This is a genomic window from Amycolatopsis sp. NPDC052450, from assembly GCF_044547565.1.
GTDB lineage: Bacteria > Actinomycetota > Actinomycetes > Mycobacteriales > Pseudonocardiaceae > Amycolatopsis.
In genome coordinates this window covers 343,234-798,084 of sequence record NZ_JBIUAQ010000001.1, presented here as the reverse complement: position 1 = coordinate 798,084, position 454,851 = coordinate 343,234, and the positions used below count along the sequence as shown (strand labels likewise).

At 68.5% G+C, this 454,851-nt stretch carries 423 protein-coding genes, 5 tRNA genes and 1 pseudogene (1 of these 429 only partly in view); 176 read left to right on the top strand and 253 right to left on the bottom strand.

The window, feature by feature from the left end; genetic code table 11:
* Positions 1-497, bottom strand: the 5' portion of a protein-coding gene (locus ACIHAO_RS03905; RefSeq protein ID WP_396554612.1) for a hypothetical protein. It extends 220 nt beyond the left edge of the window; only the first 497 of its 717 coding nucleotides appear in the window; it begins with the start codon at positions 495-497; the stop codon falls past the left edge of the window.
* Positions 498-574: 77 nt separating this feature from the next.
* On the opposite strand from ACIHAO_RS03905, the gene ACIHAO_RS03900 reads away from it, so the two are divergent.
* A complete protein-coding gene (locus tag ACIHAO_RS03900) occupies positions 575-1,423 on the top strand; it encodes a LysR family transcriptional regulator (RefSeq protein ID WP_396554611.1) in 849 nt (282 codons plus the stop codon).
* Here ACIHAO_RS03900 and ACIHAO_RS03895 read toward each other — a convergent pair.
* Both ACIHAO_RS03895 and ACIHAO_RS03890 read right to left on the bottom strand, forming a co-directional pair.
* Positions 1,411-2,043 carry a hypothetical protein gene (locus ACIHAO_RS03895; RefSeq protein ID WP_396554610.1) on the bottom strand — a complete coding sequence of 211 codons (633 nt, stop codon included), beginning with the start codon at positions 2,041-2,043 and terminating at the stop codon, positions 1,411-1,413. The two genes, ACIHAO_RS03900 and ACIHAO_RS03895, sit on opposite strands and share 13 nt — an antisense overlap.
* Before the next feature lie 138 nt (positions 2,044-2,181).
* A complete protein-coding gene (locus tag ACIHAO_RS03890; protein ID WP_125780637.1) occupies positions 2,182-3,006 on the bottom strand; it encodes an SDR family oxidoreductase in 825 nt (274 codons plus the stop codon).
* 146 nt (positions 3,007-3,152) lie between these two features.
* On the opposite strand from ACIHAO_RS03890, the gene ACIHAO_RS03885 reads away from it, so the two are divergent.
* Positions 3,153-3,911, top strand: a complete 759-nt coding sequence (locus ACIHAO_RS03885; RefSeq protein WP_396554796.1) for a trypsin-like serine peptidase — start codon at positions 3,153-3,155, stop codon at positions 3,909-3,911.
* A 7-nt stretch (positions 3,912-3,918) separates the two neighbouring features.
* Positions 3,919-4,137 carry an RNA-binding S4 domain-containing protein gene (locus ACIHAO_RS03880; protein ID WP_005149665.1) on the top strand — a complete coding sequence of 73 codons (219 nt, stop codon included), beginning with the start codon at positions 3,919-3,921 and terminating at the stop codon, positions 4,135-4,137.
* On the opposite strand, the gene ACIHAO_RS03875 is transcribed toward ACIHAO_RS03880, so the two are convergent.
* From ACIHAO_RS03875 to ACIHAO_RS03825, 11 genes are all read right to left on the bottom strand, one after another.
* Positions 4,134-4,571, bottom strand: a complete 438-nt coding sequence (locus ACIHAO_RS03875; RefSeq protein ID WP_396554609.1) for a hypothetical protein — start codon at positions 4,569-4,571, stop codon at positions 4,134-4,136. The two genes, ACIHAO_RS03880 and ACIHAO_RS03875, sit on opposite strands and share 4 nt — an antisense overlap.
* 323 nt (positions 4,572-4,894) lie before the next feature.
* A complete protein-coding gene (locus tag ACIHAO_RS03870) occupies positions 4,895-5,443 on the bottom strand; it encodes a hypothetical protein (protein WP_396554608.1) in 549 nt (182 codons plus the stop codon).
* Positions 5,444-5,460: 17 nt separating this feature from the next.
* The gene (locus ACIHAO_RS03865; protein ID WP_396554607.1) at positions 5,461-6,159 is read right to left on the bottom strand and encodes a vWA domain-containing protein; all 699 of its coding nucleotides are present in this window, start codon (positions 6,157-6,159) and stop codon (positions 5,461-5,463) included.
* Between the two features lie 16 nt (positions 6,160-6,175).
* Positions 6,176-7,108, bottom strand: coding sequence for a protein kinase (locus ACIHAO_RS03860; RefSeq protein ID WP_396554606.1), 933 nt, complete (start codon positions 7,106-7,108; stop codon positions 6,176-6,178).
* The gene (locus ACIHAO_RS03855) at positions 7,105-8,133 is read right to left on the bottom strand and encodes a serine/threonine protein phosphatase (protein WP_396554605.1); all 1,029 of its coding nucleotides are present in this window, start codon (positions 8,131-8,133) and stop codon (positions 7,105-7,107) included. The genes ACIHAO_RS03860 and ACIHAO_RS03855 overlap by 4 nt, the downstream gene beginning before the upstream one ends.
* A gap of 9 nt (positions 8,134-8,142) precedes the next feature.
* Entirely contained in the window at positions 8,143-9,132 is a 990-nt protein-coding gene (locus ACIHAO_RS03850; RefSeq protein WP_396554604.1) for a hypothetical protein, read from the bottom strand.
* A gap of 11 nt (positions 9,133-9,143) precedes the next feature.
* Positions 9,144-11,297, bottom strand: a complete 2,154-nt coding sequence (locus ACIHAO_RS03845; RefSeq protein ID WP_396554603.1) for a hypothetical protein — start codon at positions 11,295-11,297, stop codon at positions 9,144-9,146.
* 12 nt (positions 11,298-11,309) lie between these two features.
* A complete protein-coding gene (locus ACIHAO_RS03840) occupies positions 11,310-12,026 on the bottom strand; it encodes a hypothetical protein (RefSeq protein WP_396554602.1) in 717 nt (238 codons plus the stop codon).
* A 515-nt stretch (positions 12,027-12,541) separates the two neighbouring features.
* Positions 12,542-13,243, bottom strand: coding sequence for a Crp/Fnr family transcriptional regulator (locus ACIHAO_RS03835; protein WP_396554601.1), 702 nt, complete (start codon positions 13,241-13,243; stop codon positions 12,542-12,544).
* Complete coding sequence (locus ACIHAO_RS03830; protein WP_396554600.1) at positions 13,240-14,205, bottom strand: hypothetical protein; 966 nt, start codon at positions 14,203-14,205, stop codon at positions 13,240-13,242. The genes ACIHAO_RS03835 and ACIHAO_RS03830 overlap by 4 nt, the downstream gene beginning before the upstream one ends.
* 205 nt (positions 14,206-14,410) lie before the next feature.
* The gene (locus ACIHAO_RS03825; protein WP_396554599.1) at positions 14,411-15,355 is read right to left on the bottom strand and encodes an Ldh family oxidoreductase; all 945 of its coding nucleotides are present in this window, start codon (positions 15,353-15,355) and stop codon (positions 14,411-14,413) included.
* Between the two features lie 113 nt (positions 15,356-15,468).
* On the opposite strand from ACIHAO_RS03825, the gene ACIHAO_RS03820 reads away from it, so the two are divergent.
* The 3 genes from ACIHAO_RS03820 (at position 15,469) to ACIHAO_RS03810 (ending at position 16,280) form a co-directional block, all read left to right on the top strand.
* The gene (locus tag ACIHAO_RS03820; RefSeq protein ID WP_125780632.1) at positions 15,469-15,756 is read left to right on the top strand and encodes a DUF2277 domain-containing protein; all 288 of its coding nucleotides are present in this window, start codon (positions 15,469-15,471) and stop codon (positions 15,754-15,756) included.
* A gap of 28 nt (positions 15,757-15,784) precedes the next feature.
* Positions 15,785-16,147, top strand: a complete 363-nt coding sequence (locus ACIHAO_RS03815; protein ID WP_125790461.1) for a DUF4190 domain-containing protein — start codon at positions 15,785-15,787, stop codon at positions 16,145-16,147.
* Between the two features lie 44 nt (positions 16,148-16,191).
* A tRNA-Ser gene (locus tag ACIHAO_RS03810) sits at positions 16,192-16,280 on the top strand.
* A 50-nt stretch (positions 16,281-16,330) separates the two neighbouring features.
* Here the strand turns inward: ACIHAO_RS03810 and ACIHAO_RS03805 are convergent.
* Entirely contained in the window at positions 16,331-18,118 is a 1,788-nt protein-coding gene (locus tag ACIHAO_RS03805; RefSeq protein WP_396554598.1) for an RICIN domain-containing protein, read from the bottom strand.
* A 264-nt stretch (positions 18,119-18,382) separates the two neighbouring features.
* Here ACIHAO_RS03805 and ACIHAO_RS03800 point away from each other — a divergent pair, with 264 nt between their 5' ends.
* Together ACIHAO_RS03800 and ACIHAO_RS03795 are read left to right on the top strand one after the other, a co-directional pair.
* The gene (locus ACIHAO_RS03800) at positions 18,383-18,790 is read left to right on the top strand and encodes a YciI family protein (RefSeq protein WP_396554597.1); all 408 of its coding nucleotides are present in this window, start codon (positions 18,383-18,385) and stop codon (positions 18,788-18,790) included.
* An 8-nt stretch (positions 18,791-18,798) separates the two neighbouring features.
* Positions 18,799-19,941: an RNA polymerase sigma factor gene (locus ACIHAO_RS03795; protein WP_396554596.1), complete on the top strand. Its 1,143-nt coding sequence runs from the start codon at positions 18,799-18,801 to the stop codon at positions 19,939-19,941.
* Here ACIHAO_RS03795 and ACIHAO_RS03790 read toward each other — a convergent pair.
* Complete coding sequence (locus ACIHAO_RS03790) at positions 19,931-20,434, bottom strand: MarR family winged helix-turn-helix transcriptional regulator (protein ID WP_396554595.1); 504 nt, start codon at positions 20,432-20,434, stop codon at positions 19,931-19,933. The two genes, ACIHAO_RS03795 and ACIHAO_RS03790, sit on opposite strands and share 11 nt — an antisense overlap.
* A gap of 536 nt (positions 20,435-20,970) precedes the next feature.
* Between ACIHAO_RS03790 and ACIHAO_RS03785 the strand changes: the two genes are divergently transcribed.
* Positions 20,971-21,888 carry a neutral zinc metallopeptidase gene (locus ACIHAO_RS03785; RefSeq protein WP_396554594.1) on the top strand — a complete coding sequence of 306 codons (918 nt, stop codon included), beginning with the start codon at positions 20,971-20,973 and terminating at the stop codon, positions 21,886-21,888.
* Positions 21,889-22,092: 204 nt separating this feature from the next.
* Here the strand turns inward: ACIHAO_RS03785 and ACIHAO_RS03780 are convergent, their stop codons facing one another.
* Positions 22,093-23,634, bottom strand: a complete 1,542-nt coding sequence (locus ACIHAO_RS03780) for a M28 family metallopeptidase (RefSeq protein WP_396554593.1) — start codon at positions 23,632-23,634, stop codon at positions 22,093-22,095.
* A gap of 80 nt (positions 23,635-23,714) precedes the next feature.
* Here ACIHAO_RS03780 and ACIHAO_RS03775 point away from each other — a divergent pair, with 80 nt between their 5' ends.
* Positions 23,715-24,692 (top strand): NAD(P)H-quinone oxidoreductase, encoded by a 978-nt coding sequence (locus ACIHAO_RS03775; RefSeq protein WP_396554592.1) that lies wholly within the window; start codon positions 23,715-23,717, stop codon positions 24,690-24,692.
* Here ACIHAO_RS03775 and ACIHAO_RS03770 read toward each other — a convergent pair.
* On the bottom strand, positions 24,689-25,888 hold the full coding sequence (locus tag ACIHAO_RS03770; RefSeq protein WP_396554591.1) for a cysteine desulfurase-like protein: 1,200 nt from the start codon (positions 25,886-25,888) through the stop codon (positions 24,689-24,691). The genes ACIHAO_RS03775 and ACIHAO_RS03770 overlap by 4 nt on opposite strands.
* A gap of 134 nt (positions 25,889-26,022) precedes the next feature.
* On the opposite strand from ACIHAO_RS03770, the gene ACIHAO_RS03765 reads away from it, so the two are divergent.
* Entirely contained in the window at positions 26,023-26,631 is a 609-nt protein-coding gene (locus ACIHAO_RS03765; RefSeq protein WP_396554590.1) for a bacterial proteasome activator family protein, read from the top strand.
* Between the two features lie 72 nt (positions 26,632-26,703).
* Here ACIHAO_RS03765 and ACIHAO_RS03760 read toward each other — a convergent pair whose 3' ends face one another.
* From ACIHAO_RS03760 to ACIHAO_RS03745, 4 genes are read right to left on the bottom strand one after another with little or no spacing between them, the layout of a single operon-like run.
* Positions 26,704-27,858, bottom strand: coding sequence for an epoxide hydrolase family protein (locus ACIHAO_RS03760; protein WP_396554589.1), 1,155 nt, complete (start codon positions 27,856-27,858; stop codon positions 26,704-26,706).
* 39 nt (positions 27,859-27,897) lie between these two features.
* Positions 27,898-29,475 carry a hypothetical protein gene (locus ACIHAO_RS03755; protein ID WP_396554588.1) on the bottom strand — a complete coding sequence of 526 codons (1,578 nt, stop codon included), beginning with the start codon at positions 29,473-29,475 and terminating at the stop codon, positions 27,898-27,900.
* Positions 29,472-30,443 carry a spore coat protein gene (locus tag ACIHAO_RS03750; RefSeq protein ID WP_396554587.1) on the bottom strand — a complete coding sequence of 324 codons (972 nt, stop codon included), beginning with the start codon at positions 30,441-30,443 and terminating at the stop codon, positions 29,472-29,474. Before ACIHAO_RS03750 ends, ACIHAO_RS03755 begins: the two co-directional genes overlap by 4 nt.
* Complete coding sequence (locus tag ACIHAO_RS03745) at positions 30,440-31,186, bottom strand: cytidylyltransferase domain-containing protein (protein WP_396554586.1); 747 nt, start codon at positions 31,184-31,186, stop codon at positions 30,440-30,442. The genes ACIHAO_RS03750 and ACIHAO_RS03745 overlap by 4 nt, the downstream gene beginning before the upstream one ends.
* 49 nt (positions 31,187-31,235) lie before the next feature.
* Here ACIHAO_RS03745 and pseB point away from each other — a divergent pair, with 49 nt between their 5' ends.
* Both pseB and ACIHAO_RS03735 read left to right on the top strand, forming a co-directional pair.
* The gene (gene pseB / locus ACIHAO_RS03740) at positions 31,236-32,219 is read left to right on the top strand and encodes a UDP-N-acetylglucosamine 4,6-dehydratase (inverting) (RefSeq protein WP_038507572.1); all 984 of its coding nucleotides are present in this window, start codon (positions 31,236-31,238) and stop codon (positions 32,217-32,219) included.
* Positions 32,212-33,351: a DegT/DnrJ/EryC1/StrS family aminotransferase gene (locus ACIHAO_RS03735; RefSeq protein WP_396554585.1), complete on the top strand. Its 1,140-nt coding sequence runs from the start codon at positions 32,212-32,214 to the stop codon at positions 33,349-33,351. Before pseB ends, ACIHAO_RS03735 begins: the two co-directional genes overlap by 8 nt.
* A gap of 313 nt (positions 33,352-33,664) precedes the next feature.
* Here the strand turns inward: ACIHAO_RS03735 and pseI are convergent, their stop codons facing one another.
* From pseI to ACIHAO_RS03715, 4 genes are read right to left on the bottom strand one after another with little or no spacing between them, the layout of a single operon-like run.
* Positions 33,665-34,720 carry a pseudaminic acid synthase gene (gene pseI / locus ACIHAO_RS03730; protein ID WP_396554584.1) on the bottom strand — a complete coding sequence of 352 codons (1,056 nt, stop codon included), beginning with the start codon at positions 34,718-34,720 and terminating at the stop codon, positions 33,665-33,667.
* Positions 34,721-34,750: 30 nt separating this feature from the next.
* The gene (locus ACIHAO_RS03725) at positions 34,751-35,203 is read right to left on the bottom strand and encodes a GNAT family N-acetyltransferase (protein WP_396554583.1); all 453 of its coding nucleotides are present in this window, start codon (positions 35,201-35,203) and stop codon (positions 34,751-34,753) included.
* 3 nt (positions 35,204-35,206) lie between these two features.
* Positions 35,207-35,647: a hypothetical protein gene (locus tag ACIHAO_RS03720; protein ID WP_396554582.1), complete on the bottom strand. Its 441-nt coding sequence runs from the start codon at positions 35,645-35,647 to the stop codon at positions 35,207-35,209.
* A 36-nt stretch (positions 35,648-35,683) separates the two neighbouring features.
* Positions 35,684-36,313, bottom strand: a complete 630-nt coding sequence (locus ACIHAO_RS03715) for a hypothetical protein (protein ID WP_396554795.1) — start codon at positions 36,311-36,313, stop codon at positions 35,684-35,686.
* A gap of 144 nt (positions 36,314-36,457) precedes the next feature.
* Between ACIHAO_RS03715 and ACIHAO_RS03710 the strand changes: the two genes are divergently transcribed.
* Genes ACIHAO_RS03710 through ACIHAO_RS03700 form a run of 3 tightly spaced genes read left to right on the top strand, consistent with a single transcriptional unit; the run spans position 36,458 to position 39,141 of the window.
* Positions 36,458-37,402: an ABC transporter permease gene (locus tag ACIHAO_RS03710; RefSeq protein WP_396554581.1), complete on the top strand. Its 945-nt coding sequence runs from the start codon at positions 36,458-36,460 to the stop codon at positions 37,400-37,402.
* Positions 37,403-37,405: 3 nt separating this feature from the next.
* A complete protein-coding gene (locus ACIHAO_RS03705) occupies positions 37,406-38,236 on the top strand; it encodes an ABC transporter ATP-binding protein (RefSeq protein ID WP_396554580.1) in 831 nt (276 codons plus the stop codon).
* Positions 38,233-39,141 (top strand): glycosyltransferase, encoded by a 909-nt coding sequence (locus tag ACIHAO_RS03700; RefSeq protein ID WP_396554579.1) that lies wholly within the window; start codon positions 38,233-38,235, stop codon positions 39,139-39,141. Before ACIHAO_RS03705 ends, ACIHAO_RS03700 begins: the two co-directional genes overlap by 4 nt.
* An 87-nt stretch (positions 39,142-39,228) precedes the next feature.
* Here the strand turns inward: ACIHAO_RS03700 and ACIHAO_RS03695 are convergent, their stop codons facing one another.
* The 4 genes from ACIHAO_RS03695 to ACIHAO_RS03680 form a co-directional block, all read right to left on the bottom strand.
* On the bottom strand, positions 39,229-40,695 hold the full coding sequence (locus tag ACIHAO_RS03695) for a hypothetical protein (RefSeq protein WP_396554578.1): 1,467 nt from the start codon (positions 40,693-40,695) through the stop codon (positions 39,229-39,231).
* Positions 40,696-40,704: 9 nt separating this feature from the next.
* Positions 40,705-41,256 (bottom strand): DUF3558 family protein, encoded by a 552-nt coding sequence (locus ACIHAO_RS03690; protein ID WP_396554577.1) that lies wholly within the window; start codon positions 41,254-41,256, stop codon positions 40,705-40,707.
* 6 nt (positions 41,257-41,262) lie between these two features.
* Positions 41,263-41,739, bottom strand: a complete 477-nt coding sequence (locus ACIHAO_RS03685; protein WP_396554576.1) for a hypothetical protein — start codon at positions 41,737-41,739, stop codon at positions 41,263-41,265.
* 139 nt (positions 41,740-41,878) lie between these two features.
* Complete coding sequence (locus ACIHAO_RS03680) at positions 41,879-42,643, bottom strand: ESX secretion-associated protein EspG (protein WP_396554575.1); 765 nt, start codon at positions 42,641-42,643, stop codon at positions 41,879-41,881.
* Between the two features lie 115 nt (positions 42,644-42,758).
* On the opposite strand from ACIHAO_RS03680, the gene ACIHAO_RS03675 reads away from it, so the two are divergent.
* Positions 42,759-43,001, top strand: coding sequence for a hypothetical protein (locus ACIHAO_RS03675; RefSeq protein ID WP_016330689.1), 243 nt, complete (start codon positions 42,759-42,761; stop codon positions 42,999-43,001).
* Here ACIHAO_RS03675 and ACIHAO_RS03670 read toward each other — a convergent pair.
* The 3 genes from ACIHAO_RS03670 to ACIHAO_RS03660 form a co-directional block, all read right to left on the bottom strand.
* A complete protein-coding gene (locus ACIHAO_RS03670) occupies positions 42,998-44,020 on the bottom strand; it encodes an acyl-CoA dehydrogenase family protein (protein WP_396554574.1) in 1,023 nt (340 codons plus the stop codon). The two genes, ACIHAO_RS03675 and ACIHAO_RS03670, sit on opposite strands and share 4 nt — an antisense overlap.
* A 248-nt stretch (positions 44,021-44,268) precedes the next feature.
* Positions 44,269-46,194 carry a glycosyltransferase gene (locus tag ACIHAO_RS03665; RefSeq protein WP_396554573.1) on the bottom strand — a complete coding sequence of 642 codons (1,926 nt, stop codon included), beginning with the start codon at positions 46,192-46,194 and terminating at the stop codon, positions 44,269-44,271.
* Positions 46,195-46,200: 6 nt separating this feature from the next.
* The gene (locus ACIHAO_RS03660) at positions 46,201-46,683 is read right to left on the bottom strand and encodes a GtrA family protein (protein WP_396554572.1); all 483 of its coding nucleotides are present in this window, start codon (positions 46,681-46,683) and stop codon (positions 46,201-46,203) included.
* 101 nt (positions 46,684-46,784) lie between these two features.
* On the opposite strand from ACIHAO_RS03660, the gene ACIHAO_RS03655 reads away from it, so the two are divergent.
* From ACIHAO_RS03655 to ACIHAO_RS03630, 6 genes are all read left to right on the top strand, one after another.
* Complete coding sequence (locus tag ACIHAO_RS03655) at positions 46,785-48,155, top strand: FAD-binding protein (RefSeq protein WP_396554571.1); 1,371 nt, start codon at positions 46,785-46,787, stop codon at positions 48,153-48,155.
* Entirely contained in the window at positions 48,152-48,907 is a 756-nt protein-coding gene (locus ACIHAO_RS03650; protein WP_396554570.1) for a decaprenylphospho-beta-D-erythro-pentofuranosid-2-ulose 2-reductase, read from the top strand. The genes ACIHAO_RS03655 and ACIHAO_RS03650 overlap by 4 nt, the downstream gene beginning before the upstream one ends.
* A gap of 72 nt (positions 48,908-48,979) precedes the next feature.
* A complete protein-coding gene (locus ACIHAO_RS03645; RefSeq protein WP_396554569.1) occupies positions 48,980-49,462 on the top strand; it encodes a YbaB/EbfC family nucleoid-associated protein in 483 nt (160 codons plus the stop codon).
* The gene (locus ACIHAO_RS03640) at positions 49,459-50,949 is read left to right on the top strand and encodes a WXG100 family type VII secretion target (protein WP_396554568.1); all 1,491 of its coding nucleotides are present in this window, start codon (positions 49,459-49,461) and stop codon (positions 50,947-50,949) included. The genes ACIHAO_RS03645 and ACIHAO_RS03640 overlap by 4 nt, the downstream gene beginning before the upstream one ends.
* Positions 50,946-51,656 carry a hypothetical protein gene (locus ACIHAO_RS03635; protein ID WP_396554567.1) on the top strand — a complete coding sequence of 237 codons (711 nt, stop codon included), beginning with the start codon at positions 50,946-50,948 and terminating at the stop codon, positions 51,654-51,656. Before ACIHAO_RS03640 ends, ACIHAO_RS03635 begins: the two co-directional genes overlap by 4 nt.
* Positions 51,656-52,243 carry a hypothetical protein gene (locus tag ACIHAO_RS03630; RefSeq protein WP_396554566.1) on the top strand — a complete coding sequence of 196 codons (588 nt, stop codon included), beginning with the start codon at positions 51,656-51,658 and terminating at the stop codon, positions 52,241-52,243. Before ACIHAO_RS03635 ends, ACIHAO_RS03630 begins: the two co-directional genes overlap by 1 nt.
* Positions 52,244-52,319: 76 nt before the next feature.
* Here ACIHAO_RS03630 and ACIHAO_RS03625 read toward each other — a convergent pair whose 3' ends face one another.
* The 5 genes from ACIHAO_RS03625 to glf all read right to left on the bottom strand — a co-directional run bounded on the left by ACIHAO_RS03625 (position 52,320) and on the right by glf (position 57,043).
* Positions 52,320-53,825, bottom strand: a complete 1,506-nt coding sequence (locus ACIHAO_RS03625) for a hypothetical protein (protein WP_396554565.1) — start codon at positions 53,823-53,825, stop codon at positions 52,320-52,322.
* A 38-nt stretch (positions 53,826-53,863) separates the two neighbouring features.
* Positions 53,864-54,256, bottom strand: a complete 393-nt coding sequence (locus ACIHAO_RS03620; protein ID WP_396554564.1) for a hypothetical protein — start codon at positions 54,254-54,256, stop codon at positions 53,864-53,866.
* Positions 54,257-54,352: 96 nt separating this feature from the next.
* Entirely contained in the window at positions 54,353-55,312 is a 960-nt protein-coding gene (locus tag ACIHAO_RS03615) for a decaprenyl-phosphate phosphoribosyltransferase (RefSeq protein WP_396554563.1), read from the bottom strand.
* A complete protein-coding gene (locus ACIHAO_RS03610; protein WP_005149609.1) occupies positions 55,309-55,824 on the bottom strand; it encodes a phosphatase PAP2 family protein in 516 nt (171 codons plus the stop codon). The genes ACIHAO_RS03615 and ACIHAO_RS03610 overlap by 4 nt, the downstream gene beginning before the upstream one ends.
* Positions 55,817-57,043, bottom strand: a complete 1,227-nt coding sequence (gene glf, locus ACIHAO_RS03605) for a UDP-galactopyranose mutase (protein WP_396554562.1) — start codon at positions 57,041-57,043, stop codon at positions 55,817-55,819. The genes ACIHAO_RS03610 and glf overlap by 8 nt, the downstream gene beginning before the upstream one ends.
* An 82-nt stretch (positions 57,044-57,125) precedes the next feature.
* Here glf and ACIHAO_RS03600 point away from each other — a divergent pair, with 82 nt between their 5' ends.
* Entirely contained in the window at positions 57,126-59,135 is a 2,010-nt protein-coding gene (locus tag ACIHAO_RS03600) for a DUF6541 family protein (RefSeq protein ID WP_396554561.1), read from the top strand.
* A gap of 294 nt (positions 59,136-59,429) precedes the next feature.
* Here the strand turns inward: ACIHAO_RS03600 and ACIHAO_RS03595 are convergent, their stop codons facing one another.
* Positions 59,430-60,323, bottom strand: a complete 894-nt coding sequence (locus ACIHAO_RS03595) for an LLM class flavin-dependent oxidoreductase (protein WP_396554560.1) — start codon at positions 60,321-60,323, stop codon at positions 59,430-59,432.
* A gap of 81 nt (positions 60,324-60,404) precedes the next feature.
* Between ACIHAO_RS03595 and ACIHAO_RS03590 the strand changes: the two genes are divergently transcribed.
* On the top strand, positions 60,405-61,205 hold the full coding sequence (locus ACIHAO_RS03590; protein WP_396554794.1) for an HAD family hydrolase: 801 nt from the start codon (positions 60,405-60,407) through the stop codon (positions 61,203-61,205).
* A 193-nt stretch (positions 61,206-61,398) separates the two neighbouring features.
* Here the strand turns inward: ACIHAO_RS03590 and ACIHAO_RS03585 are convergent, their stop codons facing one another.
* Genes ACIHAO_RS03585 through ACIHAO_RS03575 form a run of 3 tightly spaced genes read right to left on the bottom strand, consistent with a single transcriptional unit; the run spans position 61,399 to position 65,239 of the window.
* Positions 61,399-62,133 carry a 1-acyl-sn-glycerol-3-phosphate acyltransferase gene (locus tag ACIHAO_RS03585; protein ID WP_125780570.1) on the bottom strand — a complete coding sequence of 245 codons (735 nt, stop codon included), beginning with the start codon at positions 62,131-62,133 and terminating at the stop codon, positions 61,399-61,401.
* 53 nt (positions 62,134-62,186) lie between these two features.
* On the bottom strand, positions 62,187-63,632 hold the full coding sequence (locus ACIHAO_RS03580) for a hypothetical protein (protein WP_396554559.1): 1,446 nt from the start codon (positions 63,630-63,632) through the stop codon (positions 62,187-62,189).
* Complete coding sequence (locus ACIHAO_RS03575; protein ID WP_396554558.1) at positions 63,629-65,239, bottom strand: hypothetical protein; 1,611 nt, start codon at positions 65,237-65,239, stop codon at positions 63,629-63,631. The genes ACIHAO_RS03580 and ACIHAO_RS03575 overlap by 4 nt, the downstream gene beginning before the upstream one ends.
* A gap of 262 nt (positions 65,240-65,501) precedes the next feature.
* Here ACIHAO_RS03575 and ACIHAO_RS03570 point away from each other — a divergent pair, with 262 nt between their 5' ends.
* Positions 65,502-67,439 (top strand): DUF6541 family protein, encoded by a 1,938-nt coding sequence (locus ACIHAO_RS03570; protein WP_396554557.1) that lies wholly within the window; start codon positions 65,502-65,504, stop codon positions 67,437-67,439.
* A 75-nt stretch (positions 67,440-67,514) separates the two neighbouring features.
* Here the strand turns inward: ACIHAO_RS03570 and ACIHAO_RS03565 are convergent, their stop codons facing one another.
* The 7 genes from ACIHAO_RS03565 to ACIHAO_RS03535 are packed head-to-tail and all read right to left on the bottom strand — an operon-like array spanning position 67,515 to position 73,911.
* On the bottom strand, positions 67,515-68,486 hold the full coding sequence (locus tag ACIHAO_RS03565) for a lysylphosphatidylglycerol synthase transmembrane domain-containing protein (protein WP_125790502.1): 972 nt from the start codon (positions 68,484-68,486) through the stop codon (positions 67,515-67,517).
* A gap of 34 nt (positions 68,487-68,520) precedes the next feature.
* A complete protein-coding gene (locus ACIHAO_RS03560; protein ID WP_396554556.1) occupies positions 68,521-69,762 on the bottom strand; it encodes an acyl-CoA reductase in 1,242 nt (413 codons plus the stop codon).
* Complete coding sequence (locus tag ACIHAO_RS03555) at positions 69,759-70,811, bottom strand: acyl-protein synthetase (protein WP_396554555.1); 1,053 nt, start codon at positions 70,809-70,811, stop codon at positions 69,759-69,761. Before ACIHAO_RS03555 ends, ACIHAO_RS03560 begins: the two co-directional genes overlap by 4 nt.
* Positions 70,808-72,205 carry an AMP-binding protein gene (locus ACIHAO_RS03550; RefSeq protein ID WP_396554554.1) on the bottom strand — a complete coding sequence of 466 codons (1,398 nt, stop codon included), beginning with the start codon at positions 72,203-72,205 and terminating at the stop codon, positions 70,808-70,810. Before ACIHAO_RS03550 ends, ACIHAO_RS03555 begins: the two co-directional genes overlap by 4 nt.
* Entirely contained in the window at positions 72,205-72,930 is a 726-nt protein-coding gene (locus ACIHAO_RS03545) for an SDR family NAD(P)-dependent oxidoreductase (protein WP_396554553.1), read from the bottom strand. The genes ACIHAO_RS03550 and ACIHAO_RS03545 overlap by 1 nt, the downstream gene beginning before the upstream one ends.
* On the bottom strand, positions 72,930-73,169 hold the full coding sequence (locus ACIHAO_RS03540; protein WP_034309750.1) for an acyl carrier protein: 240 nt from the start codon (positions 73,167-73,169) through the stop codon (positions 72,930-72,932). Before ACIHAO_RS03540 ends, ACIHAO_RS03545 begins: the two co-directional genes overlap by 1 nt.
* A gap of 16 nt (positions 73,170-73,185) precedes the next feature.
* Positions 73,186-73,911 carry a UDP-N-acetylglucosamine acyltransferase gene (locus ACIHAO_RS03535; RefSeq protein ID WP_396554552.1) on the bottom strand — a complete coding sequence of 242 codons (726 nt, stop codon included), beginning with the start codon at positions 73,909-73,911 and terminating at the stop codon, positions 73,186-73,188.
* A 157-nt stretch (positions 73,912-74,068) separates the two neighbouring features.
* Here ACIHAO_RS03535 and ACIHAO_RS03530 point away from each other — a divergent pair, with 157 nt between their 5' ends.
* Positions 74,069-75,175: a DegT/DnrJ/EryC1/StrS family aminotransferase gene (locus tag ACIHAO_RS03530; protein WP_396554551.1), complete on the top strand. Its 1,107-nt coding sequence runs from the start codon at positions 74,069-74,071 to the stop codon at positions 75,173-75,175.
* The gene (locus ACIHAO_RS03525; protein ID WP_125780548.1) at positions 75,172-76,131 is read left to right on the top strand and encodes a Gfo/Idh/MocA family protein; all 960 of its coding nucleotides are present in this window, start codon (positions 75,172-75,174) and stop codon (positions 76,129-76,131) included. Before ACIHAO_RS03530 ends, ACIHAO_RS03525 begins: the two co-directional genes overlap by 4 nt.
* A gap of 72 nt (positions 76,132-76,203) precedes the next feature.
* On the opposite strand, the gene ACIHAO_RS03520 is transcribed toward ACIHAO_RS03525, so the two are convergent.
* Together ACIHAO_RS03520 and ACIHAO_RS03515 are read right to left on the bottom strand one after the other, a co-directional pair.
* Positions 76,204-76,950 (bottom strand): hypothetical protein, encoded by a 747-nt coding sequence (locus tag ACIHAO_RS03520; RefSeq protein WP_396554550.1) that lies wholly within the window; start codon positions 76,948-76,950, stop codon positions 76,204-76,206.
* Positions 76,947-77,456 carry a SigE family RNA polymerase sigma factor gene (locus ACIHAO_RS03515; protein WP_125780546.1) on the bottom strand — a complete coding sequence of 170 codons (510 nt, stop codon included), beginning with the start codon at positions 77,454-77,456 and terminating at the stop codon, positions 76,947-76,949. Before ACIHAO_RS03515 ends, ACIHAO_RS03520 begins: the two co-directional genes overlap by 4 nt.
* A gap of 113 nt (positions 77,457-77,569) precedes the next feature.
* Here ACIHAO_RS03515 and ACIHAO_RS03510 point away from each other — a divergent pair, with 113 nt between their 5' ends.
* Positions 77,570-78,181, top strand: coding sequence for a hypothetical protein (locus tag ACIHAO_RS03510; RefSeq protein WP_396554549.1), 612 nt, complete (start codon positions 77,570-77,572; stop codon positions 78,179-78,181).
* A gap of 2 nt (positions 78,182-78,183) precedes the next feature.
* Here the strand turns inward: ACIHAO_RS03510 and ACIHAO_RS03505 are convergent, their stop codons facing one another.
* From ACIHAO_RS03505 to ACIHAO_RS03480, 6 genes are all read right to left on the bottom strand, one after another.
* Entirely contained in the window at positions 78,184-78,774 is a 591-nt protein-coding gene (locus ACIHAO_RS03505; RefSeq protein WP_396554548.1) for a copper resistance protein CopC, read from the bottom strand.
* A 131-nt stretch (positions 78,775-78,905) separates the two neighbouring features.
* A complete protein-coding gene (locus ACIHAO_RS03500) occupies positions 78,906-79,478 on the bottom strand; it encodes a Uma2 family endonuclease (protein WP_396554547.1) in 573 nt (190 codons plus the stop codon).
* Positions 79,479-79,570: 92 nt separating this feature from the next.
* Positions 79,571-80,197, bottom strand: a complete 627-nt coding sequence (locus ACIHAO_RS03495; RefSeq protein ID WP_396554546.1) for an acyltransferase — start codon at positions 80,195-80,197, stop codon at positions 79,571-79,573.
* Complete coding sequence (locus tag ACIHAO_RS03490) at positions 80,184-81,380, bottom strand: glycosyltransferase family 4 protein (protein WP_396554545.1); 1,197 nt, start codon at positions 81,378-81,380, stop codon at positions 80,184-80,186. Before ACIHAO_RS03490 ends, ACIHAO_RS03495 begins: the two co-directional genes overlap by 14 nt.
* Positions 81,381-81,406: 26 nt before the next feature.
* Positions 81,407-82,336, bottom strand: a complete 930-nt coding sequence (locus ACIHAO_RS03485) for an NAD-dependent epimerase/dehydratase family protein (protein ID WP_125790515.1) — start codon at positions 82,334-82,336, stop codon at positions 81,407-81,409.
* 7 nt (positions 82,337-82,343) lie between these two features.
* The gene (locus tag ACIHAO_RS03480) at positions 82,344-83,474 is read right to left on the bottom strand and encodes a DegT/DnrJ/EryC1/StrS family aminotransferase (protein ID WP_396554544.1); all 1,131 of its coding nucleotides are present in this window, start codon (positions 83,472-83,474) and stop codon (positions 82,344-82,346) included.
* Positions 83,475-83,578: 104 nt separating this feature from the next.
* Here ACIHAO_RS03480 and ACIHAO_RS03475 point away from each other — a divergent pair, with 104 nt between their 5' ends.
* Positions 83,579-86,692 (top strand): BTAD domain-containing putative transcriptional regulator, encoded by a 3,114-nt coding sequence (locus tag ACIHAO_RS03475; RefSeq protein ID WP_396554543.1) that lies wholly within the window; start codon positions 83,579-83,581, stop codon positions 86,690-86,692.
* Here the strand turns inward: ACIHAO_RS03475 and ACIHAO_RS03470 are convergent.
* Positions 86,689-87,357 (bottom strand): hypothetical protein, encoded by a 669-nt coding sequence (locus ACIHAO_RS03470; RefSeq protein ID WP_396554542.1) that lies wholly within the window; start codon positions 87,355-87,357, stop codon positions 86,689-86,691. The two genes, ACIHAO_RS03475 and ACIHAO_RS03470, sit on opposite strands and share 4 nt — an antisense overlap.
* A complete protein-coding gene (locus tag ACIHAO_RS03465; RefSeq protein ID WP_396554541.1) occupies positions 87,354-87,572 on the bottom strand; it encodes a hypothetical protein in 219 nt (72 codons plus the stop codon). Before ACIHAO_RS03465 ends, ACIHAO_RS03470 begins: the two co-directional genes overlap by 4 nt.
* 122 nt (positions 87,573-87,694) lie before the next feature.
* Here ACIHAO_RS03465 and ACIHAO_RS03460 point away from each other — a divergent pair, with 122 nt between their 5' ends.
* The 3 genes from ACIHAO_RS03460 to ACIHAO_RS03450 all read left to right on the top strand — a co-directional run bounded on the left by ACIHAO_RS03460 (position 87,695) and on the right by ACIHAO_RS03450 (position 90,669).
* Positions 87,695-88,792 (top strand): C45 family autoproteolytic acyltransferase/hydolase, encoded by a 1,098-nt coding sequence (locus ACIHAO_RS03460; RefSeq protein ID WP_396554540.1) that lies wholly within the window; start codon positions 87,695-87,697, stop codon positions 88,790-88,792.
* On the top strand, positions 88,789-90,348 hold the full coding sequence (locus tag ACIHAO_RS03455; RefSeq protein WP_396554539.1) for an MFS transporter: 1,560 nt from the start codon (positions 88,789-88,791) through the stop codon (positions 90,346-90,348). Before ACIHAO_RS03460 ends, ACIHAO_RS03455 begins: the two co-directional genes overlap by 4 nt.
* A 177-nt stretch (positions 90,349-90,525) precedes the next feature.
* Positions 90,526-90,669 (top strand): hypothetical protein, encoded by a 144-nt coding sequence (locus ACIHAO_RS03450; protein WP_396554809.1) that lies wholly within the window; start codon positions 90,526-90,528, stop codon positions 90,667-90,669.
* Here the strand turns inward: ACIHAO_RS03450 and ACIHAO_RS03445 are convergent.
* Both ACIHAO_RS03445 and ACIHAO_RS03440 read right to left on the bottom strand, forming a co-directional pair.
* Positions 90,651-90,896 (bottom strand): annotated as a pseudogene (locus ACIHAO_RS03445) (nuclear transport factor 2 family protein); the annotation flags it as partial. The gene ACIHAO_RS03450 and the pseudogene ACIHAO_RS03445 sit on opposite strands and share 19 nt — an antisense overlap.
* A complete protein-coding gene (locus ACIHAO_RS03440; RefSeq protein WP_396554538.1) occupies positions 90,893-91,489 on the bottom strand; it encodes a TetR/AcrR family transcriptional regulator in 597 nt (198 codons plus the stop codon). The gene ACIHAO_RS03440 and the pseudogene ACIHAO_RS03445, both read right to left, overlap by 4 nt.
* A gap of 80 nt (positions 91,490-91,569) precedes the next feature.
* Between ACIHAO_RS03440 and lhgO the strand changes: the two genes are divergently transcribed.
* Complete coding sequence (gene lhgO / locus ACIHAO_RS03435; RefSeq protein WP_396554537.1) at positions 91,570-92,754, top strand: L-2-hydroxyglutarate oxidase; 1,185 nt, start codon at positions 91,570-91,572, stop codon at positions 92,752-92,754.
* A gap of 376 nt (positions 92,755-93,130) precedes the next feature.
* Here the strand turns inward: lhgO and ACIHAO_RS03430 are convergent, their stop codons facing one another.
* Genes ACIHAO_RS03430 through serS form a run of 3 tightly spaced genes read right to left on the bottom strand, consistent with a single transcriptional unit; the run spans position 93,131 to position 96,464 of the window.
* On the bottom strand, positions 93,131-94,135 hold the full coding sequence (locus ACIHAO_RS03430) for a DUF3558 family protein (RefSeq protein ID WP_396554536.1): 1,005 nt from the start codon (positions 94,133-94,135) through the stop codon (positions 93,131-93,133).
* Positions 94,136-94,182: 47 nt separating this feature from the next.
* Positions 94,183-95,193, bottom strand: coding sequence for a DUF3558 family protein (locus ACIHAO_RS03425; RefSeq protein ID WP_396554535.1), 1,011 nt, complete (start codon positions 95,191-95,193; stop codon positions 94,183-94,185).
* Positions 95,194-95,195: 2 nt separating this feature from the next.
* Positions 95,196-96,464, bottom strand: a complete 1,269-nt coding sequence (serS, locus tag ACIHAO_RS03420) for a serine--tRNA ligase (RefSeq protein ID WP_396554534.1) — start codon at positions 96,462-96,464, stop codon at positions 95,196-95,198.
* Between the two features lie 133 nt (positions 96,465-96,597).
* Here serS and ACIHAO_RS03415 point away from each other — a divergent pair, with 133 nt between their 5' ends.
* Positions 96,598-97,881 carry an aspartate aminotransferase family protein gene (locus ACIHAO_RS03415; protein ID WP_125790528.1) on the top strand — a complete coding sequence of 428 codons (1,284 nt, stop codon included), beginning with the start codon at positions 96,598-96,600 and terminating at the stop codon, positions 97,879-97,881.
* A gap of 126 nt (positions 97,882-98,007) precedes the next feature.
* Here the strand turns inward: ACIHAO_RS03415 and ACIHAO_RS03410 are convergent, their stop codons facing one another.
* Genes ACIHAO_RS03410 through ACIHAO_RS03395 form a run of 4 tightly spaced genes read right to left on the bottom strand, consistent with a single transcriptional unit; the run spans position 98,008 to position 101,245 of the window.
* Positions 98,008-98,913 carry a haloalkane dehalogenase gene (locus ACIHAO_RS03410; RefSeq protein WP_396554533.1) on the bottom strand — a complete coding sequence of 302 codons (906 nt, stop codon included), beginning with the start codon at positions 98,911-98,913 and terminating at the stop codon, positions 98,008-98,010.
* 55 nt (positions 98,914-98,968) lie between these two features.
* On the bottom strand, positions 98,969-99,421 hold the full coding sequence (locus tag ACIHAO_RS03405) for a DUF350 domain-containing protein (protein WP_101611747.1): 453 nt from the start codon (positions 99,419-99,421) through the stop codon (positions 98,969-98,971).
* 48 nt (positions 99,422-99,469) lie between these two features.
* A complete protein-coding gene (locus ACIHAO_RS03400) occupies positions 99,470-100,636 on the bottom strand; it encodes a glutathionylspermidine synthase family protein (RefSeq protein ID WP_125790531.1) in 1,167 nt (388 codons plus the stop codon).
* Positions 100,637-101,245, bottom strand: a complete 609-nt coding sequence (locus ACIHAO_RS03395) for a hypothetical protein (protein ID WP_396554532.1) — start codon at positions 101,243-101,245, stop codon at positions 100,637-100,639.
* A 94-nt stretch (positions 101,246-101,339) separates the two neighbouring features.
* Here ACIHAO_RS03395 and ACIHAO_RS03390 point away from each other — a divergent pair, with 94 nt between their 5' ends.
* From ACIHAO_RS03390 to ACIHAO_RS03375, 4 genes are all read left to right on the top strand, one after another.
* Complete coding sequence (locus ACIHAO_RS03390) at positions 101,340-102,344, top strand: septum formation family protein (protein ID WP_396554531.1); 1,005 nt, start codon at positions 101,340-101,342, stop codon at positions 102,342-102,344.
* 4 nt (positions 102,345-102,348) lie between these two features.
* On the top strand, positions 102,349-102,699 hold the full coding sequence (locus ACIHAO_RS03385; RefSeq protein WP_007030570.1) for a metallopeptidase family protein: 351 nt from the start codon (positions 102,349-102,351) through the stop codon (positions 102,697-102,699).
* 214 nt (positions 102,700-102,913) lie between these two features.
* The gene (locus ACIHAO_RS03380) at positions 102,914-104,173 is read left to right on the top strand and encodes an MFS transporter (protein WP_396554530.1); all 1,260 of its coding nucleotides are present in this window, start codon (positions 102,914-102,916) and stop codon (positions 104,171-104,173) included.
* A gap of 61 nt (positions 104,174-104,234) precedes the next feature.
* A complete protein-coding gene (locus tag ACIHAO_RS03375; protein ID WP_396554529.1) occupies positions 104,235-104,672 on the top strand; it encodes a hypothetical protein in 438 nt (145 codons plus the stop codon).
* Here ACIHAO_RS03375 and ACIHAO_RS03370 read toward each other — a convergent pair.
* The 3 genes from ACIHAO_RS03370 to pheA form a co-directional block, all read right to left on the bottom strand.
* On the bottom strand, positions 104,669-105,319 hold the full coding sequence (locus ACIHAO_RS03370) for a DUF4232 domain-containing protein (protein WP_396554528.1): 651 nt from the start codon (positions 105,317-105,319) through the stop codon (positions 104,669-104,671). The two genes, ACIHAO_RS03375 and ACIHAO_RS03370, sit on opposite strands and share 4 nt — an antisense overlap.
* A gap of 152 nt (positions 105,320-105,471) precedes the next feature.
* Positions 105,472-106,092 carry a histidine phosphatase family protein gene (locus ACIHAO_RS03365; RefSeq protein WP_396554527.1) on the bottom strand — a complete coding sequence of 207 codons (621 nt, stop codon included), beginning with the start codon at positions 106,090-106,092 and terminating at the stop codon, positions 105,472-105,474.
* A complete protein-coding gene (pheA, locus tag ACIHAO_RS03360; protein ID WP_396554526.1) occupies positions 106,089-106,997 on the bottom strand; it encodes a prephenate dehydratase in 909 nt (302 codons plus the stop codon). The genes ACIHAO_RS03365 and pheA overlap by 4 nt, the downstream gene beginning before the upstream one ends.
* 97 nt (positions 106,998-107,094) lie before the next feature.
* Between pheA and ACIHAO_RS03355 the strand changes: the two genes are divergently transcribed.
* From ACIHAO_RS03355 to ACIHAO_RS03345, 3 genes are all read left to right on the top strand, one after another.
* Complete coding sequence (locus ACIHAO_RS03355) at positions 107,095-107,736, top strand: macro domain-containing protein (RefSeq protein WP_396554525.1); 642 nt, start codon at positions 107,095-107,097, stop codon at positions 107,734-107,736.
* Between the two features lie 157 nt (positions 107,737-107,893).
* Positions 107,894-108,826 (top strand): type I pantothenate kinase, encoded by a 933-nt coding sequence (gene coaA / locus ACIHAO_RS03350; RefSeq protein WP_396554524.1) that lies wholly within the window; start codon positions 107,894-107,896, stop codon positions 108,824-108,826.
* A gap of 511 nt (positions 108,827-109,337) precedes the next feature.
* Positions 109,338-109,508 carry a hypothetical protein gene (locus tag ACIHAO_RS03345; RefSeq protein ID WP_396554523.1) on the top strand — a complete coding sequence of 57 codons (171 nt, stop codon included), beginning with the start codon at positions 109,338-109,340 and terminating at the stop codon, positions 109,506-109,508.
* Positions 109,509-109,526: 18 nt separating this feature from the next.
* On the opposite strand, the gene ACIHAO_RS03340 is transcribed toward ACIHAO_RS03345, so the two are convergent.
* From ACIHAO_RS03340 to ACIHAO_RS03320, 5 genes are all read right to left on the bottom strand, one after another.
* Complete coding sequence (locus ACIHAO_RS03340; RefSeq protein ID WP_396554522.1) at positions 109,527-109,943, bottom strand: type II toxin-antitoxin system VapC family toxin; 417 nt, start codon at positions 109,941-109,943, stop codon at positions 109,527-109,529.
* On the bottom strand, positions 109,940-110,239 hold the full coding sequence (locus ACIHAO_RS03335; RefSeq protein ID WP_396554521.1) for a type II toxin-antitoxin system Phd/YefM family antitoxin: 300 nt from the start codon (positions 110,237-110,239) through the stop codon (positions 109,940-109,942). Before ACIHAO_RS03335 ends, ACIHAO_RS03340 begins: the two co-directional genes overlap by 4 nt.
* A 59-nt stretch (positions 110,240-110,298) precedes the next feature.
* On the bottom strand, positions 110,299-111,855 hold the full coding sequence (locus tag ACIHAO_RS03330) for a DUF1841 family protein (RefSeq protein ID WP_396554520.1): 1,557 nt from the start codon (positions 111,853-111,855) through the stop codon (positions 110,299-110,301).
* 187 nt (positions 111,856-112,042) lie between these two features.
* Entirely contained in the window at positions 112,043-113,356 is a 1,314-nt protein-coding gene (locus ACIHAO_RS03325) for a hypothetical protein (protein WP_396554519.1), read from the bottom strand.
* Positions 113,353-114,246: a nitrate- and nitrite sensing domain-containing protein gene (locus ACIHAO_RS03320; protein ID WP_396554518.1), complete on the bottom strand. Its 894-nt coding sequence runs from the start codon at positions 114,244-114,246 to the stop codon at positions 113,353-113,355. Before ACIHAO_RS03320 ends, ACIHAO_RS03325 begins: the two co-directional genes overlap by 4 nt.
* 151 nt (positions 114,247-114,397) lie before the next feature.
* On the opposite strand from ACIHAO_RS03320, the gene ACIHAO_RS03315 reads away from it, so the two are divergent.
* The 5 genes from ACIHAO_RS03315 to ACIHAO_RS03295 all read left to right on the top strand — a co-directional run bounded on the left by ACIHAO_RS03315 (position 114,398) and on the right by ACIHAO_RS03295 (position 120,698).
* Complete coding sequence (locus ACIHAO_RS03315; protein ID WP_125790544.1) at positions 114,398-114,715, top strand: nucleotide pyrophosphohydrolase; 318 nt, start codon at positions 114,398-114,400, stop codon at positions 114,713-114,715.
* A 68-nt stretch (positions 114,716-114,783) separates the two neighbouring features.
* Positions 114,784-117,306 (top strand): M14 family zinc carboxypeptidase, encoded by a 2,523-nt coding sequence (locus ACIHAO_RS03310; protein ID WP_396554517.1) that lies wholly within the window; start codon positions 114,784-114,786, stop codon positions 117,304-117,306.
* 9 nt (positions 117,307-117,315) lie between these two features.
* The gene (locus tag ACIHAO_RS03305) at positions 117,316-118,458 is read left to right on the top strand and encodes a hypothetical protein (protein ID WP_396554516.1); all 1,143 of its coding nucleotides are present in this window, start codon (positions 117,316-117,318) and stop codon (positions 118,456-118,458) included.
* 9 nt (positions 118,459-118,467) lie between these two features.
* Positions 118,468-119,094, top strand: coding sequence for a response regulator transcription factor (locus ACIHAO_RS03300; protein ID WP_016330621.1), 627 nt, complete (start codon positions 118,468-118,470; stop codon positions 119,092-119,094).
* Positions 119,095-119,165: 71 nt separating this feature from the next.
* Complete coding sequence (locus tag ACIHAO_RS03295; RefSeq protein WP_396554515.1) at positions 119,166-120,698, top strand: hypothetical protein; 1,533 nt, start codon at positions 119,166-119,168, stop codon at positions 120,696-120,698.
* Here ACIHAO_RS03295 and ACIHAO_RS03290 read toward each other — a convergent pair.
* The 9 genes from ACIHAO_RS03290 to ACIHAO_RS03250 form a co-directional block, all read right to left on the bottom strand.
* On the bottom strand, positions 120,685-122,826 hold the full coding sequence (locus tag ACIHAO_RS03290) for a hypothetical protein (protein WP_396554514.1): 2,142 nt from the start codon (positions 122,824-122,826) through the stop codon (positions 120,685-120,687). The genes ACIHAO_RS03295 and ACIHAO_RS03290 overlap by 14 nt on opposite strands.
* Positions 122,827-122,859: 33 nt before the next feature.
* Positions 122,860-123,486, bottom strand: coding sequence for a histidine phosphatase family protein (locus tag ACIHAO_RS03285; protein ID WP_396554513.1), 627 nt, complete (start codon positions 123,484-123,486; stop codon positions 122,860-122,862).
* Positions 123,487-123,495: 9 nt separating this feature from the next.
* Positions 123,496-124,113 (bottom strand): class F sortase, encoded by a 618-nt coding sequence (locus tag ACIHAO_RS03280; protein WP_396554512.1) that lies wholly within the window; start codon positions 124,111-124,113, stop codon positions 123,496-123,498.
* Positions 124,110-124,718, bottom strand: a complete 609-nt coding sequence (locus ACIHAO_RS03275) for an excalibur calcium-binding domain-containing protein (RefSeq protein ID WP_396554511.1) — start codon at positions 124,716-124,718, stop codon at positions 124,110-124,112. The genes ACIHAO_RS03280 and ACIHAO_RS03275 overlap by 4 nt, the downstream gene beginning before the upstream one ends.
* Positions 124,719-124,851: 133 nt before the next feature.
* Positions 124,852-125,997: a GAF domain-containing sensor histidine kinase gene (locus ACIHAO_RS03270; protein WP_396554510.1), complete on the bottom strand. Its 1,146-nt coding sequence runs from the start codon at positions 125,995-125,997 to the stop codon at positions 124,852-124,854.
* Between the two features lie 177 nt (positions 125,998-126,174).
* A complete protein-coding gene (gene cydD, locus ACIHAO_RS03265; RefSeq protein ID WP_396554509.1) occupies positions 126,175-129,426 on the bottom strand; it encodes a thiol reductant ABC exporter subunit CydD in 3,252 nt (1,083 codons plus the stop codon).
* Positions 129,423-130,430, bottom strand: coding sequence for a cytochrome d ubiquinol oxidase subunit II (gene cydB / locus ACIHAO_RS03260; RefSeq protein ID WP_396554508.1), 1,008 nt, complete (start codon positions 130,428-130,430; stop codon positions 129,423-129,425). The genes cydD and cydB overlap by 4 nt, the downstream gene beginning before the upstream one ends.
* Before the next feature lie 408 nt (positions 130,431-130,838).
* Positions 130,839-132,350, bottom strand: a complete 1,512-nt coding sequence (locus tag ACIHAO_RS03255) for a cytochrome ubiquinol oxidase subunit I (RefSeq protein WP_396554507.1) — start codon at positions 132,348-132,350, stop codon at positions 130,839-130,841.
* Positions 132,351-132,431: 81 nt separating this feature from the next.
* Complete coding sequence (locus tag ACIHAO_RS03250) at positions 132,432-133,385, bottom strand: S41 family peptidase (protein WP_396554506.1); 954 nt, start codon at positions 133,383-133,385, stop codon at positions 132,432-132,434.
* A gap of 187 nt (positions 133,386-133,572) precedes the next feature.
* Between ACIHAO_RS03250 and ACIHAO_RS03245 the strand changes: the two genes are divergently transcribed.
* Both ACIHAO_RS03245 and ACIHAO_RS03240 read left to right on the top strand, forming a co-directional pair.
* Positions 133,573-134,160: a TMEM165/GDT1 family protein gene (locus ACIHAO_RS03245; protein ID WP_396554793.1), complete on the top strand. Its 588-nt coding sequence runs from the start codon at positions 133,573-133,575 to the stop codon at positions 134,158-134,160.
* 88 nt (positions 134,161-134,248) lie between these two features.
* On the top strand, positions 134,249-134,920 hold the full coding sequence (locus tag ACIHAO_RS03240; protein ID WP_396554505.1) for a DUF998 domain-containing protein: 672 nt from the start codon (positions 134,249-134,251) through the stop codon (positions 134,918-134,920).
* Positions 134,921-134,924: 4 nt separating this feature from the next.
* Here the strand turns inward: ACIHAO_RS03240 and ACIHAO_RS03235 are convergent, their stop codons facing one another.
* Positions 134,925-135,563, bottom strand: a complete 639-nt coding sequence (locus ACIHAO_RS03235) for an IclR family transcriptional regulator (RefSeq protein ID WP_125780461.1) — start codon at positions 135,561-135,563, stop codon at positions 134,925-134,927.
* Positions 135,560-136,414: a hypothetical protein gene (locus ACIHAO_RS03230; protein WP_396554792.1), complete on the bottom strand. Its 855-nt coding sequence runs from the start codon at positions 136,412-136,414 to the stop codon at positions 135,560-135,562. Before ACIHAO_RS03230 ends, ACIHAO_RS03235 begins: the two co-directional genes overlap by 4 nt.
* Positions 136,415-136,499: 85 nt before the next feature.
* On the opposite strand from ACIHAO_RS03230, the gene ACIHAO_RS03225 reads away from it, so the two are divergent.
* The 3 genes from ACIHAO_RS03225 (at position 136,500) to ACIHAO_RS03215 (ending at position 140,434) form a co-directional block, all read left to right on the top strand.
* Positions 136,500-137,675 carry a homogentisate 1,2-dioxygenase gene (locus ACIHAO_RS03225; RefSeq protein WP_396554504.1) on the top strand — a complete coding sequence of 392 codons (1,176 nt, stop codon included), beginning with the start codon at positions 136,500-136,502 and terminating at the stop codon, positions 137,673-137,675.
* Between the two features lie 189 nt (positions 137,676-137,864).
* Entirely contained in the window at positions 137,865-139,682 is a 1,818-nt protein-coding gene (locus tag ACIHAO_RS03220) for a substrate-binding domain-containing protein (RefSeq protein ID WP_396554503.1), read from the top strand.
* Between the two features lie 11 nt (positions 139,683-139,693).
* The gene (locus ACIHAO_RS03215) at positions 139,694-140,434 is read left to right on the top strand and encodes a hypothetical protein (protein ID WP_125780455.1); all 741 of its coding nucleotides are present in this window, start codon (positions 139,694-139,696) and stop codon (positions 140,432-140,434) included.
* 340 nt (positions 140,435-140,774) lie between these two features.
* On the opposite strand, the gene ACIHAO_RS03210 is transcribed toward ACIHAO_RS03215, so the two are convergent.
* Positions 140,775-141,782, bottom strand: coding sequence for a hypothetical protein (locus tag ACIHAO_RS03210; protein ID WP_396554502.1), 1,008 nt, complete (start codon positions 141,780-141,782; stop codon positions 140,775-140,777).
* 94 nt (positions 141,783-141,876) lie between these two features.
* On the opposite strand from ACIHAO_RS03210, the gene ACIHAO_RS03205 reads away from it, so the two are divergent.
* Positions 141,877-142,668: a DUF2470 domain-containing protein gene (locus ACIHAO_RS03205; protein ID WP_396554501.1), complete on the top strand. Its 792-nt coding sequence runs from the start codon at positions 141,877-141,879 to the stop codon at positions 142,666-142,668.
* Here the strand turns inward: ACIHAO_RS03205 and ACIHAO_RS03200 are convergent.
* Positions 142,665-143,126 (bottom strand): PPOX class F420-dependent oxidoreductase, encoded by a 462-nt coding sequence (locus ACIHAO_RS03200; protein WP_396554500.1) that lies wholly within the window; start codon positions 143,124-143,126, stop codon positions 142,665-142,667. The two genes, ACIHAO_RS03205 and ACIHAO_RS03200, sit on opposite strands and share 4 nt — an antisense overlap.
* Before the next feature lie 23 nt (positions 143,127-143,149).
* Between ACIHAO_RS03200 and ACIHAO_RS03195 the strand changes: the two genes are divergently transcribed.
* The 3 genes from ACIHAO_RS03195 (at position 143,150) to ACIHAO_RS03185 (ending at position 145,880) form a co-directional block, all read left to right on the top strand.
* Positions 143,150-143,947 carry a CPBP family intramembrane glutamic endopeptidase gene (locus tag ACIHAO_RS03195; protein WP_396554499.1) on the top strand — a complete coding sequence of 266 codons (798 nt, stop codon included), beginning with the start codon at positions 143,150-143,152 and terminating at the stop codon, positions 143,945-143,947.
* Between the two features lie 13 nt (positions 143,948-143,960).
* A complete protein-coding gene (locus tag ACIHAO_RS03190; protein ID WP_396554498.1) occupies positions 143,961-145,172 on the top strand; it encodes an arginine deiminase in 1,212 nt (403 codons plus the stop codon).
* A 156-nt stretch (positions 145,173-145,328) separates the two neighbouring features.
* The gene (locus tag ACIHAO_RS03185) at positions 145,329-145,880 is read left to right on the top strand and encodes a ferritin (protein WP_125780443.1); all 552 of its coding nucleotides are present in this window, start codon (positions 145,329-145,331) and stop codon (positions 145,878-145,880) included.
* An 81-nt stretch (positions 145,881-145,961) separates the two neighbouring features.
* Here ACIHAO_RS03185 and ACIHAO_RS03180 read toward each other — a convergent pair whose 3' ends face one another.
* From ACIHAO_RS03180 to ACIHAO_RS03165, 4 genes are all read right to left on the bottom strand, one after another.
* Positions 145,962-146,807, bottom strand: coding sequence for a hypothetical protein (locus tag ACIHAO_RS03180; RefSeq protein ID WP_396554497.1), 846 nt, complete (start codon positions 146,805-146,807; stop codon positions 145,962-145,964).
* The gene (locus tag ACIHAO_RS03175; protein ID WP_396554791.1) at positions 146,804-147,316 is read right to left on the bottom strand and encodes a SigE family RNA polymerase sigma factor; all 513 of its coding nucleotides are present in this window, start codon (positions 147,314-147,316) and stop codon (positions 146,804-146,806) included. The genes ACIHAO_RS03180 and ACIHAO_RS03175 overlap by 4 nt, the downstream gene beginning before the upstream one ends.
* Positions 147,317-147,521: 205 nt before the next feature.
* Positions 147,522-147,875, bottom strand: coding sequence for a DUF952 domain-containing protein (locus tag ACIHAO_RS03170; protein ID WP_396554496.1), 354 nt, complete (start codon positions 147,873-147,875; stop codon positions 147,522-147,524).
* Positions 147,876-147,963: 88 nt separating this feature from the next.
* Positions 147,964-148,848, bottom strand: a complete 885-nt coding sequence (locus ACIHAO_RS03165) for a DUF5926 family protein (RefSeq protein WP_125780438.1) — start codon at positions 148,846-148,848, stop codon at positions 147,964-147,966.
* 287 nt (positions 148,849-149,135) lie between these two features.
* Here ACIHAO_RS03165 and ACIHAO_RS03160 point away from each other — a divergent pair, with 287 nt between their 5' ends.
* Positions 149,136-149,348 (top strand): hypothetical protein, encoded by a 213-nt coding sequence (locus ACIHAO_RS03160; protein WP_396554495.1) that lies wholly within the window; start codon positions 149,136-149,138, stop codon positions 149,346-149,348.
* 61 nt (positions 149,349-149,409) lie between these two features.
* Positions 149,410-150,579, top strand: a complete 1,170-nt coding sequence (locus ACIHAO_RS03155) for a cytochrome P450 (RefSeq protein ID WP_396554494.1) — start codon at positions 149,410-149,412, stop codon at positions 150,577-150,579.
* Here the strand turns inward: ACIHAO_RS03155 and ACIHAO_RS03150 are convergent.
* From ACIHAO_RS03150 to ACIHAO_RS03090, 13 genes are all read right to left on the bottom strand, one after another.
* Positions 150,576-150,884: an antibiotic biosynthesis monooxygenase family protein gene (locus ACIHAO_RS03150; protein WP_396554493.1), complete on the bottom strand. Its 309-nt coding sequence runs from the start codon at positions 150,882-150,884 to the stop codon at positions 150,576-150,578. The genes ACIHAO_RS03155 and ACIHAO_RS03150 overlap by 4 nt on opposite strands.
* Positions 150,885-150,986: 102 nt before the next feature.
* Positions 150,987-151,424, bottom strand: coding sequence for a type II toxin-antitoxin system VapC family toxin (locus tag ACIHAO_RS03145; RefSeq protein ID WP_396554492.1), 438 nt, complete (start codon positions 151,422-151,424; stop codon positions 150,987-150,989).
* A 27-nt stretch (positions 151,425-151,451) separates the two neighbouring features.
* The gene (locus ACIHAO_RS03140; RefSeq protein ID WP_396554491.1) at positions 151,452-151,742 is read right to left on the bottom strand and encodes a hypothetical protein; all 291 of its coding nucleotides are present in this window, start codon (positions 151,740-151,742) and stop codon (positions 151,452-151,454) included.
* A 76-nt stretch (positions 151,743-151,818) separates the two neighbouring features.
* Positions 151,819-152,745 (bottom strand): DUF4328 domain-containing protein, encoded by a 927-nt coding sequence (locus ACIHAO_RS03135; RefSeq protein WP_396554790.1) that lies wholly within the window; start codon positions 152,743-152,745, stop codon positions 151,819-151,821.
* Positions 152,746-152,780: 35 nt separating this feature from the next.
* Positions 152,781-153,131: a rhodanese-like domain-containing protein gene (locus tag ACIHAO_RS03130; RefSeq protein WP_396554490.1), complete on the bottom strand. Its 351-nt coding sequence runs from the start codon at positions 153,129-153,131 to the stop codon at positions 152,781-152,783.
* Positions 153,132-153,178: 47 nt separating this feature from the next.
* The gene (locus ACIHAO_RS03125) at positions 153,179-154,810 is read right to left on the bottom strand and encodes a cation acetate symporter (RefSeq protein WP_396554489.1); all 1,632 of its coding nucleotides are present in this window, start codon (positions 154,808-154,810) and stop codon (positions 153,179-153,181) included.
* Positions 154,807-155,151 (bottom strand): DUF485 domain-containing protein, encoded by a 345-nt coding sequence (locus tag ACIHAO_RS03120; protein ID WP_396554488.1) that lies wholly within the window; start codon positions 155,149-155,151, stop codon positions 154,807-154,809. Before ACIHAO_RS03120 ends, ACIHAO_RS03125 begins: the two co-directional genes overlap by 4 nt.
* A gap of 140 nt (positions 155,152-155,291) precedes the next feature.
* Positions 155,292-157,091, bottom strand: coding sequence for a cation acetate symporter (locus ACIHAO_RS03115; RefSeq protein ID WP_396554487.1), 1,800 nt, complete (start codon positions 157,089-157,091; stop codon positions 155,292-155,294).
* Between the two features lie 240 nt (positions 157,092-157,331).
* Positions 157,332-157,850 (bottom strand): hypothetical protein, encoded by a 519-nt coding sequence (locus tag ACIHAO_RS03110; protein WP_396554486.1) that lies wholly within the window; start codon positions 157,848-157,850, stop codon positions 157,332-157,334.
* Positions 157,847-158,683 carry a LytTR family DNA-binding domain-containing protein gene (locus ACIHAO_RS03105; RefSeq protein ID WP_199748753.1) on the bottom strand — a complete coding sequence of 279 codons (837 nt, stop codon included), beginning with the start codon at positions 158,681-158,683 and terminating at the stop codon, positions 157,847-157,849. The genes ACIHAO_RS03110 and ACIHAO_RS03105 overlap by 4 nt, the downstream gene beginning before the upstream one ends.
* 144 nt (positions 158,684-158,827) lie before the next feature.
* Positions 158,828-160,237: a carbohydrate-binding protein gene (locus tag ACIHAO_RS03100; RefSeq protein ID WP_396554485.1), complete on the bottom strand. Its 1,410-nt coding sequence runs from the start codon at positions 160,235-160,237 to the stop codon at positions 158,828-158,830.
* Between the two features lie 186 nt (positions 160,238-160,423).
* A complete protein-coding gene (locus tag ACIHAO_RS03095; RefSeq protein ID WP_396554484.1) occupies positions 160,424-161,269 on the bottom strand; it encodes a S49 family peptidase in 846 nt (281 codons plus the stop codon).
* 19 nt (positions 161,270-161,288) lie between these two features.
* The gene (locus ACIHAO_RS03090) at positions 161,289-162,584 is read right to left on the bottom strand and encodes a histidine kinase (protein ID WP_125781783.1); all 1,296 of its coding nucleotides are present in this window, start codon (positions 162,582-162,584) and stop codon (positions 161,289-161,291) included.
* Positions 162,585-162,753: 169 nt separating this feature from the next.
* On the opposite strand from ACIHAO_RS03090, the gene ACIHAO_RS03085 reads away from it, so the two are divergent.
* Positions 162,754-163,869: a serine hydrolase domain-containing protein gene (locus ACIHAO_RS03085; RefSeq protein WP_396554483.1), complete on the top strand. Its 1,116-nt coding sequence runs from the start codon at positions 162,754-162,756 to the stop codon at positions 163,867-163,869.
* 97 nt (positions 163,870-163,966) lie between these two features.
* Here the strand turns inward: ACIHAO_RS03085 and ACIHAO_RS03080 are convergent, their stop codons facing one another.
* From ACIHAO_RS03080 to ACIHAO_RS03070, 3 genes are all read right to left on the bottom strand, one after another.
* Positions 163,967-164,830: an Fpg/Nei family DNA glycosylase gene (locus tag ACIHAO_RS03080; protein WP_396554482.1), complete on the bottom strand. Its 864-nt coding sequence runs from the start codon at positions 164,828-164,830 to the stop codon at positions 163,967-163,969.
* Between the two features lie 32 nt (positions 164,831-164,862).
* Positions 164,863-165,303: a hypothetical protein gene (locus tag ACIHAO_RS03075; RefSeq protein ID WP_034309559.1), complete on the bottom strand. Its 441-nt coding sequence runs from the start codon at positions 165,301-165,303 to the stop codon at positions 164,863-164,865.
* 105 nt (positions 165,304-165,408) lie between these two features.
* Complete coding sequence (locus ACIHAO_RS03070; protein ID WP_396554481.1) at positions 165,409-166,971, bottom strand: sigma-70 family RNA polymerase sigma factor; 1,563 nt, start codon at positions 166,969-166,971, stop codon at positions 165,409-165,411.
* A gap of 197 nt (positions 166,972-167,168) precedes the next feature.
* On the opposite strand from ACIHAO_RS03070, the gene ACIHAO_RS03065 reads away from it, so the two are divergent.
* Positions 167,169-167,241: transfer RNA gene (locus ACIHAO_RS03065), tRNA-Gly, on the top strand.
* Between the two features lie 282 nt (positions 167,242-167,523).
* Here ACIHAO_RS03065 and ACIHAO_RS03060 read toward each other — a convergent pair.
* The 10 genes from ACIHAO_RS03060 to ACIHAO_RS03015 form a co-directional block, all read right to left on the bottom strand.
* Positions 167,524-169,272, bottom strand: coding sequence for an ArnT family glycosyltransferase (locus ACIHAO_RS03060; protein WP_396554480.1), 1,749 nt, complete (start codon positions 169,270-169,272; stop codon positions 167,524-167,526).
* 31 nt (positions 169,273-169,303) lie between these two features.
* On the bottom strand, positions 169,304-169,597 hold the full coding sequence (locus ACIHAO_RS03055) for a YiaA/YiaB family inner membrane protein (protein ID WP_125781774.1): 294 nt from the start codon (positions 169,595-169,597) through the stop codon (positions 169,304-169,306).
* 126 nt (positions 169,598-169,723) lie between these two features.
* Complete coding sequence (locus tag ACIHAO_RS03050; protein WP_396554789.1) at positions 169,724-170,242, bottom strand: DUF4262 domain-containing protein; 519 nt, start codon at positions 170,240-170,242, stop codon at positions 169,724-169,726.
* A 5-nt stretch (positions 170,243-170,247) separates the two neighbouring features.
* Positions 170,248-177,093, bottom strand: a complete 6,846-nt coding sequence (locus ACIHAO_RS03045) for an RHS repeat-associated core domain-containing protein (protein WP_396554479.1) — start codon at positions 177,091-177,093, stop codon at positions 170,248-170,250.
* A gap of 47 nt (positions 177,094-177,140) precedes the next feature.
* A complete protein-coding gene (locus ACIHAO_RS03040) occupies positions 177,141-181,274 on the bottom strand; it encodes a LamG-like jellyroll fold domain-containing protein (RefSeq protein ID WP_396554478.1) in 4,134 nt (1,377 codons plus the stop codon).
* A gap of 181 nt (positions 181,275-181,455) precedes the next feature.
* Entirely contained in the window at positions 181,456-181,857 is a 402-nt protein-coding gene (locus ACIHAO_RS03035; protein WP_396554477.1) for an immunity 7 family protein, read from the bottom strand.
* A 38-nt stretch (positions 181,858-181,895) separates the two neighbouring features.
* Positions 181,896-182,435, bottom strand: coding sequence for a DUF2716 domain-containing protein (locus ACIHAO_RS03030; RefSeq protein WP_396554476.1), 540 nt, complete (start codon positions 182,433-182,435; stop codon positions 181,896-181,898).
* A 187-nt stretch (positions 182,436-182,622) separates the two neighbouring features.
* Positions 182,623-183,231 (bottom strand): hypothetical protein, encoded by a 609-nt coding sequence (locus ACIHAO_RS03025; RefSeq protein WP_396554475.1) that lies wholly within the window; start codon positions 183,229-183,231, stop codon positions 182,623-182,625.
* Between the two features lie 75 nt (positions 183,232-183,306).
* Positions 183,307-183,813: a hypothetical protein gene (locus tag ACIHAO_RS03020; protein WP_396554474.1), complete on the bottom strand. Its 507-nt coding sequence runs from the start codon at positions 183,811-183,813 to the stop codon at positions 183,307-183,309.
* 69 nt (positions 183,814-183,882) lie between these two features.
* Positions 183,883-184,182 (bottom strand): multiprotein-bridging factor 1 family protein, encoded by a 300-nt coding sequence (locus ACIHAO_RS03015; protein WP_396554473.1) that lies wholly within the window; start codon positions 184,180-184,182, stop codon positions 183,883-183,885.
* Positions 184,183-184,504: 322 nt separating this feature from the next.
* On the opposite strand from ACIHAO_RS03015, the gene ACIHAO_RS03010 reads away from it, so the two are divergent.
* The 7 genes from ACIHAO_RS03010 (at position 184,505) to ACIHAO_RS02980 (ending at position 192,946) form a co-directional block, all read left to right on the top strand.
* Positions 184,505-185,650 carry a hypothetical protein gene (locus ACIHAO_RS03010; protein WP_396554472.1) on the top strand — a complete coding sequence of 382 codons (1,146 nt, stop codon included), beginning with the start codon at positions 184,505-184,507 and terminating at the stop codon, positions 185,648-185,650.
* Positions 185,651-185,793: 143 nt separating this feature from the next.
* On the top strand, positions 185,794-187,131 hold the full coding sequence (gene fliL / locus ACIHAO_RS03005) for a flagellar basal body-associated protein FliL (RefSeq protein WP_396554471.1): 1,338 nt from the start codon (positions 185,794-185,796) through the stop codon (positions 187,129-187,131).
* Positions 187,132-187,134: 3 nt separating this feature from the next.
* Positions 187,135-188,478: a methyltransferase gene (locus ACIHAO_RS03000; RefSeq protein ID WP_396554470.1), complete on the top strand. Its 1,344-nt coding sequence runs from the start codon at positions 187,135-187,137 to the stop codon at positions 188,476-188,478.
* The gene (locus tag ACIHAO_RS02995) at positions 188,475-190,376 is read left to right on the top strand and encodes a glycosyltransferase family 4 protein (protein WP_396554469.1); all 1,902 of its coding nucleotides are present in this window, start codon (positions 188,475-188,477) and stop codon (positions 190,374-190,376) included. Before ACIHAO_RS03000 ends, ACIHAO_RS02995 begins: the two co-directional genes overlap by 4 nt.
* Positions 190,369-190,908 carry a hypothetical protein gene (locus tag ACIHAO_RS02990; protein WP_396554468.1) on the top strand — a complete coding sequence of 180 codons (540 nt, stop codon included), beginning with the start codon at positions 190,369-190,371 and terminating at the stop codon, positions 190,906-190,908. The genes ACIHAO_RS02995 and ACIHAO_RS02990 overlap by 8 nt, the downstream gene beginning before the upstream one ends.
* On the top strand, positions 190,905-192,674 hold the full coding sequence (locus ACIHAO_RS02985) for a glycosyltransferase (protein ID WP_396554467.1): 1,770 nt from the start codon (positions 190,905-190,907) through the stop codon (positions 192,672-192,674). Before ACIHAO_RS02990 ends, ACIHAO_RS02985 begins: the two co-directional genes overlap by 4 nt.
* 143 nt (positions 192,675-192,817) lie before the next feature.
* Complete coding sequence (locus tag ACIHAO_RS02980; RefSeq protein WP_255431227.1) at positions 192,818-192,946, top strand: hypothetical protein; 129 nt, start codon at positions 192,818-192,820, stop codon at positions 192,944-192,946.
* 10 nt (positions 192,947-192,956) lie between these two features.
* On the opposite strand, the gene ACIHAO_RS02975 is transcribed toward ACIHAO_RS02980, so the two are convergent.
* The 6 genes from ACIHAO_RS02975 to ACIHAO_RS02950 form a co-directional block, all read right to left on the bottom strand.
* Positions 192,957-193,682: a Crp/Fnr family transcriptional regulator gene (locus tag ACIHAO_RS02975; protein ID WP_396554466.1), complete on the bottom strand. Its 726-nt coding sequence runs from the start codon at positions 193,680-193,682 to the stop codon at positions 192,957-192,959.
* The gene (locus ACIHAO_RS02970; protein WP_396554465.1) at positions 193,682-193,852 is read right to left on the bottom strand and encodes a hypothetical protein; all 171 of its coding nucleotides are present in this window, start codon (positions 193,850-193,852) and stop codon (positions 193,682-193,684) included. The genes ACIHAO_RS02975 and ACIHAO_RS02970 overlap by 1 nt, the downstream gene beginning before the upstream one ends.
* Positions 193,853-194,430: 578 nt before the next feature.
* Positions 194,431-195,099 carry a response regulator transcription factor gene (locus ACIHAO_RS02965; protein WP_125781743.1) on the bottom strand — a complete coding sequence of 223 codons (669 nt, stop codon included), beginning with the start codon at positions 195,097-195,099 and terminating at the stop codon, positions 194,431-194,433.
* Positions 195,096-196,220: a sensor histidine kinase gene (locus ACIHAO_RS02960; RefSeq protein WP_396554464.1), complete on the bottom strand. Its 1,125-nt coding sequence runs from the start codon at positions 196,218-196,220 to the stop codon at positions 195,096-195,098. The genes ACIHAO_RS02965 and ACIHAO_RS02960 overlap by 4 nt, the downstream gene beginning before the upstream one ends.
* Positions 196,221-196,279: 59 nt before the next feature.
* Complete coding sequence (locus ACIHAO_RS02955; RefSeq protein WP_396554463.1) at positions 196,280-197,128, bottom strand: hypothetical protein; 849 nt, start codon at positions 197,126-197,128, stop codon at positions 196,280-196,282.
* A gap of 63 nt (positions 197,129-197,191) precedes the next feature.
* Entirely contained in the window at positions 197,192-198,025 is an 834-nt protein-coding gene (locus ACIHAO_RS02950) for a helix-turn-helix transcriptional regulator (RefSeq protein WP_396554462.1), read from the bottom strand.
* Positions 198,026-198,133: 108 nt separating this feature from the next.
* Between ACIHAO_RS02950 and ACIHAO_RS02945 the strand changes: the two genes are divergently transcribed.
* From ACIHAO_RS02945 to ACIHAO_RS02935, 3 genes are read left to right on the top strand one after another with little or no spacing between them, the layout of a single operon-like run.
* Complete coding sequence (locus ACIHAO_RS02945; protein ID WP_396554461.1) at positions 198,134-199,564, top strand: MFS transporter; 1,431 nt, start codon at positions 198,134-198,136, stop codon at positions 199,562-199,564.
* 53 nt (positions 199,565-199,617) lie between these two features.
* The gene (locus ACIHAO_RS02940; protein ID WP_396554460.1) at positions 199,618-200,136 is read left to right on the top strand and encodes an RNA polymerase sigma factor; all 519 of its coding nucleotides are present in this window, start codon (positions 199,618-199,620) and stop codon (positions 200,134-200,136) included.
* Positions 200,129-201,007 carry a VOC family protein gene (locus tag ACIHAO_RS02935; protein ID WP_396554459.1) on the top strand — a complete coding sequence of 293 codons (879 nt, stop codon included), beginning with the start codon at positions 200,129-200,131 and terminating at the stop codon, positions 201,005-201,007. Before ACIHAO_RS02940 ends, ACIHAO_RS02935 begins: the two co-directional genes overlap by 8 nt.
* 201 nt (positions 201,008-201,208) lie before the next feature.
* On the opposite strand, the gene ACIHAO_RS02930 is transcribed toward ACIHAO_RS02935, so the two are convergent.
* From ACIHAO_RS02930 to ACIHAO_RS02920, 3 genes are read right to left on the bottom strand one after another with little or no spacing between them, the layout of a single operon-like run.
* Positions 201,209-202,972 carry a gamma-glutamyltransferase family protein gene (locus tag ACIHAO_RS02930; protein WP_396554458.1) on the bottom strand — a complete coding sequence of 588 codons (1,764 nt, stop codon included), beginning with the start codon at positions 202,970-202,972 and terminating at the stop codon, positions 201,209-201,211.
* Between the two features lie 32 nt (positions 202,973-203,004).
* Complete coding sequence (locus ACIHAO_RS02925) at positions 203,005-203,415, bottom strand: hypothetical protein (RefSeq protein WP_396554457.1); 411 nt, start codon at positions 203,413-203,415, stop codon at positions 203,005-203,007.
* Positions 203,416-203,424: 9 nt separating this feature from the next.
* Positions 203,425-204,618, bottom strand: coding sequence for an FAD-dependent monooxygenase (locus ACIHAO_RS02920; protein WP_396554456.1), 1,194 nt, complete (start codon positions 204,616-204,618; stop codon positions 203,425-203,427).
* Positions 204,619-204,732: 114 nt separating this feature from the next.
* Between ACIHAO_RS02920 and ACIHAO_RS02915 the strand changes: the two genes are divergently transcribed.
* Positions 204,733-205,311 carry a TetR/AcrR family transcriptional regulator gene (locus tag ACIHAO_RS02915; RefSeq protein WP_395876852.1) on the top strand — a complete coding sequence of 193 codons (579 nt, stop codon included), beginning with the start codon at positions 204,733-204,735 and terminating at the stop codon, positions 205,309-205,311.
* Positions 205,312-205,371: 60 nt separating this feature from the next.
* On the opposite strand, the gene ACIHAO_RS02910 is transcribed toward ACIHAO_RS02915, so the two are convergent.
* A complete protein-coding gene (locus ACIHAO_RS02910) occupies positions 205,372-206,682 on the bottom strand; it encodes a UDP-glucose dehydrogenase family protein (protein WP_396554455.1) in 1,311 nt (436 codons plus the stop codon).
* A 160-nt stretch (positions 206,683-206,842) separates the two neighbouring features.
* Between ACIHAO_RS02910 and ACIHAO_RS02905 the strand changes: the two genes are divergently transcribed.
* A complete protein-coding gene (locus ACIHAO_RS02905) occupies positions 206,843-207,601 on the top strand; it encodes an SDR family NAD(P)-dependent oxidoreductase (RefSeq protein WP_125790611.1) in 759 nt (252 codons plus the stop codon).
* A gap of 69 nt (positions 207,602-207,670) precedes the next feature.
* Here ACIHAO_RS02905 and ACIHAO_RS02900 read toward each other — a convergent pair whose 3' ends face one another.
* From ACIHAO_RS02900 to ACIHAO_RS02890, 3 genes are all read right to left on the bottom strand, one after another.
* Entirely contained in the window at positions 207,671-208,345 is a 675-nt protein-coding gene (locus ACIHAO_RS02900) for a class I SAM-dependent methyltransferase (protein ID WP_396554454.1), read from the bottom strand.
* Positions 208,346-208,463: 118 nt separating this feature from the next.
* Positions 208,464-209,072, bottom strand: a complete 609-nt coding sequence (locus tag ACIHAO_RS02895; protein WP_396554453.1) for a PadR family transcriptional regulator — start codon at positions 209,070-209,072, stop codon at positions 208,464-208,466.
* 81 nt (positions 209,073-209,153) lie between these two features.
* Entirely contained in the window at positions 209,154-210,800 is a 1,647-nt protein-coding gene (locus ACIHAO_RS02890) for a TM0106 family RecB-like putative nuclease (protein ID WP_396554452.1), read from the bottom strand.
* A gap of 90 nt (positions 210,801-210,890) precedes the next feature.
* Here ACIHAO_RS02890 and ACIHAO_RS02885 point away from each other — a divergent pair, with 90 nt between their 5' ends.
* Positions 210,891-211,355 (top strand): DUF6474 family protein, encoded by a 465-nt coding sequence (locus ACIHAO_RS02885; protein ID WP_125781711.1) that lies wholly within the window; start codon positions 210,891-210,893, stop codon positions 211,353-211,355.
* 314 nt (positions 211,356-211,669) lie between these two features.
* Here ACIHAO_RS02885 and ACIHAO_RS02880 read toward each other — a convergent pair whose 3' ends face one another.
* From ACIHAO_RS02880 to ACIHAO_RS02865, 4 genes are read right to left on the bottom strand one after another with little or no spacing between them, the layout of a single operon-like run.
* Positions 211,670-212,629, bottom strand: coding sequence for a glycine betaine ABC transporter substrate-binding protein (locus ACIHAO_RS02880; protein ID WP_396554451.1), 960 nt, complete (start codon positions 212,627-212,629; stop codon positions 211,670-211,672).
* Position 212,630: 1 nt separating this feature from the next.
* A complete protein-coding gene (locus ACIHAO_RS02875) occupies positions 212,631-213,407 on the bottom strand; it encodes an ABC transporter permease (RefSeq protein ID WP_396554450.1) in 777 nt (258 codons plus the stop codon).
* Positions 213,404-214,588 (bottom strand): ABC transporter ATP-binding protein, encoded by a 1,185-nt coding sequence (locus ACIHAO_RS02870; protein ID WP_396554449.1) that lies wholly within the window; start codon positions 214,586-214,588, stop codon positions 213,404-213,406. Before ACIHAO_RS02870 ends, ACIHAO_RS02875 begins: the two co-directional genes overlap by 4 nt.
* Entirely contained in the window at positions 214,575-215,222 is a 648-nt protein-coding gene (locus ACIHAO_RS02865) for an ABC transporter permease (protein ID WP_037308875.1), read from the bottom strand. Before ACIHAO_RS02865 ends, ACIHAO_RS02870 begins: the two co-directional genes overlap by 14 nt.
* A gap of 302 nt (positions 215,223-215,524) precedes the next feature.
* On the opposite strand from ACIHAO_RS02865, the gene ACIHAO_RS02860 reads away from it, so the two are divergent.
* The 4 genes from ACIHAO_RS02860 (at position 215,525) to ACIHAO_RS02845 (ending at position 218,450) form a co-directional block, all read left to right on the top strand.
* Positions 215,525-216,013 carry a hypothetical protein gene (locus ACIHAO_RS02860; protein ID WP_396554788.1) on the top strand — a complete coding sequence of 163 codons (489 nt, stop codon included), beginning with the start codon at positions 215,525-215,527 and terminating at the stop codon, positions 216,011-216,013.
* Between the two features lie 71 nt (positions 216,014-216,084).
* Entirely contained in the window at positions 216,085-216,858 is a 774-nt protein-coding gene (locus ACIHAO_RS02855) for a YcnI family protein (protein WP_396554448.1), read from the top strand.
* Complete coding sequence (locus tag ACIHAO_RS02850; RefSeq protein ID WP_396554447.1) at positions 216,859-217,422, top strand: copper resistance protein CopC; 564 nt, start codon at positions 216,859-216,861, stop codon at positions 217,420-217,422.
* Positions 217,419-218,450 (top strand): copper resistance D family protein, encoded by a 1,032-nt coding sequence (locus ACIHAO_RS02845; protein ID WP_396554446.1) that lies wholly within the window; start codon positions 217,419-217,421, stop codon positions 218,448-218,450. The genes ACIHAO_RS02850 and ACIHAO_RS02845 overlap by 4 nt, the downstream gene beginning before the upstream one ends.
* A 6-nt stretch (positions 218,451-218,456) precedes the next feature.
* Here ACIHAO_RS02845 and ACIHAO_RS02840 read toward each other — a convergent pair whose 3' ends face one another.
* Positions 218,457-219,167: a class I SAM-dependent methyltransferase gene (locus ACIHAO_RS02840; protein WP_396554445.1), complete on the bottom strand. Its 711-nt coding sequence runs from the start codon at positions 219,165-219,167 to the stop codon at positions 218,457-218,459.
* Positions 219,168-219,433: 266 nt separating this feature from the next.
* Between ACIHAO_RS02840 and ACIHAO_RS02835 the strand changes: the two genes are divergently transcribed.
* Positions 219,434-221,425: a tetratricopeptide repeat protein gene (locus tag ACIHAO_RS02835; RefSeq protein WP_396554444.1), complete on the top strand. Its 1,992-nt coding sequence runs from the start codon at positions 219,434-219,436 to the stop codon at positions 221,423-221,425.
* Positions 221,426-221,638: 213 nt separating this feature from the next.
* Here ACIHAO_RS02835 and ACIHAO_RS02830 read toward each other — a convergent pair whose 3' ends face one another.
* Positions 221,639-222,577 carry a phosphotransferase gene (locus ACIHAO_RS02830; protein WP_396554443.1) on the bottom strand — a complete coding sequence of 313 codons (939 nt, stop codon included), beginning with the start codon at positions 222,575-222,577 and terminating at the stop codon, positions 221,639-221,641.
* Positions 222,537-223,949, bottom strand: coding sequence for a helix-turn-helix domain-containing protein (locus ACIHAO_RS02825; RefSeq protein ID WP_396554442.1), 1,413 nt, complete (start codon positions 223,947-223,949; stop codon positions 222,537-222,539). The genes ACIHAO_RS02830 and ACIHAO_RS02825 overlap by 41 nt, the downstream gene beginning before the upstream one ends.
* Positions 223,950-224,266: 317 nt before the next feature.
* On the opposite strand from ACIHAO_RS02825, the gene ACIHAO_RS02820 reads away from it, so the two are divergent.
* On the top strand, positions 224,267-224,641 hold the full coding sequence (locus ACIHAO_RS02820) for a hypothetical protein (protein ID WP_125781694.1): 375 nt from the start codon (positions 224,267-224,269) through the stop codon (positions 224,639-224,641).
* Positions 224,642-224,654: 13 nt separating this feature from the next.
* The gene (locus ACIHAO_RS02815; RefSeq protein ID WP_396554441.1) at positions 224,655-225,065 is read left to right on the top strand and encodes a hypothetical protein; all 411 of its coding nucleotides are present in this window, start codon (positions 224,655-224,657) and stop codon (positions 225,063-225,065) included.
* Positions 225,066-225,376: 311 nt separating this feature from the next.
* Here the strand turns inward: ACIHAO_RS02815 and ACIHAO_RS02810 are convergent, their stop codons facing one another.
* Together ACIHAO_RS02810 and ACIHAO_RS02805 are read right to left on the bottom strand one after the other, a co-directional pair.
* Entirely contained in the window at positions 225,377-226,633 is a 1,257-nt protein-coding gene (locus ACIHAO_RS02810) for an MFS transporter (RefSeq protein ID WP_396554440.1), read from the bottom strand.
* Positions 226,626-227,948, bottom strand: a complete 1,323-nt coding sequence (locus ACIHAO_RS02805) for a GH1 family beta-glucosidase (protein ID WP_396554439.1) — start codon at positions 227,946-227,948, stop codon at positions 226,626-226,628. The genes ACIHAO_RS02810 and ACIHAO_RS02805 overlap by 8 nt, the downstream gene beginning before the upstream one ends.
* A gap of 126 nt (positions 227,949-228,074) precedes the next feature.
* Here ACIHAO_RS02805 and ACIHAO_RS02800 point away from each other — a divergent pair, with 126 nt between their 5' ends.
* Positions 228,075-228,719 (top strand): TetR/AcrR family transcriptional regulator, encoded by a 645-nt coding sequence (locus ACIHAO_RS02800; protein ID WP_396554438.1) that lies wholly within the window; start codon positions 228,075-228,077, stop codon positions 228,717-228,719.
* Between the two features lie 565 nt (positions 228,720-229,284).
* On the opposite strand, the gene ACIHAO_RS02795 is transcribed toward ACIHAO_RS02800, so the two are convergent.
* Positions 229,285-230,469: an amino acid deaminase/aldolase gene (locus ACIHAO_RS02795; protein ID WP_396554437.1), complete on the bottom strand. Its 1,185-nt coding sequence runs from the start codon at positions 230,467-230,469 to the stop codon at positions 229,285-229,287.
* Between the two features lie 81 nt (positions 230,470-230,550).
* On the opposite strand from ACIHAO_RS02795, the gene ACIHAO_RS02790 reads away from it, so the two are divergent.
* Positions 230,551-231,855, top strand: a complete 1,305-nt coding sequence (locus ACIHAO_RS02790) for a D-arabinono-1,4-lactone oxidase (RefSeq protein ID WP_396554436.1) — start codon at positions 230,551-230,553, stop codon at positions 231,853-231,855.
* On the opposite strand, the gene ACIHAO_RS02785 is transcribed toward ACIHAO_RS02790, so the two are convergent.
* The 5 genes from ACIHAO_RS02785 to ACIHAO_RS02765 form a co-directional block, all read right to left on the bottom strand.
* A complete protein-coding gene (locus tag ACIHAO_RS02785; protein WP_396554435.1) occupies positions 231,852-232,799 on the bottom strand; it encodes a ribose-phosphate diphosphokinase in 948 nt (315 codons plus the stop codon). The two genes, ACIHAO_RS02790 and ACIHAO_RS02785, sit on opposite strands and share 4 nt — an antisense overlap.
* Positions 232,800-232,849: 50 nt before the next feature.
* The gene (locus ACIHAO_RS02780) at positions 232,850-233,500 is read right to left on the bottom strand and encodes an SDR family oxidoreductase (protein WP_396554434.1); all 651 of its coding nucleotides are present in this window, start codon (positions 233,498-233,500) and stop codon (positions 232,850-232,852) included.
* Between the two features lie 19 nt (positions 233,501-233,519).
* On the bottom strand, positions 233,520-234,170 hold the full coding sequence (locus ACIHAO_RS02775; protein WP_125781667.1) for a hypothetical protein: 651 nt from the start codon (positions 234,168-234,170) through the stop codon (positions 233,520-233,522).
* Positions 234,171-234,519: 349 nt separating this feature from the next.
* The gene (locus ACIHAO_RS02770) at positions 234,520-236,784 is read right to left on the bottom strand and encodes a serine/threonine-protein kinase (RefSeq protein WP_396554433.1); all 2,265 of its coding nucleotides are present in this window, start codon (positions 236,782-236,784) and stop codon (positions 234,520-234,522) included.
* Positions 236,775-239,018, bottom strand: a complete 2,244-nt coding sequence (locus ACIHAO_RS02765; protein WP_396554432.1) for a protein kinase — start codon at positions 239,016-239,018, stop codon at positions 236,775-236,777. The genes ACIHAO_RS02770 and ACIHAO_RS02765 overlap by 10 nt, the downstream gene beginning before the upstream one ends.
* Positions 239,019-239,136: 118 nt before the next feature.
* On the opposite strand from ACIHAO_RS02765, the gene ACIHAO_RS02760 reads away from it, so the two are divergent.
* Entirely contained in the window at positions 239,137-240,207 is a 1,071-nt protein-coding gene (locus tag ACIHAO_RS02760) for an HpcH/HpaI aldolase/citrate lyase family protein (protein ID WP_396554431.1), read from the top strand.
* Positions 240,204-241,058 (top strand): HpcH/HpaI aldolase/citrate lyase family protein, encoded by an 855-nt coding sequence (locus ACIHAO_RS02755; protein WP_396554430.1) that lies wholly within the window; start codon positions 240,204-240,206, stop codon positions 241,056-241,058. The genes ACIHAO_RS02760 and ACIHAO_RS02755 overlap by 4 nt, the downstream gene beginning before the upstream one ends.
* Here the strand turns inward: ACIHAO_RS02755 and ACIHAO_RS02750 are convergent.
* From ACIHAO_RS02750 to ACIHAO_RS02710, 9 genes are all read right to left on the bottom strand, one after another.
* Positions 241,055-241,762, bottom strand: a complete 708-nt coding sequence (locus tag ACIHAO_RS02750; protein WP_396554429.1) for a hypothetical protein — start codon at positions 241,760-241,762, stop codon at positions 241,055-241,057. The genes ACIHAO_RS02755 and ACIHAO_RS02750 overlap by 4 nt on opposite strands.
* Before the next feature lie 324 nt (positions 241,763-242,086).
* A complete protein-coding gene (locus ACIHAO_RS02745) occupies positions 242,087-243,466 on the bottom strand; it encodes an amidase (RefSeq protein WP_396554428.1) in 1,380 nt (459 codons plus the stop codon).
* 11 nt (positions 243,467-243,477) lie between these two features.
* Positions 243,478-244,236, bottom strand: a complete 759-nt coding sequence (locus ACIHAO_RS02740; RefSeq protein WP_396554427.1) for an SDR family NAD(P)-dependent oxidoreductase — start codon at positions 244,234-244,236, stop codon at positions 243,478-243,480.
* The gene (locus ACIHAO_RS02735) at positions 244,233-245,654 is read right to left on the bottom strand and encodes an aldehyde dehydrogenase family protein (protein WP_396554426.1); all 1,422 of its coding nucleotides are present in this window, start codon (positions 245,652-245,654) and stop codon (positions 244,233-244,235) included. Before ACIHAO_RS02735 ends, ACIHAO_RS02740 begins: the two co-directional genes overlap by 4 nt.
* Positions 245,647-246,417 (bottom strand): ABC transporter ATP-binding protein, encoded by a 771-nt coding sequence (locus tag ACIHAO_RS02730; RefSeq protein ID WP_396554425.1) that lies wholly within the window; start codon positions 246,415-246,417, stop codon positions 245,647-245,649. Before ACIHAO_RS02730 ends, ACIHAO_RS02735 begins: the two co-directional genes overlap by 8 nt.
* Positions 246,414-247,151 carry an ATP-binding cassette domain-containing protein gene (locus ACIHAO_RS02725; protein ID WP_396554424.1) on the bottom strand — a complete coding sequence of 246 codons (738 nt, stop codon included), beginning with the start codon at positions 247,149-247,151 and terminating at the stop codon, positions 246,414-246,416. Before ACIHAO_RS02725 ends, ACIHAO_RS02730 begins: the two co-directional genes overlap by 4 nt.
* A complete protein-coding gene (locus tag ACIHAO_RS02720; protein WP_396554423.1) occupies positions 247,148-247,960 on the bottom strand; it encodes an ABC transporter permease in 813 nt (270 codons plus the stop codon). Before ACIHAO_RS02720 ends, ACIHAO_RS02725 begins: the two co-directional genes overlap by 4 nt.
* Positions 247,960-248,904 carry an ABC transporter permease gene (locus ACIHAO_RS02715; RefSeq protein WP_396554422.1) on the bottom strand — a complete coding sequence of 315 codons (945 nt, stop codon included), beginning with the start codon at positions 248,902-248,904 and terminating at the stop codon, positions 247,960-247,962. The genes ACIHAO_RS02720 and ACIHAO_RS02715 overlap by 1 nt, the downstream gene beginning before the upstream one ends.
* Positions 248,901-250,391: an ABC transporter substrate-binding protein gene (locus ACIHAO_RS02710; RefSeq protein WP_396554421.1), complete on the bottom strand. Its 1,491-nt coding sequence runs from the start codon at positions 250,389-250,391 to the stop codon at positions 248,901-248,903. Before ACIHAO_RS02710 ends, ACIHAO_RS02715 begins: the two co-directional genes overlap by 4 nt.
* A 60-nt stretch (positions 250,392-250,451) precedes the next feature.
* Here ACIHAO_RS02710 and ACIHAO_RS02705 point away from each other — a divergent pair, with 60 nt between their 5' ends.
* A complete protein-coding gene (locus tag ACIHAO_RS02705; RefSeq protein WP_396554420.1) occupies positions 250,452-251,195 on the top strand; it encodes a FadR/GntR family transcriptional regulator in 744 nt (247 codons plus the stop codon).
* A 20-nt stretch (positions 251,196-251,215) separates the two neighbouring features.
* Entirely contained in the window at positions 251,216-252,271 is a 1,056-nt protein-coding gene (locus tag ACIHAO_RS02700; protein WP_396554419.1) for a patatin-like phospholipase family protein, read from the top strand.
* A 260-nt stretch (positions 252,272-252,531) separates the two neighbouring features.
* Here ACIHAO_RS02700 and ACIHAO_RS02695 read toward each other — a convergent pair whose 3' ends face one another.
* From ACIHAO_RS02695 to ACIHAO_RS02685, 3 genes are read right to left on the bottom strand one after another with little or no spacing between them, the layout of a single operon-like run.
* Positions 252,532-252,864, bottom strand: a complete 333-nt coding sequence (locus tag ACIHAO_RS02695; RefSeq protein WP_125790642.1) for a hypothetical protein — start codon at positions 252,862-252,864, stop codon at positions 252,532-252,534.
* A 17-nt stretch (positions 252,865-252,881) separates the two neighbouring features.
* Positions 252,882-253,922, bottom strand: a complete 1,041-nt coding sequence (locus ACIHAO_RS02690; RefSeq protein ID WP_396554418.1) for a trans-sulfuration enzyme family protein — start codon at positions 253,920-253,922, stop codon at positions 252,882-252,884.
* A 25-nt stretch (positions 253,923-253,947) separates the two neighbouring features.
* Positions 253,948-257,184, bottom strand: coding sequence for a penicillin acylase family protein (locus ACIHAO_RS02685; RefSeq protein WP_396554417.1), 3,237 nt, complete (start codon positions 257,182-257,184; stop codon positions 253,948-253,950).
* Positions 257,185-257,379: 195 nt separating this feature from the next.
* Between ACIHAO_RS02685 and ACIHAO_RS02680 the strand changes: the two genes are divergently transcribed.
* The gene (locus tag ACIHAO_RS02680; protein WP_396554416.1) at positions 257,380-257,754 is read left to right on the top strand and encodes an FKBP-type peptidyl-prolyl cis-trans isomerase; all 375 of its coding nucleotides are present in this window, start codon (positions 257,380-257,382) and stop codon (positions 257,752-257,754) included.
* Positions 257,755-257,820: 66 nt separating this feature from the next.
* On the opposite strand, the gene ACIHAO_RS02675 is transcribed toward ACIHAO_RS02680, so the two are convergent.
* The 3 genes from ACIHAO_RS02675 to ACIHAO_RS02665 form a co-directional block, all read right to left on the bottom strand.
* Positions 257,821-258,864 carry a helix-turn-helix domain-containing protein gene (locus tag ACIHAO_RS02675; RefSeq protein WP_396554415.1) on the bottom strand — a complete coding sequence of 348 codons (1,044 nt, stop codon included), beginning with the start codon at positions 258,862-258,864 and terminating at the stop codon, positions 257,821-257,823.
* Positions 258,861-259,457 carry a hypothetical protein gene (locus tag ACIHAO_RS02670; protein ID WP_396554414.1) on the bottom strand — a complete coding sequence of 199 codons (597 nt, stop codon included), beginning with the start codon at positions 259,455-259,457 and terminating at the stop codon, positions 258,861-258,863. Before ACIHAO_RS02670 ends, ACIHAO_RS02675 begins: the two co-directional genes overlap by 4 nt.
* Positions 259,458-259,697: 240 nt before the next feature.
* A tRNA-Leu gene (locus ACIHAO_RS02665) sits at positions 259,698-259,780 on the bottom strand.
* A gap of 129 nt (positions 259,781-259,909) precedes the next feature.
* On the opposite strand from ACIHAO_RS02665, the gene ACIHAO_RS02660 reads away from it, so the two are divergent.
* The 7 genes from ACIHAO_RS02660 (at position 259,910) to pknB (ending at position 269,407) form a co-directional block, all read left to right on the top strand.
* Entirely contained in the window at positions 259,910-261,172 is a 1,263-nt protein-coding gene (locus ACIHAO_RS02660) for a DUF3662 and FHA domain-containing protein (protein WP_396554413.1), read from the top strand.
* Positions 261,173-261,332: 160 nt separating this feature from the next.
* Positions 261,333-261,800 (top strand): FHA domain-containing protein, encoded by a 468-nt coding sequence (locus ACIHAO_RS02655; RefSeq protein WP_007030429.1) that lies wholly within the window; start codon positions 261,333-261,335, stop codon positions 261,798-261,800.
* Positions 261,797-263,191 carry a PP2C family serine/threonine-protein phosphatase gene (locus ACIHAO_RS02650; protein ID WP_125790646.1) on the top strand — a complete coding sequence of 465 codons (1,395 nt, stop codon included), beginning with the start codon at positions 261,797-261,799 and terminating at the stop codon, positions 263,189-263,191. Before ACIHAO_RS02655 ends, ACIHAO_RS02650 begins: the two co-directional genes overlap by 4 nt.
* On the top strand, positions 263,191-264,669 hold the full coding sequence (locus ACIHAO_RS02645) for an FtsW/RodA/SpoVE family cell cycle protein (RefSeq protein WP_396554412.1): 1,479 nt from the start codon (positions 263,191-263,193) through the stop codon (positions 264,667-264,669). Before ACIHAO_RS02650 ends, ACIHAO_RS02645 begins: the two co-directional genes overlap by 1 nt.
* Positions 264,666-266,129, top strand: a complete 1,464-nt coding sequence (locus ACIHAO_RS02640; protein WP_396554411.1) for a peptidoglycan D,D-transpeptidase FtsI family protein — start codon at positions 264,666-264,668, stop codon at positions 266,127-266,129. The genes ACIHAO_RS02645 and ACIHAO_RS02640 overlap by 4 nt, the downstream gene beginning before the upstream one ends.
* Positions 266,130-266,132: 3 nt before the next feature.
* Entirely contained in the window at positions 266,133-267,440 is a 1,308-nt protein-coding gene (locus tag ACIHAO_RS02635) for a protein kinase (protein WP_396554410.1), read from the top strand.
* Positions 267,437-269,407, top strand: a complete 1,971-nt coding sequence (pknB, locus tag ACIHAO_RS02630) for a Stk1 family PASTA domain-containing Ser/Thr kinase (protein WP_396554409.1) — start codon at positions 267,437-267,439, stop codon at positions 269,405-269,407. The genes ACIHAO_RS02635 and pknB overlap by 4 nt, the downstream gene beginning before the upstream one ends.
* 174 nt (positions 269,408-269,581) lie before the next feature.
* On the opposite strand, the gene ACIHAO_RS02625 is transcribed toward pknB, so the two are convergent.
* The 3 genes from ACIHAO_RS02625 to ACIHAO_RS02615 are packed head-to-tail and all read right to left on the bottom strand — an operon-like array spanning position 269,582 to position 271,661.
* Positions 269,582-270,226 carry a hypothetical protein gene (locus ACIHAO_RS02625; RefSeq protein ID WP_396554408.1) on the bottom strand — a complete coding sequence of 215 codons (645 nt, stop codon included), beginning with the start codon at positions 270,224-270,226 and terminating at the stop codon, positions 269,582-269,584.
* Positions 270,214-271,020, bottom strand: a complete 807-nt coding sequence (locus ACIHAO_RS02620) for an ATP-binding cassette domain-containing protein (RefSeq protein ID WP_396554407.1) — start codon at positions 271,018-271,020, stop codon at positions 270,214-270,216. Before ACIHAO_RS02620 ends, ACIHAO_RS02625 begins: the two co-directional genes overlap by 13 nt.
* Complete coding sequence (locus ACIHAO_RS02615; RefSeq protein ID WP_396554406.1) at positions 271,017-271,661, bottom strand: aminodeoxychorismate/anthranilate synthase component II; 645 nt, start codon at positions 271,659-271,661, stop codon at positions 271,017-271,019. The genes ACIHAO_RS02620 and ACIHAO_RS02615 overlap by 4 nt, the downstream gene beginning before the upstream one ends.
* Before the next feature lie 111 nt (positions 271,662-271,772).
* On the opposite strand from ACIHAO_RS02615, the gene ACIHAO_RS02610 reads away from it, so the two are divergent.
* Positions 271,773-273,092: an FAD-dependent oxidoreductase gene (locus ACIHAO_RS02610; RefSeq protein ID WP_396554787.1), complete on the top strand. Its 1,320-nt coding sequence runs from the start codon at positions 271,773-271,775 to the stop codon at positions 273,090-273,092.
* Positions 273,093-273,144: 52 nt separating this feature from the next.
* Here ACIHAO_RS02610 and ACIHAO_RS02605 read toward each other — a convergent pair whose 3' ends face one another.
* Positions 273,145-273,801 carry a response regulator gene (locus ACIHAO_RS02605; RefSeq protein ID WP_396554405.1) on the bottom strand — a complete coding sequence of 219 codons (657 nt, stop codon included), beginning with the start codon at positions 273,799-273,801 and terminating at the stop codon, positions 273,145-273,147.
* On the bottom strand, positions 273,741-275,591 hold the full coding sequence (locus tag ACIHAO_RS02600) for a sensor histidine kinase (RefSeq protein WP_396554404.1): 1,851 nt from the start codon (positions 275,589-275,591) through the stop codon (positions 273,741-273,743). The genes ACIHAO_RS02605 and ACIHAO_RS02600 overlap by 61 nt, the downstream gene beginning before the upstream one ends.
* Before the next feature lie 132 nt (positions 275,592-275,723).
* Here ACIHAO_RS02600 and ACIHAO_RS02595 point away from each other — a divergent pair, with 132 nt between their 5' ends.
* The 3 genes from ACIHAO_RS02595 to ACIHAO_RS02585 all read left to right on the top strand — a co-directional run bounded on the left by ACIHAO_RS02595 (position 275,724) and on the right by ACIHAO_RS02585 (position 277,687).
* A complete protein-coding gene (locus ACIHAO_RS02595; RefSeq protein ID WP_396554403.1) occupies positions 275,724-276,434 on the top strand; it encodes an ABC transporter ATP-binding protein in 711 nt (236 codons plus the stop codon).
* A gap of 15 nt (positions 276,435-276,449) precedes the next feature.
* Positions 276,450-277,184: an ABC transporter permease gene (locus tag ACIHAO_RS02590; RefSeq protein WP_396554402.1), complete on the top strand. Its 735-nt coding sequence runs from the start codon at positions 276,450-276,452 to the stop codon at positions 277,182-277,184.
* 110 nt (positions 277,185-277,294) lie between these two features.
* A complete protein-coding gene (locus ACIHAO_RS02585) occupies positions 277,295-277,687 on the top strand; it encodes an SCO5389 family protein (protein WP_396554401.1) in 393 nt (130 codons plus the stop codon).
* A gap of 3 nt (positions 277,688-277,690) precedes the next feature.
* Here the strand turns inward: ACIHAO_RS02585 and ACIHAO_RS02580 are convergent, their stop codons facing one another.
* From ACIHAO_RS02580 to ACIHAO_RS02570, 3 genes are read right to left on the bottom strand one after another with little or no spacing between them, the layout of a single operon-like run.
* Positions 277,691-278,662 carry an LLM class flavin-dependent oxidoreductase gene (locus ACIHAO_RS02580; RefSeq protein WP_396554400.1) on the bottom strand — a complete coding sequence of 324 codons (972 nt, stop codon included), beginning with the start codon at positions 278,660-278,662 and terminating at the stop codon, positions 277,691-277,693.
* Positions 278,663-278,664: 2 nt separating this feature from the next.
* Complete coding sequence (locus tag ACIHAO_RS02575) at positions 278,665-278,820, bottom strand: hypothetical protein (RefSeq protein ID WP_125781595.1); 156 nt, start codon at positions 278,818-278,820, stop codon at positions 278,665-278,667.
* Complete coding sequence (locus tag ACIHAO_RS02570) at positions 278,820-279,746, bottom strand: class E sortase (RefSeq protein ID WP_396554399.1); 927 nt, start codon at positions 279,744-279,746, stop codon at positions 278,820-278,822. The genes ACIHAO_RS02575 and ACIHAO_RS02570 overlap by 1 nt, the downstream gene beginning before the upstream one ends.
* Positions 279,747-280,136: 390 nt before the next feature.
* Between ACIHAO_RS02570 and crgA the strand changes: the two genes are divergently transcribed.
* Positions 280,137-280,403, top strand: a complete 267-nt coding sequence (crgA, locus tag ACIHAO_RS02565; RefSeq protein ID WP_101613637.1) for a cell division protein CrgA — start codon at positions 280,137-280,139, stop codon at positions 280,401-280,403.
* Positions 280,404-280,521: 118 nt separating this feature from the next.
* Complete coding sequence (locus ACIHAO_RS02560; RefSeq protein ID WP_396554398.1) at positions 280,522-280,899, top strand: PH domain-containing protein; 378 nt, start codon at positions 280,522-280,524, stop codon at positions 280,897-280,899.
* Here the strand turns inward: ACIHAO_RS02560 and ACIHAO_RS02555 are convergent.
* The 3 genes from ACIHAO_RS02555 to ACIHAO_RS02545 all read right to left on the bottom strand — a co-directional run bounded on the left by ACIHAO_RS02555 (position 280,884) and on the right by ACIHAO_RS02545 (position 283,050).
* Positions 280,884-281,372 (bottom strand): hypothetical protein, encoded by a 489-nt coding sequence (locus ACIHAO_RS02555; RefSeq protein ID WP_396554397.1) that lies wholly within the window; start codon positions 281,370-281,372, stop codon positions 280,884-280,886. The genes ACIHAO_RS02560 and ACIHAO_RS02555 overlap by 16 nt on opposite strands.
* A 100-nt stretch (positions 281,373-281,472) precedes the next feature.
* Entirely contained in the window at positions 281,473-282,435 is a 963-nt protein-coding gene (locus tag ACIHAO_RS02550; protein ID WP_396554396.1) for a rhomboid family intramembrane serine protease, read from the bottom strand.
* Between the two features lie 54 nt (positions 282,436-282,489).
* A complete protein-coding gene (locus ACIHAO_RS02545; protein WP_396554395.1) occupies positions 282,490-283,050 on the bottom strand; it encodes a peptidylprolyl isomerase in 561 nt (186 codons plus the stop codon).
* An 89-nt stretch (positions 283,051-283,139) separates the two neighbouring features.
* On the opposite strand from ACIHAO_RS02545, the gene ACIHAO_RS02540 reads away from it, so the two are divergent.
* Positions 283,140-283,850 carry a hypothetical protein gene (locus ACIHAO_RS02540; protein WP_396554394.1) on the top strand — a complete coding sequence of 237 codons (711 nt, stop codon included), beginning with the start codon at positions 283,140-283,142 and terminating at the stop codon, positions 283,848-283,850.
* A 302-nt stretch (positions 283,851-284,152) separates the two neighbouring features.
* Here ACIHAO_RS02540 and ACIHAO_RS02535 read toward each other — a convergent pair whose 3' ends face one another.
* Complete coding sequence (locus tag ACIHAO_RS02535; RefSeq protein ID WP_396554393.1) at positions 284,153-284,605, bottom strand: DUF6918 family protein; 453 nt, start codon at positions 284,603-284,605, stop codon at positions 284,153-284,155.
* A 167-nt stretch (positions 284,606-284,772) separates the two neighbouring features.
* On the bottom strand, positions 284,773-285,297 hold the full coding sequence (locus ACIHAO_RS02530; protein WP_396554392.1) for a DUF2020 domain-containing protein: 525 nt from the start codon (positions 285,295-285,297) through the stop codon (positions 284,773-284,775).
* Positions 285,298-285,397: 100 nt separating this feature from the next.
* On the opposite strand from ACIHAO_RS02530, the gene ACIHAO_RS02525 reads away from it, so the two are divergent.
* The 3 genes from ACIHAO_RS02525 (at position 285,398) to ACIHAO_RS02515 (ending at position 288,130) form a co-directional block, all read left to right on the top strand.
* Complete coding sequence (locus ACIHAO_RS02525; protein WP_125781814.1) at positions 285,398-286,117, top strand: hypothetical protein; 720 nt, start codon at positions 285,398-285,400, stop codon at positions 286,115-286,117.
* Positions 286,117-286,758: a pyridoxal 5'-phosphate synthase gene (locus ACIHAO_RS02520; protein WP_396554391.1), complete on the top strand. Its 642-nt coding sequence runs from the start codon at positions 286,117-286,119 to the stop codon at positions 286,756-286,758. The genes ACIHAO_RS02525 and ACIHAO_RS02520 overlap by 1 nt, the downstream gene beginning before the upstream one ends.
* Positions 286,759-286,852: 94 nt before the next feature.
* On the top strand, positions 286,853-288,130 hold the full coding sequence (locus tag ACIHAO_RS02515) for a M14 family metallopeptidase (RefSeq protein WP_396554390.1): 1,278 nt from the start codon (positions 286,853-286,855) through the stop codon (positions 288,128-288,130).
* 6 nt (positions 288,131-288,136) lie between these two features.
* On the opposite strand, the gene ACIHAO_RS02510 is transcribed toward ACIHAO_RS02515, so the two are convergent.
* Positions 288,137-289,321 (bottom strand): DNA glycosylase AlkZ-like family protein, encoded by a 1,185-nt coding sequence (locus ACIHAO_RS02510; protein ID WP_396554389.1) that lies wholly within the window; start codon positions 289,319-289,321, stop codon positions 288,137-288,139.
* A gap of 44 nt (positions 289,322-289,365) precedes the next feature.
* On the opposite strand from ACIHAO_RS02510, the gene ACIHAO_RS02505 reads away from it, so the two are divergent.
* Genes ACIHAO_RS02505 through ACIHAO_RS02490 form a run of 4 tightly spaced genes read left to right on the top strand, consistent with a single transcriptional unit; the run spans position 289,366 to position 293,038 of the window.
* The gene (locus tag ACIHAO_RS02505; RefSeq protein WP_396554388.1) at positions 289,366-290,217 is read left to right on the top strand and encodes an ADP-ribosylglycohydrolase family protein; all 852 of its coding nucleotides are present in this window, start codon (positions 289,366-289,368) and stop codon (positions 290,215-290,217) included.
* Positions 290,218-290,277: 60 nt separating this feature from the next.
* Positions 290,278-291,342 carry a sensor histidine kinase gene (locus ACIHAO_RS02500; RefSeq protein WP_396554387.1) on the top strand — a complete coding sequence of 355 codons (1,065 nt, stop codon included), beginning with the start codon at positions 290,278-290,280 and terminating at the stop codon, positions 291,340-291,342.
* Positions 291,333-292,004, top strand: a complete 672-nt coding sequence (locus ACIHAO_RS02495; RefSeq protein ID WP_396554386.1) for a response regulator — start codon at positions 291,333-291,335, stop codon at positions 292,002-292,004. Before ACIHAO_RS02500 ends, ACIHAO_RS02495 begins: the two co-directional genes overlap by 10 nt.
* Before the next feature lie 59 nt (positions 292,005-292,063).
* On the top strand, positions 292,064-293,038 hold the full coding sequence (locus ACIHAO_RS02490; protein WP_396554385.1) for an alpha/beta hydrolase: 975 nt from the start codon (positions 292,064-292,066) through the stop codon (positions 293,036-293,038).
* Between the two features lie 9 nt (positions 293,039-293,047).
* On the opposite strand, the gene ACIHAO_RS02485 is transcribed toward ACIHAO_RS02490, so the two are convergent.
* The 6 genes from ACIHAO_RS02485 to ACIHAO_RS02460 all read right to left on the bottom strand — a co-directional run bounded on the left by ACIHAO_RS02485 (position 293,048) and on the right by ACIHAO_RS02460 (position 298,508).
* Positions 293,048-293,551 carry a YbaB/EbfC family nucleoid-associated protein gene (locus ACIHAO_RS02485; protein WP_396554384.1) on the bottom strand — a complete coding sequence of 168 codons (504 nt, stop codon included), beginning with the start codon at positions 293,549-293,551 and terminating at the stop codon, positions 293,048-293,050.
* A gap of 51 nt (positions 293,552-293,602) precedes the next feature.
* Complete coding sequence (locus ACIHAO_RS02480) at positions 293,603-294,637, bottom strand: hypothetical protein (RefSeq protein WP_396554383.1); 1,035 nt, start codon at positions 294,635-294,637, stop codon at positions 293,603-293,605.
* A 4-nt stretch (positions 294,638-294,641) separates the two neighbouring features.
* Positions 294,642-295,043: a hypothetical protein gene (locus tag ACIHAO_RS02475; RefSeq protein WP_396554382.1), complete on the bottom strand. Its 402-nt coding sequence runs from the start codon at positions 295,041-295,043 to the stop codon at positions 294,642-294,644.
* 59 nt (positions 295,044-295,102) lie between these two features.
* Positions 295,103-295,549 (bottom strand): hypothetical protein, encoded by a 447-nt coding sequence (locus ACIHAO_RS02470; RefSeq protein WP_396554381.1) that lies wholly within the window; start codon positions 295,547-295,549, stop codon positions 295,103-295,105.
* A 1,160-nt stretch (positions 295,550-296,709) separates the two neighbouring features.
* Complete coding sequence (locus ACIHAO_RS02465; protein ID WP_396554380.1) at positions 296,710-297,651, bottom strand: NAD(P)-dependent oxidoreductase; 942 nt, start codon at positions 297,649-297,651, stop codon at positions 296,710-296,712.
* Entirely contained in the window at positions 297,651-298,508 is an 858-nt protein-coding gene (locus ACIHAO_RS02460) for an AAA family ATPase (protein WP_396554379.1), read from the bottom strand. The genes ACIHAO_RS02465 and ACIHAO_RS02460 overlap by 1 nt, the downstream gene beginning before the upstream one ends.
* 220 nt (positions 298,509-298,728) lie before the next feature.
* Between ACIHAO_RS02460 and ACIHAO_RS02455 the strand changes: the two genes are divergently transcribed.
* The 17 genes from ACIHAO_RS02455 to ACIHAO_RS02375 all read left to right on the top strand — a co-directional run bounded on the left by ACIHAO_RS02455 (position 298,729) and on the right by ACIHAO_RS02375 (position 310,059).
* A complete protein-coding gene (locus ACIHAO_RS02455) occupies positions 298,729-298,920 on the top strand; it encodes a hypothetical protein (protein ID WP_396554378.1) in 192 nt (63 codons plus the stop codon).
* A 47-nt stretch (positions 298,921-298,967) separates the two neighbouring features.
* Positions 298,968-299,246 (top strand): hypothetical protein, encoded by a 279-nt coding sequence (locus tag ACIHAO_RS02450; RefSeq protein ID WP_396554377.1) that lies wholly within the window; start codon positions 298,968-298,970, stop codon positions 299,244-299,246.
* Positions 299,246-299,707, top strand: a complete 462-nt coding sequence (locus ACIHAO_RS02445; RefSeq protein WP_396554376.1) for a Pycsar system effector family protein — start codon at positions 299,246-299,248, stop codon at positions 299,705-299,707. Before ACIHAO_RS02450 ends, ACIHAO_RS02445 begins: the two co-directional genes overlap by 1 nt.
* Before the next feature lie 122 nt (positions 299,708-299,829).
* Positions 299,830-300,093 (top strand): hypothetical protein, encoded by a 264-nt coding sequence (locus ACIHAO_RS02440; RefSeq protein ID WP_396554375.1) that lies wholly within the window; start codon positions 299,830-299,832, stop codon positions 300,091-300,093.
* Positions 300,090-300,530, top strand: coding sequence for an RRQRL motif-containing zinc-binding protein (locus tag ACIHAO_RS02435; protein ID WP_396554374.1), 441 nt, complete (start codon positions 300,090-300,092; stop codon positions 300,528-300,530). Before ACIHAO_RS02440 ends, ACIHAO_RS02435 begins: the two co-directional genes overlap by 4 nt.
* Positions 300,527-300,772 carry a hypothetical protein gene (locus tag ACIHAO_RS02430; protein ID WP_396554373.1) on the top strand — a complete coding sequence of 82 codons (246 nt, stop codon included), beginning with the start codon at positions 300,527-300,529 and terminating at the stop codon, positions 300,770-300,772. Before ACIHAO_RS02435 ends, ACIHAO_RS02430 begins: the two co-directional genes overlap by 4 nt.
* Positions 300,769-301,008 (top strand): hypothetical protein, encoded by a 240-nt coding sequence (locus tag ACIHAO_RS02425; protein WP_396554372.1) that lies wholly within the window; start codon positions 300,769-300,771, stop codon positions 301,006-301,008. Before ACIHAO_RS02430 ends, ACIHAO_RS02425 begins: the two co-directional genes overlap by 4 nt.
* Entirely contained in the window at positions 301,005-301,295 is a 291-nt protein-coding gene (locus ACIHAO_RS02420; RefSeq protein WP_396554371.1) for a hypothetical protein, read from the top strand. The genes ACIHAO_RS02425 and ACIHAO_RS02420 overlap by 4 nt, the downstream gene beginning before the upstream one ends.
* Positions 301,292-302,383, top strand: coding sequence for a hypothetical protein (locus ACIHAO_RS02415; protein WP_396554370.1), 1,092 nt, complete (start codon positions 301,292-301,294; stop codon positions 302,381-302,383). The genes ACIHAO_RS02420 and ACIHAO_RS02415 overlap by 4 nt, the downstream gene beginning before the upstream one ends.
* Positions 302,380-304,551, top strand: a complete 2,172-nt coding sequence (locus tag ACIHAO_RS02410) for a zonular occludens toxin domain-containing protein (RefSeq protein ID WP_396554369.1) — start codon at positions 302,380-302,382, stop codon at positions 304,549-304,551. Before ACIHAO_RS02415 ends, ACIHAO_RS02410 begins: the two co-directional genes overlap by 4 nt.
* A gap of 232 nt (positions 304,552-304,783) precedes the next feature.
* Complete coding sequence (locus ACIHAO_RS02405; RefSeq protein ID WP_396554368.1) at positions 304,784-305,227, top strand: hypothetical protein; 444 nt, start codon at positions 304,784-304,786, stop codon at positions 305,225-305,227.
* 48 nt (positions 305,228-305,275) lie between these two features.
* A complete protein-coding gene (locus ACIHAO_RS02400) occupies positions 305,276-305,629 on the top strand; it encodes a hypothetical protein (RefSeq protein ID WP_396554367.1) in 354 nt (117 codons plus the stop codon).
* 18 nt (positions 305,630-305,647) lie between these two features.
* Positions 305,648-306,589 (top strand): bifunctional DNA primase/polymerase, encoded by a 942-nt coding sequence (locus ACIHAO_RS02395; RefSeq protein ID WP_396554366.1) that lies wholly within the window; start codon positions 305,648-305,650, stop codon positions 306,587-306,589.
* Positions 306,589-307,371 carry a DNA cytosine methyltransferase gene (locus tag ACIHAO_RS02390; protein WP_396554365.1) on the top strand — a complete coding sequence of 261 codons (783 nt, stop codon included), beginning with the start codon at positions 306,589-306,591 and terminating at the stop codon, positions 307,369-307,371. Before ACIHAO_RS02395 ends, ACIHAO_RS02390 begins: the two co-directional genes overlap by 1 nt.
* Before the next feature lie 28 nt (positions 307,372-307,399).
* Positions 307,400-308,458 carry an AAA family ATPase gene (locus ACIHAO_RS02385; protein WP_396554364.1) on the top strand — a complete coding sequence of 353 codons (1,059 nt, stop codon included), beginning with the start codon at positions 307,400-307,402 and terminating at the stop codon, positions 308,456-308,458.
* 210 nt (positions 308,459-308,668) lie between these two features.
* On the top strand, positions 308,669-308,872 hold the full coding sequence (locus tag ACIHAO_RS02380) for an excisionase family DNA-binding protein (protein ID WP_396554363.1): 204 nt from the start codon (positions 308,669-308,671) through the stop codon (positions 308,870-308,872).
* Positions 308,872-310,059: a tyrosine-type recombinase/integrase gene (locus ACIHAO_RS02375; RefSeq protein ID WP_396554362.1), complete on the top strand. Its 1,188-nt coding sequence runs from the start codon at positions 308,872-308,874 to the stop codon at positions 310,057-310,059. Before ACIHAO_RS02380 ends, ACIHAO_RS02375 begins: the two co-directional genes overlap by 1 nt.
* A gap of 52 nt (positions 310,060-310,111) precedes the next feature.
* On the opposite strand, the gene ACIHAO_RS02370 is transcribed toward ACIHAO_RS02375, so the two are convergent.
* The 11 genes from ACIHAO_RS02370 to dnaA all read right to left on the bottom strand — a co-directional run bounded on the left by ACIHAO_RS02370 (position 310,112) and on the right by dnaA (position 322,920).
* Positions 310,112-310,184, bottom strand: a tRNA-Ala gene (locus tag ACIHAO_RS02370).
* Positions 310,185-310,221: 37 nt separating this feature from the next.
* Positions 310,222-310,410 carry a DLW-39 family protein gene (locus ACIHAO_RS02365; protein WP_016330468.1) on the bottom strand — a complete coding sequence of 63 codons (189 nt, stop codon included), beginning with the start codon at positions 310,408-310,410 and terminating at the stop codon, positions 310,222-310,224.
* Positions 310,411-310,574: 164 nt separating this feature from the next.
* Positions 310,575-310,648 (bottom strand) — tRNA-Ile (locus ACIHAO_RS02360).
* 47 nt (positions 310,649-310,695) lie between these two features.
* Positions 310,696-311,382, bottom strand: a complete 687-nt coding sequence (locus tag ACIHAO_RS02355; RefSeq protein WP_125790674.1) for a DUF3566 domain-containing protein — start codon at positions 311,380-311,382, stop codon at positions 310,696-310,698.
* 36 nt (positions 311,383-311,418) lie between these two features.
* Positions 311,419-313,944 (bottom strand): DNA gyrase subunit A, encoded by a 2,526-nt coding sequence (gyrA, locus tag ACIHAO_RS02350; protein WP_396554361.1) that lies wholly within the window; start codon positions 313,942-313,944, stop codon positions 311,419-311,421.
* 49 nt (positions 313,945-313,993) lie between these two features.
* Positions 313,994-315,961, bottom strand: a complete 1,968-nt coding sequence (gyrB, locus tag ACIHAO_RS02345; protein WP_396554360.1) for a DNA topoisomerase (ATP-hydrolyzing) subunit B — start codon at positions 315,959-315,961, stop codon at positions 313,994-313,996.
* A 218-nt stretch (positions 315,962-316,179) separates the two neighbouring features.
* Complete coding sequence (locus ACIHAO_RS02340; protein ID WP_396554786.1) at positions 316,180-316,671, bottom strand: DciA family protein; 492 nt, start codon at positions 316,669-316,671, stop codon at positions 316,180-316,182.
* A gap of 274 nt (positions 316,672-316,945) precedes the next feature.
* Positions 316,946-318,100, bottom strand: a complete 1,155-nt coding sequence (gene recF, locus ACIHAO_RS02335; protein WP_396554359.1) for a DNA replication/repair protein RecF — start codon at positions 318,098-318,100, stop codon at positions 316,946-316,948.
* Positions 318,101-318,124: 24 nt separating this feature from the next.
* The gene (gnd, locus tag ACIHAO_RS02330; protein ID WP_034321914.1) at positions 318,125-319,015 is read right to left on the bottom strand and encodes a phosphogluconate dehydrogenase (NAD(+)-dependent, decarboxylating); all 891 of its coding nucleotides are present in this window, start codon (positions 319,013-319,015) and stop codon (positions 318,125-318,127) included.
* Positions 319,016-319,052: 37 nt separating this feature from the next.
* Entirely contained in the window at positions 319,053-320,186 is a 1,134-nt protein-coding gene (gene dnaN, locus ACIHAO_RS02325) for a DNA polymerase III subunit beta (RefSeq protein WP_125781552.1), read from the bottom strand.
* Positions 320,187-321,285: 1,099 nt separating this feature from the next.
* Entirely contained in the window at positions 321,286-322,920 is a 1,635-nt protein-coding gene (dnaA, locus tag ACIHAO_RS02320) for a chromosomal replication initiator protein DnaA (RefSeq protein WP_396554358.1), read from the bottom strand.
* Positions 322,921-323,523: 603 nt separating this feature from the next.
* On the opposite strand from dnaA, the gene rpmH reads away from it, so the two are divergent.
* The 10 genes from rpmH (at position 323,524) to ACIHAO_RS02270 (ending at position 330,030) form a co-directional block, all read left to right on the top strand.
* Entirely contained in the window at positions 323,524-323,667 is a 144-nt protein-coding gene (rpmH, locus tag ACIHAO_RS02315) for a 50S ribosomal protein L34 (protein ID WP_005154511.1), read from the top strand.
* Between the two features lie 23 nt (positions 323,668-323,690).
* Positions 323,691-324,080 carry a ribonuclease P protein component gene (gene rnpA / locus ACIHAO_RS02310; protein WP_396554357.1) on the top strand — a complete coding sequence of 130 codons (390 nt, stop codon included), beginning with the start codon at positions 323,691-323,693 and terminating at the stop codon, positions 324,078-324,080.
* 4 nt (positions 324,081-324,084) lie between these two features.
* The gene (gene yidD, locus ACIHAO_RS02305) at positions 324,085-324,390 is read left to right on the top strand and encodes a membrane protein insertion efficiency factor YidD (RefSeq protein ID WP_034321908.1); all 306 of its coding nucleotides are present in this window, start codon (positions 324,085-324,087) and stop codon (positions 324,388-324,390) included.
* A 4-nt stretch (positions 324,391-324,394) separates the two neighbouring features.
* The gene (yidC, locus tag ACIHAO_RS02300; RefSeq protein WP_396554356.1) at positions 324,395-325,498 is read left to right on the top strand and encodes a membrane protein insertase YidC; all 1,104 of its coding nucleotides are present in this window, start codon (positions 324,395-324,397) and stop codon (positions 325,496-325,498) included.
* Positions 325,499-325,528: 30 nt separating this feature from the next.
* Entirely contained in the window at positions 325,529-326,086 is a 558-nt protein-coding gene (locus tag ACIHAO_RS02295; protein ID WP_396554355.1) for a protein jag, read from the top strand.
* A 210-nt stretch (positions 326,087-326,296) separates the two neighbouring features.
* Positions 326,297-326,977 (top strand): 16S rRNA (guanine(527)-N(7))-methyltransferase RsmG, encoded by a 681-nt coding sequence (rsmG, locus tag ACIHAO_RS02290; RefSeq protein WP_125797825.1) that lies wholly within the window; start codon positions 326,297-326,299, stop codon positions 326,975-326,977.
* 64 nt (positions 326,978-327,041) lie between these two features.
* On the top strand, positions 327,042-327,971 hold the full coding sequence (locus ACIHAO_RS02285; protein WP_396554354.1) for a ParA family protein: 930 nt from the start codon (positions 327,042-327,044) through the stop codon (positions 327,969-327,971).
* Entirely contained in the window at positions 327,968-328,984 is a 1,017-nt protein-coding gene (locus tag ACIHAO_RS02280; protein ID WP_396554353.1) for a ParB/RepB/Spo0J family partition protein, read from the top strand. Before ACIHAO_RS02285 ends, ACIHAO_RS02280 begins: the two co-directional genes overlap by 4 nt.
* 86 nt (positions 328,985-329,070) lie before the next feature.
* On the top strand, positions 329,071-329,742 hold the full coding sequence (locus ACIHAO_RS02275; RefSeq protein ID WP_396554352.1) for an HAD family hydrolase: 672 nt from the start codon (positions 329,071-329,073) through the stop codon (positions 329,740-329,742).
* A gap of 102 nt (positions 329,743-329,844) precedes the next feature.
* Positions 329,845-330,030 (top strand): hypothetical protein, encoded by a 186-nt coding sequence (locus ACIHAO_RS02270; RefSeq protein WP_396554351.1) that lies wholly within the window; start codon positions 329,845-329,847, stop codon positions 330,028-330,030.
* Between the two features lie 48 nt (positions 330,031-330,078).
* Here ACIHAO_RS02270 and ACIHAO_RS02265 read toward each other — a convergent pair whose 3' ends face one another.
* Together ACIHAO_RS02265 and ACIHAO_RS02260 are read right to left on the bottom strand one after the other, a co-directional pair.
* Entirely contained in the window at positions 330,079-331,029 is a 951-nt protein-coding gene (locus ACIHAO_RS02265) for a D-alanine--D-alanine ligase (protein ID WP_396554350.1), read from the bottom strand.
* A gap of 36 nt (positions 331,030-331,065) precedes the next feature.
* Entirely contained in the window at positions 331,066-332,385 is a 1,320-nt protein-coding gene (locus tag ACIHAO_RS02260; protein ID WP_396554349.1) for a PLP-dependent aminotransferase family protein, read from the bottom strand.
* 195 nt (positions 332,386-332,580) lie between these two features.
* Here ACIHAO_RS02260 and ACIHAO_RS02255 point away from each other — a divergent pair, with 195 nt between their 5' ends.
* A complete protein-coding gene (locus ACIHAO_RS02255; protein ID WP_125781532.1) occupies positions 332,581-333,225 on the top strand; it encodes an N-acetyltransferase in 645 nt (214 codons plus the stop codon).
* 372 nt (positions 333,226-333,597) lie between these two features.
* Here ACIHAO_RS02255 and ACIHAO_RS02250 read toward each other — a convergent pair whose 3' ends face one another.
* The 9 genes from ACIHAO_RS02250 to ACIHAO_RS02210 form a co-directional block, all read right to left on the bottom strand.
* Positions 333,598-334,746, bottom strand: a complete 1,149-nt coding sequence (locus ACIHAO_RS02250) for an N-acetylmuramoyl-L-alanine amidase (protein ID WP_396554348.1) — start codon at positions 334,744-334,746, stop codon at positions 333,598-333,600.
* A gap of 251 nt (positions 334,747-334,997) precedes the next feature.
* A complete protein-coding gene (gene trxA, locus ACIHAO_RS02245; RefSeq protein WP_076163850.1) occupies positions 334,998-335,321 on the bottom strand; it encodes a thioredoxin in 324 nt (107 codons plus the stop codon).
* 42 nt (positions 335,322-335,363) lie between these two features.
* Positions 335,364-336,359, bottom strand: coding sequence for a thioredoxin-disulfide reductase (trxB, locus tag ACIHAO_RS02240; protein ID WP_396554347.1), 996 nt, complete (start codon positions 336,357-336,359; stop codon positions 335,364-335,366).
* A gap of 215 nt (positions 336,360-336,574) precedes the next feature.
* Positions 336,575-337,363 carry a hypothetical protein gene (locus ACIHAO_RS02235; RefSeq protein ID WP_396554346.1) on the bottom strand — a complete coding sequence of 263 codons (789 nt, stop codon included), beginning with the start codon at positions 337,361-337,363 and terminating at the stop codon, positions 336,575-336,577.
* Positions 337,360-338,019, bottom strand: a complete 660-nt coding sequence (sigM, locus tag ACIHAO_RS02230; protein ID WP_276365453.1) for an RNA polymerase sigma factor SigM — start codon at positions 338,017-338,019, stop codon at positions 337,360-337,362. The genes ACIHAO_RS02235 and sigM overlap by 4 nt, the downstream gene beginning before the upstream one ends.
* 200 nt (positions 338,020-338,219) lie before the next feature.
* The gene (locus ACIHAO_RS02225) at positions 338,220-339,779 is read right to left on the bottom strand and encodes a protein kinase family protein (protein WP_396554785.1); all 1,560 of its coding nucleotides are present in this window, start codon (positions 339,777-339,779) and stop codon (positions 338,220-338,222) included.
* Between the two features lie 120 nt (positions 339,780-339,899).
* Entirely contained in the window at positions 339,900-341,636 is a 1,737-nt protein-coding gene (murJ, locus tag ACIHAO_RS02220) for a murein biosynthesis integral membrane protein MurJ (protein ID WP_396554784.1), read from the bottom strand.
* A 665-nt stretch (positions 341,637-342,301) separates the two neighbouring features.
* Complete coding sequence (locus ACIHAO_RS02215) at positions 342,302-344,449, bottom strand: DUF6049 family protein (protein WP_396554345.1); 2,148 nt, start codon at positions 344,447-344,449, stop codon at positions 342,302-342,304.
* Positions 344,446-344,970: an NUDIX hydrolase gene (locus tag ACIHAO_RS02210; RefSeq protein WP_396554344.1), complete on the bottom strand. Its 525-nt coding sequence runs from the start codon at positions 344,968-344,970 to the stop codon at positions 344,446-344,448. The genes ACIHAO_RS02215 and ACIHAO_RS02210 overlap by 4 nt, the downstream gene beginning before the upstream one ends.
* A 148-nt stretch (positions 344,971-345,118) precedes the next feature.
* Between ACIHAO_RS02210 and ACIHAO_RS02205 the strand changes: the two genes are divergently transcribed.
* The 4 genes from ACIHAO_RS02205 to ACIHAO_RS02190 all read left to right on the top strand — a co-directional run bounded on the left by ACIHAO_RS02205 (position 345,119) and on the right by ACIHAO_RS02190 (position 349,798).
* Positions 345,119-346,537 carry a CCA tRNA nucleotidyltransferase gene (locus tag ACIHAO_RS02205; RefSeq protein WP_396554783.1) on the top strand — a complete coding sequence of 473 codons (1,419 nt, stop codon included), beginning with the start codon at positions 345,119-345,121 and terminating at the stop codon, positions 346,535-346,537.
* 79 nt (positions 346,538-346,616) lie between these two features.
* Entirely contained in the window at positions 346,617-347,924 is a 1,308-nt protein-coding gene (locus ACIHAO_RS02200) for a sensor histidine kinase (protein ID WP_396554343.1), read from the top strand.
* 16 nt (positions 347,925-347,940) lie between these two features.
* Entirely contained in the window at positions 347,941-348,792 is an 852-nt protein-coding gene (locus ACIHAO_RS02195) for a class I SAM-dependent methyltransferase (protein ID WP_396554342.1), read from the top strand.
* A gap of 19 nt (positions 348,793-348,811) precedes the next feature.
* Positions 348,812-349,798, top strand: coding sequence for an LLM class flavin-dependent oxidoreductase (locus ACIHAO_RS02190; RefSeq protein ID WP_396554341.1), 987 nt, complete (start codon positions 348,812-348,814; stop codon positions 349,796-349,798).
* A 25-nt stretch (positions 349,799-349,823) separates the two neighbouring features.
* Here ACIHAO_RS02190 and ACIHAO_RS02185 read toward each other — a convergent pair whose 3' ends face one another.
* From ACIHAO_RS02185 to ACIHAO_RS02140, 10 genes are all read right to left on the bottom strand, one after another.
* Positions 349,824-351,749: a TNT domain-containing protein gene (locus ACIHAO_RS02185; RefSeq protein WP_396554340.1), complete on the bottom strand. Its 1,926-nt coding sequence runs from the start codon at positions 351,747-351,749 to the stop codon at positions 349,824-349,826.
* Positions 351,750-351,789: 40 nt separating this feature from the next.
* The gene (locus tag ACIHAO_RS02180; protein ID WP_396554339.1) at positions 351,790-352,917 is read right to left on the bottom strand and encodes an ADP-ribosylglycohydrolase family protein; all 1,128 of its coding nucleotides are present in this window, start codon (positions 352,915-352,917) and stop codon (positions 351,790-351,792) included.
* A 4-nt stretch (positions 352,918-352,921) separates the two neighbouring features.
* The gene (locus ACIHAO_RS02175; protein WP_396554338.1) at positions 352,922-354,961 is read right to left on the bottom strand and encodes a YrhB domain-containing protein; all 2,040 of its coding nucleotides are present in this window, start codon (positions 354,959-354,961) and stop codon (positions 352,922-352,924) included.
* Between the two features lie 5 nt (positions 354,962-354,966).
* On the bottom strand, positions 354,967-357,213 hold the full coding sequence (locus tag ACIHAO_RS02170; RefSeq protein ID WP_396554337.1) for an ADP-ribosylglycohydrolase family protein: 2,247 nt from the start codon (positions 357,211-357,213) through the stop codon (positions 354,967-354,969).
* Complete coding sequence (locus ACIHAO_RS02165; RefSeq protein ID WP_396554336.1) at positions 357,214-358,683, bottom strand: TNT domain-containing protein; 1,470 nt, start codon at positions 358,681-358,683, stop codon at positions 357,214-357,216. It abuts the gene before it with no gap.
* 5 nt (positions 358,684-358,688) lie between these two features.
* A complete protein-coding gene (locus ACIHAO_RS02160; protein WP_396554335.1) occupies positions 358,689-359,135 on the bottom strand; it encodes a hypothetical protein in 447 nt (148 codons plus the stop codon).
* A complete protein-coding gene (locus ACIHAO_RS02155; protein WP_396554782.1) occupies positions 359,132-366,316 on the bottom strand; it encodes a toxin glutamine deamidase domain-containing protein in 7,185 nt (2,394 codons plus the stop codon). Before ACIHAO_RS02155 ends, ACIHAO_RS02160 begins: the two co-directional genes overlap by 4 nt.
* 10 nt (positions 366,317-366,326) lie before the next feature.
* The gene (locus ACIHAO_RS02150; RefSeq protein ID WP_396554334.1) at positions 366,327-366,644 is read right to left on the bottom strand and encodes a WXG100 family type VII secretion target; all 318 of its coding nucleotides are present in this window, start codon (positions 366,642-366,644) and stop codon (positions 366,327-366,329) included.
* Positions 366,644-367,204 (bottom strand): YbaB/EbfC family nucleoid-associated protein, encoded by a 561-nt coding sequence (locus ACIHAO_RS02145; protein ID WP_396554333.1) that lies wholly within the window; start codon positions 367,202-367,204, stop codon positions 366,644-366,646. Before ACIHAO_RS02145 ends, ACIHAO_RS02150 begins: the two co-directional genes overlap by 1 nt.
* A gap of 106 nt (positions 367,205-367,310) precedes the next feature.
* Positions 367,311-368,627 (bottom strand): MFS transporter, encoded by a 1,317-nt coding sequence (locus ACIHAO_RS02140; RefSeq protein ID WP_396554332.1) that lies wholly within the window; start codon positions 368,625-368,627, stop codon positions 367,311-367,313.
* Positions 368,628-368,838: 211 nt separating this feature from the next.
* On the opposite strand from ACIHAO_RS02140, the gene ACIHAO_RS02135 reads away from it, so the two are divergent.
* Positions 368,839-369,420 (top strand): YqgE/AlgH family protein, encoded by a 582-nt coding sequence (locus tag ACIHAO_RS02135; protein WP_396554331.1) that lies wholly within the window; start codon positions 368,839-368,841, stop codon positions 369,418-369,420.
* On the opposite strand, the gene ACIHAO_RS02130 is transcribed toward ACIHAO_RS02135, so the two are convergent.
* Complete coding sequence (locus tag ACIHAO_RS02130; protein ID WP_396554330.1) at positions 369,417-369,839, bottom strand: SdpI family protein; 423 nt, start codon at positions 369,837-369,839, stop codon at positions 369,417-369,419. The genes ACIHAO_RS02135 and ACIHAO_RS02130 overlap by 4 nt on opposite strands.
* Positions 369,840-369,904: 65 nt before the next feature.
* Here ACIHAO_RS02130 and ACIHAO_RS02125 point away from each other — a divergent pair, with 65 nt between their 5' ends.
* The 3 genes from ACIHAO_RS02125 (at position 369,905) to ACIHAO_RS02115 (ending at position 374,900) form a co-directional block, all read left to right on the top strand.
* A complete protein-coding gene (locus ACIHAO_RS02125; RefSeq protein WP_396554329.1) occupies positions 369,905-371,056 on the top strand; it encodes an esterase-like activity of phytase family protein in 1,152 nt (383 codons plus the stop codon).
* 170 nt (positions 371,057-371,226) lie between these two features.
* Positions 371,227-374,073, top strand: coding sequence for a leucine--tRNA ligase (gene leuS / locus ACIHAO_RS02120; protein WP_396554328.1), 2,847 nt, complete (start codon positions 371,227-371,229; stop codon positions 374,071-374,073).
* An 89-nt stretch (positions 374,074-374,162) separates the two neighbouring features.
* Complete coding sequence (locus ACIHAO_RS02115; protein ID WP_396554327.1) at positions 374,163-374,900, top strand: 3-oxoacyl-ACP reductase family protein; 738 nt, start codon at positions 374,163-374,165, stop codon at positions 374,898-374,900.
* Between the two features lies 1 nt (position 374,901).
* Here ACIHAO_RS02115 and ACIHAO_RS02110 read toward each other — a convergent pair whose 3' ends face one another.
* Positions 374,902-375,621 (bottom strand): TetR/AcrR family transcriptional regulator, encoded by a 720-nt coding sequence (locus ACIHAO_RS02110; RefSeq protein WP_396554326.1) that lies wholly within the window; start codon positions 375,619-375,621, stop codon positions 374,902-374,904.
* A 121-nt stretch (positions 375,622-375,742) separates the two neighbouring features.
* On the opposite strand from ACIHAO_RS02110, the gene ACIHAO_RS02105 reads away from it, so the two are divergent.
* On the top strand, positions 375,743-376,816 hold the full coding sequence (locus tag ACIHAO_RS02105; RefSeq protein WP_396554325.1) for a hypothetical protein: 1,074 nt from the start codon (positions 375,743-375,745) through the stop codon (positions 376,814-376,816).
* On the opposite strand, the gene ACIHAO_RS02100 is transcribed toward ACIHAO_RS02105, so the two are convergent.
* The 5 genes from ACIHAO_RS02100 to ACIHAO_RS02080 form a co-directional block, all read right to left on the bottom strand.
* Positions 376,800-377,438, bottom strand: coding sequence for a DUF3558 domain-containing protein (locus ACIHAO_RS02100; protein WP_396554324.1), 639 nt, complete (start codon positions 377,436-377,438; stop codon positions 376,800-376,802). The two genes, ACIHAO_RS02105 and ACIHAO_RS02100, sit on opposite strands and share 17 nt — an antisense overlap.
* Positions 377,435-377,833, bottom strand: a complete 399-nt coding sequence (locus tag ACIHAO_RS02095; RefSeq protein WP_396554323.1) for a hypothetical protein — start codon at positions 377,831-377,833, stop codon at positions 377,435-377,437. Before ACIHAO_RS02095 ends, ACIHAO_RS02100 begins: the two co-directional genes overlap by 4 nt.
* Before the next feature lie 14 nt (positions 377,834-377,847).
* The gene (locus tag ACIHAO_RS02090; RefSeq protein WP_396554322.1) at positions 377,848-378,603 is read right to left on the bottom strand and encodes an ESX secretion-associated protein EspG; all 756 of its coding nucleotides are present in this window, start codon (positions 378,601-378,603) and stop codon (positions 377,848-377,850) included.
* A gap of 2 nt (positions 378,604-378,605) precedes the next feature.
* Complete coding sequence (locus ACIHAO_RS02085; protein WP_396554321.1) at positions 378,606-379,985, bottom strand: hypothetical protein; 1,380 nt, start codon at positions 379,983-379,985, stop codon at positions 378,606-378,608.
* A gap of 78 nt (positions 379,986-380,063) precedes the next feature.
* A complete protein-coding gene (locus ACIHAO_RS02080; RefSeq protein WP_396554320.1) occupies positions 380,064-380,435 on the bottom strand; it encodes a hypothetical protein in 372 nt (123 codons plus the stop codon).
* Between the two features lie 191 nt (positions 380,436-380,626).
* On the opposite strand from ACIHAO_RS02080, the gene ACIHAO_RS02075 reads away from it, so the two are divergent.
* The 8 genes from ACIHAO_RS02075 (at position 380,627) to ACIHAO_RS02040 (ending at position 390,580) form a co-directional block, all read left to right on the top strand.
* A complete protein-coding gene (locus tag ACIHAO_RS02075) occupies positions 380,627-381,175 on the top strand; it encodes a YbaB/EbfC family nucleoid-associated protein (protein ID WP_396554319.1) in 549 nt (182 codons plus the stop codon).
* Between the two features lie 23 nt (positions 381,176-381,198).
* Positions 381,199-381,501 (top strand): hypothetical protein, encoded by a 303-nt coding sequence (locus ACIHAO_RS02070; protein ID WP_396554318.1) that lies wholly within the window; start codon positions 381,199-381,201, stop codon positions 381,499-381,501.
* A 2-nt stretch (positions 381,502-381,503) separates the two neighbouring features.
* Complete coding sequence (locus ACIHAO_RS02065; protein WP_396554317.1) at positions 381,504-382,604, top strand: hypothetical protein; 1,101 nt, start codon at positions 381,504-381,506, stop codon at positions 382,602-382,604.
* A 154-nt stretch (positions 382,605-382,758) separates the two neighbouring features.
* Entirely contained in the window at positions 382,759-385,014 is a 2,256-nt protein-coding gene (locus tag ACIHAO_RS02060; protein ID WP_396554316.1) for a hypothetical protein, read from the top strand.
* 90 nt (positions 385,015-385,104) lie between these two features.
* Positions 385,105-386,169: a hypothetical protein gene (locus tag ACIHAO_RS02055; RefSeq protein ID WP_396554315.1), complete on the top strand. Its 1,065-nt coding sequence runs from the start codon at positions 385,105-385,107 to the stop codon at positions 386,167-386,169.
* A 320-nt stretch (positions 386,170-386,489) separates the two neighbouring features.
* Positions 386,490-387,350 (top strand): ribokinase, encoded by an 861-nt coding sequence (locus ACIHAO_RS02050; protein WP_396554314.1) that lies wholly within the window; start codon positions 386,490-386,492, stop codon positions 387,348-387,350.
* A 68-nt stretch (positions 387,351-387,418) separates the two neighbouring features.
* Positions 387,419-389,053 (top strand): phosphoenolpyruvate--protein phosphotransferase, encoded by a 1,635-nt coding sequence (gene ptsP / locus ACIHAO_RS02045; RefSeq protein ID WP_396554313.1) that lies wholly within the window; start codon positions 387,419-387,421, stop codon positions 389,051-389,053.
* Positions 389,054-389,161: 108 nt separating this feature from the next.
* Positions 389,162-390,580: an MFS transporter gene (locus ACIHAO_RS02040; RefSeq protein ID WP_396554312.1), complete on the top strand. Its 1,419-nt coding sequence runs from the start codon at positions 389,162-389,164 to the stop codon at positions 390,578-390,580.
* 160 nt (positions 390,581-390,740) lie between these two features.
* Here ACIHAO_RS02040 and ACIHAO_RS02035 read toward each other — a convergent pair whose 3' ends face one another.
* Complete coding sequence (locus ACIHAO_RS02035; RefSeq protein WP_125781457.1) at positions 390,741-391,403, bottom strand: DUF1707 domain-containing protein; 663 nt, start codon at positions 391,401-391,403, stop codon at positions 390,741-390,743.
* 195 nt (positions 391,404-391,598) lie between these two features.
* Between ACIHAO_RS02035 and ACIHAO_RS02030 the strand changes: the two genes are divergently transcribed.
* Complete coding sequence (locus ACIHAO_RS02030; RefSeq protein WP_396554311.1) at positions 391,599-392,525, top strand: hypothetical protein; 927 nt, start codon at positions 391,599-391,601, stop codon at positions 392,523-392,525.
* A gap of 21 nt (positions 392,526-392,546) precedes the next feature.
* Here the strand turns inward: ACIHAO_RS02030 and ACIHAO_RS02025 are convergent, their stop codons facing one another.
* Genes ACIHAO_RS02025 through ACIHAO_RS02015 form a run of 3 tightly spaced genes read right to left on the bottom strand, consistent with a single transcriptional unit; the run spans position 392,547 to position 395,562 of the window.
* Entirely contained in the window at positions 392,547-393,206 is a 660-nt protein-coding gene (locus ACIHAO_RS02025; protein WP_396554310.1) for a response regulator, read from the bottom strand.
* On the bottom strand, positions 393,203-394,369 hold the full coding sequence (gene macS, locus ACIHAO_RS02020) for a MacS family sensor histidine kinase (RefSeq protein WP_396554309.1): 1,167 nt from the start codon (positions 394,367-394,369) through the stop codon (positions 393,203-393,205). The genes ACIHAO_RS02025 and macS overlap by 4 nt, the downstream gene beginning before the upstream one ends.
* Entirely contained in the window at positions 394,366-395,562 is a 1,197-nt protein-coding gene (locus ACIHAO_RS02015) for an AI-2E family transporter (RefSeq protein WP_396554308.1), read from the bottom strand. Before ACIHAO_RS02015 ends, macS begins: the two co-directional genes overlap by 4 nt.
* Positions 395,563-395,834: 272 nt before the next feature.
* Between ACIHAO_RS02015 and ACIHAO_RS02010 the strand changes: the two genes are divergently transcribed.
* Positions 395,835-396,842 (top strand): hypothetical protein, encoded by a 1,008-nt coding sequence (locus tag ACIHAO_RS02010; protein ID WP_396554307.1) that lies wholly within the window; start codon positions 395,835-395,837, stop codon positions 396,840-396,842.
* 192 nt (positions 396,843-397,034) lie between these two features.
* Positions 397,035-400,370, top strand: a complete 3,336-nt coding sequence (locus ACIHAO_RS02005; protein WP_396554306.1) for a PE-PGRS family protein — start codon at positions 397,035-397,037, stop codon at positions 400,368-400,370.
* 128 nt (positions 400,371-400,498) lie between these two features.
* Here ACIHAO_RS02005 and ACIHAO_RS02000 read toward each other — a convergent pair whose 3' ends face one another.
* Positions 400,499-401,692 (bottom strand): ROK family transcriptional regulator, encoded by a 1,194-nt coding sequence (locus ACIHAO_RS02000; protein WP_396554305.1) that lies wholly within the window; start codon positions 401,690-401,692, stop codon positions 400,499-400,501.
* A 91-nt stretch (positions 401,693-401,783) separates the two neighbouring features.
* Between ACIHAO_RS02000 and ACIHAO_RS01995 the strand changes: the two genes are divergently transcribed.
* Complete coding sequence (locus ACIHAO_RS01995; RefSeq protein WP_125780058.1) at positions 401,784-402,950, top strand: MFS transporter; 1,167 nt, start codon at positions 401,784-401,786, stop codon at positions 402,948-402,950.
* Here ACIHAO_RS01995 and ACIHAO_RS01990 read toward each other — a convergent pair.
* Both ACIHAO_RS01990 and ACIHAO_RS01985 read right to left on the bottom strand, forming a co-directional pair.
* A complete protein-coding gene (locus ACIHAO_RS01990; RefSeq protein WP_396554304.1) occupies positions 402,947-403,717 on the bottom strand; it encodes a dioxygenase in 771 nt (256 codons plus the stop codon). The genes ACIHAO_RS01995 and ACIHAO_RS01990 overlap by 4 nt on opposite strands.
* A 60-nt stretch (positions 403,718-403,777) precedes the next feature.
* Positions 403,778-404,146, bottom strand: a complete 369-nt coding sequence (locus tag ACIHAO_RS01985) for a MarR family transcriptional regulator (protein ID WP_396554303.1) — start codon at positions 404,144-404,146, stop codon at positions 403,778-403,780.
* Between the two features lie 62 nt (positions 404,147-404,208).
* On the opposite strand from ACIHAO_RS01985, the gene ACIHAO_RS01980 reads away from it, so the two are divergent.
* The gene (locus tag ACIHAO_RS01980; protein ID WP_396554302.1) at positions 404,209-404,670 is read left to right on the top strand and encodes a MarR family winged helix-turn-helix transcriptional regulator; all 462 of its coding nucleotides are present in this window, start codon (positions 404,209-404,211) and stop codon (positions 404,668-404,670) included.
* On the opposite strand, the gene ACIHAO_RS01975 is transcribed toward ACIHAO_RS01980, so the two are convergent.
* Positions 404,646-405,017 (bottom strand): VOC family protein, encoded by a 372-nt coding sequence (locus ACIHAO_RS01975; RefSeq protein ID WP_396554301.1) that lies wholly within the window; start codon positions 405,015-405,017, stop codon positions 404,646-404,648. The genes ACIHAO_RS01980 and ACIHAO_RS01975 overlap by 25 nt on opposite strands.
* Before the next feature lie 85 nt (positions 405,018-405,102).
* Between ACIHAO_RS01975 and ACIHAO_RS01970 the strand changes: the two genes are divergently transcribed.
* Positions 405,103-406,056, top strand: a complete 954-nt coding sequence (locus ACIHAO_RS01970) for a helix-turn-helix transcriptional regulator (RefSeq protein WP_396554300.1) — start codon at positions 405,103-405,105, stop codon at positions 406,054-406,056.
* Positions 406,057-406,066: 10 nt separating this feature from the next.
* Here ACIHAO_RS01970 and ACIHAO_RS01965 read toward each other — a convergent pair whose 3' ends face one another.
* Positions 406,067-407,242 (bottom strand): serine hydrolase domain-containing protein, encoded by a 1,176-nt coding sequence (locus ACIHAO_RS01965; RefSeq protein ID WP_396554299.1) that lies wholly within the window; start codon positions 407,240-407,242, stop codon positions 406,067-406,069.
* Between the two features lie 61 nt (positions 407,243-407,303).
* Positions 407,304-407,984 carry a TetR/AcrR family transcriptional regulator gene (locus ACIHAO_RS01960; protein WP_396554298.1) on the bottom strand — a complete coding sequence of 227 codons (681 nt, stop codon included), beginning with the start codon at positions 407,982-407,984 and terminating at the stop codon, positions 407,304-407,306.
* A 68-nt stretch (positions 407,985-408,052) separates the two neighbouring features.
* On the opposite strand from ACIHAO_RS01960, the gene ACIHAO_RS01955 reads away from it, so the two are divergent.
* Positions 408,053-409,168 (top strand): FAD-dependent oxidoreductase, encoded by a 1,116-nt coding sequence (locus ACIHAO_RS01955; protein ID WP_396554297.1) that lies wholly within the window; start codon positions 408,053-408,055, stop codon positions 409,166-409,168.
* A gap of 3 nt (positions 409,169-409,171) precedes the next feature.
* On the opposite strand, the gene ACIHAO_RS01950 is transcribed toward ACIHAO_RS01955, so the two are convergent.
* Positions 409,172-409,399 (bottom strand): Rid family hydrolase, encoded by a 228-nt coding sequence (locus ACIHAO_RS01950; protein ID WP_396554296.1) that lies wholly within the window; start codon positions 409,397-409,399, stop codon positions 409,172-409,174.
* A gap of 226 nt (positions 409,400-409,625) precedes the next feature.
* Between ACIHAO_RS01950 and ACIHAO_RS01945 the strand changes: the two genes are divergently transcribed.
* The gene (locus ACIHAO_RS01945) at positions 409,626-410,519 is read left to right on the top strand and encodes a LysR family transcriptional regulator (protein ID WP_396554295.1); all 894 of its coding nucleotides are present in this window, start codon (positions 409,626-409,628) and stop codon (positions 410,517-410,519) included.
* 10 nt (positions 410,520-410,529) lie between these two features.
* On the opposite strand, the gene dnaB is transcribed toward ACIHAO_RS01945, so the two are convergent.
* The 12 genes from dnaB to ACIHAO_RS01885 all read right to left on the bottom strand — a co-directional run bounded on the left by dnaB (position 410,530) and on the right by ACIHAO_RS01885 (position 421,544).
* Positions 410,530-413,145: a replicative DNA helicase gene (dnaB, locus tag ACIHAO_RS01940; RefSeq protein WP_396554781.1), complete on the bottom strand. Its 2,616-nt coding sequence runs from the start codon at positions 413,143-413,145 to the stop codon at positions 410,530-410,532.
* A gap of 474 nt (positions 413,146-413,619) precedes the next feature.
* The gene (locus ACIHAO_RS01935; protein ID WP_396554294.1) at positions 413,620-414,417 is read right to left on the bottom strand and encodes an ESX secretion-associated protein EspG; all 798 of its coding nucleotides are present in this window, start codon (positions 414,415-414,417) and stop codon (positions 413,620-413,622) included.
* A gap of 97 nt (positions 414,418-414,514) precedes the next feature.
* On the bottom strand, positions 414,515-415,855 hold the full coding sequence (locus ACIHAO_RS01930) for a PPE domain-containing protein (RefSeq protein ID WP_396554293.1): 1,341 nt from the start codon (positions 415,853-415,855) through the stop codon (positions 414,515-414,517).
* Between the two features lie 3 nt (positions 415,856-415,858).
* Complete coding sequence (locus ACIHAO_RS01925) at positions 415,859-416,452, bottom strand: DUF3558 domain-containing protein (RefSeq protein ID WP_396554292.1); 594 nt, start codon at positions 416,450-416,452, stop codon at positions 415,859-415,861.
* The gene (locus ACIHAO_RS01920; RefSeq protein ID WP_396554291.1) at positions 416,452-416,856 is read right to left on the bottom strand and encodes a hypothetical protein; all 405 of its coding nucleotides are present in this window, start codon (positions 416,854-416,856) and stop codon (positions 416,452-416,454) included. The genes ACIHAO_RS01925 and ACIHAO_RS01920 overlap by 1 nt, the downstream gene beginning before the upstream one ends.
* Before the next feature lie 142 nt (positions 416,857-416,998).
* Positions 416,999-417,454: a 50S ribosomal protein L9 gene (gene rplI / locus ACIHAO_RS01915; RefSeq protein ID WP_005168124.1), complete on the bottom strand. Its 456-nt coding sequence runs from the start codon at positions 417,452-417,454 to the stop codon at positions 416,999-417,001.
* Between the two features lie 12 nt (positions 417,455-417,466).
* On the bottom strand, positions 417,467-417,715 hold the full coding sequence (rpsR, locus tag ACIHAO_RS01910) for a 30S ribosomal protein S18 (RefSeq protein WP_005168122.1): 249 nt from the start codon (positions 417,713-417,715) through the stop codon (positions 417,467-417,469).
* A gap of 77 nt (positions 417,716-417,792) precedes the next feature.
* Positions 417,793-418,302, bottom strand: coding sequence for a single-stranded DNA-binding protein (locus tag ACIHAO_RS01905; protein WP_125679406.1), 510 nt, complete (start codon positions 418,300-418,302; stop codon positions 417,793-417,795).
* 17 nt (positions 418,303-418,319) lie between these two features.
* Positions 418,320-418,640: a 30S ribosomal protein S6 gene (gene rpsF, locus ACIHAO_RS01900; RefSeq protein WP_173426372.1), complete on the bottom strand. Its 321-nt coding sequence runs from the start codon at positions 418,638-418,640 to the stop codon at positions 418,320-418,322.
* A gap of 101 nt (positions 418,641-418,741) precedes the next feature.
* Positions 418,742-419,626, bottom strand: a complete 885-nt coding sequence (locus ACIHAO_RS01895; protein WP_396554290.1) for a hypothetical protein — start codon at positions 419,624-419,626, stop codon at positions 418,742-418,744.
* A 101-nt stretch (positions 419,627-419,727) separates the two neighbouring features.
* Positions 419,728-420,615, bottom strand: coding sequence for a hypothetical protein (locus ACIHAO_RS01890; RefSeq protein WP_396554289.1), 888 nt, complete (start codon positions 420,613-420,615; stop codon positions 419,728-419,730).
* Between the two features lie 122 nt (positions 420,616-420,737).
* Complete coding sequence (locus ACIHAO_RS01885; RefSeq protein ID WP_396554288.1) at positions 420,738-421,544, bottom strand: hypothetical protein; 807 nt, start codon at positions 421,542-421,544, stop codon at positions 420,738-420,740.
* A gap of 173 nt (positions 421,545-421,717) precedes the next feature.
* On the opposite strand from ACIHAO_RS01885, the gene ACIHAO_RS01880 reads away from it, so the two are divergent.
* Both ACIHAO_RS01880 and ACIHAO_RS01875 read left to right on the top strand, forming a co-directional pair.
* Positions 421,718-422,497, top strand: a complete 780-nt coding sequence (locus ACIHAO_RS01880; RefSeq protein WP_396554287.1) for a deoxyribonuclease IV — start codon at positions 421,718-421,720, stop codon at positions 422,495-422,497.
* A gap of 173 nt (positions 422,498-422,670) precedes the next feature.
* Entirely contained in the window at positions 422,671-423,180 is a 510-nt protein-coding gene (locus ACIHAO_RS01875) for a hypothetical protein (RefSeq protein ID WP_396554286.1), read from the top strand.
* Between the two features lie 124 nt (positions 423,181-423,304).
* On the opposite strand, the gene ACIHAO_RS01870 is transcribed toward ACIHAO_RS01875, so the two are convergent.
* Together ACIHAO_RS01870 and ACIHAO_RS01865 are read right to left on the bottom strand one after the other, a co-directional pair.
* Complete coding sequence (locus tag ACIHAO_RS01870) at positions 423,305-424,882, bottom strand: glycosyltransferase family 87 protein (RefSeq protein WP_396554285.1); 1,578 nt, start codon at positions 424,880-424,882, stop codon at positions 423,305-423,307.
* Between the two features lie 170 nt (positions 424,883-425,052).
* A complete protein-coding gene (locus tag ACIHAO_RS01865; protein ID WP_396554284.1) occupies positions 425,053-426,132 on the bottom strand; it encodes an ROK family transcriptional regulator in 1,080 nt (359 codons plus the stop codon).
* Positions 426,133-426,187: 55 nt separating this feature from the next.
* On the opposite strand from ACIHAO_RS01865, the gene ACIHAO_RS01860 reads away from it, so the two are divergent.
* A complete protein-coding gene (locus tag ACIHAO_RS01860) occupies positions 426,188-427,237 on the top strand; it encodes a Gfo/Idh/MocA family oxidoreductase (protein ID WP_396554283.1) in 1,050 nt (349 codons plus the stop codon).
* 55 nt (positions 427,238-427,292) lie between these two features.
* On the opposite strand, the gene ACIHAO_RS01855 is transcribed toward ACIHAO_RS01860, so the two are convergent.
* From ACIHAO_RS01855 to ACIHAO_RS01845, 3 genes are all read right to left on the bottom strand, one after another.
* Complete coding sequence (locus ACIHAO_RS01855; RefSeq protein WP_396554282.1) at positions 427,293-429,833, bottom strand: transglycosylase domain-containing protein; 2,541 nt, start codon at positions 429,831-429,833, stop codon at positions 427,293-427,295.
* Positions 429,834-429,994: 161 nt separating this feature from the next.
* Positions 429,995-432,382: a transglycosylase domain-containing protein gene (locus tag ACIHAO_RS01850; RefSeq protein WP_396554780.1), complete on the bottom strand. Its 2,388-nt coding sequence runs from the start codon at positions 432,380-432,382 to the stop codon at positions 429,995-429,997.
* Between the two features lie 502 nt (positions 432,383-432,884).
* The gene (locus ACIHAO_RS01845; protein ID WP_125780012.1) at positions 432,885-433,298 is read right to left on the bottom strand and encodes a DUF5318 domain-containing protein; all 414 of its coding nucleotides are present in this window, start codon (positions 433,296-433,298) and stop codon (positions 432,885-432,887) included.
* A gap of 248 nt (positions 433,299-433,546) precedes the next feature.
* On the opposite strand from ACIHAO_RS01845, the gene ACIHAO_RS01840 reads away from it, so the two are divergent.
* Together ACIHAO_RS01840 and ACIHAO_RS01835 are read left to right on the top strand one after the other, a co-directional pair.
* Positions 433,547-434,092 carry a PadR family transcriptional regulator gene (locus ACIHAO_RS01840; RefSeq protein ID WP_005168208.1) on the top strand — a complete coding sequence of 182 codons (546 nt, stop codon included), beginning with the start codon at positions 433,547-433,549 and terminating at the stop codon, positions 434,090-434,092.
* 63 nt (positions 434,093-434,155) lie between these two features.
* The gene (locus ACIHAO_RS01835; RefSeq protein ID WP_396554281.1) at positions 434,156-435,244 is read left to right on the top strand and encodes an inositol-3-phosphate synthase; all 1,089 of its coding nucleotides are present in this window, start codon (positions 434,156-434,158) and stop codon (positions 435,242-435,244) included.
* Positions 435,245-435,409: 165 nt separating this feature from the next.
* Here the strand turns inward: ACIHAO_RS01835 and ACIHAO_RS01830 are convergent, their stop codons facing one another.
* Positions 435,410-436,048, bottom strand: coding sequence for an HAD family hydrolase (locus ACIHAO_RS01830; RefSeq protein WP_396554280.1), 639 nt, complete (start codon positions 436,046-436,048; stop codon positions 435,410-435,412).
* A 77-nt stretch (positions 436,049-436,125) separates the two neighbouring features.
* Between ACIHAO_RS01830 and ACIHAO_RS01825 the strand changes: the two genes are divergently transcribed.
* The 8 genes from ACIHAO_RS01825 to ACIHAO_RS01790 all read left to right on the top strand — a co-directional run bounded on the left by ACIHAO_RS01825 (position 436,126) and on the right by ACIHAO_RS01790 (position 447,338).
* Positions 436,126-436,584 carry a MarR family winged helix-turn-helix transcriptional regulator gene (locus ACIHAO_RS01825; RefSeq protein WP_396554279.1) on the top strand — a complete coding sequence of 153 codons (459 nt, stop codon included), beginning with the start codon at positions 436,126-436,128 and terminating at the stop codon, positions 436,582-436,584.
* Complete coding sequence (locus tag ACIHAO_RS01820) at positions 436,574-437,791, top strand: MFS transporter (RefSeq protein WP_396554278.1); 1,218 nt, start codon at positions 436,574-436,576, stop codon at positions 437,789-437,791. The genes ACIHAO_RS01825 and ACIHAO_RS01820 overlap by 11 nt, the downstream gene beginning before the upstream one ends.
* Positions 437,792-437,889: 98 nt before the next feature.
* Positions 437,890-439,932, top strand: coding sequence for a PhoX family protein (locus ACIHAO_RS01815; RefSeq protein WP_396554277.1), 2,043 nt, complete (start codon positions 437,890-437,892; stop codon positions 439,930-439,932).
* A gap of 178 nt (positions 439,933-440,110) precedes the next feature.
* Positions 440,111-442,213, top strand: a complete 2,103-nt coding sequence (locus tag ACIHAO_RS01810; protein WP_396554276.1) for a PhoX family protein — start codon at positions 440,111-440,113, stop codon at positions 442,211-442,213.
* Positions 442,214-442,339: 126 nt separating this feature from the next.
* Complete coding sequence (locus ACIHAO_RS01805) at positions 442,340-443,944, top strand: SdrD B-like domain-containing protein (protein ID WP_396554779.1); 1,605 nt, start codon at positions 442,340-442,342, stop codon at positions 443,942-443,944.
* Between the two features lie 155 nt (positions 443,945-444,099).
* Positions 444,100-444,723: a class I SAM-dependent methyltransferase gene (locus tag ACIHAO_RS01800; RefSeq protein ID WP_396554275.1), complete on the top strand. Its 624-nt coding sequence runs from the start codon at positions 444,100-444,102 to the stop codon at positions 444,721-444,723.
* A gap of 53 nt (positions 444,724-444,776) precedes the next feature.
* Positions 444,777-446,504: a hypothetical protein gene (locus ACIHAO_RS01795; RefSeq protein ID WP_396554274.1), complete on the top strand. Its 1,728-nt coding sequence runs from the start codon at positions 444,777-444,779 to the stop codon at positions 446,502-446,504.
* Positions 446,505-446,651: 147 nt separating this feature from the next.
* Positions 446,652-447,338 (top strand): SDR family oxidoreductase, encoded by a 687-nt coding sequence (locus tag ACIHAO_RS01790; protein ID WP_396554273.1) that lies wholly within the window; start codon positions 446,652-446,654, stop codon positions 447,336-447,338.
* 285 nt (positions 447,339-447,623) lie between these two features.
* Here the strand turns inward: ACIHAO_RS01790 and ACIHAO_RS01785 are convergent, their stop codons facing one another.
* From ACIHAO_RS01785 to ACIHAO_RS01775, 3 genes are read right to left on the bottom strand one after another with little or no spacing between them, the layout of a single operon-like run.
* Positions 447,624-448,931 (bottom strand): amidohydrolase family protein, encoded by a 1,308-nt coding sequence (locus tag ACIHAO_RS01785; RefSeq protein ID WP_396554272.1) that lies wholly within the window; start codon positions 448,929-448,931, stop codon positions 447,624-447,626.
* 14 nt (positions 448,932-448,945) lie between these two features.
* Positions 448,946-449,596: a response regulator transcription factor gene (locus ACIHAO_RS01780; RefSeq protein ID WP_125731249.1), complete on the bottom strand. Its 651-nt coding sequence runs from the start codon at positions 449,594-449,596 to the stop codon at positions 448,946-448,948.
* Positions 449,593-451,374, bottom strand: a complete 1,782-nt coding sequence (locus ACIHAO_RS01775; protein ID WP_396554271.1) for a sensor histidine kinase — start codon at positions 451,372-451,374, stop codon at positions 449,593-449,595. The genes ACIHAO_RS01780 and ACIHAO_RS01775 overlap by 4 nt, the downstream gene beginning before the upstream one ends.
* A gap of 180 nt (positions 451,375-451,554) precedes the next feature.
* Between ACIHAO_RS01775 and ACIHAO_RS01770 the strand changes: the two genes are divergently transcribed.
* Positions 451,555-452,250, top strand: coding sequence for an ABC transporter ATP-binding protein (locus ACIHAO_RS01770; RefSeq protein WP_125779989.1), 696 nt, complete (start codon positions 451,555-451,557; stop codon positions 452,248-452,250).
* The gene (locus ACIHAO_RS01765) at positions 452,250-454,499 is read left to right on the top strand and encodes an FtsX-like permease family protein (protein WP_396554270.1); all 2,250 of its coding nucleotides are present in this window, start codon (positions 452,250-452,252) and stop codon (positions 454,497-454,499) included. Before ACIHAO_RS01770 ends, ACIHAO_RS01765 begins: the two co-directional genes overlap by 1 nt.
* Positions 454,500-454,851: the final 352 nt, after the last annotated feature.

Sequence of the window (454,851 nt, the reverse complement as noted above, 5' to 3'; positions counted from 1 at the left end):
GCGTCGAGGCCGTACGAACAGTGGTACCGCTCAACGGAACGCTCCGCGCCGAGGATCCGCGCGGCCAGCGTTCCGGGCGTGACGTGGATGGCGCTCTCGTGCCCGACGAGCGAACACGCCAGCGGGACGATCAACTGCTCGGCCGACTCCGGCGCGTTCTCCGCGTGCCCGATTCCGCCGAGACCGCAGGCGTTCCGTGCGAATTCCAGCAGCGCGTGCTGGAAACCGGCGCAGGTGCCGAGGAACGGGATGCCGTTCTCGCGGGCGGCGCGCACGGTGTCCACCGCGCCGGCTTCGGACCGATAGGGACTGCCGGGCACCAGCCAGACCGCGTCGAACCCGGTGACGTCGCCGACGGCGTCGGTCGGGATCCAGTAGGCGTCGAGTTCGAGGCCGTCACGTTCGGCGAGACGTTCGAAGAGCGCCGGGATCCGGACGTGGGAGCGGACGCCGTCCGAACGGTCGCCGACCAGGGCGATCCTGGCTGTCTGTGTCATGCGGCCATCCTGACCCGCGGGGCGAGTTCAGCGCCAACGATGATCTTTGCTGAAGTCATAAGAGATACTGATGCACCATGGAGACCCATCTGCTCCGCACCTTCGTGGCGGTGGCCCGCGGCGGCTCGTTCTCCCGGGCCGCGCGCGACCTCGGCTACACGCAGTCCGCGATCTCCCAGCACATCGCCGCGCTCGAACACGACCTCGGCACCGCGTTGCTGACCCGGCGGCCCGTCGCGCCGACGCGGGCCGGGGAACGTCTCCTCGAACACGCCGGTCCGCTGCTGACCCGGCTCGACGCCGCCCGCGCGGACCTCGCCCGGCTCACCGCGGCCCCCAACGGCCGGGTCGTGCTCGGACTGACGCCGCTTTCCCTCACCGCCGAAGTCGCCGCCGCCGCGCACCGCGGCGCCGAATTGCGCGTGCTGCGCCGTGAAGACGTCCTGACGGAGGTCGCGACGGGCTCGCTCGACCTCGGTCTCGTCGACGGTATGACCGCGCCGAGTGATCCTCTCCCACTGCCGGACTTCGGCCCGCTCACCACCACCGTCGTCGGCGAACGCCCGCTCGCGGTCGCGGTGCCCGCCGGTCATCCGCTGACCGGACGGACCGCCGGGCTGGCCGAACTCGCCGACGCGCACTGGATCGACGCGCCGGACACCGCGATTCCCTTGGAACGGTTGAGAAAATCCGCTTCGACCGACGGATTCCGCGGCCGGCTGCGGTACACCGGGACCGACGTCCACGGCCTGCTTCGCCTGGTCTCGGCCGGTCAAGGACTGGCGGTGCTCCCGGCCGACGTCATCACCGGCGTCGGCGTGCTTTCGCTGTCCTCGCCGCGGGTGGTCCACCGCACCGAACTCGTGCACGGCGACCCCGGCGAGGGCTCCGCGCTGGCCGCCGCGCTGACGGGTCAGCGGCCGTAACTCATCATTCCCTGCGCCATCTGCATCGCCAGCGAACTCGCGACGGCGGGATCCATCATGCTCCGGAGGTCCTCCGCGGCCTTGTCGCGCGCTCCGATGTCCGAACGCGGCTGCTCCGGCGGCTTGGTCTCGGCGGGCGGCAGGGCGACGACCCGTTCCTTGACGGGCTTCTTCTTCGTCGCGGGCGCCTGCTGTTTCACGGTGACCGGAACGTAGACGGTCACCGGGGCCGCCTGCGGCGCGGGCTGCGCGACGGGCGGCTGCTGGGTCGCCACCGCGGGCAGCGGCGGCTCCGGCAAGGCGGTGTCGTCGACCGGTTCGAGGGTGAACGTGCCGGCGAACCAGCCGATCGCGAGCAGCGCCACCCCCGCTCCGCCGACCAGCCAGGACCGGGCGCGACGGTGGATGACGACGGCCTTGGGCCGGAGATCCTTGTCCACGACCGGTTCGCAGACCGGGGGCCGCACCGGCATCGGCTTGGGCTCCGGCTCGTTTTCCGGGCTGCGCCGCCGCTTCGGCAAGCTCGCCGCGATGATCCCCGTCCGGTCGAGTAGTTCGACGGTCTCGACAGGCGCGGAGAAAGCGTCTGTCGGCGGACGGCGCTGGGCGGCGCGCGGCATGGGGACCTCCGGAAGGGGAATCACGAACTTGAGCATTGTGGTGCATTTCCGACGCCGCCGTAAGTAACGCACCCCGATCGAGTTATGCCGAGCCGTCCGGACCACGGAGGGTTACTCCGTTCAGTGGCTTCCCCTTTCTCAGAGATTCCGCATTCCCCAGCGCCCGAGCAGGGCGAGTGGCCGCTGGTAAAAAGAGCCGAGCACCCGGGGAATCGCGTCGATGGCATACGCGTCCGGCCCGATCAGGATGCGCGCCGTCCCCCGTTCGATACCACGCACGATGGTCTGCGCGGCCTTCTCCGGCGTCGTCCTCGCGATCTTTTCGAATCCCTCGGCGGCCTTGTCGATGTCCCGCTCGACGCCGCCCCGCGCGTCGCGGGCGATATTCGTCTTGATGCCGCCGGGATGCACGCAGCTGACCTTGACCGGATGGCGGGCGATCAGCATTTCCTGGCGCAGCGCCTCGGTGAACCCCCGCACCGCGAATTTCGCCGCGTTGTACGCACTCTGCGTGGGCACGCCGATGAAGCCGAACACACTCGAAAGGTTGACGATGTGCCCGTCGCCCGAAGCGATCACCTGGGGCAGAAAGGCTTTTGTGCCGTTGACCACGCCGCCGAGATTGATCCCCATCAGCCAGTCGTAGTCGTCCCAGGTCATTTCCTCGACCGTGGCGCCGAGCGCGACCCCGGCGTTGTTCACCACGACGTTGGCGCCCCCGAAATCGACGGCGACCTCCTCGGCGTGCGCGAGGACGGCGTCGCGGTCGGCGACGTCGAGCGCGTACGCCTTCGCGGTCGCGCCCGCCGTCTCGCACTCCGCGACGGTGCCCGCCGCACGGACGGCGTCGACGTCGGACAGCGCCAGCCTGGCACCCCGCCCCGCCAGCTCGATCGCGAGTGCCTTGCCGATTCCCGAGCCCGCGCCCGTGATCACCACGACCTTGTCCGTGAACGACCTCATACCCGCTCCCAACCCGCTCGACTGTTACCGGAGGTAACACATACTACGGCTGTGAGCTTGCTGTGCGTTGATCGATTCGGGCTGTGTTCGTGCCCCACTTATGGTGATCTGTGACCGGACAGCCGTGGAAGAGCGAAAGGAAGGCGATGCGCCGCGCCCTGTTGCTCGTGCTCTGTGCCGTTCTGTCCGGTTGCTCCGCCGCTTCGGATCCTGTCGCGACCGACGCCGGCGGCACCGCCGCGACGGTGGCCGCCACCCCCGCGCCGCGGACCAACCCGGCGATCGGCGCGCTCTTCATCGACGGGACGCATTTCTGCACGGCCAGCGTCGTCCACAGTGCCCCCGGCGACCTCCTGCTCACGGCGGCGCATTGCCTTCACGACGGCGAAGGCGGCGAGTACGCGACGGGGATTTCGTTCGCGCCCGGCTATCACGACGGCGTCGCGCCGTACGGCTACTGGGACGTCTCCGAACCGCAGGTCCCCGAAGGGTGGGCCGATTCGTCCGATCCGGACCTGGACGTCGGCTTCGCGACCGCGCATCAGGCGGGCAACACAAAAACCCTCGAAAGCGTCACCGGCGCCAACACGCTCGTGACCGGCGGCGGATTCGCCCACTCGATCACCCTGACCGGGTATCCCGACGAACGGGAGGCGCCGGTCGTCTGCCACGGCACCAGCAGCCAGGCCGACACCTACCAGATGCGCGTCGGCTGCCCCGGCTTCACGACCGGCACCAGCGGCGGCCCCTGGGTGGTCGACCCCGACCCGGCGACCGAACTCGGCACCGTCGTCGGCGTGATCGGCGGCTACCTGTACGGCGGGGACGACCCGGACACGTCCTACAGCAGCTACTTCGACACCGACGTCGCCACCCTGTACCGGAAAATGGACGCACGGGGATGATCTCCCCATGAGCATCCACGACGTCCCGATCACCGGCGAGCCGATCCGCCTCGGCCAGTTCCTCAAACTGGCCAACCTGGCCGAAGACGGCTCGCACGCCAAAGACCTCCTCGACGCCGAAGAGGTCACGGTCAACGGCGAGGTGGAGGTCCGGCGCGGCCGTCAGCTGACGAACGGCGACGTCGTGGAGGTCGGCGGCGAAGGCGGCCGCGTCGTCCTGGCCTAGGCGGGCGACGTCGCACTGTCCGACAAGACCTCCCCGCCTCGGATCACCACCAGCCGGTTCGCCTTGATCTCGTAGGTGTACACCCCTCTCCGAGCTGTGTACCCGTCCGCGGTCCGCTGGGCCGGGATCTGCAGGTGGTGTTCGTCCGTCACCGGTTTGCCCTTGCCCTGCCCGTCGTAGAAGAGACGACCGTCGGCCGTTTCGCAGACGGTGACGAGGTGTCTTTCCGTCTGTAAGCGGACCTTGAGGACGCCCTCTCCTCCTGGCAGGAATCGGGCGACCTCGACCGGGCAAGGGCTCCCTTCCGGATTCCGGAGACCGTTCGACGTGGGGCGGCCATCTCCGGAACGCGACTTCCCACCTCCGCCGATGCCTGCCGCGATGAGAGGTACGACACAGCAGAGCACCGTGAGAGACGCCAGGCCGAGCACCACGAAGGTCGAGACTCCGCTTTTCGGCCGGGACGGCCTTGGCGAAGGAGGCCGATACGGCAGACCGGCAGGCGGCGACGGGGTATGCGGACGTGGCGGCGGAGGAGGTGGCGGGGCGGTGGCGTATCCCGTCGGCGGCTCGGCACGGCGAGGCTCCGAGGGCGTTGCCGACGTCTGTGGCCGCCTCGGTCGTCGACTCCGCACCATCGTCACCTCTGACGACGTCGTGCTCCCGGCCTCCCGTTCGCATCGTCTACACGTCCGGGAGGCACCGTCGTTGATGGTGTCGCAACCGTCGCAGGACCACTTCACGACTGCTCCTTCCCTCAATCCGACGGGCCGGGGAAACCGCCGTGCCCCAATGGGCGGTATCCGATCCAATCCGGCGTACCCGGGATACGGGAGAAGTCGAGCTGTGGAAGCACGGCCTTCTCCGCCCGGTCACGGCGGGTCGTGAGAGCTCCACCGTTCGGCGGTGAAACCCGGTTGTCCCAGATCGTCTGGAGCGCGTCGGACAGCACCTCGTTGACCACTGGCCGCGACTCCTTCAGCACCGGTCGCCGACCGGTGTTCGCCCTGGCGCCGGGCACCGCTCGACGAGCGCCTCCCGGTGGTGCGGGCGGATCGGGCGTGATGGAGTTCGTCAAGACGACCAGGTCGTCCCAAATCGAGGCCGGGAAGTGCAGGACGACCTCCCCTGACGGCTCACCGTCCACCGCCGCCCAGCGGAACGTCAATTCCGCCCGGACTTCGTCCGCGGCGGTCGTGACGTGGCCGAGCCTGGCTTCCGAGCAGTTCGCGAGCGGTATGTCCAGATGGACACCCGCCGCGTCGACGGTCACCCGCTCACGGTTCCAGCCCACCGTCACACCCACGCCGTGCAGGATCGCCATCACAGGCTGTTCGCGATGGTGTTGATGATCTCGCCCATCTCCCACTCCTCGAGGCCCTCACCCGCGTTGGAGGGGAAGAACAAGGTGTTGTTCCAGTCATCCGCGATCTCCGGCCATGGCGAGATCTCCGGCGCGAACAGGAGCAGCCGCTTCGCCGAGTTGTCCATGACGGAACGCTGGCTCCGGGCGTGCCCCCACTGCTCGAACAGTTCGTCGATCGAATCCGGGACCGACGCCGGGTAGGTGGCGGCCGCCCGTTGCCGAGGCGATCCCAGTGGATGTGCCGGGGCGTCGGTGAACAGCACGACCACATGCCGCCGTCGATCGAGGCCGCGTTCCCAGGGGGCTTGCACCGCGAGGGCGAGCGCCTCGAGGCCGGATTCCGGGATATCGCCGCCGCCGTCGGCCTCCAGGCCGTGCACGAACTTGTCGAACTCCACCGAACGCTCGGGCAGCACGAGGAAGTCCGTCTGTTCGAGAGCGTCTTCGGCACAGTCTCCGAAGTCCCGGAAGGCGATGACCTTCAGCCTCAGCTGGCTGATGGCCTTGCCCTTCGCCCGCATCTCGGCGATCAGCCTCTCGTGGAAGGACAGGGCACTCGCCTTCACGTCATCGAGGACGTGCGCCATGCTGGCGGTGGAATCGATGCACAACACGATGTCGACCGCGTACTTCAGGGCCTCATGTGGCCTGCTCATGGGGGTCGCCCTCTCTCTAACGATTCGCGGACACGTTGATCCGCAGTCGAGACCGTTTGGTGTCCACCAGGGACTTGTCATCCAGCGCGAGCAGCACGTCTGCCGCCGTCGGCCTGGCACGGGGATCGGCCTCGAGCAACGCTTGGATCAAGGCCGTCGCCCGGTCGCTCAACTTGCTGTCGAGCAGGACGTCCGCTCCGGCGTTGACCGCTTCCGCGACGGACCCGTGCGCACCGGCGAATCCGGGCGGTGCTCCGGTGAGATATCCGTGCAACATCAGTCCGAACGCGAACATGTCCGCGGCCGTGGTCAACTGCTCCGGCCGGATCGACGGGTCGTTCTTCAAGTAGCGCAGCAGCTCCGGGGAGGCATAACCCGCGTCTCCACCGATCGTGTCGCGGTCCGGTGGCGAACCCGAAAGGTAGGCGTCGTCGAAGTCGATGAGCTTCGCGGTGTAGAGGTCGCTACGCGGCGGCCGGTGCAGGAGCACATTGTCCGGTTTGAGATCACCGTGCACGATCTTCTGGCGATGCAGTAAGGCCAGACTGTCACCGAGCGTTCCGAGCAGTACCACTTTCTGCTGACTCGAGAGTGCTCCCGGCGGCGGCATCGGCACTGGTGTCATCCGAGCCGTCACCTTGTAGTACTTGGTCCCCACACAGAAGAAGTCGAGGGCCGTGACCAGATTGCCGGCATAGGGGTCGGTCGGGTCGAGGTTGCTGATCACCGCCCAGTGCCTGCGCTCGAACTCCTCGCACTGCTCCAGCCGGAGCCGTTTGGACTCTTCATCACCCATCGAGTTGCGACCAGGACGTTTGGGATCAAGGAACTCCTTGATGAAGTACTCATGCCCGCCTCGTTCCACGAAGGCCCAGAGGCACTTTCCGGCTCCGTCGTTGGTCGGCTTGGTGACTACCCGATAGCCGTTCAGGCTGTCGCCTTGCTTCATCGAACTTCCTCCTTGAACGGCATCCGGCGTTCGTAACCGGACCGGTAGTGCTCCCAAGAACCTTTGCGAGCAGCGACGAAACCCTCCCGGTCCGTCCGCTCCTCCGCCGCCCGCAACGGCTCCCAGAACTCGGTCCTCACCAGGCCGAGCCGCGCGGCGTAGTAGCCGCGAAGGTCTTCGAAGTCACTGAAACCCAAGGCCAACAAGGAAAGCGATGCGTCATCACCCGTGTACGAGCAGACCGTCTCGACAAGATTGCCAGCCCAATGGTCGAGGTCCACCGCGGTGCTCAACGACTTCAAAAGGAAGTATTCGAAGTCGGCCGGGCCACGTACGTATCCGAAAAAGCCGTCTGTCGCACAGAGCAGCACACAAGGTGCCGGTGCGTCACCGTGCGCGGAGTTGACCACGAAATGCCTGTCGGCGGAAACCAGGTTCGTCATCGGCGGGTCTTCGATGAGCAGGGTCAGTGCGTCGGCCGAATCGGTGTCGTCGAGCGACAGCTGCTGCAGCCCGGACTCTTCGAGGAGGTAACAACGCGAGTCGCCTGCCCAGAAGACCTGCCAGCGGACCGCGTCGTCACCGACCTCGTAGCGAATCGAAGCGAGGGTCGTCGGCAGGGTCCGCCGCATGCTGCCACCCAGCTTGCTGGGATTCCCTATGGCCATCTGACCGAGCCGGAGATCGAGCAAGCTCTTGAGGCCGAAGGCGCCGGGGTCGGCGTTGTCCTCCGCGACACGCACGTACCACTCCTCCGTCGCCGCTCTGGCCGTCCGGGACCCGACCCAGGCGCCCGTCCGTTCGCGACCGTCCGGCGTCGAACCCGCCCCCGCCGAACCCGCTCCACCCGCGCCATCGAAAACCGCGATGAGGCCTTCGGCCGCGGGCTTTCGATGAATCAACAGCGGTTCGGCGTCCTCACCCGCACCCGCTTTCCGTTCGGTCCAGACACCCAGTGCCTGGATTCCCTGTTCCTGCCAACGCCAGTACGCGGCGCCCGGACTCTCGGACGCGACTATCTCCACGTTCGCTCCTCACCCGTCCGGATCGGTTCGGCCCGGACCTTGCCCCAGGCCACGGATCCGGTTCACCGGCTGTCCCGGCTCGCCGGCTTCCGGCCGATCGGACTGCGATCGCACCTGCTCCTCGGATGCCGAGTCGGAGGCGGGCGCGAGAGAACCGGTCAGCCGCGACTTGCGTTTTTTCGGGCGATCCTCGCTCGGCTCACCGAGCAGCCTGGCGGTCAGCTTCTTCCGTTCCTCGCGGAAAGCGAACGGCTCGCCACCTTCGCCAGGCTCAAGCGCCTTCATCGTCCTCAGCATCAGTTCCGCTTCATCAGCTCTCGCGGTCGCTTCGAACTCCAGCAACTGCGACGGGTCCCCACCACGTTTGGCGAGCCACTGGGCGTACATCTCATCGCGACCGCCGCGAACGACATCGGCCATCGGCTCGCGTCGCATCCGATCCATCCTGATCGCGCGGCTCGTGTCGTGGAACTCCGCGCTGCTCTGCTCGACAGCGCCACCGGCGTGCAACTCGACGAGATAGCCGCCAAGGTAGACGGCGGAGTCTCCGGTGAACTTCGCCAGATGCGCGTTCATCGCGGCCTCGGCCTGATTGAACTCCGAGATGTCGTATTCGCGCGCGGCCTGGCGCATCAGCCTCGCCATCTGAAGCCGGAGAGATCCGGTCATGTCCCGCACTCGGCGCTTCGCGATCTCCGTGGGGTTGTGCACCCGGCAGGTGAAGCTGACGGTCGCGGTGAACTGGAACGAGGGATCCGCACTGGGAACCCGCTCTTCCAAGCTGAGCGCATAGTTCCCGAGGTCGATGAGGTACGACCGGTGGTACTTGCCGAGCCGGGCTTCGGGAACCCGATCGCCGGCGGCGATCACCAGGGGCGGCCCTTCTTCCGGCTCCAGCACGAGACTGGTTCCGAGCCGTGGTGCGGCGATGGGAGTGAAGATCCTGAGCCGGGGAAGCTCTCGAAGCTCGAGGATCGGGTCGTAGGTCACGGTGGGCATGAAGGCTCCGTTCAAGCGGGTACAGATAGCTCGCGCAGGATTTCGAAGGCGGAAGCGGAGGGATTCCCCTCGGAATCGGCCCACAGCTCGAGGTGGTACTCGAGGCGCTCACAGTCCAGGTCGCTGAGCCCGGCGACAGTGAGAATCTGGGTACGGACTGCCTGGAAGACGCTCGGATCCCGATCCGCCATCCTCAGCCACTCGTGCAACGCGTCCAACGCCATGGGCCTGACCTGAGCGTTCGCCAGAGCCCGCGCCCACAGTTCGGCGAGTTCCCGTGGCGCGTTCACCGCGTTCGAGAGCAACGTCGGCAACCCCGGGCGCCGGACCGGCACCACCGTGGTCTCCGACTCGGCTCGGCTGACCGGAGTCCTGGCGGCGAAAGTGAACGCCACCAGTCCCTTCTCCACCAGCGCGCTCCCGTCCTGCCGAGCGGTCCAGGCGAGCAGCGCCCGGAGAACCTCGGTGAAGGAACCACCGTCGAGAAGGTGCAGGATCCCCACGGCGATGACCTCGAGGGAATCCCAGTCGTCGTCCTCGGCCAGGCACCGCAGGACGCCCAGCGCTCTGCTCGGATCTTCCAAGCCCCATGGACTGCCTGCCACCAGCCCCGCGGTCGCGGCCATGCGCCGTTCGTAGACGTTTTCCGGTGCCGCGGCCCAATCCCGCAACAAGGTCCAGACGCTGTCGGTGTGCTCCGACAGCGCGCCGACGACGCTCAAGGCGAGGGCGATGCTCTGCCTGAGCTGGACGGTCTTGCTCCGCGCCCACGGCCTGAGATAGCGGTGCATCGCGTGCTGGAGATCGCCCGACGCGATGATCCCGACAGCCGTTCCGGCCCTGGCGCGCACTTCGATGTCCGGGTGTCCGCACAGGCTCTTCAACCAGGCCAAGAGAACCGGCCGGTACATGTCGTACTCATACCAGATATGCGTGAGTACCACCGGCTGCAAGCGCTGGTTGCGAAACCTCACCAGCTCCACGGCCCCCGGCTCATCCCCGACGTCGAGCTCGATCCACGGATGGTCCTTCCGCAGTGTGCCCCGGAAATGCATCGGTTCCTCGCCGGGAGCGTCGGGAAGTCTGGTGAAGAGTTGCGCCGCGGCGTCGGAAAGGGTGAGGTAGCTGCTTCCCTCGAGTACCGCGACCGCGAACACGAACGCCAGGTGATCGTGCCTCTTGTGTTCGGAGAACCACTCCCGGACCAGTTCGCCAGGCCTGTCGAGCCTCGCGACCGCGTCACGCAGATCGCCACCGTCGCTGACGACCCTGAGGACCTCGGCGGCGAACTCCACGGCGAACTGCGGTCTCGGCCGGGCCTCCAGCAAAGGCCTCGCACCCGCCTCGGTCAGCTGCCGCTTGATCGCCTCCCGATCGAACGGACCTGTCCGGCTCAAACGTTCCGTGACCACGTCGAAGGCATACGGCGCCGCGAGGTTCTCGACTACGTAGTCCGTACGCCATGTGGCCTGAGCCAGCTCTTCGCTGAGCGGTTCGGTGAGCACGACCAAATAGGCACCCGCGTCCGCCAGAGCGCGGGAAACCGCGTCGAACCACGTCTCGCTGAGCAGCCCCAACGAGGCATCCTCCCGCGGGACCAGGTATCCGGCCGCGTCGTGCGGTGGTTCCCAGGTCCGGTCGCCCAGCACCTCCAGCGCGTCCAGCTTGTACAAGGCCGGTTCGTCGACGCCGAGTGCCCGCCGCAGTAGTTCCAACGCCGTCGTACGCTGGCCGAGCCCCTCGGCGGTAGCGAGGGTGACGACGTGCTTTCTACTGAGCACCCTTATCGCCCGGCTGAATCCCGCCGGTTCGACGAATGCCGCCGTGTACTCGGCGATCTCGGCGGCATCGATCGCGACGAGGGTCGCGCTGGACCGCCGCTTCCGGTGCTCACCGCCACCACCGATGGTGAAGTCGCGGCCCGCGTGCACCTCCGCGGCGAAATAGTTGATCATCGTGGCGCCGGGGCCCCGGGTCCGCTCGATCCACTCGCTGATGATCGCCTGCGAACGGTCGCTGTCCTCCCAACCCGCGCCCTCGTCTTTCAAGGCACGGAGAGCGTCCTCCTTGGTTCGTGGAGTTCCGGAGTTGTTCTCCTCCTCCGGAACCTCGCCGTACCCACCGGTGTCAGGCGGCCGATTTTCGCCGCCCTCTGTCGTTTCCATGGTTCTCGCAGGTCAGTCGTTGTTGATGACGAAGTCGCGATGAGCGGTGACCGGCCCGGCGAAGAGCGTGTTGGCGGTCATGCCCGCGGTCTTGGCTCCACCGGGGCCGCCTGACTTCTTCTCGATAGCAGGACTCTCCGGGAGGCTGGTGAAACCGGGTACCCGGACCCATGCGGGTTTGCCGATTCTCTCGACGGTGATCTCCCGGTAGTGCGCCGCACCGGTCTCGCCGGGGTGATGGCGGATGAGGTCGTGGAAGAGCCGTTCCGAAGCGATGACCACGCATTGGGCCCGCTGGATCTCCTTGAAACGGCTTTTCAGCTCTTCCGCGTCAAGCAGGCGGAACGCCGAATTGAGCGCGTCGCCGCCGTAGCCGTGCCGATCACGGTGGACCTCGCCGACGTGCAGAGCGATCCTGAGTCGCAGCCAGTCCGAGAGCGCGTTGGACCGGTTGTGTTCCTCCAGCGAACTGACGAGTTGTCCGAGGAATTTCCCGGCAAGGTGGATCTTGGGAACCGCCGAGTCGACGAGGATCATGACGCCGTCTCCTCGATCCTCCCTGACCTGGTGGCGCTCGCTCACCCCTGCCTGGCCGAAGGCTTCGTCGAGGATCGCGTAGAGCGCCTTTCTGACTTCCATCTGAGCCGGGTCGGGCAGTTTGGTCGATCCCTCCACGTCGACGAGCACTATGGATCGGTACTCGGTGACCGGCGGTCCCGACTGGTTCATGAAGACCAACTTCTGACTCCACTCGCACTATTTCGCCTGCAACTGGCGGCAAGTTTCAAAGGCCGGAGCCCTCGATACAAGGACAGAATCAGGACAACAGGGTGCCGCCTCAGCGGGAAGTGACAAAAAGCGGACAAATATCTGCCACCGGACCCCGGGGCGGCCGGCCCCCTCGAGCCGGCCGCCCGGTCCCCTCAGCCGAACAGCACGCTCACCAGCACAAGCAACAGATGCGGCTCCATCTTCGTCACCTCCCTCCGTTTTCGCCTGCCGAGGCAGGCCGGGCGGTCAACCGAGAGAAACCCCGATGAGCAGTCCGACGAATAGCGAAAACGCACACAACTTGAGCACCACATTCGCACCGCACATGACCTTCACCGATTCACCTCTCGAAAGAGTCTGGGATCCGGATTATCCGAGCCGCGCGCCTCGTCGAATCTTTGGATCAACTCAATGAGAAGAATTTATGACGGTCAGCGGCCGTGTTCCACATCAGATGATGCGGAACGGAGAATTCATGAATCCAGCCGGATGAGCGAACGCAGCCTGCCGGTTTCGACGATCATCCGGCCCCTGCCGGTGTGAAGCGCGCCGACGTCGCGGAGATCCTCCAGGATCCGAGTCACCGAGGGCAGGGACGCGGGCACCATGTCGGCGAGTTGCTGCTGCGTGAGGGTGATCGGCACGCGCGACCGGCTGTCTCCGGGACGGGCGTCCTCGGCGATCGAGAGCAGACAGAGAATGGTGCGTTTGCGGACATCGAGCCGGTACTGCTGCCGCTGGTCGTCGCTGTCCCTCAGCCGGGCGACGGCTGTCCGGAGCACGCTCCAGGTGACTTGGGGCCGTGCGTGACACAGCTCCACGAACCGGGCGGCCGAGAGCACGAGGAACACCGAGGCGGACAACGTCCGAACCGTCGCCGAGGCCGGCGATCGGTCGACGGCCGACATCTCACCGATCAGCTGTCCGGGCCTTCGCCTGGCCAGGATGGTGCGGATACCGTCCGCGTCCTGCCGGAAGACCTCCGCCGAGCCGGTGCACAGGAGATGGACGGTGGACGACGGCCGTCCTTGTCTGCAGATCTCGACCGCGCGCGAAACCGATATGGATGTCCCGGCGGCGTTCATCGCTCGCCTGTCGTCTATCGACAAGGTGTCCCAGAAGGCGCCCGGCTCGCTCTCGGGTACCGGGTCCCGCCACGTCCGGCCATCGCTCACGGCATGGTCCATTGGACGCCGTAGCCGAACCCGGGCAACAGGTCGCGGAACACGACATGGAGCTCCCCCGCCTTGTCGGGCGCGAGGCCGTCACCCGCAGGGACCTCCTCGTCGAGGTCGCGATGGAAAGCCTCTTCGACTCGCCAGATCCGCCCGGGCGGATCGACGAGTCCGAACCGGACCCGGAGGTCGAAGAGGTCGCACCGCCTTGGCGACGTGTACACGTAGTGCTCGCGCATCGCCTGCCCGTCGGGAACCCGATATCTCATCGCGTACTCGTGGCGTTCTCCCGCTCGGAGTGGCTTCGGCAGGGTGAGAACGAACTCGAAACGGCTGCCGACCGGGCGCCTTCGACGAAGGAGCGTCCCGCCATAAAGAACCTCCGCCGCCAGGTCCCGGTCTCTGTCCTTCGCGGCGGGCACCGTCGGCAGGCTGAGTGCGACGACTATCTGGTCGAGGTCGTCGCGCTCGGCGACGATCGTGCGCCTCTCCAGCGCCTCCGGAGCACCACGATCCAGGATCAGGACCGCGCTGAACTGCTCGACATAGAAGTCGCTCTGATCGTTTTCCGGCCGCGGAGACGGTGCGCTGAGACAACGGGCCGCCACCTCCGCGAGCTGGGCGATGCCGTCGTCCATCCGGCGGCGGACGGTTCGCTCGTCTCGTCCGATCCGCTGGGCGAGCCACGAAATCCGCCCGGTCAGGAACTGGTGTCTCGCCGCGGGATGGAGCGCGACCGCCGCCGAGGCGGCCACTCGCAGGTCAGCGGGCAAGAAGGCCGCCACGTCACCGAGGTGTCGCAGGAGCTTCTCTCTGACCTCTGGCACCTGGTCGTCCGCCTGGATGTGGCAAAGCTCGCGCAGGGTGGGGCCTATCCGCTGAGTGATCTCAGCGGAGAAGATCCCCCGCCCTTTGCGCAGAGCTCGCAATTCATCAAGCAGGCCGGTGTAGTCGGCCGCCATACTTCCCCCTCTGGCACCGTCTCCTCGAACCAGCAATCAAACCAGAGAAGACACACCGAGAGGGACCGCATAATCACCGTCAGTTCGAATATCGTCGACAAGCACGCGACAGAATCACCCGGTCAGCCCAACAGGTGAAGGAATCGCGAATTGTTCGTGATTCCCCTCCCTCGGCAGTACGGCATTCACGAGGACGGATCAGGGGTCATCGGCCGCCGAAGCCCGGCAACCTGAGTGCCCTCGCGAGTTCTTCGAGTTCGCGGTGCACCGGCTCGTTCAGCGGGACGCCCAGCGCCTGGCACTGTTCGAGGTACTGCGCCTCACGCCAGCCCGGGTACCGGACCGGAGTGCCGCCCTCCCAGCCGAGCAGGCTGCCGAACAACGCGCTCGCGGCCTTGTAGAACCCGTCGGCGCTGCGCAGCGTCGTCGGCGCGATGGCCATCACCATGAGACCGGTGTCGTGATCGTGGTCGCCGACGCCCGACAGGACTCCGGCGAAGATCTCCACCAGCAGCGCGAAGCCGGCGACGGCGGCGCTGTCGACGTCCGCGAGGGTGTCCAGGTCGAGCACGAACTCCGGGTACGCGCCCGCGGGGGCGGCCATCCCGAGCGGGTTCGCTGCCTTCCCCAGCTCGCCGCCCGCGGCCATGACGAGCCCGATCATGGTGTGCGGCAACGCCCTCGCGGCATGGTGCCCGGCGCGGCCGAACGGCCCGACGCCGCGGACCGACATGAGCCCGACGCCGTACCGGCCCGCCCGGGACACCGCGCGGTCCATCGCGTCGCCGACGGCCCACAGTCCCGGCGCGCGGCGGTAGTCGATCAGGGCGGCGGCACCGCGGTCGGCGATCATCAGCGGTTCGGCCCTCGGCCGCACCATGCCGTTGACCAGCATCGGCAGATGCAGCCGGGTCAGTTCGGCGACACCGGACTCCGGCGTTCCGGTGAGATCGCCGTGGCACACCGCCTCGGCGGCCATCCTCGCCCGTGACCACGGCAGGTCGTGGGCGGTGAAGATCTCGGTGACCAGGTCGATCAGGGCGTCGATCGGGACGCGCTGCCAGACCTGTTCCGGTATCGGGGAGGGCTCGGCCGGTTCGGGGATCGGCTCGACGGGCGCGCGGCGAAGAGAGCGGGGTCTGAGGGGCACTCCGCCGAGAGTGCCCAAACGCGTTTTTCGGCGTCAACGAACCGGGGCAGCTTCTAACCGACTGTGTGATCGAAGCACCCGGAAACGTCGGTGGGCGGACGTACGATCGGGTCATGTGCCGGAACATCACCACGCTTCGAGGCCTGGAGCCGGCGGCGACGCCGGACGAGATCGAGGCCGCCGCCCGTCAATACGTCCGCAAGGTGTCCGGGGTGCAGAGCCTGTCCGACGCCACCCGTGAGCCGTTCGAGGCCGCCGTCGCCGAGATCACCGAGATCACCAGGCGGCTGCTGACCGAACTGCCCGCCCGCCGTCAGCCGCCGGCGACGGTGCCGCCGTTGCGCCGCCCCGAGGTCCAGGCGCGGATCGCGGCGAAGGCCGAGAAGAGTCAAGCGTCCTGAACCGATCTCCGGCGGTTACGGTGAGCCGGTGACATATCCGCAGGATCCCTACGGTCAGCAGCAGCCGTACGGTCAGCAACCTCCGTACGGGCAGCCGTACCAGCAGCCGGGCTACGGCTACGGTCCGCCGCAACCGCCGCAGGAGCAGGGTCTGGCGATCGCGGCGCTGATCGTGTCGATCGCCAGCCTCGTCGCGTGCAGCGGGCTGCCGTCGATCGCGGGTGTCATCATGGGGCATATCGCGCATTCCAAGGCCAAACGCGGGGAAGCGGGCGGCCAGGGCATGGCGCTGGCGGCCCTGATCATCGGCTACGTCGGTGTCGCGATCATCGTGCTCATCCTGGCGTTCTTCCTCTTCATCGGGATATTGACGGACTGGGACTTCGACTAGATCCGAAGCGTCCCGGCAAAGCACCGTCGGATATCCTCGACGGCGGTAGCGTGTCCGAGCGGCCGAAGGAACATGTCTTGAAAACATGCGAGGGCTCTGTCCTCCGTGGGTTCGAATCCCACCGCTACCGCCAGTCTTGAAGACAAAGCTCCCCAGGTCAGCGGACCTGGGGAGCTTCGCGTTTCACGCGGGCACGAGAGCCCAGACGGTCTCGTCGCTGCGGCCGCCCACGAAGGGCCGCTGCTCGAGGATCGAAGCCGTGCCGTTGTTGACCTGCCGCACCGCCAGCTGGCTCGCCCGGTTCACCAGCCCGTAGCGCATGTCGGCGCTACGCAGCAGCTTCCACTGCTGAGAGGTCGACGAGCCGCAGTGCGTCTGTTCGAGGAGCGCGCCGGCCGCGGTACTGCCGGAGACCGGCCGCAGGCACAGGCCGCTGCGCTCGTTGGAGATCCTCCAGTATCCGCCGCCCGCGTCGGTGAGCTTCCACTTCTGGCCGTTGTCGTTCTGCCTGGCCACGTGGGTGATCTTCGCGCCGGAAGAGGACGAGCCGTCGACCACGGCCGCACTGTTTCCGTTGGTCGCGACGGTCAGGTAGTACTTCGTGCTCGCCTTCGGGCCGGGGTCCGCGACGGGGTTCAGGGTCCACTGCTGGTTGGCCGCCCCGGTGTAGGGCTGCTGGACGAGAGACGCCGGATACGCGCCGCCCTCGGTGATCGCGTAGCCCGTCAGGTAGTTGAAGATCGCCACCTTGCCGTTGCCGAGCGGCTGGAACGCCCACCGCATGCCGTTCTGGCCGTTGCAGTTGTACTGGAGGATGTGCGTGCCGGGCGCCGTCCCGCTCTGGGCGCTGTCGGCGCACAGCTGGCTGTTGGCGTTGACGAGTTGCAGACCGGTGTTGTAGCCCAGGATCCACTTCTGGCTCGGGGAATCCGTGCGGGCCCGGTGACTGAGTTCGACGAGGCCGCCGGTCGACGACCCCACGACGTCGATGGCGTTGCCGCCGGCGCCGGTGATGACGTACGTCTTCCCGCCCCGTGCGTGGCCGTCGTCGTTGTCCGGGGTGTCCTTCTTGATCAGGAAGGCACTGTTGGCGACGTTCCAATGGGTGGCGAGCCAGCTGCCGGGCGTGGGATTCGTGCTGAAGTAATCGTCGTTGCCGCAGTCCAGCAGCCGATCGAAATCGCGCTCCGTGCAGTCGAAGGACTGGGTGTCGCCGTAACACATCAGATCCCATTCCTGGGAGCAGTGCCCGCCGCCCTGGTAGTGCGGGGCGCCGGGCAGGACGGCGCCGAGCATGTGGCCGAGTTCGTGGGCCGCGGCGTTGACACCCCAGCAGGGGACGGCGATCTCCGTGTAGTGCCTGCCGTTGTTGAAGGCGTTGGCGGGACCGGGCTGGTCGTCGCTGTCGCCCCACGTGCCGGCGCAGGTGTGGGGGTTGTCGGAGAACAGCATGTAGTCGCGGTCGGCGTGGTGGAAACCGGCGTTGATGGCGGCGTCGCGGATCGCGCCCGAGGTGTACGTGCCGTTGGGCACCACGAGGTTGGCGACGGCGACCTGGCAACCGGCGCCCGCCGTCGTCACGTACCGCAGATGCCTGCTGGCGCCCGTCGCCGCGGCGCTGTCGTTGAACGAGTCGTCGATCCCGGACGCGTAGGCGCGCAGGGAGGGCACGACGGTCGCGTACCGGTCGGGCTGACCGGCTTCACGGACGTAGACCAGCTCGACGCGTTTGCCGGAGACCCCGTCACCCTCGCAGACCACCGGATTGGCGGCGATCTGCGCCTGAGCGACGGAAGCGGCGAGCGGGGCCACCGGGGTCGCGCCGGGCGGCAGCGGCCGGCTGTGGTCCTTGACGGCGGGTGCCGCCGGGATGTCGGAGGCCGCGGCCCCCGCGGTCTCACCCACGAACAGGCCGCAGAGGAGACCGGCGGTCACCAGCAGGCCGGCGGATCGCCGTTTTGCCTTGGACAAGGGGTTCTTCCTTTCGCGAAGGGAAACTACCGCGATAAAGAAGGCTAGAGATCGGATGTATACACCACCAGACGCCATTGAGGGCAGTTTGTTTCCCGATCAATCCGACTTGAGGTCCGATGAAATCGGTAGCCTCCGATATGTTCCCGGCCATCGGGCAGCATTACTGTTCCCGCCGATGTCGAGAACCCGTACCCGGCTCCGTCCCTGGCGATGAAAGCGGCCGAACCCCGGCCGCGCCACCCTCATCGAGGAGAACAAGTCATGGCGAAGTACCTGCTGCTCAAGCACTACCGCGGCGCTCCGGCGGCGGTCAACGACGTGCCGATGGACCACTGGGCGCCGGACGAGATCACCGCGCACATCGAGTACATGCGGGACTTCGCGCTCCGGCTCCAGGAGACCGGCGAGTTCGTCGACGAGCTGGCTCTCGCTCCCGAAGGCACCTTCGTCCGGTACGACGGCGAGGGTAAGCCGCCGGTCACCGACGGCCCCTTCGCCGAGACCAAGGACCTGATCGCGGGCTTCATGGTGATCGACGTCGACAGCTACGAGCGGGCGCTCGAACTGGCGGGCGAGCTGTCGGCCGCTCCGGGCGCGGGCGGAAAGCCGATCCACGAATGGCTCGAACTGCGTCCGCTGTGGGGCGAGCCCCTCGTCATCACGGAGTGAACGCCGAGATGGACGAGGCTCTCCTTCGCGGCCTCACACCGAACGTCCTCGGAATCCTCGTCCGCCGCGGAGCCGACTTCGCGGCGGCCGAGGACGCCGTGCAGGAAGCGCTGATCGAGGCCGTCCGCGTCTGGCCCGGTGACCGGCCGAAGGATCCGAAGGGCTGGCTCGTCACCGTCGCCTGGCGCAAGTTCCTCGACATGGCCCGCTCGGACGCCGCCCGTCGCCGTCGCGAGGACCTCGTCGATGAGGAACCGGAACCCGGGCCCGCCCCCGCGGTGGACGACACGCTGCAGCTCTACTTCCTGTGCGCCCACCCGTCGCTGACGCCGTCGTCGGCGGTCGCGCTCACCCTGCGCGCCGTCGGCGGGCTGACCACCCGGCAGATCGCCCAGGCGTACCTGGTGCCCGAAGCGACCATGGCGCAGCGCATCAGCCGGGCGAAACGCACCGTCTCCGCGGTGCGTTTCGACCAGGCGGGTGACGTCGCCACCGTGCTCCGTGTGCTCTACCTGGTGTTCAACGAGGGCTACTCCGGCGACGTCGACCTCGCCGCGGAAGCCATCCGGCTCACCCGGCGGCTCTCGGCGTCGATCGACCATCCCGAGGTGCGGGGCCTGCTCGCCCTCATGCTGCTCCACCACGCCCGGCGCGCCGCCAGGACGACTCCCGGCGGCGACCTGGTGCCGCTCGCCGAACAGGACCGCGGCGAATGGGACACGCGCCTGATCGCCGAGGGCGTCGAAATCCTGCAAGCGGCGCTGGCGCGCGACAGGCTGGGCGAGTTCCAGGCGCAGGCCGCCATCGCGGCGCTCCACGCCGACGCGCCTGCCGCCGAGGAGACCGACTGGGTGCAGATCGTCGAGTGGTACGACGAACTCGCGCTGCTGACCGGCAGCCCGGTCGTCCGGCTCAACCGCGCGGTGGCCGTCGGCGAGGCGGACGGACCACGCGCGGGCCTGGCCGCGCTGGCGAAACTGGACGACTCACTGCCGCGGTACACGGCGGTGGCGGCGTACCTCCACGAGCGCGACGGCGACCTGGCGACGGCGGCGCGGCTGTACAGCGAGGCCGCCGAAAAGGCGGCCAACCTGGCCGAGCACGCCCACCTGACGCGTCAGGCCGCGCGGCTCAACGCCCTCAAGAAGTGACCGGCGGCAGCCGCGGGAGACCGTCGATCTCCGAGAGGTGTTCCAGCACGCGGCCGAAAGCCTGCCCCAGCACCTGCTGCTCTTCGGGGCTCAGCAGGTCGATCAAATGCTCCCGGACGCCCTCGACGTGCGTCGGCGCGGCACCCGCCAGCAGTTCCGCGCCGCGTCCGGTCATCTCCGCGACGACGCCGCGTTTGTCCGCCGGGTCACGGGTGCGGCGGATCAGCCCCTCGGCCTCCAGCCGGACCATCTGGTGCGAAAGCCTGCTCTTGGTCGAGCCGAGCATGCTCGCCAGCTCCGTCATCCGCATCCGGTTGTCGGACTGGAGCGAGAGGCAGACCAGGACCTCGTAGTCGGCGAGCGTGACGTCGTGCCGCTCGGAGAGTTCGCGATGCAGGCGCTGCCGCAACCGCATGGTGGCGACGATGTACGAGCGCCAAGCGACCATCTCCGACTCGGACAGCCAGCGCACTTCCTTCTGCTCCACCGCCATCCACGCAGCGTAGAGCGTTGATCGCACGAGGCGCATACCCGCCGGTCACTTTTCGGCCGGTGAAAAACCCGGCGGGACATTCGCCCGAAGGAGGGTTACGAAAAGGTTGAGACTCGGCGCGAAAAGGCGCATTCTTCTTGTCAGCGGATGGTCGGGCAAGTATCGGGCGATCTCCACGGACGATCGCCGGACTCGCTCCCAGCCGGGAAGGGTCAAGGTGGTGGTATGGCGGGTGATTCTCGCGGTTGACCGCCTGCTGTGTCCCGCGACCGGAACGGAATGGACCGGGTCGGTCGCGACTGCGAACAGCGACGAACGCGGGCATCTCAGATGCGCACGCCAATTCTCGCGCATTCGGCGTCACTCCGGCCTGTTTCGGGTTCGCGGCCTCTTCGACCGCCTCGGCAGTGCCCGGCGCCGGCCCGATGATCGCGGCCGACCGGCGACAAGTACAGACAACCTCGGTAGTCCTGGGTGCGGCCGCGCTGCGTGGCCGCACCCAGGCATATCCGGCCTCTTCCGGTTACGCTTTCCCCGTGCGATTCGACGAAGGCGCGGGCCTGGACACCTCCGAGGTCGAGGACCTGCGTGGCGGTGGCGGTGGCGGCGGTATCGGCGGCCGGGTGGCACTCGGCGGCGGCGGGCTCAGCGTGGTCGGCCTCGTCATCTACTTCCTGATGTCCCAGTTCGGCGGCGTGAGCCTGAACCCGTCTTCGAGCGGGCTCGGCGGTCTGGGCTCCGGTCAGCAGGTGGACAACACGTCGCTGTCGCAGGAATGCAAGACCGGCGCGGACGCGAACCGCAAGCACGACTGCGCGATCGTCGCCACCATCAACTCGATCCAGGACTACTGGGGGCAGGAGTTCCAGCGGTCCGGCTCGACGTATCGCAAGGCCGTCACCAACTTCTTCAACGGCGGCGTGAACACGGCCTGCGGCAACGCGACCTCGGACGTCGGGCCGTTCTACTGCCCCGGCGACTCCGAGGTCTACATCGATCTCGCGTTCTTCAACGAACTCCGCACCCGGTTCGGTGCGCAGGGCGGGCCGTTCGCGGAGGCGTACGTGCTGGCCCACGAATACGGCCATCACGTGCAGAACCTCACCGGAGTGTCCAAGAAGGGCACCGGCAGCGGGCCGACGTCGGGCTCGGTGCGGCTCGAACTCCAGGCCGACTGCTACGCCGGCGTCTGGGCGAACCACGCCACCACCACGCCGACCGAGACGGGGCGGCCACTGCTCACCGAGCTCACCCAGGAGGACATCAACTCCGCCCTGGACACCGCTTCGCGGATCGGCGACGACTACATCCAGTCCAAACTCGGCGGCGGCCGGGTCGACGAGTCGCAGTTCAGCCACGGCACTTCGGCGCAGCGGAAGAAGTGGTTCACCACCGGCTTCCAGACCGGCCAGCCGGCGCGGTGCGACACCTTCGCGACCAACAGCCTGGGCTGAGCTGCTTCTCCCTCGGTGCTCCCCTCGCTCGCCCGGTGCGCCCAATGTGGCATTGGGGACGCTGAGCGCCACCAATGCCACATTGGGCGCACCGGTCCCCAGGGTCCGTCCCCCTGAGCAACCGGGCCGCACTCCACGCAATGAAGGGGCCTTTCATCGCAAATTTTGCGATGAAAGGCCCCTTCATTGCGCTTGAGAGAGCTACTACGCGGCGACGTGGTGGTCGTCAGCGTGGACGGAAGCGGTCATGCTTCGCTGCTGGGACCGCTCCGCGGCGCGAAGGGCCTTCGCCTTCGTGGCCGAGGCACCCGAAACACCATTGATGTTCGCGGTGCTGGTCGCGTACACGCCCAGCGCCCAGGCGACGGCGTCCGAGTTGCGCTCGAGCGCGACGCGGTCGACGTTGCCGAGGTTGTCGCAGGCCTGGTGGTAGCACTTGTCGTAAGGAACGTCGGCGCTACCGCCCCACTTCGCGGCCTGTGCGGCGGTCTTCACGCCTTCGGCGCCGGTGAACAGGCCACCGGCCGGGATGCCGACCGCGATGAACTGGCCGTAGTCGGAACGACCGGTGAAGTCCGTGCCCTCGACCGGGACACCCTTGCCCTGCTGGAGGTAGTCCACGAGCGTCTGCTCGAGCTGCGCGGAGCCGTACGGGCCGGCGCCCGCGCCGACACCGTCGGAGTTGTCACCGTCGTAGGCGAAGTACGCCGCGTTCGGCGAGCCGATCATGTCGTAGTTGTAGTACAGCGCGATGTTGAGCTGCTCTTCGAAGCTCAGCGAGTTGACGTAGTGGGTCGAGCCGACGAGCCCGAACTCCTCGGCGCTCCACCAGCCGAAGCGGACGGCGTTGTTGGCCTTGGGCTTGCTGCCCAGCTGCAGCGCGGTCTCCAGCAGCGCGGCGGAACCGGTGCCGTTGTCGTTGATGCCGGGGCCTTCGGTGACGCTGTCGAGGTGGGCGCCGAGCATCACGACGTTGTCCTTGCGACCGGTCTTGGTCTCGGCGAGGACGTTGTAGCTGGTCCGCTCCTCCTGGAAGGCGCGCAGGTCGAGGGTGACCGAGGAGCCTGCCTTGGTGGCGAGCGCCTGGCCGTCGGCCTGGGTGATGCCGCCGGTCGGGATCTTGCCGGCGGCCGGGTCGCCCAGGGTGCCGTTGACCGGGCCAGGGACGTTGTTGTAGACGATCGCGCCGACGGCTCCCGCCGCGGCGGCGGTCGCCTGCTTCTGCGCGAACGAGCAGCCGCCGCGCTGGATCAGTGCGATCTTGCCGGTGACCCCGCCGGCGTAGTCGGTGGCCTCACAGCCGCTCGTGTCGTCGACCGGGACCACGGCGAGCGGGGCGGTGATTCCGCCCGTGGGCGTCGACGGGCTGTAGGACATGATGATGACCGGGACGTCGGCGCCCGCGACCGTCAGCTGCTCCGCGAGGGTCTCCGCGTAGGTGAACGGGAACTCCTGCCGCGTGACCGAGTAGCCGGCCTGCTCCAGCTTGGTGGCGATGTATTCCGCGGACTTCTTGTGCCCTTCGGTGCTGGCGGCGCGGCGCCCGCCGTTCGCGTCCGAGATCCGCTGCATGGCGATCAGGTGCCGGTTGACGTTGTTCACGTCGACCTTGTTGACGAGCTGTTTGGCCAGCGCGGGGCCCGCGGGCCCGGTCGCGGCGGTCGCAGCGGGAACCACTCCGACCGTGAGCGCGGCGGTGGCCATCACCACGATCGAGGGAACAATGCTTCTTCGCGAATATGACATGAGCGTCACCTTTATGTGGTTTGCGCCACAGGTCAACCGACGTTCGGCGGACTTTACGACACCGGGATAGGGTCGCTTGTATGTACGCGATCACCATCCGTGAGCCCGGCGATCCCGATGTTCTCGAATGGACAGAGGTCCCCGATCCCGTAGCGGATTCGGGTGAAGTCGTCATCGAGGTCGCCGCGAGCGCCGTCAACCGTGCTGACCTGCTGCAACGCCAGGGCAACTACCCTCCTCCGCCGGGGGCGAGCGAAATCCTCGGGCTCGAATGTTCGGGCACGATCGCCGAAATCGGCGAAGGCGTCGAGGGATGGCGAATCGGCGACGAAGTTTGTGCTTTGCTCGCCGGTGGCGGCTATGGGGAAAAGGTCGCCGTCCCGGCAGGACAACTGCTTCCGCTTCCCGCCGAAGTCGAATTGCTCGCGGCCGCCGGACTGCCCGAAGTCGCGTGCACGGTCTGGGCGAACGTGGTGATGCACGCCAAGCTGTCCGAAGGCGAGGTCCTGCTCGTCCACGGTGGCGCGGGCGGCATCGGCACGCACGCGATCCAGGTCGCCAAGGCGCTCGGCGCGACGGTCGCGGTGACGGCGGGTTCGGAAGACCGCCTCGACAGCTGCCGCCAGCTCGGCGCCGACATCGCGATCAACTACAAGGAACAGGATTTCGCCGAGGTCCTGCGCGCCGAGACCGGCGGCGCGAACGTCATCCTCGACAACATGGGCGCCAAGTACCTCGACCGCAACCTCGACGCGCTGGCCATGGACGGCAGGCTCGTGGTCATCGGCATGATGGGCGGGGTCAAGGGCGAACTGAACATCGGCAAGCTGATGGGCAAACGCGCGAGCGTGTTCGGCGCGGGCCTGCGGTCGCGGCCGCTGGAGCAGAAGGCGGCGATCGTCGCCGACGTCCGCGAACGGCTGTGGCCGCTGGTGGAGCAGGGTTCGGTGCAGCCGATCGTCGGCCAGGTCGTCCCGATGGCCGAGGCCGCGTCCGCGCACCGCGCGCTGGAGGAGGGCACGGTTTTCGGCAAGGTTCTGCTCGCCGCGAAGTCTTAGCGGATCTCTTCCAGCACCCGGACGAGCTGATTGACCTCGAAGACGTTCGAGTAGTGCGCGAGACCGATGCGGACGGCGCCGCCGACTTCGGCGGCGCCGAGCGATCCGAAGACACCGCTCGTGCCGTCGTCGGCGAAGGCGCAGAGACCCTGGGACGCCAGGTATTCGGCGACCTCGGGCGCCTTCTTGCCCGCGACGGCGAACGCGAGCGCGGGGATCCGGCGCATGGCGTCGCCGATGACCATCACATGCCGCAGCGACCGCAGTTCGGTGGACAGCTGCGCCAGAAGCCCCGCGTGATACGACTTCGCCGAACCCAGCGACGTCACCAGCTTCTCGCGCCGCGAGCCCATCGCCGCGTCGTCCAATCCGGCCAGATAGTCGATCGACGCGATCAACCCGGCCAGCAACGGATACGCGTGCGGCCCGAGCTCCATCCGGGCCGGACCGCGCGCGGCCGGGTCGAGCGAGACCGACGGCAGGCGTTCGAGCAGTTCGGGATCGCGGAAGACCAGCGCCCCCACCGACGGCCCGCCCCAGGCCTGCGCCGAAACGACCATCACGTCGGCGCCGAGCACGTTGAGGTCCAGCGGCACGAACGGCGCCGCGTACGTCGCGTCGACGACGACCAGCGCGCCGACGCGTTTGGCGAACTCGATCACCGTCGGGACGTCGGGGCGTGTGCCGACCGAACCGGACGCCAGCGTGACCGCGACGACCTTGGTGCGCGCGGACACGAGGTTCTCGTACTGCCACGCGGGCAGCTCGCAGGTCTCGATGTCGATCTCGCCCCAGCGCACGACCGCGCCGACCCGTTTCGCCGCGCGGCGCCACGGCGCGAGATTGGCCTCTTCGTCGAGCCGGGACACGACGACCTCGTCGCCGATCGTCCAGCGATCGGCCATCGCGTCGACGAGGCGGCGGATGAGGTCGGGCGCGTTGGGCCCGAGTACGACTCCGGCCGGGTCGGCGCCGACCAGATCGGCGACCGCCCGGCGAGCGGCCGTGACAATGCTTTCCGCGCGCTGGGAGGCCGGAAACGCTCCACCCGGTCCGGACACCGGAGCGCGCATGGCCGTGGATACGGCCGAAGCGACCTGTTCAGGTACGAGCATTCCGGCGGCGCCGTCGAAGTGAATCCAGCCGTCACCCAGCGCGGGAAACAACCCACGGATACGAGCGACGTCGAACGCCATGGGGACACCGTACGGACGTGCGGTTGGGCGCTTTACCCGGGGTTGGCTGCCCGAACACGGGGCGCGACGATTCCCGCTACGCTCGGAGACGGCGCCGAAAACCACACTGCGCTTCGCGCCCGACGTAGGCCAGGATGGAGCACATGACCGACCCAGTTTCCCGCGAATCGAACACCCCCGGTGACGGCGGCGGAGACTCCTCGCCCCACGTGGTGGTCGTCGGACCCGACGGCACTCCGGTCGGCACCGCGCGCCTCGCCTCCCCCGGCTCCGGCTCCGGCGAGGAGGCGCAAGAGGAGTCGCTCGGCGACCTCGTCGAAGAACCCGCCAAGGTGATGCGCATCGGCACGATGATCAAACAGCTGCTCGAGGAGGTCCGCGCCGCACCGCTGGACGACGCGAGCCGCACGCGCGTGCGCGAGATCCACCAGACCTCGATCCGCGAGCTGGAACAGGCGCTGGCGCCGGAGCTGCAGGACGAGCTGGAGCGGCTGGTGCGCCCGTTCACCGAGGACTCGACGCCGTCCGATGCCGAGCTCCGGATCGCGCAGGCCCAGCTGGTCGGCTGGCTGGAAGGACTGTTCAGCGGCATCCAGACCGCGTTGTTCGCGCAGCAGATGGCCGCGCGGGTGCAGCTGGAGCAGATGCGGCGTGGGCTCCCGGCCGGTCTTTCCGCGGGCGGTGCCCTTGGCGGTCACGGAGCCGCAGGCGGCGACGCTCACGGGCCCGGCCAGTACCTCTGACGCGCAATGAAGGGGCCTTTCATAGCAAATTTTGCAATGAAAGGCCCCTTCATTGCAGCCGGCGGGGGGGGGTCAGCGCAGCGGGCGGAAGAACGTCCGCAGGTCGCCGATGAGCAGGTCCGGCACCTCCAGCCCGGGGAAGTGACCCCCTCGGTCCGGAGTGGACCAGTGCACGATGTTGTCGGTGCGCTCGGCGAGATGCCGGATCGGGAGGCCGGTGTCCTTCGGGAACACCGCCACCCCAGTGGGCACTGTGGACTCCGGCGGCTCCTCGCCCCAGGCCGGTCCCAGCGCGGCGTAGATCCGCGAAGACGAGTTCGCGGTCCCGGTGAGCCAGTAGAGCATCACGCTGGTGAGCAGGTCGTCGCGGTCGATGGCGTCTTCCGGGACCTCACGGGAGTCCGAAAAGGACTTGAACTTCTCCACCAGCCAGCCGAGCTGTCCGGCCGGTGAGTCGGTGAGCCCGTAGGCAAGCGTTTGCGGTTTGGTCGCCTGGATCATCGCGTAGCCCAGCTCGCCGGTCTGGAAGTCCCGCCCGCGCGCCAGCGCCGCCTCGCCCCGCGCGAGTTCGTCACCGGTCAGCCCCGCGAGATCGTCCTCGGATTCCGGCACCGCGTGCGGCAGCATCGTCAGATGCGCGCCGATCACCCGCTCCGGGCATCGGACGCCCACGTCGCGCGACACGATCGCGCCCCAGTCGCCACCGTGCAGCCCGAAGCGCTCGTACCCGAGTCGCGACATCAGCACCTGCCAGGCATCGGCGATCCGGCCGGTACCCCAGTTCGCGTCGGTCGTCGGCCCGGAGAAACCGAACCCCGGCAGCGACGGCACGACGACGTGGAACGCGTCCCCGGGATCGCCGCCGTACGCGCGCGGGTCCGAGAGGGGGCCGGCGACGTCGAGGAATTCCACAAGGGACCCCGGCCAGCCGTGCGTGAGCACCAGCGGGATCGCGTCCGGCTCCGGTGACCGCGCGTGCAGGAAGTGGACGTTCGCGCCGTCGATGTTCGTCAGGAAACCGGGGAAACCGTTGAGGCGTTCCTCGTGGGCACGCCAGTCGTAGCGCAGGCGCCAGTACTCGGCGAGCTCCCGCAGGTACCCGAGCGGCGTCCCGAGCCCCCAGCCGACGCCGTCGAGCTCGTCCGGCCAGCGCGTGTTCGCCAGGCGGGCGGCGAGGTCGTCGAGGTCACGCTGGGGGACATCGATTCTGAACGGCGAGATGGTCATGCGGACGACGGTAGGAGCGATCGAGGACAGCCACGGTCCTCAGCCGCCCGGCAGTTGGGCACGCAGGCGATCGAGCCAGCGATCGATGGTGTCCTCGTACCGGCCGGGGTCGTTCCGGCGCTGTGCCTCGTCGACGGACGCGGCGACCGCCGCCCGGATCGACGCCGCGTGTTCGGGCAGCGCGAGGACCTCCTGGTAGTAGCCGTCGCGCATCTGGACGTCCGCCACCAGCTGGTAGTCCCTGGCCACTTCCGGGACGACGAGACCGTACGCCCAGCCGGGGGTCTGTCCCGGCCCGCGTGCGGTGACCACGATGACCGTGGGACGCACGGCCTTGACGACGTCGTTCGGCGAGGCACCGTGGGCGATGGCCTCGTCGTTCAGTCCGATGTAGTCGATCGACTTCCAGCCGCTGTAGTACGGGATCGCCCCCGCGTCGGAGACCGCGAGACTGCGTGCCGCCTCGGGCACCTCGGCGTTCGCGAGGCCCTTCCCGATGGCGACGTGGGCGCGTTGCAGATCGGGACCGTAGTTGGCGATCACCGGCAGATCCGCCGATTCCGCGCCGGTGACGGCGACCCAGCCGACCGCGACCGCGCCGGTCACGGCGGCGATCCACCGGCGGCCGAGCCGCGCCATGGCCAGCCCGGCGCCGAGACACAGCACCGGGAACGCGTGGAAGGCGAACCGGTGCAGGTAGTCCATGGTCGGTCCGGACACCGCGTAGGTCATCCCGGTCTGGAGGACGACCGAGCACAGCACCAGGCCCGCGCCCCGGCTCGCCTTCCGGAACAGCAGGAAAGCGGTCAGCACGAGCAGCGGGGCGACCAGCCAGGCGGTCGTCTCCAGCCACACCGAACCGGAGTCGAGGTTGCCGAACTTGACGTAGAAGGTGTTCGGGAACGGGTGCCCGAAGTAGCTCCACCGCCAGCCGAAGTACGCGCCGCCGACGACGGCCACCCCGGCGACCAACGCCCACGTCCGGCCGCTCCCGCGGCCGAGCCAGCCCCAGACGAGGAAGGCCGGGACGGTCGCGAGCACACCCTCCGGCCGGATCATGCCGGCGAGGAGCAGCAGCACCGGCGGCTCCCACACCCGCACCGGGCGGCCTTGGACCAGGTCCACCCCGACGATCGCGGCCCGCAGCACGACGGCGGCGAACGCGATGGTCTCCAGGCCCGCGGTGACATGGAAGTAGGACGGCACGAAGAGCACCAGCGCGCCGCCGGCCACGAGCGCGCCAAGCAGGCCCGCGCCGCGGTGCCCCGCCCGGACCAGCATCACGAGGATGCCGATTCCCAGTACGAGCGACGTCACCTTCGCGACGGTCTCCAGCGGCACTCCGATGAGCGCGAAGGGCACGTGCCAGAGCATCCAAAGGAAGTTGGTGAAGCCTTCGATCGGGTCTTCGCCGACGTTCCACACCGGACCGTGGCCGTCGGCCATGTTCGCCGAGTACCGGAAGGTGATGAAGGCGTCGTCGATGGTGAGGAACCACGCCGCCCAGCAGCCGGCGAGGAAAAGCGCTCCGAATCCGAGCAGGACGACGAGGAGTCCTCGGCGTCGTTTCGGTTCCGGGACGGCGTCAGCCTCGGTTCGCTCCGCCGTGGTCGTCATCCCGTCACCCTCGTCTTCTCCAGCCGGTCCAGCACCCGGTCCACCCCTCGCCCATCCACAAGAGCCATCGAAGTCCCGGAGAGACCGTTACGCGCCGACGGGTCCGACATCAGTCCTCTGAGTGTCTCGGTGGCCTGGCCGTCGAGCGCGTCCGCGCTGCCCAGCCCGGCCGCCAGCCCCAGATTGAGCGCCGCCCGGTAGCCCGCGTCCTGGTTCGGGACCAGGCGGACGACCGCGGTGGGCACGCCGAGACAGCACAGTTCGAGGAGGGTCACCCCGGCCGCGCTGATCGCCAGCTCCGTTTCCACCAGCAGGCCGAGCAGCCCCGGCCCGGGCGGCGTGACCCGGATCTCCTGACCGGGCAGCGGTTCGGGCACGACGGGTTCACCGCGTACGAGCACGTCGGCTTCGAAAGGCAGCCGAGTGTCGCGAAGGGCGCGCAAGAGCTCGCTGACCGTTTCGGCCCATTCCGCGCCGCCGCCGAGCACCACGGTGACCCGCGGCCGTTCGCCGCCGGATCGTCGCTCGGAACGCTTTTCCCTCGCCCGCACGACGGCTTCGCGCAGCGGCGCGTAGGCCACGCCCCTGAGCAACTCCCCCGACCCGTCGTCCGGCCTCGGCCCTGGTTCGAAGGCGCAGTCGACGACGAGGTCCGCCGCGCGCCTGCCGAACACGTCGTCCTCGATGGACACCAGCAGCGCGCCCGCGGCGTTGACCTCTTCGCGCACTTCGCCGAGACCGTAGTGATCGACGACCACCGCGTCGAAACCCTCGAAGGGCACGGACGGCACCACCGGAACCGACAGCTCACCGAACCGGGCGGCCAGCCACTCGGCGTTGTCCACCCGGCCCGAGAACACGACCTCCCAGCCTCGCGCGACCGCGCGTTCGGCGTAGGCGACCATGCGCGAGACGTGGCCGGCGCCGATCGACGGCGAGGCGTCGGCCCGGAGCAGCAGCCGGGTCACCTGGCCACCTTCTTCTGCTCGACGTGCGCGTTGAGCTCCACCAGCTCGGGCCGTGCGCGCAGGACGGAGACCACCTCGCGCCAGTCGCCGGCACGGTCGCCCAGTTCGGCCACGATCCCTTCGATGACAGCCCAGTCCTCGGGGGTGTCCAAGGTCACGCGCAGGTCGTCGGCGGGCGGGCTCACGACGATCCCGGCGCAGGAATACCGCTCCGGCTTCGCGTAGATGCCCGAAGTCACATGCTCGCGATCGGCGCCGCGGGCGGTTTCGACCTGCTCGACGAGCACCCCGGTGCGCACGAGTTCGGCGTCGAAACCACGCGGCAGGGTGCGCACCAGCACCGTGCTCAGATAGTCCAGCGACGGCTGCGCGCGCCACTGCGCCACGAGCTGCCCGATGAGCCCGGGGTCCAGCAGCGGGCAGTCGGCGGTGAGCCGCACCACGGCGTCGGCCGGGTACGACTCGACAGCGACCGCGAAGCGCGCGAGGACGTCGTCGAGCGGCCCTCTGGCGACCAGCGCGCCGTGCCGGGCGGCCTCTTCGGCCACCGCGTCGTCGTCGGCCTCCGTCGACGTCGCGACCACGACGTTGTCGATCCCCGGCGAAGCCGCCGCCGCGCGGACGACCCAGCCGAGCACACTCCGGCCGGCCAGCGGACGGAGGACTTTGCCAGGTAGCCGGGTGGACGACGCGCGTGCCTGGATGACGGCGTTGACCACGTGGGCCCCGGGGTCTGCATCCATGGGTGACATGATGTCGTGCGGCAGTAGCACCGAAACGCGGAGGTCAACGATGTCCGAGCTGGATGGCTCCAGCATCCTGCTCACCGGCGGGACCGGTTCGTTCGGCAAGGCGTTCATCACCTACGCCCTGGCCGAACTGAACCCGCGACGGCTGGTCGTGCTCTCCCGCGATGAGCTCAAGCAGTACGAAGCCCGGCAGCAGTTCGACAACGACCCGAGGCTGCGCTGGTTCATCGGCGACATCCGGGACCGCCGCCGCCTCGAGCGCGCGATGCACGGCGTCGACTACGTGGTGCACGCCGCGGCGCTCAAGCAGGTCGACACGGGTGAGTACAACCCGTTCGAATTCGTGCAGACCAACGTCGTCGGCTCGCAGCACGTCATCGAGGCCGCGATCGACACGGGCGTCAAGAAGGTCGTCGCGCTGTCGACGGACAAGGCGTCCAGCCCGATCAACCTCTACGGCGCCACGAAACTGTGCGCCGACCGGATGTTCATCAGCGCGAACCACTACGCCGCGACACATCCGACCAGGTTCTCCGTGGTCCGCTACGGCAACGTGATGGGCTCGCGCGGCAGCGTGATCCCGTTCTTCCGGGCACTCGCGGCCAAGGGCGAATCGCTGCCGATCACGCACAAGGAGATGACCCGCTTCTGGATCACGCTCCCGCAGGCCGTGCAGTTCGTGATCGATTCCTTCGACCAGATGAACGGCGGCGAGCTGTACGTGCCGCGCATCCCGAGCATGCGGCTGGTCGATCTCGCGCAGGCGATCGCGCCCGGTTCGCCGATGCACGAGGTCGGCATCCGGCCCGGTGAGAAGCTGCACGAAGAGATGATCGCCCCCGACGACGCCCGCCGGACCGTGCGCCTGAGCGACCGGTACGTGGTGCAGCCGCACATCGCGGGCTGGGGCTACGAGCCGCCGACTGGCGGCGAGGCCGTGCCGGAGAACTTCGCCTATCGCTCGGACACCAACGACCTGTGGCTCGACGCGGACGAGCTGCGCGACCTGGTCGAGCAGTATGGGTGAGTTCCTGCCGTACGGCCGCCAATCCGTTTCGGACGAGGACATCGCCGCCGTCACCGAGGTGCTGCGCGGCGACTGGCTGACCACCGGCCCCGCCGTCACCCGCTTCGAATCCGACCTCGCCGAGCACACCGGCGGGACGCCCGCGGTGGCCGTCACCTCGGGCACGGCCGCGCTGCACGTCGCGTACGCGGCGGCCGGGATCGGCCCCGGTGACGAGGTCGTCACGTCGCCGATGACGTTCGTCGCCACCGCCGCGACGGCGGTGCTGCTGGGTGGCAAGGTCGTGTTCGCCGACGTCGAGGCGGACACCGGCAACCTCGACCCGGCGGCGGCTTCGGCGGCCGTCACCTCGCGGACCAAGGTCGTCGCGGCCGTGGACTACGCCGGCCACCCGGCGGAACTGGACGAACTCGGCCGCATCGCCCGCGACCACGGCGCGCTGCTCCTGGAGGACGCCGCGCATTCCGTCGGCGGAAGCTGGCAGGGCAGGCCGGTCGGTTCACTCGCCGACCTGACCACGTTCTCCTTCTTCCCGACCAAGAACCTCACCACGGCCGAGGGCGGCGCGGTCGTCGCCGCTTCCGGCGAGCTGCTGGCGCGGGCCCGCGGTTTCCGCAATCACGGGCTGGTGCGCGACAAGGCGGCGCAGCGTTATCCGGACGAGGGCGCGTGGCATCAGGAGGTGCACGAGTTCGGCCTCAACTACCGGCTGCCGGATGTGTTGTGCGCCTTGGGAAGCAGCCAGCTGCGCAGGCTCGCCGAATTCAAGGAGCGCCGCGCGGAAATCCACGCGCGCTACACCGCCGCACTGTCCTCTTTGAACGGCGTCTTGACGCCCGCGGTGCGCGAAGGCGCGGACCCGGTGTGGCACCTGTACCCGCTGCGAGTCCTCGAAGGACGCCGCCGCGCGATGTTCGATCACTTGCGCGGCAAGGGAATCGGCGTGCAGGTCAACTACATCCCGGCGTACTGGCACCCGGTGTTCGAGGACCTCGGTTACCGGCGCGGGATGTGCCCGAACGCGGAGCTGTACTACAGCCAGGAACTTTCGCTGCCGCTGTTCCCGGCGCTGACCGACGCCGACGTGGACCGCGTCATCGACGAGGTCCAGACGTTCTTTCGTGAGCGGTAATGACGGTTAGGGCCAACCGTGTCTTGCAGGTGCACGGATGGCGCTTTCACGTGACCGCTCGGACGACACGCGTGATCAGGCGGACGACTCGCGGCGGAACCCTGGCCGCGGTCGTGTCGTCCGTCCAATCACGCGTGTCGTCCGCCGGATCACGCGTGTCGTCCCTCCAGTCACGTGACATCGCCGGTGCCGGACCTCGTGAGGGCGGGTGGGCGGCTCCTTCAGCGCTTCCGATGGCTCGGCGTCGAACTCGTATGTCGTGAAGGGCACCTGTGAGACCTTCATCGTCTCAAAGGCGCCCTTCAGCCACTCCCTAGATCAGGCCCCAGGTGAGTGCGGTGCCCTTCGGGACGTCGGAGGCGAAGGTGCGGCCCAGCACGTTCACGATCTCGGCGGGCGCCAGCCCCCCGGCGGGCCGGATGGAGCGCACGTTCTCCCGCGTCACGGTGTCCCCGGCACGCACGTCCTCGACGACGTAAAGGGAACGCCGCAACCGCAGGCCTTCCTTCTCGCTCTCGCGCGGCCCGATCACCGCCGCGCCCAGCGCCTCCCAGGCGCGGTGCGATTCGGTGACCAGCGCGGCCAGTTCGGCGGGCTCCAGGGAGAACTCCGAGTCGACGCCGCCGTCACTCCTGGCCAGCGTCACGTGCTTTTCGATGGCGACGGCGCCAAGCGCGACGGCCGCCAGCGGGGCGCCGATGCCGGGCGTGTGGTCCGACAGGCCGACGAGCGTCCCGGTCACGCCTGCCAGGACCGGCAGGCCACGCAGGTTGCTCTCGCTGGGCGATGCCGGGTAGCTGGCGGTGCAGCCGAGCACGATCAGCTGGTCGTTGCCCGCCGCACGCGCGGTCCGGACCGCCGCGTCGATCTCGGCGACGCCGGCCATCCCGGTCGAGATGATCAGCGGTTTGCCGGTTTTCGCGCACAGTTCGATCAGCGGCAGGTCGACGATCTCCGACGACGCGATCTTGTACGCGGGCGCGTCCAGCGACTCCAACAGGTCGACCGCGGTGGGGTCGAAGGGGCTGGAGAAGATTTCGAGGCCATGGGCGCGGGCGCGCTCGAACAGCGGCTCGTGCCACTCCCACGGCGTGTGGGCGCGCTCGTAGAGCTTGTAGAGGTTCTCGCCGCCCCACAGCGAATGCGAGTCGCTGACGCGGAAAGCGGGGGCGTCGACGTCGATGGTGATCGTGTCCGGCCGGTAGGTCTGGAGTTTGACGGCCTGCGCGCCGGTTTCGGCGATCGCGTCGACGATTTCGAGCGCCCGCTCCAGCTCACCGTTGTGGTTACCGGACATTTCGGCGATGACGAACGGCGGATGCCCGGCCCCGATGCGGTGCGCGCCGATCCGGACTTCCTGTGCTGACATGGACGAAACGCCTCCCTGACGACGGTCTGGTCAGGACACAGTCTTACGCAGCTTCCGGAAACCGTCGACGGCAGGCGCGGTCTCGGCGTATCCCGCGCGGTCGAAGAGCGCGGCCGACGCCGCGTTGTCCCGGTGCACCGCGGCCACGACGACCCGCACGGGATGACTCGCGGTCACGGCTCGTTCGCCTTCCGCCAGCACCGCGCCCGACAGACCGCGGCCGCGGCTTTCCGGCGCGAGGGTGATGCTGACCTCCCAGACACCCTCGTCCTCGCGGTCGAACCGGACGGTGCCGACCGGGACGCCGTCGAATTCGACGACGTACAGCTCCCTGTCCGGCGACGCCAGCACCCCGCGCAGCCAGGCGGAATGCTCTTCGAGCGTGATCACGCCGGTCGAACGGGACGCCTGACGGGTGCGAGGGTCGTTCCGCCAGGCGAGCAGCAGCCCCGCGTCGGCTTCCGTGGCCTTTCGGGCCGGCACGGGTTACTGAGCCTGCTCGATGGTGTCGCGCTGGCGGTCTTCGATCCGGCGCAGCCGGTCCTCGTACCGGGCGATCCCGGCGAGCCGGACGCGGATCTGGGCGTGCTGGCGCTGGATCTCCTGGATCAGGCTGCGCGCCTCCGCCAGTTCGGGTTTGTCGGCGTGCACCGGCAGCGACAGCGACTCGCGCAGATCCTCCAGCTGGGCCTCCTGGGCCGCGACGCTCGGGATGAGGCGGTCGAGTTCGGCGCGGGTCCAGCGCAGGTCGCCGCGCGCGCCCTCGAGGCCGCTCTCGGCGCCGTCGAGCCGGCGCCGGTGGTCCGCGGTGGCGTGTTCGAGGTCGTTGACGCGCCCGTTGAGGTCGCGGAGCCGCTCGTCGATCCGGAAGTCGATGAGCCGGGCGATCCGGCCGATCACGCCGCTGCGGAGTTTCTGCACTGCCATGGGGTGGTTCCTTCTCGGAGTGGGCTGGCTGGGAGTTCAGCGCAGGAGTTCGGTTTCGCCGGTCTTCGTCCAGGAGTCCAGCAGCCTGCCCTCGGCGGCGATCTGGTGTTCGGGACCGACGATGCAGGAGTCGCCCGCGGCGTGCTCCCAGTGTGTCTGGTCGGGGTCGTCGATGAACGAGAACCCGGACAGGATCAGGTCGGCGTGCGGGAACGACGTCCGCGCGATCCAGGCGGCCAGCGTGCCGGTGGTCGACCACAGGCCCTGTTCGCGGCTCGGCAGGCCGAGCGCGTCCGAAAGCGGCAGGACGACCTCACGGTTCGGCACCGGCACGTAGCCGAGGTCCGCGGGCCACCAGCCCGGGATGTCTTCGGGCTCCCAGTGCATCCGGCCCGGCTCGACCAGCAGGTAGAGCCGCTTGCGGTAGTCACGGAAGACGTGCTTGGTGGCGCGGACGGCGCGGTTGAACACGACGACGTGCACCCGGCTGCCGACGGCTTCGGGGCCGCCCGGCTCGTCCACGACGAAGCCGTTGACGCGGATCACGAGGTCACAGGCGTCGATCGCCTTCGCCCGCCGGGGGTCCGGCGGCAGCGGCTGATTCCCGACCACGGCCACCGAACGGGGCTCCGGCCGGTCGGCGTACGCGGCGAGCAGATCGACCATCAGGCTCGCCTCGCCGAGTGCAGCAGTCATGAGGGCAGAAAGTACCAGCACACGCACCGCGTTCGGGTCGGAAGCCGACGGTAGCTTTCCGTGGTCGGGCGGGGCGGCCCAGCCACCAGCGGCCCCATCGGTACCCTCGTTCCCGTGCATGCCACCAGCACGGTTCACGCCGCCGACGGTGCTGCGCCGACCTCGGTTCCGCCGATTTCGGACAGCAAGACCTTTTCGCGCGCGTTCGCCGACATCAAGACCGGTTTCGCCGCCAAAGAGCTGTGGGGACACCTCGGCTGGCAGGACATCAAGCAGCGCTATCGCCGCTCGGTGATCGGCCCGTTCTGGATCACCATCAGCCAGGGCATCATCGCGCTCGGCCTCGGACTCCTGTACTCGCAGCTGTTCAACCTGCCGACGGCGACGTTCCTGCCCTACATCAGCACCGGTTTCATCATCTGGGGCTTCATCAGCGGCTGCCTGTCCGAGGGCATGGAGACCTTCATCTCCAACGAGGGGCTGATCAAACAGCTGCCGGCACCGCTTTCGGTGTACGTGCTGCGGACGGTCTGGCGCCAGACGCTGATGCTGGCGCACAACCTGATCGTCTACGTGATCGTGGTCGCGATCTTCTTCACCAGCCTGGACCAGCCGTACGCGATGAGCGGTGAATGCGTCGGACAGGTCCTGTGCCACCCCGGGCTCGGCTGGTACTCGTTCAGCGCGATCCCCGGCATCCTGGTGCTCGCGCTGAACGCTGGCTGGGTGACCCTGCTGCTGGGCATCATCTCGACCCGCTACCGCGACATCCCGCAGGTGATCAACTCGCTGATCCAGCTGCTCTTCTACATGACGCCGATCGTGTGGCCGATCGACCAGCTGATGGCGGGCGGCGCCCGTGTAGGCATTTCGGGAGCCCTGCCGTTCGTCTATGCCAACCCGCTCTTCCACTTCATCCAGATCGTCCGCGCGCCGCTCATCGGCCAGGCGGTCAGCATCAACAGCTGGTACGTGGTGCTCGGCATCACCGTCGTCGGCTGGGGCCTCGCGCTGGTCGCGATGCGCAATTACCGTTCCCGCGTCTCTTATTGGGTGTGACAGATGGTCAGCATTGATGTGCACAACGCCTACGTCGACTTCCCCATTTTCGACGCGAAGACCCGCTCCATGAAGAAAAAGGTGCTGGGCAAGGTCGGCGGCAAGATCGGCACCGAGAGCAAGGTGCCGATCATCGAAGCCCTCCACGACGTGAACCTCCAGCTCCGCGAAGGCGACCGGGTCGGCCTCGTCGGCCACAACGGCGCCGGGAAGTCGACGCTGCTGCGGCTATTGTCCGGCATCTACGAGCCCACCCGCGGCTCGGCGAGGATCACGGGCAAGATCGCGCCGGTCTTCGACCTCGGCATCGGCATGGACCCGGAGATCTCCGGGATGGAGAACATCATCATCCGCGGCCTGTTCCTCGGGATGACCGCGAAGCAGATGGAATCCCGCATCGACGACATCGCGGAGTTCACCGAACTCGGCGACTACCTCCAGATGCCGCTGCGGACCTACTCGACCGGTATGCGGGTGCGCCTGGCGCTGGGTGTGGTCACCTCGATCGACCCGGAGATCCTGATCCTCGACGAGGGCATCGGCGCGGTCGACGCGGCGTTCCTCAACAAGGCGAAGGACCGGCTCAAGGACCTCGTGAAGCGGTCGGGCATCCTGGTGTTCGCCAGCCACTCGGACGAGTTCCTCTTCGAGCTCTGCGACTCCGCCATCTGGATGGACGAGGGGCACGTGAAGCAGCGCGGTTCGCTGCGCGAGGTGCTCACCGGCTACAAGGGGCGCGACCCGTTCGAGAACATGAGCAAGGAGACACTGGAGCGGTTCGGCGTCGAGGCCGACCCGGAGCCCGTGTCGCTGACGAACGGTGGCCAAGGATGACCAGCGAGACCCGGCAGTTGCCCGAAGGCGCCGTCGTCGGCGTCGTCGTCACGCGCCATCGGCGGGAACTGCTCGCGGACTCGCTCAAGGTGATCGCCGCGCAGACGCGGCCGATCGACCACCTCGTCGTGGTCGACAACGGGCCGGACAAGCCGGCGCGGGACATCGTCGAGAACTTCCCGCTTCCGTTCACGTACCTGCCTTCGCACCGCAATCTCGGTGGCGCGGGCGGGTTCGCGCTCGGCATGCTGCACGCGCTTTCCCTCGGCGCGGACTGGATCTGGCTTGCCGACGACGACGGCCGCCCCGCCGACGAGAACGTCCTCGCGATCCTGCTGGACGAGGCCGAAAAGCGGGATCTGGCCGAGATCTCCCCCGTGGTGACCAACATCGACGCGCCGGACAAGCTCGCTTTCCCGTTGCGGCGAGGGCTGACCTGGAAGCGTTCGTCGGCGGAACTGGGCACCGACTTCCTGCCCGGTATCGCGTCGCTGATGAACGGCGCGTTGTTCCGCGCGTCCACTTTGGACGTCGTCGGCGTGCCCGACCTGCGGCTGTTCTTCCGCGGTGACGAGGTCGAACTGCACCGGCGCCTGGTGCGCTCGGGGCTGCCGTTCGGCACCTCGCTCAAGACCGCGTACCTGCACCCGGACGGCTCGGACGAGTTCAAGCCGATGCTGGGCGGCCGGTTCCACGCGCAGGACCCGGAGAACGAGGTCAAGCGCTACTACACCTACCGCAACCGCGGATATCTGCTGTCGCAGCCGGGTATGCGCAAGATCGGCGCGCTCGAAGTGGTGCGGTTCGGGCTGTACTTCATCGGGGTCAAGCGGGACCCGAAGGCGTTCCTGCAGTGGCTCAAACTGGTGCGCCAGGGCCGTCAGGAGAAGTTCTACCGCTACTGAGCCTCTCCCCACTTGAGATGAAAGGCCCCTTCATTGCGAATTTTGCGATGAAGGGGCCTTTCATCTCACTTCCGGTGAGGCGCTGGCCTACTCGCCGATGACCGGCGGCGCGGTGCGCATGTCGGTCCCGAAGACCTCGTCCGGGTCGCCCTCGACGAGGTACGTCGGACGCTGGTGCTCGGTGTCCTCGTCCCCGTCCGCCTGCTGACCGCGGCCACCCATGCCGCCGCCCATCCCTGGCCCGCCACGACCGGCGGCGCCACCGCCGAGGCCGCCCATACCGCGTCCTGCCGCGGCTTCGGCGGCGCCGACACCGCCGGGCCGGGCCGCGCCGGACGCGGAACCCGAACCGGGCGTGGAACCCGCGCCGCTACCGGGACCGAACCCGCTTCCGCCGCCGCCACCACGGCCGCTTCGGCTGTTGTACTCCGAGTCGCCCATGCCGCCACCCATCATGGGCGGTGCCATCGGCATGGGGCCCATCGGCATCGCGGTGTTGTTGTTGGGGCCGGGCGAGGTGATCGGCGGCGGTCCGCCCTGGAGGCCGGACGGCGTCGTGCTCGACGGGATGCTGCCCGAACCGGTGCTGCTGCCGGGGCCCGGAATGGACGAGCCGTAGCCGCCCCCGCCGCCTCCACCACCGCCGCCGTTGCCACCGCCGCCACTGCCGGGCGGGATGTAGGTGTTGCCGGGGTTGTTCGAGCCGGGATTGCCGGAGCCGGGCGGCACCTGATAGGGCAGCGGCCTCGGCGGGGGCTCTTCGATCCCGCCGCCACCGCCCGCGCCGAACTTCGGCGGCTCGGCGAACGCCGGCTGCTTCGACGCGGCGTCGTACAAGGACTTGTCGTAGTTGTTCATGGCGGAGGCCGCCTGAGTGTGGGCCTCCTGGCTGTCCTTCTGCTTCTGGATGGACTTGTCGATGTTGTCACCCAGGGTGAACAGGTTCGACTTCATCCACCCCCCGACCTCTTCCTTCCAGTCGAAGGGGATCGGTTTGGGCATCGTGTTCTTCACGGTGGAAGCCGCGGTGCCCTGGTCGTAGATCGTTTCGGAGGCGAGCTTCGCGTTCTGGGAGTTCGACTCCGACCACTTGCTGAGGCTCTTGAAATAGCCCTGCGCGTTGCCGGCCGCGTCGCCGTCCCAAGTGCCCTGCGAGGCGGTGACGGCCTGGTCCATCGTCCTCGAGAAGGTGTCGAAGGCCTTGTGGATCTCGTGATACGCGGTCGAGACTTCGGAGACCTGTTCGACGTTCAGGTTGCTGTTGACGAACTGTTCGAGCTTCTGGTGGTCGTAGCCGAGGTAGTCGCCGTTCGGCGGCTCCAGCCCCTCGACGTACTTGATGTCCTTGTTCTTGGTCAGCTCGTCGACGGTCTTGTTTCCGACGTCTTCGGAATGCTGCTGAGCCTTGCCCTCGGCGATCAACCGCTGGAAGATCGCGAACGGTCCGTCGCCGACCTCCCCGCTCGCCTTGTCCCGGTAGTACTCGTCACGGGCTTGAGGCGAGAGACCGGCGACGTACTGTTCCTCGGTCACGTGATTGCTGTTCGTGCTCATCCGGTCCCCCTAGCCCTTCGGAAGCTTCGGTTCGACGATGTCGGCGATCTTCTCCGCCATCCCGCACGACTTCTCCGGATCCGTGCTGACGACCACGAGGTCGACCCGCGCCGAGGCGCTGATTTCGAGCGCCATCAGACAGCTGCCGGGAGGTTTCGGGACGAGCACGGCTTTGCGTCCGTTGACGTTGCCGGTGGTCTTGCCGTTCCCGCCGTCGACGACACTGTCGACACCCTGCTTGTCACGAACGTTGACGCTGACGGTGACGCTGTCGGCCGCCGTCTGGGAGTCCTTGGTGAACTCGCAGCCACGGGCACCGCCCCCGTTCGAGGGGACCGGCGCCTCGAACGGGCCGATCGACGCGAGATCGGCCGCGCCGATGACCGAACACGGATCGATCGACGCGGAGTCGGCACCACCGGTGGTCGCCGCCGGGGCGGTGGACTCGCCGCCTTGCGCGGGCGACGACGGCGCCGCGGAGGGGGTGCCCGGCTTTTCGGTGGCACAGGCCGCGAGCACGAACGCGGCCGCGGTCAGCGGTACGAGGAGCAGCTTTTTCATTCCGCCTCAGCCCTTGAGCCGATCGAGCGCCTCGACCGTGTCTTGTTCTTTCTTCTTGTACTGACCTGAGGCCCGCAAAAGTGCTTCTTCGGTATCCAGGACCACCTGCCGGAACTGACCGATCACCGCACTCGCCGAATTGGCCGACTGGGCGGCGCCCTTCTGATCGTGGGCGGCGACGGCCCTGCCGTACGGGTGGTCGCCGAGTTGCGGCGCTTGGGAAAGCAGCACCGTCTTGTTCTCCAGGCTGTTGAGCTCTTTCGCCATATCGCGCACCGCCTGGAGGAGCGGCTTGACGCCTTCCTCGGTGATCTTGAAGCCGCCGCTCTTGGCGGCCGAGACCAGCTTTTGGGTTTCCGCGCTGACCTGGGCGATGGCGGCCGCGTTCAGACCGCCCATCGCGACGTAGTTGGCCGCCGCGCCCATGGCGGAGCCGATCGAGAAGTCCGGTGCCGCCTGTCCGCCGTCCGCTTCGAAAGCCATCGCCCGCCCCACTGCATCGTCTGCTCGCCCGTATCGCCCGGCAGTCTACTAGCCGAGCACCCAGCGCAACGGTGATTCACCGATCACCGAAGATCTCCGGAACTGTGACGAAACGGGCGTCCGCCCGGTTCCCCACGGTTCAGAACTGTCCTTCGAGCTGGGCATACAGCTGCTGCGCGATTCTCGCGTTGTCGGCGGGAGCGTAGGTCAGCCAGCTTTGCCCGTCGGCCGCCTGGCGCGACGTCATCATGAACCGGCCGGCTTCGGTGTCGAACCACGCCAGCGGCGGGAACACCTGGCCGCCGCGGATGAACACGCTGAACTGGCCCACTCGTTTCATCGGCTTCTCGAAGATCCGCTCCACCTGCCGCTGCTGCGGATTCGACCCGTGGGAACGGGGACCGCTGACCTGAGCGAAGGGGTCGTACGCGTCGTCGTTCCGAGGACGCTTCGGCGCGCTCGCGGGCTTCGCGATGGTGACCGACTGGCCGGGGCCCGCGGGGGTGAGCGGCAGCAAATCGACGATCGACGCGACGATCGCGGTCGGCCTGGTCTCCTCGAACACGAGCAGGTTCTCTTCCTGGCGCACGACGACCGCGAACTGCCCGTTCGTCGTCGCCCGCGCGAACAGCTGCTTGTCGTTGTCCATCTGCGCGACCGTCCACACGGCCAGCTGCGGATTGACGAACGTGGCGAGCGCGAGTTCGACGTCGGCGTCGAGCCTGCCGCCGCGCATCAGGCCGCGGCCTTCGAGATCACGGAAGACGGCCTCGCGGACCATCGCGCGCTGATCGGTCGTCGTGCCCATGTGCGGGACTTCGAACGGGGCGGGCGCCGTCCCCAGCCGGCCGTATTCGAGCAGGATGTCCACCGCCGCCAGCGACAGCGAGAACGAATGCGGCATCGCCATTTCCCCCCGCGGGTGTCTTGTCCGTCGGGGATGAACGTAGTCCACTCGCCCGATACGCCCGCAGCGAACCCGCTTGCCCGGTGGTGATCAAGGCTGGTGCGATGGCTTCATGGCAGACCAGAAACCCGCGCTCGTCCTCCATCTCGCCACCGGCGGGGAGCCGCTGCTCTTCGCGCTCACGACGGAAGAAACCGAACGGCTGACCAAGGATCTCTCGCATTTCGTCCGCACCGGTTCGGTGCAGACGATCCAGACGAGGGACGACTCCGAGGTGGCGATCAACTTCTCCCACGTCGCCGCCGCCTACATCGACGACCTGAACCGCAAGACCCGCGTGTTCGGTCTCCACTAGTTCCGCGAAAAAAGCTCCAGCAGACCGGTTTTGATCTCCGGGCGGCTGACGGCGACCAGCAGGAAGGTGGCTTCCCGGACGAGCCGCTGGGGGTGTCGTCCGGCGAGTACCGACGTGCTGCCGTTGGCCGCGACCAGCGCGCCCGCGGCCCGGAACGCGAGCTCCGCGCCCGCCGCCCTGGCCGCGGGCAGCGACGGCGGATCGGCGAGCGCCGCGTCGAGCCGCCCGCGGACGGCGTCGATCTCGGCCCGGATCCCGGCGGCGACGTCGGCCTTGCCGAGATCCTCGATGAGCCGGGCGGCGCGGGCGGCCGAGCCGAGGGGCGCGCAGCCGTTGAGCCGGGACGCGAAGGTGTTGCCCGCGACGAAGTCAGCGTGCGGGGTCGTCCCGTAGACGCGTTCGTCGGCGAGGAAGTAGCGGGTGAAGCCGAGGTGCACGGTGGACGTGCCCTGCGCCGCGACGAGGTCGAGCGGCCGCGCCTCCAGCCGCTCCCCCGCCACCGGGTCGATGATCGCGCTGATGACGGTGTCGCCGTCCCGCGCGCAGAGCTGGAGCAGGTCGATGACGCCCCAGCCGCTGACGAACGGGGCCTCGCCGTCGAGCAGGTAGCCGCCCTCGACGCGTTCCGCGCGCAGCCTGGGCGGGGTCGGGATCACCGCGGCGAACGCGGCGCCCGCCTTGAGTTCTCCGCTGATCAGCGCGGAGAGGTAGCGATCGCGCAGTTCGGCGCTGTCGGGGTTGCCGGCTTGGCTCAGCGCCGCGACCAGGCCGTGGTGCTGGATCCAGGTGAACATCGTGCTGAGGCAGCCACCCGCCATGACTTCGAGGACCTGGACGATCGTCGGGAGGTCGGCGCCCGGACCGCCCGCTTCCTTCGGCGCCGCGAGGCCGTAGAAGCCTTCGGCGGCGAGGGCGTCGAAGTGACTCGAAGGGACTTCGCCCTTGGTGTCGACTTCGGTGGCTGCCGGAAAGAGGAGATCATCGGCGAGAGCGTGAGCGCGGGCGACCAGATCCGTCATGCCGGTAAGGCTACCCTTACTTCAGCCTCGCGGGTCTAGCGCCGCTAGGAAAGCTAGCGATACTAAAGGTCCCTTGCTCCCTTTTTCGGGGGCCTCGAGTGCGCCCAATGTGGCATTGGGGACGCTCAATGACCCCAATGCCACATTGGGCGCACTGGAGCGGAACCAGGGCCCGAGTGAGATGAAAGGCCCCTTCATTGCAAAATTTGCAATGAAGGGGCCTTTCATCTCACGCTAGCGAAGCGGGGCTACAGCTCGTAGAGCCGCTTCCAGTTCTCCCGCGAGGTCAGCTCGGGCATGGAGCGCTTGTACTGCTCCTGCACCGCCGCGCCTTCCTTGCGAAGCCGCTGGATCACCTTCGCGCCCCGGCGCGCCAGGTCGAACATCTTCGCGCGGTCGTACGAGCGGACCCGCACGCCTTCCTGCGAAGCGTCGGTGACGACAGCGGTGTCGAAGGTCGCGACGTGCCACCAGTGGGCTTCGTCGATCGGGATCGCGCCGAGCGAGTGGCGGCTGCGGCCGAGCACCCGGTCGAGGATCCGCTTGATCAGCACCAGGCGCTGCATGCTGGGCCGCGGCGCGCTGTTGATGATGCCGATGTCGTTCGACGCGATGCCCGGGACGTCGGTGGCCTTGTGCCGTTTGGTCTCGGGGTACTCGTCGCGGATCCGGCGGATCTCCTTCATCGCGGCGACGCCGCCGTCACGCAGGACCTCCGGCCCCTCGAGGAAGTCCTCGACGGCCTTGATCAGCGTGGCGGACAGGCCGTACTGCATGCCGAGCAGGTACCGGACCAGCTGCGCGATGAGCACGCGCGAGAGCAGGTTCAGGTTGAACGGCGAGTGCAGCGCGGCGGTGATGATCGAGTTCCGCAGGTTGAAGTAGCGGTGCCACTCGTCCCAGTCCTTCCAGTGGAAGTCGGCGTGCCAGACGCCGGCGCCGGGAAGAGTGACGGTGGGGAAGCCGTGCGCGCGGGCGCGGTAGCTGTACTCCGCGTCGTCCCACTGGAAGAAGAACGGCAGCGGGTAGCCCGTGGCCTTGACGACCTCGTACGGGATCAGGCACGACCACCAGCCGTTGTACCCGGCGTCGAGGCGGCGTTCCTGGCGGTTCGGCTTGAGGGTCTCCTCGTCGACGCCGAGCAGGTCGGCGGTCGAGAGCGAGTGCTGCACCGGCTGGCCGGGCTCCAGGGTGTTCAGCCGGGCGTATTCGGCGCCGACGTGCAGCTGGTTCGGGTGCAGCAGGTTCAGCATCTGCCCGCCGACGATGACCGGGTTGACCGTGCGGTTGGAGAACGCGGTCATCCGGATCACCAGATCCGGCTCCAGCAGCACGTCGTCGTCCATGAACAGGACGTTCGCGTGCTCGGTCTCGGTGTGCCCGGCGACCTCGTAGAGGCCGCGGGTGAACCCGCCGGCGCCGCCGAGGTTCGGCTGCTTGATGTAGTGCAGTTTGTCGCCGAGGTCCTTCGTGACCTGCTCGAAGCCGTCGCGCGACTCGACGAGGTCGGTGCCCTGGTCGGCGACGTAGATCGCGTCGAGCGTCTCCAGCGAGGACACGTCGGCGGCGAGCGCCTGCAGGTTCGACAGGCAGTCGTCGGCGCGGTTCATCGTGCAGATGGTCACCGCGGTCGGGCGGATCTTCTCCGGCGCTTCGACCGTCCAGCGGACGTTCTCGACGCGCAGCGACTGGCCGCCCTCGGTCTCGAGGTCGAGCCAGAGCGCGCCGCCGTCATAGAACTTGTCGAGCTTCGCGGCGAGCGTCACCTTCTGCTGCTTCGCGCCCGCGACGATCTCGGCGGCGACGACCCGCGAGTCGCCCTCGATGTCGGAGGCACCGACGGACAGCTGGCCGTCACCGGTGACGACGGCCTCGACCTGGACCTCGGTCACGTCGGTCCAACGCTGCCAGTAGCTCGCGGGGAAGCGCCCGAAATAGGTGTTGCCGGACACCTTCGACGCGGGCTCGATGGCGATGCCCGCGCGGTCGCGCACGGCGGTGCCCCATTCGAGCTCGGCGTAGAGGTCCTTGCTGACGATGGGGGCCGGGCCGGCGTAGAGCCCGCGCTGCGCGGTGAGACGGCCCTGCGGGGTGCGTTCCGCGAAGCGGGTGTCGTCGATAGTGCTCACCATGGCGCTCGGGGCCTCTCCGGTGACGGCGGCTTTACCGGGCATGAATCCTCAGTTCTCCTCTGTGCTGATGGCGCTTGCGCGGGGCTCACGGAAGACGACCCACTTGAGCATGACGAAATTGATCACGGTCGCGGTTGCCTGCGAAACGACCCAGCCGAGGGTGGCCTTCCAGGCCGACTCGGGCAGGACGTGCAGCATCGTGCGGTTGACGCCGACGGCGACGAGGAACGTCACGGCGTACAGGAGTACGAAGCTACCGATCTGACGTGCGCCCTCCTGGCGTCCACCGGCGAAGGTGAACTTGCGGTTCAGGAAGAAGGCGGTCGTGGTGCCCACGATGAAGCTGAGCGCGCGGGCGATGTCGACCCACGGCGTCGCGTCCATGCCGAGGGCACGGAGCCCCTGGTAGACGCCGAAATCGACCAGGGCGCAGAAGCCGCCGATGAGGCCGAAGCGGATGAGCTGCCCGAGCAGCCCAGGGGAGGACGGCGCTGCTGCCGTCACGCCGGCTTTCGGGTCGGTCGCCACCACTGCTCTACCTCATAAACTGCTGGGGCTGGTGCGCAAAGTGTAGAAGCGAGCACTTCAGGGTCACGTTCCGGGCATTGTTCGGCGTGGTTACCCTGGTCGGCGTGACCCAAGCACCCAAGACACAGCGGCAGACGCTCATGGGCTGGGCAAGGACGTCGCCGAGTGTCGCGGACGTCCTGAGCACGCCCGACGTGGAGACCATCGCCCGCGCGGTGACGCAGGCCGGGGAACGCGGGGTCATCGCGCGCGGTCTCGGCCGGTCCTACGGCGACCCGGCGCAGAACGCGGGCGGCCTGGTCATCGACATGACCGCGCTGGACCGCATCCACTCGATCGACCCGGATTCGGGCATCGTCGACCTCGACGCGGGCGTCAGCCTCGACAAGCTGATGCGCGAGGGCCTGCCGTACGGCCTGTGGGTGCCGGTGCTGCCGGGGACGCGCCAGGTGACCATCGGCGGCGCGATCGCGAACGACATCCACGGCAAGAACCACCACTCGGCGGGCAGCTTCGGCAACCACGTCGTTTCGCTGGACCTCGTCACCGCCGACGGCCAGGTGCGCACACTGACCCCGGAGGGCCCGGACTCCGAGCTGTTCTGGGCGACCGTCGCGGGCATCGGCCTGACCGGCGTCATCGTCCGCGCCAAGATCCGGATGACGAAGACCGAGACGGCCTACTTCAAGGCCGACATCCAGCGCACGGCGAACCTCGACGAGACCCTGGCGCTGGTCACCGACGGCTCCGAGGACAACTACACGTACTCCTCGGGCTGGTTCGACTCGATCTCCCGGGGCGCGAAGCTCGGCCGCGCCGCCTTCCAGCGCGGCTCGCTCGCGAAGCTGGACGAACTGCCGCCCAAGCTGCGGGCGGATCCGCTCAAGTTCAACCCGGGCACCCTGGCGACCCTGCCGGACGTGTTCCCGAACGGTCTGGCGAACAAGCTGTCGTTCTCCGCGATCGGCGAGCTGTACTACCGCAAGACCGCGAAGAACGCGCGCGACCAGATCCAGAGCCTGACCGCGTTCTACCACCCGCTCGACCTGTTCGGCGAGTGGAACCGCGCGTACGGCTCCAAGGGTTTCCTGCAGTACCAGTTCAGCACGCCGCTGAACGCGCACGAGCCGCTGCGCCGGATCATCCAGAAGGTCGCGGACTCCGGGCACGTGTCGTTCCTCAACGTGTTCAAGCAGATGGGCGAGGGCAACCCGGCGCCGCTGTCGTTCCCGCACCCCGGCTGGATGGTCTGCCTCGACTTCCCGATCAAGGACGGGCTGAGCCGGTTCTGCCGGGAACTCGACGAGGACGTGCTCGCGCTCGGCGGCCGTCTCTACACGGCGAAGGACTCGCGCACCTCGGCGGAGAACTTCGCGAAGATGTACCCGCGGCTCGAGGAATGGCGCAAGGTCCGCGCTTCCGTTGACCCCGAAGGCGTTTTCGCCTCTGACATGTCCCGAAGGTTGGAACTGTGATCGACGCTGTGGGCAACCCCCAGTCCCTGCTGCTGCTCGGCGGCACCTCCGACATCGCGCTCGCGATCGCGGAGAAGTACCTGGCCGAGAAGCCCCTCCGTGTCGTGCTGGCCGGACGCCAGTCGCCGCGGCTCGACGCGGCCGCGCAGCGACTGAAGGACAAGGGCGCCGAAGTGTCCACTGTGGACTTCGACGCGAAGGCCATGGACACCCACCCCGCCGTGCTGGACAAGGCGTTCGAGGGTGGCGACATCGACGTCACCGTCGTGGCGTTCGGCCTGCTCGGCGATCAGGAAGAGCTGTGGCAGGACCACGCGAAGGCCGTCGAGGCGGCGACCGTGAACTACACGGCCGCGGTTTCGGTCGGTGTCGCGCTGTCGAACAAGCTCAAGAAGCAGGGACACGGCAAGGTCATCGCGCTGTCCTCGGTCGCCGGTGAGCGGGTCCGCCGGTCGAACTTCGTCTACGGCTCCACGAAGGCCGGTTTCGACGGCTTCTACCTGGGCCTCGGCGAGGCGCTGTCCGAGTTCGGCGTGCAGATCACCGTCGTCCGCCCCGGACACGTGAAGACCAAGATGACCGAGGGTCTCAAGGACGCCCCGCTGGCGCAGACCGCCGAGCAGGTCGCCGAGATCGCCGTCGGCGCCTCGCGCGCCGGCAAGGACCTGGTGTGGGCTCCCGCGCCGTTCCGCCTGGTCATGTCGGCCCTGCGGCACGTGCCCCGGCCGATCTTCCGGAAACTGCCGATCTAGGGAACGAGCGCGTTACGCCATTCGTCTCACCCGGGCACGGACGCCCCTCCGTCCCCGGGTTGAGAGGAATCGATGGCTGACCAGGAAGCCAAGCTCGACGCGGCCATCCGGTCGTTTCAGGAGCAGGCCGCCAAAGCAGCGGAACTCAAGGACAAGATCGCCACGCTGCGCGGATCCGCGCGCAACGCCGACGGCTCGGTGACGGTGACCGTCGCCCCGTCCGGCGCGCTGCTGGGACTCCAGCTGTCCCCCAAGGCGATGAACCGCACGCATACCGCGCTGCAGCAGGAGATCCTCACCGCGATCAGAGAAGCGACGCAGCAGGCCGCGGCCGCGATGCAGCAGACCGTCCAGCCGATCCTCGGCGACCGCGCGGAACAGTTCAAAGAGGCGTTCAACGCCCACGTCGAACCGCTCGGGCCGAGTACTCCCCCGCCCGCGGAATCCCTCGCCGGGCCCGCTCTCCAGCAGCCCGTCCGCACGTCCCGTCCGACGCGCCCCGCTCCCGCCGACGATGACGACTTCGGCGGCCCGATCCTGCGGAGGGACTCGTGACCGGCTTCGGCGTACAGACCGGTGCGCTCACCGCGCACGCGACGGGGTCCAAGGAGGCGTCGGAGAACTTCGGCAGCCTCGCGAGCCTGCTGGAGCAGGCCAGGGTCTCGGACGACTGCTTCGGCCCGCTCGGCGAGTTGATGGCTTTCAAGTACTTTGAAGGTTTGCAGGAGTGTCAGGACCTCGCCGAGCAGGCGAAATCCTTCCTGGACCAGATCGCCGACAAGACCACCACGGCGGCGAAGACCTACCTCGACCACAACCAGGGCACCGCCGAGGTCATCACCGGACTCGGCGCCGGGCTGGCCGACGGCGGTGGCGGCCCCGGTGGCCTGAGCGACCTCAACAGCGCCGGCGACTCCGGCCGCAAGGGGTTCTGGGAGCAGAACGGCGGCTACGGCAGTTCGTGGATCAGCACCTCCTCGGAGGTCGCCAGGGCGAGCAGCCCGCCGGACGTCGCCATCGCGGCCGTGCACGCCCGCATGGAACAGCTGCAACTCGTGATGAGCCCCGGACAGTCCTTTTTGGACAACGGACTCGGCTTCCTGATCGGGATCGTGATCAGCCCGCTGGTCGAGCTGGTGCTGGAGCCCGCGATCGGCGACCCCGAGCAGATGCGCAGCACCGCCAAGGGCTGGGAACAGACGGCGAAATGGCTCGACGGCGTCGCCGAGCACGAGCAGAAGCGGGCCGAGGCCACCAAGGAGCCCTGGAAGGGCGAAGCCGGCGACGCGTTCCGCGGCCAGATGACCGAGTTCTCGGGCGGCGCCAAGGCGTTCGCGAACGACGTCCGCGGGCTGCAGCAGATCCTGGAGATCGCCGCCGACCTGTTCGACGCGTTCGTCGAGATCGTCATCGACATCATCGGAGAACTGGTGATGGGCCTGATCATCGAGTGGCTGGCCGCGCTGGCCGCCTCGTGGATCACGGCGGGCGCCTCCGTCGGCGCAGCGGGCGCGGCCACGGCCGGGCAGGTCGCGGTGACCGGCGGACGGCTCGGGATGAAGGTCAAGCAGCTGCTCGGCAAGCTCAAGCCGTTGATCGACAAGCTCGAAGACATCCTGAAGATGCTTCGCAACGGGCCGCTGAAGAAGGTCGTCGAGCGCGCCGAAGGGCTCCGCGACGGCAACTGGCTGCAGAAGCGGCTCGCCGACCAGATCGACAAGAACCCGCTGGCCAAGATCGTCACGAAGGCCAATCCGGCGACCGGGGCCTCCAAGACCGCCAACAGGTTCGCGGACCGCTACGGCGTCGGCGGCGAGGGTTCGGACGCGCTCACCACGAACCTCACCGAAGCCGGGCTGCGGGCGATGGGCATGAGCGGGACGACCAGCGTCGGCAAGGCCGCTTTCCGCGGCAGTGCCGGTAACCTGGCCGAACTGGGCGTCGAGCAGGGCGTCAAGGCGGGCTACCACGAGTCTCAGGACTCGTCGTCCGAGGAAGAGCGCCGCGCGGCGACCGACAGAGGGTTCACGATCGAAGAATGAATCTCGCCTCCCCGCTCGGGGCCGCGTCACAAGCCCTGCCTTCGCTGCGCCAGGGCGAACGGTTGTTGTGGGCGGCGTACGGCCAGACGGTGAACTACGACGTACGCGGCCTCGATCCGTGGGGGGTGCCGAGGAAGAGCGTGCTGGGCAAATTCGGCTCGGGCGCCGCGAACTTCGCCGGCGACGTGGTCAGCGCGGCGCTGGGCGGGGCGGACGAAACGGGGTCGTCCGCCCCACCGTCGCCGCAGGTCGTCGTACTCGGCGAGCAGGATGGTCTCGCACATACGGCGCTGCGAGAACTGCCCACGAGCGGCTCGCCTTCGCGGCTGTGGGCGCTGACCGGCGCACGGCTGCTGATGCTGGAGAGGTTCGTTCCGCCGGAGCCGGACAAGACCGGGAAGACGTTCATGTCGAAGGCGATCGGCTTCGGCAAGGGCGTGGTCAAGACCGGCAAGGAGATCGCCACGATCATCACCACGAAGACCTACGGCGACAACGCCGCGGGCGCCCCGATCGCGCGGCGCGAGATGGTGCTGTGCGCCGAGATCCCGCGTGACCGGATCGCCGGCTTCGCGGTGGCCGAGCACGGCAAGAAGCGGGTTCCTTGCCTTCATACGTCCTTTGTGGACGGATCGGGCCTGGACTTCCTGTTCTACAGCGACGATCCCCGGCACTTCGCCTGGCTCTATTCGTTGACGGTGAGCTGATGGACACCAAGGCGGCGAAGTCCGTCGACGAGATCGTCGAACGGGAACTGCACCAGTTCTGGCTCGCGCCCGGCGAGCGCCTGATCATCGGCTGCCCGCCCGCGCACGGCCACGTGGGAATGCTGCTGGACGGCAAGCTCACGCTGCCCTATTCGCCTTCGCGGGAAACCCCCGCGGTGACCGGGAAACCGCGGTGGCCGCTGCCCGCGTCCGACGTCCTCGAAGCCGACTGGACCGACGACCCGACGATCGCCTACTGGGCCGTCGCCCGGACCGCGGAGCAGACCGCCGCGCGGCTCGCGGACCACCTCGCCGGTGGCCACGGTGAGGCACGGCTGACGCTGTCCGACCGGCGGCTGGCCGTCGTGTACCCGGCGCGGATGCTGGAAGGCGAGGATCCCGCGCAGCCGTTCCGGACCTTCGACGAGCTGCCGTCGGCGGTGGTGCGGTCGGTGTCCGCGCAGTTCCCGGGGCGGAGTTTCCCGCCGCGGCCGGTGCTCCGGTTCGTCTTCGCCGACGGCTCCGTGATCTTCCAGCGCGACCTGCTGGCGGTCGACAAAGCGGCCCGGGCCGACTCCCGCCGCTGATCTCTCGCAATTCGGCACCAGGTTGCGCTGGTCGGTATCGCGAACTATCGCAACTAGGTGCCGAATTGCGAGGGGGTCAGCGGGCGGGGAGCAGGTAGAGCTGCTGAGTGCCCATCCAGGGCGAGCTGATCGTCCAGGTCGCCAGCGCGTTCGGTGGCGGCGACTTCCGGGTGGTGGCCAGCACCAGATCCGGGGTCGCGGGCGGGACGCTGTGGTCGAAGAACCGGAAGTTCGCCTCCAGCAGGGCCTTCCCGAGATCGCTGCTGCGGTTCTTCGTCTCGACGATGGCCGGATCGACCGAGCCGCGGTCGGAGAACTGGTCGACGATGTCGCAATCGCAGGCGTACGCGAGCGCGCCGACCTCGCCCGCGCTTTCCACCTTGCGTCCCTTGGTCAGTTCGCCCAGTTGCGCGCCGATCCGGCGGTACTCGTCGGACGCGGCGTGGTTGCTGGTGATGGGCGCGAACCGGCGTGGCAACTCTGGAGCCGCGTACGCGACGGCGCTCACGAGCAGGAACGCGCCGGCGAGGACCCCCGCACCGAGCCGCGCGCGACCGGGCACGGCGCAGGCAGCGGCGGCGAGGAAGACCGTCGCGCCGGTGATGCTCGGCGCGTAATACCAGTGGTACGGCGGGACGTTCAGCCAGCAGTAGGCCAGATAATGTGCCGCGCCGGCGATCGCGAGGGTCGCGAACGGCAGCAGCTGCTTCGCCCGCTCCGAACCACGCCGGAAATGGAATGTCCACAGTAGACCGGCGAGCCCGCCGATCACGAGCGGGAGAAAGGAAAGCGTCGCGGCGACCGGGAAGTTGCGCCAGTACAGCAGCGGGCCGTTGGTGAAGCTGAAATGCCCCCACGAACGCTGCATGATCTTGATGACCAGGGTGTCGGGCACCGCCGAACCCAGCACCAGCCAGCTGAACAGGAACCACGGCAGCATCACCGCGAGCGCGGCGAACGTCATCCGCCAGATGCCCACCCAGAACTCGCGGCGCGCGAGGAACAGGACGAAGGCGATCAGCAGCAGATCGATCCGGATCAACGCGATCAGGCCGATCACCGCGCCCGCGGCGGCGGGATTGCGTTCGTGCAGGAACACCATCAGCCAGACGACCGCCGTCGCGCCGAGGGCGACTTCGAGGCCGACCGACGACAGCAGGAGCGGGTTCACCAGCAGCAGGCCCAGCGCCAGCGGGGCGAACCAGCCGGAAAGACCGGTCGCGGCGCCGATGCGGCGCAGACCGAGGACGAGGGCAATCTGACTGGCGACGAAGACGATCCCGGCGGCGAAGACGGCGTCCCGGACGATGAAGGTGACGAGCGCCAGCACGAGGACGTTCAGCGGCGACGTCGCGGTGTTGGCGGTGCCCTCTTCGATCAGGCCCCAGTGGCCGTGGAAGGCGAGGTTCTTCGCATACGACAGCGTGATGTACGTGTCGTCGATCAAATGCCCGCTGACCAGCACGAACACCAGGGCCGAGGCCACCGCCGCCCCGGCAGGGAGCACCCAGGGGCGGGTAAGGACGGCGGCTCCCGGCAGCGCACCGGGAGCCTGGGGCAGATCAGCGGAGGCGCTTCGCATCACGAACACCGTACACGGTGTCGTGATGATTCCGTTATCTACCCGCCGTGGTTCTGGTCACGCCAACCGCGGTCTCCGGGGCCGTCACGGAAGTCGCGGTGCGCGCCGGGCCCGTCGTGACCGCGATGCTCACGGGAGAAACCGGGCCGGTCGCCGCCACGGGAGGCCACGCCGACGGCGGTGCCGATGATCCCGCCGCCGAGGATGAAGCCGAGGAGGCCGACCGCCACCAGCTGCGTCGCGCGATGCCCGGCGAAGCGGCGGAACCCGCCCTTCGCGGACGGAGCCGCCTGTGCGGGCACCCAGCCGGGCGGCGGCCCGGCGGGGGCGGCGGCCGGAGTCTCCACGGGCTTCTTCGGGCTTTCGTCACCGACGGCGGGCTGCTCGACCGTCTTGTCTTCGTCTTCGGACGGCCGCTGCGGGTCGCTCATCTTTCGCTCCTGGAGTCGATGGGGCGGGCGCAGTGCCCGCCCCATCACCGAGGATGCGTGCGCATCCTGTGGATGCGCTGTGTCCGAGCTGTCGAATCAGAGGTAGAACGACAGGAACAGCGTGACGACCCAGCTCGCGCCGAGCACCTGGAGCACGCGGTCCTTGAGCGCGATCTCCTCCGGCTCGCCCGCGTTGCCGCCGTCGACGTCGACGGCGTAACGCAGCACGGCCACCACGAACGGGACCATCGAGACGACCGCCCAGACCGAGTCGTGCTCGACCTGGCGGATCTCGAACGCCCAGAGGCAGTACGACATGATCAGGATCGCCGCGGACGTCGCCCAGACGAACCGCAGGTAGCTCGCCGAGTACTTCTTGAGCGAAGACCGGATTTTCGCCCCTGTGCGCTCGAAGAGCATGATCTCGGCGTAGCGCTTGCCCGCCACCATGAACAGCGAGCCGAACGCGGTGACCAGCAGGAACCACTGCGAAAGCGCGATCCCCGCGGCCACACCACCGGCGATCGACCGCATCAGGAAGCCCGAGCCGACGATGGCCAGGTCGACCACCGGCTGGTGCTTGAGGCCGAAGCAGTAGCCGAGCTGGACGGCCTCGTAGACCGCGAGCACGACCGCGAGCTGCCAGCTGGCGAAGAACGAGATGCCGAGGCCGGCGGCGAAGAAGAAGCCGGCCGCGACGAAGGCCACCGGCACCGGCACGATCCCGGCCGCGATCGGCCGGTTCCGCTTGGTCGGGTGGGCCTTGTCCGCCTCGACGTCGATCGCGTCGTTGATGAGATAGACCGAGGAGGCCACCAGCGAGAACGCCGCGAAGGCGATCAGCGCGGCGATCAGCAGGCCGGTCCGGTCCGTCGACTTCGAAAAGGCGAAGAACGGTGCGGCGAACACCAGCACGTTCTTCACCCACTGGCGCGGGCGTGCCGTCTTGATGATGCCGCCGACGAGACCGCCGGCGACCTTCTTCGGTTCGGCGGCCTCGGCCACGGGTTCTACGTCGTCAGGCTTGGAATCGGCCTTCTCGGTCGTTTCACTCATCGTCGCTTCAGCTTCCTACGTATCAAGCCGCCGACTACGCCCCCTAGGGCCGCTCCGGCCAGAACGTCGGTCGGGTAATGGACGCCGAGCACGAGCCGGGAGGCCAGCATCGGCGGTACCAGGGCCGGGACCAGGTTACGCCCGGTCAATCCGGAGTAGAGCACCGCCGCCGCCGTAGTGGAGGTCGCGTGCGAGGACGGGAAGCTCAGCTTGCTCGGCGTGGAGACCAGGACCTCGACGCTCGGGTGGTCCGGTCGCGGCCGCCTGACCACGCGTTTCACCGCGATGGACGCGGCGTGGGCGCCGACGACGCCCGCCGCCGCGACCAGCCAGTCCTTGCGGCGCTTCTTGTCGACCGCGGCCCCGACGAGCCCCAGCGCGAACCATCCCGCGCTGTGCTCGCCGAAGTGCGAAAGACCCCGGGCCGCCTTCACCGTGATGTCGCTCTTCAGGACGCCCTGAGCCTTCGCGAGTACAGCCACCTCGCCGGTGGGAGCGCCCTTCTCAAGCATCGAGGGACCCATCGAGAGGCGCGCCATCGGTGAGGTGCGGCGCGATCTTGTTGTCGAACGCGGACAGCGCGGAACCGATCGCCATGTGCATGTCGAGGTACTTGTAGGTACCGAGACGGCCGCCGAAGAGGACGTTGCGCTCCTTGGCCTCGGTCTTCGCCAGCTCGCGGTAGTGCTCGAGCTTCTCGCGGTTGTCCGGGGTGTTGATCGGGTAGTACGGCTCGTCGGTCTCACCGGCGAACCGGGAGTACTCGCGGAACACGACCGTCTTGTCGTTCGGGTAGTGCTTGCGCTCCGGGTGGAAGTGCCGGAACTCGATGATCCGGGTGTAGGGCACTTCTTCGTCGTTGTAGTTGACGACCGACGTGCCCTGGAAGTCTCCGGTCTCGACGACCTCGGACTCGAAGTCCACCGTGCGCCAGGTGAAGCGGCCGGCGGAGTAGTCGAAGTAGCGGTCCAGCGGACCGGTGTAGACGGTCGGCGTACCGGCGGGGATGTGCTCGCGGACGTCGAAGTAGTCGACGTTCAGCCGCACCTCGATGTTCTCGTGCTCGGCCATCTTCTCGAGCCACGCGGTGTAGCCGTCGACCGGCAGACCCTCGTAGGTGTCGTTGAAGTACCGGTTGTCGAAGGTGTAGCGGACCGGGAGCCGGGTGATGATGTCGGCGCCGAGGTTCTTCGGGTCGTTCTCCCACTGCTTGGCCGTGTAGCCGCGGATGAACGCCTCGTACAGCGGGCGGCCGACCAGCGAGATCGCCTTCTCTTCGAGGTTCTGCGCGTTCGCGGTCTCGAACTCCGACGACTGCTTCGCGATCAGCTCGCGGGCCTCGTCCGGCGTGTGCGACTTGCCGAAGAACTCGTTGATCAGGCCGAGGTTCATCGGGAAGGAGTAGACCTGGTCCTTGACCTTGGCGAAGACCCGGTGCTGGTAGTTCGTGAACTCGGTGAAGCGGTTGACGTACTCCCACACCCGCTTGTTCGACGTGTGGAACAGGTGCGCACCGTAGCGGTGCACCTCGATCCCGGTCTCCGGCTCGGCCTCGGAGTAGGCGTTCCCACCGATGTGGTGGCGCCGCTCCAGCACGAGGACCTTCTTGCCGAGCTCGGCCGCGGCCCGTTCGGCCACGGTCAGCCCGAAGAAACCGGACCCGACCACGATGAGGTCGTAGCCGGTGAAATCGGCTTCAGTAATCTTGTCGGGGTTCGTGTGCGCGCTCACGGGCGTCGAGGGTACGCACGTCGACTCCGTGCCCTGCACCGAGCACCGGTTTTCACCTTCGACAGACACATTTTAGGAAGCAGTGCCTACTCCGGACACCTTCTGGTCGTACTTCGGTGCGACCCTGACCTACCTGGCCGTTCTGGCGATCCCCGGCGGGCTCGTCGGCCGGGCCGCGGGCCTGCGCGGCTGGGCCCTGGCGGGCCTTGCCCCGCTGCTGTCCTACACGGTAACCGGACTGGCCGGTCCGTGGCTGGCACTCGCCGGTGTGTCGTACAACCCGCTGACCGTGGCGGGCGTCACGGCCGTGCTCGCGGGCCTCGGCTTCGGCCTCAGAAAGCTCGGCCAGAGCCGCGGCTGGATCAAGCCGGGCGCCGAGGAGCCGCCGACGAAGTGGCACCCGCGCGCGCACTACGCCGTCGCCGCCTGCGTCGCGCTGGCCGTCGGGATCTCGATCCTCGTGGTGCTCTCGGCCCGCGGCGGCACGACGGCGGTGTTCCAGCGCTGGGACACCGTGTTCCACGCGAACGGCATCCGCTACATCGCCGAGACCGGCGACGGCTCGCTGACCGGCATGGGCACCATCAACTGGTACCCGGACGGCTCGTTCTACCCGAACGCGTATCACCTGGTCGGCTCGCTCGTGTACTCGATTTCGGGGACGACCATCCCGGTCACGCTGAACGCCATCACGATGCCGGTCGCCGGGATCTTCGCACTGTCGATGGTCGCGCTGATCCGCCAGCTCGGCGGACGCGCGGTGTTCGCGGGCTGCACCGCGCTGGTGGCCGCCGCGGCCACCACCGGCGCGTACGAATCGGTGTCCAGCGGGCTGCTGCCGTTCGCGCTGGGGATCGTGCTGACGCCGCTGGCCGTGGTCGCGCTGGCCCGCTTCCTCGCGCGGCCCGGCCTCGACACCGGCTACGTGCTCGCGCTGACCGCCGTCGGCCTGCTCGCGGCACACTCGTCCGCGTTGTTCGGCGCGCTGCTGTTCGCCTTCCCGCTGGTGGTGCAGCGCTGGTACCGCGCGCTGCGGCACAAACGGCTCGACGGCGTGCCGGAAGGCCGCGGCGGCCGGCGGGTCATCGGCGGCGACGTCGTCAAGATGGTGCCGGTGATGGCGGGGAGCGCGCTGCTCGCGGCACCGCACATCCTCGGCGCCCTGAAATTCACTTCGGGTTCATACCCTTATTACGCGTGGGGCTCCGACCTGCCGGTGGTGAAGTCGCTGGGCCTGCTGGTGACCTTCCGGCAGGTGCTGAGCGCACCGCAGGTGTGGCTGACGGTGTTGCTGGTCATCGGCGTCCTGAGCCTGTTCCGGCTCGGGCGGATGCGCTGGATCGGGCTCGCCGCGCTGGGCTTCTCGGCGCTGTTCGTGCTGGTCGCCTCGTTCGGCGCCGAACCGTGGGTGATCTCGCTGTCGCGGCCGTGGTGGAACGACCGGTACCGCCTGATGGCGCTCGCCGCGATCCCGCTCTGCCTGCTCGCCGGGCACGGGATGGCGGAACTGCAACGCTGGTTCGCGAAGTGGGCGAGCGGCCGATCCTGGGTCAAGAGCAGGCCCGCCCTGCCGGCCCGGCTCGGGCTGGCGACCGCCGTGTTCATCGTCGCCGCGTCGGCGGTGCTGACCAAGGGCTTCTACACCGAGTCGAACGCGCACGCGGTGTCGTTCCTGTACTACAACGGGCCAGAGGGCGAGGTCACGCCGCCGGTCAGCGCCGACGAACTGGCCGCGATGAACGAGCTGACCAAGATGGGCATCGGGCCGGACGAGAAGGTGCTCAACGAGCGCTTCGACGGGACGGCCTGGCTGTACGCGATCACCGGCATCCACCCGGTCGCCGGGCACTACGACCCGGGCGTGCCGCCGCCGGACGCGAAGTACCTGGCGCTGCACTTCCGCGACTACGACACCGACCCCGAGGTGCGGGCGGCGGTCAGGCGGCTGAACATCAAGCACGTGCTGATCGGGAGTACGCCGATCAAGATCGGCGAGCCGCCGGCGCCGGGACTGCGTGACCTGGACGGGCTGGGCTTCCTGCGCAAGGACTTCGGCAACGCGGGCGCGTCGATCTACACCTTGACCCGCTGAGGTCTTTCTCCCGCGAGTGCAATGAAAGGCCCCTTCATAGCAAAATTTGCTATGAAGGGGCCTTTCATTGCGTTCGAGCGTCGGACCGGAAGACGCGAATCCCGGCCAAAGATAAAGGCTCGCGTGGTCGCGAACTGCCCCTGCCGCGACCACGCGAGCCTCAGTCCCCCATTCACCCCCGGGGTGACCCATGAGGGGCAACCGTTCGCGGTCGCACCCACTCGCTGTACTTGTCTGTCAGACGACCATGGGGCGGAAGTGGTTTACCCGGCCCGCCAACGTCACTCGATCGGCCTAAGAGCTTCTTCCCTGCAGTACCGGGAGTACGTCATTGACGACCTCTTCGAGCGTCGACTCGCGGCCGACGTAGTAGTCGCCGGACCGCGGCCAGTGCGTGACGATGTCGGTGAACCCGAGTTCCCCGGCCCGGCCGGCCGCGTCGCTGAACGCCCCCACACTGGACAGGGAGAACACCGGCGCCGCGTCGAGGCTCAGGAACCGCTGCACACTCGCCTTGTCCCTGCCCACGGCGTCGAGCCGCTCGTCGAAGGTCTTCACGAGTTCCGCGACGCCCTTCCACCACTCGTCCTGGGTGTCCGCCTTGATGCCGGTGGTGGCCCAGCCCGCGCCGAACCGCGCGGCGAGCGTCATCGTGCGCGGGCCGTTCGCGGCCACCAGGAACGGCAGCCGCGGCCGCTGCACGCAGCCGGGCAGGTTCCGCGCGCCTTTGGCCCGGTAGTACTCGCCCTCGAAGTCGAAGCCGTCGGTCATCAGCAGCCCGTCGAGCGCTTCGACGAACTCGGTGAAGCGGGCCGTGCGCTCCTTGACCGACAACTCGGGGCCGTCGAGGACGGTCGCGTCGTAGTTGGTGTTCGGGACGCCGGCGCCCACGCCGAGGATGAAGCGGCCGTCGGAGATGTCGTCGAGGGTGGTCAGCTCGCGGGTGAACGGCACGGGGTGCCGCGCGACGGGCGAAGCCACGAAGGTGCCCAGTCTGATCCGCGACGTCACCATCGCGGCCGCCGTCAACGTTGGCATCGCACTGAACCACGGGCCGTCGACGAGGTTCCGCCAGCCGAGGTGGTCGTACGTCCAAGCGTGGTCGAAGCCGTATTCCTCGGCGGCCCGCCATTTCGGCTCGGCCGCCCACCAACGATCTTCCGGAAGGATCACGATGCCTACGCGCACACCCGGAAGGTACTGGTCCAGACCGACACTTCGCCCGATGGGCGGATCATCGGGGACAATGCGCCGGTGGACAAACCCCTCTTGATCGCCTCCGACGTCGACGGCACCCTGCTCGGTCCGCTGGAGACCCTGACCGAACGCACGATCGACATCGTCCGGCGGGTCACCGAGGACGGAGTGCCGTTCGTGCTGGTCAGCGGCCGACCGCCGCGGTGGATCGCCCCGATCGCGAACCCGCTGGACCTGACCGGGTACGCGGTATGCGCGAACGGCGCGGTGCTGTACGAGATCGGCACGGACCGGATCGTCGCGGTCCACGGCCTCCTCGAACCCCAGCTGCTGCACGACACCGTCAGTGCTCTTGATCACGCTCTTCCCGGCTGCCGGTACGCCGCGGAACGGGTCGGCGAGTCAGCGCAGGATCCGGGCACGCGCAGTTTCGTGATCGAGCCGGACTACCACAATCCGTGGGGAAACCACGAGGGCGCGGAGGCGCCGAGGGCCGAGGTGCTCGGGCATCCGGCGATCAAACTCCTGATCAGCAGGCGCGGCATGAGCTCCGACGAGATGGCGCGGGCGGCGCGCGAGGTGCTCGACGGCTCGGTCGACATCACGTACTCGACCAACAGCGGCCTCATCGAGGTCTCCGCGCACGGCATCACGAAGGCGACCGGGCTGGCCGAGGTCGCCGCGCGGCTGGGCGTCCCGGCCGAACGGGTGATCGCGTTCGGTGACATGCCCAACGACGTCGAGATGCTCGGCTGGGCCGGGCACGGCGTCGCGATGGCCAACGGGCACCGCTACGTGCTGGACGTCGCCGACGAGGTGACCGCGCCGAACTCGGAGGACGGCGTCGCGCAGGTGCTCGAGCGCTGGTTCTAAGTGCGCGACGTCCGGCCGATCACGCGTGTCGTCCATCTGGACACGCGTGTCGTCCGGCCGATCACGCGAACCCGCCGCTGAGGGGTGCGGCAAAGAGGACGCGACGTAGGCCGAGGCGGGCACGCGTGACGGGATGGACGGCACGCGTGACTGGGCGGACGACACGCGTGATCAGGCGGACGGCACAGGCGGGCTAGCGGCCTTCGCGGTCGAGCTTCGCGGCCTCTTCCGGGGTCGGCGCGGTGCCGCCGAGGTGCGCGGGCAGCCACCAGCGCTCGTCGTCGGAGTCCGGCTTGGCCGGGTAGCCGGCCTGGACGCGGTCCACGAGGGCGGACATCCGCACGCGAAGGTCCTTCGAAAGGACTTCGGCGTCCTCGTCGGCCTTCGGGTGCATGGGCTCGCCGACGAGGATCGAGATCGGCACGTGGCGCTTCGTGAGGTCCTTCGGGCGGCCCTTGGTCCACAGCCGCTGCGTGCCCCACAGCGCCATCGGCACGACGGGGACACCGGCCTCGGCGGCCATCCGGACGGCGCCGGACTTGATGTCCTTCACGGTGAACGACCGGCTGATCGTGGCTTCGGGGAACACGCCGACGACCTCTCCGGCCTTCAGGCGCTCGACGGCTTCCCGGTACGACGCGAGGCCCGCGCCGCGATCGACGGAGATGTGGTGCATCCCGCGCATGAGCGGTCCGGCGACGCGGTTGGAGAAGATCTCCTTTTTCGCCATGAACCTGACCAGGCGTTTCGCCGGCTGCGCGCCGAGCCCGCAGAAGATGAAATCGAGGTAGCTCACGTGGTTGCAGGCGATGACCGCCCCGCCCGTCGACGGGATGTGCTCGGTCCCCTCCACCCGGATGCGGTTGTCCAGCACCCGGAACATCAGCTTCGCCGCCATGATGACGGGCGGGTAAACGAGCTCAGCCATTCGTCCAGGTTACGCTACCGTAGGGTAACCAACCTACGGTAGCGTAGGTCACATCACTCAGAGCGTTCTCGCCGCGCGAAGGTCACCAGCGCCAGTGCGACGCCGAGCACCGTGCAGAACAGCGCGATCACCTGGTGCTTGACGTTCTCCAAACCGTCACCCAGCGCGGCCAGCGCGAACTGCCCGACGGCGACCGCGAGCAGGAACCCGAGCGTGACGCCCAGCGCCTCGCGCCGCGTCTTCCAGCCGCGCCACGCGATCAGCGCCCATATCGGCAGCAAGGCGAAGAAACCCAGTGGCGACAGCAGTTTCGTCACGGTCGAAACGACCGGGACGCGATACTCCTGTGTTTCCGGGGCGAAGCCCGCCGACCGGTCGAAGCTGCCGAGGTAGGGCGGCCGCGCGGTGAGCAGGTCGCCCGCCGCGCGGTTCAGGATTTCCGTGGTGCGCAAGGGATGTGTCGCGAAGTACTCGACGACGTTGCGCCTGCTGATCTGCTCGCGGTACTTCGGGTACTCGGGATCCAGCGTCGCGGGCTTCGGATGCCACCAGCCGTTGCCCGCGTATTGGCCGAATGACGCGGGCAACCCCAACGCGGCGAGGTCGGCTTGGGTATCGTGCCGACCGTCCACAATGGTCAGGAAGATCGTGTTGAACATGTTGATCTCACGCGAATCGTCGCCCGGCCTCGCGGCGAGAGAGCCGTCGGGCAGCTTCGCCGGTTCGACGGTCTGTTGCGCGTAGGCCGTGCCTCCGGCGAGCGCTCCGATGACGAACACCACGGGAAGCCAGCGCTTCAGGCCTCGGACATCCGCCGGGCGGACGAGCAGTGCGGCGAGCGCGAGCAACGGCAGGATCATCAGCGTCTGGACCTTGGCGTTGACCGCGATCACACCGCCGAACAGCAGCACGGCGAGGCCCGCGTAACGCCACCAGCCGGGCCTCGCGGCCACCAGCAAGCCGCCGACGGCGAGCAGGAGACCGAGGAAGGCGGCACCTTCGCCGAGCACAGACGCGAAGTAACCGAAGAAAGCGGAGTCCGCGACGACCAGCAGCAGCCCCACAGCCGCGAAACCGCGGACGCGGCGCGAGTACGGCAGCCCGACGACGATCAACGCGACCGCCGCGGCGGCGAGGACACTGGTGAGCACCCCGAGAACGACCAGGCTGAGCGTCGATTCGAGGCCGAGCACGCCGCCGATCGACCGCGCGATCCGCGCGAACCAGCTCTGGGTCAGGAGATAAGTGGCGTCGCATTCGCCGGCCGGGGCCGTGTAGGCGAGCTGGACGAACCCCTCCGGCTTGCCCTTCCACGGGATGCCCGCGCCGCACAGCACGCGGAAACCGTCGCCGTTGTCGGCCATCCCGACCGGCCGCGGCACGAGGAAACGCACCAGCAGCACGGTGAGCGCGGCGGCGAACACAGAGAGGCCGAACAGACGCGACGATGCTTCAAGCGCTGCCGGCCGGCTAGGGGAAACGCGTTCGTCGACACTCACGAAGGGCACGGTACGTGGCGGAAATCGGGTGAGCGGTCGAGGGCCGATCTGACCGACCGCTCGACGTCCGCCCGCAGGAACACCGTGAGCCACGACGAGGTTCCTTCACGCGCGAAGGTCGCGACGCGGTACCTCGCGGCATAGGCCGGGTCGATCACGCAGGACTGCTTCGCCGAGTAACCGCTGTCGGTGATGACGGCGATCGTCGGATGCCGCAGCAAGACGACGGCCTCGCCCGCTTCCTCGGCCTGACCGCGGACGCCGACGATCTGCAACTGCGTCCCGGCATGGTACGACAGCACACCGGGCGCGGACGTGCTCACCACCGAACCGGGCGGCAGATAGCCGTCGAGCCAGCGGCCGATCTCCTCCATCTGCGCGCCGTGGTCGTGCCAGGCACGCACGCGGGCGAGCATCTCCGGGCTGAACACCGAGACCAGCACCGCGAGCCCGGACAACGCCACCGCGGCCGCGGGCATCAGCCGCTGGACCGGCAGCCGCGGGCGGGGGCTCGGTTTCGCGGCCGCGGTGAGCACGCCGTAGACCGACACCGCCGCCACCGACAGCAGCGGCGGGATCGGCGCCAGCAGTCGCCAGGCCGGTCCGGTGTCACCGCCGAAGAACACCACGAAAGCGGTGAGCGCGACGGCGGTGACGAGCATGAGCCAGGTCAGCGACCTGGCCTCGGACTCGTGCGGCGTCTTTCCGGTGCGGCGCAGGAGCAGCGCCACCGCCGCGATCAGGCCGAGCAGCAGGAACCCCTGATGGGCCACCGAGAAGCCCGACAAGTACTGCCAGCCGTGGTCGATTCTGTCGCCGACATCGATGTCGAAGGGAATGAGAACCGACGTCGGCAGGACGTGGTCGTAGTAGGTGACCCGCCACGCCGTCCATGGCACGACGAAGACCAGCCCGCCGAGCAGCCAGCCCGCCGGGGACCACCAGGTGTACCGGCCGCGGAAAGCGGCGATGACCAGCCAGATCCCGACCACCACCGCGAGCAGGAGCCCGGCCGGGCGCGTCATCATCGCGAACGCGACGAGCACCCCCGCGACCACTGGACGCCGGGCCGCGAGCGAGGCGAAGACGCCGAACACGAGCAGGACGAACAACGGCGTCTCGGTGCCGGATCCGCCGTACGCGGCAAGGCCTCCCGCGCCCGCGACGAGCACCGCGGCGGCCACTCCGTAGGCGGGCCGCGGTTCGCCTACGGCCCTCGCGACCACCCGGTTCACCGTCACGTACGCGAGCAGGACGGCGCCGAGGGCGGAGAGGATGCTGAGCACTCTCGCGGAGGTCTCGATATCGGCCCCGAAAGCCGCCTTCGGCAACGCGATGAGGATCATCCAGAGGAAATTCGCGTAACCCTCGATCCGCTCGCCGGTGTTGAACACCGGGCCATTGCCGTCGGCGATGTGCTCGGCGTAACGGAAAGTGATGTACGCGTCTTCCGCGATGGTCGAGAACACCAGCTGGTGCAGCAGCGAGAAAACGAGGATGAGCGTCAGCGCGGCTGCACGCCAACCGCGGTCGATGCCGATCTTGGGCCAGGCCACCATGACGAAGAGCGCGACCACGAACCAGGCGACGACGAGCGCGATCACCACCTGATCCCCACCCTCCCGGGCCGAGCCGCTCCCCTGACGAAAGACTACGGTCAAGTATCGATCACCGCGCCCCTGTGTTTCTTTCGGCGCAGTCAATTGACACGAACGGTCCAGCAAGTGTGCACAAAGTAGGCAACATTCCGCCGTTTTGCTCGCCGGGATGTGACTCCTTCGGGTAACGGCCCCAGGTCGTTAATCTGGCTTCCCATTCCGTTCCGCACCCCGGGGGTTCTGTGCGGATTCCCCACCCCCGAGGAAGCCCGTGCCCACCCACACCTCCCTGTCGGCCGACGTCCTCACCGTGCTCGTCGCGCTGCTCGTCATCGGCCTTCCCGGCCTGCTCACCGGCCTCGCGGCCGGCCTGCGCGGCTGGGTGCTCGCGGGGATGACGCCGTTGCTGAGCTACGCGATCGGCGGTCTCGCCGGGCCGTGGGCCGCCGCGCTGGGACTCCCGTTCACGCCGGTGACGTACGCGGTCGCGACGGCCTTGTTCGCCGGAGTCGCGTACGGCCTGCGACGGCTCACCCTGCGCAAATGGCCGCCCGCACCGGAGGAACCGCTGTGGGGGCGGGCCGGGCACCTCGCCGTCGGGGCGTGCGTGCTGCTCGCGGCCGCCGTCGGGATGTACGCGGTGGTGCGCGGGATGGGCAGGCTGGACGCCATCCCGCAGGGGTTCGACGCCGTCTACCACGCGAACGGCGTCCGGCAGATCGCCGAAACCGGAGACGGGAGCCTGTTCGGCACCGGCGAGGTCAACTGGTACGGCGACGCGGCACCGGTGTTCTATCCCAACGCGTACCACCTGCTCGCGTCCGTGGTGTACCTGCTCAGCCCGGCGAGCATCCCGCTGACGCTGGACGTGAACACCGCGCTGCTGCCGGCGTTGCCGGCGTTGTCGCTGGCCACGATGGTGCGCGTGTTCCAGGGGCGCGCGGTGTTCGCGGGCGCCGTCGCCCTCGTCTCCATCGCGCCGGTGATGGGCCTGTACGAATCGATGAGCAGGGGACCTTTGCTCCCGTTCCTGCTCGGCCTCGCGCTGACCCCGCTGGCCGCCGTCGCGGTGAAGCGGTATCTCGACCGGCCCGCGCCCGACACCGGCTTCGTGCTGCTGGCGAGTGCCGCCGGACTGCTGTGCGTGCACTCGTCCGCGTTGTTCGGCGCGATCCTGTTCGCCGGTCCACTGCTGCTGCAACGCTGGCTCGCGCCCGGTGAACGGTGGCGGCGGATCGGCCGGGACCTGCGCGCGCTCACGATCGTCGGTGTGGTCGCGGTCGTCGTGGCATGGCTGCAACTGTTCGGCGCGATCGGGCTCGCGAACGGCGACGTGCCCTACCGCAGCTGGCCGGTCGAATGGCGGGCGACGACGGCGCTCGGCGCGCTGCTGGGGTTCCAGCATTACGAGCCCCATCCGCAGATCTGGCTTTCGGTCGCGTTGTTCCTGGGCTTCATCTTCTTCTCGCGCGCGGGCGCGCTGCGCTGGATCGGCGTGACGGCGTTGCTCACCGGGCTCGCCTACATCGCGGTGACGTCGTCCGAGCAGCCGCTCGTGCTGGCGCTGTCACGGCCGTGGTGGAACGACCCGTACCGGTTCATGTCGATGGCGGCGATCCCGCTGTCGATCATCGCGGCGCACGGCCTCGCCGAGTCGCAGGCGTGGCTGCGGGACAACGTGGCACACCGGAAGGTGCCCGCGTTCGCCGTCGCGGTGGCGGTCTTCGGCGGGTTCGCCTTCCTGAGCAACGGTTTCTACGCGCCGTCCAACGCGGAAAAGGTCGCGCCCGGCTACGCGAACACGCCCGGCGTCGACCCGCACAAACTGCCGGTGAGCCCGGACGAGGTCGTCGCGATGGAGAAGCTCGCCGAGTTCGCGAAACCCGGCGAGCGCGCGGTGAACGACCGGCTGGACGGGACCGTGTGGACCTACGCGCTCTCCGGCGTCCGCACGACTTCCGGGCATTTCGACGAGACGCTGGCGCCGTCGGACGCGCGGCTGCTGGAGGGGCACTTCCGCGAGTACCCGTCGAACGCGCGGGTGCGCGCGGCGGTGGCGCGGCTGAACGTGCGGTGGGTGATCCTCGGGCAGTACGGCTACCCGACCGGCGCCCCGCGCCAGGCCGGACTGCGCGATCTGGACGGGCTGAACTTCCTGACCGAGGTCTACCGCAACCCCGACGCCGTCGTCTACCGGCTGAACCCCTGAACCCCCGCAATTAGTCACCTACTTGCGGTCGTCACCCGGGCACCCAGCGCGAGATGCTGGACCGCAAGTAGGTGACTAATTGCGGGGGGTGACGAGGCGGGCGGAGAGGGCGGCGGCGCCGGCGGTGATCAGGTCGGCGACGGTGAACATGACCCGCGAGGCGATGGCGAAAGCCGTCGCCTGGACGACGGTGAGGCCCGACGCGGTGAGCACGGCGACCTGCGCGACCTCGCGGACGCCGACCCCGCTGGGCAGGATGAACGCGAACGTCCCGACGGTCATCGCGACGGCCATCGCGCCGACGCACAGCACGAAACCGCTGAACCCGGGCGTGCCGACGGAGTTCGCCAGCAGCCACAGGTGCACGCCCTGGAGCGCCCACGCCGCCGTCGACGAGCCGAAGACCTTCCCGACGACCGACCAGCTCAGCCGGTGGTCCAGCGGCGGACGGCGCAGGATCCGCAGCACCAGCGACGTGCCCCAGGTGAGCACGCGCGGGTGCAGCATCGCCAGGCCGACCGGGATCAGCACGAACAGCCACAGCGCCCGCGGGCTGTTGCTGAACACCGCGGGGGCCGCGAGCAGCGAGACGACCAGCGCCGACACCACGCCGACGCCGAGCTGGATCAGCGAGCCGGTGAAGATCCGCGCCCTGGCGAGCCCGGCCTTGCGGCCCAGTTCCATCTGCAGCAGGTACGCCCACACCGAACCCGGCACGTACTTGCCGAGCGAGCCGACGAGGCAGATCTGCGCGCCGCGGGCGTAGCCGATCGGCTTGCCGAGGTCGTCGACCATGACCTGCCAGCCGTAGGTCGACACCATGATCGCGGCGATGAGCGCGAGCAGGCTCAACGTGGAGGATTCCCAGGCGACCTCGGACAGCGTGCGCCAGAATTCACCCCAATTGGTGACCAGGGTCTTCGCCGCGAAACCGACGACCAGCAGGATCGCGACCCAGCGGACGACGTCGAGGATCTTCGCCTTGGTGGATTTCGGTTGTTTTACCGCAACCGAAGACTCCTCCTCGGGCGTTTCGACCGTCGTCACTGAACCTCCTCTGCTGCTACCTCGTAACCGCAGGTCAGGCCTGCACGGTCACCAAGCGGCTGAACTCGGTCAGCAGATCGTAGCCGTCCCAAATCGCGGAGAACGTCAGGGCCGAGCCAAAAGGAACGACACGGTCGACGCCGCGGCCCGCCAATTCCGTCACGAATTCGGTCAATTCTTCTTTGGTGAAGCCGAATTGACCGACGGTTTGGTCTTTGCGGAGCACGATCGGGACGAGGTCGGAAAGCGTGTCGACCCGCGCGTTGGCGAAAGTGCCCGCGCCGAGCCATTCGCGCGGGAGGATCGCGGGGTCGGTCAGTTCGAGCGTCGCGATGCCGTTGCCCTGGAACTCGATGCCGTTGACGAGCCCGTCGACGGCCGCGCCGTACGCGGAAACCCGCTTCTGCACGGCCATGGCGGGCTCGGTGACGTGTTGTTTCGTCGCCAGCACCTCGGCGAGCAGCTTCCGGAATTCCTGTCCGGCTTCGCGGGCGCCCGCTTCGTCGCCGACCCAGAACACCGCGCGCGGCGACGAACAGGCGGCCTGGTCGAACCAGTACGAGTCGTTGTAGAAGCCCTCGGCCGCGCCGCGGCGTTCGGTTTCGGAGGCGTTCTGCCAGCCGCGCACCGACGCGACCGCGAACGAAGACCGGTCCGGGAAGGTCAGGTCACGCGCGTGCGGCGCCAGCGGGTACTTGCGCAGGGCCGCGACCGAGGCGTCGCCGCCCCAGATGACCCGCAGATCGGCGGCGACCGACAACGCGCCGCTGATCGCGTCGCTGCGGTCGTAGGTGACCATGCGCTGCGTCGCGGTGATCGCGGCGGCGGTGTCGGCGTCCACTTCGGACAGTGCGGCGTTCAGCGCCTCCAGCACCGTTTCCGCGGCGCCGGCCGAACGCGACGACACGCGGACGACGTTGTGGTTACCCGCCAGCGCGGAAAGCGCCCACGAGTACACGAAGATCGTGTCGACGTTGGCGGGCGGCACGTGGAAGACGAGCCCGCGCGGGAAGCGCAGCGCGTCACCGGAAGTCTCCAAAGTGGACAGAGCCTTGGCGATTTCTCCCTTGCGCAGGAAGAAACCGAGCGACGCCAGTTCCGGGAACCGGCGCGCGGTCGCGGGCGCGAGCAGCTTGCGCGCGAACTTCGTCAGGAACTCGACGACGCGCGGGTCACCGACGCGCAACCGCCCGCCGATGGGCTCTGCGCGTAGTTCCTCGACCAGCGAGGAGACCTCGATCGGGTCCGATAGCGGGAAACGCTGATTGAGAGTCATGCCGCCGCTCCCTGGAAGGTGTCCGAGCAGCCGCGGGCCTCGGCCTTGGGCAGCCTGCCCATGACCGAGAAGTGCTTGCCAGGCCAGTCGCCGTCGTCGATTCCGTTGTACACACCGAGGTCTTCGGTGAGCAGGACGTGCCCAGGATATGAGTGCGGCAGCGTGCTGACGACCTCGATCACGCCGGGTTCGCCGACCGGCTGCTCTTCCCAGGTCTCCGGGTTCCGGATCACGACGTCGGCGAAATCGGGGCAGTACAACGAGTTCCCGGACGGTCCTTCGAGGAACACGGTGCCGATCTGCTCGATCATCCCGTAGTAGTTGTGGATCCGGGTGAGCCCGGTGTCCTCTTTGAAGCGACGGCGGAACTCGGTGTTGTCGACCGCGCGGTCGATCAGCTTCTTCCAGCCGCCGGAGTGGATCAGGATCCCGTTGGACAGGTCCAGCTTGTGCTCACGCGCGACTTCGTACAGGTACTGCCACACCATGAAGGTGAAGCCGAAGATGAGGAACGGCTTGTCGCCGTACGTCGCGAGGAAGGTCTTGACCGCCTCGACGTCCGGCTGGTCGTTCTCGTCGAGCACGTAGGTGTGCTTACGGCCGAAGTTGGCCATGCCCAGCACGCCCGCGCCGCGTGCGGAGAACGAGCGGCGGTTCTTGATGATGCCGATGGTGTCGACCATCAGCATCGGCAGCCGCTCGCCGCCGAGGACTTCCTGCAGGGTGGCGCCGAGCTGCTTGGTCTGCGCGCCGGCCGCGGCCTTGTCCAGGTAGATCCGCGACGCGCCCGCGCCGGTGGTACCCGAAGACGTCAGCGTCTTGAAGATCTCGGACTCGGGGATGCTGCGCAGGTCGTGCGTCTTGAACATCCGCACCGGAAGCCACGGCAGGTCCGCGATCGAGGCGAACGACGCGTCCCGCGCGATGCCCAGCGACGAGAGGATCCGGTCGTAGCCTTCGGAGTTCTCGCGGTGGTGCGCGGTGAGTTCGGCGAGCTGCGGAAGCAGGTGCTTCTCGCGCTCAGCCTGCGAAAACGTAAAGACGCTCATACCTGGGCCTCCAGCGACCGGTAGTCGATCTTGCCGCTGGCCAGCAGCGGCACGGTGTCGATGGGGCGGACGTCGAACCCGCTCGTGTGCAGGTGCAGCCGCTCGGACAACGCCTTCGACGCGTCCTTGCAGATGTCCTTGTCGGCGCCCTCGGCGAACAGGACGACCTTGTCCCCGGCCGGGACTGCGGCCACGACGTCGATCCCCACCGAGGCAGAACGCACGGCGTGCTCGAGATCATCCAGGCTGACCCGGTTGCCGAAGACCTTGCCGATCCGCTTGAGGCGCCCGGTGATGTAGAGGAAGCCCTCCTCGTCGAGGTAGCCGAGGTCGCCGGTGGCCAGCACGCCGCCGTACTCGTCACCCGCGGCCAGCCCGGCCTCGTCCTCGGCGTACCCCATCATCACGTTGGGCCCGCGGTAGACGACCTCGCCGACGATCTTCGGATGCTTGGTCTCGGAACCGTCCTCGCGCCGGATCGCGAACGCACCGCCGGGCAGCGCGGGCCCGGCCGAACCGAGCTTCTCGGCGAGCCGTTCCGCCGGAACGGTGGTCATCCGCGGGGCGGCCTCGGTCTGCCCGTACATCACGAACATCCGGCCGCCGACTTCGCGGATCTTGTCGTTGAACTGGGCGACCAGGTCGTCGCGGAGCTTGCCGCCCGCCTGGGTCAGCGTGCGCAGCGTCGGGTACTTCGCCGGGTCGAACTTGAGACGGCGCAGCATTTCGTAGTGGTACGGGACCCCGGCGAGCGAGGTGACCTTGTGCTCGTTGACCGCGTCCCAGAACCCGCGCCCGAGCACGCCTGAGGGCTCGATGACCACGGTCGCGCCCCGGACGAGATGCGAGTTCAGCACGGACAGGCCGTAGCTGTAGTGCAGGGGGAGGCTGGTCGGCGCGACCTCGTCGCGGTCGATGCCGAGCACCTCGGCGATCGCGTCGGCGTTCGCGAGCATCGCGCCGCGCGAGAGCCGGACCAGCTTCGGGTTGCCGGTGGAACCGCTGGTCGGCAGCAAAACCGCCAGGTGGGGATGCGGCTCGACGCCCTCGGCGGACTTCCGGACCCAGTGCCCGTCGGAAACGCCGTAACCCTCGGGTGCGGGCGCGTCCGGCGCGGACAGCACGGCGGCCGGGCGGAAGCGCTCGATGAGCCCCGCCAGGACGTCGGCGTCCAGCGCCGGGTCGATCAGCGCGATCGCGCGGCCGGCCTCGAACGCGCCGAGGTAGTTCAGCACGCTTTCGAGGTCCACCGATATCCGCGCGAACAGCGCGCCCGGCGGCAGCAGCGACAACGCGGCACCCACGCGGGTGACCTCGGCGTCGAGTTCCTCGCCCGCGAGCGTCCTGCCGCTCGTGACGTCGATCAGTCGTGCACCCGCACCCAACAAGGTCATCAGAGAACTAATCCTCCGTCGATGCCCAGCACCTGCCCGGTGATGAACGAAGCGTCATCACTGACGAGGAACCGGATCGCGTTCGCCACGTCTTCGGGCGTGCCGAGCCGCCCGAGCGGGGTCTTGCCGATGTTCTCGGCCTTGGCGTCCTCGGTGAGACCCGAGGTCAGGTCGGTGTCGATGACGCCGGGCGCCACCGCGTTGACCCGGATCCCGGACCGGCCGAGCTCCTTCGCGGCCGAACGCGCGATGTTCGCCACCGCCGCCTTCGAGGCCGCGTACACCGTCTGACCGGCGCTTCCGTGCTCGCCGACGATCGAGGCCAGAACGACGATCGAGCCGGTCTTCTTGCGCATCATCGCCCTGGCCGCGGCCTGGACGGTGTGCAGCGTGCCGGCGACGTTCGTACTCAGCGTGGTGTCGACCAGTTCCTCGCGGATCATGCCGAGGAGCGCGTCCTCCATGATCCCGGCGTTGGCGACCACGATGTCGAGCTTGCCGTGCTCCTTGGCCACGCCGCGGACCAGCGTCGACACGGCCTTGGCGTCGGTGACGTCCAGGGCGAGCCCGCTCGCGGCCCCCGCCGCGGCCGCCGCTTCCTCGGCCTTGGCCTCGTCGCGGCCGGTCAGCACGACGGTGGCGCCCGCCTCGGCGAGCGCCCGCGCGGTGGCCAGCCCGATGCCCCGGGTACCCCCGGTGACGAGGGCGACCTTCCCGTCCAGCATCACTTGGACTGGAGGTCGGTCACCATGTCGACGGCGACCTTGAAGCTGGACATGTCGATCACCTGGTCGGTGTCGAATTCCACATCGAACTCGTCCTCGATGGCCGCGACGAGCGCCATGTGACCGACCGAGTCCCACGCTTCGATGTCGCGGTACTTCAGGTTTTCGACGTCGACATCGCCATCGAGGTCCAGCGCCTCGACGAAGACCTCACGCAGCTTGCCGGCGACTTCCGCCATCTTCAGACTCCTAGTGTCACTCGCGCGGACGGGCGTCCCACGCCTTCACCAAGGTAGAGAGGTCGCCGGGCAGCCGGTCGGCCAGCCCGTCCTCAGGGAGACCGGCCTTACCCTTCAGCCACGGTCCCAGTGCCTCGATGGCGGCCTCGTCCAGGCCACGGCGGGACAGGCCCACGGTGTTGACGCCCGTCACCCGCGCGGGGTTGCCGACGGCGATGGTGAACGCGCCCACCTCCTTGCGGACCGCGGAGCTCATCCCGACCATCGCGCCGGGGCCGATGACGACCCGCTGGTGCAGGATCGCGCCCATGCCCAGGTTCGCGCCGGACCAGATGTGGCAGTGGCCGCCGGTGATGACGTTCGAAGCGACCGTGACGGCGTCTTCGACGACGCAGTCGTGGGCGATGTGGGAGCCGCGCAGGAAGTAGCCGCCGTCGCCGATGGTGGTGGTGCGCCAGGTGCCCTGGTGGACGCTCACGTACTCGCGGATCCGATTGCGGCTGCCGATCACGACGCCGTGACCGTCGTGATCGGGATCACCGTTCGGCGCGGACTCCCAGGCGGCGGGGTGCTCGCGGCCGCGGTCCTCACCCGGGGTCCCGATGGTCACGTGCGGGCCGATCCAGTTGCCGTCGCCGATCCGCGTGGGGCCCACGATGACCGTGAACGGCCCGATGACGTTGTCTTCACCGAGCTCGACACCCTCGCCGATGACTGCTGTCGGGTGGATGCGGTTCACCACGTGAGTTCCGTTCGTTGTGGCTGGAGGCAGCCTGGGGTATTGGGCGCTTCGGCGGTCCCGGTAACGTGTGGCCCGCGCCAGAGAGGGCGGCCGGGCGCAGAACCGGCGGCTCACTGTACCGGACGCACCAGAACGCCCAGTCGAGAGAGACTTGCAGATGATCCCCATTACCGTGGTCGACGTCCGTGACGCGGAGGACCTCGTCGTCGAGGTGCTGCGATCCGGCGCCATCGCACAGGGACCGATGGTCAAGCGCTTCGAGGACGCGTTCGCGAGCGTTTCCGGCACGAAGCACGCGATCGCCGTCAACAACGGCACCACCGCGCTGGTCGCCGCCATCCAGGCGCTCGACCTTCAGCCGGGCGACGAGGTCGTCACCTCGCCGTTCACCTTCGTGGCGACGCTGAACGCGATCCTGGAAGCCGGCGCGACCGTCCGCTTCGCCGACATCCGGCGCGACGACTTCGCGATCGACCCGGACGCCGTCGCCGCCGCGATCACCGACCGCACCAAGGTCCTGATGCCCGTGCACCTCTACGGGCAGACCGCGGACATGGGCAAGCTCGCGCCGCTGGCCGCCGAGCACGGTCTCAAGGTCATCGAGGACTCCGCGCAGGCCGTCGGCGCGTCGTTCCAGGGCAAGCCGTCCGGCTCCTTCGGGATCGGCTGCTTCTCCTTGTACGCCACCAAGAACGTCACCACCGCCGAGGGCGGCGTGATCACCACGGACGACGACAAGCTGGCCGACGCGCTGCGCGTGCTGCGCAACCAGGGCATGCGCGCCCGCTACCAGTACGAGGTCGCCGGGCACAACTACCGGATGACCGACCTGCACGCCGCCGTCGGCATCCCGCAGCTGGAGAAGCTCGACCAGCTCACCGCCGCCCGCCAGGCCAACGCGAAGCGCCTCACCGAAGGCCTCGCCGGCACCCCGGGCCTCGACCTCCCGCAGGTCCTGCCGGGCCGCGAACACGTGTGGCACCAGTACACCGTGCTGGTCGGCCCGCACGCCTTCCTCTCGCGTGACGAGCTCGCCGCCGCGCTCACCGAACGCGGCATCGGCAACGGGATCTACTACCCGAAGATCGTCTTCGACTACGACTGCTACCGCGACAACCCGCTGATCCCCGACGCGAAGGTCGAGGACTTCCCGGTGGCCGCTTCCGTCGCCGCGCAGGCGCTTTCCCTGCCGGTGCACCCGCACCTTTCCGAGTCCGACCTGGACACCATCATCGAAACGGTTCGCGAGGTACTCGGCGCATGACCACGCACAAGATCGCCCTCATCGGCACCGGGAACATGGGTTCGCTGCACGCCCGTGTCCTCGCCGCGAACGAGCGAGTGGACCTCGTCCGCGTGATCGACCCGCGCGAAGAGGCGGGCCGCAAGGTCGCCGAACGCTACGAAACCCAGTGGACGCCCGAAATCGGCTCTCTGTCCGATGTGGACGCCGTCGTGCTCGCTTCGGCGACCGAGGCGCATTACGAGCTGGCGCAGGAGATCCTCGGCCAGGGCAAGCCGATGCTGGTCGAAAAGCCGGTGTGCAACAGCTTCGAGTTCTCCCAGGAGATCGTCGGGCTTTCGGCGAAGAAGGACGTCCCGCTGATGTGCGGGCTCCTGGAGCGCTACAACCCGGCCGTGATGACCGCGCGGGCGCTGGTCAACGAGCCGATCCACCTGATGGCCCGCCGCCACGGCCCGTACGCGCCGCGGATCAAGACCGGTGTCGCGTGGGACCTGCTGGTGCACGACGTCGACCTGGCGATCCAGTTCTTCGGCGGCGCGACCCCGCAGCGGGTCGCCTCCGGCGCCGGTTACTTCCACCCGAACTCGGTCGAAGGCGCCGAGGACACCATCGAGACGGTGCTGTCGTTCGAATCCGGGCTCGCCACGGTTTCCGCGTCGCGTCTCGGCCAGCGCAAGGTCCGCTCGCTCTGGGTGTCCGAACTGGACCGCATGATCGAGATCGACCTGCTCCGCCGCGACGTCACCATCTACCGGCACGTCTCGCACGACTCGGTCACCGAGGACGGCCTCGGCTACCGGCAGCAGACGGTCATCGAGATCCCGGAACTGGTCACCGCGCGCGAGCCCCTCGCGACCCAGCTGGACCGGTTCGTCGACCTGCTCGAAGGCAAGATCGACGCCGACACCGAGCGGGACCTGATCCTGCCTTCGCACGCCGTCGTCGACCAGGTGCTCACCCAGGCCGCGGCCTGATTTCTCCTCGCAATTCGGCACCTGGTTGCGATTCTTGCGCCTGCAAGGATCGCAACCAGGTGCCGAATTGCGTTATTTGGTGAGGCGCTGGCCCTTCGCGTCGTAGGCGATGAGGGGGGTCAGCACTCCCGCCGACTCCACCTGGGCGCCGTCGAACCAGAAGAGGACGATCGACGGGTCCTCGCTCCAGGGGATCGCCTTCGCCTCGACCGGTTTCCCGCGGACGGTGCTGGTGATCCGCGCGGCAGGACCGGCGAAGTAGCCGAACACGGGCACGAACGTCCCCTGGATCACGTCGCCGCCGTCCACCGCGTGGAAGCCGAACGAGCGATCGGATCCCTTGAACTCGTTGCTGGCCAGGAGCGCGTCGTAGTCACCCGTCTGGTTCCGGTACGCGACCTGGAGGCCGAACCTGACGTCCGGCATCTGCGGCTCGTCGATCGCGAAGGCGTAGAGCACCAGCTCACGGCCGCCTTCTCCCTTGACCCCGAGCGGGATCGCCTCGCCGAAAGGCTGCTCGGACGGGGCTTCGGTGATCGTCGGGCTCGCCGGTGCCGGTATCGGTGCCGAAGGCGGCGCGGGCGCGCTCGCGGCGGGCGGAAGCGGCTGCTGGTCGGACGAGGAGCCCTTGAGCGCGACCGCGCCGACGATGACCAGCACCGTCACCAGCGTGGCGGCGACCCCGCCCGCGCCGGTCGCGAGACGGCGGCGACGGCGGATCCGCCTGCCCTTGGTCATGATCGCGCCGAGGTCGGGTTCGGCGAACTCCTCGGCGGGCGGTTCCCGCAGAGCCGAGCGCAGCGTCTCGAGGTCGGTCATCGTCCCAGCCCCCCGATCAGTTCCGTTCCGTCCTCCGCGGTGATCCGCAGCTTGGTCAGGGCGCGGGAGTTGGTGCTCTTCACGGTTCCCACCGAAACACCCAGCTCGCCCGCCACATCGGACTCCTTCAGATCGAAGAAGTGCCGGAGCACCACGACGGCTCTCTCCCGGTCTGTGAGCGTACGCAACGCGTCAAGCAGCCATTTCCGCTGGACAACGGCACCGGCGACGTCCAGACCGCTCGGCTGCTCGGGGATGTCCTCCGTGGCGTTCTCACGGATCGGGCGCCGCCAGCCGTCGATGATGTGATTGACGAGGACCTGCCGCGCGTAGGCGTAGGCGTCCTTGCGGCGTACCCGCGACCAGGCCGCGTACGTCTTCGCGAGCGCCGTCTGGGCGGCGTCTTCGGCCTGATGACGGTCGCTGGTGAGCAGGAAGGCCGCATGCTGGAGACGGGTCGCCGAGTTCCGCACGAACTCGACGAACTCGTCATCGCCGCGAGCCACCCTGGTCCTCATCTCCGTTCGACGGTTGACCACCTGAAAGGTTGCCTCAACCTTTTCGGCCGTTCTCCCGTAATGGTCTCTGAATGATCTTCGGCCACTGGGAGGAACAGTAAATGAAATCACCCGGGAAGTGGGCGTTGCCGGTGGGCGGCGGGATCGCGGCGGCCGGTGTCGCGGTCGTGCTCGCGACGACCCTGACCGCGAACGCGGCCCCTGCCCCAGTGCCGGCGCCCGCCGCCGCTGTGCCGGCCGCCGAGCCGGCGCGGTCGTCGGAGGAGCCGGACAACACGCCTTGGGGTGACGTCATCGGTACCGGCGTCCAAGGTGATGGCGGTGAGCTGGTGTTCTACGGGGTGAAGGTCGACCTCGAGCAGCTTCCGAGGACGACGTTCGGGATCATGGCGGGCCGCCGCGCGGCCGACGGAAAGGTCACCGCGGGCACCGTCGCCAACGAGTTCTCCGGCTCCGACAAGGCGCCCGGTTTCCATGCGGTGTCCGGCGGGATCAACGGCTATCCGTCGTTCGGCTACTACGCGGGCCCGGCCGCGAAGATCACCGCGAAGGTGGACGGCAAGGGCGTCACCGCGCATCAGGCGGTGTGGAGCGTGGACCCGGGCATCGTCGTGTTCTGGTTCGACTCGGGCGCCGACCCGCTGGAGCTGGCCGCCTTCGACGCCGACGGCAAGGAGCTGCCCGCGGGCGACACCGGCGTCGGCCACGGCTGACCTCAGGACCGGTCGTTCTTGCGGCGAATGAGGCGCAGCGCGACGACGAGACCGGCGACCACCACGGCGACCGCGAGCACGATCCACACCCAGGCCGGCAAAAGGCCTTCGGGGGTGGTCTCCGCGGCCTGCGGAGCCGGGGTGGCGCCGGGCGCGGGGGCTTGGGCTTGGCTGCTCGACGGGGCCTGGCTGCTCGGCTGGCTCTGGCTGCTCGGGGCGGCTGCCGGGGCACTGAGGCTGAACTTCACCGAGCCACTCGCGGCGTGCGAGTCGTCGAAGGTCACCTTGTAGCGGAGGGTGTACTCGCCCGCGGGCCCGACGGCCTGGACCGGCGCGGTGACGACCGTGCCCGCGACCTCCGCCCGGCCGACCGTCCACGACGCGTTCTCCGGTCCGGTGATCTGGATCGGGTTGTCGGCGAGGGTGACCGGACCCGAGAAGGTCAGCTTGACCTGCGTCGGCGGCGTCGCCAGCGAAGCGCCCCTCGCCGGGTCGCTGCTCTTCAGCTCCGAATGGGCCATCGCCGGGGTCGCGGCGCCCAGCAGGGCCAACCCGGCGACCAGCAACGACGCGCCGAACCGCTTGAACCTCATCTGACACCCTTCTCACCGGGGGAACTCCCCGTCGAGCCTAGTAGTCGGCTCTGGAAGGGCGTTGGTTCCGGCTCCGAGCTCTTATGTCGTGAAGGGCCCCTTTGAGACCCTCATCGTCTCAAAGGGGCCCTTCACGACATACCGTCCTTACCACTCACGAGGGCGGTCAGGGGCGCTGCGGCGTGGCGAGTGGTCAGTGCGTCGAGGTCCAGAGTGAGCGGGGTGCCGTCGAAGTCGAGGCTCACCTTGCCGGTGTGCTCGCCGAAGTTCTCGTACTCACCGTCGATCAGGCGGTAGGTGGTCATACTCGCCGGGTCTTCGAGGTCGACGATCCAGTAGTGCTCGATGCCGACTTCGGCGTATTCGGAGAACTTGGTGACCCGGTCGGTGCGGACGGTGCCCTCGGACAGCACCTCGATGACGAGCCGCACATCCGACGGCGAGACCCTGCGGACATTCAGCTGGGTCGAGCTGGAGACGAGAACGTCGGGAACACGGATGGTCAACGGTTGCTCGGCGAGCAACAATTCGACCGCGGGAACAGCGGTCAACCCCGTGAGTCGCTCGTCCAGCCAGTACGCGAGCCGCGTGACCGCCAGTTGGTGCCGGGTGTCCAGGAACGGCGCAACGACCAGGACACCACCGGCCACTTCGGCCCGGTTCAGGGGCATGGCGGCCCAGTCGTCGAGTGTCACCTGAGTCATCGGCACCGAACGTACTGCGGACCGAGCTGGAATTCATCACTCGTCACAGTGGTGGAGGATCGTGTTCTTGCGAACTCGCAGGCGAACCCGGCCTACTCCGTGAAGTCGCCTGCCGGGGCGCCCCAGGGGCCCGTCGCGTCGCCGCGTTCCTCGGCCAGCGCGCGCCGCCGCGCGTTCTCGCCGCGCACCCGCTCCACTTCGGACTGGATGTACTCGTCGTCGTACTTCTGGAAGACGCGCGCCGGGTTTCCGGCGACCAGGGTGCGCGGCGGGACGTCCTTGGCGACCACGGAATTCGGCTGCACGGTGGCGAAATCGCCGATCGTGACGCCTGCCATGATCACGACGAGGCCGCCGATGAAGCAGCCTTTGCCGATTTTCACGGGTTTGCGTTCGATGAGGTCGCTGCCGGAGTGGTTCTGCAACGTCATGTTCGCGAGCCAGCTGGAGTGCGTGAAGATCAGCGTGTTCAGGCCGATGCTGGTGTGTTCGCCGATCTCCAGTCCGCCGCTCGCGTCGAGGGCGGCGCCTTCGCCGATCCAGCAGTGTTCGCCGATCTTCAGGTTCTCCGGGCTGATGATCTTGACCCGTTCGCGGACCCTGGTCGACTCCGGCAGTCCGTAGAAGCGAGCGCGCTCGGCGTCGTTCATGTACTGCGAGACGAGTTCGGTCAGGATCTGCGGGCGCAGCCGGTTGCTGCGCTCGTCATCGAAGAACATCGGCCTCGGTCACCAGTTTCTCGAAGGTACGCAGGTGTTCTTCGGCGACGACGTCGAGGCCGAAGTTGGCCCGCACCATCGCGCTTTCCCGCTGTGCCACCAAAGCCCGCTTCTGGGGGTCGTCGAGCAGTTCGATGACGGTTTCCGCCACCGCCTCGCTGTCGTCCGGCCGCACCAGCAGGATGTTCTCGCCGTTGCGCAGTTCGATGCCGGGATAGTTGTCCTCGGTGACGGACGCGATGGTCGCGGTGCCCGAGAGCATCGCCTCCAGCGACGCGGTGCCGCAGCCGCCGTTGAGGTCGTGCGTCACGATGTCGGCGGCGGCGAAGTACGCGGGGACGTCGGCCTTCGGCACGGCGCCGGTGACGATGATGGCGTCGGCCACGCCGAGTTCTTCCGCCCGCTTCAAGAAAACGTCGTGGTAGACGCGCCCGACGACGACCACCTTCACGCCGGGGTGCTTGTCCAAAATGGACGGAAGCGCCTCGACGAGCGGGAGCCGGTTGCGCAGCGGGATCACGTGCCCGAGCGAGACGATCACCGGGCCGTCACCCAGGTTGTGCTCGGCACGCACATCGAGAGTCAGCGGCTTCTCGAAGTTCCCGGTGTCGACGGCGATCGGGAAGTAGTCCGAGTTCGCGTCGCTGGTGCCATAGCGCTCGACGCAGTAGTCGACCCCGAGCTTGTCGAGGATGACGTAGCGCGGCTTGAGGTAGCGCAGGATCGGGTTCACCAGCACGGTGTCCAGGAACCGGAACACGCCGCCGTACAGCTTGTTGTCGCTGATCAGCAGGGTGTGGATGGTCAGCAGCATCGGCAGCTTGTGCCGCCGCGCGTACCGGCCTGCCAGCCACGACAGGTCGAAGAACTGCCCGTGCAGGTGGATCGCGTCCGGTTCGAACTCGTCCAGCAGCTTCCGCAGCCGCCGCCAGTTCCCCGGCCGCAGCGAGGCGAAACTCATGTCGAAGTCGATCGACAGGCCCAGCTGCGGCATCTTCACCGCGGGCAGGCGGACGACGCGGTAGCCGTCCTTCGTCTCGTCGGCCGGGGCGTCGGCGTAGGCCGCGGTGATCGCGAGCACCTCGTGCCCGCGCGCCGCGTACTGCTCGGCCAGGGACGCCGCCATGTGCGCGCTTCCGCCCACCCTCGGCGGGAAGAAGTTGTTCACCACTGCGATACGCATGGGGCGGCTTTCCCCTGGCCCGGCGGTCACTCCGAGGCCTTCACCAGTTCGTACATGCCCTCTTCCACGGAGATCTTCGGCTCCCAGCCGAGGACCTCGCGGGCACGCGTGATGTCGGCGGCACGCCGCGAAACCAGCACGTCGCGCTCGTTGAACAGCGGCTCGACGTTCACGCCGACGGCGTCGATGAGGATCTTCGCCAGCGTCGCGATGGAGGTGTCGATGCCGGTGCCGATGTTGATCGGCACGTTCGCCTGCTCGGACTCGAGCGCCGCGACGACGGCGCGGGCGAGGTCCGTGACGTGCACGAAGTCCATCGACTGGTCGCCGCGGCCGTCGATGATCGGCGGCTGGCCGGCGCGCAGGCGCTGGATGAAGTGGTTGATCACCGACGTGTAGTAGGCCTCGATCTTCTGGCCGGGGCCGTACACGTTGAAGAACCGCAGCGCGTTCCAGGAAAGGCCCTTGGTGCGCTCGTAGAAGCCGAGCATGTCCTCGCCCGCGCGCTTCGAGATGCAGTACGGCGTGAGCGGCTTGAGCTCGTCGTCCTCGTGCATCGGCAGCCGCTTCGGGTCGCCGTAGACGGACGCGGTCGAGGCGAACACGACCCGCTCGACACCCTCGTCCGCCGCGGCGGCGAAGACGTTGTGGTTGCCGACCATGTTGATGTCGATGGACTCGTGCGGGTCCGCGACCGACTTGTTGATCGACACGGTGGCGAAGTGGATCACGTGCGTGCAGCCGCGCATGGCCTCGCGCACGGCGCCGCCGTAGCGCACGTCCTTCTCGACCAGTTCGACCTTGCCGGTGGCGACGAACTCGTTGATCCGGGCGCGGTCGCCGCGGGTCATGTTGTCGAAGACGCGGACGGTGTAGCCGCCGTCGATCAGCATCGGGATGACGTGCGCGGCGATGAAACCGCCGCCCCCGGTGAAGAGGACCTTCTTGTCGGGCATTTCTCTCCTAGCTCGGCAGTGCGGCGCTGACGGTTCCGACGACCCTGTCGACCTGGGCATCGGTGAGGTTGGCGTGCATCGGGATGGCGAGATGACGGCCGAAGAGGTCCGCCGATACCGGCAAGGTCTGCTGCTTGCCGTAGATGGGCTGGAGGTGCGAGGCGTAGGTGCCGAAGTTGCACTGCACGCCCTGTTCGCGGATCCGCAGCGCGAGCGCGTCGCGGTCGATCTCCGGGGCCACGGTGAGGATGTAGGCCTGCCACGGGTGCTCGCGGTCCGGCAGTTCCACCGGCACGTCGAGACCGGGCAGGTTCTCGAACGCCTCGTGGTAGCGCTTGGCCACCGAACGGCGGGCCGAGAGCAGGTCCGGGAGGCGGTCCAGCTGGACGTTCATGATCGCGGCCTGCACGTCCGAGAGCCGGAAGTTGTAGCCCAGCTCGTGGAACTCCGGGATCGGCAGGGCGCCGGAACCCTCGCGGGTGATGGCGGGCTCGATGCCGTAGGTGTGCAGCTTGCGCGCGTGCGCGATGAGGTCTTCACGGTCCGAGACCAGCGCGCCGCCCTCGCCCGCGGTGATGCCCTTGCGGCCGTGGAAGGAGAACGCGGCAAGGTCGGCGAGGCTGCCCGCCGGACGGGTCTTGTAGGTCGCGCCCGCGGCGCAGGCGGCGTCCTCGAAGAGCCACAGGCCGTGCTTGTCGGCGATCGCGCGGTATTCGTCGAAGTCTCCGGGCTGACCGGCGACGTCGACGGCGAGGATGCCGACCGTGCGCGGGGTGATCAGCGCTTCGATCGACGCCGGGTCGGCGCTCCACACGTCCGGGCGAATGTCGGCGAAAACCGGCGTCGCGCCCGCCTGGAGTACGGCGTGGCCGGTGGCGGGGAAGGTGTAGTCGCCGACGATGACCTCGTCGCCCGGCTTCACGCCGAGCACACGCAGCCCGAGGAAAAGTGCCGAGCCACAGTTGCTGGTGGTCAGGGCGTGCGCGGTGCCGACGGTCTTCGCGAAGCGTTCTTCGAAGCGGCGGCAAGCGGGGCCTGCACCGGCCAGCCAGCCGGACCGGAAGACCTCCGCCACGGCGGCGAGTTCTTCGTCGCCGACGGTCGGCTGACCGAGGACCACGGGTTCGTGCTCAGACATACCTCTCCCATTGCGTGGGGACCCGGCGAAGTGTATAGACGCCGATCGGCGTAGTTCGGGCGGGCTGGATCCGCCCAGGTCAACGACGCCCTAGTCTTTGTCCTATGCGATTCGGCGTTCTGGGGGCGACGGAGGTGCGCCGCGAGGACGGCACCGCCGTGCCGGTCGGCGGGCCCAGGGTCCGGACGTTGTTCGCGTTGCTCGCGCTGGAGGCGGGCCGGGTGGTCCCGGCGGAGCGGCTCGTCGACGGCCTCTACGGCGAGCGGCCACCCGAAGGTGTGGTGAACGCGCTGCAATCTCAGGTTTCGCGGCTGCGCGGCGCGCTGAAGGAACTCGCGCCCGTCGAGTTCAGTCCGGCGGGGTACCGGTTGGCCGTGAACCCCGACGACGTCGACGTGCATCGGTTCGAGCGCCTCGCCGCCGAGGGGCGACGCACTCTCGCGGCTGGAGACGCCACGAAGGCGGCCGAACTGCTTCACGACGCTCTCCGTCTCTGGCGCGGCCCGGCGTTCGCGGACATCACCGACGCGCCGTTCCGCGATCCGCAGGTCACCAGGCTGAACGAGCTGAAGACGTCGGCGATCGAGGACCGCGTCGAGGCCGAGCTCAAGCTGGGAAGGCACGAAGACGTCCTCGCCGATCTTCGTGAAGTCATCGACGCTCAACCGCTGCGGGAGCGGCCGCGTGCGCTGCTGATCCGCGCGCTGCACGCCGCGGGACGGCAGGCCGACGCGCTCACCGCGTTCGAGGACGCCCGCCGTGTCCTCGCCGACGAACTCGGCGCCGATCCCGGGCCGGATCTCGCCGCCGCGCATCTGGCCGTGCTGCGCGGGGAGACGCCGCCCGTCAGGACCACGACCGCGCCGCTGCCCGCCCAGCTGACCAGCTTCATCGGCCGCGAAGGCGATCTCCGGCACGTGCTCGGCCAGCTGGACCGCTCGCGGCTGGTGACGCTGACCGGTCCCGGCGGGGCGGGCAAGACCCGGCTGGCCGTCGAGACCGCGGCCGCGATGGACCTGCCGGCGGTCTTCGTCGAACTCGCGCCGTACACCGAAGACGCCGACGTCGCGCACGCCGTGCTGACCGCGCTCGGCCTGCGAACGGTCCCGCTCGGGACGGTCACCGCCCCGGTGGAGAACGCGCCGCTGGAGCGGCTGATCGACGCGCTGACCGACCGGGCGGTCCTGCTGGTGCTCGACAACTGCGAGCATCTGATCGAGGCCGCCGCGAAACTGGCCGCCCGGCTGCTCGGCGCGGCCCCCGCGCTGCGGGTGCTCGCCACCAGCCGCGAACCGCTGGGCATCACCGGCGAGGTCGTCTCCCCCGTGCCGCGGCTCGCCGTGCCGCCGCCGGGCACTCCTCCCGGCCGATCGCTGGAGTTCGCCGCCGTCCGGCTGTTCGCCGACCGCGCGCGGGCGGGCGATCCGGGCTTCGCCGTCGACGACACCACCGCGGGCGACGTCCAGCGGGTCTGTGCCGCGCTCGACGGACTGCCGCTGGCCATCGAACTCGCCGCCGCGCGCGTGCGGACCCTGACCGTCGGCGAGATCGCCTCCCGGCTGGACGACCGGTTCGGCTTGCTCTCGCGGGGCAGCCGGGTCGCCGAGAGCCGTCATCGCACCCTGCGCGCCGTCGTCGAATGGAGCTGGGATCTCCTGGAGGAGGACGAACGCCTGCTCGCCAGGCGGCTGACCGTCTTCGCGGGCGGCACGACCCTCGCCGGTGCCGAAGCGGTCTGTGCCGTGCCGGACACCGCGGAGCTGCTTCCGTCCCTTGTGGACAGATCGTTGGTGGAACGCACCGGGGACCGGTATCGGATGCTCGAAACCATCCGAGCCTTCTTCGCCGGGAAACTCGCCGAAGCCGGCGAAACCGAGCAGCTGCGGCGCGCGCACGCCGAGCACTTCCTCGCCCTCGCCGAGCAGGCGGATCCGCTCGTGCGCACCGGCGACCAGCTGTTCTGGCTCGACCGGCTCGACGCCGCCTACGAGGATCTCCTCGCCGCGTTGCGCTGGGCCGTCGAGTCCGACTTGAGGATCGCGCTCCGGCTCTCGGCTTCGCTGGTGATGTACTGGTGGATGCGCGGCCGCCGGTTCGAAGGCTCGACGCTGAGCCTGGAAGTGGTCAAACGGCTCGGACAGCGGGTGCCGGACGGTCTCGAAGAGGAGTACCAGCTCTGCGTGCTCACCGCCGCCGCGGGACTGCGGGGTCACGAGGCGCTCGACCGGCACCTGCCGTTGGTGGACGACCTCATGCTGTCCCTCGCCAAGGCTCCCCGGAACCCGGCGCTGCTGCTGTTGCTCGGCGTCGTGACCGGCCCGCCCGGTGACGACCACGCGCTGATCAAACGCAGCCAGTTGCTGCTGGCGAACAGCGACGCGTGGAGTCTCGCCCTCGCGCCGACCGGTTACGGCCTCCGCGCGCTGATGCAGGGCGAACTCGAGACGGCGGAAGAATTCCTGCGCCAGGGGGCGCAGGAATTCCGCTCGATCGGGGAACGCTGGGGCCTCTCGATGGCCCTCGACCATCTGTCACAGATCCTGATCTGGACGAACCGGCAGGCCGAAGCCCTCGAAACGATGAACGAGGCCCTGCGGCTGATGCGCGAACTCGGCGCGTCCGACGACAACGCGGACCTGCTGTGCCGTCGCGGCGGCAGCAAGCTGCTCCACGGCGACGCGGCGGGCGCGCGGGCGGATTTCGAGCTCGCCATCGAGATCGCGCGCCGCGCCGGGATGCCCGAAAGCCGGGCGGCCGGGTACATCGGGCTGGCGTTCCTCGCCCGGCACGAGGGTGATCTGCCGGCGGCCCGGGCGCTGAGCGAACGCGCGCTCGCGGAGTGTCCCGGTGGTTCGTTCGCGGCCGAAGGGGTGCGCGCCGGCGCGAAGATCTCCCTCGGCTGGGTCCTGGCCGCCGAGGGCGACCTGGACGGGGCCGAGGAACTGCACCGGCTGGCGCTGGTGTCGGCGGACCGCTGGCACGACAGCACCACCATGGCCTGTGCCGTCGAGGGGCTCGCCGGGGTCGCGCTGCTGCGGGACGACGCCGAGCGGGCGGCGGTCCTGATCGGCGCCGCGGTGACCGTCCGGGGCACCCCGTTCGCGGTCGATCTGGACGCCGCCCTGCTCAGGACGACCGCTCGGGAGCGGCTCGGCGACGACTTCGACCGGGCCTACCGCCGAGGGCTGGGTCTGCGGAGCGCCGCTCAGCTGGCTTAGGCACGGGTCAGCTGCGTGCCCTGCGGCGCGAAGCGGCCGACTGCTTCGGCGAGGAGACGCTGGTCGAGTTCGGTGTCCTGGACGGCGACGTACAGCGGCGCCGCGTTGACCGGGACCGCGCCGAGCCGGGTCATCCCGGGGCCGACCGGGTCGATGGTGAGCCGGGTGACGTCACGCCACGGCACGACGGTCCGCTCGATCCGGACACCCACCGCGTCCAGTTCGAAGAGCACCCACTGCTTGTCGTGCAGCGACTTCACGTAGCCGATGGCCGCGCAGCCGACGGCGATCGCGATGATCCGCAGCACCCCGGGCCCCTCCAGCGAGCCGACCAGTGCGATGAAGCCGAGGACGACCACGACCATCCCGGACAGCTTCGCGGCGCCGACCAGGCCCGCGTTCGGTTTGTGCACGCGGAACCGCACGGCGCGCATCAGGTGTTTGGTGAGCAGCCCGCCGCCGATCGCGGCGGCGAGCGCGAACATCGTCACCACCAGCGAAACCGGCGAGAAGTCCACGAGGACGTTGTAACCGGCGATCAGCGCGACGAACCCGCCGACGACGGCCAGCATCAGCGCAAGCTTGCCCTTGCGCACGTCCTGCTCGCGGCGTTGGAGGGAGGCCTGGTCGGGTGCGGCGAGGAAGCCGCCGTCGATGTTCCTCATCGGGCGTCACGCTGCGTTTCGGCGGCCGCGCGACGCTCACGCTGACGGCGGTCGAGGACGTACAGCAGCGTGCCGGCGCCGGCGCTCACCGCGGCGTAGAGGAGGTCCTGCAGGCCGTCGTCCGGGTAACCGGTGGAGAACTCGACCATCGCGAGCGCGACGAACAGGACGCTGATGACGCCCCCGGCGATGATGTACACCTTGTTGCTGAGCATGGCTTCCCTCGCTTGTCGTTGCCTGGTGGGACCACTTTCGCGCGGGGCACATGACATTCCGATGACATGCGCTGACAGCGTTCGGTGCGTGGACGGTCAGCGGTCGCGGAGACCCTCCGTCCATGACTTACTCAGCGGGATCTCCCGAAGACTTCCTCGCCGTGCGGCATCTGACGTTGCGCGGCACCCAGGCCGAAATCGGCCAGGCGCTCGGCGCCGAAGCGAAGGCGCGCTCGGACTGGTCGCCACCGCCGATCGATCCGATCGTGGCCAGGGCGCGGCGCACCTGGTTCGCGCGGAACTGGCCGCAGTACGCCGAACGGACGGCCGGGTTCGCCGAGGCCTACGGGCTCCCGGCCGACGCGTCGGTCTCCTTCGACAACGCGAGCGCCCTGCCGGCCGGGTCGGGCTGTTCGGCGCTGTGGACGGGGAGCACGCTCGGCCGGAACTACGACTTCTTCACCATGAGCTGGACCCAGCTGGGCGCGGTGATGGCGGGTGAGGAACCCGTCGACGACGGGACGGTGCCGATGGCGTCCCGGCCCTACGTGCTGACGACGATCCCCGACGACGGCATCGCCTCCACGTCCCTTTCGATGTCCACAATGGACGGTGCGACGGAGGGGGTCAACGAGGCCGGGCTCGTCGTCGCGCTGCTGATGGCCGAAGTCGAAACGGCCGCGCCGCTGGCAGACGATCCCGGTCCGCAGGCGGGCCTGTCGGTCTTGCAGGTGTGCCGGTATCTGCTGGACACCTGCGAAACCGTCGACGAGGCCAAGGAAGCGCTGATGCTCGCCAAGCAGTACACGCACGGCGCGCCCTGCCATTACATCGTCGCCGACGCTTCCGGCCGCGGCTTCGTCCACGAGCGCGGACAGCACGACATCGAGTACTTCGTCGAGGTCGCCGACGGGCCGCTGTGCGTCACGAACCACCTGTTGCACCGTCATCCGGACGTCGACGCGCTGCCCGAGGACACACCGGACACCATGCGCACCTACGAGCGGCTTCGCACCATCACCAAGGAAGCGGACGGCGGGCCGCGCGACGCGCTCGACGCGGTGTCCTTCCCGGTCGAGCCCGGCGCGCCGTGGCGGACGTTGTGGCGCAGCGTCCTCGACCCGGCGGCCCGCACCCTGAGCACCCGGTTCTATCTGGGCGACGGCGACAACGGCACCGCGCGGCACTCGCCGGAACTCACCTTCGGCGTGTCGAGGTGAACAACGCGGCGACCATCGGGAAGGGCCGCAAGATCGGCACCGTCGTGGTCTGCGTGCTGGCGCAGCTGCTGATCGCGATCGACCTGACCGTGCTGCACCTGGTGCTGCCGTCGCTTTCGGAGCAGATGCACCCGTCGACCACGGAACTGCTGTGGATCGCGGACGCGTACGGTTTCGCGCTCGCCGGGCTGCTGATCACGATGGGCAACATCGGCGACCGCGTCGGCCGGAAGAAGCTGCTGCTCATCGGGGCGTCGCTGTTCGGTGTCGCTTCGGTGATCACGGCGTACGCGCCGACGACGGAACTGCTGATCGCCGCCCGCGCGCTGCTCGGGATCGCCGCCGCGACACTGATGCCGTCGACGCTGTCGATCGTGCGGAACGTGTTCACCGGCAAGGAACGCGCGGCCGTCATCGGCGTTTCGAGCGGGCTGACGATCCTCGGTTTCGGCATGGGACCGCTCGTCGGCGGGGTGCTGCTCGAACATTTCTGGTGGGGTTCGGTGTTCCTGGTCAACGTGCCGGTGGTGGTGGTCATGGTGATCGCCGGCGCGCTGATCCTGCCGGAATCGAAGAATCCGGGGTCCCATCGGATCGACGTGCCCAGCGTGCTGCTCTCCCTCGTCGGCATGGTCGGGATCGTCTACACGATCAAGGAAGTCGCGTACAAGGGCTGGGGACACTGGGACGTCGCGGTCGCCGCCGTGCTCGGCCTCGGCTGCCTGCTGGCGTTCGTCCTGCGGCAGCCGCGGCTGGCCGAACCGCTGATGGACCTGCGGCTGTTCGCGCAGCGGGCGTTCTCGGCGACCGTCGGCACCACGATCCTGGCGATGTTCGCGCAGCTCGCGGTCTCGCTGATGTTCGCGCAGTACCTGCAGCTGGTGGCGGGCTGGTCACCGCTGAAGGCCGGGCTCGCCGGGCTGCCGGGGATGGGCGGCGCGATCGTCGGCGGGGTGCTCGCGCCACTGGCGATCAAGGCCTTCGGCCGCGCCGCCACGATCGCGCTCGGCTGTGCCCTGTCGGCGGTCGGCTTCGCGTTGTACTCGAGCATCGGCGTGACGATCGTCTACACGGACCTGCTCGCCGCGATGATCGTCTTCGGCGTGGGGCTGGCGCTGATCCTCACCGTCGCGACGGACACGGTGCTCGGCGTCGTGCCGAAGGCCAGGGCGGGCGCGGCGTCGGCGATTTCCGAGACGTCGACCGAACTCGGCGGCGCGCTGGGGATCGCCGTCCTCGGCAGTGTGCTCGGCGCGCTGTACCGGAACGAACTCGTCGTCCCGGCGGGCGTGCCGCCGGAGGCTTCGGCGGCGATCTCGGACACCCTCGGCGGTGCCGTCCAGGTCGCGGCACAGCTGCCGCCCGAGCAAGGCGCGCTGGTCCTGGCCACCGCCAAACTGGCGTTCGTCGACGGGTTGCAGGTGACGATGCTGTGCTCGGCGGGGCTGATGGCGTTGCTGGCGGTGAGCGCGTTGTTCAGCCTGCGTGGGGTGCCGAAGGTCCTCGAAGACCCTGAAGAGGCTTCGGCTGCTACGCCGGTTCCCGCGGCGGTGTGAAATGTCATGAACGACTCTTTCCTGACGTTTTTCGTCAGGAAAGAGTCGTTCATGACACTCGTCAGCGAGGCCCGGCCAACGGAACCGCCCGCTTGTCGCCGGACCGCACCATGGCCAGCAGGGGTTTCGCGGCCACTGCCAGTAGCCGGGCCGCGAAGGTGCGGCCATTGCGGCGCGATGTCCGGGCCGAAGGCGTCCATCAGCGCGACGAGCCCCGGCAGCGGCCGCACGAACAGTGTCACTTCGGCGATGAGCCCGGCGTCGTCGAGTTTCAGCACCGCCGCCTCTTCGACGTCCTCGCCGCCGATGCGCGCGGTGTAGACGACGACCCGCGTCTCACCGTCGCCGGTGTCGGTGTGGAACCGGACGTCGCGCAGATGCGAGTAGGCGACTTCCAGCAGTGGCCTGAGCTCCGCGTGCCCGGTGAACCGGACCCGGTCGGTCAGCGGCGAACGCACCACGGCGTCCGGCGCGAAGGCGCTCAGCCCGAGTTCGACGTCGCGGGTCTCGAGTGCCCGGCGGTATCGCTCGGTGGTGTCGGTGCTCATACGTCCTCCTGGATCAGGTTCCCCAGTCCGCGCCACAACAGATCCGTCGTGAGCGCGACGACTTGCTCCCGCGGGATGTCGCGGTTGCTCCACCACCAGGTGGCGATGGCGTTCAGCGCACTTTTCGCCGCTTCGGCGAGCGCTTCGTTCGCGCGGTCGCGCGGCAGGTCCGCGGTCAGCGCGAGGCCGGGCACGCGGGCGAACACCTCGGTCAGCCGTCCGGTGGCCCTGGCCTGCCCGCGCCGGTGCACCTCGGCGACGCCCTCGTCGGACGGCGTCTCGGCGAAGATCATCCGCCAGCCGCGTTCGTTCGTCTCCATCCAGGCGAAGATCGCCGCCACCCGGCCGCGCAGCAACTCCTCGGCGGTGCCCGCGAGCGGCAACTCCGCCCAGCCCGCCAGCAGACTGTCCACTTCGGACTCAAGGAGTCCGGCGTACAGCGCCGCCTTGGACGGGAAATGGTCGTAGAGCACGGGCGTGCTGATCCCCGCGGCCGTCGCGACCTCGCGCATCCCGGCCAGGTCGTACCCGGACGCGGCGAACACCCGCGCCGCCGCGGCCAGGATGCGTTCCCGGCGTTCGTCCCTGCTCAACCGCTTACCTGACATCGGTCAGGTACGCTACCAGTTAACCTAACGATTGTCAGGTAGCGCTCCGGGTAGCCTGGTCGATCGTGCGTACTGTCGTAGTGATCGGAGGCGGGATCGTCGGTCTCGCCACCGCCTGGGAGCTGACCAAACGCGGTCTGGACGTCACGGTGCTCGAAAAGGAGGACCACTGGGCGGCCCACCAGACCGGGCACAACTCGAACGTCGTGCACGCGGGGCTCTACTACAAGCCGGGTTCCTTCAAAGCCAGGATGTCCACCGCGGGCAACCGGTCCATTGTGGACTTCGCGCGGCAGTACGGGGTGCCGGTCGAGGTATGCGGCAAACTCGTCGTCGCCACCTCCGAAGCGGAGCTTCCGGCGCTGAAGGTGCTCGCCGAACGGGCCGAGGCCAACGGTGTCCCCGCCAAGCTGATCGGCCCGAGCGAAGCCCGCGAGTACGAACCCGAGGTCTCCTGCGTCGCCGCGCTGCGCGTGGAATCCACCGGCATCATCGACTTCCCCGCCGTCTGCACCGCACTCGTGCGGCTGCTCGACGAATCCGACGCCGACCTGCGGCTCGGCACGCCCGCGCTGGGGATCCGCCCCGGCCGCACCGGCGGCGTCGAGGTGGCGACCGGCGACGACGTGATCCACGCCGACGGCCTCGTCAACTGCGCGGGCCTGCACGCGGACCGCGTCGCACGGCTCGCCGGGCTCACCCCGAGCGCGCGGATCGTGCCGTTCCGCGGCGAGTACTACGAACTGAAACCCGAACGCCGCCATCTGGTGCGCGGCCTGATCTATCCGGTCCCGGACGCGTCGCTGCCGTTCCTCGGCGTGCACCTGACCCGCATGCTCGACGGCAGTGTGCACGCCGGCCCCAACGCCGTGCTCGCGTTGCGCCGCGAGGGCTACACCTGGCGCGACTTCTCCGCGAAGGACCTCGCCGAAGTCGCCCGCTTCCCCGGCGTCTGGCGGCTCGCGCGCAAATACGCGTACCCGACCGGGCTCGACGAGGTCCGCCGGTCGTTCTCCCGCCGCCGCTTCGCCGAAAGCCTCGCGCGGCTCGTCCCCGCCGTCACCGAGGACGACATCGTGCGGCACGGCTCCGGCGTCCGCGCGCAGGCACTGCGCCCGGACGGCGCGCTCGTCGACGACTTCCTGATCGAGACCGCGCGGAACCAGGTGCACGTCCTCAACGCGCCCTCACCGGCGGCGACCAGCGCGCTGGAGATCGCGAAGCACATCGCCGACGAGGTGACGGACTAGCTTTTCGCGTGACCGGAAGGCGATCTCGCGATCTCGCCAAAGTGACCTGGCACCTGAGTGATCGAGTGGTAGGGACGGTCATTGAGGGGTAAGGCAAAGGTGGCGTCAGTTCGGGGTGTGTGGAAATAGGGACGTTGAATGTCCCTATTTCCACACACCCCTTTCGGAACAGGTGTTCACACAGGACCTGTCACGCTGGACTGTGTGGATTTCGGGACATCTGACGTCCCGAAATCCACACAGTGAGGATCGCGATCCGACAGCGGGACCAGTCACCGGCACCGCCTCACCCACGCCACCTCCGCCTTACCTCTCACTAGACGGCGATCACGCGTGATCGAAGGCCGAACTCGCGTGATCAGGCGGCGAACTCGCGCTAGGACGAGGGCGGCAGGTTCCCGTTCAGCATCGGAACGGCGGCCTTGATCACGTCGCACGCCTTCGCGGGATCGTCGAGGTTGCCCGCGATGATCGCCACTGTCGACGTCGGGGTGATCGCGAGCCCCGCGGCGCACAGCTTGCTGCCCGACTGGGTGTAGAGCTTCCACTTGCGGTCACCGGAGTCGAAGTCCTGGGGTTCGCCCTGCGTGATCAGCGTCGGAGTCTCGTCCATCGGCTTCGTCGTGTAGAACCACAGGTCGAGCGCCTTCTCGCCCTTGTCGCCGTCCGTGTCGGCCCACTCGCAGCCGAACTGGTTCGGGTCGGCGCTGGACTTCATCGGCTCACCCGTGGGTCCGAGCCGCAGCTGGGCGGTCTGTTCGGGCTTGAGCATGGCGCACGGGTCGGTGGTCAGGAGCGGTCCACCCGGCTCGGCGGGCTTCTGTCCCGGCGGGGCGGTGATCTGCGGGTCCTGCTGCCCGCCCGGCAGCTTCGACGCCACTGCCGGGGCCGCCGCCTTGGCGAGGTCGCAGGAGTTGCCCTCGGTGTGGTCGGGGCTCTCGCTGGCGATCTCCACGAAGGAGTCGGGGGTGATTTCGGTGCTCAGCGAGCAGTACGTCGGGCCGAGGATGGTGGCGTACCGCGTCCAGGTGAAACCGCCGATCCCGAACTTCTCCCCGGCCTGCGCGCCGCTCATGTAGTCGTTCAAGGACAGGTCCTTGCTCAACGACACCTCGAGGTTCGACGCCTTGCGCACGTCCTCCAGTTTCCGGAACCGGCAGACCGCGGGCATGTTCCGCTCGGGTTTCGCGGCGCGCTCCTCACCGGGGTACGTGACACCCAGCGCGTTCGCGTGCTCCTGCGTCAGCAGCTCGCACGGCTCGGCCTTCGTGTTCACCGGTCCCTGTCCGGGCACCGGCGAGGCCGTACCGCCGATCGTCGACGTGCAGCCGCCGAGCGCCAGCACGACCAGCCCGATCGCGAGCGAATTCCGAAACCGCATGCGTCCCCTCCTCATCGGCTCGCACACTACTTGTGCGCGGCCGCCGTTCACGAACCGGCGGGCAACGCCGCGCTCACCGTCGGCAGCGCGGCCCGCAGCAGGTCACAGGCTTTCGTCTCGTCGTCCCAGTGGCCGCTGGAGACCTTCACGGTGGACGTCCCGCTGATCGGCAGCGCGGCCGTGCAGTACCTCGCGGTGGCTTCGAACCGGACCGTCCACTTGCGACCACCGAGGTCGATCTCCTCGGGGGTGCCTTCGAGACCGGCGACGTCGGCGACGGCCGTCGCAAGGAAGAGCGTCACGGTGAGCGGACGCTGCCCCTTGTCGCCGTCGGAGTCCTTCCACGAGCAGCCCTTGTCCTCGGGATTCGCGAGCTCGGCCGGGGCGATGGGGGTTCCCGGGGCGATGGCCAGCTTCGCGGCCTCGTCCGGCTTCAGCAGCGCACAGGGATCGACCTGCGGCAACGGCCCGGACGGTTCGGGCTTCTTCTGCCCCGGCGGCGCGACGATCTTCGGATCCGGCTCGCCACCGGGCAGCCTCGACGCGATCGCGGGGGCCGCGGCGAGCGCGAGATCGCAGGCCGTCGCTTCGGGCGCGCCCGTCTGGGTCTCGCTGCCGAGCTCGACGAACGACGCCGGCCCGAGTTCGGTGCTGAGGGAGCACGCGGTCGGGCCGAGCGGGGACGCGTAGCGCGTCCAGGTGAAACCGCCGATGCCGAACTTCTCCCCCGGCAGGGCGCCGGCGTAGAAGTCGTTCAGCGGGATGTCGACGCTGTGCGTGATCGAAAGGGACACCCCGCGCGGCGAATCGTCGCGTTCGGACAGCAGGCACATCGGCGGGAGCAGCTGGGCCTTGTTGCCCTTGGTCTCGACGCCGGGCACCTTGAGGGCCAGCGCGTCGGCGTGTTCCGTGCTGAGCAACGAGCACGGCGCCGCCTTGGCGGGCACCGGCCGGTGGCCGGGCACCGGCGACGCCGTACCCGAGATCGTCTCGGCACATCCGCCGAGCAGCAGGACCGCCGCGAGGAGCGCGGTGAGCGGCTTGCTGCGGCGGTTCATGCCTACTTCGATGCCGGCGTGAGCACCTCGGTTCCGCCGAGGAAGGGACGAAGCGCCTCCGGCACCCGGACCGAGCCGTCTTCGAGCTGGTGGTTCTCCAGGATCGCGACGATCCACCTGGTGGTGGCGAGCGTGCCGTTCAGCGTGGCGACGGTCTGCGGGCGGCCGTCGGCGTCGCGGTAGCGGATGCCGAGTCGGCGGGCCTGGAACGTCGTGCAGTTCGACGTCGAGGTCAGCTCGCGGTAGGTGTCCTGCGACGGCACCCACGCCTCGCAGTCGAACTTCCGGTACGCGGACGTGCCGAGGTCGCCGGTGGCGGTGTCGATCACCCGGTACGGGACCTCGATCTTGGCGAGCATCTGCTCTTCCCAGTCCAGCAGGCGCGCGTGCTCGGCTTCGGCGTCCTCGGGACGCGTGTAGACGAACATCTCGACCTTGTCGAACTGGTGGACGCGGATGATGCCGCGGGTGTCCTTGCCGTACGAACCGGCCTCGCGGCGGTAGCAGGAAGACCAGCCCGCGTAGCGCTTCGGCCCCTTCGCCAGGTCGAGGATCTCGTCGGCGTGGTAGCCGGCGAGCGGGACCTCGGAGGTGCCGACGAGGTACAGGTCGTCGTCGCGCAGCCGGTAGACCTCCGACGAGTGCGCGCCGAGGAAACCGGTGCCCGCCATGATCTCCGGCCGCACCAGGGTCGGCGTGATCATCGGGGTGAACCCGTTCGCGGTCGCCTGCGCGACGGCCATGTTCAGCAGACCGAGCTGCAACTGGGCGCCGATGCCGGTGAGGAAGTAGAACCGCGAGCCCGAGACCTTCGCGCCGCGCTCCATGTCGAGCGCGCCGAGGCCCTCGCAGAGTTCGAGGTGGTCCTTCGGCTTGAAGTCGAACTTCTTCGGCTCGCCGACGTGCTTGAGCACGACGTAGTCGTCCTCGCCGCCTTCGGGCGCGTCGGGGTGGACCAGGTTCGGCACCAGCCGGTGCAGCTGCTCGAACTCCTCCGAAGCCTCGGTCTGCTCGACCTCGGCCGTCTTGACCTGGGCGGCGAGATCCTTCGCCTTGGCGAGCAGCCCGGCCCGCTCGTCGCCCTGTGCCTTGGGGATGAGCTTGCCCAGCGACTTCTGCTCGGCACGCAGCTTGTCGGCGGCGGCGATGGACGACCGGCGGCGGGAGTCGAGGGAGAGCAGCTTGTCGACCACTCCTTCGTCCTCGCCACGGGCGCGCTGCGAAGCGCGCACGACGTCCGGGTCATCGCGCAGAGTCCTGGGGTCAATCACGAGTGCTGAGAGTAGTCCGTGCGAGCCGCACAAAATGTGCGGGTCCGCGCGGATAACCCGACAGTCTGATCGTTGCCGCCCGTTTCGGGCCGTCCCCATACTGAGATCTCCCTGCTGCGGACGGAGAAACCCGATGACCGATGCGGACCTGCTGGCGCGGCACAAGGCGGTACTGCCGTCCTGGCTGGCGCTCTACTACGACGAGCCGATCGAGATCGTGCACGCGCAGGACCGCCGGGTCATCGACTCGTCCGGGCGCACCTACCTCGACTTCTTCGCGGGCATCCTGACGAACTCGATGGGCTACGACGTCTCGGCGATCAGCGACGCCGTGCGCAAGCAACTCGACACCGGCATCCTGCACACGTCGACGCTGTACCTGATCCGCTCGCAGGTCGAACTGGCCGAGCGCATCGCGAAACTCTCCGGCATCCCCGACGCGAAGGTGTTCTTCACCAACTCCGGGACCGAAGCCAACGACACCGCGCTGATGCTCGCCACCCAGTACCGGCGCAGCAATCAGGTGCTGGCGATGCGGAACTCGTACCACGGCCGGTCGTTCGCGACGGTCGGCATCACCGGCAACCGCGGCTGGTCGGCGTCGTCGCTCAGCCCGGTGAAGGTGAGCTACGTGCACGGCGGCTACCAGTACCGCAGCCCGTTCCGTGCGCTGTCGGACACGGAGTACATCGACGCGTGCGTCGCGGACCTGGTCGACGTCCTGGAGACGGGCACCTCAGGCGACGTCGCCTGCATGATCGCCGAGCCGATCCAGGGCGTCGGCGGGTTCAGCTCGCCGCCGGACGGCCTGTTCAAGGCGATGAAGGAGGTTCTCGACCAGTACGGGATCCTGTTCATCTCCGACGAGGTCCAGACCGGCTGGGGACGGACCGGGGAACACTACTGGGGGATCCAGGCGCACGACGTCGTTCCCGACGCGATGACCTTCGCCAAGGGCCTCGGCAACGGGCTCGCGATCGGCGGTCTCGTGGCACGCGGCGACCTCGTCGACTGCCTCACCGCGAACTCGATCTCGACCTTCGGCGGCAACCCGGTCGCGATGGCGGGCGCGGCCGCGGTCCTCGACCACATCGCCGACCACGACCTCCAGGCCAACGCGCTCGCCCGCGGCAACGAACTGCTCGGCGGCCTGCGCGCGGCGGGGAACCCGCTGATCGGGGACGTGCGCGGCAAGGGGCTGATGATCGGCGTCGAACTGGTCGAGCCGGGCGGCATGAAGCCGAACCCGGGGGCCGCGGCGCGGATGATGGAGGAGACCAAGGCGCGCGGACTGCTGATCGGCAAGGGCGGGCTGCACGGCAACGTGCTGCGGATCGCGCCGCCGATGACGCTCACCGCGGAAGAGGCGGCGGAGGGCCTCGGGATCATCACCGACGCGCTGGCCGCCATCTCCTGACAAGTGAGATGAAAGGCCCCTTCATTGCAAATTTGCAATGAAGGGGCCTTTCATCTCACGCGCCCGATGCTAGGAAAGGACCGTTCCTTGCGAAATTTGCAAGGAACGGTCCTTTCCTGGCGTTCGTCAGGAGTTCACGAAGCGGGCGATGACCTCGCCCAGCCGTCCACCGGCGTCCTCCTGGAGGAAGTGACCGGCGCCGGTGATCGTCGGATGCTCGAGCTCCCGGGCGCCGCGCATCGAGCCCCGCAGTTCGAGGCCCCACGGCGCGGTGATCGGGTCGCCGTCGGAGAACGACACCAGGAACGGCTTGTTCAGTTCGGCGAGCACCTTCGCCGCGGCGCGGTTGGCCGCCGAGGCCGGGTCGTCCGGGGTGATCGGCACCAGCGACGGCATCGCCCGCGGCGCGGCCTTGTACATCTCGTTCGGGAAGGGCGCGTCGTAGGCGGCGCGGACGTCTTCCGGGAGCTTGGTCTGGCAACCCGACTGGACGAACCGCCCGACGTCGAGGACCTGGGCGTTCTCGACGGTGTCGCGGAACCTGTGCCAGAGCTCCGGCATGTCCGTGTCGCCGGTGGGGAGGCCGGTGTTGGCCGCGACGACCCTGGCGAACCGGTCGGGGTTCTCGGCGACCAGGCGCAGGCCGATCAGGCCGCCCCAGTCCTGGCCGACCAGGGTGACGTCGGTCAGGTCGAGCACGTCGAAGGCGAACGCGCGCATCCATTCGACGTGCCGCTGGTAGGTGTGGTCGACCATGTCGCCGGGTTTGTCGGACCGGCCGAAGCCGACCAGGTCGGGCGCGATGGCGCGCAGCCCGGCGTCGGCGAGCACCGGGATGACCTTGCGATAGAGATACGACCAGGTCGGCTCGCCGTGCAGCAGGAGGACGGGTGGCCCGTCCTCGGGTCCGGCCTCCACGTAACCCACTCTGATCACGCCGCCGTGAAGGTCGACGAGTTCCGCGTAGCGCGGTTCGAAGTCGAAATCGGGCAGGTCCGAGAACCGGTCGTCCGGTGTCCTTAAAAGGCGCACGACTCCCACGTTAGTGGGAATCGTGCGCCTATGCCGCTTTCAAGTGGTCAAGAAGTCACGAGATGCCGACGGCCACGACCAGGCCGAGGGCCAGGTGCGCGGCCGCGACCACGACGCTGACCGGTGCGAACTTCTCGCTCTCGATGGTCGAGCGGACGTCGATGCGGGTCGCCCACTCCAGCAGCCGGACGGCCAGCACCTGCACGACGATGCCGAGCAGGCCGTAGACCAGCGACGTGATGAGGCCCTCGGTCAGGTCGCTGGCGGAGTTCGCGATCGCCACGACGACGATGAACGCCATCGACAGCAGGCCCGACGCGGTGACGATGACCGCGTTCGGCAGGCCGCGGCTGACCAGCTGGGCCAGCTTGCCGGGCGTGGTCCAGTCGATCGCCCAGAACCCGGCGAACATCAGCAGCAGACCGACGACGCCGTACAGCAGGATCGCGCCGATCCCTCGCACGAGGTCGGAGCCGAACGTGTCGGACAGCGCAAGGGTGGTGGTCACAGGGGTTCTCCAGAAGTCAGGAATGTCAGGTTTGTGCGGTTGCTTCTATCACGACTCGACGATGCGATGCGGGACGAACGCCGCACCGTCGTCTGTGACGAGTCCTGCCGTCTCACGGATGCCGAGGCCGGCGGCCTGGTCCCCGACGATCCACGCGCCGAGCGCGGGCCGGTAACCCTGGAACTCCGGAAGCGGGTCGAACGCCTGGTAGACGAACCCTTCCGCGCCGTAGACGCCATCGGTCTGCGTCTCGTACCCGGTGGCGACGATCTGCACGTTCGCGCCCTCGCGGCCGAGTTTCGGCTTGCGGACGTACTCGGTCAGCAGACCGGGGTCGTCGGCGAAGGCGGGCAGCAGGTTCGGGTGCCCCGGGTAGTTCTCCCACAGGAGCGCGAGCAGCGTCTTGTTGGAGAGGATCATCTTCCACAGCGGCTCGACCCACAGCGTGCGCGGCATGGTCTCGACGGCGAAGCGGCCGAACTCCTCGTCGACCACCCATTCCCACGGGTAGAGCTTCACCACGGTCGCCATCTGCGCTTCTTCGAGGTCGACGAACCGCTTGAGCACCGGGTCCCAGCCGATCTCCTCGATCGACAGGCCGACCGTGTCGAGGCCGGCTTCGGCCGCGGTCTCCTGCAGGTACGCCGTCGTCACGTGGTCCTCACCGGACGGATCGGCGGACGACCAGGTGAAGTGCAGTTCGTTCGAGGGCAGCTTGTCGGCGAGTTCGGCCCAGCGCTCGACCAGCTTTTCGTGGATCGAGTTCCACTGGTCGTCCTCGGGGAAGACCGAGGTCTTCCAGTGCCACTGCAGCACCGCGGCCTCGAGCAGCGAGGTCGGGGTGTCGGCGTTGTACTCGAGCAGCTTCGCCGGGCTCTTGCCGTCGTAGCGCAGGTCGAAACGGCCGTAGACGTGCGGATCCTGCCGCTTCCACGACTCCGCGATATGCGGCCAGACCCACTCGGGGATGCCGAAGCGGTGGTACTGCTCGGTGGTCACCACGTTGTCGACGGCTTCGAGGCACATCGAGTGCAGCAGCTCCACGTCCGCCTCGACGGACAGGATCTCGTCCATGTCGAAGACGTAGTGGACCGACTCGTCCCAGTACGGCCGGGACTTGCCGGCGCCGTCACGGGCGGGGGTGCCGAAGACCAGGCCCTGTTCTTCGACGATGTTCTGCCAGTCCCGCCGGGGCGGCTTGGAATCCCGGTACACCTACGAGCCCCCGCTCTTGCCGCTGCTGCCACTCTTGCCGCTGATGCCGAACCCGCCGCGCTGGACGGACTTGCCCGACTTGGTGCTGACGTTGGCCCCCGGCGGCGCGGTGTACGAACCGCCGGACACGCGCTGCCCGATCTGGCCGGTGCCGCCGTAGTTGTAGCGGTAGCTCTGCATCGGGCCACCGAAACCGCCGATGGGGAGGAAGAAGAACCCACCGCTGACGTAACCGCCCTGCGACCGGACGTAGTTCTCGTCGCAGTTCCGGTCGTCCTGGACGATCTCCGTGTCCTTGGCGGCACAGACCGCCGTGACCTCGTCCGGCTTCGCGACCGTGTAGAACGTCGCGACCAGACCCACCAGACCGACCGTCACACCGGTGCCGATCAGGATCTTCTTCTTGGTCGAAGACTTCTTCTCGGCGGCGCGAGCGGCTTCGGCTTCAAGCACCTCTTGGCGTTCCTGCTCCGCCAGTGCCTGCTGCCGTGCCCGCTGCTCGGCCAGCGAAGGCTGGCGCGCCTGCGTGCTGTCGTCCTGGAAGCGCATCGAGCCGCGCCTCGGCGGCTCCTGGGGCGGCTGTGCCCCCTGGTTGTCATCCTGCGTCATCGAAGCTCCGTAAATCGCCCTCGCCACGAACCCGTGTCCAACACTAACCACCCGGTACGCGCACCTTACGTGCGGCGCGGGCATCATGGAGTGGATGTCTCAACAGGCCGAGCGGTTCCGTGACCCGCGAAACGCGCTGAGCACCCTGCGCACCCGGCTCGTCATGGCCGGTGTGTTCGCGGGCGCGATCATCGCGCTTTCGCTGAGTGTGGCGTTCTCGTGGAATGTGGGCCCGGAGGGCGGTGCGGGCGGCGGCCCTCCGAAGCTGTCCCCCGCCGCGGTCGAAGCGTTCCAATCTCCCCCGGGCACCTGCCTGACCTGGAACAACCCGGACGCCACCGACGCGCGGCGCGTGCCGTGCGGGGAGGCGCACCTGTTCGAGGTCACCAGCATCGTCGACATCGGCGCACAGTACCCGCCGGGGGTACCCAGCCCGAACCTGGAGCAGTGGCAGGAGATCTCTCGCTCCCGTTGCACCATCGACGTCAAGCCGTATCTCGGCCGCAACCTGGATCCTTACGGCAAGCTGACCATGAACCTGCTCCGGCCGACGCCCGCGCAGTGGGCGGACGGTGACCGGCAGTTGCGCTGCGGCCTGCAATGGGCGGGTCAGGGCGGCAAGCTCCAGCCGACCAAGGGGCCGGCGAAGGAGCAGAACCAGTCGGCGGTGTGGGAGCCGGGCACGTGCCTCGCGCTGCTCAACAACAGCTTCGGCGACCCGATCGACTGCGCCCAGCCGCATTCGTACGAGATGATCGCGACGATCGACCTCAAGACGAAGTTCAAGGACGGCTACCCGTCGCACGAGCAGCAGAACACCTGGCTCGACACCGAATGCTCGACGGCCGCGCAGGACTACACCGGCAACGCGGATTTGGCGGCGAAGAAGCTCATCCTCAGCTGGGACGTCCGCGAGCAGGAGAGCTGGGACGCCGGGTCGACGCTGGTGAACTGCAAGGTCGCGGCGGTCCTGCCGGACGACAAGGGGCTCGCACCGGTCACCGGGAGCGTGAAGGTCGGCAAGGGCGACGCCCCGCCGCCGGAGAGCGGCCAGACGAGCCCGCCGTCGTCCTCTTCGGCCCCGAAGACCGGAGGGTGAGCCCGTGCCCGTCGAGATGACCCAGCAACGCTTCGAAGAGCTGGTTTCGGAGGCACTGGACGAGCTCCCGCCCGAATTCGCGGACGCCATGGACAACGTCGTGGTACTCGTGGAGGAGTTCAACGAGGAGTCGCCCACGATCCTCGGGCTCTACCACGGGGTCGCCCTGACGGAGCGGACCCACGAATACGGCGGGGTGCTGCCGGACCGGATCTCGATCTACCGGCGCCCGCTGCTGCAGATGTGCGACACCGAGGAGGACGTCGTCGAGGAGGTGCTGATCACGGTGGTCCACGAGGTCGGCCACCATTTCGGCATCGACGACGCGCGGCTGCACGAACTCGGCTGGGGCTGAGCCGGTGGACGGGCGATAGCAAAGGTCCCTTGCTCCCCCGCGGCGGATTCCGCGCCGGAGGTGGCATGGTCGGTGATTTTTGTGCGTCGGGCACCAAGGGTTCTTCGGATTCTTAACTCGGTGTAACAACCCCGCCACTTTGGGCGACAGCCCCGCTAAACTTTTCGACACGTTGTCGTCGGCCGGCGCCGGCGAATGCCTGGGGAGGCGGTGCATGGCCGAGTCGACGGCGCGCAGGAGGGGTGACCGCCGGTTGCGCTGGCTGCTCGCCTCCAGTGCGGCGTCGAACCTCGGCGACGGGATCGGCAAGGTCGCGTTCCCGCTGCTCGCGGTCACCCTGACCCGCGATCCGCTGCTCATCGCCGGCCTCTCCGCGACCCAGTTCCTGCCGTGGCTGCTGTTCGCGCTCCCGGCGGGCGCGCTCCTCGACCGGATCGACCGGCGGCGCGCGATGATCCTCGCGAACAGTGCCCGCGCGGTGGTCGTCGGCGGGACGGCCGTCCTGGTCGCGGCGGGCGGGGTGACGATCTGGGCGGTCTATGCCGCCGCCCTGCTCATCGGCGTCGCGGAGGTGGTCGCCGACAGCGCCGCGAACGTGCTCATCCCGGCGGTCGTCGGCAAGGAATCCCTCGACAGCGCGAACAGCAAGCTCCAGGCCTGCGAGATCGTCGGCCAGACCTTCCTCGGCGGGCCGGTCGGCAGCGCCACCTTCGCGCTCTTCGCGACGTTCCCGTTCTTGCTCAACTCGGTGGGTTTCGCGATCGCGGCGGCCGTGCTGATCGGCCTCGCCGGAAGCTACCGCCCGAAGGCCGCGGAAGGCGGCGCCACCGACCTTCGCGCCGAGCTGGCGGAAGGTTTCCGCTGGTTGAAGGGCAACCGGCTGGTCCTGCGCCTGGTCGTCATCGCCGGGCTGATCAGCCTGGTCAGCGAGCTCGCGCAGGCGCAGCTGGTGCTGTACGCGATCGAGTACCTGCGTCTCAGCGAAGCGGCCTTCGGGCTCTTCGCGTTCGTCGGCGGCATCGGCGGCCTGCTCGGCGCGGCCGTCGCCCCGCGGCTGGTCAAGGCGACCGGTCGGCGCGCGGTGCTCCTCGGGGGCACGGCCTGCTGCGGCGCGGCGTTCACCGGCATGGGGCTGACGGCTTCGCCGGTGGCGGGCGCGGCATTGTTCGGCCTGTTCGCGGCGGCCGTCGTCGCGGTGAACATCGTGCTCGGGACGGCGCGGCACACCCTCGTCCCCGGCGAACTGCTCGGCCGGGTCCTCGGCGTATGGCGCACCGTCGTCTGGGGTGCGATCCCGATCGGCGCCCTGCTCGGCGGCGTCCTCACCCACGCCCTCGGTTCCCCTGCCCGGACCTTCCTCACGTCCGGGCTGCTGCTGTTCGGCGTAGCCGGTTTCGCAGTCGTCTCGTTACGCCGAGGAGCCTTCGATGACGAATCGGCCACGGAGGTACGGGTTCTCCACCAAGACCGGTGAAAACAAAGGACTTTGGTGCTGAAATAGCCCATCACCGCCACTGGTGACGGGGAGGTCCGCGATGCAGCAGACACTGGTGCCGGAGGCCGGCGTGGGGACGACAGAACCTTCCAGACGCCCGCAAGTGCTCACCGCGGTCGCCGGTTTCGTGATCGGTGGCGGCGTGATCGGCATGCTGTGGGCGCTCTCGGGCGTCAACGCGGGAGCCCTCGAAGACGCGCAGGACGCGTGCCGGGCACTGGCCAGGGTCGGCACGATCCCGGACACCACCGAATCCGCGCCCGGCGAACGGACCGTCGCCGTACTGGCCCCCGAAGTCCTGCACCGGATGACGGCCGCCCGCGAACTCTCCGCCGCGGCGGCCGCCGCACACGACACCTACCGGCCGCTGGCCGACCACATCGACGGCGTCAGCCGGATGGTGTTCAGCCTGCACTTCAACCAGATCGCCGGGCATCGGCATCTGGCGCAGGCCGAACAGCTCTGCACCCAGCTCTAGCCCTTGTGGACGGTCCTGACGGTCAGCTGGTTGCCGGGGATCTTCCCCGCGCAGCCGAGGCCCTGCACCGGCACGAAGTTCGACGCCGTCTCCTGCGGCAGGTACACCCGCAGCCCTCGGGTCTCGGTGGGCTTGCAGACCGCCTCGTCGTAGTTGCGGACGTTCACGAAGCCGACGTCCGCGACCGCGCTCTCGCCGTTGCCGAGCTGGACCGGCGCGCCCTTGTCGCCGTCGCGGAACGCGGCCTCACCGACCTGGTGGCCGTCCGCGCCGGTCACGTACGAGACGCCGGGGAAGCCCTGGATGGTGCACGAGTGCCCGCTCGCGTTGGTGATGACGAGCTTCCGGTACACCGTGCCGGCGGCGGCGTCACTGTCCTTGACCGACAGTTTGACGTCGCCCGCCTTGCAGAGCCCGTCGTTCTTCGGTGCCTGCGCGGGCGGCTGGACCGGTTGGGGGGACGGCGCCGGGCTCGACGAGCTCGCGCTGGGCGCGGCCGAGGTGTCCGGCGCCGAAGTGGACGGTGACGCGGACGTGTTCTGTGCGACGGGCGCGCTCTCCGAGCCGCAGGCGCTGAACAGCAGGAGTCCGGCGGTACCCGCGACGAGACCGCCGATGGAGATCATTTTCGAACGAGCCATGGTCATTCGCCTCCCTGTCGTCGAACTGCCGGGTGACCCACGTTCAGTAGACGTGTTGTCCGCCGCGCGGGTTGCGCTGGCCCGGTTAATTCCCCACAAGGTGTTAATAGATCTTGTGGGGTGTGTTCCCCGGCGGGAGTGGAGGCAAACGTTCCTGGTCAGGCTTCGACGGGGGTGCCCGCCCAGGTGAGGCAGGTCCAGCCGGCGGGGTTCGCGACGAGTTCGACGACACCGGTGTTCGGGATGAGGCCCTGGTTGGCGATCTCGGCGGTCACGTTCCCGGCGAGCCATTCGCCGCCGAGCCGGATCGCGCCACCGTGGCTCACCAGCACCACCGTGCCGTCGGGGTCGGCCTGCTCGTGTTTGGCGCGCAGCCGGGCGACCGCGTCGAGCAGCCGGGCGCGGACCCGCGCGCCGGTCTCGCCGCCGGGGATCGGCGGGTCGAGTTCGCCGAGGGTCCACCGGCGCACGACGCTCATGTACGTCGTGACCGAATCCTTGTCCGTCTTGCCTTCGAGGTCACCCGCGGCGACCTCGTGCACCCCGTCGAGCACCTGGACCTCGAAGCCGAATTCCGCGGCCAGCGGCGCGGCGGTCTGCTGGGCGCGGACCGCCTGCGAGGCGTAGACCGCGACGATCGGCTCGCCGTCCAGCCGCGTCACGAGATCCCTGGCCTGCTCGCGGCCCAGCTCGGTGAGCGGCGGACCTGGCAACGCGGTGTCGAGCGCTCCTCGCACGTTGCCCTCGGTCTGGCCGTGGCGGACAAGGAGAAGTTTCACGCCTGCACTCCCTTCCGTACCGACTCGACCCAGTCGATCGCGCCGGTGAAATCGTCGTTGGCCGCACCCTGCTCGATCTCGGTCGTGCCGTTGTCCGCGCGCGGGTGGGAGCCGAGGAACCGCACGTTGCTGCACCGGCGGCGCAACGCGGCCAGCGCGTCACCGATCCGGGGCTCGGCCACATGCCCCTCGAAGTCGATGAAGAAGCGGTACTCGCCGAAGTTGTGCCTGGTCGGGCGGGCGTCCAGCTTGGTCAGGTTGATGCCGCGGACCGCCAGTTCGGTGAGCAGTTCCGCCAGCGCGCCCGTCCGGTTCGTCGCGGCGGCGACGATCGACGTGCGGTCGGCCCCGGTCGGCTCCGGCAGCACGCCGGGCGCGCGGACCAGCAGGAATCGCGTCTTGGCGTCGCGGACGTCGGCGACCTCCGTGGCCAGCACCTCCAGCGGATAGTGCTCGACGGCGACCGGCGCGGTGACGGCTGCGTCGAACTCGCCGGCGTCGACCGCGACCGCGGCCGCGGCGGTGGACGACGTCGCGACCGGATGCGCGCCGGGGAAGTTCGCTTCGACCCAGTGCCGGACCTGCGCGAGCGCGTGCGGATGGCTCGCCACGGTGCGGATCTCGGTCGTCCCCGGCCGGGTCAGCACGCTGAAGTGGACCGGCAGCAACACCTCCGCCACCGCGACGAGCGGCTCGGCCTCGCTCAGGCTGTCGAGAGTGGCCGTGACCGCGCCCTCCACGGAGTTCTCGATCGGGACGCAGGCCGCGTCGGCCGCCCCCGAGCGCACCGCGGCGAGTGCCGCCGGGATGGTCTCCGCCGGGGTCAGCTCCTCACCGGGGGCGAGCCGGCGCGCGGCCTGTTCGGTGAAGGTTCCCTGGGGGCCGAAGTACGCGATCCGTGACACCCCGCCAGATTACGCACGACACGAGTGGCGACTTTCACTCGGACAGCCGGTACGCGCACCGGTTACGCCGGGTGCCTTTTTTTGCCATGCTTAGGGTGTGACCGCCGAACCGGGCACGCACACCGGCCACGACGACGTCGGCTCTTCGTTTCCTCCCCTGCCCGACCGTCCCACTCCGGAGCTGGTGCTGTGCGCCGTCGATGACCTGCTCGCGCAAGCCTGGACCACCGTCGCCGACACCGTGGACGGCCGGGTCTTCGTGCACCGCGGGTCGGTGCTCGACGTCGTCGCGCAGGCCGTCGTCAGTCCTGCGAACTCCTACGGCTGGATGCGCGGCGGCATCGACGCGGTGTACGCCCGCGCCTATCCCGAGGTCGAGCAGAACGTGCGCAGCGCCGTCCTCGCCTACCACGGCGGAGAGCTCCCGATCGGCCAAGCGGTGATCGTGCCCACCGGCGAGGCGGAGCCCGCCTGGCTGATCAGCGCGCCGACGATGCGGGAACCCGGCGAACGCCTCCCGCGCGACACCGTGCACCCGTACCTCGCCGCCAGGGCGGTGTTCCAGCAGTGGCGCGACGGCAGGCTCGACCAGGGCCGGGTCCGTGATCTCGTGCACACGATCGCGATGCCGGGGCTCGGTACCGGCGTCGGCGGGGTCGCGCCCGCCTCCTGCGCCCGGCAGGTCGCCGCGGCGTGGGACGAGGTCTTCGCCCCCGGCCGCCCTCGTCACGGACGGTAACGCCCCGAAGCGGGCTACATCACATCGCAGCGCGTTCGCGAGCCGTAAGCCCTACCGTTAAAGCGGCTTCATCCGGTTCGAGGCACGTTCACCCGCCGAGAACTCGTCAACACGGTTTTGTACGGCGCCAGCGCTGGCGACGGGCGAGGAGTGTGCGATGCCGCGGGTCCGTGAGCTCAGTCCCTACGTCGAGCTGCACCGTGAGCAGTGGCGCGAGTTGCGCAGGTCGACTCCCCTGCCGCTGACCGCCGCGGAACTGTTGCGGCTGCGTGGTCTCGGCGAACAGGTCGACCTCGCCGAGGTCGCCGAGGTCTATCTGCCGCTCTCCCGGCTGATCAATCTCCAGGTCGCCGCCCGGCAACGGTTGTACGAAGCCACCACCACCTTTCTCGGCGAAGACAGCCGGGGCACCAAGGTGCCGTACGTCATCGGCATCGCCGGCAGCGTCGCCGTCGGCAAATCGACCACCGCGCGCATCCTGCGCACCCTGCTCGCCCGCTGGCCGGATCACCCCAGGGTCGACCTGGTCACCACCGACGGATTCCTCCACCCGCGTGCGGAACTGGTGCGGCGCGGGATCATGCACCGCAAGGGTTTCCCGGAAAGCTACGACCGGCGGGCGCTGCTGCGGTTCGTCACCGACGTGAAGTCCGGCGCGGAACGGGTCAGCGCCCCGGTGTACTCGCACCTCGCCTACGACATCCTTCCCGACGAGGAGCAGGTCGTTCAGCGGCCCGACATCCTGATCCTCGAAGGACTGAACGTCCTCCAGCCCGGCCCCCGGCTCACCGTCTCCGATCTGTTCGACTTCTCGATCTACGTGGACGCGCCGACGACCGACATCGAACGCTGGTATGTCGAACGCTTCCTCAAGCTGCGGCACACCGCCTTCGCGGACCCGGCGTCACACTTCCACCACTTCGCCGGCCTCCCGGACGACGAGGCCCGCGCCGAGGCGCGCCACCTGTGGCGCACGATCAACGAGCCCAACCTGATGGAGAACATCAAGCCGACACGGCCCAGGGCGACCCTCGTCCTCCGCAAGGACGCCGACCACGCGATCAACCGGGTCCGACTGCGCAAGCTCTGACGGTCACGGTCCCCAGTACATGGCGGTTTCGCGTGTCTGGATGGACGGCACACGTGTTTCGGCGGACGGCACACGTGTCTGGACGGACGCCTCGCGGCGGAACGCGACCGCTCGCGTGTCGTCCGTCCAGTCACGCATGACGTCCGCCGGATCACGCGTGCCGTCCCCTCAGTCACGCGAAACTCGCGACCCTGCGTGACCGGGCGCCCTCGGATTCTCTACTCACGGCGAGCGTTCACGACGACTTCCAAGATCACGTAGCGAGAATCGGATCACCCGGCCGAATTCCGGCTGTTCCCTCACAAGGAGCAGGCTTCGCACCACCGGCGAGCCGATCGCGCGAGCCGGTCGCGCACCGCCACGGGCGGGCGGCGGCCCTCGGCCGATCGGCCGATCCACGCTCCGTACGTGTAACCGGTTGGCCGATACCGGCTACAGCCCCCCGAGGCGACCCTTGTGTCAGGGGTTCACGAGGTCTCAAAAAGGACCTTGAGCAGGGAGGAGGGTCACGATGTTCTCGATCATCCTGACCTGGATCGGCTCGATTCTCGGCCTCGCGCTCTTGGTGGCCATGGCCGTCGGCGCCTTCTTCGTCGACTTCGACGACGCCCGCGGGGACCGCCGCTGGAAGAAGCCTGAAGTCACGGAGAGCAAGGGCACCTCGGCCGCGCCGCTGGGCTGAACACGGGCCGAAGGCGGCTCAGTCGAACGGATTGTGCACCCGCGCACCGAGCCCGGCCATGTCGGCGAGGTTGCGGGTGACCAGGGTCAACTCGTGGACCCGGGCGGTCGCGGCGATCAGCCCGTCGATGGACGGCACTTTCCGCGGCGCGTACTGCCTGCCCCATTCGGCCGCGATTTCGGCGGTCACCGGAAGGATCCGTTCCGAGAACTGCGTGGTGAGCCCGGCCAGCCAGTCGGCGAGCGCGTCCGCGCGTTCCCTGTCCTGATCCCCGCGATGCCTGAGTTTGCTGATTCCCCTCTCGATCTCCCCCACGGTCAAAGCGCTCAAATAGAGCCTGCTCGACGACACCCCGCCCCACCACCGGGCGAAACCGGGGTTCTGGCTGCGGCGCCGGGCTTCGGACACGATGTTCGTGTCCAGCAGAAAGCTCACCCGCTGACCTCCACGACATCTCTCGGCAGGTCCTCGGCGCGTTCGGCGGCGATCTCCTCCAGCACGTCGGCCAGCGCTTCCCCGTACTCGGGATGGTGCTGCTCACCGGAGAGCACGAGCTTGAAATCGACGGCTTCACCGCCTCCTGCCAGCCTGCGGTAATCCATGATGTCCAGCACCACGGCCACCTCTTCCCCATGTTTGGTGACGAACTGCGGCCCCTCCGCCGCGGCCCGGCGCAACAGCTCACTCAGCCGCTGCTTGGCGTCCTGCACTTGCCAGGTTGCTGCTTCCATCTAGACAGACTAGACGGAATGGGGAGGGATGACAAGGATGTGGCCGGGGAAACGGCTGGTCAGGCGAGTTCGCCGAGTGCCTTCCGGTAGTCGTCGACGTCGTAGTCCATCTCGTGCTCGCCGGTTTCGGTCAGCTGGGCGGACAGCGCGTCGATGAGGCGATCGAAGATCTCTTCGCGTTCCTGTCCGGTCTCGCTCAGCCGCCGCACGGCCTGCCAGACCTCGGCGGGCTCGTCGGCCCAGAGCTGGTCGACGATCGTGGTCTTGAGCGCCAGCCGCATCCTCGGCTCGCCGTCGAAGGTCTCCTCGGCCAGCGCCTCGTGGTACTCGGGGTGTTCGCCGATCACCAGCAGACGGCGCTGCTCGGGATCTGCGGGCTCGAGTTCCAGTTCCTCGTCGCCGATCTCCGTGTAGACGGTCGGGACGGCGAACATCCGGCGGGCGAGGGCTTCCGCGAGGTCCGCCGGGTCCTCGATGCCCTCGGAGCCGTCGAAGTAGACGTCGAGCGTGGAGTCCTCGTCCTGCGCGAACTCCTCCAGGAACTCGGTCGTGCCCTCGAGCAGCGCCACGCGTGCGGCCTCGGGGAGGCCCGCGCGGTCGGCGGCCCAGGTGACCCACCCGAGCACGGCGGGCTCCAGCGCGTCTTCGTACGCCTCGTCGATCTCCACCTCGCCGTCCAGCAGCGACTCGAGGAACCGGGCGAGCTTCTCGGGCCCGACGCGCAGAGGGCTGCCGGGCTCGGTCGCACAGCCGTAATCGACGAGCAGGCGCGCGTAGAACCGTGTCGCTTCGGTGTCGTCCACGAGCCCGGATCCGATGAAGTCGGCGACGACCTCTTCGCGGACCTGCTCGGGCCATTCGGTGACCTCGGGCGACGGTTCGGGAGCGGGAAGCGCCCGGATCCAGGCCAGCGCGAGCGCGTGGAACCGCGCGTAGTCCTCGCTGACGTCGGGCTCTTCGACGACGTCCGTCGCGGCCAGCCCGTCCGCGAGCAGCTGGTGGGCGCGCTCGGGCAGCACCCGCTCCAGCGTGACCAGCTCCGGGTCGTCGGCGGCCTGCTGCCGCATCTCGGCCAGCACTTCCTGGGGCTTGTCGACCACGACGACGTCGCGGATCCGGCCGCCCTCGGTGAAGTCGACCAGCGCGAGCAGCCCGTGCTCGGCACCGCCACGCGAGAAGACGCAGAGAAGGGAGGACTCGTCACCGAAGACGTCACCGGTCCGCCAGCAGTCCCCGACGGTCACCGCGGCCAGGTCGCCGACCCATTCCGGCTCCGGGATCCCGCGCGCCAGCACCGTGTTCAGCGCCGCGTCGGCCGCCTCACGCTCCTCTTCGGTCTCGGCGAAGACCCGCAGCCCGGCCAGCAACGCGGCCGCGGCGGGCGTGATCTTCCGCTCGGCGAACGCGATGAGCTCCATGCCGAGCGGCTGTTCACCCTCCTCGACCTCGATCTCCCACCACTGGCCGAGCACCTCGGAGGTCAGCAGTTCGACGTCGAGCACCTCGGGTTCGGCACCCAGGGTCGAGAAATCGCGGAGGACGTCCTTGAAGAGGCCCGTCACACTCGGGGTGGAGGGCTGGGCTGCCTTCTTGCGGGCACGGCTGACCGGACTCATGGCGACATGTTTTCACGCGGGTCCGGCCGGGCTCGTCGCGGTGGTCCTGGGCGCGAAACACGGTGTCCCGGACGCGGGCGGACATCGGTTCCGGACCACCGCGACGACAACGGCCCGCCAGAGTGGCTCGACCTGCTTCGCCGGGTTTCCTCGGTTCACTTCGAATAACGAAGGGCGGCGGGCGCGGTTACGCCTTGGCCGGTTTCGGAATCGCGATCCTCGCCGCCTTGACCTCGGCGATCAGCCGCGTCTTCCGTTTGTGTATTTCCACCAATGTGCTCAGGTACGAGCTGAATTCTTCAGCCGTACCGGCCTTTTTGTGCACCGTGCGCAGTTTGCGCAGTTGCCGGGCCGCCTCACGGTAGGAGTTCGGATCTTTCCTCGTGATCAATTCTTCGACATGGTCCCGATACACGGGAATGGTTTCGGCGGGATGGGCGACGGAACGCGAATCTGCGAGTTCGACGCGCACCGGCAATGAGGCATCGAAACGCACCGCCGCCCGCCATGCCTCGTCGGCACGGTCCTCGCCGAGAAGCGCGCGGACGAGTTCGTCGGCGGCCTCCGAGCTTTCGGCGGCGAGCTCGCGCAACCTGGCCAGCGCGGTCTTCCGCTGTGCGACCCAGCGCCCCGTTTCGAGCGACTCCTCGCGCAGCGCGAGGTAGGTCGCGGCCCCGGGATTCTCGTCGAATTCCTTGCTCGACAAGGGAACCGACTCCTCTTCCGGCGGCGGAGCCTCCTCCTTTTTGTCGTGCGTGAGCGCCCGCGCTGCGTGCGCGATGGCCTCGCTGTGCCGTCCCGCCGCGCGCAGCACGCGCACGATCTTGAGGCTGACGTCGACCCTCGGCGGCTTGGCGGCGAGGATCGCGACGAGCGCGTCGACGTCGCCGGACACCTCCGCCAGCTCCTCGCGCAACCGTTCGGCCGTCTCGCGTTTCGCACCGGACGGCTGCTCGGCCAGCACGCTGTCCACAGTGGACCGGATTCGCGCGAGTCCCTTGTCTCCCAGGGCGGAGGCGAAGTCGGCCAGCTCGATGGCAGGCCAGCCGGGACCGTCGAACTCGACTTCGAGGATCCAGGCGGCCAGGCTTTCCGGATCCGGCGGGCGCGCGACGCAGGCCCGCGCGTACAACTCGACGGCCCTGTCCAGCCGGTCCGCGACCTCGCCCGAAGTGTCGTCGATCTGCTCCAGCATCTCGCTGATGTCGTCCACGGTCCGGCGGGCGAGCGGGGCCAGGTCGGCGCGGCTGCCGGCGTCGAGAAGTCGCTGCAATGTGTCGAGGACCGAGCCGACCTTCGCGGCGTACTCGACGTTGCCCGCCATCACCGCGGTGTCGAGGAGACGGTGCGCCTCGGCGAGATCACTCCCCTGGGTGGCGAAGCGGTTCTCCAGGGCCTGCCGTAACACAGGGTCACGCTCAGCATGGGCGTGAAGCAGCTCCGCCAGCGTTTCCGCGTCCAAGGTACGCAGGTAGGGGCGCAGATCCGTCGGGGAGCTCACCCGGACAAGTCTGCACGACCGGTTCGCCGACTCGTGTGGGCCAACAGCGTGCTCTTTTCGGCGTAATCGCTCACCAGGTGTGACCAGGCCGGTGGCGTCGCTTCGAGCCGCGAAGGACAGCGGATGATCGGGATCGGGAGCCGGCAGGCGAGCTGCATGGCGATCGCCATCACCACCCCCGCGAGCAGCGAAATCGCCGAGGCGGCGGCGAGGGCGCCACCCAGCACACGGCGTCCGCCGTCGATCGCGAGCTGCGCCGAATGCTCGATCTGCCGCGCGGTGAGGTCGCCGAGGGTCCGGCCGACGACGTCGGCCGAGGCGCGCCAGGCGTCCTGACCGACGGGCGGCGGCGTGGCCGCGCTGAGCGCGGTCTCGACCGCGCCGAACCGGCCCCAGTCCTCGCTCGCGACGAGATCGCGGTAAGTCCGGCGGCTACTTTCCGTCAGCTTCTCGGCGATCGCGTCGAGCCTGGACCGGTAGGCACCGACGGCCGCGGCGTAGTCGCGCCTCCCCTCGTCGTCGATCCCGGCGACCGCGAGGGAATCGCTGCGGTCCAGTCCTTCGACGGCGGCGAGCAGTTCGACGGCGATCGTCTGCTGATAGCCGACCTCGGCGTCGGGAGCGGCCCGCGCGATCTCGCGCAGAGAGGAAAGCGAGGTGTCGATGCGATCGGCGTACGCGGTGTAAGTGGCGGAACGGGTGCCCGGCGCCTGCAACGCGACCGCCCGCTCCCGCTGCAGCGAGGCGATCCCCCGGCTCGCCTCGGCCATGATGACCGCTCCGCTTTCGGCGTCGTCGCGGTCCTGAATGGCCTGCTGGACAAGGAATCCGCCGATGAACAACGCGACGAGCACCAAGGCGGCGCTCGGTACGAAGGCGATGGAGAGCATGCGAGACCGAAGGCTTCGCTGATACGTCAAGACTTTCCTTCCGGATCGGTCTCCCGACGCCGAGCGACGTTATGCAAGTTGCACTTTGCACGTCAACGCTCGTCCGCCATACGGCCGTTAGCGCACCGTGACGATCTGGTAGGCACGGCACGTGACTCTCGACGACCTCCACCAGCGCCTCCGCGACTTCGCCGCGGCACGCGCCTGGGAACCTTTCCACACGCCGAAGAACCTGGTCATGGCCTTGTCCGGCGAAGTCGGCGAGCTGACATCGCTGTTCCAATGGCTCACCCCGGAGGAATCCGCGGAGTGGCGCGCCGACCCTGAACTGGCACACAACGTCGTCGACGAGATCGCCGACGTCACGCTGTATCTCCTCCAGCTGGCGAACAGCCTCGGCGTGGACCTGATCGAGGCGGCCAACGCCAAGATCGACCGGAACGAAATCCGCTTCCCGGCGCCCGATTAGACGCCTTTCGGAGCTTGTGGGGCGTTCGATCCACGGAAAGACTGGGCCGACGTCCCTGGAGGTGGCCCTTGTCGCGTTCGGCTCGCACCGTGGTCCTGGCCCTGATGCTGTCACTGAGCGCGGTCGCCGCGCCGTCGTACGCGGCACCGCCGCCGACGTCGCCGCACCGGGATCCCGGCAACGGGCCGGAACGCAACGACGTCGCCGCGACCGACCCGCCGATGAGTGCCGCGCGGGCCGCGGCCGGCGAGAACGTCGCGGGCGACCGTGCCGGGTATCCGCGCAAGACCAAGCTGCGCGTGTACCCGGAGAACACGGCCGACAAGTCGATCAAGCTCGGGCTCGCGCCGTATCACGCGATCGCGCCGAAGCTGAACGCGTTGCAGGCGCGCAGTGATCGGCTCTCGGTCGAGATCGCCGGGCAGTCCGGCCTCGGCCGCGACCTCTACCTGGTGACGCTCACCGCGCCGGAGCATCCTGGCGAGACGCGGCGGCAGGACGCGTGGCGTTCGCTGATCGAGAACGACCCGGCCCGCGCCGCGCGCGACCCGTTCCTGCGCCACGGCTACAAGGCGCCGGTGTGGATCAACAACAACATCCACGGCAACGAATGGGAAGGCACCGACGGCGCGCTCCGCGTCATCGAGAAGCTGGCGACGTCGAACGATCCCAAGACCGTCGAACTGCTGAAGCGGAACCGCTTCTACTTCAACGTCACGGCCAATCCGGACGGTCGCGTCGCCGGCACACGGCAGACGTCGCAGGGGTTCGACCCCAACCGCGACTTCGTCACCGCGTCGCAGCCCGAGGTGCGGGCCATGCGCGGGATCGCCATCGGCAAGCAGCCGCTGATGATGCTGGACGAACACGGCTACGTCGAGAACACGCTCATCGAGCCGACCACCCCGCCGCACGGCCAGAACTACGACTTCGACCTCTACATCAAGCACGGGTACGCCAACGGCCTCGGCATGGAGAAGGCGGTCAAGGCACTCGGACGGCCGGAGACGGCGAAGCCGGAGATCCCGTTCCGCGACTACGAACCCGGCAGCTGGGACGGCTGGGCGCCGATCTACACCGCCCAGTACGCGATGTACCACGGCGCGGTGTCCTTCACGATCGAGATCCCGATGCGGGTCAACAACGCGGACTACGAGGCGCGGCCGGTGCCGGAACTGCGGCGGCGGGCGGTGATCAACACCGAGGTCGTCGAGGCCACCATCGGCAGCACGCTGGACTACGTCGACCGCAATCGCGGTGAGCTGATCGCGAACCAGATCGAGATGTTCCGCCGCGGCACGGCGGGCGAGGCGCAGCGCGAGATCCCCGACGGGTTCGTGCCCGGTTTCGGGCAGGAAGACCGCTACCGCACGGAGTTCCCGCGCGCGTACGTCATCCCCAACGGTGCGGACCAGCGTTCGGGCGTCGCCGCTTCCCGGCTCGTCGACCATCTGGTGGCCAACGACATCCGCGTGCGGCAGGCGGATCGTCCGTTCTCGCTGGCCGGACGCCGGTATCCGGCCGGTTCGTACCTGGTCGACATGCACCAGCCGAAACGCGGCCTGGCGAACGTGATGCTGGAGCAGGGCAGCGACATCTCGGCGAAGGTGCCGGTCATGTACGACATCTCCGGCTGGAGCCATCGCCTGCTGTGGGGCGCGTCGGTCGACATCGTGAAGCAGGGCAGGCTCGACGTCCGGGCGCACGACGTCGTCGCGGCGTCGCCGACCGGCGGCATCGACGCCGCGCCCGGCCGTGACCTCGCGCTGAAGCTCGTCGACGGCAAGGACGTCAGCGCCGTCAACGACCTGCTGAACCGCGGGCTCGCCCTCGGCCGCGCCGACGACGGCACGATCGTCGTCCCCGCGTCGGCGCGCCCGGCCGCCGCCGAGGTGGCGGACCGCTACGGCGTCCGGTTCACCGAGGCACGCGGAACGGCGACGCCGTTCACTCGCAAGACGATCGCGGCCGCCGTCGGAGCGGACGAGCTGAAAGCACTGCGCGACATGGGCTTCGACGTGCGGCCGGTGTCGGCGTCGGTGCTCAACGCGGGCTTCGACTGGTCCAAGGTGGACCTGCTGTTCGTCTCTTCGGGACTGCGGTACACCGACCTCGACCCGGCCGCGAAAGACGCCTTACGCGCCTTCCTCTCCCGCGGCGGCGTGGTCACCCGCGGTGCGACGGGCGCCCGTTTCAACACCGACGTGGGACTTCTCGAAGCGCGTCCGGTGGCGGGCTGGGAAGACGGGAACGGCGTCGTCTCGGTCGTCAACGGGACCGGCCCGGTCGGCGGCGGCGCGCTGCCGGACTCGTTCGTCTACGGACCGTTCTGGTTCACCGACCTCGGCTCCTCGGTGAGTGTCGAGCAGCGCTACGCGAGCGGGAATCCGCTGGTCGCGGGGCATTGGCGGACAAAGGACGACGGGACGGGCGGGCCACTGCAGGCGGCGGGACAGGCCGCGGTCGTGTCCGGGACGTCGGGGCTCGGCGGGCGGGCGGTGCTGTTCGGCACCGAGCCGCTGTTCCGCGATCACCCGAAGGGCTTGTACTCACAGGTGGCGCGAGCGATCTACTGGGCGGCCTCGCAGTAACGTGCGGGTATGCCCGTATCCCGTGGCCGGAAGCCGAAGAAGAACAAGACGACCAAGAGGACGGAGAAGCCGCAGGTCGTGGAGCCGGCGGCACTGCCGGATTGGATGCCGGAAGCGATCGAGAACGTCCTGAGTGAGGCCGGCGGTCTCCTGAAGGCGCAAAACCCGCGCGATCTGGAGGAGATGACGGCCTCACTGCTCGGAGCCGAACTGCACCGGGCGCTGCAGGGCGACAACGACGGCCTGGACTTCGATCTGTTCTTCGAAGCCGTCGTGCTCGCGGCGGCGAACGCGGAGCCGCGCCAGGAGCTTTGGTTGCTGCTGCAGGGAATGAGCGCGATCGCCCCGCCGGGATTCGAGTCGTTCGTGCGCGCGAGCGTGAGCAGGCTGCGGAAGGCGTTGCGGCCGGAAGTCCTGCCCGAATGGCCTCGGCTGGCCGCGAAGATCAAGGCGACCGGCGACGTCTGGGAACTCCAGGATGTCTACGGCACGCGCCTCGGCGTGCTCGCGACCTTCTCCTACCCCGGTGACGCGGCCACCACGGTCTACGTGTTCGAAGTCGACATATCGTGGATTCCCCGCCTCGTCGGTGGCGGCGTCTACGACTCTCTCGACCAGGCAGCCGAAGCATGGCGGAACCATTTCGGCGGGACGGCGGCGCCCGAGCCGGTCACGGACCCGGACCGTCTGGAAGGTCTCGTCAGCCGCTCGCTGGACATCCTTGGCGACGAATCGCGCGTCATCCTCGACAACTGGTATCGCGCCGAGCGGCGGTACCTGGCCCTCGACACCGCGCTGAAGAACCGCGGCCTGCGGTTGCCGCCGGGCAGCTCCTACTACACCGGCATCGACCCGACGGTGATGACCGTCCCGTTCAAAGCCTGGCACCTCGAGACCTTCGGCAACGAGCCCGACGATCTGGTGGTCGAAGAGCTGGCCGCCGAATGGATGGAGGGGATCGTCCCCGCCACGTGGTTCGCCGTCTCGCCGGACCGGCTCGGCCATATCCGCGCATTGATCGGTGACTGGTCGGACGACCCCGTCCGCCCCGCCGCGCAAGCGCTGCTGCCGACGTGGGCGCGCTGGCTGGGCGAGCGGGCCGGTCTGCCGTCCACGCTGGTGGAAGCGATGGTCGCCGGCGCGACGAAGTAACGTGGGGGTATGCCGATCCAGGTGCTGCTCATCGACGACCACGAGGTGGTGAGGCGCGGTCTGCGTGACCTCCTCACCGACGAGCCCGACATCGAGGTCGTCGCCGAAGCGAGCGGGGTCGACGAGGCCCTCGCCGTGGCGATGCACGTCGAACCGGACGTCGCGGTGGTCGACGTGCGGCTCGGCGACGGTGACGGCATCGCGCTCTGCCGTGAGCTGCGCTCGAAGCCGAATCCGCCGCAGTGCCTGATGCTGACCGCGTTCGACGACGAGGAGGCCATGGTCGGCGCGATCATGGCGGGCGCCGCCGGGTACCTGCTGAAACAGGTCCGCGGTCAGGACGTCGTCAACGCGGTCCGCGAGGTCGCGGCCGGCCGGTCGCTGCTCGACCCGCTGTCGACGGCGCGGGTGCTCGACAAGCTGCGTCATCCGCCCGAGGACGAACTCGGTTCCCTCACCGAACGCGAGCGCGAGGTGCTGGACCTGATCGGGCAGGGCATGTCGAACCGCGAGATCGCGGAGCGCCTGTTCCTCGCCGAGAAGACGGTGAAGAACTACGTGACGTCGGTGCTCGCGAAGCTGGGCATGCAGCGCCGCACGCAGGCCGCGGCGTGGATCGCGCGCCGGGACAGGTAGTGCGCGAAAAAGGTACCCCCCCCCCGTCGTTTTGGGCGAAGGTCCCGGTCGACCCGGAGTTCCGCTCCTGGTTGACCAACACGCCGGAACGACAGCTTCTCGTGGTCGTCCGGACGTTGACGACGCTGAACCGGCTCCAGGACATCTTGACGCTGACGCGTCCCGACCTCCGTATCCAGACGACCTTCACCTTCGACGAGGCCCGGCCGGCGATCCTCTCGGCCGGCGTGGGCGACGCGCTGCGTGATCTGCGTGCCGCCGTCATCCCCTGGGAACAGGCCGCGAAGAACACCTTCGACCTCATCCTCGCGGCGAGTGAGAACGACGCCCTGCACGAATTGAACGGGCCTGTTCTGCTGGTGCCGCACGGCATCGGCTACCAGAAGTACTACCCGGGAGGACGGGTCACGTCGGGGATGGACCCGAGCAGGCTCGTGACCCACGACCGGGTGGTCCCGGCGGCGATCGCGCTCTCGCACTCGGTGCAACGGGAGCAACTGAGGTCGGCTTGCCCCGAGGCGCTGGACCGGGCGGTCGTCGTCGGCGACCCCTGTCACGACCGGATGATGGCGAGCAGGCACCGGGTGGCCGCCTACCGCGCCGCGCTCGGCACCGGGGACCGGAAACTCGTCGCGATCGCGTCGACCTGGGGCACGAATTCGTTGTACGCGCGGCATCCGCGGCTGCTTCGCGCGCTGCTCGGCGAATTGCCGCTGGACGACTACCAGATCGTCCTCACCCTGCATCCCGGCGTGTGGGCGGCGCACAGTCCTTGGCAGCTGGAGTCCTGGCTGCACCCCGAACTCAGCGGCGGGGTCACGCTCATTCCTCCGGATCACGGCTGGCAGGCTGCCCTGCTGGCCGCGGACTGTGTGCTCTCCGATCAGGGTTCCGCCGCGCTGTACGCCGCCGCGGCCGACAAACCGGTGCTCCTCGCCTCGTCCGGTGCCACCACGACGGTGGACGACTCACCACTGGCCGTCCTGACCCGGACCGCGGCCGAACTGGCGGACAGCGGACTGCGCGGCCAGATCGACGCGGCCATCGAGGGCCACGTGCCGGGCCGTTACCGGTCGATCATCGACCAGGCCGTCGAGGACGCCGCTAGCGCTCCGCGGCTGGGCGATGTGCTCTACGACCTCTTGGACCTGAAGAGGCCCGAGCCGCCTCCCGACTTCCCGCCGGTGCCGGATCCTTCTCCGGTGAACCATCCCGTGGCCGCGCTCGCCGCCGGGATCGACGAATCCGGGAAACTCGTCCGTTTCCCCGCGTCGACACGGCCGGAAGGCCTGAGCCACCGGCATGTTCTCGCGCACGCGGATCAAGCGACCCTACGCGAGCTGGACGGCGCGGACATCGTGTTCGCGGAGCATCCGGCCCGCTTCGACGAGCTTCTCGCACACTGGCCGCTCGCTCGCCTGGTCGCCGCTCCCGTGCCCGGCGGCTGTCTCGCGCGCGTCCGGGGTGACGGGGATTTCCTGCTGTCGGCGGAAATCGATCCGACACTGCTGGCGAGCCATCTCTACACGAGACTCGCCGTGCTCACGGACCGCGCGGGGCCTCACGAGATCAACGGGCAGCCGGTCACCGTCACCCGGCGTTAGCCAGCACCGCGCGGAACTCCGCCTCCCGTGGATGTCCCGCGTCGAAGTACGTCTGCCAGGCGCGCTGGAAATGCGTATGCGCCCGGGCGTGGTCACCGCGGGCCGCGCAGAGCCTGCCGAACTCCTCCTCGAATTCGGCCGTGTACTGCGTCGCGCCGGACACCAGCCGCCACGCCTCGGCCAGTTCGCGTTCGGCGTCGTCGTGACGGCCGACCGTCCGGAGGTATTTGGCGCGCACCAGGGAAACCCGGCCGAGGTTCCGCGGATCCGTCGAGGGGAACTGCTGCGCGGATTCGGCGAGCAACGCCCAAACCTGGTCGTACGCGCCGGCTTTCAGCAGCACGTTCGCCAGCATGCGGCTGTGGATACCGAGCGACCGGCGTCCCGCGTCGGCCATCGCCCGATCGAGCGTGACGGCTCGCCAGAGGAAATCCGCGGCGGCCGGGAGGAGCCCCTTCTCCTCGTGGAACCGGCCGCAGAACTCCTGGACGGACGATTCCAGTGCCGGGTTGTCCAGCGTCCGGACCGTTTCGAGCGCTTCCTCCAGCAGTGGCCGGGCGCGGTCGAACTCGTGCAGCAGGAAGAAGGTCCGGCCTTGCTGGCTGAGGATTCTCGTGGTGAGGGCCGGATCACCGAGCCGTTTCGCCGCGAGCAGACCCCAGTGGTTGATGTGGGCGAAAAGCCGATGGTGCCCGCGATTGAGCATGAGCACTTCGAGCGCGCCGCAGATCTGCCCGAGTTCGACATCCCGTTTCCGCTCGAACGCCTGATACGCCAGCGCTCCGTAGGTCTCCCGCGCGTCGTCGACCCAGTCGAGCGGATGCTTGCCTTCGAAATCCGGGGCAGGCACGGAAATCGGCGCGTAGCAGCGCAACCGGTCCGGACTGGTGCGATGATCCGCAGCGACGGCTTGGTCCCGGTAGAACTCCAGAGCCCTGGTGATCGCGACGTCCTTCGTGCCGCGGCGTAGCGCCCCTTCGCGGATCAGGTTGAACAGTTGCTGCCGGGGTGTCCCCGTGGGAGCGAGGAATCCCGCGTCCGCGAGTTCGTCCAGCGCGTCGCCCGCCGGTTTCCCGAAAACGGCCGTCGCCGAAGCCGTCGTGAAGTCGGGGCCGGGATGGGACGCCAGCAGCCGGCAGAGTTCGGCCGCGTCGGGCGACAGTTCGGCGAACGACTGCTCGAACGCCATCGCGATGACGTCGATCCCGCCCAGTGCCCCGGTTTCCCGGAAACCGGCCAGCACCGACGCGACGGCGCCCGGCCCGCGCCGCAACCGCTTGCCGACCCGGATTCCGGCCAGCACCAGGGCGAACGGCATGTGATCGCACAGCCCCGCCAGTTCGACGGCGGCGGCGCGTTCGGCTTCGATCGCGGCCGGATCGGAGAACCTGCCGAGAAGTTCGAGGGAGAAGTCGCGTTCGAGGCCGCCGATCTCGATCGGCGGGGCCGGGTACTCGGCCAGCAGGTCGTCGCCAGGGCGGATCGCGGTCACCAGCACCAGGCTCGATGGTGAAGGGGGCACCAGCTCACGGAGGTCCGCGGCCACCTCGGCGTTGTCGAGTGCCAAGAGAAACCGTCGCCTCGCGGTCACCGAGCGATACTGCGCCCACAGATCGGCCGTGCCGGTGGACACCAGATTCGCCTCGACCCCGAGGCCGCGCAGGATCCGGGCCGCGACATCGGACCGGCGTACCACGCTGCCGTCGCGGTAATTCCCCAGATCGACATACAGCTGACCGTCCGGATAACGGTCGCGAAGATCTTCCGCGAGCTTGCAGACCAGCGCGCTCTTCCCCGCTCCTCGCGGCCCGGTGATCAGGCGGACGCCCGACGCCGCGGCATTTCTCCGTTCGACGTCCCTGTCGACGAAATGCACCGGTGCCCCTGGCACGTCACGTTCGCCGGCCGCGCCTTGGGCGAGAATCTCCTGAAGCCGCTCCGCGAAGGCGGGGTCGGATTCGAGCAGTTCCCGGACCGCGGTCTCCGCGCGGTCGGTGTCCGCGAGCAGCGACTCGACGTCTTGGGCCGCACGGCGCCGGGCGAGCCGCTTCGTGACCAGATCCTTCAGGCCGCCGGCCGCGCCGGCCGCCAAGGTCTTCGCCACCTCACCCGCAATGACTTCCCACACGACGTGTTCCCCTCGTCACGGCTGGTGCCGAGGCTACCAACCGGAGGGCCGGGCCGTCCCGGCGAGCGTCACGACCTGCCGGTTGTGGAAGTAGTCGTCCTCACGCAGCACCGTGACGCTGCCGGGTGAACCGCGGAAGTCGACGTACCCGGCCGATTCGAGCGGCATCCGGATCCAAGCGGCGATCACGAAAGTGAGCGCGCCGCCGTGTGTGACGACGATCTGGTGCTCGCAGTGGCTCTCCAGGATCGACTCCATGGCCGCGTACACCCTCGCGGCCATCGCGCCTTTCGTTTCGGCGCCGGGGATTCCTTCGTCGTGCCCGAGCCGGTCGCCGACGGCGGGAGGCGGGACGAACCGGCTGTCCAGCCACTCCCGCGGACGGCCACCGGCTTCTCCGTACGACTTCTCGCGCAGCCGCCGGTCGAGGATCGGTGTCACGCCGAGCCGTTCGCCGATCACTTCCGCCGTCCGGGCGGTACGGCGCAGGTCCGAGGAGTAGAGCTCCACCCCTTTCGGCACCCTCGCGCGCAGTGACTCGGCGAGCGCGGCGGCCGCGCGTTCACCCGCGGGCGTGAGTTCGGCGTCGAACCATCCGCCCACGAGGCGATCGACGTGATGGGTGGCCTCCGGATGCGTGACGACGTAGATGGTGCGCATGCCCCGAATCTAAGCGCGGGTGAGTTTCGCGTAGGCGATGACGTTGTCGAGGTAGTTGCCGGTCGAGGAGTCGAAATCGCCGCCGCAGGTGATCAGGCGCAGTTCAGGCCCGGTCGTGTCGCCGTAGACTCTCTCCGTGGGGAAGGACGCCTTCGAGTGCCGTTCGACCGCGTACACGGTGAACACCGCGGTGCTCCCGTCCACGCGGTGGACGAGGGCTTCATCGCCGGTCTTCAGTTCCTTGAGCCGGACGAAGACACCGGGGACCTTCTTGTAGTCGACGTGCCCGGCGAGGATGGCGGGCCCGATCTCGCCGGGGGCCGGGCCGCCGGTGAACCAGCCGGTGGTGATCGCGTCGTGCGGCACCTGCAGGGTGCCGTCACCGGCCAGGCCGAGGTCGACGATGTCGCCGGTGCGGACCCCGATCGCCGGGATCTCGAGCCTCGCCGGTTTCGCGGGCGCGAGCGGCGGCACTTCCGCGACCGAAGACACCGTGGAGGGCGACGCCGGCGACGCGACCTTGCCCGGCGGGACGGCGCACGCGGTCAACGCGGCCGCGAGCACCACCCCGAGAAGCATGCCGATGACCAGCGGAAACGGCCACCGGCGCCAGGAAGCCAGTGTCATCGTTCGGCACGCCGCCTGAGCACCAGGGACGCGCCCGCGGCCGTCGCGGTCAACAGCGCCGCGCCTGCCAGCGCGACCACGCCGATCTCCAGGGGACCGCCGTTGGCTTCTCCGCCGCCGGTCGCGACCCCGCCGACGGGTTTGACCTTCACCTGGCCGGATTTCGCGGGTTCGCCGAACCGGGATTCGCAGGCATACCCGTCGTGGTCACCGTCGAGCTTGTGCGGGTCTCGCGGGTTCTTCTTGAGCTCGGTCTGCGCGGCGGCCTGCGACGGGAAATCGGCGCAATCCTTGTCGGCCGATTGCGCGGGCTTGGTTTCCGTGACGATCGGCGGAACGGTGGGAGTGATCGTTTTGGTCGGCGCCGTTCCGCGTTTGGGCAGCGTTTCGCAAGCGATTCCGTCGTTGTCTTCGTCCAGGCGGTGCGGATCGGATCGATCTTTTTCGAGTTCGGCCTGTGCCTCTTCCTGATACCGGAAGTCGCCGCAGTCGAGATCGGCGATCGCGGGCGCTTCCACCAGCGCGAACGCGACGGAAGCGGGGCCGAACAAGGAGAATCCGGCAAGGATGGCGGCCGTGCCGATGGCGCGACGAACCGAGGACATGGGAAGTCCTTTCGCTGGGAATCCGCGCTGCGAGCGCGTTCGATGCCCTTAGAATCGCGCACCGGCCCCAGCCGTTACGGATTAATCCGAAAACGCCGACAGTCACTCTAACGAGCGACAAAGACCGTTAATTTCACACGATTTGGTCGAGCGGCACGTCGAAAGCGACCAAAGTCCCCAGACTCGGCGAAGAATTGATCGAAAAGCGCCCACCGGACGTCGTCGCGCGTTCGGCGAGATGACGGAGACCGCGTTTGGCGACCCCCTGCGGGACACCGGATCCGTTGTCCCGCACACGAAGTTTGACGCCTTCCGCGTCACGGCTCAGTGTCACGCGGGTTTCGCTCGCCCCGGAATGTCTGACCACATTGGACAGTGCTTCGCGCAGGGCGGCGCGGATGTGGTCCGCCTGTTCGGCGGGGATGTCGGCCAGTTCTCCGGAAAGTTCGAGGGTCGGCGGGTAGCCGAGCAGCTCGCCCGCGATCCGCACCTCGCCCCGCGCGGATTCGGCGAGGTCGGTGGCGGTGACCGTTTCGTTCGCGGGTTCCGGGCTGCGCAGGGCGCGCACGGTGCCGCGGATCTCCTCGATGGTCTGGTCGAGCTGGTCGATCGCCTCGGACAGCCGCGCGCCGTCGGCCTGCGCGAACCGCTTCCGCATGTTCTTGCGGACGCGGTCGAGCTGCATCCCGGCGCCGTAGAGACGCTGCACGATGACGTCGTGCAGCTCGCGGGCGATGCGTTCGCGCTCTTGGTAAAGGGTCACGCGGTGCCGGGCGTTGGCGCCTTCGGCCAGCGCGAGCACCACACCGGCCTGGGCCGCGAAGGCCGTCAGGACCTCGACCGTGCTGGCGGAGAACGGTTCCCCGCCGTGGCGGCGGTACACGGTGAGCGCGCCGAGGACGCGCCCGCCCGCGCCGAACGCCGACGCCGCGAAAGGCCCGAAGCCCTGGAGCTCCGGCGGCACGAACGGCGCCGTGCGGGGATCGACGGTGAAATCCTCGCTGACCACCGGCTTGCCACCCCTGGCCACCTGGCCGGCGGCGGAATCGGCGGAGAAGGCCAGCCCGCGAAGGCCTTGGGTGGTGTCCCCGTGCGCGGCCTCGGCGACCACCTGGCCGTCGTCCGCGCGCACCATCACGAGACCGAGGTCGGCCTCGGCCAGTTCGACGGCGCGGGCGACCACGGTCTCCAGCACGTCGCCCGGGTCTTCGCCGGACAGGGCGGTGCCGGTGATCTCGGTGGCGGCGGACAGTGCGCGCGCGGCAAGCGTGGGATCCATGAGCGCTATCGACATTAGGCCGTGTCCTGTGAGTCTGTTCGATGGGGCTTCGTGATCCAGGTGGTTCCTGACGGTACGGGCGGTTCTGCCTCGTACCGGGTCGTACTCGGCTGGACCGCCCGTGCCGTCAGGGACCGCCTGGGCGCGAAGACCGCGAACAGACTCACAGGACACGGCCTAGCCCGCTTCGACCTTTGTTCGCGCTGTGACCCGGCCCTCCCGCACTTCCAGGATCACGTCCGCGTCGCCGGCTTCGGCGGCGTTGTGCGTGACGTGGACGACGGTCTTCCCGGCGAGCGCCTCGCCGAGCCGTTCGCGGACGGTGCGCGCGGTCGGTTCGTCGAGATGGGCGGTGGGCTCGTCGAGCAGGACCAGATCGGCCCGCGCGGCACCGAGTACGGCGCGCGCCAGCGCGACCCGCTGCGCCTGCCCGCCCGACAGTCCGGCACCCGCGCTGTCGAGCATCGTGGTGAGCTCGACGTCCTCGAGAACGGCCTGGTACAAGGCTTTCCGCAGCTCAGCCTCGGACGCCGCCGGTTTGGCGAGCCGCAGGTTCTCGGCGACCGTGGTCGAGACGAGCATCGGTTCCTGCGGCGCCCAGGCGACGTTCTCGGGCGCGGCGACCTCGCCCTTGCTCGGCTTGAGGAAGCCGAGGAGGGCCGCGACGAGCGTCGACTTCCCGGCGCCGCTCGGGCCGACGACGGCGACGTGCGTCCCGGGCGCGATGTCGAGGTCGACTCCGGTGAGGACCGGGCGTTCGGTGCCGGGCCAGCCGAGGTCGGCGTTCCGGATCCGCACCCCGCCGGTGTCAGGAAAGGGTCGTTCCTGACGTTTTTTGTCCTGAACGACCCTTTCCTGACACTCGGCGAGGCGCAGACGCGCCTGGCGAAGGGTGTCCCAGTGCTGCGCGGCGGGCGGAAGAAGGGAGAAGACCTCCGCCAGCGCGAGCGGCACCAGGGCGACCACGGGCGCGAGAACCGGGTTCAGCGCGCCGGCGGCGACGGCGCTCAGAGCGAACCCGGTGCTCACGACTGTGGCGGCCCCTGTCGCCAGGATGATCAGGGCGTCGGCCGCGCCGGCGCCGAAAGCCTGTCGCCGCGCTTCGGCGGTCAGCGCCGCGTCGGTGGTGGCGATTCGGCGACGTCGCTCTTTGTCGGCCCCGTATGCGATCAGCTCGGCGGCGGCTTCGAACAGGCTCAGCACCTGCGCCGACACCGAACGCCGTCCGGCGGCCAGCGCACTGGTCGCGCGGCGTTCCGCCCGGAGCGCGAGCAGCGGCGCGAGCGCGCTGACCAGCACGGCCGCGGCCAGCGCGAGCCCGGCTTCAGGCAGTACGACGGCCTGGACCGCGACAGCGCCCACGGCCACCAGCGCGACCACGACCAGCGGCGTGATCACGCGCGGGAGCAGGTCGCGCACGGTGTCGGTGTCGCCGACCAGCCGCCGCTGCTCCTCACCCGCCCGAAGCGCGCGTGCCGGGCCGAGCCGCACCAGCGACTCCCACAGCCGGACGCGCAGGCTGCCGGCGATCCGGAACGCGGCGTCGTGCGTGACCAGCCGTTCGAGGTAGCGCAGCCCCGCGCGGCCGAGGCCGAACGTCCGCACGCCGACGATCATCACCGTCAGGGTCAGGATCGGCGGCTGTTGCGACGCCTTGGCGATCAGCCAACCCGAAAGCGCGGTCAGCGCGACCCCGGCGAGCAAGGCTGCGGCGCCGAGCAGCGCGCCACCGAAGACCCTGGGGTGCAGCAGGTCGCGCCAGGGCAGCGGCTTGGTCGACCGCGCCTCTTCCGTGACTCCGGCTTCCGCTCGCACGTCGGTCGACATGTCGACACCGGACGTGCGTTCGTGTGCGGCGATGATCGCGGCGGCACCGTCGTCGACGGCTTTGCGGACCGCGGTCATGACCAGCCCGGCGTTGACCTCGTCGAGGTGGGCGGTGGGTTCGTCGAGCAGGAGCAGCCACGCGCCCGACCGGATCCGCACCAAGGCCCGCGCGACCGCGACGCGCTGCCGTTGTCCCTGCGACAGCTTCGCAACCGGCCGTCCGGCCAGCCCGGTCAGGCCGAGTTCGCCGAGGATGTCGTCGGCGCCGACCTCCTCGCGAACCGTGCCCCCGCCGAACACCGGCGACTGCGGCACCCACGCGACCTTTTCGCGCCACTTCTCCAGATCGGCGTCGGTGAGGTCGGTACCGCCGACGGTGATCGTCCCGTCGTGCGCCTGCACGAAGCCGAGCAGCGTGGCGAGCGTCGTCGATTTGCCGCCGCCGCTCGGCGCGCGCAGCCAGGTGATCTCACCGGGCCGGACGCTGAACGTTTCGCCGTCGGGCGCGAATCCGCCGCGCCTCGCGACACGCAGTCCGCCGACGTGGACCTCACCCTTGGCCGGTGTCACGGAACCGTTGAGCGGCAAGGGTTCTGCCAGCACGTCCGCGACCCGGCGCACGGCCTCGACGCCGTCTTCGCTGGCGTGGAACGCGGCACCGACCGCGCGCAGCGGCTGGTAGCACTCCGGCACGAGGATCAGCACGCCGAGCCCGATGGCCAGTGGCAGTTCGCCGGAGACCAGCCGGACGCCGATGACGACCGCGACCAGCGCGACCGAAAGCGTCGCGATCAGTTCCAGCGCGAACGCCGACGCGAACGCGACCTTCAACGTTTTGAGCGTCGTGCGGCGATGCCGTTCGGAGATCTTCCGCACCGTCTCGGCCTGCGCTTCGGCGCGGCGGAACGCGCTGAGGATCGGCAGCGCGCGAACGAGTTCCAGCAGATGCCCCGACAGCCGTTGTTCGGCGTCCGCGGCTTCGGCGACCCGCTCGGCGGTGTGCTTGCCGATGAGGATCGCGAACAGCGGAACCAGCGGCACGGTGATCACGACGAGCAAGGCCGACGGCCAGTCGGCGAACAGGATCGCGGCACCGGCGGCGAGCGGCACGATCGCGGCGGTGACCAGTGCCGGTAGGTACTGGGTGAAGTAGGCGTCGAGCGCGTCGAGTCCCTTGGTGGTCAACGACGTCAGCTCGCCGTGACCGCGGCGCGCGATCCACTCCGGGCCGAGTTTCAAGGCGTGATCGAGCGCCTTCGCGCGTAATTCCTCCTTCGCGCGGGCGGCCGCGCGAACGGAAACGATCCGCACCGCCCAGCCGGTCACCGCGCGCCCTACGACGAGCGCGAGCAGCACGGCCAGCTGGGCGGTGCGGTCCCCCGGTGTTCCGCGGACGACCGCGGAGAGGACGTCGGCCAGCAGGAAAGCCTGGCCCACCAGCAAGATCGCGTTGACGAAGGACAGGATTCCGCTGAGGATCAACGCCCGGCGCGCCGCACTCGAAAGTGGAGCCAGCGCGCCGAGCGGACCCTTCCCCGGTCGCGCTGGGTCCATTGTGGACTCCGTGGCGGAAAGGGTGTCGCGGCCGGGAAGTTCGGTCATGGTGCGTGCACCGGTGGGATGTGCCGGGTGCCGATGCGCTTGCGGAACACCCAGTACGTCCAGCTCTGATAGATCAGGACGGCGGGCGCGCCGAACAGCGCGACCCAGGTCATCACGGTCAACGTGTACGGGCTCGACGCCTCGCCCGCGATCGTCAACGTGTTCGCCGGGTCCACAGTGGACGGAAGAACGTTCGGGTACAGCGCCACGAAGATCGCGACGGCGGACGCCGCGATGACCCCGCCGAGCGCGGCGAACGCCTGCCCTTCGCGGCCCGCGCGGATCCGGAACCACGCGACGACGGCCGCGAGGACGGCGACGCCGACGAGGAGCAGCGTCCACAGGTCGCCCGACCGCAGTTGCACGAGGACGAGGAACGCGAGCAACGGCAGCAACGCGACCGGGAGGAGACGGGTGGCCAGGTTCCGCGCCCGGTGACGGAGGTCGCCTTCGGTCTTGAGCGCGAGGAACGCGGCGCCGTGGACCAGCGAGAACCCGACGACCGCGAGCGCGCCGAGCAGCGTTTCGAGGCGGACGGCGGCGAACGCGCCACCGACCCGGTCGCCGTCGGCGTCGAGCGGGAGGCCGAGGACGGTGGTCGCGAGGAGCAGGCCGACACCGAACGGCGGGATCCACGAGCCGATCCCGATGACGCGGTCCCAGTTGCGGCGCCAGCGATCGGAGTCCACCTTGCCGCGGTATTCGAACGCGACGCCGCGACCGATGAGCGCGAGCAGGACCACCAGGAGCGGGAGATACGCGGCCGAAAACAGCGACGCGTACCAGCCGGGGAACGCGGCGAACATCGCGCCGCCGGCGACGATCAGCCAGACCTCGTTGCCGTCCCAGACCGGGCCGATCGTGTTGACCATGACGCGGCGCTCGGTGTTGTCCTTCGCGAGCACCGGCATGAGCATGCCGACGCCGAAGTCGAAGCCTTCGAGGAAGAGGTAGCCGAGCCAGAACAGGGCGATGACGCAGAACCAGATCGTTTCGAGGGTCATCGGATGCTCACTCTCGTGGCTTTCGGGACTTTTGTGGGCTTCGTGGGCTGAAGGACGCTTTCGCCGCATGCGACGCGGCGAAGGGAGCCTTCGATGCGTGCGATGCGGCGAAGGGCTTCTTCGGCCCGCTGCCCGGCCGCGTGTCCTGCCGTGTGTCCCGCCGACGGCGTGTGGCGCGTCGCGAAAGCCACTTTCGGGACGCTCAGCGTCGCGAAAGTGGCTTTCGCGACCCTCCCCGTTCCGCGCGAAACCCCCCACGCACCCCAGTCGCCCTGAGTTATCCACAACCGGTCGAGTTGTCCACAGATCGGCTGTGGGTAACCCACCCGAGCGATACCCCCGATACGCTGGGTGCGGGGCCGTCCCCCGGGAAGGGCGGGGGGCTGGGTAGGTGAGCTCAAGAGGCGATCAGTAGGCGAAGGCCAGCGCGTCGTCATCGCTGTCACCGCCTTCGGGGTCGCCGTTCTTGCTGGTCGGGGCCGGTTTCTCGGGTGGCATGACGGCGTCGACGCCGCCGCGGACGTACTTGCGCATCAGGAAGACTTCGACGACGCCAAGCGCCGCGTAGACGGTCGTCAGAGCGATCAGCGACGTCCACACCTCGCCTGTGGACAACTTCGAGACCGCTTGCGCGGTGAACATCCACACGCCGTCGACACCGGTCGGATTCGGCACCACCACGAACGGCTGACGGCCCATCTCGGTGAAGATCCAGCCGGCGCTGTTGCCGATGAACGGGGTCGCGATGCCGCCGAGCACGAGCCACGGGAACCACCGCTGCCCGGGGATCCGCCCGCGCCGCGTCAGCCACAGCGCGAGCAGGCCGATCCCGGCCGACATCGCGCCGAAGCCGATCATCGCGCGGAAGCCCCAGTAGGTCACCGGCAGGTTGGGCACGTAGTCGATCGGCTTGCCCGCGAGCGAACCGAGCTGCGGGTCATCCGGGTAGTTCGTGCCGTACTTCGCCTGGTATTCGGTGACCAGGTTCTCCACGCCCTTGACCTCGGTCGTGAAGTCGTTGTGCGCCAAGAACGAGAGCAGGGCGGGCACGTTGAACGTCTTGACGTCCTCGCAGTTGGCGCCTCCCACGTCCCCGATCGCGATGATCGAGAAGCTCGCCGGTTTCTCCGTGTGGCACAACGCTTCCGCCGAAGCCATCTTCATCGGCTGCTGCTCGAACATCAGCTTGCCCTGCATGTCGCCGGTGATCGCCAGCACCGCGAACGCCACCACGCCGGTCCAGCCGCCGAGACGCAACGACGAACGCCACACCGAGCGGTGCTCGTCGTCCTCCGAACGCTTGCGCCACAGCTGCCAGCCCGCCACGCCGACCAGGAACGCCGCCGCCACCGAGAAAGCCCCCGCCAGCGTGTGCGGAATCGCGGCCAGCGCGGTGTTGTTCGTCAGCACCGCCCAGATCGAGTTCATCGTCGGCTTCCCGTCGACGAACTCGACCCCGACCGGATGCTGCATCCACGAGTTCGCCGCGAGGATGAAGTACGCGGAAGCCACGGTCGCCAGCGAGTACGCCCACGCGCACGCCAGGTGGACCTTCTTCGACAGCTTGTCCCAGCCGAAGATCCACAGCCCCAGGAAGGTCGACTCGACGAAGAACGCGACGAGCCCTTCCATCGCCAGCGGCGCACCGAAGACGTCGCCGACGAACCGCGAGTACGCGCTCCAGTTCATCCCGAACTGGAACTCCTGCACGATGCCGGTGACCACACCCATCGCGAAGTTGACCAACAGGAGTTTCCCCCAGAACTTGGTCATCTTCAGATAGCGCCGGTCACCGGTCCGTACCCACGCCGTCTGCATCCCGGCGACCAGGACGGAAAGCCCGATGGTCAGCGGGACCATCAGGAAGTGATAGACGGTGGTTATGCCGAACTGCCACCTAGCGAGATCGAGAACCTCCACGCCTCAAGCCTGCTCACCCCGGGGTGCGCCCGCCAGTTCAAGTGGTCCCGTTCTCGCCGGGACGTAGGTCCCGCGCCCTGGTCAGCCGAGGCCGGCGAGTGTGAGCCGTGCCTCGTCGGCGATCTGCCGCCGCACACCCGAATCCCCCAGTGTCAGCACGTGGGCCAGCGCCAACGCGTATGCGGTGTCGAAAGCGGCCTCGACGTCGACGGCGATATCGGGCCGGACGCCGACGCCTTCCCAGTTGGTTCCCGTGACCGGGTTCACGGCCCGTCCACCCGGGACGGTGACATCCAGATGGGTGTCCACTTTGTACTGTCGCCGCGGGTTCGCCCCGCCACCGGTGACCGCGCCGACCGTCTTCGCCCGCCCCAGTTGCTGCAGCGAGTAGCTCAGATCCTCGGCACCGGAGAACGTGGTTGGTCCGGTCAGTACCCACACCGGCTTGTCCGCGCCGAACTTGCGGCCCGGTACGTACGGCAGCGTCCAGAACTGGTTGGTCACGTCACCGTCGCGCAGGTAAATACTGTTGAAATGCGTCGGCTCGTCGACCAGGTAGCTGATCAGCAGCGCGACCGCCATCGGATCCCCGCCCCGGTTCTCCCGGACGTCGACGACCAGCGCGTCGGTGGTCGCGAGCAACGTCATCGCGGCGGCCAGCGCCTCGCCGGCGATGTCCGGCCCGTAGAACAGCTTGGTCTCCAGGTAGCCGACGTTCCCGGCCAGCCGCCGCGCCGACGCGATGCCGTGGCCGTTCAGTTCCGCCTCGCGCCGGAACCGCTCGGGATCGAACGACTCCCCGTTCACGTCGGGCAGCGGGTCGACGTGATGCCGTAGCCGCAGGTGTTTGTCCCCGTTGACCGACTGCAGGTCCTGGGTGACCGCGACGGCGAACGCCTGATCGTCGAGCCCCGCGTACGCGCCGTCGCCCAGCCTCGCCCGCAGGAGCACCGACAGCTTTTCGGCGACGTCCGGGAACACGTAGTGGTCCTTCAGCCGCTTGCACACGTCTTCGATCCGCGCTCTCTCGTCCATGATCCGGACGCTACCAGCGGAGCCGGAAAAAAGAATTCGGTTCACCGAAACCTCAATTCCGCCCCGCCATGAAAAACGATTCGCCCGCACATGCCGTTCGATTCGGAAAAGCCATCAGCTTGCCTTTCTCTGAATCGCCCCTTTATCGTTGCAGTGAAAGGGGTGAAGAACCATCATGTCTAGCTCGATGCTGGCGCTGATCAGCGCGTTCGGCCTGGTACTCGCGGTGGAACTGCCGGACAAGACCCTCGTCGCCACCCTGGTTCTCACCACCCGTTTCCGCGCGTGGCCGGTATTCGCCGGGGTCACCGCCGCATTCGCCGTGCAATGCGCGATCGCCGCCACCTTCGGCAGTGTGCTCACTTTGCTGCCGGAGACACTGGTGGCCGTGATCGTCGCCGCGATGTTCGGTATCGGCGCGTTCATGCTCCTTCGTGAAGGGTTCCGTCCCGGCAAGGACGGCGGAGAGGACGCGTCGCGTTCCGGGCCGAGCCCCGCGACCTTCTTCCGCTCCGCGCTGACGTCGTTCGGTGTGCTGTTCGCCGCCGAATGGGGCGACGCCTCTCAGCTCGCGACGGCCAGCCTGACCGCCCGCTTCGGCAACCCGTTCGCTGTCGCGCTCGGCTCCTTCGTCGCGTTGGTCGCCGTCGCCGGGCTCGCCGTCTTCATCGGCGCGAAGGTGCGGAGCCGCATCCGCCCGAAGCTCATCCAGCGCGTCGCGGGCTTCGTCTTCGCCGGGTTCTCCCTGTTCGCGCTGGCCCAGCTCGCGTTCTGAGCCGCACGGGGTTTTCACAGGTTCGCCGGGTAACCTTTCGGGAACGAAAAGGTGAACACCCGCCCCGACGTGCCTGGAGAAACCGGTCGTGACCTCCCCGAAGATCCTCGCGGCCCGTGCCGTCTCCCCCGTGCACGGCAGGCTCGCGATCTTCGGCATGGCCGTCGCCGTCGCCATCTCGATCGATCTGCATCTGCGGTTGTCCGGCCAGGTCAGCCCGATCTGGCAGACGCTGTCCGAGTACGTCTACGGCTATCTCTCGCCCGGTTCGACGGCGGCGCCGCTGTTCGGCGCGATGTGCCTGGCGCTGGGGTTCGGTTCGCTCGCGCTGCTCGGCGGCATCGCGAAGGCGCATCGCAGCGGCTACGAATCCGTTCTCGTCCTGCTCGGCGTGTGGTGTGCGGGGCTGTTCGTCCTCGCGCTCGTCCCCGTCGACCCCGAGGGGCAGGCCCGTTCGCTGGCCGGGCAGATCCACAACTACGCCGCGCTGGCGGCCTTCCTCGCGCTTCCCGCCGCCGCGTGGCTGCTGACCCGTCCCGGCCGGGCGCGCTGCCCGTGGGAGCCGCGCCGCACGACGATCCGGCGGCTTTCGGTGGCCAGCTTCGCCGCGGTGGTGATCGTGCTCGGCGGTTTCGTCTGGACGATGCTCACCGGGCCGTCGCAGCAGGAGGTGACGCTCGGCCTGTTCGAGCGGCTGCTGTTCGCGGTGGACCTCACCCTGCTGGCGACCATGGTGCGCCCGCTGCTCAGCCACCGCTGACGCGCTACTCGGGCTGTTTCAGTACCTCGGCCAGCCGGACGGCGGCCGCGACGACCGCCGGGCCCACCACGGAGGCGTCCAGCGGCTCCAGCGACACGACGCCGAGGCTGGCCTTCAAACCCGGCACCCCGCGTACGGGCGCGGCGACCCCGGACGCGCCCGCCTCCAGTTCACCGGACGAGGTGACCCAGCCTTCGCCGCCGGGGCGCAGCGTGATCGCCTTGCCCGCGGCGCCGGCGGACAGTGGATGGCGGGTGCCGACGCGGTAGGCCACGTGGAAGCTCGTCCACGACGGCTCGACGACCGCGACGGCCTGCGCCTGGTCGCCCTGCGCGACCGACAGATGCGCGGTAGCGCCGACCTTCTCCGCCAGTTCGCGCAGGACCGGCCTTGCCGCCTCGCGCAGCTGCGGGAGGACCTGTCCGGCGAGCCGGAGCAGGCCGACACCCAGCCGCACCTTGTTGCCGTCGCGCCACACCAGACCGCGTTCGGACAGCGGGACGAGCAGCCGGTAGACGGCGGCCCGGCTCGCGCCGATGGCGACGGCGAGTTCGGAGATCGTCGCCGCCTCGCCACCCGCGTCCGCCACCGCCTGCAGCAACGCGAGCCCTCGGTCGAGCGTCAGCGACCCCTCACGAGTCACAACAACCCGAGTTCTCCGAGGTCGGCGACGGGCTCGTCGAAGGACGCCGCCGCGTACGAGGCGAAGAACCCGCGAACGGCCTTCGCGGCCGGCTCCGACAATCCCTTGGCCTCGGCGGCCAGTGCGGCGCCGTCGGTCGATTCGAGGGCGGCGCGCACGTCGCCGCCCGAGAGGCACCGTGCGGACGCGACGATCAGGTTCAGGAACCCGTGGTGGGTGAAGCCGCTCGACTCCTCGGTGTGCCGGACGGCGCGGTGCAGGCTGTTCGTCGCCTTGAACGACGCCCCGGTCGAGCCGCTGACGACCGCGAGGAAGTCGGCGACCTCGTCGACGCTGGGGAAGTTCTCGCCCGCCTTGCCGCCGCAGCGGATCTTCGGCCAGCTGCCGTGCTCGATCACCTTGCGCACGCCGTCCAGCCAGCCGACGCCGCGGCGCGGCTCGACCACGCGGATGACGTCCTCGGGCACGAACTCGGAGACGCGCTCCAGCCAGACCTCGTCGACGTCCGACGGCGCCGGCATCTCCACCATGCGCAGCGCGAGGATCTCGCTGCGCGATTCGACGATGGAGATCGCCTTCGGGACCCCGCCGAGGCCGGTGTCGATGATCAGCGACAGCGGCAGCGGTTCCTTGGGTTTGATCTTGATGAGTTCGGTGATGAGCTCGGGCAGCCTCGACGCCTGGCACAGGAACACACCGAGGATGCCGGAGTGTTCACCGGCCCTCGACGCGAAGTACGCACGCAGCGCTTCGGGCATGGACGCCTCGCCGGGCGGGAACAACGCCGAGTCGTCGACGAGCCGCGCGAACAGGGGAGGGATTCCTCGGGGGCCGGGTGGCGTGAGTTCCACAGCGCTTGACACGACTGACACGCTAGTAGCGTACGACATCAGGACAAAATCGTTCGCACAACGGACACGTTCCGGGGAGATTCCGATGCCTTACTACCGGCAGGTAGGCGAGATCCCGCACAAGCGCCACACCGCGTTCCGCAAGCCCGACGGGGGCCTGTACGCGGAGGAACTGATGGGTGTCGAGGGCTTCTCGGCGGACTCCGCGCTGCTCTATCACCGCGGGCTGCCCACCGCGATCGTCGACGCCGTCGCGATCGAGGACGAACGTGGCCCGATCGCCCCGAACCACCCGCTCAAGCCCCGCGCCTTCAAGACCCACGACCTCAAGTTCGGCGACGCGGACGCGGTCACCGACCGGCGGCGGCTGTTCGGCAACGCCGACGTCACCATCGGCTTCGTGCACGCGACGCGCCCTTCGCCGCTGTACCGCAACGCGGCCGGAGACGAGCTTTTCTACGTCCAGGGCGGCAGCGCGACCGTCGAGACGATCTACGGCTCGCTGGAGGTCGGCGACGGCGACTACCTCGTCATCCCGACGTCGTGCACCTACCGGGTGCTTCCGCACGACGATGACGGGGTCAAGCTGCTGACCATCGAGGCACGCGGCCACATCGGCCCGCCGAAGCGGTACCTGTCGGCGAAGGGGCAGTTCCTGGAGCACTCGCCGTACTGCGAACGCGACATCCGCGGCCCGTCCGAGCCGCTGGTCGTCGACGGCACCGACGTCGAGGTCCTCGTGCGGCACCGCGCCGGGCTGACCCGCTACACCTACGCGACCCACCCGTTCGACGTCGTCGGCTGGGACGGCTGCCTGTACCCGTGGGTGTTCAACATCGACGACTTCGAGCCGATCACCGGCCGCGTGCACCAGCCGCCGCCCGTGCACCAGACGTTCGAGGGGCCGAACTTCGTGGTCTGCTCGTTCTGCCCGCGCAAGGTCGACTACCACCCCGAGTCGATCCCGGTGCCGTACAACCACGCGAACGTCGACTCCGACGAGCTGATGTTCTACGTCCGCGGGAACTACGAGGCGCGCAAGGGCTCCGGGATCGAGGTCGGCTCGCTTTCGCTGCACCCGTCGGGTTTCACGCACGGGCCGCAGCCCGGCGCGGCGGAGGCGTCGATCGGCGCCCAGTTCTTCGACGAGACCGCGGTCATGGTGGACACCTTCGCGCCGTTGGAACTCGGCGAAGCGGCCGACGCGTCGGAGGATCCCGGCTACGCGTGGACCTGGTCCGGACGCGGCCCCGGCGCGTGACGACCACGCAATTCGTCACCTGCTTGCGGCGTTCGAAGACGTGCACCGATAAGTGCCCGCGCAAGTAGGTGACGAATTGCGCCGAAACGTGGCGGGATAAGTACCGCCACGTCCGCAACGGTTCGGCAACGCGACCCCAGGCGCGGTGAAACCTCCGGATAATCGGTGTCCCCACCGCTGGAGGTCTTCATGGTCGTGAAACCCGGGCAATCCCGAGGCGGCCGGAAGGTCCTGGCGTTCGCGGCCGCGGCGGTGGTCGCCATCGGCCTGATCATCGGCTTGCGCGCGCTCACGAGCGACTCCGGCGAGGAGGCCGCGGAAGCGAAGTGCACGACGGGTGACGCGGTCAAGCTGCAGGTCTCGTCGTCGCCCGAGAAGGCAGGCGTCGTCACCGAGATCGCCAAGGGTTACAGCGGCCGCACGGTGGCCGGACGCTGCGTCGACGTGCTGGTGCAGTCGAAGTCGTCCGGAACCGCGATGCAGGCGCTGTCCCGTGGCTGGAACGAGGCGGTGGACGGCCCGCGGCCGGACGTCTGGACACCCGCGGCGTCCGGCTGGGTGAACCTGCTTCGCCAGAACCTCACCGGCACCGATCATCCCGCTTTGGTGCCCGAGGGCGATCCGGAATCGGTCGCGAACGCGCCGCTGGTCGTCGCCATGCCGAAACCGATGGCCGAAGCGCTCGGCTGGCCCGGCAAGGGCATCGGCTGGAAGGATCTCGCCGCGCTCGCCACGGATCCGCAGGGCTGGGCGAAGTACGGCCACCCGGAATGGGGGAAATTCCGGCTGGGGAAGACGAATCCGAACATTTCGACCTCCGGCCTCAACGCCACCATCGGCGCCTATTACGCGGCGACGGGCACGTCCTCGGACCTCACCGCCAACGCGCTCGCGAAGCCGGAGGCGCGGACGTTCGTGCAGAACGTCGAGCAGGCCATCGTCCACTACGGCGACAACACGCTGACGTTCCTGACGAACCTGCAGAAGGCCGACGACCGCGGCGCCGCGATGTCGTACATCTCGGCGGTGACGGTCGAGGAGAACTCGCTCGTCGGCTACAACCAGGGCAACCCCACCAACGACCCGGAGAAGCGCGGGCAGCACGCGCCGCCGAAGGTGCCGCTCGCCGGGATCTACCCGAGCGACGGCACGCTCAACTCCGATCACCCGTTCACCGTGCTGAACTGGGCCGACGATCTCCACAAGCAGGTCGCGGCGGACTTCCTCGCGCATCTGCGCGGCGCCGAGGCACAGCAGAAGTTCAGCGACATCGGTTTCCGCACGTTCGACGGGAAGCCCGGCTCGCAGACCACCACGGAGAACGGCGCCCAGCCGGACACGAAGCTCAACCTGATCCGCCCGCCGAGCCCGCCGGTGCTGACCGAGGTGCTGAAATCGTGGAAGGACCTGCGGAAGAAGGCGAACGTGCTGCTGGTCGTCGACGTCTCCGGCTCGATGGGCGACAGCGTCGGCGGCACGGGGAAGAACAAGATGGATCTCGCGAAACAGGCGGCCGTGGCGTCGTTGCCGCAGTTCAGCGACGCGGACAAGGTCGGGCTGTGGATGTTCTCGACGAAACTGAGCGGCGACAAGGACTACGTCGAACTCCGGCCGGTGTCGCCGATCGGCGGTGAGCCGGGCAGGCGGGAGCTCGCGTCGCGGCTGAACGGGCTGACGCCGCAGAACGGGACCGGGCTCTACGATTCATCGCTCGCGGCATACGAATTCATGAAGCAGCGGCTGGATCCGAACGCGATCAACGCCGTCGTCGTGCTCACCGACGGCCGGAACGAGGATCCGGGCGGGATCGATCTGCCGAACCTCGTCGGCCAGCTGCGGGCCGAGGGCGGCGGCGAAGCGGTACGGATGTTCACCATCGCCTACGGCTCCGACGCGGACTTGGACGTGCTCAAGGAGATCGCCGAGACCACCCAGGGCGTCGGGTACGACTCGTCCAAACCGGACTCGATCGACCAGGTATTCACCGCCGTCATCTCGAATTTCTGAGATCCTCGGCTATGCGCTTCGTCCGTGAGTTGGGTGAGCCGTGGGGACTGCTCCTCGCGGCGACGTCGGCCGGTGCGGCCTGGGCGGTGCAACTGCCGGTGCTCGCCGCGCTCGGTGTCGGCGTGACCGTGCTCGCCGCCCGCGCCGGGGTCGCCGCCGCCACGCGGCCGAAACCGGAGCCCGAACCCGAAGAGCGGGCTCTGCCCGACGTCGAGCCTGGCTCACCGGAGGCGGGTTGGCTACGGCGCGCGGAAGCCGCGGCCGAAGGATTCCGGTCGATCTCCGGATCGCTCGACACCGGCCCGCTCGCCGACCGGGTGGCCGACATGGAACCGGTGGTGCGGGAAACCGTCGACACCCTCCGGCGGCTGGCCGGCCGTACGTCCGCCACGGGAAAAGCGTTGGCCCGCGTGGATCTCGGCGCGGTATCGGCCGAGAAAGCCCGGCTGCGCAAGGAATTGAAGACCGCCGACGACGACATCCGCGGCGACCTGACGCAGTCGCTCGAGGCCGTGCAGGCACAGGAAGACGTGCACGCGCGGCTTTCGAGCGCGCAGCGGAAACTGCTGGCACAACTACGATCCGGCGCGCTCGGACTCGACGGCCTGGTCGCCAGGGCGGCCGAACTTTCGGCCGCCACCGGCGATTCGCTGCTCGACACGACGACCATCGGCGAGTTGAGCGAGCAGCTGGAAGGGATCCGGCGGGGCGTCGTGGAGACCGAAGAGGCGACGCGACGCTCGCTCAGTTGAGCGGTCGCGCCAAGGTGACCGTTCGGTACAGGTGGTCGGGAGTGGCGTTTCGGGTTATTGAGGGGTAAGGCAAACGTGGCGTGTCTCGGGTGAGGCGGGGGCTGGGCGACGCGGCACCGTACTCGCGTGCTCAGACCCGGATCTCGTGTGTTCAGACTCCACACTCCCGAGTGCGGCATCCAGACACGCGAGTCACGTCCGACGGTAGCGAAAGCCACCTTCACTACCCTCAGAGTAGGCAAAGAGGCCCTCACTACCAGAAGAACGCCTACGCAGAAGCGACACCGGCCCCACACCACGACACGGTTGACTTACCCCTCAAGAGAACCCGAAACGCCACTCACGACCCGAACTTGACCTGACCGAAAACCGCGTGACCGGGCACTCCGGCCTTCGCCATCTTCCCGGCCACCGGCACGCCGAGCACCCACAGCCGTCCGGTCGCGGCGATGTTCGCGGCCAGGGACGGATCCGAGCCGGCGGCCTGGACGGTGACCTCGCGACCGCCGGGCAGGACCGTCCGGCCCTTCAACGTCACCATGCCGAAGAGGTTGACCGACGCCGGTCCGGAAACGACGGCGAGTTCGGTCCACCGCGGTTCGGGTGACGGCCTGGCGACCACGAGTGCCGCGATGCCGAGTCCGATCGTCGCGAGACCACAGAGGACGGCGAGAAGCCGCGTGTTCGGCACGATGAGGCTGTCGCGGTCCGGGAAGTCGAACGCGACCCAGAGCGCGAAAGCGCCCGCCACCACGGTGATCCCGGCGCCGAGCAGGTAGTACGAAGCCAGCAGCCGTCGTTGCAGGGTGAGCATCCGTCCCGGCGTGACCGGCTCGGCGGGCAGCGGCGCCGAACCCTTCACCGGCGCGTCCCGGAACACGCCGCGCCGGGGGCCGATGACACCCGGCAGCACGACGAACGGGCCGAGCACCCAAAGCCGGCGCTGCGCCGCGAGTTGCGCGCGGAGCGGGGCGGGCAGCCGGACGATCAGCCACCGGCCGTCGAGCGGGACGCTCACGCGAGAACCGGCGACGACGGCGCCGTCCAGCCCGCTCACCAGGCGGAACGGCTTGGCGCTGAGCTTCCGCATCGGCGAAGATCCGGCGAAGACGTGGTAGCCGAAGTAGAGCGAAACCGGTGTCATGAAGCAGAGCAGGAAGGCGGGCGCGGCGATTCCGTACCGCCCCGACACCGCCAGGAGGATGCCCAGCACCACGAGCACCCCGGCCGCGACCGACGTCGTGCCGAGGGTCGTGATGAGGCGGTCGAGGAGGGGCCGCAGGACCGGCATGTTCGACGCCGGAATCCCTTCGGGTGGTTCGAGCACCCGGATTCTGTGGTCTTCCACCTGGTCAACGTATACGGACGCGGTGAGACGTGATCCAGGCTACTTCCGCTCGGCGGCCAGATCAGGTTAGGCTCACCTAACTAGGAGGTGAGCCGTGACCACACCGACGTCCATTCGCCGCCCGCCGGCGCCGAACCCCGCGGAACGCGCGAAGACGATCGCCACCCGCAACGGCCCGGCGACACTGATGCCGACCGCCGAACAGCGTGACCGGCCAGGACCGTACGGCCGCGTGATCCCCGAGCTGCACCACGTGCACACGAGCGGCAGCGTCAGCATCCTGCTGCCGGACGAGCACCCCCTGGTCGAACGCGCGCACGAGGCCCAGCGCGGCGAGCTCGCGGTGATGGTCGAACTGACCGATCAGGCACCGGTCGACCTGCGCGAACCCATCCGCGGGCTGTTGTGGATCACGGGCTGGCTCCGCCCGCTCTCCGAGGTCTCGGCCCGCGCCCGCGCCGTCTCCATCGCCGAAACCCGGCCGGACGAGCGGCTGCTGGACGTCGGGCACGGCCTGACGCTGCTGCGCCTGACCCCGGCGTCGCTGGTGCTCGCCGACGCCGAGGGCACGCATTCGCTCCGGCCGCATATGTTCAGCGCCGCACCACCGGACCCGTTCCACGACTACGAGGCCGCGTGGCTGCGGCATCTCGAGACCGACCACGCCGACGTCGTCCAGCAGCTCGCCAAGCACGTGCCCGCCGACCTGCGCGGCGGCTGGATCCGGCCGCTCGGGCTGGACCGCTACGGGCTGCGGCTGCGCGTCGAGGCCGACTCCGGCGACCACGACGTCCGGCTCGCGTTCTCGCGTCCGGTCGAAGGGCCGCAGCAGTTGAGCGGCGAGATCCGCCGTCTCGTCGGCTGCCCGTTCTTTCCGGAGGGCTAGGCCAGTTCCGGCGGGAAGCCGCCCTTCGCGATCGGACCCCACGAGTCGATGGTGACGCGGATGATGCTCTTGCCCTGCTTCACCATCGCTTCGCGGTATTCGTCCCAGTCAGGGTGTTCGCCGGAGATCGCGCGGTAGTAGTCGACCAGCGGTTCGACCGAGTCGGGGAGGTCGAGCACCTCGGCGGTGCCGTTCAGCTGGACCCACTGGTCGTTCCACTCGTCGGAAAGGACGCAGGCGGACACCTTCGGCTCACGTCGCACGTTCACGACCTTCGCGCGCTTCGGGTACGTGGAGATGACCAGACGGCCTTCGGCGTCTACACCGCAGGTCACCGGGGAAAGCTGGGGTCCGCCGTCTGCCTTCGTGGTCATGAGGATGGCGCGGTGGCGGGTGGACAGGAAGTCGGCGAGCGCGGCGCGGTCGACGGTTTCGTTGGTCGCGATGCTCCTTGGCATGACTCGACGGTAACGTGCGGCCGATGAGCTGGCTGCGTCCCGAACGCCCGGCGCTGCCGGAATTCGTGGAAGATCCGGCGCGCCGCCGCGCGATCGTCATCGAACTGGTCGTCGTCTTCGGCATCACCCTCGGCCTGTCCGGGCTGCGCAGTCTGCTGTCCCTTGTGGACTCACTGCTGCAGCCGGTGCCGCTGGCACAGCAGCAGGCCCAGCTGAACGTCCCCCAGGCGACACTGAGCCTGGTCGACCTGCTCAAGCAGCTCCTGAGCGCCGGCCAGCTGGTCGGCTGGGGCGCGCTCGGGCTGTACCTGTTGTGGCGCGGCGGGATGAAGCTCGCGCAGATCGGGCTCGACAGAGAACGCCCCGGCCGCGACATCGTGCACGGGCTGCTGCTCGCCGCGGTGATCGGGATTCCGGGGCTGGGGCTGTACTTCCTCTCCTACAGCCTCGGGTTCAGCCTGTCGGTGCAACCGTCCACTTTGGGCGAAACGTGGTGGCGTCCGATCACGCTCACGTTGTCGGCCTTCGGCAACGCGTTCGCCGAAGAGGTCCTCGTCGTCGCGTACCTGCTGACCAGGCTGCGCCAGCTCGGATGGCGTGAGAACACCTCGCTGGTCGCGTCTTCGGTGCTTCGCGGGTCGTATCACCTGTATCAGGGTTTCGGCGGTTTCGTCGGCAACGTCGTGATGGGCCTGGTGTTCGGCAGGCTGTGGCAGAAGACGAACCGGCTGTGGCCGCTGATCGCCGCGCACACCGCGCTGGATTTCGTTTCCTTCGTCGGATACGCGCTGCTCAAAGGGCGAGTTTCCTGGCTTCCCTAGTTAGGGTGAACCTGTGATTGACGAGACGACTCCACCCCGAGTTGACAGCGAAGTCGGCCCCCTGCGTGCGGTGCTCCTGCACAGGCCCGGCAACGAGCTCAAAAGGCTCACGCCTCGCAACAACGACCAGCTCCTGTTCGATTCCATCCCCTGGGTGGACCGCGCGCAGGAGGAGCACGACGCGTTCGCCGAGGTGCTGCGCGGCCGCGGTGTCGAGGTACTGCTGCTGGCCGACGCGCTGCGCACGGCGCTCGCCGACACCCGCGCTCACGCGGCCGGGGTGCACGCGGCGGTCGACGAGCGGCGGCTCGGGCCCGATCTGGCCGATTCGCTCCGTTCCCATCTGTCGAGCGTCTCCCCGGCGGTGCTGGCCGAGGTCCTGATGGCGGGGATGACCTTCGAGGAACTGCCGGCCGCCGAGGGCGCCTCACTGGTCCGGCTGATGAACCATCCGAATGACTTCGCCGTCGATCCGCTGCCGAACCTGCTGTTCACCCGTGACTCGTCGGCCTGGATCGGCGACCGGGTCGCGGTCTCCTCGCTCACCATGCCCGCCCGTGTCCGCGAGACCGCGGTGCTGGACCTGATCTACGCCTACCACCCGTGGTTCCGTCACGCGTCCCGCGCGTACGGCGCGCATTCGGCGCCGATCGAAGGCGGCGACGTCATGCTGCTCTCGCCGGGCGTCCTGGCCATCGGCGTCGGCGAGCGGACGACGGCGGCGGGTGCGGAGTCGCTGGCGCGGTCGGTGTTCGCCGACGGGATCGCGCACACCGTGCTCGCCGTCCCGATCCAGCAGACCCGCGCGACGATGCATCTGGACACCGTCTGCACGATGGTCGCGGCCGACGCCGTCGTCATGTATCCGCTTTCCCGTGATTCGCTGACCGCGTTCACCATGCGGCCCACCGACGACGGTTCCGTGAAGGTCGAAGGCCCGGCCCCATTCCTCACGGCGGCGGCCGAAGCAATGGAAATCGAACGGCTTCGCGTCATCGACACCGGGCTCGATCCGGTCACCGCGGAACGCGAACAATGGGACGACGGGAACAACACCCTCGCCCTCGCGCCCGGTGTCGTCGTCGGGTACGAACGTAATGTGGAAACCAACGCACGCCTGGCGGAAGCCGGGATCGAGGTACTCGCGATCACCGGCTCCGAGCTGGGCTCCGGCCGCGGCGGGCCACGCTGCATGTCGTGCCCGATCCGGCGCGAAAGCATCTGAAACAGAAATTAAGTAAGCCTTCCCTCATTGATTCCGATTGATTAGGGAAGGCTTACTTTATTAAGGCGGACCTATTGTCGGTAATGGTAACCTAATAGGGGGTAGATCACCAGACATAAGTGGAAATCGAATAGGCGATGACGTATCTTTGAACGCATGGCCCTCATCAAGAAGCAACCGCGCTCGAAGTTCTATGAACTGCTGCAGGCGCAGATCCACAACGAGTTCAACGCCTCCCAGCAGTACATCGCGCTGGCGGTCTGGTTCGACGCCGAGGACCTGCCGCAGCTCGCGAAGCACTTCTACAAGCAGTCCGTCGAGGAGCGGAACCACGCGATGGCGCTGGTCCAGTACATGCTGGACACCGACCACCACGTGGAGATCCCCGGCACCGGCGACGTGCGCAACACCTTCTCCGACGTCACCGAGCTCATCGAGCTCGCGCTGCAGCAGGAGAAGGACGTCGCGACCGACATCCAGCAGCTGGCCAAGGCCGCCCGCGCCGAAGAGGACTACATCGGCGAGCAGTTCACGCAGTGGTTCCTCAAGGAGCAGGTCGAAGAGATCTCCCAGATGTCCACGCTGCTCAACATCGTCAAACGCGCGAACGGCAACCTGTTCGAGGTGGAGAACCACCTGCACCGCGAATCCGTCGGCGACGGCGGCGCCGACTCGGGGATGCCCCCGGTCGCGGGCGGCGCGCTCTGACGCACTGACGCTGTCCCACCACACGGAAAACCCGGGCTCTCCCCCTTGGAGCAGCCCGGGTTTTCCCGTTTCGCGGATGCCTCAGCTGAACTGGCACTCCTGGTTGATGCTGGTCAGCAGGATGCTGACGGCCGCCCCGTCGTTGGACACGAAGATCCGGTACGCGCTGACCGCGCTGGCCGGTGCCACGTAGGCGGTGCCGTCCTTGGTGGTGCCGGGATACGCGGCGAGGATGTCCGCCTCGGTCGAACCGACGCCGATCCCCTCCGGGGTGTGCACCGTGCCCGCCGGGTTGATGACGGTGATCCCGTCGCCCTCGGTCAGCGACACCGACGTCGGCCCCGGAACGGCCGCGCCCTCCGCGTAACCGTAGGTGCAGGCGCCCCGGACTTCCCTCGCCCGTAGCGGACCGGCGGTGGCCTCCGCCTCGGACTCGCTCATCCCGAGCCGGAGCTTGCCGAAGCCGACGGCGGTCAGCAGCGCGCCGGAGGTCACCTTGCCCTGCGTCGGCGGCTTCGTGGCGGCAGTGCTCTTCGGCGGCTTGACAGGCCCGTCCGGGGCCGTCGACGTCACCGGCGCGGACACCTGGCTCGACGGCGCCGCCGGCGAGGACACCGGCGGCTGTGGACTGGCCGGCCCGGGCTGCGCCGAACTCGACGAGGCCGCCGCCCCCATGGTGAGCTGGTCACCGCCGGGGAAGGCCGCGCCGTTGTCCTTGTCGTGGATCGTGAAGATCGCGAGCCCGCCGCCCAGCATGACCACCGCGGCGGCCATCCCGCTCGTCGTCTGCATCAGCTGGCGGCGCCGTCGGCGACGACGGGCGCCCGCGACGATCGTCTCGGGATTCAGCGTGGAGCCCACGCCCAACCGGTCATCCGAGAACAGGTCACGCAGCTTCTGCTGCACGTCCTCTTCGGACATGTTCATCCCGCTTCCCTCCCTTCGTCCTTGGGCTCGATCAAAGCGAGCTTCGTGCGCAACGAAGCGATCGCCTTGCTCGCCTGGCTTTTGACGGTGCCCTGGCTGACCCCGAGCGAATCCGCGATCTCCGCCTCGGACAGTCCCTCGTAGTAACGCAGGACCATCACCGCGCGTTGCCTCGGCGGCAGTGCCCGTAACGCCTGCCACAACGGCTCGTGTTCGAACGGGTCGGCCGGACTGTACGGCTGGGTCTCCGGCAGGTCGGCGACCAGGCTCTCGCGTTTGGTCCGGCGCCAGCGGCTGATGTGCGCGTTGGCCATCGAACGGCGGATGTAGGCCATCGGGTCGCCGGTCTTGTGCTGGACGTACGACCAGCGGGAACCGATCTTCTCCAGCACGGTCTGGACCAGGTCGGCGGCGTCGTGCGGATTCCCGGTGAGGGCGTGCCCGTACCTCAGCAGCCCCGGCAGGCCGGCCCGCACGAAGTCGCCGAAGTCGGTGAGTTCACCCGGCACAGCACTCTCCCGGCTCTCGCCGGTCCACTGGACGTCCGTCTCCGGCCTGACCGTCGCGGCTACGGTCACCGTATCGCCTCCTCCCGGGGTCACCTGGCCAGATTCGCCTGGCTCACCTCTCCCGAAACGCATGACCGCCCCCACAGGTTGTCTTCCGCCGCGAACCAATTCGAGAGACGCCCGTGCTCCCGAGGAGCCGCCTGCCTCAACGTCTCGACAGGGACTCGGGAATTCTGAACGAACCATCCTTCTGAACAGGGAATTCGTGTACGGCCACCACAGCGTTACGCGGTATCGGACCATAGACGTGCGGGAACTGGATACCGGCCGGATGCGGCGGGTCGCCGTCCTCCCAGACGACGGGCGCGCCGACGAGCGCCGGGTCGATCTCCAGCAGCACCAGATCGGTGCGGCCGGGGAACACGGCGTTGGCCGGGATATGCGCCGTTCCGGGGTCTGAGCAGTGGATGAAGCCGTCGGAATCGAGCGACGCGGCGGTGTAGACGCCGCCTTCGGGCACCGCCGCCCACTCGGCTCGTCCGCAAATGTGGAGGATCACGCGCCCATCCTCGCGCAATTCGGCACCTGGTTGCGGCGGTTGCGCGCGCAACCACCGCAAGCAGGTGCCGAATTGCGACGGGGTCTGGTCAGCGGATGGTGAGCTGGCGGCCGATCAGGCCGTCGCGCGAGCGGCGCTCGGCGGCGTTGAGCGGCTCGGTGTCGAGGGACTTCAGCGCGGCCTCGAGCCGGACGCCGAGCTGGTCCTTCGCGTCGGCCCACTCGCGGGCGTGTGCCTCGGTGTCGAGATCCCACACCGGGACCAGCAGCCCGTGCGCACGGAACGAACCGGCGTAACGCGAGCCCTCGCCGAGGCCCAGTTCACCGGCCGCGGACAACCGCGCAAGCGCTTGCAGCAGCAGGTTCTCCGGCTCGGGGCGGACCCAGCGCAGGTGCGCCTTCTCGCCGGCGAGCACCCAGTACGCGCCCGCGCCGAGACGTTCGGTCGGCATGATCGCCGCGTTCGCGCGCTCGAGCGACAGCGCGACGTCGCCGCTCGCGTCGGCGTCCTCGGGGAGCCACCAGGCGAAGTCGTTGTAGAGCGTGACGTCGAGTTCGGCGTTCACGTCGAGCAGGTCCTGGAGCCGGGCCTTCTCGTCGGCGGTGGGCGGCGTCGTGGTGTCAGGCACGGACAGCACGTCACCCTCCTTCGCGTCCAGCACCCACCGCAGCGCGCGGCCGAGGTCGCGGCTGATGTCCGAGGACCGGGTCTGCACCTGCATGCCGATGTAGCGCTCGCCGTCGGACCGGACGAACGCGGCCGCCGCCATCGGCAGCACCGTGCCGAGGGTGACCTTCTCGCCGGAACCCGCCAGCGTGAGCGTCGCCGTCGCCGACGGGACGAACTCGCGCAGCGCGATCAGCTCGGTCTCCGCCGCGAGCCCCTCGAAGGGCTGGCCGACGAAGACGTCGCGCACCTTCGGCTTGCGATCCGAGGTCGTCTTGGGACCCTTCTTGCGCGAACCCTTGCCCACGTCAGCCTCCTCAAAGCTCGGTTCGGAACGCTATCGCGGGAAGGCTCCCGCCCGGTAAGGCCCCCGGGGTTGGTGACCAAGACAGCGCGGACGACACCCGGCAGCCCGCCGGATCGACCGGATCGGCTGGCTTCGGCGGCCGTTCGGGTATCACGGAAATGTGATCGCGAAAGGCCGCCGCCATTCGGACGATCTAATCGCGGGTGACGAGTCTGCCCTTTCCCGGTATCTCGTCGAATACTTGATCTTGGCGCTGATCGCGCCGTATCACGAGAAAGGGATCACAGATGAGCAACTCCAAGCGCCGGGCCGCGCTGGCGGCCTTCCCCGTGGCACTCGGACTGTTGGTGGCGGGCCCCTCGGTGGGCATGGCTTCGGCCGCGCCGCAGCAGGCCGAAAAGAGCGACCAGGCGCGCTGCCTGCTGCTTTGTTTCGGCCATTACCACCACCATCACCATTTCCATCATCACCACGGTTACCCGGGCTATTGGCTGTACTGACGGCTCTGTGACCGCGTCGGGGTGGGCTCCCGGCGCGGCCCGGCCGGGTTACAGTCGGCGAGTGTTCGACGTCGCCGACCCGGCCTTCCTCGCCAATCCGTACCCGTATTTCGCCGATCTCCGCGAGCGCGGCGAAGTCCATCGGCACGACGGTCTCGGCATCGCCGTGGCGGTGTCGCACGCGGCGTCGGCCGCCGTCCTGCGGCATCGCGCGCTCGGCCGGATCTGGCAGGACGCGCTGCCGGTGGAGCGGTTCGCGTCGTTCAACCTGCTGCACCGCAACTCACTGCTGGAGAACGAGCCGCCCGCCCACACGCGGCTGCGCCGGGTGATCGCGGGCGCGTTCGGCCGCGGGCACGTCCAGCGGCTGCGGCCGATGGTCACCGCACTCGCGGACGGCATGGTCGACGGGCTCGCCGCCGAAATCGCCGAGACCGGTTCGGCCGACCTGCTGGCGCATCTCGCGCAGCCGCTGCCGGTCGCGGTCATCGCGGAACTCCTCGGTGTCCCGGTCGAAGACGGGCCGCGCATGGTCACGTGGTCGAACCACATCGTGAAGATGTACGAGTACGGCCTCGCCGAAGAGAAGCGCGACGCCGCCGAAGCCGCGGCCGCGGAGTTCGTCGACTACCTGCGTGACGTCGCGAAGCAGCGCGCGGTCTCCCCTGGCGACGACATCGTCAGCGATCTACTGCGCGGTGAACTCACCGAGGACGAACTGGTCGCGACCGCGGTCCTGCTGCTGATGGCCGGGCACGAGGCGACGGTGAACGTCATCGGGAACGGCGTCAACGCGCTGCTGACCCACCGCGACCAGTGGGAGCGGCTGGTGGCCTCGCCGGATCTGCTGGACCCGTGCGTCGAGGAGCTGATCCGCTTCGACGCGCCGCTCCAGCTTTTCGAGCGCACGGCGACCGCCGACGTCGAGATCGCCGGCTTCCGGGTGGCCGAGGGCGAGAAGATCGGCGCGCTCCTCGGCGCCGCCGCACGCGACCCGAAGGTGTTCGATCGGCCCGACACCCTCGACATCGGCCGCACCCCGAACGCGCACCTCGGCTTCGGCATGGGCATCCACTACTGCGTCGGCGCCCCGCTCGCGCGCGTGGAGATCGCGGCCGCGCTGGCCGCCCTCGCCTCGAAACTGCCGGGCTTGAAACTCGCCGAGACCCCGGAACGGCGGCCCGAGTTCGTGATCCGGGGGTTGCGCTCGCTGCCGGTCACCACGGGCTAGGGGTACTCGACGACGACCTCGTAGAGCGCGGCGTTGGGGGTCGCGACCTCCGCGGCGCGGTCTGTCGACGCCTTGAACACCTGGTTCTTGCCTGCCGCTTCCCAGGCTTCCTTGCTGTCGTAGTGCGTGACGTTGACGAGCTGGAAACGCGAATCCGGCAGCAGTGCCCGGTGGAGCTTGGCGTCACGGAAGCCGGGCGCGTCCCGCATCAGCTTCGCGCGCTCTCGCCACGTTTCGACGAACTCGTCCACCCGGTCCGCGGGAATCTCGAAGACGTTGATGAAGGTGACGCCGTCGTCGCTCATGCTCGTCATTGTGGAACCTCCAGCGGACTGGAGGTCAACGGTGACCTGGCTCACCTCGCGGAGGGCGGTGACAGCAAAGGTCCCTTGCTCTCTTTCGGCAGGTCAGCGCGCAGATTCGGGATAGAGCGTGAAATGGGAAACGTGCACCGGCTTGATGTGTTCGAAATGCCGGCGATCCACGGTGGCCACCTCGACCGTTTTCAACCGTTCCGCCGTGGCCACGACAGCCGCGTCCGCCAGGCCGAGCGGCCAATCCGAGTACTGGCGCATCAGCACGGCCATCCGCCGGAAATCGTCGTCCATGGGGTGATAGATCGCGAACTGAGGCGAGCGCATGAGTCCTTCGATGAACGCCGCCTCGGCTTCACCGCCGAGATACTTCTCGATGTAGTGGCATACCTCGGTCAGTACCAGCGACGGCACCAGCAGATCACGCGTGGCCGCCGTCTCGAGCCACGCGACCACCGCCTGATGGTGATCATCTTTTCGGCTGACCATGGCTATGAGCGGACCAGCGTCTACCACGATCGGACGCGCCATCGACCTTCGTTTGTTCCCGTCGTGAAGTCAGGCGACCTCTTGGCCGCGTACCACGGCCTTCACGCGCTCGGACGCATCGGCGGGAAGCTCGAACATTCCCAAGAAGGGCGGCAGTGAGTGCGGCTTCGACGGCTCGTCCGCGACCGGCTCAGGCCTGCGGATCCCATGACCGGCGAGCCCTGTTTTCACGCCAGGAGGAAATCGCCGCGCAGCAGGCTTCGTCCTGGCGGCAGAGGGCTTGTACAGACCGCTCGCAGCAGACCTCGCCCGGCCGGTCTCCCCGGCGGGCAGGTCACACTTCTGCTGCTCGCTGCTCATACCTCCATGTTACAGAACAGATCCGCTTTCAGCGGAGTGCGTAGATCCGCATTCAACGTCAAGTGGAGAACTTGCGTCAGCGCAGTGCGGAGGCCGGACGTTCGCGCCGGTCCGGGTCCGGAGCCCCGTCCACCTTCAGCACGCGAAGCAGCCGAAGCCGCTTCTCCGCCACGGGCGCGAGCAGGCCGGACATGCGCTTCACGAGCAGCGCCGTCATCACCGCCAGCCCGGCCGCGGCCAGGTCGGTCAGCGCGACGAGCACGACGCCGTCGGCCAGCGCTTGGACGCCGTCACGGAACCGCCAGACGATGACGAGCCCGAGCAGCAGCCAGTTGAGCATCCAGACGCCCCACCAGATCAGCACGAGCCGCGACGGCTTCGGCCGCGTTTCCCGCGTCCGGCGCAGGACGGCGTGTTCGAGTTCGGCGACGATCGGCAGCACCATGATCAGGTTCACCACCGGCACCAGCGTGAACACCAGCACCTGCCACTGCGGCCTCGGCGGCACTTCGCCGGAGGCGTCCGCGGCGGCGTGCCTCGCCACGAGCAGCCACCACACGGTGAGCCCCGAGGGCAGCAGCGAAAGGATCGTCGTGAGCAGGCCGGTGGTGATCACGAAGCTGTCGGAGACCGAGACGACGGACGTCGACAACGCGGAGTCGCGGCTCTGCACGAGCAAGACGTAGCGCCAGATCTCCGACGCCGAGGCGGCGACGGCGAGGGCGGCGAAGGTCCACAGCACCGGCAGGAGGCTGCGCGTGATCACCCGCAGCCGCTCCCCCGCGGTGACCTCACCGGACGCCGTCCCGGGGACCGCGGTCGGGCGGCGCCAGACCAGGTTCGGGAAGCCCCACCGCGGCGGGACCGGGTACGACGGCGGGCCGGAGTAGCGCTCGGCCACGGGTTTGCGCCGCTGCGGCCAGGCGCCAGGTGGCGGCGAAGCGACCCAGCGGACGCGATGGTGCGACGGCTGCCGCATCGGCGCCGGACGCACCGGCGGCACCGGTGTTCTCGGCGGGTAGTGGCCTGGCTGCACGGTTACAGCACTTCGGGTTCGACGCCGGGATGCTCGCCGACCATCGGGCGCCCCTCCTGCTTCCAGGACCCCATCCCGCCGGCGACGTTCACCGCGTCCCAGCCGCTCGCGTTGAGCCACGCGGCGGCGCGGGCGGACCGGCCGCCGCTGCGGCAGATCACGTAGACCGGCTGGTCGTCGGGCAGTTCGTCGAGTTCGCCGACCCGCGCGGGCAGTTCACCCATCGGGATGTGCTTGGCGCCCGGGGCGTGTCCGGCGGCCCACTCGTCGTCCTCGCGGACGTCGAGCAGCGCGACGCCGTCCTTCGGCAGGTCACGGACGGCGACGGTCGGAATGTCAGCAGGGCTCACCACCCTGCCATCCTCGCATCCCGTCCCGTTGCGCGCGCGTGAAGAGGCACTCAGTGCCGGACGGCCTTTTCGGCGCCGACGCCGGTGAGCGAGCGGACCTCCATCTCGGCGTACTTCTTCTGGTTGTGCTCCTTGGACAGCACGGTGCCGAGCCAGCCGAGGAAGAACGCGATCGGGATCGAGACGATGCCCGGGTTGTCCAGCGGGAACCAGTGGAAGTCGACGCCCTGGATCATCGAGGCACTCTTCCCGGTTTTCGCGTCGACGGGCTTACCCGAGACCGCGGGCGAGAAGACGATCAGGATGACGCACACGCTCAGCCCGCCGTAGATGCTCCACAGCGCGCCCTGGGTGTTGAAGCGCTTCCAGAACAGCGAGTACAGGATCGTCGGCAGGTTCGCCGACGCCGCCACCGCGAACGCGAGCGCCACCAGGAACGCCACGTTCTGGTTCTTCGCGAGGATGCCGCCGACGATCGCGACCGCCCCGATCACCAGTGCGGTGATCCGCGCGACGCGGACTTCGCTGTCCGGGGCGGTCTTACCCTTCTTGATCACGTTGGCGTAGACGTCGTGCGCGAACGACGCCGACGCCGTGATCGTCAGGCCCGCGACCACCGCCAGGATCGTCGCGAACGCCACGGCCGCGATGAACCCGAGCAGGATCGGGCCGCCCAGTTCGAGTGCCAGCAGCGGGGCCGCCGAGTTGGTCGTGCCCGGCGCCTTCGCGATCACGTCGGGGCCGACGAGCGCGCCCGCGCCGTAGCCGAGCACCAGCGTGAACAGGTAGAAGATGCCGATCAGCGCGATCGCCCAGACCACCGAACGGCGCGCGTCCTTCGCCGTCGGCACCGTGTAGAAGCGCATGAGCACGTGCGGCAGGCCCGCCGTGCCGAGGACGAGCGCGATACCCAGCGACAGGAAGTCGAGCTTCGTCGTGCCGGTCTTCCCGTACTGCTTGCCCGGCCCGAGCAGCGCCTCACCGGTCTGGCCGCCCTTGTCGACGGCGGCCTGGAACAGGCTGGACAGGTTGAAGCCGTACTTTCCGAGCACCCACAACGTCATCGCGAACGTGCCCGCGATGAGCAGGACGGCCTTGATGATCTGGACCCAGGTGGTGCCCTTCATCCCGCCGATCAGCACGTACAGGATCATGATCACGCCGACGACGGCGATCACCAGGTCCTGGCCGAGGTTCCCCTCGATGCCGAGCAGCAGGTTCACCAGGCCGCCCGCCCCCGCCATCTGCGCGAGCAGGTAGAAGAACGAGACGGCGAGCGTGGAGATCGCGGCCGCGGCGCGGACCGGGCGCTGTTTCATCCGGAACGCCAGCACGTCGCCCATGGTGAACTTGCCGGTGTTGCGCAGCAGTTCCGCGACCAGCAGCAACGCCACCAGCCACGCCACCAGGAAACCGATCGAGTAGAGGAATCCGTCGTAGCCGTTGATCGCGATCGCACCGGCGATACCCAGGAACGACGCCGCGGAAAGGTAGTCGCCCGAAATCGCGATCCCGTTCTGCGGTCCGGTGAACGCGCGCCCGGCGGCGTAGTAGTCGGACGCGGTCTTCGTATTCCGGCTCGCCCGGAAAACGATCACGAGCGTGATCGCGACGAAGATCGCGAAAATGGTGATGTTGAGCGCCGGATTGCTCCCCTGTACGCCCGCTGCCAGCGTATTCACCGTTCGGTCCCTTCGACCTCATGCCGGATCTTGTCGGCGAGCGGATCGAGTTTGCGGTTCGCGTAGCGGACGTAGAGGCCGGTGATCACGAAGGTGGACACGAACTGCAGCAGGCCGAAGACCAGGCCGACGGTGATGTTGCCGAAGAGCTTGGTGCTCATGAACCCGGTCGCGTAGTCGGCGAGGAGCACGTAGAGCAGATACCAGAGAAGGAACAGGGCCGAGACCGGGAAAACGAATACCCGGAGCCGCCGTCGCAGCTCGGTGAATTCCGGGCTCGCCTGCACCTTTTCCCAGTCGGATTCCGGATCGGACCCGAGGTCTTGATCGGTATCGCTCACGTCGGACCTCCCACCTGCCGCAACCATTCGGTGATTTCGTTGTCACGAAAGATCATGCCCCTCATGGGGCCCGAGAGGGGCAATCCATTTGAGTGAACGGTACGACTCTGCGTAGAGGTTCGCGACTCGAAAGAGTGAAGCTACTTCCGGTGACGGCCTTTACCGGTCTTTTGTGTCTTCGCTGTGTCCTCCCCGGCCTGGCCGAACCGCGCGACCGCGCGATCGCGCATGAAGCCGAGCGGATCGGGCGCGTGCAGGCGCAGCATCACGCCGTGGACGTCGTCCGGCCGCCCGTAGCCGGTCGCGCGGCTCACCACATAGGTGGTCAGGAACGCGGCGGGCACGGTGATCAGCGCGGGCTGGTTCGAGAACCACGGCGCCCAGCCGCCGGTGTACTTGCTGACGATGTTGACCACCAGCGCGGTCAGCACCAGCCCACCGCCGACGAGCATCCCGGCCAGCGCGCCGGGCCAGCTGAGCTTCCGCCACCAGACCCCGAGCAGCAGCAACGGACTGAACGTCGACGCGGCCAGCGCGAACGACATCCCGACCGAAAGCGACAGGTCCTCCGACGGCAGCAGCACGGCCAGCGCGAACGGGATCAGCGCCACGATCGCCGTCGCCACCCGGAAATCGCGGACCCGGCCGGGCAGGACGTCGGTGGACACGACCCCGGCCACGCTCACCAGCAACCCGGACGAACTCGACAGGAACGCCGCGAAGGCACCGGCCGCGGTCACCGCGCCCAAAATCTGCCCCCAGAACCCGGGGAGGACCGCGGAGGGCAGCAGCAGGACGGCGGCGTCGGTCTTGCCGGTCACCAGCAGTTCCGGGACGTACATCCGGGACAGCGCGCCCAGCAGCGTCGGGAACAGGTAGAACAGCCCGAGCAGCAGCAGGACGTGCACCGTCGTGCGGCGCGCGGCCTTGCCGTCGGGGTTGGTGTAGAAGCGGACCAGGACGTGCGGCAGGCCCATGGTGCCGAGGAAGGTCGCGAGGATCAGCGAATAGACCTGCAGCAGATCGGTGAGACTGCCCGAACCCGGCCGCAGCCAGTCGCCGTTGGACGCGGGCGCGTCGCTGACCACCGGCACCGGCGTGCCCGCGGTGAACTTCAGCGTCGTGCCCTTCTCGACCTTGTGCCCGGCCTCCGGCGTCCACACCGCGAAACCGTTGGCGCGCGCGCCTTCCACCTGCCCGTACGCCTCGAGCACGGTCACCGAGGTGACCTTCAGCGTGACGTCGGCCTGCACCGAGACCGTGGTGTTCTCGAGGAACGTCGGCGGCGCGGGCTGCCCCAGCGGACGCGCGCTGCCCGGCGCGCCGGCGCCGAGGAACACGATGCACAGGATGAACGTCGGCACAGCGATGGCGAACAGTTTCAGCCAGTACTGGAAGGCCTGGACGACGGTGATGGCGCGCATCCCGCCCGCGATCACGTTGAAGCCGACCACGCAGGTCACGAGGATCGCGCCCGCCCACGCGGGCACGGGCAGGATCGTCGCCAGCGTCAGCCCGGCGCCCTGCAACTGCGGGACCATGTAAAGGATCCCGATGAACACCACGAACGCCGTCGAGACCCGGCGCAGCATCGTCGAACCCAGCCGCATCTCGACGAAGTCCGGCAGCGTGTAGGCGCCGGACCGCCGCAGCGGCGCGGCGACGAACAGCATCAGCGCGAGATAGCCCGCGGTGAACCCGATCGGGAACCACAGCGCGTCGGCGCCGTCCTTGAGCACGATGCCGGCGACACCCATGAACGACGCGGCGGACAGGTACTCGCCGGAGATCGCGGCGGCGTTGCGCCGGGACCGCACGGTGCGCCGCGCGACGAGGAAGTCGTGCGTGCTGACTGCCGACCTCGAGGAGCGATGCCCCAGGTAGAAGGTCAGGACCGCCACCAGCACGATGCCGGCGATGGCCCACGGATTCAGCGTCATTTGATCGCGCGCTGACAGTGACTCTTGATCGCGCGCTGACGGAAACGCGTCGACAGAGCGCAGTGATGCTGGTATCTCACGAAGGCTGGGAGGCGCCCTGCCGCCGCGTTTCCGTGGCCTTCGGCCGAAAGAGGGCGCGCGACTGTGAAGTCTCTCAGCGCCGGCGCGCTTCGAGACCGTGTGGCTGAGCCGACCTCACCTCTGATCACGCCAAGGATCCTCGCATGTGCAGCTCCGCGGTCAGTTCTCGATCATGTCGACGAAGTCGCGTTCGTGTCGTTCGGCGAGCCGGTTGTACCAGAGGCCGATGCCGAACAGGAACGGGAACGGCGCCACCCCGAGGATCAGCCAGGGCAACGGAATGCCCACGACGGCCACCCGCCCGAAGGACGGGATCAGATAGAACAGCACGGGAAGTGAACACAGCGTGACCATCACCAGCAGCGCCAGCAGGGAGGCCGTCCGCAGCTGGATCTTCACCAGATCCTTGATCAGGAGCTTGCCCCAGCTGGTCTGTTCTTCGAGTTCGACCCTGGCTCGCAGGGTGCTGGTGGCCTGCCGCGGATCGGCGAGGATCACCCGCTGCCGCTTGGGTTTCGCGTGATGTTCGGGTTTGACCTGCTCGTGCTTCGGGCCGGATGGCGCACCTGGCACGGGCTCGACGGCGGCGCCCTCGGGCACCGCCGGTTTCCTGCTCTTGCCCAGCGTCGGGTCCGGCTCGCGGACGCCGTTGACGCGGCGGTAGAAGTCGTCGGTCACGTCGACCGGTTGGCGCCGACCAGCCTGTCCTTGAGCGCGCGCGTGTGACGGCGGCTCACCGGCAGCACCTTCTCCTCGTTACCGATCACGACCTGGTAGCCGCCCTGGCCCATGCGCAGTTCGGTGATCAGCGGCAGCGAGACCAGGAACGACCGGTGGATCCGGACGAAACCCGCCTTCTCCCAGCGTTCCTCGAGCTGCGCGAGCGGGATGCGGACCAGGTGGCTGCCGTCGTTGGTGAACAACCGGGCGTAGTCACCCTGCGCCTCGACCCAGCGGACCGAAGACCGCGGGATCAGCTTCGTGGTGCCCGCGAGCTCGACGGGGATGACCTCGTCGTCGTTCTTGACCTGCCCCGGCCCGCCCTCGGCGCCGAACTTCGGCGCGGCGTTGGCGGCGAGTTTGTCGATCACGCGGGTGATCGCGCGGTCGAGACGATCCTGCTGGTACGGCTTCAGCACGTAGTCGAGCGCGCCGAGGTCGAAGGCGTTGACCGCCTCTTCGGCGTGCCCTGTCACGAACACCAGCGCGGGCGACGGGCGCAGCGCGGCGAACACGCGCGACATCTCCATCCCGGACAGGCCGGGCATGTCGATGTCGGCGAACACCGCGTCCACGATCGGCAGGCCCCGCGACTTGCGGTCGGCCAGCCTCGGATCGTCCGCGGACAGCAGGCGCAGCGCCTCCGAAGCGTCGATCGCCGGATAGACCAGGGCGACGTGCGGGCTGTTCCGGAGACAGTGGACGAGTTCGTCTAGCCCTTTGGGCTCATCGTCCACCGCCAGGACAATGAGCTTCCGGGTGTCATCGTGAGCACTCACAGTGAGACGCATCCTGCCCATTGCCGCGTTCCTTGTCCAGCCCGCCGGCCGAAAGTCGAACGAAAAGGACGGCACCGGCACCCCCGCGCCCGGGGTGGCCGGTGCCGTCATCTTTTCCGGTGACACGAACCGCCTCGCCGTGCCACACCTATCCCTTCACGGGGTGAAGGTGAACCAGTTGACGCTCACGAAATCGGCGGGCTGGCCGCTGGTGAAGGTCAAGTAGACGTCGTGCTTCCCGGTGATCCCGCTGATGTTCGCGGGAACGGTCCGCCAGCTCTGCCAGCCGCCGGTGTTCGCGACGGCGAAGCTGCCGACAGGCGGGTTGGACCGGCTGTCGAGCCGGACTTCGACGAGGCCGCTCACGCCGCCCGCCGCACCGGACGCGACGCGCGCCTGGAACTGCCTGCCGGTCTGTGTCCCGAAATCGATGCCCGGGTACAGCGCCCAGTCCCCGTTGCCCGCGGGGCCGATGTTCTGGCCACCGCCGGAATCGGACGTGGCCTGTTTGGCGATCCCGGCCGCCTGGCCGTAGGACTCCGCCTGGATCTGGCTGTACGCGCTGCCGCCGCCGGGACTTCCCGTGGTCGTCGTCGGCGTGGTGGTCGTGGGCGTCGTGCCGCCGCCGCGGGTCAGGACGGTGACGTAGTCGACGAGCATCGGATGCCCCGGCACGATCCCCGGCCCCGGCGTGGTGGTGCCGGAGTTGTTGTTCGGGAACGCGCCGCCGATGGCGACGTTCAGCAGCACGAAGTAGCCCGCGTGGTTCGTCATGTTGGCCCACGTCGTGGCGTCGACCTGGTTCTGGTTGACGGAGTGGAACTGCTGGCCGTCCACCAGCCACCGGAACACGTTGGGGCTGACGCTCGTGTCCCATTCGAAGGTGTAGGTGTGGAACGCGCTCTGACAGCTCGCGCCGGGGCAAGTGCGGCTGCCGACAAGACCGGTCGTCTCGTCGCACGGGCCACCGGGGTTGACGCCGCAGTGCAGCACACCCCAGACCGTGTTGATCCCGTTGACGTTCTCCATGATGTCGAACTCGCCGACGGCGGGCCAGTTCCAGTAGTTGCCGCGATACGGCGAGCCCAGCGCCCAGAACGCGGGCCAGTAGCCGAGCGCGGCGGCGCCGGTGACGTTCGGCATCTGGATGCGGCCTTCGATCCGCAGCGCGCCGCCCGCGGGCGGCTTGAAGTTCGTGCGCTGTGTTTCGATCCGCGCCGAGGTCCAGTTGCCCGCACCGTCACGCCGCGGCGTGATCCGCAGGTTCCCGGAACCGTCCTGGGCGAGGTTCGCGGGGTTCGCGGTGTAGTTCTGGATCTCGCCGGTGCCCCAGTTGCCGGGGCCGCCGGGGTAGCCGTGGCCGGTGTCGATGATCCAGTTCGCGCTCGACGGGAGCGAACCCGCGGCACCGGTGAAGTCGTCGGTGAACACGGTGGTCCAGCCGGACGGCGGGGGCGGGACGGCGGCGGAAGCGGGCAGAGTCAGGGGGACGGTGATCAAAGCCGCCCCGGCGGTCGCGGCGAGCGCGATCTTCCAGCGGCTCGTTCGGGGAGAAGTAACGGACATCGGACCTCCTCGTCAACGCTGTCGAGGTTTGTTGCCGTTCACAACAAAGCGGTATGTCCGATATGAGACCTGGTCTGAACCACTTACGCCTACCACCGTTCGGGTGAATCCACTCCCTACCGCAGACGCAATGAAGGGGCCTTTCATCGCAAAATTTGCGATGAAAGGCCCCTTCATTGCACGTGGTCAGAGGCCGAAGCGGCTCCAGGCGGCCTTGGACTGCACAGCGTCCAGCAGCGCGCTCGCCGCGGCGGGAGCGCCGATGCCGAGCCGCGCCAGCAGCGGCTTCTTCGGTTCGGCGATCGCGATCTCGGCGTCCGGGTACCGCTCGGTGATCACCTGGCGGAGGCTGCCGACGCCGTCGATCAGACCGAGTTCGACCGCGCGGGCACCCAGCCAGACATCGCCGGTGAACAGGTCCTCGGAGCCGGCCAGCCGGTCACCACGGCGTTCGGTGACCCAGTCGACGAACAGTTCGTGAAGCTGGCCGTGCATCTTCTTCAGCCACTCGACGTCTTCCTGTTTCTCCGGGCTGAACGGGTCGAGCCGGGACTTGTTCGCGCCCGCGGTGTGCAGCCGCCGCTCGATGCCGAACCGCTCCAGCAGGCCGGTGAACCCGAACCCGCCGCTGATCACGCCGATGGAGCCGACCATCGACGTCCGGTGCGCGTAGATCTCGTCGGCCGCGCAGGCCAGCCAGTACCCGCCGGACGCGGCGACGTCCTCGGCGAAGGCCAGCACCGGCACGTTCTTCTCGTCGGCGAGCTGACGGATCCGCTCGGCGACCAGGCCCGACTGCGTCGGCGCGCCACCCGGTGAGTTGATCTGCAGCGCGACGGCCTTCAACCGCTCGTGCCCGAACGCGCGCGTCAGCGCCGATTCGATGGCGGCGAGGTTGATCGCGCCCCTGGCCAGCGGCGACGGGGTCGGCGTGATCACCCCGTGCAGCTTCACCACGGCGACGATGTCCTTGCGTTCACCCCGATCGCCGATCATGGGGAGACGGGAGGTCAGCTTGTCCGCAACGCTCATACCGCCAGGTTACCGACGTTCACGACGGCAGCACGCCGCTGCGCGAACCGCTCACCCCGCTGGACTCGTTCGGGCCGCCCTGGGGCGGGACGGTGGCGCTGTCGGCGGAGAAGTCCGGCAGATTCGGCCGCACCCCGGGCATGAACTTCGGCACCCGCAGGGTCACCTTCATGCCGGCGCCGGGTGCCGTCTCGACCATGAGCGCGTAGTCGCGGCCGAACACCTGCTGCATCCGCTGGTTGATGTTGCCGAGGCCGACGTGCGCGCCCGTGCGGTGCTGGCTGCGGAGATCCGCGAGCTTGGCGGGTTCCATGCCGATGCCGTCGTCCTCGACACTGATCAGCGCCTCGGCGCCGTAGTCCTCGGCGATCACCGTGACGCAGCCGCCGGACGGCTTCGACGCGAGACCGTGTTTGACGGCGTTCTCCACCAGCGGCTGGATGATCAGGAACGGCACGACCACCGAAAGCACCTCGGGCGCGATCTTCATCCGCACTTCGAGCCGTCCGCCGAAACGGGCGTTCTCGATGGTCAGGTACCGGTCGATGTTCCGCAGTTCCTCGGCGAGTGAGGTGAACATGCCCGACGTCCGGAACGAGTAGCGCGTGAAGTCCGCGAAGTCCTGAAGCAGCTCTCGCGCTTCCTCCGGATCCGTCCGGATCAGCGACGAGATGGTGTTGAGCGCGTTGTAGACGAAGTGCGGGGAGATCTGCGCGCGCAGCGCCTTGATCTCCGCCTGCTGGAGCTGGTTCTTCGATTCGTCGAGGCGGGCCAGCTCGAACTGGGTGCAGACGAACTGCGCGACCGCGTCCGCCATCTGCACCAGCCGCCCGCGGGTGCGCCCGACGACCAGCAACGCGGCCTCGGTCTCGCCCTCGACGATCAGCGGCACGATCACCGCGGTCCGCATCCGGCAGGTGCCGCGGTGGTTGCACGGCATCTTGTCGTGCGCGACGACCTCGCGGCGGTGCTTGCGGATCGCGTTGCCGATGGCGTCGACGAGGTCGACGTAGTGGTCGTTGGCCTCGCCGTCCCAGGACAGCAGCGTGCCTTCGCTGTCGGTGATGCCGACGGCGACGCAGTCGAGCATCTCCAGCAGCTGGCTGGTGATCTTGTCGGCGACCTGCTCGTCGAGCCCCTCGCGCAGGTCCGGTGTCGCCTTCGACATCCGGTGGACGGCCTGCAGGACGGCGTTCTCCACGATGCTCGCGGGACGCCGCAGCTTGATCAGCAGGACGACGACGAGGATCCCGAGCAGCAGTGCCACCCCCCACGGGATGATCTGCGCGATTTCGAGCCCGGACACGGCGTCCATGCTCTGCGCTCGACCAACCGGGTGCAAGGCCTGCTCCCCACTTTCCGTTGAGTTGTGACAACCGAGGGTGGGGCCGACCCTACCCAAGACCCGGGCGCGGTCCCCATGGTCACTCCCCGTCGCGCGGGAAAGACTGTCCGCAGGCAATCGCTTCCGGGGGAGGAACACAATGCGCGGATCGGGGAAGGTCGCGGCGGGGGTGCTGGCGGGGGTCCTGCTGGCGAGCGGGACGGCGGCCGCGGCCGCGGATCCGGTGCGCGCGGCCGTCGGCGATCTGGTCGGCGAAGGGGGTTTCCCGGGCGCGGTCGTCCAGGTCCGGAACGGTGAGGCGGTCTCGCGCTTCGGCGCCGGGTACGCGAACCCGGCCACACGCGAAACCGCGGGGCCGCACCACCGGTTCCGGATCGCCAGCAACACCAAGTCGTTCGTCGCCGCGGTGGTGCTGCGGCTGGCGGGCGAAGGCGCGCTGTCGCTCGACGATCCGGTGGAGCGACGGCTGCCCGGTGTCGTACGCGGACCGGGCTACGAGCCCGGAAAGATCACGCTGCGGATGCTGCTGAACCACACGAGCGGCGTGCACGATCCGCTCGACCCGCACTTCTTCGACCCGTACCTCGTCCAGGGGAACCGGGCCCACATCATCACGCCGTCGGAGGTCATCCGGCGCTCCCTCGTCGACCGGCCCTCGTTCGCACCGGGCACGGACGTGAAGTACTCGAACACCGGATATCTGTTGCTGGGCAAGGTGATCGAGAAGGTCACCCGCAACGACGTCCGCGAGGAGATCCAGCGGCGGATCCTCGATCCGCTCGGCCTCGGCCACACGTACTTCCCGCTGTGGTCGCCGTTCCTGCGCGGTCCGCATCTGCACGGGTACGACATGAGCGGCGAGGACATGACCGTGTTCAGCCCTTCGTACGACTGGACCGCGGGTGCGATGGTGTCGACCGTCGACGACCTCGCGACGTTCCACCGCGCGTTGCTGGCAGGACGGTTGCTGGCACCCGCGCAACAGGCCGAACTCAAGCGGCTCGTGCCGTCCGGCGAGTTCGGCGCGTACGGCGCCGGCGTCGAGACGCTCGATCTGCCTTGTCCGGGCGGGCCGAAGACGGTGTGGGGGAACACCGGCGCCGGGCCGGGGTTCTACAGCGTCTCGATGAGTACCGAAGACGGCTCGAAGCAGATCGTGCTGGCGCTGAACGTGTACGACCTCGCCGCGGAACTGCACGGCGGGCAGCGAGTGCCGAAGCCCCCGATGCCCGCAGTGATGGCCGCCCTGTGCTGAGGTGCAGTACCGGCGATGTCACGTGACTGAACGGACGACACGCGTGATCCGGCGGACGACACACGTGATTGGACGGACAACACGACCGCGGCCGGACTCACTTGAGCAGGCGCGACATCCGCCGGTCCGCGAGGGGCTTCCCGCCGGTCTGGCAGGTCGGGCAGTACTGGAACGACTTGTCCGCGAACGAGATCTCGCGGATCGTGTCGCCGCAGACCGGACACGGCAGCCCGGTCCGCGCGTGCACCCGCAGCCCGGACCGCTTCTCCCCCTTGAGCCGGGCCGCGGACTGGCCGACCGAACGCGTCACCGCGCTGGTCAGCACTTCGCGGATCGCCTCCGAGAGCCCGTCGAGCGCTCCTTCGGACAGCTTTCCGGCTGTGGCGTAAGGCGAAAGCTTCGCCATGTGCATGATCTCGTCGGAGTAGGCGTTGCCGATCCCGGCGATCAGCGACTGATCGGTCAGCGCCGTCTTCAGCCGTTCGGTGCGCCCGGCGAACAACTTCTCGAGCCCCGTGCGGTCCAGCGAAAGCGCGTCCGGCCCGAGCCGCGCGATGCTGGCGACCTCTTTCTCCGGGTCACGCACGATCCAGACCGCCAGCCCCTTCTTCGTCCCGGCCTCGGTGAGGTCGAACCCCGGCCCGGCGGCCGCGTCGAGGTGGACGCGCAGCGAAATCGGCCCCTTGCCGGGTTTGAGCGGCGTCGGCGACAACGCGTCGGACCAGCGCAGCCAGCCCGCCCGCGCCAGATGGACGACCAGATGGAGGTCCCCGGCGACGAGATCCAGATGCTTGCCGAAGCGGCCGGCCCCGGTGACCTCCCGGCCGTGCAGCTCCGTCCACGGCGGTGTCGCCGTCTTCAGCACGCTGAGGGACGACACGTCGACGCGGAAGACCGTCTTGGCCACCGCGTGTTCACGCAGGTGGTGGGCGAGCGCTTCGACCTCGGGTAACTCGGGCATGGCCCCAGTCTCGCGCGTTCAGGCCGCCGCGACTACTCCACCGGGTGCAGCGGGCCGTCGAAATCCGGCAGCGAATGCTTCTGGATCGTCTTGCTGATCTTCGAAACCTCGCCGCGCACGGTGAACATGCCGCGGATGGTGCCCACCCAGCGCTCGGACGGCCGGTCACCCGCGAGATCGCCCTCGGTCTCGGCGACCACGGTCCACGGGCGGCGCAGGATCCACCGCAACGGGAAGAACAACGCGACCAGCAGGAGCGCCAGCGGAACCCAGGACGGGATTCTCACGTCGGCGGGTGTCCACATGATGAGCACGATCGCGAGCAGCGCCGTCACGGCGACCATCGCGATACCCGGGCCGTAGCTGCCAGCCACATCGTGCTCGAAATCGTCCGCTGTCGCGGGAGCACGCCATTCCATCTGGGCTCGGACCACCCAGTCACGGCCGTCCTCGCCGTGCACCAGCCGGTTCATTCAGTCGCCTCCCGCGCGGCCGCTCGCTCGTCGTGAGCGAGCTCCACCGTACCGTGACGGCGGCCGGATTCGCGAGAGTTCGGAGGCGATATCCCCGCTCGGGCGTTATGGGCAGGTCGGGTAGTCGACGCCTGGTTCCGGATAGTGGGAAGTCGGTTTCACCGGGCTCTGCTCGTCTTCCGACGGCGTCCCGGTCGCGCTGTCGGGGGTGCCGGTCGCCGGCGAAGAGGACCCTTCCGGGTCGGTCGTCGACTCCGGCGTGTTCGACTCCGAAGGCTTTGACGGCTCGGTCGTCGAGTCCCGCGGCGTCGTCGTCGTGGTCGGGCTCAGCGACTCTTCGGTGGGATTGAGCGATTCACCCGGCGGGACGTCGTCCCGCTTCGAAGTGGTCTGGTTCGAGCCGGTTTCCGGACCCTCGTTCAGCGGCGTGGTCTCCTCCTGCGACGGAGTCTGCCCGGACGGAGGCCGTACGACGTCACCGCCGCCGAGTTCCTTCCGCGACGTGCCCACGCCGGGCAGGCTCGGCATGTCGGCCACGCCGAGTTCGGCGTTCCGGCCGTTCGGGCCCAACCCGGTCTTGACCGGCTGGGCGCCCTTGCCGTGCATCTGGTCCTCGGCGATCCGCTGCGGCGGGAGCTCCACCGGCTGCCCCTGCGCGGGCGGCGCGACCTGTGCGGGCAGCAGCGCCAGCTCGGGCAAGCCGCCTCCGGACAGGCCGACTGTGTGCGTCACGTCCGTGCCGAACACGGCCGGACCGGCGACGATCCCGACCGCGCCCGCGGCGGCCGTCGACGCCACCGCCAAGCCGACCTTCACCTTCGACCCGAGCAGAAGCCCCTTGACCGACGCGGCGAGCCCGGACAACGCCCCGCTCGCGTGGGCCCCCGCGGCAGCCGGCACCAGCAAGGCCACCACACCGGCGTGCGCCCGCAGCGACGAACAGACGTCACGCAGCTCGTCGTGCGTCGCCCGGCAGGACTGGCACCCGATCAGGTGGGTCTTGATCCGGCGCGCCTCGGCCCCGGTGACGCTGCCCGCGGTGAACCCGCCCAGCTTCTCCACCACCGACCGGCACGAATCCGGCCCGCGGCTCACCGACAGATGCGCCTGCAGGTACGCGGCCCGCAACCCCTGCCGCGCCCGCCTGGCCAACGCCGCCGTCGCGTTCGCGCTCAACCCGAAATGCGGCGCGACCATGGCAGGCTGCTCGCCCTCGACCTCGGTCTGCCACAGCACCGAACGCCACCGCTCGGGCAAACTCGTGAAAGCCGTCGTGATCAGCGAATGCTCGGCCGTACGGGCGTTCGTGTCCGCCCCCGCCCCGGCCCGGAAACTCAGCTCGTCGTCGCTCACCGGCACGTCACGACGCGCGCCATGCCATTCCCACGACACCCGGCGAGCCACCGTCAGCAGATAGGCCCGCACGTAATCCCGCGGCCCGGCACCCCGGCGCAACGCCTGAAGCACCCGGAAGAAGGTCTCGGCCGTGATGTCCTCCGCCTCCGACCGATCGGAGGCAAGACTGCGGGCCAGCCGCCGCACCGCGGCGGCATGACGTTCGAAAAGCTCCCCGAAGGCGGCGTCCTCCCCATCACGGAGACGCTGGAGCAATGCCTGCTCATCGGATTCCGAGGCCGCCTGAAGCGGCACCGTGCCCTGCTCGGTCATCCGGCCAGGCACCTCCTCCCCGAAGGACTCACCATTCGGTCGAATGGGGACACCATACGGAGGTATGCAGCCGTCGTCACCCCTTGTACGCCAGGTGTGACACCGAAGCACCTCCAGGGGTGGGTCGAAACCGCTACTGACGGTCGGTGTATGGTTGTTCCACTGCTTCAAACGAGTGCCGGAGCAGAGCAGGACATGCGGATGTAGCGCAGCTGGTAGCGCATCACCTTGCCAAGGTGAGGGTCGCGGGTTCGAATCCCGTCATCCGCTCGCAAGTGGGCGCGGTGTGTCCAGGGAACGCCTGGACCATGCCTTGCTCACCATAATTCCCGGGGGGCCGAGCCCCCCGGACCCCCACGGTTCGTTCACCTCACCTTCTCGGGTGGGCATGGGGCACGTCGACCTTCTCGGTCTTTCTTCGGCCCCTGTCGGGCGATCGTGGCGGTTACTAAGTGCTACAGGTTCGGTGAGCGGAGTCACACGACCGTAGTAATTCGGATTTGTGCATATGCGGGCGAGGGCGCACCGGTGAAGACCGGTGCGCCCTCGTGCTCAAGAGGGCACGCAGGCCGGCTGCGGCCGATGCCAAAGGGTCACCAGCCGACCGTTCGGTAGGGCGTGCGTCGCGACCGGGCTGAACCCCGTGGCGGTGGCAGCGGCCGCCATCTCGGATGGATCGACCTTCGGCACGAACTCGTTGTTCAAGCCGGTCGCGGTGAACAGCAGGCAGGCGGCGCTCGCGTCGCCGGAAATACTGTCCTGATACCTGGTCAGCCAGCGCTCGTAGTCCGGTCGTGTGTTCCCCGCTTCGACCGGCCTGATCTGCGGCGCGGCGACGCCGTAACCCAGCTTCCGGAGCACGGCCAGCTGAACCGTGTTCGTATTGAAGATCAGGTCACGGAACCCGAAGGCCGTCACGCCGCGGATCGCGTGCCGGTCGACGATCTGCTGCGCCGCCCAGTCCGCGGCGACGATCCACTGCTTCGCGTCCTCCGCGCTCACCGGCTCCGGAACATCGGTCTCGAGCCCGACCCCCGCGAACTTCTGCGGGGCACCTCGGCCGTCGGTGACGATCACCCGGCCGAACAACGGCAACTCGGCCTCCCACAGCCGCGCGGTCGGCGCTCGCAGATCCAGCTGCGGGACCAGCGCCACCACGCTGATCACCGCGACCACGACAGGCAGCGCCTTACGAAGCCGGCCATGCACGCGATAGAGCCCCCACAGCGCGACCAGCGTCATCGACGGGACCAGCGGGAGCGTGAACCCGTTCCCGTTGGTCTTGGACGTCACGAAGGCCATCACACCCTCCGCCACGAGTACCGCGGGCGGGAACAGCGGCGACGCGACCATCGCTTTGATCGTCTCCTTCGCCTGCCCACCCTTCAGCTTGCGGATCGCGACGAAGATCGCCACGACGAGCCCGGCACAGATGAAGAGGACGTGCGGCAGATACTGCTCAAGGGTCAGGAGCCGCAGCCGGTATGCCCAGGCCGCCGGGTTGAAGATCCCCGCCTCGGTCCCGTACTCGGCGGACTGCGGCCCATAGCCGAAGCCGGTCAGATAGCGGTAGACCTGCGCACCGTTGGGGATCAACCAGATCGCGGCGACCGCGGCGGCGACAACCGCGGCGATCCCGAAACGCGTCAAGCTCTTCTTACGATCCGGTCCGAACACGGCCTGGAGGAAGGCAGCGAGTACGAGAGCGGGCACGAAGGCGATGATCATCGTCCTCGTCAGCGGCATCAGCCCGACGAAGGCACCAAAGGCGATCGTCGACTTGGTCTTTGTCAGCCCCTCGGAACGAATGAGGAAGTAAACGGCCGCCAGTGTCACCGCGGCCGCCGGCGCGCCGAAGTGGTACGCCCTCGCGTCGACGATCACGCCGGGCAGCGTGGCGACCAGCGCGGTGGCGAACCACGCGAACGGCCGGCCCGCCACCCGGTTCGCCACCGCGTGCGTCAGCAAGACGATCGCCAGACCCGCCAGCATCGGCACGATGAAGGCGGCCACCACACTCGTCCCCGTCACGAAGAACTGCAACGACGTCAGCGCGGGAGTGACCGGGGCCTGGATTCCAGGTGCCTCGACGGCCTGGATCCAACCGAGGACTCCGTCGCGTACAGCCGCGTAGTGGTCGTTGAGGGCCATACCGATGTAGCCGGCCTCGTCGATTTCGAGGATCTGCCCCCGGCGATAGACGATGATCCACCGCAAGTTGACGGCGACCCACACGATCGCCACGCCGAGCAGTGCCCATGTGTTCACCTGAACGCGGCGAATCCCCCTGGTCAAGACCATGGCCGAGAATCTAGTCGCGCCTCTGGGCAGGCTAGAGCGCGGGCGTTTTGAAGGGGTCGTGCTCGGCGAGAAGCTTGTCGACGCGGGCCTGGTCGACTCTGCTGACGACGGTGTTCTCGTCCTGCCGGTCACGGATGCACTTGGCGAGAGTGAACGCCGAAGTGGTCAAGAAAAGCATGCCGAGAGCGAGGAAGCCCCGAACCCAGCCGTCGACCGGCAGATACCAGATGCCGACGACGACCGCGAGCAGCGCCAAGCCGAACGAGAGGGCGGCCTGGACGAAGAACGCGACGGTGGTGGGAGGCGCTGCGGAGGTTTTAGTCATGCGTACCAAGGTCGCGCCGACGGCACCTCGGTGTCTTGAGTACGGCTACTCAAGAAGGGTTGCGATTCAGTTCTCAGAGCCGTCGATCACGGCCGGCGCGAGCGGAACCGAGTGAGCGCTCACCCGCTAGTCACCACCGGAAACCGACCACAAGACGGGTTGCCGTTCCACGAGATAAGCAGAGACCCCTTCCTCCCACGGAAAAAGCCCATTCTCATCCGGCCAGTACACCGCCAGTACTGAAAAATCTTCCGTCCTGTAGAAGTTCACAGCCTGCTGAACATATTCCGCATAGAGGGTTTTGTCCAAAAGACGGAAACAGACTTCCTTACCGTCCAGAACAGAATCCGAGCGAATCATATCCCCGAACTCGGCACCGGATCTCACCAGCTCGACCAGGCTGTCAATGATGGCGAACTCTACTTCGATTTCGAGCCCCATGACCAAGACCTCGGAATGCCCGAGCAGGTGTTCGAGACCCACCGTATAGCTGAAGTCCGGCTCATGGTCGACCTCCGAGAAGACTCCGACTTTATGGTAGCCATACTCCCTGATATCGGAGATCAACCGAACCGCCTGCGGAATTTCGGCCACAGAGCTCTCTCGATCGGCACCACAAAGTTCACATGAATTGTCATGTTGCATGCTGCTCACCACCACTTATTCGACTTCGCTCGATTGCACACTCGGCACAGCAGCTGCCCATTCGAGGGATCACCGGAACCATTATGCGACTTCGGCACCACATGATCAACTTGACCCTCGTTCACCGGAGGCGTCACCCCTCGCTGGTGCCTCGTCGGTTTGACTACCTCGACTCCGCAGGACTCGCATGTGTATACACCATTGTGAGCACCAGCGTTCTCGGTCCACACCTCGCGTTTGCCCGCCGGGGTGAAATTCATATTCGGACGCGAGCCTGGCCCACAGCGCGACGCGTTATGCCCGAGGAGCGCGACGGCTCCCGCAACCACATAGTAGGTGTGGTCGGCATCGACAGTGAAGTTGTGGACGCGAGCGGACGTGTCCGAAGTTCGGGTGAAGGTGACCTGAACCCAGCTGCCAGAGCCGGTTTGCAACCAGCTGCCAACCGTCAGCTCACTGGCGGGGACCCACTTCCGCAGGTCGGGGACCCAGAACGGGTGACCATCGGTGGCGACGATCGGCGCCTCGGCGGCGATGCCGATCTCGACCAGACGCTTCTGCCCTTGTCCGATGATCGTGGCGACGACCTTCCGAGCCGTGGTCTCACCGGTCTCGGGGTCTGTGGCCTGCACCTGATCGCCAAGCGTCACCTGCTCGATCGGCTTCGTCGTGCCATCCGACATCAAGACCTGTGTGCCGGGGACAAAGCTGTTGCAGTCCGAGTCACTGGCCGCGGCGGCACCGCCCATGGCCGCGGCCGCGGCACCGACGACGCCCTCGCCTTCGCTCACGGCGACCACCACTTGCACCGCGTTCGCCGCCATCGCGGCGTCGGAGAGGATGCGCTCGGTATCGGCGATGACCTTTTGAGCCTTCTCCACCTCACGGCCGAAGGTCGCTAGAGCACGCGCGCCCTTCCAGAAGCTCGCGACGATCTCGCCGACCTTCAGGATCTTGCCCCAGGGGATGAAGTTGAGGAGGGTGCTGATGCACGAGCCGACCGAGCCCTCGATGCAGCCCATGATGTCGTCCCAGCCGATGAGGCTCTTGATCAGCTCACCGGCCGCGTCTATGAAGACGTCCCATTTGGACTTCTTCACGACGGCTTGCGCCTCTTTGTAGGACTTCTCGTTGTAGCCCCGCTTGGCCTTTTCCCGCTGCTCGGCCGCGTACTTCTTGCCCTGCGGCGAAGAGGGGGAGCTGGCCATGACGGTGCAGCTCTTGCTGCCCCTGGCATTGCAATAATCAGCTTGTTCGGTGCCTTCGCGGCAGAACAGGCCGTCCTCACCCATGTGGAAGCAGGCCGACATGCCCGACGGGTCCGTCATGGTCACCGGCGAGTTGTTCGCGTAGGCGTAGGGGTTCCACAGCTGCGGAACCGCCGGATCCAGGACCGGGTCGGTCTTGGTGAACCGGCCGAGCGCCGGGTCGTACTCGCGTGCGCCCAGGTGGGTCAGACCGGTCGCGTCCTGGTAGCCGCCGACGAAACCGTGCTTGTCCGGCCAGGTGGACGGGGCCGGGCCGCGTGCATTGCCGAACGGGTCCATGTAGCGCTGAGTGGGTGTGAGCGTCCCCGCGGTGATGGCCAGGCCGTTCGTTCCGTGGAGATCACCGAGCATCCATTTGAGGGCGGAGCCACCGACTCGCACCGCGACCTGGACCCCGCCGTGCTGGTAGAACCGGGTCGCCGAAACACCGGTCGTGCCGGTGGTGACGACCAGCTCGAGATCGCCGATCGACAACGTGGTGCCGGTCGGGGCGCGGGTGACGAGCCGGTTGCCGTCGGCGTCGTAGAGGTACTTGCTCTCCCCTGTCGGCGCTGTGACACCGGCGGTTCTTCCCTCGTGGTCGTAGCTGAACGTCTGGGTGTCACCGCCGACGTTCCGCGTCAGCATCGAGCCGGCTTCGTCGTAGGTGTAGCCGCTCGTCGAGGTTCCGTTGGGGCCGCTCGTGTCCACCTTCTGCAGGGCGTGTGGCTTGACCGCGCTCGGCCCTGCCGCCGGATAGGTGGAGGTGCTGGTCACGTCACCGGTCGACTTGTGGTCGACCTCCTTCGTGCGGTTCCCGGTCTTGTCGAAGGAGTACGACTTCCAATACGGCGCGGCACCACCGAGTGAGGACGCCGACTTCGCCGTCGCGCAGTCACTCGACGACGGAGTCCATGCCTCGGTCAACCGCCGCTGATAGTCGTATTCGAAACACTGGGTGTCGGCCGGCGCCCCTGACGGGGTGTCCGAAATCTTCGTGACGTTGCCCGCCGGGTCGTAGCCGTAGGTCCGGTTGGTCAGCTGCGATCCGACCTGCGTCGCCCGGTTCACGGTGGTCGTCTGCGGGCGCCGGGTGACCTCGTCGTAGGTCTGGGTCACGCCGACGTTCGCGGTGGACTTCTCCCCGTCGAACTGCATGCGGGACATCTCGTTGAAAGAGGTGTAGTCGGTCTTCGACACCAGGTTCGTGGTGGTTCCCGAAGAGTCGATCGCGTACGTCGTCGACGGCAGTCCGAGCTCGTTGTAGGTGTGCCGGACGTGTTCGAGCGGCAGGTTGCCGGCCTTCGGGCTCACAGTGGACGCGACAGCGCCCGTCGCCGTGTACGCGGTACTGAACTCGTAAGTCCCGGCCAAACCTTTTTCGGCCGCGGGAACATCGACCGCTTTCTTGGTCGGCCTTCCGTACTTGTCATACGCCACTACGCGGGTGACATACGCGTCCGCGCCCACCCACCGGGTCGACGAAGCGGGCGAGCCGATCCCGTTGGGAACCGTGTCGTAGGTCCAGCTCGCCAATTTGGTGCCGGTGACCGAGTCCGCGTTGACCTGGGTCTTACGTCCGAGCTTGTCGTAGCTGAAGGCGACGGTCTTGCCGCGGGCATCCGTGGTCGACGTCAGCTGCCCGCCGTCGTCATAGGTGTAGGTCGACTTTCCCGCGTCCGGGTCGGACTGCCAGATCTTTCGGCCGCGCAAGTCGTAGCCGGTCGACCAGACGTTACCGGCGGCATCGGCCATCGACGTCATGGCGCCCGCGGCGTTGTACGTGTAATTGGTCGCGTCGGCCGGATTGGCCGCCCCCGGTGTGTAACCGTCCGTGTGAAGAAGCCGCTGGACGGTTTGGCCGTGTACGTCGGTCACCACGGTCTGCGGAGACGCGCCCCGCGGCGGGATGGTCGTGACCCGGTCGCCGCCGTAGATCGTCGAGGTCTGCCACTGCTTGACGCCCTTCGACATCAGGATCGACGCCGTCACACGGGCACGGCTGTCGTACTCCGTCACGGTCTGGTTCAGCACCGTGTTGTCCGCGACGGTCACGAGCTTCGCCACGGGCCCGGAAGCACTGTTGAAGTAACCGTTGTTCGTCTTGAACGGAAGACCGCGCGAGTCGTAGACGGTGTCGCTGATGATCCGTCCACCACCGGACGCCGCGGACTGTGCCTGCCTCGTCCGTCCGAGACCGTCGTAAATCGCGTACGACGTCGTGTACTCACCGTTGTCCTGCAGCGCTTTCGTCGCCACCGTCGTGGGGACGGCGACAGGCGACGTGGATGCGTCGGTGTATTCGAAGGTCGCCGTCGCCTTGTCGCCATCGAGCTTGCTGCGCCCTGGATTCCAGACCGCTGTCTTGCGCCCCAACGCGTCGTAGGTGATGTCCGTGCGGACCTTGTTCACGTCGACTGAGAACACCGGGTTCCCCCGAGCCGGTTCCTTGGTGGTCGTCGAGACCCAGCCGAGGGGGTTCGTCACGGCGATTTCGGCGACTTGTCCTCCGGCACTGTGCGTGTACGCGGTCTTCGTCACCGCGCCTGACACGTCGGTCGACAACGTCTCACGGCCGTAACCGTCGTACTCGTTCGTCGCGGTCGTCACGAACTTCTTGCCCGTGGCGTCCCAAGCGCTCAACGTTTCGGTACGTGTGATGTCGCCCGCCGCCGGCGGAACACCGAACGCCTGCTTGTCGTAAGAGACCTTGACGTTGGTGATGACCGTGGAGGCCGTCGCCGTACCGGTACAGAGCCCGGCGAACATCACGACTTCGCTCGACTTGTCGAACATCCCGGTAGCGGTGTTCGGGACGTAAGTCGTCTTGGTGCAGGTGTCGTCCGTGGTGACGCCGGTGTCACCGAGGTCCTCCTGCTCGATGACGAGACCGTTGTCGTCGAACTTCTTGTTCACCTGGTTGCGGCGATAGGTCTTGCCGTCGGAAAGCAGAGTGCGTCCTCGCACGGTCGCGGTATCCACCGAATGCGCCTTGAGCAGGCCGTCCGCGCTCGTCGCCGTCGGGCCGCGTACCCAGGGGTCGTTGATGGCCGCGTTGTCCACCGTCGTCGTACCGGGAAGATAGGTCCTGGACTCGCGGAGGAACCCTTGCAAGGGATCCTGATCGACGATCGTTCCCTTTTCGGAGTCCTCGACGGAGACCGCGCGTTTGCCGCCGTTCGGCAGGTGGTCACCGTCCATCCCTCTCAGATACAGCGACTCCGTCACCGTCTGCGTGGCGGACGGATGGCCGATGGACGTCCGCACGACGCCGTAGCCACGCCACTGGCTCCAGGTCTTCCGCTCTTTCGGCGTGAACTGGCCCTCGTCGTAGTGCCAGGCCGCGTCGCCGAGGTAGTCGTAGTGGGTCTTGACCGCGACTCCACCCGCGGTCAGGTCTTCTTCGGAAATGTCCGTGACGACGTACTTGTGGAACCAATCGAGGACCGGGTCCTTCGCCGACGGAGGGCTCCAGAAGGACGCGTAGCAACGCATGGTGTCGGTCTCGGGTGACGCGGGCATGCGTGTCCCCGCGACACAATCAGGGCCGGAGTAGGCGACACCGATCCGCCCGCCGGTCTCGGTCCTGATCTCGTTGACCCGGTAGCGGGTGATCGGGGAGTACTGATCGTTGGCCGTGTCGACCCGGTTCGCGAACATGAATCCGCCGAACGTGGTGGCGGGGCGCGTGATACTTCCGCCGCCGCCCTTCCCGGTGTGGGTCACCGAGGAGAGCCACAGCGCGGACGGCGAAGCGTCCCCGGTTCCGGGGAACGTGTGGGCCAGGTTCCAGACGTCGACGTCGGTCTGGGTGCCCGCGTTGTTGTACTGCGTCCGGACCGTGGTCAGCCGCTTGCGGGTGAAGAAGGCGGGTGAACCGTAGTCACAGGGTTTGTCCTTGGCACAGATCTGTTCGAAGGGGACGTCCGGCCAGGACGAGGCTGTCGTGGCGTTCAGTTGCTCAGGAGCACAGGTCACCGCTCCGGACGGGAGGCAGCGCTCCGCGGTTTCGAAGACGACCTGATTCGTGGGTGCGGAACCGTAGACACTGCCGTCCTTCAGCCGCAGGCCGTACTCGATCCGCAGGGGATATCCGCCCGCCGTGTATTCGGTTCCGGCGGTCGTGACATTCTGGTTGAGCCCGTAGTAGTTGATCTCCGGCTGGTAGTAGTACGTGCTGGCGTTCCCGTGGGGATCCACCACGTAGTCGAGGTTCCAGCGCCAAGGCTGCCGGCAGGACGAGCCTGCGAAGTTGTTCGGCTTGTAGCAGGCTTCGCCGTCGTTGTTGCCGAACACCGGGACCGTCCAGGTGGACTGGGTCTCGGGTTTGCCGGAAGACCAGCCCGGCGGGCGGTTGAGTCCCAAGAAGTACTGGGTTCCGTCTCCGGTGGTGACCTTCCAGTGCTGGCCATCCTGGGCGTTGTTGGCCGCACCGCCGAGCAGTTCGATCTTGGAGCCGTCGTCGTTCTTCGGCCGCCACTGATTCGTCCCGGCGAGTTTGATCAGGTCCGTCGACTTGCCGCCGAGGACGAGGGTCGCGTTGTCGATCCCCCAGCACTGGTCACCGGTCTTGGTCTGCCCGTTGTTGCCGCCGAGGTCCTCGCTGCACGGCAGGTAGTTGCGGACGACGTAACCGCCCGGGGTGAAATCCCACCCGTCACCGACCCAGGACGCCTGGTTGTTGGTCGCGGAGGTCAGCCCGTCGACGCCACTGGACGAGTACGAAAGCGCGAGGCTCGGCACCGCACCACTCGGAGCGGACGGTGCCGGGAACGGATGGCTGTAGGAGAAGCTCCCGGAAGACCCACCACTGGACCATGACCCGGCCGCGGACAACGGCTGGGCGGACACATTTCCGGCGGAGCCGTTCACGGCGGCCGTCACCGCGAAGACCCTTGGTGCCGTGCCGGCCAGCGCGACGTCCGCCGAAACCTGCCGCGTCTTGCCGTTGTTCACCGTCCCGGGCACCGGCGTCTTCGTCCGGCACTCGGCCTTCGACGGCGTCACCAAGGCACAGCCCGGCAGTTCCACCAACCGCAGCCGGTCGGCCCAGCCACCGCCGTAGGCGCCGCCGAACGCCTGATAGTCCACCGCGAGGTTCATCGGCTCGGCGCCGACGCCCGTGTCGGTCACGGAGAGCACCACGCCGCGGAGCCCGAGTGCGTCGCTGGTCTTCTGGTCCGCGACACGCACTCGGACCTTCGGGGCTAGTCCCGCCTTCTTAGCCGCGGTGGCGTCCTTCGCCCGCGCCCAGCCGACCCTCACCGGGGTGCCGTTCACGGCGTTCTGGACTCCGAGCCCCTGCGGCTGACGGCCGTCACGTGCTCCGGCCGTCAGTTCGACCTCGGCTTCCGTCGCTCCCGGCCAAACCGGCGGAGTCACCTTCGCGTCGGGCAACACCGGCGGCGGCGACGGCGGAGCGGCAAGCGGTGTCACCGGGACGCTCTGGTCCCTCTGCCCCGGACCGAGCGACCAGCCCGGCGCGTTCCCCTTGTTTTCGAGTGCGATCGCAGCGCCACCGGACGCGAGCATGATCGCGGTCACCGCCAAGGAGGTGACGCGGGAGAACCGGCCGATGCGGGTCCAGCGGGTTTCTTTACGCATGACGAAGCCTGCCCAGGGTTCAGATGGAGCGTCTGCCTAGCCGAGAATCAGGGGTGGTCGAGGATCATGTCCGCGGCGATCCGTTGCGCGTCCAGCACACCGGTGTAGACGCGAACTCCGCGGACATCGCCGTACCAGTAGTCGGACTTGTATCCGTCCCAGATACCTCGTCCGATGAACAAGCTCGCGATATCACTGTTGCCGCTCCAACCGACGACACCGGTCCGGCACACGGGCTGGAACTGCCTCTCGTCGGTCTCCGCGTAGAGGCAAGCCACATCGGAGACCGCATCGTAAGTTCCGGTCAGGTGCGTCCAGGTGTTTTCGTCGACGCTTTCCGACGTGACCTCGATCGCCGGAGTCGGCTGCCCGGCGACGGCCGACGGCGAACTCGCCAACCAGCTCCACTTCCCGTACCAGTTGCCGGCCGCGTCCTTGGACGGCCTGTATCCCAGAAGGAAGGGCGAGAACTTCGGGTCGTTCAGCGCGACAGCAGCTCGAGTGGCGTCATCCCCACCCACACTGTTCGAAGGACTGCGCAGCTTGGCGTCTTGGACATCCTCCGGAGACCACTTGTGCCTTACCCAGGCTTCCACGGTGAAACTCCGGTCGGCGCGAAGTGCGGGTGGGCGAGGACCCTCGATCTCCCCAGTCCAGGACTTGTCGAACTTCGCGACGTTGACGCCGTTGTCGTTCACCATGGCGGCACCGCCCGAAATGACGCCGGCCGCGCCTGTGACGCCGTCGATGGTGCTGCCGTCGAGTTGGTAGTTCGCGCGGAGTACAGCGGTGTTGGCGAGGCCGGCGGCCTCAGCGGCGGGTAGCGCGCGATCCCAGACCTGGACCTGGTCGATACTGCCCTTGAAGGGGGTCGACGACATACCGTTCCACCGCGCCCGCCCGACGGCGAATGCACCTGTCGCCGTCCAGGTGGTGCCTGCGGGAATGGCGGTCTGCCCTTCGAGGACGCCGTTCACGTAGATCAGCACTTTGGCGGTGGACGCGTCGTAGACACCGGTCAAATGCGTCCAAACGCCTACCTGCGGGATACTGGTGGGAATCGCCCACCGGTATCCGTCTCCATCGATGTCCTCGGCGGGAAGACCGATGATCCAGCGTTTCGCGTCTTTGGAGTAACCCATTTGGAAGCCGCTGGAACGGACGCCGTCTTGCCCGACCACAGCGTAAGAGTCGTTGGTGTCGGCCAGCTTCACCCACGCCGAAACGGTGAAGCTCTGTGCGGTGTCGATGACCGGCGTCTTCGTCTGCCCATATCCGGTGCCGTCGCCGACGAAAGCCTGCCCGGAGGCCTGTCCGACCTTGCTCTCGGTCGCGGACTGCCCGGCGGAGTCGCTATAGCCGGTTTCGAACCCCGAACCGGACGTGAAGGTGAGCGCGCCGTCGTTTCCGGTCCCGTCCACCGTGTTGCTCTCGAACGCGTACTCACGGATGGCCGACTGACCGGTCGGAACGCCGTTGTTGCCGTGCAGCGTAGCGACTTCCTGCCCGGTCAACGCCCGGTCGAAGACCGCGGTCTCATCGACTTTTCCGGAGTACAGGTAAGTCCGTACTCCACCGGACTTCCCACCACCTGCGACCAACGGCCCCGCTCCGCCCACGCCAGTGGCCGCGACCGTGGCCTGCGGTTGTCCATTGACGTAGAGCGTCGCCGTTCGCGCGGCGGCGTCGTACACGCCGGTGAGATGTGTCCACACCCCTTCCGCCGGGGCAGCGGTGGAGAAGGCGGAACTCTGCGCCCCGTCGGCGATGCTGAACGCCCATTTCCCGGATTCGTGATACTGCAAGGCGAAACCGCTGCTCTGAGTGCCGTCCTGGGACAACACGACCCGCCTGCTGTTCAGCCCGGCCGGGTTCACCCACGCGGAAACCGAGAAGGACTTCATCGTGTCCACCACCCGCGCACCGGTCGCGAAGTAGTCGCCTGCCTGGCCCGACAGAACCGCGCCTTCCCCGATCTTCCCCGCGGCGAACGTTCCCTTGCCTTCACCGACATACCGCAGACCAGTCGCTTGAGAAGCGCCGTTTCCTTCGAACTGCCAAGACGCGAGAGGAGCTGTCACATCGCGGACGCTGAAGTTGTAGTCGACTCTGGTCGACGGTGTCTTCGCACGATTGCACGACCAGACACTCAGCACATGCGTGCCCTTGGTCGGTGGAGCGATGGCGACGGTGGCGGGCCCGCTGTACGCGGCGGGCTTCACGGTCCCAGGCTCAGTACCGTTGCAGGTGGGCGGCGCGGTGTTGTCGAGCTTCCACACGTAGCTGCCGACCGAAGTCGGGGAATTGGCCACTGTGAAGGTGAAGTCGCCCGCCCTGCCGGGACCACCCCCGAAGCTGCCGCTCGGGTATGTCTGGGACGACACCGATGGCGCGGCGGGAGCGGACAACTGCACTTCGACCTCACAAGCGAATGACCAGCTGGTTTCGCGGCCATCGGTGACGTGCGCGTCGAAGGAGTAGATCCCGTCCGCGTTCATCGACGCGGTGGACAAAGTGGCCTGAGCGTTGCGATTGGCGCCGTTCGGGTCGCTCAAGACGTTGTCGACGCCTGCTTCACGACCGTCCCACGCGTAGTTACCAGTGCTCACCCAACCCTTGTAAACGCGGAAACCGGCGTAGAGCATGCCGCCGTCCGGGTCCTGGACGTTGGACTTGACCACGTAACCCGTACTGGTGCGGCCGAGCACCGGACGGATCCGTGGCATGCCGGAGAGGGGCGGAAGACAGGAATGCGTCGAAGTCCCGTTGACGATGGCCAGGTTGAACGGCGCGTTCGGGCGCGAGTTGTAGGTGACCGAGAACCCGACCTGGGGGGAGTATCTCTTCCAGGTGTTCTGGTCGTTCTCGTTGGGCGAGACGATGCCGAAAGTGAAGGTCGAGCCCCCTGCGTCCACCAGTTCCTTGATCGTCGTGGTGACGTTGAATCCGACGTTGGTCGGGCAGCCGCTCACCGTCCCGAAGCCTGCCCACAAGGCGGGGCCGCTCCCGAACCTCAGCCCTGGGCCGATCGGATTCGTCAGCATCACGTTGTTGGAACCAGCACAGGACTTCGAGTTGTTCACCGCGAGTGTCAGCGACGCGTCGTAAATCAGCTTTCCAGCCAGACCGCCGAGGTTCATCTCCACGAACGAACGCGCGGTGACAAGGTTTCCCGCACAGCTCGAGCTGGAGTCGTAGATGTACCCAGCCCTGAGCTGGTCGGCCGAGTCCCAGACCGCGTCTCCCGGCGTCTTCGAGGCACCGCAGGCGTATTGGACCAGGTAGTGGTTACGGCCACAGTTGGAGCAGTAGTTCGTCTGCCATGTGGGGTCGACGTAGACCGGGTACGCGGCGTTCGCCAGCAGGTCCGCGTCGGGCGTGAGGAGCAGCGTCTTGCCCGAGATCTCGGTCGGCACCTTGGCCTGACGGCCACCGGTCGCCGGACCGCGGACGAAATCCGTCGCCTCCGGCTCCGCACCCGACGAGTCCCACATCAAGGGCGCCTTGGCCAGGAATACATCCGCTCCCGTGGAGTCCTTGACCCGGAGAGCGCCGTCGTCGTCTTTGGTGAGCTTGCCGTTTTTCACCGGTACGCCCAGCTTGATCTTCGCGATGGCCGGGTTCTTCGCCGCCTCCGGCGTCTTGATCACGACGACCTCGTGGACCTTGTCCACGTCCACCTCGACCTTGAGGTCGATTCCCGGAAGCACCTCGGGATAGGTCGCGGTCGCACCCGAAACCACCGGCTGGGGAAGCACGCCCGGCCAGTCGAGTCCTACCGACGTCCCCTTCGCGCTCAACTGCAACAGCGGCGCGCTTCCCGCGGTCTGAAGATTCCTGCGGCGACCTGCGGAAAGGGAGATATCGGCCATCGCGGCCTTCGGCGACAGCCCACCGTTCACCCCAGGGCTCAGGGTGGAGTCAGCGGGAATCCAGCCACTGTCACGAGGGACCCGAACCGGGCGCGTGTTCTGCGTCAGGGTCATGGAGCCGTCCGGGTTCGCGACGGTTTCCGCACGCTCGGAGGTCAGCTCGTCGATCCGGACCTTCTTCTGGCCCTGCTTCGCGAATTTTGTCGCGGCCGCGGTGTCGGGCGCGGAATCCGGCACCGCCGACGCCGCTGGGGTCGCGGCGACCCCCGGATATGCGAAAGCCGTGGCCGGGAACAACCCGAAAGCCACGGCCAACACCACGACGACGACACCGAGACGCGATCTCAGGCACGACGATCTCACGGCGAATCCCCCTCGTTCCGCGGGGATTTGCCACCCGCGCCCAGATGAACTCTGTCCTATCGGGACTGGGCGGGGAAGCAGCCGAACAGCCTAATTCGATCATCCACGAAACGGCAGGCTGGACGGCTCAGATCTCGTAGCCGTCCAGCACGGTCGGCGCGACCGGGGACAGGTGTTCGTCGCCGCGTTCGGTGACCACACCGCGGGCCATCCGGTACACCTTGAACTCGTTGTCGTGCTCGGGATCTTGGTCGTCCCAGACGTGCAGGAGGCCGTAGGAGCCGGGGGCGAGGTCGCCGACGCGGGTGAACAGGTCCACCAGCTCGGGCGCGATCGCCGTGCCGTGCTTGTCCATCCCGCCCAGGTGCAGCACCGGCGCCCCGGCGGCCCAGCGCAGGTCGAGCAGGTCGGCGTCGCCGAAGTCGCGAACGGCGCGGTGCACCCGCTCGACGATGCGTTCGAGCAGCGCCGCGTCGTCATCACCGGAAGGGCTCGCTTGGATGGTCACCCACCCGTGGTATTCGAACACCCGCCTGAGTTTAGGCAGGTCCGCCCGCCGGACGGTGGTCAGCCCGCCATCGCGGCCGGTGCCCCGTTGCGCCGGAGCTCGTTCTTGAAGACGCGTTCGCCGTGCTTCTCGAAGGCGGGCACCAGCTTCTCGCCGTACACGCACAACGTCCGTTCCCACGGATGCCCGAGCGTGCCGAAGCGGAAGTCGTTGGCCAGGAAGAGGTGGTAGTCCGTGCGCGGGAACACCGGGACCGGCCACGGGTCGAGCGCGGCGTGCCGATGCGGGAAGAAGCGGTACGACTGGTGCTGCCAATGCAGCACCCATACCCACTCATCCTCGGCGACGCAGTCCTTCAGCGCCGAGAGGGCGACACGGGCGACGTCGTTCTGCTCGACGGCGTACGGGCCCAGCCGGAATTCGGCCGACGAGCGGTCGAGTCCCCCGGGCGCGAGATCCCACGCGACGGAGGGAGCGGGTTCACGGAAACCGGGCCAGGCGTGCGCGTAGGTGCTCGGCCAGAACGCGAGCTTGTCGTAGACCCAGTACCAAGCGGGCTCATCTACGACCCTGGAGATGGCTTCCCAAGCGTTGTTCACGAGCGACCCTCGGTGGTTCGGCCGATTAAGACTGGGAAAGCTTCGTGTTCAGGGCCCAAGTTGTCCAGCTCGTGGGCATACTCCGCGAAACTGTCACCTGATCAGGTGTCTTGCGCCGCCGCCGGAACCGTGAGAATGACGGTGCGTGAACGGCGGGCCCGCGGAAGGCGGGCCCGCCGTCGTTCGCTCACGCGGCCGCCTCCCACAGGCTCATGAAGGCCGAGGCCTCACTCCGTACCCACGGCCGCACCTTGTCGCGATCGCGCGGCGACAACGCGAACTCCTTCGAACGCCGGACGTCGACCACGAGCGGCCGTCCGCCAGGGCGCAGATCGTCCATGGTCTGTTCGAGCAGCCACAGCACCATCTGCGCCGCGTCCCGGCTCAACGGCTCCTCCTTGAAGTAGAGCCAGGTGACGTAGACGGGGCCGTCGCCCTTGCGCAGGCCGAGATGCGGGTTGATGCCCACCTCGAGCGACCCGAGCCGCCATCGTGACCGGCCGACCTCGGCCAGCCGCAGGTCACGCCGCCCGACGTAACGCAGCCAGCCGTTGGCGATCTCCGTGTAGTGCGGCCGCGTGCGCTCGTCCGCGTTCTCGACCAGCGCCCGCAGTACCTCGCGATCCCGCCCGGAGATCCGTCCGGCACGGATCGCGTTCGCGGCGCGGAGGTAGAAGTTGAACCCGCCCCTGGCCGGGTCCTCGTACTGACGGCGCCAGCGCCGGACGAACGAGGAACGCGAAGGACCCGAGCTCGTGCTGTACCCCACGAACGTGGGCAGGGTGATGTAGGCCATCCGTGTCTGCCTTTCGCCGCTGTTCCTGCTGTACAACACCCATTTTAGAACACATGTACGACAGAAACCGGGGCTTTACGGGTGACGCGGGGAAGGCGGCCAAGGACCTTCGAGCAGCTCGGCCGATTCCTCGAGGATCGGCACCTCGCAGACGTCCCTCGGGGTGAGGTCGGTCGGGATCCAGTTCTCGAGCATCGCCGACCAGCGCGTGATCCCCCGCAGCGACGGCGGGGACCCGAGCAGCTCGCCGACCTCGCTGACCAGCGCGCCGCCGGCCGCGGGCGAGAGGCGGCCGTCGACCATCGCGGTGAGCCAGCCGTGGATCAGCGACCAGCGGGCGGCCGTCGGATCGGCGGGCAGTTCGAGGCCCAGTTCGTCGACGACCTGGCCGAACGCCTTGTCGACGGCACCTTCGGCGGAGGACCCCATCCCGGCGAGCAAGGCGAGGGACGGGGTGTCGAGTCCGGCGACGATCGCGTCCAGACCGGCCTCGACCAGGTGGGACGCGCGGACGTCACGGCCGGCGAGCCTGCCGATGGCCAGCTCGCGCAGCGCGCCGCGACACTCGTCGATTTCCGTCATCCGGCACTTCCCACATCAGCCACCGTACCGGCGGGACCGGCCATCCGCGCCTGACCAGCCGAAAGAGCATCACACCGTGGAAAGACGCGGAGTGATGCGAACGTCGAGATCGGCTTCGAGAGCACGTGCCAGCCGTTCCAGCACCGGAATGGTCGGAACCGTTCCTCCCGCCTCGAATCGCGCGACGGCGGACTGCGTCATCCCCGCCTCGGCGGCGAGCCTCGTCTGGGACCAGCCACGTGCCTCGCGCATTTCCCGCACGGTCTTGCCCAGGTCGTAAGCCAGCTTCGCGGCGTCGTACGCGTCAACGGCGCCTGGCTCGGCCATCCGCCGCTCGCGGAGACGCCGCCAATCGGTCCGCTCGGCCATCGCTCTCACTCCCCTCCGTGCGCATCGGTCGTATGCCGTCGAGCAACCAGCGACAACGGGCCTCGCTCCGCAAGCAGGTCCATAGCGTTGATGCTATATATGCAGGTCCAATTACTATCGGACGATCTGTTTGCGCTTCCGCAAAGGGAATTCCCCGGTGGGCGGCAACTGGTCGCGATCGAGGTCCGCACCGCCGCCCGAACCGCGCGAGATCAGTGCTGGACCAGGTCGTGAGTGGACGCAAGAATGGGGAAAGACCACATCAACCACCCATAAGGGTGCATGCAACACTGGCTGCCCACACCCGGCGGCAGGGGGCTAAATGAGCTGGCAAGACGAGCTTCGACAGCTGGACGTCGAGCTGGCCGCGGGTCGCATCGGGCACGCCGACCACCGCCGTAAGCGTGACGAGCTCTTGGCAGAGGCCTCCGGCGGGACGATGCCGTCCCCGGTCCCCTCGCCATTGCGGCGTCCGGGTGGGGCGTGGCACAGCACCAATCCCGCCGCGCGGCCGGTCGAGCCGCCCGCCGTCACCGTCCAGCAGCAGCCGTTCCAGCAGACCCAGCCGTACCAACAGGTCCAGCCGGTGTACACGCCCGTCGAGCAGCCGGAGAAGAAGGCGGGCATCCCCCGGATCGCGGACCACAAGACCACCGCGCCCTCGCCCGCCGACATCAATCCGACGGTCTATCTGCGTGCCACCCCGCCGCCCGCCAGGAACCAGCCGTCCACTCGCGAGTTGAACCGGCCGCTTCCGCCGCTGGCGCCCGAGCCCGGCCCGCGCCATGAAGCGCCGGCCGAGGATTACGCGGTGGTCGGCAAACGCAAGCCGACGTGGCTGTTCATCGGCGCCGGGGTGCTGGTGGTGCTGGCGTTGATCATCGGCGGAACGCTGTGGCTGGGCTCTTCCAGGTCTTCGAACGTCGCCGAGCAGCCGCCGGCGCAGAGCGTGGCCCAGCCGCCGAACGGCCTCGCGCCGTCGGGTCAGCCCGACAGTGCCCAGACGCCGCTGGAGGATCGGCTCCCCGCGCTGCCGGGGACACCGTCGAAGGACAACTCGACGATGTCGGTCGCGAAGGGTGTCGAGCTCAGCCTCTACTCGAAGGCCGCGGGCGACTACCTCGCTTCGAAGAACGTCGCTTCCGTCACCTACAAGGGTTCGAACGAGGGTACGAGCAGTTACCTCGTCCTGGTGATTCCGGCGAACGACGCGAAGGACGCGGCTTCGATCGTGAAGTATTTCCGGGAGAACTCGATCGACGCCGGACTGCGCGAGCAGCGCGTCGGCGATCGGCTCGCCCTCGTCGGCGCGAACCAGAACGGTCAGCTCAGCGGCATCGGTTACGTCTCCGGGACGATGGCCGTCACGACCTGGGTCTCGCAGCCGCTCGGTGGCGACCCGCAGGCGCTCGACACCCGTCTGGAGCAGACGCTGACCTCGTTGGACACCGTTCTCCCGGCGGGCTGAGAAACGCAGGTCGCGGGGAGATCACGATTCGACCCGCGGGGGCGCGGCCAGTCCGGGCAGTGCAGAATGTGCGAGGTCACCGCAGTGGTGGTATCGCGACGGCCGGGAGCGTTCCTCCCGGCGGGAATCGGATAAGGGGGCCGGTGGTGTCCTGGCAGGAAGAGCTGCGCAATCTGGACGAAGAGCTCGCATCTGGACGGCTCTCCGCCGATGATTACCGGCTCCGCCGTGACCAGGTGCTGTCCTCGGCGGTCGCGTACGGCGACCCCGCGCAGCAGCAGGTCCAGCAGCCCGGCCAACAGCCGCAGCAGCCGTTCCAGCAGCAGCCGCCCGCGCCGCCTCAGCAGCAGGCGCCGCAGCAGACCGGTCAGCCCAGCGCCGACTCGACGCAGATCATCGCGCCGGTGAACCAGCCGCAGCAGAACGGCGGCGAGGGCGAGCGCACGCAGGTCGTCCCGAACTGGCAGCAACAGCAGGCCGACCCGAACCGCACTCAGGTCGTGCCGCCGGTGGCGTCCCCGCCCGGCGGTTTCCCGCAGCAGGGACAGCAGGCGTCCCCGGCAGGCGGCTTCCCCCAGCAGGGTCACGCCTCGCCCGCGGGCGGTTTCCCGCAGCAGCAGCAACAACAGCCGCACCACGGTTACCAGCAGCCGCAGCAGCAGGGCTGGACCGACAACGACGCCAGCCCGCCGTGGGGTGGTTCGGACTTCCCGCCGATCTCGCCGGTCGGCAGCACGGAATGGGTCAAGCAGGGCCCGGAGCTGTTCGAAGACAAGCCCAAGGGCAAGGGCGGCAAGATCGCGATCATCGCGATCGTCGCCGTCCTGGTCCTCGCCGGCCTGGGTGTCGGCGGCTACTTCGCCTTCTCCGGTGGCGGTGACACCCCGCCGGATCCGACGGCCGCGCCGCAGTCGTCCCAGCCGCAGCCCGCCCCGCCGTCGTCGACCAAGCCGAAGACGCCCGAAGAGCTGCTGTTCGAGAAGATCCCGGAGCAGTCCGGCGAAGAGGACCCGAAGAGCGGCGCGATCCCCGTCGCCCAGCTCGCCGAGCTCACCGGCATGGAGAAGGCCGAGGCGGATCTGGTGATCGCCGCCGGCGTCAAGCAGGTCGCGTACCGCGGCTCGCAGAAGCAGCCGGACGAGACCGGGCCGCAGCCGGCGAAGATCTCGGTCACGGTCATCCCGCTGACCAGCCCCGGTGCCGCCGGTGACCTGGTCAAGCAGCTGCGCCAGTACCAGACGACCAACGGATTCGTGCAGATCACCGAGCCGCTGCCCGGAATGCCTCCGAAGCTGAACTTCCAGAAGAAGATCGACGGCGACAAGGGCTCCTACCGCGGCACCTGGATCAGCGGCAACAACATCGTCCGCGTCGACATCCTGCAGAACCCGCTCGGCGGGGAAGAGGGCGAGAAGGCGTTGAGCGGCACGTACCAGCGTGCGGTGAAGAAGACGCTGGAAAACTACGCCGTCACCAGCTGAGAAATGACCGCCGAGACGGCACGGCTGCTCACCACCCTGCTTTCCCTGGCCGAGGACACCGGTTCGCTGTCCGACGAGCTGCACTTCGCCGGCCGGGACGCCGCCGAGCGCGTTCCGCTCGACCACGGTGCCGCGAACGTCCTCCGGGCGCTCGTGGTGCCGAAGGCGGCGCGGGTGCTGGAGGTCGGTGCCGGTTTCGGTGGTCTGACGCGGTATCTGGGCGAGACCTCGGAGACGGTGCACGCCGTCGAGGCCGACCCGATCCGCGCGGCCGCGGTGCGGTTTCGCACCCGTGACCTCACCACCGTGACAGTGCACGACCGGCCGCCCGCCGACGGCTACGACCTCGTCGTCGTCCAGCAGCCGTACGCGACGCGAAGCCTGCTGGACTCGGTTCGCGAACGGCTGTCACCGATGGGCGCCGTCGTGGTGCTGACGGCTTCGCGCGGTGTCGCCAAGACGCTGGCGGCGGCGGGCCTCGAAGTCCAGCGTGAGCTGCTCTGTTCCCCCGGTCACGAGGTCGCCCGCGCGGTGCGCGGTGCGCAGATCGACACCGAACTTCCCCGGCTGTCCGCGGCGATCGCCGGCGGTCCCGCCAACGGACTCGCCCTGCTCTGCGGTCCCGGCGCCGCCGCGCTCTGGCCCCCGTATCGGCTCGCGACCTACTTCAACACCGCCGAGCGCGCCGCTTTCGCCTGCACGCGCGCCGACGTCGTGCGCACCGGGGAGGGTGCCGAGGTCCGCCGTACGCCGCTGGTCGCGTCGCCGCCGGTGGCCGGGATCTCGGTCGGACCGTGCGCGGACAAGGTGTACGACGCCCCGACGATGGTCGAAGTCCTGCTCGACGAGCCGGAACGGGCCGCGGAGCTGCTCACCGGCTGGCGGGATCTCGTCCGCGCGGAGGCCTCGCGCGGGGTCGAGGCGTTGTGGGATCTGGTGCCGCACAACGTCCTTGTCGATGGCGAGACGCTGCGCCCGATCGACCTCGAGTGGCGGAACGAAGGCGCCGGAGTGTCCGAGGTGATCGAGCGCGGAGTGCTCGTGCTGGCCGACAAACTCGCCGACGCGGGCTGGTCCGGGGCGGCGGAGGGCGGGTCGATGCGCGACCTGGCGGGCTGGCTCGGTGTGCTGATCGGACTCCATCCCTCCTTTGTGGACAGTGCGCTGGCGCGTGAGGTCGCCTTCTCGGCGATCGCCTCGTGCGGCACCGCGCACGGCACGGACGAGGTACGGGTGGCGATCGACGGGATTTGGCGAACGCGCCTGGCGAGAACCGTCCACGAGTACCGTTCACCCAAGGTCGGCGCCGGTGTGGCGGCGAACGAAGACGAGGTAGCGAAGCGATGACGAGCCTGCATACCGCCGGCATCCTGACCCCGGCCCGGCCGGTCGGGCACATGTTCGAGCTCCGGGGCTGGACGACCGGGATCAGCCGGATCGGTGAGATGTCCGTGACCATCGCGGACGTCGAGGCGAACCTGTTCCCCGAGCCTTGCCCGGGCGCGCCCGAAGGCACCTTCGGCTGGCGCGCGGTCCCGGGGTCGTGGGTCCCCGCGGGCACGCAGGACATCGTCGTCACCGGTCCGGACGAGCGCGTGCTGAACCAGGCGACCGTCCACGTCGGAACGTTGCCGGGCGAAGAACCGCTGTGGCTGGGCGAACTCGAAGCGCCGAAGCAGGGCAAGGTCAGCGAAGGACACGTCGTCTACGTGACGGGGTGGGCCCTGTTACAAGGGCGGGCACCCAACTTGATCGAGGTCATGGTCGAGGGCGGTGGCACGGTCAGCGCCCGCACCCGCCTGCCACGCAAGGACGTTCCCGAGGAATTCCCCGGATTCGACGACGCCGCGGTGAGCGGCTTCGAGGCCTGGGTGCCTGTCGATCTCCCGTACGGCGAAGAGCGGACGCTGTCGCTTCGCGTCCGGTACCGCACCGAAGGCGTCGGCGAGGTCGTGTCGGCGAAGCGCACTTTCACGCTTCGCAACCCCGTCGCGGACTTGGACGACGCCGAACTCGCCGACGAGCTGGCCGGGGACACCGCCCGCGCGATGGCGCGCGTGAACATCCCGACCGACCCGAAACATGTGCTGGTGTTCACGCACAGCCTCGGCGTCGGCGGCGGGCAGCTGTGGCTGCAGGAACTGCTGAGCCGGATGGTGACCGATCACGGCTGGCAGGTCAGCCTGGTCAGCGAGACCGACGGCCCGCTGCGCGCGGACTGCCACGAACTCGGCATCCCCGTGCACGTCACGACGCACTACCGGAACCAGACGGTGCCCGCCTACGAAGGCCACGTCGCCGAGCTGGCGCGCTTCGCGAAGTGCTCCGGAGCGGGCGTCGCGCTCGTCAACACTCTCGGCGGCTTCGTCGGCGCGGACGCGGCGAAGCGCGCCGGGATGCCGACGGCGTGGGTCATCCACGAAAGCTTCTCGCTGCCCGCGTTCGCCTACCAGAACTGGGGCCCGGTGAAGCCGCCCGCCGCGGTGTGGCGGCGCTGGGAAAGCACCCTCGCCGAGGTCGACAGGCTGCTGTTCGTCGCCGACGCGACGCGCGAGATGTTCCTCCCGTACAGCAAGCCCGAGCGGTGCCGGACGGTCCGCTACGGCACGCCGATGCACAAGTTCGGCGGCCGGACGCGGTCGGAGACGCGGCGGCAGGCGCGCAACATGCTCGGTTACTCGCCGGACGACATCGTGCTGGTCAACATCGGCATCGCGGAAGCCCGCAAGGGGCAGGCGCCGCTGATCTCGGCGATGGAGCGGATCCACAAGGTCCACCCCGAGGCGAAGCTGTCGATCGTGGGCCTGCACCCCTCGCCGTACGGGCTGGCGATGGAGGAGTCCGTCGAGCGCGCCGGGCTGGAGAAGTCGGTCAGCCTCGTGCCGATCCAGCCGGATCCGCTGCGCTGGCTCCAGGCCGCGGACATCTTCGTGAACAGCTCCGACATCGAGTCCCTGCCGCGATCGATCCTCGAAGCCGTCTGCTGTGGCGTTCCCGTCGCGGCGACCGACGTGTTCGGCGCGCGGGAGATGATCGTCGACGGCGAGACCGGCTGGCTGTTCGAGACCAACGACGTCGACGCGCTGACGGCGGCGCTGCTGCGCGCGCTCGGCACGTCGGCCACGCGCCGCCGCGAGATGGCGAAGGCCGCGCACGAGAAACTGCTGCCGTGGCTCGACCCGGCGGGTTACGCGCGCGAGTACTCCGAAATCCTGACCGAACTGAGTGGGGGCGTTCATGTCTGACACCGACATTCCCGGCCGTGTCCAGGCCGAGCTGACCCGGCTCCGTGCCGAGCGGCAGGTCTTCACCGCCGAACAGGACCGGCTGAAGGCGAAGCTGGCCGACACCGAACACGAGCTGCGCGAGGCCACCGCCGCCGCGCCGGACGAAGGCGAGTCCGCCGAGGTGAACCAGAGGCTGGCCACACAGCAGGAAGAACTCGATGTCGCGAAGGCGCGGTCGCAGGCGCTGGAGGCCGAGGTCCTGCTCGCCCACCAGCAGCGTGACTCGCTGCGCGCGGAGCTGAAGACCTGCCGCGAGGAGCGGGACAAGCTGCGGCTCGCGCTGCTCGACGCCGAGCTCGTGGTGTCGGCGGGCGTCGTCGACGCGGACGTCCTGCCCGGTGGCGAGCCGTCGGCCGACCGGCAGCGGCTGCTCAACGCCGAACGTCTCGCCGCCGAGATGGCCAGGGAACTCGACGCGACGCGCCGCACCGTCAGCTGGCGGGTCACCGCGCCGCTGCGGGTCGTGCGGAAGAAGATGGACCGGTCGTGACCGAACTCTGCTTCGTCTCCGCCGAGGGCGGTTCCGCCTTCATGGAGGAACTGCTGGAGGTGGTCGCCGACGCCGTGCGCACCGCGGGCGGCAAGGCCGGTACCGCGATCGGCAGGTTCCCCGACGCCGGGAACGACACGGTGTACGTCGTCGTCCCCCACGAGTATTTCGTGACCGTCCCGGACGCCGACTTCCCGACCGCCGCGCAGTGCCGCCGCACCATCGGGTTCTGCGTGGAGCACCCGGGGACGGCGACCTTCGAGCGCAACGCCGAACTGCTGTCGATCCTGGGCGGCGCCGTCGACATCAACACCGATTCGACCGCCGAACTGCGGCGGCGCGGGATCGCCGTCGAGCATTTCCAGCTCGGTTACAGCCCGCTGTGGGATCTGTGGGGCGGAGACCTCGACAGCCCGCGCGACCTCGACGTCACCTACCTCGGCACGGCCGAGCGGCGGCGTTCGGTGCTGCTCGGCTCGTACGCGCGGGACCTCGCCGGGCTGCGGACGCGGCTGCTGACCCCGCCGCACGAGCCGATGACCACCGCCCGCGTCGACTTCCTGCCGGGCAAGGCGAAGTTCGAGCACCTCGCGCGGTCGCGGTTCCTGCTGAACCTGCACCGCGAGCAGAAGCAGACCCTGGAATGGGTGCGCACGCTCGAAGCCATGACCAACGGCTGCGTGGTGGTCAGCGAGACCTCGGCCGACGTCGAACCGCTGGTCCCCGGCGAGCACCTGGTCCTCGCGCGGCCGGAGGCGCTGGGCTCGGTCGCCGCCGCGCTCGCCGACGAGCCGGAACGGGAACGGCACCTGCGTTCGGCCGCCTACGGTTTCGTGAAGTCGCTGGACATGGCGGCGTCCGCGCGGCGCCTGATCGACCTGGCGGCTTCGCTGGGTTCGGCGCCTGCCGCGGACATCGCCCCGGCGCGTGCGCTGGCGACGAGCCTGCGGAATCCGGAGGACGCGCTGGCCGTCGACACCCCGTCTTTCGACGCGCGGTTCGCGGGCGACCGGTCCATCGGTGGTCCGGCTTCGGCACGCGGCACGGCGTTGTCGGCGCGGATCGCGCAGCGCGCGGCAGGTGCGCGGCGGGTCGCCACGCGACGCTGGGAGCCCGCGGCGGCTTCCTTGGCGGGCACCGCCGACGTCGACGTGCTGATCGTGCGCCGGACCGGTGAAGTCGATCCTGACGAACTCGCGAACGACCTGCTCACCGGCAGCGTGGTGCCGCGGAAGGTGCTCGTCGGCGAAGACGGTGTGCATCCGTGGCCGCGTCCGCGCCCGTACGACGTCCTGCTGCACGACACCCCGCTCGGCCGCGGGCTCACCCGGAACTCGTTGCTGGAGCGTTCGACGGCGTCGTGGCTGCTGGTTCTCGACGGCGGGATGCGGGCTTCGGAGTTCCTGCTGGAGCGCCTGCTGGCCGCTTCGGAAGGCGCGGACGTCGTGCACTGCCCGGTCGCGGACCCGGTCGACGGCCTGGTCGGCGCGCTGCCGCCGGAGGAACGGCGCCTGCGGACGCTGCCGTATCTGGGCAGCGGCTACCTGGTGCGGCGCTCGCTCATCGACGAATTCGGCGGGTGGAACACCGAGGTGCTGTTCGAGGGCCTGGAGGATCACCTGTTCTGGCGGCGGGTGGCCGCGGGCGCCCGGCCGACGACGCTGGTGCAGCAGGTGCTGCTGCGGCGGCTGCGGCCGGATCCGGACTCGCGGCCGATGGACCTCGACCCGCATCGGGTGTGGGCCGCGGTCGGCAGCGCTCTGTAGCTCCCTCGCTCGCAATGAAAGGCCCCTTCATTGCAAAATTTGCAATGAAGGGGCCTTTCATTGCACTCGCGGTGGGCGTGGCGTTAGTCCGAAAGTGTGAGTTAGGCCGTGTCGGTGAACGTCCTCCCCCGGTGATGCGCCTTATGGGCAGAGCATCGGAGCGTTCGGATGCCGGACGAGGAGGAGCCGCCATGGCCTGGGAAATCGCCCTGGTCGCCGCGCTGGCCGTCGTATTCGTCATACGGCTCGCGCTTCAGCTGAAACGCGGCTGACCTCGTCCGGTCAGCCCATCGCCACCCGCCTGCCCAGCCGCATCTGCGGAATCCGCCGCGGCCGGGCAGGGAGCGGGAAAAGCGGCGGGCCGTCCTCTCGCAGTCGCTTTTTCACGTGGATCGTCTTGTATCCCGTGGTCAGATAGCCCTCTTTCTTCAGTTTCGTTATTTCGGCGTTCACCGATGCGGGCGAAGCGCCGATCGCGGACGCGATGTCCGCGTGATTCAGTCCCACATCGATGACGACCCCCTCCGCGTGGGGAATTCCGTAAAGCGCCTGCAAACGGGCCAGGAACGCGGTCAGCCTGCTCCGCACCTTCGCCGTCGCGAAACCCAGCGCGGTGTCCCGCCGCCGCAGCCGGAGGGCCGAGTGGGTGGCGATCCACGCCATCGCCTGTTTGTCTTCGCCGAGAAAGCCGTGGAAGGCGTCCTGCGGGATCTCCAGCACGCGAACCGGCTTCGTGGCCACGAACGAAAGGTGACTCGGGCGGCAGGCCAGACAGGCTTCGACGCCGAGGACTTCGCCCGCGCTGAGCAGGTCCACGATCATCGGCACCGTGTCACCCTGTGCCGTCCGCAGCGCTTTCACGAAGCCGGAGCGCAGGATCAGCACCGGTGGCGACGGCTCCCCCTGGTTGATCAGAGTGGCGCCGGCCGGGTGGTCGACGTGTCTGCCCAGTTCGAGCAGCCGCTGTCGCCGGCGTTCGGTGGCCGCCGTCAGGAAGTCCGCGCCCATCAGCCGATCACCGCCGCGAACGCGTAGAGGATGGCCGGGAGCCCGGCCACGAGAGCCGCGACCGACCCGATGACTTTCGCCGGCTGAGCGACCTTTCCGGCGAGCAAGAGCCGGGTGAGGATCACGGCGAAAACGATGTAGGCGAGAACGACGACGCCCGCGGTGATCACCAGAAGGGGATCAGGAGTATTTGTCGTCAATAGTGACTCCCAGTGAGAAGTGAAAGCGATCAAGCCCCTGCCCGGCCGGGTGAGAATCACGTCCTGTAGGTGACGTGCCCTGCGGCCGTTCGTCCGAAGAGTACTGCTCAGCGGCATTGCGAGAAAGCAACCCGATACTCGCGGCACTCGTACAGGGTGCCCCAATTCAGCCGTTTCACGACGGAAAGTGACAATTGCTTCGACGTCCACCGAAGAAGAAAGTCACGGACCGTGTCCGAAAACGCCGCCAGTTTTCGCGGATCACCGGTGAAAACACCGGGAAATCCGGATTGGCCGTACGGGCATATCGGTTGGCCGCCTCGAACGGAAAACGACGGCCACTTCGCCAAGCCCGACATTTCCCCTGGTCGAAGCGAAGGTCTAACGACCGTGACGATGCACGTGCAGATGCACGACCCCGCCGGAGCTGCCCGCAGCTCGGTCGGATCGAGGACGATTTAACGGAGGGTCAGCAATCCAGCGCGCTCGATCACGACCCGTGATCTGCGACGAACTTCGGCAATCTCAGCTTTTTGGGGGAATCTCACTCACCCCCGGCGAGGACTGACCAGCCCGGATTCGTAGGCGAGCACCACCAGCTGCGCTCGGTCGCGGGCACCGATCTTGGTCATGATGCGGCTGACGTGCGTCCGCGCGGTGGCCGTCGAAATCACCAGATGCGCGGCGATCTCGTCGTTCGACATGCCACCGGCGACCAGGCCGAGCACCTCGCGTTCGCGGTCGGTGACCTCGCGGACGGCGCTCACGTCGATGCGGCGGTTCTCCGGCCGGTCGACGAACTCCGCGATCAGCCGCCGGGTCACGGTCGGCGCGAGCAGCGCCTCGCCCGCGGCGACCACCTTCAGCGCCCGCAGCAGCTCCACCGGATCGGTGTCCTTCAGCAGGAAACCGCTCGCGCCGGCACGCAACGCCTCGTAGACGTACTCGTCGACGTCGAAAGTGGTGAGGACCAGGACCTTCACCCCGGCCAGCTCCGGATTCGCGGTGATCCGCCGCGTCGCTTCGAGCCCGTCGACGCCGGGCATCCGGACGTCCATCACGACGATGTCCGGCCGGTGTTCGACGGCGGCCGCGACGGCCTGCTCACCGTCACCTGCCTCGGCACAGACCTCGAACCCGTCTTCGGTCTCCAGCAACACCCGGAAACCGGCGCGCACCAGCACCTGGTCGTCGGCGAGGACCACCCTGATCGTCATCGTTCCCCCTGTATGGGTAAGTCCACGCGCACCTGGAAACCACCGTCCACCACGGACGTCGTGAGCGTGCCGCCCAGCGCGGCCGCCCGTTCGGACATCCCGCGCAGCCCGTGGCCGGGCGTTGGTTCGACGGCGTCACGGCCATCGTCGCGGACGAGCAACGTCAGCGCACCGGTTTTCCGCTCGAACCTGACGTCGACCCCGCTCGCCTGGTTCGCGTGGCGGACCACGTTGGTCAGCGATTCCTGGAGGATCCGGTACGCGGCGCCGTCGACGGGCGCGGGCAGCTCGCCCGGCTCGCCGTCGACGCGGACTTCCAGCCCGGCGGCCCGCGCGTGCTCGAAAAGCTCTTCGGCCTGGGAAAGGCTCGGCGCGGGCGCCTTGTCCTCACCCGAACGCAGCACGGCCAGCGTCGCGCGGAGGTCCTTCAGCGCCGAAGCGCTCGCCTCCTTGATGTTCAGCAGCGCCTCTTTCGCCTGCTCAGGACGCCTGTCGGCGACGTGCGCGGCGACCCCGGCCTGGACGTTGATCATCGCGAGGCTGTGCGCGACGACGTCGTGCACCTCGCGGGCGATGGTGAGCCGCTCCTGTTCGGCCATCCGGTGCCGATGCTCGTCGGCCTGCTCGCGGCGGGCCCGCGCGGCGGCCATCCCGTTGCGCACCGCCGTCCCGACCCCGACGACCGCGACCACCCAGACCAGGCCCAGCCCGGCTCGCAGATCGAAGCCGTCGAACCCGTGGCGGACGAACAACGCCACCCCGGCCGCCAGGAGCAGCGATCCGCCGGTGATCCCGGCGACGATCGGCCCGCGGATCTTCGTGAGCACGAACAACGCGATCGTCGGCAGCACGATCACCGGCCCGCCGGGATTGTCCGACGCGTAGTAGCCGAGCGTCAGCGCGGAGGTGAGCAGGAAGACCGTCATCGGGAAGCGGTGCACGATCAGCAGCAACACCGCGGTGGCGACCAGCCACCACACGCCGGACGTGGTCAGCGGCGGCGCGTCCGGCTGCCAGCGGGAAGCGCTGCTCGTGGCACCGAGGACGAACCCCAGCGGCAGCACCACGCGCAGCACGCGGCCCACCCAGGGGCTCCACGGAAACCGTTCTTTCAGCAGCACAGGACGAAAGCTACCCGTGGCGGGGGCGAACTGGCGTCCGTTGAAAAGCGGCTTCTCAGCTACGCCGTGTGCGGTAGCCGCCGCAGGATCGACGTCATCAACAGCACCCCGCCGATCGCCTGGACGGCCAGCACCGGCACCTGACCGCCGGATCCCATGGTGAACGCGCTGAACAGCCCCCAGGCTCCCGAGCCCGCCATCGCCCCGGCGCCGGTCCACACCAGCACCAGCCGCGGCCAGAACCGTCCTCGTGCCACCGTCGCCAGCGCGATCGCGGCGAGGACGCTGAGCACCGCGATCACCACGTCCTGACCGCGGGCCGACATGCCGCCGGAGCCGAACGCCCAAATCGAGTGGCCGATCGCGGAGACCAGTGCGGCGGTGATGCCGAGCCCGCCCGCCACGCCGATCGTCCCCGGCCGGACGGTGCCGGTGACGACGAACCACCAGCGGTCGCGGGCGTAGAGCACGAACGCGGTCAGCAGCAGGATGCCCTGCCAGGCGAATCCGCCGTAGACCACGGCGAAGACCCAGTTCTCCAGTGGCAGTTCGGCCAGTTGCGGTTTCATCAGGTCGGCGACGATCACCGGGAGGTTCAGCACGATCGGGGCGAGCAGCCCGGTGCCGATCCAGATCGGGAAGAGTACGAGCGGCGCGGGGATCCGGCGGCCCCAGGAGTAGGTGAACGCCAGGGCGAGGATCACCGCGACGACGTCCATCCCGCCGGTGAGCAGATTCGCGAAGAGCATCAGCTGGGAGTCCACAAAGGACGGATCGCGGAGGCCGAGGCTGCCGCCGGTGACCCAGGATGCCTTGAGGGTCAGGTACGGCAGGGTGCCCAGAATCGCGGCGTAGCAGACGATCAAGCGGGAACTGGAGATCTTGGGGGCGGAGACTGCTGCGGTCATGCTCTCAGCGTCGGCGTTCCCGCCGCGGAAAGACTCCCTCGCGAGCCTGGTCCGCCTCCCCCTTCAGAAGGAGCGGGGCAGTTTCGCCGCGGTTTCCTCGTCGGCCGGGGTGAGCGTCGCCAGCGAGATCTCGGAACGCCGCCCGAGGTAGAGGTACGAGAACTCGAACCGCAGCAGGCCGACGTCCGGGTGCAGGTACCGCTTGAGCACGATCCGCTCGCTCGAGACGTCGTGTTCCTTCCACATCCGCTCGAAGAGCTCCGACTCCTGCCGCAGCCGCTTCACCAGGTTCTTCCACGCCGGCTCGGCGAGGTGCCCGGCCATCGCCGCGCGGAAACCGGCGATCACGCGGGGCAGGTTGAGCTCCCAGTCCGGGAGCCTGCGGCGCCACTCGGGGTTGGTCAGGCACTGGATCAGGGTGTTGCGCTCCTCGAACGGGATCGCGTCGATGCCGCCCATCAACCAGTCGTAGGCCCGGTTGTAGGCGAGGATGTCGCACCGCGCGTTGCGCACGCAGACCGGGAACGGCTCCAGTTTGCCCATCATCCGGTGGATGTTCTGGCTGAGGAGCTTGCAGTCCTTCTCGAGTGGCGGCTCCGGCGCGCCGGCGAGGGTGAACAGGTGCTTGTGCTCGTGCGGGTCGAGCCGGAGCGTGCGGGAGATCGCGTCCAGCACCTGGTCGGACGCGTTGATGTCGCGTCCTTGTTCGAGCCACGTGTACCAGGTGACCCCGACGCCGGCCAGTTGCGCGACCTCTTCGCGGCGCAGCCCCGGTGTGCGGCGCCTGCCGCTGATCGGCAGGCCGACCTGGTCCGGGGTGATGCGCTCGCGGCGGCTGCGCAGGAACGCGGCCAGTTCGTGCCGCCGCACCTCGGCCACTCGCGAATCGACGGTCATGGTCACCTCATCAGGTTCGCAAAGCTCGAAGCCGGTCACCAGGTAGTGGTGGTACCAGGATAAACACACTCCTGGTACCAGGTTCGCGATCGGCTGATCGTGGTACTCATGACTTCGACGCAAGTTCCGGCGACGCCTGCCCGCGTCGCCACCGGACCGGCCCTGACTTCGGCGGGCCTGGTCACCGTGCTGCTGGGGGCGGCACTTCCCCTCATCGACTTCTTCATCGTCAACATCGCCCTGCCTGCGATCGGATCGGATCTCCGCACCTCGTCAGCCACCTTGGAACTGGTGGTCGCGGCCTACGGGATCGCCTACGCCGTCCTGCTCGTCGTCGGCGGCAGGCTCGGCGACGCCTTCGGCCGCCGCAAGCTGTTCCTGATCGGGCTGGCCGCGTTCACCGGCACTTCCCTGCTCTGCGGGATCGCACCGACGGCGTTGACGCTGGTTCTCGCGCGGGCCGCACAGGGGGCGGCGGCCGCGCTGATGCTGCCGCAGGTGCTGTCGATCATCCAGGCGACGACGACCGGTGAGCCCCGGTCCAAGGCGCTCGGTCTCTACGGCGCGACAGCGGGCCTTTCGATGGTGCTCGGCCAGTTCCTCGGCGGGGCGCTGGTGGCCGCCGATCTGTGGGGCACGGGCTGGCGGCCGATCTTCCTGGTCAACGTGCCCGTCGGGATCGCGGGCCTGGTGATCGCGCGGCGGCTGATTCCGGAGAGCCGCTCGCGGAATCCGCTCGGCATCGACCGTCCCGGCACGGTCTTCCTGGCGATCGCCCTGGTGTCCTTGCTGCTTCCGCTGGCGGAAGGGCCCGCGCTGGGCTGGCCACTGTGGACGGTCGTGCTGCTCGTGGTGTTCCCGTTCGCCGCGGCCGCGTTCGTCCACGTCGAACGGCGGATGGAACGCCAGGGCGGTGTGCCGCTGCTGCCGCCGTCGGTGATGCGGATGCCGAGTGTGCGGCAAGGATTGCTGGTCGGGGTGCCGTTCTTCATCGGGTTCAGCGCGTTCATGTTCGTGTTCGCGGTGACGCTGCAGGACGGTCTGCACCTCGGCCCGCTGGGGTCCGGCCTGGTGACGGCGCCGCTTTCGCTCGCGTTCTTCGCGATGTGCCTGGTCAGCAGCCGGCTGGTGACGCGGTTCGGGCAGCGGGTGGTGACCGTCGGGCTTTCGGTGCAGTTGCTCGGCTTGCTGACGTTGATCGGCACCGTGCTGCTGGGCTGGCCGGAGCTGGGTGTGCTCGATTTCGTGCCGGGGATGCTGCTGTGCGGTCTCGGTCAAGGGCTCGCGATGACGACGGTGTTCCGGATCGTGTTGTCGAAGGTGCCGCCGGAGATCGCCGGGGTCGGCAGCGGCATGCTGACGACTTCGCAGCAGGCCGCGATGGCGCTGGGGGTGGCGACGCTGGGGACTTTGTTCGCTTCCGCCGGCACGGGCCCGCTCGGCATGAAGGGCGCGTTCGTGCTGGTCATCGGCATCCAGGCGGCGCTGACGGTCGGCGTGATCACGGTGGCGCGGCGGCTGCCGGATCCGCGGAACTGAGAAAGTTCGATTTCACCCGTCGGAGTCCGGGCTCCCCGGACGACGATGGGGATGTGACGGAACCACGGGTGCACCGGGACCCGGCCTTCGCGCTGCTGTCGCTGTACGAGACGGCGTTGCCGGAGGTCTACGGGTACCTGCTGTCCCGGTGCGGTGACCGCACCCTCGCCGAGGAGTTGACGTCCGAGACGTTCCTCGGCGCGGTGAGGTCCTGTCGCAAGGAATACGCGCCCGCAGTGAGCACCGGGTGGCTGATCGGCGTCGCCCGGCACAAGCTCGCCGATCACTGGCGGCGCAAGGAACGCGAGGAACGCGGGCTGCGACTCGTCCACGAGGAGGAGTACACCGACCCGTGGGACGAACGGCTGGACGCGCTTCTGGCGCGCGATGTGCTCGCGTCGCTCGGGGCACATCACCAAGCCGCGTTGACGCTTCGCTACGTCGACGGCCTCCCGGTACCGGAGGTCGCCGACCATCTGGAGCGCACGGTGCACGCCACGGAGGCGTTGCTCGTGCGGGCCCGTGCCGCGTTCCGGCGTGCTTATCAGGAGAAGGAGGGTCGCGATGACTGATCCGTTCGACGCGCTTCGCGCACCTTCGCGACCCCTCGATCCTGACCCGCTCTTCGCTGCCGAACTGCGCGACAACCTGCGTCGCGCCGTCCTGAACGGAGCCGATATGACTCAGACAGATACCGCCGAAGTACGTTCGCTGACGCCCTATCTCGTGGTCACCGACGCGCGTGCCGCGCTCGACTTCTACGTCGAGGTGTTCGGGGCGCGGCGGCGGTCCGAACCGATCGTGATGGAGGACGGCCGGGTCGGGCACGCGGAACTGGCCATCGGGAACAGCGTGCTGATGTTCGCGGACGAATTCCCCGAACTGGGCAATGTGGTGGCACCCGAAGGCGGCACACTGATCCGGATCGAAGTCCCGGATGCCCACGCGTCGGCGCGGCGGGCCGCGGAACTGGGCGGCGTGCTGGAGCGGCCCGTCGCTGACGAAGGCCATGGGCTGAGCGGGACGATCAAGGATCCGTACGGCCAGCGGTGGCTGGTGTCGCAAGCCGCTCCGCGTCCCTCGTCCGGCGCGAAGCCGATCCGGCACGGCGAAGCCGGCTACTTCACCTTCCAGGTCCCTGACGACGAGCGCGCGAAGGCGTTCTACGGCGCCGTTCTCGGCTGGCAGTTCTCGCCCGGGCGCGTCGAAGGCGGTTGGGGCGTCGAAGGTTCCGGCCTGCAAGGCGGACTCTGGGGCGGCCCGGGGCGCCAAGTGGGCTGGAAGGTCATGTACGCCGTCGACGACCTCGCCGCCGCACTCGACCGTGTCCGAGCCCAAGGCGGCCAGGCCGGCGAAACCGAACAGCAGCCCTACGGCCTGAGCGCCGACTGCGTGGACGACCAGGGCATCGAATTCTGGCTCTGGGAACAGCCGCGCTCTTGAGTCACTACCCCAACCCCCCGCCCGTCCCAGGGGGGCGACCCCGAAGCCAGTCTATCGCCGATGGGGGCGGGGAAACGGACGTGAGCCGAGTTGTCCACAGTTGGGAGGCATTGTGGACAACCTAGGGGCCGGGGTCCACGTAGTGAGGGCCTCCTTCCCTACTTTGAGGGTAGGGAAGGAGCCCCTCACGGCATGGGAGCGTCAGCGGCCGGCGGCGTAGCCCTGCATGCCGCGCGCGTTCGCGGCGGCACGCAAGAGACCGCCAGAACGCGAAACGGCCGAAAGCCGTCCGAGCGCCCAAGGTCCGGCATCAACGACGGCGTGTCCGCGCGCGGTCAGCGCGTCCATTGTGGACTGACCGAGCCGTGACTCGACCACGAGTTCCCGCGGCGTCCACGAGCGCGGGTAGAACGAACTCGGGAACGCGGTCGTATGCCACGCGGGCGAGTCGATCGACTCCTGCAGGTTCAGCCCGCCGAGCGTGTGCGCCAGCCAGAAACACAGCTGCCACTGGTCCTGCTGATCACCACCGGGAGTCCCGAACGCCAGCACCGGCTCGCCGTCACGCAGGCCCATCGACGGCGAAAGCGTGATCCGCGGCCGCTTCCGCGGCGCCAGCGAGTTCGGCAGGCCCTGTTCCAGCCAGAACATCTGCCCGCGAGAGTCGAGGCAGAAACCGAGTTCCGGGATCGTCGGGCTCGACTGCAGCCAGCCACCCGACGGCGTCACCGAGATCATGTTCCCGGCCGCGTCGACGACGTCGATGTGCACCGTGTCGCCCCGGGTCTCACCCAGCGGCCCGACCGTCGGCTCCCCCGTCGCGCCGGAGCCGGATTCCAGTCCGCGCAGCTTCTCGAGAATCGCGGGCAGCTTCGGCGAGGGGCCACCGGGCCGGAGTTCGGCGGACGCTTCTTCGGTGATCAACGCCCGGCGGGTTTCCGCGTATTCACGGGAGATCAGCAACTCGATCGGCACGTCGGGGGAATCCCCGTACCAAGCCTCGCGGTCGGCGAACGCCAGCTTCGTCGCCTCGACGGCCAAGTGCACGGTGCGTTCCGTCGGAATTCCGTCCACATAGGACAGTTCGTCGCGCAGACCGTCCAGCAGTCGCGCCTGCTGCAGCAAGGCCGGACCTTGCGTCCACGCGCCCATCTTCACCAGGCCCCACTCACCGAAGTCGACCTGCAACGCGTCCTCGTACGTCGCTTCCCAGCCCGCGATGTCCTCACCGGTGAGCAGACCGGCGTGATCGCGACCGGAGTCGTCGCGGAACGCCTTGCGGCTGAACGAATCGATGGCCTCGGCGACGAAGCCCTGCGACCAGGCACGGCGTCCGGCGTCGATCTGCGCCTCGCGTCCGCTGACCGACTCGGCCTCGGCGACCAGCCGCTCCCACGTGTCCGCGAGCGCCGGATTGCGATGCAGCCCCTCGGCGGGTTTGCCGTCCGGCAGCCAGAGCGCCGCCGACGTCGGCCAGTGCTCGGTGAAGAGGTCCCGTACCGCGCGGATCGTGTCACCGACCCGGCTGACCAGCGGAATCCCGTTGCGCGCATAGGAAATCGCGTAACCGAGGACCTCACGCAACGACTTCGTGCCGTGATCCCGCAGAAGCAGTAGCCAGCCGTCCCACGCCCCCGGCACGGTCGCGGGGAGCAGACCGCTGCCGGGAATCAGGTCCAGCCCGAGATCCGCGAAGTACTCGGACGTCGCCGCCGCGGGCGAGACCCCCTGACCTGCGAGGACGCGCGGCGTTCGATCGTCGGCGGTGACGAAGATGCCGGGGACCTGCCCCGCCGGGCCGCACAGATGCGGCTCGGCGACCTGCAGGACAAACCCGGCCGCTACCGCCGCGTCGAAGGCGTTGCCGCCGTTTTCGAGCACCGCCATGCCGGTGGCCGAAGCCAGCCAGTGCGTCGATGCCACCATGCCGTGGGTGCCGGCCAGTTCCGGCCTGGTCGTGAACACGCCGCTAATACTACGCTTTGCTAACTACTTTTTCAGTCCCAGCAGTTGAAGAGGATCTTGCCAAGACTGTCGGGCCGCCAGTGCTCGGCGACATAGTGGCGCTTCCAGCGCGGTGCCGTGAGGTCGATCGGCGCTTCGAGTTCGGCCCGGGAGTACAACCGGCGCCCAGGAAGAAGCTCTCCCAAAACAGCCAGCAATCCCGGCTCGTCGACAAAGGTGATCGTTCCGAAGGTGATGAACGCGTCGGCGATGCCGAGGATTTCGCGCCTTCCGTCCTCGTCCCAATCCTGCGTCCACACCACCGCGGCGGTTCGATGATCATAAGTGATCTCGCCGGTTTCGAAGTTCCGTCCCACGTCGGACGGTACAAACCGGACGACCTGGCCGCGTGTTCGCCGAGCCGCCTCGTAGCAGGCCTTCCGGAACGCCTTCTCATCCCTCACCCGCCGAAGCTATCCCCGCGCGGCGGCCGGAGCGTCATAGTTTTCCAGCGTCGCCGCGTTGGCCGCGCGCGAAGTCAGCCACGTGAACACCCCCGTCATCGGCTTCGACCCCAGCACGCGGTACAGGAAGTTCCGGTAGCCGACCATGAAGCGGGTCTTCGGCGCGAGGAACGTGCCGATCCCGGCCGCCTGCTTCTGCGAAACCTTGATGGGACCACGCATTTTCTCTTCGTAGCGGGCGAAAGCGACTTCGTGGTCACCGTGAGCAGCGGCGAGTTCACCCGCCAGGACGTACGCGCCCATCATCGCGAGTCCGGTGCCCGAACCACCCGGACCCGCGCACCAGGCGGCGTCGCCGAGCAGCACGACCCGGCCCTGCGACCACTTGTCGAGGTGGATCTGGCTGAGCGAGTCGAAGTACAGCGCGGCGGCGTCGCCGAGGCCTTCCAGTAGTGCCGGAACTTCCCAGCCGAAGTCGGCGTAGCGCTCGGCGAGGGCCTTCTTCTGCGCTTCGACATCGCGGCGGTCGACCTCCAGAGGCCCGGACGCGAAGACGAAGCCGACGTTGAGCGCCGAGCGATCGCGGCCGCTGGCGACCATCACCGTCCGGCCGGGGACGCTGCAGATCTGGCCGAGGTGGTCGAGGTCCAGATGGTTGGGCGCGGTGAAGCCCGCAGTGTGGAAGCCGAGGTCGGTGCGGAACCGCTCCTCCTCGCCGAATGCCAGCCGACGCACTCCGGAGTGCAGGCCGTCCGCGCCGACGACCAGGTCGAATCTGCGCGCTTCGCCGTGGGCGAAGGTGACGTCGACACCGTCCGGCAGCTCGCCCAGGCCGGTGATCCAGTCGCCGAAGACGTACTCGACGTCGTCCTTCGTGTGGTCGTAGAGGATGCGAGTCAGGTCTCCGCGCTCGATCTCGACTTCGCCGCTGAAGAACACCGACGGCATCTGGGCGACCTTCTTGCCCCGCGTGTCGACGATGACCTGCGCGCCCATCGCGGTCTCCTTCGCGCGGATGTCCTCGAGGATTCCCATGCGCTTGAGCAGGGTCATCTGCTCGCCGCGGAAATCGACCGCGCTGCCGCCTTCGCGCAGGGCCGGGGCGCGCTCGACGACGGTCGGCGCGAAACCGCGCTTGCGGAGCCAGAAGGCGAGAGCCGGGCCCGCGATGCCGGCGCCGGAGATCAGAACGGTGGTCGTCATGGCTGCTCCCTGGGGGTTCGTGGTGATGAGACCGACCGTACGGCAGATTTGCACGCTTGGTCAAGCCGCTTGGTTAAACCAGATGGATAAACCGTGTGGTCTAGGATCTCGGGCATGGGTAATCGCGAGGACCTGATGGCGGGCGCCATCCAGTGCTTGAAGGAAAAAGGCTGGTCACGCACGACGGTGCGAGATATCGCGACGGCCGCCGGGGTCAGCCACGCGGCGATCGGCTACCACTTCGGATCGCGCGAAGCCCTGCTGCTGACGGCGTTCTCCCAGGCGATGGACGACTGGGGCAAAGAGATCCAGGTCGAGATGCGGGGCGCCGTCGACCCCGATGCGTCACCGTCCGAGCAGTACGCGGCGTCCTGGCGCGCCATGATCGACTCCTACGGGCGCAACCGGCAGCTGTGGATCGCGTCGATCGAGGCGTTCGTGCAGTCCGAGCATCACCCTGAGCTGCGAAAACAACTCGCCGCCGCGCAGCGCGAGGGTCGCCGGGGAATGGCGGCGGGCATTCTCGGGATCGACGAGGACACCCTCACCGAGGCCGACGAGCGCCGGATCGGCGCGGTGGCCACGGCCCTGAACTCGGGCGTGATGCTGCAGCACATGCTCGACCCGGAGAACGGCCCGACGGCCGAGGAGGTCGTGGACGGGCTGTTGAAGCTCGTCTCCTTGGTGCAATGAAAGGACCTTTCCTTGCACCAAGGAAAGGTCCTTTCATTGCACCCGCGGGAGGCAGGTGGGTCAGAAGACGGCGACCTTCCGCCGCAGCGCCGCCCGCGGCCGCCCGACGCCCTGCCACGACAGCCCGGCGTCCAGGATCCGTTGCGGGTCCAGGAGATTACGTGTGTCGACGACCGCGTCGCCGTCCATCTGCTCGGCCATGTACGTCCAGTCGAGCCGCTTGAACTCGTCCCATTCCGTCAGCACGACGACCGCGTCGGCCGCCTTCGCGACCTGGTAGGGGTCGTCGACCACGGTCATGCCGTCGATGTGGCCGCCGACGGCGGGGTCGTAGGCGGTCAGTTCCGCGCCGAGCGCGCCCAGTACGGAAGCGACCGCGAGGGCGGGCGAGTCGCGCAGGTCGTTCGTCCCCGCCTTGAACGCCAGCCCGAGGATTCCGATCCGCGAACCGGCCAGTGTGCCGCCGACGGCGCCGGCGATCTTCGCGACGATCCGGTCCCGCTGGGCGATGTTCTCCTCGATCGCCGAGGTGAGCAGGGTGAAGTCGTACTGCACCGACTCGGCGACCCGGACCAGCGCGCTGGTGTCCTTCGGCAGGCACGAGCCGCCCCAGCCGGGGCCGGGTTTGAGGAACGAACGGCCGATGCGCCGGTCGTAGCCCATGCCTTCGGTGACCAGGTCGATGTCCGCGCCGAGGCGTTCGCACAGTTCGGCGATCGAGTTCACATAGGACAGTTTCATCGCGAGGAAGCAGTTCGCCGCGTACTTCACCAGTTCCGCGCTGGCCGCGTCGGCGACGACGACCGGGGCGGCGAGGTCGGCGTAGAGATCGCCGACCCAGCGGGCGGCCGCGACGTCGTCCGAGCCGACGACGATCCGGTCGGGGCCGAGGAAGTCCTCCACCGCGGTGCCCTCGCGCAGGAACTCCGGATTCGACACGACCGGCACGTCCGTGCGGCCGAGCATCGCCTGGATGCGCTTCGACGTTCCCACCGGGACGGTCGATTTGGTGATCAGCGCGCAACCCGAAGGGATGACGTCGCCGATCTCGGTGGTCACGGCCTCGACGGCCCGCAGGTCCGCCGAGCCGCCCGCGCCCATCGGCGTCGGCACACAAAGGAAAACGGCCTCCGCGTCGCGAACGGCGTCGCGCGCGCCGACCACGAACTCGAGTCTTCCGCTGGTCAGCCCCCTCGACACCAGCTCGGACAATCCCGGCTCCAGGATGTCCACCCGTCCGGCGGAGAGCCTTGCGACCTTGGCCCGGTCGACATCGACGCAAGTGACTCGATGCCCCAGGCCTGCCAGGCAGGCTCCCGTGGTCAATCCGACGTAACCGGTCCCCACCACCACGATCCGAGCAGTGCTCATGCTGCTGAAGGTGACAGCCGGAGTTGACCTGTAAGCGAACGGAACGCTTCAGGCCCGAATACTCCTCACGACATGCTTCGCATCGACGTGAGCCAACACACGCGCCCCCGATATGCGAACGAGCGTTAACCTGGACCCGGTTGTCGACGAAAGGGAGAACATGCAGATCACCGATACCGCGGCGCTGGTCACGGGTGGCGCGTCCGGGCTCGGCGGCGCGACCGCGAAGGCGCTCGCCGCGAAGGGCGCGCGGGTCTTCGCGCTGGACCTCGCCGGTGCCATCGCGAACGCCGAGCAGGTCGAGAACATCACCTACGTCGAGGCCGATGTCACCGACCCGGAGCAGGTGCGGACGGCCGTCGCGACCGCCGCCGAGTCCGGGGTGCCGCTGCGGACCGTGGTGAACTGCGCCGGGATCGGGCCGTCCGCGCGGATCCTTTCGAAGAAGGGCCCGCACGACCTCGCCCTGTACGCGAAGGTCGTCCAGATCAACCTGATCGGCTCCTTCAACGTGCTGACGCTGGCCGCCGAGGCCATCGCCAAGACCGAGCCGCTGGCCGACAACGCGCGCGGCGTCATCATCAACACCGCGTCGGTCGCCGCCTTCGACGGCCAGATCGGGCAGGTCGCGTACTCGTCGTCCAAGGGCGGCATCGTCGGGATGACCCTGCCCGCCGCGCGCGACCTGGCGTCGCACGGGATCCGCGTGCTGACCATCGCGCCGGGCATCGTCGACACCCCGATGCTGGCGACGGTGAGCGAGGAGTTCCGCGCTTCGCTGGCCGAAGGCGTGCCGTTCCCGAAGCGGCTCGCGCGGCCGGACGAGTACGCGCAGCTCGCGCTGTCGCTGATCGACCACGACTACCTGAACGGCGAGGTCATCCGGATGGACGGCTCGCTGCGCATGGCTCCTCGCTGAGCCTCCCCCGCGTGCAATGAAAGACTCCTTCATCGCAAATTTTGCGATGAAGGAGTCCTTCATGTCAGGTCAGGGGCGGGTGAGGCGGACGTCCAGGCCGATCCCGGCGGTGGTGACCGCACAGGTCCGGAACGCGGTTTCCGCGACCAGCCCGCTGAAGTCGACAGGTGTGTACGCGCGCCGCCGCAGTTGGCCGAGCGTCTGCCGGGTCGTCAGAGCGGCCAGCTTGCCGAGCTTCATGCTCGCGACCTCACGCAGGATGTCGCCGTCGGTCGCGTCCCGGTTCATGTCCTGAACCACCGCCGTACCGCCCGGACGCAGCACGCGATACATCTCGTCGAGCGACTTCACCGGCCACACGAAGTTCTTGAACGCGGCCTGGCAGACGACGAAGTCGAACGACTCGTCGTCGAACGGCATCGCCGCGACGTCGCCCTCGCGGAACGAAACCTCGACGCCTTCGGTCCGTGCGTATTCGCTCGCGATCTCGACGAAGGTCGGCGCGACGTCCAGTCCGGTGACGGAGAACCCGAGCCGCGCCAGTTCTACGGCGAAGTAGCCGGGGCCGAAGGCGACCTCGAGGATCTTCGCGCCTTCCGCCAGGCCGGCCGTGAGTTCGCCGGCCTGCTGCCGCCAGAGTTCGATCTGCGGTTCGGTGCCGCGCTGCCGGGCGTAGTTCCGCGCCAGCGCGCCGCCCATCTCCGGGATGAGCTTGAACCGCTTCCTGTCCTTGATGTTCGTCATGGTCACTCCAGGTTGGTTTCCCGGAGCCCGGCTATTCTCGAAGTGCCGTCTCGTGGCCGGGTTCCGGTTGCGGGATCGTCACCCCGGCGGGGTGCTGCAACACCTCGCCGGGGTTCTTTCAACGGCCGGTGCTCCCCCTTTCGGCCAACAGGGCCCGCCATTCGGCGAGACCGGGCATGGAACAGGAAGTCAGTTCCCCGAGGATCGAGCGGACCCATTCGGCTTCCGCCATTCGGATCGCCAGGTGGTACTCGAGCTCGAGCAGCACCAGCCGCGGGATCTCCTCGATGAGCCGCGCCAGTTCGGCCCGGGTCGAGGCGATGTCTTCGTCCAGCGCCGCCAGCCGGGTGCGGAAGAGGGCGATGACCTCGTCCGGACCGAGCCACCCCAGCACCGACAACCCGGCGACGAACTTCGGCTCCTCGGGCGCGAGTTCGCCGAGCAGTTCGCGCAGCCAGTCGAGCATTTCGTCACGGCCGGCGTCGGTGATCCGGTACACCGTGCGTTCGGGACGGGCACCCTCGCGGCCGCTCTCGACGGCCTCGATGAAGCCGTGTTTCCGCAGGTTGCCGACGACCGTGTAGAACGAGCCCCATTTGATCCCCATGTCGCGGTCCTTGCCGCGGCTCTTCAGGATCGAGGCCATTTCGTACGGATGCATCGGGCGCTCGTTCAGCGTCGACAGGATCGCCAACGCCAGCAGATTCCCGACCTTCCGCCGCTTCACGACGCCTCCTCGTTTACGAGTACTCGTCCACGAGTATCCGCAGAAGCGCACTTGATCGCAAGTCGTTCGGCGACCGGGAGATCAGAGGTCGTTCATGTACGGCACTGACGTCTGCGCGTGGTCGGTCATCCAGTTCCGCAGCGCGTGCGTCGCCAGGACGTCGTCCTCGTTGTAGCGCAGCAGCCGCTCCCGCTGGACGGCGTCCGGGATTCCGCCGTCCATGCCGACGGCGTCGCGGTACCACCTCATCGACGCCTCGCCGCCCGCTTCCGGATCGCGCCAGGCGAATCCGGCGACCGGCGCGATGACCTTGAGCCCCTTGCCCTGCGAGCACAGGAACTGGTCGGTGACGCTGCGGAAGAGGTCGATCCATTCCTCGGAGTCCACAAAGGACGCGATCTCCGCCTTCTTGGGCACACCGGGGTATTCGCCGAACCGGTCTGCGGAACCGAAGAGCCAGCGGTTCTCGGCGAGCGCGTTGTAGCAGTAGGCGCGGAACGTCAGCCCCGCGGCGAGCGTGCGCTCGCGGACTTCGGTGAACCAGGCCCAGAACTCCGCGAACGACCGGGCCTCGTCCGCCGTCGGCAGCGGCTCCCACGTCGCGAACGCCCGGTAGCCCTGCTCCATCCCGATGTCGGCGCCGGTCAGCAGCGAACCCCACAGGTACGCGCCGGAATCGCCGAAGCTCTCCATGTCGACGTCGACCTCGACGTCGCCGCGCGAGACCTCGATGCGGTCGACCTTGCGCACCATCGTGAGGTCGGCGAGCCAGGCACGCGCGAGGATGATCGCGTCGGCGAAGGTGCCGCCGGTCCAGTTCATCGGCGGGGGTTCGTCGGCCGGATCGAGCGCGGCCAGTTTGTCCACTGTGGACACCCCGGCGCGGCGGAGTTCCATCGCGTCCTCGCCGCGGACGACGAGGCTGACGTCGCGGGTTTCGGTGAGCACGACCTCACAGGTCGGCCACCACGGGCAGCGCCGGCATTCGAGGACGCGGGACGGTTCGGCGAGCGGTTCCTCGCCTTCGGCGGCCGCGCTCGCGATGGCGAGCCTGTCGGCGAAGCGGCTCTGATACTCCGTCAGCGCGCTCCGGCCGCCCGGCCAGGTGCCCGCGGCCAGGTCGTGCCAGACGACGACGTCCGCGTCGAGTCCGATGACGCCCCCGATGGCACGGTGTCCTTCGTGCTTCCCGAGCGCTTCGAGCATCCGATAGAGATGTGCGAGCCGCATCTGGTCCCGCGGCTGCGAGCGGACCTTTCGCGCCGGATCGGGCAGCCGGTTCGCCGGGTCGAGGTCGGTCATCACCGTGGTCGGCGCGCCCGAGCCGCGATCGGTGATGCGGTGGCGCACGACCAGCACCGGCACGTAGCCGGCATCGGTGTGCACGAGGAGTTCGGAGCCACCACGCCGGTGACCGGCGCGATCCACCGGGAGCAACGCGCCCCAGATGTAGTGCGCTTCGGCGGCGAAGGCGTCTTCGGTGAGCTGCACGCGCTCGGCGGCCGGGAGGTCGCGAGGGATCTTCACCCAGGTCGCGCCGGGTCCCGTCGCGTCCATGAGCTGCCGCACGATCGCCTCGCGATGCGCCGACGCGTCGGCGATCCGCTGCTGCGCGGCGGGGTCGGGCGGGGCGAGCGGGACCTCGCGCATCGCCGGATCGTTTTCGAGGTGCACGCGACGCCGGCAGCGGCTCACCGCTCCCGCGTCCAGTAGCACCTCGTTACTCACGGACAACACTCTAGAAGGCGACCGGCAAGCCGACATGCCCGCCACTTCGGGGACCAGTAAGTTCGTCAGTGACACAGCGTGGGAGGTGCCATGGCGCGCAAGGCCAAAGCCATCGAGGGCGAAGGCAGGTTCACCCCGAAGAAGGCGAAAAACGCCGTCGCGGTGGCCAAAGTGCTCGGTCCGGCCGTACTGCCGGTGATCGCGCCGTACGCCGTTCGAGCGGCGGGTGCCGCACGGGAGCTGTACGACCGTTATCAAGCGAAGAAGCTCGGCGTCGCCATCGACCAGCTCGGCGAGTACAGCGGGCGCGGTGCCGCGCTGCACGCGCGCATCGCAGGGCTGACGCAGGGCCTCGCGGAGCTGAAGAGGTCCGCGAAGGCGACAGACGCCGACGCGGCCTTCGCGAAGGACACTCAGGGGACGCTGGAGCAGCTCTCGGCGACCGTTCGCGCTTCGGAGCGGATGCCCGCCGCGCGGCGGAAGGCGGCGCACCGGGCCGTGGCCGGGGAGCTGGACCAGCTGGAGGGAAAGCTGCTGCACCGGCTGGGGATCTGAGCCTCCGCTTCTCAGCCCCTCAAGTGCAATGAAAGCGTCCTTCATAGCGAATTTTGCTATGAAGGACGCTTTCATTGCACACGCGGGAGGGAACGGGAGGAAGGGGAGGGGACGCGGCCGAAGCGGGCAGTGACGGCAGGCGAACTCAGCCCAGAGGTCTCCCCAAGGGCGCCCCGCGCCCGACGGAGACTTCACCGTCGAGCGCCCTCTTTCGGGCCGAAGGCCCACGGAAACTCGATGAAGGGGCGCCTCCACTCCCACCCCGAGGTGGAAGCGGAACGACGCCCCTTCGGCGAGTTTTCGTCAGCGCGAGATCAAGAGATAAAGCCTTTCTTCTTCATCCATTCGTAGGCGACTTCGCCCTGGTCACGGCCGTCGACGTCGACCTGTTTGCACAGTTCGATCATCTGCTCGTTGTCGATGGCCGCGCTGACGGCTTCCAGCGGTCCGCGGATTTCCGGGTGCTGGTTGAGGAACTCGGTCCTCAGCGTCGCCACGGCGTTGTACTGCGGGAACGCCTTCTTGTCGTCTTCGAGGACGCGCAGGTTGAGTCCGGCGATGCGGCCGTCGGTGGTGAAGATCTCGCCGATCGGGCAGGTGCCGCTCGCGACGGCCGAGTAGATCGTGCCGATGCCGAAGTTCTTGATCACCGGGTTCTGGAAGCCGTACGCCCGCACGGCGGCGGGGAAACCGTCCTGGCGGCTGGTGAATTCGGTCTCCAGGCAGAAGACGTTCTGGTCGGGCTTCTGTTTGAGGAACGCCGCCAGGTCCGACGTCGTCTTCAGGTTGTTCGCCGCCCCGTATGCCTCGGTGACCGCGAAGCCGTACTGGTCGTTCAGCGGCGAATAGTTCAGCCAGGAGATGCCGAACTTCGCTTCGTCGGCCGCCTTCGTGGCTTCGTACTGCGCCTGTTCTCCGCCGGGGACGGGGAGTTCGTTGCCCTGGTAGTTGATCCAGCCGGTGCCGGTGTACTCCCACGCGACGTCGGTCTGGCCGGTGAGCAACGCCTGCCGCGACGAGTTGGAGCCCTTGATGTCGGTCAGGTCGATGACGTCCGCGCCCGCCGCGGAAAGCGCCATCTCGGCCATGTAGCCCAGGATGATGTTCTCGGTGAAGTCCTTGGACCCCACCGTCACCTCGACGCCCTTGAGCGACTCGATGGGCTTGATCGAACCGGGTTCGATCTTGTACGGCAGCGCGGTGTTGACCTCGAGTCCGCACGCGGAAAGCGTGCCGCACAACAGGACCGCGCCGAGGATCGCCTTGAGCCGCATGTCAGCGCAGTCCCTTCGGTCCGAGGAGCTGTTCCGCCACCGCGCCGAGCCAGTCGACCAGCAGCGCCAGCGCGACGGCGAGCACCGAGCCGGTGATCAGCACCTTCGTCAGGTTGAGCTTGTAGCCGGTGTCGATGAGCAGGCCGAAACCGCCGGCGTTCACGAACATGCCGAAGGTCGCCGTGCCGACGGCCAGCACCAGCGAGGTGCGCAGGCCCGCCAGGATCAGCGGGATGGCCAGCGGGAACTCGACCCGCCACAGCACGCCGGACGCCGACATGCCGATGCCGCGGCCGGCGTCGATCAGCGAGGGCTCGACCTGCTGCAGGCCGACCATCGTGTTCCGCAGCACGGGAAGCAGCGAGTAGAACGCCAGCGGCAGCGCCGCGACCCACAGCCCGCCGGTGGCGCCGGTGACGATGAACCACAGCACCAGCACGCCGAGCGCGGGCGCGGCCTGGCCGATGTTCGCGACGGCCAGGAAGACCGGCGCCGCCCATTTCGCCCATGGCCGCGTCACGAGCACGCCGAGCGGCACCGCCACGGCGACCACGATCGCGGTGACCACGACGGTCATCGCCAGGTGGTCGCGCAGCGCGGTCAGCAGTCCGGCGGCGTTGAGGGTCGCCTTCTCCGTCGCGGTGAGGTCGCCGGCGAAGACCCAGATCAGCACGCCGGCGACGATCAGCAGCACTACGGCGGGCTGGGCGAAGAGCCGGACCCGTTCGGCGCTTCTCGACGAGGACTCGGTGGAGAACCCGGTATCGACGGCCGTCATGCGGTCACACCTTCCGCCGGGCTGTCGTCGGAGTGCTCTTCGCGCAACTGCTGGATCGTCGAAATGACGGTGTCGAGTTCGATCGTCCCGGCGTATTCGCCGCGGGCGCCGGTCACCGGGACGCTGCCGCCCTCGGCGAGCATGGCTTCGAGCGCGTCCTGCAGTGTCGACTGGAGGCTGACGTAGTCGCGCAGCGGTTTGCCCGCGGTCGCCAGCGACGTCGCCGCGGTCAGCTCGCGGACGTGCACCCACCGCATGGGACGGCGGCGCTGGTCGAGCACCAGCACGAAATGCTTGCGCTGCCGAGTCAGCTTCTCGCGGACGTCCGACGGCGATTCGCTCACCGTCGCCGTCAGCGCGTCCTGCTTCAGCTCGACGTCGCGGACCCGCAGCAGCGTCAGCTGCTTCAGCGAGGCACCGGCGCCGACGAAACCGGCGACCGTGTCGTCGGCGGGGTTCGCGAGGATCGCGTCCGGGGTGTCGTACTGAAGGATCTTCGACTGGTTGCCGAGCACCGCGATCTTGTCGCCGAGCTTCACGGCCTCGTCGAAGTCGTGGGTGACGAAGACGATCGTCTTCTTCAGTTCGGTCTGGAGCCGCAGCAGTTCGTCCTGCAGGTTGCCGCGGGTGATCGGGTCGACCGCGCCGAACGGTTCGTCCATCAGCAGCACCGGCGGGTCGGCCGCGAGCGCCCGCGCGACGCCGACGCGCTGCTGCTGCCCACCGGACAGCTGACGCGGGAACCGGTCGCGGAAATCGGCGGGGTCCAGCCCGACCAGGTCCATCATCTCCTCGACCCGGTCGTTGACCTTCTTCTTGTCCCAGCCGAGCAGCCCGGGCACCACCGCGATGTTCTGCGCGACGGTGAAGTGCGGGAAGAGCCCGGCCTGCTGGATCGCGTAGCCGATGCGGCGGCGCAGGGTGTCGACGTCGAGCTTCAGCGCGTCGTCACCGCCGATGGTGATGCGGCCCGACGTCGGCTCGATCAGCCGGTTGATCATCCGCATGGTCGTGGTCTTGCCGCAGCCGGACGGTCCGACGAAGACCACGATCTTGCCGGCGGGCACCACCATCGAGAAGTCGTCGACCGCGGGCTCACGGGTGCCGGGGTAGCGCTTCGAGACGTTCTCCAGCTGGATTTCGACGCCGGATACGGTTTCAGGAGACTCAGCCACGGACACCCCTAGAGACGGTCAAACGGTTGATCAGGACGTAAACGGCGTCGAGGACCAGTGCGAGGACGACCACACCGAGCGTCCCGGTCAGTGCCTGGTTGAGGGAGTTCGTGCTCCCCGCGTTGGTGAGGCCGGAGAAGACCTCGGAGCCGAGGCCCGGGCCCTTCGCGTAGGCCGCGATGACCGCGATGCCCATGAGCATCTGCGTCGCGACCCGCATCCCGGTGAGGATGGCGGGCCAGGCGAGCCGCAGTTCCACCCTGGTCAGCACGCCGAACCGGCTCATGCCGATACCGCGCGCCGCGTCGCTGACCGCTGGATCGACGCCGCCGAGCCCGACGATCGTGTTCCGCACGATCGGCAGCAGCGCGTAGAGCACGAGCGCGATGACGGTGGTGTTCACCCCGAGGCCGAACACGGGGATGAGCAGCCCCAGGAGAGCGAACGAGGGGACGGTGAGGATCGTGCTCGCCAGCGCCGTGGCCACGGCCGACCCGATCGGGCTGCGGTAGACGGCGACGCCGATCACCACGCCGAGCACGGCGGCGATGATCGTGCACTGCACGACCGCGCTGACATGGAGAAGCCCTTGGAGGGCGAGTCTGTCCCACCGATCCGAGATGTACTCGAAGAGATTCATCGCGTGCTGGTTCTCCCGCCGCCTCTGGGTGAGACTCCTCACCCATTCGGAGTAGCTGTATCGGGAGCCTGACTACCCAAAAGCCGCGCGGTCAAACCCCTGTTTACCGCCATTTATCCCGTAAACCTTCCCCATTCGGCCTAGATGGGCAAACGCACGCGCCGTCCCGCCGGTGTCTTTCCCACTGCTCAACTGCCGGGAGGAGATCGACCACCCGGGAGTACGTCGAATACTCTTCACCCGTGAGTAAGGGCAGCCATCACCGAAGCGCGTTACGCGCCGTGCGTGGTGGTTTGCTCGGTGTGAGCTCCGCGGCGCTGGCGGTGACCGCTCACATGATCGGGGACGGCGATCTACCCGATACGGCGATGACGTTGTTGCTCACCGTGCTGATCGGCTGGAACGCCGCCGCGCTCGCCGCGAAGGCCCGCGGGCCGCTGGCCACCATCGTCGATCTCGGCGCCGGTCAGGTCGTGATGCACCTCGTGCTCAGCTCGCTGAGCACCCACGAACCGCACGGCGAACCCGCCCCTCTTTCGGGTGGGCTCGCGATGACCATCGCGCACGTCGTCGCCACCCTGGTCACCGCGTTGCTGCTGGCCAAGGCCGACGGACTGCTGCTCGGCGTCCTCGCCTGCCTGCGCGCGCTGGTCCCGTTCATCCTCAACGCGCTCCCGGTGCCCGCCGCGGTCGCGTCCCCGGTGCTCGCCCGTCCGGCCGGGCCCGGCCACCTCGTCCGCGTGGACCTCCGCCGGGTCCACGGCAGGCGCGGCCCGCCGCTGTTCTCCTGAACCCCAGCTCGTCCCCCGTAATCGGCGAGGCCCCCGAGCCCGCCGTCTCGAATCACGTTCAGGAGTACTTCGTGTCCAAGCACGTCTTCAAGCGAGCCGGTTTCCTGGCCGCCGCCATCGGTGCGGCCGGTCTGCTCTCGGCAGGGGTCGCCTCGGCTCACGTCACCGCCAACGTCTACGGCTCCCAGCCCGAAAAGGGCGGCTACGGGTCGATCTTCTTCCGCGTCCCCAACGAGGAGAAGGACGCCGGCACCGTCAAGGTCGAGATCACCCTCAAACCCGAGTACGCGCTCAGCTCCGTGCGCACCAAGCCGATCCCCGGCTGGAAGGCCGAGGTCGTCAAGTCCAAGCTGCCCAGCCCGGTGACCACCCCTTCCGGCACGCAGATCACCGAGGCCGTCACCAAGGTCTCCTGGACCGCCGAGCCCGGCACCAAGATCGCCGCCGGTTCGGCCGAGTTCCAGGAGTTCCAGATCAGCGCCGGCCAGTTCCCGGCCACCGTCGACGCGCTGGAGTTCCCGGCGACGCAGACGTACGAGAACGGCAAGGTCGTCGAGTGGAACCAGCCGACGCCGGCCTCGGGTGAGGAGCCGGAGCACCCCGCGCCGACCGTGAAGCTCGCCGAGAAGAGCGGTGACGGGCACGGTGGCGGCCACGGCACCGACGCGAAGGCCTCCGAGGAATCCCACGCCGCGTCCTCGTCTTCCGACAACACCGCCCGCTGGCTCGGCGGCGCCGGACTGGTCGTCGGCGCGCTCGGCCTCGGCGTCGGCGCCGGTGCCACCCTGCGCGCCCGCCGCGCCACCGCCGTTTCGAGCAAGAGCAACACCGAGGGAACCGAGTAAATGCGTAAAGCGCTCGTCGCGCTGGCGATCACCGGGGTGGCGTGGCTCGCCACCGCCACCCCGGCGCTGGCGCACAACGTCCTGATCTCCTCGGACCCGGCGAAGGGCGCTTCGCTCGCCGCCGGGCCCGCGAAGGTCACGCTCACGTTCGACCAGTACGTCCAGAACGCGAACGTCAACCAGATCGCGGTCATCGGACCGGGCGGCGGCCAGTGGGCCGAAGGCCAGGTCGAGGTCCGCGACAGCGTCGTGACCGTGCCGCTGCGGCCGCTCGGCCCGGCGGGCGAGTACAAGATCGGCTACCGGATCCTGTCCGCGGACGGGCACGCCGTGACCGGTGAGGTGCCGTTCACCCTCACCGCCGCGGGCACCGGGACCCCGGCGAGCGCCGACGCCGCGCGCAGCAACGCCGGCCAGGCCGAGACGACCCCCGCGACGGGTGGCGAAAACTCGTCCGGGGTGCCGATCTGGGTGTGGATCGCGGGCGCCGTCGTGCTGCTCGCCGTCGGACTGACCGTCGCACTGCGCACCGGCGCGGGTGACAAGGAGAAGAGCGGCTCATGACACAGGCCGAGACCACCTCGCGTACTCGCGTCGCCGTCCTGTTCTGCCTGGTGACGGCGGGCATCGTCGGCGCCCTGATCGGCGTCGCGCTGACGGCGACGGCCCCGGTGCCCGGGGTCGCGCAGGTCAGCGAGGTGGTCTCGGTCTCCATCCCGATCGTGCGGGTCCTGCTGGACATCTCGGCGGTCGCCACGATCGGGCTGGCGCTGCTTTCGGTGCTGGTCGGCTACGACCGGCCGAAGCTCTCCGAGCCGATCATGCGGATCGCGCGGCCCGCGAGCGTCGCGGCCGCGCTGGTCTGGGCGACCACCGCGCTCGTCGCGCTGATCCTGCAGACCGCCGAATACCGGCCGGGTTCCAGCACGCTGTCGATGTCGGACGTCGGGAGCTACATCGCCGACGTCGGCGCCGGGAAGGCACTGCTGATCGTCGCGGTGCTGGCCCTGCTGCACGCGGGACTCGGCGTCCTCGCGCTGAAACACGGCGAGAAGGTGCCCGCGGAGGTCCGCGTCGGGCTGGGTCTGTTCGCGCTGCTGCCGCTGCCGGTCACCGGGCACGCGTCGAACTGGAACTACCACGACTACACGATGATCTCGATGGAACTGCACGTGATGAGCGCCGTCGCCTGGACCGGCGGGCTCGGCGCGATGACGGTGCTGCTCATCGGGAACCGGACGCTGCTGGCGCACGCGATGCCGCGGTTCTCCAAACTGGCGACCCTGTGCCTGATCCTCGGCGCGGCGACCGGGCTGTTCAACGGGCTGATCGAGATCACGCTCAACCCGTCGATCGGCTTCTGGGAAGGCGTCTTCACCACGCCGTATGGGCAACTGGTGCTGCTGAAACTGTTGTGCACCAGCGTGATCGCGAGCCTCGGCGCCTACACCCGGTGGAAGCTGATACCGCATATCGTCCGGCACAACCGCACGGCGCTGGCCGCGTGGGCGACGCTGGAACTGACGGTGATGGGGCTCGCGTTCGGCTTCGCCGTCGTCCTCACGCGAGCCCCGGTCGTCCCGACGACCTGAGCGGGATCAGGCCTTCTTGTCCAGCGAAACGATCATCAGCGTCTCGGTGGACTCCGGTTCGAAGCGGACTTCGGCGATCCCGGACAGCTCTTCGTTGAGGTTCACCCTGCCATCGTGATTCCAGACGACGAGCGCGTCGCCTTCACGGCAGAAGTTCCACTGGTGCAAGCCGTAGTAGTTCTCGCGTTCGCCCTCGTTCACGTTGAGCATCAGCACGACGGCGTGGCCCGGCTTGACGACCTCGAGCATCTGACGGGTGCCGAGCACCGGGTCGTACACGTGGTCCAGCGCGTTCTGGCAGTACACCAGGTCGAAGTGGTCCACCGGGAACACCTCGGACAGCTTCTCCACCTCGGCGTCCTGGGTGGCCACCAAGGGCGTCAAGTCCAGTTCGGCGAGGAGGGCGTTGTACCGGTCGGCGAGCGGGTCGACCGGGGTGATCTCCACCGTGCGGCCGGGCCATTGCTTGCCGACGCAGGTCAGCGGGCCCGCGCCGACGTCGAGGATGCGGACCGTCGATCTCTCGGGCGCGAACGGCTCGAGGTTCCGGGTCAGATGCGGCTGGTTGCGCAGGTCGGAATCGGGGCTGGTCCGCCACTCGTAGTCGTTGAAGCCACCGCCGGCGAAGGCTTCGGGCCCACCCGAGAGCCAGATCCGCCAGTGGTCCAGCTCGTTCGACAGTCCTTCTTGCCAGCGGGTCTTGCCTGCTGTCTCCATCTGAATCCCTCTTTCACCCGATAGAAGTCTTGAACCCCATAACGGCCCCAATGTACTGACGCCCGGCCCGGCACCCGCGCTTGCTCCATCCGGCCGCATTTGGCCGGTTTCACTGTCCTCTCCGGACGTTCACCGGAATGCTCTACGCGATCGCTGGGACAGAACCGAAGAGGGGAAGGTAGATGGGCGGCCCGTTGCCGGGTGAAAGTGAAGTCAGCACGCCACAGGTACCGCGCCAGCGATCGGCGGTCCGGCTCACCAGACAGGTGAGTTCGGGGCCACGGCAGCTTCCGCCGGTACCCGCCCATTTCACCAACCGCACGGCCGAGCTCGCGCTGCTCGAACGCCTGCTGACCGAGAACGACACCACCGGACCGGCGGTGCACCTGATCAGCGGTCAAGGCGGGATCGGGAAGACGGCGCTGGCCACCGCTTGGGGCCGTCACCTCGGTGACCGGTTCCCGGACGGGCACCTGTGGGCGGATCTCGGCGGGTTCAGCACCAACGGCCCGCTCTCCGCGAGCGAAGCACTCGGCCGGTTCCTCCGGGCCTTGGGTGTCCCGCCGGAAGGGCTGCCCGGCGACGTCGAGGAGCTCACCGCCCTCTATCGCACGACGACCGCCGAGCGGCCACTGCTCGTGCTGCTCGACAACGCGGCGTCGACCGAGCAGGTGCTGCCCCTGCTGCCCGCCGGCGGGGAAAGCCTCGTGATCGTGACGTCGAGGCGCCGCCTGGGCAGGCTCCAGACCGAACATCGCGCGAAGCTGGTCGAGCTGGCGCCCTTCGGTTCCGCGCACAGCGCCGAGCTGCTGGGCCGCGCGGTCGGCGCGGAGCGGGTCGACGCCGAAGCCGCCCAGGCCAGGACCATCGCCGAGCTGTGCGGCGGCCTGCCGATCGCCCTCACCACGGTCAGCGCCAAGCTCGCGGGACGACCGAAGATGTCGCTGGAGAAGATCGCCTCCGAACTGGGAAAGGAATATCGTCGACTGGCCACGCTCTCGACGAAAGAGGCGCAATCGGTGGAAGCCAGCTTCAACCTCTCCTATGACGAACTGCCCTCCGACGCAGCCGCGCTGTACGCGGCGCTCGGGCTGCATCCCGGCCCCGACTTCGGCGTCGGCGTGGCGGCCGCGTCGATCGCCGTACGCGAGGAGGTGGCCGACGACCTGCTGGACCAGCTCGTCGACGTCGGGCTGCTGATCGACCGCGGCGACGACCGGTACACCTTCCACGATCTCGCGCGGCTGCACGCCAAGGAGAAGACGGCGGGCAACGAGTACGACCGCGACATCGCCGTTCGCCGCATGCTGGAGTGGTACCTCTTCACCGCCTCCGCGACGGCGGGCCTGACCACGCCCGATCAGGAGCCGATCCCGTACCGGTACGAGTACCGGCCGTCGGCGCGGGCGTCGTTCGACAGTGACCAAGAGGCGCTCGACTGGCTGGAGCTGGAACGCGAGAACCTCATCGCCGCGGTCGAGACGGCGCATGACTGGGAGCTGCCGGAACTCGGCTGGCAGCTGGCCGCCGCGATGTGGCCGCTGTTCCTGTTCCGCAAGCACTATCCGGATTATCTGCGGGTGAGCGAGATCGGCGCCCGGTGCGCGAAGGCGTGGGGCAACGCCTCCGCGGAGGCGTTGATGCGGAACCGCGCCGGCGCCGCGTGCCGTGCCACCGGGCGCTACGACGAAGCCGTCCGGAACTATCTGGCCGGACGCGAAGCCGCCCGGAAGGCGGACGACAGCGTCGTCGAGATCCGTTCGGTGGAAGGGCTCGGCCTGGTCGCGTTGCAGCAGGGCAGGCTCGACGACGCGATCGAGTGGTTCACCGAAGACCTCCTCCTCGGTGAGAGGCAGGAACGTCCGCACGACATCGGGCTGGCGCTGATCAACCTCGGCGCGGCCCGCGTCCGCGCCGGACGGCCCGAAGCCGCGATCGCCGACCTCACCCGCGCTCGCGACATCCTCGACGGCGACGACTACAACGTGGCCCGCGCCCGGATCGAACTCGCCCGCGCCCTCACGGTCGCCGGGGATCTCGCGGCCGCACGGGCCGAACTCGAACCCGCCCGCGCCACCATGGAGGCGAGGGGGTCGAGGTTCGAGGTGGCCAGGACGCTGGCCGCGTTCGGCGAGATCGCCGAGGCGGACGGCGATCGGGACCGGGCACGAGGCCTCTACGACCAGGCGTTGCCGATTTTCGTCGGTCTCGGCCGTCCGGAGGCGGACGCTCTGCGTACGCGTTTGGAACAACTGTGACCCCGAAGGCCCCGATCGGTGCCCAGCGACAAGGTGAACTCCCCGAGCCGAATAACACAGCGTAGCTGCAAGTTGCACATTTGGGGGAGCATTGGGCCGGGAGAAGTGATCAGCCCTGCCGAATTCGTCACCGATTGATCGGCGAATTCGGACAAGCGGCGAACGGTCATTCGTCGTCGGCGAATGCACGTGCAGATCCCTTTCCCGGGTGAGTCACCGATAGCGGTTCCAGCGTGCGCCGGTACGTCCGTTCCGGAGATCGTCCAACCGTTTCCGCAGCTCATCCCGCACGCCGGGATGACTGCGGAGAATCGGGAGCACACTCGTCGTGAGCTTCAGTTCACGGATCGCGCGCAGTACCGAGAACCCGGACCACGTGGTCACGTCGAATCCGTACCGCTGCGCGAACACGCGATAGCGGGCCGGTGGATCACCGAACCGTTCACGGCCGACGGCGAGCGGCGTCAGATCCCATTCCGGCGGCCCGACACAGGACGAATCGAAATCGCACAGCACCGGCCCATCGGGCCCGTGGATCACATTCCCCGTATGCGCGTCACCGTGGACGAGGCCGCGGGGCAGGGGGAAGTCGAGCGTCGCGAGGGCGCCTTCGACCTCGGCGCAGCGCTCCAGCAGGAACCGCCGGTCGCCCTCGTTCAGCTCCTCCGCGTCCGAGACCCGGGCGCGGACCGCGGCGAACGGCGCCCATTCGGCGAGACCCGCCGGCGGCTCGAGGTCGTGGACCCGGCGCAGCAGCGCGGCGAGGTCGGCCGACTTCGCCTTCCGGCCGGTCGCCGTCACCTTCCACCACACCGTCACGAGCTGCTCGCCGACCGGCAACGGCTGGTCGAGGGCGGAAACCAGGCGGATGGCGGGCACGTCGTGCCGTTCGAAGTGCCGGGCGACCCGCACGACCGTCCCGACGCGGTGCCGCAGCCGGGTGGAGCCGACGATCCGGACGACGAACGGCGCGCTCGCCAGCTCGTAGACGGCGTTGTTGGTGAACCTCAGCAGCCGGGCGCCTTCGGGGTCCACGCCCAGCAGCTCGCACGTCCGCCCGAGGGCGTCGCGCAGGATGTCGGGCGTGAACCGGCCGCCCGGGCCGGTCGGCTCAGGCGGCGTAGAACGAGTTGAGGCGGTCGGCGAGGTCACGGGCGTCGGCGTTGTTCCGGCGGCGTTCCGCCTCGACCTGCAGGGGTCGCATCCGGTCCTTCACCCGCTCCGACTTGATGCCCTCGGCACAGTCGATGGCCTTCGAACCCACCTTCGAACCGTGGTCGAGATCGCCTTCGAGCAGGTGGTTCGTGGCCAGGGCGCTGAGCATGAACGTCTTGCTGCGGGCCATGTCGTCGGTGTAGGACTCGACGGCCTTCGTCAGCGCCGGGATGGCGTACTTGGTGTGCTCGGCGTTCTTCTCCGCGAGCACGGTGTGCACGGTGCCGATCATCGCGTAGACGTCGGTCTCGGTGAAGAACTTGACCCAGGACTCGGCCTCGGCCAGATCGGCGCGGGCGAATTCGTCCTTGCTCCGGCCGAGCAGCTTCGTGGCCTGCTCCTCGTTGCCCATCATCGCGTAGGCCCACGCCTCGTTGGCGCAGAGCACGGCGACCGCCAGCTCGGAGCCCGATTTCTGGGCGGCGATCTGGCCGAGCTGGAACAGTTTCAACGCGTCGTTGGGGGCGTCGTTGTGCAGGTAGACCCGGCCCATCCGGTACAGCACGTTGGCCACCAGCGGATGACTGTCGCCCTGTTTGGCCAGGTCCAGCGCGTTCGCGAAATGCCCGCGCGCGGAATCCATGAGGCCGGTGTCGAAGGAGGTCCAGCCCGCCAGGCTGTGCAGGTCGGCGAGCGCGACGTACAGCCGGTTCTTGACCGGCTCGGTGCCGGTGGATTCGAGCATCTGCTGTCCCCAGGACAGCTGGGCGACCACGGCGTCGCGGCAGAAACCGCCGCCGTACTGGTAATCGAGGGAACGGAGAGCCCTGGTCGCGGCTTCCACCTGCCGGACGTCGGTCATCCCGATCCGCCCGGGGGCGGGCGTCTTCGCCGGTCCGGCCGACCACGTGCCCGATTCCGGGCCGAACACCGCCGCACCCATCGTGACCTGGGCGGCGTGCGCGAGGAACCTCCGTCGCTTCACGGACTCGTCCTCCTCCGCCTGCTGGCCGTCGGCAGCACCGACGACCTTTATCGCTGTCGCCTCGTCATAGGCGAGACCCATGTATCCCCTGGGGACACCAAGGCCGTCAGCGATGCGGGTGAGCACGTCGTACGCCATCACCTGGCGACTCTTGAGGATCTCGGACACCTCGGACTGCGACTGGCCGGTCATCGCGGCGATCTGACGCTGCGAAACACCGTGCTTGCGCAACAGCCGGTACACGGAGGAGATCTCCCGTGTGGCCAGTGCGGCTCGCATCTCCGGCTGCTCCCAGGCATCCGGCGGCACGGGGTGGCTCTGCCTGCCCGAAGCACCTGCCGCGTCCGAGCCGGCGACAGCGCCGCCACCGATACTGGCGTCCATTGCGCCCCCTCACAGTTCCGTTGGGGTCGAGAAACAGCGTAAGCACACCTATTCAACCGTGCGAAACACCGGATTGCCCGTCGTGATCGGCCCGGCAGAAGTCGTTTGACCGCTTACCGTGAAACCTCGTCCGGTCACCGCTATGACGGCGGTTCGACCTTCTATCGAACTCGGTTTCACATCACTGTAGTTGTCAGATCTCCGTGACCGACTCGCCACCGGCAGCGATCACAGAGAGCTACCAAGTCTCCGAACCCCTCAAGGGTGCGGACACGCGGAACGAAGACGACGTGGAACGAGAGAGCGGAGAAGAGCCAGTGGAGTTCGTGGACTCGATCGCAACAGGCTCCATCACCGCGGGACGGCCCGGTATGGCCACGCGCCACCTGCGTGCGGCCGGCCCCGCCGGTCAGCAGCCGGTCGCGGTCGCCCCCGGGGTCAACCGGCCGGTCTCCCCTTCCGCCCCGGTCGACCCCCGTACCGCGAGTGTGCGCCGTTACGAAGGCGGACAGCTGGTCTGGCGGGTGCAGTGCGGCGATCTCATCAGCCGCGAACGCGCCGTCACCGTGTTCGTCGAAGACAACCAGGTGGTTCTCGTCTCGCCGCCGGGAGAGACCGCGCGCATGACGTCCGGCCAGCTCGGCCAGCTCAGGGCAGCGCTCAACGAAGCCGCCAAAATGGCGGAAAGGTAACGGTGAGTTCTCCGTGGATCAGGTCCTAGGGCAAGTCCTCCGCAACGCGGTTTGGGAACGCCTCGACATGCTCTCCGATCTCGCGACCCGGGCCGACGCGCAGTCGCTCGTCTCGGTCGCCCGCTCGGAGCTCCCCCGCCTGACCGAAGGCTGGCGCGCGATGCTGCAAGCGCACGAGCCCGACGAGCGGGGCGACTGCCCCACCTGCTCGACCCGCTGGCACCGGTGCAAGGCCCCCTGTTCGGTATGGCAGGTCGCGCACGAACACCTGGTCGCCGGCGGCCTCGCCCCCCAGCACACCGCGGCATCCCAGGACCACCGGCGCGAAGCCCGCCGCCGTGTTCCCGGGCAGGCCAGGGTGAGTGCGGCCGAAACCACCGGCAGGCACGCGCTGGTCAACCCGCGTCGTCCCATCACAGCTTGAAAGACCGGCGAGTGAACGGCGGTCCGAGCGCCCCCTCGGCAACCACGCCACGATCTCGCCTTCGCCGGCGGCGGTTCGCGCGTACCCCCGAACGCGACGAGCCGCTCTCGGTAATCACTCCGGTCCCCACCGCGATTAATCGAAAATTCTCGGCAGAACACCTAGCGAAGGCAGTAATCGGTCGCTAGGTTGATGATCACCAACGCAGCGCGATACCTGCCCCGGAGCGCGCTGCCATCCCCCGAACCCCGCGGGCCGGTGCCGTTGCACTCCCCTCCCCCGACCGGCACCGGTCCGCGGTCTCCAACGTTCTAGCCGACACCCTTCACCCGCGTGACCAGCACCGCGGCGATGACGGTGGACAGCGCCGAAGTCGCGAAAAGGCTCGGATATCCGCCCAGGTAGGCCAGAATCGGCGCGGTCAGCATCGGCGCCACCACCTGCGGCAGCGAATTCGCGATGTTGATGACGCCGAGATCCTTCGCCCGGTCCTGTGCGGCGGGCAGCACCTGCGTGAGCATCGCGAGCGCGACGGCCATGTACGCGCCGAAACCGACGCCCAGCAACGGCGACGCCGCGAGCGCGGCCGTCCAGTTCTGCCAGACGACCAGCACCAGCGCGGCCACGGCCATCACCGCGGACGCGGCGAAGACGTACGGCTTGCGCCGTCCCGACTTGTCGGAGAAGTGCCCGGCGATGAGCGCGCCGACGACGAGGGCGGCGCCGTAGAGCCCCATCATGATCAGCAGCCCGGTGTCCGGATCTTCGTGGTGCACCGCGTCTTTCAAGAAGAACAACAGGTACAGCGTCCCGAAGGCGTTGCCGAGGTTGATCATGAAGTGGCAGGCCCACGCCCAGGCGAAGTCGGGATGCCTGCGGGGAGAGATCCACAAGTTCGCCAGTACGTCCTTGGCCCTGGCCGACGGCCGGTACGCGACCGGCAGCCGCGCGTCCGGCGTGCGCAGGACGAAGGCCGCCGCGCCGGCCAGCACGATGGCCGCGCACACCGCGTAACCCAGCGGGAGACCGGCGAAGTCGAGCATCACCACGACCACCACGGCGCCGAGCACGGTCCCGAGCATCTGCGCGATGCCGACCAGCCCACCGACCTGCGCGCGCTGCGGCACGGGCACCCTGTCCGCGATGGCCGAGACCAGCATCGCGAGCATTCCGTTCAGGCCGGCCTGGACCAGGCACCAGCCGAGCACCATGACCGCGACGTTCGGCGCGAACGCGAGGACGAGCAACCCGGCCGCGGCGACCGCCGCCCCGGCCGCCGTCCACGGATGACGGCGGCCGCGGGCGGCGCAGGTGCGATCCGAAAGCAGGCCGACGGCCGGGTTGGCGATCAGCGCGACGACCGCGCCGATGCCGGTGACCAGGCTGAACACCGCTTCCTTGTTGGCCGCGTCCAGCAGTTCGGCCTGTTTCGGCAGGAGAACCTGGATGGGCGCGTAGACGCCGAGCCAGAGCGCGATGTTCGCGAAGAACAGCAGGCTCATCCAGCCCGCGCGGACCCTGGCGACCGGTTCCGCGAGCGCCTCGGGCAGCTCCCTGACCTCACTCATGGCGGATCAATTTTCGGTACCAGCCGAAGGAATCCTTCGGTGTCCGCTTCAGCGTTTCGTAGTCGATGTGCACCAGGCCGAACCGCGGCTGGTAGCCCTTCGACCATTCGAAGTTGTCCATCAGCGACCAGACGAAGTACCCGCGGATGTCGACTCCGGCGTCCATCGCCTCGCGCACCGCGACCAGGTGGCTGTCGAGGAAGTCGATGCGCTCCTGATCGTGGACGTGCCCGTCTTCGGCGACGACGTCGTCGAAACTGCACCCGTTTTCGGTGATGTAGACGGGCGGGAGGTGTTCGCGGTAGCGCTCGTGGAAACCGACGAGCAGTTCGCGCAGACCGTGCGGGACGATCGGGGAATCGTTGGTGGTCATGGGATAGCCCTCGATCGCGCGAAGCTCGAAGGGCAGCGGATTGCCTTCGCCCGGCGCCGCGACGCCCTGCGGCTCGTAGTAGTTCACGCCGTAGAAGTCGAGCGGCTGCGCGATCGTGGGCAGATCGTCGGCGAAACCCGCCGGGAGATGTTCGACGACTTGTTCGGGATAACGGCCCAGCAGCACCGGATCCGCGTAAGTGCGATTGATGAGAGCGTCGATCCATTCGCCCGCGGCCTTGTCCTCCGGCGAATCGGAGGCGGGCCAGATCGGCGAATGGTTGTTGGCCGTGCCGACACTGCGGGCGCCGGCCGCGCGGAGGGCCTGGACGGCGAGACCGTGCGCGAGATTCTGGTAGTGCGCGGTCGGCAAGGCGTCGAGCAGGAGTGTCTTGCCGGGCGCGTATTCGCCGATCGCGTAGCCGAAGATCGACATGACCATCGGCTCGTTGAGCGGGATCCACATTTTCACCCGATCGGAGAACCGCTCGCCCAGGATGGCGGCGTACTCCGCGAAGCGTTCGGCGGTATCACGGGAGAGCCAGCCACCCTTGTCCTCGAGTGCCTGCGGGAGGTCCCAATGGAACAGCGTCCCCGTCGGCGCGATGCCGGCGGCGCAGACCTCGTCGATGAGTTCGTCATAGAAGGCAAGGCCTTCGGCGTTCGGCTTGCCTTCACCGTCGGGCTGGATCCTGGGCCAGGCGAAGGACATGCGGTAGGCGCCGACGCCGAGTTCGGCCATCAGCGCGATGTCCTCGGAGTAGCGGTGGAAGTGATCGGCCGCTACCTTGGCGTGCTCAGCCCGCGCGATCTTCCCCTCCGTTTCGGTGAAAGTGTCCCAAATGGACTGTCCTCGGCCGCCTTCCCCGGTCGCCCCCTCGATCTGGAAGGCGGAGGTCGAAACACCCCACAGGAATTCGGACGGGAAGGTCGGATTCTCCACCGGCGGCACACCTTTCCTCTTCAGACTCGGCCGAACATGAAAAGTTCTCAGATACTATGCCTTCACTCGACCGGGGGGAACCCTGTCGGCACGATAAAGTCGCAGATCAGCGAAGGAGGAGCCCGAGTGTCCGACATCCAGGCCGCGAAACCACCAGCGGAGACCACTCCGCTCCGGCGGCAGCCCGTCCAGCAGCGCAGCGCCAAGCGGGTGGAGCAGATGCTCGACGCCAGCGCCCAGCTGATCGACGAACTCGGTTACGACGCACTGACGACCACGCTGATCGCGAAGCGCGCCGGGGTGGCCGTCGGTTCGCTGTACCAGTTCTTCCCCGACAAACGGGCCGTGGTGCAGGCGCTGACGCAGCGGAACCTCGAACGATTCGTCGCTTCGGTGTCGGAAACGCTGAACGAACTCGCGCCCGAACACTGGTGGGACGTCGTGGACTCGATCCTCGACATCTACCTCGCCATGCACCGCGAGGTCCCCGGCTTCTCGAAGGTCCACTTCGGTGACGTCGTCGACCGGCAGCTCTTGGACGAGACCCGCGACAACAACGCGGTCATCGTCGACGCGCTCACCGACGTGCTTTCCGCGCGGATCCAGTCACCGCCGGACGACATCCGGTTCGCTCTGACGATCGCGAACGAGACGGCCGACGCCTTGCTGAAGCTGGCCTTCCGCCGCGACCCGCGCGGGGACGAGCGGATCGTGGCGGAGGCGAAGTCGGTGGTGAAGGGGTACTTGGCGGGCAAGTTCGGGGAAGCCTGAGGGTTTCTTCGGCTCGCTCGGCCGCGAAGTACATGACGGCCCCCTTCCTTGCGCCTAGGTACAGGAAGGGGGCCTTCATGTATTTGGGCTGGCGTGAAGGTCGAGTTTCCTCGGCTGAGCCGAGGGGCCCTTCACGCGCCATCGCTGTGATCCGGAAGCCTCTCGGTTCCACCACCTGGCGCTGAAGGACGCTTTCCCCGCGTCCTTCACCCCACGTCCGTCCACTATGGACTCAAACCCCACTGCCCGGACGTCGCGAAGGGGCCCTTTGAGACGCTCAACGTCCCAAAGGGCCCCTTCGCGTCACCGGTGGATCCCCCTTGCTCCATTCGTGTCCACCGACGCCCGGATCCCCTGCCCCACTAGTCACACAACCCCCAGGAACCCCGTCGACACAGCCTCTGACCTGGCCTTACCGACTTGTCCACATAAGTTGTCCACACCCACCCACAGTTGTGGACAACCTCGCCCCTCACCCTGCGGAACCGCCCTCCCCGACACCCCCTCCCGATACGCTGGTGCGGGGCGCGCCCCCCAGGGATGGGTGGGGGTGGGGTCACGCGGGTCAGCCGAAGTTTTGTGATTCGCCTCGGTAGGTGGGGACGGTTCGGTCGACGCGGTCGCCGACGACGACGTGGTAGTGCGTGAAGCGTTCGGCGAGTTCGCCTGCTTTCGCGTGGCGCAGCCAGACGCGGTCGCCGAGCCGCAGGTGCCGGGCGGCTTCGCCGGAGACGGGGGTTTGGACTTCGCCGGCGCCTTCGAATCCGAGCAGCGAGAGGCCTTCAGGCAGGTAAGGCGTCGGGAGCCGCGAAGACTCCGCAGGGCCTGAAGCGATGTAGCCGCCGGAGAAGAGCGTCGCGACCTTGGGTGCCGGGCGGCGGACGACGGGGAGCGCGAACATCGCGGCTGGGCGCGGCGAGAAGTGCGCGTAGCCGTCGAAGAGGGTCGGCCCGATCAGACCCGAACCCGCCGCGATTTCGGTGACGGCCGCTTCGGCGCCGGTCGATTCCACGCTGCCGCTGCCGCCGCCGTTGACGAACTCCAGATCCGCCAAGGCCCGCACGGCGCGGACCGCGGCCGCGCGGCGCTTCGCGATTTCCACAATGGACTTCCGCTGCATCCAGCCGATGAGCGAGTTCTTGACGCCGCCGCCTGCCGCGTCGCCGAGCCCGGCGATCTGACCTTCGTACGCCATCATCCCGACGAGCCGGAAACCCTTGCGAGACAAGATGGTCCGCGCCAGATCCGCGGCCTGCCGTGGACTGAACACCGGCGAGCGCCGGGTGCCGACGTGCACTCCGGGCAGTGGCCGCCACGAAGCGTCGAGCTCCAGGCAGACGCGGATTTCGGGATGGTTCTGCCCCAGCGCGGCATCGACCAGGTCGAGATGTTCGGGCGAGTCGACCATGATCGAAATCGCCGCCCGCGCCCGGTCGTTCGCCGCCAGCCGCCGCAGCGCGCCGTGATCGGCGGTCGGGTACGCGACCACGATGTCCTCGGACGTCCCCTGCTCGACGTGCCAGACGGCTTCGGCGAGCGAGTAGCACATGAGGCCTTCGAAACCGGGCCGCGCGAGGACCCGTTCGAGCAGATATCGGCAGCGCACGGATTTGCTGACCACGCGGATCGGCTTGCCGTTCGCCCGCCGCAGCAGGTCGGCGCCGTTCGCGTCGAACGCATCCAAGTCGACAACCGCGAACGGAGGATCCAGGTCCTTCGTCGCCAAGTCGTACACCGTCGCACTGGTCACCCGAACTAAGGTACGACAGAAGGGCTTGAAACGCGAATACTATTCACTTACTGTTTCGGCACTCACAAGAAAGGTGGGCGCATGACACGGTGGAGCAACTGGGCCGGCACCGCGACGGCGTCGCCGCTGCGCGTGCACCGGCCGCGCGACACGGACGCGATCGCCGAGGCGATCGGCCGGACCGCCGCGGACGGACGGCGCCTGCGCCCGCTGGGCAGCGGTCACTCCTTCACGGCGATCGCCGCGGCGGATTCGGACGCCATGGAGCTGACCGGCTGGACCGGCGTCGCGGCGGCCGACGTCGCGAAAGGCCTGGTCACGGTCCGTTCGGGCACCACGCTCAAGCAGCTCAACGCGGAACTCGACGCGCTGGGCCTGGCGATGACCAACCTCGGCGACATCGACGCACAGACTGTCGCGGGCGCGATTTCCACCGGCACTCACGGCACCGGCGCCCGGCTCGGCGGCATCGCCACCCAGATCGCCGCGCTCGAACTCGTGCTCGCCGACGGCACCGTGGTCACCTGTTCGGCGGACGAGCGCCCCGATCTCTTCGCCGCCGCGAGGGTCGGCCTCGGCGCGCTCGGCGTCATCAGCACGGTCACACTGCAGTGTGAACCGTCCTTCCTGCTCTCCGCCCAGGAGCGGCCGGAACCACTCGAACAGGTCCTCGAAGGCTTCGACCAGTTCGCCGACGAGAACGACCACTTCGAGTTCTACTGGTTCCCGTACGGCAAGAACGCCCTGGTCAAGCGCAACAATCGGCTTCCGGCGGGCAGCGAACGCCGTCCGTTGACCAAGGTGAAGGAGTTCATCGACTACGAGGTGACGGAGAACGTCGCATTCGGCGGGCTGTGCCGCCTCGGCCGCGCGGTGCCGAAGCTGGTCCAGCCGCTGGGCCGGTTCGCCTCGAACATCCTCTCCGCCCGCGAGTACAGCGACACGTCGCATCGCGTCTTCGTGACCCATCGCGGTGTGCGGTTCGTCGAGTCGGAGTTCGCGATCCCGCGCGAAGCACTGCACGACGTCTTCGCCGAACTCCGCGCTTTCGTCCCGAAGCTGGAGAATCCGGTCGCGTTCCCGGTGGAGGTGCGTGTCGCCGCGGCGGACGACATCTGGCTCTCAACCGCGAACGGCCGCGACTCCGCCTACATCGCGATCCACCAGTTCGTCGGCATGCCCTACCGCGAGTACTTCGCCGGATTCGCGTCGATCGCCGGCGAGGCCGGCGGCCGCCCGCACTGGGGCAAGATGCACGACCTCGACGCCGCGACGCTGCGCTCGCGGTACCCGCGGTTCGACGACTTCCTACGGATCCGCAAGGAGGTGGACCCGGCCGGGGTCTTCACGAACACCTACCTCGACCGGGTCCTCGGCACCGCTTAGGCGCTGTCGAACAACGCGCTGACCGACTCGCCGTTGTGGATCCTTCGCATCGCCTCCGCCAGCGCGGGCGCGATCGAAAGAACCTGCAACTTCGGGCTCTGCTCCTCGGGCGGGATCGGCACCGTGTTCGTGCAGACGACCTCCAGCACGTCGGGCTGACTGCCGATCCGTTCGAGCGCGCCGCTGGAGAAGAGGCCGTGCGTGCAGGCGACGCGGATCGAGCGCGGTTTCAGTTCCCGGAGCTTGCCGAGCAGTTCGATCACCGTACTGCCCTTGGCGATCTCGTCGTCGAGGACGATCACGTCGCGGCCGGCGACCTCGCCGATCACCGAGCTGATCTCGACCCTGTCGTCGGCGAAGCGCTGCTTCGCGCCGGCGGCGACCTGAACACCGAGCAGCCGGGCGAAATGCGCGGCCTCCTTGGCGTTGCCGAGATCCGGCGAGACCACGGTGGTCGCGGAGAGGTCGTACTGGCGGAAGTGCTTGGCCAGCTCCTGCAACGCGTGCAGGTGATCGACCGGGACGCTGAAGAAGCCGTGCACCTGCGGCGAATGCAGGGTCATCGCGAGGACGCGATCGGCGCCGGCGGTCGCCATCAGGTCGGCGACGAGACGGCCGCCGATCGAGATCCGCGGCGCGTCCTTCTTGTCCGATCGGGCGTACGAATAGTGCGGCATGACGACGGTGATCCGTTTCGCCGACGCGCCCCGCGCGGCGTCCAGCATCAGCAGCAGTTCGACGAGGTGTTCCTGCACCGGCCGCACCAGCGGCTGGATCAGGAAGACGTCGCGCTCGCGGCAGTTCGCTTCCAGCTGCACTTCGAGGCAGTCGTTGGCGAACCGCTGCACCTTCACCGGATGCAGCGGGATACCGAGATGAGCGCAGATCTCTTCGGCGAGCTCGGGATGTGCGCTGCCACTGAAGACCGCGATGTCCTCGCGCAAGGACCTACTCCGTTCAGTCAAAAGACGGATTACGTCCACACACTATGGTTTCACAAAGCGGAAAAGGCCTGAGAGATAGCAGTATCACCCGAGATCGCCTCCAGGACGCGGCCCGCCGTCGACGGGTCGTCGAGCAACGCGACGAGGATCGCGGCGACGTCCTGCCGGGGAATGGGTCCGCGTCCGGTGGCTTCGGCGATCAGGACCTTGCCGGTTCCCTCGTCGTTGGTGAGCTGCCCCGGCCGGAGGATCGTCCAGTCGAGATCGCGGGCGCGCAGATCGTCTTCGGCCGCTTTCTTGGCCTTGAGGTAGAGCCGGAAATCGTCCGGTACGTCCGCGGTCTCCCATTTGTCGGCGCCCATGGAGCCGACCTGGATGTGCCGCCGCACGCCCGCGCGCTCGGAGGCCGCCGCGAAGAGTTCCGCGGCGGCTCTGTCCACAGTGTCCTTGCGAGCGGTGCCGCTGCCGGGGCCCGCCCCGGCGGAGAAGATGGCGGCGTCGGCGCCGTCGAGTACCTGGGCGACGGCGTCCACATCGGACTTTTCCAGGTCGAGGACGACGGCTTCGGCGCCGACCGCTTCGAGGTCGGCGACGTGGTCGGGGTTGCGTACGATCCCCACCGCCTGATCACCGCGCTCGGCCAGGAGTTTCTCCAGCTTCAGCGCGATCTGCCCGTGTCCACCCGCAATGACGACTCGCATACGCCCGACGGTAGCGCGTTCAGTCCACTTCGGCAGGGAGCTCGGTGCCGCGCAGCAGCTGGTCGTAGACGATCTCGTTGACCAGGCGCGAGACCGGGTCCTCGTCCAGGATCATGCGCTCGTTGTGTCCCTCGAGGTCGAGGTCGGTCACCGCGTTGGGGTCGGCGGAGACGATGCCGAGCCCGTAGGCGCGGGCACGCGGCAGGCAGTTGCCGACGTAGTCTTCCGTCAGTACGGCTGGCGATGGGAGAACCATCGCGGCCTCGCCGTAACGTGCGAACGGGACCGCGGAGGCCATCGCGGTGCGCCAGTGCCGGGCGACCGCGAGGACGCCGATGATCTCGGCGGCCGGCGCGGGTGCGGTCGCGGCCAGCTCTGGCCAAGTCCAGGTGTCGACGGTGGCGCGATCGACGACGGGACCCATGCCCATCGCGATGCGCTCCGCGTGCACGTCGGTGCGGAGCCGGGCGACCACGCAGATCTTGCGGCCGAGCACGGTGGTCTCCGGCAAGACGATGCCGTTCCAGCCGAGCAGGGCCGCCGCCTTGCGCGAAAGCTCCTCGACGCTCGCGGGCAGTTCGATCGGCGGCACCACCCGGCTCGGCAGTGACCGGCTGCGCTTCGCGCCACCGGCGACCGTCGAGCTCTCCATGTTCGGTGTAGCCGCCACGTTCCGCCTCCTTCGAACCTGGTTTCCCAAGGGCTCTTCATCCCGTGCCACCTCGGTGGAAGCGGCACATGAACTGTCTAACAGGGCAGGAAGGCGGCGGCGCCGGACAACGGGAGTGGCTGCGATCGGCGGCGCCTTGTCATCGGTGACCGGTCGGTAGGCGGTCATCGGACTTCAGTCCGACCGTGCCGCCAACCGAGTGAGCGCGAGGTAAGTGGTGTTACCCGGCGTCTCCGAACGGTCACCGGTACGCGATGACCGCTACCGAACACCGGCGCGGCAAGCGAAGCAGCCCATTAGGCCATTCAGCCCAATGAATACTCATTCCACTGTGGACTTCGCAGGTCGATCAGGAGATCGTCGCGGTACTGAGGAGTTCCTCGACGCCCGGTGTCCGCCACTCGTCCATCACCACGATCTGCCTGTCCGCAAGGAACCAGATCCGCTGGGTCACTCGCGCCTCGCCGCTTCCGCCGGTCTGTCCACGAGGAACACACTGGATCGTCCACTCCTCGTAGGTCGCCGTCGACCCGCCCACCGGTGCGGTGGTGGAAACCGTCCGCACGGCGTCACCCTCTTGGCGGAGGTCCTTGCGCCCGGCGGCGTTGCAGGCCCGGCCGCCCGCGCTGCGCCGGTAGAAACCGCCCGGCCGGTACGGCGGTTGCTCGGCGGACTCCTGGGTGTTGTCCGTGAGGAGGACGTATTGGCAGTTGAAGTACTTCTTGGGATCCGGGCAGCCCGGGGCGACGATCACCTTCTCCAGCCCCTGCGAGACGGCGGTCCAGCCGTCGGGCAGGTGCAGGGTCAGCGCGCCGACCGGGACGTCGGTGCCTCCTTGCGCGGGCGGCGCGGACGAGGTCGCCTTCAGGGGTTTTCCGCCGGTCACGCCCGCGACGAGGTCTGGGTTCAGGAGATCGGCCAGCTTGTCGTAGGTCAGCGTGTAGTCCTGGACACTGCAGGCGGTGGCGAAGCCGAGCCTGTTGAGGTCGACGGTGACCTCGACGGCCGCGGGGGTGAACGTGAGCCACACCTTCCGGTCGTCGGTGAGGTCGATCGTCTTGAGGGGCTGGTACGGAAAGGTGCTGCTGATGGCACCGCACTGTTCCTTGTCGGGCCAGAGCAGTGCGGCGAGGGTCCGCAGTCCGTCGTCGGTGAACTTCCCGGGGGCGAACAGCTCGGCGGGGGTGAGCGCCTTGCCCGCTTTCAGGTCGATCGTCACCGCGTTCCGGCCGTTTCCCCAGGTCGAGTGGGGTTTGTTCTCGAGGTCGTGTGTGTAGCGCACCGAGAGGTACCGCTCGTTCTGCGAGCGCACCTCGGCCTTCGTGAGGAGCTTGTACGGGCCGCGTTCCGGCTCCAGCTTGGCGGCGCCCGGGCCGGTTTTGCGGTTCCACTCGTCGATCGGCGCGGTCAGTGCGTCGTTGACGCGTTTCAGCCAGGCTTGATCGGGCGAACCGGTCACCTCGGGGTTGTCCCCGCTGTACGGGAGATTCGTGCCGGGCACGGTTCCGCTTCGGGTCTTCATGGCGACCTTGAGCGCGACGGCCTGCTGAGTGGTCGGCGACGGCGGCGGGGTGCTCGGGTCGGCGAAGACGACGACCGAGCCGACCACGGCGGCGGCCGCCGCGGCGACCCCGACGGCGATCTTCAGCCCGGCCGCGATCCCGCCGGTCGACGCGGCGACCGCGCCCGTTCCGGCGGCGGCGACCCCGGGCGCGGCCGCGGTGCCGGCGCCGAGCAGGACCAACGGCGTCGCCGCGGCGAGCACGCCTGTCGCCTTCGCCAGCCGTGACCAGCCTTTGCGCTCCCACTCGTCGCCGTAGCCCGCACGGGCGACGCGTTCCAGTTCGCTGACGAACATAAGCGCGTCGACCGGCCGTTTCGACGGGTCCTTCGCCATCCCCAGCGCGACGAGTTCGTGCACCGGCTCGGGGACCTCGCCGAACGGGACGGGCGCGTGTTCGTGCAGCGTGCGGAGCACTTCGGTCTGTTCGGCCTCATACGGCCGGTGCCCGGCGACGCACTGGAAGAACACGCAGGTCGCGGCGTAGACGTCGGTCGCGGGCGTGGCCTGGCCACCTGCCCACTGCTCGGGCGCCATGTACGCGGGCGTGCCGACGGACGGGCCGCGTTCACCCGCCAGGACGGCGGTGCCGAAGTCGACCAGCTTGCTTTCGCCGGTGTCGGCGACGAGGACGTTGGCCGGTTTGTAATCCCGGTGGACGACGTTCACGGAGTGCGCCGCGGCCAGCCCGAGCAGCGAGCCTTTCAATACCGCGAGAGCGGCTTCGGGTTCGAGAGCGCCTTCAGCCTGGAGCACCGCGCGCAGCGAGACGCCGTTGATCGCCTCCATCACGATCGCCGCGCCCTGCGGCGTCTCGAAGAACTCGTGGAGACGGACGACGTGCGGGCTCGACACCCGGTGCAGCGCCAGCGCTTCCTGCCGGAAGGCGGCCAGATACGCCGGGTCCGCGGCGAAGCGGGAGAAGAGGTACTTGATCGCGACGACGTGGCCGGTGTTGTCCTGGCGCGCGAGCACCACGCGGCCGAAGGTGCCCGTGCCGAGCTGTTCCAGTTCGGTGAAGCCGGGCAGTCTCCACGCGTCACTCAGTTCCATCGGGCCTCTTCCAGAATCTTGTCGAGACCTGGAGTGTTCCACTCGTCGACGATCACGAGCTGCGTTTTCGGCAGGAACCAGACCCGCTGGGTGACGGTACCGCCGCCAGTGCACGTGAGCAGCCACTCCTCGTACGCGGCCTTCTTCGTCCCGACCGGGCGAAGCTCCTTCTTCTGCAGTACCGGTGACCCCTGAGTCTCCTCGGGTGCCCCGAGGGAATGACACGGCCGCGGGCCAGAGGACCGGTTGTACGGCTTGCCCGGTTCATACGCCGGAGTGGCCGGCTCGACCCGCGAGTTGTCGCTGAAGAGGACGCCCGCACAGTGGAACGGCTGCATGCCGCTGTTCGAGCACTGGTCGGCGGTCACCAGGTAGCGCTCGATGGGAGCGCTGGAGAGCAGCCACCATTTCTCCGGCGTGGTGATGGTGAAGGCGCCGACGTTGTCCTCTTTGGTCCGCTCGCCCTGCGTGCCGCCGGGCGCGAGGCCGAGGAGGTTCATCACCGCGGGGCTCAGCAGGTCGAGCAGGCGGGGGTATCCGACGGTGACCTCGGTCGGATCGCAGACGCGCGGGTAGCCGAGCGCGGTGCCGTAGACGTAGAAGCGCATTCCGTCGGAGGTCGGCGCCGCCTGCACGATGGAGTCGTAGTCGAAGGTGTAGCGCTCCGACATCGACGTCGCCGGGAGGTGCTCGGTCGAGTTCCGGCTGCCGGTGAGGCAGTCGCCCGGCTTCGCGGACTCGAGGAGCCGGTCTTCGAGCATCCGCATCCGCGCGGCGGTGCCGTCGACGTTGTCGAAGAGATGCGCGGTGGAGATCTGCTCGCCCTTCGTCAGGTCGATGACGATCGGGCGGACGCTGAACCCGCCGTGGTTGCCGAACTGGACGGAGTCGATCGAGCGTTTGTAGACGACCGAGAGCAGCTTGTCGTCCCGGCGCAGCACTTCGGCTTCGGTCTTCATATGCGGGATGTCGCCGTCGGGCTCCAGTTGTGCCTGGTAGCTGTCGGGCCAGAAGTTCTCGAGCCAGCCTTCGATCGGTGCCATCAGCGCCTTGTTGACCCGCTCTTCGGCGGACTTGTCCTTCAACCCGCTGATCCGGACGTACTTGCCGTTGTAGTCGAAGCCGTCGAACTTCTCGGTGCGGGTGAGGAGGTCGACCTGCATCGCGGCGACGGTCGTCGTCCGGGGTGGCGCGTCGTCACCGTCGGCGTTGACCACCACGACCGTACCGACGGCGGCCGCGGTGACGGCGGCGACCGCGGCGGTCACCTTGAGCCCGAGCGCGATCCCGCCGCCGGTGGTCGCCGCGACCCCGCCCGCCGCGCCGCCCGCGATGACCGGTGCGGCGGCGGTTCCGGCGCCGAGCAGGGCCAGCGGCGACAGGGCGACCAGGACACCGGCGCCCTTGGCGAGCCAGTGCCAGCCGTTGCGCTCCCAGTCTTCGCCGTACGCCTTCCTGGCGGACGACTCCAGTTCGGTGACGAACTCGGCCGCGCCGGACGGCCGCTGGGCGACGTCCTTCGCCATGCCGCGCGCGATGAGGTCGCGGACCGGTTCGGGCACTTCGCCGAACGGGATCGGGGCGTACTCGTGCAGCGTGCGCAGCACTTCGGTCTGTTCGGCCTGATAGGGCCGGTGTCCGGCGACACACTGGAAGAACACGCAGGTCGCGGCGTAGACGTCGGTCGCGGGGGTGGCGATGCCGCCGGACCACTGCTCGGGCGCCATGTACGCGGGCGTGCCCGCGGCGACACCGGTCTGCCCGGCGAGCACGGCGATGCCGAAGTCGACGAGTTTGCTCTGCCCCTCGGGGGTGACCAGGACGTTCGCCGGTTTGTAGTCGCGGTGGACGGTGCCGGCGACGTGCGCGCCGGCGAGGCCGAGCAGCGAGCCCTTGAGGATGGCCAGCGCGGCTTCGGGTTCGAGCTTCTCCTGGCGGCCGAGGATCTCTTTCAGGGAAATTCCGTGAACGGCTTCCATGATGATGGCGGCCCCTTGCGGGGTCTCCACGAACTGGTGCAGACGGGCGATGTGGGGCCCCGAAACGCGACTCAGGATCTGCGCCTCATGGCGGAATTCGGCCAGCCGCTGCGGGTCGGCCGCGAACCGCGCGTACAGGTATTTGATGGCCACGACCTGGGCGGATTCATCATGACGGGCCAGCACGACCCGGCCGAATCCGCCTTCGCCCAGCGACCCCAGCTCGGTGAAACCCGGCAAGGCCCAGTCGTCCACAGAGTCCTCCGTGATTCCCGATCGTGTTCCCTTGGAGGTGAGCTGCGCCGCAGCGGTTCCCCACCTTCCGGGTTTAGGGTTACCCGTCGGTCACTTAGCCCGTTGCGATGGAGGAACGATGCGTTCGCCGAAGGATTTCTTCGCCCCGCTCGCCGTGGGGGCGCCGGAACCGCTCCGCCAGATCCCAGTGCCTCCTTCGCGGATGATCCACTTCTTCGACCCCAGCAACGAGAAGATGGCCGCCAAGGTCCCGGATCTTGCCAAGAAGGTCGACGTCCTGCTCGGCAACCTCGAGGACGCCGTACGCGCCGACCGCAAGGAAGCCGCGCGGAACGGGCTCGTCTCCATCGCGAAGTCGACCGACTTCGGCAAGACGCAGCTGTGGACCCGCGTCAACAGTCTCGACTCGCCGTGGGTGCTCGACGACCTGATCACGCTGGTCAGCGAGATCGGCGACAAACTCGACGTGATCATGGTGCCGAAGGTCGAAGGCGCGCAGGACATCCACTACGTCGACAGGCTGCTCGCACAGCTCGAAGCGCGGGCCGGGCTCACGAAACCGCTGCTGGTGCACGCGATCCTGGAGACCGCCAGCGGCGTCGCGAACGTCGAAGAGATCGCCGGCGCGAGCCCCCGGATGCAGGGCATCTCGCTCGGCCCGGCCGACCTCGCCGCGAGCCGCCGGATGAAGACCACCCGGGTGGGTGGCGGACACCCCGGTTACCTGGTGCGCACGGACCCGACCGGCGAAGACCTGAACGAGGGACGCACGACGTACCAGCAGGATCTGTGGCACTACACCGTCGCGCGGATGGTCGACGCCTGCGCGGCGAACGGGATCCTGCCGTACTACGGACCGTTCGGCGACATCCGCGACGTCGTGGCCTGTGAAGACCAGTTCCGCAACGCGTTCCTGCTCGGCTGTGTGGGCGCCTGGAGCCTGCACCCGGTGCAGATCGACATCGCGAAGAAGGTGTTCTCCCCCTCGCCCGAAGACGTCGCCTGGGCACGGCGCGTGATCGCCGCGATGGGTGACGGCACCGGTGCGGTGATGATCGACGGGAAGATGCAGGACGACGCCTCGGTGAAGCAGTGCCGGGTGGTCGCCGAACTCGCCGATGCCCTCGCCGCCGACGATCCTGAACTCGCCGCCGCGTACGACGCGGCCACGAAGGAGGCTTCCGAATGAATCCCCGGCGTTCCGTCCTCTACATGCCCGGCGCGAACGAAAGAGCGCTCGAAAAGGCCAAGACGCTGGACGCGGACGGCCTCATCCTCGACCTCGAAGACGCCGTCGCACCCGACGCGAAGGAAGCCGCACGTGAACGCGTTTGCGCCGCCGCTTCGTCGAAGGAGTACGGCTCGCGCGAGGTGACCATCCGCGTCAACGGCCTCGACACCGAATGGCACGACGCCGACCTCCGCGCCGCCGCGCAGGCGGGCCCGGACGCGATCGTGGTGCCGAAGGTGAACTCCGCCGCCGAAGTGCACAACATCGAGCGCGCGCTGGAACTCGGCGGCGCACCCGACCACACGAAGATCTGGGCGATGGTCGAAACCCCGGTCGCGATGCTGCACGCCGAGGAGATCGCCGCGGCGTCCGACCGCCTCACCGTGCTGGTCATGGGCACGAACGACCTGGCGAAGGAACTGCACGCCGAGTTCGTCCCCGGCCGCGCGCCGCTGCTCGGCGGACTCTCGCTCGCGCTGCTGGCCGCGCGAGCGACCGGCAAGGCGATCCTCGACGGCGTCTACAACGACGTGAAGGACCTCGAAGGCTTCGAGGCGGAATGCCTGCAAGGACGCCAGTTCGGCTTCGACGGCAAGACGCTGATCCACCCGGCGCAACTGGAGCCGTGCAACCGGATCTTCGCGCCGTCCGAGGAGGAGATCACGCGGTCACGCAAGATCATCGCGGCGTTCGAGGAGGCCACGGCGGCCGGTCAGGGCGTCGTGACCGTGGACGGGCGGATGATCGAGAACCTGCACGTGGACAACGCGCGGCGGATCCTGGCGCTGGCCGAGGCGATCGGCGGTTAGCCGGGACGGGCGGCCAACAGCCTCGTACACGAACTGTTGGCCGTGATGTAGGCGGCGACCTGCGGGGAGATGAGTGCGGCGAGGTTTTGGACGTCCTTCCAGTGACCCTGCAGGTCGACGGCCAGTAGTGGCTCATGGTGAGCGACCCGGTTGCGAAGCCTGTGCAACCGCTCGACGTGCTTGTCGACGTCACGGCGATCAGCACCGGCCCGAAAGGCCAGGTGCAGATAAGGAATCCACAGCGGGTCGTGATGACGTCTCGCGGACAGATATCGCCAGAAGCCGAAACTCAGCTCGGCGATCACCTTTCCCGGCGACGGTGGCGCACTCGCGGCACAGGGGCGTTTGACCTTCGGGGTCGCGTTCTTGATGGCTTCGGCCAGCAGCCTCCGGCTCGTCTCGTTGACGTCGTACCGCGTACCGTTCGCCGCCTTCTGCCACCGCGACGGGAAGATCGCCGTCGCCTGGAAGACCCAGTGTGGCTTCCCTGCCGCGACGGCGTGGCCCAATGCCCGGTCATAGGCGTTGCGCAAGGCCACTTCCAGATGGGACAGGTCGTGATGGAATGCCGCGGATACCGCCGTGTTCCATTCGTACAACCGCACGGCCAGCACTCGGTCTTGGTCAGCCGCTTGCAAGTAGACCGCGAACCTCGGCCTCGACAGCCAGGCATCGATCCAATCCCCCGCGCGAGCGCTGGTCACTCTGGTGGCTCCTCTGCTAAGCTGGCCGACGAATAGCCCCGGATGGCCCCTGACCTTTGGTCATGTCACCGGGGCTTTGATCTTTCTGTTGCCGGTCGGCAAAGCAACGTTCCTCGCGATCGCAATCAGGTGCCGAATCGCGCGATGGGACGCCCAGGGCCGCTGGCGATCGCGGACCTGGGCGTCGAGGGCCTGAAGGCGCAGTGCCCGCACTTGGCCGCCTGGCTTGCTGAACTCGACTCCAGGGCCTGACGCAATTAGTCCTCTAGTTGCGGTGCTTGCGCGTGCAACTACCGCAACTAGAGGACGAATTGCGGAGTGGGGTCAGGGCCAGGGGCGTGGAGTGGGGCGAAGGGTTTCGTAGGCGGCAGCGGCGCGGAGGACGTCGAGGTCGGCGAAGCGGCGGCCGCTGATCTGGAGGCCGATGGGCTGGTCGTCGCTGGTGTAGCCGCAGTTGATCGAGACCGCGGGCTGGCCGGACATGTTGTACGGCACGGTGAACGCGATGTGCTCGAACGGGCGGCGCGGGTCGTTGGTCGGCGAGGGCCAGTCGGCGGGTGGGGCCGACACCGGGCAGGTCGGTGACAGGACGACGTCGAAGCGTTCGGTCGCGCGCAGGGTCGCGACGGCGATGGCGTCGATCTGTGCGAAGCCGCGGTAGGCGTCGACGCCGCTGACGTCGGCGCCGCCGGCGGCCCAGTCGGCGATGTACGGCAGGACCTTCGAGCGGCGTTCCTCGGGCAGGGACGACATGTCCGACCAGGCGCGGACGCGCCAGAAGGTGTCGAGTCCGTCGAGCATTTCGCGGCGCAGGAACGGCGAAACCTCTTCCACCACGGCACCGGCGCTCTCGAACAGCCGCGCGGCTTCGGTGACCGCCGCGAGGATGCCGGGCGAGACCGGGAGTCCGACACCAGGATCGAGATGCAGCCCGATCCGCAAGCCCTCGACCTCGCCCGGCAGGGAAGCCCAGTCGACCGGCGAGGGCGGCAGCGAAAGGTGATCGCGACCGTCCACACCGGACAGAACGCCCATCAGCAACGCGGTGTCGGCCACGGTCCGCGTCATCGGTCCGGCGACGCGGCCGAGGAACGGCGGATCCACCGGCACCCGGCCGAAACTCGGCTTCAGCCCGACCAGGCCGCACCAGCCGGCGGGCAGCCGGATCGAGCCGCCGATGTCGGTGCCGACGTGCAGCGGGCCGTAGCCCGCGGCGGCCGCCGAACCGGCACCGGCGCTGGAACCGCCGGGTGTGCGCGTGGTGTCCCACGGATTCCGCGACGCGGTGTGGAAACTCGACAGCCCGGACGTCAGCATCCCGTAGTCCGGCATGGTCGTCTTGCCCAGCAGGACCCCGCCGGACTCGCGCACGCGAGCGCCCGCCGGGGCGTCTTCGGGCGCGGGCGTCAGCGCCGTGGCGGCCGTGCCGAGCGGAACCGGAGTGCCGCGGGTCGCGATGTTCTCCTTGAGCGTCAAGGGAACGCCGTCGATGGGGCCGAGCGGTTCCCCGGCGTGCCAACGGCTTTCGGACGCCTTCGCGTCTTCGCGCGCGCCACTCGGGTCGTACGCGTAGAGCGCGTGCAGCTCGGGTTCGCGCGCCTCGACGCGGGCGATGACCGCTTCGGTGACTTCGACCGGCGACAACGTCCCGGCGCGGTACTGCGCGACCAGTTCGACGGCGGTCAGATCAGGCAACTCCGGCACGGACAGGCTCCTCACGTCGCGGGCGGTTCGAAGCGGCCGTCGACCGCGGTCCAGCCGCCGTCCACCGCCAGCACGGAGCCGGTCACGAACGACGACGCGTCCGAAGCCAGGTAGACGACGGCGCCCGCGAGTTCGTCCGGACGCGCCCAACGGCCGAGGGCGCCCTTGGTCGCATACGCGTCGTACCAGGCCGGATTCGCTTTGATCTGGGCTGTCAGCGGAGTCTCGACGACGCCGGGCGCGATCGCGTTGACCCGCACCCCGGCCGGGCCGAACTCCGCCGCGGCCGTGCGGAACAGCTGCACCAGCCCGGCTTTCGTCGCCGCGTACGGCCCTTGCCCCGGCTCGACGGTGGTGCCGCGGATCGACGAGAACCCGATGATGCTCCCCCGTCCGCGTTCGACCATCCCGGCGCCGAACGCGCGGACGACCTCGAAGGTCGCGCCGAGGTTCAGCGCGATCACCCGGTCGAATTCCTCGCGCGTGTACTCCAGCAGCCGTTTGCGCACGTTGGTCGCGGCGGTCAGCACGACGACGTCGATCTCGCCGAGTTCCGCCGCCGCCCGCGCGGCGGCACCGTCGGAGAGCAGGTCGATCTCGTACGCCTCGCCAACGCCGGTTTCCTTGGCGGCGGCGACATCGCGGTCCGCGACGATCACCTCGGCGCCGTGCGCGGCCAAGGCTTTAGCCGCTTCGCGACCGATCCCGCTGCCACCGCCGAGGACGACGGCTCGCTTTCCGTCGAGCCGGAACAGGTTTTCGTAGCTCACGGGCGCAGCACCGCCATCCTCGTCACGGTCAGTTCTTCGACCGCGAACCGCGGCCCTTCCCGCCCGATACCGGAGTCCTTCACGCCGCCGTACGGCATGGTGTCGGACCGGAAACCGGGCACCTCGTTGACCACCACACCGCCGACTTCGAGTTCGTCGAGCGCGCGGAACGCCGTCTTCAAGGACGTGCTGAACACCGAGGCGTGCAGGCCGTACCGCGACGCGTTGACCGCGTCGAACGCTTCGTCCACAGAGGACACAGTGCGGACGCAAACCACCGGGCCGAAGATCTCCTCGTCCCAGCATTCGAGGCCGTCGGGCACGTCGAGCAGCACCGCCGGACGCAGCACCGTGCCTTCCACACCGCCGCCGACCAGCCGCGCACCGGCCGAAGTCGCTTTGTCGACCCACTCCTGGACGCGCCTGGTCGAGCCCGGGTCGATCAGCGCCGATACCCGCGTCTTCTCGTCTCGGGGGTCACCGATGACGACCTCGTCGAGCCGCGCGAGCACCCGTTCGGTGAACTCTTGGGCGACGGCTTCGACGACCAGAACGCGTTGCACCGAAATGCACGCCTGCCCGGACGCGTAGAACCCGCCGCGCAGCACGGCGTCCACGGCCGCGTCGAGATCGGCGTCCTCGGCGACCACCAGTGCTGCGTTGGAGCCCAGCTCCAGCAACGTCTTCGTGGGTGCGGCGTCGCGGGCGATCCGATGTCCGACCAGCGCGGATCCGGTGAACGACACCGCGCCGACCCGCCGGTCGGTGACCAGCGCCGAGCCGACGGCCGCGTCGCCGGTGACCAGCTGGACCATCGCGGGCAGGTCGGTCAGCGAGCGCACCAGATGCACGAGCCACAACGTCGCCAGCGGGGTCTGCGGCGCGGGTTTCACCACCACCGGGCAGCCCGCGGCGATGGCGGGCGCGATCTTGTGCGACGCCAGGAGCAGCGGATAGTTGAACCCGGCGATGCCGACCACGACGCCGATCGGCTTGCGTTTCCAGAACCCGACCAGCCCGTCGCCGGACGGCAGCAGGTCGAGCGGCACGGTCTCGCCGTGCAGCCGCGAGACCTCCTCGGCGGCGGCCTGCCAGGTGACGATCGTGCGCGCGACCTCGACCCGGCAGTCGACCAGCGGCTTGCCCGTTTCGAGAACGAGAAGCTGCTCGAATTCGGAGCGCCGGGCTTCCAGTGCGGCGGCGACGTCGTTCAGGAGCGAACGCCGGGTGCGCGACGGCAGGGCCGCGACCTGCTTGAACGCCGCGACGGCCTCGTCGATCGCACGCGTGGCCAGCTCCGGCGTCCCGACCGGCGCCCGGCCGATCTCGCTCCCGTCGTACGGGAAGTCCACCGACGAGTAGTCCACAGTGGACACCCAGCCGTCACCGATCGGCAGTCCCTCGGGGTATTCAGCCATCGTCCCCTCCCCTCAACCGCGCCAGTTCGGCCCGCAGATTCGGCGCGGCCGCCAGCAGTTCCCTGGTGTACTCGTGTTCCGGCGCGTCGTAGACCTGGTCGACGTCGCCGATTTCGACGATCTCGCCGCGCCGCATCACCGCGACCCGGTCGCAGACGTGCCGCACCACGCCGAGGTCGTGCGAGACGAAGATCAGCGTCAGCGAGTACAGCTCGACCAGCGACGCGAGCAGGTCGAGGATCTGTTTTCGCGCGGAGACGTCGAGCGCGCTCACCGGTTCGTCCGCGATGAGGACGCTCGGGTTCGGCGCGAGCGCCCGCGCGATCGAGATGCGTTGCCGTTGCCCGCCGGAGAACTGGTGCGGATAGCGGCCGGCGGCGTCTTCGGGCAGGCCGACCGCTTTCAGCAGCTCCGAAACCCGCGCGGGATCCCGGCGGCCCAACGGTTCTGAGATGATGTCGCGCACCCGCATCCGCGGATCGAGCGAACCCATCGGGTCCTGGAAGACGATCTGCAGTTCCGACCGCAGGAAGCCGAGTTCGCGTTCGGGCAGGGTGTCGATGCGCTTTCCCTGGAACGAGACGCTGCCCGCGGTCGGCTTGTCGAGCGCGGCAAGCAGCCGGACCAAAGTGGACTTTCCCGAACCCGACTCGCCGACGATGCCGAACCGTTGACCAGCCTCGACGTCGAACGAGACTCCGCGCAGCGCATGCACATCTCGCCGTGTGTAGCGGCGTTCCAAGTCTCTGACCGAAATCATCATCGGCTCGCCTCCAAATCCGAAGCGGCCAACAGCTTCTTCGTGTAGTCGTGCTGGGGCGCGGTCAGCACCTCGCGGGTGGTGCCGGCTTCGACGATCTCGCCGTCCAGCATCACCAGCACCCGCTCGCACACCGACGCCACGACGGCGAGGTCGTGCGTGATGAACAGCAGCGCGCTTTCCCGCTCCCGGACGCCGTCGAGGATCAGCTCCAGGATCTGCGCCTGCACGGTGACGTCGAGCGCCGTCGTCGGCTCGTCGCAGATCAGCAGCTTCGGATCGTTGGCCAGCGCGATCGCGAGGACGACGCGTTGCCGCTGCCCGCCGGACAGTTGATGCGGATACGCACGAGCGACACCGGGCAACCCCACGGAAGCCAGCAAAGCCTCGGGATCCTTCCCGCCGTTTCGATGGATCCGCATCGGTTCGGCCACCTGCGCGCCGACCCGCATCGCCGGGTTCAGCGCGGTCATCGGTTCCTGGAACACCATCGACATCTCGTTGCCTCGCAGCCGCGACAGGTCCTTCTCCGGCGCGCCCAGCAGTTCGCGGCCGTCGAGTTTCACCGATCCGGACGCGGCGAGTTCGTCGGGTAGCAGCCCCATGATCGACAGCGCTGTCAACGACTTCCCGGAACCCGACTCGCCGATCAGCCCGACCCGCTCACCACGCGCGATGCCGAACGAGACACCGCGGACCAGACCGGAGATGCCGAGACCGTGGACTTCGAGAGTCATAGCCGCGCCGCCAATCGGGGATCGAGACGATCGCGGAGGCCGTCACCGAGCAGATTGAAACCGAGGACGGCGATGGCGATGGCGACGCCGGGCACGAGCGCGAGCCGCGGGTGCAGGGTCAGGAACATCTGCGATTCCTGCAGCATCCGGCCCCACGACGGCGTCGGCGGCCGCGTGCCGAAGCCGAGGAACGACAGCGCCGCTTCCGCGAGCACGGCGATCGCGAACGACACCGACGCCTGCACGATCAGCAGCCCGGAGATGTTCGGCAGCACGTGCCGCGCCGCGATGTTCGGCCGCGAACGTCCGGCCGACCGCGCGGCCAGCACGAACTCGCTGCTCATCACCTGCAGCGTCCCCGACCGCGCGATCCGCGCGAACGACGGGATGGTCGCGATGCCGATCGCCACCATCGCGGTCAGCGTGTTCGCCCCGAACACCGCGCCGAACATGATCGCCAGCAGCAACGCGGGAAACGCGAGCACGAGATCGTTGACCCGCATGACGAACTCGCCGAGCCAGCGCGACGACATCCCGGCGAGGATGCCCAGCGGTGTCCCGATCAGCGCGGCGATCCCGACCGCGACCACGCCGACGTACAGCGTCGTCCGCGCGCCGACCATGAGCTGGCTGAGCACGTCGCGGCCGAAGCTGTCCGTGCCCAGCGGGTTCGAGCCGCTGAAGTCGTGGAGGCGGTTGGCCGCGTCGACCTTCACCGGGTCGAACGGCGTCCACACGAACGAAAGCAGTGCGGCCAGCACGATCAGCGCGACGAGCACACCGCCGATGACGAGAGTGCGGTTACGCATCAGGAACCCCGCAATCTCGGGTCGAGCACCGTGTAGAGGACGTCGACCACGAAGTTCACCAGCAGCACACCCACCACCAGGACCAGCACGATCCCCTGCACGGACAGCAGATCCCGGGACGCCACCGAGTCGAGCAGCATGCTGCCGAGACCCGGCAGGACGAAGACGCGCTCGACGACGACGGCGCCGATCAGGAGGGTCGCCAGTTGCAGGCCGAGCACCGTCACCACCGGCACGGCCGCGTTGCGCAGACCGTGCCGGAACAGCGCTTGGAACGGCCGGAGCCCCTTGGACCTCGCCGTGCGCAGGTAGTCCTGCCCGAGCGTGTCGAGTACGGCGGACCGGACATACCGCGTGAGCACGGCACCCTGAACGAGTCCCAGCGACATGGCGGGCAGGACGAGGCCGCGGAGGAACTCGCCGGGATCCTGCACCGGCGGCGTCCACCCACCGGACGGCAGCCAGCGCAACTGCACCGCGAAGATCTGCACCAGGATGATGCCGGCGAGGAACGCGGGGATCGCGACGCCGAGCTGCGAGAGGCCGGAAACCGCGGCGCCGCCGGCCTTCCGATGCCGCACCGCGGCGAACGTCCCGGCCGGGACGGCGATCAGCAACGCCACCAGCATCCCGGCCCCGACCAGCCACAACGTCACGCCGAGCCGGTCGGCCAGCGCGGGCCCGATCTCCTCGCGCGTGACGTACGAGCGGCCGAAGTCGCCTTGCAGGACACCGCCGATCCAGTCGAAGTACTGCGTCACCAACGGCCGGTCGATACCGAATTCGGCGCGGGTCTTCGCGACCAGTTCCGGCGTCGCGTTGACGCCGAGCGCGACCTGCGCCGGATCGCCCGGCAGCACGGCCATGAACAGGAACACCACGATGGACGCGACCAGCACGCTGGCCACCAGGATCCCCAGGCGGCGGAGCACCTTGACCGTCATCGCGGCGCCAATCCCGTGAGATCGAAGGACTCGCTGACCTGGTTGCGGACGAACCCGGTCACCTTGTTCTTCGCCACGATCACGTTGGGGAACAGGAAGAGCCAGTCCGCGGCGGCGTCTTCGGACAGGCGCCGCGCGACCTGCCGCATCGCGTCGGCCTGCTCCTGAGGCGTTCCGGCGTCGGCCTTCGCCAGGTTCTGCTGGACGGGTTTGCTGTCGTAACCCCAGTAGTACTTCGGCCTGCCGAAGGTGACGATGTCGCGCGCCTCGACGTGCTGGATGATCGACAGGTCGTAGTCGCGATCGGTGAAGACCTGCTTGAGCCACACCGCCGGGAAGTCCAGCGGCTCGATCGTCACCGTGACCCCGACGTCCGCCAGTTGCGACGCGACCACCTGCGCGGCCGACACCGCGTACGGCAGGTTGGGAATCCTCAGCCGCAGCGACGGATTCGGTTGCCCCGCTTCGGCGAGCAGCGCTTTCGCCTTCGCGGGGTCGAACGGGTACGCGTTCGAAAGGTCCTCGTACCAGGGATCCGTCGGCGGGACCATGCTGCCGATGAGCGTGCCGCGGCCGGCCCAAGCCGTGTCCAGCAAAGCCTTCCGGTCGATGGCGTACGACAGCGCCCGTCGGACGCGGACGTCGTTCAGCGGCGGGCGCGAGTTGTTGAACGCGAGCGTGACCTCGCTGTTCGTCGTGCCTTCGACGACGGTGAACCGGTCGTCACTCTGGAACTGCGGGATCGAATCCGGCACGGTGATCGCGGAGATGACATCGATCCCGTTGCTGAGCAAGGCGTTGTTGAGCGCCGTCGGATCCTTGATGTACTTGAGGACCACCGTGGAGTACGCCGGTTTCCGGCCCCAGTACGCGGGATTCTCCTTGAGCACGATGGAATCGCCGCGCCTGCGCGAGGACACCGTGTACGGCCCGGTGCCGACCGGTTTGTTCGCCAGATCCGCGACACCGGTCGGGCTGAACATCGCGCCGAGGCGGCTGGTGAGGCTGAACAGCCAGCCGTTGCTGGGTTTCGTGAGCACGACCCGCGCGTGGTCGGGCGCGACGACGTCGACCCGATCGACGACGTCCATTGTGGACTTGATCGACACCGTCCAGCCGGTCTTCACGCGCATCAGCGAGAACTTGACGTCTTCGGCGGTGAACGGAGCGCCGTTGCTGAACTTCGCGTTCTTCCGGAGCTTGAAGTCGTAGGTCTTGCGGTCTTCCGAGACCGTCCACGATTCGGCCAGCAGCGGCACGATCTTCGCGTCCGCGTCGAGTTTCACCAGGCCCTCGTAGACGTTGTAGAGCAAGGCCTGCGGGATGGCGGCGCCGTCGGTGCGGGTGAAGTCGAAGTTCGCGGGTTCGGCGGTGTACCCGACGGCGAGCGTCCCGGGATCCTTGGCGATCGTGGCACTCGAACCGGCGGAGCACCCGGACGTGACCAGCAGCAGAGCTAGCGCCGCCGCGTGAATCCGGGCTTTCATCCTGCCCCCTAGCCGGTAGACTGGTCTGACCAGTAAACCAGACGAGACGGCAGGGTCAAGATGGAATTCGAGCCGGTCGCCCCTGTCCGCGCGTACCAGCGTGTCGTCGAACAGATCGAGGAAGCCGTGTTCAGCGGCCGGATCAAACCCGGCGACCGGCTGCCGAGCGAACGCGAACTGATGGTGCAGCTCGACGTCGGCCGCTCGACCGTGCGGGAAGCGCTGCGTGTGCTGCAGGCGGCGGAAATGATCCGCTCGCGGCCCGGCGATCCGCGCGGCCCCGAAGTGCTGGCCGCCTCGCCCGCCGCGTTGCACCGGTCGATGCACCGGCTCGCGCGCGCCGACCACCTCGGCCTGTCCGAGCTGTTGCAGTTCCGCATGGTCCTCGACGGTTCCGCACATCTGCTCGCCGCGCAGCTCAGGACCGAAGACCATCTCGCCGAACTGGACACGGCGCTCGCGGCGATGCGCGCGGGCGTCACGGAGGGTTTCGCCGAGTTCTCCCACGCGGACGTCGCGTTCCACGAGGCCATCGCCCGCGCGACGGGGAATCCGCTGCTGGTGATCAGCGGCGAGGTCGTCCGCGGCGTCGTGCTGGAGCTCATCGAAGACAAACTGGAGCACGCCGACGACCGGACGGCGTTGATGCGCAACTGGCTGGCGCATCACGAAGAAGTACTGGGAGCGATCAGGGATTCCGACGGCGAGCGCGCGTCAAGGCTGGCGAAGCAGGCGCTGTACGACAACTACGCCGAGTACGTCCCCGAAGAGCAACGTCGCCTCTTGCGGCCGCTGCTTGCTTGACCGCCTCTACACTCGCTCAGGTGGGGGATACCGAGAAGCCTTCAACAGCCCGTCAGGGTGTCGGTCTCGCGCTGTCCGGCGGCGGCTACCGCGCGATGTTGTTCCACACCGGCGCCCTGTGGCGGCTCAACGAACTCGGCTGGCTGTCGAAGATCTCGACGTTCTCGAGCGTCTCGGGCGGCTCGATCGCCGCGGGCGTGCTCGCGCACGCGTGGTCGGACCTGAAGTTCGAAAACGGTGCCGCGAACAACTTCTACGACGAGGTCGTCGCGCCGGTCCGGAACCTCGCGCGCACCCGGCTCGACATCCCGGTCACCTTGCTGGCCATGGCGATTCCCTGGCGGAGCGCCGGTGAGGAACTCGCGCGGGTGTACGCGAAACACCTGTTCGGCGACTGCTGCCTCAAGGACATCGACCCCGGCGGTCCGCAGTTCGTCTTCACCGCGACGAACCTCCAGGACGGCGCGCAGTGGTGGTTCTTCCGGCAGAACGGGCCGCACGGGAACATCCCGCTCGCGACCGCGGTCGCCGCTTCTTCGGCGTTCCCGCCGATGCTTTCGCCCGTCGTGATCCAGGACCCGCATTCGGACGACCGGAAACGCAAGATCGTGCTGAGCGACGCCGGCGTCTACGACAACCTCGGCCTGGACCCGGTCGAAGGGCACGCGACGGTGCTGGTCAGCGACGCGGGCAAGCGGATGAAGGTCACGCGGAAGGTCAACCGCGACTGGGGCAGGCAGCTGCTGCGCGTCCTCGACGTGATCGACAACCAGGTGCGCGAGCTACGGCGCGGCGCGCTGCTCAAGTCCTATGTGGAGAAGGATTTCAGCGGCGCCTACTGGGGCTCCTACGTCGACCTCGAGAACTTCGAGCTCAAGGATTCGCTGAGTGCGCCCGTGGATCTCACGCACAAGCTGGCGGAGACGCCGACGCGCCTGACGAAGCTGCCGGAAGTGCTGCAGGAGCGGCTGATCAACTGGGGTTACGCGGCCTGCGACGCCGGGATGCGGAAGTGGGTCGACGGCGAAGCGGCCGCTCCCGCCGGGTTTCCGTTCCCGGCCGCAGGCCTGGGTTGATCTCGTCCTCCCGATGCAATGAAAGGCCCCTTCATTGCAAAATTTGCGATGAAGGGGCCTTTCATTGCAGTCGTCAGGCGACGAGATTCGCGTAGACGATCACGTTGTCCTTATAACTGTATAGCTGTGCTCTTCCTTGTCGAAGACATCGACGAGCCGACGTCGCCGGGCACCGGGGAAAGCCGGTACCAAGCGGCCTGCACCGGTGTCTTCGCCGACGGATCGGTTGCGTTGCGGACCCGGCAACCCGAAGGTCACGATCAGAACACCAGGAACAGGGCCACGGCGAGGGAGACCGCGCCGAGGAGTCCCGCGAAGAACAGCCAGAGCTTCGGCGACGTCCGGTTCCGCACGGCCCGGCCGCCGCCCACCACCGCGATCAGGAGCCCGAGGCCGAACCCGATCGCGGGCAGGAAGGTGGCGAAGGTCCGGTTTTCCGCGTCACACGCCCAGATCCCGTCGTTCGGGCAGGGCGACGCCGCGAATTCGGCCAGCAACCCCGCCGCGACGATCGCGAGGAAGCCGAGCACCAGGAGCCAGAACAGGCCCCACAGCAATTGACCGAGCCGCCGAGGCGGTTTCGTTTCCTCCACGTGCTCAGGTTAAGGCGCTAACCCAGTGCCGAGGCCAGATCCCTCCAGAGATCTTCCGGGTCTTCGAGCCCGACGCTGAACCGGACGAGCCCGGCGGGCACGTGGGCGTCGCCTGCCAGCCAAGCCCGGCGCTCGACCAGGCTCTCCACCCCGCCGAGGCTGGTGGCCGCGCGGATCAGCCGCAACGACCCGATGACCTTGTCCGCGGTCTCCGCGTCGGGGAGTTCGAACGCGATCATCGTGCCGGTGCCGGGATACCGCACCCGGGTGATCGCGGGGTGGTCGACCAGCCGCGCCGCGAGGAGTGCGGCCGTGCGGGTCTGCTCGGCCAGGCGGACCGGCAGGGTCCGCAACCCGCGCAGGGCCAGCCACGCTTCGAGCGCGCCCGGCGTCGCGCCCAACCTGGTGCGCGCGTCGCGGAGGTCCTTCGCGACGCCTTCGTCGGCCGCGATGGTCAGGCCGAGCAGCAGATCGCTGTGGCCGCCGATGAGTTTCGTCGCGCTGTGCACGACGATGTCGGCGCCGAGGTCCAGCGGCCGCTGGCCGAGCGGGGTGGCGAACGTGTTGTCCACGGCGACCAGGCCGTTCGCGGCGGCGGCGATCGTCTCGATGTCGATGACGTCGAGCGTCGGGTTGGTCGGCGATTCGAGCCAGAGCAGGTCGGCGTCCGCGGCCGCGACCCAGGCGGCCGTGTCGTCCGGCGCGATCTCGGTCACCACCAGGCGGCCGGTGCGCTGCGCGTGGGCGAGCAGGCCACGCGATCCCGCGTAGGAGAACGTCGGGACGCAGACCTTCGCGCCGACCGGCAGGGTGTCGACGACGGCGCTGAGCGTCGCGATCCCCGAGGCGAACGCGGTGGCGTGCCCGCCTTCCAGCGCGCCGATCGCGGCTTCGAGTGCCTCCCAGGTCGGAGTGCCGTCCTCCCGCGAATACGCGCGGTCGGCGCCGGCGTCGAAGGTGCTCGCCGCGACGATCGGCACGTTCAGCGGTTCGCCGGGACCCTCCGGTCGTCCGGCGGCGACGGCGAGGGTGCGGGGTGACCAGTCGTTCGTGTCCACCCCGCCACCGTAAACCTTCGCCTCGCTAGTGCGCGTACACCTCGAACTCGTAGAGGGAGTAGCCGTACTTCGTGCCGCGCTGGACACCGGCCATCCGGACATTCCGGGCGTCCACGGCTTCGAAGGCGACGTTGTCCTGCCCGCCGTTTCCGTCCACTATGGACGCCACGTCGCGCCAGTTCGTCCCGTCGGCCGAAACCTGCACCTGGTACGCCTTGCCGTACGCGGATTCCCAGTGCAGGACGACCCGGGAGACGCGCCGCACCGAACCGAGGTCGACGGTGATCGACTGGTTGTCGCTCCAGTCGCTCGCCCAGCGCGTCGAGAGGTCGACGTCGACGGCGTTGGACGGCGGCGAGTTGTACCAGCCCGTTTCGTGGCTGGTCGCGCTCACCGAGCGGCCGGTGGCGAGGTTGGCGATGTCGTCGCCGCGTTTCGCCGGGAACTCCACGACCTGCTGGAACGTCGGCCGGTTCTGGGTGCTCATCTTGTCCTGCGTGATGCCGCCGAGCGCGCGGTGGATGATCGTGTCGGCGCACCACTGGTCGCCCGCGGCGCAGTCGCCGTCACCGGGATAGACGGTGCCGGCCGGCTGCGCGGCCGCCTGCGTCAGCGAGTCGAGCAGCACCTGGCGGCAGGTGTTCACGTCGCCGCCACCGCAGTACTTCACGGCGAGCGGGCCTGCCACGTTCTGCCCGAGGACCGAACGGATGTCCTTGTGCACATAGCCCCACCAGCCCGCCTGGTACGACGAACCCGCGTGTCCCTGGCCGACGTGCTTGCCGGGGACCTCGTTCTGCCAGCCGGAAGGCGACTCGTTGATCTTCAGCACACCGACCATCGCGGCGTAGGCGGCGTCACCCATGCCGGGTTTGAACTGGGCGTTGACCAGCAGCGGCCACCAGGCGTCCATGATGCGGATCGCGTCGGCGTTCGCGTACGCCTTGCTGCCGGGCGCGGTCTCCGAACGCAGGCCGCCCGCCGCGAGCCAGGTCTTCAGCTTCGCCACCGCGTCCGCGGCCGGACCGGTCACCGGCGCCTTGTCGATCACCTTGAACAGTTCCGGCAGCACCTTCTCCGCGCGGAGGTCGGCCATCGCCGCCTCCTCCATGGCCTGCGTGAGGTTCACGCGGGTCACCCTGGTGCCGCTGGAGATCATCTTTTTGACCCGCGCGTCGATCAGGTCACCGCGGTGCACGGAACTCTTGTCCGCGCCACTGGCCGCGTAACCGTTGGTCTGCGCGTTGTTCCAGCTGATGTAGTAGTCCTGGTTGATCGACTGCGGATGTTGCGAGGACGGCGTGTAGTTCGCGAGGTTTCCGTCGGGATTCCAGCCCTGCCAATCGAATCCGGCGTCGCCCTTCACCGGCATGGCCGGGTCGACGTTCGGATCGCGGACCGGGTTCGAGCCGGAGTTGAAGTACGCGACGTCGCGTGAGTCGGCGTAGAACCAGTTGTAGGTCTGGTTCACGTCGGCCGCCGCGGCCTGGAAGTCCTGCGCGGACTTGATCGCGTCCGGATCGTTGAACTTCTGGAAGCCGATGATCGTGTCGATCTCGTGCTGGAAGGTCGACCGCAGCGACGCGTACGCGACCGGCTTGCCGCCGGCCAGCGCCCGGCTCGTCACCGGCCCGTACTTGGTGCGGAAGCTGCGCAGCGTGTACGAACCCGCCGCCGTCCCGTCGGCGACGGTGGGCTTCCAGGCGTTCTTGCGCTCGACGATCTCGAACGGCAGGCACTGGCCGCGGAACCGGTAGAAGTTGGAGTTCTTCGTCGGCGCGGACCCGTTCTGCTCGCACAGTTCGACGGCGTAGGTGTCGGTGATGTCCTGCGACGCCGAGGTCGCGCTCCACGAGTAGTCCTTGCCGCGACCGAGCAGCACGTACATGCTGATGCCCGCGAACGAGGCACCGCGGGCGCTGATGCCCGGGCCCTGGAGTTCTTGCAGCATCAGCAGTTGCGGCGCGAAGTAACCGGCCTGCGGGCCGAAGACCGCGACCGGGTGACCGCTCGCGGTCTTGGCACCGGAGACGACCAGCGCGTTGGACATGCCGTGCTTCTCCGACAGCAGGTTGCCGGGCAGGACGCCGTCGTCGAAGATGCCGCGAACGGCCTTCTGGTCCTCGGGTGCGGGAACGGCCACCTTGGCGGGCGTCGCCGTCCCGGCGGAACCGGTCGGGTCGAAGACCAGCTGCTGCCCGGTGACCGAACCCTTGTCCGGCATCGCGGCGCCCTGCGGATTCGACGGCGCCTTGCCGTAGTCGAAAGTCTGTCCATTGTGGAGGGTCTTGACGGTCTCGGGGTCGTCCTCGGACCGGAGGCTCTTCCAGACCTTGTCGCCCTGCTCGAGACCGTACTTCTCCTGCATCGCCATCTTCGCGATGGCGTTCTGCACCTCGCCGCCACCACCCGCGCCGAACTGCGCCCCGACGACGGCGGCCAGCACGACGAGGTCGGTCAGCTTGAACGGCTCGATCGTCCCGGCGTTCGTGATCGCGTCGACGTGCCCGGTGAGCACGTACTCGCCGGGGAAGTAGCGGCCGCCGTGCGCGTCGGCGATGTACTTGTTGACACCCTGGACGTAGGCCTCGGCGTCGGCCTTGCCCTGCGCGCCACGCGGGCCACTCGCCGCGGCGTTGTCGATCTGCTTCTGCAGTTCCTGTTCGGTGTACGGCGCCGACGAGAAGAAACTCTGCTCGAGTTCGCGGTTGCCCTGGGCGCCACCGGCGAACGAGGTCAGCTGGCCGCGGCCGACGCGGCGCATGATGTCCATCAGCCACAACCGGTCCTGCGCGGCGGCGTACCCGGCGCCGTACATCGTGCCCGGCCGCGTGGTGCCGACGACGCGGGGAACGCCGGTCGCCTTGTCGCGGGTGATCGTCACGTCCGAACGCGGTTTGATCGTGCTCTCGACCTGACCGGACTGGACGCCGAAGGAGGCGTCGTTGAAGAACTGGTTGATCTTGTCCGTGGTCAGCGTCTTGTAACCGTCGGCGAGCGAGGCGTATCTGCCGAGCTGATCGGCCGAATGCGGGGGGCGGGTGCCGAGCGCCTTGTGCGCCAGGATCTCGGCGAGCGTCGCGTTCCCCTTGGTGCCGGGCGGCAGGATGTCGGCGCACTGGCCGCCGCAGTAGTCGTCGAGCGCCGTCGCGACCACGGAGTTCTGTGGTGCCTCCGCCGCGTTCGCCTGCAGTGCCGGAACGGTGCCCGCCACCAGCGTCAGCCCCGCCAGCGTCGTCAAGACCCGTATGCCTCGTCGCATGAAAGACCTCCGTCGTCGGAGAGTGACGAGGCGCACACTACCCACGGGTATCCGAATTTGTGAAGAGTTTTCGCGTTCTTGCCACCGTTCGGCGGAACACTCCGGCCTGCGGACCCCGGACCTGCACAGGTACCCCTCCTTCCTCCCCGCCGCCGCCCTCAGCGGAGAAGCTTCGCTTCACGTATCTTCCTGTGCATGCCTTTGGAGAAGCCCCAGATCGACCGCCCGGAGGGCCCCGCGCCGTCCGACCTGGAGAAGTCCGACATCACCGTCGGCGAGGGCCAGGAGGCGAAGGCCGGCGACACCGTTTCGGTGCACTACGTCGGTGTCTCGCACTCGACCGGCGAGCAGTTCGACGCTTCGTGGGATCGCGGCGAGCCGCTCCGCTTCGGCCTTGGCAAGGGACAGGTCATCCCCGGCTGGGACCAGGGTGTCGCCGGAATGAAGGTGGGCGGCCGTCGCAAGCTGACCATCCCGCCGCACCTCGCCTACGGTGAACGCGGCGCCGGCGGCGTCATCAAGCCGAACGAGACCCTGATCTTCGTCGTCGACCTGGTCGGCGTGAACTGACCCACATTTCCGAATGTGGGCCCCGGCGGACTCAGTCCCCCGGGGCCCACATCGCACTGAACGGACTCACACAGCCTGCAAACGTCGCGCTGGTCGCGCGAACGGGTTGTCCGCGGAGTCTTCCGAGAAACCGGCGAGTTCGGCGATCTCCTCATCAGAGAGGCCTTTGGCTCGCAACGTATCGCCGATCGCCGTGATCAGTTGCGGAAGCTCGGGCGCCAAGAGATCACCGTCTGGTTCCCTCGTCTTCCATCCGCGAGCGTTCATCGACTTGTAGAAGCTGGTTCGATCTGGTGCCGAAACCTGCTTGAGGGAGTGAGCGCGCTCGAACAGCGCTTGCATCGAAACCCCCCAGACGCGCTTCAGGTCACGCAAATGCCCAAGCGTCACGGGACGAAGATCAGGCTTGATCACGTGCGCGGGCATCAAGAACTCAGCCGCGAACTCGTTGGCTTCTCGTTCGGGATCTTCGGTCGCGATCCCGTTGTGGAGCACGAGATGGCCGAGTTCGTGAGCCAAGGTCAGTCGTTTGCGATCGACCGGAGCCGCCGAGTTGACCAGCAGCACGGGGTGATCGCCGATCCACTGCGAAAGCCCATCGATACGGGAAGTGCCGAAGTCCTCTTCCAGAATCACGCAGCCGGCGGCCTCGAGCCACCGGACCAGATGCCGGACCGGCCCGACGGGCAGCCTCCATTGGGCGCGCACCATCAGAGCCGCTTCCGCCGGAGTCGTGTCGATGGGATCGAACGTGGGTACGGACTGCTCCGCCCTCATCGACACATCCTCGAACAACACCGAGACATGCAGCCGGTATGCGTTCAAGCGCGCTTCGAGCTTCCGCCACGCGGATGCCTTGGTGGTTCGCTGACGCCTCATGTGCGCGTCCACGGCGAGTGCCCCCCGGACGGCATGGTCCCGGATCAGAAAGCGTTTCGACACACCCAATGACCGCGCGAGCCTGTCCAGCACGTCGTCATCGGGCATCCGTTGATCGTTCTCGTACCGGGACAACGCTGCCTGCGTGACCTCGGCCTCGGCACAGAGATCCGCTTGCGTCAGTCCTTGGGCGCGGCGAAGTGTTTCGAGCACATCGCCGATTCCACTCACGTCGCTTCGTCCTCCTCGTCTCGGGCCAGGGCCTCGTACAAGTCGATCTGCGGCAGCGACGGATCGACGGGAGTCCAGGTGATCGACGTACCGGCGGCTCCGGATGCCCCAGCATCCACCTCGACAGCCCAGATCGCATCTTTGTCCAACCCATCGCGCAGGGACACGATTGTGCTGCCGATCACGCGCTCTTCGGGATCCCAGCGGTAACCGAAGCCCAGGCGGACCTCTTCCAATCCTTCCAGAGCATCGGACTGTGCCCAGAAGGCCAGGGCCGATTTCGTGGCGTACGACCTGACACGGTCTCGGCCCGTGTGCCGCTTCACACGAGCGCGGTACCGGAGACCGACCGTGACTTCGCGAGTGACTCCTTGATCCAGCAGCTCGACCGAGTCGACGTCGGTGAGCTCTCGGCGCAGGTGTGCCCACAGACGATCATGGATCCAGTTCGAAAGCCCGCGTTCGCTGCTGTCCGCGACCCAGCCGGGGAAGGCATCGCGATAGTCGGCCAAGTCCGCCCTTGTGGCACTCGTAGCGTCGACCAGGGCACCGACGACCTTGTCGCCAAGGTCGTGCAGCACGTCGTCGACCATCGGATATGAAAACATACCAGAAAATATACCGGCTGCGCACACGCAACTACCAGCACAAACGCAGGAACACAGGACTCGCAAAAGCTCCCATCACCGGGCCGGAGGCCGCCCCCAAAGACCAGCCGCCGCCCTAACGCACCGTGGGGGGTCCGGGGGGGCTCGCCCCCCCCCGGGAGCTGACGAGCGACGACCAACGCGAAAGAGGCCCCGTCGCGTAGCGACGGGGCCTCTGAACAAGAGTGGGCGAGGAGGGAGTTGAACCCTCACGTCCTTTCGGACACACGGACCTGAACCGTGCGCGTCTGCCATTCCGCCACTCGCCCGAGCGCTTCGTTCTCTGACAGCTCGCAAAGCGTAGCAGGCTGATTTCACGGGTTTCACCGGGGGCCGTGTCCGACTGGCCGTACCCGGATAGGATCGACGGGGAAGCACACGTGTGAGGAGGTTGCCCGGTGGGCCGCGTTGAGCGCTTTGATAGGCGGCTCGAGAACCTCGTGGGCAATACCTTCGCGCGCATGTTCGGTGGCAATGTCGTCACGCAGGAAGTGGCGGTGGCGCTTGAGCGCGAGAGCGAGGAGAACGTTCGTGAGCTGGCCGGTGGTCGACAGCTCGCCCCCAATCACTACATCGTGTCGTTGGGGCAGGCTGATCACGAACGTATGGCCGGAGACGAGCGTCGGGTCACTTCGGTGTTGGCGGAGGCGGTCAAGGAACACCTCGCCGAGCACGGATGGGACACCTATGGTGACGTCGTAGTTTCGCTCGAGCGCAACGAGGCGCTGCATACTGGACAGTTCAAGACCCGTTCGTCCGTCGATCCCGACGTCAAGCCCCACGGCGCCGAAGGTTCGTCACGGTCGGCACGACCCAGCAACGCAGGAGACCCAGCAATGAGCCAGCCCCCCGGCTACGGCCAATACGACCAGGGTGACCCGTACGGCCAGCAGGGCCAGTACGGCTACGGACAGCAGGCTGGCCAGCAGCAGCCCGGGTACGACCAGGGTTATGGCGGCCAGCAGCAGGGCGGCTACGACCAGGGTTACGGCGGTGGCGCTCAGCAGCCCGGGTACGACCAATACGCCGGCCAGCAGCAGCCCGGTTACGACCAGGCCGGCTACGGCGGCGCTCAGCAGCCCGGCTACGACCAGTACGGCGGCCAGCAGCAGCCGGGTTACGACCAGGGCGGCTATGGCGGCGGTGCCGCGCAGCAGCCGGGTTATGACCAGTACGGCGGCCAGCAGCAGCCCGGCTACGACCAGGGCGGCTACGGCGGCGGTGCCGCGCAGCCCGGATACGACCAGTACGGCGGTCAGCAGCAGCCCGGGTACGACCAGTACGGCGGTGCTCAGCAGCAGTACGGCCAGCCCGCGGCGGATCCGTACGCGCAGGGTGGCGGCTACGGTGGCCAGCCCGCGGCCGGCCGTCAGCTCGCGGCGAGCCTCCAGCTGGACGACGGATCGAACCGTTCGTACTCGCTGAAGCAGGGCGGGAACGTCGTGGGCCGTGGACAGGACGCCGATTTCCGGCTCCCGGACACCGGTGTCTCGCGTCGTCACCTGGAGATCACCTGGGACGGCCAGAGCGCGACGCTCGCGGACATCGGTTCGACCAACGGCACGACCGTCAACGGCACCCCGGTGCAGACCTGGCAGCTGGCCGACGGCGACGTGATCCGCGTGGGCCACTCGTCTCTCGTGTTCCGTACGCAGGGCTGACCGGCGGCGTCCGGAGGGGGTATCGCAGAATTGCGGTGCGGGACCTGTGGTGGATCGGCACCTCGGGTCGTACGCGGAGAGCAGCGCTGTCCGGAGCCGACCATCCCGGACGGCACGGGCTCTCCGCGGCGTACAGGAGAAACGGGAGCGGACACAACAAGTGCCAGAGCTGGTCGTTCAACTCACCAGGGTGGGCTTTCTCGTGCTGCTCTGGCTCTTCGTGTTCGCCGCGTTGCGTGTCGTCCGTTCGGATCTGTACGCGGCCTCCGGGCTGCGAGTCGCCGTCCCGACGTTCGGTCGCAAGAAGAAGGAAAACAAGAAGCCGCGCGGCGGGAAGTCGCCGCAGCAGCTGCTCGTGACCCATGGCGCGCTGGCAGGTACCAGGATCGCCTTGGACGGCAGGCCGATCCTGATCGGCCGTGCCGACGACTCGACCCTGGTGCTGGACGACGACTACGCGTCGACCCGGCACGCCCGGATCGCACTGCGCGGGGAGGATTGGTACGTGGAAGATCTGGGCTCGACGAACGGGACGTACCTCGACCGGGCTAAGGTCACGGCACCCCTCCGGGTCCCGCTCGGAGTCCCCATCCGGATCGGCAAAACGGTGATCGAGCTTCGCCCATGACTCTCGTCCTCCGCTACGCGGCTCGCAGCGACCGGGGCCTGGTGCGTTCCAGCAACCAGGACTCCGTGTACGCCGGTCCCCGCCTGCTCGCCCTCGCCGACGGCATGGGCGGTCACGCCGCGGGTGAGGTGGCCAGCAAGGTCGTCATCGCCTCCCTCGCCCCCCTCGACGACGACGATCCCAGCGACGACCTTCTCGCTCAGCTGCGTGAGGCCGTCCAGAACGGCAACGCCGCCATCGCCGAACTCGTCCAGCAGGACCCGGACCTCGACGGGATGGGCACCACCCTGACCGCCGTGCTGTTCGCCGGTTCGCGGATGGGTGTCGTGCACGTCGGCGACTCGCGGGCGTATCTGATGCGCGGCGGGCAGTTCTCGCAGATCACGCGGGACGACAGCTTCGTCAACGAACTTCTCGAACAGGGCCGGATCACGCCGGAAGAGGCCGCGGTGCACCCGCAGCGGTCGCTGCTGCTGAAGGCGCTCACCGGCCATGAGGTCGAGCCGAGCCTGACCGTGCGCGAGGCCCGCGCCGGTGACCGTTACCTGATCTGTTCGGACGGCCTGTCCGGCATGGTCAGCGACGAGACGTTGTCCGAGGCGATCCAGATCCCGGATCCGCAGGCCTGCGCGGACCGGATGATCGAGCTGGCGCTCAAGGGCGGCGGCACGGACAACGTCACGGTGATCATCGCCGACGTCGTCGACGTCGACTTCGGTGAGGACGCGCCCATCGTGGGCGGCGCCGCTGGTGACGGCAGTGACGAATTCCATCAGGGCGACTCCCCCGCCGCCCGTGCCCGCGCGCTGACCCAGCCCGCGCCGCAGCCGCGGCCGGAGGTCCAGCCCCAGCAGGAGGACCCGAAGGTCAAGCGCCGGAGGCGATTTCGCTGGCTGGCGGGAGCAGTGGTCGTCCTGATCGTGCTGGCCGCGGCGGCGATCGCCACGCGGTACTTCGTGCTGAGCCAGTACTACGTCGGCGAGGGTGCGGGTGAGGAGGTCGTGATCTACCGCGGCGTCCCCGGCAGCATCCTCGGCATCGACCTGCACGCCTACGAGCAGGGCTCGTGCCCGCCGGGCGGGCTGTGCACCGACAAGCTGCTGGTGCCGGCACTGCAGGAAGACGCGCGGATCGCGGTGAAGAACGGCGTCAAGAAGGACAACCTCGACGACGCCCGCAAGTACATCGACGACTTCCTGCGTCCGCACAAGCAGCTGGCCGACTGCAAGCAGGCCACCAGCTCGACTTCCACGCCGCCCACCGCGTCGTCGCCTCCGGTGTCGTCGTCGGCGGCAGCCCCTTCTACCCCCGCCTCGCCGAGTTCGGCGAACCAGCCAGCGGGGAGGGACTGCTCGACGCCGACCACGGCAGCACCAGGGGGCGGTAACTGATGAGCACGCCGCTCGCCGATCCGGCTTCGGCCCAGTTCGCCACGAACCCTCCGCGCGAGCTGCCCAAGCGGCGCGGGACCGAACTCGTCCTCCTGGCGTTCGCGACGTTCATCGTCACCGTCGCGCTCGTGGTGGTGGAGGCGAACCAGGAGCAGGAGCTCACCAGCTCGATCATCTGGCTGGGCCTGTCGTACCTCGGGGTGCTGACGGCGGCGCATCTGGCGGTCCGCCGCTGGGCGCCGTACGCGGATCCGGTGATCCTGCCGTGTGTCGCGCTGCTGAACGGGCTCGGCCTGGTGATGATCCACCGGATCGACCTGGCGCTCGCGGAACGCGCGATCCAGCAGGGCAAGGAGTACACGCCGGACGTCACCAAGCAGGTGCTGTTCACGGCGATCTCGCTGGTGCTGTTCGTGGTGGTGCTGGTCGTGATCAGCGATCACCGCACGCTGACGCGCTACGGCTACACCTGTGGCCTGGTCGGCATCGTGGCGCTCGCGCTGCCCGCGGTGCTGCCGTCGAGCCTGTCCGAGGTCAACGGCGCGAAGGTCTGGATCAAGCTGCCGTTCTTCTCGATCCAGCCCGGCGAGTTCGCGAAGATCCTGCTGATGATCTTCTTCGCCTCGTTCCTGGTGACGAAACGCGACCTGTTCATGGTCGCGGGCAAGCGGATCGTCGGTGTCGAGCTGCCGCGTGCCCGTGACCTCGGCCCGATCCTCATCGCGGCCGCCGCCTGCCTCGGCGTGCTGGTGTTCGAGAAGGACCTCGGGACGTCGCTGCTGTTCTTCGGCGTCACGCTGGTGATGCTGTACGTCGCCACCGAACGGGTCATCTGGGTCGTGCTGGGGGTCGGTTTCTTCGCCGCCGGCGCGATCATCGCCTACAACCTGTTCACGCACGTCCAGCAGCGCGTCCGGAACTGGATCGACCCGCTGGCCACCTACGACGACCCCGGCGGCGGCTATCAGGTCGCGCAGGGGCTGTTCGGGCTCGGCACCGGCGGGGTCGGCGGAACCGGCCTCGGCGCCGGACGGCCGGACATGGTCCCCGAAGCCAAGACGGACTTCATCACCACCGCGATCGGCGAGGAACTCGGCCTGATCGGGCTCACCGCGATGCTGATGCTGTACCTGATCCTGGCGATGCGCGGGATGCGCAGCGCACTCGCCGTGCGCGACACCTTCGGCAAACTCCTCGGCGGCGGTCTTTCGTTCGCACTGGTCATGCAGATCTTCGTCGTCGTCGGCGGCGTCACGAACTTGATCCCGAACACCGGCATCACCGCCCCGTTCCTTTCCCGCGGTGGTTCTTCACTGCTCGCGAACTACATCCTGGTGGCCCTCCTGCTCCGAATCTCCGACGCCGCCCGCAAACCCGCCGTGCGGCCGAAACCGCAGCAGCCGCAAGCGCCGCTCGCCGAAGCGCACACGGTGATGGTCCAGCGGCCGCCCGCGACCGGTGAGGGGAGCCCCGCGTGAACACCCCGCTCCGCAAGGTGGGTGTCGCCATGCTCGTCATGGTGGTGCTCCTGATGGCCAACGCCACCTACATCCAGGTGGTCAAGGCCGACGACTACCGCACCGACTCGCGCAACGTGCGTGTGCTCTACGACGAGTACTCCCGCCAGCGCGGGCTGATCGTGACGCCCGACGGCGCCGCGCTCGCGAAGGTCGACCCGTCGAACGACAAGTACAAGTTCATCCGGACCTACGCCGACGGTCCGATGTACGCGCCGGTCACCGGCTACTACTCGATCAACTACGGTGCCGGCGGTCTGGAGCGGTCCGAGGACGACGTCCTCAACGGTTCCGACCCGCGGCTGTTCGTGCGGCGCCTTTCGGACATGGTCACCGGCCGCGACCCGCGCGGCGGGAACGTGCGGCTGACGATCAACCCGGCCGTGCAGAAGGCCGCGTACGACCTGATGACGCAGAAGGGCTACACCGGCGCGGTGGTCGCGCTGGAGCCCAAGACCGGGCGCATCCTCGCCATGGTCTCGACGCCGTCGTTCGACCCGAACAAACTGGCCTCGCACACCACCAAGGAGCAGGTCGCGGCCTGGTCGCAGTGGCGCGACGACCCGAAGAAGCCGATGCTGAACCGCGCGATCTCGGAGACGTACCCGCCGGGTTCGACGGCCAAGCTGCTGGTGACTGCGGCCGCGCTCGAAGACGGCAAGACCGCGGACATGCCGGTCAGCACCGCGCCCAACGTGAAGCTCCCCGGCACGCAGACCACGCTGGAGAACTACGGCGGCGCGGCCTGCAAGGGCAGCACGCTGAAGGAAGCACTGCGGTACTCCTGCAACGTGCCCTTCGCCGAACTCGCGGGCGAGCTCGGCAAGGACAAGCTGACCGCGATGGCGAAGAACTTCGGTGTCGGCGAGGACCTGGCCGTGCCGATGCGGGTCGCCGGCTCATCCCTCGGCCCGCTCGAATCGAAGGCGGCCCTGTTCCAGAGCGCCATCGGCCAGCGCGACGTGCGGCTGACGCCCCTGCAGGACGCCCTGCTCTCGGCGACCATCGCGAACAACGGGATGGCGATGAAACCGCAGCTCGTGCAGTCGCTGCTGGCGCCGAACCTGTCGACCATCGAGGACTACACCCCGGCCGAACTGACCGGTGACGCCGCGATGTCCAGCGCGAACGCCGCGATCCTGCGCGACATGATGCTGGCGTCGGAAGAGAACACGAAGGGCGCCGGCAAACGCGGCGACATCCAGATCGCCTCCAAGACCGGCACCGCCGAGCACGGCAACGACCCGAAGAACACCCCGCCGCACGCCTGGTACACCGGGTTCGCGCCGGCGATGGACCCGAAGATCGCCGTCTCGGTGATCGTCGAGTCCGGGGGTAACCGAGGGCTCGAAGCGACCGGTGGCACCGTGGCCGCGGAGATCGGCCGCGCCGCCGTCAACGCCATGCTCGGGGGTGGATAGCGGATGCTGTCCTCGGGTCAGCTGCTGGCCGACCGGTACAAGCTGACGAACCGGATCGCCGTCGGCGGGATGGGCGAGGTCTGGCAGGCCAGTGACACGCGGCTGGACCGGACGGTCGCGGTCAAGATCCTCAAGGCGGAGCTGTCCGGCGACGCGGAGTTCCTGCACCGGTTCCGGACCGAGGCGCGGATGACGGCGTCGCTGAACCACCCCGGCATCGCCGCCGTGCACGACTACGGCGAGACGGTCGCGGACGAGCTGTCGATCGCGTATCTGGTGATGGAGCTGGTCGAAGGCGATCCGCTGGCCGCGATCATCACCCGCGAAGGGCGCCTGAACGCCGAGCGGACTTTGGACATCCTCGAGCAGGCCGGTAACGCGCTGCAGGCCGCGCACGAAACGGGTCTTGTGCACCGCGACGTCAAACCGGGCAACATCATGGTCACCCCGGCGGGCCAGGTGAAGATCACCGACTTCGGGGTCGCCAAGGCCGCCGACGCCGCGCCGGTGACCAGATCCGGCATGGTGATGGGCACCGCGCACTACATCGCCCCCGAACAGGCGCTCGGGCACAACGCCGAACCGGCGAGCGACGTCTACTCGCTCGCCGTCTGCGGCTACGAATGCCTCACCGGGCACCGGCCGTTCCTTTCGGAGAACGCGGTGACCGTCGCGATGATGCACATCCGCGACCTCCCGCCGCCGCTGCCGCCGGACGTGCCCCCCGGCGCCCGCGCGGTCATCGAGGCGACCCTGATCAAGGATCCGAGACAGCGGTACAACAGCGGCGGCGAGTTCGCGGCCGCCGTGGCCGCGGTCCGCGCCGGGCTCCCGCTGCCGACGCCGTCCGGGCTGGTCAACGTGGCCTACGCGGCAGGTCAGCCGGTGATGCCGCAGCAGGTCCCGCCCGGCCCGCATTCTCCGCCGAACCCGATGGCGGCGGTCGGACCGGCGTCGCATCCCGCGATGCACCCGGTCACCGGCCCGCCGCCGATGGCGGTCCGCCGCCTGCCCGGCAGACGGACGCAGTGGGGTTGGTGGGTGCTGCTCGCGGTGATCCTGGTCGCAGTACTGGTGGCAGGAGCCTTCCTCATCGTGAGACTGGTCGGTTCGGGCAACGGACCGCAGTCGGGCGGCGTGGAAACGAGTGAACAAGCACCGGCTCCGGGTAAGGAGTCTGAAGGTCCTTCGCCGACATCCGCGTACCCCGCGGTGCCGACGCAGGGCGGCACCGAGGAGCCGGCCGGACAGGCGAATCCAGGAATGATGAGCAGCAAACCTTGGACGGAATGGAACGGCACGCAGAGATGAGCACACCAAGACTGCTCAGCAACCGCTACGAGCTGGGCGAGACACTCGGCTACGGAGGCATGTCCGAGGTCCACCACGGCCACGACGTGCGCCTGGGCCGGGAGGTGGCGATCAAGATCCTGCGTGCCGACCTGGCGCGGGATCCCCAGTTCCAAGAACGTTTCCGTCGCGAGGCACAGAACGCGGCGGCACTGAACCACCCGGCGATCGTCGCCGTCTACGACACCGGCGAGACGAACACCGAGTTCGGCCCGCTGCCCTACATCGTCATGGAGTTCGTCGAAGGACGGACTCTGCGGGACATCGTGAAGACCGAAGGCCCGATGTCGCAGAAGCGGGCGATGGAGGTCATGGCCGACGTCTGCGCGGCGCTGGACTTCTCGCACCGGCACGGCATCGTGCACCGCGACGTCAAACCGGCGAACGTGATGATCACGAAGAACGGCGCCGTCAAGGTGATGGACTTCGGCATCGCGCGCGCCATGCACGACGGGCAGTCCGCGATGACGCAGACCGCCGCGGTGATCGGCACGGCGCAGTACCTCTCGCCGGAGCAGGCGCGCGGCGAGTCCGTCGACGCGCGTTCCGACGTCTACGCCGCCGGCTGTGTGCTGTACGAACTCATCACCGGCGAGCCGCCCTTCACCGGCGACTCCCCCGTGGCGGTGGCGTACCAGCACGTCCGGGAAGACCCGAACCCGCCTTCGTCGGTGAACCCGGCCGTGGCGCCCGAGCTCGACGCCGTCGTGCTCAAGGCGCTCGCGAAGGGCCCGGCGAACCGCTACCAGTCGTCGGCGGAGATGCGTTCGGACCTGGTCCGCACGCTGTCCGGCCAGCGGCCGTCCGCGCCCATGGTGATGTCGGAGGACGAGCGCACCCAGGTCATGGACTCCGACCGCCGGGTGCCGCAGCGCTACGACCAGTACGAGGACGAGGACGAAGACCCGGCCGCGAAGAAGAAGCGCCGTGCCTGGCTCATCGCCGGTCTCGTGGTCTCGCTGGCGGCGGTGGTGCTGCTGATCATGTGGCTGTCCAACGCGTTCAACGGCTCCGGCGCGGAGAGCAAGGCGATCCCGAAGGTGATGGGCCAGTCCGAGGCTTCGGCGAAGGACACGCTCCGCGGCGTCGGGTTCAACTCGTTCGAGCAAACCAAGAAGATCACGTGCACCGGCGAGTCCGTGAACGGCCAGCCCGCCTGCGACGAGAACCAGATCGACAAGGTCATCGCGATCAGCCCGGCCGAAGGCCAGGTGACGCCCACCACGGACAAGATCACGCTGACCGTCGGCGCGAAGCCGGGCAAGGTCAAGACGCCGGACCTCAAGGGCAAGAGCGTTGCCGAGGCCACCACGGCGCTGACCGAAGCCGGTCTGAAGCTCGGTGCGACCAGCGAGGAAGAAACCGAAGACACCAACGAGGCCGGCAAGGTCATCTCGCAGAACCCGGCTTCGCAGGCTGAGGTCGACCAAGGCTCGAAGGTCGACATCACGGTCGGCAAGTCCAAGGAACTGAAGACGGTCCCGAACTACAAGGGCAAGACGCAGGCCGAGGCCGAAGCCGGGTTGAAGGCGGCCGGGTTCACCCCGCAGGTCAACACCGTGAGCTCCGAACAGCCCAAGGGCACGGTCATCGACCAGACCCCGAACGGCGGCAAGCTGGCCGTCGGCGGTGTGGTCAAGCTTTCCGTGTCGGACGGCAGCCAGGAGACCTTCGAGATGCCGAACCTGCAGGGCATGACAGACGACCAGGCAATCCGGCAGTTGCAACAGCTCGGCTGGACGGGCAAACTGGACTCGCAAGCCGACAAGAACGGTGACCGGGACCTCGCGGGCAAGGTCAGCAAGACCAACCCGCAGGCCGGTGCGAAGATCGCGAAGAACGCGCCGATCACGCTGTTCATCGTCGAAGGCGACGAAACACCGACGACGTCGAGCTCACGAAACCTGCCGGGTTTCCCGGGCGGCTGACAGAGCTGAAAAAGGGCCCCGCACGGTTTCGTGCGGGGCCCTTTTCCGTTCAAGGGACTTCTTTTCGAGTGGCGGGGTCTCGTTCGATGCCCCCGATGTGGCATTGGAGACGCTGGACGTCCCCAATGCCACATTGGGAGCATGGCCGGCTCATGGTGAGGTCGCGGGTGGGTATCAGGCGTTGCGACGGAGCAGGTATCCGACGGTCGTCGCGCTCAGCAGCAAGGCGGCGACCGCCGCCACCACGGCCACCGCGAACGGGCCCGCCAGCGGTAGTTGCGAGGTGAGGGCACGCAACAGCGGATTGGCCAGCGGCAGCCATTTCACCAGGAGCACGGCCGCGAGCGCGAAGACCGCCGCCAGGACGGACCAGCCGACGCGCGGCACCAGCAGCCGCGAACAGGGCAGGCCGATCGCGATCCCGAACAGCGCGCACAACGCGTGCGCCGCGGCGCCGAGGGCGAGGCTGCCGATCGGGAAGCCGCCGGACCGGAAGCCCGACCACGCCAGCGTCACGACGATCAGCACGGTCGCGCAACCGAAGACCGCCAGTGTGGCGCCGGCGAGGACGGATCGCCAGCGTCGTGCGTGGCTGAAGGTGACGAGCCGCTGGACCGGGTCTTCGACGTCGAGCATCGCGATGGTCAGCCAGCACGAGACCACCAGGAGCGAACCCGCGCTGATCCCGTACTGCGGCAGCAGCGGCGACTTCGGATCCGTGTAGAGCACGGTGTTGACCGCGAGGTAGGCGAGGATCGCGGGGAGATAGCGCTGGGAATGGCCGAGCAGCGCGAGGTGATAGCGGGTCATCGCGAGCACGGCGCCACCTCCCTGACCGAGAAGCCGCGGTTGAGCGCGCACAGCAGGACGGCGTCCGTCTGCCCCGCTTCGACCATCAGGACGACCTTCTCGCCCTCGGTCTCGGCCTGGCGGACGCCGGGTTCCGAAGACCAGTCGCCACCGGGTCCGTGAAGGACGATCCTCGTCGCGCTTTCGAGCCTGGTTTCGACACGGGTCAGGAAGCCGTCGTCCATCCGGTAGACGTCGTCGGCGTGGGCGTGCACGACGGCCGCGCGGTGGTCGGTGAAGACCACACTCGCGCCCCGTTCCTTGGTCTCGGCGACGATTTCGCCGAGCACCGCGTGTGCTTCGACGTCGAGCCCGGACCAGGGCTCGTCGAGGATCAGCAGTTCCGGCTCGGCCAAGACGGCCTGGGCGAGACCGACCTTCTGGGCGTTGCCCTTCGACAGGGTCCGCAGCGGCGCGTCCGGCCCGCCGACCAGCGCCAGCCTGTCCAGCAAGGGATCGATTGCCGACAAGTCGGCCAGACCGTCGATGCGGGCCATATGCCGCAGGTACGCCCTGGCACTCATCCGCTGTCCCGCCGGGAAACGGTCGGGCAGGTAGCCGACGCGCGGACTGCCCACGACGGCTCCCGAGGTCTGACGGGAGAGGGCGCCAAGGATCCTGAGCAGCGTCGACTTTCCCGAGCCGTTCGAGCCGAGGACGCCGACGACGCGGCCCGCCTGGACGTCGAGGTCGACGTCGACGAGCACGGGTTCACCGCGGCCGTAGCGCTTCCCGACTCGTTCGAGCCGGATCAGCGACGTCACGCAGCAGCGGCCTTCTGCAGCGCGCGGGTCGCCTGTTCGAGTTCGTTGACCGTGGCTTCGGGGACCGGGTGCCCGGCGGAAGCCATCCAGTTCGCCAGCATCCGGTGCCCGCCCTGGGTGAGCACGGACTCGGGGTGGAACTGGACGCCTTCGAGCGGCAGTTCACGGTGCCGCATGCCCATCACGACCCCGGACTCGGTGCGGCCTGTGATCTCGAACACGGCGTCGTCGATGGTTTCGGGCAAAACGGTCAGCGAGTGGTACCGCGTGGCGGTGAATTCCGCGGGGAGTCCGGCGAGGATCCCTTCGCCCGAATGGTGGACTTGACTGGTCTTGCCGTGCAGCAGTTCCGGGGCGCGGTCGACGGTGGCGCCGAAGACGACACCGAGGGCCTGATGGCCGAGGCAGACGCCGAGCATCGGGATCCGCTTCTCGGCGCATTCGCGGACGACGTCCATGCTCTGACCAGCGCGTTCCGGGGTGCCGGGGCCGGGAGAGACGAGCACCGCGTCGAACTCGGCGAGCTTGTCGATCTCCACCACGTCGTTACGCCAGACGGTGCAGTCGGCGCCGAGCTGGGCCAGGTACTGGACCAGGTTGTAGACAAAACTGTCGTAGTTGTCGACGACGAGCACGCGCATGAAGCCAGCTTAGCGGCTCCCACCAGGTGGACCGTACGCCAGATCACAATGATTGTTAGGGCTGCCTAACTTACCGTGGTAGGAGTGAGCCGTTCTCTTCGTGTAGCCATCGTGGGTGCCGGTCCGGCCGGTATCTACGCCGCCGACATCCTCGACAAGTCCGACGCTGACGTGACGATCGACCTGTTCGAGCGCATGCCGGCGCCGTTCGGGCTGATCCGGTACGGCGTCGCGCCCGACCACCCCCGGATCAAGGGCATCGTCACCGCCCTGCACAAGGTCCTCGACAAGCCGAACATCCGGCTGCTGGGCAACGTCGACTACGGGACCGACCTCAAACTCGACGACCTGCGCCAGTTCTACGACGCGGTGATCTTCTCGACCGGCGCCATGGCCGACCGCGCACTGGACATCCCCGGGATCGACCTCGACGGCAGCTACGGCGCCGCGGACTTCGTGTCCTGGTACGACGGGCACCCGGACGTGCCGCGCACCTGGCCGCTGAACGCGACGTCGGTCGCCGTCCTCGGCGTCGGGAACGTGGCGCTCGACGTGGCGCGGATCCTCGCGAAGACCGCGGACGAGCTGCTCAGCACCGACATCCCGGACAACGTCTACCAGGGCCTGAAGGCCAGCCCGGTCACCGACGTGCACGTGTTCGGCCGCCGTGGCCCGGCGCAGGCGAAGTTCACGCCGCTGGAGCTGCGCGAGCTGGACCACTCGCCGAACGTCGAGGTCATCGTCTACCCCGAGGACATCGAGTTCGACGAGGGCAGCATCGCCGCGCTGCGGGCGTCGAAGCAGATCGACATGGTCGTGAAGACGCTGCAGGAGTGGGCGATCCGCGACCAGGGCGACCGGCCGAAGCGGCTGCACCTGCACTTCCTGCACTCGCCCTGCGAGATCGTCGGCGAGGACGGCAAGGTCACCGGCCTCCGTACCGAACGCACCGAACTGACCGGTGACGGCAACGTGCGCGGCACCGGCGAGTTCCACGACTGGGACGTCCAGGCCGTCTACCGCGCGGTGGGTTACCTGTCGTCGCATCTGCCGGAGATCCCGTTCGACCACACCACCGGGACCGTGCCGAACCAGGCGGGCCGGGTGCTGGACATCGACGAGGACCAGGTGCCGGGCGTCTACGTGACCGGCTGGATCAAACGCGGTCCGGTCGGCCTCATCGGCCACACCAAGGGCGACGCGGCCGAAACGATCGCGAGCCTGCTGGCCGACGCCGACGCCCTGGCGGCCCCGGCCGTCGACGACCCCGACGCGATCCTCGGTTTCCTGACCGAACGCGGCGTTCCCTTCACCACCTGGGAAGGCTGGGGCAAGCTCGACGCCCACGAGAAGGCCCTCGGTGTCCCGCACGGCCGGGAACGCGTGAAGGTCGTGGAGCGCGACGAGATGACTCGGATCTCCAGGGACTGAACCCGTTCCGTGAGGGCCTCCTTCCCTACGCTCAAGGTAGGGAAGGAGGCCCTCACGGCGAGCCCAGGTAGGCCAAAACCGCCAGGACCCGGCGGTTGGTGTCGTCCGAAGCGACGATGCCGAGTTTCGCGAAGATGTTCGCGGTGTGTTTCCCCACCGCCCCCTCACTGAAGTGCAGCCGTCCGGCGATGGCGGCGTTGGAACAGCCTTCGGCCATCAAGCCGAGCACCTCGCGTTCGCGTGGGGTCAGCGCCGCGAGGGGGTCGGAGGCGTTGCCCGCCACCAGTTTCGCGATCACCTCGGGGTCCATCGCGGTCCCGCCGCCCGCCACGCGCCGCACCGCGTCGATGAACTGGTCCGCGTTGAAGACCCGGTCCTTCAACAGGTAGCCGATCGCGCCGGCGCCGTCGGCCAGCAATTCCCGCGCGTAGAGCTGCTCGACGTGTTGTGACAGCACGAGAATCGGCAGTCCGGGGATGTCGCGCCGCACCGCCAGCGAAACCTGGAGGCCCTCGTCGGTGAGCGTCGGCGGCATCCGGACGTCGACGACCGAAACGTCCGGCCGGTGCGTGCGCAGCGCGTGCTCCAGTTCCGGCCCGGTCCCGACCGCCTCGACGACGTCGAAACCGTGCGCGGTCAGCAGATGCGTCAGGCCGTCTCGGAGGAGGTACTGGTCCTCGGCGACGACGCATCGGGGTCGAGCTGGCACGGGATCTCCATGGTCGCCTTCGTCGGCCCGCCGGGCGGGCTGGTCAGAGCAAAAGTACCGTCGAACGCGCCCAGCCTGCGTTCGATCCCGCGGATCCCGCTCCCCCGGGCCGCGTTCGCGCCGCCCTTGCCGTCGTCGGTCACCTCGATCCGCAGCAGACCGTCTTCGTAGCCCAGTTCGATCGACACTCGTCGCGCCTCGCCGTGTTTCGCGGCGTTGCCCAGCAACTCGCTGACCGCGAAGTACGCGCACGCCTCAGCTGATTGCTCCAGCCGGGGCAGGACGCCGTTCACCGAAGCCCGCATCGGGCTGTCCAGAGCCATCGCCCGTACCGCGTCACCGAGTCCCCGCTCGGACAACACCGGCGGGTGAATCCCGCGCACCAGCAGCCGCAACTCGGTCAGCGTCTCGGACGACGTCCGCCGGAGCTCGGCGGCCAGCCGTTTCGCCGCGGCCGGATCGCTGTCGATCAGCGCTTCGACCGCGCCCAGCTTCATTCCCAGCGCGACCAGCCGCGACTGGACCCCGTCGTGCAGGTCCCGCTCGATGCGCCGGAGCTCGGCGGCCTGCGCGACCGACGCGTCGGTCCGTGTCTGCTTCAGTCGTTCGACGCGCTGTTCCAGCCGCGAAGCCTCTGTCGGACCCAGCAGCAGCTTCGCGAAGCGCGCTCCTTGACGGGCGAGCCACGGCGTCGCGGTCAGCCCGGCGACGAAGGCCGCCACCGCGACGGGAGTCAGGGCGAGCGCTTGCCCGTGCGTGGTCGCCTCGGGCAATCCGGCCATCGAGAACCAGTTCGTGGTCGACCACGAGATGCCCGTCCACTGGCCGATCGGCCGCCAGACCCACAGTGCCAGCAGGCCCCAGAAGCCGAAGAACACCAGCGCCGCCGTCGGCAGCACCATCAGCAGCAGCACCACGGAGTTGACCACCGCGGCCGCCAGGTCGCGCCAGGTCGCGCGGTCGGAGATCGCCCAGCGGAAGCGCGCCAGCCGCGCCGGCCACCACGGCGTGTCGTACAGCTGCCGCCGGTGCTGGTACATCCCGTCCGCCCGCGGAACGGGGAACGGGGGCTCCGGCAGATACGGGCGGTCGATCCGCACGCCGGTCCAGTTCTTGGCCTCGCGGCGCAGGGTGTCGGTCACCGTGCGACCGGCGACGACCATCGTCGGGAACAGCGGCGACGGCCAGATCAGGGCGAACAGCGTCGGGAACACCATCCCGAGCTGCGCGGCCGAAAGCGCGAACAGGCCCAGCTGGAACCCCAGCGCCTTCAGCCTGCTCTTGACCCAGCCGTCCCGGTCGCGGGCCGGGCGGGGGCCGAGCCACCAGCGCGTCCACTTCCCGTACAGCCGGAGCGCGCGCGGCCCGGCCACCAGGACCGCGGGCACGAGCAGCAAGCCCGCGAGCGGATTCCACAGCTGCCAGCCGAGGTCGCGACCGGTCGCCGGATCGTCGGAAATCCACTCGAACCGTTTGGTCCACCGGATGAACCAGGACCGCTTGAACAGGCTGTTCCCTTCGCGGTACCAGCCGTCGCGCTCGCGTTCCGGCTCCGGCGGCGCCGGCCGATAGGGCGGCTCGACCTCGATCCCGCACCAGCGCCCGGACAGTCGCCGGGTGAGCGCGGCTCGCGGACGTGTCCCTTCGAGCGCCAGTGTGTAGGCGAAGACCAAGCCGACACAGAGCAGGCAGAAACCCACCAGTTCGAGCAGCAGGTCCAGCCAGCTCACCAGTGCCAAGGCCGCGAGCACGAAGCCCCGGCGCACTGAGGTGAGGTGGGTGCGGATCATGCGACGAAGTCTTCCCCACCATCCCGGCGGGCACAGTGACCGCAGGCCCCCGATCAGGGTGGGTCCAGCACCACCCCGGGTGTGGCTTCAGCACCATTCTGGCCAAGTCCCTTGCGCCATAACGTTTTTCGCATGCCACTCATCGAAGTCACCAACCTCCGCAAGACGTACGGGGAGCGCGTCGCGGTCGACGACGTTTCGTTCCACGTGGAACAGGGCGAGATCTTCGGGATCCTCGGGACCAACGGCGCGGGCAAGACCACCACCGTCGAATGCCTCCAGGGATTGCGCTCGCCGGACTCCGGCACCATGTCGGTCCTCGGCCTCGACCCCGGCAAGGACCACGGCGCCCTCCGGCAGCGCCTCGGCTCGCAGCTCCAAGAGAGCAGCCTTCCGGACAAGATCAAGGTCCATGAGGCGCTCGACCTCTACGCGTCCTTCTACGCGAACCCCGCCGACACCGGCGACCTGCTCGCGAAACTCGGTCTCACCGGGCAGCGGAACCAGTACTTCGGCAAGCTCTCCGGCGGGCAGAAGCAGCGTGTTTCGATCGCGCTCGCGCTGGTCGGCCGCCCCGAGGTCGCCGTCCTCGACGAGCTCACCACCGGCCTGGACCCGCACGCCCGCCGCGACACCTGGAAGCTCGTCGAGACCGTCCGCGACGCCGGCGTCACCGTCCTTCTCGTCACGCACTTCATGGACGAGGCCGAGCGCCTTTGCGACCGCCTCGCGATCTTCGACGCCGGGCGAGTGGTCGCCACCGGCACCCCCGGCGAACTCCGTGACCGCGCCGGTAAATCGACTTTGGACGAAGCCTTCGTGTCCCTGACCGGCCGCGACTGATCGAGGAGACGAAAAATGAACACCCTCGCCAAGATCACTCTCACCGAAACGAAACTCGCCCTCCGCACGCCGGGCTTCGTCATCGGCGGACTCGTGTTGCCGACGGCCATCACGGCCGTGCTCGGGGTGATCCCCGGCATCCGCGCGGAAAGCGGGACGACGACGGGCATGCGCTTCCTGGACGCCTGGGTCCCGTCGATGATCGTGCTCACCATGGCCATGATGGGCCTGCAATCGATTCCCGGGATCATCGCGTCCTACCGCGAACAGGGCATCCTCCGCCGCTACGCCACCACGCCGGTGCACCCGGTCCAGCTGCTGGTGGCACAGCTGATCATCAACGTCACCGTGACGATCGGCGGGGTCGGCATCCTCCTGGTGACGGCGGGCGTCGTCTTCGACGTTCCCAGCCCGCGTCACCCGCTCGGCTTCCTGCTGACGTTCGTCCTCGGCACGATCGCGATCTTCGGTCTCGGCCTGATCGCCGCGGCGGTCGCCAAGACCAGCCGCGCCGCGGGAGGGATCGCGATGATCGCCTACGTCCCGGTCATGTTCCTCGGCGGCGTCTGGCTGCCGCGTCCGTTGCTTCCGGAGGCCATCCGGGACCTCGGCGCGTACATCCCGCCGGGCGTCAAAGCCCTCGAAGACGCCTGGACCGGCACGGGCGCCCAGCCGCTGCAACTCGCCGTTCTGGCGGCTTTCGCGGTGGGCAGTTGTGTCGTGGCGGCGAAGCTCTTTCGCTGGGAGTGACGACGGCTTCCGCCAAAGTGGTGATGATGATCGTTTTCTCTTGTGGCTTGGCCCGCGGGTGAGTAGTCAGGAAGACGGCCCACGTTCACTGTGCTTCCCTCGGAGGTTCGATGTCTCTGGATGTATCGCCCGCGCTGCTGGAGAAGGCCGAGCGCGGGGAGGTCTCCGACGCCGAATTCGTCGCCTGTGTCCGGGAGTCCCTGCCCTACGCCTGGACCGTGATCACCGGTGTCATCGCGGAGGCCGATGGCGCGGCCGACGGGTTCGCCGACAACGAGACGCCGCCGCCGAGCGAGGCCGAACGCGGGCAGCTGCTGCGGGCGCTGGCCTCGGACTCCATCCGCGGCGGACTGGAACGGCATTTCGGCGTCAAACTGGCGTTCCAGAACTGCCACCGGGTCGCCGCCTTCAAACCGTCCCAAGTGGACAGTGACCGCTACCGCGCGTTCGTCTCGGTGCGCGGACAGCTGCTGAACCAGAGCCCGGAACTGCGTGACTGCTGACGCTTAACGCAGCGCGGGCAGCACTTCGGCGCCGATCCGCGCGATGTTCTCGAGCGTTCCCTCCGGCGTACCGGACGCTTCCACCATCATGATCACGTGGGAGACCCCGGTACGCCGGATGCTCGTTCCCAGCCGGTCGACGCAGTACTCCACGCCGCCGATCGGGTGCATTTCGCACAGCTTGTCGGTGTAGGACACCGGATCCTTGTCCAGCCCGCGTTTGCCGTCGAGGTACACGTGCCCGGCGAAGCCCTCCTTCAGGGAACCCGGCAACGCGGACCGCACGACGTCCAGCGCGTCGTCCCCGACCTGGCACATCACCGTCGAGATGTGCTCGGCGGTGGAATCCCCGTACGCGGCAAGCGTTTCGATCTTGACGTCGTCGCCGGCGTGCAGGCCGAGCAACATCGGCAGCCCGCGATCTGCGGCGAGCCGGACCGCGCGCGAACCGGCATCGCCGCAGGCCACGACCAGACGCGGAGCACGCTCGGGCCGCGGCACCATCGGCACCTCACGGAACTTGAAGTGGTCGCCGCCCGCCGAGACGGTCTCCGACGTCATCGCCGCGAGCAACAGGTCGAGGCTCTCTTCGAAGCCCGTTTCGTAGCGGAACGCGCCGGTGCCGAAGACCTCGAGGTCCTGCCACGGCCCGCCCCTGCCGACGCCGATCCGCAGCCGTCCGCCGGAAACCGCGTCGAGCAGCGACCACTGTTCGGCGAGCGCCACCGGATGCGCGACCGACAGCACACTCACCGCGGTGCCGACCGCGATCCGCTCGGTGCGGCCGAGGACGTGCGCGGCGAGGGTGATGGCGGACGGGCAAACGCCGTACGGCATGAAGTGGTGCTCGGCGAACCACACGTCGTCGAATCCGGCCCGCTCGGCGGCGACGGCGGCGTCGACCGACCGGCGCAGGACATCGGCGTCCTCCTGCCCGGGAAACCGCCCGGAGACAAGGAAGACGCCGAACCGCACGCCTACTGGACGCTCACTTCGTTGAACCACAGCCTCGGTTCCAGCCACGGGAAGACGACGAACATCAGCAGCGCCACGACCCCTAGAGCCAGTACGACCGCCGTCGCGAGCTTCACCGCGAAGGGGCCCGGCAGCTTGCGCCAGATCCAGCCGTACATCAGCGCGCCTCCGAGATCTTGGGCAGGAGTTCGGCGTAGGAGCCGACCTGGTTCTTCGGCACCTGCTGGGCCAGCACCGCGTGGATGATGAGCCGTTCCTTCGCCGAGAACTTCGGGTGACAGGTCGTCAGCGTGAGCAGCGAGACCTGCTCGGCCTTCGGCAGGATCTCCGGGTCCTTGTACGGCACCGGGTTCACCGTTTCGCCCTTGCTCGGGAACACGATGCGGCGGCCGTTGGTCTCGCCGTAGGCGCCGCCGTCGACGGCGTTCGGGTCACGCAGCGTCCCGACGTTCTTGCACTTCGGGTCGGCGCCCTTGCCCGCGGCCCAGCCCTCGACCTCGTCCTTGTAGGGCAGCACCTTGTAGATGTAGAAGTCGGTCTGGGTCTCGATGATGATCTGGTCGCACGAGCTGAGGTTGTCCAGGTCGTTGAACGGCGCGCCCTTGCCGACCCGGTGGCCGGCGATGGCGAAGTTGCCCGGCTCGCCCGGCAGCGCGGTGCCCTTGTAGTGGCCGGGGCCGACTTCGAGCGCGGCCTCGGTGGTGCCTTCCTGGATGGTGAAGTTGAAGTCGGCGCCGAACACCGGGATGTGGATCCTGGCGAACGCCTTCCCGTCGACGAGGTCGGGGTGCAGTTGCCGGTCCTTCGACCAGTCGCCGTCCAGTTCCGAACTCGCCTCGGACTGCTTGCCCGCGGAGAACAGGTCGGTCACGTAGACCTCGTAGACCATGAACAGCAGCACCACGAGACCGGCGGTGATGAGCAGTTCGCCCACGGACCGGATGGCGACGCCGCCCTTGCCGAGCTCACGCGGCGGCGGGCGTTCCTCGGTCGCGGTGCCTCCGCCGACCGGTTCGAACATGACGGTCTCTTCGGTCGATCCCGGCGGCGGCGCGGGACGACGGCGCGGTGGCGGCCCGTCCATCCGGCGGCGCGGCGGCGGACCTTCCGGCGGCCTCCGTCGCGGCGTGGGCGCCTCTCCAGGGGCGCGACCCTCGTCCGGCCTACGCCGGGGGGCCTGGCCGCCTCCACCGGGGGGTCGTGGGGAGTACCGCCGTCGGTCCCCGCCCGGCTCTTCCCGCTCAGCCACGCAAGCTCCTCAGTCTCGAACCAAGCCGCAGTGTCGAACCAGCACCTGTCGAACCAGCACAGTGTCGAACCGTGTGTGACACCATTGTCACAGTGCGGGAAATCGACCGGTCCCGGACGGTGCCCAGCGGCGCTCGTTTACGTTAACGTGTGCACGTGGCGCTGGTTGCGCACCCGAAAGCGGGTCATCGCCACCAGGGAAGCCGAACAGTACGCGAGGAACACGATGCCGAAGTCCAAGGTCCGTAAGAAGACGGCGTACACCCCGCCGACCGACCGCCGCACGCCGGTGAAGGTCAAGGCCGCGGGCCCGTCGAACCTGTTCTACAAGATCGTGATGTTCGGTCTCATGCTGGTCGGCCTGATGTGGCTGGTCGTCAACTACATCGCGGGCGACAAGATCCCCTTCATGGCGGATCTGGGCAACACGAACTTCGCCATCGGCTTCGTGCTGATGATCGCCGGGTTGCTCATGACGATGCGGTGGCGGTGAGCATTACCCCGGATGGCGGCTTGACGCCTAATTACACCGGTGTGACTCATCCCCAGTGTGGATAACCCCTGTGGATAACTACCCCACCTCGTGGGCGCCACAGCGGAACGTTGTGGTAGTGGCCTGGGTGATCACCCTGTCGTTGCTGGCAGGCGCGCTGTGGCTGGCCGTCGACGGCGACGTCGGCGGCACCGTGCTGACGGGGATGGCCATGCTCTCCACGGGCGCGCTCGCCCTCCACGGCACCTTGATCCGTCCCCGCCTGGCGGCCGGTCCCGGCGGAATCCTGGCCAGGACCGTCGGCGGCGCGCACCGCTATTCCTGGACCGAAGCGCGACTGCGGCTGCGCACGACGCGTCGGCTCGGCCGGGACAGCCTGACCCTCGAGGTCGAATCCGGCGAACACCTGCTGGTGTTCGGCCGGATCGACCTCGGCGAGGACCCCAGGGACGTCCTGGACGTCCTCACCGCCCTCAAGGGTCAGGCGTTGTCGTAGTAGTGGACGTCGCCGTTCGGGCCGTGCGACCAGCCCGGAACGGCCGGTCCCACCGCGGGCGGCGCGTACTCCCCGAAGATCTCGTACGGCGAGGCCGGCGAGCAGATCGGGTTGATCTTGACGACGCAGGTCCGCAGCGAACCGCTGAACTTCGCCTTGACGTGCCGTGGCCGCTGGTCTTCCACCACGGCCGGACCGGCGGTGATCTCCCAGCCGCTGGCCGCACCCGGCCCGGTGGTGCCGACGGTCTGCGTCGCCACCGCCGAAGTCACGCCGGGATCCCCGAAGCAGATTTTCAACGCCGCATCGACGTAGGCGACACGCAGCGTGATCGTGCTGCCCGAGCCGAGGAAATAGCGTTTGGTGTAGGTCTGACAGGTTTCAGCGGCCTGATCGGCCTGAGCGACCGACGGTGCGAGCGCCGAAGCCAGCACGGCGACGGCGGCGAGAGCCGCGGCTTTCCGGATCTTCATTTCAACCCCCAAGTTGATGTCGATGATCAACCTGAAGGTACCCAACCTTGTTGCTTCTCCACCGGGTAATCGCATAACCCACTCGGTGGAAACGCGCCTACTACCGGTAGCAGAGGTACGCGGTCCGGCCCTGGAACGAGGTGAGCTGGCAGTACGCGGCGGACACCGTCTGCGCGTCCTTCCAGACGATGAGCCCGGCCATCGCCACCACGACGATCGCCATGCCGCCGATCTGCCAGCCCAGCCGGTTCTTCTCCGGGGCGTACAGCAGGGCGAACGTCGCCAGCAGACCGGCGGCGAAACCACCCGCGTGGGCGAGGACCGAGATACCCGGCACCTGGAAGGTGATGAAGATGTTCAGCCCGAGGATGACCAGCAGCCAGGTCGGGTTGAGCCGGAGCTTGATGACGATGACCGTGTACGCGCCGATGAGCCCGAAGATGGCGCCGGAGGCACCGACCACCGGGACGGCGTCGAGGTCCGTGAAGACCAGGTTCGCGGCCGAGCCGCCGAGCATCGACACGAAGTAGAGCGCGGTGAACGGCACGCGCCCGAGCGCGGTCTCCAGCGGGCGGCCCACGAACCACAGCGAGAAGGCGTTGCTCGCGATGTGCAGCAGGCCGTACTGCAGGAAGCCCGAGGTGAAGACGCGCCACCACTCGTTGTTCGCGAGCGTCGGCGGATTCGCCAGCTCACCGAGCTGGAAGAGCGCGGAGAAGTTGTTGTCCGCGATGCTGCCGGACTGGGCGACGGTGATGAAGAAGATGATGACGTTGAGCGCCAGGAGCACCGGCGTCACGACAGCCGTGCGGACCGGCTGGGCGCCGGCGAGGGTGGTCGCGCCGAAGCCCGCGTCGCGGTACTGCTTCTGCTGGACGCGGTCCTGCTGGCGGCCCGCCTGGATGCAGTCGGTGCAGTGGAAGCCGACGGAGGCTTCGCGCAGGCAATCCGGGCAGGCCGGACGCTCGCAGCGTGCACAGCTCAGCCCGGTCGGCCGGTTCGGATGCCACCAGCAGCCGGGCATGGCGGCCTGCTGGTACTGGGGATTCGGTGGTTGGCTCACGATGCCACCAACCTACCGAAATCCCCCGTATCAGGCCGTGTGATCAGCGTTGTGTCAGCCTTCGCGGCTGATGCTGACCTTCTCGATGACGATGTCCTGCAGCGGACGGTCGGCGGGACCGGTCGCGGTGCGGCCGATCGCGTCGACGACGTCGCGGGAAGCCTGGTCCGCGACCTCGCCGAAGATGGTGTGCTTGAAGTTCAGGTGCGTCGTCGGCGCGACGGTGATGAAGAACTGCGAACCGTTGGTGCCGGGTCCGGCGTTGGCCATGGCCAGCAGGTACGGCTTGGAGAACTGGAGCTCCGGGTGGAACTCGTCGCCGAACTTGTAGCCGGGGCCGCCGCGGCCGGTGCCGGTCGGGTCGCCGCCCTGGAGCATGAAGCCGTCGATGACGCGGTGGAAGATCGACCCGTCGTAGAACGGGCCCGAGTTGGCGCCCTGCGCGTTGGGCTGGGTGTACTCCTTGCTGCCCTCGGCGAGCCCGACGAAGTTCGCGACCGTTTTCGGCGCGTGGTCGGGGAACAGGTTCAGGTTGATGTCACCCTGGTTGGTGTGCAGAGTGGCCTTCAGCGCGCCACCAATGAGGGATCCCTTGCTTTCAGTCACGAGCTTCATCGTGCCATCTGCGGCAAGATCTGGGGAAAAGGGGCACGATAGGTTACAAGCAACGAAGCAGAATCAAAACGATTGATGAGGTGAAGGCCATGACCCGGGCCGCAGATTCGGTGAGCGAGTCGGCGAAGGCCGGCGCGCTCGGCCTGCGCAAACGTGCCGTCGAGGCGGGTAAGGAAGCCACCGCCCACGCCGTAGAGGTAGCCGAGCAGAAGCTCTCCGAGAGCGCCGGTGAGATCGCTAAGACCAGCCGTCGCGCGCGCAAGAAGCTCGCGAAGAAGACGGAACTGACCCGCAAGGAGCTCAAGCGGAGCTCGAAGGCGGCTCGCAAGGAGGCGCTGGCCAGGATTTCCGAGATGCGGAAGCCGGGCCGCAAGGCACGCAAGGCCGCCATCCTGGCCGCGAAGTCCGCCGGTGAGTCCAAGCGCCGGGGGAAGAAGGACTTCAAGGCGGCGAAGAAGGACTTCAGGGCCGCGCTCGTCGAGGCGAAGTCCGCCGCCAAGGGGACGCGCAAGCGTCGCCGCTGGCCGTGGGTGATCGGTATCGCGGTCGTCGGTGCCGGTGCCGCCTACGCCCTGCGTTCCAAGCAGGAGCCGCCGGTCGCGCCCGCGCCGCCGAAGGCTCCGCCTGCTCCTCCCGCTCCGCCCGCGAAGCCGGCCGCTCCGGCCGCGGCTGCTCCGAAGCCTCCGGCCCCCGCGAAGCCCGCCGCTTCCGGTCCGGCTCCGGTGAAGCCCGCGGCTCCGAAGCCCGGCACCCCTAAGAACGGGCACCAGGCTCCGAGCACCGCCGACAAGAAGAACTGACGCCTCACACCCGTCTTCTGCTTGTCACGAAGGGCCGTCCAGCGACCGCCAAGGTCACTGGACGGCCCTCTCATGTCTTGGTGCCGAAGATCAACGCGCCCAACAACAGCACCGGCGGACTCGTCTCGCCGGAAGCGCGCCAGCGCGACGGCGAGACTTCACCAGTCGCGCGCCCTCTTTCGGGCCGAAGGCCCACGTAAACGCGATGAAGGGGCGCCTCCCCGCTCAACTTGACGTTGAAGCGGATCGACGCCCCTTCGGCGCTTTTACGTCAGCGCGCGATCAGATCGCGCTGCGCGCGATTAAACAGCAGCAGCGTGCTTGTCGATCAGCTGGCCGAGGCGGGGAAGGGCCTCCTCGACGTTCTTCTTGCCGTTCGGGCGCAGCTTCGAGTAGACCTTCTTGATGCTGTCGCGGCTGCTCTTGTCGGCGCGGGAGTCGGTGACCGACAGGAGCGCGTCGGAGGCCTCGTCGCTGCGGCTGACCAGGTAGGCGCCGAAGTCGTTGCCGCCCTTGGCCTTGTAGTCGCCGTAGAAGGGCTCGAGGGCACCGGTGAAGTCGTCGAGCAGGGTGTCGACGGCGGCGGGGATGATGCCCGGCTTGATCTTCTTGACGGCGGCGAAGCCGGTCTTCACGACGGCACCCGAAACGCCGCCCTTGTCCGAGACCTCGGCGTCGACGAGGCTTTCGAAGTCGCTTACGACAGCCGGGCGACGGCTGGAGTCGAGCAAGATTTCCTTGAGGGTGTCAGCCACGAAACCTGTCCTTTTGTCTTATGGGGAGAAATGATCTTTTGTGCCGCCGAGCCACACCGCAAGGCGGCCTCCGCCGGATCCGGCGTTGCGCTGGTCCCGCGAACCGTCGCGCGTGCGGCACAGGGTAGTACAAGATCAACTTCACTCTGACGTGTGGATACCACTACCTAGAGCTGCAGCTCACCGATAGCCTCCTTCGCCACCGTACGTGCCTTGATGCTCTGCTTCTGGTTGGTGGTCACGACTACCGCGTTCCCGGCCTTCGAAACGGCGTAAACGGCGCCTTCTCCGGTCGGTTGGTAGCCGCCCTTCCAGCCCGCCGGTTCGTCGGCGGGGTTGGAGGTGTCGATGGGTGCCGCCTGATCCACGAGTGCCTTGGCCACCGCGGGTTCTCCGACGTACACGCGCACCGTGAGCTGCAGTTTCCCGCTGAGCGCGTAGAAGAAACAGGTCGGATGCGGCTGATCCGCCGAGGTTTTGACCTTGGAGACCTTCTGCCCGTTGGCGTCCGAGACGAACTCGGTGCCCAGGTACGGGCAGGGGCCTTTGCCGGTGGGTTCCGGGGCGGGCGGGATGCTGGGCGCCGCGGTCATCGACGGCGCCGGCGAGCTCGCCGCGGACGGCGGCTGTTCCGTCGGCCCGCAGGCCGCCAGGAGCGGCACGGCGAGCGGCAAGATCAGAAGACGTCGCATAGTGGCGTCCAGTGAAGCAGATCGGATCGCCGCGCCGGTGCGACCATCCGCCCTGTTCGTGCGACGATGGCGCCGCGTGAGGAATCTTCGGGAGGCATCGGTGCTCACCAAGGAGCAGTACCTGGGTGCGGTGGCAGAGCGTATCCAGCGCAGCGGGGGCAGGCTGAACACCGTCCAGATCGGTCCGAGCACGGCCGTCGTGGGCCTGTTCACCGAATCCGTGATGATGTCGACGATGAACTACTGCGTGGTCGCCGCGGCGATCCCGGAGGTGACCGCGCCCGCGTTGTACGACTTCACCGGGCTGGCGACGCAGCACGCGCGCGCGAACGTGATGGGCACGGTCGGCTGGACGGCCGCTTCGGTGGTGATCGCCGGGCTGATCGGTGACCGCGTGTATCCGGACGCCGCGCAGGCCGCGTCGGCGAAGTCCGGCAACCAGTTCGGCGGCGAGACGCGCATGGTGGCCGTCGATGTTTCGGCGGCGCAGATGTACGCGTTCGTCGGCGGGAAGTTGTGGGGCGCGGCGGTCCAGGGTTCGGTGAACGCGAAGCTGACGTTCTGTTTCCCGCAGCCGGGCGAGGTCTATCAGCAGGTGCAGTGGGCGCAGTCGCAGGGCCAGCAGCCGCCGATGCCGCCGGGTCCGCCGATGCCGCCGCCCGGTCAGCAGCCGCCGCCCGGCTGGCAGCCCCAGCAGCCCCCGCCGCCGCAGTACCCGGTCGGGCCGCCGCCCGCACAGGGTCCGCCGCCGGGTCAGCATCCGCCGCACTATCCGCCGCCCGCGCCCGGTTATCCGCCGCAGCGTCCGCCGGGGTACTGATGAGCCGCACGTTGCGCGGCTGGCCGTCGTTCCCCGAAGAACTGCCGGAGTTCGACACCGAGGCGGCACCGGCGACCCCGCGCGAGCTTTTCCTGGAGTGGCTCACCGAAGCGGGAGAGCACGTCCTGGCGCCCCACGCCGTCACTCTGTCCACAGTGGACTCTGACGGCGTGCCGGACGCGCGGGTCGTGATCCTCAAGGACGTCGACGGGGACACCTGGGCGGTCGCGACGAGTTCCGAAAGCCCGAAAGGTGTTCAGCTGGCGAAGAATCCGTTCGCCGCGCTGACCTTCTTCTGGCCGGGGCGAGGCCGTCAGGTCCGCCTGCGCGGCCCGGTCTCGCTCGCCGATCCCGAGGTGTCCGCGGCCGATTTCACCGCCCGGCCGCCGGCGTCGCGGGTGGAGGCGTTCATCGGCAGGCAGTCACAGGTGCTCGAAGATCCGGCCGATCTCGACCGCGCGGCCGCGGAAGCGGAGCGGTGGGTCGAGGAGAATCCCGGCGTGGCACCGGAAAGCTGGACGCGGTATCTGGTGACGCCGTCCGAAGTGGAGTTCTGGCAGGCGAGCCACGACCGGCGGCACCGGCGGCTCCGCTACCGGCGTGAGAACGGGACCTGGCACAAAGACCGCCTCTGGCCGTAAACGGTAACTGGGAACGACGATCGTCGGGTTGTCGTGGATGATTCACTTCGGCGACGGTGAACGCCACCTTGTCCCCAGATCGTTCGGAGGCGAAATGTCCACACGCCGTCGCATCGGGGGCGCCTTGGCCGCCACAGGGCTCGCCCTGCTGGCCGTCACGACGCCCGTCGCGAGCGCCCAGACCGGCGACCCGGCGAGAGGGCTGTACTCGGTGGAAGGCGCGTCCACCCCCGACGAACGCACCGAGGTCGCCCGCACCGGTGTCGACGTCGCGGGCTCGCGCGGCGGCGCGCTGACCGTCGTCGCCACGCCCGGCCAGGCCGCGAGCCTGCGCGCGAACGGCTTCGGCCTGAAGCCGCTCGGTGACTTCGACAGCATGCTCAAGCAGCGGAGCGGCCGGGCGGGCACCGCGGCCGTCGCGGGTGACTTCCCGCCGGGCGACGAGGCGTACCACACCTACGCCGAAACGACCGCGGAGCTGCAGAAGGCCGCGAAGGACCATGGAGACATCGCGACGCTGTCCAGCGTCGGCAAGTCCTACGAGGGCCGCGAGCTGAACCTGCTGAAGATCAGCGACAACGCGGGCACGGACGAGAACGAGCCCGAAGTGCTGTTCACCTGCAACCAGCACGCGCGCGAACACCTCACCACCGAGATGTGCCTGCGGATCGTGCAGCGGTTCACCAGCGGCTACGCGTCCGACCCCGCCATCAAGAAGATGGTCGACGAGCACGAGATCCACGTGATCCCGAACGTCAACCCGGACGGCTCCGAATACGACATCACCGGCGGCGAGTACCAGGGCTGGCGCAAGACGCGCAAACCCGTGCCGGGCAGCAGCGCGGTCGGCACCGACCCGAACCGCAACTGGGACTACAAGTGGAACTGCTGCGGCGGGTCGAGCAACAGCCCGTCCGCCGAGGACTACCACGGTCCGTCGGCGTTCTCCGAGCCGGAGACCAAGGCCGTCGCGGAGTTCATGAACTCCCGCGTGGTCGGCGGCGCGCAGCAGATCAAAACGCACATCGACTTCCACACCTTCTCGGAACTGGTGCTCTGGCCGTACGGCTACACCAAGGCCGACACCGACACGGGCCTGAGCGAGGAAGAAGCGAAGCGCTTCGCCGACGTCGGCAAGAAGATGGCCGCCACCAACGGTTACACGCCGGAGCAGTCGAGCGATCTGTACGTCACCGACGGCGACGTCAACGACTGGGCGTGGGGCAAGCACAAGATCCTCAGCTACACCTTCGAGATGTACCCGAAGGACGGCGGAATCGACGGCTTCTACCCGCCCGCTTCGGTGATCCCGGAGCAGACGGCCCGCAACGACAAGGCCGTCGACATCCTCATCGCCGAGGCGGGAGCCTGACCCCGCTCAGTTCCTGAGATCGGCCACTCGCGACGCCCGGCTCTTCGGCGAATCCAAGCTGAAGCTCCGGGCGTCGCCCAGCCGGTCGCGGACGAACTCTTCGGTCTCCGCGATCGTCTGGCGCAGCGCGGCGTCCTCGTCGCCGAAGAACCGGTGGACGATCTTGTTCGTTTCGGTGTCGAACTCCCACAAACCGGCGATACGGCCTCGGTCGACGATGACGTGACTTGGCGGATCCGCCTGCCCGCCCAGCGTCTCCCCCGCGCGGCCACCGGGCACCGGACGTTCGACGTCGGCGTCGTCGAGCAGCCGCGACATCTCACGGTGCAGCAGGTGGATGCCGTCGATGCCGGCGAGCAGCGCGTACGACGGCTCCGGCGGCACGGTGAACGCGGCGAACTCGTCGGCGATTTCCTTGGGCAGCAAGAGATCGGTGCCGTCGAGCGGCACGAGGTCCAGCTGTTCCACGATCTTCCTGGCACTGGCCGCCGTGAAACCGGAGAACCAGCGGAAATGCTTGAGTGACGCCGGGGCCGCCCACGAGAAGTACCGCCTGGCCAGTTCGGTCCGTGCGGTGTCCATATCGGACAGTCCGCCACGCGGCGACGGTGTCCAGCGGACGTAGCCGTAACTCTGCTGGTCCAGCCGCCCGTTGACCGGGACGCGGCGGATGTCGCCGCGGGCCTGGAGCAGGCCGAGCGCGAGCGGCAACGTCGTGGTGGTGCCGCGTTTGCGGCCGGCTTCCCCGAGGTTGCGCACCGCCGATCCGGCGGCTTCCTTGATCGCGGCCGGGCCGAGCGGTTCGGTGGACGCGTCGAGCAGATCGGCGACGGTGACGCACAACTGCTCGATCTCGGCCTGCGTGACACCCAGGTACTTCTCCGCGGCCGCGAGTTCACCGGCGGGCGCACCGGCGCCGACGGTCAGCCCGAGTTCGAAATCCGCCGACGGCAGGACGTAGGCGCAGCCCCGCGCCGACGGCAGTTCGTGGATGGCGAGCCGCGCGACGTCCGCGTCGACCGTCTCGCGATCGAGACGGGCCCTGGCGAACAGCCCGAGATAGGGCGCCGAACCGCCGACCGAGCGCATCCAGCCGGTCCGCTCCAGCACCTCGGCCGGCGACGCCCCGCGCAGCGAGCCGTCGAGACCTTGCCGATGTGCCCACCACGCGCGCAGCTTGTCGGTCGCCATGACTCCACGGTAGGCGGCACCCCGCGGCCTGGCACGATGACGGGATGCTGGTCGAACTGGCCATCGGCGACGCGTACGGAGGCTCCTTCGAGCACGCGTACCCGAGCTTCGTCGCCGAGCACAACACGCTGGCCGGTTATGTGCCGCATCCCGGCCAGCTCGGAGTCCCCGCGGGCCGCTACACCGACGACACGCAGATGACGATCGCGATCGCCGAAGTGCTCGTGTCGGGACAGCGTTGGACGCCGCTGCTGCTCGCCGAACAGTTCGTGCGGGCATATCACCGCGATCCGCACGACGGCTACGCGCCGCGCTTCCATCAGCTGCTCAGCGAAGTCCGGGACGGCGAAGAGCTGCTGCGACGGCTCCACCCGCAAAGCGACAAGAGCGGGGCGGCCATGCGTGCCGGGCCGATCGGGCTCCTGCCGACCGTCGACGACGTCCTCTACCACGCGAAACTGCAGGCCAGGATCACCCACGACACCCCTGCCGGGATCGCCGCGGCGCAGGCCGCCGCACTGGCGGTGCACTACTGCCACCATCGGGTGGGTCCGCTTTCCGAGGTCGCGAGGTGGATCGACGGGATCCTTCCGGAAGACATCGGGCATGGCGGCTGGGCGCTGCCGTGGTCGGGCAAGGTCGGGCCGCAGGGCTGGATGAGCGTCCGTGCCGCGCTGACCGTGCTCGCGACGGGCCGGAGTCTGAGCGAAATGCTCCAGCGCTCGGTCGCGTTCACCGGCGACGTCGACACCGTCGCGACGATCGCGCTGGCCGCCGCGTCACGGTCGCCCGAGGTGGCGCGGGATCTGCCGCCGGTGCTGTGGCGCGATCTGGAGAACGGCGAGTTCGGCCGCGACTATCTGGCGAGGCTCGACGAACGGTTGCTGCACATCTGACGTAGGCGGGATCCACAGAACGCGGACGTGCCCCTGGTCCGATTTCGGCAGACTGGGCCGGTGAAGTGGCTGTTCAGAAGCGGAATCGTCGTCGCTTGGCTCGCGGTGAGCGCGTTGCTCGTCGTCGGCACCGCGAACCTCGAACCGGATCACGGAGAACGCCCGGTCGGCACGTTCGGGTTCGCCGTCGTCGCGCTCGCTTGTCTCGCACTCGCCGCCGCCTGGCGGCTGCCGGTGGCGGTGGCGGGCACGGAAGCGTTTGCGCTCCTGCTCTACCTGGGGTTCGGCTATCCCGACGGTCCGGTGTTGTTCGCGGGTCTCGTGCCGTTGTTCGCGCTCGGAACCCTTCGCCCGCGACGGCTCGCGTACGCCTTCGCGGGCGGTATGGCGGCGGTCGTCGTCGGCGCGAACGTGGCCACCGGTGGGGTGGGCGTCCTCGATCTGGTCTTCGTCGGCTGGGCAGGCGTAGCGGTCTTCGCGGCCGACGCGCTTCGAGGACGTCGTGAGCGGGCCGCCGCCGCCGAGCGGGCGGAACGCGATCGCGTCCTCGGCGAGCGGCTGGACATCGCGCGGGATCTGCACGACAGCGTCGGCCACGCGATGGCGGTCATCAACGTCCAGTCGGGCATGGCCGCGCACGTGCTCGACGATCACCCGGAAGTGGCGAAGGAAGCGCTCGAAGTCGTCCGCACGGTCAGCGGCACGATCCTGGACGAACTGAACGCGATGGTGCGGCTGCTGCGTGACGACTCCATCCCCCTCCGGCCGGCACCGGGGGTAGCGGACATTCCCGCGTTGGTCGCTTCGGCGAACCAGGCGGGCCTGGCGGTCACGCTGGACCTCGACGCTCCCGGCATCGGGCAGCCGGTCGGCGGCGCGGCGTATCGGATCGTCCAGGAATCCCTCACGAACGCCGCGAAACACGGCACGTCGGCAGCCGAAGTGACGGTGCGAGCCGACCGGAGCGGCCTGCGGCTCGACGTGGTCAACGAGGCCCGCACGCCTGGTCCGGATGTCCCCGGGGCCGGAATCAGGGGAATGGGTGAACGTGCCAGGGCGACCGGCGGCACACTGACCACGTGCCGTGAGGACGGGAGGTTCCGGGTGAGCGCGCGATGGCCGTGATCAGGGTGGTGCTCGCCGACGACCAGCTTTTGGTGCGGTCCGGGTTCGCGGCGTTGCTCCGGGCGGAAACCGGGATCACCGTGGTGGGGGAAGCGGACGACGGCGAGGCGGCGGTGGCCGTCGTCGCGGAAACCGTGCCCGACGTGGTGCTGATGGATATCCGGATGCCGGGGATGGACGGTCTGGAAGCCACCCGCCGGATCATGGCGGACGAACGGCTTTCCGGCGTTCGTGTCCTCATGCTGACGACGTTCGACCTCGACGAATACGTCTTCGACGCGCTACGCGCCGGAGCGAGCGGTTTCCTGCTCAAACACACCAGGCCCGTCGACCTGATCCAGGCGGTCCGCGTCGTGGCGGCGGGAGACGCGCTCCTTTCCCCGAGTGTGACCAGGCGGCTGATCGCGGAGTTCACCGCGCGTCCGTCGAGGCCGATGCCCCGTCTCGGCGGCTCCGCGTTCACCGAACGGGAGCACGAGGTGGTCCTCCGCGTCGCGCAAGGAATGTCGAACGAGGAGATCGCCGCCGAGTTCGTCATCAGCGCGGCGACCGTACGGACCCACGTCAGCCGGGCGATGACCAAGGTCCATGCCCGCGACCGGGCGCAGCTCGTGGTGTTCGCGTACCAGACCGGCCTCGTCCGCGCCGAACATCAGGCGTAGCCCGCGATCTCCACACTCGACGGACGACGCGACCCGGCCGCGGCTCCGACGCTGGAGCCATGACCTTCACCGCAAGAGCGGCCGTTCTCGCCGCGCTGCTCACCCTTTTCGGGACGACGACAGCGGTCGCCACCGAACGACCATCGACGGCCAGGTGCCAGGAACACCGCTTCCAAGTCCGGGTCGGCACCCAAGACCACACGATCGCGGGCGAGCTCTGCGTCCGCGGGAAACTCACCTCGCGCACCCCGGTCCAGGTCCTGCTGCACGGCGGGACCTACGACCGCTCCTACTGGGACTGGCCGTACCAGCCGCGTCGATACTCCTATGTGGACAGTGCGACGCGAGCGGGCTTCGCGACGCTCAACATCGACAGGCTCGGGTACGGCCGCAGCAGCCGCCCGAATCCGGAGACCCTCGACTTCGCCGCCGGCGGAGAGGCCGTCCACCAGGTCGTCCAGCGCTTACGCCGAGGCGCGGCAGGACCTCGCTTCCGGACCATCGTCCTCAACGGACACTCGATGGGAGGCCTCGTCGCCGAACGGGCTGCGGCGCGGGGCGGGATCGACGCCGTGATCGTCAGCGGGATCCCCCGTGATCGGCCCGGCGAGCGATCCGCATCCCCGGCTTCACCGTTCTACCCGGCAGAACAGGACCCGAAGTTCGCCGGAAAGCCTTGGGCTCCCGGTTATCTCACCACCCGGCCCGGCACACGCGCCGAAACCTTCCACTACGAAGGGGCCTACGACCCGGCGATCATCCCGGTGGAAGAGGCGCTGAAGGACACGCTCGCCTCCGCGGAACTCCGCGCTGTCGGCCCCGGCTCGATGCGCACCCGAGCCGCGAAGACGCCGACGACCTACGTGCTGGGCGAACACGACACCCTGATCTGCGGAACAAGTGCCTGCACGAACCAAGACGCCGACCACGTCGTGCGCGGCAGTGGTCATTCCCTCAACACCGGCCTGGCCGCACAGGGTTTCTATCGATGGACGTTCGCCTGGCTGGCACGTCAAGGGATCCACGGCCGGTAAAGCACCGGATCACCAGGAAGGCCGGTACCGCAGGCCTTGCTCGTAGTACTGGTCGTCGGATTCCGCCGGTTCGGACTGTGCGGGGCCGGCCGGTTCTTCCGAACGGTCCTTGAGCACCACGTTCTCCGTGACCGCCGGGGTCCGGCGCGAGATCGGGGATTCCGGCGTCACGGTTTCCCCGGCCTGCTGGAACGAAGGGGTGAACCCGACCCGCCAGCGGAGCCTGTCCGTGATGTATCCGGCGTTGCCGATCGGCGCCATCAGCTTCGCGCTGCGCTTCGCGGATTCTTGCTGCGCTTCTTGATAAGTCCGCATGACGGCGTCCGCGATCTCGGCGGGCGACATCCGCGACACGGCTTCGGTCACCCTGAGCCGGGTCATCACGCCGTCGGTGTTGACCGAAACGGAAACGGCACCGTCCGGTGAGGACGCGTCCACCGACAGGGCGGCCAAGGCCTCGAGCATCGCTTGCCGGTCGTTGGCCGGTTTCTTGGGCGCCGGTTTTTCGGCCACGTTCGCTCCTTGAGCGGTGGGGTCTCCCGAGCCGGAGACCCCACCCGTCCGCTATTCGAGTGGGGACAGTTCCCGCGGCGGTTCCTGGATCTCGCCGTCGTTCGAGATGTCGACGTTCTGGTCCCGGACCCGCTTTTCCGTTCCCTTGTCGGTGTTCTCCGTTTCGAAGTTGCCGGGGTCGAAGGTTTCGCCGGGGCTGACGTCCGGCGGCTCGGGAATGATCGGCAGGTTGTTGATCTCGGTGTGGATCTTCGAGACCAGCGACTCCGAAGCGCGGAACATGCTTTCCCTGATGTTGACCACACCATCGTGGAAGCTGTTGTAGATCATTTCGGGGCTGTCCCCGACGATGTCGGCCTGCACGGTGGCCGCCGTGGCGAGCCCGGCCCCTGCCGCGGCGCCGGCGACCTGCACTCCGTTCGCGGTGGTGAAGAACGCCGCCGCGGTGAGGCCACCGGCCGGTGGCACGGCCGCCACGAGCAGAGCGGTGACAGCGGCGGCGAAGGTCGCGGCCAGCGCCTTCTGCAAGGCCGATTCGTCCTGCCGTTCCTGGTCGTCCCGGTACTTTTCCGCGGCGGTCATGAAGGAAGCGGCGAGTGCGCTCAGGTCGGCCCGCGCGGTGGCGATGGCGTCCCGCGCGGCCACGATGTCGGCTTCCAGCACGGTGAGTTTGGTGCCCACGCGGGCATAGGTGTTCACCAGACCCTGGATGTAGCTCTTGGCGGTCTCGGCGCCTTCACCGCGCCACTTGAGCAGCAGGACCAAAGACCGGTCGAGCGGCGCTTTCGTGTCCTGGAAAGCGTTCCAGAGACCTTCATAGGCCTCGATCATGGTCTGCAGGCTGTTCTCGCCGACGAGCTCCGCCTCGGAGAACTCGAGGAAGAAGTCGCGGATCTGTTCCTTTCGGCCGCCGCTCATGTCCACGTCGCTGCCGAACGTCCAGTCAAAGAAAAGGAGGTCCACCGCCGCGAAGGCCTTTTCGGCGCCCGCTTTGAGGTCGTGGGTGATTCCCTCGAGAAGCTCGGCGTTCTTGTCGTCACCTTCGGCGGTGGTCTCCGCGTCCAGTGCGTTGAAGTACCCGTCCACGCCGCTACCCCTGTTCCCCGTACGCCGCGCGGTTCATTCGCTGCTTGTTGTCCTCATCGACGGATTCGTACAGTTCGGCGACCTTCGCCAGTGCCCGGGAGGCGTCCTGCGTGCTGCCGTGCAACCGCGCGAGCATCTTCTCGACGGCCTGACGGTGTTCCTCGTACGCCGCCGAAACCCCGCGCATGCCCAGGGACTTCCCGAACGCGGTGTCCGGCGCGAAAAAGCCGGGGAGAAGGCCACCCGTGACCGGGTCGGGAGCGGGCACGTCCTGCCCGGTCACCCCGGTATGGGCGGTACTGACTATGTCGGCGGCCTTCTGCAGTTCCTTGCTCGACAACCTGAGATCGTCGAGGTCGGTTTCGAAACTGACCATGTTCACCTCGCTGTCCGGATTCCACCCCATGTAAGCAGCGTTGACTTGGCTGAGCGCGAGACTTTGTCATCCGCGTACGGTGACGAACGTCACCGCTCAGAGACAGACCCAGCAGTAGAGGCGATCGTCCCTGGTCGTGGCGGTGCGGCGAGTTCCGCGAGGCCGGCCAGCAAGTCGGCCAGCTCGGCAGGGTCGGCCTGGCCACCGAACTCGTCGGTTCGGGACCAGGGCTCGGCGACCTCGCGCAGGCGCGCCTCGTCGGCGTCGGACAACGCGGCGGTCAGCTCGTCGGTCAGCGCGACGACGAGACGCGTGCCGCCGCCGGCCATGGCGATGGGACCGAGATCGCGTTCGAGGATGGTCTCGTAGCCGACACCGGTGAGGAGGGACTCCAGCGTGCCCAACTGCACGAGCGGATCCACACCTTTGAGCGGGACGGTCGGCAAGGAAGCCTCGGCCGGCCCGCCGACGAGGTCGATCGTGGTGGCCGCGGTCTCGTTGTCCGGCGCGGCGAAGTAGTCGAAGAGCACACCCATGCGCGCATTCTTACAGCGAGCTACGGCCCGGAAACTAAAAAGCCACCCGCGGCGCGGGTGGCTTCGTGAACCAGAGTGGAGCTGAGGGGAATCGAACCCCTGACCCCTGCCTTGCAAAGGTGGGAACCCGTGTCACATCTGACCTGCCGATCCTTAACCTGCTGGTCAGGGGGCCCTATTCCCCGTTGTTCCCCGTTAGTCTCCCCGCGCTCCCCCGGCAACGGGCACGCCAGGGGCACATGAGGGACACAAGCGGCTGGAACAGGTGGGGGTGGCCATGCCCGTCCCCCCACCTGTTTCAGCCGTAGTTACTGCTGTGACATAGAAGAAGAGTGGGAAGAGTGACAGCGCCACCCCTGTCACTCCCCTGTCACTCCTATTTGCACAGGTCACAAGGGGTGGAGTGACAGAGTGACAGGGGTGACAGGTCCCACATGCCCCCGCTGTCACTCTGCAGGTCGCCGCAGGTGTCGGTGGCTCGATTTACGCTCCGGATCGTGACTGAATCTGCTTCGCAGAAGTGCTTCCGCTGTGACGAGAACGAACCGGGCAGGGGCGGCGTGCTGTGTCCAAGTTGCCAGGACTCTCTCTGGGCAGCTCACCGCGGCTACTGGGAGAACCACGAACAGCAGGGCGCGAAGGTGGTCCCGAACCGGCGATGACCGGCGATGCCGTTTCTGCAGGTCGCGCCACCCTGGATCCCGCGATGACACTCATTGCATAATCGAACACATGTCCGATCCGGCCGGTGCAAGGTCCTCCCCTGCTCCCTACCTCCGCGAGGTAGAACCTGCCCGTCCCGTGTGGGTTGACCTGCGCCAAGCCTTCCCCGTCGGTACGCCGATCGCCTCGAAGCCGGACGGTCTCGACCTCACTGGCATGGTGCCCGGACTGCTCGGCGCGTGGTCTGCGACGACCACGGGCCATTGGGCTGGACTGGTGTCCTTCACACTCGGTACCCCTGGAAGTGGCGGCACACCTCAAAGACAGTGGATCTTGTCGGAGGCGCTACATCCGCGCTCTGAGATGGGCCGAGACCACTTCCGGCATCCAGGCACACCAGGACACGCCTAAATGTCCACGAGAGGCGATCTCAGGGCTTCGTTACTGCCCCACTACGGCCCGCCGGATGGCCATACAGCGGCTTTGCTGGAACTCCGCTATCCATGTACGACCGAGTTAGACGGCTGTTCACCCTTCATCCACTCAGCGATTTGTGCCGCAGCGACGTCGTAACACAGCTGATTCGTCCCGGGCACAGTTCGGGCAGAGTGCGGGCTAATCACTGCGCCCTCCTGTGTCCACAGCGGGTGATCGCTTGGTAGCGGCTCCGGATCCGTGACATCAAGTGCAGCGCGCAGCCTCCCCGACGATAACTCACTGACCAGCGCATCCGTGTCCACGATCTGACCTCGCCCCACGTTTACGAGAATCGCCCCGTCATCCATCGCACTGAGAAAATCCGAGTCGACCATATTACGCGTTTTATCCGTCAGGGGCGCCGTGATCACAACGATGGAATGCCCTGGAACGATGCCAGGAATTTCATTCGAGCCATAAACGCCATGTCTCGCATGATTGGCCACGAGCGTCGAACGCGCCCCGAAAACCGCCAATCGTCGCGCCACCTCGCTCCCGATTGCACCGGCTCCAACTATAAGGACACGCTTACCGGCAAGGGTGTCAGCCTCGAATTTTCGATGCGCCCATACGCCTTTATCTTGGAATCGAACGAGCGCGGGCCATTGACGCAACTGCGCGAGCACGGCAGACAGCACCCATTCCGATACGGGCCCAGCGTGCGCACCTCGCGCGGTCGCCAACACAACGCTACCCGGGACATCGCTGGCCCATTCGTCCGCTCCCGCTGACAACAACTGAACCATCTTTAGCTCAGGAAGCTGCGAAAGTAGACGTATTGGTCGATGACTACCACGATACGGCGGCAATAAGATCGACGCCCTTCGCTGGGAGAGCGTCAACTCATCCGAGTTTGGATCGTACAATTCGAGCTCGACGCCGCTCAATTCACCGAGTATGCCGTGACCGACCTTGTCATCAACTTCGTCACTAACGAGAATTCGGACCGCAGAGTTGCCCATCAATTCGCCTTCCCGTCTCCTGCAAGCTGCACAATAAGGCGGCGAGCTTGCTCGATCATAACTTCGCCCGCGACCGAATTATCAATTACCACATGGGGTACCGGCGGCCGGAAATCAACATCGACACCTTCCATGTATTTATTCCAGTCTTCAAGCTTAGTCGCATCTCGCGGCGCATTGCGATGCTGAACGTACGTGTGCATTGTCTCGGCGTCGCAAAAGACCCACACTATGGTCAACTCCGCGCCAAGGTTTCGGCACATTAACTCGCGCTGCCTGATCCAAGTTTCATCTGTGAACTCGCGAATGAAAGGAGCCGTTACGATCACACTGTTTCCGCATTGCACATTCTCTGTAACCGCCTCAAGAAGTGAACTGTACTCGGCAGGTCGAATTTTGTTGAGGTAGAGATCCGATTCACGATCATTGCGCGACAGTCCCTGCATTTCGAGTGCAGCTTCAACCACAAACCGAGTCAGCGTGTCTTTGTCGAGCATCGACCAGCTGGTCTCACGAGCGAGAATGCGCCCTAATTCCGTCTTGCCACTACCGGCATAGCCGCCGATCATGACGACCTGAGTGGTCGTCGGCCGAACTTCACTTCGTACCTCTTGGTCTGGCGCATTCACCGTACGCGCCGCGCGCGGTTTGCTCTCCACGAGTCCCTTCTTGCCAAGAATGTCCATCGCCTCGTTAATCGTGAAGACGCTCACGTCCCACTCCTGCGCAAGGTCACGCGAGGACCGCAAGCGCTGTCCGTGCCGTAGACGTCCCGCAGATATGTCGTTCTCGATGTTGCGTGCGATCTGCTGCGCAAGCGGTTCCGACCTGGCCACGGAGGACCTTGGACGTGACATGGCTGCTCCTCGCCGGGCGGATGCCCATCGACTCAACTGAACGGTCACCCTATCAGAACCTATCAGTTGACTGGCAAGTTCCCGCAGGTCAAACGCAACTTTGCCTGGATTCTTGACCTAACAGTTGACCTGTAGACCATTCAACTGTTAGCTTCTTGGTGGTCCGGGTCACTCCGGCCACGGGGCCGCAAGCCTCATCAGCTGACACAGGGAGGGCGTCATGAAGAAGAACTCGATCCCCAAATTCAAGCTCGGCGGGGGCAAGGCGAAGTGGCTGGTCGGGGCCCTGGTGATTCTGGCGCTGGTCGTGATCGTGAAGGCGCCGATCGAGGCGGCCGCGTTCGGCAAGTCCCTGTTCGAGGCGATCGACACCGCCGCGAACAGCGTCGTGACGTTCGTCAACAGCTTCTGACCTGCCCGCTTCGCGTATCCCAACCGCACTTACTGGAGGAAGACGACATGAACACCCTGCACAACTCCCTGGTCCCGGACGTTGCGGACGTCGATGACGAGGGCTTTTACCCGGATGGCCTGACCGAATCCGCGATTGACGCGCTGCTTGAGCAGGTCGATCGGGAGCTGGCGGCAGATGAGCACGCCGCTTCTGCGGCGTTCCTTTACGACTTCACCGACCAGCGCAGGGCCTCGCGTACCCGTCGCCGGGCTGGTCGTGAGGCGCTGCGATCGCTCCCGACTCGGCTGCCGATCACCCGCCAGGCCGGAACGGAGGCCGCGTGATGGGCAACGACGCTGCAGGGCCACAGGTTCTGCGAGTGCTCGACACGGTGCGGGACGAAATGCGACGAGCCGACACTAAGGCGCAGATGCTGCTGTCGCTGGTCGGTGCGGCGCTGGCCGGGATGATCGCGCTCACGAGCCGGAACATGTCTGCGGTTGCGCAGGTGACGACCTGGCTGGCGGCGGCCCCGATGTTCACTTCGGTCCTGCTGCTGTTGTCGGCGATCCGCCCTCGCCTGCCGAAACCGACGCCCGGGTCATGGCTGCACACGGTCCACAACGGACCGGAGAAGTTGCTGGCCCTGGATGAGGACGTCGCGGCGCGGCATCTCGCCGACGACATCGTCGTGATCGGGAGCATCGCGCGCACAAAGTACCGCTGCATCTCCCGCGCCATCGTCCTGCTGATCATCGGGCTGTCCGCACTCGGGCTGTCCCTGGTGCTGCAGGCCCTGACGTGATCGGAGCACCGCCGATGACTCGCCTTTTGATCACGTGCCCCGACGCGGCGGCCCACTCCGCCAAGAACGCGCCGACCGCGCCGGGTCCCAACCAGCCAGCTAAGGACTCGAAGGGGAACCCGATGGTAGAGGAAGAGACCCGCGCCTACGCCGCCCGAACGCGTGAGCGCGCGGTACGGCAGCTCAACGACGCACTTGACGTCGTGAACGAGTGGGTGGCCCTGATCCGCCAGTGCACGGAGATGCGGGCGGACAGCTTCAAGGCTGAGGACCTGGCCACGGACGCCTCCTACGGCGAGGCGCTGGGACGGTTCGCTCAGTTGTCGGCCGCGGTGGCGTGGTTCAACGAGCGCGGCCCGGTGATCGAAGCGGGTGAGGTCTTGTGACCGCGGCACGGATCATCGTTCAGATCCCTTACGGGGACACGCTTCTGGTCGCGGAAGCCCGCGGCTTCCGGGAGGGCCTGCCCTACTTCGGATGGGACGAGGCACCGGCGGGGCTCTACACCACCACGCAGCTGCACGAGGCCGGTTGGTCGGTGGCCGGGCTGGACCCGGTGGCGCTGCTGGTGTTCCGGCACCGCAAGCCCTACGCCCGGGAGACCGTGGCGGAGCTGTTCGCGCTGGCCGACGCCGCCCTGCGTCCGGAGCCGTCTACGGCTCAGCGGGTCTCGCGGCTGCAGAACCTGCAGTACGCGATGCGGGCCCGCCGCACCTGCGTGACCTGCACCGAAGAACAGGACTACTGCGTGCCGACCAGCACCCGGCAGTGCTGGTCCTGCCTGGAAATCGAGATGGCCAACGACGTGGAGGTGGCGGCATGACCGGCCCGGAGCACTACCGCGAAGCGGAACGTCTCATGGCCAAGGCCGAAGACGGCAACCGGTCGTTCGAGTACCACCAGCAGCTGATGAACCTGGCTCAGGTGCACGCGACGCTGGCGCTGGCCGCCGCCACGGCGATGGCCGGACGGCTCAACACCAACTACAGGAACGACAGTCGCACCGCGGGGATGCATGTCAGCGACTCACAGGCGTGGGACGTCGTAGCGGGTGAGCCTTCGTGACCACATTCGATGTGCTGGAGACGCGCGGGACCGGGGCGTTGCTGCGGTTCGTCGGGGCGGTGGCGCTGTTCGCGGTGCTGCAGCTGATGCGGATTCCGCTGGGGCTGCTGCTGCAGGTCATCACCGGAGTGATGAGCCGTGTCGATGGCTATGCGGTGACGCAAGTGTCACGGTCACCGCGCGGCCCGATCAACCACTTCGCTTACACACCAACAGGACGGGAGGCCCGGCCATGACGACACAGCAGCAGGAGAGCGAGCGGACCCGCACCGAAGCGGCGGTGGCCTGGACGGTCGGGCACGCCGGGGAGCTGGCCGGGATCACCCTGCCCGCCATCGGCGCGGCGTTGGTGTGGCCGTGGCTGGCCACGGTCTCCGGGGTGGTCGCGGTCTGGTGGGCGCTGAACGAGGTCCGCGACCACAAGACGCGGGTGGAGCTGCAGAACAAGGTGCTGCCCCGGCAGATCGAGACCGGGTCGCAGGGGAATGCCGGCATTGCGGGTGAGCGGGAGGTTCGGGCATGAGCACGTGGCGGGAACAGCAGCGCGCGGACCGGATCACGGACCGGGAACAGGCCCGGCTCGACGCCGCGGCTCAGACGGAACGGCGGATGGCCGAACGGGCGGCGCTGGCGGAGCAGCAGCGCAAGGATGCCGCCGCGCAGGCGGAGCTTGACGCCGCGGCGAAGGCGGCGCGGCAGGAGAAGCGGGCGGCCCGGTGGGCGGCGCTGGCGACATGGCTGGCCGTGCACCGGGTGGACGGCCCGATCTACCTGCTGGGCGTGGCCGCGGCGGTGCTGGCGGTGCCCGCGATGGCACGCCACGGGGTCGACGTCTACGGCAGTGCGCTCGGGGTGGTGCTCCCGGTGATCAGCGAGCTGGGGATGTGGGCGTTCGCGGTCGCGGTGCAGGTGGCGCGGCGGACGCCGGGACGTCCGGTGTGGTCGCTGCAGGTCGGTATCTGGGTGTTCGCCGGATACGGGTTCGCCCTGAACCTGATGGACGGTCTCCGCCACGGCTGGTCCGCCGGTCTGCTGATGGGGCTGGTCTCGATCGCCGGTGTCATCGCCCACCAACTGGCCGTCGCGTCCCCGCGCCGATCAGCGATCGAGAAGGCCGCGGCGAAGCTGGAAAAGCAGGCGCTCAAGAAGACGATGCGCATCCGGGCGGCGGCGATCCGGCACGCGGTCGGCGAGATCGACCACACCGGAACCGCGACCCTGGTCTTCGCTCCGGGCCGGTACGAGATCAGCCGACGTGGCCGCCTCACCGAGGTTCCTGTCAGCCTCGCCGACGAGGTAGCGGCGTGGCTCGCGCAGCAGGATCGGCCCTCGATCACCCCGACGTCCGACACGGCCGGTACGGGTGCGGTAGCGGTGCTCGATCCGGAGGTTGACCAGCAGGAATCGACCCCGCGTCGCCGCACGATCCGGGCGCCGAAGACCCGCACGGATGCGGAGCTGGAAACCGAGTTCCGCGCCCTGGTCGAGGCCGGGGACCTCAACCCGGCGTCGGCCGAGTCGATCCGTAAGGCGCTCAAGTGCGCGCCGAAGTCGGCCCGCGCACTGCGCGACAAGTTCAAGCGCGACACGTCCACCGGAGGTACCAAGTGAACCCGAACCAGAACACCACGGAATCGGTGGAGCTGGCCACCGTGCACCGCCTCCCGACTGTCGACGGCGACGTGATCGAGGGCGAGGTCATCACCGAGGAGGAGTACCAGCGACTCACCTCCCAGAAAGCCCGCGCACTGGCCCGGTACCAGGGCTACCGCCACGACGTGGTGACCGTGGCGCGGGTGACCCGGAACGTGGTCAAGCACGAGCGGACCAAGGCCGCGCTTCGCCACACGGTGTGGTTCCCGCTGGCCGGGGTGAAGGTCACCGCCACCCGGTGGCGCGACACGCACGGCGCGAACCGCTACGAGCGGCAGATGCGCGCGGCCGAAGCCGCCGGGGATCACGAGAAGCTGCAGTACTGGCAGGAGGCGGACGTGGCGGAGAAGCAGCGCCGCCACGATCGCACGATGGACTGGCTGCAGGCGCCCGGGAAGCTGCTCAAGGCTGGTGCGCAAGGTGTTCTCGCGCTGGCCGGGCTGCTGCTGGCGCTCGGGATCATCCTTGCGGTCAAGAACAAGGACATCGCCGAGGTCATCGGCCCGATCAAGGCCGTGCTGGACGCGATCGCGTTCACCGTGTGGTTCCTGACCGCCTACGGCGCGCTGCTGGCCGGTGCCATCGGTGTCGGCACCTACATGTGGCTCTACCGGGTCGGCCGGGAGCACGGCGACACCCCGACGTGGCTGTCCACTCCGGACACGGAGACGAACACGATGGACCAGCTCCCGGACGAGAACACCATCGTGAACGCGTTGAAGAACCTCAACATCCGCGGTTTCAACCAGGCACTCAAGGAAGGATGGCGGATCAAGTTCCGCACGCCGCCGGTGATCGACGGCAAGGGCTGGCGCGCGCAGCTCGATCTGCCCCCGGCCTGCACTGTCGAGGAAATCGTCAAGCGCAAGACCACGCTGGCGCACAACCTCGTGCGGTATCCGCGTGAGGTGTGGCCGACGGAGCCGATGCCGTCGGTGCTCGATCTGTGGGTGGCGAAGCCGGGCGCGCTGTCCGGGCCGGTCGACCCGTGGCCGCCGCTGTCCGATCTGGACACCGGATCGATCGACTACTTCACCGGGGTGCCGGTCGCGGTCACGCTCAAGGGCGACGTGGTGCGCGGACGGCTGTTCGAGGCGAACTACGTCTTCGGCGGCATGATGGGGTCTGGCAAGTCGACCATGGCCATCAACCTGGTGTTGGGCGCGATGCTTGATCCGCTGGTGGAGATCGACGTCGTGGTCATGGCGGAGAACGCCGACTATGACCCGATGAAGCCGCGGTTGCGGTCGCTGACTACTGGCGCCGGTGACGACACCGTCGACACCTGTCTCGGGCTGCTGTGCGAGCTGTACGACGACCTGTCGGTGCGGGGCAAGGCGCTCAAGGAACACGGCACCGAACGCGCGGTGACCCGGGAACTGGCCGAAAAGGACTCCCGGCTCCGTCCGCGTGTCGTGGTGATCGATGAGTGCCAGAACCTGTTCATGGGCAAGGAAAGTAAGACCGCGATCGAGGTCGCGTCGAAGCTGATGAGCACCGCGCGGAAGTACGCGATCACCCTGATTTTCCTGACGCCGGAACCGTCGAAGGACGCGCTCCCGCGCAAGATCATCACGGTTGCCAGCAACAAGGCGTGCTTCGCGATCGGTGACCAGCTCGGCAACGACGCGGTACTCGGCACCGGTTCTTACAAGGCCGGGATCTCCGCTGTGGGCCTGATCCCGAAGACCGACGAGGGCCCCGGTGACGTCGGGACCTGCATGGCGCGGGGCTTCACCGCACTGCCCGGGCTGCTGCGCAGCTTCTACGTGTCTCCGGCCGACGCGCACAAGGTCACCAAGCGCGCCCTGGAACTGCGCGACCGCGCGGCGCTCCCGGCCGCCGCCGCGCCGGAACCCGCGGCGGTCGTCGACCACCTGGCGAACATCGCCGCCGCGCTCGGCAACGAACCGCGACTGCGCACACAGCAGGTCCTACAGCGGCTCACGGAGATCGACCGCGGCACCTACGAGGACTGGACGTTCAGCGACCTGCAGGCAGAGCTTCCGGAGTCGGCGAAGCCGTACAAGAGCAGCGGCGTCATGCAGGTGTCCGCCGCCCGCGTCCGCGAAGCCATCACCGAACGTGACGAACACGGCGAAGACGAGGACAAGGGAACCGACTAAGGGAGCCGTCGAAAACCAGGGAGTTCTCCCTCACCGCCTCCCCGGCACCACCTCCCTCCGGTGACCAGCCCCGATCCACCTGAGGGAGCCCGGGGAGGCACCCCGCCCCTGCCACCGATCACCCACCGAAAACCCCGCTTCACGCACCGCGACACGGGTCCCTCCCTGGACGCCGTGACGGCACATCCATGCCAAAACACTCACTCACCGTTACTGACGAGAGGACTTCGAGATGGCACGCACCGACGACACCACCGACCTGGAGTTGCTGGCGGCCGCCTACCACGAGGCCGGGCATGCCGTGCTCCACAAGCAGTTCGGCGGCACCGTCGAACACGTCAAGCTCACCGCCAAGGGCGCCTACACCCGCACCACCGAAGATGCCCCGGACGAGGAGAACCCGTTCCCGTACCTGGTCATGGTCATGGCCGGGCACGCCGCCGAAGCCCGCTTCTACCAGCGCAACGGATTCGGGAGCTGGAAAGCCGACAGCATGGCCGCCGCTCAAGCAGGCGGAGACCGCGCGAACTTCCGCCGTCACTCCCGCGGCACCGGCATCTCCCGGGGCCAGGCCCTGACCGAGGCCAAACGGCTGGTCAAACGCCACTGGGGCCACATCGAACGGGTCGCGCACGCACTCGCCGCCAAAGGCCATCTGTCCGGCTCGCAGGTCTGACACCCGAAACCCCAGTTCACCGCAGGAACACGACAGAACGGAGACGCGATGACCACGTACAACCGGCCAGCGAACCTGACCTGGACCCGCGAGACCCCAACCTTATTCCTGACCGAGCACAACGGCTCGCAGTGGGCACTGATCGCGCACAGCACGCATCGCGGCAAGTCCGGCTGGTCAGGGACGAACGAGTGGCACCTCCACCGCGCCAATCCCGACCACGGCGACGTGGTCGGAGCCATCGGCAACATCCCTATCGGCCACGGTCGCTGGGTCGCCAAGCCTGGAGCGCACAAGATCGCGCAACGGATCGCCGCGTGGATCATCGCCAACCCCAACACCGCCGACCACATGGCACACCACGAGATCGCCACGGCCATCGAGACCACCGACAACGCCTAGCGACAGGAGGGCACCCACATGGAATCGCGCGAACATCTGCTCACGGCGGCACTCAACGCCGCCAGGCGCGGCTGGCACGTGTTCCCGCTCCGCCCGGGCAGCAAGCGCCCCGCCGGGCACAACCTCGACGCCTGCCCGCGTATCGGTCGCTGCAGCGACGGTCACCGGACGTGGGAGCAGCGCGCCACCACCGACCCGGACAAGATCCGGGCGGCATGGTCGCAGGACGCCTACAACATCGGGATCGCGACCGGGCCGTCCGGGCTGTGCGTGATCGACCTCGACGTGCTCAAGCCCGGGGAGGAGGTCCCCGCGGACTGGGCCGAGACGGGCGCGACCTGTGGTGAGGATGTGCTCGCGATCCTGGCGGAGCAGGCCGGGCAGCCCCTGCCTGAGGACACGCTCACCGTGCGGACTGCGTCGGGTGGGCGGCACCTGTACTTGCTGGCGCCGGACGGGCTGCAGCTGCGCAACACCAGCGGCGATCGCGGGAACGGACTCGGCTGGAAGGTCGACACCCGCGCATGGGGCGGCTACGTCGTCGGCCCGGGCAGCGTCACGGCGTCCGGCCGGTACGAGTACCTGTCCGACGGGACCGTGGCGGGAATGCCGGCATGGGTCGCGGACCGGCTGACCCCGGCCGCCCTGCCGCCCGCCCCGGTGGTGCCGATCCGCCCCGCGACCGGCCGCCGCGACCGGTACCTCACGGCGGCGATCCGGGCGGAGGCCGGGAAAGTCGCCGACGCCAAGACCAACCGCAACGCCACGCTCTACGCCGCCGCCATAGCGCTCGGGCAACTGGTGGCCGGTGGCGTGCTCGACGCGGCGGAAGTCCGCGCGGCGCTCATGACCGCGGCCGGACGGCACATCGGGACACGGCACTTCACCGCCCGCGAGGCCGAAACCACGATCACCTCCGGTCTCAAGGCCGGGGCCAACCGCCCCAGGAAGGTCGCGTGATGAACGTCCTGTCCCTGTTCGCCGGTATCGGCGGGATGGATCTCGGCCTGCAGCGCGCCGGGATGACCGTGGTCGGCCAAGTCGAGATCGACCCGTTCTGCCGCTCCGTTCTCGCCCGCCACTACCCGGAGGTGCCCAAGCATGACGACGTCCGATCCGCTGTCGCCTGGTGGGAATCCCAGTCCCGCCCGCGCGTCGACCTGGTCGCTGGCGGCTTCCCGTGTCAACCGGTCTCCCTCGCCGGGCTCGGACTCGCGCAAGAGGACGAGCGGTGGCTCTGGCCCGCGATGCTCGACGTCATCCGCGCGGTCGGACCGGAATGGGTGCTGTGGGAGAACGTGCCCGGCCTGCGGACCCGAGGACTCGACATCGTCCACGCCGACCTTGTTCGACTGGGATACCGCCACCGCGTCGGCCGTCTCCGCGCTTGTGAGGTGGGCGCCCCACACGCACGGGCCCGGCTGCTCGGAGTGGCCCACGCCCCGCGCCTCGGACGGGGAACGCGGCGGCCGGGGGGACCTGCTGGCGAAGCTGCGCACCGGCACGACCAGCCGTCGCAAGGACTGGCGCGACGGGCAACCCCGCCGCGGACAGGCGCGGGGCACTGGGCAAGCGAACCCGGAGTGGGTCGGCTGGTTGATGGGCTTCCCCGCGAACTGGTTGAGCACCACCTCCGCGCCTACGGCAACGCCATCGTCCCCGACGTCGCCGAACACGTCGGCCGCCTGATCGCCGACGCACACGCCCTCTCCGGCGCGTCCACACCGTCACTGGCCGCCTGATCACCCGCACTACGGAGGCTCGAAACCCATGACAGCCACGACTTCCCCCCGTGCCTTGGCGCCCGTGCCGAACCCGCCCGCCCGCCGTACCCGGTGGACGGATGCGGAGCTGATGCGAGAGGAGTTCCCTCCGCCGAAGTGGGCCGTTCCCGGCCTGCTGGCGGAAGGGCTGAACCTGCTGGCCGGTGCGCCGAAGCTGGGAAAGTCGTGGCTGTCGCTCGGTCTGGGTGCCGATATCGCCAACGGCGATCCGGTGCTCGGGTCGATCGGAGTGGAGCGCGGCCCGGTGCTGTACTGCGCGCTGGAGGACACCGGCCGTCGCCTGCAGCGTCGGCGTCGGCAGATGCTGGCCGCTGGTGGCCGGGCCGCGCCCCTGCTCACCCTGGAAACCGCCTGTCCCACCATGACCGCCGGTGGCGAAGGCGTGCTTGTCGAATGGCTGGAGGAGAACCCGCACGCGCGGCTGGTCATCATCGACACCTACGAGAAAATGCGCGGGAGCGATGCTCCCGGCCAGTCCGCCTACACCGGCGACTACGCCGCCGCCGGACGGTTCAAGCGCCTCGCCGACCACTACAGCGTCCCGTTCCTGCTCATCCACCACGTCCGCAAACAAGGCGCCGAAGACTGGCAAAACCTCGTCTCCGGAACAGCAGGACTCACCGGCGCCGTTGACGCCACGCTCGTGCTCGAACGAGGCCGGGGGCAGGCCGATGGGGTTCTTCACGTCACCGGCCGCGACGTCGAAGAAGCCGACTACGCCATGAGCTTCGACGCACAATGCGGCGCCTGGACCAAATTGGACGGGCCAGCGTCCGACCACACGGTTTCAGACACCCGCGCGGACATTCTCCGCCTGCTGCGCGAATCCGGGCCGCTCAAACCCGCCCGGATCGCCGAAGCACTCGACCTCAAAGCGCCCACCGCGCGGCAAACGTGCAAGCGCATGCAGGAGGCCGGACAGCTGCAGGTCTCCCGCGACGGCACCTACAGCGCACCGGGGACCGGTGACAGCCATGACGTGTCCACACAGTCACCCCTGTCACCCCTGTCACCCCGGGACGCTGACCAGCAAGAACAGGAGTGACAGCCGGGGTGACAACCCATCCGGCCTGTCACCCCGGACGAAGCGTGACAAGAGAGACCTGTCTCCACTGTCACCCCTGTCACCTTGTCACCCCAACGTTCTGACCAGCAGAAACACCGGTGACACCCCGAGTGACACCGGCAAATCGGAGGGCAGACCCATGACACGACCGGCCGCCAGCAATCACGTCGACGAAAGGTCACCCGCGCCATGGATGAGCGCTATCTCAGTGTCGAACAGGTCGCGAAAGTGCTTGGCACCACGGTCCGCTTTCCGCGACGACTGATCGAAGAACGACGAATCGAGTTCGTCAAGGCCGGGCGACATGTCCGCATCGCCCAAAGCGCTCTAGCCGCCTACATCGCTGAAAACACCGTGACACCTCGACTAACGCACCTGAAGGGAGCTGCCTGATGGCAAGCAAACGTCGTGACTGGGGCCGAATTCGCCAACTGAAGTCGGGCCGCTGGCAGGCCCGCTATCCGGGCCCGGATGGAGTGCTTCGGCCCGCTCCCGAGACGTTCGAGACCCGTAAAGCGGCGGCCGGGTGGCTCGCCGAGAAGCAGACCGAGATCGAGAAAGAGGACTGGGTCGATCCGGACGCGGGCAAGGTTCCGTTCATGGGCTACGCCGCGAAATGGGTCGCTGAGCGCAAGCTGAGCGAGACCACCCGTGAACGCTATGAAGTGATTGTGCGGAGGCAATTCGAGCCGACGTTCGCGGACAAGAAGGTCGCGGATATCAAGGCTGCGACGGTGCGGCGCTGGCGGAGCGATCTCACCAACGCCGGGGTCGGTGCACCCACGGTCGCGAAGTCGTATCGCCTGCTGCGCGCGATCTTCAATACCGCAGTGAATGAAGATCGGATGGTCAAGCGGAACCCCTGCAATATCAAGGGTGCCGGTGATGACAACTCTCCGGAGCGCTCAGTCCTGAACATTCGCCAGGTGTTCGCGATCGCGGATGCGGTGACGCCGCGGTACCGAGTCCTCGTGCTGATGGCGACCTTCACGTCCCTGCGCTTCGGCGAGCTTGCGGCGCTGCGGCGGCGTGACGTTGACCTGGCAACCGGGGAGGTGCGCGTGCGTCGATCACAGGCCGAACTGCGGGGGCGCACGGTTATCAAGGGGCCGAAGAGTGCGGCAGGAAAGCGGACCGTCGCCATTCCGTCAGCCATCATTGGAGATCTCCGCAAGCACTTGGAGCACTACTCCGAGCCTGGCGCAGACGGCGTTGTGTTCATCGGTCCACAGGGCGGCGTCCTGCGACGTCACAACTTCCGGCGGCTGTGGATGAAGGCGCTCAAGGTTGCCGATATTGACGAGGACGTGCACTTCCATGACTTGCGCCACACAGGGAACCAGCTGGCCGCCGAAGGTGGTGCGACCACCAAGGAACTCATGGCGCGGATGGGACAGTCGACGACGCGGGCCGCGCTGATCTACCAGCACGCGACCCGAGAACGTGATCGCGCGATCGCCAACGCGATCAGCAAGAACGTCAACGCTGCGCGAAAACCAGAAGGCAAACGAGCCCGCAAGCGGGCCAAATCTCATCGGAAGGGGCACGCGGGGGGCACGCAGGGCGGTAAGGCTGCCTGAAATGACGACGGCCTGGTCGGAGGAAAACCCTCTGACCAGGCCGTTTTCTATGTGGAGCTGAGGGGAATCGAACCCCTGACCCCTGCCTTGCAAAGGCAGTGCTCTACCAATTGAGCTACAGCCCCGGATCGCAGGCGATCATGATAACCGCCTGCGCCGAAATCAGTTGTTGCGGGACGCGTCCGCGGCCTTGGCCGGGGCGCTTCCGTTCGTGGAAGCGGTGCCCAGCGGACGCTCGGTGGGCGCGGTCGCCTCACGCCAGAGGTCGGCCTCGGCCTTGGCTGCCTTGTTGCGCTTGATCACGAACAGCACGCCGCCCGCGATGACCGCGAGTGCCAACAGCTTCTTCATCAGAAGCCCCCTCTTTCCGCCGAGTTGCTCCGCTTACCCACCGATGCTACTGCACGCGGTTCTCCGGACGCCTGGTGCCCGACGTTCCACGTGGAACCAACGAGCCTGTCGGAAACCCGCAGCAAAAAAGCCGACTCGCGATGATCGCGAACCGGCTTTCGGAGTGGGCCCACCAGGACTTGAACCTGGGACCTCTTCGTTATCAGCGAAGCGCTCTAACCGCCTGAGCTATGGGCCCGAACGAGGAGAAGATTACAGGACGCCTTTCGGCGTCCTGCAACCGGGTCACTCTCGTTCGGAAAGGGTCACTTCCAGGCCTCCGGCGAGGTCGGCGGAGACGTTGTAGATGAACGCGCTGACCGTGGCGAGCGCCGAGATCAGCACGATGTTGATGGCGCCGAGGATGGCCGCGATCCCGAAAACGCGGCCGGCGCTGATCAACGGGTCGGCCGGCGCGTCGGCCCCTTCGCCGCCGACGAGCGACGAGTAGGTCCCGTTGAGTTTGTCCCAGACACCCATGCCGTCGAGCACGGTGTACAGGACGCCGACGGCGACGAGCCACACGAAGAACAGCGCGACGCCGAGGACGAGGGACAGTTTCAGCACCGACCAGGGGTCGAAGCGTTTGATCTGCAGGCTGGCGCGACGCGGTCCGCGGCCGGGGCGGCGGAGCGCGGTGGGCGCGGCACGGGTGCGGGAGGCCGACGGGATGGCGGAGGGGGCGGGTTCGCCCTCTCCGCTGTCGCCGAAGAGCCTCTTCGCGGCTGTGCCGCTTACCCCGTGGTAGTCGGTCACGGTTGTCGCGTCCCGCTTCGGGTCCGAGTGGGCCACGTCTTCGGTGGCGACCGAAGACACCGAGACCGTCTGCTCACTGGCGCCTTCGGCCTCCCCGGCACCGCTGTCGCGCTGCCAAGGCGGGCTCGACGATCCCGCCTGCGCGCCGCCTGCTTCGGGCTTCTCGGATGGTGTCACGAGGTGTCAGTCCTTACCCAGTACGTGGGGCGTCGTCTACTCCTGCTCCGACGCCGGGGTTTCTTCTCCTTCAGTACTACCTTCAGTGGCGACGTCCGAGGGCTCGTCCGCGTTGCGTGCGACCGCGAGAAGAGTTGTTCCTTCGTCGAGATTCATCAGCCGCACTCCCTTCGTCTGCCTGCCCGCCTTGCGCACCTGTCCGGCCGAAGTCCGGATCACCCCGCCGCTGGAGGTGATCGCGTAGAGCTCGTCTTCGGCGTCGACGATGACCGCGCCCACCAGCCTGCCACGTTTCTGGTCGTACTGAATGGTGAGCACACCCTTGCCGCCGCGGCCCTGCACCGGGTAGTCCTCGGTCGGCGTCCGCTTGGCGTAGCCGCCCGCGGTGGCGACGAGGAGGAACCTGTCGGGCTGGACGACGTTGATGCCGAGCAGTTCGTCGCCGTCGTTGAACCGCATGCCCAGCACACCGGACGTCGCGCGGCCCATCGGGCGCAGGGCTTCGTCGGTGGCGTGGAAGCGGATCGACTGGCCTTCCGCGGACACGAGGAGCAGGTCGTCCTCGGCGGCCGCGAGGACCGCGCCGACCAGTTCGTCGCCTTCGCGCAGGTTGACGGCGATGAGGCCGCCGGCGCGGTTGGAGTCGAAGTCGGTGAGCTTGGTCTTCTTCACCAGGCCGCGACGGGTCGCGAGCACCAGGTACGGGGCGACCTCGTAGTTCGGGATCTCGATGACCTGGGCGATCTTCTCGTCCGGCTGGAACGCGAGCAGGTTCGCGACGTGCTGGCCGCGCGCGTTGCGGTTGGCCTCCGGCAGGTCGTAGGCCTTGGCGCGGTAGACGCGGCCCTTGTTCGTGAAGAACAGGATCCAGTCGTGCGTCGAGCAGACGAAGAAGTGCTGGACGATGTCGTCCTGTTTGAGGGTCGCGCCCTGGACGCCCTTGCCGCCGCGTTTCTGCGATCGGTACAGATCGGTTTTCGTTCGCTTGGCGTAACCCGTGCGGGTGATCGTGACGACGACGTCCTCGACCGCGATGAGGTCTTCGACCGAGACCTCGCCGTCGAACGGGATGATCTTGGTGCGCCGGTCGTCGCCGTACTTGTCGACGATCTCCTGCAGTTCCTCGGCGATGATCGCGCGCTGCCGCTCGGGCTTCTCGAGGATGTCCTTGAGGTCGGCGATCTCGAGTTCGATCTCGGCGAGGGTGTCGATGATCCGCTGCCGCTCCAGTGCGGCGAGGCGGCGGAGCTGCATGTCGAGGATGGCGGTCGCCTGGATCTCGTCGACGTCGAGCAGGCTCATCAGCGCGGGCCTGGCCTCTTCGGCCGAGGGCGACCGCCGGATGAGGGCGATGACCTCGTCGAGCATGTCCAGCGCCTTGACCAGACCGCGCAGGATGTGGGCGCGCTCTTCGGCCTTCCGCAGCCGGAAGCGGGTCCGGCGGACGATGACGTCGATCTGGTGCTTCACGTAGTGCCGGATCATCTGGTCGAGACGCAGCGTGCGGGGCACGCCGTCGACCAGTGCCAGCATGTTGACACCGAAGTTCTGCTGCAGCTGGGTGTGCTTGTACAGGTTGTTCAGCACGACCTTCGCGACCGCGTCGCGTTTGATCGTGACGACGATCCGCATCCCGCTGCGGCTGTTGGACTCGTCGGCGATGTCGGAGATGCCGGTGAGCTTGCCGTCGCGGACCAGGTTCGCGATGTTCTCCACCAGGTTGTCCGGGTTGACCTGGTACGGCAGCTCGGACACGACCAGGATCGTGCGGCCCTTGGCGTCCTCTTCGACCTCGACGACCGCGCGCATGCGCACGGAGCCGCGGCCGGTGCGGTACGCGTCTTCGATGCCGGAGTTGCCGAGGATCATCGCCTTGGTCGGGAAGTCCGGGCCCTTGATCCGGACCAGCAGCGCGGCGAGCAGCTCGTCGTCGCTCGCCTCGAAGTTCTCCAGCGCCCATTTGACGCCGTCGGCGACCTCGCGCAGGTTGTGCGGCGGGATGTTCGTCGCCATCCCGACCGCGATTCCGGAACCACCGTTGACCAGCAGGTTCGGGAACCGCGACGGCAGGACGTCGGGCTCCTGGGTGCGGCCGTCGTAGTTGTCGGAGAAGTCGACGGTGTCTTCTTCGATGTCCTGCAGCATGTGCATCGCGAGATGCGCCAGCCGGGACTCGGTGTACCGCATGGCGGCGGCGGGGTCGTTGCCCGGCGAACCGAAGTTGCCCTGGCCGTCGATCAGCGGGTACCGCAGCGCCCACGGCTGGGCGAGCCGCACCAGCGCGTCGTAGATCGCGGAGTCACCGTGCGGGTGGTAGTTGCCCATCACGTCGCCGACGACGCGGGAGCACTTGTTGTACCCGCGGTCGGGGCGGAAGCCGGAGTCGAACATCGAGTACAGCACGCGGCGGTGCACCGGCTTGAGGCCGTCCCGCACGTCCGGCAGCGCCCGCGACACGATGACGCTCATCGCGTAGTCGATGTAGGAGCGCTGCATCTCCTGCTGGATGTCGACCGGTTCGATCCGGTCGTGGTCCGGAGCGGGCGGCAAGGTTTCCGTCATGAGGTCCTTCTCGTGAGAGCTGTCCTAAGGGGACAAAGAACGGGGACGCCTAGACGTCGAGGAAGCGAACGTCCTTGGCGTTGCGCGTGATGAAGGAGCGGCGCGCTTCGACGTCCTCGCCCATCAGCACGGAGAACAGGTCGTCGGCCTGCGCGGCGTCGTCCAGGGTGACCTGGCCGAGCAGCCGGTGCGCCGGGTCCATCGTGGTCTCCCACAGCTCTTCGGCGTTCATCTCGCCGAGACCCTTGTAGCGCTGGATCGCGTCGTCCTTGGGGAGGCGCTTGCCCGCCTCGACACCGGCCTGGATGACGGCGTCGCGTTCCCGGTCGGAGTACGCGTACTCCGGATCGGCCCGCGGCCACTTGATCTTGTACAGCGGCGGCCGCGAGAGGAACACGTGCCCGTGCTCGATCAGGGGGGGCATGAACCGGAACAGGAAGGTGAGCAGCAGCGTGGTGATGTGCTGGCCGTCCACGTCGGCGTCGGCCATCAGCACGACCTTGTGGTAGCGCAGCTTCTCGAGGTCGAACTCTTCGTGGATACCGGTGCCGAGCGCGGTGATCAGCGACTGGACCTCGGTGTTCTTGAGGACGCGGTCGATACGGGCCTTCTCGACGTTGATGATCTTGCCCCGGATCGGCAGGATCGCCTGGTACATCGAGTCGCGGCCTTCCTTGGCCGAACCACCGGCCGAGTCACCCTCGACGATGTAGAGCTCGCATTCCGACGGGTTGGTCGACCGGCAGTCCTTGAGCTTGCCGGGCAGCCCGCCGATCTCCAGTGCGCCCTTGCGGCGGACCAGGTCGCGCGCCTTGCGGGCGGCCATCCGCGCCTGCGACGAGGAGATCGACTTGTTGATGATCGTCTTCGCCTCGGTGGGGTTGCGCTCGAACCAGTCGGCCAGCCACTCGTTCGACGTCTGCTGGACGAAGGTCTTCGCCTCGCTGTTGCCCAGCTTGGTCTTCGTCTGGCCCTCGAACTGCGGCTCGGCCAGCTTGATCGAGACGATCGCGGCGAGACCCTCGCGCACGTCGTCACCGGTCAGGTTGGCGTCCTTCTCCTTGAGCAGCTTCTTCTCGCGCGCGTACGCGTTGACGACGCGGGTGAGCGCGGCGCGGAAGCCTTCTTCGTGCGTGCCGCCCTCGTGCGTGTTGATCGTGTTGGCGAACGTGTACACCGACGGCGTGAAGCCGTTGTTCCACTGCATGGCGACCTCGACCTCGAGGCCGGTGCCCTTGGCCTCGAAGGAGATCACGCTGGTGTGGATCGGGTCCTTGCTGCCGTTGATGTGCTTGACGAAGTCCTCGAGACCGCCCGGGTAGCAGTAGGTCTTCTCCTTGACCCGCGCCGCCTGGCCGGAGGCGTCCTCTTCGGTCTCTTCGTCGGCGACGCGCTCGTCGCGCAGCGAAAGGGTCAGGCCCTTGTTGAGGAAGGCCATCTCCTGCAGACGACGGGAGATCGTCTCGAAGTTGTACGTCGTGGTCTCGAAGATGTCGTCGTCGGCCCAGAAGGTGATCGTCGTTCCGGTCTCGCCGGCCGGACCGAGATCCTGCAGCTCGCCGGGAAGCTGGTTCGTGTACTCCTGGCGCCAGCTGCGGCCGCCGTACTTGACCTCGGCGAGCAGCTTCTTCGACAGCGCGTTCACCACGGAGACGCCGACGCCGTGCAAGCCACCGGAGACCGCGTAGGAGTCGCTGTCGAACTTGCCGCCCGCGTGGAGCACGGTGAGCACGACCTCGAGGGTCGGCTTCATCTCCTTGGGGTGCATGTCGACCGGGATACCGCGGCCGTCGTCGACGACCCGCACCCCGCCGTCGGAAAGCAGGGTAACCTCGACCTTGGTCGCGTGACCTGCCATCGCCTCGTCGACGGAGTTGTCGACCACCTCTTGAACGAGGTGGTGGAGGCCGCGTTCGCCGGTGGAACCGATGTACATACCGGGACGCTTGCGGACGGCTTCGAGGCCTTCGAGCACCGTGATCGACGACGCGTTGTACTCGCTCTTGTTCTCGGTCACAGGTGTTGATTCTCCTCGTCTCGCCCGAGCGGACGCTCGCTCATCTCCAGTGTACTTGGCCGCGCCCGCTGGCATGCGGCAAGGACACCCCTGATTTGCTCACAGGCGCGCTAATTCGTTCGAAACAGAGTCTTGACGTTCGCGAAGCACTCTGAGCGCGTTCTCGGCGCTTTAATGGGCACTGCCGATGGCATAGACGCGGCGAAGCGCAACTCGGATCAGCCGTACGTGTCACGCGGACCACGTCCCGGCACGTGCCGCGGCCCTTTCCGCCAGCTCGGCGCCGTCGGCCCCTGGATCCGCATCCTCTTCACCACGCCGTGCCCGACGCCTTTCGCGATCTTCGCCAGCAGCTGCCCCTGCAGCAGGCGCAGCTGCGTCGCCCACGCCGTCGAGCTCGCGCGGACGGTCAGCTCGCCGTCCTTCAAGGCGACCGGCTGGGCGTGCTCGGCGACCTCTTCACCCACAAGCCTTGCCCAGCTGCCGAAGACCTGACCGTTGGCCAGTCGCGTGTTCCAGCCGCGGTCGACCGCGATCCGGGAGGCGAGCCTGCCGAGCGGTTGCGGGTCGCGCGCGTCGGCACCCGGCCCTGACCAGCGACGACGTCGTGAGCTCTGCCCGTTCGAACCGGCTCCCCCACCGGTGATACGGCCGCGGCGCACGCCTGGTTCAACTCCGCGGGCCTTGGCTTTGGCCTTCGCGGCGTCCAGAGCGGCGAGCGCGAGGTCACGACCAGTAGTCGGCTGCTTGCCTTCGGTATCGGTTGGGCCGTTCGATACCGCTGATCGTTCACTCTTCGTGTCGAACAAAGCTCCCTCACTCGGGTTACCGCCCGAGCGGGGGGTGTCAAGCCGCTTATCAGGCCCCTTGGTCACGTGGGGCGATAACGCGTTCACGGTGTTATCCACACTGTCCACAGGTTTGTCCCCAGATCGGTGGGCAACTGCTGTGGCGCCGATCACCCGGGGTGTCCGCTTCACCGGATCACCCTCGGTTGATCTCACCATCCGCCACGAGGAATCGATGTCCGGCCAGTTCGGCGGGCACGTCCTCGTCCACGGCGGCGGTCACCAGCACCTGCTCGGCGCCTGCCGCCACCTCCGCCAGCCGGGCCCGGCGACGCCGGTCCAGCTCGGCGAACACATCATCCAGGAGAAGCACCGGTTCCCCGGCCTCGCCACGCAGAAGCTCGTAGCTTCCCAGACGCAAGGCGAGGGCGAACGACCAGGACTCCCCATGGCTCGCGTAGCCCTTCGCCGGCGCTTCGCCGAGGATGAGGTCGAGTTCGTCCCGATGCGGGCCGACCATGCTCACCCCACGCTCCAGCTCCAGGCTCCGGGATTGTTTCAACGCCTCGACCAGCACATCCTTGAGGACCGCCTCATCGGCGCGAGCACCGTCCGGAACGCCGTAACCCGCTGGCATCGCTTCGCCGAGGCTCGACTTGTACGCGATCTTCGCCGGTCTCGAGTCGGGCGCGACCCCCATGTACGCGGCGGCCGTGTACGGCGCGAGATCCGCGATCAGGTTGAGCCGGGCGGCCAGCAACGCGGCCCCCGCCACCGCCAGGTGGTCGTCCCAGACGTCGAGCGTCGACAACGCGTACGGGTCTTCACGCCCCGTCCGACGCTTGCCCGCCGTCTTGAGAAGGGCGTTCCGCTGCTTCAGCACCTTCTCGTAGTCGGCGCGGACCCCGGCGTACCGCGGCGCGCGCAGCACGAGGAGTTCGTCCATGAAGCGGCGGCGCTCCCCGGGATCCCCGCGCACGAGTGCCAGGTCCTCCGGGGAGAACAGCACCGTGCGCAGGATCCCGAGCACGTCACGGGGCTTGCCGACCGCCCCGCGGTTGACCCGCGCGCGGTTCGCCTTGCCTGGCGTGATCTCCAGCTCGACCGTCAGCTCACGGTCCTCGTTGACCACCGCGACCCTGATCAGCGCGCGTTCGCACCCGTGCCGCACCAACGGCGCGTCGGTCGCGACGCGATGCGAGCCCAGGGTCGCGATGTAGCCGATCGCCTCGAGGAGGTTCGTCTTGCCGCGGCCGTTCTGTCCGACGAGGACGGTCGGGCCGGGTTCGAGCGCGAGATCGGCTTGTGGCCAGGACCGGAAGTCGGTGACCTGGAGATGTCTGAGGTACACCCTGTTCGTTTACTGAGCGGCTGCCTAGTCGCCGGCCTTCTTGACCGAGTGCCCGCCGAACTGGTTGCGCAGCGCGGCGACGGCCCGCATGGCGGCGGAGTCCTCCTGGCGCGAAGCGAACCGGGCGAACAGCGCGGCCGAGATGACCGGCGCCGGGACAGCGTTGTTGATCGCCTCTTCGAGGGTCCATCGGCCTTCGCCGGAGTCCTCGACGTAGCCCTCGAGGTCGTCCAGCTCCGGGTCCTCGTCGAGCGCGCGGACGAGCAGGTCGAGCAGCCACGAACGGACGACGGTCCCCCGCTGCCAGCCCTTGATCACCGCAGGCACGTTCTCGACGACCTTCGCGGCTTCGAGCAGCTCGAAGCCTTCCGCGAAGGCCTGCATCATGCCGTACTCGATGCCGTTGTGGATCATCTTCGCGTAGTGACCGGAGCCGACGGCGCCGGCGTGCGAGAAGCCCTCGTCACGCGGGCCTTCGGGGCGAAGCGCGTCGAAGATCGGCATGGCCTTCTCGACGTCCGAAGCCGCGCCACCGACCATCAGGCCGTAGCCGTTGTCCTTGCCCCACACGCCACCGGAAACCCCGCAGTCGAGGTAGCCGATCTTCTTCGTGGCGAGCAGGTCCGCGTTGATCCTGTCGTCGGTGTACTTCGAGTTGCCGCCGTCGATCACGAGGTCGCCCTCGGACAGCAGGTTGCCGAGCTCCGCGACGGTCTGCCGGGTGGGTTCACCGGCGGGCACCATGATCCAGACGATCCGCGGACCGTCCAATTTGGACACCATGTCCTCGAGTGAGGTGGAGTCGGTGACGTCGGGGTTGCGGTCGTAGCCGACCACCTCGTGACCGGCCGCGCGCAGCCGCTCACGCATGTTGAACCCCATCTTGCCGAGGCCGATGAGTCCCAGCTGAGCCATGAAGATCCCCTTTGGTGCGAACAGAAGTGGCGGCCGGTCAGCCCGGGAGGCGAACCGGCATCAGGAGGTACAGGTAGCCGGGGACGACGTTGCCCTCCTCGTCGGCGGGCTTGATCAGCGCCGGCCGGTTCGGAGTGGTGAACGTCAGTTCCGCCCGGTTCGCGTTCAGCGCGCCGAGCCCGTCGACGAGGTAACCCGGGTTGAACGCGATGGTCACCGGCTCACCCTCGTAGTCGACCTGAAGCTCTTCTTCGGCCGAACCCTCGTCGTCGCCGCCGGCCGAGAGCCGCAGCGAGCCGTCCTTGAACTCCAGCCGCACCTGGGTGCCACGTTCGGCGACCAGCGAAACACGCTTGATCGACTCGGCGAGCGCCGAGACCTCGAGGACCGCGCGCGACGTGTGCTGCGCCGGCAGCAGCTGCCGGTACGGCGGGAACTCCGCGTCGAGGAGGCGGGTCGTGGTGTAGCGGCCGGAGCCGGAGAGGCCGAGGAGGCCCTCGCCGCTGGCGAGCGCGAGCCGGATCTTGGCGCCGCTGGCGCCGAGCGTCTTCGCGGCCTCGGCGAGCGTGCGCGCCGGGACGAGCACGGCGGCGTCGGACAGGCCCTCGGCGGGCTCCCAGGTGAACTCGCGCATCGCGAGCCGGAAGCGGTCGGTGGCGACCAGGGTCAGCGAGGAGCCCGAGATCTCCAGCCGCATACCGGTCAGCATCGGGAGGGTGTCGTCCTTGCCCGCCGCGACGACGACCTGGGTGACGGCCTGGCCGAAGGCGTCGCCGGTGAGTTCGCCGGCGAAGGCGGGCTGGGACGGGAGCTGCGGGTAGTCCTCGACCGGCATGGTCGGCAGGGAGAAGCGCGCGGAGCCGCAGGTGATGGTCGCGCGGGCGCCGTCGACGGAGATCTCGACCGGCTGCGCGGGCAGCGACTTGGTGATGTCGGCCAGCAGACGGCCGGAGACCAGCAGACGGCCGCCGTCGGCGATGGTGGCCGGGACGCCGACCGTGGCGGAGACCTCGTAGTCGAATCCGGAGACGGTGAGTGCGTCACTCGTCCCGTCGGATCCCGCATCGAGCAGGACACCGCCCAGAACCGGGACCGGAGGCCGCGACGGGAGGCTTCTCGCCACCCACGCGACGGCGTCGGCCAGCCCGTCACGCTCGACGCGGATCTTCATGCGCGCTTCCTTTCGACAGCCGAGCCCCTGACGGCTCGAAAGCTCAACGGGTCACCGCGGCCGGAGAGCGCGATGGCCAGGTGCCTCGCAGGTTCGTTCGGTCCGAGCGAGGACGCGAACGCACGTCGACACGCAGACCAGGTGCAGGGACCCACGTTAGGCCGTCCCCGGGGTCCGCGTCACCTCGGCCTCCCCTTGCTTTTGTCGACAAGACGACACGGCTGACCGGCTGTCCCCAGATTCGTCCTTCGCCTGTTTTTGTTTTGTTCTCTTCTAGAGAAGAAGAAAAGACAGCAGTAGTAATAGGCGTTGTGGATTGTGTGGACAAGCCTCGTTCGCGCAGGTCCGGACGCGTGCGGGGCTGTGGACTCCGGGTGTGTACGAACGGTGGACAGCTCGGGCCGTCGGTGGATGGTTTCGAGCGGTGCTCGATCTGTCCACAGTCATCCACAGTTTTCCCCACAGTTATCCCCAGTTGTGAGCCGGTTTGTACCCAGGCTTGTGGACCTGGTTCGTGACCGGAATCGCTCGGGAGAGTGACTCGAGCGGCACCGTTCACCCTTGTGCACAAGATGTGGGCAACCTGGGGACAGCGTGTGGATCATGGTGTGGAAATGCTGTGGATTTCCTGTGAGTGCGATGTGGACGGAAACCCGATCGCCGCAGCTCCCGAACGCGCCGGAGTTGTGCACAAGCTACCCACACCCTGTGGATTCCCTTTGTGCACAAGGAAAACGCGAAGCTCACTCAAGCCCTCTTCGCCTCCTTCGCGCCCTTCACCCAAGTACCCGCCCTCCGCGCCCCTACGCTCCCTTCGGGCCACTTTGGACACGAAAACGGGCCCCCACCTGCCCGGCGGAGGCCCCAAAACCCTTGTGCACTAAGGACTTACGATCAGATAAGCGTCGGTGGCGCCTGCTTGGCGACTCCAGAGTCTCCCCAAGGGCGCCCCGCGCCCGACGGAGACTTCACCCGTCGAGCGCCCTCCCTTGGGCCGAAGGCCCACGTGAACGTGATGAAGGGGCGCCTCTCCGCCCAACCTGAGTTGGAAGCGGAACGACGCCCCTTCGGCACGTTCACGTCAGCGCGAGATTAAAAATTACTGCCTGGCGCGTTGCTTGATCCTCGAAGTCAGTTCCTGGACCTGGTCGTAGATGCGCCGTCGTTCGGCCATTTCCTTGCGGATCTTCTTGTCCGCGTGCATGACGGTCGTGTGGTCGCGGCCGCCGAAGGTCTGTCCGATCTTCGGCAGGGACATGTCGGTGAGTTCACGGCAGAGGTACATGGCGATCTGGCGTGCGGTCGCGAGTGCCTTCGTCTTGCCGGGGCCGCAGAGGTCGTCGAGGGTCACGTCGAAGAACTCGGACGTGACGCCCATGATGGTGGGCGCGGTGATCTCGGGCGCGTGCGAATCCGGGATGAGGTCGCGGAGCACGATCTCGGCGAGCGCCACGTCGACCGGCTGCTGGTTCAGTGACGCGAAGGCGGTGACGCGGATGAGCGCGCCTTCGAGTTCCCGGATGTTCGCCTCGACGCGTGAGGCGATGAACTCCAGGACTTCGCCGGGGACGGCGAGCCGGTCCTGTGCCGCCTTCTTGCGGAGGATCGCGATCCGCGTTTCGAGTTCCGGCGGCTGGATGTCGGTGATGAGGCCCCACTCGAACCGCGTGCGCAGCCGGTCTTCCAGCGTTTCGAGGCGCTTCGGCGGGCGGTCGGAGGAGACGACGATCTGCTTGTTCGCGTTGTGGAGGGTGTTGAAGGTGTGGAAGAACTCTTCCTGCGTACCTTCTTTTCCTTCCAGGAACTGGATGTCGTCGACGAGCAGGATGTCGATGTCGCGGTAGCGGCGCTGGAAGGCGACCTTGCGGTCGTCGCGCAGCGAGTTGATGAAGTCGTTGGTGAACTCTTCGGTCGACACGTATCGCACGCGCATGCCGGGGAACAGCCGCTGCGCGTAGTGCCCGACGGCGTGCAGCAGGTGGGTCTTCCCGAGTCCGGATTCTCCCCAGATGAACAGCGGGTTGTACGCGCGGGCCGGTGCTTCGGCGACGGCGACCGCGGCCGCGTGCGCGAAGCGGTTCGACGCGCCGATGACGAACGTGTCGAACGTGTACTTCTCGTTGAGTTTCGTCTTCGACGTCTGCGGCTGCGCCGGCGCGGTGTAGGGCTGGCCCGCGATCGGCTGTCCGGAGAACGTCGGCCAGATCTCGGTCACGGCGGCGAGGGCCTCGCCCTCTTCGTCGACTTCTTCATCGCTGTCGTCGCCATCGTTGAGGCTGTTGTCCACGGGCTGCTGCCTCGGGGGCCTCGGTTTCGGCGGCTCGGGCCGTGGCCGGTTCGGGGACAGCATGCCGTCACCGTCGGGCAGCGGAGGAGTGCCCGGCATCGGTCCGGAACCGTTTTCCACCCGGCTGGGTGAAGTCGGTTCATAGCGGGGGCCCGGCGAGGGCGGCGGAGGAGGCATCGAGGGCTCGGTGCTGTCGACCTTCACCGCGAGGGAGACTGCGCGGCCGAGCCGGCGCGAAAGGGCTTCGGTGATCGCGCCGCGAAGGGCGCGTTCGATCGCTTCTTTGGCGAAGTCGCTGGGGGCGGCGAGGAGCGCGGTGCCGTCGAGCAGGCCGATCGGCCGGGTCACCCGCATCCAGGCGCGCTGCTGCGGGGAGAGGGTGCCGTCCGACAGCTCGCGTACGACCTGTTCCCAGATGACGCCAAGATTGTGCTGGTGATCGGACACCTGCCTGACTCCCCTCCCCTCGTCGGTGCGCTGCGGCGAGATCGCTCAGCGGCCCGAAACGCCGGGTCGAGCGTCATCCTGGCCCGATCGGCTCATGCGCACAGCAAATATCCACATGGTTGTCCACAGCTGTGCACTAATGTACGGCGGCCCGCGGTGGCGTCACCTGCGGGCTCGACGTATGCCGACGGGATGCCTCCACATCCCCAAGGACACCCGGGCGCCTGCACCGTTCCACCTCGGCGTAAACCCGGGAGGGGCACGCTAACAAGCCCCGCTCGTTGCCACAAGGCATCCTCGCGCGCAAGCATTTCACGGTGTACGGCGTGTTGCCATTCGATGCCCTCGCGTCGTCGGTGCTCACTCTCCACGTACTGTCGCGGTCCGTGGTCGAGGGGGTGCCTGCCGGGCCCGGGCGGTGGGTGCGTACCCTCGTAAGGTCTCCCGTATACAGCGGGGGCGTTTCGCGTGCCCACGTTGTCGTCGCTCGACGTGACGAGGCCACACGTTGGTAGGAGACACCAGAGACTGCCGTGCGTCAGCACGACACGCCAGGAACGGGTCGAACCGTTCCCGGCGGCCGAGAAACAGGAGAAGTTAGTCGTGAGCAAGGGTAAGCGCACCTTCCAGCCGAACAACCGCCGACGCGCCCGGGTCCACGGATTCCGGCTGCGGATGCGGACCCGCGCCGGCCGGGCCATCCTGGCGGCACGCCGTCGCAAGGGCCGCGGCGCGCTGTCCGCCTGATCCGGCCGCCGTCGAGGGACGTCGTGCTGCCGGCCGCCGCGAGGTTGCGGCGCAGTGAGGATTTCCGTGCCGTGATGCGGCGTGGGGCCAAGGCAGGCAGGCGCCGCCTCGTCGTCCATGCGTTGACCACGGACCCGCCCGATGCCGCCGAAGCGGCGCGGGCGGGTTTTGTGGTGAGCAAGGCCGTGGGGAACTCGGTGGTCCGTCACCGGGTCGCCCGCCGATTGAGGCATCTCGTTTCCGCCAGGCTCGGAACACTGCCGCCGGGCAGCTCGTTGGTGATACGGGCACTACCTCCGGCCGCGGACGCGTCCAGCGCGGAACTCGGCTCGGACCTCGACGCGTCTTTGAGGCGCCTCGGGCTCTCCGGGAAGTCGCAAGCGCGGCCCCCCGACAACGGATCAGCGGTGTAACGGCATGCGAGCCACCGAGAACGAGACCACCGAAGACGCCCGGCCCGGCCCGGTGGCATGGGTGCTGCTCCTGCCCATCAAGCTGTACCGCAAGGCGATCTCCCCCTTCTTTCCTCCGGCGTGCCGGTTCTACCCGAGCTGTAGCGCGTACGCCGTCGAGGCACTGACCCGGCACGGCGCCGGCCGCGGCAGCTATCTCGCGGTCCGGCGTCTGCTGCGCTGTGGCCCGTGGACCATGCCCGGCCGCGACCCGGTACCCGAGACGTTCTCGTGGCGCCACCGCCGACCTGAAACACCGATCGAGGAGTAGCTCAGTGCTCGACTTCATCTACTACCCCGTGTCCTTCATCTTGTGGTGTTGGCACAAGGTCTTCGGGCTCGTGTTCGGTGAGGCGAACGCGATTTCCTGGGTCCTCGCGATCATCTTCCTGACGGTCACCGTCCGCGGCATCATGTTCAAGCCGTTCGTGAACCAGGTCCGGTCGATGAAGAAGATGCAGGACTTCGCGCCGGAAATGAAGAAGATCCAGAAGAAGTACTCCAACGACCGGCAGCGCCAGGCGATGGAGATGCAGAAGCTCCAGAAGGAGCACGGCGTCAACCCGCTGGGCAGCTGCCTGCCGATGCTGCTTCAGATCCCGGTCTTCATCGGTCTGAACCACGTCCTGCGGATGTTCACCATCAACCCGTACGGCGGGCCGAAGACCGAGAACTACTACTTCGACCAGGCCGGCGTCGAGTCCTACGTCCACGCGAAGCTGTTCGGCGTCAACCTCGGCGACGCCATCTACACCGGCGTCGACATGGTCAGCGGGGGCAACACGGCCGCCGGGTTCCACTGGGGTGTCGCGCCGGTCGCGATCCCGCTGATGATCATCGCGAGTATCGCGACGCACCTCACCGCGCGTCACTCGGTCCAGCGCCAGAACCCCGAGTCGGCCACCCCGCAGACCGCGATGATGAACAAGCTGACGATGTACGTCTTCCCGATCGGTGTCCTCGTCTTCGGTGCGCTGTTCCCGATCGGCCTGCTCATCTACTGGCTCGCCAACAACGGCTGGACCCTGATGCAGCAGCGCCTCGTCTACACGAAGATCGACAAGGAAGAAGAGGCCCGCAAGGAAGCCGAGAAGGAGAAGCGCGCGAACCTCGGCCCGAAGCCCGGCCAGAAGCCGACCGCGCCGCGCCCCGGCCAGAAGCCGGTCCAGCAGAAGAGGAACAAGCAGTCCTCCGGTGGACAGGTCAAGAAGGCGGGCTCGCCCCACGGCTTCGCCCAGACCGATCCCGCCACCGCGGAGAAGAAGGACACCCAGAACGCAGCAGCCGAGCCGTCCACCAACGGCTCGAAGGAGACCGGCGCGGAAGCGACCGAGCTCATCTCTGACTCGACTAAGAAATCGGGCCGGAAGCGTCGCTGACGCCGATCCGGGCCGGAGAGGAGACCAGTAATGGCGGAGACGATCGACACGATCGACGCCGAGGAGAACAGCGCGGCCGAGGTCGAGGACGCCGCTGAAGAGACTGCTCGCAAGGGAGGTGTCGACGACGACGTCCTCGTGAAGGAGGGCGACATCGCCGGCGACTACCTCGAGCGGCTGCTCGATCTTCTGGACTACGACGGCGACATCGACCTCGATGTCGAAGCGGGCCGCGCGATCGTCAGTATCGACGGCGGCGAGGATCTGGAGAAGCTCGTCGGGCCGCGCGGCACCGTGCTGGAGTCGCTGCAGGAGCTGACGCGGCTGGCGGTGCAGCAGGAGACCGGTTCGCGGAGCCGCCTGATGCTGGACATCGCGGGCTGGCGCGCGGACCGTCGCGAGGAGCTCCGCGAGCTCGGTCGCTCGACCGCCGAGACCGTGGTCTCCTCCGGCGAGCGTGTCCGGTTGCAGCCGATGAGCCCGTTCGAGCGGAAGGTCGTGCACGACGCGGTCGCCGCGGTCGACGGGGTCAAGAGCGAGAGCGAAGGAGAGGACCCGAAGCGCCGGGTCGTCATCTTCCCCGCCTGACGGTTACTCGAACGAAGCGGCCCGCCGGTCATCCGGCGGGCCGCTTCTTTGTGTCCGGGGTGAATTACAGCCGTGGCGTTTCACGTGAAACGCGCGAGTCGAGTGGAGTTGTCCACAACTTCGGACTGTCTCCCCGCTTTGCGGTCGGCGTCATGGACAATCAGTGGAGCGCGTTTCACGTGAAACGGCGTCGAGGGTTGAGGAGCAAGAGTGGGCTTGGACGGGGTCGCCGCAGCGGTTCGGAGTGCGGCGTCGGAAGTATTCGGAGACCGCCTCGAGCAAGCCGTCGGCTACGTCGAACTCCTGGAGCGGCATGGCGTGGAGCGCGGACTGATCGGGCCTCGCGAGGTCGACCGGCTGTGGGAGCGTCACGTCCTCAACTCCGCCGTCATCGGTGAACGCATCCCCGACGGCGCCCGCGTGGTCGACGTCGGATCCGGTGCGGGGCTTCCGGGTGTACCGCTCGCGATCAGCCGACCGGACCTCGATATCGTTCTGCTCGAACCGATGGCCCGCCGGGTCGACTGGCTGGCCGAGGTTGCCGAGAAGCTGGAACTCCCCATCACCGTTGTCCGCGGGCGCGCGGAGGAGCGGCAGGTACGTGAGGAGCTCGGTGGCGCCGATGTCGTCACCGCCCGGGCGGTCGCTCCGTTGGCCCGGCTCGCGAACTGGTGCCTCCCGCTCGTGCGTTCCGAAGGTGCTCTGGTCGCCCTCAAAGGAGCGAGCGCTGGAGAAGAAATCGAACGTGATCGCGTCGCCGTCCGGAAGGCCGGCGGAGGCGAGCCGGAAGTCTTCGAGTGCGGTACCAAGGTGCTCGAGGTTCCGAGCACGGTCGTCGTGATTCACCGTCTGCCTCCGAAGCAGTCCCGATCGCGCGGCAGGCGCAGCTGACCCGGTTCCACGTGAAACAACGCGGAACGACTCCCACGTCTAATACAGAGGAGGCTCGAGACCGGTGACTCCCCCGCCGTCCGACCCTGCGAGCGTCGGCCAGGAACTCGGCTGGACGCCCATCGCCGAAGAAGCCGTCCGCGCCGCCAGCGTGCTGCACCCCAAGGAGGGTGCGCTCCCCCGGCCGACCCGTCGGCGAGTGCTGACGGTCGCCAACCAGAAGGGCGGCGTCGGCAAGACGACCAGCACGGTGAACCTCGCCGCCGCCCTCGCCGTCCACGGGCTCAAGACGCTCGTGATCGACCTCGACCCGCAGGGCAACGCGAGCACCGCGCTCGACATCGACCACCGGTCCGGCACCCCCTCGATCTATGAGGTGCTGATCGGCGAGGTGTCGCTCGCCGAGGCGGCGGCGCAGAGCGAGCAGTCGTCGAATCTCTACTGCGTGCCCGCGACCATTGACCTCGCCGGCGCCGAGATCGAACTCGTCTCCATGGCGTCCCGCGAGATGCGGCTCAAGGAGGCGCTCTCGTCCGAGATCCTCGACGAGATCGGCGTCGACTACGTCTTCATCGACTGCCCGCCGTCGCTCGGCCTGCTGACCGTCAACGCGATGGTCGCCGCGCAGGAAGTGCTGATCCCGATCCAGTGCGAGTACTACGCGCTCGAAGGTCTGGGGCAGCTGCTGAGCAACATCGAGCTCGTCCAGGCGCACCTGAACCGCGAACTCAGCGTCTCCACGATTCTGCTCACCATGTACGACGGCCGGACGAAGCTGGCCGATCAGGTGACGAACGAGGTCCGGAACCACTTCGGGGACACTGTTCTCAAGACGGTCATCCCCCGCAGCGTGAAGGTGTCCGAGGCGCCCGGCTACGGGCAGACCGTCCTCGCGTACGACCCGGGTTCCCGTGGCGCCATGAGCTACGTGGACGCGGCGAAGGAGATCGCACAACGGGGTGCGGAGATGAAGGAAAGGAGCGGTACGGCATGAGTGAGCGCAGAGGGGGGCTCGGGCGCGGGCTCGCCGCCCTGATCCCCACCGGTCCGCCACCGGGCTCTGCGGCCCCCGCCGAGAACGGCTCCGCCACGGTTCCCGTTCCCGCGGTCAAGCCCGCGGGGCCGGACGACAAGGGTTGGTTCGCGGCAAACGGTGAGGCCGGTTCGCACGGCGGCACCGTCGCCGGCGCGGTCTACCGCGAGGTCCCGGTCAGCCAGATCAAGCCGAACCCGAAGCAGCCGCGGCAGGTCTTCGACGAAGACGCGCTCAACGAGCTGGAGCACTCGATCCGCGCGTTCGGGCTCATGCAGCCCATCGTGGTCCGGGAGCTCGGCACCGACGAGTACGAACTCGTCATGGGCGAGCGGCGGCTCCGCGCGTCTCAGCTGGCGGAGCTGGAGGCGATCCCGGCGATCGTCCGCCAGACCGCCGACGAGGCGATGCTGCGTGACGCGCTGCTCGAGAACATCCACCGCGTTCAGCTCAACCCGCTCGAAGAGGCGGCCGCGTATCAGCAGCTGCTCGACGAGTTCGCGGTCACGCACGAGGAGCTGGCAAGCCGGATCGGGCGCAGCCGCCCGGTCATCACGAACACGATCCGCTTGCTCAAACTCCCCCTCGCCGTCCAGCGGCGGGTCGCCGCCGGGGTGCTTTCGGCGGGCCACGCGCGGGCGCTGCTCTCCCTCGAGGACGCGGAAAGTCAGGAAGAGCTGGCCGCGCGGATCGTCGCGGAGGGCATGTCGGTCCGTGCGACCGAGGAAGCCGTCACGCTCAAAAAGAGCGAGAAGCCGGCCAAACCGAAGCCCGCTCCCCGCAAGCCGATCCAGGCGCCCGGACTCCAGGAACTGGCGAACCGGCTTTCGGACCGGTTCGACACTCGCGTGAAGGTCGACCTGGGTCGCCGCAAGGGGCGGATCACACTCGAATTCGGCTCGGTTGACGATCTTGAACGCATCGTGGCGCTCATGGATGAAAATCAGGCAAATCAGACACGCGAAACCGATTAGGGATCACACCGGGTCGTTTTGTCACGGTGACGATAGCTGTGTGCTGACCAATCGGTGACGTTGAGTGCTTGAACTGGGGGGCAAGTATGAAGGCGCTCTTCGACGGTCGAAATCCCCGCGCGGTGATTTTCGACTGCGACGGATTGCTCATGGACACCGAGCCGTGTTGGTCGGTCGCCGAGACCGAACTGTTCGCGCGGCGAGGTCTGCCGTTCGGTCCGGACGAGAAGACGTTGGTGATCGGCAAGTCACTACCGGCCGCCGCCGACGCGATGGCGAAGGCGTTCGGCGAACCCGGCGGCGGCGCCGTGATCGCGGACGAGTTGCTGAGGTTGGTGACCGAGGTCGTCATCGCGAAGGCGGAGGCGATGCCCGGCGCGCGTGAGTTGGTCGAACTGACCGCGGCCGCCGTTCCAGTCGCTGTCGCGAGCAACTCGCCCCGAGCCCTGCTGGACGCCGCTCTCAGCCGCGGCGGACTTTCGGAGATGTTTCCCGTGAAACTGGCCGCCGACGAGGTGGCCGCGCCGAAGCCCGATCCGGAGATGTACTTGACCGCGTGCGATCTCTTGAACGTCGAGCCCGCCGACGCGCTGGCGTTCGAGGATTCGATGACCGGCCTGCGGTCGGCGCATGCGGCCGGGCTCCCCGTCATCGGGGTGCCCACGTTGCGGCAGCAGGACTTCCCCGCCGACGTCGTGATCGGCTCGCTACGCGACGAAGAACTGCTGGCGTGGGTGCGTGGATGGCCCCGGCGATGACCGGTCTGCCCTTCGTCCGGTTCCAGCCTTCACCGGACGAGCAATGATTGGTTCGACACGAACTTCACCAACCCGGCGCACGTCGACCCGAGCGTCTACGACGTGGAGGTGAACCCCGGGTCCGCGGCGTGGTTCAAAGCGACCGCTCGTGTCTTCATCGAGCGGGTCGACGGCTACCTGTCGATCCTGGAGACGCATGAGATCTCGTGCGAGGCCGTCTGGTCGGCGAACCCGGGGCGGGTCATCTACGAAGATGAGCACCAGGTTGTCGCCGTAGCTCGGAAATGAAAAAGGGGACTCGCCCGCACCGGGCAAGTCCCCTTTGTCGAACCAGACTCAGCTCTTGCGCGCGATCGCTCGGCCGACGAGACCGGCGAAGACCGATCCGAGGGTGGCACCGGCCGCCTCGATCGCGACCGGAACGATCGACGTCTCGGTCAGGCCCGGCGACAGGTTCACCGCGAGGAAATAGACCGTGCCGTCTTCGGCGACCACGGCGTCGGTGCGTGAGATGTCGCGAAGCCCGAGTTGCCGGTGCACGGCGACGGCCAGTTCGCCGACCGCCTTGGCGGCGTCGTCGGGGATCCGCGCGGGAGTGAAGAAGTCGGTCAGCCCGGCGGTATAACGCGCGGTGTAGTCGTACACGCCGCTCTCCGGGACGATCTCGACCGCGGGCAGTGCCTCAGGGCCCTCTTCGCCTTCGATGACCGTCACGGCCACCTCGACGCCGGATACGAACTTCTCGGCGAGGACCGTGTCGCCGTACGCGAAGCAGCCGACCATCGCCCCGGGCATTTCCGCGGCGTCCTTGACGACCTGGGCGCCCAGCGCCGAGCCGCCCTGGTCGGGCTTGAGGATCAGCGGCAGGCCCAAGGTTTCGACCATCGCGTCCAGTACGGCCTGCGCACCGAGTTCGCGGAAGGTGCTGTGCGGCAACACGACCCAGTCCGGCGTCGTGAAGCCCGCGTCGGCGACTAGCGCCTTGGCCGTCGGCTTGTCCCAAGCGCGGCGGCAGCCCTGCGAGCTGGTGCCGACATACGGCACGTCGAGCATCTCCAGCACCGTCTGCACCGCGCCGTTCTCCCCTTCACCGCCGTGAAGGGCGACGATGGCCGCGTCGGGGCGTTGAGTGCGAAGGCGTTCGAGCAAGCCCGCGTCGGTGTCCCACTCTTCGACGATGAGACCTTCCGCCCGCAACGCGACCGAAAGCCGGCGCCCGGAGCGGAGAGAGACGTCGCGTTCGTGGGAAAGTCCGCCTGCGAGTACGGCAACGGTGCGGTCGACCACCGAGGACTCCTTATATGTCTATGGGACGTCGGTCGATCAGACCGTGTCCGGAGAGGGGTTCTGCGGTCCCGAGATCGAACGGGGGCTCGCGTTACCGAAGGTACGCGCCAAGTCCATTTCGGACTCGAGCACCGCCGCGAGCCGCCGGACGCCTTCGCGGATCCGCTCGGGTGTCGGGTAGCAGTAGGAAAGGCGAAGTTGTCTGCTGCCGAATCCGTCGGCGTAGAAACCGGTTCCGGAGGCGTACGCGACCCGGGCCGTGACGGCTCGCGGCAGCATCGCCTTCGTGTCCACGCCTTCGGGGACGGTCATCCAGACGTAGAAACCGCCGTCGGGTTTGGTCCAGCTGCACCCGGCGGGCATGTGCTGATCGAGCGCGGACAGGATCGCGTCCCGGCGCTCCCGGTAGTTCTCGCGGAAGGTCTTGATCTGACCCATCCAGTCATGAGTCGAGAGGTATCGCGACACGATCAACTGGTTAAGCGTGGGCGGACAAAGGGTCGCGGACTCGGCCGCGAGCACGAGTTTCTCCCGGACGGCGTGCGGCGCGAGCACCCAGCCGACCCGCAGGCCGGAGGCGAAAGTCTTCGAGAACGAGCCCAGGTACACGACGTTGTCGGGGTCGATCGAGCGGAGCGCCGGATACGTCTGTCCGCTGAACCCGAGCAGACCGTACGGGTTGTCTTCGACGATGAGGATATCGTTTTCGCGGCAGATCTCCACGATTTCCGCACGTCGCTCGACGGCCAGCGTGACGCCGCCCGGATTGTGGAAGTTGGGGATCGTGTAGAGGAACTTGACCCGGCGGCCCGCTTTCCGCGTCTCCGCGAGCGCGGCACGGAGCCCCTCGGGGACCAGGCCGTGATCGTCCATCGCGACGTGGACGACGTCCGCCTGGTACGCGGCGAACGAGCCGAGCGCGCCGACGTACGACGGGCCCTCCGCGATGATGACGTCACCCGGATCGCAGAACAGCCGGGTCACCATGTCGAGCCCCATCTGGGAGCCGACCGTCACGACGACGTCGTCCGGGTGGGCCTTGATGCCTTCGAGGGCCATGATTTCGCAGATCTGCTCACGCAGCGACGGGATACCGTGCGCGGAGCCGTACTGGAGCGCGACCAGGCCTTCCTGGGCGATGAGCTCGCCGACCTGCGCGGAAAGCGTGTCCAACGGCAGCGCGGCGAGGTTCGGCATCCCGCCGGCGAGCGACACCACCTCGGGGCGACTGGCGACCGCGAACAAGGCCCTGATCTCGGAGGCAGTCATCCCGGCCGTACGCGCGGCGTAGCGGTCGAGATGAGGGTCGAGGTTGTGTCGGCCGGGCTCCGGCCGGACAGGGCGATTCTCGGTCATCAGGCGCTTCACCCGTGCTTCGAAGTGGACATAGTCGCTACCGACTGGTAGTTCCATCGAGTGTAACCACCCTCCCTTGTGGGGCCCTGGCCTTCCGGTGTTCATCACATCGGCCTATCCTCGGTCAGGTCCCCTTCAGTGAGTCCTGCTCGGGACAGGGCTGCGTCGGGTGTCGTCGTTCAGGGAGGTTTGCCGGTGTCGCGTCGCGTCGTGGGCGTAACCCTGGACAACCTCGAGCATCTGCCCAAGAGCTGCCGCCGCTGCGTGTACTGGGAGCTGGCGCCGCATTTGAAGGCGCAGGCCGAGGAGTACGGCGCGACAGAGGTCGAAAAAGAAGCCTGGGTCTCCAGCGTGCTGCTGGAGTGGGGTTCCTGCGGCCGGATCGTCTACAGCGACACCCTGCCCGTCGGTTTCGTGCTGTACGCGCCGCCGAACGCCGTGCCGCGTTCGCTGGCCTTCCCGACTTCACCGCCCGGTCCGGACGCCGTTCTGTTGACCGCCTTCCAGATCCTCCCCGAATTCCAAGGTGGCGGACTCGGCCGGATGCTGGTGCAGGCCGTCGCGAAGGACCTCACCAAACGCGGGGTCCGCGCGATCGAGGCCTTCGGTGACGCCAAGCCCGACGAGACCGATCCGGACGGTGGGCACAGCTGCGTGCTGCCCGCCGCGTTCCTGCAGAGTGTCGGCTTCAAGACCGTGCGGCCGCATCCGCGGTGGCCGCGGCTGCGACTGGAACTGCGGTCGGCGATCTCGTGGAAGGAAGACGTGGAGGCAGCCCTCGAACGGCTGCTCGGCCAGGTCTCCATCACGACGGCCGAGCCGAGCATGGGCCGCGCCTGACCTTCTTCGCCTTTCTGGACGGCTACCCTCCGCTTGCCATGAACGGTCCTTTCCTTGCAAATTTCGCAAGGAAAGGACCGTTCCTAGCGCTCGCGTGAGCCGCTCTTAGCAGACTTTCCGGACACGCGCAGCAGCCATCCCCTGCCTTGGGGACAGCTGTGGGTAACCCGCCGAGTTATCCACAGATCGCTGATAGGAGCGGTGGAAAATCTGTGGATGGGTAGGCTGGACCTGGGGACGCCCCCCGGGAAGGGCGGGGCTGCGCGCCGGATGGGGCTAGGGGTGGCGTGGTCCGGCGAGGGGTGACACAACCGGTTGTGCCGAGGGGGTCGGCAGGGGGATGTGCGCTCGCGTGCGGGTGTGGAGGACTGGCTACTCCGCTTTGGCGAGTTCGTGGGCCAGGACGTCCGCGAAGGTGAACGTGCCTGTCGGCTGGTCCCCTTCGCCGAGGAGGTACAGGCGCTTCACGGCGACCAGGATGCCTTCGGCGACGACGTCGCGGAAAGCCGGGTCCGACAGTTTGCGGCTGTCTTCCGGGTTGGTCAGGTAGCCGATCTCGATCCGCACCGCCGGGCAGCGGGTGCGGGTGAAGATCTCCCAGGTCTTGTAGTGCGTGCGGCAGTCGAGCATGCCGGTGCGGGCGGCCAGCTCGCGCTGGATGAAGCCCGCCAGCAGCTCACCGACGGTCGACGTGGCGCCGTTGCCGGTGCCGAAGTGGAAGCTCGCGACCCCTTGCGCCTTGGGCGAGGGGTTCTTGTCGTTGTGCAGCGAAAGAAACAGGTCGGCGCCCGCCTCGTTCGCGAACTTCGCCCGCTCACTCTCGGTCGGGCTCTGGTTCGGGCCGCGCGAGATCAGCGCCTCCATACCCGTGGCCTGCATCCGGCCTTCGAGCCGCCGTGCGAGATCCCAGGCGATGTCCGCTTCACGCAGACCGCTGGCGACGACACCGAGGTCGTCACCACCGTGGCCGGGATCGATCACGATGCGCTTGCCGCGCAGCCGCGGGCCCGCCTGCCGCACCTGCTCCTGCTCGCGCAGGAAGACGGGACGGCCGCCGCGCGCACGCGGCGAGGAGAGCCGGTGCAGTTCGCGGATCGTGGCCGGGCCGCACATGCCGTCGGAAACCAGGCGCATGTCGCGCTGGAAGGTCTTGAGCGCGCGTTCGGTCTGCGGGCCGAAGTGCCCGTCCGGGCGGCCGGCGTCGAAACCGAGTTCGGTCAGCCGCTCCTGAAGCGCGAAGACGTCGTCGCCCTGCATGGGGGCGGAGAACATGTAGGTCAGCGGGCGGCTGCCCAGGTGAAAACCTGCGCCACGAAGCGCCTGGTAGGTCGCGGGACCCACCAGACCGTCGGTGATGAGCCCACGGCGCTGCTGGAACGCCCGCACGGCATGTTCCATCGCCGTGTCGAAGACCTCGTACTCCCCGGATTCGGTCACCGGCGGGAGCAGCTCCATCGCCGCCAGCGTGGACCTGATCTCGGCGACGTCCGGTCCGGCGTCACCGCGGCGGAGTACCCGCATGCACTCCTCGCTCTTCCCTTTGGGGCACCGATCGAGCTCGATGCACGACTCTGAAAACCCTGCGGGGCGAACCCCGGTGCTCTATTGTGCCCTGTGAACTCTCGGTGAGCGCGGAGGCCCGGTCGGTGCGTCAAGCGCCCGTTCGTGGAACTCGTCCAGGCGATCCCGCAACAGTGAGATTTACCCAGTCCGCTGAACGACGAAACCCGGAGCCTGGGCAGGCCCCGGGTTTCGGCAGGTGAAACGCGAGATCAGAGGACGTCGGCGAGGTCCGACAGCAGCGCGGCCTTCGGCTTGGCGCCGACGATCTGCTTCACCGGCTTGCCGCCCTGGAACAGGATCAGCGTCGGGATCGACATCACCTGGTAGTCACGCGCAGTGTTCGGGTTGGCGTCGATGTCGAGCTTCGCGATGGTCAGCTTCTCGCCGTTCTCCGCCGCGATCTCCTCGAGTACCGGGGCGACCATCTTGCACGGACCGCACCAGGTGGCCCAGAAGTCGACCAAGACGGGCTTCTCGCTCGTCAGCACGTCGTCGACGAAGCTCTTGTCGGTCACCGTCACGGTGTTGGCCATGGTGTCTCCTTCTGGGGTGGTGAAACTCCGGTGTGGGAAAAGTCAGTTGGTGGTGGCGCCGTAGCCGCCACCGACCAGCTCAGGGGTTTCCTGGGCGGCCTCGACACCGGCGTGCTCCGCCAGCCATCGTTCCGCGTCGATCGCCGCGGCGCAGCCCGAGCCAGCGGCGGTGATCGCCTGCCGATACGTGCGGTCGACCAGGTCGCCCGCCGCGAAAACACCCGGAAGGTTCGTGTACGAAGTCCGGCCCTGGGTGAGCACGTAACCGTCCTCGTCGAGGTCCACCTGACCACGCACCAGTTCGCTGCGCGGATCGTGACCGATCGCGACGAAGAACCCGGTCACGTCCAGTTTCGACTCTTCGCCGGTCACCGTGTCCTTGAGCTTGAGGCCCTCGACCTTGCCTTCGCCCTCGACCTCGGTGATCTGCTTGTTGAGCGCCCACTTGATCTTCTCGTTCTCGCGGGCACGTTCCAGCATGATCTTCGAGGCGCGGAACTCCTCGCGACGGTGGACGATCGTGACGGACTTGGCGAACTTCGTCAGGAAGGTCGCCTCCTCCATCGCGGAGTCGCCGCCGCCGGCGACCACGATGTCGTGGTCGCGGAAGAAGAAGCCGTCGCAGGTGGCGCAGGCCGAAACACCGCGGCCGAGCAGCTCCTGCTCGCCGGGCACGTTCAGGTAGCGGGCAGCGGCGCCCATCGAGAGCACGACCGCGCGGGCCGCGTAGCGCTTGCCGTTCGCGACGACGTACTTGACGTCACCGGTCAGCTCGACGGATTCGACGTCCTCCTGGCGCAGGTCGGCGCCGAAACGCTTGGCCTGCTCGCGCATCTCTTCCATGAGGTCGGGACCCTGGATGCCTTCGCGGAAGCCGGGGAAGTTCTCGACCTCCGTCGTCGTCATCAGCGCACCGCCGAACTGAGTGCCCTCGAACACCAGCGGTTCGAGCTGCGCTCGTGCCGCGTAGACAGCGGCGGTGTAACCCGCAGGACCAGATCCAATGACGATCAGGTTCCTGATCTCCTCGGCAGCCACCCGTGACCTCCGCTCGTAGTGACCTGTTCACCAGGCTCAACACGATCGTAGGGGCCGGTGTTCCCGTGGTGACCGGCGCTACTTTCTCCCGCCTTGCGCCACGGCGTAGATCCGACCTCTAGCGCCGCTAGGAAAACTAGCGCGATAGCAAAGGTCCCTCGCTCCCCCCGAAATGGGGCTGGTGGGGAGCGAGGGACCAGTGAGGTTTCGGCCGGCTACTTCTGTCCGATGATTTTGTCGAAGAGGATCGCCGGGTTGCCAGGGCCACAGTCGGCACCGAAGGCGACGATGCGGAACTGGGCGAGTTTGCCTGTGGTGTAGATCACCATCACGCCGTCCTTGCCCGCGACGTTCACCGGCCGGATGCCCTCCGGCCGCACGTCGGCGTCCATTCCGGCCGCGGCGACACAGGCGTCGAGCCGCTCTTCGGTCTTCAGTGAGCCGAAGTCGCGGACGCCGATCGCCTTGCCGACGAGGGCTTCGGCTCCTCCGCCGTCTCCGCCGACCGAAGGGCCCGAAGGAGTCGATGGCGCGGGCTGGGCGATACCGCCCGAATCCGGCTCCCGAGTGGTGGGCACGACGATCGCGACGGCGGCGATGGCCGCCGCGGCCACGGTCGCTATTCCGGCGCCCCAGCCGATCCGCTTGTTCCGCCGCCGCCGTGCGGCCGCGAGGTCCACCACCGGGGCGACCTGTTCCCGCTGCCCTTCAGATGCGCCTTGAAACGCAGGCGTCACCCGCATCTCGGCGGCCAGCGCGGCGTCGATTCGCGCCGCGAACTCCGCGGGCATCGGAGCGACCGGCTCGTTCGCGAGTTCCGCGAGGTCGGCCGTGGTCGCTTCGAGTGCTTCGATGATCGCCAGTGCTTCGGGGTCGGCGTTCACCAGCGGCCACAGTTCGGCCGCCTCTCGCTCGTCCAGCACACCTGCGTGCAGGTCGGCGAGCACATCGACAGACCACGGCGGACCGACGGTCCCACCGATCCCCCTGCTCTCGTCTGTCATCGTCCCTCCCCGTCACCCGGCGTGCCCTGAGGACGCCTGGCACCCCGTTGCGGGGTAGCGCGCTCTCGTTTGCTTTCGTGAGTTGGGACGTTCGCAATCGCATCGGGGTTCCGTAGATGTCCGAGAACCTTCGCGAGCTTTCCGCGACCTCGGGCACATCTGCTCTTGACCGTGCCTTCCGCGATGCCGAGCATCTTCGCCGTCTCGGCGACGGAGTATCCCTCGACGTCCACCAACACGATCGGGGCACGTTGCTCTTCGGGGAGCTGGTCGAGGGCTTCCTTGACGACGAGACTCGTCTCGCGTTCGGACATCGAGTCACGCGGGGAGGCCGGCTCGTTGAACTGCCCGGTCTCGGGCAGCGGAACGGTCGGTCTGGCCTTGCCCCGCCGGATGCGGTCGAGGCAGGCGTTGACGACGATGCGGTGCAACCACGTCGTCACCTGCGATTCCGCTCTGAAATTGCCCGCTGCTCGGAACGCGGAGATGAACGCGTCCTGCAGGGCGTCCGCGGCTTCTTCCGGGTCCCGCAGGGTGCGCAGGGCTACCGCCCACATGCGGTCTCGATGTCGCTGGACCAGTTCACTGAACGCGCGCGGGTCGCCGGCGGCATGCGCCGCGATGAGATCCGCGTCCGTTGGAGCTGCAGCTGTCACCCGGGAGAGCCTACTGACTCGGGCGTATTACTCGAACGCGACGTACGCAGCCAGGTGACGACACGCGCGCGCGTCTTCGCCGGAGGCTCGGATCGGGGGCGGCGGGTCGCCGCAGGGTTTCGTGTGGAGCATCGAAAACCACGGCCCGGCGACGCCGATCCGAAAGCGCGCCCAAGAGGGCACTGACCCCGTGCCTTCGGTCACCCCGCAGGCAGGAACGTCAGCTCTTTGAGTTCGGTGACGAACTTGCCACCGTCGTCTTCACCCAGCTGAGTGATCCAGATGATGAAGTACTGACCCTGCTGAGGCTGCTGCAAAGCGATGGTCGACTCGCCCGCCGCGAGGTCCCCCGTCCCGACGACCTTGGTCTCGTCGAGCTTCGGGTTCTTCTTGTCGGCGGAGCGGATCTCGACCTTCGAACCGGGGCTCGCCGAGTCGATCTTGATCTGGCTGAGGGTGATGGGGTCCTTGAAGGTCACGACCACTCCGACGCCGTCCTTGAGCACCGGGAACTGCTTGTCGTACTGGTCGGTCTTCCACGAAGTGCCCGCGTCGCCGTCGGTGGTGTTCTTGGCGCGGCCGGGGCTGTCGCCCTTGCTGCCCGGGTTGAACACGGCGACGGCAGACGGCTTCACCGCGGCACCCACGGCCGGGGACGGCTTCTGCTGGGCGGGCGGCGGCTGCTCGCCCGAGGGCGGCGTGACCTGCGAAGACGAAGGCGCGGCGACGTTGATCTGTGGGCCGCTGGACTTCGATTCGCCCTGGAACAGGTTGATCAGCATCATCCCGCCCCAGGCGAGGATGACCACGGTCGCGACGACCAGCACGGTCACGCCGAACGCCAGCTTCTTGCGCCGCGCGACGTCCTTGACCGGTTTCTTCGTCGTCCAGACCGTGCCGTCCGGTTCGGCCACGGCCTCTTCCTCGCCGACGGCCTTGATCAGCTGCGTGCGCTCTTCGGCTTCGGCGACCTGGTCCAGCACGCGCAGGATGGCCGCGCTGGTGCGGATGCCGCCGTGGCCGCCGTCCTCGATGGTGCGGACGGCGAGCGAGGACAGCTCGACCGGCACCGTCGGGACCAGTGACCGCGGCGGGATGACGCGGCCGGTCGGCGCGTGCGGCGCCGCCGGGATCGCGGCGGGACCGCCGGGAAGGGCCCAGCGGCCGGTCAGCAGCAGGTACAGGACCGCGCCGAGTGCTTTGACGTCGTCGCGAAGGGTCGCTTCGGGCAACGGGCCCGGGAAGGCGAGCTTCAGCGCGCCGTCCGGGGTGAGCCGCAGGCGCTGCGGATGGTCGAGGCCGAGGACGAGACCGTTCTGATGGGCGTGGTCGACGGCTTCCGCCAGCGCCTGCACCATCCGGGCCGCCGCGGCGGGCGCCACCGGGCGCTGCGCCACGAGGTCGACCAGGTCGCTGCCCTTGGTCCATTCCGCCACGACGACACCGAGCAGACCTTCGCTCGAGGTGACGCCGCTGCCGAGGCTCAGCACGTCGAGGACGCGCGCGACCCCGCCGTGGCCGAACTTCGAAGCGTGCGCGGCACGCTCCAGCGTCCGGCGCGCGAGCCTCGCGGCCTCCGCGTCCGCCGGATCGCCGACCAGCAGCGTCAGCGCCACATCACGCTTCAGCTGCCCGTCGCGCGCTCGCCAAAGATGCGCGGCGGCTCTTTCGTCCACCCCGAACTGTGCGAGCAGGCGATACCGGCCGTCTCCGACGACCCGGCCAGGGGCCAGCGACCCGCCTTGGGCCCGGATGCCCACCTGGCTCGCCTCCCCTGCCTGTTCGCTCCGTCTCGTATCCACCGCACTCTCCCGCGTAGCTCCCGCCCCGAGGGTACCCAGAATACGACCCGTGAACGCGCGCCATCCGTGCGTGAATCGTTATCCGCGCTTGATCAGCCGGGTGATCCTCGCCGTGGCGGGCTTCAATTCCTCGACCTTCAGGGCCATGAGCACGCCGAACGACACCGCGATCCCGACCACCGTCTGCAGGAGAAGTTTCACCCAGGCATGGAAAGTAGGCCCGAACGAGTCAGGGACGACCTGCCCGGCGAGCCATGCCGCGCCGACCCCGAGCACACTCGCGGCGACCGTGAAGAGGATCACCCCGAGAACCCGCTTGCTCCGGAGATTTCCGAGGGTCACCCACAGCCAGACCTGACCGAGGATCGCGCCGACGACGAACGTGAGGCCGTTGACCATCATCACGCCGAGCACGATGTTGTCCTTCGACAGCAGTACGGGGCACAGGTAGAGCAGCGGCACCTTGACCACGGTCATCACGATCATGATCAGCACCGGCGTCCGTGCGTCCTTCATCGAGTAGAACACCCGCATCTGGAGCATCACCAGCGCGTACGGCAGCAGCGCGAACGCGGAGATGGCCAGCGCCTCGCCCATCCGCGACGCGTTCTCGACCGTGCCCTTGCCCAGCGTGAACAGCGCGATGCCGACCGAACCGCCGACGACGGTCATCACCGCGGAGATCGGCAAGAGCGTCACCGTCGAGATCCGTGACGCGTAGGAGAGGTCGCCGATCAGCTTCTTGTGGTCGCCGTCGGCCGCCGCGCGGCTCATCCTCGGCATGATCGCGGTCAGCAGCGACACCCCGATGACGCCGTACGGCAGCTGGAAGAGCAGCCACGCGTTGCTGTACGCGGTCACGCCGCCTTCGGAACCGCTGGTCAGCACGCGGGTCGTGATCGTGTAGCCGACCTGGCTGACCGCGACGTAGCCGACGGTCCACAGCGCGAGCCCGCCGAACTCCTTCATGCGCTTGTCGATGCCCCAGCGCCATTTGAACTTGAACCCGGACCGCAACAGCGGCGGGATCAGCAGCACCGACTGCGCCACGATGCCCGCGGTCACGCCGAGGCCGAGCGTCAGCAGCTTCGGGTCGGTGATCGACACCGGGTCGGTCGCGATGTTCCCCGGCATCACCCACACCACGAGGATGGTGAAGATGACGACCAGGTTGTTGATCACCGGCGCCCACGCCGTCGGGCCGAAGATGTGCTTCGCGTTCAGCACCGCCGAGAGCAGTGCGAACACGCCGTAGAAGAAGATCTGCGGCAGCAGCAGATACGCGAACGCGGTGACCAGCGCCGGATTGGCGTCACCGTTGTCGTCGACGTAGAGCTTGGTGATCAGTGGCGCCGCGACGACCGCGATGGCCGTCCCGACGATCAGCAGCGTGCCCGCCACCGTGACCAGCCGCTGCGTGTACGCCTCGCCGCCGTCCTTGTCGTCCTGCGACCGCACGAGCAGCGGGACCACGAGGCTGGACAGCACCCCGCCCATCAGCAGCTCGAAGATGATGTTCGGCATCGTGTTGGCGACGTTGAACGAGTCGTTCTCGACCTGGGCGCCGATGGCCGCGACCAGCAGCAGCTTCCACGCGAAGCCGGTGATCCGGCTGATCAGCGAGGCGATCGCCATCCGGCCGCTGGATTTCGCGAGTGACGGCGTCTTCGCGGGGGCGGCGACATCCTGCTCGCCGGTCTGCCCCGGCCGCGGTTTGACCAGCGGCGCGTCCTTGATCGCCGGCATGACCTGCGTGGCGAGCTGGTCGTACGGGCGGAGGACGTCGGGGTCGGCGACCGGCCAGCGCGATCCCATCGGGACGCCGGGGGTGCGCGGGATGAACCGCGTCGCGTCGGGCTCGTCGCGCCGGTCGACCTGCCACGGGCGGACCGGTGGCGGCTGGCGGCGCCCGCGATGCGGCGGAGGCGGTGTCTGGTTGAGCGCCTGAGGCGCCGTCGCCGGACGGCGCGGCGGCGGCTTCGGCGTCGACGGGGCAGGCTGCGGCAGCGGCGGCCCCTGCGGCGGCGGAACCGGCTGACGCCGGGTCGGCGGAGGCGGTGTCCCCTGCACGGGGGGCACCTTCCGCGGCGGTGCCTGCGCCGGCGGTGGGTTCTGGGGTGGCCTCAGCCGCCGTGTCTCGTCGTCGGGGCGGCCCGCGACCCGCTGACGCCTGCCGTCGGGCGGTGGCTGCTGAGGCGGGGGCGGCGGCTGCTGAGGAGGTGGCGGCGGCACCGCCCGCCGCGGGCGCTCACCGCGTTCGGGCGGGAGCTGCTGCGGGGGCGGTGGACGACGTTCGGGACGTCGTGCCGGACCATCGGTGCGGCGGGGCGGGGGCGGAGTACCTTCGCGCCGGGGACGGCCTGCACGCTCGGGCGGTACACCCGGCTCTCTTTCCAACGCGTGCCCAATCCTCGGTGCTCGACTACCTGATGCCCGGTGGCATCGTTCGACCCAGGGTAATCGGCAACGCCCTGAAACACTTAAACCTGTGCGTCCTCGGTCACACGAGGGGTGGGTTCGCCGGCCGGATCGGCTCGCGAGTCCTTGATCCTCCGGTAGATCCGGCGGGACGAAAGCAGCAGCAACGCGCCTGCCGCGGTGATCGTGATGATGATGGTGATCGCGCCGTACTCCGTGGAGGTCAGCTCGAATCGCGCGTCGGTGCCGAGCCTGGTCCCGTCGGGCGTGGTCAGGGACACGTCGACGCTGAACCGGCCCGCCCGGAGCGCCTCGACCGGGAGCAGCTGGTTGACGGCGCCGTTGGCCGGGACGGTCCGCTCCGGGACCGCTTCGGTGGGGCGCAGGCCGACGTTGTTCTTCAGCACGGTGCGGACGTTGATGCCGACCGGCAGGCCGTTGGTGATGTACGCGGGCAGCGGCGACGCGCCGGAAGCCAGCGCGATCGTCTGCTTCGGCCGCTCCACGGTGACCTGGCCGCGGATCGCGTCGAGATCACCGCGGGCGTTGCCGGTGACGGTCGCGGCGTCCGCGCCACGCCACGACGTCGAGGCGGCCCGGATGAGCGCGAGCCGGACCGGGGCGATCACGTCGGCCGGATTCACCCGTTTGGTGGCATCCATCGTCATCGCCGACGACAGGCCCAGCGTCTCGTTGTCGATCTGGGACATCTTCGCGGTGACGTCGCCGCTGGTGGCGGCCGTCAGATCCTGCGGGTCGTAGTTGACCGACGCCGTCCCGGAAGGGCTCTCGCCGAGCAGGCCGGTCAGCGGCGACGACTTGATGAGGCCCGCGGCGTAGAAGTCGCCCATCCGCTCCAGGAACGTGGTGAGTTCGGTGCCGGTCGCGGCCCAGTGCCGCGGCGGTGCGATCAGCAGCTGCGCACGCTCCTGCCCGGTCTGCCCGCCGAGCCCGGCACGGAAGGCGATGGCGCCGAGCCCGTTCTGGGTGGATTCCGAGCCGTTCAGCGCGGACGTGATCAGCGCGTCGATCGGCTGCGCGCGCAGGTCCGTGCCTTCGAGGGCGACCATGCCCGAAAGGGGTGAATCGGACTGGAGCTTGCCCGAATCGGTCAGCACGGTTTTGACGCCGGCCTTGCCGATCGCTTCGACGGTCTGCGCGTCGAGGGCGCCGCCCGGCCAGAGCACGCCGTCCTGCGGCTGGATGCCGAGCAGGTTCTTGATCGTCGCCGCGCCGCCGACCGCACTGGCCAGGAGCGCGGTGTCGGTGGCGTCACCGGCACGGACCTTCGTCAGCGCGGTGAGGTCGGCGTCGGCGAACGGGAGGGTGACCACGCAGCGGCCCGCGACCAGCGCCTTCAGCTGGCCGAGCCAGTTCTTCGCGGTGTCGACGCCCTTGCCGGGGACGGGGCCGCCGCCGGTGGCGACCTGGTAGCCGCGGGTCATCCCGTCCACGGTCGCGACCAGGTCGGGGTCGATGGCCAGGCACAGCGACGACGAGACCTTCGTGTCCGCCTCGGCCGCGCGTGCCGCCGCGACCAGCGCGTCCAGCCGTCCGCCGGGGGCCAGTTCGTCCGCGAGCCGCTCGTCCGCCACGGTCAGCGGGCCGCCGAGCGGGGACGAGACGACGTGCACGGTGCTGTTCGCGATCGGCCACAGCAGGCTCGCCGACGGCGCCGATGGTGGCCGCGACGCTGGTGCCTTGCCGGGGATGCCGAGCACCGGCATCAGCAGGGTGACCGCCGCCAGCCGTTCCGGTCCGCCGAAATCGGGGGTGCCGTTGACGTTGACCAGCAGCGGGTACACGCCGGTCTTCGGGAACTGGAGCTTCGAGGACTGGCCGAGCGGGACGGCGAGGTTCAGTGCGGCGCTCTGACCCGGCTCCAGGGTGTCCGGCACGAGGTCGACGAACTCCGTCGCCGCGAGGTCCTTGAACTTGTCGCCCGCGAGGACGTCGCCGATCTGCTGCTCGGTCTGCAACCGGGTGCCGAGTTGCAGCCGGACGCCCAGCTTGCTGATCTTCCGGTCGCCGACGTTGGTGACGCGGCCGGTGACGGTGAGTGAAGTCGACGTCGTGGAGACCACGCGGGGGTTCAACTCGTCGAGGTCCACACGCAGCCGGGGCTGTTCCTGGGCCTGCGCGACCGCGACGGGCAACGCGGAGAAGGCCAGGAACAGGATCGACAGGACAGTGGCGGCAAGCCGCTTCACTCAGGTGCTCCCTCGGCGGTGTGCTGTTGCTGCGCGAAGAGTTCTTTGGCCTTCCGGACCAGCTTGCGCTCGTCGGAGTAGGCGAGTTTGGTCTCCAGCTCGGCGAGCGGCACCCAGGCGACTTCGGTCACCTCGACATCCTCGTCCGAAAGTTCGCCGCCGGTGGATTCCAGGATGAAATGGTGCACTGTCTTGTGCACCCGCCGTCGTTCGGCCACGAACCAGTAGTCGATGGTGCCGAGCGGCTGGAGGACCTGCGCGGAGATGCCGGTCTCTTCCTTCACCTCGCGCACCGCTGTCTGCTCCACCGTCTCACCGTCCTCGATGTGGCCCTTCGGCAGCGACCACAGCAGTCTGCCGTGCCGGTCGAGCCGCCCGATCAGGGCGGCGTTCAGCCGTTCGGCGTCGACGACGAGTCCGCCGGCCGAGGTTTCGTCGACCGTCGTCAGCCGCCTTCCCCGCCTGCGCCTCCGCCGGCGGCCCGGCTTCGAAGCGCCGGAGCGGCCGGCTGATCCAGACATGCTGCGATGCTAGAGCAAACGGCGGTACGGGTACGCTGGCTCACCGTGCCCGTGTTGGGCCCGGCCGTAGTAAGTACATCCAAATCGTGGTGGGATTGTCGTGAACAAGGTGGTCGCCGGGCAGGCGATTGCGGGGAAGAGCACTGCGATGCAGAACGCCGTGACCGAGCTGATGCGCATCTCCCCGTTGGCGGACGAGCTCGCGAAGCTCTTCGCGAAGGCGGGGCACAGCCTGTACCTCGTCGGTGGCAGCGTCCGCGACATGATGCTCCGCAGGCTGTCGAACGACCTCGACTTCACCACCGACGCCCGGCCGGACCAGGTGCTCAAGATCGTCAGCGCCTGGGGCGACGCGGTCTGGGACGTCGGTATCGCGTTCGGCACGGTCGGCGTGACCAAACAGGGCATGACGCTGGAGATCACCACGTTCCGCGCCGACAGCTACGACCGCGTCGGCCGCAATCCCGAGGTCACCTTCGGCGACAGCATCGAGGGAGATCTGCTTCGCCGCGACTTCACGGTCAACGCGATGGCGATCGACCTGGCGAACAAGACCTTCGTCGACCCGTACGACGGGCTCCAGGCGCTCCAGGACCAGGTGCTCGACACGCCGGCGACCCCGCAGGAGTCCTTCGCCGACGACCCGCTGCGCATGCTGCGGGCCGCGCGGTTCGCCGCGCAACTCGGGTTCACCGCGGCGCCGCGGGTGATCGACGCGATGACGTCGATGGCCGACGAGATCGACCGGATCACCGCCGAGCGTGTCCAGGCCGAGCTGTCGAAGCTGCTGCTCGCGGACGACCCCCGGCCCGGAATCGAGCTGCTGGTCGACACCCGCCTCGCCGACCGGGTGCTGCCCGAGGTGCCCGGCATGCGGCTGGCGATCGACGAGCACCACCAGCACAAGGACGTCTACCAGCACTCGCTGACCGTGCTCGCGCAGGCGATCGACCTGGAGAAGACCCACGAGCCGACGTCGGAGCCGGACCTGATCCTGCGGCTCGCAGCGCTCCTGCACGACGTCGGGAAGCCCGCGACGCGTGAGTTCCAGCCCGGCGGCGGGGTGAGCTTCCACCATCACGAGGTCGTCGGCGCGAAGATGGCCCGCAAGCGTTTGCGTGCCCTGAAGTTCTCGAAGGAGATCGTCGAGGACGTCAGCCAGCTCGTGTTCCTGCACCTGCGGTTCCACGGCTACGGCAAGGGTGAATGGACCGATTCGGCGGTGCGGCGCTACGTCACCGACGCCGGCGATCTCCTGCCCCGGCTGCACAAGCTGGTGCGCGCCGACTGCACCACGCGCAACCGCAAGAAGGCGGCCGCGCTGCAGGCGACCTACGACGACCTCGAGCGGCGGATCGAAACGATCCAGGCGCAGGAGGACCTCGACCGGGTCCGGCCCGACCTCAACGGCGAAGAGATCATGCGGATCCTCGACCTCAAGCCGGGGCCCGACGTCGGCAAGGCGTGGAAGCATCTGAAGGAACTGCGGCTCGACCGCGGCCCGCTGGAACACGACGAAGCGGTCGCCGAGTTGAAGAAATGGGCCGCCGAGAACGGTATCGGCTGAGATGACCCCCGTTGGCCTCTGGATCCATCCGGCGTAAACGGAGATACTCCTGCCGGTGCTCCGGGCAGGGGGAAGATCCATGGCGAAGCGGCCGCCCAGTTTTCTGGTGACGTTGCTGCGTCGCGGCGCGCCCGCGCTGGCCACGGCGACGAGCGAGCTGTCCGACGAGGTCGGCGACCCGACACCGATGCGCGCGCTCCGGCGGATCCAGCAGATGTCCGGTCCGATCGACACGGCGCATCGCGACAACCTGTTGCTCAGAGCCGCCCGGTATGTCGCCCTCGTCCCGTTGGTCTACCGGCTCTTCGCGGTGCCCGGCGCGTTCGGCGTCTACGTCTCCACGCACGGCATGATCGGGATCGGCCCGGTCGGGCTGGTGGCACTCGGGTCGGCCGCGCTCTCGCTGTACGGGATCCGGTGGATGCTGCGCTCGGCGCCGTTCCGCCCGCAGCACGCCGTCCGCCTGCTGGCGCTCGACCTCGTGTTCACGCTGCTCGCGCCGCTCGCGGTGGGGGCGCTGGTGCCGGCTTCGGTCTTCACCGAGGCGATGGCGGTGCCCGGCAAACACCTGCTCGGCGAGGTCGCGTTGCTGGCGCTGGCGCTGGGGATGCCCGCCGCCGCGGCGCTCGCCCTCGTCAGCTTCCCGGTGCGGATGCTCGCGTCCCTGTTCGGCACCGGCCGCGCCGCGCCCGGCGACGCGATGGCCACCTTCCCGTCGATCCTCGGCGTGCTCTTCACCGCGAGCGGCGCCCTCGTCCTGATCGGGCTCGGCACCCGGCTCGCCCTCGCGTACGGCATCCGCAACGGCCGGATCGCCGAACGCGCCCGCCAGCACCGGATGCTGCACGACTCGGTGCTGCAGACCCTCGAAGCGATCGCGCTGGCCGACAAGGGCGACGCGGCCGCGCGACTCGCGGAGGTGCAGCGGCTGGCGCGGGCTCAGTCGATGGAACTGCGGCGGACGATCGAGAACGAGGCTTCGCAACGTTCGGAGGCCGGGTCGCGGCCGCTGGGCGAGAAGCTCGCGTCGCTGGCGGCGGAGATGGCGCGCGACGGCCTCCGCGCCCAGCTCGTGATCGCCGAACTCGACGACGACACGCTTTCGGAGGTCCGGCAGATCGCCATCCGCGACGCCGTCCGCGAGTCCCTGCGCAACACCCTCAAACACGCCGGGACGGACCAGGTCGTCGTGCGCGTCGAGGAGCGGGAAGGCGGCGTCACGGTGATCACCCGCGATCACGGTGCCGGGTTCAGCATCGACTCCCGGCCCGCCGGATTCGGGATCAGCGAGTCCATCACCGCCCGGCTGAACGAGGTCGGCGGGACCGCGAGGGTGGAGTCGGCTCCGGGCAATGGCACCAGAGTCACCCTTTGGGTGCCGTTCTGACGGTAAACAGGAGAACATGAAGAAAACGGACGTCCTGGCCGAAGCGCTCACCGCGTACCGCGACGGTGACCGGGCCAAGGCAGCGGACCTCGCCGAGCGCGCCGGATCCACGCTCGGCCGCGAACTGCACCGGTACCTGACCGAGGGCGGCGGCGGAGGGGTGTACGACCAGCCCGCCGCGTTCACGGCGTTCATCCGCGGCGGCGGGAACGTCAAGCTCTACCGCGTGCTCAGCGCCATGCTCGCCCGGCGCTACGGCAGCGTCGGCTCCCTGCTCGACCTCGGCTGCGGCGACGGGCTCGCCGTCGTCCCCGCCCTCGAACAGGCGGACCGGCAGCCGGGCCGCATCGACCTGGTCGAACCGTCGAGCGCGCTGCTCGCGGAAACGCGCAAGCACCTCGGCGGCATCCACGGCCTGCACACCTGGGACGCCACCGCGCAGGAGTTCCTCGCCCGCGACCACGACCGGCAGTGGCAGCTGACGCAGTCGACGTTCGCGCTCCAGTCGATCCCGACCGCCGAGCGCACCGAGGTCCTCCGTGCGCTCCGGCCGCGCACCGCCTGCCTGGTGCTGGCCGAGTTCGACGTGCCCGAGTACGACGAAGACTCCGCCGAATACCTGCTCTCCCTGGTCATCCGCTACGAACGCGGGATCTCGGAGTACGGCAAGGACGCGTCGCTGGTGGCGCAAGGGTTCCTGCTGCCGATCCTGCTCGGCCTGGTCAGACCTGGGGCGGACCGAACGAACTGGGAGCAGCCCGCCACCGACTGGGCTTCGCAGCTGAAGGAAGCGGGCTTCACCGGCATCCGGATCGAGCCGCTGGCGGACTACTGGTGGTCGCCCGCGGTGCTCATCACCGCTTCCTGAGTTTGGCTACGTTGGGGGAATGGGGATCCTGCTTTCCGCGCTCGAACTCGCCATCGTCGAGGACGGCCGCGCGGCCACCGAAGTACTCGCGTCGACGGTCGACGTCACCGGAAAACTGGAGGAACTGGGGTATCACCGCGTCTGGATCGCGGAACATCACGGCTCGCCCGCCATCGCGACGTCCTCGCCGCCGGTGCTGGCCGCGCAGCTCGCCGCGGTGACGTCGTCGATCCGGATCGGTTCCGGCGGGGTGATGGCGCCGAACCACGCCCCGCTCGCGATCGCCGAGCAGTTCGCGACGCTTTCGGCGTTGAACCCCGGCCGGATCGACCTCGGCGTCGGGCGCGGCCCCGGCACGTTCGACGAGAAGATCATCCGCGCGCTGCGACGGGGCGCGGACCCGGCGACGGACGACGAGTACCGCGCCGACGTCGCCGAGTTGCTGGATCATCTGGCCGGGGAGAGCGGGATCCGCGTGCTGCCGGGAGAGGTGCCGACGCCGCAACCGTGGCTGCTGTGTTCCAGCGCGGCCGGTGCCTCGCTCGCGGCCGAACTCGGCTTGCCGATCGCGGTCGCGCATCACATCCGTCCGCAGCACACGGCCGAGGTGCTGCAGGCCTATCGCGCGAATTTCAAGCCGTCACGGTGGCGCGAAAAGCCGTACGTGATCCTCTGCGTCGAGACGATCTGCGCGGACACCGACGCGGAAGCGGCCCGTCTCGCCGGACCGTGCGCGGTGATCAAGTCGTACCTGCTCAAGGGCGAAGGCGGCGACCTCGCCTTCCCGACCCCGGAACAGGCGGCCGCGCACGAGATCGCGCCGGAATCGGCCGAGCTGGTCGCACAGTTCACCGCCGTGCAGGCACACGGCGGGCCGGAAAAGGTGGTGCGGTCGCTGAAGGACCTCGCCGCGGCCACCGGTGCCGACGAGCTGATGCTGACGACACCGGTGTACGACCCGGCGGCGCGGGCCCGGTCCTACGAGTTGGTCGCCAAGTCGATTTAGCCTCCGAGAACCCGCATTCAGAGGACTAAACGCGAGAGAGCGCGCCGGTTTCGAGGTGCTGGGCGAGCGGCCGCGGCAGAACATAGGCCACGGCCCCGCCCGGCGTCCCGTTCCACGGCGCGGTGATGCCGGTGACCACGCGCAGCGGCCGCAGGACGCGGTACAGGCGGCGCTCGCGTTCGCGGTCCGCGGCCAGCGACGTCTCGATGAACCGCGCCGCTTCGGCGTGCACGAGGTTGCCGGTCTCGTTCCCGAACCGCTGCACCGTGGTGCCCGCCGGCAGGACGACGATCCGCTTGCGGCGGAAGAAGTTCAGCGGCGGTTCGCCGCGCAGCGGCAGGATCGGCCAGTCGGCGGGGTTGTCTGCCTCCTCGTTCGCGCCGATCGTTGCCCGTGCCGGGTACAGCAGCAGGGTGCCGAGGAAGAACCGCGCCGCCTCTTCGAGTTTGGCGAACGCCACCGGCTCGTCCGTCGGCGGACGCGAGACCTCCCAGCCGCTCTCGGTGCGGCGCAACGTCCACAGTCCCGGCTCCGGGACCGCGTTCGCGCCGATCCGGTACGACGTCGGCGCGACGCCGTGTTCGGCCAGACGCTGGTACAGGACGTCCAGCACCTCGACGGCCCGGATGTCGCGGGCCGGTTCGCCGTCGCGTTCGACGCGGGTGCGGATGCTTTCGTCCGGCAGGTCCGCGGCGGTCTGCGGCGGCCGCGGCTTGCCGACGATCTCCGCCTCCGCGGTCGCCCGCACCAGCTCGCCGACCAGCGGCGGCCGGAAGGCGGCGGCCCGGATGTGCTCGACCAGCTCCGGCTCGGGCGGCACGCCGTATTTCCGCAGGTAGTGCGGCACGGCCGCGGGCCAGATCCAGACGCCGTCGGTGTGGAAGGCGTTCGGCACGTCCGGCGGGCCGTTCGGGGTGAAGATGTCCGGCTGCGGACCCGGCCGGGTCAGCGCCACCGGCGAGCGGAAGAGGTAGTCCAGAACGCCGCGCATCATCTCCGGCGGCACCGGCGGCCGGTTGACGACCGGCCGTTCGCCCTCGTTGTGCGCGTCGACGACCTTCGCGTGCCGGAACACCACGTCCAGCGGCAGGCCCGCTTTGGCGGAGAGCCAGGCCGGGACGTGCTTCTTGTCGCGCGGGAAGATCGCGAGTTCGGTCGCGTACGCGCGCGGCGACGGCTTCCCGCCCTCGTTCGGCGCCAGCCGCCACGTGGGTTCCTGCTCGGCGTCGAAGTCGAAGTCGAAATGCGACTCCGAGTCCAGCGTGAAGGTGCCCTGGAACCAGGTGCCGGTCTCGGGCTGGTTCATCGCCGCGCGCAACCGCGCGAACAGCGAACCGAGCTCCGGCGGGGCCGCGATCGACACCGACACCGGGCCGTTGCCCTCGTCGCCGACCGAGCGGACCTCGAGTTCGGAGTAGTCGCCGACCTGCCGGAACTGGGCGCCGACCCGCTGCCAGCCCGGCGGCAGCACCCGCAGCAGGGTCCGGCCGATGGCGCGCAACAGCGCGGCCTGGTCACCCGTTCCGGGCTCCGGCCGGGCTTCCGGCGTCTCGGCGAAGTCGTGCCTGGTCTGCCACAACGCCGTCAGCCGCGACGGCGCGGCCGTGGTCGAGAAGTCCGTCAGCCCCAGCTCCGCCGCGCGGGCCGCGTCCTCGCCCGCCCAGCGCAAGGTCAGGTCGCCGCCGCCGGTGCTGGGCGCGATCTGGAAGTGCTCGTCGTCGAACCGGCCGTACGACTGGAGACTGAAGGTCGCGCCTGCCTCGCCGTTCAGCACCACGCGGGCGGGCCGCCCGTTCCAGTCGCGATCGAACCCCTCAGGCGCCGCTTCCCCCGGCGGCGCGATGAGCAGCAGTGTGCCGTCTTCGGTCGACCGCTGGGCCGCGAAGACGGTGTCCCCCCAGACGGCGTACAGGCCATCCGGCCGCTCCGCCGCTTGTACCCGGTAACGCACGATGTGTCCCCTCCCCAAGTTCCCCAAACCGGAGGTAAATCTAGTGGGCCGGATAGCGGGCGTACCACCGGTCGTCACCCGGCGCGTTCCCGCCGAACTCCGCGAGCGCGTCGTCCGCCAGCTGTCCGATCACTTCGCTCAGCTCCAGCTCCACGAGCCAGCTCGTCTCCAGCTCTTCCTCGCCGTACATCGCGCCGACGAGGTTCCCGCAGACCGATCCCGTCGAGTCGCTGTCACCGCTGTGGTTCACCGACGCGAGCAGCGCGACGTTCGGGTCCGTGGTGGTCAGCGCGACGTAGACCGACATGGAGAGCGCGGTTTCGCCGACGTTCCCCTGCCCGAGCGTCTCGAGCTTCTCCGGCGTCGGAGCCCCTTCGTCGGACAGGGCGAGCGCCTGGTCCAGCGCGACGCTCTGCTCCTCGTGCCCCGGGTACTTCTCCAGTTCGGCACGGGCGGTCGCGAGGGCGCCGAGCAGCGGTTTCCCGCGCAGCAGTTCGTGCACGATCACCGCGAAAGCACCCGACGAGAGATACCCGCTCGGGTGACCGTGCGTCAGCGCCGCGCTCTCGGCGCCGAGCCGGAACACCTCGGCGAGGTCGTCCGACCACAGCGCGACCGGGGCCGCGCGCATGATGCCGCCGCAGCCCTTCGAGTTGTTCACCGGCTTGGCCATGCCGGCGCGCACTCCCGTCTTCCCGTACGCCTCCAGCTCGCTGAAGCAGGTGAGGCCGGGCGCGCGACGGCTGAACAGCTCGCGGTTCGTGATCAGCCAGCCGTCCGGTTCCGGGCTCGTGTTCTCCGGGCCGCGTGCCCGCTCCCACGAGACGCCCTGGGTGTGCAGCCAGCGTTGGTAGGCGAGTTGGAGCGACTGTTCGACAGGTTCAGTGCCGTGCGCGGTAGCAAAGGTCCCCTGCTGCCTCCGGCCGCTGAAATGAGCCCTGATCAGGCCTTCCACGGTGAACAGCGTCATCTGGGTGTCGTCGGTGATCCGCCCGAGGCCGCCGTACGCGGGGATGAGGCCGGTGATCCCGGCCGGACCGGCGATCTCCCGGATACGGTCGATCGAGTCGAACTCGGTCTTCGCGCCGAGCGCGTCGCCGAGCGCCCCCGCGTACAGGCTGCCGCGCAGCCGCGACCTGGTCGCCGGATCCTGAAGCCACTCGCGCATTTCTCTACTTGTCTCCTCGTGGGTACCGGTTCGCGTCCCAGCGTCGCCGCTCTTCGGGTTCGCGGGGCAGGCCGAAGCGGTTGAAGAAGTAATAGGCGTCGCCCGCCATGGCGTCGACGACACCGAGGCCGGGATACGCGGCGAGCCAGGCCTTCGGCAGACCGGGCACGGTGAGCCTGGCGCCCACCATCGCCCCGGTCAGCGCGCCGGTCACCGCGCCACCACGAGCGGCCAGGGCGAGCGCCGCCTCGGGGTCGTGGCCCCGTTTGGCGGCGGCGAACAACGCCCTGCCGAGCACCGAAAGCGGCGTCCTGCCGTCTCCGATGCTGTCGAACTGTTCGACGTCATCGCCGTCAGTGCCGTCAACGTCATTCCGGAGGTCGAGCACGGTCTTGACCAGGTCGCCGACCTCGCCGCTGTACTCGTCGAAGCCCTCGAGGAAGTTCGCGACCGCCGGTTGGCCGTCACGGGCCGCGAGCTGCGCGCGGAACAGGTTGACCAGCAGCTCGGCGCCGTGGACGACCTCGTGGCCCGCCGCGGAACCGACCAGCTCGCGGACCACCTTCATCGCGTAGAACGCGCTGTCGGCGGGACCCTGCACGCCGCCGGTCACCGTCGCGGCGAGCGCGGTCGCCAGCATCGCCGAGAACTCGGCGGGGGGCGGGCCCGCGCCTTCGGTGGCCTTGGCGACCCAGCCGTCCGGCCGTCCGCCCGCGGGCAGCGACGCCGGGATCTCGGGCTTGTCCGGAGTCGGGTCCAGGCCGCGGATCACCGATTCGGTGTGGAACAGCAGCTGCCGGGTCAGCCCGCCGAGTGGCAGGCCTTCGGCGGGGTCCGCGCCCGAGCCGAGCGCGTCTCCGAGCGCGAAGCCGACGTACGCGCCGAGAAGCCGGGGGTACGCGAAGCTGCCGACGGGAAGCGTCGGGTTGTAGAACTTCCCGAACGTCCAGGCGACCGGGCGAGGTTCGCCGTTGTCGTAAAAGTGCGTCACCAGGCCGTTGGCGAACAGGTCTTCGGGCAGCTCCGGCAGCGGACGGCCGTCGTGCTTCGCCCGGGAGCGCTCGAACGACAGCGTCGCGGCCCGCGTGTAGCGGGCGAGCTCTTCGCTGCTCAGGGTGTAGCCGTTGTCGCGAGCCTGGTCGACGAGACTCCGCAGGTTCGCGACGGCGGCGCCGTCGTACTCCCCGCTGAAGTAGGCGGGGCGCCCGACCGACTCGGGCCGCTCGGTTCCCGCCGGGAGTTCGAGGTCGGCGACCTGCCGCAGCGTCTCCGGGTAGATGTGGAAGGTCTCCGGCCGTCCCGGGTTGACCAGCAGGCCGACGCCGGGGTTGTCCTTGGCCCGCCGCAGCAGCACGCGGGGCTGGACTCGCTGCCACATCGTGTACTCCGACGGCACCCGCGCCTCGGAGGTGTAGACGACGAACCGCGCGCCCGCGTCGCCGAAATCGCGGACCTGGAGGTGGCCGTCCTTCGCCGGGGCCAGTACGTCGAGGTCGAGCATCCAGTGGACGAACTCCTCCGGCGTGATCCACTCGACGCGCAGATAGCCGAGCAGCGTCTCGACGGGGCTTTCCGGTGCCGGGCGGCCGGAGAACCGCGGCCCCGGCCGGTGATCCGGGTTCGCGCGGACCGCGCCGGTCGGCTCGCCGTAGAGCGTGTGCTGCTCCCAGCGCAGGATCGCCGCCTTCGGGACGGGCAGCCCGGGGACCGCGTCCGGATCGAACTCGGGATCGGCGACCTCCGCCCACCGGGTGAAGGCGTCACTGTCGTCGCCGCCGCCCGCCGCCGAAACCGCCATCAGCTCCAGGTCGAGCCGGATCTCACCGCCGTCGTCCGGCACGAACGCGACCGGGCTGGGAAAGAGGCCCATGCCGGGGTCGGTCCCGTCGAGCCAGCCGACGGTGTTGTAGGTGACGTTCCAGCCGCCGGTCGCGCGCACGACGTAGTCGCGGCGCACCCGCAACGCGCCGGTGCCCTCCCCGCCGCGGCCCGCCAGCCATTCCTCGACCCGGCTGACGGCTTCCTCTTCGTTCATCGTCCCCATTTCGTTCACCAGCGGGGATACCGCTGGGCCCAGCCGTCGACCTCGTGCAGCGCCGAATGGCGGTCGAAATGCCAGAACGCGTCGGTGGCGATGTTCTCCACCAGGTAGCGCAGTTCCAGCTGATCGATCCACTTCTGCGGCAGACCGGGGATGCCGGTGCGGGCGCCGAGCAGCGCACCGGCGATGGCGCCGGTCATCGCGCTGCGGCCAGAGTGGTTGACCGCCCGCAGCAGCGCCTGCTCCGGGTAGTTCTCGAAGCCGGACAGCGCCGCGAACGCGCGTCCCAGCACCGAAAGCGTGCCCTTGCCGTCGCCGATCAGCTCCGGGATCCGCAGATCGGGCAGACCGTGCTTGCCGAAGAACGGCACCGATTCCGCGACCATCGCCTTCAGATCCGTCCAGACCGGCCCCCGCTGGTGCGGGTTCTGGTCGCTGAAGATCTCGCGGGAGATGTTCCAGACCGGGTAGCTGAACGCCTCCGAGGTCAGCGCGGGTTCGAACAGCCACGTCAGGTAGGTCGCCGCTTCGACGTCGACCTCACCCGGATGAGTGACCGAAACGAGGTCGCGCACCGCCTGGCGGACGCCGCCGCTCATGGCGGTCCCCGGTCCCGCCGCGGTCATCGCCGCCGGCAGCGCCGCGACCAGCGCGTCCGGCCCGCTCATCGGCATCGCCGTCGGGGAAATGGTCGCCAGCGCGTGGTAGGCGTTCAGTTCGGCGTCGTCGGGGGTCCGGCGGACGCGCAGTTCCGGCACCTTCACCAGCCAGCCGTCGGCGTTTTCCAGCGGCGCGCCCTGGGTGTGCAGCCAGCGCATCAGCGAGTTGCGGGCGACCGTCCCGAGCGCATGTTCGGCGGAGCGGTTCTCCGGCTGCTCGCGATGCGGGCTGCGGATGACGGCCTCGGTGTAGAACAGCAGCCGCTGGGTGAGCGGCCCGATCCGGCCGGGCAGGTCGAACGCGACCGGCAGCTCGGTGACGCCGTCCGGGCCGTAGGTGTTGTGGATTTCGTCGAGCCGCATCCGGTCGACAGCCGCTCCGAGCGCCTCGCCGAGCGCGAAGCCCACGTACGCGCCCGTGACGCGTTGCCAGCCGTAGCGCGAGCTGGAGCGGTCTCGGTCGAAGTACTTCCCGAAGGTGTCCAGACGCGGCTGGATCTGCCCCTCGTTGTCGTAACCCGGCGCCAGCCCGTTCGCCCGCAGGTCGTTCGGGCGGGCGCGCGGCGGTTCCGGCTGCTTGAGCCGCGCCAGCCACGACTGGCCGAGGACGGTCTTCTGGCATTCCTCGGCGCTCAGTTCGAACCCGCGGCGTCTCGCCCGTTCGGCGGCGGCCAGCGGCGGCTTCACCGGTTCGGACAGCCCCATCTTCGTGGCGGTTTCGGCGGCGAAGGTCTCCAGTTCCGGATCCGCTTCCGGGCAGCGCTCGTAGACGTCGACGCCCGGGCCCCGGCGCGGGAACCGCTGGGCGGTTTCGGCGAGTTCGGCGCCGCTGACGTCCTCGAACGTCGCCGGGCCGCCGTTGATCACGAGGTTCGGCGGGCTTTCGTACCCGGCGAGGGTGGCGATGTCGACCTTCCAGTACCCGTGTTCGCGGGACGGGAGGTTCCTGGTCGAGCTGAACACCCGCAGTTCGGCGCGTTCCTCGTTGAAGTAGAACCGCTCCGTCTTGCCCGACGCCAGGTCCACCGGGACGTAGACCTCGCAGCGCAGCAGCCCGATGAGCAGCTGTTCCCTGGTCAGCCAGCCGACGCTGGCGAACGACAGCAGCGTTTCGAGCCTGTTCTCCGGCTTCGGGTAGCCGCGGCGGACCGGACCGGCCTTGTACTCGGGATTCTCCCGCTCCTGCCCGGTCTGGACGCCGTCCGCGTTGACCTGGACCCAGCCCGCGACGACCGCGGGCGGAACCCCGAGGTCACCCAGTCCGGCCTTGGCGTACTCGGGGTCGACGACCTCGCGCCACGCCTCCTGGCCGGGGAACACGACCGGGACGCTGAGCCCGCCGGGCTGCGGATGCGCCTGACGCAGTTCACCGTCCGGTTCACGGACGATCACCGACGGCGGCGGGAAGATCTCCTTCTCGGCGTGACCCTCGTCGAGGAAGGCGATCGTGTTGTAGGGGACCGACCAGCCCTCGGGGATGCGCAGGACCTTCTCGTGGTTCACGCGCAGGCCGGCGCCGCCCGGTTCGGACACGTCCGGACCGTGGACCGCGCGCAGCCACTCTTCGACCTTGGCTACCGCTTCCGCCGATTCCACCTACTCGATCCTCTCCAGGCTGCCGTCGGACACGTGCTCGGCGATGGTCCTCGGGAGCACGTAGGCCACCGCCCCGCCGGGCATGTTCGCCCAAGGGACGGTGACACCGATGATCACGTGGAGCGGGCGTCGCAGCCGGTAGGTCCCACCGACGCGCTCCCGTTCCAGCGGCAGGGACGTCGTGGCGAACCGTACCCCTCCGTGGTGAACCAGATTGCCGGTTTCCTCGCCGAACCGCAGTACGACCGTACCGGCGACCATCCGGCTGACGCGCTTGTTACGGAGCAAGGTGAGGGGAGGCTCACCCGGCGCCGCCTGCACCGGCCAATCGGCGAGTTCCTTCGCCGTCTCCAGAGGCGTCTCGTGTCCGGCGGTCATCCGCGCCGGATGCAGCAGGAGAGCGCCGAGAAGCTGGTGAGCCGCGTCGTCGAGCTTCTCGAAGTACTTCGGTGACACCGGGTCGCCGCCCGAGTAGGCCGCGACTTCCCAGCCCTTCTCGGTGAAGTTGAGGCACCAGGCGCCGTCCGCGCGGTCGCCGATGCGGTACGCCTCCGGCCAGACGCCGTGCTCGCCGAGCCTGCTGACCAGCACGACCAGGAGCTCTTCGTCGGTCAGGGCCGGATTCGGTGCCGTCTCCAGCTCCGCGGCGATGTCGCCTTCGGTCTTTTTGACGTCGGAGCGGCCCGGTTTCGGCCTCGGTTTGCCGAGCAGATCCGCCTCCGCGGTCCGCCGCACGAGGTGTTCGACGTACGGCGGCTGGAACCGCTGGCCGCGAATGTGCCCGACCAGCTCCGGCTCCGGCGGGATCCCGTATTTCCGCAGGTAGTGCGGCACGGACGCGTGCCAGATCCAGGTGCCGTCGGTGTGGTAGCTCTCCGGGACGTCGCCGTCGGCCTCCGGATCGAAGATGTCCTTGCCGAGACCGCTGCCGGAGAGGATCGCCGGTTCACGCTCGAGGTACTGCGCGACCAGCGGCGCTTCGGATTCGTCGAGCTCCGGTCTGTCCACCACCGGTGGCTCGCCCTCGGTGTACGCGTCGACGATCCGGGCGTGCCGGAACTCGACGCGCAACGGCAGCTGCGCGCGCAACCGCCACCAGTCCGGGACGTGTTCGTCCTCGCGTGGGAACGCGGCCAGCTCGTCCGGGTACGCCGAAGCGGGCGGAGTCCTGGTCCACGCCGGTTCGTCGTCGAGGGTGAAGTCGAAGTCGAAGGTGCCGTCGGGCTTGAGCGTGAACCGCGACTGGAGCCAGGTCCCTCGGCCGGTGACGTACATGCCGGTGCGAAGCCTGCCGAAGAGCTCGTTCAGCTCGGGGGCGGGCACGACATTGTGGCCCTCGAGTTCGGTGTGCTCGCCGGCCTGCCGGAAATCGGCGGCCGCCGGCCGCGCCGCGTCGGCGACACCCGAGCGGATGAGCTTGCCGATCTCGACCAGCAGCCCGCGTTGCTGGTCGGAAGTCAGTTGTTCCACGTGAATCATCGCGCCCGGTTCGGGAAACGTGGTTCCGCCCGGAACGACGGCGGCTCCCCGGCGGCGCGGCGGGCCAGCTCGTCCTCCCACATCTTGAAGGTGCGCTTGCGCAGAGACTGGATCAAGGCCGATTCCGGTGGTTCCACGCGGCGGTTTTCGCGCTTGGCCTGCGCGTACAGGCCGTCGATGGTCTCGTAAAGCGCGAAGATCGGTCCGCCGCCCTTGAGCTCGTAGGCGCGGGCGCGCTCGGTCTCCTGGACGAACTTCTCTTCGGACACCTTGCTGATGTCCGAACTCGCCATCGCCCACATGACCTCACGCACGTGCTCCGGCTTTTCGTCGAACTCGCCGGTGCTCAGGTTGAGGAGAAAGCCGGTCAGGCCTCCGTCGGGGGTCGACTCGACGCGGTAGGTCTTCCCGAAGTACGTGTAGAAGGACGGCGTCTGGATCACGTGTTCTCCTCAGGAGGCAGGCCCTTGCGGAGACCGGCCATGAACTTCTCCCGGACCCGGTCCATCAGCGCCGCTTCCAGCAGGGCCTGTTCCGGGGACAACCTCTTCTTGTTGTTCTCGTCCAGTGTCCGGTTGTACGTCGGGAAGTCACGGCGGACCTCGTACAAGGCGTGCTCGTAGGCCGACACGGTGTCGATGTGCTTCAGGTGCAGCCGCAGTTCGGCGACGTGCCCGTTCGGCAGCCGGACGTTCATCTGCAGATCGCGGTACCCGCTGTCCTGCGGATTCGCGAACCGGTCGTCGAAGCTGACGATCCGGAGATCCGGATCGTCCATCACCGCGTTCAGCGCGTTGTAGACGTCGGCCAGCGTGTCGAACTGGATCTTCACGCCCACCAGGTCGGTCAGTTTCGACGCGTCTCCGTCGTAACCCGCGATCTTCGCCTTCGCGCGGTCGTCGTCCTTCGGACCGGGCCTGCCCGACGCGTCGCCGTTGTTCTCCTCCGCGATCCGTTCGGCGATCCGGTTGAGGTCGCCCTGGTTCTGCGGCCACGCCTCCCGCTCGGCGTCCAGGAACTCCTGGATCTTCGCGGGATCGCCCTTGTCCGCGCGATCGAAGCCGGCGTGGTACTGATCGCCGGGCTCCACCTCGGCGGCGATATCCGCCGCCGCGTTCGCGAGGTCCCGCTGCTCCTGGGTCAGCGGAGTGTCGCCGGGACCGTCCTCACGGACGTCGTCGATCATCTGGAAACCGCGCTCCTCGACGTCACGCAGGGCGTCTTCGAGGATCGGGATGGCCTCCGGGTGCAACAGCAGGCTGCCGATGGTCATCGGGTTGTTGAGCAGCGAAGCCCGCAGGTACGCGTTGTCCGGATGCTCCATCAGCCGGACGAGTTCCGGATGCGCGGGCAGGTGCTCGCGGATGAAGTCCCGCATCGGCCCGACGTCGTGCTTGACGCCGTTCTCGTCCTCGTGAACGGCCCGCTTCTTGTCCGGGTCGAGCCCGTCCACCGCGGCCGCGACTTCGGGATCGTTCAGGAACCGCTCGCCCTCGGCCCGGTTGTGCTGGGCCGGCTCGTCGTGCGCCATGCCGTAGCCCGCGTCCACGATCGGACGGCCGTCCGGCCCGATCCGCGACGGCGGCACGTCGGGCGTGTCGTCCCTGGCGAACGCGATCCGCGGGTCGACTGGCCGCGTCGGCGAGGTCTCCGTCCGCGTGGTGTGCGCGTCGGTGTGCTGCGCGGCCGGGCCCTCCGGGACGCCGACGTGCATCAGCTTCATGCTCAGCGGCGGATGCGGCAGGTTCATCAGCGCACCGGACTGCGGGTCGATGAAGGCGACGCCGTCACGGGTGTTGGCCACCATGGCGACGTGGCCGCGCTCGACGCCGTTCTCGTCGAGGTACTTCACCGCGACGACCGCGTGGTGATCGGTCGGCATCCCCCGCATCTCGCGGATGACGGTGTCGTAGTCGGCGCGGTCGGAGAACTGCCCGCCGAACCGCTCCTCGACGTGTTCCAGCGTGCCGCGGCTGTCCATCTCGTGCACCAGCAGCGGATCGGCGGTCGAATCGATGCCGTTCAGCCGGTCCATGTACGCGCCCGGCGTGCGGGTGCAGTTGGACCGGTAACCGTTCGCCAGCGCGTCGGGGTCGTTGAAACGCGGGTTGACTTCGCCGAGCCGCGGGTGCCGGTCGGCGATGTACGCGGCCTGCTGCGCGGGACTCGCCGAACCGGCGTGGATCGCCGGTTCGCTCGGCGGGTTCGTCGCGACCGCCAGCGACGAGTAGTCCCGCTCGGGGACCGGCAGTTCCATGGTGTCGTCGGTGGCCGAGTGGTCCTGAGCGGGCTGGTCGCCGTACTCGGGGCCCTTGTCGGCGTCCGCGACACTGTGCTGCGCCGGGTTCTCCGTGGTGACGTGCGGAGTCTGCGGCTCGTCGAAGCCGCCGAGGCGCGCCATCGACTGCGCCTGGGCGAGACGCGCGAGTTCCGGCGCCTCCGCGGCGTGCCGGGCCCGCCGCTCGTCCATCTTCTGCTTGGCGGTCTCGGCGTCGAGGTACCGCGGGTCGGGGGGAACGACCTCTTCGGCGTGGATGACCCACTTCGGCCGGTCGACCAGCGGCGGAGTCTTGAACTCCTTGCTGTGCACGTAAAGCTGCGTGGCCGGCTTGTTGATGGCCTCGTTCTCGCGCGGGTTCTCGGCGAGCGACGAGACGTCCTTGCCCGTCTTCGAGACGATGTGGATCTCGACGTCTTCGCCGAACTTCGACTTCGTGTCCGGCGACGTCTTGATGGTGGAGCTGGTCATCGTCGGCTCGGGGACGGTCTGGCCGGGCTCGTAGTGCGCCGCCATGATCGCGGCGGCCTGCATGTCGCCCTTGGTGTCGATGCCGCGAATGGCCTCACCGTGGAAGTCCGGCAGCTCGTTCAGCGCGCCGACGATCGCCCGGGTGCTGCGCTGGGCGTTCTCGAAGTCGGGGTGCGATTCACCCCGGCGGTTCGCGTCGTTGATCGCGTACGCGTGTTCGCGCGAGTACGAGTAGATCGCTTCGGCGGCTTCGGGCGAGACGCGGTCTTTCAGCGGGCTGGCTTCCAGCCGCTTGAGCGCCTTTTCGCGGGCCTGCTCGGCGTGGTCGGCGTTGTCGTAACGGTCACGGAGGCTCTTGTGATCCTCCGGCGTGCCACGGAAGTTCTCGTCGCCGAGGTAGCTCTCGTCGATTCGCCTGGGTGCTTCTTCCGGGCCCTTGAGCCGGTCGGCGATGTCGCCCTCGGTCTTCGGCGCCTGCTCCTGAACCGGCGTTTCGGCCTCAGGGGACTTGTCGGTGTGCGGCGCTTCCGGCGTGTGCGGGGCATCGCCGCCGCCCATCGGCATCGCCTTGATCGACGTCGGATCGCCGGGCAGCTCCGCGAGCCGTCCGGTCATCGGGTCGGCGAAGACCACGCCGTGCGGCGTGTGCACCGCGGCGACGATCCGCGTCTCGATCCGGTCCTTGGACCGCGGCGAACCCTCCGGCGCGTTCGGCTCGGCGGCGGCATGATGCTCGAACGCCACCGCGGTCCGCGCGCCGACCGGACGTTCACCCAGCTCACGGGCGACGTCGGCGAAGTTGTTCCGATCCGACCACTGCCCGCCGAGCCGGTCGCTGACGTGCTGCAACGGCGAACCACCGGTCGACGGCCCGGCGACCGAGTCGCCACCGTTCATCCGGTCCTCGAACGCGACCAGCGACTCGGCCGAGTTCGTCTGGTAGCCGTCCTTCCACGATTCGGGCGCGTAGTAGTTGCGGGTGTTGGCCTCGCCGATCGCCGGGATCTCGTCCATGAGCAGCCGCACCTGCTGGTGCGGTGTCTCGGCCGAACCGGCGTGGATCACCGGCGTCCCGCCCTCGTCGAGCGGCTTCGCCAGCTCGGACCAGCCACCGTCGGGAACGTGCTCCCTCGGCTTGGGGATGTCCTGGACCGGGGCGTCGGTGGCGTCGACCCAGCCGCCCTTGCCGTCGGCCAGCTTCGTCTCCAGCCCCGCGAGGCCCTGGCCCTGGAACAGCTCCGGGTGGTCGCGGCGCAGCTGGGCTTCCTGCTCGGCCGCTTCCTGCGCCAGCCGCTCCTGCACGGCGTTGTTGTACTCACGCCGCTCGGCGACCTTCTGGTGGACCTCGTCCGGGCTCAGGTGGCCGTCTTCACCGGCTACGACCTCTTCGCATTCGACGATCCACTTCGGCAGGTCGTTGGGCGAGCCGTCGTCCAGCCGCTTCTTGTAGTCGGGGTGATCGGGATGCCCCGGGCCCATCTTGACGTCGGTGACACGCAGCTGCGTCGCCGACTTCATCAGCACTTCGCGTTCGTCCTTGATGGACGCGAGGTCCTCGATGTGGCGTCCGGTCTTCGACTGGATGCGCATCTCGACTTCGCCGGGGAAACTGCTCCGCGGATGGTCGGGGGTGACCCGCGACGTGCTCAGCATCTGCGGGTCGACGATGACCTGACCCCTGGCGTGCGCTTCGAGGAAACTCCGGATCGCGCTTTCGTTGCCGTTGAAGTTCACCCGCCGCGAGACGAGGCCCTCGTAGGCGGGCATCTCGTTGAGGCCGGAGGTGATCGCCTCGATATGCGGCCGGAGCGCGTCCAGCTCCGCGCCGCCGTGACGCTGGGCGTGCGTGATCCGCTCGGCCATGTCGGTCCGCGTGTAGCTGTGGACCGCGTAGGCGCCCTGATCCGACATCTCCTTGACGCGCGGATCTTCGTGGGCGTCGCGTTTGGCGAGACCCTCGCGGCGGACCTGTTCGCTCCGCGCTTCCCCGGTCTCGTTGTCGAAACCGCGTTTGTCGATCTGCGTCTCGGCGAGCGCGCGGTAGGCGGCGGGGTCGTCCGTGTGGAAGTCCGGATCCGTCAGATACGGCTCGTCGCCGGTGGTGCCGACGTCGTCGCCGGCCCTGTCGTCGGGCGTGACGTCCTGGGGCGTCTCGGTGTCCTTCGGAGCCTCGACGTCCTTCGGCGTCTCGGTGTCCTTGGGGACGTCGGTGTCCTTGGGCAGCTCGGTGTCCTGAGGTGCCTGCCGCGGCGCCTCCTCCACCGGCCGCGTCGGGGGCTGCTGCTGCTGCGGGGGACGCTGCGGCTGCTGGGTGCGGTCCTGGGGACCCGCGTTGCCGTCGTGGCCGGGGCGCGGTGCCGGGACCTGCGGCGGACGTTGCGGACCACCGAAGCGCGGCGGCTCGGCACCGGGCGGCATCGGCCGGCCGGGGTGCTGTCCGGGACGGCCCGGCTGACCGGGGTGATGGCCGGGCGGAGGCGGCATGGGGCCGCGGTTGCCGGGGAACGGACCGTTGCCCGGATGCGGGGGCCGCGGCGGATGACCGGCCGGACCACGATTGCCCGGCGGCGGACCGGGCGGAGGCGTCTGCGGGCGCGGCGGGACCCCGCCGTTCGGGCCGGGACCCGGTCCCGGCCTGCCCTGATACCCCTGAGGTGGTCGCGGCGGGCCCTGCGGTCCCGGCGGTTGTGGCGGTTGTGGCGGTTGCTGAGGACGCTGTCGCGGCCCGCGGTCCTGCGGATATCCGCCCTGACCGGGATGCTGCTGCGGCGGCTGCGGTCCGGTCGGACGCGGGCCCATCGGACCGGGCTGACCCTGCGGTCCGCGCGGCGGCATGGCGCCGGGAGGAGGCGGCGGCGGAGGCGCGAAACCACCCGGAGGCGGCGGCTGCATCGGCTGCTGGCCCTGGAAGGGCATCGGGGCGGGCGGCTGGTCGAAACGCGGCTGCTGCGGCCCGCCGTTGCCGGTGAAACCCGCGGCCTGGACGCCGTCGTTCGGCCGGACGGGCCGCGACGGATCGTGGCCGGGAGGCGGGAAACCGCCGGGAGCCGGACCGTTGCCGGGCGGGTTGCCGCCGGGCGCCATGCCGTATCCGCCCGACGGAGTGGGTGAGCTCGAACCTGGGTTCGACGCCATGCCGTACCCGCCCGAGCTCGACGGCGCACCCGTGGAAGAGGAAGCGGCGGGCGGCATCGCGCTGGACTGCGAGGGCCCCTGCGACGGGCTCGGTGCCGGACTGGAGCCCGGTCCCTGCGACGGGCCGGACGCCGGTCCCTGTGACGGGCTGTGCGAAGGACCTTGCGAAGGACTGGACGCCGGTCCCTGCGACGGACTCTGTGCCGGACTGGAGGCCGGTCCGGACGCAGGACTGGAGGACGGTCCCTGTGACGGGCTGTGCGAAGGACTTTGCGACGGGCTCGGTGCCGGACTGGAGGCCGGTCCCTGCGCCGTGCCGGACGCTGGGCTCGACGCCGGTGCCGGACTCCCTGCGGGTGTCTGGGCAGCGCCCGCCGCGGGTGCCTGTGTTTGGGCGGCGGGTGCCTGCTGCTGATTCGCCGCAGCGGCCTGCTGCTGACCGGAACCGTTGTCCGCGGCGGCCGCCGGGGCGTTCTGGTGGGTCTGCGGCGCACGCTGACCGTCACCGGTGTCCGCCGGGCGTTCCGGGGCCTGCGCCGACGACTGGCTGACCCGGTCGCCGTCCGCCGTCCGCTGCGGGCCGCTCTCGGAACGCGGCTGCGGATCAGCGGAACTCCGCGGCGAAGAGTCACCGTCCGAACCGCGGCTCGAAGCCGCCTCACTGTCCGAAGTGGACCGTGACGAGTCCGGCGAAGTGTCCGGCCGCGAAGAAGAACCGGAATCCCCCGTATCCACATCCGGCGTGGAAGGACCGTCGCCCGCCGTGGCATCGGGCGTGTTCGCGGCCTTGATGTCGCCGATCTGGCTCTTCGCCCCGTCGACACCGCCGCCCACGGCTCCGCCGGAAGCGCCCATCAGGACGTCCTTGGCCGAAAGCTTGTCGAGGTCACCGGTGACGGCGGCCTGCCCGACCGTGCTGGCGACGCCTTCGGCCGCGCCGCGTACGGCGCCGCGCGCCGCGCTGTCGACGATCTGGCCGCCGACGCTGTCGGAAAGTCCCTTGGTGGCGCCCTTGCCGATACTGCTGCTGCCCGCGCCGACCACGCCGTCGACGGCACCGCTGATCGCGGAATCCTTGGTCTTGCCGAGGTCCCAGCTGTCGCGGTCGCCCTTGGCCATCTGGAGGCCCTGGATACCCGCGTCCATGGCGAGGTTCATCGCCGTGTTCTGCAGGACCTCCTTGCCGATCTTCTTCAGGCCCTCCTTGAGGAGTTTCTCGAGGAGTTCCTTCGCGACCTTCTTGAAGCCTTCCTGCGCGAGCTTCTGCATCAGCTGCCGGAAGATCATCTGGACGGTCATGCGGGTGGCGATCTGCGCCGGCGCGATCCCGGCCGTCGAACCACCGAAGGTCACCGCCGCGGCCGCGATCATCGCGACGATCTGCGCGGCGAGGATCACCAGCGAGATGATGATCATGTACTTCGTGTACTCGACGTCCAGCGCGGTGGCGTTGCACGAGTCGCCGAGCGCCTTCGAAGAGTCGGCGAGCGATTTGAAGTACGCCTCGTCGCCCTCGACGAACTTCTTCCATGCCTCGGCGAACTTCTCCGCGCCTTCACCGGTCCAGCCGCCGAGGACCTCGGTGGCGCCCTTGGTCGCGGTGTCGGCGATCGGCTGGACGGCCTTCGAGGCGTTGTGCCAGGCGTCGCGCAGTTCGCGGAGTTTGTCCTCGTCGCCTTCGGGCCAGCTTTCCCCGACGACGATCGGCAGGAGCCATTTGACCGCGTCGGGCATCTCCATACCCACGGCGCTAGACCTTCTTGTCCAGCGTCGTCTTGATCTCTTCCTCGGCGTTCGTGAACGCGGTCATCGATCGTTCGACGTTGTGCTGCATGCCCCGCAGCGCCTCGACGATGTTCGCGAACCCTTCGGACGAACCCTGTGCACCCGGCTCGTAGTCCTTCGCGAACTCCTTGCCGGCGTCATCGCCGCCCCAGCATTGGCCGAGCGAATTCATCGCGGCCAGCAGTTCCTTGCCCGCGTCGTCCAGCTGATCCGCGGCGAGGCCCAGCTTGGCCGCGGCCGTCTTCACCGCGTCCGGATCCGCGGTGAACCCACCGTTCGGCATCAGACTCCCCTGGTCAACCAGCTCGAAGGCGGTTCTTCCTCATCGTCGTCCTGTTGGCGCACCCGTTTCGGCACCGGTTTCGGCGCCGGCGGCGCGGGCGGGGCCGGAGGAGCAGACGGCGGCGTGTCGTCCTTGATCATCAGCGGGGCGTCGAAATCTTCGTCGGACTTCGACGGCGCCTCTTCTTCTTCCACGAGGAAGTCCGGGATCGACGGCATCAGCCCTTGCAGCGAAGGCGCGCCTTCGATGAGGTCCGAGAGGTCCGGCAGCCCTTCGGTGATCGGGGCCATGAGGTCGGCGACCTGCTGCTTGACCTGCAGCGATCCCTGACGCACCAAGGTCAGCACGGTGTTGGCGAGCTGTGCGGGAGTGGTGCGCTCGAAGGCGTTCGGCTGGATCTCCAGTTTGGCGAGCGTGCCGGTCGCGTCGATGGTGGCGCGGACGAGGCCGTCCTGCGAGACCACCGTCGCCGACGTCTGCGAAGCGGCTTCCTGCGCGTCCCGGAGCTGGGCCGTCTGGCGCTCGAACTGCTCGAGCAGCGTGTCGACCTGGTCCTTCATGGCGGCATTGCGCGCTTCAAGGCGTGCGCTGTCGTCGCCGGCCGTCGTCACTTGAGCCCCCGCAAGTACTTGATCCCGGGCATACGCCACCCGGTGTCGGTAAGCGTCACCCTAATGCCATGGGCGGAGCCGTATCAGTGGTTCTCCCTTTTCGCACCGCGAGCAGGTGGGCGGCGGCGCCCGCCAGGTAGAGGACGGTGGCCGCGATCAGCAGTCCCGGCGAGCGTCCGTCGGCCGGGATCACCGTCGCGGCCAGGGAAACGGCGGCGACCTGGGTGAGGTTGAAAAGCGTGTCGTAGAGCGCGAAGACCCGCCCTCGCGCCTCGTCGGCGACGTCGAGCTGAACCGACGAATCGACGCAGAGTTTCAGCACCTGTCCGGCCCCGGTCACCAGGAACGCCGCGACCAACGCGGCGGGCACCAGCATCGGCAGGCCGAGCGCGGACTGCGCGACCGCCGCCAGCACCAGCGCGCCCACCACGACGCGGACCCTGCCCAGCAGCCGGATCAGCCGGGCGGTCAGCAGCCCGGCGACCAGGATCCCCGCCCCGGCGAACGCGGCCATCTGCCCCAGCCCCGCCATCCCGGCGCGGAAGATCCCGGCGTCGGTGAAGTGATTGCGCATCAGCAGCACGGTCACCAGCAGCGAGATGCCGTACGACGCGCGATGGGCGAACAGCGCGACGAAGCCGGCCGTGACACTGGGCGTGCGCCAAGCCGCCTTCGCGCCGTCGGCGAGGCCGCGGGCGACGGCGAGGGCCGGATTCGACGGCTCGTCGACCGTCGACGGCCCGAGCAGCCCGCGCGTGAACCCCGAGGCGAGGACGGCGGCGCCGATCCCGCCCAGCGCGGCGACAGCGGTGACCCACGCGGAACCGGCGTCGTCGGCGCCGGTCAACGCCCGGAGGCCGATCGCGCAGCCGCCGCCGACGACGGCGAGCACGGAACCCCACGTCGCCGCGAAGGCGTTCGCGGCGACCACGGATTTCTTTTCGACGACGTGCGGAATCGACGCGGACAGACCCGAGCCGATGAACCGGGAGATGCCTTCCGAAGCCAGTGCCAGGGAGAACAACCCGATCCCCGCCGCTCCCGTGCCCACCGCGACGGCCGTCGCGAGGATGGTGAGGGACCGCAGGAGGCTCGCGAAGATCAGGACCTTCCGGCGGTCCCAGCGGTCGAGCAGCGCGCCCGCGAACGGCCCGACGAGCGAATAAGGCAGCAGCAACGCCGCGAAACCGCCCGCCATGGCGAGCGCGTCGGCGGCGCGTTCGGGGTTGAAGAGGACGGCACCGGCCAGCCCGGCCTGGTACATGCCGTTGCCCCAGTGCGCGGAGAACCGCGTGAACAGCAGACGGCGGAAGTCATGGTCGCGAACGAAGGTCCGGGCAAGACGCGGAGGCGCCGGGGCGCTGATCGTCACGGACCCGCAGCTTAGAGAAGGCGGCCGGTGCGCTTTAGGGTCGCCTCTCGGCGGCTATGCGCAGTGTGGCTCCAGCCGGACGGTATTCCACAAAGGCGGTTCTTCAGTGAGCCCGGGGGACACGGAAAGCGCACCGACCGTTGTGTCCAACGGTGCTCGTGATGCTGTTGTTCCCAGTGCCGGACGATTTGTCCTCACTCGAAGTGGGATCATGGCGGACGTGCCAGCGGACGCCGAGGTCGAACCGGGAACGCTCCTGGTCGCCGCCCCCACGATGTTCGATCCCCATTTCCGGCGAACCGTCGTGTTCGTCATCGATCACCGGGACGAGGGAACGCTCGGCGTCGTGCTCAACCGGCCGAGTGACGTCCCGGTGTACGACGTGCTCCCCAACTGGGGCGGGCACGTCGCCGAACCGCAGTCGGTGTTCGTCGGCGGTCCGGTGGAGAAGAAGACGGCGTTGTGCCTGGCCGCGCTGCGGACCGGTGAGACGGCGTCCAGCGTGCCGGGGGTGATCGCCGTCCGCGGTCCGGTCGCGCTGGTCGATCTCGACACCGATCCCGAGATCCTGGTCCCGAAGGTCCGCGGCGTGCGGGTCTTCGCCGGGTACGCGGGCTGGGACTCCGGCCAGCTGGCGAACGAGATCGAACGCGACGACTGGGTGATCGTCCCGGCGTTGCCCAGCGACGTCCTCGCCTCGCCGAACCACGACCTCTGGGGCCAGGTGCTGCGGCGTCAGGGCATCCCGCTGGCGCTGCTGGCCACCCATCCCGGAGACCTCCAGCGCAATTAGGCGGTGGCGGTGTCGGCCTTCTTGAAGACGCCGCAGGTCCCGCAGGCGCAGCCACTGCATCCGGCGGGCCGCTCCGGTTCGGGCTCGGGGACCGTCGCGGCGGCGCGGTTGCCGAGCACTCCCCCGGCCGCGACCAGCGCGATCAGCCCGACCACGCCCACGATCGAGGCCAGTACGAGGCCGGACGTCGTCGGCATGATCAGCCCGGCGACTCCCGCGAGCACGGCGATCACGCCACCGGCCAGCGTCGGGAGCCCGGCGACCTTGTTGCCGAGGCGGAAGGCCTCTTCGCTGCGCATCGTGGCGGCGGTGCGCACGCCGGCGCCGCGGTCACGCGGCAGCTTCTCGCGCAGGCCGAGGAACCCACCCCAGCCGACGAGGACACCCAGCACGATCGGGACCAGCGCTATGACGAACACTCCACGAGGATAAGCGTGACGTTCCGGCAACCTGCCGGATACCCTGATCGACTGTGCTACAGGCCATGTCACGCCGAGTTCTAGCAGCCGCCCTGATCGGGGCCGTCCCCCTCACCCTGATGGCGGCACCAGCCGCCGAAGCGGGTCACCGTCCCCTTCGCCTGATCGGGGAACAGATCGTCCCGAACGCCCTGCCCTACGAGGGCACGGTCGTCGGCGGTCTCTCCAGCATCGACTTCGACCCTCGCACCGGCGAGTACGCGCTGATCTGCGACGACCGGTCCGCGATCAACCCGGCCCGGTTCTACACGGCGAAGTTCTCCCTCGACGCCAAGGGACTCGGCCCGGTCACCTTCACCGGCACCAAGCCGCTCCTGCGCCCCGACGGCACGCCGTACCCGCCGCTCGCGAAGAACGACCCCGCGCAGCCGCCGAACATGCGGACCATCGATCCCGAAGAGCTGCGCGTCGACCCCTGGACCGGCCGGTACGTCTGGTCGCAGGAAGGTGAGCGGTCGGCGGCGGCGCGGATCGATCCGTCGATCCGCGAGGCGAAGCGCGATGGTGCCTACGTCCGTGACCTGCCGATTCCCGCCAACGAGAAGATGGCCGAGACGGCGGGGCCACGGCAGAACCTCGCCCTCGAAGGCCTCACGTTCGCGGGCTTCGGATCGCTGATCGCCAGCTCGGTCGAAGGTCCGTTGCTGCAGGACGGACCGGAAGCGAACACCACGTCAGGCGCCCTTTCGCGGATCACCGTGCAGTCGCGGTCCGGGCCGATCCTGGCGCAGTACGCGTACCCGCAGGAGAAGGTGTTCGCGGCGCCGAATCCGCCCGGCGCCTTCGCGACCACCGGCATCTCGTCGCTGCTGGCCGTCGACCAGGCCGATCCGACGCGTTACCTGGTGATGGAGCGTTCGTTCGTCACCGGCGTCGGCAACAAGATCCGCATCTACGAGATCGACACCAAGGGCGCCACGAACATCCTGAAGACGCCCTCGCTGGCCGACGCGAAGAAGGTCAAACCGGTCAAGAAGCGCCTGCTGGCAGACCTCGCGGACTTCAAGTTGTCCACTGTGGACAACGTCGAGGGGATGACATGGGGACCGCGCCTGCCGGGCGGCGAGCGCAGTCTGGTGCTCGTCAGCGACAACAACTTCTCGCCGACGCAGGTGACCCAGTTCATCGCTCTGGCGGTCCCCTCGGAACGGCTTTGACCAGCGGGTTAAACTGGCCATATGGACACGGCTCGGCTGCTCCTTAGCCTGCCGCGCTGAACTCGGCCGATCGGCCGGGACCAGCGCGGCGACCCCTCATGCCCTCCGGGCTGAGGGGTCGAGTTGTTTCTGGAGTGGCTTGACGTGGATGAGCACGGAGGATTTCGGCGATGAACCAGGCGAGCGAAGGCGCCGACGCGGCCCCTCAGCACCGCTACACCGCGGAGCTGGCGGGCCAGATCGAGCAGCGTTGGCAGGACTACTGGTCCGACCACGGCACCTACCACGCGCCGAACCCGGTCGGCCCGCTCGCGGACGAGAGCGGAGAGGTCCCGTCGGACAAGCTGTTCGTCCAGGACATGTTCCCGTACCCGTCGGGCGCCGGCCTGCACGTCGGGCACCCGCTGGGCTTCATCGCGACCGACGTCTTCGCGCGTTACCACCGCATGATCGGCCGCAACGTGCTGCACACGATGGGCTTCGACGCGTTCGGCCTGCCCGCCGAGCAGTACGCGGTGCAGACCGGGCAGCACCCGCGCAAGACGACCGAAGAGAACATGGAGACCTACCTGCGCCAGATCCGGCGCCTGGGCCTGGGTCACGACGAGCGTCGCCGGATCTCGACGATCGATCCGGACTACTACAAGTGGACCCAGTGGATCTTCCTGCAGATCTACAACTCCTATTACGACGAGAAGGCGGGCAAGGCCCGGCCGATCGTCGAGCTGGAGACCGAGTACGCGCAGGACAAGCGCAGGACGCCGGACGGCCGCAACTGGTGCGAGCTGACCCGCGCCGAGCAGCTGAAGATCATCGACTCGCATCGTCTGGTCTACCTGTCCGAGGCGCCGGTGAACTGGTGCCCCGGCCTGGGCACGGTGCTGTCGAACGAAGAGGTCACCTCCGACGGCCGCAGTGAGCGCGGCAACTTCCCGGTGTTCCGCCGCAACCTGCGTCAGTGGATGATGCGGATCACCTCCTACGCCGACCGCCTGGTCGACGACCTGGACCTGCTGGACTGGCCCGAGAAGGTCAAGTCCATGCAGCGCAACTGGATCGGCCGCTCGCACGGCGCGCGCGTGTCGTTCGAGGCCGGCGAGCGGAAGATCGAGGTCTTCACCACCCGCCCCGACACCCTGTTCGGCGCCACGTACCTGGTGGTCGCGCCCGAGCACCCGCTGGTCGACGAACTGACCGCCGCCACCTGGCCGGAAGGCGTCGACGCCCGCTGGACCGGCGACGCGGCGACGCCCGCCGAAGCGATCGCCGCCTACCGTGCGGCGGCGGCGCGTAAGTCCGAATTGGACCGTCAGGAGAACAAGGAGAAGACCGGCGTCTTCACCGGCTCCTACGCGGTGAACCCGGCCGACGGCAAGGAGATCCCGGTCTTCGTCGCCGACTACGTCCTGATGGGTTACGGCACCGGCGCGATCATGGCCGTCCCCGGCCAGGACACCCGCGACTGGGAGTTCGCCGAGAAGTTCGGCCTGGAGATCATCCGCACCGTCCAGCCGTCGGACGGCTTCGACGGCAAGGCGTTCACCGGCGACGGACCGGCGATCAACTCAGGCTTCCTGGACGGCATGGGCGTCGACGAGGCCAAGAAGACGATGATCGGCTGGCTGGAGGAGCACGAGCACGGCCGCGGCACCGTCCAGTACAAGCTGCGCGACTGGCTGTTCTCGCGCCAGCGTTACTGGGGCGAGCCGTTCCCGGTCGTCTACGACGAGGACGGCCAGGCCCACCCGCTGCCGGACAGCATGCTGCCGGTCGAACTGCCCGAGGTCGCCGACTACTCGCCGGTGACCTTCGACCCGGAGGACAGGGACAGCACGCCGTCCTCGCCGCTGGCTCGCGCGACCGAGTGGGTCGAGGTCGAGCTGGACCTGGGCGACGGCAAGAAGACCTACCGCCGCGACATCAACACCATGCCGAACTGGGCGGGCTCCTGCTGGTATCAGCTGCGGTACCTGGACCCGACCAACCCGGACGTGTTCGTCGCGCCGGAGAACGAGTCCTACTGGGTCGGCCCGCGTCCGGCCGAACACGGCGTCGACGACCCCGGCGGCACGGACCTGTACGTCGGCGGTGTCGAGCACGCGGTGCTGCACCTGCTGTACTCGCGGTTCTGGCACAAGGTGCTGTTCGACCTGGGCCACGTGTCGTCCCAGGAGCCGTACCGGAAACTGTTCAACCAGGGCTACGTCCAGGCGTACGCCTACACGGACGCACGCGGCGTCTACGTCCAGGCCGACCAGGTCGAGGAGCGGGACGGCAAGTTCTTCTTCGGCGACGAAGAGGTCAAGCAGGAATACGGCAAGATGGGCAAGAGCCTGAAGAATGTCGTGACGCCTGACCAGATGTCCGCCGACTACGGCGCCGACACCTTCCGCTTCTACGAGATGTCGATGGGCCCGCTGGACGTCTCGCGGCCGTGGGCGACCAAGGATGTCGTTGGCGCGCAAAGGTTCCTGCAGCGGCTGTGGCGCCTGGTCGTCAACGAGGACACCGGCGAACTGCGTGTGTCCACTGTGGACGCGACCGATGAGGATCGCAAGCAGCTGCACAAGACGGTCGCCGGAGTCCGCGAGGACTACGCGGAGATGCGGTTCAACACGGCCGGCGCGAAGCTGATCGAGCTGAACAACCACGTCACCAAGACCTACGGTTCGGCCGAAGCCACGCCGCGGGAACTGGTGGAGCCGCTGGTGCTGATGCTGGCGCCGCTGGCCCCGCATCTGGCCGAGGAGCTGTGGAAGCGCCTGGGCCACGCGGATTCCCTGGTGCACGGGCCGTTCCCGGTCGTCGACGAGAAGTACCTGGTCGAGGACACCGTCGAGTACCCGATCCAGGTCAACGGCAAGGTGCGCTCGCGCGTCACCGTGCCCGCCGACGCGGGCAAGGACGTCGTGCAGGCGGCCGCGCTGGCCGACGAGAAGGTCGCCGCGCTGGTCGGCGACGGCACGCCGCGCAAGGTGATCGTCGTGCCCGGACGTTTGGTCAACATCGTGCTGTAGCGCTGTGGCCGATAGCCGCCAGCGTCGAGGGTCATGAGGCGATTCGATGGAGTTGTTCAAGGACAACGAAATCGAACGGAGAACACCCCATGACCCTCGACGGCAAGGTGGCTTTGGTGACCGGCGGCAGCCGCGGGATCGGTGCCGCCACGGCGATCCGGCTCGCCGAAGACGGCGCCGACGTCGCACTCACCTATCAGCACAACGCCGCGCTCGCGGCCGGTGTCGTGGACGAGATCAAGGCACTCGGCCGCCGTGCGCTGGCGATCCAGGCCGACAGCGCCGACGCCGCGGCCCTGGTTTCCGCGGTCGACACGGCGGTCGCCGAGTTCGGCAGGCTCGACGTGCTGGTCAACAACGCGGGCGTCGGCTTCGTCGGCCCGCTCGACCAGACGAGCCTGGAGGACATCGACCGCGTGCTCGCGGTCAACGTCCGCGGTGTCTACGTGGCCACACAGGCCGCGGCCCGGCACCTCGGCGACGGCGGCCGTGTGGTCACCATCGGCAGCTGCGTCTCGGACCGCGTTCCCGGCCCCGGGATGTCGCTGTACGCGGTGAGCAAGACCGCGCTGCTGGGCCTGACCAGGGGCCTCGCCAGGGAACTCGGGCCGCGCGGCATCACCGTGAACCTCGTACACCCCGGCCCGACCGACACCGACATGAACCCGGCCGACGGCCCGTACGCCGCCGACCAGCGGAGCCTGACGGTGTTCGACCGCTACGGTTCGCCGTCGGAGGTCGCCGCGACCGTGTCGTTCCTGGCCCGGCCGGAAAGCAAGTACGTGACCGCGGCGACCGTCTCGGTCGACGGCGGGCACGCGGCGTAGCTCACTCCGCGGTGAGGCCGATTTCGCGCGCGAGATCGGCCAGCATCGCTTCGAAGAGGACGTCCGGTTTCGAGAACGGGATCGGATAGTTGCCGAAGACCTCGAGCGTGACGTGCCCGTAGAGCCGGGCCCAGAACTGGATCATCAGGTACGTCACGCCGAGGTCGAGCTTCTCCAGCGGGAACGTCGCCCCGGACTCCTTCAGCACGGCGAGCAGTTCCTCTTGGAACGACGTGAGATCGTCGCGCAATTCGACGGGGACCACGTCGTTTGACGGCGTCACCAGATCGTGCATCGCGAGCACCCTGCCCGCCGCCGCGAGGAAGATCCGCCCGAACGGCTCGTCCAGCCTGCTCAACGTGTCATCGCCCGAAGGCGACGCGAAGACCAGCGTGAACTCCTTGGTGTGCGTGAGCGCCCAGCGCCGGAATCCCTTGCAAATGGCGAAAAGCTGCAACGCTCCCTCGTCCGGCAGCTGCGCGATGTCCTCGGCCAGCCCGGCAGCGAGATCCGCGACGACGTCCGCACGCAGGTGCTCGACCAGATCGTCCCGGGAGCCGTAGTAGCGATACAACGCCGGCGCCGTGATGCCGAGCTCGCGTGCGATCGCCCGCAGGGTCACGGCCTCCGGCCCCTGCTCGACCAGGAGCGCCCGCGCCGTCCGGCGGATGTCCTGATCGGTCGCGGCGCGCTCGCGACCCCTGCGGCCGGTGTTGGTCATCCGCGCATTCTAGGTGGTCAGTGCGGGAATGGAGCCGCATGGCCTCACGCTGTCGCGGGCTGGCTTCCGCATCCGCAACTCGTAGCGTTCCACGTTGATGAGACGCCTACTTCCGCTGATCGTGCCCGTCCTGCTCTGCGCCGCCTGCGTTCCCCGGCCCGGCCCCGTGGACGCCGCCGCGCCTCCACCACCACAACGCTTCATCCTGAAGGAGACCCCCAGCACCGAACCGGCGGCCACCTTCCAGGGGACGCCGGTGCACAACGCGTGCGCGATCCTCACGTCCGACGTGCTGGCGGCCGCGGGGCTGGCCTTGAAGGACGGCTTCCTCCAGGGCGGCGACCGCCTGAGCACCACCGACGGAGACCGCCCCGACCTCGCCGGAAAGGGCCTGTGGGCGAGTACCTGCGGCGGCAGCGTCACCGTGTCCGGCGCGCCGAACCTGACTGATGTCAGCGTTAACCTGCACGTCCTGCACTCACGCTTTTCGCAACGGATGGACTGGCGGGACGCCGTACTGGAGGTCGACGTCCGGCAAGTGTCCGAGAGCTCGCCAGAAGACATCAGCATGAGCATCCAGACCGACTACAACATCCTGGAGCTCCGCATCAGTGGCTTCACCAAGCTCCCCGATCCCGAAGCCACCTTGGCGACGTTGCTCGACGGCATCCGCCGGAACGTCGCCCAAGGGCCGCGGTCCATGCCCGTGCACAGCTACCCCGCGCCGTACGACCTCGTCGCCGACCCTTGCGCCGCCTTCCCAGCGGAGGTCTTCACCACGATCACCGCACGGCCGACCGATGGCCTGCAACGGGATCTGTTCAGCTTGAGCGAAACGCCGGGTGCGGAGCACAACAGTGTCCAGATGCGCTGCGATCGCGCCGGCCAGGTAGACCTCTCGGAGGGAATCGCGCCAAACGTCACCGTCAGCCAGACCGTGCTGTCCGTGCCGGGCTCTGCCGTCGCCGCCGTTCGCGAGCAGTGCGAATTCAGCCGGGGCGAGCCGCTGTCTCGGCCGATCGGAGAGGCCAGTTGCGCCCTTCCCGGCACCGAGGGTGGCCAGGTCCTGTTCCGCAGCGGTCGTTCGGAGGTGCGCGTCAGCGTCGTCGCCGCCAAAACCGATGCGGCGACGACTCGCGAAAACCTGCTCAAAGGCGCCGAGGCCGTCTATGCCCGGCTCACGCCCTCCCCTTGAGGTTCTTCAGGACTTCGACTGCCACGTCACGGCCGAGGTCACAGGCGTCCTTGCCTTCGCGGTACGCATTCTCCCCGAGAGAACCTGACACCGAAAAGGCGAGCTGATCGGAGATACCGACCACCACGACGCAATGACGTTCGTCGCCTGAGGCCTTTCCGGCGTACCCGATCGCAGGAAAGCCGTCGATGGGAGCGAGTTCCATCCAGCGCTCTGCTTTAGGTTTTACGTTTTTGTAGGCGAGGCTGATGCCTTGGTCGGACTTGGTTTGATAGCTGACTGTGAATCCCGCGCCGCTGCCGGACGAAGCGTTCCACCTGCAGGCAGCGCCGAGGGCGTCGGTGCTGGGTTTGGCGGGGTCCGGATCGCCGAGGAAGCCTTCAAGTTGCTGAGCAGTCAGGGCGCTGTCGCAAGGGCTGCCGTCGAGCGCCTTTGCTGGCAGCGGCTTTTGCACGGCGGGCGCTCCGCTGTGCGGGACACCCGCCGCGCTCGATGATGCGGCAGGTGCAGTTGTGCCTGGTGTCGGAGTGCCGGGAGTGTCGCGGTTGCCATCGCAGGCAGTCAGAAGCAAGGTGCCGGCGGCCACAAGGGTAAAAGTGGCCAACAGGTGCCGTGAAATCATTCGAATGACCCGCGTTTCTTGGTTTCTTCGGCTGCCAGCCGATCGGTTTCCTCAGTCATTCCCAGGGCCTTCTTCAGTCGGAGAATGAGTTCCTCGTAGTATTTCTGCTGAAATCGCAGATGCCCTACATAGAACTCCCCCGTCTCGTTGACGCCGTTCGGGCCGCCCACCGCACGTTCGCTTACCGGGTCTTTTCCTGGCGGGTCGACCTGGTGCAATTTCGCCGCAGAGTCGTACTGCTCGAGGATGAATGTTAGCTGGTCTTGGCACTTCTTGAGCAGGGCCCGCATCTCGTCACCGCTCATGGTGAAGCCCTGGCCGCTCGCCGGTGCCGCTCCACCGCCGACGACGTCGTCACTGTTCTGGAACCAGACATCTCCGAAGAACGAAGTCATCGAGATCTCCCCCTTTACTTCAGTCCGTGCAGGGTCGCGTAGAGGACGTCGACCAGGACGTCCCTGCTCCCCGGTTCGAAGCTGACCAGCGGTTCGCCGTCGTCGCCCGGCATCACGTAGGTGAGGACGCGGCCGGCGTGGGCGGTGTCGACCACGGTGAGCGGAGTGCTCCTTGTGCCGTTGTTGGCCGCGTAGAGCTGGTGCACCCCGGTGCGTTTCGCCGCCATCAGTTCCCGCGCCGAGGGCAGCGGGTCGTAGGCGGGCTCCTCGGTCGGGTCCTCGAGGTCGTAGGAATCCTCGTAGACCGGCTGGCCGGAGAAGCGCGATTTCGGGATCTTGACCGGATTGATCCGGGCCGGTGCGACCGGGGGCAACATGTCGACCAGGGATTCGGCGCCGTAGCCGGGATCGATGACGTCGATGCGGATCTTCTCGTCCTGGCGGATCACCCGGACCGCGTCCGGGCCGGACGCCGACACGAGGATGTTCCCGGTCTCGTCCGACTCGATGTCGCCGAGCCAGGCGGTGAACCGCAGCGGGCCGGTGGCCAGCACCCGGAGGAGATCACGGAACTCCCTGGTCAGAGTGCCTCCGGAGGCCAGCTTCAGCTCGGTGAGGGTGTCGAGCACCGCGTCGTCGAGCTTCTTCTTGGTGTCTTCGGCGAGCCACAGGTGGTCCGGGCCGAGCGCCGCGGGCGGAGTGCCGTGGCGCTCCCATTCCCACGCGGTGAGCAGGACGGTCTTCGGCAGGTACAGGGGTGCTTCGAACACGGTCAAAGCCCGATCACCGGCGGGACCGGCTTCGTGTCAGTGCCGCCGAAGACGCTCTCGGGGTCGGCTTCCTGCAGGTACGAGGCACGCTGGTGCTCCTCGTCCTCGCCGCCCTTGCCCTTGCCCGCAGCGGCGCCCATCGGACCCATCCCGGGTGCGCCGGGCCTGCCCGCGCCCCCGGCGGGACCACCGGGCATCCCGGGGCGTGCCACCTGGCCGGGCTGACCGGGAGCCATCGCCCCGCTGCCGCGACCGGCTCCGGGTGTGGCGCCACTGCCCGGGCCACCGGAAGAACCTGAGCCGGGTCCGAAACCGCCGCCGCCGGGACCGAATCCCGGTCCGAAACCTGCTCCGCCGCCACCACCTGGGCCGAAGTTGGTGCCACCACCGGTGCCGGGGCCGAAGGACGGCGGCTGGTAACCCGGATACGACGAAGGCTGCGGAGGCGTGTAGCCCGCCGCCCGCGTGCCGTCGTCGTACTGACCTGGGCGGAAGCCCGGATCGGAAGGCTGGTGAGGCCGGGGAGGTTCATACGGCCGCGGGCTCGGGGTTTCGTGGCCGGGTGGCGGTCCTGTCGGTAGTGGTGGCTGCACCCCGCCCGGAGGTGGCCGGTACCCGCCGTCGCCGGGATCCGAGCGCCCGCCGAATCCCCGCACCTTGCCGTCGTCACCAGGGCCCGGACCGGGGCCGGGACCGCTGTCGGCGACCTTGAAATCGCCGCCGTCGAACGCGCCGAGCTGCCCGTAGTCGATGGTCCGGCCCGCGGTGTTCGAGCTCGACTGGTCGTTATAGGCGTTGTAGCGGTCGAGGTTCGCTTGTGCCTTCTGGTTGTACTGGTTGACCTTGTCTTCGGTGTCGGTGTCCCACGGTGTCGCGTCGTCGTAGGTGCCCGTGGTCGGCGGGTCCGCGGCGACTTCGCGGTCCAGCGAGTTCTTCAGCGACACGAACTGGTCCAGCTGGGTCTGCGTCAACCCCGAATTGCGCTCGAGGCTCGATGAAGCAGAGGTGGAGGAGTCGGCGAGCGGCTGAAGCTTCGCCCGTGCCGCGTCCGCCGCGCCACCGGTCCAGGCGGATTCCAACGCCGTCATCACGCCGCGGGTCCCGTCATGCAGCTGGGTCTGGTTCCGCGCTTGCTCACCGCCGACCCTGCGCGCCTCTTCCAACGAGCCCGTGCCAGGGCCGTTCAGGACGGCTTCGAGCAGCTGCTTGGGCGTCATCCCGCCCTGATTGACCGCTCCGGAGCCGTCGCTCACGTTCGACCCGACGATTCCACCGACGATCGCGCCGACCGGCCCGCCCACGACGAAACCGGCCGCCGCACCGGCGCCGGTCTTGCCGAGCACCCCCGCGGCCGCCTCCCAAACATCCCCGAACAAACCCATCGAAGCCCTCCCCGGCCCAATCGGTCGATGTCTTGCGCTCACGCACAATACCGTGCCGATTACACCAGGTGGGCGGATTCAACCCAGAAGGCGAGCTTGCAGCCGGGTGATCGGCCGGAGTGCCAGGAAGATCGGGACGGCCATTCCGAGCGCGACGAAGAAATGCACGATCCAGGCCCCGGCCAGCGTCGGCCCGCCCCACGTGCCCTCCGGATCGCTCCCGGTCCAGAAGAGCCCGTACGTCGCGATGCGCCCGACAAGATAGAAAAGCAGCAAAGCGAGCAAAAATGCGATCACGCTCGGGCCGAAGGCCGCCGAGAATCGCGGCCGTGTCCCGCTTCCCTGCCCGAGCCAGCGCCGCGCGAGTCCACGCTGGACCTTCGCGCCGCCGAGGTAACCCGGAAGAACGAGAAGCGCGTAGATCGCGCGTTTCCAGTCCGAAATCGTCATATCCGGCACGTTATGGGCTCCTGACCTGCGCTCATACCGGGCTGACCGCAGACCCCGGGTAGGGAAAACCGGGGATCGCTGTGGTGATCCACACGACCGGGGCGTGGATGCGCGCGAAACGTTCCCCGCCGTCAGACGGGTATGCAACACTCGGTCGCCGAATGGCTACGACGTGAACAGGGGAGGTTCGCGTGTCGAACCCTGAGCAGCTCTTCGCCGATTTCGAGGCCAAGCTGGCCGACGCCCAGCGAAAAGCGAATCAGATGCGCACCGAGATCGAAGGCGTCTCGGTGTCCGAACGCAGCAAGGACGGCCAGATCTCGGTCAAGGTCAATCACGCGGGAAACCTCGTGGGCCTGGAGATCGGCCCCTCCGTGCGGGACAACCCGGCGCTCGCGCAGGAGATCCTCCGCGTCGTCCAGAGCGCACAGAGCAAACTCGCGAGCGCGATGCAGGCCGGCGTTCCGTCCATCGCGGGCACCGAGACGATGAACGAACTGGTCAACCAGCTGGAGAGCGAGTACCCGGAACCCGAGCCGACGGGCTACGTCGAAGGCGGTCACCAAACGGTGGACGAGGACGCCCGCTTCGTCGCCGAAGACGAACTCGACGCGCCTCCGCCCCCTCCGGCCCCGAAGCCGCCCGCTCCTCCGGCCACACCCGCGCCACCGCGCGCCGCGCGCCGGCCGCAGACGGACCACGAGGACGACTACTTCACCGGCGGCGACTTCCTGCGCTGAGCGGGTTCTTGAGGGAGGGAAACATGTCCGGAGGTTTTCATGTCGATCCAGGTGAGCTCGAGACTCATCGCAAGAAGATCGACGACATCAGCGTCCGATTGAACCGGGTCGGTTCGGCCGTCGAGACGACAGCCAACCCCGAGGCTTTCGGCTTGGTCGGCATTCCTTTGGCCGCCATTTGCGGAATCGGGCAGGTCGAGGCACTCGAGTCGATCGTTGCCGCGTCGAAGGCGTCCTTGGATCACGCGGAACGCGTGCACACCTGGCAGAAGGTCAAAGAGTGGGATGAAGAGGACTTCAAGGGCCTGTTCAAGCTGGAGGACTGACGATGCCTGAGACCGCTGAGATTCGCCCTGGCCCGGGCACGGCCAACCCGCTGGTCAAGACGGATGCCGCCGCGGACGAGAGCTCTCTTGAAGGCGCTGGAATCGTCCAGGATTTCTGGGACACCGCCGCCAAGATCAACAGTGGTGACTGGGCGGAGGGGCTCGCGAACCTGACCAACGGGGCCATGGGACTCGTCGGGTTGATGACCGATCCGATCGGCACGCTTCTGAGTGCCGGATTCGGTTGGGTCATCGAGCATGTGTCGTTCCTTCGGGATCCTCTCGACATGCTCGTCGGTGACCAGGTCGCGCTCGACAACATGATCGGCACCTGGGAGAACGTCGGCAAGGAACTCGAACAGGTCAGCGAGGACCTCTCCAAGACCGTCGATCACGACAGTGCGGGATGGAAGGGCACGGCCGCTGACGCCTACCGGGCCTTCGCCAAGGACCGTGCCGACCTCTACTCGGGTCTCGCTGTCGGCGCCAACGCGATGGGGATGTTGGTCAGCCTCTGCAAGACGATTCTGGCCGTCGTCCGGACCATGGTCCGGGACCTCATCTCCGAAGCGCTCGCCAAGCTCGTCAGTATCCTGATGCGCTACCCAGGTCCGGCGGCTCCCGCCGGGTTGGCCGCCGAAGGAGTACCCAAAGCCATCCAGTACGCGCAGAAGGCGATGGGGTGGGTCAAAAAGCTCGCCAAGGCATTCGGTGAAGCGAACAAGCTCTTCAAAAAACTCATGTCCGCATTCGTCAGGGTGAGAGAACTCCTTGCCCCGGTAGGAAAGGCGATGTCCAGGGCCGGTGATTCCGCCTCGAGCGTGATGCGAGCCAACTGGAACAATCTCGGCGCCGTCGGCAAGGGGATCGAGAACGCTTCGAAGACTCTCGGGGATGCCGGAAAGTACACGGAAACGCTGGTAAAAGAGACCTTGAAGGCTGTCGGCAAAGAATCCGACAAGCTTATGAAGGACGATGAGCCGAAGCAGGCTGGGATCGTTGGTCCGAACAGTGCTGCGCCGTCGGCCGCGCCCGCCAGGTCTGCCGAAGCACCCATTTTCGACCAGCAAGGTGGGCAGCGCATATCCGGTTCGCTGGAGTGAGCGCAGTTGCTTCGCGATGGTGTGACAGCCGAGGAGTGCGTTGAAAACGGCGTTGAGAGGTCTGATCGGCTGGTTCGCGGTGGCTGTCGTGCTGGTCGGCATGGACACCCTGGTCCAGATCCAACGGGATCCGGACGAACCGGGTTACACACAGGTGGACGGTTTCGTCAGGCTGGCGCTGTTCACAACGTTCGTCATCGGTTTGCTCGTTGTCACGAAGATCGGGTTCGTGAGCGTCGTCCAGGCTCTCACCTTCGGCGTGATCAAACCTGAAAAGACCGTCGCCGAGAAGGCCGCGATCACGTTCGACATTCCCGAGACCGACGGAGGCAACCGTACGGCGGCGAACATCGTCGCCGTGGAGCTCTTCCTGATCGGACTCGGCTTGCTGCTGGCCGGAGGCGCCGCGGGGTGGGCGATGCTCGATGGCGGCGGCTTCACCCCGTTGTCGGCAGGGACGTTCCTCGTCGCCGGGCTGGCGGTCTATCCGCTCATCCCGGTGGCGATCAGCCGGACGCGTGACAGCGGCCGCACCTGGCCGATCGAAATCACCTTCACACCCGTCGGCATGAGCCAGCCTGTCGGCGAAGGGCAGAAGACCGTCGCATGGTCGAGCATCGATGGTTTCATTTTCGATCGCCACCGAGGTGGTCGTCGGGTGGACGCTCACATCGTGATCTCGGACGAGCGAGGGCGGCACCAGCTGTTGCCTGTGTTCGCCAACGAGTCCAAACATGGATTCCTGATGACCACCGCGATGGATCCGGCTGAAGCGGAACGCGCCGAAGCGGCCATCGAGCGATTCCGGCCCGGTTCGGTGGAGTGGCGCGACCGGCGAGTTCGTCGTGGTGGATTCGGGCTCGGGAAGCGCGACGGAAGTGATGGCGTCGTGCGCTGGCGCGAGCGGGATCGCCCGGACGGCCTGGTGGCCGCTTCATCGAAGGAGACGGTGGTCGTCGCCCGTGAGTCTCGATCCGCGGCGATCGCCAAAGGTATCGCCGCGTGGTCGGTTTCCGCGGTTCTCATCTCGACCTTGTCGACGGCGATCCGGTACGCCGATGCGTTGGACCGCGGCTTTCGGTTTCTGGTCGTCGCGGGTATCGCGGTGGCTCTGACCGGGATCCTGACAGGAAGCGTCACCGGCTGGCGGGTGATCGTGAACCGGTTCGTGCTCCGGCGGCACGAGACTCGCGAACCCGGGCCACTTCCGGCGGATGTGATCGGGTTCGGGATTCCCGACAACACCAAGTTCCTCACCAGGGTCTTGGTGACCGGGCTGAGCGGCCTTGGCTTGATCATCTTCGGTGGCGGCCTGTTCGTTGTCGCCGATCAGGCCGAGATCAACGATCTTTCGCCGATGGTTCTCGGGTTGGTGACCTTCACGATCGGGCTCTTCCTCCTCGGTTCCATAGCGTTTCGCCATCGCGAGACGACGAAGTCTCTTCGTGTGTCCGTGACGGACGACGGCTTGGAGCAGCCGACCGACCGTGATACAAGCCTTGTCCTGCCATGGGATGAAATCGACGAAGTGGTGCTCGACGAAAACATCGCCGGCGGGTTCTTCTCCGCTCATGTCGCTTTGGTCGAGGCGGAGGCGGTGGTCCTCCTTCATGAGGAGTTCCGGAAGCGATCGAGGTTCGGCCATCGGCTGACGCCGACCATGAGGGCCTCCGATGCGGAGCGATTCGCGGCCTTGGTCGAATCTCGGCGACCAGGCTTGGTGCGCTGGCCCGCTCGGAAGAGCAAGCGGGGCGGATTCGGCGTCTTTCGACGCATCATCTTGCGCTGGAAGGACGGAACACCGTCGGGGCCGGTGCCACAAGAAGGCCTGTCGATCTCGAAGGTCGTCGATTCGGACAAGCAGCGACGCGCGGGTTTCATCGCTCTTGCCGCCACGGTGGCCCTCGGCTTCGGGGTCATTTCGGATACCGGCGTGGCAGTACGTATCGTCGCCGCCTCGTTGGGCGTGTTGATGTTCTGGGTGGCGGTCGTTTCGCTGCGACGTGATCAGAGTCAGATCGTCAGGGAATTGGTTCTCAAGTCGCGGTGGATCACGGTGGCGACTTTGTCGTCCCGCACATCGAGCTGGTCGGCGCGCTGGAGCGACATCGAGAAGATCCTCGTGCGCCGAACCGCTGGTACCGACGCGTTTCACCTGGTTCTCAGCCCATCGGAACGTGTCGACGCGTACTACCCGCGCGAGCGTTCGGCGCTACCGCTGGGATTGAAGCGCGAGGACAACGGCGACATCCTGGTCGCGGAGATCGAACTGACCTCGGAAGACGTCAAGGAGATCTGGCCTGCCCTCAAAAGGAACACGGAAGTCGCTTTCGACTCCCCGGCGATCGACGACCCTCAGTACCTCGAGGACCAAGGTTTAGGGCCGTCTTCGACTCGACAGGAACCGTGAAGTGACCGATGAGCAGTTGGTGATCTCGAGGACGCCAGGGGTTTTCGGGCACCTGGCGTTGGTCGTTCTGTTCGCCACCTGACCGCGGTGATGGCCTTCGCTGTGTTCGGGGACTACAAGCTGGCGGTGCGCATCGTCGCCGGGGTCCTCTGCGCCGTGTTCATCTACTGCGGGACCATCGAGTTCCGTAACTACCGGACTCGTCCTCCTGCTGACGAACTGATCTTCGATCCGACTGGGATCACTCGTGTCAGGAGCGGAGTAGCGGCATGGTCGGCTCATTGGGACGTTGTCGAGAAGGTCTTCTTGAGCCTCAAGTTTCGCGAGTACACACATCGCAAGCCAGGAACTGACCAGTTCACGCTCGTTCTTCGACCCGGGCCGGATTTCGATGCCCGTTCGGCAGGTCTCACCCGAGAGCCGGATGGGGACCTGCAGATTTCGGATGTCGACCTCAGCTCCCGTGAGGCTGAGCAGTTGCTGCCCGTCCTCGTCCGCCATGTCGAGGTCGAGATCGAGGACGACAATCGTGCCGTGGCACTGAAGCCCGACGAGCCGATCGTCGATGCCGCGCGTGAACGTGAAGAAGACCTGGTCGTCGAGGACGATGTGGTGAAGATTCACGTCAATGGCTGGGACAAGCGGAAGCTGAAGGCCTTCCACCTCTGCTCGCTGATGATCGAGGTGTGCTGTCTCGTCGTTGCCGCTGCTACTGATGTCACCGCCGTGCGTGTCGGCGCGTTCGTGGTCCTCTTCGGCCTCTTCGCGGTCACGATGGTGGTCGACGGGTTCGAGAGCGAGACACACAAGAAGGAGCGGATGGCCGTCCTCGAACTCGGGCCTCGCGGCTTCTTTCTGCGTACTTACGGTTCGGTGGCAGTTGTGTGGTGGCATGAGATCGATGCCGTGCGGTGGGGCGTCGACAACAAGACCAGGTATCTGGAGTTTCTTCCCGCCTCGAAGGACTTTTCGATCCGTCATCCACGCTTGGCAGCTCTGACCCGCCGTGACCGATACGACGAGACGTCCGAAGTTCTTGATGGTGGCTGGTACCGGTTGGCGGAGCCGTTCACGGCGAACGCGCGACGCGAGTTCGAGAGCACCATGAGTGCGGCGCGAAACGTGGAATTCCGGGAAACGGCCATAGTCGGTTGACCGCCCCGTCTGGCCGAACCGGGGCGCCGCCGGCGCCGATCACTCGGGGGGCTACGTGATCGACGCCGGCGACCCGATGCCCCACTCCCGGCAAGCCGGAATCGGGGCAACGTCACCGCGTGGACGCGGCAACGCATCTCAAGAGCGGGCGTGATCGCCGAAGTGACGTCCGGGGGAAGGTTATCCCCCGAAAGAGTGACGGCGTTCCGCTGCTCGCCTGATTGTCGCACTACGCGCCGAGAAAGTTACAAAGTTCTTCACATCTTCGCCGGGAGAAGGGTCATGACCGGACAACTCCTGGTCATGGCATCGTTTCCTCCATGACTTCTCAGGTGCTGGTCATCGGGTCCGCCAATGCCGATCTCGTCGTCCCGGTCGATCGGCGACCCGGGGGTGGCGAAACCGTACTCGGTGGCGACACGGTCTTGTCGCCGGGTGGCAAGGGCGCCAACACGGCGGTCGCCGCGGCGAGGCTCGGTGCCGACGTCGCGCTGCTCGGGGCGGTCGGTGACGATCCGTACGGCGAGTTGCTCAAGCGGTCGCTGGCCGAGTCCGGGGTGAACACGGGCTCGTTGCGCACGAGTGAGCGTCCGACGGGGATCGCGTACATCACGGTCACGCCCGACGGCGAGAACTCGATCCTCGTCTCGCCCGGCGCCAATTCCAGTCTGCGGCCCGAGGACATCGATCTCGACGGCGCCGAGATCGTGGTGTTGTCGCTCGAGATCCCGCTCGACACCGTCGAGCACGCCGTCGCGAAAGCCGTCGAAAAGGGCGTGAAGACGCTGTTGAACCTGTCCCCGGCGGCCGAGCTTTCCGCGAAGACGCTTCAGGGGCTCGACGTCTTGCTGGTCAACGAGCATGAGGCTGCCTTCCTTCTCGGTGGCGAGGCCGACTTCCCCCAGTTGCTCGATCTCGGTCCGAAGGCCGCTGTCGTGACGCTCGGCGCGAAGGGGGCGGCGGTGGTGACCACGGACGGCGTGACGGAGGTGCCGTCGCCGAAGGTCGAGGCCGTCGACACCACGGGCGCCGGTGACGCTTTCGCGGGCGCGCTCGCCACGTCGCTCGCGAAGGGCGAAGGGCTGGCCGACGCGGCGCGCAGGGCGGTGAGGGTGGCGGCGATCACCGTGACCCGTCAGGGCGCGCAGCCGTCGTATCCGGCGGCGTCCGAACTGGAATGATGTGTGCTTCTGTGTTGTGCTGTCGGCTATGAGTCAGGTCACGCCGCCTATGAGATATGGTCTAGACCATGCCGTCTGAGTCTTTGACCGGGGTCGCCGTCAGTCCCGGCCGCGCGAGCGGTCCTGTCGTCCGGGTCGCCGAACCGCTCGGCGAACCCGCGAGCACGCCGGCACCGGCCGATCCCGCCGCCGAGGCCGCCCGGATCGCCCCGGCCGCGCAGATCGTGGCCGGACGGCTCGAGAAGCTGGCCGAGACCGCGACCGGTGAGGCCGCGACGATTCTCATCACCACGGCGGCGATGGCGGCCGACCCGGCGCTCGTCTCGTCGGCCGAGCAGCTGGTCAAGGACCAGGGTCTGCCCGCGCCGCGTGCGGTGCACCAGGCGGCGGGCAAGTTCGCCGACGCGCTCGCGGCCGCCGGCGGCTACATGGCCGAGCGTGCCCGCGACGTCCTCGACGTGCGCGACAGGCTCGTCGCCGAGCTGCTCGGCATCGCGCCTCCTGGCGTTCCCGACCTCGAGTCGCCGAGTGTGCTCGTCGCCCGCGACCTCGCGCCCGCCGACACCGCGGGCCTCGACCCGGACAAGGTGCTCGCGCTCGTCACCGAAGAGGGCGGCCCCACCAGCCACACCGCGATCCTCGCCCGCGCGCTCGGCATTCCCGCCGTCGTCGCGGTCCGCGGCGTCCTCGCCCTCGACGCGCAAGCGCTTGCGGTGGACGGTGACAGCGGGGTCGTCGAGGTCGCGGACCCGGACGCCGACGTCGTCACGGCCGCCAAGACCGGCGCGATCGAGTGGAACGGCACCGGCGCGACCGCCGACGGCCACCGCGTGAAGGTGCTCGGCAACGTCGGTTCCGCCACCGACGCCCAGGCCACCGCCGAGGCGGGCGCCGAGGGCGTCGGTCTCTTCCGCACCGAGTTCTGCTACCTCGACGCGTCCTCCGAGCCGAGCGTCGAAGAGCAGCGCAAGGCTTACACCGCCGTGCTCACGCCGTTCCGCGGCAAGCCGGTCATCGTCCGCACGCTCGACGCGGGCGCCGACAAACCGCTCGCCTTCCTGGAGCCCGAGGCCGAGCCCAACCCGGCGCTCGGCGTACGCGGCCTTCGGGTCGCCTTCGACCGGCCCGAGATCCTCGACCGCCAGCTGGAGGCCATCGCCGGTGCCGCGCAGGACTCCGGCGCCGAGGTTTCGGTGATGGCTCCGATGGTCGCCACCGCCGCCGAGGCCGCCTGGTTCGCCGAGCGCGCCCGCGCCGCCGGAATCGCCCGCGCGGGCGTGATGATCGAGATCCCGGCCGCCGCGCTGACCGCCCGCGAGATCCTCGACGTGGTCGACTTCGTCTCCGTCGGCACCAACGACCTCGCGCAGTACACCTTCGCCGCGGATCGCCAGCTCGGCGCGGTCGCCAAGCTCAACGACCCGTGGCAGCCGGGGCTGCTGCGCCTGCTCAAGGTCATCGGCCAGGCCGCGAAGGACACCGGCAAACCCGCCGGTGTCTGCGGTGAGGCCGCCGCCGACCCGCGGCTCGCGCTGGTGCTGGCCGGGCTCGGCCTGACCAGCCTCTCGATGAACGCGCCCGCCGTGCGCGCGGTCGGCGCGAGCCTCGCCGCGACCACGCTGGCCGAATGCGAAGCGCTCGCCGAGGCCGTCCTGGCCACGGCGGATCCCGTCGAGGCCAGGGCAGCCGCCGCCCGGCGATAGCAAAGGTCCCTTGCTCCCCCGGCGGAAAAGATCCGGGGGCATGTCGAAATCCGGTCCACCGCTTCGACGCCTTGGTGAAAGACACCGAAGCGACGAAAGGACCGGACCATGACGACCACCATGACCCCGACGCGGGCGGGACGCCGGGAGTGGGTCGGGCTGGCCGTGCTGGCCCTGCCCACCTTCCTGGTCTCCCTCGACGTGTTCGTGCTGATCCTCGCGTTGCCGAAGCTCAGCCAGAGCCTCGGCGCCGACAGTGTCCAGCAGCTGTGGATCATGGACGTCTACGGTTTCATGATCGCCGGGTTCATGGTCACTATGGGCACCCTCGGCGACCGCATCGGCCGCCGGAAACTGCTGCTCATCGGCGCCACGGCGTTCGGGCTGGCCTCCGTGCTGGCCGCGTTCTCGACCAGCGCGCTGATGCTCATCGTCGCCCGCGCGCTCCTCGGGATCGCCGGTGCGACGCTGGCGCCGTCGACGCTCGCCCTGATCAGCAACCTGTTCCTCGACAGCCGCCAGCGCTCCCTCGCGATCGGCATCTGGGCAGGCTGCTTCACCGTCGGCGCGATCGTCGGGCCGATGGTCGGCGGTGTGCTGCTGGAGCATTTCTGGTGGGGTTCGGTGTTCCTGCTCGGCGTCCCGGCGATGGTGCTGCTGCTCGTGGTCGGCCCGAAGCTGCTGCCCGAGTACCGCAACGAGAACGCCGGCCGCGTCGACCTGCCGAGTGTCGTGCTCTCGCTGGTCACGATCCTGCCCGCGGTCTACGGCATCAAGGAACTCGCCCGTGACGGCGTCCACGTGGTCCCGGCGGCCTCGCTCCTGATCGGTCTCGGCTTCGGGGTGGTGTTCGTGCGGCGCCAGCGAATCCTCCAGGATCCGCTGATCGACCTGACGTTGTTCCGCGCCCGCGCGTTCACGACGGCGATCGGCGGGATGTGCGCGTTCACCATGCTGGGTGGCACGACCATGCTCTTCGTCGCGCAGTTCTTCCAGATCGTGCTGGAGCTTTCGCCGGTCGGTGCCGCGCTGGCGTTGCTGCCGGGCATGCTCGCCTCGACCGTCAGTTTCCTCGGCGCGCCGATCCTGGCCCGCCGTGTCCGTCCCGCCACGCTGATCGCGACGGGGCTGGCAGGTGCTGTCGGCGGGTTCCTGCTGCTGACGCAGGTCGAGGCGGGCGCGGGTCCGGTGATCCCGTCGATCGCCTTCGCCATCACCTGCCTGTGTGGCGGTCCGCTGGTCACCCTCGGCACGGATCTGGTCGTCGGCTCCGTGCCGCCGGAGAAGGCCGGTTCGGCGGCCTCGCTTTCGCAGACCGGCAACGAATTCGGCTACGCGCTGGGCATCGCGACCGTCGGCACGCTGGGCAACGCCGTCACGCGGTCCCGGCTCGCCGACGCGGTTCCCGCGCACGACGCGTTCGCCAGCGGGATGCACGCGGTGTCCGGGCTGGCCGCGCTGGTGCTGGCCGTGGTCGCGTACTTCGTGCTCCGGCACCTCCGCCACGTGCGGCCGGTCGGGGCTTAGGCGCTGTCCTGCAAGCCATGTTCGCGGTCTTCGCGCCCAGGCGGTCCCTGACGGCACGGGCGGATGCGGCCGAGTACGACCCGGTACGAGGCCGATCCGCCCGCACCGTCAGGAACCACCTGGATCACGAAGCCCATCGAACAGACTCACAGGACAGCGCCTAACCGAAGAAACCCCGCCGCGGGTACTTGATGATCAGCGACCCCCCGTGCACGCGCCCGGTGATGACGAACCGGGGCGTGCCGGGGCGGCCGTTCGAACGCGTCCGGTCGTCGAGGTTGCCGAACTTGATGTCGGTGATCGAGTTGGTGTCGACGGCGCCGTTCTCGGGGATGGTGATCTCCACCGGACCCCATTTGGCCTGCAGTTCGATATGCACGACCGGGTGCCGGATCTCGGCCTGGGAGAAGTCCAGTTTCGTGGCGCCGTACTTGTTCCGGATCACCATCGACTCGGGGACGAGCCAGTTCCCGTCGCGCTGCAACGCCGAGTACTTGCCGTTGAGCTCCATGACCTGCCCGGACGACTGCGCGTAGGCGTGCTGCCTCGGCGGCGACCACGGGTTCTGCTGCTGCCGCGGCACCATTCCCGCCTCGGGATGCACCAGCCCCGGCAGATCCGTGAGCACCGCGTTCAGCTCACCGCGGGTCTTCGAAGCGAGGGCGCGGTCGGTCCGTTCGGTGAATTCGTCGAGGTTCAGCATCCCGAGGCCGATCGCCTTCTGCAGGACTTCGATGACGTGCTCGCGTTCCGCGTCGGAGACCCGGATGTCCCGCCCGGTCAACGGCTTGGTTTCGGTCGCCGGCTGCTCTTCCTCGCCCATGCCTGGAATGGTAGAACCGGATCTCACGCGCGAGATCGGGGAAATACCCTGAACAGACCCGCATTTCTTCCCTGGGCCGCCCTGCTGGCGGCGTTCCTCCTGCTCGCTGGTTGCGATTTCGGCGGCAAGGCGAACCCGCCGGAGGCCATTCCGACGCCGACGGCCCCGCCAGCGTCGAAACTCGAAGGCGAACCGGTGGACTACAGCGGTTTCCGGCTCGTCATGTCGACTTCGCCGCCTTCGATACTCGATCCCGCCACCGGCGTCACCACCCCGCTTCCGGGTGCTCCGGCCGGGGACCGGGTCAACGACGTCCTCCGCGTCGGCAAGTTCCCGGTCGTGCTGTCGGCCGCGCGGTGCGGGCCGTCGTGCCTGGAGCCGTCCGAAGTCCTCGTCTACGGCGATCCCCAGAACCAGCCGTGGAAGCTGGGCAAGGCCCGCAGTGTCGCCCCGTCCGCGGATGAGAGCGGCGTCTGGCTGATCCGCGACGACGGCAACGACCTCTGCCGCCTCCAATACGTCTCTCTGCTCGGCGCGGAGCGGGATCGCGGCCGTCCGGCGAGCTGCACGACAGCCGTTCGCCAAGGGATACCGAAGGGCCTGCTGATCACGGTGAACAGCGGGACGGCCAGTGCCGAGGACGTGCTGATCGACCCCGCGACGGGCCGCGCACTGCACCAGTTCCCCCGGGTGCTGGCGGTCACCAAGGAGCGGCTGCTGCTGGCCGAGCTGACCAAGTTCTCCGTGCTCGACCTGCGCAACGATCAACGGATGCCGGTCGAGCGGCCGGTGGCCAACGGCATGCCCGGCATGGTGGTGCCGAGTCGCGACGGCTACCAGGTCGCCGTGCTCTTCGGTGACCCCGCCTGGGCCGGGACCGCGACGCAGACCGCGGACGTCTGGGTGCTCGCCCTCGACACCCTGACCTGGACGCACGCGCCCTCGATGCCGATCGCGACCCCGCTCAAGCAGGTCGCGATCGAATGGACCGAGGACGACAGCCTGGTGATCGCCACCGACGTCGTCGCGAACTGGCGCCTCGATCGGCCGCGGTGGACGGTCGTCAAAACGCCCCTGCCCGCCGAGCGGAACCAGCGGGTCGTGGCCATCGCGCAGGGCTGAGCTATTCAGTGCTATTCAGTGCTACTCAACGTCGAGTCCGTGTTCGATGGCGTAGCGGGCCAGTTCGACACGGTTGTGGAGCTGGAGTTTCCGCAGCGTGGACTGGACGTGGTTCTCCACCGTCCGATGCGACAGCACGAGCTTCTCGGCGATCTGCCGCGCTGTCATCCCCTTCGCGACCAGGCGCAGGACGTCGGTCTCGCGTTCGGTCAGCCGCGGCGGCGCGGGCCCGTCGTCCGGGGCGTCGGCCATGCGGCGGTACTCGCCGAGGACGAGCCCGGCGAGTCCGGCGGTGAACACCGGGTCGCCCACCGCGGTCCGTTTGACCGCGTCCACGAGCTCGCTGGCCGAAGCCGATTTGACCAGATACCCGGAGGCCCCGGCCTTCACCGCCTCGAGGACGTCGCTGTGCTCGCCGCTCGCGGACAGCACCAGCACCTTCGTCGACGGCAGCTCCGTGGTGATCTCGCGGGTGGCGTCGACCCCCGACGTCTCGCCGAGGTTGAGGTCCATCAGGACGACGTCCGGCCGGACCGTCCGCGCGATCCGCACCGCGGCCGGCGCGTCCGGCGCGGTGGCCCGCACGTCGAAACCGTGTTCGGCCAGGTCGCGCGCGACCCCGTCCCGCCACATCGGATGGTCGTCGACCACCATCACCGAGACCTGAGCCTCACCGGTCATCGCTTTCCCCTCGCCGCGACTGGAACCTTGACTTCCCATTCCGTGCCCTGGCCGGGCGCGGTGTCCAGGGCGGCGCTTCCGCCGAGATCCCGCACCCGTCCCTTGATGGACTCCGCGATACCTAGATGTCCCTCGGCCGCCGCTCGTTCCAAAACGCCGGGCGCGATTCCGGGACCGTCGTCGCGGACACTGACCACGACCTCGTTTCCGAGGTCCTCCAGCAGCACCCAGGCGTGCGCTTCTTCACCCGCGTGTTTTTCGACGTTCGACAGCGCCTCCCGTGCCACGGCCACCAGTTCCGCGGTCACGTGCTCGGGTAACTGGACCTCGCCCGCGGGGGTCGACACCTGCACGGACGGCGTCGCGAGCAGTTGCAGCGCGGCCCGGAGGTCGGTGGTCCCGTTCTCGCTCGAACGCGTCGGTTCGGTGGTGACCAGTGCCCGCAGCGCGATCTCCTGCTCGCCTGCCAGCTTCGCCAGCTCGGCGGCCTCCCCGCCGAATTCGGCGCCGCGTTTGCGCACCCGCGCGAGCACCTGCAGGACGCTGTCGTGGATCGAGCGGGCGAGCCGCTCCCGTTCGGCCGTCGCGGCCTCCATGCGCAACGCCCTGGTCAGCGCGTCGGCGGACCGGCGGGCCATGGTCGCGGCGAGACCGATCACGAACCCGCTCGCGGTCAGCAGGAAGCCGTCCCGCGCGACGTCGACGTCGAACCGCCAGCGCACCAGCCCGGTGACCACCGAGACCACCAGTCCGGCGAGCACGCCGCCGACGGCGCCGAACCGGGTGCCGGCGGCCGCGGGCGGGACGGCCGCCCACACCGTCGTGATGAGCGGGGTGTTGGCGTCGAACTGCGCGGTGGTCAGGATCCACGCCGACGTGAACATGAGGGCGGCGGTCACCACGAGGTCGACGCCGACCAGCCACGGCCATCGGCTCGACGGCCGCGCGTAGAACACGCTGCTCAGGACGGTCCACCCCGTCATCGCGCCGAACGCGGTCCACGCGAGCCACTTATTCGCGTAGCCGTCGTAGTGGACGATGAACGAGCCCAGCGCGAAGAGCAGCGTCGTCACCCGAAGCACGATCACCCCGCGCCACAACGGGGTGACCGGGTCCCGCGTGCCGAGTGCGGAGACGGCGCGCCAGAGCGGGGTCTCGGTCACGACTTGGCTTCGGACTCGGTCCCGGGATCGTTCGGTTGTGCCGCCTGATCCCGCAGGACGTCGATCTCGGCCGGATCGGGATCGTGTTCGTGCAGCAGCGACCGGATCCCCGCGTTGAGCACCGCGAGCAGCGGTACCGAAAGCAGCGCGCCGGCGATCCCGGCGGTGACCAGCCCGGCGGTGATCGCGAGCACCACGGCGAGCGGGTGCAGCTTCACCGCGCGGCCCAGCAGGATCGGCTGCAGCACGTGGCTTTCCAGCTGCATGACGCCGATGACGATGGCCAGCACGATCAGCGCGCCGACGACGCCCTTGGTCACCAGCGCGATCAGCACCGCGACCGCGCCCGCGATCACGGCACCGATGATCGGGATGAAGGCGCCGAGGAACACCAGCGTCGCCAGCGGGATCACCAGCGGAACGCCGACGATCGCCAGCCCGACGCCGATGCCGACCGCGTCGACCACGGCCACCGCCGCCGTCGCGCGCACGTAGCTGACCAGCGACGCGAACCCGCGGCGCCCGGCGACGTCGACCCGGTTGCGCACGCGCCCCGGCACGCCGCGGACGAGGAACTTCCAGATCTGGTCGCCGCCGGAGAGGAAGAAGATGAGGATGAACAGCGTCAGGATGAAGCCGGTGACGATCTCGCCGACCGTGCCCGCGGTGGTGAGCGCGGTGGTGGTGATCGACGCCTGGTTGTTCTGCAGGAAGCTGATCGCCTGGTTGATGAACTCCTGGATCTGCTCCTGCCGCAGGTGCAGCGGTCCGTCGATGAGCCAGACCTTGATCTGGTTGAGGCTCTCCGTCAGTTGCTTCTGCAGTTCCGGCAGGCCGGAGGAGAACTGCGCGACGACGAACGTCAGCAGCCCGCCGAGTACCGCGAGCCCGGCGATCAGCACTATCCCGGCCGCGAGGCCGCGAGGGAACTTCAGCGTCGTCAGCTTGGAGACCGCCGGCGCGAGCAGCGCGGCGAGCAGCAACGCGATCGACAGCGGGATCACGACGACCGACAGATAGCCGATCAGGAACACGATGACGTAGAGCGCGGCGATCACCACGATGAAGCGCCAGGACAACGCCGCGCCGATCCGCAGGCCGCGGGGCACGAGGTTGGTGACGTCTTCGGTCGACTCGGAGAGGAACGGGTTCGCCGGGTCGAATTCCGGCTGTTTGCGCTGGGGCTCGCTCACGGGCACACCGTATCGGTCCGAGGCGACGTTTTCCTGAACATTCCGGGCACGCGCATCGGGCGAATTCGCCCAATGCGACGCTTGACACATCACCAGGGGATCAACTCCGTAGTAACCCGTTGCCGCCAGCATTGATCACGCACCGTGATTTCGGGCTACACCCTGTGTTCTTCACACGATCGTGCCATCAAGGTGGTTCAAAGTCGCGCGGGACTTCCGCACTTTGCTTATGTCGGTCCCGCAACGACCGAACGAAAGCGACAGGAGACCGAGTGACGAACGCGGCGAAGAACGAGGGGCGGGGCGCGGCGCGCTTCGGCCGTCTCGCTTCGCGTGCGCTGTTCGTCCTCGGCGGTGCCGTCGCCGGTTCGGCCGCCGCATGGGCTGTTTCCGGCGCCTCCGCTTCCGCGGACATCACCCCGGTGGTCTCCGCTCCCGAAACCAGCGTCACCCCGGTCACCGACGCCACCGCGGCGGGCTTGACCGACGTTTCCCGCGGTACCTCGAAGTTCGCGGGCGACGTCGCCGGTGCGATGTGCGGTGACCACCAGCAGGACGCCACCACGTGGTCGATGCCGGGCGAGAACGGATCCGCTTCCGCGAAGCACCACTGCGGCGACATCCGCGCCGACGAGCACGAGGTCTCCACCCGCGTCAGCGACGCGGTCACCGACTTCGCGGACAACTCGGTCGTCACCCCGGTCAAGCGCACCCTCGGCGCCGTCGAGCACATCGTGCGCAAGCCGCAGGACACCCGCCAGGTGCTGGACGAGACGTTCGCCCCGTCACCCGACTTCGGCCGCAAGGTCTGGGACCTCCTCGACCCGAACGGACACGGCGACCTCGTCCCGCGGCTTCCGGTCGACGGCGGTCCGGTCGACCCGGACTCGCCGCTGGACACCATCGGCGCCGGTGACCAGGTCACCGACTTCGCGCTGCTGGCGACGACGCAGTTCCCCGCTTCCTCCGAGACCGTCCTCCCGATGCCGGCCTTCGTGCAGCAGCACGGTGCCTTCGATCAGGTCGAGGACGCTCCGGCGCGTGACGGTCACCGCGGTGACTTCCCGCTTCCGTTCACCCCGGCGCCGCTTCCCGCCGTGCCTTCCTTCCCGACTGTCCCCGGCGGCTCCGCCCCCGGTGGTCACCTCGACGGCCTGACCCACGGCGTTCCCGCCTGGGTCGCCGCCGCCGTCGAGCGTTCCCTGACCGGCTATTCGCTGGCAGGCACGCGGTACATGCCGCTCACCCCGGGTTCGCAGCCCGGCGTCACTCCCGACTGAACACCTCCCTCCGCGGGGTAGCCGACGCGCCTCACGCCTCCCGATTCCGGGCTTGGCTTCGCGTCCGCTCCTGATCCCCGCGACACGGCGGTGCGCTTTTGTGCGCCCGCATTCGTTCCACCCCCTCTGGTGCCGCTTCGAAGGCACCTCTCTGAACCCGAAAGGGAACCCGAAATGAAGGAGAAAAACCCCATGCAATCCTGGGCAAAGCGCGGACTCCAGACCGCGTTGGTCACGGGTGGGTTGTTGATGCTGGGCACCGGCATCGCCTCGGCTGACGAACACGTCAACCCCGACACCCCGGCCTCCCCGCTCGACGCGAACGTCACCGTTCCCATCGAGATCGACAACAACGCCGTTGGCACGCCCCTCGGCCAGGCCGACCTCCCCGGCTACCAGGGCGAGGTCAGCACCAAGGCCGTCACCAAGCCCGTCTCGGACGCGCTGGACTCGGCTTCCTCGCCGGGCAGCAGCACCGACGGCATCGGCGGAGGGCTTCCGTCCCTCCCGACCACCGGCGCCGTCCCCGCGCCGCTGGCCGCCAAGGACTCGTCCCGTCAGATCAGCGGTGGGCTGACCGAGGGTGGCTTCACCACCACGGACGACATCCTCAAGGGCAACAAGGTCGTCGGTGACGTCGTCGTCCCGATCCAGATCGTCGACAACGCCATCGGCGTGATCGGCGACGCCGAGGTCGAGGGTGGCTCGCACGACCAGACCTGGTCGCACAACCAGGACATCGAGACCACCGGTGAGGACTCCAGCCTCGCCGGGAACGTCGTGTCCCTCGACTGGGCGCTGCCCGTGCAGATCGCCGGCAACGGCGGCGGGCTCGCCGGCGGCACCGGCCGCGTGGTCGGCGGTTCCGCCAGCCAGAGCACCACCGAGACCGGCAACATCACCACCGACGGCGAGGGCTCCGCCCTGTCCGGCAACGTGCTGGCCGGTCAGTTCGCCACCCCGGTCCAGGTCACCGGCAACGCCGCGTCCTGGATCATCGGCAACGCCAACAGCTCCGGCTACGAGGCCGAGACCGACGCCACCTCCGGCGGCTGGATCGAGACCGACGGTGACGACTCCGCCCTCGGCGGCAACGTCGGCGCGGTGCCGATCGCCCTCCCGGTGAAGGTCAACGACAACGCGGCCGCCGCGTGGGGTTCGCTCGCGAACTCCAACAGCAGCTCCTCCGCGGACGCCACCGCCGGCGACACCACCCCCGGCTGGAGCAACGTCCCCAGCTACGTGCAGACCTCCGGCGAGGACTCGGCCGTCGCGGGTAACGCGATCGTGCCGCAGACCGCGGACGTCGCGAACGTCGGCGGCGTGGCCGCCAGCTGGATCGGGCTCGCGAACACCGGCACCGAAGGCGGGACCAGCCAGTCCAGCGTCGTCGACGCCGGTGGCTTCGTCAGCTCCGAGGGTGAAGGCTCCGCGGGCGGCGGCAACATCGTCGACCCGGCCGTTGCCGCTCCCGTCGAGGTGACCTGCATCGCGGGCACCTACATCGGCAGCGCCAACGTCGCCTCGTGCGAGAACACCGTCGACGCGAACGCCGGCAACGGCAGCCACACCACGGGTGACGACTCCACCCTGGCAGGCAACATCGTCAACACCCAGGCCGCGCTGGCCCCCGAGGTGTTCGGCGTCGCCGGCTCGCACATCGGACAGGCGACCGCCGAGGCGTCCGAGACGAAGACCGTGACCGCCGGTGCCTACGACGGCACCACGGGCAACGACTCGTCCGGCTCGGGCAACATCGTCCAGGTCCCGGCCGCCGTTCCGGCCGAGATCTTCGGCGTCGGTGGCTCGTTCATCGGCCAGAGCACCGCCTCGGCCGAGGAGACCAAGGTCGTCTCCGGTGGCGGCGGCGGGAACACCGCCGACGACAACGGCTTCCTCAGCTCCAACCTGGCGACCACGCCGGTTTCGCTGCCGGTGCAGGCGTTCGGGATCGGTGGCGCGTTCATCGGCCAGGGCCACGGTGGCGCCGACGGCGACACCACGTCCAACGCGGGCGGCGACGTCCACGCGACCGGTGACGGTGGCGCGGGCTCGGGCAACCTGGTCTACGGCCCGGTCTCCCTGCCGGTCCAGGCGCACAACTTCGCCGCTGTGCTCGGCGGAATCGCCTCGGGCAAGGGCACCAACCTCACCGACTCGAACGCGGGCGGCGACGCCACCGCCAACGGTGAAGAAGGCGCGCTGGCGGGCAACATCGTCCAGACGCCGATCGGTGGCGCGGTCCCGGTGACCGGGCACGGCATCGCCGGTGCGGGCATCGCCGAGGGCGACAGCGTCAGCGACGTCCTTTCGGAGGCCGGCGGCGACGCCACCACCACGGGTGACGAGGGCGCTGTCTCGGGCAACATCATCGGCGCGCAGGCGCTGCCGATCGTGCCCGTCACACACGACGCGGTCGCGGCGGCCGGTCTCGCCGACGCCGAAGGCTCCAACACCGTCGACGCGCTTTCGGGCGGCGACGTGGAGACCTCGGGTCTCGACGGATCGCTCTCGGGCAACATCCTCGACATCCCGGCCGCGGTCGACCCCGAGGTGTTCGGCAACGCCATCGCGGCGGCCGGCGGCGTGTCCGAGACCGAAGCGGACAGCATCATCACCGGCCAGGCCGGTGGCGACAGCATCACCGACGGCAGCGGAGAGGCCCTCTCGGGCTTCAACTTCCACCACCCGCTGGTCTTCGTGATCCCGGTGAACGAGCTCGAAATCCCGATCCTCGCGATCGCGGACGAGAACTCGACGGACAACACCGAGATCAACGACGAGGACTACACCCGCGCCTTCACCGACACGGTCGGTTCGGAGATGCCGATCGACGCGCTGCCGACGCTGCCCTTCGGCGCTCCCGCGGTTCCGTCGCTGAACGGTGCCGGCACCCTGCCGACCACCCCGGCGATCGGTGGCGCCCGCGCCGACGGTCCCCAGGTGGGCACCCTGCCCGTGCAGATGGCGGGCATGACCGCGCTGAAGCAGCTGACCGCCGTCCCGACGGCGCTGCCGAAGTCGGAACTGCCCGAGCTGCCCGGCACCCCGGCGCTGCCCGGTGTCCCGGCCCTGCCGAAGGCCCCGGGTCTGCCCGGTGACGCCGCTCGCGCGGACGCCCCGAAGGTCGCCCAGCTGCCGGCCCTGAACGGGCTGCCCACCGCCGGCAAGCTGCCGGTGCAGCTCCCGACCGCGGGCGCCCTGCCCACGGCGGGCAAGCTGCCGGTGCAGCTGCCCACCGCCGGTGCGCTTCCGGCCGCCGGCAAGCTGCCGGTCCAGCTGCCCACCGCCGGTAACCTGCCGGCCGCCGGCAACCTGCCGGTGCAGCTCCCCACCGCCGGTGCGCTTCCGGCCGCGGGCGAACTGCCGGTGCAGCTGCCCACCGCGGGCACCCTGCCCGTCGTGAGCAACACCCCGGCGATGCCGACCGCGCAGGTCCCGGCTCTGGCGGGCGTCGACTCGTCGCCGCTGAACATGTTCCAGCGTTTCATCGGCACCCTGACCGGCAAGAAGTTCCACACCATGTGAACCTGCCAGTCGGCTAGCGCCACTGAATGAACCGAAGCGGGCCCGGGAGACACTCCCGGGCCCGCTTCCTTTTTCGTGTTCCGCCCCCGATCACGCGTGATCGGGGCGGAACACGCGAAGTCGCCGCGCTAGTCGGAACCCGGGGTGAACAGCGCGTCCTGGGCGGCGCTCATCGCGGTGAGCACCGCGCCTTCCAGTACCCCGCTCCCGCCGACGGTCCCCGCCCGCACCTCGGTCCGCAGCGGCGAGATCTCCGCGAGCCGGCGGCTCACCCTGGCGGCGAACGCTTCGCCACCGGCACGGCCGATCTCCCCGCCCAGCACGAGACAACCCGGGTCCAGTACCGCGGTGACCGCGGCGGCGCCGATCGCGATCCGCTCCGCGACGATCCCCAGGAACTCCTCGGACCCGGCATCGATCGCGTATCCGATGGCAGCTGCGGCCGCTTCGGCGTTGTCCGCCGAGGAAGCCGGGATGCCGTGTTCGCGGGCGAGTTCGCAGATCGCGCCACTGCCCGCGAGGGTGTGGAAGCCGCCGTCGCAGTCGGTCGCCGTCGGGAGCCGTCCCGGGCCCAGCATCGGCAGGAAGCCGATCTCCCCCGCGCCGCCCGACGCGCCCCGCCTCAGCGAACCATCGAGGACGACGGCCGCGCCGACGCCGAAACCCAGCCACAGCAGGACGAACGTGTCCCGATCGCGGGCGGCGCCGAGCCGTTGCTCGGCGGCGGCCGCGAGGTTGACCTCGTTCTCCAGCAGCACCGGGACACCCAGCCGACGCCGGAGTTCGTCGACGAGTTTTCCGTGCCACGCCGGCAATCCCCCGGCGGGCCGCAGACCGCCGGTCGCCGGATCGACCAGGCCGGGAGCGCCGACGGCGATCGTGTGCAGCGCGGTCGCACCCGCTTCGGCGGTGGTGGCCGCCAGCAGGGCGATCGCCCGCTCGACGGCCACGTCGGTGTCGATGTCCAGCTCGAACGGCAGCGAGGCTTCCGCGCGGGTGCGGCCAAGGAGGTCCGCGACCGAAACGGCCATCCCGTGCGTGCGGACGTCGAGTCCGGCGAGGTACGCGCGTCCGGCGACGATGCCGTACAGCTTCGCGTTGGGGCCGCGGCGTTCCGCGCCCGCCTCGCCGACGATCTCGATCAGCCCCGCGTCCTGCAGGCGTTCCACGAGGTCGGCCACCGTCGGCCGGGAAAGCCCGGTCAACGTCTTGAGCTGGGCGGCCGTCAGCGAGCCCTCGCGTTGGAGCAGGTCGAGCGCGAGGCGGTCGTTGATGGCACGCGCGGTACTCGGGGAGGCGGACGGCATCCGGATGACACTCACCGGCAGATCCTCCCAGAATTAATTATCAGGTTCCCTTCCTGATAGTTTACGCTGACGCCCGTCGAGTCGTTTCATGGACCTTGGGGGCCCAGTGACCAACACAGTGGAAACCGTCGGCGGGCCGACGCGGCGGGTGCGGCAGGCGCGGATCGCCATCGCCGCCGTCTTCGCCGTGCACGGCGCGGTGACCGGCAGTTTCGCCACCCGGATCCCGTGGATCCAGGAACACGCGGGGATCAGCGCGGGCCAGCTCGGGCTCGCGCTCGCCTTCCCCGCCATCGGTGCCTCGCTCACCATGCCGCTCGCCGCGCGGATCGGGCACCGGCTCGGCGGCAGGCTGGGGCTCCGATTGCTGCTCGCCTACTGGACGCTGGCGCTGATCCTGCCGTCCCTGGCGGGAAACCTCTTCACCCTGTGCCTCGCACTGTTCGTCATGGGCACCGCGGCGGGCACCTCGGACGTGCTGATGAACGCCCTCGGCGTCGACGTCGAGGAGAAGATGGGCAAGTCGGTCATGTCGGGACTGCACGGCATGTGGACCACGGGCGCGCTCGTCGGTTCCGCCGCGGGCACGCTCGCCGCACACACGGCGCTGGACGCGCGGATCCACTTCGCGATCGTGTCCGCCGTGCTCACCGTCGCCGGCGCCCTCATCTGCCAGGGCGTGTTCGACGTCCGCAGCGCACCCGATGAGCACCCGCCGCCGAGGTTCGCGCTGCCGCCGAAGTCGGCCGTGATCATCGGTGCCGTCGCGTTCTGCGCCGTTTTCGCCGAGGGCGCGAGCCTCGACTGGTCCGCCGTCTACCTGCGTGACGTCCTCGGCACCTCGCCGGGCATCGCGGCCGCGTCGACCACCGCGTTCACCTGCACGATGGCGGTGGCCCGTCTCTCGGGCGACGCGCTGGTGCGGCGTTTCGGCTCGGTCAAGACCGTCCGCGCGGGCGGCGTCTTCGCGACGGCGGGCGGGCTGCTGGTCGTCTTCGCCGCCCATCCGGTGATGGCGATGGGCGGCTTCGCGTTGATCGGGCTCGGCGTCTCCGTCGTCGTGCCGCTCGCCTTCGCGGCGGCCGGCCGCAGCGGGCCGACGCCGAGCCAGTCGATCGCGGGCGTCGCGACCATCACCTACTCGTCGGGTCTCGTCGCGCCGTCACTGATCGGCGGGATCGCCGACCTGACCTCGCTGACCGTGTCGTTCGGGGTGGTCACGCTGCTGGCGCTCGGCCTGGTCGCGGGCGCTGGAGTGCTCCGGTCCCGTTAGCCGAACTGGAGGGAACGTTTGGCGAGGCCGTGCCAGTAACCGTCGATGACGGTCTCGCCCTTCCCTTCCGAAGAGCTCGCGCCGAGCGAGACGAACAGGGGCGCGAAATGTTCGATCCTGGGGTGCGCGATGGCCGCGGCGGGGGCCTTGCGCTGGAAGTCCAGCAACGCGTCGAGGTCGCCCTCGCGCAGCGTTTCCGCACCCCAGTGGTCGAATTCGCTCGACCACGACGGCGGCGCCCCGTCGGTGCCGTCGGTCTGGCTCATCGCGCTCAGGTTGTGGGTGAAGAAGCCGCTGCCGATGATCAGCACGCCCTCGTCGCGCAGCGGCGCGAGCTTCCGGCCGAGGTCGAACAGTTCGCGCGGGTCCAGCGACGGCATGGACACCTGGAGTACGGGGATGTCGGCGTCCGGATACATCTCCACGAGCGGGACGTACGCGCCGTGGTCGAGGCCGCGGTCGGGGGCGTCGTGGACCGGCGTCTGGGACGAGCGCAGGAGTTTGCGCACCTTGTCCGCCAGCTCGGGAGCGCCGGGTGCGGCGTATTTCACCTGGTAGTAGCGATCCGGGAAGCCCCAGAAGTCGTAGACCAGCGGCACCGTGGTGGTGGCGCCGAGGGTCAGCGGTGCCTCTTCCCAGTGCGCGGAGACGACGAGGATCGCCTTCGGCTTTTCGAGGTCCGCGGACCAGCCGGCGAGCTGGCTTGTCCAGGTGGCGTCGTCGGCGAGCGGCGGCGCGCCGTGGCTGAGGTAGAGCACCGGCGTCATGTCAGCTCCAGGTGTTTGAACTTTCAACTACCAGGATAGACGACGTCGCCCGGCTCCGCCTTATTCCCGGGCGAGGTTCGCGGCCATGCGTTCGAGCACGCCGACCGCCGTCCGGTAGTCGTCGTCGCCGATGCCTTCGGTCGCGCGTGAGCGGAACTCGCCGACCTTGGCCTTCAGTCGGAGATGCGTCTCCCTGCCGGCCTCGGTCAAGGCGTCTTCGGTGTCGACCCAGCCGCGAGCGTGCAGGTCGGCGATGGTTTCCCGCAGTTCTCCGAACGGCGACAGCGCTTCGTCGACAGAGGCTCCGCTGTCGATCGTGTTCAGGACCTGCCAGTGGCGACGGGTCAGCGCTTCGGTGGCGAGGGCCTTCTCCAGGGAAGATTCGAGTGCCTGGTGAAGGTGGGCGAACCAGAATCCGATGGGCTTCATGGATACTCCTCATGTAGACGGCAACTACATGTAAAAGTACATGCATTTGGTGAGGACGGGTAATGACGGACGCCGTGGCCGAAGTGGAACGCGCGATGATCGCCATCCGGCGCAGCCAGGCGAGGCGATCGCTGTCGAAACTCGCGCGCGACCGTGCCGAAACGATGCCGGACCAGGCGATACAAGGGCTCCTCGACGCCGTCGAGGCGGCGGAGGAGAGCGGCGAACCGGGCACCGTCACCAGCCTCGCCGCGGCGCTGACCATCGACCAGCCGCGCGCGAGCCGTCTGGTCGCGCGCGCGGTCGAGGACGGCTTTCTCCGGCGTGAAGCCGATCAGCGCGACGGCCGCCGTGCCGTCCTCGTGCTCACCGGGGCAGGCCGCGCCGAAGTGACGCGCATGCACGAATTCCGCCGCTCGGTGTTCGCCGAGGCGATGGCGGACTGGCCGGACGAAGACCGCCGCGAGTTCGCCCGGCTGCTGACCGCGTTCGTCCGGAACTACGGCGCGCTCGGCGCGAAGTAGTTGACCAGGTTGCCGTCGGGATCGCGGAACAGCAGCGACCGGTTCCCCCACGGCATCGTGGTCGGCTTCTGCACGATTTCGGCCAGCTCCGCCAGCCGGTCGTACTCCCGGTCGACGTCCTCGACCCGGAATTCGAGGATCGCTGTCCGATTCGACTCCGGCACCGCGGCGCCCGCGCCGAACAGGGTCATCGTCTCGGCACTGCCGATCGCCAAGGTGCAGGACGGGCCGACGAGTTCGGCGAACTGCTCGGAGCGCCACCGCGCTTCGAGGCCGGTCACCTTCTCGTAAAAGCCGGCGAGGCGGGCGACGTCGTGGGTGATCACGCGGACGGAAACGAACTGCACGGTGGGTCCTTTCGGTGCCGGAAAGCGGAACACCGGCCACGCTAGGAGCAATACCGGACAGGATCCGCCCGGTATCATCCGGGCTGTGACCAGGCCCATCGCCCGCGTGCTCGCGTTGCTCGAGATCCTCCAGAGCGGCGGGACGCATACGGTCGCCGAGCTCGCCGGACGGCTCGACGTGGACGAACGCACCGTCCGCCGCTACGCCGAACACCTCCTCGACCTGGACATCCCGGTCCGCTCGGTGCGCGGACGCTACGGCGGCTACCGCCTCGCCCCCGGCTACCGGATGCCACCGCTGATGCTGACCGGCGAAGAGGCGCTGGCGGTCCTGCTCGGCCTGGTCGCGGGACGGCGAGCCGGACTGATCACCACGTCGGTCGCGGCCGTCGAGAGCGCGGCCGCGAAGGTCCGCCGTGTCCTTCCCGAAGCACTGGGCCGGCGGCTGGACGCGCTGCTGGAGACCGCCGACTTCACCTCGCCTGCCCGGAAAGCCCTCTCGGCCGAGGCGGAAGTGCTGCTCACCGTCGCGGAGGCGGCACGGGATCGGCACCCGGTCGGGCTCGCGTACCTCGCCGGGCACGGCGGAGCCAGCGAACGCGTTGTCCATCCGTACGGCGTCGTGGCGCATTCCGGCCGCTGGTACCTGACAGGTTTCGACTCGGCGAGCGGTGAGGTGCGCACCTTCCGCGTCGACCGGATCAAGTCGGCGGAGCCGCAGCCCGGGACCTTCGAGGTCCCCGACGACTTCGACCCGGCCGAACGGGTGCTGACGGCGTTGGCCGAGACGCCGTACCGGCACGACGTCTCCGTGCGGATCCAGGCGCCGCCCGAGGAGATCCGCGCCGTCTTCCCGCCGTCCGTGGCCACCCTGGAGTCCGCGGGCGACTGGATGCGCGCCCGTATCCGGGCACAGCGGCTCGACTGGATCCCGGCGCGGATCGCCGCGCTCGACCGGCCGTTCGTCATCGAACGGCCGGCCGAACTCCGCGACCTGGTCGGCGCGCTGGCGGCCCGGCTGGCCGAGCGGGCGCGCTGACCGGTCTCCCTCACTTGCCGCAGAACACCGTCCGGACGAGCTTGTCCAGCGCCGCCGGGAACGACGGCAGCGGGTCCTTCTCGGAATCGCCCGCGGTGATCGACGCGGTCAGCGTTTTGCTGCCGTCGGGCGTGCTGTACATCAAGGCCGCGTAGCCGTTGAGGCCGCCGTTGTGGTTGAGGACCGTGCCGCAGCCCGGGCCCAAGTCCTGCGAGAACTGCCCGAGACCGTAGAAGCCGTAGAGGCTCTGGCTGCCGGGGTGCGTCTTGCGCATCTCCTCCATCAGCCACGCCGGGAGGAGCTTTCCGCTCTGCAGCGCGTAAAAGTAAGTCTGGAGATCCTTGGTCGTCGAGATCATGTCGCCGGCGCTGGAGATCCAGGACGGGTTCTGGTGGGTGACGTCGATCGTCTTCCACTGCCCGGCGTCTTCGTAGCGGTAGTAGGCGTGGGCGTACGGCTTGGGCATCCCGGCCCACGCTCCCGGCGACAAGGTGTCACGCAACTTGAGCGGCCGCAGGATCCGCCGGTCCAGCTCCTCGGCGAAGGGACGGCCGGAGAGCTTTTCGACGAGCAGCCTGGCCACCACGGTGTTGGAGTTGGAGTAACTCCAGCCCGCGCCCGGCTCGAAGACCGGTGGCTTGGACGCCGCCAGGCGGACCAGTTCCTCCGGCTGATAGGTGTGGAACCGCTTGTCCACCCATTCCTTGCCCGCCCACGGGATCCCCGGCGTGACCGTCCCGTCCGGGTTGACCTGGCCGGTGTGGTTGAACAGACCGCTGGTGTGCTGCAACAGCATCCGCACGGTGATCCGCGAGTCCAGCCCGAGCCCGGGAAGGAGACCGGCGACCGGGGTGTCGAGACCGATCCTGCCCTCGGCCACCAGCTGCAGTACCAGGGCCGCGGTGAAGTTCTTCGATGTGCTGCCGACGCGGAAGTGACCGTTGGTCGGCGGTTTCGCGGTCCCGCCCAGCTCGCGCACCCCGGCGCTGCCGGTCCATTCGCCTCGCTCGTCGCGGACGCGAAGCTGCATCCCGCCGAACCCGGCGTCGACGAATTCCTGGACGGCCTTTCGCAATTCCGGACGGTCCTGCCCGGCGGACGCCGTCGGCACGGCGACCCCCGTCAGCAGTGCGGCGGCCAGCGCGGTGAGGCCGATGCGGCGGAAGGTCTTCAGTGTCTTGGTCATGCCGGCTACGTTCGCGGATCGCGCTGACACGGGACGGTCACGGCGCTGACACGGGAGTCGATCAGCTTGAGAGGCGGGCTTCGATGCCGTCCAGCAGGAAATCGAGGCCGATCCGAAAGGTCTCGTCGGGGTCCAGGTGGACGGCGTCGCGCACGACCGTGGCCAGCGCTGGGAGCTCGCCGGTCGCGAGAGTCCGCCGCAGATAGGGCCCGAGCTCGGCCTGCCAGCGCTTCTCGTCCATCCCGGTGGCGCGTTCCGCGCGCCACTCGGCGATCTCCCGGCGCACCGCGCCGATCGTGTACGCGTTGACCGCGGAGACCACCGGCATGACGGCGTCCACCCCGAGGTCGCCCAGCTCGGCCATCACGGCTTCCCCGCCGGCCAGCGCGTTCGGCCCGAGCTGGGGGCGGCCACCCAGGAGGTCGGCGAGCCATTCGTGCTCGTGAACGGTGCGCCGCATGGCTTCGGCGAACGACCGCAGCGCTTCCCGCCAGCCGGTTCCGGCGGGCCGGATCCCGGCGTGGGCGGCGTCGACCATCAGGTCGAGCAGCTCCTCCTTGCTCGCGATGTAGCCGTACAGCCGCATCGGGCCGACGTCGAGCGCCGTGGCGATCTTGCGCAGCGACACCGCGTCCAGGCCGTCCGCGTCGGCGAGTTCGATCGCCGCCCGCACGATCCGCTCGCGGCTCAGCGGGGCCAGGGCGGGCCGATCCGGCGGCTCCGGCCGCTCCCACACCACCATGCCGCTGACAATACAACGCATCGCTCGATACAGTGTATCGAGGAATACACTGTATCGAAGGGACGACCATGACCATCGCCATCGTCGGAGCAGGCCTCGGCGGCCTGGCGCTCGCTCGCGTTCTGCACGTCAACGGCATCGAGGCCGTCGTCTACGAACGCGAACCGTCGCGCGACGCACGCGGCCAGGGCGGCATGCTCGACATCCACGCCGACACCGGTCAGCGGGCGCTGTGCGAAGCCGGGCTGATCGACGGGTTCCACGCGATCGCCCGCGGCGAGGGCCAGGACATGAAGCTTCTGGAGCCCGACGGCACCTTGTTGCTGCAGGAGGACACGCCCGACGACGCGCCGTTCGCGCGGCCCGAGGTCGACCGAGCCGATCTACGCGACCTGCTGCTGGACTCCCTTCCCGAAGGCACCGTGCGCTGGGGGCTCGCGTTCGCGTCCGCCGACGGCGGCGTCGTGACCTTTGTCGACGGGAGCACCGCGGCGTGCGACCTGCTGGTCGGCGCCGACGGCGCGAACTCCCGCGTCCGCGCGCTGCTCACCGACGCCCGCCCGGTGCATCTCGGCCACAACCTCGTCGAGCTCTGCATCTCCGACATCGATCGCACCCATCCCGATCTCGCGGAATTGGTCGGACGCGGCACCTATTGGGCGCTCGGCGACGGGAAATCCCTGGCCGCGCAGCGCAACGGCGACGGCCGCGTCCGCGTCGGCCTGAGCTTCTACAACACCGCCGAGGACTGGCTCGCCACGAGCGGGATCCCGTTCGACGACCCGGCCGCCGCCCGGACACGGCTGATCGAGGAACTCGACGGCTGGGACGCCCGCTTCACCGCGCTCATCGAGGCCTGCGACGACACGGTCGTGCCCCGCCCCATCGCCGCGCTCCCGGCGGGCCTGACCTGGCAGGCGAATCCCGGGGTCACGCTGGTCGGCGACGCCGCGCACCTGATGCCCGCGGTGGGGGAAGGCGCCAACATGGCCCTGCTGGACGGCGCCCTGCTCGGCCTGGCGCTGGCCGCGCGCCCCGGCGACTTCCCGACCGCCGTCAAGGACTACGAACGCGAGATGTTCGAGCGCACGAGCGCCGCCGCCCGGATGTCCGCACGGGTCCACGAACTCCTGACGGCGCCGGACGCCGCGCGGAAGATGCTCGCATTCTTCCAGCCGGACTGAACCTCACGCGGTGGCCCGTCGCGCGTACACCTCGATCTCGATCTTCATGCGGGGGTCGGCGAGGCCGCACATGAGCATCGTGGCGGCGGGCCGGACCTCACCGAACGCTCGGCGCAGAACCGGCCAGCAGGGCTCGAAATCCTCCCGGTCGGGCAACAGGTAGCGCACTCGCACCACATCGGCGAAGGTGCAGTCCGCCTCGCCCAGCGCGGCCTCATGTTGCTCAGGCATTGCCCTGCCTGCGCCACGACGTCGTCGGAGATCGTCATGGTGCGGTAGTCGAACCCCGTCGTCCCGGACACGTGCACCCAGTCGCCGTCGACCACGGCCCGCGCGTACCCGATCTGTTCCTCGAAGGTCGAGCCGCTGAGGATCGCGCGTCTTGCTGTCATACGCCGAACCTAAGCGGCCGACAGTGATACGTCTAATACAGCTTTGCGCATCTTCTGATATCTCTATGAATATGGATCGCCCCGAGCTGCCCCTCGCCCAGTTGCACGCCTTCGTCGTGCTCGCCGAGGAGCTCCACTTCGGTCACGCGGCCACTCGCCTCGGCATCGCGCAACCGCCGCTGAGCCAGCAGATCCGCCGTCTGGAGGAGAAAGTCGGCCACGCGCTCTTCGACCGCAACCCCGGACGCGTCGCCCTCACCCCGGCAGGCCGGGAACTGCTGCCCGCCGCCCGGAACGCCCTCGCCGGCCTCGCGGACGGCCTGGCCGCGGCACGGGCCGTGGGCAGCGGCCTCGCCGGCAGCCTGCGGATCGGCTTCGCGGCCTCTCTCGCCCTGACCGTCCTTCCCGGTCTGCTGCGGACTTTCCGTGACCGGTTTCCCGACGTGCACCTGGACATCCACGAGATGACCACGGCACCGCAGATCGCCGCGCTGCACGAAAGGACCATCGACATCGGCCTGCTGCGCGAACCGCCCGCCGACGAGCCGGAGCTCGGGTTCAAGACCGTGCTGACCGAGCCCTTCGTGGCCGTTCTGCCGTCGGCCCATCCGCTCGCGGCACATCGGACGATCCGGGTCGAGCAGCTGGCGGGCTCGTCCTTCGTGCTCCTGCCCCGCGCTGTCGGTCCGCGGCTGCACGACCGGATCGTCGACCTGTGCGCCGAGGCGGGCTTCACGCCCCAGGTGGCTCAACGAGCGGTGGAATGGCAGACCGTCTGCGCACTGGTCGGTGCCGGACTCGGCGTTTCACTGGCCCCGGAGAGCATCCGGCGCATCCGCCTCGAAGAGGTCGCCTTCCGCACGATCACGCCCGCCACCGCGCGCACGCGAGTCGCCGCAGCCTGGCGTGCCGACGACCAGAACCCCCTGGTCGCGCGCTTCCTCACGACGCTCGCGTAGCGGCCGCTCGCTAGTCGTGCGAAAGGTCCACGAAGCGGCTGTAGTGCAGCTGGTGTGCGACGGTGATCGTCGCCGTCGGCCCGGCACGATGCTTCGCGATGATCAAGTCCGCCTCGCCGGCACGCGGGTCGTCCCGCTCCCAGGCGTCGGGACGGTTCACCAGGATGACGAGGTCGGCGTCCTGCTCCAGTGAGCCGGACTCACGGAGGTCGGACAGCATCGGGCGTTTGTCGGTCCGCTGCTCGGGACCACGGTTCAGCTGGCTGATCGCGATCACCGGGACCTCGATCTCCTTGGCCAGCAGCTTCATCTGCCGCGAGAACTCCGAGACCTCCTGCTGCCGGGACTCGACGCGTTTACCCGAGGTCATCAGCTGGAGGTAGTCGAGGACGACGAGTTTGAGATCGTTGCGCTGCTTGAGCCGCCGGGCCTTCGCGCGGATCTCCATCATCGTCATGTTCGGCGAGTCGTCGACGAACAGCGGCGCCTCGGAGACCTCGCTCATCCGGCGCGCGAGCCGCGTCCAGTCGTCGTCGGACATCTTGCCACCGCGCATATCCGCCAGCCGGATCCGAGCCTCGGCCGAGAGCATGCGCATGACGATCTCGGTCCTGCTCATTTCCAGCGAGAAGATCACGCTGGTCAGGCCGTGTTTGATGGACGCCGAACGCGCGAAATCCAGGCCCAGGGTCGAGTTGTGGGTCGGGATCATCGAACGTCCGGCCAGATACAGATGGTCCGGCGCGTCGACTTCCACGCACCGCACCGGAACGGACGGCACGGGGCGGACGTCCACGATGTAGCGGAGGGGGGGACGGACGCGGACGTTGGTGAGCCGTTCCTTCTGCAGCAGGTGCTTACGCTGCAGCCAGAACACTCGATCCTGGGTGGTGAAGCCGAGGATGTACGCCGTCGAGGACGCCTCGCTGCGCCCCTTGACCTTCTTGGTCGTCAGCGAGCAGCGGTAGCCGAGACTGACGATCAGCTCCCGCGTCTGTTCGGCGAGCACCTTGTTCGTCACCGCGAACTGGACAGCGCCGGAATGGTTGACGGTGCCGTCGGTGTCGAGCAGGCCTGCCAGCAGAGCGCGACGTTGTTCGACGGACGCCCGCAGGTAGTCCACGGGGATGTGCTTGTCGCCGAGTACGCCCATCGTGCGGAGGATCGCCTGCACGCTGCCGTGTTCGTTGCGACAGGCATGGCAAAGCCGCATGCCGGACGACGGGCGCCCGCAGTCGGGGCAGGTCGGCGCGGGCACCGGAGGACTCTGGAAACGCGCTTTGCCGCCGCACGAACGGCCACACGTCCGTACTTGCGAGGTCTGGGGATGGAACGGTTCTCCGCATACCTCACAAGGCCGGTATTCCACCGAGTCCGGGGGGACCAGCCGGAGGGTGTACGACAGTTCCCCGCGGCGTTCCACCAGAAGTCCGGCTTCCGCCTCCAGATAGCAGATGATCTCGGGATCCGCCGTGGTGAAGCGCGCACTGGCCGAGTGGCCGTCACCCAGCCAGGCTCCGAGTGCGTAGGGATGAAGCGGGAGATCACGTTCGGGCAGTTGCAACGGGGCCGTGGTCGCGATCGAGTGGTCGGCACGCCGATCCGCGGTCTCGCATCGCAGGGAGGCCGCCAGTTCTTCCGTCGTCCGCACCGCAGGCGCTGAGTGACTCGAACGGCGGGACGCCCTGGTGTCGGTCAGCCACTGGTGTTCGGCGTCCGCGAGGAGCACCGAGCCGTCCGAAAACTCGACTTCGTAACACGGTCGGCCGACCATGACCTCGGTCGCCGCGACCACGGTCGTGGGGCGTCCGTTCGCGCCGAGCAGCCGGTCGCCCGGCTGGACTTCGCCCATGGTCGTCCAGCCGCCGGGAGTGGGCAGCGGGGTGTCGAGCGCGAGTGCCTTCCCCACACCGGGACGCGCGGCGACGATGATCATCTGGCCGGGGTGCAGGCCGTTGGTCAGATCGTCGAAGTCGGCGAAGCCGGTCGGGATGCCCTGAGACTGCCCGCCGCGGGAAGCGATCGCGTCGATCTCGTCCATGGTCGGCTGGAGCAGTTCTTCCAGCGCGACGTAGTCCTCGCTGGTGCGCCGCTCGGTGACGTCGTAGATCGCGGCCTGCGCGCGGTCGACGACCTCGTCGATGTTCGCGCCGTCGGCCGCGGCCGCGCCGTAGCCGTACTGCACGATCCGCGTGCCCGCCTCGACCAGGCGCCGCAGCACCGCCTTTTCGGAGACGATCTCGGCGTAGTACCCGGCGTTCGCCGCCGTGGGCACCGTCGCGATCAGGGTGTGCAGGTACGGGGCGCCGCCGACGCGGCCCAGTTCGCCGCGGCGTTCCAGTTCGGCGGAGACGGTGATCGGGTCGGCGGGTTCGCCGCGTCCGTAGAGGTCGAGGATGACGTCGTAGATGGCCTGGTGCGCGGGCCGGTAGAAGTCGTCCGGCCCGAGGGCTTCGATGACGTCGGCGACGGCGTCCTTCGACAGCAGCATGCCGCCGAGCACGGACTGCTCGGCCGCGATGTCCTGCGGAGGCTGGCGGTCGTATTCGCCGCCACGCGGACCGGGGTCGCCGGGACCCGGGTCGGACTCCGCGTACATCGGATTGCGGTCGTCGGTCAGCGCCACCGCTGCTGCCACCTCCTCAAGACATCGAACACGCGTTCGATTATGCCAGAATTTCCCCGGTCGGTCCGCCCGTCTCCACCGGCCGCCCTCCCTCGGCTCCCGGTGCTCCCCGCGCTCTTCCCCTGCCGGACGGCCACCACGGTGTGTACCGGCCCGGCGGGCACGGTAGGCCCCCCGAAAGGACCAGCGCAATTTCGCCTGGGGACCGCCCTGTGGATAACCTGGGGATGACTGCGGGCATCCCTTCACAGGTGGCCGAAAGCCTGTGTACAACTTGTGGGCAACGCGGCAATGGTCTGACAAAAGCGCTGGTCAGAGCCTGTGGAGACACTGTGGAGAACTTTATTCAACTCCGTCCGGCGTGTCGGGCAAAACTCGTCGTTCGGCGTGTCGCACGCGGGCGCACAGGGGTGCCCTGTGGATGAATACCACGGAGAGTGGAGGGGTGCCCCGCCCGGCTGACCGGAGCGGAATTCAGGACGCGAACAACCTGCCCTGTGCGCTCCGTAGTCGTTCCGCGAGAACCTGCTGGTCGGCGGGTGTGAAGGCGATCCTCGGCTCGCCACTCCCCGGTACCTCTTCGGTCAGCCACCGGCCTTCGGTCGTATCGATGTAGTTCACCGGGCGTTCGATCCGCTGCCGCGCGCCGCTCCGGCCGCGGGCCGCGACGTAGAGGCTGCCGCTCCCCAAACGGCGTAACGCGAGGATGCGGCGAAGCTCGTCGGCCTCCTGGCTGCCCGCGCTCTGCCGTCCGCTGCGAAGCACCTCGAAGCCCTCGTCCTGCGCCGTCGACGACGACCGCGGGGCATCGACCTGACTCTTCGGGACGGCGATCGGGCGGCCGCGTCCCGGCGCGAGCTTCGGGATCTGGTCGAGGAACTCGGTGAGCAGTTCTTCGGGCCGCACCGACGCGAGCGCGATGCCGTCGTGCTCGCTGTGCCGGGCGAGGACGAAGCCCTCGCCGCCGGCGCTCCCCGCGAGCAGGCTGAAGCTCAGTGCCTTGCCCTCGAAGCCGCCGTCGACCCAGCCGTAGTACTCGAGTGACGGCCTGGCGATCGCTTCCAGCGTCGCCTTGAAGCCGGGGTGCAGCCCCCGCGCGCCGAAGAGGCCCTGGCGCGCCAGCTCCTCGTTGGTCCGCTCGTCCTCGGCCCGCTGCGCGTCCTCGTCGTACCAGGTCGGCGTTTCCGACAGGATCGTGTGCGGCTCGCCGCCCCGTCGGCGGATCAGCGTGATGAGGGTGCCGGTCGTGATCGTGACCTGCTTGTCCAGCACCGGAACTGCCCCCTAGTCGTTCTTGTTCGTCCAGCCCGGAACAAGACAAGCCGGGCGCCGCCCCAATCTTGGCACGCGCCCGGCCCGCTCGTGATGACTACTCGCCGATCACCGGCGGTGCGGTGAGTTCGTCGGTTCCGAAGATCTCGTTGGGATCGTCGCCAACGAGGAATTTGGCGCTGCGCTCCTCGTCCTCGCCGCCCTTCCCCTTGGCGCCACCGGCTCCCATACCGCCCATGCCGCCCATCATGCCGCCGGCGCCTCGGCCCGCTCCGGAACCGGAACCGGCCGCGCCACCGCCCATGCCGGCGCCGCCCATCGCACCCGCGTTGCCGGGCAGGGCCGCTCCGCTACTGCCACCGGGACCGAACCCGCCGCCGAAGCCACCGTCCGGACCGAAACCGCCCGCACCGGGGATGTCGGTGCCGCCGAAGCCGCCGCCACCGCCTCCCCCGCCGCCACCGGGTCCGAAGCCGCCGGCACCGGGGATCTTCGGCGGGGTGTAGCCGGACGCGCTCGTCCCGTCGTCCCAGGACGGCGGCTTGTAGTTGCTGCCGGGGATGTTCGGGTTGTACTGCCCGCCGGGCAGGTTGGACCCCGGCAGGTTCGAACCGGGAATGTTCGACCCTGGCAGGTTGCTGCCCGGCAGGTTCGACCCTGGCAGGTTCGAACCCGGCGTGCCGATGCCCGGCATGTTCGAACCGGGGACGCTCGGCATCCCGCCGGGCGGCATCGAACCGGGCGGCGTCGAGATGCCCGGCATGCCGTGGTGCCCGTTCCGGTCGCCCTGGCCGTTCCCGTTGCCGTCCTTGTCCTTGCCGTTGCCGCCGCCGCCGTTGACGTCGACGTTCGTGTTCTGCCCCTCCATCTTGTTGTAGGTGGGCAGCTTCTTGCCGTTCTCGGAACTGGCCTTGAAGTACTCGTTGAACGCGTCGACGTTCGCTTGACCCTTTTGGTTGTAGTCCCGGATCGCGCGGTCGGTGTCGGTGGTCCACGGGGTGACGGAGTTGAGCAGGTTGTTCTTCGGCGGGTCCTTGGGTACCGGCTGCACCTTCGCCTTCACCGTGGTGAACGCGGTGTTCTGCTCGCCGAGGTACTTGTCGGAGTCGACCAGCTTCTTGCCGGAGTCGTCCATCCACGCGCGCAGCGGATGTGCTCCGGACTGCTGCGCGGCTTCGGCGCTCTTACCGGTCCAGGCGGCGTCCATCTCCTTCGACAGGTTGTCGATGGTGGTCAGCCTGTCCTGGTAGCCGGCCTTGAGCCGGGTCGCCGCGGCCTGGCCCTCCTGGATCGAACCGGTACCGGGACCGGTGACGATCTTCTCCCAGATGTTGTAGCAGTCGATCTTGCGATCGCCGCCCGACGCTTCGAAGTCGCCGGATTTCGTGGTCGCCAGGTTGTAGGCCGAGTATCCGGCGATGATCGGCAGCAGGAACACGGGTCAGCCCTCCTTCAACGTCTCGATCATCGCTTCCCCCACTTTGAGCGCGACCGGGCACGGCGCGCTCGCGCCGGGCCCGTTGTCGTACTGCACCAGGATGTTGACGGCCAGCTGGTCGGTCACGCCGACGAAGAGGCCGCACTTGCCCTTGTCACGGGCGTCGAGCGACGCGGCGTACACCGCCGGGTACCCGGCGACCTCGGTCGGCTCGAAGTACTCGTTGTTGGCCTTCGTGTCGTAGACGTCGCTGAGGCCGTTCTTGTTCGCGAGCACCGGGCTGATCTCGATCTGGTTCAGCCGGTCGTCCGCGGCGAAGATCGAGCAGCCAGGTCCGGCGCTCGTCGTGCGCTGCTCACCTTCGCCGAGGCCGAGCTCGGTGCGCTTCGCGGCGGAAAGCGCGGAGCACGCGTTGCTTTCGATCGAAGCGGTGTTCAACGGGTGCGACACCTTGGGCGCGGAGCCGGACGAACCGCTCGACGCGCCGGGGGAACCGGTCGTAAAGGTCGGCTCCGAGGAGGCCGTGCCGCTCTTGGGGCTCGAACAGCCCGCGACCAGCGCGGCGGCGGCGAAAACGAGTACGAGGGAACGTCGCATCACACGGCCTTGTGCTTGTTGAGCGAAGCCTGCGTTTCGGCCTCGTTCGTGGCGATCTTCTGCTTCGCGGCGGTCAGCTGGTCGATGTAGTTCTTGACGTAGTCCTGCATCTTCTGGTTCTGCTCCAGGAACGCCTTGCCCGACGGGTTGGCCAGCTTCTCCCAGTCGCCGCTCGCGAACTCCTTGCCGGGCGCCTTGACGTTCGCCATCAGGTTCGCGTCGTTGTAGTCCCGCTTGAGCTCGGCCTGCAGGTCGGTCCACTTCTTGATGATGCCGTCGATCTTGTCCTTGTCGAAGCTGAACCCGCCACCGCCCCCGCCCGACGACGGCTTGTCAGGATTGGCTGGCGCGGACACCGTGACCTTCTCCTGCCGGTTCTGCTCGGCGTTGCTGTCGTAAGCCATTGGTTCCAGATCCCCTTTTTGAGTCCCCGTGCCTCGACGTCGAGTCAATCCTAAGACGTGACCCGGCGGGGTGGGGTTCCGCGCAAAGCAAAGGGCGGGACTTCTCCGCGATGGAGACGTCCCGCCCTCTGTCGAAGCGGTGTTACTTGGCCTTGACCTCGAGCCGCACGTCGACGCGGACGTCGGGGTGCAGACGGGCGCCGACCGAGTGCTTGCCCACGGTCTTGATGTGGTCCTTCAGCTCGATGACGCGCTTGTCGAGCAGCGGGCCACCCGCGGCCTTGATCGCGTCCACGATCTCGGCGGTGGTGATCGAACCGAAGAGCTTCTTCGAGCCCTCGGCCGCCTTGCCGCTCAGCTGGATGGCGCCGAGGCCCTCCAGCGTCGCCTTGATCTCCTTGGCGTGGTCGAGGTCGCGGATGCGACGGCTCTCCTGCGCCCGCTTGATCGTGCGCACGTTCTTCTCCGCGCCCTTGGTGGCCACGATGGCGTAGCCGCGGGGGAGCAGGTAGTTGCGCGCGTAGCCGTCCTTGACCTCGACGATGTCGCCGGGCCCACCGAGGTTGGCGACGTCGGTGGTGAGAATGATCTTCGCCATTGACGTGCCTCCTTAGCGTGCGGTCGAGGTGTAGGGCAGCAGCGCCATTTCGCGGGAGTTCTTGACCGCGATGGCGATGTCACGCTGGTGCTGGCTGCAGTTGCCGGTCACCCGGCGGGCACGGATCTTCCCGCGGTCGGAGATGTACTTCCGAAGCAGGTTGGTGTCCTTGTAGTCGATGTTCTCCGGGCGGCCCTTTTTCTCGGCCTTGCAGAACACGCAGACCTTCTTCTTGGGCTTGCGGATGGGTGGCTTGGCCACGGTATTTCTCCTGGATTTCTACGTAGTGGTTGTCTCGAGGCGTCTCGCGGAGCTCTCGCCCGCGGTGGAGCGCCTGATCAGAAGGGCGGCTCGTCCGAGAAGCCGCCGCCACCGCCGCCACCGGCGGGCGGGGCGGAACCCCACGGGTCGTCGGCGGGCGGGCCGGACTGGCCGCCACCGCCGCCGCCACCGAAGCCGCCGCCTCCACCGCCACCGGTGCCACGGCTGACCTTGTTCACCTTGGCGGTGGCGTAGCGCAGCGACGGGCCGATCTCATCGACCTCGAGCTCGACGACCGTGCGCTTCTCGCCTTCCTTGGTCTCGAAAGACCGCTGCTTGAGGCGCCCCTGCACGACGACACGCGCGCCACGCGTCAGCGACTCGGCGACGTTCTCGGCCGCCTGACGCCAGATGTTGCAGCGCAGGAACAGGGCCTCGCCGTCCTTCCACTCACCGGACTGCTTGTCCAGCGTGCGCGGGGTGGACGCGACCGTGAAGTTCGCGACCGCCGCACCGGAAGGGGTGAAGCGAAGCTCCGGGTCGGACGTGAGATTGCCGATCACCGTGATGACGGTGTCTCCAGCCATCGGAAAAGTCCTTCGGCTCAGGCCTTGGCGGCGACGGGCTTGGCCGGCTTGATCTCGCGGCGCATGACCTTGGTGCGGAGCACGGTCTCCTGCAGCGAGAGCTGACGGTCCAGCTCCTTGACCGCTTCCGAAGTCGAGTTCAGGTCGAGGAGCGCGTAGATGCCCTCGGCGTGCTTCTTGATCTCGTAGGACAGCCGGCGGCGTCCCCAGACGTCGACCTTCTCCACGCTTCCGCCCGAAGTACGGATCACGTTGAGGAAGTTGTCCAAGGTCGGGGCCACCGTACGCTCGTCGAGCGTGGGGTCCAGGATGACCATTACCTCGTAATGGCGTGACACAACCACTCACCTCCTATGGGCTCGCGGCCACGGACTGTCCGTGGCAGGAGGGTTTGTCCAGGTAAGCGTACCTGGCGGCTTCGCCCGGTCCCGACCGGGCGTCAGGAGACGCGGCGCAGGACCCAGGTGCGGACCAGCGCGGCGGTCACACCGGCGAGCACGAGCACCGCGAGCAGCATCGGCAGCTGGACGTCGCCGCCGGGCATGCCGTCGGTCGCGAGCGCCTCGGCGTTGCCCGCGTTGCGGACGTCGGGGCCACCCTGTCCGGCCTGGCCGTCGGTGCCGTACTGCGGGGCACCTTCGCCAGGAAGCGGGCTGTTGGCCGGGTAACGCACGCCCGGCGCCACCGCGACACCCGGCTGCGCGACCGGGAGGTTGCCGTAGTCGCGCGGCGGGGCGTAACCGGTGCCGTTGCTGCCGCCGGGCAGCAGGCTCGGCGAGGACGGCAGCCCGTTGGTGCCGCCGCCGTTGCCGCCCTGCTGCGGGCCGGTGGTGCCCGGCGTCGGCAGGGCGGGGGCGACGTAGTTCGTCGCGACCGTGGTCAGGCCGCAGCTACCGGCGACCTTGTGCTCGATGGAGTCGAGGGTTTTCTCGGGGTTGAACCCGAGGCCCCAGGACTTCGTGTTCTTGACCGCCTGGCGCACGGCCGTGCCGATCGCCTTGCCCTCGATCGAACCGCCCGCGGCGTTCGGGACCGTGCCGAGGTCGATCCTGTTGACCTTGGCGATGTCGTTCGCGGCGATGTCGTAGAGGGCTACCGTGCCCGCTTCCTTCGCGCCGGCACGCACCAGTTCCTTGACCGAGGTGCCGGTGATCGCGACGGTGTCGCCCATTCCGCCGTTGACGGTGCCGCTGCACGCGTTCGCCAGCGTGGTGGCCGCGGACGCGGTGCCCGCCGTCAGGAGCGCGCCACCGGTGACCATGGTCGCGAGTGCGGTGACGGTGAGCGCCTTGCGGGTGGTCTGCCAGATGGTGGTCTTCCGCACGAGCGCGATCCTCCGGGTCGGTGGGGGCGTGTGGCAGTGCATGAGGAAGCACCGCAACGGGGATAACGAGGGAGTGACCAGAAAGATACTAGGCGGTAGGACTAACTTGTAGCGGCCATTCGGCGTAGGACCCAAGTGCGCACAAGGCCCGCGCTGACTCCGGAGAGTGCCAAAACGGCGATCAGCAGCGGCAGTTTCCCGTCCTGAGTGAATCCGTCGCTCACGTTCGGTAATGCTTCGGCCTGTCCCGCGGTTTGGACGTCGGGATTTCCGTTCTGGTTTTCGGTCGCGACGCCGAACTGCGGCGCGTAACCCGGGATCTGCCCGCCGTACCGGAGGCCGGGCGACGGGCTGAAGAGACCGGCCGTCGCCATCGGGATGGAGCTGTAGTCACGCATCGGGGCGTAGCCGGTGTTGACGCCCCACGGCAGGCCGCCGAAGTTCGGCGTGAAGGTGCCGGGCAGCAGCGGGCTGTTCGCCGCCGGAATGCCACCGGCCGGCGCGCCGCCCTGCGCCGGAGCACCGGGTCCGCCCGTCTGCGGGCCACCGCTGCCGGGCGTTCCGGGGGCGGGTTTTCCGGGCTGGGGCTGGGTTCCGGGGGCGGGCTGGCCGCCGCCGGTGAGCGCTTGAGTGGTGCCGGAGACGGCGCCGTTCAGCGCTTCCGCGGCGGGTGCGCCGATGACCGGGACCGGCGCGACGACGGCGTTCACCACGGTCACCGTCACCTTGCAGACCGTGCCGAGCAGCGCGTTGATCGTGCCCGTGAGCACCCCGGAGACCGGACCGGCCTGGCCGAGGTTCAGGGGAATGCCGAGCAGCGGTGTCTTGCCGAGGATCGTGTCACCGGTCTTCGCGGTCACCGATCCGCCGCAGGTGGCGGTCTTGGTCTCGGCGGCGGCGGCCGTGCCGGGCATGGCGAGGGCGGCCGAGCCCGCGAGAATGAAGGCCGACGCACCCAGGGCGGTCGCCCTCCGTGTCCGTTCGCGCATGCCTTCGACTCCTCCGTCGTCGGGGTCACCTACCGGCATAACGACGCTAATGGAGACGAGTAACGCCCGCTCACTCGAAGAAGTCAGGCATTCGAGTGGAAGCGGGCGTCACTTTCGGTGAGTCAGGCGGGCTTACCCCGCAGCCAAGCACGGACCAGAGCCGCGGCGACGACGGCCAGCGCCAGCACCGCGAGCAGCAGCGGCAACTTGGCCGGGGCGACCGGCGCCTGCACGGCCTGCGCGTTGCCGGTGTCCTTCTCGTCGACGGTGGGCGGCGGCACCTCGCCGGGGACGATCTCGGTGATCACCGGCGCCTGGACGAAGTTGCCGGGGAGCAGCGCCGCGTTGCTGATCACGCCGGCGATCGAGTCGCCGCCGATGCCGGTGGAGGAACCCGGGCCGGTTTCGACCGGGAGTTCGCTGCCCGGGCCACCGGGCTGACCCGGCCCCGGCTTCGGGGGCTCGGGCTTCGGGGGTTCCGGGTTCGGCGGTTCGGGCTTGGGCGGCTCGGGGACTTCCGGAAGCGGGAGTTCGCCGGCGACGCCCTGCGTCAGGTTCCCGACCGCGTTCACCGCACCCTGCGCGGGCTTGCAGACACCCTGCGCGGCGAGGTCGCCGACCGCGTTGTCGGTCAGGCCGGTCGTCTTGACCAGATCGCCGACGGGCAGCGAAAGCAGCGGCTTCCGGCCTTCGGCTGTCTTGGCCTTCGAGTCCAAACCGACCGTCAGCGCCTCGGACGAACCGAGCGGGGCACCGGCGTCGAGAACGAGGCCGTTACCGGACTTTCCGTTCTGCAGCGTCGAATCGCATTCGCCGGAAAGGGTCGGGCTCGGTTCCTCGGCGGCCGTCGCGGTCATCGGGAACGCAAGTCCGGCCGTGACCGAAAGCGCGAATCCCCAAGCCGTGATCCGCCCGGCAGTCTTCCCCATCGAGTTCGTCCTCCGCCCCTCAAGACCCAACGCGGTTTAACGGAACGCGCTCACGCTACCCCACGAGCGTGACCGACTGGGGCGCGCCGGTGAGAATCGCCCGAGGGTACTCCGCCTTCCTCCCCGCCACCGCCCTCAACGGAGGAGCTTCGCTCCGCGTAGATTCCTCCAACATGAAAATCGGTGCCCATGTCCGCGACGACGATCCGCTGGCCGCGGTCGCCGAGCGCGAAGCCGAAGTACTCCAGTTCTTCCTTTCCGACCCGCAGGGCTGGAAGGCCCCCAAACCCCACCCTCACGGCGAAGCGATCAAAGAATCGCCGGTCGAGGTGTTCATCCACTCGCCGTATCTGATCAACGTGGCGTCGATGAACAACCGCATCCGCATCCCGTCGCGGAAGAACGTCACGCAGCACGCGAACGGCGCCGCCGAAATCGGCGCGAAAGGGCTCGTCGTGCACGGCGGCCACGTCGGTTCCGCGGCGGACGTCGAAGAAGGCCTCGTCAACTGGCGCAAGCTTTTCGAGCGTGAGCAGGAAAAGGGCGGTTTCGCCGTGCCGATCCTGATCGAGAACACCGCGGGCGGCGACAACGCGATGACCCGCGACCTCGACACGATCGCCCGGCTCTGGGACAAGGTCGGCGAATTCGGCGCGGGCTTCTGTTTCGACACCTGCCACGCGTACGCGGCGGGCTGGGACCTGACCGAGGCGGTCAAGAAGGTCAAGGCCATCACCGGCCGGATCGACCTGGTGCACCTCAACAACTCGCGCGACGAGTTCGGCTCCACGCGGGACCGGCACGCGAACGTCGTCGGCGGCGACGGCACGATCGATCCCGAGGTGCTGGCCGCCGTCGCGGCCGAGGCCGGCGCGCCCGTGATCGTCGAGACCCCGGCCGACGGCCAGGCCGCGGACATCGCCTACCTCCGGGAACGCGTCGCCTCCGCCTGACTCCCCCCTTCGCAATTCGTCACCTACTTGCCCGGAGGACGGGCGCAAGTAGGTGACGAATTGCGTTTTCGGACCTGGGCGGGAGGTCGTTCCCTCTCGGGAGGGAGGGCCGGGCCCGCCGAACGCGAAAGGCTCGACCTCGACCGGGAAGCACCCGGTTCTGGAGGGAAGCCATGAACATCAAGTCGAAGATCGCCGCGGTCGCCGTACTCGCCGTCGCCGCGGGAACGCTGGGGGCGACGCAGGCGACGGCGGCTCCGCCGTCCGGTTCGGTCGTCGTGGGGTCGGCGGGCGGACCGCTGACGTTCCCCGGTTTCGAGGGCGATCCCGTCCGGTTCGACTTCGCCGCGTTCGGCGATCCGGGGCAGTCCTCGGGCCGGTTCCACGTGAATCATCTGACCAAGGACGGAAAGCCGTTCGCCGACTTCGACGGCAAGGTCGACTGCGTCTCGCGGGATGGCGACCTCGCCGTCCTGACCGGGGTGATCGAACGCGCCGACATTCCAGGCTTCCCGGCGAACCTGGTCGGCCGCCGGGTCGGTTTCTCGGTACGGGACGTGCCGCGCGGGCACGACCGGATCGGCTGGAGCTGGGCCGTCGGCGGCTTCGACCAGGACGTCTTGCGGTGCACGGCCCCGATTCCGTTCTTCGAAACGAGCACGGGCGGCTACCTCGTGCGCTGAATTCGCTTGACCCTCACACCACGGGAGGGTCGAGCCTGGGCCGCATGAAGAAGCGGACCGGACACCGGGCGGAGCACGTCGTCCCCGCGTCGGAAACCCGTTGGCAGGCACTGACCGTTTTCGGCTACCCGCTCGGCGGGCCCGCCGCTTTCGACGGCTCCGCCGCCCTGGTGGAGACCGAGAGGCTCGCCGAGCGCCGGTCGGCCGGATCGGGGGCGCCGTCGAGGGAACCGCCGATCGGATCGTCGTCCCCGGCGGCACGGACCGGATCTCTGCGCGGCTGGTAGATCTCCCGGATCACCAGCGCGCAGAGGCCGACCACCGCGAGGTCGCGGACGACGACCGCGCCGAGGAACCAGTCTTCGGGCAGTCCTTTGTTGTCGACGCCGAGGTAATACATCATCCGCGGCGCCCAGACGAGCGCGTCGAGGATCATCCAGCCGAGCAGCAGCCGCCAGCGCGGGATCGCGAGCACCGCCAGCGGCACCAGCCACAGCGAGTACTGCGGGCTCCACACCTTGTTGGTCAGCAGGAACGCGGCCACCACGAGGAACGCGAGCTGCCCGAGCCGCGGACGGCGGGGCGCCTTCAACGCGACGTACCCGATGCCCGCGCAGGCGGCGAGGAACAGCACCGCGACGACGGCGTTGAGCACGACCGGTGTCTGGCCCGCGGTGAGCTTCCCGTCGAAACCGGCCCAGCCGGAAAGGTGGGAGATCACGTTGTAGAGCGAGTCCGGATCCATCGGGCGCACCGTGTTGAGCCGGAAGAACTCCCACCAGCCGGTCGGCGCCGCGAGCGCGAACGGGACGTTGACCACCACGAACGTCGCCGCGGCGAGTCCGGCGGTGAGCGCCCACTGTTTGACCTTGCCCGCGCGCAGGCACAGGAAGAACAGCGGGATGAGCAGGAGCAGCGGATACAGCTTCGCCGCCGCGCCGAGGCCGAGCAGGAATCCCGCGACCTCTGGCCGCCGCCGGGCCCAGGCGAGCAGCGCGGTCGCGGTGAACGCGGTCGCGATGGCGTCGAAGTTCGTGAAGACGTGCACCAGCACCAGCGGCGAGATCGCGACCAGCGCGGCGTCCCACGGACGGCGTTTCAGCGAGCGGCCGGTCGCCCACACCGTGACGAGCCACGCCAGCGCGAGCCAGAGCGCCGAGATGTTGAAGTAGACGGCCACCGGGAGCGCGCCGGGCAGCCAGCCCGCTTCCGCGACCGAAAGCCACGCTTCGGTGAGCTTCGCGTTGATCCACTGGAACAACCCGGTCGCGACCGGGTACTCCATATACCGCGTGGTCTCCTTCGCCGTCCCCGCGTCTTCGGTCCACGAAGTCACGTACGGGAAGGTGTCCGGATCGTTCAGCCGCTCGGAACTGTAGAGCGGGACGATGTCCGAGTAACACATCGCGACGAACGGGCGCCCCGCCCGCCAATCGAGCTGATGGGTCCCGGAATCGTCGGTGTACTGCTGGATGCAGGACGCCTTGCCGAACCACGAGAGCAGCAACGCGAGGCAGGCCAGCAGCAGCCCGACCCGTTGCGGCGACCAGAACCAGTGCCGTCCCACGGCGGCGTGCTCGCCGAGCGGGCCGCCGATCGGCCTCGTGGCCGCGGCCACGAGCGGTTCGTTCCAGCTCGGGATGACCCGCTCGCCGGGGGTGAGGGAGAGCGGAGCCTCGGGCTGGGTCGTCTGGTCGGACACGTGGCGGATGTTAGCGCCTATCCGGGTGACCCTCCGGTGATGTCGCCGCTCGGCCATTCGGGGCTTGCCTGCCCCGAGACAGGTGACACGCGTGATCGGCCGGACGACTCACGTGATCAGACGGACGACACGGGTGACTGGCCGGTTTCTGCCGCGTGTCGTCCACCTGATCACGTGAAAGCGACGTCGCCGCTGTCGTAGAAGCCGGCCAGCACCTCCGCGGCCGCGCCGAACGCGACGACGTCGTCGCCCGTCTCGTCGAGATCGACCTGGATTCGTTGCCAGTGGGGCAATGGCAGGAGTTCCCGCAGTCGCGCGGCGACGGTGTCGCGGTACACCTCGGGTTCGGCGCGGACCGAGCGGCCGGTCAGCACGACACGTTCGAGGTCGAGCACCTGGACGAGGTCGGCGAGCCCGATTCCCAGCAGGCCCGCCGCCTCTTCGGTGGTCGCCGCCGCGTTGTGCAGCACCTCGACGCAGCCCCGGCGGCCGCACGCGCACCGTGGTCCGTCGAAGGCGAGCGTGGTGTGGCCGAATTCGCCGGCGTTGGTCCGCGGCCCGCGGTACAGCCTGCCGTCGATCAGCAGGCCGACGCCGATCCCGGTGCCGACGAGGACGACGGCGGTCGCGGTCTGGTCGCCGCCGGTCCACTGCTGGGCGAATGCGGCGGCGTTGGTGTTCTTGTCGAGCCGCACGGGCAGCCCGGTGCGTTTCGCGAGCAGGTCGCGCAGGGGGACGTGGTGCCAGCCCGGCATGTTGGTGGCGTCCCGGACCACTCCTTCGCGGTGGTCGAGCGGGCCGACGGAGCCGACGCCGAGGCCGAGGACGCGTTCACGCTCGACGCCCTCCAGTAGTTCTTCGGTCGCTTCGCCGAGGACGGAAACCGCCTGGTCGGGAGTGAAGCCGGGTGACAGCGGTCCGCCGCGCGACGCGACGATCTTCCCGGTCAGGTCGGTCATGAGCACCCGGAACGAGTCCCGGTCGAGCTGGGCGCCGAGCGCGTGCCGGGCGTCCGCGCGGACGCGTAGGAGTGTGCGCGGTTTGCCGACGCCGGACGCGGGCTGGCGTTCTTCGTCCAGCAGGCCGGCTTCGAGCAGTTCGGGGACGATCTTCGAGACGGCCTGCTGCGTGAGCCGGGTGCGTTCGGCGAGTTCGACGCGGCTGAGGCCGCCCGCGCGCAGGATGTGCGTGAGCAGCAGCGCCCGGTTGTGCTGGCGCAGGCCGCGCAGATTGACCCCGGTCTCCGGCATAGCGCGCATCCTGCCACGACTGGCTGATTACGCAACACTGTTGTTTAATGGGGGCATGGCTGACTTGCGAGTGGGGATCTTCGGATACGGCACCGGCGGGCGCGTCTTCCACGCCCCGCTGGTCAACGCGACGCCGGGGCTGACCCCGGCCGCCATCGTCACCTCGAACCCGGACAGGGTGGCGCAGGCGGGCGCCGACCATCCGGGCGCCGAAGTGCTGCCGGACGCGGACGCGTTGTTCGCGAAGGCCGGCGAGCTGGACCTGGTCGTCGTCAGCACGCCGAACCGCACGCACGTCCCGCTCGCGCTTCGGGCGATCGAGGCAGGGCTGCCCGTCGTCGTCGACAAGCCCTTCGCGCCGACAGCGGCCGAGGCGGCGAAGGTCGTCGAAGCGGCGAACGCCAAGGGCGTCGGCCTGACGGTGTTCCAGAACCGGCGGTTCGACTCGGACTTCCTCACCGTCCGGAAGGTCCTCGACGCGGGCCGCCTCGGCGACGTCTTCCGCTTCGAATCGCGCTATGACCGCTGGGTGCCGAAGCCGCGGGAAAACTGGCGCGAGTTCGGCGATCCCGCCGAGGCGGGCGGGCTGCTTTACGACCTCGGCGCGCATATCGTCGACCAGGCGCTGCAGCTGTTCGGCCCGGTCACCGAGGTCTACGCGGAGGTCGACAAGCGCCGCGCCGGGGTGTCGGTCGACGACGACGTCTTCGTCGCCCTCCAGCACACGAACGGCGTGCGCTCGCACCTGTGGGCGTCCGCGCTCGCGGGGACCCGGAACCCGCGGTTCCGCGTGCTCGGCGACAAGGCGACCTTCACCAAGTACGGCCTCGACGTGCAGGAACCGCAGATCAAGGACGGCCTGCGGCCGGGCGACCCCGGCTGGGGCGTGGAACCATCGTCGGACGCCGGCGTGCTCGGGGTGAACGACGACGTCGAAACCGTGCCCACCGAGGTCGGCCGCTACGAGGACTTCTACGCGAAGGTGCGCGACGCGCTGCTCGGCAAGGGTGATTTCCCGGTCGATCCCGCCTCCGCCGTCGAGGCGCTCCGGGTCATCGAGGCCGCTCACCTTTCGGGTGCCGAACGGCGCGTCGTCACCCTCTAGCTCCGGAAGCGAAGGGGCCCTTCACCGCGTGCCATGCGGTGAAGGGCCCCTTCAGCTATTCGTTGTCGCCTCTGCCCCCGCGGCCGGGACCGTTGTTGCCGCCGCCTTCTTCGCCGCCGTTGTTGTTCTCACTGGACGGAGGCGGGTTCCGCGAGCTGGACGGCGGTTCTTCCTCGTTCCGCGAAGACGAAGGCGCGGTCGACGGTCCGGTCGACGGCGTGCCGGTCTCGGTCGACCCCTCGTCCTCGCCCGGCGGGGTCTGCGTCGACGGGACGGTGTTGTTGTCGTCCCCGCCGATGATCTTGACCTTGTCGAAGCGCTCCCCCGGTTTCCCGTTCAGGTACAGGGAAAGGAACTTCTGCCAGATCGGCCCGGCGATCGTCGAACCGAAGATCGCCTTGCCGTTCTTGCCCTTCAGCGCCTTGTCGCCATCGCCGCCGACCCAGACCGCGGCCGAGATCGACGGCGTGTAGCCGACCATCCAGGTCTGCGAGTTGGAGTCCTTCGCCGACGCGGGCTCGCCCGGCCGATAGGTGTGCTGCTGGGTTCCCGTCTTGCCCGCGCACTCATGGCCGTTGGGGCACTTGAGCTTCGAGAACGGGATGACACCCTTGAGCGACTCGGTGACGTTGCCGGCGATCTGCTTGCTCTTGTCGGAGTTGTCGGAGAACGCGGGCTTCGCCTCCTCCGGGGCCGAGTAAGCGGCCTCGTCCTGCGAGTTGGTCACCTTGGCGACGAAGTGCCTGGTCCGCCGCTGGCCATCGCCCGCGAAGGTCGCGTACGCGGCCGCCATGTCCTCCGGGCTGACGGCCGTCTTGCCACCGCCGAGCGCGATGTTGTTGTCGGCGAACAGTTCGGAGGCGCCCTCGGGGGCGGGTTTGATCCCGGCGTCCTTGGCTGCCTGTGCCACCGGCCCTGGTTTGGTCACGTTGACGACCATGTCGTAGAACACCGTGTTCGCGGAGCGCTGCATCGCTTCGGACACCGTGCACTGCGCCGAACACGAGCTGCCGGGGCCGGCGTTCCGGATCGTCTGCTTCCCGAACTGCCGGTTGTTGGAGCCGTCGAACGTCGAGTTGATGCCGCCCTTGCCCATCTGCAGGTACGCGGTGAGGTCGAACGGCTTCATCGACGACCCGGGGTTCTGCGGCGTATTCGCCCAGTCCCGGCCCTTCTGGTCTTTGCCGTCGGGCCCCTTCACGATGGACGGGCCACCGTAGTACGCCTTCACCCCGCCGGTCTTCGGGTCGATCGCGACGAGCGCGTTGAGCAGGTTCTCGTCGGTCTGGCCCTTCATCCCCTCGGCGACCGCCTGCTCCGCCGCGGCCTGCGCCTTCGGGTCGATGGTCGTGTAGACCTTGTAGCCGCCCCGGTAGTAGACGTCGTCGGTGATGCCGTTCGCGGCGAGCTCTTCCTTGACCTTGTCGCGGATGAACGGGTTGACCACGCCGGCCTGCTCCTTGTCGGCCTGCGCCACCGGCGTCGGGAACTGGAGGGCCGCGCGGTCCGCGGCGGAGAGGAAACCGTTCTGCACCATGCGGTTCAGCGCCACGGTCCAGCGTTCGTTCGCGACCTTCGGGTTCTCCGAACGGCCCGGCTGCTGGATGAGGCCCGCGAGCAGCGCCGCCTCGGACGCGTTGAGCTCACCGGCGGGCTTGGCGAAGAACGCCTGCGCGGCCGATTCGATCCCGTACGCGCCACGCCCGAAGTAGATGATGTTCAGGTACGCCGAGATGATGTCCTTCTTCTCGTACGTCTGGTTCATCTTGAAGGATTTGGCGAGCTCGGTCCATTTACGGGCGAGCGACGATTCGTCGTCCCCGCTCGCGACCTTGATGTACTGCTGGGAGATGGTGGAACCACCGCCCTTGCCCGCGGTCACCTGGTTGTAGACCGCGCGCAGGATGCCGCCGATGTCGAAGCCCGAGTTCGTCTCGAACGAGGCGTCTTCGGTGGCGATGACGGCCTTCTTGACGATGTCCGGGATCTGCTCCGGCGTCAGGATCTGCCGGTTGCCGCCCTTGGGGACGTCCTTGCCCATCTCGGTGTTGTCGGCGTAGTAGTACGTCACCGCCTGGCCCTGCGTGGCCGCGATGGCCTGCGGCGACGGGACGTCGACGACGAAGTAGGTGATCACGAACGCGATGGCCGGGATGACGACGAACAGGCCGAACAGTGCGAGCAGCACTCGCCGGACGCGTCTCCACCGGCGTTTCTTGCGCTGCGCCGGGGTGAGGATCGGTTTCCCGTTTTCGTCGGTCTCCGGGGCGTACTGCTCGTCCTCGTACGGCTCTTCGTATTCACGACCGCCGCGATCGACGGTGCCGTTGTGCTCGTGGTGCGTGATGAGGTCCGGCTCGTGCTGCGGCGCGACCGGCGGCCGCTGCGAACGACGCGGTGGCGGCGGGGGCGGCTGCTGAGGCCCGCCCTGCCGCTGCCACGGTGCCTGCCCTTGGCCCTGCTGGCCGGGACCCTGCTGCTGCCCGTATCCCGGAGGCGGTCCGGCGGGGCGGCGGGGCGGTCCGGCCGGGCGTTGCGGACGACGTGCGGGGTCAGGGTCCTGACCTGGCCATCCGCCGTGGGGATCGTCGTTCACTGGGACGTCCTCCGAACCTTCCGTGGGTGAGCGCGGTCCTGCGGTCGCAGGTCTCCTTCTAGTCAAGACGTATCGGATCGGTTCAGGTTCACCGGCGCGAAGAAAAAAGGTGTGCCGGACGACCGCCCGGCACACCTTCCTTCATGCGTTTCGCCCGGTCGTCACGGGTCCTCGGCGTTCGGGAACAGCGGATCCGAAGTCCCCGGTCCCGGCCTTGTCGGTTTGGTGGGCTTTGTCGGCTTCGTCGGCCAGCCGCCGGTCTCCGTCGTCTCGGTCGGCGAGGTCGGCGTCGACGGTGACGGGGTGGTCGACGGCGTCGAGGGCGGTGTCGACGTCTCCGGCGGTTTCTGTGCCGTCGTGGACGGCACGTACCGCGCGTCCTTGCCGATCGATTTGACGTTCGCGAACTTCTCCGAAGGCTTGCCGGTCATGTACCGGGACATGAAGTCTTCCCAGATCGGACCGGCGATCGTCCGGCCGTAGAGCGCCTTGCCGCTCTTGTCGTGCAGCGGCTTGTTGCCGTCGCCGCCGACCCACACCGACGTCGAGATGCTCGGCGTGTAACCCACCATCCAGGTCTGCGCGTTGCGGTCGCGGTAGCTCGCCGGGTCGCTGTCCTTGAAGTCGTACTGCTGCGTCCCGGTCTTGCCCGCGCACTCGTGGCCCTTCGGGCACTTGAGCTTCGAGTACGGGATCACCTCTTCGAGCGCGTCGGTGACGTTGCCCGCGATCTGCTTGCTCTTGTCGGCGTCGTCACTGAACGCGGGCGTGCCCTTGGGAGCCGTCTCGTCGAACTCGACCTCGTCCTGCGAGTTGGTCAGCTTGGCGACGAAGTGCTGCTTCTGCCGGACACCCTCACCGGCGAACGTGGCGAAACCGGCCGCCATGTCCTCCGCGGTGGTGACCGTGCCACCACCGCCGAGCGCGATGTTGATGTCGGGGCTCAGCTTCGCCTTGCCGCCTTCGGCCTCCACCATCACGCCGGCTTCCTTCGCGGCCTTCGCCACCGGATCGATCTTCGTCTCGTTGCGGACCATGTCGTAGAACACGGTGTTCGCGGAGACCTTCATCGCCTCGGCGACCGTGCACTGAGGACCACAGCTGGAGCTCTCGCCCGCGTTCCGGACCGTGCGGCCGTCGAACTTCCGGTTGTTGGTGCCGTCGAAGGTTTCGCCGAGGCCCTTGCCCATCTTGAGGAACGCGGCGAGGTCGAAGGCCTTGAACGCCGAACCCGGGTTGTGCGGCACGTTCGCCCAGTCGATGGCCTGGACGTCCTGGCCCTGCGCGTTCTTCGTCCAGTCCGGACCGCCCCAGTACGCGACCACGCCGCCGGTCTTGGGGTCTATCGCGACCAGCGCGTTCAGGATGTTCTCGTCCGTCTGGCCCTTCATTCCCTCGGCGACGGACTCCTCGGCCATCTTCTGCGCCTTGGGGTCGATCGTCGTGGTGATCTTGAAGCCGCCCTGGTGCAGGCGGTCCTGGTCGTAGCCGCGGGCTTCGAGTTCGTCGATCACCCGGTTGCGGATGTGCAGGCTCAGCGTCCCGGCGTTGTCGGCCTTCGCCTGCGCTTTCGGGATCGGCTTCGGGAACTGCGCGGCGGCGCGCTCACCCGGATCGAGCCACTTGTTCGCCACCATCTGGTCCATCACGAAGTTCCAGCGTCGCTGCGCGTACGCGTCGTTCTCGGACTTGCTCGGGCCCTGGATCAGCCCGGCGAGCAGAGCCGCCTCGGACGCGCCGAGCTCCTTCGCCGGCTTCTTGAAGTAGGCCTGAGCGGCCGCTTCGATGCCGTTCGCGCCGCGGCCGAAGTAGATGGTGTTGAGGTAGGCGGTGATGATCTCCTCTTTGGACATCTGGTTGTTCATCTTGAAGGATTTGGCCAGCTCGGTCCATTTACGGGTGAGCGTCGGCGCCTCGTTGGCCGTGGCCTTCTTGATGTACTGCTGGGAGATCGTCGAACCGCCGCCCTGGCCGCCGGTGACGTTGTTGTAGACCGCGCGCAGGATGCCGCCGACGTCGAATCCGGAGTTGGTCTCGAACGAGGAGTCCTCGGCCGCGTACACGGCCTTCTTGACGGTTTCCGGGATGTCGCCGGGCTGCAGCAGGTACCGGCTGCCGCCACTGGCGGGCGCGATCTTGCCCATCTGGCTGCCGTCGGCGTACATCAGCGTGATCGGCTGGCTCTGCAGGCTCGCGACGCTTTCCTGCGTCGGGACGTCCACGAAGAAATAGGTGACGACGAACGCGATCGCGGGCACCACGACGAACAGGCCGAACATCGCGTAGAGGACGCGGCGGATGATCCGCCAGCGTCGCTTCTTGCGCTGCTTCGGCGTGAGGACCTTCTTCTTGCCGTCCTCTTCGTCTTCGGCGGGCTCGTCCTCGTACGGGTCTTCGCCCTCGGCGCCGAGCGCGGCGCTTTCGTGACGATCGTCATAGCGATCGTCGTACGGGTCGTAGCCGTACGGGTCTTCGGTGCCGTTGTGCGCGTGATGCGTGATGAGATCCGGCTCGCGCTCGTACGGCTCCGGTTCGACCGGCCGGACCAGCGCGGTCGCCTGGTCGGCGGGAGCCGGGGGACGGCGGTTGACGGGTGGGGGCGGCGGCGGACGGTGGCCGGCGGTGCCCTGACGGACACGATGATCACCGCCGGGGCGGCCACCCGGCGGCGGTGGGGGCCCCGGCCTGCGCGGCGGCATGCCGTTGGGGCGCCGCGGGGCCGCGGGACGGCGTGGTTCGCCCGCGTCGTTGTCGGACGGCCACTCCGGGCCGCCGCTGTCACCGCCGGGCCACTGCGGATTCGGCGGAGTCGCGGAGCGTGGCGGAGTCGAGCGGGGAGTGCCGTTCGGAGGCGTCCGGCGCTGGGGGCGGCGCGGGGGTTCTTCGCTCGGCCAGCCGGGTTCGTCGGCTTCACCCGGCCACTGGGCACGGCGAGGTGCATCAGGCTCCTGGCCTGGCCAGGAGCGGTTGCGGTCGTCGTTCACGAATGGGCCTCCCAGACCGGCGCTTCGGGGGACGCCGCTCTGTGCTCAACTGCGTTTTCGATACCTGTCACTGACCCGCTGTCCTCTGCGAACGGGTCCGTGGCCGGGTGGTTCCCGGATCTCCTGTTCCGAGGACGTAGGAGCGCACCAGGTGGTTCCAGTGACAGCTCCCGCAGACCTCGACCTCGTAGACGGTGAACTCCGCGAAGAGCCCGTCCATCCGCACCAGTTCTTCCGGCGTCTTGGCCGATCCGGCGGCGTGCTTGAGCTCGTCGCCGTACACCCAGGACACCAGGGTCAGTTCCTCCCGATGACAGACCGGGCAGTCCTGCTCACCTGGTCGTCCGTGGAATTTCGCGGCCCGCAGGAGGTACGGGCCCGCGTCGCAGACGTCGTACGTGCCGACGCGTCCGGAGTGGACGCCCTTGAGCAGCGAGCGCCGCTGTAAGGCGTAGTCCACGACCTGCCGCTGGTTTCGCACGCCAACAGAGTACGGGCTATTGCTGTGTGGTCCACGCCCCGTTCGCGAGGGGACGGTCCGTGCGCGGTCGGACACGCCGAAGATTCGATAACTGTCCGATGAATTTCGGCCGGATTTCCGGGTACCCGTTCGGGGTTAGCTACACCACTCCGATGTATCGGCGCGATATAGTGGGCCGGTAGGTTGACCGAGCCGGTCTCGGTGGCCAACGCGACCGGTCGCGGTTTGTTCCCGGAAGGGGGTGCGGTGTGCTCGAGCTCGCGATCTTGGGGCTGCTGCACGAGACCCCCATGCACGGTTACGTGCTGCGCAAACGTTTGCATGAGACGCTCGGGATGTTCCGGACGTTCTCGTACGGCTCGCTGTACCCGACCTTGCGCCGGCTGCTTCGTGCCGGTTACCTCGTCGAGGAACTCGAAGAGGTGGAAGACCGGGCATGGGCACGCCGGGGCAAGCGCGTGTACAAGCTCACCGCCGAGGGCAAGGAACGGTTCGCCGAACTGCTCGGCGACGCCGGGCCGCAGACGTGGGACGACGAAGGCTTCGGCGTCCACCTGGCGTTCTTTTCGAGGACACCGGCCGACGTCAGGATGCGAATCCTGGAAGGCCGTCGTCGTCGGGTCGAGGAGCGCCGAGAAGGGCTTCGGACGGCAATGGCGCGGGCCGAGGAGAAGATCGACCGCTACACCCGTGAACTGCACCGGCTCGGGCTGGAGTCCAGTGAGCGGGAGGTGCGCTGGCTCAACGAGCTCATCGCGCACGAACAGGCCGAGCAGCGTGGACCGGAGACCTGAGGCGCTCCGGAGTGCTCGCTGCGCACCACCTACAACTGTTGAACTAATGAAGGAGAAACCGGCATGGGCGAGAACCGCCGCGTTCGGGTGGCCATCGTGGGCGTCGGCAACTGTGCGGCCTCGCTGGTCCAGGGCGTTCAGTACTACCGCGACGCAGATGCCGGCACTCGCGTGCCCGGTTTGATGCACGTCGTGTTCGGCGAGTACCACGTCCGCGACATCGAGTTCGTCGCCGCGTTCGACGTGGACGCCAAGAAGGTCAGCCGCGACCTGTCCGAGGCGATCTTCGCCAGCGAGAACAACACCATCAAGATCGCCGACGTGCCGCCGCTGGGCGTCACCGTGCAGCGCGGTCACACCTATGACGGACTCGGCCGCTTCTATCGCGAGACCATCGAGGAGTCCGACGAGACCCCGGTCGACATCGTCGCCGCACTGCGCGAGGCCGAGGTCGACGTGCTCGTCTCGTACTTGCCGGTGGGCTCCGAAGAGGCCGACAAGTTCTACGCGCAGGCGTGCATCGACGCCGGTGTGGCGTTCGTCAACGCGCTGCCGGTGTTCATCGCCTCCGACCCCGAGTGGGCGGAGAAGTTCCGCGCGGCCGGCGTCCCGATCGTCGGTGACGACATCAAGTCCCAGGTCGGCGCCACCATCACGCACCGTGTGCTGGCGAAGCTGTTCGAAGACCGCGGCGTCCAGCTCGACCGGACGATGCAGCTCAACGTGGGCGGGAACATGGACTTCCTGAACATGAAGGAGCTGGAGCGGCTCGAGTCGAAGAAGATCTCGAAGACCCAGTCGGTCACGTCGCAGGTCGACCGCGAGCTGGGCAAGGGCAACGTCCACATCGGGCCGTCCGACTACGTGCAGTGGCTCGACGACCGCAAGTGGGCCTACGTCCGGCTCGAGGGCCGCGCCTTCGGTGACGTGCCGCTGAACCTGGAGTACAAGCTCGAGGTGTGGGACTCGCCGAACTCGGCGGGCATCATCATCGACGCCGTGCGCGCCGCGAAGATCGCGAAGGACCGCGGCATCGGCGGTCCGATCCTCTCGGCTTCCTCGTACTTCATGAAGTCGCCGCCGGAGCAGTACGACGACGCCACCGCGCGTGACGAGGTGGAGAAGTTCATCTCTGATTCTGTCGAGCGCTGACGCAAACCCGCCGAAGGGGCGCCGTTCCGCTTCCACCTCGCGGTGGGTGCGGAGGGCGCCCCTTCATCGGGTTTCCGTGGGCCTTCGGCCCGAAGGAGGGCGCTCGACGGTGAAGTCTCCGTCGGGCGCGGGCGCCCTTGGGGAGACCTTTCCGGTCGCGGCCCTTTAGCTCTCTTGCTGCAGGGCCGCCGGCAGGTCTGTGATCTTCCCGACCACCGTCGTCTCCGCCAGTACCGCCGGATCCGGCGGGAAGTGCGGATTCGGCACCGCGTACACCTTCATCCCCGCGGCCAGCGCCGCGCGCAGCCCGTTCGTCGTGTCCTCCACGGCCGCGCAGTTCTTGGGCTCCGCGCCCAGTAGTTCGGCCGCCTTCAGGTACACGTCGGGCGCCGGTTTCCCCGCGCCGACCTGCTCCGAGGACACTGCTGTCGGCACCGGCAGCCGCGTGATGTCGAGGAACGCCTTGATCAGCAGCGGCGGTGACGAGCTCGCGATCGCCACCGGCCAGTGCTTCGCGACCTCGCGTACGACCCCCGGCGCGCCCGGGATGATCGGCGGTTTCTCCGCGTATCGCCGCGCCATCCGCTCGATCACCACCTGCGCGACGTCCGACGGCCGGAGCCGTACGCCGAGGTCGTGCGCCAGGTAGGCGGCCCATTCCGGGGTGCTCATCCCCTGCATCGCCCTGGTCGATTCCTCCCGCCAGGTGCCGTGGAACTCGTGGACGACCGCCCGGCGGACCTCGTCCCACATCGTTTCCGAATCCACCAGGACACCGTCGAGATCGAAGATCACCGCTTCCACACCCTCAACCCTAGGCGGTGGAAACCTGTGCGGCATATTACTTAGCCCTGCTCAGTAATTTTAGTTAGCATGGCTAAGTGACCGCGAAAGTCGCCGACCTCGCCCATCGGCTCCGCCCGCTGGTGTTCCGGCTGTACTACCTCGTCCGCCGGGAGACCCCGCAGGTGCAGCTCACCCTCACCCAGGGATCGGTGCTGTCGGAGCTGCTGAACGGCGGTCCGCGCCGGATGAGCACGCTCGCCGAACTGGAACGGGTCCGGATGCCGACGATGACCGACGTCGTCCGCCGTCTCGAACGGCTGGGGCTGGTCAGCCGCCGTCCCGATCCCGCCGACGGCCGGGCGGTGCTCGTCGAGGTCACCGAGGTGGGGCAGCGCTTCCATCGGCGGTTGATCGTCGCCAGGGAGGAATTCCTCCGCGAGCGGCTCTTCGAGCTGGACGAGACCGACCGCACCGCGATCGAAGCCGCACTCCCCGCTCTCACCAGGTTGCTGCACGAAGACAAGAAGGAGGAACTGATCCGCGATGAGCGCTGAGCACCACTCGAGCCTGTTGGACGCCGTCAAGGGACAGCCCAAACAGGTATGGATCACCGCGTTCGCCGCGGTCATCGCGTTCATGGGCATCGGGCTGGTCGACCCGATCCTGCTGTCGATCGCGGAGGGCCTGAAGGCGACGCCGTCCGAAGTGACGTTGCTGTTCTCCAGTTACCTCGGCGTCCAGGCGGTCGCCATGCTGGTGACCGGCGCGATGAGTGCCCGGTTCGGGGCCAAGCGGACCGTCGTCGTCGGGCTGACACTGGTCGTCGTCGCCACCGCGCTGTGCGCCGCGTCCGGGTCGATCGAGCAGCTCATCGGGTTGCGCGCGGTCTGGGGTCTCGGCAACGCCTTCTTCATCGCGACCGCGCTTTCGGTCATCGTCGGCGCCGCGACCGGCGGCCAGGCGGGCGCGATCCTGCTGTACGAAGCCGCGCTCGGTGTCGGCCTCGCGGTCGGTCCGCTGCTGGGCGCCCTGCTCGGCAGCATCTCGTGGCGTGGCCCGTTCTTCGGCACTTCGCTGCTGATGCTGTGCGGTCTCGTGCTGTGCTCGATCTTCCTGACCACCGACGCGAAGGAGAAGCGGCCCAAGATCCGCCTGCTCGACCCGTTCCGCGCGCTGAAGCACGGCGGCCTGCTGCGTACCTCGATCGGTTCCGCGCTCTACACCGCCGCGTTCTTCGTGGTGCTGGCCTGGTCGCCGTTCGTGCTGGAGTGGAGCGCCGTCGCCGTCGGCCTGATCTTCTGCGGCTGGGGCCTTTCGGTCGCCGTCGCGGGGGTGGTGCTGGCGCCGAAGCTCGCCGCGAAGCTCGGCGAGCGGCACGCGACCGTGGTCGCCGTGTTCGGCTACGCCGTGCTGCTGCTGATCATGGCGATCCCGAGCAAGCCGGTGCTGGTGGTCGGCATCATCCTGTCGGGGCTGGTGTCCGGTCTGCTCAACACGCTCTTCACCGGCACGGCCATGTCGATCAGCGGCGCGCCACGTCCGGTCGCGAGCGCGGGCTACAACTTCTGCCGCTGGCTCGGTGGCGCGGTCGCCGCGACCGTCGTCGGTCATTTGGCCGAGTGGTTCGGCGCGAAGCAGGCGCCGTTCGTCATCGCCGCGATCCTGTGCGTGCTCGCCGGTGCCCTGCTGACGATCCGTGAGAAGACCGCCGACCCGCACACGATCCCGGCCGAAGCGGTTCTCGTGGGCGAGGAGATGTGAACCGGAACAAAAGGTGAACGCCGGACCAACGAGGGGTTTCCTCTCGTTGGTCCGGTGCCTTAGCGTCGACCTCCCGAACTGCCTGACCGGAGGTCCGAGTGAAGTTCCTTCCGTTGCTGGCCGGCCACTCACCAAGCCGGGCGTCAGTGACCTGTACCTACCGCTGTGGCGACGCGTGCTTCCACGACGCGCCGAACACCTCGGACAACCCCACCTTCGCCGACGTGCTCGGCGCGGTGAGCCGCCGTGGCGCGTTGAAGGCGACAGCCGTCGTCGCGCTGGCCGCCGGCACCCCGCTCGCGCTCGCCGCACCCGCGTCGGCCACTCCCGAGGGGCGTCCGAAACCACCACCCGGCACCGGCTACAAGCGGGTCCAGCCGAACACGCTCGACGCCGTCGTCGTGCCGGAGGGCTACGAGCAGGGCATCGTGATCCGCTGGGGTGACGCGGTGCTGCCCGGCGCGCCTGAGTTCGACTTCGACCACCAGACGGCCGAAGCGCAGGCGAAGCAGTTCGGCTACAACTGCGACTTCGCCGCGCTGCTGCCCCTTGATCATTTCGGACTCTCCTCGCTCCTGGTCACGAACCACGAGTACACGTCGGAAGAGTTCATGTTCCGCGGTTACGACCGGGACAACCCGACCGAGGAACAGGTCAAGATCGCCTGGGCCGCCCACGGGCTGACCGTCGTCCAGGTGTCGCGCGGACGCGACACCGGGCACCTGCGGCCGAGGATGTCCCGCTACAACCGGCGGATCACGCTGCACACGCCGTTCAAGGTGACGGGTCCGGCGGCGGGCAGCGACCTGCTCAAGACCGCCGCGGACCCCACCGGAACGGTCGTGCTGGGCACGATGAACAACTGCGCGGGCGGGGTCACGCCGTGGGGCACGATCCTGTCCGGCGAGGAGAACATCAACCAGTACTTCGGCAACGCGGACACGGTGGCCGATCCCGCGAAGCGCAAGCGATACGCGCGCTACGGCATCAAGGGCACCGCGACCACCCGCAAGTGGGAGCGGTTCGACGCGCGCTGGGACATCGCCAGGGAGCCGAACGAGGCCCACCGCTTCGGCTGGGTGATCGAACTGGACCCGAACGATCCGGACAGTACCCCGGTCAAGCACACGCATCTGGGCCGGTTCAAGCACGAGACGGCGAACATCCGCGTCGCCAAGGACGGCCGCGTGGTCGCCTACTCCGGCGACGACGAGCGCTTCGAGTACATCTACAAGTTCATCTCGAAGGGCCGCATGAAGCCGGGCGACAGCGCACACGCCCGGCGGCACAACATGACCCTGCTCGACGACGGCACGCTCTACGTCGGCCGGTTCACCGGCGACAGCCCGGCCGCCGAGATCGACGGCACCGGGAAACTCCCCGGTGACGGCGAATTCGACGGCAGCGGCGAATGGATCCCGCTGGCGTCGGGCAACAAGTCCTTTGTGGACGGAATGACCGCCGAAGAGGTGTACGTTTTCACCCGCGAGGCGGCCGACAAGGTGGGCGCCACCAAGATGGACCGCCCGGAGGACATCCAGGCGCATCCGCGCACCGGCCGCATCTACTGCGCGCTCAGCAACAACGTCGAACGCGGCAACCCCGGCAAGGAAGGCGCCACCGAGCCCAACCCGCGGCTGAACAACAAGCACGGTCAGGTGCTGGAGTTCGAGGAACGGCGCGGCGACGCGCTCGCGCTGACGTTCAGCTGGCGGCTGTTCCTGGTGTGCGGTGATCCCGCGTCGCCGGACACCTACTTCGCCGGTTTCCCCAAGGACCAGGTCTCGCCGATCTCCAGCCCGGACAACGTGGCCTTCGACGAGCACGGCAACCTGTGGATCTCCACCGACTCGGCGGGCGCGCTCGGCATCAACGACGGCCTCTACTCGGTGCCGCTGGAGGGCCGCAACCGCGGGGAGCTGAAGCTGTTCCTCACCGTGCCTCGCGGCGCGGAGACCTGCGGGCCGATCGTCGAGCGGAAGATCGTCACGGTCTGTGTCCAGCATCCGGGTGAAGTCGACGGCGCGAACGCCGACAAACCGGCCTCCCATTGGCCGGACGGCGGCGAAACCCAGCCCCGTCCCTCGGTGGTGGCGGTCTGGAAACCCGGCAGGCACGGCCTGTCCGACATCGGTTCTTAGTCGGTAAGCAACGATCTAGCAGTACTTTTCGTCGATGGCGCGCGGCCGGTCCGGCAGCGCGCCATCGCTCGTTCGCGCGCTGTTCATCTGCCGGCCAGAGCTGGATCGTTTTGGTCGCTTACCGTCACGACGTTCCCCCGACTGGACTACGTGTACCCACCGCGACCATGGAGGCCCTGTGTCCTTCGAGCCTCAGCGGCTGCTGCCGTTGATCACCTCCCACCCCGGTGGCCGCTCCGCGGTCACCTGCGAGTACCGCTGCGGCAACGCGTGCGCCCACCCCGAGCCGAACACGTCGGACAACGAGTACTTCGGCGACGTCGTCAAGAACATGCTGTCCCGTCGTGGCGCGCTGAAGGCGAGCGCCGTGATGGCCGCGGCCGCCGGTGGTTTCGCCGCGCTGTCCGGCACGGCCGCCGCCGAGACCCCCGCCGACGTGTCCGCCGCGGGCCACGGCAAGCCGGGCCGCCCCGGGCGTCCGGTGCCCGGCACCGACTTCGAAGCGGTGCCGCCGAACACGCTCGACGCGATCACCATCCCCGAGGGTTACGAGCAGCGCGTCGTCATCCGCTGGGGCGACGCCGTCGAGTGGGGCGCGCCGAAGTTCGACTTCCACAAGCAGACCGCGGCCGCGCAGGCGAAGCAGTTCGGCTACAACTGCGACTTCGTCGGCCTGATCCCGCAGGACCCGCTGGGCATCCGCAACCTCATGGTGGTGAACCACGAGTACACCACCGAGGTCCACATGTTCCCGGCCGACCAGTACGACCCGAAGAACCCGACCGAGGAGCAGGTCAAGATCGCGTGGGCCGCGCACGGCCTTTCGGTCGTCCAGGCCTTCCGCGACCCGATCGGTGGCGCGCTGCGCGTGACGCCGAGTCCGTTCAACCGCCGCATCACGTTGAACACCGCCTTCGAGGTGCGTGGCCCGGCCGCCGGTTCGAAGTACCTCAAGACGTCCGCGGACCCGACCGGCCGCAAGGTCTTCGGCACGCAGAACAACTGCGCCGGCGGCGTGACCCCTTGGGGCACCGTGCTTTCCGGTGAGGAGAACGTCAACCAGTACTTCGCCAACGCGGCCAAGGTCACCGACCCGGTCGCGGCGGCCCGCCTGAAGCGGTACGGCTTCTCCGGCACCGAAAGCACCCGAAAGTGGGAGCGGTTCGACAAACGCTGGGACCTCGCGCAGGAGCCCAACGAGGCCAACCGGTTCGGCTGGGTCGTCGAGATCGACCCGAACGACCCGAACTCGACACCGATCAAGCACACCGCGCTCGGCCGGTTCAAGCACGAGGCCGCGAACATCAAGATCACCAAGGACGGCCGTGTCGCCGTCTACTCGGGTGACGACGAGCGCTTCGAGTACATCTACAAGTTCGTCTCCAAGGGCAAGTACAAGCCGGGCAAGAGCGCGCACGCGCGTCGCCACAACTCGGCGCTGCTCGACGACGGCACGCTCTACGTCGGCCGGTTCACCGGCGACAGCCCGGCCGCCGAGATCGACGGCACCGGGAAGCTCCCCGCGGACGGCGAATTCGACGGTGTCGGCGAGTGGATCCCGCTGGCCGCCGGTGACAAGTCCTTTGTGGACGGTTTCACCGCCGAAGAGGTCTACGTCTTCACCCGCGAGGCGGCGGACAAGGTCCAGCCGACCAAGATGGATCGGCCGGAGGACATCGAGCCGAACCCGGTCAACGGCCGGATCTACGCGGCGCTGACCAACAACAGCCAGCGTGGCCCCGCCGGCAAGGCCAACGTCGACGAGGCGAACCCGCGGCCGAACAACCGCAACGGGCACATCCTCGAATGGGAAGAGAACGGCGGCGACGCCGCGGCCACGAAGTTCTCCTGGCGGCTGCTGCTCGTCTGTGGTGACCCGAAGACGGCGGACACCTACTTCGGCGGCTTCCCGAAGGAGCAGGTCAGCCCGATCTCCTGCCCGGACAACGTCGCGTTCGACCGGCACGGCAACCTGTGGATCTCCACCGACGGCAACGCGCTCGGCGCCCACGACGGCCTGTTCTCGGTGCCGGTCGACGGTCCGGAACGCGGGCACGTCAAGCAGTTCCTGTCGGTCCCGGTCGGCGCGGAATGCTGTGGCCCGGTGGTGACCGACCACCTGGTGCTCGTCGCCGTGCAGCACCCCGGTGAGGACGCGGCCAGCTCCGCGAACCCGACGTCGCACTGGCCGGACGGCGGCACGACGCAGCCGCGGCCGTCGATCGTTTCGGTGTGGAAGAAGGGCCGCTGGGGCCAGGTCGGCCGCATCGGCGTCAAGTAGTGGCCTCCGGCGCCCCGATCACTCTCGGCGAGACTCTTCTGCCTGATCGGGGCGCCGGACGACACCGTTCGGTGATGACGGAACGGTGTCGCGCTCATTAGCTTCAGCCCTGTGAAAAGGGCACTGGTGTTCATGGCGGCAGGCGCACTCGTGGCGGGCATCGCTCCCGCGTCCGCGCAGGCCGAGACCGTCCCGTCCGGCTGCGCCGGCGGCGCCGCGCCGAATCCGAGCGTGGAACAGGGCAGCCCGCCCGCCGGGTACATGTTCAACCCGGCCGCGCCGGTGCCCATCGGAACGCCGAGGAGCAAACAGCCGCGGCTGTCGACGGCCGGCGGCTACCAGTCCGACGGCGGCAAATACGCCCTGATCTCGACGCCGGACAAGATGATCAGCACCGCTTACGCGGCGATGAAGTTCGTACCCGGCGCCGTCTACACGCTGACCGACTGGACCGGCACGAACGACGGCAACCTCCGGCGCGCGGACGCCGTCCAGGAGACGGGGCTGCGGTTCTACGACGGCTCCGGCAAGGTCGTGCTGGAGAACAAGCTCAAGGTCGTGCACGCCGTCGAGGCCGACGGCAAACTGGCCCGGCAGGACTTCCCGCCATCGACCGCCCCGTCGTCGGCGAATGCGGTGAAGTTCTTCGCCGCCACCGATCGCAACTGGGTCATGTGGGACTGCGTCCATCTGCGGGTCGCCTCGTTCTCGGCCAAGGCCGAGGTGCGGGATCCGGCGAGCGGGGCCTGGGGCGCCACGGCCACCCTGGAGGCGGGTACCACCGCGAACTACCGGTTCACCGTCACCAACGACGGCACCACGACGCTGACCGACATCAAGGTCGAAGACCCGTACTGCGACGTGAAACCCGCCCCGATCGCGACCCTCGAAGGCGGCAAGTCCGCGACCGTCACCTGCGACCACAAGAACGTCACCGAAGCGGACAACGGCCACGTCAGCACCGTGACCGTCTCCAGCGGAACGGTGCCGAAGAAGACCGCGACCACGACCATCAAGGTCACGCCGCCGCCCGCGATCGACGAGATCGGCGAGTTCGTCTGGAACGACCTCGACCGCAACGGTCTGCAGGACTCCGGGGAACCTGGCGTTCAAGGCGTGAAGGTGACTTTGAAGGACGCGTCGGGCACCGCGCTCGGCACGCTCACGACGGACGCCGGCGGCAAGTACCGCTTCACCAAGCTGAAAGACGGCATCTACCAGGCCTGTTTCGACATCAGCGGGCTTCCCTTCACGTACACGACGAAGGACGCGGGCGACGACGCGAAGGATTCGGACGCCGACCCGGCGACCGGCTGTACCGCGACCACCACGGTCGGCCCTCGTAAACGCCTGGACCTGACGCTCGCGGCGGGGTTGGCCGCGCCGACGAGCAAACTGGGCGACTTCGTTTGGCTGGACAAGGACAAAGACGGCCTCCAGAGCCGCGACGAGCTCGGCGTCCCGGACGTGAAGGTGACGCTGAAGGACGCTTCGGGCAAGGAAGCGGGCTCGACCGTGACCGGGCCCGACGGGCGATACGCCTTCGAAAGCCTGCGTCCGGGCTCGTACCAGGTGTGCTTCGACGTCGGCTCCCGTCAGCTGACCCGGCCCGGCGCGGCGCGGTACAACGGCACCGATTCGGCGGCGGATCCCGCGACCGGCTGCACGCCGGTGGCCTCGCCGGGAGCACCGGAAGACCTGACCAGGGACGCCGGCCTACTCGAGCCCTGAGCGCTGCCGATGGTGCCGCTGGCTCGTTCGGCGCGCCCAATGTGGCATTGGGGACGCTCACCGTCCCCAATGCCACATTGGGCGCACCCGCTGCCCGTTTCTGGTCGCCGCGCACGAGCGCGAATTGTCGGTGGGTGCCGCTAGCGTCGCCCATCGTGACCGAACCTTCGTTCCTGACCACCACCCGCGAGTCCTACGACACCGTCGCCGAGGCCTACGTGACGCGGATCGGGCCGCTCTTCGAGCAGGAGCCGATCAGCCGCGCGATGCTCGCCGCGTTCACCGAGCAGGTGCGCGGCCCGGTCGCCGACGTCGGTTGCGGCCCTGGCCATGTCACCGCCCATCTGGCGTCGCTCCGCCTCGAGGTCACCGGTGTCGACTTGTCGCCGAAGATGATCGAGATCGCTCGCCGTCAGCACCCTGAGCTGCGGTTCTTCGTCGGCTCGATGACCGCCCTCGATCTCCCGGACGGCGAACTGGGCGGTCTCGTCGCCTGGTGGTCGATCTTCCATCTGCCGCCGGAGGTGCTGCCGGCGGTGTTCGCGGAGTTCCGCCGCGTGCTCGCGCCGGGCGGGCGGCTGCTGCTCGGGTTCCACGTCGGCGACGAGCGCCTGAGCCCGGAGACGGCGTACGGCCACCCGGTCACCTACGACGCGTACTTGCTGGATCCCGGCAAGGTCGCCGACCTGCTGGGAAAGGCAGGCTTCGAGGTCACCGCGCGGCTGGCCATGGAAGGGAGGAAGCTGCCACAGTCCTGCCTCGCCGCCCGGGCGGTTTGACTCTGGGGCCGCGGACCTGATCTCCTGCGCACGCAACCGAGGCGGGCGGGGCCATGACGCAGACGAACACGACGACGGGTGAGAACACGCCCGACTGGCCTTCGCGCACCTGGTTCCGGCGGCCGTCGACCTGGACGTGGTTCGGGTTCGGCCTGGTGCTGATGGTCTACGCCGAGCTGGCCTGGCGCCGCCGCTGGATGAGCGACGACGGGTTGATCGTGCTGCGGACCGTCCGCCAGATCCTGGCAGGCAACGGTCCGGTGTTCAACATCGGCGAGCGGGTCGAAGCCAACACAAGTCCTTTGTGGACAGCGGTGTTGAGCGTCCTCGGGCTGATCCCGGGAGTGCCGCTGGAGTGGATCTCCGTGGTCACCGGGCTGCTCTTCTCGGTCGCCGGGCTGTTCTTCGGCCTGGACGGCGCCCGGCGGCTCTACCAGCCGCTGGCGTTCCACGGGCTCGCACCCGCCGGCGCGCTGGTGGTGTGCGCGTTGCCGCCGTTCCGCGACTTCGCGACGTCCGGGCTCGAGACCGGCCTGATCACGTTGTGGCTGGGCGGCACCTGGTGGCTGCTCGTCCGCCGTATGTCCACAATGGACGATCTGCGCACCTGGCCGGTCGCGCTGGTCGCCGGGCTGGGACCGTTGGTACGGCCCGATCTCGCGCTCTTCAGCGCCGTCGCCTTGGCCGCGCTGTTCGTGCTCGCGCGGCAGGGACGTCGTCGCACGCTGGGTCTGCTGGCGGTGGCCGCCGCGCTCCCGTTGGCCTATCAGGTGTTCCGGATGGGCTACTACGGTCTGCTGACGCCGAACACCGCGCTGGTCAAAGAGGCGTCGGAGGCGAACTGGGCTCGAGGCTGGTCGTACCTGACCGACCTCGTCCAGCCGTACTGGCTGTGGCTCCCGTTACTGGCCCTCGCCGCCGCCGTGGTCGCCGTCACGTCCACTGTGGACAAGACCTTCGCGGTGCTCACCGCGGTCCCGGTGGCCGGCGCGGTGCTGCTCGCGCTGTACGTGATCCGGGTCGGCGGGGATTTCATGCACGGGCGCATGCTGCTCCCGGCGCTGTTCTGCCTGCTCTTGCCCGTGCTGGCCTTGCCGGTGACGAGGGTGACCGTGGTGCTTCTGGCCGTCGTAGGGATCTGGGCGGTCGTGGCCGCCGGGTCGCTTCGCCCGTCGTACTCGGCTTCTCCGCGCGCTGTCGGCGTCACGGATGAGCGCTCGTTCTGGTCGCGCGCGACCGGGCACGAGCACCCGATCCTGGCGGAGGATTACGCCGGCCATCCGTTGATGCCCTCGACGCTGGAAGCGATCCGCGGCGTGAGCGGCCCCGCGGTGCTGATCCAGGACTACGCGACCAGACGCTGGTACGCGTACCCGACGGACCGGCCGTACGTGACCGTCGCCGCGGACAGCATGGGCGCACTCGGCCTGCTGATCCCGCTCGACATGCGGCTGCGCGACGGATACGGCCTCGCCAACCCGTTCGCCGCGCATTCGACGTCGCTCCCCAACGGCAGGCCCGGCCACCAGAAGTGGCTGCCCGCGGTGTGGGAGCTGGCGAATTCGGCGCGGCTCCCGATCGCCGAGGGCGGCCCGGCCCGCGGCGAGGACGTCGCCGCCGCACGAGCGGCGCTCGACTGCCCGGACATCAGGGCGATCGACGCGTCGGTGCGGGATCCGCTGACGGCCGGACGATTCGCGGACAACCTCATCGGGTCGTTCACCCGCGGTTCCGTCCGGTTCCCCCGGGTGGCGACGCCGCCCGTCGTGTGCGGCAACTGAACACGCGAGTTCCGCCCCCAATCACGCGAGTTCGCTTTTCAATCACGCGAGATCGCCGTCTGATCACGCGAGTTCGCTTTTCAATCACGCGAGATCGCTCCCTGGACACGCGTCAGTGGTCCGGACCCGAACCACTAGCGTGGCGGTATGGCTGATCTCCCCTTGGCTCTCGTCACCGGCGCCACCCGCGGTATCGGCGCCGCGGTCGCCCGCGCGCTCGCCCCGACCCACCGGCTGCTGCTCGGCGGTCGCGACGCCGACGCGCTCGGTGCGCTCGCCGGCACGCTGCCCGACGCCAGGCCGTGGCCGATCGACCTGACCGACACCGAGACGCTGGAAGCGGCGACCGCCGAATTCGGCGAGCTGGACGTGCTGGTGCACTCGGCGGGCGTCGCGCGGCTCGGCACGGTCGAGGCCGCGACCGACGCCGACTGGCGGGCGAACTTCGAGGTCAACGTCCTGGGAGTCGTCACGCTGACCAGGCAGCTGCTGCCCGCGCTGCGTGCCGCGAAGGGGCACGTCGTCGTGATCAACTCGGGTGCCGGGCAGAACGCGCGCCCCGGCTGGGGTCCGTACGCGGCCAGCAAGTTCGCGGTCCGCGCCTTCGCCGACGCGCTGCGGGAGGAGGAGTCCGCGCTGCGGGTGACGTCGGTCTATCCCGGCCGCACGGACACCGAAATGCAGCAGGCGATCGTTGCCGACGAAGGCCGCGCGTATGAGCCGGAACGCTTCCTGCGCCCCGAATCCGTCGCGGCCGCCGTCCTCGCCGCGGTCTCCGCCACCGGTGACGCGCACCCCACTGACGTGACCCTCCGGCCGCGCGGCCTGGTCTAGCCACTCCTGCTCGCTTTGCCCTGCTCGCGTTTGCTTCGCCGCTCGCTTGGCCCCCCGGACCGGTTTCCGCCGCCAGTCCCGTTTGCGCCCAATGTGGCATTGGGGTCGCTCAACGTCCCCAATGCCACATTGGGCGCCCAGGCCCAGCGGCGAGTTGTCCACAGCCTCGCACCGTTGTGGACAACCAGGCCCTGATCAGCACTTTTCCGCAGGCCCCAGCCCCAACCCCCGATAGACTGGCCTCGGGGCCGCCCCCTGGGACGGGTGGGGGGCTGGGTAGGTGAGTTAAGAGCGCAGCCGCGCCGAGGTCTCCGCGACTTCTGCCTGCACTTTCGCGCGGTCGACGCGCAGGGATTCGCCGTCGCCGACGACCTGCTCGCCAGCCACCCACACGTCGCGGACGCGCCGCGAGCCGGCGGCCCAGACGAGGTTCGAGAGCAGCTGCTCGTCCGGGACGTCGATGCCCGCCGCGAACGCCGGGTCGTCGAGGTCGACGTGCACCATGTCGGCCCATCGGCCGGTTTCCAGCGCGCCGATGTCGGTCCGGCCCAGCGCGTCCGCGCCGCCGCGGGTGCCGAGCAGGAACGCGTCGGCCGCGGTCAGCACGGTCGATTCGCCGGTCGCGAGCCGCGCGAACATCGCTGAGAGCTGCAGTTCCTCCCACAGGTCGATGTCGTCGTTCGACGCCGGGCCGTCCGTGCCGAGCCCGACGGCGACACCGGCCTTCCGCAGTTCCGTGACGCGCGCGATGCCGGAAGCGAGCTTCGCGTTCGAGCCGGGGCAGTGCGCCATCCCGACGCCGCGCGCGGCGAACAGCGCGATGTCCTCGTCGGACAGGTGGATGGCGTGCGCGGCGAGCGTCCGGCCCCGCAGCATCCCGACCTTCTCCAGCAGCGCGGGCACCGAGCCGTGCTCTTCACGCTGTTTGACGTCTTCGAGCGCCGCCTCGGCCACGTGGATCTGCACCAGCGCGCCGCGTTCGGCCGCCGATTCCGCGGTCGCGCGCAGTGCTTCGGCGTTCAGCATGTACGCCGAGTGCGGCCCGTAGCCGACCTCGATCCGCTCGCCGGGCCCGAACCGGAGGCCGTCGGTGTCGATCCAGCGTTCGATGCTCTTCAGCATCGCGCGCCAGTCCATCCCCGGCAGTTCCATGATCGGCGGACCCAGCACCGCCCGGCCGCCGGTGGTGAGCACCGCGTCGGCGAGCTGTTCGCCTTCGAAGTACATCTCCGCGCTGGTCGTGACGCCGTGCCGCAGCATTTCGACCGAGCCCAGCATCATGCCGGTGCGGATGTCGGCGGGCTTCAGCTTCGCCTCGGCCGGCCAGATGATCTCGGTCAGCCACCGCAGCAGCGGCAGGTCGCCGCCCATCCCGCGCAGCAGCGTCATCGGGCTGTGCGCGTGCGCGTTGACCAGGCCGGGCAGGAGAAGACCGCTCAACCGGGTCACGGGAGCGGACGTCCCGGGAGCCCCGGACGCGGGACCGACATGGGTGATACGCCCCGTTTCGTCCACGTCGACCACGGCGTCACGCAGCAACGAGCAACCGGGGTCGGCGGGGAGTACGACGGGAGCGTGGAAACGGCGTTGCATGTAAGGAGCTTAGGTCAGTCCACGACACCGCTCCGCCACGCCCAGGCCGCGATCTCCACCCGGTTCCGCGCACCGACCTTGCCCTGCACCGACGCCAGATGTGTCTTCACCGTGGACAGCGACAGGAACAGCTCGGCCCCGATTTCGGTGTTCGTCAGCCCCTTCGCGGCGGCCTTGACCACGTCGAGCTCGCGCGCGGTCAGCGGTTCCGAAGGCGGGCTGACGTCGCGTTTCACCGTCCCGCCGTCGAAATGCTTCAGCAGCCGGACGGTGATCTGCGGCGAGACCAGCGCGTCCCCGCGCGCGGCCGCGCGCACCGCCTCGATCAGCAGCGCGGGCCCGGCGTCCTTCAGCAGGAACCCGCTCGCGCCGTTCCGCAGCGCGGTGTGCACGTATTCGTCGAGATCGAACGTCGTGACCACGACCACCTTCAGCGGATCGGCGACGTCCGGCCCCGCCAGCTGCTTGGTGACCTCGAGCCCGTCGATCCCCGGCATGCGGATGTCCAGCAGGCAGACGTCCGGCCGCAGCTCGCGCGCCTTCGCGACCGCCGAGACGCCGTCCGCCACGTCGGCGACCACCTCGATGTCGTCCTGCGCGTCCAGGATCATCCGGAAGCCGATCCGCACCATGTCCTGGTCGTCGGCGATCAATACCCGGATCACTCTTCTCCTTCAAGGGGTAGCCACGCTTCGACGCGCCATCCGCCGCCCGGCGCCCGTCCGGCGGAGAGCCGGCCGTGGAGCAGGGCGACACGTTCGCGCATGCCGATCAGACCGTAGCCGCCCGACCCGCCGGCCGGACGGCGCTCCGGCTCGCGTCCGTCATCGGTCACCTGGAGGTGCAGCTCGTTCCCGGTCACCTCGGCGATGACCAGCGCCTCCGTGGCGCCGGACGCGTGCTTGCCGACGTTCGTCAGCGACTCCTGCACCAGCCGCAACGCCGACCGCCCGACCTCGTGCGGCACGTTCGACGGCAGTTCGAGCTTCATCGACGTCTTCACGCCGTGGTTCGACCGTTCGATCAGCGTCCGCAGATCGGCGGCTAGGTCGGTGGTGGCCTGTTCGCTGAACTCGCTGCTCCCGGCGGGGGCGTCGCCGCGCATGCTCCGCACGAGCCGCCGCATCGCCGCGAGCGCCTCCACTCCGGCGTCCTCGATCCGGCCCATCGCCTCGACCGCGACCTGCGGATTCTTCTCGCCCATCATCTTCGCCGCCTGCGCCTGCACGACGATCCCGGTGACGTGGTGGGCGACGACGTCGTGCAGTTCCCGCGCCAGCGCCATCCGCTCCGAGGTCTGCGCGTCGCTGATCGCCGACTGGATGACCTGCGTGCGTTCCGAATCCCGCGAACGCAGCGCCAGTCCGACCGCCACCGCGATGCCGAGCAGCAGCAGCGCGGCGACCCCGTACCCGGCGATGTCGTCGGGGTCGGTCAGCAGCCTGGAACTCGGCCGTTTGGTGTTGAGGATCGAGGAAACCGCGACGACTCCGGTCAGCACCGCGAGCCGTGGCACGGCCTTGGCCAGCCCGGCCGCGCGGACCAGCGTGACGACCACTCCCATCCCCGCGACGATCTGTGTCCCCGGCACGCCGCCGGGCAGCGGGTAGTCGTAGCCGAGCCGGAGGAACGGGGTGACCAGCGTGGAAAGCAGCATGACGGCGGCGAGCGCCACTATCGCGTCGGCCGGTCGCCGTGGTGCGGCGACCGCGATGATCGCGGCGACGATCGAGCAGACCAGGATGGGCAGGCCGTGCGCCCCGCTGGCGTACGTGAAGCTGAATTCCAGGATCAGCGCGACGCCCAGCATGCCGATGAGCGGCCATTGGCCCATCACCAGCTTGTTGAGTTTTTGCAGCGTCTCGTAGCTTTTCGGATTCGCCGTGCGGTCACGCCCGGGAATCGCGAAGACCAGCGTGCCGCCCAGCAAAATGCCGCCGAACAGCATCGCCTGCGCCATGGTGCTGCCCGAGCCGCTGTAGTAGTTGAAGGTGTACCGGCCGGACACCGCGGTCAGCGTGGCCAGGACCAGGCCGGAGATCACGGCGAACGCGACACCCGGCCGCGTGCGGCGGGCGGCGTAGAACAGGATCTCGACCCCGGCCACCACCTCGGTGATGGACAGATGGGCGAGCACGCTCGAGTAGGTCGGGATGTCGAAATACCGGACGACCAGCGTGTACGCCACGAGGACGACCGACGCCGCGACCGTCGCGACGGCTGCCCGTTTCCGCGCCCAGAGCGCGCAGAACACCATCGCGAAGATGCCGGGGAACAGCAGCAGATCGATGCCGCGGCGGCCTGTGTCGTCGAAAGCGGCGTCGGTCACGAAGACCAGGTCGAAGGCGAGCGCGGCCAGCAGGACGACGGCGGGCATGCCGATCCGGCGCGTGAGCGCACTCACCCGCGCGGAGAACCTGTTCTGGGAGGGACCTGCTGTCACACCGTGACGGTAGAGGATCCGCCGCCGTCCGCACCTTGGCCGACCGGCCCGAACCGGGTCGGCCGATCGGCCGATGCGCGTGTGATCAGCACTGGCCGTCTGCCCGAAGTGGACACAGGTGGTTCGCGGCGAAGCTCTTCCCCGACGCCGAACACAAGTGACTGACTAGGGAGACTCGCGGTGGTAGATCCACAGTGGACAGGGCAGCCGGTACTCGCCGGGCGTGGACTGGTGAAGCGGTACGGCACGCAGCACGCGCTGGCCGGGATCGACATCGACATCCAGGCGGGGGACGCGGTCGCCATCGTCGGGCCTTCCGGCTCCGGTAAGACCTCGCTGCTGCACGTGCTCGCGGGGATCCTTCGTGCCGACTCCGGGCAGATCTTCCTTGCCGGACAGCGGGTCGACCAGCTCAACGAACGCAAGCGCAGCGAACTGCGGCGCACCGAGTTCGGTTTCGTGTTCCAGTCCGGGATGCTCGTCGCCGAGCTGAGCGCCGAGGAGAACGTCGCGCTGCCGTCGCTGCTGAGCGGCAAGGGGCGTAAGGAATCCATCGAGGCCGGCCGCGAATGGCTGGCGAAGCTCGGCCTCGCGGGCAAGGAGAAGCGCCGCCCCGGCGAGCTCTCCGGCGGTGAGGCGCAGCGCGTCGCGATCGCGCGGGCGCTGACGCACCGGCCGAAGGTGATCTTCGCCGACGAGCCGACCGGCGCCCTCGACACCCGCACCGGCCGCGCCACCATGGACGCGCTGCTCGCCGCGGCCGCCGACAGCGGCGCCGCGGTGATCGTGGTGACCCACGACCGCGAGCTCGCCGAAGCCATGCCGCGCACCGTCTCCATCCGCGACGGCCTGATCGCGACGAGGCTGGCCGCGTAATGAACAGTTTCCAGCTGGCCATGCGGGTGCTCCGGGTCGACCGCCGGACCCGCACGTCGGCCATCCTCACCGCGGTCGGGGTCGCCGTCGCGACCAGTCTGGTGATCCTGCTCGCCTCCCTCCCCGGTGCCACGCAGGCCCGCGCCCAGCGCGCGATCTGGCAGGACATCCACAGCTACTACTCCGAGTCCGATCAGCCCCAGCGCGCCGCGCCGCTGCTGATGGCCGCGAACAAGGACTACTCGGGTGACCGCGAGATCACCCGCGTCGACATCGCCCAGACCGGCACTTCGCCGACGCTCAGCCTGCCGCCGGGCATCCCGCGGCTGCCCGCGCCCGGCGAGGCGATCGTCTCCCCGGAGCTCGGGAAACTGATCCAGTCGACACCACAGGCGCAGCTCGGCGACCGGTTCGGCAAACTCGTCGACTCGCTCGGACCCGATTCGCTGCTGTACCCGGAGCAGTTGGTCGCCGTCGTCGGCCACACCCCGGAGTCGATGCCGACATCGGCGATGGCCGCGGACGGCTTCCCCGTCAAGGAAGCGAAGCCCGACCCGCTGCTCGCGCTGCTCGCCTGGGTCGGTGTCATCGTCCTGCTCGTGCCGAGCCTGGTGCTCGTCGCGTCTTCGGCCCGGCTGACCGCAGCCCGGCGTGAGGTTCGGATGGCCGCGTTGCGGCTGGCGGGGGCGACCCCCGGCCAGGTGACGAAGATCGTCGCCGCCGAGACGGCGTTGTCCGCGAGCATCGGTGCCCTGCTCGGCATCCTCGTGGCACCGGCGCTGCGAGGTCTCTCGACGTTCGTCCCGTGGGGCGGCGGCACGTGGCTCGCGTCGGACTTCAGCCTTTCGATCGGCTCGACCATCGCGATCGCCGTGGCGATCCCGCTGCTGGTGGTCTTCGCCGGGGTCCTCGGCATCCGCCGGGTGCTGAAGACGCCGCTGTTCGCGGCGTCGGCGCACGCTCGCAAACCGCTGCACTGGTGGCGTCTGCTCGCGGTGCCGGTGGCCGGTGCCTTCTTCCTCTTCGCGGTCAGCCAGGACGAATCCAGCATGATGATGGTGATGCTCGGCCTGTTCCTGCTGGTCGGTTCGGCCGCCATCGTCGGACCGTGGGTCACCTCGGCGGTCGGCGGCACGTTCGTCCGGATCTGGCGCAAACCGGCGTCGCTGCTGGCCGGGCGCAGGCTCCGCGACGACCCGAAGAGCGCCTACCGCGCCACCGCCGGTGTCGTGCTCGCCGTCTTCACCGGCTCCATGGCGCTCACCCTGCTGCCCTCGTTCGAGTCGATGGCGGGTGGCGGCCGGACCTTCAAGGACAACGTCCTCTACGCCGAGTCCGACGCGGCCCACGCGGGGCAGACCGTCGAGCAGACCAACGCCTCCCTCGCCCGCAACGGGATCACCGACAAGGCCATCGCGGTCGGTGAGGTCTACCTGGCCACCGGCGAGACGGGGACCCGCTCGCAGACGTTGAACCGGGCGTTCGTGATGAACTGCGAGAACGCCACGAAACTGCTGCGGGTGAACATCGGCGGCTCCTGCGCGCAGGGCCCCGCGATCTACAGCAGGCAGAAGATCGACCCGGCGGTGTACCGCGTGACGTCCGAGTACGACAAGGCGGGCACCGCGCTGGATCCGAAGGCAACGGTGCAGTTCGTGCCGAGCGGCGACGAGGACACGTCGAGCACGATCGTGCTCGACCCGGCCCTCCTGCCCGCGGGTGTCGAGCCGAAATACGTCAACGTGGTCGTGCCGACCACCCCGGCGAACGCCGAGGTCGTCCGGACCGCGCTGGTCGGCGCGGCACCCGGCCAGGAGGTCGGCAGCCGCGGCCTGCACCTGATCGGCCAGCAGCAGGAACTCGGCGACCTGCGCCGGGTCACCGTGATCGGCCTGATCGCCGCCGGCGTGCTCGCCGGATGCAGCGCCGCCGTGGCGACCGCTGGTTCGGTGATGGATCGCCGCCGCACCTTCGGGGCACTCATCGCGGCCGGGACACCGGTCCGGGTGCTGGCGAGGGCGCTGCGGATGGAAGCGGCCCTGCCCGCGATGGTGGCCACCATCGGCGCGGGTGTGGTCGGGATCGGAGTCGGCATGGGGCTCTACAGCATGGTCGAGAAGGACGCGGTCGTGCTGAGCCCCTGGCTGCTGGCACCCGTGGTGCTGGGAATCGGGGTGGCGTTGCTCGGGGCATCCGTCTCGACCCCGGCGCTCAAGCGGGTGCAGTCGGAGCCCTTGGCCGACGAATGAGAAAAGTTCGCCCGAATGGCGTCATGGCGTTCGGGCGGGCAGGTCTCGTGGGTGGAGTCGGTGATGATCCACCCACGGGCCGGGTGCCCGGTCGTCCCTCTGTCGGGGGAGGGATGAACGGGCACCGGGGATACGCAGGGGGTATCCCGAGGTGCGGGGTGTGAGAAAGGGCCGGTCAGGGACGTGGGGACGTCCTGACCGGCCCTTTCCGTCGTGCTGAGTGAGCAGCGGAGGGTGGCGTGTTGCGAAAGCCACTTTCGCAACCCAAGACCTTTCGAAACTGGGGGTGGGCAAGACGGGTGGGGGACCCTCCACCAGCGCCCCGTAAACCCCCCAAAACCCCGCGAATATA

Bases quoted from the DNA above. Each gene is read 5' to 3' on its own strand.
- ACIHAO_RS03900 (WP_396554611.1), top strand. From the start codon at position 575: ATGGAGACCCATCTGCTCCGCACCTTCGTGGCGGTGGCCCGCGGCGGC.
- ACIHAO_RS03895 (WP_396554610.1), bottom strand. From the start codon at position 2,043: ATGCCGCGCGCCGCCCAGCGCCGTCCGCCGACAGACGCTTTCTCCGCG.
- ACIHAO_RS03890 (WP_125780637.1), bottom strand. From the start codon at position 3,006: ATGAGGTCGTTCACGGACAAGGTCGTGGTGATCACGGGCGCGGGCTCG.
- ACIHAO_RS03885 (WP_396554796.1), top strand. From the start codon at position 3,153: ATGCGCCGCGCCCTGTTGCTCGTGCTCTGTGCCGTTCTGTCCGGTTGC.
- ACIHAO_RS03880 (WP_005149665.1), top strand. From the start codon at position 3,919: ATGAGCATCCACGACGTCCCGATCACCGGCGAGCCGATCCGCCTCGGC.
- ACIHAO_RS03865 (WP_396554607.1), bottom strand. From the start codon at position 6,159: ATGAGCAGGCCACATGAGGCCCTGAAGTACGCGGTCGACATCGTGTTG.
- ACIHAO_RS03860 (WP_396554606.1), bottom strand. From the start codon at position 7,108: ATGAAGCAAGGCGACAGCCTGAACGGCTATCGGGTAGTCACCAAGCCG.
- ACIHAO_RS03850 (WP_396554604.1), bottom strand. From the start codon at position 9,132: ATGCCCACCGTGACCTACGACCCGATCCTCGAGCTTCGAGAGCTTCCC.
- ACIHAO_RS03845 (WP_396554603.1), bottom strand. From the start codon at position 11,297: ATGGAAACGACAGAGGGCGGCGAAAATCGGCCGCCTGACACCGGTGGG.
- ACIHAO_RS03840 (WP_396554602.1), bottom strand. From the start codon at position 12,026: ATGAACCAGTCGGGACCGCCGGTCACCGAGTACCGATCCATAGTGCTC.
- ACIHAO_RS03830 (WP_396554600.1), bottom strand. From the start codon at position 14,205: ATGGCGGCCGACTACACCGGCCTGCTTGATGAATTGCGAGCTCTGCGC.
- ACIHAO_RS03820 (WP_125780632.1), top strand. From the start codon at position 15,469: ATGTGCCGGAACATCACCACGCTTCGAGGCCTGGAGCCGGCGGCGACG.
- ACIHAO_RS03800 (WP_396554597.1), top strand. From the start codon at position 18,383: ATGGCGAAGTACCTGCTGCTCAAGCACTACCGCGGCGCTCCGGCGGCG.
- ACIHAO_RS03795 (WP_396554596.1), top strand. From the start codon at position 18,799: ATGGACGAGGCTCTCCTTCGCGGCCTCACACCGAACGTCCTCGGAATC.
- ACIHAO_RS03790 (WP_396554595.1), bottom strand. From the start codon at position 20,434: ATGGCGGTGGAGCAGAAGGAAGTGCGCTGGCTGTCCGAGTCGGAGATG.
- ACIHAO_RS03780 (WP_396554593.1), bottom strand. From the start codon at position 23,634: ATGTCATATTCGCGAAGAAGCATTGTTCCCTCGATCGTGGTGATGGCC.
- ACIHAO_RS03775 (WP_396554592.1), top strand. From the start codon at position 23,715: ATGTACGCGATCACCATCCGTGAGCCCGGCGATCCCGATGTTCTCGAA.
- ACIHAO_RS03770 (WP_396554591.1), bottom strand. From the start codon at position 25,888: ATGGCGTTCGACGTCGCTCGTATCCGTGGGTTGTTTCCCGCGCTGGGT.
- ACIHAO_RS03765 (WP_396554590.1), top strand. From the start codon at position 26,023: ATGGAGCACATGACCGACCCAGTTTCCCGCGAATCGAACACCCCCGGT.
- ACIHAO_RS03760 (WP_396554589.1), bottom strand. From the start codon at position 27,858: ATGACCATCTCGCCGTTCAGAATCGATGTCCCCCAGCGTGACCTCGAC.
- ACIHAO_RS03755 (WP_396554588.1), bottom strand. From the start codon at position 29,475: ATGACGACCACGGCGGAGCGAACCGAGGCTGACGCCGTCCCGGAACCG.
- ACIHAO_RS03745 (WP_396554586.1), bottom strand. From the start codon at position 31,186: ATGGATGCAGACCCCGGGGCCCACGTGGTCAACGCCGTCATCCAGGCA.
- pseB (WP_038507572.1), top strand. From the start codon at position 31,236: ATGTCCGAGCTGGATGGCTCCAGCATCCTGCTCACCGGCGGGACCGGT.
- ACIHAO_RS03735 (WP_396554585.1), top strand. From the start codon at position 32,212: ATGGGTGAGTTCCTGCCGTACGGCCGCCAATCCGTTTCGGACGAGGAC.
- pseI (WP_396554584.1), bottom strand. From the start codon at position 34,720: ATGTCAGCACAGGAAGTCCGGATCGGCGCGCACCGCATCGGGGCCGGG.
- ACIHAO_RS03720 (WP_396554582.1), bottom strand. From the start codon at position 35,647: ATGGCAGTGCAGAAACTCCGCAGCGGCGTGATCGGCCGGATCGCCCGG.
- ACIHAO_RS03715 (WP_396554795.1), bottom strand. From the start codon at position 36,313: ATGGTCGATCTGCTCGCCGCGTACGCCGACCGGCCGGAGCCCCGTTCG.
- ACIHAO_RS03705 (WP_396554580.1), top strand. From the start codon at position 37,406: ATGGTCAGCATTGATGTGCACAACGCCTACGTCGACTTCCCCATTTTC.
- ACIHAO_RS03700 (WP_396554579.1), top strand. From the start codon at position 38,233: ATGACCAGCGAGACCCGGCAGTTGCCCGAAGGCGCCGTCGTCGGCGTC.
- ACIHAO_RS03695 (WP_396554578.1), bottom strand. From the start codon at position 40,695: ATGAGCACGAACAGCAATCACGTGACCGAGGAACAGTACGTCGCCGGT.
- ACIHAO_RS03690 (WP_396554577.1), bottom strand. From the start codon at position 41,256: ATGAAAAAGCTGCTCCTCGTACCGCTGACCGCGGCCGCGTTCGTGCTC.
- ACIHAO_RS03685 (WP_396554576.1), bottom strand. From the start codon at position 41,739: ATGGCTTTCGAAGCGGACGGCGGACAGGCGGCACCGGACTTCTCGATC.
- ACIHAO_RS03680 (WP_396554575.1), bottom strand. From the start codon at position 42,643: ATGCCGCATTCGTTCTCGCTGTCGCTGGCGGCGGTGGACATCCTGCTC.
- ACIHAO_RS03675 (WP_016330689.1), top strand. From the start codon at position 42,759: ATGGCAGACCAGAAACCCGCGCTCGTCCTCCATCTCGCCACCGGCGGG.
- ACIHAO_RS03670 (WP_396554574.1), bottom strand. From the start codon at position 44,020: ATGACGGATCTGGTCGCCCGCGCTCACGCTCTCGCCGATGATCTCCTC.
- ACIHAO_RS03665 (WP_396554573.1), bottom strand. From the start codon at position 46,194: ATGCCCGGTAAAGCCGCCGTCACCGGAGAGGCCCCGAGCGCCATGGTG.
- ACIHAO_RS03645 (WP_396554569.1), top strand. From the start codon at position 48,980: ATGGCTGACCAGGAAGCCAAGCTCGACGCGGCCATCCGGTCGTTTCAG.
- ACIHAO_RS03635 (WP_396554567.1), top strand. From the start codon at position 50,946: ATGAATCTCGCCTCCCCGCTCGGGGCCGCGTCACAAGCCCTGCCTTCG.
- ACIHAO_RS03630 (WP_396554566.1), top strand. From the start codon at position 51,656: ATGGACACCAAGGCGGCGAAGTCCGTCGACGAGATCGTCGAACGGGAA.
- ACIHAO_RS03625 (WP_396554565.1), bottom strand. From the start codon at position 53,825: ATGCGAAGCGCCTCCGCTGATCTGCCCCAGGCTCCCGGTGCGCTGCCG.
- ACIHAO_RS03620 (WP_396554564.1), bottom strand. From the start codon at position 54,256: ATGAGCGACCCGCAGCGGCCGTCCGAAGACGAAGACAAGACGGTCGAG.
- ACIHAO_RS03615 (WP_396554563.1), bottom strand. From the start codon at position 55,312: ATGAGTGAAACGACCGAGAAGGCCGATTCCAAGCCTGACGACGTAGAA.
- ACIHAO_RS03610 (WP_005149609.1), bottom strand. From the start codon at position 55,824: ATGCTTGAGAAGGGCGCTCCCACCGGCGAGGTGGCTGTACTCGCGAAG.
- ACIHAO_RS03585 (WP_125780570.1), bottom strand. From the start codon at position 62,133: ATGGCTGAGCTCGTTTACCCGCCCGTCATCATGGCGGCGAAGCTGATG.
- ACIHAO_RS03560 (WP_396554556.1), bottom strand. From the start codon at position 69,762: ATGACTCTCAATCAGCGTTTCCCGCTATCGGACCCGATCGAGGTCTCC.
- ACIHAO_RS03555 (WP_396554555.1), bottom strand. From the start codon at position 70,811: ATGAGCGTCTTTACGTTTTCGCAGGCTGAGCGCGAGAAGCACCTGCTT.
- ACIHAO_RS03550 (WP_396554554.1), bottom strand. From the start codon at position 72,205: ATGACCTTGTTGGGTGCGGGTGCACGACTGATCGACGTCACGAGCGGC.
- ACIHAO_RS03545 (WP_396554553.1), bottom strand. From the start codon at position 72,930: ATGCTGGACGGGAAGGTCGCCCTCGTCACCGGGGGTACCCGGGGCATC.
- ACIHAO_RS03540 (WP_034309750.1), bottom strand. From the start codon at position 73,169: ATGGCGGAAGTCGCCGGCAAGCTGCGTGAGGTCTTCGTCGAGGCGCTG.
- ACIHAO_RS03530 (WP_396554551.1), top strand. From the start codon at position 74,069: ATGATCCCCATTACCGTGGTCGACGTCCGTGACGCGGAGGACCTCGTC.
- ACIHAO_RS03525 (WP_125780548.1), top strand. From the start codon at position 75,172: ATGACCACGCACAAGATCGCCCTCATCGGCACCGGGAACATGGGTTCG.
- ACIHAO_RS03520 (WP_396554550.1), bottom strand. From the start codon at position 76,950: ATGACCGACCTCGAGACGCTGCGCTCGGCTCTGCGGGAACCGCCCGCC.
- ACIHAO_RS03510 (WP_396554549.1), top strand. From the start codon at position 77,570: ATGAAATCACCCGGGAAGTGGGCGTTGCCGGTGGGCGGCGGGATCGCG.
- ACIHAO_RS03505 (WP_396554548.1), bottom strand. From the start codon at position 78,774: ATGAGGTTCAAGCGGTTCGGCGCGTCGTTGCTGGTCGCCGGGTTGGCC.
- ACIHAO_RS03500 (WP_396554547.1), bottom strand. From the start codon at position 79,478: ATGACTCAGGTGACACTCGACGACTGGGCCGCCATGCCCCTGAACCGG.
- ACIHAO_RS03495 (WP_396554546.1), bottom strand. From the start codon at position 80,197: ATGTTCTTCGATGACGAGCGCAGCAACCGGCTGCGCCCGCAGATCCTG.
- ACIHAO_RS03490 (WP_396554545.1), bottom strand. From the start codon at position 81,380: ATGCGTATCGCAGTGGTGAACAACTTCTTCCCGCCGAGGGTGGGCGGA.
- ACIHAO_RS03485 (WP_125790515.1), bottom strand. From the start codon at position 82,336: ATGCCCGACAAGAAGGTCCTCTTCACCGGGGGCGGCGGTTTCATCGCC.
- ACIHAO_RS03480 (WP_396554544.1), bottom strand. From the start codon at position 83,474: ATGTCTGAGCACGAACCCGTGGTCCTCGGTCAGCCGACCGTCGGCGAC.
- ACIHAO_RS03475 (WP_396554543.1), top strand. From the start codon at position 83,579: ATGCGATTCGGCGTTCTGGGGGCGACGGAGGTGCGCCGCGAGGACGGC.
- ACIHAO_RS03470 (WP_396554542.1), bottom strand. From the start codon at position 87,357: ATGAGGAACATCGACGGCGGCTTCCTCGCCGCACCCGACCAGGCCTCC.
- ACIHAO_RS03465 (WP_396554541.1), bottom strand. From the start codon at position 87,572: ATGCTCAGCAACAAGGTGTACATCATCGCCGGGGGCGTCATCAGCGTC.
- ACIHAO_RS03460 (WP_396554540.1), top strand. From the start codon at position 87,695: ATGACTTACTCAGCGGGATCTCCCGAAGACTTCCTCGCCGTGCGGCAT.
- ACIHAO_RS03450 (WP_396554809.1), top strand. From the start codon at position 90,526: ATGTCCGGGCCGAAGGCGTCCATCAGCGCGACGAGCCCCGGCAGCGGC.
- ACIHAO_RS03430 (WP_396554536.1), bottom strand. From the start codon at position 94,135: ATGCGGTTTCGGAATTCGCTCGCGATCGGGCTGGTCGTGCTGGCGCTC.
- ACIHAO_RS03425 (WP_396554535.1), bottom strand. From the start codon at position 95,193: ATGAACCGCCGCAGCAAGCCGCTCACCGCGCTCCTCGCGGCGGTCCTG.
- ACIHAO_RS03415 (WP_125790528.1), top strand. From the start codon at position 96,598: ATGACCGATGCGGACCTGCTGGCGCGGCACAAGGCGGTACTGCCGTCC.
- ACIHAO_RS03395 (WP_396554532.1), bottom strand. From the start codon at position 101,245: ATGACGCAGGATGACAACCAGGGGGCACAGCCGCCCCAGGAGCCGCCG.
- ACIHAO_RS03390 (WP_396554531.1), top strand. From the start codon at position 101,340: ATGTCTCAACAGGCCGAGCGGTTCCGTGACCCGCGAAACGCGCTGAGC.
- ACIHAO_RS03380 (WP_396554530.1), top strand. From the start codon at position 102,914: ATGGCCGAGTCGACGGCGCGCAGGAGGGGTGACCGCCGGTTGCGCTGG.
- ACIHAO_RS03375 (WP_396554529.1), top strand. From the start codon at position 104,235: ATGCAGCAGACACTGGTGCCGGAGGCCGGCGTGGGGACGACAGAACCT.
- ACIHAO_RS03370 (WP_396554528.1), bottom strand. From the start codon at position 105,319: ATGACCATGGCTCGTTCGAAAATGATCTCCATCGGCGGTCTCGTCGCG.
- coaA (WP_396554524.1), top strand. From the start codon at position 107,894: ATGCCGCGGGTCCGTGAGCTCAGTCCCTACGTCGAGCTGCACCGTGAG.
- ACIHAO_RS03345 (WP_396554523.1), top strand. From the start codon at position 109,338: ATGTTCTCGATCATCCTGACCTGGATCGGCTCGATTCTCGGCCTCGCG.
- ACIHAO_RS03335 (WP_396554521.1), bottom strand. From the start codon at position 110,239: ATGGAAGCAGCAACCTGGCAAGTGCAGGACGCCAAGCAGCGGCTGAGT.
- ACIHAO_RS03330 (WP_396554520.1), bottom strand. From the start codon at position 111,855: ATGAGTCCGGTCAGCCGTGCCCGCAAGAAGGCAGCCCAGCCCTCCACC.
- ACIHAO_RS03320 (WP_396554518.1), bottom strand. From the start codon at position 114,246: ATGCTCTCCATCGCCTTCGTACCGAGCGCCGCCTTGGTGCTCGTCGCG.
- ACIHAO_RS03305 (WP_396554516.1), top strand. From the start codon at position 117,316: ATGCCCGTATCCCGTGGCCGGAAGCCGAAGAAGAACAAGACGACCAAG.
- ACIHAO_RS03300 (WP_016330621.1), top strand. From the start codon at position 118,468: ATGCCGATCCAGGTGCTGCTCATCGACGACCACGAGGTGGTGAGGCGC.
- ACIHAO_RS03285 (WP_396554513.1), bottom strand. From the start codon at position 123,486: ATGCGCACCATCTACGTCGTCACGCATCCGGAGGCCACCCATCACGTC.
- ACIHAO_RS03280 (WP_396554512.1), bottom strand. From the start codon at position 124,113: ATGACACTGGCTTCCTGGCGCCGGTGGCCGTTTCCGCTGGTCATCGGC.
- ACIHAO_RS03275 (WP_396554511.1), bottom strand. From the start codon at position 124,718: ATGTCCTCGGTTCGTCGCGCCATCGGCACGGCCGCCATCCTTGCCGGA.
- ACIHAO_RS03270 (WP_396554510.1), bottom strand. From the start codon at position 125,997: ATGGATCCCACGCTTGCCGCGCGCGCACTGTCCGCCGCCACCGAGATC.
- cydD (WP_396554509.1), bottom strand. From the start codon at position 129,426: ATGACCGAACTTCCCGGCCGCGACACCCTTTCCGCCACGGAGTCCACA.
- cydB (WP_396554508.1), bottom strand. From the start codon at position 130,430: ATGACCCTCGAAACGATCTGGTTCTGCGTCATCGCCCTGTTCTGGCTC.
- ACIHAO_RS03250 (WP_396554506.1), bottom strand. From the start codon at position 133,385: ATGGACGAGAGAGCGCGGATCGAAGACGTGTGCAAGCGGCTGAAGGAC.
- ACIHAO_RS03245 (WP_396554793.1), top strand. From the start codon at position 133,573: ATGCTGGCGCTGATCAGCGCGTTCGGCCTGGTACTCGCGGTGGAACTG.
- ACIHAO_RS03225 (WP_396554504.1), top strand. From the start codon at position 136,500: ATGCCTTACTACCGGCAGGTAGGCGAGATCCCGCACAAGCGCCACACC.
- ACIHAO_RS03220 (WP_396554503.1), top strand. From the start codon at position 137,865: ATGGTCGTGAAACCCGGGCAATCCCGAGGCGGCCGGAAGGTCCTGGCG.
- ACIHAO_RS03215 (WP_125780455.1), top strand. From the start codon at position 139,694: ATGCGCTTCGTCCGTGAGTTGGGTGAGCCGTGGGGACTGCTCCTCGCG.
- ACIHAO_RS03200 (WP_396554500.1), bottom strand. From the start codon at position 143,126: ATGCCAAGGAGCATCGCGACCAACGAAACCGTCGACCGCGCCGCGCTC.
- ACIHAO_RS03195 (WP_396554499.1), top strand. From the start codon at position 143,150: ATGAGCTGGCTGCGTCCCGAACGCCCGGCGCTGCCGGAATTCGTGGAA.
- ACIHAO_RS03185 (WP_125780443.1), top strand. From the start codon at position 145,329: ATGGCCCTCATCAAGAAGCAACCGCGCTCGAAGTTCTATGAACTGCTG.
- ACIHAO_RS03180 (WP_396554497.1), bottom strand. From the start codon at position 146,807: ATGAACATGTCCGAAGAGGACGTGCAGCAGAAGCTGCGTGACCTGTTC.
- ACIHAO_RS03160 (WP_396554495.1), top strand. From the start codon at position 149,136: ATGAGCAACTCCAAGCGCCGGGCCGCGCTGGCGGCCTTCCCCGTGGCA.
- ACIHAO_RS03150 (WP_396554493.1), bottom strand. From the start codon at position 150,884: ATGAGCGACGACGGCGTCACCTTCATCAACGTCTTCGAGATTCCCGCG.
- ACIHAO_RS03145 (WP_396554492.1), bottom strand. From the start codon at position 151,424: ATGGCGCGTCCGATCGTGGTAGACGCTGGTCCGCTCATAGCCATGGTC.
- ACIHAO_RS03140 (WP_396554491.1), bottom strand. From the start codon at position 151,742: ATGAGCAGCGAGCAGCAGAAGTGTGACCTGCCCGCCGGGGAGACCGGC.
- ACIHAO_RS03115 (WP_396554487.1), bottom strand. From the start codon at position 157,091: ATGACGCTGAATCCGTGGGCCATCGCCGGCATCGTGCTGGTGGCGGTC.
- ACIHAO_RS03105 (WP_199748753.1), bottom strand. From the start codon at position 158,683: ATGCGTCTCACTGTGAGTGCTCACGATGACACCCGGAAGCTCATTGTC.
- ACIHAO_RS03100 (WP_396554485.1), bottom strand. From the start codon at position 160,237: ATGTCCGTTACTTCTCCCCGAACGAGCCGCTGGAAGATCGCGCTCGCC.
- ACIHAO_RS03095 (WP_396554484.1), bottom strand. From the start codon at position 161,269: ATGAGCGTTGCGGACAAGCTGACCTCCCGTCTCCCCATGATCGGCGAT.
- ACIHAO_RS03090 (WP_125781783.1), bottom strand. From the start codon at position 162,584: ATGGACGCCGTGTCCGGGCTCGAAATCGCGCAGATCATCCCGTGGGGG.
- ACIHAO_RS03085 (WP_396554483.1), top strand. From the start codon at position 162,754: ATGCGCGGATCGGGGAAGGTCGCGGCGGGGGTGCTGGCGGGGGTCCTG.
- ACIHAO_RS03080 (WP_396554482.1), bottom strand. From the start codon at position 164,830: ATGCCCGAGTTACCCGAGGTCGAAGCGCTCGCCCACCACCTGCGTGAA.
- ACIHAO_RS03075 (WP_034309559.1), bottom strand. From the start codon at position 165,303: ATGAACCGGCTGGTGCACGGCGAGGACGGCCGTGACTGGGTGGTCCGA.
- ACIHAO_RS03070 (WP_396554481.1), bottom strand. From the start codon at position 166,971: ATGACCGAGCAGGGCACGGTGCCGCTTCAGGCGGCCTCGGAATCCGAT.
- ACIHAO_RS03060 (WP_396554480.1), bottom strand. From the start codon at position 169,272: ATGGTCTTGACCAGGGGGATTCGCCGCGTTCAGGTGAACACATGGGCA.
- ACIHAO_RS03055 (WP_125781774.1), bottom strand. From the start codon at position 169,597: ATGACTAAAACCTCCGCAGCGCCTCCCACCACCGTCGCGTTCTTCGTC.
- ACIHAO_RS03050 (WP_396554789.1), bottom strand. From the start codon at position 170,242: ATGCAACATGACAATTCATGTGAACTTTGTGGTGCCGATCGAGAGAGC.
- ACIHAO_RS03045 (WP_396554479.1), bottom strand. From the start codon at position 177,093: ATGCGTAAAGAAACCCGCTGGACCCGCATCGGCCGGTTCTCCCGCGTC.
- ACIHAO_RS03025 (WP_396554475.1), bottom strand. From the start codon at position 183,231: ATGGCCTACATCACCCTGCCCACGTTCGTGGGGTACAGCACGAGCTCG.
- ACIHAO_RS03020 (WP_396554474.1), bottom strand. From the start codon at position 183,813: ATGACGGAAATCGACGAGTGTCGCGGCGCGCTGCGCGAGCTGGCCATC.
- ACIHAO_RS03015 (WP_396554473.1), bottom strand. From the start codon at position 184,182: ATGGCCGAGCGGACCGATTGGCGGCGTCTCCGCGAGCGGCGGATGGCC.
- ACIHAO_RS03010 (WP_396554472.1), top strand. From the start codon at position 184,505: ATGAGCTGGCAAGACGAGCTTCGACAGCTGGACGTCGAGCTGGCCGCG.
- ACIHAO_RS03000 (WP_396554470.1), top strand. From the start codon at position 187,135: ATGACCGCCGAGACGGCACGGCTGCTCACCACCCTGCTTTCCCTGGCC.
- ACIHAO_RS02995 (WP_396554469.1), top strand. From the start codon at position 188,475: ATGACGAGCCTGCATACCGCCGGCATCCTGACCCCGGCCCGGCCGGTC.
- ACIHAO_RS02990 (WP_396554468.1), top strand. From the start codon at position 190,369: ATGTCTGACACCGACATTCCCGGCCGTGTCCAGGCCGAGCTGACCCGG.
- ACIHAO_RS02980 (WP_255431227.1), top strand. From the start codon at position 192,818: ATGGGCAGAGCATCGGAGCGTTCGGATGCCGGACGAGGAGGAGCCGCC.
- ACIHAO_RS02975 (WP_396554466.1), bottom strand. From the start codon at position 193,682: ATGGGCGCGGACTTCCTGACGGCGGCCACCGAACGCCGGCGACAGCGG.
- ACIHAO_RS02965 (WP_125781743.1), bottom strand. From the start codon at position 195,099: ATGACGATCAGGGTGGTCCTCGCCGACGACCAGGTGCTGGTGCGCGCC.
- ACIHAO_RS02955 (WP_396554463.1), bottom strand. From the start codon at position 197,128: ATGACCGCAGCAGTCTCCGCCCCCAAGATCTCCAGTTCCCGCTTGATC.
- ACIHAO_RS02950 (WP_396554462.1), bottom strand. From the start codon at position 198,025: ATGACCGTCGATTCGCGAGTGGCCGAGGTGCGGCGGCACGAACTGGCC.
- ACIHAO_RS02945 (WP_396554461.1), top strand. From the start codon at position 198,134: ATGACTTCGACGCAAGTTCCGGCGACGCCTGCCCGCGTCGCCACCGGA.
- ACIHAO_RS02935 (WP_396554459.1), top strand. From the start codon at position 200,129: ATGACTGATCCGTTCGACGCGCTTCGCGCACCTTCGCGACCCCTCGAT.
- ACIHAO_RS02920 (WP_396554456.1), bottom strand. From the start codon at position 204,618: ATGACGACCACCGTTCTGATCTCCGGCGCCGGCATCGCGGGCCCGGCT.
- ACIHAO_RS02915 (WP_395876852.1), top strand. From the start codon at position 204,733: ATGGGTAATCGCGAGGACCTGATGGCGGGCGCCATCCAGTGCTTGAAG.
- ACIHAO_RS02910 (WP_396554455.1), bottom strand. From the start codon at position 206,682: ATGAGCACTGCTCGGATCGTGGTGGTGGGGACCGGTTACGTCGGATTG.
- ACIHAO_RS02905 (WP_125790611.1), top strand. From the start codon at position 206,843: ATGCAGATCACCGATACCGCGGCGCTGGTCACGGGTGGCGCGTCCGGG.
- ACIHAO_RS02900 (WP_396554454.1), bottom strand. From the start codon at position 208,345: ATGACGAACATCAAGGACAGGAAGCGGTTCAAGCTCATCCCGGAGATG.
- ACIHAO_RS02885 (WP_125781711.1), top strand. From the start codon at position 210,891: ATGGCGCGCAAGGCCAAAGCCATCGAGGGCGAAGGCAGGTTCACCCCG.
- ACIHAO_RS02880 (WP_396554451.1), bottom strand. From the start codon at position 212,629: ATGCGGCTCAAGGCGATCCTCGGCGCGGTCCTGTTGTGCGGCACGCTT.
- ACIHAO_RS02875 (WP_396554450.1), bottom strand. From the start codon at position 213,407: ATGACGGCCGTCGATACCGGGTTCTCCACCGAGTCCTCGTCGAGAAGC.
- ACIHAO_RS02865 (WP_037308875.1), bottom strand. From the start codon at position 215,222: ATGAATCTCTTCGAGTACATCTCGGATCGGTGGGACAGACTCGCCCTC.
- ACIHAO_RS02850 (WP_396554447.1), top strand. From the start codon at position 216,859: ATGCGTAAAGCGCTCGTCGCGCTGGCGATCACCGGGGTGGCGTGGCTC.
- ACIHAO_RS02845 (WP_396554446.1), top strand. From the start codon at position 217,419: ATGACACAGGCCGAGACCACCTCGCGTACTCGCGTCGCCGTCCTGTTC.
- ACIHAO_RS02840 (WP_396554445.1), bottom strand. From the start codon at position 219,167: ATGGAGACAGCAGGCAAGACCCGCTGGCAAGAAGGACTGTCGAACGAG.
- ACIHAO_RS02825 (WP_396554442.1), bottom strand. From the start codon at position 223,949: ATGGACGCCAGTATCGGTGGCGGCGCTGTCGCCGGCTCGGACGCGGCA.
- ACIHAO_RS02810 (WP_396554440.1), bottom strand. From the start codon at position 226,633: ATGAGTGAGGTCAGGGAGCTGCCCGAGGCGCTCGCGGAACCGGTCGCC.
- ACIHAO_RS02790 (WP_396554436.1), top strand. From the start codon at position 230,551: ATGACACGGTGGAGCAACTGGGCCGGCACCGCGACGGCGTCGCCGCTG.
- ACIHAO_RS02780 (WP_396554434.1), bottom strand. From the start codon at position 233,500: ATGCGAGTCGTCATTGCGGGTGGACACGGGCAGATCGCGCTGAAGCTG.
- ACIHAO_RS02770 (WP_396554433.1), bottom strand. From the start codon at position 236,784: ATGGAACTGAGTGACGCGTGGAGACTGCCCGGCTTCACCGAACTGGAA.
- ACIHAO_RS02760 (WP_396554431.1), top strand. From the start codon at position 239,137: ATGCGTTCGCCGAAGGATTTCTTCGCCCCGCTCGCCGTGGGGGCGCCG.
- ACIHAO_RS02755 (WP_396554430.1), top strand. From the start codon at position 240,204: ATGAATCCCCGGCGTTCCGTCCTCTACATGCCCGGCGCGAACGAAAGA.
- ACIHAO_RS02735 (WP_396554426.1), bottom strand. From the start codon at position 245,654: ATGGCTGAATACCCCGAGGGACTGCCGATCGGTGACGGCTGGGTGTCC.
- ACIHAO_RS02730 (WP_396554425.1), bottom strand. From the start codon at position 246,417: ATGATGATTTCGGTCAGAGACTTGGAACGCCGCTACACACGGCGAGAT.
- ACIHAO_RS02725 (WP_396554424.1), bottom strand. From the start codon at position 247,151: ATGACTCTCGAAGTCCACGGTCTCGGCATCTCCGGTCTGGTCCGCGGT.
- ACIHAO_RS02720 (WP_396554423.1), bottom strand. From the start codon at position 247,960: ATGCGTAACCGCACTCTCGTCATCGGCGGTGTGCTCGTCGCGCTGATC.
- ACIHAO_RS02715 (WP_396554422.1), bottom strand. From the start codon at position 248,904: ATGACGGTCAAGGTGCTCCGCCGCCTGGGGATCCTGGTGGCCAGCGTG.
- ACIHAO_RS02710 (WP_396554421.1), bottom strand. From the start codon at position 250,391: ATGAAAGCCCGGATTCACGCGGCGGCGCTAGCTCTGCTGCTGGTCACG.
- ACIHAO_RS02705 (WP_396554420.1), top strand. From the start codon at position 250,452: ATGGAATTCGAGCCGGTCGCCCCTGTCCGCGCGTACCAGCGTGTCGTC.
- ACIHAO_RS02685 (WP_396554417.1), bottom strand. From the start codon at position 257,184: ATGCGACGAGGCATACGGGTCTTGACGACGCTGGCGGGGCTGACGCTG.
- ACIHAO_RS02680 (WP_396554416.1), top strand. From the start codon at position 257,380: ATGCCTTTGGAGAAGCCCCAGATCGACCGCCCGGAGGGCCCCGCGCCG.
- ACIHAO_RS02670 (WP_396554414.1), bottom strand. From the start codon at position 259,457: ATGGTCGACGACGTGCTGCACGACCTTGGCGACAAGGTCGTCGGTGCC.
- ACIHAO_RS02650 (WP_125790646.1), top strand. From the start codon at position 261,797: ATGACTCTCGTCCTCCGCTACGCGGCTCGCAGCGACCGGGGCCTGGTG.
- ACIHAO_RS02645 (WP_396554412.1), top strand. From the start codon at position 263,191: ATGAGCACGCCGCTCGCCGATCCGGCTTCGGCCCAGTTCGCCACGAAC.
- ACIHAO_RS02635 (WP_396554410.1), top strand. From the start codon at position 266,133: ATGCTGTCCTCGGGTCAGCTGCTGGCCGACCGGTACAAGCTGACGAAC.
- pknB (WP_396554409.1), top strand. From the start codon at position 267,437: ATGAGCACACCAAGACTGCTCAGCAACCGCTACGAGCTGGGCGAGACA.
- ACIHAO_RS02615 (WP_396554406.1), bottom strand. From the start codon at position 271,661: ATGCGCGTGCTCGTCGTCGACAACTACGACAGTTTTGTCTACAACCTG.
- ACIHAO_RS02600 (WP_396554404.1), bottom strand. From the start codon at position 275,591: ATGATCCGCACCCACCTCACCTCAGTGCGCCGGGGCTTCGTGCTCGCG.
- ACIHAO_RS02595 (WP_396554403.1), top strand. From the start codon at position 275,724: ATGCCACTCATCGAAGTCACCAACCTCCGCAAGACGTACGGGGAGCGC.
- ACIHAO_RS02590 (WP_396554402.1), top strand. From the start codon at position 276,450: ATGAACACCCTCGCCAAGATCACTCTCACCGAAACGAAACTCGCCCTC.
- ACIHAO_RS02585 (WP_396554401.1), top strand. From the start codon at position 277,295: ATGTCTCTGGATGTATCGCCCGCGCTGCTGGAGAAGGCCGAGCGCGGG.
- ACIHAO_RS02575 (WP_125781595.1), bottom strand. From the start codon at position 278,820: ATGTACGGCTGGATCTGGCGCAAGCTGCCGGGCCCCTTCGCGGTGAAG.
- ACIHAO_RS02570 (WP_396554399.1), bottom strand. From the start codon at position 279,746: ATGGACGGGCCGCCACCGCGCCGTCGTCCCGCGCCGCCGCCGGGATCG.
- crgA (WP_101613637.1), top strand. From the start codon at position 280,137: ATGCCGAAGTCCAAGGTCCGTAAGAAGACGGCGTACACCCCGCCGACC.
- ACIHAO_RS02555 (WP_396554397.1), bottom strand. From the start codon at position 281,372: ATGAAGATCCGGAAAGCCGCGGCTCTCGCCGCCGTCGCCGTGCTGGCT.
- ACIHAO_RS02545 (WP_396554395.1), bottom strand. From the start codon at position 283,050: ATGAAGCTCGTGACTGAAAGCAAGGGATCCCTCATTGGTGGCGCGCTG.
- ACIHAO_RS02540 (WP_396554394.1), top strand. From the start codon at position 283,140: ATGACCCGGGCCGCAGATTCGGTGAGCGAGTCGGCGAAGGCCGGCGCG.
- ACIHAO_RS02530 (WP_396554392.1), bottom strand. From the start codon at position 285,297: ATGCGACGTCTTCTGATCTTGCCGCTCGCCGTGCCGCTCCTGGCGGCC.
- ACIHAO_RS02520 (WP_396554391.1), top strand. From the start codon at position 286,117: ATGAGCCGCACGTTGCGCGGCTGGCCGTCGTTCCCCGAAGAACTGCCG.
- ACIHAO_RS02515 (WP_396554390.1), top strand. From the start codon at position 286,853: ATGTCCACACGCCGTCGCATCGGGGGCGCCTTGGCCGCCACAGGGCTC.
- ACIHAO_RS02510 (WP_396554389.1), bottom strand. From the start codon at position 289,321: ATGGCGACCGACAAGCTGCGCGCGTGGTGGGCACATCGGCAAGGTCTC.
- ACIHAO_RS02505 (WP_396554388.1), top strand. From the start codon at position 289,366: ATGCTGGTCGAACTGGCCATCGGCGACGCGTACGGAGGCTCCTTCGAG.
- ACIHAO_RS02495 (WP_396554386.1), top strand. From the start codon at position 291,333: ATGGCCGTGATCAGGGTGGTGCTCGCCGACGACCAGCTTTTGGTGCGG.
- ACIHAO_RS02490 (WP_396554385.1), top strand. From the start codon at position 292,064: ATGACCTTCACCGCAAGAGCGGCCGTTCTCGCCGCGCTGCTCACCCTT.
- ACIHAO_RS02475 (WP_396554382.1), bottom strand. From the start codon at position 295,043: ATGGGGTGGAATCCGGACAGCGAGGTGAACATGGTCAGTTTCGAAACC.
- ACIHAO_RS02470 (WP_396554381.1), bottom strand. From the start codon at position 295,549: ATGGGTGTGCTCTTCGACTACTTCGCCGCGCCGGACAACGAGACCGCG.
- ACIHAO_RS02465 (WP_396554380.1), bottom strand. From the start codon at position 297,651: ATGGGCAACTCTGCGGTCCGAATTCTCGTTAGTGACGAAGTTGATGAC.
- ACIHAO_RS02460 (WP_396554379.1), bottom strand. From the start codon at position 298,508: ATGTCACGTCCAAGGTCCTCCGTGGCCAGGTCGGAACCGCTTGCGCAG.
- ACIHAO_RS02455 (WP_396554378.1), top strand. From the start codon at position 298,729: ATGAAGAAGAACTCGATCCCCAAATTCAAGCTCGGCGGGGGCAAGGCG.
- ACIHAO_RS02450 (WP_396554377.1), top strand. From the start codon at position 298,968: ATGAACACCCTGCACAACTCCCTGGTCCCGGACGTTGCGGACGTCGAT.
- ACIHAO_RS02445 (WP_396554376.1), top strand. From the start codon at position 299,246: ATGGGCAACGACGCTGCAGGGCCACAGGTTCTGCGAGTGCTCGACACG.
- ACIHAO_RS02440 (WP_396554375.1), top strand. From the start codon at position 299,830: ATGGTAGAGGAAGAGACCCGCGCCTACGCCGCCCGAACGCGTGAGCGC.
- ACIHAO_RS02430 (WP_396554373.1), top strand. From the start codon at position 300,527: ATGACCGGCCCGGAGCACTACCGCGAAGCGGAACGTCTCATGGCCAAG.
- ACIHAO_RS02420 (WP_396554371.1), top strand. From the start codon at position 301,005: ATGACGACACAGCAGCAGGAGAGCGAGCGGACCCGCACCGAAGCGGCG.
- ACIHAO_RS02415 (WP_396554370.1), top strand. From the start codon at position 301,292: ATGAGCACGTGGCGGGAACAGCAGCGCGCGGACCGGATCACGGACCGG.
- ACIHAO_RS02405 (WP_396554368.1), top strand. From the start codon at position 304,784: ATGGCACGCACCGACGACACCACCGACCTGGAGTTGCTGGCGGCCGCC.
- ACIHAO_RS02400 (WP_396554367.1), top strand. From the start codon at position 305,276: ATGACCACGTACAACCGGCCAGCGAACCTGACCTGGACCCGCGAGACC.
- ACIHAO_RS02395 (WP_396554366.1), top strand. From the start codon at position 305,648: ATGGAATCGCGCGAACATCTGCTCACGGCGGCACTCAACGCCGCCAGG.
- ACIHAO_RS02390 (WP_396554365.1), top strand. From the start codon at position 306,589: ATGAACGTCCTGTCCCTGTTCGCCGGTATCGGCGGGATGGATCTCGGC.
- ACIHAO_RS02385 (WP_396554364.1), top strand. From the start codon at position 307,400: ATGACAGCCACGACTTCCCCCCGTGCCTTGGCGCCCGTGCCGAACCCG.
- ACIHAO_RS02380 (WP_396554363.1), top strand. From the start codon at position 308,669: ATGGATGAGCGCTATCTCAGTGTCGAACAGGTCGCGAAAGTGCTTGGC.
- ACIHAO_RS02375 (WP_396554362.1), top strand. From the start codon at position 308,872: ATGGCAAGCAAACGTCGTGACTGGGGCCGAATTCGCCAACTGAAGTCG.
- ACIHAO_RS02365 (WP_016330468.1), bottom strand. From the start codon at position 310,410: ATGAAGAAGCTGTTGGCACTCGCGGTCATCGCGGGCGGCGTGCTGTTC.
- gyrA (WP_396554361.1), bottom strand. From the start codon at position 313,944: ATGACGGAAACCTTGCCGCCCGCTCCGGACCACGACCGGATCGAACCG.
- gnd (WP_034321914.1), bottom strand. From the start codon at position 319,015: ATGGCTCAGCTGGGACTCATCGGCCTCGGCAAGATGGGGTTCAACATG.
- dnaN (WP_125781552.1), bottom strand. From the start codon at position 320,186: ATGAAGATCCGCGTCGAGCGTGACGGGCTGGCCGACGCCGTCGCGTGG.
- yidD (WP_034321908.1), top strand. From the start codon at position 324,085: ATGCGAGCCACCGAGAACGAGACCACCGAAGACGCCCGGCCCGGCCCG.
- ACIHAO_RS02295 (WP_396554355.1), top strand. From the start codon at position 325,529: ATGGCGGAGACGATCGACACGATCGACGCCGAGGAGAACAGCGCGGCC.
- ACIHAO_RS02280 (WP_396554353.1), top strand. From the start codon at position 327,968: ATGAGTGAGCGCAGAGGGGGGCTCGGGCGCGGGCTCGCCGCCCTGATC.
- ACIHAO_RS02275 (WP_396554352.1), top strand. From the start codon at position 329,071: ATGAAGGCGCTCTTCGACGGTCGAAATCCCCGCGCGGTGATTTTCGAC.
- ACIHAO_RS02260 (WP_396554349.1), bottom strand. From the start codon at position 332,385: ATGACCGAGAATCGCCCTGTCCGGCCGGAGCCCGGCCGACACAACCTC.
- ACIHAO_RS02250 (WP_396554348.1), bottom strand. From the start codon at position 334,746: ATGCGGGTACTCCGCCGCGGTGACGCCGGACCGGACGTCGCCGAGATC.
- trxA (WP_076163850.1), bottom strand. From the start codon at position 335,321: ATGGCCAACACCGTGACGGTGACCGACAAGAGCTTCGTCGACGACGTG.
- ACIHAO_RS02235 (WP_396554346.1), bottom strand. From the start codon at position 337,363: ATGACAGACGAGAGCAGGGGGATCGGTGGGACCGTCGGTCCGCCGTGG.
- murJ (WP_396554784.1), bottom strand. From the start codon at position 341,636: ATGGGATCGCGCTGGCCGGTCGCCGACCCCGACGTCCTCCGCCCGTAC.
- ACIHAO_RS02210 (WP_396554344.1), bottom strand. From the start codon at position 344,970: ATGTCTGGATCAGCCGGCCGCTCCGGCGCTTCGAAGCCGGGCCGCCGG.
- ACIHAO_RS02205 (WP_396554783.1), top strand. From the start codon at position 345,119: ATGCAGAACGCCGTGACCGAGCTGATGCGCATCTCCCCGTTGGCGGAC.
- ACIHAO_RS02200 (WP_396554343.1), top strand. From the start codon at position 346,617: ATGGCGAAGCGGCCGCCCAGTTTTCTGGTGACGTTGCTGCGTCGCGGC.
- ACIHAO_RS02195 (WP_396554342.1), top strand. From the start codon at position 347,941: ATGAAGAAAACGGACGTCCTGGCCGAAGCGCTCACCGCGTACCGCGAC.
- ACIHAO_RS02190 (WP_396554341.1), top strand. From the start codon at position 348,812: ATGGGGATCCTGCTTTCCGCGCTCGAACTCGCCATCGTCGAGGACGGC.
- ACIHAO_RS02180 (WP_396554339.1), bottom strand. From the start codon at position 352,917: ATGCGCGAGTGGCTTCAGGATCCGGCGACCAGGTCGCGGCTGCGCGGC.
- ACIHAO_RS02175 (WP_396554338.1), bottom strand. From the start codon at position 354,961: ATGGGGACGATGAACGAAGAGGAAGCCGTCAGCCGGGTCGAGGAATGG.
- ACIHAO_RS02155 (WP_396554782.1), bottom strand. From the start codon at position 366,316: ATGGAGATGCCCGACGCGGTCAAATGGCTCCTGCCGATCGTCGTCGGG.
- ACIHAO_RS02150 (WP_396554334.1), bottom strand. From the start codon at position 366,644: ATGCCGAACGGTGGGTTCACCGCGGATCCGGACGCGGTGAAGACGGCC.
- ACIHAO_RS02145 (WP_396554333.1), bottom strand. From the start codon at position 367,204: ATGAAGGACCAGGTCGACACGCTGCTCGAGCAGTTCGAGCGCCAGACG.
- ACIHAO_RS02135 (WP_396554331.1), top strand. From the start codon at position 368,839: ATGGCGGACGTGCCAGCGGACGCCGAGGTCGAACCGGGAACGCTCCTG.
- ACIHAO_RS02125 (WP_396554329.1), top strand. From the start codon at position 369,905: ATGTCACGCCGAGTTCTAGCAGCCGCCCTGATCGGGGCCGTCCCCCTC.
- leuS (WP_396554328.1), top strand. From the start codon at position 371,227: ATGAACCAGGCGAGCGAAGGCGCCGACGCGGCCCCTCAGCACCGCTAC.
- ACIHAO_RS02115 (WP_396554327.1), top strand. From the start codon at position 374,163: ATGACCCTCGACGGCAAGGTGGCTTTGGTGACCGGCGGCAGCCGCGGG.
- ACIHAO_RS02110 (WP_396554326.1), bottom strand. From the start codon at position 375,621: ATGACCAACACCGGCCGCAGGGGTCGCGAGCGCGCCGCGACCGATCAG.
- ACIHAO_RS02100 (WP_396554324.1), bottom strand. From the start codon at position 377,438: ATGATTTCACGGCACCTGTTGGCCACTTTTACCCTTGTGGCCGCCGGC.
- ACIHAO_RS02095 (WP_396554323.1), bottom strand. From the start codon at position 377,833: ATGACTTCGTTCTTCGGAGATGTCTGGTTCCAGAACAGTGACGACGTC.
- ACIHAO_RS02085 (WP_396554321.1), bottom strand. From the start codon at position 379,985: ATGGGTTTGTTCGGGGATGTTTGGGAGGCGGCCGCGGGGGTGCTCGGC.
- ACIHAO_RS02080 (WP_396554320.1), bottom strand. From the start codon at position 380,435: ATGACGATTTCGGACTGGAAACGCGCGATCTACGCGCTTCTCGTTCTT.
- ACIHAO_RS02070 (WP_396554318.1), top strand. From the start codon at position 381,199: ATGTCCGGAGGTTTTCATGTCGATCCAGGTGAGCTCGAGACTCATCGC.
- ACIHAO_RS02065 (WP_396554317.1), top strand. From the start codon at position 381,504: ATGCCTGAGACCGCTGAGATTCGCCCTGGCCCGGGCACGGCCAACCCG.
- ACIHAO_RS02055 (WP_396554315.1), top strand. From the start codon at position 385,105: ATGGCCTTCGCTGTGTTCGGGGACTACAAGCTGGCGGTGCGCATCGTC.
- ACIHAO_RS02050 (WP_396554314.1), top strand. From the start codon at position 386,490: ATGACTTCTCAGGTGCTGGTCATCGGGTCCGCCAATGCCGATCTCGTC.
- ptsP (WP_396554313.1), top strand. From the start codon at position 387,419: ATGCCGTCTGAGTCTTTGACCGGGGTCGCCGTCAGTCCCGGCCGCGCG.
- ACIHAO_RS02040 (WP_396554312.1), top strand. From the start codon at position 389,162: ATGACGACCACCATGACCCCGACGCGGGCGGGACGCCGGGAGTGGGTC.
- ACIHAO_RS02035 (WP_125781457.1), bottom strand. From the start codon at position 391,403: ATGGGCGAGGAAGAGCAGCCGGCGACCGAAACCAAGCCGTTGACCGGG.
- ACIHAO_RS02025 (WP_396554310.1), bottom strand. From the start codon at position 393,206: ATGACCGGTGAGGCTCAGGTCTCGGTGATGGTGGTCGACGACCATCCG.
- ACIHAO_RS02005 (WP_396554306.1), top strand. From the start codon at position 397,035: ATGCAATCCTGGGCAAAGCGCGGACTCCAGACCGCGTTGGTCACGGGT.
- ACIHAO_RS01990 (WP_396554304.1), bottom strand. From the start codon at position 403,717: ATGACGCCGGTGCTCTACCTCAGCCACGGCGCGCCGCCGCTCGCCGAC.
- ACIHAO_RS01985 (WP_396554303.1), bottom strand. From the start codon at position 404,146: ATGAAGCCCATCGGATTCTGGTTCGCCCACCTTCACCAGGCACTCGAA.
- ACIHAO_RS01980 (WP_396554302.1), top strand. From the start codon at position 404,209: ATGACGGACGCCGTGGCCGAAGTGGAACGCGCGATGATCGCCATCCGG.
- ACIHAO_RS01965 (WP_396554299.1), bottom strand. From the start codon at position 407,242: ATGACCAAGACACTGAAGACCTTCCGCCGCATCGGCCTCACCGCGCTG.
- ACIHAO_RS01960 (WP_396554298.1), bottom strand. From the start codon at position 407,984: ATGGTGGTGTGGGAGCGGCCGGAGCCGCCGGATCGGCCCGCCCTGGCC.
- ACIHAO_RS01955 (WP_396554297.1), top strand. From the start codon at position 408,053: ATGACCATCGCCATCGTCGGAGCAGGCCTCGGCGGCCTGGCGCTCGCT.
- ACIHAO_RS01950 (WP_396554296.1), bottom strand. From the start codon at position 409,399: ATGCCTGAGCAACATGAGGCCGCGCTGGGCGAGGCGGACTGCACCTTC.
- ACIHAO_RS01945 (WP_396554295.1), top strand. From the start codon at position 409,626: ATGAATATGGATCGCCCCGAGCTGCCCCTCGCCCAGTTGCACGCCTTC.
- ACIHAO_RS01925 (WP_396554292.1), bottom strand. From the start codon at position 416,452: ATGCGACGTTCCCTCGTACTCGTTTTCGCCGCCGCCGCGCTGGTCGCG.
- ACIHAO_RS01920 (WP_396554291.1), bottom strand. From the start codon at position 416,856: ATGGCTTACGACAGCAACGCCGAGCAGAACCGGCAGGAGAAGGTCACG.
- rplI (WP_005168124.1), bottom strand. From the start codon at position 417,454: ATGGCGAAGATCATTCTCACCACCGACGTCGCCAACCTCGGTGGGCCC.
- ACIHAO_RS01905 (WP_125679406.1), bottom strand. From the start codon at position 418,302: ATGGCTGGAGACACCGTCATCACGGTGATCGGCAATCTCACGTCCGAC.
- ACIHAO_RS01890 (WP_396554289.1), bottom strand. From the start codon at position 420,615: ATGCGCGAACGGACACGGAGGGCGACCGCCCTGGGTGCGTCGGCCTTC.
- ACIHAO_RS01885 (WP_396554288.1), bottom strand. From the start codon at position 421,544: ATGGGGAAGACTGCCGGGCGGATCACGGCTTGGGGATTCGCGCTTTCG.
- ACIHAO_RS01880 (WP_396554287.1), top strand. From the start codon at position 421,718: ATGAAAATCGGTGCCCATGTCCGCGACGACGATCCGCTGGCCGCGGTC.
- ACIHAO_RS01875 (WP_396554286.1), top strand. From the start codon at position 422,671: ATGAACATCAAGTCGAAGATCGCCGCGGTCGCCGTACTCGCCGTCGCC.
- ACIHAO_RS01865 (WP_396554284.1), bottom strand. From the start codon at position 426,132: ATGCCGGAGACCGGGGTCAATCTGCGCGGCCTGCGCCAGCACAACCGG.
- ACIHAO_RS01860 (WP_396554283.1), top strand. From the start codon at position 426,188: ATGGCTGACTTGCGAGTGGGGATCTTCGGATACGGCACCGGCGGGCGC.
- ACIHAO_RS01835 (WP_396554281.1), top strand. From the start codon at position 434,156: ATGGGCGAGAACCGCCGCGTTCGGGTGGCCATCGTGGGCGTCGGCAAC.
- ACIHAO_RS01820 (WP_396554278.1), top strand. From the start codon at position 436,574: ATGAGCGCTGAGCACCACTCGAGCCTGTTGGACGCCGTCAAGGGACAG.
- ACIHAO_RS01795 (WP_396554274.1), top strand. From the start codon at position 444,777: ATGACGCAGACGAACACGACGACGGGTGAGAACACGCCCGACTGGCCT.
- ACIHAO_RS01790 (WP_396554273.1), top strand. From the start codon at position 446,652: ATGGCTGATCTCCCCTTGGCTCTCGTCACCGGCGCCACCCGCGGTATC.
- ACIHAO_RS01785 (WP_396554272.1), bottom strand. From the start codon at position 448,931: ATGCAACGCCGTTTCCACGCTCCCGTCGTACTCCCCGCCGACCCCGGT.
- ACIHAO_RS01765 (WP_396554270.1), top strand. From the start codon at position 452,250: ATGAACAGTTTCCAGCTGGCCATGCGGGTGCTCCGGGTCGACCGCCGG.